Here is a 456,048-nt window from a genome sequence, read left to right on the forward strand (position 1 = left end):
AACGCATAGGGACAAGCCAAAAATCAAAACGATACTAAAGCTGGGACTCGATAAAATCTTTGAGGGCCTGTTTGGTGATTGCCCCTTCATGGCTGGCAATGACAGTGTGATCCCGGAAAAAGCGCAGGGCAGGTACCCCCTCTACTTGGCACTGGGCGACGGCTTCTGGATTGGGGTCTACTTCTAGTTTCACAACCTTCAGGCGATCGCCATATTCCTGGGCGGCCCAATTGATCGAAGGTGAAACTAACCGACAAGGTCCGCACCAGCTGGCCCAAAAATAAACCAAAATATCTTGGTTAACGCTGAGGACTTCCTGCTCAAACTGGGAATCGGTAATTTCCAAAACACTGCCACTCACAGGGGATGAACTCCTTGGTTACTTACAAAGGGAAAGACAGTTCCTTACGTTAACAGTTTTCGGCGATCGCTGGATCAACGGATTTACGAACAGCCACAAAACCGTCCCGGCTGGGGCAGAGCCACTCCTCCCACAAGGATTTTTCTCCCCCAGCTTAATTCACGATTTTTGTCGCGTCATTGTTCAGGTCATCCCACATCAGACGAAGGCCCTAGAGATTTTTCATCTGGGTGCGCAGGGCTTCTAACTCGGCATCTACCGCCGCAAAATCGGCCTCCGTCGGTTCAGGGGTTTCAACGGGGGTGTCAGACACCTCTTCCATTTCTTCCACCATCTTGGCGGCTTCTAGGGCAGGGGTTTGCTGGGAGGCAGCCTTGAGCATGGCCAATTCATCGTCGATGCTGCTGGCAGCTTCAAGTTGGGCAAACTCCTGGTTTAGGCTAGAACTCCCGATGACGTTTGTGGCCTCAGATTGGGCCTCGAGTTCCATGATTTTGTCTTCCATGCGCTCGAAGGCACTCATCGCACTACTAGTGTCGATGTTATTCATGGTGCTCTGGAGCTGGACATTTGCCTTGGCAGCGTTGGCCCGGGCCTTGAGCATATCTTTTTTGGTTTTGGCCTCTTGGATTTTGCTCTCTAGGGCCAAAAGATTTTCTTTGAGGGTTTTGACCTGGGCATTTTGTTGGGTGACCTGCTGCTGGAGGACAGCGGCGGTATCGGCAAAACTTTTCTTGCGCACAAGGGCTTCCCGGGCCAGGTCTTCCCGGCCGTTATTGATGGCCAGTTCTGCTTTTTTTTGCCAAGTGGTTGCTTCGGTCTGGTTTTTGATCAGTTGTTGCTCTGTTTTTTTCTGGGCGGCGATCGCCCGGGCCACCGACTGACGCAGTTGTATTAAACTTTCCCCCATATCGGCAACGGCCTGCTCTAATATTTTTTCGGGGTCTTCGGCCTTACTGACCATGTCATTAAGGTTGGCTTTGACAACGCGACCAAGACGATCTAGGAATCCCATGATGCTTTATCTCTAATACGTGGTTGAGGGCAATTTTAACTGTGACTTACTCTGGCAATGGGGTAAGCATACTGTTTTACATTTTAATCATTTGTTTGGCGTTCCACGGCGATCGCCCCAGACAATGGAGCAAATTTATCCAGTGATCTGCCCTGAAAAAATAGGTTTTTTGAAAAACTTGTTGAAATCGCCGGGATATCTTGAACTTTTTCGGATGAATGTAAAAAAAATATAACGATCGCCTAAACCAATAGAAATCAAGAAAAATTATGGTCATTTAGACATTTTTTTGGGCTGCCTTGCCAGAGAGGGGCAAAGATCGGTTTAAGATTGAATCACAAGATGACCTCCCCCCATTGGTTCAATTTATCAAAAAGCCCTTCTTTCTTCCGGTATAGATTGTGAAGAGGGAAAATCTATCGTTTTGGTGGCAGGCTCTGCATTATGCTCTCCCAGTAACGGCTAGATTATGGACCTAGATGACCTACGGATTTTGCTAATCGAAGATAATCTGGCAGAAGCTGAACTCTTAAGTGAGCTGTTGACAGATATTGAGATGGTGCAATGCCATATTTTGCATTTTTTTCGTCTCGAAAAGGCGATCGCCTGTCTAGAAGAGCAATCTTTTGATGTTATTTTGCTTGATTTGAGCCTGCCGGACAGTCAGGGATTGAGTTCTTTACCCCTCCTAATGGGGGTCGCCCCGGATATTCCGATTGTGGTGTTGACTAATACCAATGACGCAGAACTAGCCCTCGAAGCAGTACACCAGGGCGCCCAGGATTATTTAATTAAAAAAAATATCGCTTTCGACCAAGAAACACTTTTGCGCTCAATCCTCTACGCCATTGAACGCAAACGCAACCAACAGGCCCTCAAGCTTGTCAATGATCGCCTGCGCCAGGAAATGAAGATTCGCGAGGGGATCCAACTCAAGCTCGAACAATCCAACCAGGAGTTGGCGCAGTTTGCCTATGTGGCCTCCCATGACTTGAAGCAACCCTTAGCTAGTATTTACTCTTGGTCTCAATTGCTCCAGGTGCGCTATGGCGATCGCCTCGATGAAAAAGGAGGCAGCTATCTCCAAGCGATCCAAGACTCTGTGCGCCAGATGACCCAGTTGATTGACGATCTTTTGACCTACTCGCGGGTTGACCGGATGGAAAATACAGCCGTGGAAGTGGACTGTAATCTCATCGTCCACCAGGTCTGCAATCGCCTCAGCGCCGCCATCAATCAACAACAGGCAAAAGTGGCGATCGATCCCCTACCCACCATCAAAGGAAACCCCCTTCAAATCAGCCAAATTTTTCAAAATCTCATCGAAAATGCCCTGAAATATTCCCGCACTGAGGTGACCCCGGAAATTAAAATTAGTGTCACCCAGCAGAACCACCACTGGGTTTTTAGTTGTCGCGATAACGGCATCGGTATTGAACCCGACTATTTTGAACAAATTTTCTACGCCTTCAAACGCCTCCATTCCCAGAGTCAATATGCTGGAACGGGAATTGGTTTAGCCGTCTGTAAAAAAATTGTCCAGCGCTATGGTGGCGAAATTTGGGTCACTTCCACCTTTGGGGAAGGCTCCGCCTTTTATTTTTCTTTCCCGGTGCAGGTCGCTGATTCTCCCGCCATCTCTGGTGGCCCAGCAGATTGAGAGGTTGATCAAGTTACAATAAACCTTGCCCAGATTTACCCATTTCATCTGATACAGATACCGTGACTATTTCTCCCATTTCCCCCCAAAACATCACCTTTAGCCCCAATCAACCGGATGCCTTTGGGCGTTTTGGGCAGTATGGCGGCAAATATGTACCAGAAACCTTGATGCCTGCCCTCGCGGAATTGGAGGCAGCCTATGCCCAATACCGCAATGACCCGGCATTCCAGGTAGAACTCGCTGGCTTACTCAAAGACTATGTCGGTCGTCCGAGTCCTCTCTACTTTGCAGAACGGCTCACGGCTCGTTATGCTCGCCCGGATGGGTCTGGCCCCCAGATTTATCTCAAGCGCGAAGACCTTAACCACACCGGGGCTCACAAAATCAATAATGCGATCGCCCAAGCCCTCCTCGCCAAACGCATGGGCAAAAAACGGATCATCGCGGAGACTGGCGCCGGTCAGCATGGCGTTGCGACGGCCACAGTCTGTGCTCGCTTTGGGCTAGAATGCATCATCTACATGGGGGTGCAGGATATGGAACGCCAAGCCCTGAACGTCTTTCGGATGAAATTGTTGGGGGCGACAGTACGGCCCGTTGCTGCGGGGACAGGAACCCTAAAAGACGCCACTTCTGAAGCAATTCGCGATTGGGTAACTAATGTAGAAACCACCCACTATATTCTCGGTTCCGTGGCTGGCCCCCACCCCTACCCGATGATGGTGCGAGACTTCCATGCCGTGATTGGTGCCGAAACCCGGGAACAGTGCCAGGAGAAATGGGGCGGTCTGCCAGACATTCTCATTGCCTGTGTGGGGGGTGGCTCTAACGCCATGGGTCTATTCCATGAATTTGTTCAAGATACTTCTGTCCGCTTAATCGGGGTTGAAGCGGAGGGCTCTGGTATCGCTAGTGGCCACCACGCCGCGACCCTCACCCAGGGAAAACCAGGCGTTTTACATGGGGCAATGAGTTATTTACTCCAGGATACCGAAGGCCAAGTCGTAGAGGCCCATTCCATCAGTGCGGGGCTAGATTATCCTGGGGTCGGCCCGGAGCATAGCTATCTTAAAGATACATCCCGGGCAGAATATTTTAGTGTTACGGACCAAGATGCAGTGGCTGCGTTCCGCAGAGTATCTGAATTAGAAGGGATTATTCCGGCCCTTGAAACATCCCATGCTTTTGCTTATTTAGAAACCCTTTGTCCTCAGTTATCGGGTAGCCCCCGGATTGTGATCAATAGTTCTGGGCGGGGCGATAAGGATGTGCAAACGGTAGCGAAATATCTTGATACCCACGGTTGGGATTAGCGTTCCCCCCTGTCCCCTCCCAGGAGGGGATTTTTTTGTGGGTTGAAGAAAAGTCTGTAGCTACCAGTGGATTTGGCTCAGGATATAACGGAGGCGATCGTAGTCGTCCTTGAGGAGGGTACTGATCATCCGGCCGACGTCAATGAGCCATTGGCGATCGCCTTTACGCAGCCGATATACTTCTCGCACCGAAGCGGCCATCAGTGATTCTGGGGGAACCCAATTGACCTGGAGGAGCACCCGCAAAAATTCTAATTTATCCGTGAAATGGATAATTTCATCCGGCCCGCAATGGTAGACCGATTGATGAATTTGTGGTGGCCGGGGCGGTAAATACTGAAACACTTCCCCCCGTTGTCCATTATTGCGGCGAGCATTTGGTATTTCAAAACCGACGATCGCGGCCCGAAACTCTGTTTTTAACATCGCAAAAATCTGGGGCTGCTGTTCTCGCAATTCTTCCAGACTCATCCCCAGGGCTCTAGCCCGATGCACAGAATCAATAGGAGCAGTGGTGACATAGGTAACGACGCCATAGACAATGTTGCCCGATTCTTCGTCATAGGATTTGACCCAACTGCCAAAGGGGGGCATCACCGGAAAACTCAGGTCTTCTGGCTCTAAACACTGGGCGGTAAACTCTGTTGTCGCCGTTTCGATCACCTCTGCAATGTAATCGGGGTGACGATCACCAGCGGCAAATTGGGGTAAGGGGAGGCGCATAATGGGGGCAAAAATCCCTTACTTCGTTTCTTCCAGTTCGTTGAGATTGAAGGTAATAATCTTGTCCCAGTTTCCCCCCTCAAAAAGAACGGCAACGCGGCCGTCAGTGACCCGCTGAACAAGGCCCTGAAACCGATAAAAAGTGTCGTCAGGGTTGATTACGCGCACAGTGCTACCGGGGAGAATCATCTTTCTTAAAACCTTTTAGTGAAATCACAGGAAAATTTTACCCATCATAACGTGATCCATCGGCCTTAAGTCGCCAGAATTGAGGCGGCGATCGCCAATTACGTCCCTACGGCACCAGACTCCGGAAAATAAATGGTGCGAATATCTTCAGGCAACTCAGTTAAAATCAATTGCCTGCCCTGGTGTATCCAATAGTCCACATCCTCGGTGGTTAAATCTTCCCCCAAACCCTGGAGGTGGGCCGAAATACGCATCGAGCTCCAGTGAAAATTATCCGCCAGCACCACCACCAAACGGGGCAAAGGAGGGATGAGATCGAGGGCTTGCTCTAGGTAGTACCAGAGGGGTGGCGGTGTTCGTTTGATATCGTAATTGATGCTTTCGACCGGGGGGACAGCCAGGCTGTCTTGGTAGGCAGCCGTAACGCGTAAAAGCCACTGCTGCAAAGATTGACAGCCCTGCGCTTCTAAATTCAGGGTGCGCATCTCATGGAAAATTTGCCGCCAAATCAATGCAAAAAGATAATCTACCTGCACAGGCGATCGCCCCTCGTTCCCAATCAACATGTAGAGAACTGGAGCATACCGACAAAAAATCCCGACAAAATACCGGCCCTGATCCCCATAGCGTTGACAAAAAGCCAAGAGGTTGGAATCGCTATAATGGTGGAGAGCTTGGATTAACGGATGATCCGTTTCAGAAAAACTCGGAATCTGAAGCATATCCTGCAATAATGCCTTAAAAATACCTGCATGGCGTCACTCGATTTTAATCATAAGCGATTCACCGCCCAACCTTTTGTTCCATGACCGTTGCTTTTTCTGCATTACTTCATTTTCCCCTCGCTGCTTTTTTCCCTGCCTTTGATAGCCTCCTCTCAACCCAGGGCATTATGGTGATGTTGCTCTGCGCCTATGGGGTCGCCATGTGGATGTTTTTGACAACAGCCCCCAAGGTTTACACGATCATGGTTTCTGACCTGGATGTGGCCCGTAGTTTTTATGAAGGCATTTTGCAACTGCCGGCCGCCGATGTCCCGCTCCACTATTACTACAACTACGAGCAGACCCTAGGCACCGCAGGGCTTGACCCAATGTATATGGGCGCGAGCCCGATGGCTATGGGCCGCTCCAATACATTCCAAGGTACGGCAGGGTTATGGTATCAGTTGAAAAAAAATACCCAACTCCACATTGTCACCGGGGCGAGCTTAGGGAAGAAAAATCGCCAACGCCATGTATGCTTTGACAAAGAATGCTTAGAGACGCTGTTGCTCCGGATCCAAGCGCGTCGCCTCAAATACAAGATTCGCCAAGAAAAGCCCCTCAATTTTCTGGTAAAAGATTGGGACGAGCGGGTTATTGAAATCGTCGAAGTCGCCAACTAAGATTCACCATGGATATAAAGTCGCTGACTGGGGCCATTTACCCAGGAAATAACTTGGGCGATCGCCGTAAATTTTCACCTTCTACAAGGGTATGTACCTGCCAATCTGACTGAGTTTCAGGATAATCGGTACGGTAATGTCCCCCTCGGCTTTCGGTGCGCCATAGGGCACTTTTGAGAATTAACAACGCCACATCCGTTAAGTTACAAACCTCGGCATAGAGACGGATTTCCATCTCGGCATCAGGGTGATTCAGTTGCATTACCTGCCCGGGCTCTAGGTGAAGAAATTGCGCCATGGCCATCCGTTTCAGTTGGGTTTGCCAGTCGGCGACTTGGGCGATCGCCTCCGTGAGGATTTGCCGTTCGCGACAAATTCCAGCACTTTGCCAGAGGAGGAGGGGCAGATCAGCGCGGATGGTTTGCACCTTAACGGATTCCTTTGCCCAGTGCTGGTCGAGGGTTAGTAGCGGGGGGTGCGGGAGGGGCTCCGTTGTGTTTGTTGGGGCTAAATGACGCAGTTGCGCCGCGAAAACAAGACATTCTAGCAGGGAATTACTCGCTAAACGATTCGCTCCATGTACCCCTGTACTGGCGGTTTCACCAATGGCATAGAGCCCTGGGATCGAGGTTTCACAGGCCGTATTTGTGGCAACTCCCCCCATCCAATAATGGGCAGCGGGGGCAACGGGGATCGGTTCTGAGAAAACATCGACCCCCCACTCGGCACACATGCGAATGATATTGGGGAAGCGACGGCGAATTTTTTCCTCGGGAATAACACTCAAATCAAGATAAACGTGGGCATTGGCGGGATCGCCGGCGTTTTCGGCCAGATAGCTAAAAATGGCACGACTGACCACATCACGGGGGGCTAATTCCCCGGCAGGGTGGTAATCAAAGGCAAAGCGATCGCCATTAAATCCCAATAAATGCGCTCCCTCTCCCCGCACTGCTTCACTGATCAAAAAATGGGGCGCATTGGGTTTTGTCAGGGCCGTCGGGTGGAACTGAAAAAATTCGAGATCTCGCAGCTGGGCCCCAGCACGCCAGGCAAGGGCAACCCCATCACCGGTGCTCACCGTCGGATTTGTGGTTTGGGCGAAGATCTGCCCACCGCCTCCCGTCGCGACAATCACGGCCCCCGCCGTTAGCCATTGAATTTTATGTTCAAACAGAATGCTGACGCCCCGACAGTGGCCTGTTCCATCACGCCATAGTTGCAAGGCAAACGCTTGGGCGACAACATGGATGTTGGGTCTTTCTAAAACTTGCTCAATGAGGGTTGTAATAATTGCTTTCCCGGTAGTATCAGCGGAATGGAGTACCCGGGGCCGGGAATGGGCTGCCTCCAGGGTCATGGCCAAGTCACCGTCTTTGCGATCAAAGGCGACGCCCATTTCTACCAAGTGAGCGATCGCCTCTGGGGCATGGTTGACTAAAAATTGCACCGCTACCGGTTCGCAGAGGCCAGCCCCGGCCTCCATTGTGTCTCGAAAATGTAAATCTGGGGAATCAGTGGGGGCGATCGCCGCCGCAATGCCGCCCTGGGCCCACTTGCTCGATCCGGTGCGCAACTTCGCTTTGGTAATCAGCCCCACCTGGAGGTGATTGGGCAAAGACAATGCCGCATACAACCCCGCTGCACCACTCCCGATGACAACCACATCAAATTGAGCAGGCAAATTGGTCACGCTGATTATTCCTTAAACTGGGCAGAAGATGGGCAATAAATTCTAATCACTATAACTTTAAACGTCCTGGGGGGGACACAAAAAAATTCCCCCAAAGAGGAGGAATCGTTGGTTACGTTTGGTTACGCTGGAAGACTGATAGTGTGACCTATTTACCGGAGAATGCTGCTAAGCATCCAGGCTTGTTTCTCGTGGCTGCGGACACGACCGCTGAGGAGTTCTGCCGTAGAAACGTCATCGCTTTGTTCTGCCTGGCGTAAAATCCCCTTGAGTTTTTCACTCAGAATCTGGTGATCCTCCGCCAACTGATTAATCATTTCTTCGGCACTAGAAAGGCCAGTCGCCTCCTGTAGAGAACTCAACTCAAGAAATTGTTGAAACGAACCTGGTGCCGATAGGCCCAAGACCCGAATCCGTTCGGCAATGTCATCAACGGCGATCGCCAAAGCTTTGTATTGATCCTCCAACAGATTGTGGAGGCCATAAAAAAGGTGCCCTTCTACATTCCAGTGAAAATTTTGCGTTTTCAGATACAGCAGATAGGTATCTGCGAGTAAATGGGAGAGAGATTGGGCGATCGTCAAAGATGCCCCTTGGGATTGTGAGCTTGTTGTTTCAAGACGAGTTTTGAGGGTGGTGACCATAGATTTTCTCCTGTCGTTGTCCATTGATGTTATGCAAGGGGACAGGACATTAGAAATTCTGTAATGCTTTCTGAAAGGACTGATCTAATTCTTGCCAAGCACTTTCAAAACCTTTCTGGAGATCGTCCCAAGCTGATTCACTTGCATTTTGGAGTGACTCAAATTTTCTCTGAGCAGCATCTCGCTTTGTCATCATTTCTTCCAGTAGGTTGTTATACTGGAGCTTGCCTTCTGCTTCGACCTGGTCGACTTTTGCCCGAAATTCGTCAATGCGAGCATCAATCTTATCAATTTGCGCCTTGACCTGTTCTTTGTAGCGCTTCTGTTGGTCTTTATTTTGCGCGATAGAAGTGTTGAGTTGGTTAGCCATAATTGGACTTTAACCTCCTTTGTTTCGATATGAATCAAGCGTTAATTTTGTTGCTTCTTTATTTTCTTTCCCAAGCTTCTATTCTATGAGAGTCTATGAGAGAGGCAAAAGATGGCAACTTTATATTTTTTGCTTAATTACATTCTTATCCTAAAAAAACTCCGTGAGTATCGACATCTATCGATAGTTATAGATTGCCTTTTAGATTGTGAATTGATCTTTTTTTTGCGGTTTACCGAACTTTAACCGAACATAAAATTCTTGTTGCCTAAAGTATTTTGGTTGTTTTAGGACCTAAATAAACATTCACGCGATTTACCCCAAACCCAAGATTAAATCAGAAACAAAATAAAATCTTTGAGGCTATTTTGTTTTGATTTTTGACGAATACTCAAACTGAAAGAGATGATTTTTTGCCAGGAGATAAAGGGTCATCAATGGTATCAATTGATAAACGATGCGGTACGCCTAACTTATCCAATGTTAAGATTTCCTCAGAAAGTTTCAGGGAAAACCACCTATGGCCAGCCAACATCAGCGGCGATCGCACAATGTACCCGGTGACTTTTATGTAGATTGCAGTTGTATTGACTGTGATACTTGCCGTTGGCTCAGTCCAGATATTTTCAACCGCCAAGATCAGCAATCCGCCGTCTATCATCAGCCCGAAACTCCTGCCCAGCGACGCACTGCTCTCCAAGCTCTGCTGGCTTGTCCAACGGCTTCGATTGGTGTTGAGACTGCTCCTAGAGACTTGAAGGCTATTCAAGAAGAATTTCCCCTCCCCATTGTCGAGAATATTTACTACTGCGGTTATCATTCGCGCAAATCCTTTGGGGCGACCAGTTATTTCATCCGGCATCCAGAGGGGAATATTCTCGTAGATTCTCCCCGTTTTCAACCGGCCCTGGTCAAGCAATTAGAAGCTTTAGGGGGGGTGAAATATTTGTTTTTGACCCACCGGGACGATGTGGCTGATCACCAGAAATTCCATGACCATTTTGGTTGCGATCGCCTTTTGCACCGGGCCGATCTCCGGCCGGGAACCCAAAGTGTAGAAATCATTCTGGAGGGTACAGAGCCGCAGTCTTTCCTCTCAAATTGTTTGTTGATCCCAGTGCCAGGCCATACCGAAGGTCACGTTGTGCTGCTGTATGACAATCAATACCTATTCACGGGGGATCATTTAGCTTTTTCTGCCAGACTCGGCCATTTGACAGGTTTCCGCAATCATTGCTGGTATTCTTGGACAGCGCAAATCGCCTCCATGAAAAACCTCCTTGCCTACCCAATCACCTGGATTTTGCCGGGCCATGGCCGTCGCTACCAAGCGGAGCCTAACAAGCTACACCAGGATTTGCAAGCTTGTATCCGGTGGATGGAGTCTGTTGCATGAGTGTGACTTTTTTTTGGTTGGTGGCGATCGCCAGTAATCTTGGCCTCGTTTTGGTGAACTGCATTCTCTGGCACAAAATTCGTCGCTGGCATCAGGCACTCCGCCTGAGTCGGCAGCGGTTTATCGTGAACGAGCGTAAGATCCAAACCGTTGTGGAGAGCCTCCGCCAGCAAACTGAGCTGATTCCGGCCACTACCCAGCATATTCGGACGAAAAAGCAACAGGGCCAGCAGGTCATTGCTCAGATTAAGCTTCTCCAACAGTTACTGCGGGCCTTGGTATTCATGCGTCGCCAATTCTAGGGATGCTCAGGTAAAGACCGCAGATAATCTGCCAGTCGATCTAACAAGCGCTGATTCTCAGCGGGCGTCCCGACACTGATGCGTAGTCCTCCCCCAGTGTGGCGGATCAAAGTGCCTTGCTCTTTGAGAGATTCTACGATTGCCCCGAGGTGATGATCTTGAGGTGCTCCCCAGGGTTCCAGGCGACCATAGAGGAAATTTGCCTCACTGGGCCACACCCGGAAATTAGGGAGCTGTCCCAGGGCTTGGTATAGGGAATCTCGTTCTTGCCGGGTTTCGGATAGGGTTGCGAGGAGGTGATCGCCATGGTCGAGGGCCAGTTGTGCGGCTGCCTGGGAGAAACCCGGCAAATTGTATGGTAGGCGTACTTTTTCGAGGGCTTCGATTACTGCTGAACTGCCGATCGCGTAACCCACCCGCAGGGCGGCTAGGCGGAACGCCTTCGAAAACGTCCGCAGAATTACCCAGTTGGGTCGCTGCAGTACCTCTGCCACTAAGGTTTTTTGGCTAAATTCGAAATAGGCCTCATCCACCACCACGAGAATATCGGCGGGTAAAGATTGGAGCCAAGCAATTTCTTGTGGGGTTAGACACTGGCCCGTGGGGGAGTTGGGGTGCACAACAAACACGACCCGCACTGGTGGCCCCTCGGGTTTGTCAATCATCGCTTGGGCCGCTGCCAGATCCCAGCTAAAATCGTCTGGTTTTCGGGTGATCGCCACGGCAGCAACCCCCAAGGTTTGCGCCAAGATGCGATACATCGAAAATGTGGGATCCGCCACTAAAATCGATCCTTCGCCCCCCAAGCAGGTGGCAATCAAAAGAGAACGAATCAATTCATCAGAGCCGTTGCCCACGGAGATTTGGGCCGCCTGGATTTCTCCTTGCAAACCGCCAGAACGATTCACATAGGCAGCAATGCGCTCCTTCAATGGCCCATGGCCCCCGTCAGGATAACGGTTAGTGGCGATCTGGTTTTGGTAATGCTCGGCTAAGGTTTTCTTGAGATCGACGGGTAAATCATAGGGACTTTCGTTAGTGTCGAGAATATCGACCGGAGTTTTTGTCGGGCCGCCGGGGTGGGAGACATAGGCTTGGAGTTGGGCCAAATCAGAACGCAAAAAGGACATAACTGCTGTGACAAAAGAGGGTGGAAATCAATTCCCCAAGGGTATTGAAAGGGAAACAAACAAAATCTGATCAATCTGTAAAATCGATCATAGGTTTAAGGTTGCGTTATGTAAAAATAACGTTGGTACAGTGGGAAGTCGCTTTAGCCTAAAAATTGGAAATTTTCCTGTACTATTATTCCGCGCTTATTACCCCCTATCTAAACGCAAATCACCATGAAATTGGCAGCCAGAGTCAGTCAAGTCAAGCCTTCGATTACCCTGACGATCTCCGCAAAAGCAAAAGCAATGAAGGCGGACGGGATTGATGTCTGCAGTTTTAGCGCTGGGGAACCAGATTTTGACACCCCTGACCACATCAAGGCAGCGGTTAAACAGGCCCTCGATGCGGGCAAAACGAAATATGGCCCTGCTGCGGGAGAACCACTCCTCCGCCAGGCGATCGCCAAAAAATTACAAACAGAAAATAATCTCCCCTACAGTGCCGAGAATGTGATTGTCACCAATGGTGGTAAACATGCCCTCTATGGCCTGATGATGACCCTGATTGAGCCTGGAGATGAGGTGATTATCCCTGCTCCCTACTGGTTGAGCTACCCAGAAATGGTAACCCTTGCTGGCGGAACGCCTGTCTTTATTGACGCAACAGCGGCAAATCATTACAAGATTACCCCCGAACAGCTACGTAATGCCATCACCGAAAAAACCAAACTTTTTGTCTTTAATTCCCCCTCTAATCCGACAGGGATGGTCTATAGTCCGGCGGAAGTGGCGGCGATCGCCCAGGTTTTAGTCGAGAAGCAAGTCCTGGTAGTAGCCGATGAAATTTACGAAAAAATTCTCTATGGCACCGCGGAGCACTGCAGTATTGGATCGGTCAGTGCTGATATTTTTCCCCTCACAATTACCTGCAATGGCTTTGCTAAGGCTTTTTCGATGACAGGCTGGCGCTTGGGCTATATTGCTGCTCCCCTTGAACTGATCAAAGGCATGACTACCCTCCAGAGCCACAGTACTTCCAATGTTTGTACCTTTGCCCAATATGGGGCGATCGCCGCCCTAGAAGGGGGACTCGATTGTGTCCAAGCAATGCTCACGGCCTTTAGAAAACGACGCGAAGTCATGCTCGGAGCTGTTCACGCTCTGCCCCAGGTGAGCTGCCCGACCCCCGATGGCGCTTTTTATCTGTTCGTGGATATCCAAGCCTATGGTCTTGATTCCCTAAAGTTCTGCCAACGCCTTCTCCATGAGCAACAGGTCGCTGCCATTCCTGGGGTCGCCTTTGGCAATGACTACTGCATTCGCCTTTCCTATGCCACAGATCTAGAAACCATCGAAAAGGGCATGACCCGTTTAGATAAATTTCTCCAAACCCTCTCCATCTAATTTCCCCCACCCAGGGATCATCCCCTAAACAGATAAAACCCAGGCATTTTGAGCCTGGGTCTGAATTTTGGATTAATGGGCCTTGTGAACTCAGAGAAAAGGATTGATGTGGCTAATCTCCTGGGCCAGTTGCGCTGAAATTACGCTGATTTGGGTCGTTGGAAATGATAAATGACCTGAGTTTTGAGGGCCATTGCAGAGATAAAAGTCGGTAGTTCAGGCCAAGGGAGAAATTCCCGGTCTAGCTGGATTTGTAGACCTGTCATCGGATCTTCCCCCGTGGCGACCATAAATTCTAGCTCCGTCAGATCAGGCCACTGGTAGATTTCGTTGAGAATGGTGGCGATCGCCTGGAGATAAGGGTGTTGGGCATCGGTATACCAATCAGCGACAGCAAGTTTTGCCTGGTCAAACCCCAAGTGGACAATTAAAGGCGCATTAGAGAACACCGCACTGGCCACAGGGCGAGCTTCTTCACGCACCAGCAAATGTTGGGCTTGGGCTGAATGGCGTAACCGTTCTAGGTGTTCATAGCGTTGGGTGACATTATCTTTTCCCTGCCAACGGAGGGCGATCGTTGCCAGGTGGGTTTGCAAGAGCATATGGCCCAACTTCTGAGCTTTAGTATTGAGATAACGAGTATTAAAATCATTACTCTCGATCAACAACGGTACCCGGTCTACCATCTCTAAGCCATAGCCTTTAAGGCCCGCAATTTTCCGGGGATTATTCGTGATTAAACGAATCGCATGGATCCCTAGGTCATTGAGCATCTGCGCCCCCACACCATAGTCCCGTAGATCTGCCGGGAAACCCAGTCGTTCATTCGCTTCTACAGTATCTAAGCCCATATCTTGGAGAGAGTAGGCCTTGAGTTTATTGACTAAACCAATGCCGCGCCCCTCTTGGCGTAAATAAACCACAACCCCTTGCCCCGCATTTTCAATCATTTTGAGGGCGGCGATCAATTGCATGCGGCAATCACAGCGCAGGGAGCCCAGGGCATCCCCCGTCAAACACTCTGAGTGAACTCGCACCATCACTGGTTGGTCTGCAAAATCCTGGGGATTCCCTTTGACGATCGCCACATGTTCCGTGCCATCCATGGTGTTGCGGTAGGCATAGATTTCAAATTGCCCAAACTCCGTTGGCAACTTCGTCACTGTTTCTCGGTAGACAAAGCGGTCATTCTTGAGGCGATAGGAAATCAGGTCAGCGATACTGATGATCTTGAGATCAAATTTTTGCGCGTATTCTACCAGCTCGGGTAACCGGGCCATGGAACCATCATTATTCTGAATTTCGCAAATAACCCCCGCCGGATATAGGCCTGCTAGTCGGGCTAAATCAACGGCTGCTTCGGTATGGCCAGCTCGCTTCAGAACACCGCCATTGCGAGCCCGGAGGGGAAAGATATGACCAGGGCGATTGAGATCTTCCGGGCGAGCGGTGGGATCGATCGCCACTTGGATCGTCCGGGAGCGGTCTTCGGCAGAAATTCCAGTACTTACCCCAAGGCGGGGATGGGCATCGATGCTGATCGTAAAAGCAGTCTGATTACTGTCAGTGTTTTTGTGGACCATCAGTGGCAGATCCAAGACATCTAAGCGATCGCCCGTCATTGCTAAACAGATGAGCCCCCGGGCTTCCACAGCCATAAAATTAATCATATCTGGGGTCGCATGTTGGGCCGCACAGATAATGTCTCCTTCATTTTCGCGGTTCTCATCGTCCACGACCACAACGGCGCGTCCGGCTTTAATGTCCTTGAGGGCATCCTCGATCGAATCAAATTGCCAAGCTGTATCCACGTATTTTTCAGTTAACTAAATGTAATGTTTCTTTAATATTTACAGTCCATTGTAACGGTTTGCTGGGCTCTCTGCGGTCGAGATGATGCTTTGAGAATCCAGATGATGGCTCTGTTTGAGAATGGGTTTTTGGTGGAGAAGAGCCGAAAAAGTAACCGTTGAACCCAGACCTTCACCCATGCTGTAAAAAGAAATTTTGCCGCCACAGGCCTCTACGAGTTTTTTAGAAATCGCCAGCCCCAAGCCAGTACCTCCATACTGACGAGTATGGCCACCCCGCACTTGGGAGAAATTTTCAAAGAGCTTGGTCTGCATATCCAAGGCAACGCCAATACCTGTATCAATTACGCTAATTTTAGCAACCCCAGGGAATTGGCGATCGCCATAGGTGATGGGCTTAAAAACAAGCTCCACATCGATCGTAATGCCGCCATTGGGGGTGAATTTGATTGCGTTGCTGACGAGGTTGAGGAGGACTTGGAAAATACGACGATAGTCAGTGTAGAGGATGATGTCATCGTGACTTTCGGGGATATGAATATCCCAGGTGAGCTGTTTGGTTTGGAGTTGAGGACGGGCAAAGTTATTGAGGTTATCTAGTAGTTCTGTGAGCTTGATGGGCTGAAATTCAAGGTCAATTTTGCCAGCTTCAATTTTGGCAATGTCGAGGATGTCGTTAATTAAGTTCAGCAGATGGAGGGCACTTTCGTAGGCGGCACCCACAAATTCAAGTTCTTCGGTGCGGTCATCGGCCATTTCATCGAGGATCAGCTTTAAAAAACCGATGATCCCGTTGAGGGGGGTGCGCAGTTCGTGGGTAGTACTGGCGAGAAAGTCATTTTTGAGGCGGGTGGCTTCGGTGGCAGTCTGGTGGAGATGTTCTAGTTCTTTATAAAGAGTGGCATGGGCGATCGCCGTTCCCAATTGTTCAGCGATTTCCTGGGCAAATTCCTGTTCCACCTCTTGCCATTCCCGGGGGTAATTGCACTGTTGGAGGCAAATTAAACCATTAACACTGCCTTGGTAGAGGGTCGGGACGATGAGTATCGATTGGCTATCGGGGAGGACAGCGTGAAACACATCAGTCTGCTGGGGCTCTTTAGTTTGGGCGAGTTGTTCGAATATCAAATTATTAGGCGATCGCCACTGGATCCCTAGACAAGAGCTCATTTCAGGTTGGCGATATTCAGCTTCAACCCGCAGGCTCTGCTGCATTTCATCGGTTGCTAAGAGTAAACAGCGGCTGACTTGTAAGGTTTCCCCGATACCATTAACGGCCTCTTGACGAATAACCACCCAATCGAGGGTACTCCGGATTTTTCGAGCAATCTGCGTTAGGGCTTTTTGGTGAGCCAAAGGCGACAAAGGCAGTACTGGATTATGTGTCGCTCGGGGAAGACCCACAACTAACAGTTGACTACCAGGGAGCGGCATCAGCAACAGCTTGAGTGTAATCGCCTTGTCTTCCCATCGAAAAGTCCCCTCTAGGGTTGCGGGACTGCCTTGGGTTGTCTGCTGTAGAGCATTGGCGTAGGGATAGGGGGCCACATCGAACCATTGGGTAAACACCTGTTCTCCAATTATTGTCTGTCGATCGCTATCCCGAATAATTTTCTGTTGCCCATAAAAATCGATGCAAGCACCTGTTTGGTCCTGAATCCAAAGGATTTCTGCATTCAGGGGCTGCCAGTAGGCCAGATGGCATTGTAAGTCGGACGATAGCTTAGGGGAGGAACAGCCCATAGTGGCGCTAATGATTTAGTTGAGGTTAGTTCTGGAGGTCTGAGGCAGTGGTTTAACTGTTGAAGGGTCTTGGGGAATATATTGCTAGAGTCGGCTCAGGTTCAGTGATTCAAGAATTTTACTGGACTGGGGCAATACAGCGAGGCGATCGCTTGACGAGCAGGAAAGCGCACCCAGGGTTAGGTATCAATATACTTTACGCCATCCCCTTTGACTTCTTATCCTTAACATCCTAAGGAATACCGAACCATCAAGAAAAAAAGATTCAGTAAATTTATTTGCTATCTTCATTGAACTTGCGTTCAGAATCAGTCGCCATTGCCACCAACACTGCCCCTAAAGTTTTTTGGTTTGATTCGGTAGGGTCAGGCTAATACTGGCTTTCTGCAATGCAGCGCGGTTTGGTCATAGAATCTCAAGAAGGCGATCACAATCAATGAAATGGTGAGCCCTTTTTCCCTTTAGCTGCCGCTGGCAACGGTCATCTGTTGTAACCAGTCAATGCCCTGTTTAAAGGCTGTTTCCCCGGTGATCGCCCCATTGGTATGGTCTGCTCCGGGAATCAGGACAAAGTGCTTTGGGGCTGTGGCGATCGCCCAGAGACTTTGACCCATCGCTGGGGGAACAAGATCATCCTGGGCGCCATGGGTGATAAAAATAGGTTCTTGAAGTTGGGCAATTTTTGCGGCCGAGTCAAACCGCTGCTTGAGCAGGAATGGCACGGGAAAAAGACGATACTGGGGTTTAGTGGTGGCCATCGCCATCATGGAAGTAAAAGTGCTTTCCAGAAAAAGACCGGCAACAGGACGCTGACGGGATAGTTCAACGGCCACGGCCCCGCCAAGGGAATGGCCATGTACCATTAGCTGGGCTGCTGGGATATTTTTTTCTCTGGTGAGGAATTCATAGGCGGCGATCGCATCTTCATAGACTTGGGCTTCTTGGGGAAAACCCGCACTACTACTACCATAGCCGCGATAATTAAACACCAAGGCACCATAGCCAACCCGCTGCCAGAGGGCGATCGCCTGGAAATTAGGATCGCTCAGGCCACCGTTGCCATGGAGAAAAAGCACTGCTTTTTGGCCGTTGGTCGGAGGAGGGAACCACCAGCCGGTCAAATGCTGCTGTTGGCCCACCGGAATTGTGACCGCCTCATGGGTCAGGGTCAATGTTGCAGGAATAGGATTTAGCGGCTGTGCTTCAGGAAAAAAAATAAGCTGCCGTTGTTGAAAAAAAAGGAGACCACAACCTCCCACATAGGCCAGTAAGAATCCCGTTAGCAGCCAGCCGATCATGATTTTCTTGGAAACATTTATCTTTTCCATCATAGGCAGCTTTGTCAGCGCTCAACCAAGATCAAGGACAGTTTCGCAACCGTTAGGGGATTCTAGCAACCCTACCGACCGCCCATGTCACAATGGAAGCGAAGAACGCAAAAATTTTCAGCAAAAGGCGATCGCCTTTTGCTCCCGAACCATGTCCCAAGATGTCCTCCTCGGTAAAAGTCTCCCCGAACTAACCCACTGGGTTGAAGCCACCGGTCAACCCAGTTACCGGGGGAAACAGCTCTATGATTGGCTCTACAACAAGGGTATCCATCGTCTCGATGAAATAACCGTTTTCCCCAAGGCTTGGCGAGCAGAAATGGCCGCTTATCCCGTCGGGCGATCGCAGATTCATCACCACCGCACCGCCCCCGATGGCACCCGTAAATATCTCCTCAAACTCCATGACGGCTTGATTGTTGAAACTGTCGGCATCCCTACCGAAAAACGTCTGACAGTTTGTGTTTCCTCCCAGGTGGGCTGTGCCATGGCCTGTGACTTCTGTGCCACGGGGAAAAGTGGCTTTACTCGCCACCTCCAGGCCCATGAAATTATTGACCAAGTGCTCACTGTCCAAGAAGACTTTCAACAGCGGGTCAGCCATGTGGTATTCATGGGCATGGGAGAACCCCTCGCAAACCTCGACCAAGTACTCAAGTCAGTTTATGGGTTAAACCAAGATATCGGCATTGGCCAGCGATCGCTCACCATTTCCACCGTCGGTGTGCCCGGAAAAATTCGTGAACTGGCTGACCATTATTTACAAATCACCTTTGCCGTTAGTCTCCACGCACCGAACCAACACCTCAGAGAATCCATCATTCCGACGGCTAGCCATTATCCTTTTCAGGAGTTGCTTGATGAATGTCGAGAATACGTGGCGATTACCCATCGTCGGATCAGCTTTGAATACATTCTGTTGGCAGGAGTCAATGATCTACCGGACCACGCCACAGAACTGGCGAAGCAGCTTAAGGGTTTCCAGAGCCATGTCAATTTGATTCCCTATAATCCCATCACAGAAGTTCCTTTCCAGCGGCCTGGGAAGAAGCGAATCAACGTGTTTAAGCAGATCCTCCAAGACCACAAAATTGCGGTCACCGTACGTTATTCCAAGGGCTTAGAAGCTGACGCTGCCTGCGGTCAACTGCGCTCGAATTTCCGGCGATCTGCGCCAGCAACGGTAAAATAAAACAGCAAAAATCTTCGCCAGCGTCACCACTGCCATGAATATTTTCGGTATCGGTCTGCCAGAAATGGCCCTTATTTTTATCATTGCCCTCTTAATCTTCGGCCCGAAAAAGCTACCAGAAATAGGCCGGAGCCTTGGTAAGACGATCCGTAGTTTCCAGGATGCGTCCAATGAATTCCAGGAAGAATTTAAAAAAGAAGCGGAAAAAATCGAGAATACGGTATCAATGCAGGCCCGCCTTGAAGAAGGAAACGGCGATGAAGCAGCGGTGCAAACTGAGAATGCAGCCAGTGAGCCCAAGGCTAACAGTTAGCGCCAGCTAATCCGTTGTCTACTAAGCCCACTGACTGGGGGGAGTTTGTTGGGGGCGATCGCCTAAATCGCCCAATAGCTTCTCTTGGATCGCCTGCTGCAACTCCTGACGACGGATTTCAATGCTGCCCTGGGTTTCACTAAAAATCACACTCTCAACAGCTGCCAGAGAAAACAACTTGAACAACAGGTGGGTAACGGGGACGGCGAGGGCAACCAAGCTTGGATTCGTATCAACTCCCTGGGACTGCTGAGCTAGGGCTAGGGTTTCAAAGCCATAGACAACTGTTTTTGTTCGTTGGGGGTCTGTTCGATGGGCAAGGGTCGTCACTAGCCAATCTCCCCCTAAGGACTGACAAACATAATATTCCTGCGCTTTCAAGTGTCCAGCAAAGGTTTTGAGCACAGGGGCGATCGCCTGTTCCATGACCCGGGGCATCGTCCCATCTTGAGGCGCTTGCTCAATGAGGCAGCGTAATTGTTGGTCTAGATCCATAGGAAAACAACGGTTAGGCGATCGGAGCTTACTTTTCTATGATAGATCTTCCCCCTAGGGGCTTTGCACAGGTAGTGGATAATGGCGAGGCTCCACCACAGCAGGACAGAGACTTTGATAGGTTTGCTCTAGTTGACTGATGTTGTTGTGCAGGGTGTAGCGCTCTAGAAGTCGTTGGCGAGCCTTATGGCCAAGAATTGTCACCAGCTCTGCCTGATCACGCAGGAGGGGCAGTAACGTTTTTAATTGGCCCGTCACGCCCTTCGTATCGAGAACTATCCCCGCCCCTTGGTTTAAAACCTCTCCATCGGCCCCAGCATCGGTGGCCACACAGGCTAGACCACAGGCCATGGCTTCTAGGAGCGATAAAGATAGCCCCTCTACTAAGGAAGGGAGGATAAAGACATCCGCCGCCCGGAGTAAGTCTAAACGCTGGGTTTCATCCCCGACAAATCCCAGCCAGATAATGCCCTGGTCGTCATTATAGGTCGATTCTAAAGACGCTTTCAGGGGACCGTCGCCCATGATCAAGAGCAGGCAATCCTCTCCCATATTGGCCACACACCAAGCCTTGAGAAGAGCTTCTACGTTTTTTTCGGGGGCAATGCGACCTTGGTAAATAAACACTCGCTTTGCCTTGAGGCTCCGTCGATAGGTGCTGGGGGCCGGGCAGTATTTTTGTTCATCAACCCCATTGGGAATAATCTGCACTGTACCTTGGGGAACCCCTAATTTCACCAACATATCCTTTTGGATTTCAGAAAAAACAATTACCCGGTCGTAGTTAGCCAGACAGGGGGCATAGAGTTGATAGGTCAGATACTGGGTGCTGGATTGGAGATTACGTAATTTGCTGTCAAAGGGGGGATGAAAGGTGGCGACTAGGGGCAAATTTAATTCGCGACAAATATCTGGTAAACGAAAATCAAGGGGGGACAGGGTCAGGGAAGCATGGACTAAATCGGGCTGGAATTTCTCGAGGGCTTCCATCAACACTTGGCTAGATTTGGGACTGGGAATGGTGTAAATCTGGGACTTGTAGAGGAAGGGGAGAAACACCTCTGGGCAATCTCGCCAAACCTGTTCACTTTCTTCCTGTTGGGCAAAGTGAAGAAAACTGACGTTATAGCCTCGATCCAGGAGGTGGTTAGTCACTTCACGGCCATAGGTGACATTGCCACAAAAGGGAGATTTTTTACCGAGCCAAGCGACATGCATTGATTGGAGATCCTGGGTTGAGGGTTAGGATTTTCGCGAGATACACCAGTTTAGTACGCCGCCGGCGATCGCCAATCCTGAGAGGCCGAGGAGCACAGGTTGCAGGCCAAAGAGGGCTTCTGCTACTCCCGCTAAGGCCAAGGGTAAAGATAGAGCAATATTAACAGCATTATTCTGTAAACCAAAAACCTTTCCTCGTAGTGCTGCTGGGGTTTCTCGCTGAATGGTTGTCTGCATTGGTACGCCCACGAGGGCGGCAAAAAAACCGAGGGCAGTGGTGCTCAGCAGGGAAAAAATCAGGCTATGGGTCGAGAAGGAAAGGGCAAGGAGGGCGATCGCCGTTCCAATGGATCCCCAAAAGCTCAAAGTTCGGTAAGGGAGGTGATTTCCCCAATGGCCGAGGAAAAAAGCGCCAATCCCTAAACCGACCCCCCCAGCAGCTAAGAGGAAGCCAAATTGCTCTGCTTTGAGGCCCGGAATCTGGGCTGCCAAACTGACTGCAACCACCGCCAGGGCTGCAAAGACAGCGAAAAGGATCACCAACTGGATCAAGGCATTGCGTACCCGTTGGTTGTCATTGAGGTAACGCAGGCCGTCGCGAATATCGGCCCATACATGGGGCTGTTCCTGTTGACGGTCTTTGGGGGTTTCATTGGTTTTGAGAGCCAGCAGTACTAGGCCGGCGATCGCATAGCCCCCACCCACAACCAGCTCTTTTCCCCAATCCCCCGGAATACCGAAATGGGCCAAAAGTTGATCTGTCAAGCCGAGGAGGGGCTCCCCCACCGCAAAACCAACAATGAGCAGGGCCATCATGGTGGTGGTGTAAAGAGAATTGGCGGCCAGAAGATATTTGTGGTCAACAATTAAAGGCAGAGCTGCCTGTTCCGCCGGGGCAAAAAACTGTGTCAGAGTGGAGACAAGAAAGGTCATGCCCAGGAGCAAAATAAAGCCAGGGGGCAATTCCCACCAATCTGGTTGATCCTGCACAAACCACAGCAAGGCTGGCAAGCTCAGTACAAACAGTCCCCGCAGAAGATTGGAGACCACCAGAACTCCTTTCTTGGACCAGCGATCCACATAAACCCCTGCCACGGAGCCAAATAAAATGGCTGGGATTGTCAAAGCAATCATGACCGCAGAGACCCAGCTACTAATCCCTTGGGCCGCCACTTGGAAATGACTCGCGATGAGGGCAATCATCAGCACTAGGTAAATCTTGTCGGCTAACTGAGAAAAGATTTGACCGATCCAGAGCACAAGAAATTGGGGGTTGCGCAATACGGGGCCAAAACCAGCGGTCGTTTGGGGGGAAGCGATCGCCCCCTCTATCGGTGGAATATCAGTGGCAGGGAGGGTCGGTAAATCCGTTTCCGTGGACATGCGTGGTGGGCAAAAATAGTGATGAGAGGATCATTTCTCAGTATAGTTGAGGCGATCGCCCAATGTTGGCGGTTTATACCCCAGGAAACATCCAGGATTTTGCTTTACTACAAGCCTTAATGATGGTGACCATAGGCCCCCTCCTCCGGGAAGAAAGGCACGATTTCCCCTTGGAGTTGTAACCCCAGTTGGGAGAGCATTCCTTCGAGCACATGGTCTGGGGAAAACCGGAGATAGGTCTGTTGTACCTCTAGGGGCACATGACGATTACCTAGATGGTAAGCGGCTTTTAGGAGCAATAAAGACGTCGGCGCGGTCACCGTGATCACTGCTTCGGGCTTTGCGGTTACCTGCACCAGGGTCTGATCATCGGCGGTTTGAAAATAGTCATTGGGGTGGATATGGCTGCCCCGGGGGAGATTAAAATGCACCGCTTGGCCTGTCTCCAGTTCGAGGCGTTGGCGGCTTTTTTGTCGTTCTGCGGCGGTTAACGGAAGTTTGAGATCTGCCTGGACAGGCTCTTGGGGGTGGGGATGATATTTATGGGTAAGGATGAGATCAACGGCAATGGTCATGGGTTCCGGTTCCGTAATCAGGGGAGTAAAGACAGGTTTAAAACATTGATTCAAGTTTGGGCAGTTGGTCGGTGAGGGATATGGCGATCGCCTGGTAGTCCTGATTTAAACGCCGGAGCAGCGCCGTCACCAGGGCCCAATCCGCCGCCGTTGCTGCCGTCTCTAACGCTTGGCACTGGTGGGCAAATTGTTCTAAACGAAACAGGCGGCTACTAGATTTTAGAGTGTGGGCATTGCGGACAACTTCCGGTTGGCTATGTTGGGCAAGGCCCACCGCCATCGCAGTCAGCAATGTCGGGGTATCTGACAAAAAAGTTTCGACCAAATCTCGCATCACCTCCAGGTCATAGCTAACCAATTCGGCAAGGCCCTTCAGGTCAATTTCATCGGCGGCAGACGGTTGGGATGCCATGGCGTTAACAAGGGGGGGAGTGGGGCATGCTGGGACTAACCTGGTTGCGGCAGTGGGCAGCCTTGAGGGCGTGGAGTAGTTTTTTAATCTGGATTGGCTTACTGAGGTAGTCATTCATGCCAGCATCAAGGCAAAGTTGGCGATCGCCCTGCATCGCATTGGCAGTCATGGCAATAATCCAGGGATAGCCCGGGGACTGGGGATTAGACCCATACCGGACGCGAATTTGGCGTGTTGCTTCAAGACCATCCATTGACGGCATTTGAATATCCATCAGAACTACATCATAACTTTGATGCTCCAGGCGATCTAGCACCTCTTGGCCATTGGTCGCCACCGTCGCTTCGTAGCCAATGCGTTTGAGAATATTGAGGGCCACCTTCTGATTGACGATATTATCTTCTGCTAAAAGAATGCGCAGAGGATAGGTCTGCCCAAAGGTTCCGTCAAGGGAGGAAGGAGAGGCCACCGCCGCCATGGGCGTTGTTTCGGTGAGGGCTAGGGTGAGGTAATGGTAGAGGGATTCTTGTTTAAGCGGTTGGCTCAGTTGTAAAAAAGCTTGTAACGCGGGGTCTTCATTGGCTGGGGCCAAACTAAGGGGTGGCGCAATCGTGACGATCGCCAGATCAAAATTTTCGCTCACCTTCTGTGCCTGTTGGAAAAAGTTGCTGGATACCAGAGCAGCTTGGGTTTCTACCAACAAAATATCTGGAGGAGATTGATTGCTCAGAATGTCTAAGGCGGTGGCGGTGCTGGTGGTGTGAAAAATTGTGATCCCCAACGGGGCCAGCCATTGGGTGATTCCCTGGGCGACTAGGGAACTGGGATGGAGAAGCAGTAATGTTTTGGCTCGAAGACCAGCTGGGGGTGGAGCGATCGCCCCAGGGGAAGCCGCCAACGGAAAAGGAATTTGGCATGAAAACATCGTCTTGATCGGCACCGATTGCAAAGCCGGGGGCGTTGGCGGCCCCGGTATGGGGGGAATTTGCCCGGTGCTCATTTCGCCGCTTTTTACCCAAATTTGCCCTCCCATCAAGGCAACCAAGCGTTTGCAGATCACCAAACCCAAGCCCGTGCCTCCATAGCGCCGGGAGGTGGAGGCATCTCCTTGACTAAAGGGCTGGAAGAGGCGCGGCATCTGCTCTGGAGAAATCCCGACCCCTGTGTCCAACACCATAAAGCGGAGCGAAACGTGATCTGCGGCCAAATGAGGCCAGGGTACAGTTTGTACCCAGAGGGAGACATCGCCTTGATTGGTGAATTTCACCGCATTCCCCAGGAGATTCAGCAGAATTTGCTGGAGCCGTTTGACATCTCCTGTAAGCCAATGGGGTACATCTGGCTCGATGTAATAGCTCAAGTAAATTGGTTTGGCGATCGCCCGGGTCGCAATCAAATCTAAACAGCCCTCAATGCAGGCTTGTAGATCGAAAGGTTGGAGTTCCAGCTCAAATTTGCCAGACTCAATTTTGGAAAAATCCAGAATATCGTTAATGATCGCCAAGAGATTGTGGCCACTGCTGCGAATAATTTCAACAAATTCTTGCTGCTGCTCCGTCAAATGGGTATCTGTTAAAAGCTCTGCCATGCCGATTACCGCATTCATCGGTGTGCGAATCTCATGGCTCATGGTGGCCAAAAATTCACTTTTTGCACGGTTGGCGGCTTCGGCTTCTTCCTTTGCGAGTTGCAGTTGGCCCTCAGCTTCGACTTTTTCGGTAATGTCCGTAATTGTACCTACCATCCGGTAGGGTTTGCCCCGGTCATCCCTGACGCACTTGCCCTTACTCAGAATCCAGCGGTAGTTTCCGTCACAGTGATGGATACGGTGGGTATTTTGATAAATTTTTGTCAGGCCCTGCAAATGAGCTTCAATCGCCTCTTGCACTTGAACCAGGCTTTCGGGGTGAATGTGACTGACCCAAAAATCAAGGTCACCGAGTTTGGGGGCGTTGTCGATGGCTGGGTAACCGAGAATTTCCAGCCAAGTAGGAGAATAATAAACCTGGTTTGTCTCTAAATCCCAGTCCCAAATACCATCATTAGTAGCGGCGATCGCCAATTCATAGCGTTCTTCGCTTTGCCGGAGCTGTTGGGCAATGATCTGCCGTTGTTGGATCTCTTCAGAAAGGGCTTTGGTGCGCGCTTCTACCTGGGCTTCAAGGTTTTGGGCCGTCGCTTGGATTGACTGGAATTGTTGCCTTAGGGTGAGCAGCATCATCCCAAAGTTGTGGCTAAGCCGATTAAACTCGCGAATTTGACTTTTTGGAGGGGCGACCTCGGTGGCATCCTGGAGCTGCGTCTGGATATCTGTGGTCATCAGACTGAGTTGATTGAGGGGAGCAGTCAACCAACGGCTAATTTTTTCAGCGGTCGCCACAGCCACCAAGAGCAGTACCAAAACAATGGTTAAGCTGCGAATGTAGTAGGCTTCCAGATTATTAATTTCTGGGGCCAGTTCAACGGTTAACCAAAGCTGAGCGGGGAGTAACGTCTCTTCTAAGGGCCGGACGATCGCCCCTACCGCCTGACGCCAGCGACTCATGGCCGACCTACCCGGGCTGATGGGAGGCAGAAAAATAGTGCTTTGGTCAGAAAGGGCCTGGTCATTCCATTGGTCATAGGCGCTCCAGGTTTCCCCTGGGGGATCCAATCCAGCGGAGTCGGCAATCACGCGGTTATTGTCTGGATTAATGGCGATCGCCCGGAGGGGATACTGGCGCACGGCGTGGAGTTTTTGCTGGAGAAACTCCGCCAGGTATGCCGCATTCACATCGAAATATAACGCCCCCGCATCATTAGGCAGCCCTATCACATATTCAATGTGCAAATGTCCCGGATGTTGGTGAACCATAGCCATTTTTCCCCGTTGACCTGGCAGGGAATTTTGGAAATAAGTTTGCACCTGCTGACGAATTTCTTCATCCGTTGGGATGGAAGCATCATTAACTTGATTTTGGGTTGAAACAACGATCTCCCCTTCTGGATTAAACACAATGATATGGTGCAATTCAGGGGAAATTGCCTGGAGCCCACGAATTGCATTACTGGTACGCGCTGAGGTAAGACCATTCTCCCCAATAACTTCTGCCACATAACCACTTGTCTCTAGAAAACTTGTTTCCCAAAGGGTGATTTCCTCTGTGAGAGATTGGCTGAATTCCACCAAAATTTCATCAATACTCTGTTCAATGGCCTGAAATCGTTCCTGTCCGTTGAGAACCATTAAGGTCAAAATCGGAAAAACAATAAAAGCCAATAAAATATTAAAAACAATCTGTCGTAAAGAATGGTGCTGTCGATAACGACGGGGGGCAATATTTCGCCAAAAGGGAATATAACCCACAATCAAACTGGCAACTTCAGCGTTAAAAATACCATTCACCGATTGTTTTAGTGCAACGGTTATCACTGCCTGTATTGGCATTTTTAACAGAAAGAAATAAGTCAAGAAAATAAGTGGTGATCCGATGAGCAACCAATAAATGGCATTATAAAAAGTGATATTGATATTCTGTCGTTTCTGTTGCCAAAAGAAGCTGACGAATAAAACTTCTAGGCAAAAAGTGACGATCGCATAGCTATGGTGCCAGAGAAAAAAAGTATGGATACTGGCGATCATCCCAGCGATGATCGCCCAAAAAGGCCCATACAAAAAAAGTGTCAGCCAAACTGCAATGGAGCCGAATAAAAAATCAATGCCAAAAAATAAACTAAGCTTAAAATAATTGCCTAAATATCCGAAAAGAATTAGCGCTAGAAGCAAATATGGTCTTTCTAGCTGCAAATAAGGATGCTTACTCCAAAAATAACCGCATGTCCCTTTCAACCAAGAAAGCATTATGCTCGGAAAAATTTATTCAACACTCTATAATTATTAATCCTAGTAAGAGTTGTGGTGCTGCATCAATCAAACGATATGATTCTTGACTAAAGTGAGAGAAATTTCAATGTCGTTTTTTTGACCAGATCCCATAGGTTATCATTGAGCTCTTGCCATTAATTCGCTTGCCGCAAATTTCCGGCTCTAACCCAAGCTTCAGTACCATCTTCTAGGCGAATTTGTTGCCAAGAACCATCGTCATTTGTGCCGAGCACTGTCACCTGGGTATTAAAATTAATGCCGCCGATGCGGGCCGATTCTAGGGAAGGCTCCGCCCGCAGGCTTAAACCATCAGACCAAGTGACCGTTGCGGCGTAAGCACCGGGGGGCAATTCTGTGTCTTCGGCGGCCGCCTCTTCCTCTTCTTCTGGCGTTTCTTCGGCGATCGCCTCTGGCTCAGCAATAATCGGTGCTAGATCTGGTTCTGTTGCTTGGGGTTCAGGTTCAGGAGTAGGGGCCGGTTCAGGGGGGGCGATCGCCTCAGAAGAAAAAACCGGTTTCGGAGGAGTGGCAGCCATGCGGTTGAAAAAATAATAAGCGGCCCCAACACTCCCCACCATCAGGAGAAATACCCCCAGCAAGAAACCGAGGATAAACTGAAACACGTTGGAAATATTCATAAAAACCAATTCTCCGACCGGGACACCGACAACATCAAAAAACCGCCCCTAAAGAGCATTATAGTAGACGATTTCTCGGGTCCTAGGGATTCAGAAAATTTTGTCGCGAGGCTAGACGAGCCTTGCCAGAAGTGGCCCATTGTTGAAGAAATTCAATCTGTTCTTTGGCAGTGCGCGCCAGGGGAATAATTTGGCTGGCTGCTTCTAGGACATCATCGGTGGTAAAGTCACGGTTTTGACTAAAGCCTAGGTGCATGGCTTCGATGAGGGTTTGTTCAATTTCGGCCCCAGAAAAATCAGGGGTTTCATAGGCCAGGCGTTTAATATCGTAATTTTTCAGGTTGTGGGGGCGCAGGCGGGACAGATGTACGTTAAAAATTGCTTCCCGTTCTGCTTGGCTAGGGAGGCCGACAAAAAAGATTTCATCAAAACGGCCTTTACGTAGCATTTCAGGGGGGAGAGTGTGAATTTTGTTAGCCGTGGCGACGACGAACACAGGGCTTTGTTTCTCCGCCAACCAGGTAATAAAAGTGCCAAAGACACGACTGGTGGTGCCGCCATCGCTATTGCCATCTGCCCCAGCAAAGGCTTTATCAATTTCATCGATCCAAAGAATACAAGGGGCCAGGGCTTCGGCCAGTTGGATCATCTGTCGGGTGCGGGATTCTGATTCTCCCACAAGACCCGCAAACAGTCGGCCCACATCTAAGCGCAGGAGGGGTAGATGCCAATGGTGGGCGATCGCCTTCGCCGTGAGGGATTTTCCTGTACCTTGGATCCCGACGAGCAATAACCCCCGGGGATGGGGTAAGCCGTATTCTCGGGCCTTTTCACTAAACGCTCCCCCCCGACGGAGGAGCCATTCTTTCAGCTGATCGAGGCCGCCAATGTCCGAAATTTGTTCGGTGGCAGGGTAAAAATCAAGAATTTGGGTCTGACGGATCGACTGGCGCTTTTCGGCAAGGATCAATTCCACATCGTCTGTTTGAATTTGGCCATGGTTAGCAAGACTGAGGGTAAGAACACGGCGGATTCGTTCGAGGGAAAGCCCCTGGGCAGCGCGCACCAGTTCACTCAGGAGGGCCTCGTCTAGGGGTTGACCAACCCCCTGGAGCAACCGTCCGATTTCCGTGCGAATTTCGCTGGCTGTGGGCAGAGGGAATTTAATAATGGTCAACACCTCCGCCAAATCGGCGGGGATTTTAACCTCTGGGGCAATGATCACGATATTTTTGGGTTCAGCCTTGAGGCGACGGGCCAAGTTGCGCAATTTGCGGGCGATCGCCACATCTTCGAGAAACCGCTGAAAGTCACGCAGAATAAAGATTCCTCCCACATTGGCTGGCAGCTTTTCAATGAATTCTAGGGCCTGGAGGGGGTTGCGTTTACCGAAGCCAGTGTTGTTGGGGTTGTCTTGGTAGCCATCGACAAAATCCCAGGTATATACCGTCCGCTGACCCAGGCTAGTGGCACATTGGGCGATCGCCCCTTCGACCCGTTCTTCCTCGAGGGTCGGGATATAAAGCAGGGGATAACAGGCCCGGAGCAGCAGGGTGAATTCTTCACGGAAGGTCATAGGGCAATGGACTCAGGCAGAGGATCAAGCTTGCATGTTTAAGCTTAAAGGGAAAATTCCTGAATACCAAGGGTTCTTGATGATCATTCCCGCTTAGCTCCCGCCACGGGGAGCGCCACACCCTATCTAGAAGCTGAGTACCAGAGGCCTCACGAAGATAATTGTTCTTTGAGGTCAGCGAGCTTGGCCCAACGAGCGTCTATTTGAGGCATCACCTCAGCTCCAGTGGGGTCTGCCCCCGGACAGCGTTCGGGATCACAGACTTTGCGGAGGGGCATCTCTAAACAAAATTGCTCATAAAGCCAGGTTTCGGGGTCAAAATAGCCGTGGGGATCAAGGGATTCGTCCAAGTCTTCAAGGCTTACTTCCCGTTCTGCTGGTAAGTCTTCGGGATTGTGTGTTTGGAGCCAGATCAACTCCGTGCGGTCTACATTGAGACGCATGTTGTAATGCTGGAGGCAGCGATCGCAGCTGAGGGTAACGATGGTTTCGGCCCGGGCGGTCACCTCTAGATAGGTTTGGCGATGGGTGATCGCCATTTCCCCCCGCACGGGGGTCAGGGTGGCTAATTCGGCCAGAGATTCCTCAAAAACAAACCGTTCCTGCTGTTGAGGCACTTTCAATAGCCGGGGAATAAAAATACGCTCCATTTGCCTCAAAACTCCAGTTACACAGGGTTGAACAGCCCCATCCTACCCCAAAATTCCCAAAAATAAAGACGGGTCTAGGCCCGCCTTCTTCCGGATGATTCAGATTCACTGGCCTGGCAACTGCTAGGCCAATTGCACAATGAGATGTCGGTGGGGTTCTTGGCCTTGGCTCTCTGTCTTGAGCAGCGGAAAGTCTTTAAAAAAGCTATGCATCTGTCGCCGCTCCGCCGAGGACAGATTTTCAATGGCTTCTGGCTCTCCGGTGGCCTCCACCCGCTGGGCAACTGCTGTGGCGATCGCCTCCAGTTCACCGCGACGAGCTGCTCGATAACCATCAATATCCACCGTAAGAGGATACTGTTCTTCCTTAGGGAGATGATGGTTAAAGGTGATATTGGCTAAATATTGCACTGCATCAAGCATTTGGCCACGATCACCAATCAACTTTTGGCGTTGAATTTCCGAGAGGGAATGGGGATCCACCGTCAGCCAAAGGGAAGCTTCCCCCCCTAGGTCCTGCTTTATTTCGGCCGTTACCGTTGCTGGCAGGGCCATCAGCCCCAGAAGCGTCTCAAGCCAGGTTTGACCCTGTTGGATTTTGGTCTCGTTCATGTATCTTCTGCTTAACCTGAGGTTTTTTCTTTTTTCTTGCCGCCCTTACGTTCAAAGGGTAGATTATCACGCCCTTTTTCCGCCTTTTCCTGTTCATCCACCAACTTTTGTAAGTTTTCCGGTAGAGGTTCTTTGGTCAAAATAAACGTTTGAGCCGTCTGGAAGGCGTTGGCTACTGTCATATACATCAAGACCCCGGCTGGCAGCGGAAAAAAGAGGAACATGCCCGAAAAAATTAACGGCGTAATTTTGTTGACCGTTTGTTGGGCCTGCTGCTGCTGATCACTCCCACCACTGTTATTGGTAGGAGCACCACCAGAAATGGTTTGGTTGATATATAAACTCACCCCAAAGAACAGCACCATCCCGAGGATGTCCCAGTGGATGCCATCATCGCCATTGACCCCAATGCGACCGAGGGCTTCAATGAACAAAAAACCTTTATCTGCAGCAATTCCAGGGACACTCACCTGTACAGTTACATCGCCAGGTGCGAGGGCCACAAGGGTTCCATCTGGTTGGAGTTCAACCCGCTCTTGGCCTTTCGTTACCTCAAAAATAGGCATGAGGTTATTGTCTGGATATTCTGCGGCTAAGGTCGCAAAATCCTTGCCTGATTCACTCTGGAGTACAAATTGGGTACTTTCCCCGACACCAATTTTGTTTCCTGCCGGTAGTGATAGGGTCACTGGATAGTGGACACCACTATCGAAATAAACATTTTGGGTCTTAACGTTTACCGCCTGGGGCTGAATCTGCTCTATTTTTTCGCTGGGAAGAATCTGCAGGTTAGCGGTGTAGTTAATGTTGGAAAAAGGCGACCCCCGCAAGGTGGCAAACAGGGCGAAGAGAATCGGCATCTGTAACAAGATTGGCAAACAGCCGGCGAGGGGGTTACCAAACTCTTTATAGACCTCCGCCATTGCGGCCTGTTGCTGTGCTGGGTCATTTTTATAGCGCTCTTGGATTTCCTTGACCCGCTTTTGCATCAGCGGTTGGGTAATCTTGGTGCGTCTCATACTACGGATCGATTTGGCGCTTAAGGGGTAAACGGCAAATCGAATCACAAGGGTCAAGGCGATGATTGCAAAGCCATAGCTGGGCACAATGCCATAGAAAAAATCTAGGATTGGCAACATCACATTGTTTGATAAAAATCCGATCCCAAAATCCATGCGTCTGAAGTTCGTCTAACTATGAGTTGTTAAGGGTTAGTTTAATGGGTTTAGTTGTTATTTTTAATGATTTCTTTAAAAAAGCCTTGGGAGAAAGGGGCTAACTTGCTGGCTTTTCTCCCTATAAATCCCGGGTTAACTAAGCGGCGATCGCCTCAATAGGAATGCCGGTGCGGTCTGCTGCTTTTTCGGCAATGTGAGTGTAAATCTCACGGAAGTTAGGCATAGAACGCAGCTCCAAACGGCTGCCATCCTGGAGGGTGACAATTAAATCGCCCCAAAGACCAAAACCCCGGGGAATTTTGGTGATTTTTTTCACTTCACTGTAAATAATATCCGTGCGATCGCGCCCCTGCCAGCCGCCAGTGATCGAGATCCGCCGACTGGTGATCCGGTAGCGTAGCCACAGAGCCCGCACAATTGCCCCTACCGTCAAAGGTAAACAAATGACGGTGAACCCCAACAAAATATTAAAAATGAGATCACCAATATGGGGGCCTCCCTCATAAACCACATCTTCTTTAATGCCCATGGAATACCTCGGCTTGTATGAGTAACCTTTTTAATTCTTGCAAAAAATGTTCATATTCGCATTCCGTGGCCCCATAGCGTACAGCAATGATAATTTGCCAACCGGGTTCCAGACTGGGCAGTAGGGTGCGACAGGCATGGCGAATGCGACGTTTAATCAAGTTCCGGACCACTGCTTTTTTACTGACTTTACGGCTGATGCTGATGCCGACTTGGGTCGGGGCAGTGGCTTGGGGCAAAAGAATAATCGCCAGGGTGTTACCCCGAAAGCGTTTACCTTGGCTGTAGATTGTTTTAAAATCGCGCCAGTGTTTTAGACGATGTACTTTTGGCAGTCCCACAAAAAAATGAGAGTGAGGTAGACCCAGGTCTCCTCACCAAAATAACGGTTTGCGCTTCGACTAGACAGTAAGGCGATGACGGCCTTTTTTTCTGCGAGCACGGATAACGTTTTGGCCGGTGTGGCTGCGCATGCGTGCCCGAAAACCAGAAGTGCGCTTTTGCTTGCGGACGGTGCCGCCTAGGGTGCGTTTGGTCATGGAAGTCCTCCTTTATTTCCTTAGGAAATGATTTATCTTTCCGGGGGCGATCGCCGCCTTGCCGAAAAAATCAAAAATGACAGTCTCTAATTATACCTTGCCCGTCAACGGAACTCGCAGCAACCCCAAAAAATCTCGCAGGCAATCGTTGCTCAAGCAGGCTTAGAAACCAACATCAATAATCCATGACCCCAAGCGACTGGGGAGAGGGGCGCCTTGGCTACGGGCAAAGGCGGTTACGACATACATCCCACCCCGGGAAGGGTTTCTGACATCATCGAGGATAATTTCGATTTCACTTTCGAGATTGACTGGTTCTGCGAGGGTCACCACCAGAGAACGGCTCCGGGGGCCGGAGTCTCTCTCCTCGCTTTCGTCTGCGGCAGGAGGATTATTTTCCGCCATTGAGGTGGCGTTGGGGTTCGTTTGAGTAGCCTGCTGTTCGGCGAGGGTTGCCGCGTCAACGAAAACCAATTGGCCATCGACGAAGGTAAGTTCACCATCCCGCGCTGAGGTCTGGGAGGTACTGGTTGCAAAGCTTTCTAGGAGGGCCTGACCCTGAGCAGAGGCATTTTCTCCCGGTAGACTTTGGGGATCCCAAGCGGTTGCGTCCTGGTTTAGGGCGACCTCACGGCCATTGATTCGTACCCGTACCTGGGTATCGTTGATCTGGCCATCGAAGTCGTCGGGAAAGCTTAATTCAAAGGTTTGGAAACGGTCTGTGACTTTGCTTTTGCGGATTTCGAGGTAATAGCGATCGCGGCGACGGGCCCCAGAATCATATTCCACGGCGCATTTGAGGATATCCCCTTGGGGAATAGTACCACCCCAGTTAAAGGTAAAAGAGCCACAGGTCTTACGGGCATCGGCGGCTTGGGGCATCAGGGTTAGACCACTGCCGAACAATAGAGTGGCGATCGCCAAGCGAGAGAGAGGAGAACGGAGGAATTGCATATTCACAGGGGCCTTCAGAGTCTGTAACCGATTGTGACTAAAGTTTGCGTTTTCAGCAACTCCCTCGACGAAATCTCAATCTAAAAGTGCCAATGCAACAGAGGTTTACAAAAACTGCTAAGACACATTACAGAGGCGGCCGACAAGGAAAAGATGGCACTACACTGCGGAAAGATGCCGTAACAGAACCAGGGAGCAATGAACGATCCGTTACGGCTGAAGGTTTAAAGGTTTTGCTACTGAAAGTTCTCTACACCTACCGTTCAGTCTGTCGCTATTGTCTCGTTAAGGAGTGTTTATGAAAATTGCTGTTGCTCGGGAAACCGCTGCCGGAGAACGCCGGGTCGCGCTCACGCCGGATCAGGTGGCCCGTCTCGTAAAGAAAGGTTGGGAAATTTACATAGAAGCTGGTGCTGGGGAAGCGTCATTAATTTCGGATCAAGCCTATGAAGAAGTCGGGGGGACAATTGCCGGCGATCGCCCAGCCCTCTGGCAAAATGCAGATATCGTGGTGAAAGTGGCTGTGCCGACCCCTGAGGAAATTGAAACCCTACCAGAAGGGGCGATGGTCGCCAGTCTATTAAATCCCCTGGGACAGCCGGAAGTGATTCAGCAACTGACGGCGAAAAAAATCACCGCCCTGGGCATGGAGTTGATCCCCCGCACCAGTCGTGCCCAGAGTATGGATGTTTTGTCCTCCCAGGCCGGGGTCGCTGGTTACAAAGCTGTATTACTGGCTGCGGCAACCCTGCCCAAATTTTTCCCGATGTTGACCACTGCGGCAGGCACCATCCGCCCCGCAAAGGTGTTTGTCATCGGTGCTGGGGTAGCGGGTCTCCAGGCGATCGCCACCGCTAGAAGACTGGGAGCTGTCGTCGAAGCCTTTGATATCCGACCCGCCGTGAAAGAAGAAGTGCAGAGCTTGGGGGCAAAATTTGTCGAAGTCCAACTCGAAGAAGAAACCGCCACCGCCGGAGGCTATGCCAAGGAAGTTTCCGAAGATTCTAAAAAGAAAAGCCAGGCTCTGATTTCTGACCATGTGGCCACCGCCGATGTGGTGATTACCACCGCCCAAGTGCCCGGCCGGAAAGCGCCCATCCTGGTGACCGATGACATGATCGCCCGGATGCAACCAGGTTCTGTGATTATCGATCTGGCCGGAGAACAGGGGGGGAACTGTGAAGGCTGTGAAGCTGGGCGGGACGTATTGGTCCACGGGGTGACGATCATCGCACCGATTAACCTCCCTTCTACGGTGGCCATCCATGCCAGTCAAATGTTTGCCAAAAATATGGCCACCCTACTGCAACTGCTGATTCCCGAAAATGAAATCAACCTCGATTTTGAGGATGACATTCTCGATTCGGTCTGTGTCACTCACCAAGGGACCATTCGAAATCAACGGGTGAAGGATGCTCTCCAGCAAATGACCGTCACTGTCTAGGGATCAAGTTTGCCAACCCCATGACCAACCAATGGTGGCCATCTCAATTGTTTCAATTAATGCCGTGTATTCACTTTATTTCCAGGAGTTTTGACTGTCCATGACCACAGCAACACTACTCAGTAGCCTCTTCGTTTTCGTTTTGGCTTCCTTTGTGGGTTTTGAAGTAATCAATAAGGTTCCACCCACCCTCCACACACCTCTTATGTCCGGGGCCAACGCGATTTCGGGGATCGCTGTCATTGGTGCTCTCTTGGTTTCTGGGGAAGATCAGCTCAATTTAACGGTCATCCTCGGTTTAATCGCCGTGGTCTGCGCCACGATTAATGTTGTCGGTGGCTTCCTGGTCACTGACCGGATGCTGCAAATGTTTAAGAAAAAGGAGGCCTAGACGATGGATAGTTTATTAACCAATGGCATTGAACTGAGCTATCTCGTCGCTGCCTGTCTATTCATTATTGGCTTAAAAAAACTAGGCTCTCCAGCCACTGCCCGTCAAGGGAATACGATCGCCGCTGTGGGGATGTTACTGGCAGTGGTAGCGACCCTGCTCGACAAACAGGTACTCAACTATGGCCTGATTGCTGCTGGAATCGCTGTCGGTACGATTATTGGCATCATCACCGCCAAAAAAGTAGAAATGACCGACATGCCCCAATTAGTAGGGCTGTTCAATGGTCTGGGGGGAGCCGCTTCAGCCTTGGTGGCGATCGCCGAATTTTGGCGCCTGCTTTCCCTTGGTGAAACCCTGGCAGTGACCACCAACCTAACGATTATTTTGGGGGTACTGATCGGGGGGGTCACCCTCACTGGTAGCCTGATTGCCTTTGGCAAATTACAGGGCATTCTGCCTGGCCGCCCGGTGATTTTCCCAGCCCAGCAGGTGGTCAATTTTGGCATCCTGGCCGGATTTCTGGGAGGCAGTGTCTACCTCTTTATCCATCCAGACCCAAATATTTTTCTGGGTTTAGTGGGTATTTCCCTAGGGCTTGGGGTACTGTTTGTGATTCCCATCGGCGGTGGTGATATGCCTGTGGTGATTTCCCTCCTAAACTCCTACTCTGGCCTAGCAGCTAGTGCTGCCGGTTTTGTCGTCGGCAACAATATGCTCATCATTGCCGGGGCGCTGGTGGGAGCATCGGGGATTATCCTGACCCAAATCATGTGTAAGGCCATGAATCGCTCGATCACCAATGTGCTCTTCGCTGGCTTCGGTAGTGACAGTGGTGCCGTAGTGAGCAGTGACGATGGTGAAATTGAAGGTTCTATCAAGAGTGTAGATGCTGAAGAAAGTGCAATGATGCTCGGCTATGCCCGTAGTGTCGTGATTATTCCTGGCTATGGCATGGCCGTGGCCCAGGCCCAGCATTCGGTTAAAGAACTGGCCGATATGCTAGAAAAAAAAGGCGTTGAAGTGAAATATGCCATCCACCCGGTGGCGGGTCGGATGCCTGGTCACATGAATGTGCTCCTTGCAGAAGCCAATGTGCCCTACAATCAGCTCTATGACATGGATGATATCAATCCACAGTTTGACAATACCGATGTGGCTTTAGTGATCGGTGCCAATGATGTGGTAAATCCTGCAGCTCGCCATGACAAAGGTAGTCCCATTTACGGGATGCCAATTCTAGAAGTAGATAAAGCGAAAACGACCATCGTCATTAAACGTGGCATGAGCGCAGGTTTTTCTGGAGTTCAGAATGAGTTGTTTTTTAAGGATAAAACCATGATGCTTTTCGGTAGTGCTAAAGACATGGTAGAAAAAATCACCTCAGAAGTTAAAGAGCTATGATGAATTAGCCTTTTACACCACTTATTTTTTAACTGAAAAGAATTTGCAGTTTGATCCCTGATTCATAAAATAATTGGGGATTTTTTTTGTGAGAGAGCTTGCTCATTCTTTACAAAAAATAGAGTGCTTACTTGGGATTCTTTTTGAAGCCTAAAGCAATTTCAAGAATCACAACTAGATTAACGTCAAGGAAAGAATTGATTTAATAATGGATTTTAGAGCTGAAGCCTGGTAAAGATCACCAGTTAATAACTTCAGCATACGGAGAAAAATGTAGGCGATCCGCTCGCCATAGATATCATCTTAATTTTGTATTGGATATGATGAGGCACAGCAATGATGAAGACTTTAGAGCAGCTTTTCCAGTATGTTTTGCAAGCGATTAATCGCATTTTTTCTCCTAATGAAGAGCCTGTACCAGAAGTAGGTGTACAGCCTTTTGAAGGGGATCCCTACTCTGATTCGTCATCTTGGGATTAGGGACAATACTGTCATTTGAGTTTTTGCAGTATAAAAAGCATGATCTATTTTCTGATTGTGTGGTGAGTACCAGATTCCTTGGGCTGGTACTCTTTTTTTTGCAGATTACTCTTGGTTTTCAAAGCCCACTATTGACGACTTTAGTGACATAGCGCTCCATTTCTGGACTTTCGTCTCCATAGATGCTTTCGATATGTTCGAGGCAGCAGTCGATCGCAAACTGTTGGAGTTCTTCGCCGGCGATATCAAACATTTCGGTAAAGGTCTCGGGGAGAACGCGGCAGAAACGGGGTCGGTCCGCATAGATTGTGCATTTGCGGCTAGTTTTGCTGTAGTGGATACACCAGCCATCAGCTCCCACCATTGCCAAATACTGCTCTAGTTGCTCGGGGGTGAGGTAGTCTTCTAGGTCCGGGCGATCGCCTGGTTCGAGGTGGCAGCAAGCACCACAATTTTCGATACATTGCCAAGTGGGCACGGGGATCGGCCTCCGGTGTGTTACAAAACTTCATTGTTTTTTCCCTATTCTCAGCAAAGCAAGACAGGCCTGACAGGGTATGATAGACATTGATTTTTAGGAAAAAAAAATTTACCCTGTTTTTTGCATTAACTCAGGAATAGGAGAAATATGGATTTTATCACAGGTTTTTTTGGTAGCCTCAACTACGAAGTAATTTTCCAGTTGACCTTCGTCTCTTTGATCCTCATTTCGGGGCCTGTTGTCATCTTTTTGTTGGCAATCCGTGGTGGCGACATGTAATTTTTTTCAGCTACAAACTACCAACTTAAGACAACAAACCTCCGGGACTGTTGTCTTTTTTTGTGACCAATGAGTTTCTATTTTTCTAGGGTGGCGATCGCTGTTTTTATCATTTGAAAAAAGGGGGGTTGGGTGATATCAACGATTTGGTCTCCGAGTTTACCCCGCCGTTGGCCTTTTTTAATGGTGAGTAATTTGCCTTGATCATTACGAATTTTTAGGGTTTGTCCTTGATTTTCAAGGGTGCAAAAATAGGTGCGGTCATTAAACGAAAAGGTTTTCTCTTCCCCTAAGGCTGGATTGCTTTGGGGAACTGCCTGCGTAGGAGGATATTGTCTGGGGGTTATTGTGCTGGGTTGGGCTCCCACTAGCTCTAACTCTAGGGTGGTTTGGCCATTCCAGCGGTTTTCTTTGAGCTTGTAGGCTATGTCCAGGGGGGATGGGATGGGGAGATAGTCGCCCCATTGCCAGGCGATCGCTTTAATCGAAAAAATTTGGCCATTGAGGGTTTGGCCCAGGGTAAATTTTAGATGATTTTTACCGATTGTTTGCTGCTCTAAAATGCGCACATTTTTGGTGCAGAAAATAGGTTCTGGATTCCCAATACCCCAGGGATGCAATTGATCAATTTGTCGATAAAACTCCCCAGTGAGATCCGTAAAATCTATCACTGCGTCAATTTTAACCAGAGGTTTGAGGTGTTCTGGTTCCAGTAATTGATGGGCAAATTCGCTGAGTTTTTCTGTAAAGGTGGCCAAATTATCTTTCGCGAGGGAAAAACCACCCGCCGCCTTGTGCCCCCCAAATTTACCCAATAAATCTTGGCAGTAGTTCAAGGCTTCAAAAACGTTAAATTCTTCAATGCCCCGGGCCGAACCTCGAATTTTGCCGTCTGCTTCATCGGTGCAGATAAACACCGGGACACCGTAGCGTTCTACCAATCGGGAGGCCACAATGCCGATTACGCCGTGGTGCCACTCGCTGTTACACACCACTAACACCCGTTGCCCCTGGTAATCGATAGGTGTATTTTCCACGAGGGCGATCGCCGCCGCCTCGATTTGGGTACAGAGTTCTTGACGCTGCTTGTTAATCTGTTCACATTGCATTGCCCGTTCCAACGCGAGCCCCTGATCCTCCGTGGTGAGCAGTTCGATCACCTTTTGGGGATCATCGATGCGACCAATGGCATTGATACGTGGCCCCAGGCGAAAACCAATGTCATCGGGCTTGAGTTGCTTCTTTTGGTCATCCACCCCCGCCAACTGGATTAAGGCTTGGATCCCAGGGAGAGCTGATTGAGGCAGCAATTTGAGGCCCCGCTTTAGCCAACGACGATTGACTCCCGTTAGGGGAGCTAAGTCGGCGATCGTCCCCAGGGTAAACAACTCTAAAATTTGGCTCGTCAGTCCCTCTAATTTGCCCAGAGCTTGGGCCAGGGAAACCGCGAGGACATAGGCCACTCCCACCCCTGCCAAACCAGCATAGGGAGACATGGTAGGCAGTAATTTCGGATTGAGAATCCCATTGGCCGGGGGGAGCTGCTCCGGTAAATCGTGGTGGTCAGTGATGATCACATCTAGCCCGAGATCTCGGGCCAAGGCGATTGGTGCATAGGCAGAAATACCATTATCTACGGTGAGGATCAGGCCCACCCCTTCCTCGGCAAATTCTGTGACAATGCGTTCATTGATGCCATAGCCATCTTTCATCCGACTGGGGATTGCGTAGGTCACATTGGCCCCCAGGTGGTGCAGTGCCCGCAACAATAGCGCCGTACTGGTCATCCCATCGGCATCATAATCCCCACAAATGGCAATTAGGGTTTCGTCGGCGATCGCCTCCTGGAGCAGCTCTACACTGAGAGCGAGATCTTCAAACTCCACCAGTGGTGAGGGCAGCCGCTGGGATTCCGGTTGAATATATACTTGAGCCTGCTCTGCTGTGTGAATCTGACGATTGACCAACACCTGAGCCACCAAGGGATGTAAGCCCACCGCCGCCACGAGGGTTTGGGTTAACTCCGGTTGGCGATCGGCAATCTGCCAGCGTTGTTGGGGAAGGCGATTCGTCATAGAAAATTGGGAATAAATAATTCAGTAAATGTGGGGTAGATAAAGCAGCCGTAGAGATCGACCAAGTAACCATGCCATCTACAAAACCTGAGAATGCCGCCCACAGCCCATAAAGTATCAGGTGGTAATATCCAGCAACCGCCAATCATGCGAAGAAAAAGAAGATCATGGTGAGAATTTTTCCCGCGCCATGATCTAGATCTGGGAATTGTCCAGTGACAGGAGCCTATTCATCACCCGGTTCAAGGATCCGTTGAAACAAATACCCTGTACCTCTCGCTGTCAAAATCAATTCTGGATTGCTGGGGTCATCTTCTAGCTTTGCCCTCAGGCGGGAAATATGCACATCCACAACGCGGGTGTCCACATGGCGCTCAGGGGTATAGCCCCAAACTTCCTGGAGGATTTCTGAGCGGGAAAAGGGCTCCCCAGAACGACTCACCAGTAATTCAAGCAAGCTAAATTCCATACCTGTGAGCCGAATGCGCTCATCACCTTTGTATACTTGGCGCTTATTGGTATCAATGCGGATTGAACCCACATGGATCACTCCAGAGCTGGGAATGCCCGTCACTCCATTTTTTTCAACCCGGCGGAGCACCGAGCGAATTCTTGCTTCGAGCTCCTTCGGAGAAAAGGGTTTGACCACATAGTCATCGGCTCCGAGTTCCAAACCGGTAATTCGATCCGCTACGTCCCCCAGGGCCGTTAACATGATAATGGGCACATCAGACTCTTTGCGGAGTTCTTGGCAGACGCCGTAGCCATCAAGCTTCGGCATCATTACGTCGAGCACCACAAGGTCAGGGTCAGTTTCATCAAAGGTAGCCAGGGCTTCTTCGCCATCAGCGGCCGTCACAACCTCATAACCGATCATGGAGAGGCGGGTTTCGAGAATGCGTCGGATGCTGGCCTCGTCGTCAACGACTAGAATTCTTTCTTTATGATTTTCCAAGTTCCTTTACGCTCCTGTTGACTTTCGGTAAGTGTTATTGAAGTTTATTAAGTAGAGTGCTCTAGATATAAGAATATCGCTTTCCTGAAATCTGACGAGGGTTGTGGCCGTGGTTTTCAGGAAAATAAGCCATTTTTTAAGATTTATTTCGGAAAGTTTGGGTTGCGCTGGAGTACGAGTGCCACAAATTGAAATCTGTTGTGAGGAGAGACCCAAAAATCATGGCCAAGGCCAAAACTGTTTATATCTGTCGTGAGTGTGGGGCGGAGGCCCGCCAGTGGCTTGGAAAATGTCCAGACTGCGGTGTTTATGGTTCTCTCCAAGAGGAAATCCGTGAGAAGGAAAGTAGTGCTGGGGTTAGCCGCACTTGGCATCAAAAACCGTCTACCCATTCTAAAAGTGCTGCCCCCATACCCCGTACAGCGATTAAGTTTTCAGAAATTGATACAGGCCGACAGATGCGGTTTGGGTCTGGATTTGGGGAACTAGACCGTGTTCTTGGGGGGGGCTTAGTGCCGGGATCTCTGGTACTGATTGGTGGTGATCCGGGCATTGGTAAATCTACTTTATTACTCCAGGTCGCTTATCAACTCAGTGCGGATTTACCACGGATTTTGTATGTGTCGGCGGAGGAGTCGGGCCAACAAATTAAACTGCGGGGCGATCGCCTCCGGTCTGCGGACCAGAACCCTGAGGAAAATTTATATATCCTCACAGAAACCGGCCTAGAAACAATTTTGGGGGAACTGGAAACCCTGCGGCCCCAGGTGGCGGTGATCGACAGTATTCAAACCCTATATTATTCGGCGTTGGGTTCTGCGCCAGGGTCGGTGTCCCAGGTGCGGGAATGCACGTCGGCATTGATGCAGGTGGCAAAGCGGGAAAATATCACTCTTTTTATCGTCGGCCATGTGACCAAAGAGGGGGCGATCGCCGGGCCACGGGTCTTAGAGCATTTGGTTGATACAGTCTTGTATTTTGAGGGCGATCGCTATGCCTCCCATCGTCTGTTGCGGTCGGTAAAAAATCGCTTCGGAGCGACCCATGAGGTCGGTATTTTTGAGATGGGGGAAGGGGGTTTAGAAGAAGTCCTTAATCCCTCGGAACTCTTTCTCGGTAACCGCGATGAAGTCACCCCAGGGACAGCCACCGTCGTCGCCTGTGAAGGAACCCGTCCTCTGTTGGTAGAACTGCAAGCCCTCGTTAGTCCCACCAGCTACGCTTCCCCTAGGCGATCGACGACGGGGGTAGATTATTCGCGCCTCCAACAAATTTTGGCGGTCTTGGAAAAACGGGTTGGTATTCCCCTCTCGAAGCTCGATGCCTATGTTGCCTCAGCGGGCGGACTCACGGTTTCAGAGCCTGCCGTTGACCTGGGGATGGCTGTTTCTCTAGTGGCGAGTTTTCGCGATCGCCTGGTTTCTCCCCAAACGGTGATTATTGGCGAAGTGGGCCTGGGGGGGCAGATTCGGCCTGTGTCTCACCTGGAAACCCGACTGCGGGAAGCGATGAAACTAGGCTTTACCCGGGCGATTGTACCCAAAGGGCAAAAATTACCGGACGGTCTTGACCTGGATATCATTCCCGTGGGCAGGATCTTAGATGCGATTGTCGCGGCCCTACCCGCTGCCCAGGAGTAAGCCTGTTAAGATTCCGCTTGCAGTTGCTGGGCAATTTCTACGAGGGGAAAGCCAGTAGGGTAGATCCGTTCTGTGCGGATTCGCTGAAGCTCCTGGGGGGGGAGAATAATGGCGTATTCTTTGGCGATCGCCTGGACAATATTGGCCCGGTCAATGATCCCCGCCACTGCTCCGGCTGGGGAAAGCACCGTGATAAAAGGATCTTCTAAGGCTTCTAGGGCACAGATCACCGTGGCTAAATTGTCCTGTTCTGTGACCGCTGGGATTTCTGTCAAGGGGGAGGCGATCGCCGTTAATTCCAACTGTTCCCACTGGCTCCGTTCGATGTGACGGAGATCTTGGGGCCGAATGAGACCGCGATAACGGCCTTCGGAGCTGGCATAGGTGGGCCGGGTGGGTTTTGTTGCTAAGACTAGATATTGATCTGCGAATTCCCGCAGGGAAAGGTGAGCATTCACCACCCGAAAATCTCGGGCCATGACCACCTCTGCCTTGAGGTGCAATAAAAAATTCTGTAAATCACTGATCCGTTCGTAGGCGTTGGCATTACGCAGCACAAACCAACCAATCAGTGCTAGCCACAAGCCGCCAAATTCGCCAACGAGCAACACGACCAACAGACCAAAGGCGATCGCCATTGTCCCCAGAAATTTGCCACTGGCCGCCGCATAACGAACTCCCTTAAGGCGATCGCCCGTCCATTGCCAAACAACGGCTTTCAACATTTGTCCCCCATCTAGAGGCAAACCAGGAATCAAGTTAAACAGTGCTAAAACTAAATTCAAACGGGCCATATCCCGCGTGAAAAAGATGCCCACTTCCCCCAGAGGCACATATTGCCACAGCAACCAAAATAGGCAAAATAAACTCAAACTCACCAAGGGCCCGGCAATCGCCACCGCAAAAGCACCTAGGGGATTTTGGGATTCGCGGTCAATGGCCGCTACCCCCCCAAATAAAAAAAGAGTGATTGATTTAACGCCGATCCCCTGGGATTTTGCCACCAAACTATGGCCCAATTCGTGGAGCAGCACCGAACTAAACAGCAACAACGCCATGGTTAGCCCCACAACCATCGCCCAAAAAGGCGATCGCACTAAACCCTGGGCGAGGACATCATTGGCATCCACCGCCGTAATCAAAATTAAAATTACAAACCAGGAACGATCCAGGTATAACGGGATGCCAAAGAGCGATCCCACTTGCCAATTCTTTTGCATAGCACCCACAGAAACCGTCGGCGAAAATATTCAGAGAAGGGTCACCTGCGATCATAACAACTTTGGGCGATCGCCTTTTTTAAAGAAAAATCTTGCCATTTCAAAAAACATCGCCTACAATGTAACACTGTTGACAAAACGGGGCGTAGCGCAGCTTGGTAGCGCACCACTTTGGGGTAGTGGGGGTCGTGGGTTCAAATCCCGCCGCTCCGATCCAAATTCAAAAAAATCCCCCCGCGAGCTTCTGGACTATCCAGGAGCTTTTTTTGGTTTTCTGTCCCTAGCGACCTGTCAAAACGACTCGACCGGCCAAAACGATCGCCGCCGGATCTTCTTTACTCGGACGCAAAGCCCCAATACCGAGGCAATGATTTGCCAGATCATAAATGGCAAGGGGGGCTCCCAGAGGCTCTGGCAGATCAGGGTCCCAAGCAATTTTTTGGCCATAGCTCCACTGTTCCACCTGGGTCGCCGTTAAAACCAATCGGGGTAAATGGGCCAGAATTTGATCGGGTGGGAGAAATTTGAATGATCCCGCTTCTCGCTGGGCCGCAATCTCTTCAAGGGTTACACTTTCTGCCAAGGCAAAACCACCGCTCAATGTCCGGGTTAACCCAGATAGGGTGGCCCCTACCCCTAATTTTTCGCCTAGGTCCCTGGCGATCGCCCGGATGTAGGTGCCTTCGCCGCAATGAATATCAAGGGTTAATTCTGGAAAATCCCCCGGTTGCCAAGCATGGATCTTCAGAGAACTAACCTCCACTTGGCGACTGGGTACATCCACCGCAATGCCCTGGCGAGCTAACTCATACAGCCGTTTTCCATCCCGTTGAATCGCGCTAAAAGCAGGTGGAATTTGGGTAATCGTCCCTAAAAAATCCGGTAAAACAGCTTCAATCTGCGTCAGAGTTAAAGCACCGCAGGCTTGCTGGAAAATCACGTCTCCTTCCAAATCATCTGTGGTTGTCTTGACCCCAAAGCGGACGATGCCCCGATAAGTCTTTTGTTTGGGTAAATATTGCAACAGACGGGTGGCTTTACTGACGGCGATCGGTAGTACCCCCGTCGCCATTGGATCTAGGGTTCCTCCATGGCCAATTTTTTTTGTCCCCAGGAGCCGCCGCAATTTTCCTACACAGTCATGGGATGTCCAACCAGCATCTTTATATAAATTGATAAATCCCCAGTCATGATTCCCCTGGAGTTCTGGGGTGGGTTGCTGTTCCAAATGACCTCCTCTTTCGCCCTGTTAACGGCAACAAACCCTTGTATTTTGCCCTATCCTGGCTTGGCACGACAAAAAAGATCTTGCTATACTTCTTGTAACGAAATGTAAAGAATCGTTTCTAAGAAACCCCACCGTTGCAACAAGGAGTTCCGTCCATCGTGGTAGACAATAAGGCAACCATCCTCGTGGTCGATGACGAAATCGCCGTACGTCGTATTTTACAGACCCGTCTATCCATGATTGGCTATGAAATCATGACAGCTGCTGATGGCGATGAGGCCCTTGAGTTGTTTTGGCGCGAGGATCCAGACTTAGTTATCTTAGATGTGATGATGCCGAAGCGGGATGGCTATTATGTGTGCCAAGAAATCCGCCGGGAATCAAATACGCCGATTATTATGCTGACAGCCCTCGGTGATGTGGCAGACCGGATTACGGGCCTCCGCTTTGGGGCGGATGATTACCTCATCAAGCCTTTTTCGCCTAAAGAGCTTGAAGTGCGGATCCAATGTATTCTCCGACGTACCCAAAAAACCATTGCCCCCACTGAGGAATCAGGCATTCTCCGGACGGCGAACCTGGTGATCGACACAAACCGCCGCAAGGTCACCCAGAATAACAAGCCCCTGCGCTTAACCCATATTGAGTTTAATTTGCTGGAATTATTGGTGAATCAGGCGGGAGAACCTCTCAGCCGCACAGATATTCTCACGGCTATTTGGGGCTATGTGCCTCGTCGCCACAGCGATCTACGGGTGGTGGATGTTCATGTGTCGCGTCTCCGGTCAAAAATCGAAAATGACCCGCGCCAGCCGGAATTTATCATCACGGAACGGGGTACAGGCTATCTTTTCCGAAAGTTACCGCTGGCGATCGCCTCTAATACTCCATCAATCGCCGTCTAGTTTTCGGTTGTTTTAAAGATCAGGAGAGTCAGACATAAGCCGGGTTCTGTTCCCTTGCAACGCAAGAGGGCAGTTATCTATCTAGGATGGCTGTTACCAACCACCTCCAGCGGCACTCCAATAGCGGGATCGGAAAAAGACCAACCATTATCCCTCCGTCCTTGCTCCCCACCGGGGTTTACCGAGCCAGCACCTCACGATACTGCTGGTGCGCTCTTACCGCACCTTTGCACCCTTACCAGATCGTCTAGGTGAACCTGTCGGATCTTCGGCGGTATGTTTCTGTGGCACTATCCTCACGCTCACGCGCACTGGGCGTTACCCAGCAAGTTTGGTCTTTCGGGAGCCCGGACTTTCCTCAGAACTGATCTCAAGGCCAGTCCTGCAACTGCCTCGCCAACTCTCCTATGGATCAGTGTAACGGTATTTTATTTGCGGCGTCTATCCTGGAGCTTTTTGTACACGTCCCGCAACTCGACCCCATGGTGGGCGATCGCCACGAGGGAATGGTAAAAAAGATCGGCCACTTCCCCGGCGATATCGTCTTTATCATCGTCTTTGCAGGCCATCACCACCTCAGCGGCTTCCTCGCCGATTTTCTTGAGGATCTTGTTATCCCCGGCGTCAAAAAGGCTGTTGGTATAGGATCCGGCCTGGGGGTTATCGCGGCGATCGCGAATCACGTTAAAGACTTCCGAGAGAGTATCAGCGACGGGGGCAGACTTGCTGTGGTCAACTTGGTGAAAACAGCTCCGTTCCCCCGTGTGGCAAGCGATATCGCCAATCTGTTCAATGGCCATTAAAATCGCGTCACTGTCGCAGTCATAGCGGAGAGATTGCACCTTTTGAATATGACCAGAGGTGGCGCCTTTGTGCCAAAGCTCCTGGCGAGAGCGGCTCCAGTACCAGGCTTCCCCTGTTTCCATGGTTTTCTGGAGAGATTCGCGGTTCATCCAGGCCAACATCAGCACCGTACCATCGAGATAATCTTGGGCGATCGCCGGCACCAATCCCTGTTCATTGAAACGCACCTGATCCAGTGGAATAGCACCTAGCAAACTCATGTTGACGATCTCCAATGTCGAAAAATAGCAGATGGATAAATAGGGCTAGTGGCACAGTTGCCAATAAAAAAAGAAAGCCCAGTTTTTGAGCTTTCCCAGTATAAATGTAAACCCCGGCGAATGATGTAGCCGAGGATTTAATCAAAGTGCAGAGAAGATTTATGCAGTCGCGTCAGCGGGATAAACGCTCACTTTACGACGGCCTTTTTTGTAAAACTCAAACTTAACAACACCATCGATCAAGGCGAAGAGAGTGTCATCACCACCGCGACCAACATTGTTACCGGGGTGAACTTTGGTGCCCCGTTGACGAATGAGGATGCTGCCTGAGGTTACGGCTTCACCACCATAACGCTTTACACCGAGGCGTTGGGCGCGGGAGTCGCGACCGTTACGAGTACTACCTGTACCTTTCTTATGTGCCATTGCTATTGTTCTCCAGTTGCGAGGAATCTAGGAATGTATTGTAACAGTGAAATTTTGGGTGCAGCTACCAGAACTAGGCTTCTGCTTTGGCGGCGATAACTTTACCACCGACACTGATGCTGTCGATCATGAAGCGGGTGAAATACTGGCGGTGACCACGCTTTTTCCGGGTTTTCTTCTTGGGCAGCATTTTGTAAACCAACACTTTTTTGGCACGACGCTGGGCCACAACGGTGCCTTCGACGGTGGCGCCTTCGATGAAGGGTTGGCCGATGGTGATGCCATTGTCATCGCTGATCAGTAGCACTTTATCGATGGTGTAGTTGCCATCGATATCAACGTCGAGTCTTTCGATGTCATAGAAACGGCCGGGTTCGACGCGGACTTGCTTACCGCCGGTTTCAACAATTGCGTAACTCATAAAAATAGTGATTTTTCTATAGGGTTGCCGTACAGGTAGCAATCGTCTTTTTGTCTGTGGTTCTGAGCCAAGCAAGGCGATCGCATTTTACTGTGTCACCTGATCCGAGCAGGATATAAAGACACAATCATCTACTATAGGTTTAATTTAGGCGAAGCGTCAACAATAATGGTAGGCAACGACCCCGTAACTACTACATTTGTTGTTGGGAACGAATCCTGACAACGTACTCTGATGTCTTTCTGTGTCCACCAAAACATTGCGGTGGAAGCATCATCAAAAAATTTAGTCGCCAACAAAACTTGTTGGCAATGACCCCATAACTACTACATTTGTTGTTGGGAGTAAATTCTCAAGCTACCCTAAATTTTTTTCATGGGGGCCACCCGGGGATCGATAATTTTTTTACCCAGATTCGGAAAGGCGATCGCCAAGTTCATTTTTTGATCATCGCCAAAGATTTTGATCACTTCCCCTTCGCCAAAAACGTTATGATGAACGCGATCGCCTACGGCCCATTGTTGTTGTATCACTTGGCGCTGGGCAGCTTGTCGCACCTGCTTTGTCTGGGAGCGTTGCTTTTGGCTAATGGACATCATTTTAGGTTCCTGCTGCGGGGCCGCCTTCGCCAAGGATTTCACATTAGAAGTAACCAAATCGCTGGGTAATTCAGCCAGGAATTGAGACGCAACGGCGGGTTCACGGTAACCCCACATGTATCGTTCTCTGGTGTAACTAAGGAAAAGCTGTTCCTGGGCACGGGTTAAGCCCACATAGCACAGCCGCCGTTCTTCTTCTAGGGCGACGGGATCATCAAGTGATCGCGAATGGGGAAATAAACCCTGTTCGAGGCCGACAAGAAACACGACGGGAAATTCTAAACCTTTGGCCGAATGGAGGGTCATGAGCGAAACTTGCTGGGCTTCATCATCGAGATTGTCTAAATCCGAGGCGAGGGAAGCATTTTCTAAAAAGCCGTTTAAACTGCCGTCTTCGTTTTCTTCTTGGAACTGCAGCATGGCATTATACAGTTCAGAAATATTTTCGACGCGGCTGTCAGCTTCTTCCGTACCCTGCATTCTTAGATCATCGACATAGCCAGAATTTTCCATCACATAATCGAGGATATCCGCCGCGCGCATAGTGGACATTTTTTCTTGCATTTCGCGAATCAGGCCGGAAAATTCATTGATTTTTCGGGCAGCCCGGCCAGCAATGGTGGCGACGGAGGTTTCATCGCTGAGAATTTCCCAGAGGGGGCAGCCTAATTCTTGGGCGGCATGGTTGAGCTTATCGACGGTGGTTTTCCCGATGCCCCGCTTGGGAGTATTAATCACCCGCATCAGACTGAGGGTATCGGCGGGGTTGGCGATCGCCTTCAGGTAGGCCAAGGCATCTTTAATTTCTTTGCGATCGTAGAACTTGAAGCCGCCGACCACTTGGTAGGGAATATTGCCCCGGAGCAGGAGATCTTCAAAAGGCCGGGACTGGGCATTGGTGCGGTAAAGGATCGCAAAATCACCCCAATCTAGTTCTGGGTTACTGCGCCGCAGGCCAAGAATTTGGTTAATCACAAAGCGGGCTTCTTCGTTTTCGTTGTCCGCTTTGTGGCAATAAATTTCTTCTCCAGCGCCCCGGGTGGCCTTGAGAACTTTATCAATGCGTTGGCTATTTTGTTCGATGAGGGCGTTGGCCGCCCGGAGAATATTTTCCCGGGAGCGGTAATTTTCCTCCAGTTTGACCATGGTTTGGGTCGCATCATCGGGGAGGCGATCGCCAAAATTTTCCTGAAATTCCAGCAGAATCGTAAAGTCCGCCATCCGAAACGAATAGATCGACTGGTCCGCATCGCCGACGACAAACAAAGAACGATTATTCCAACTGAGCGCCCCTTGATCCGTTTCCCCATTGGTACTAAGCAAGCGGATCAGCTCGTACTGAATCCGGTTCGTATCTTGGTATTCATCAACGAGAATGTGGTGAAACTGACTATGCCAATAGCCGAGGATCGATTCATTCTGTTGAAATAGGCGCACCGGAATCAAGATTAAATCATCAAAATCAAGGGAATTATTTGCCGCCAATTCATTTTGATAGACCTCATAGACCTCTGCTGTTACCTTTGCCTTGTAACCGCCCCCTTCCGAGCGGAGATAATCATTGGGGGAAAGGCCGAGGTTTTTTGCATTGCTGATCTGGTAGCGGATCGTGCGGGGATTAAACTTTTTGTCGTCGAGGTTCAGCTGCTGGGTGACAATTCTTTTGATCAGGGTTTGAACGTCGCTATCGTCCATGATCGTAAAATTACGCTCCCAGGTACGGCCCCGTTCATCTTGGTATTTGTTGATGTCATAGCGGAGGATCCGCGCACAAAGGCTGTGAAACGTGCCAATCCAAAGCTGTTTGGTGACCTGTTTATAAACTTGCGATCGCAATTTCTTTTGTTCCAGCTCTGACAAGGCACTGAGGGGCTTGGCATGGTGCAAGTCTGCCAACTGTTGCGCATAGAGCAGTTCTACCCGTTCTTTCATTTCCCGGGCGGCCTTGTTGGTAAAGGTCACCGCCAAAATATTTTCGGGGTCAACGCGGTGATTCCGAATTAAATGGGCGATGCGAAAAGTTAACGCCCTGGTTTTCCCTGATCCGGCCCCGGCCACCACCAGGAGCGGCCCGCAAAAATGTTCGACGGCACGGCGTTGGGAGGCATTGAGTTGGGCTAACAGATCAGACATGGACAGGGGAGGTTACAGAACAAAAGGATTCCCCATTGTAAGATATTGCCTTCAGTCTGACGGGTCCGGCGATTCGATCTCGGCGATCGCCCCTTTGTAGAGTTTTTGAATTGATTTCATGACCCGGTTCAATAGAGGATGAGCTTGGGGCTGACCCGGATCGAGGGACTGGATTCGATGTAGCAGTTTGGCTTCCGCCGTTTCAATTTGACTATCGCTATAGACCATATGACTGACTGCATCAAGTAACTCTTGGTACTCGGCGGCATCGGTATGGTCTTCGATGTATTCTTCCAGAAGTTGATAGCAAGCCTCTGGTTTCATGGGAACGACTTCACACAACAACGCGCGAATATCTGGATCCTGAGTCAAATTTTTTTGGGCGGCGATTTGATGCAGATATTGCCGCTCTTCCGGTTGGATTTCCCCATCGATCCAAGCCGCGCTACAGAGAATTTTAAATAGCTGTTTATCTTTGTCTGTTATCTGCACAGCGTTTCCTCCCCAAATGCTAAACGTCATAAAAATTGCCTGAATGCCTCTACCCTAAACCGCCTCCCTCTAGTGGGGGGATTTTTGTTGGATATCTTATAGCTTGGCCCCAAGGTTAATGGAAATAAGAGAAAGAAAAGCGATCGCCCCCCAGGGGAATCCCGGCGATCGTTTACAATATTTAATACTTTTTTGAGAATCAAACCCTAGGACAAAAGTAATGCGTGTAGCAATCGTTGGAGCAGGCCTTGCCGGACTCAGCACCGCCATCGAACTGGTCGATGCAGGCCATGAAGTCGAAATCTTTGAAGCTCGTCCCTTTGTCGGTGGAAAAGTTGGCAGTTGGGTCGACAAAGACGGCAATCACATCGAAATGGGCCTCCATGTCTTCTTCGGCTGCTACTACAACCTCTTTGCCTTGATGGAAAAAGTCGGTGCAGGCAATAACCTCCGCCTCAAGGAACATACCCACCAATTCATCAATGAAGGAGGCAAAATAGGTGAACTTGATTTCCGTTTCCCCTTCGGAGCCCCATTCCATGGCCTAAAAGCCTTCTTTACTTCTTCTCAACTTTCGGCGATCGACAAAGCCGCCAACTCCCTAGCACTGGGTACAAGTCCCATTGTGCGTGGCCTCGTCGATTTCGAAGGCGCCATGAAAACAATCCGGGAGCTTGATCGCATTAGCTTTGCCGACTGGTTCCGCAGCCATGGTGGCAACGACGGCAGCCTCAAAAAAATGTGGAATCCGATCGCCTATGCCCTAGGTTTTATCGATACCGAAAATATTTCTGCCCGTTGCATGCTGACGATCTTCATGTTCTTCGCCGCAAAAACAGAAGCCTCTGTCTTACGGATGCTGGAAGGTTCGCCCCATGAATATCTGCACAAACCGATCACCGATTATCTCGAAGCTCGCGGCACAAAAATTCATACTCGCCGCCGCGTCACCGACGTGAACTACTCCCTCGAAGGGGAAGCAAAAATTAATAGTATTGTCGTCAACAATGGTGAAACGAACGAAACTATTACCGCTGATACCTATGTTTTTGCGCTGGATATCCCCGGCATTCAACGGATTATTCCCAATGCCTGGCGAAAATGGTCAGAATTTGACAACATCTACAAATTAGATGCAGTTCCCGTAGCCACAGTGCAACTGCGCTTTGACGGTTGGGTAACCGAATTAAACGACCCCGAAAAACGCAAGCAACTAGAAAACGCCGCAGGCATTGATAACTTGCTCTATACCCATCAAGCTGATTTTTCTTGTTTTTCAGATCTTGCCCTTTCTAGCCCTAGTAGCTATTACAAAGAAGGTGAAGGTTCTTTAATGCAGTTGGTGCTCACCCCTGGCGATCCCTTCATCAAGAAAAGCAATGAAGAAATTACCCAACATGTTCTGAATCAAGTGCATAAACTTTTCCCTTCCTCCCGTGAGTTAAACATGACCTGGTCAAGCGTGGTGAAACTGGCCCAATCTCTCTACCGAGAAGCGCCAGGAATGGATCCCTACCGTCCTGCGCAGACAACTCCTATCAGTAATCTATTCCTCGCGGGCAGCTATACCCAACAGGACTACATTGATAGCATGGAAGGCGCGACTATTTCTGGACGCCAGGCTGCCGCCGCGATTCTAAGTAAAGTAGGACAACTCAATAAAACCCCTGCGACGGTTTAAAGACACTCTTTGGGGGAACCCGGCTTAAACTCGATCATAATCTGTATAAATCTCTCCGTGCTTGGGGAGATTTTTTTATTTTGAGCACCATTGAACTTCGGCTCAATTTCAATAAAAAAAGAGAGAAGATTTTTCCTCTCTCACAGCTTTATTTACGGCGTTAACCGTTGATTTAGGTTAATGAGTCTTGAAAAGTAAGTTTCAGTTTCTAAAATCTACATTAGGCCGAGCTGAGCCAGAATTCCTTTCCCCGTCAACAGTTCAGTCAACAGACCAATAATGAATCCAAGCATCGCTAAACGGCCATTCCAATTTTCGGCAAATGCACTGAAGCCAAATTTGCTTTCTTGATTTTCCATGATTATGTTCCTCAGAAGACTTAGTAAGGGGATAATTGTTTTTGAGTCAATTGTCTTGACATTTAATTTAACAAATATTTCTTCTATGGCGCAATATTTTGTTACCTTTTCCTGATAACTAGGCTTCAAGCAGTCCTTAGAGCTGAGATGTCAAGAATTCTTGCCTGCATCTTGTTCGTAGGCTTGCCAAGCAAGGTGAATCAAGCCATTCATAATGGCAACAGCAACTACGACTCCACCTTTACGACCTTGAATACAGATGTAGGGGATGTCTGCTTCTTCGAGGAGACGTTGGGGAATCGTTCCTGTGAGAAAGTTAGCAGGGGTCAACACGACTAAGGCTGGACGAATGATTTCTTTTTTGACCAAGGTAACGACACTGGAAAGGGCGGTCTGGGATTGACCAACAAGAAAAATGGCTTCGGGATAACGACGCGCGAGGGTTTCAATGCCCCAAGATGTTTGGGTTTTACCTTTTTGGGGGCGGGTAAGGGTTTCGGCACTGCAATAGACGGGGTTGGCAAAAGTGCTTTGTAAGTTTTCTGTGATGCCAACTCGCACCATTGGTACATCAACCACAATGGTGCTGCGAGCGGCTAAGGCAGCGGCTCCTGCCTGAAGAGCCTGTTCAGAGAAACGAATGAGCTGGGCATATTCAAAGTCAGCGGTATGGTAAATGACTTGGCGAACGATTTCGTATTCGGCCGGGGAAAAAGCGTGCTTGCCAATTTCACGGTCGATGATCGCTAGACTTTGGGCGTCAGTGATATGCCATTCCATAGTGGTGGGATTTTCCTCTTCGTTTTTCGAGGCGCTTTGGGGCAGTTCTTATTCTGGCATACCCAAAAAGCGGTCAGGCTTTTCTCTGGGAAAATTTAACCTGATGGGGTGACTGGCAGTTAAGACGACTTTAGAGAGGAGCGACTTGGATGCGATCGAGATTACCAAAATAGTCTTGGGACTCTTGGTCTTGGGGCAAAATCAATTGCCACTGTTGGTTCAGGTTTTGCAACAGTTGATCTTGTTGCTGACGATAGCCGCTCACATCCCAGGTGCCATTGTTGATAATCGCAAACCAGATATTGCCTTGCTCTTGGGTGGGAATGACGCCAGCAAGGGCACTGACTTGGTTGAGGGTTCCTGTTTTGATGGCGATGCCTGGGGGAATAGTACGCTGACGGAGAGTACCACCTTGGTCTTGACCCGCGATGGGAAATAATTCAAAGATGTTTAGGGGTTGACCTTGGAGCTTGGTTTCGATCGCCTGAAGCATTGCCACGGTCGCCCGGGGAGAGATTTGATTTTCGACGCCGAGGCCAGAGCCATTGATCAGTTGAATTTCGGCCTCTGGAATTTCGAGAGTCTGGGCAATTTGTCGACCGATCGCTGGCCCCCCCCCTAATTGGTCGGCGATCGCCTCGGCCATGGCATTGTTGCTATAGAGATTGAGCTGTTTGAGGATTGTTGTGAGGGGCAGCGATTGATGGGTCAGTAAAAGTTCCGCCTCCTCGGGCACAACGGCCTGTGCTAACACCTGGCCAGAAATAGCGACCTGGGGTTGGGGCGGCTCCCCGGGGATTTGGTTATATTGTCCCCGGATTTCTAAGTCCCAGAACCGTTGGTCGAAGGCGCGGCGCAGATTATCACCAGACTGTTTTGCCTCGGCGACAAAATTGAGCATTAACTCGCCGACAATCACTAGGTCACCTTCTACCTGACGAATTCCGGCCTGATTGAGGGCATTCCCAATGGCGATCGCCTCTTCCCAGACAAACAGCGGGTTTCCGCCCGATTCAACGATTAAATTGCCCCGTAAAATGCCATTTTCAACACTCCCCACCTGATAAACCTTGGTTGTAAATTGATGGTTAACGGGCCAAGTTTCTAAGGCCGCCAAGGTCGTCGCAATTTTCGTGAGAGAGGCCGCCGCCAAGGGCTTCTCTCCCTGGTAAGTGCCGAGGGTAGACCAGGCTGACTCGAACCAAATCCCTTGCAAGGCAAGATCTTTGTCCCCTTCAGCGAGGCCCTCAAGGTATTGATTAATGATCTCCTGGGTGCGGCGATCGGGTTTATGGCGAATCTCAAAAAGACTCGCTTCTTGCCATTGCAAGCTTGGGTAGGGGGCGATCGCCATTGCGGTGCCATCCGGCTGTAAAGACAGCCCCAAAAATCCCAAAACCCCCAATCCTAGCCCATAGAGCATGCTCTGTCCCTCAAAAATCTGTGTTGATCCAAAATCACAATCAAAATTTGGGTCAATGATACCAACATTGAAATCTTCTTGGCCGCCCCTTCAGTGACCCAACAGGGTTCTGGTAATATGTTGAAGGCTTCTATTCCTGATAACAATGCCATCGACACGCGCGAAAATAGCCATAGACGCTATGGGAGGAGATCATGCTCCAGACGAGATCGTCGCCGGGGCGATCCGAGCTGTAGAAGAACTCGATGTGGAAGTTTTTCTCGTCGGGGATCCGATCCAAATCCAAAAATACCTAGATGGCCATGGCGCCACCTCCCCGTTTCTCCATGTGGTAGAAGCCGAAGGAGTGGTTGAGATGTGTGAAGAACCCCTCGTGGCTATCCGCCGTAAGCCGAAGGCGTCGATCAATGTTTCTATGCAATTGGTACGTAAAAAACAAGCCGATGCCGTAGTTTCAGCCGGACATTCTGGGGCGGCAATGGCCTCTGCACTTCTCAAACTTGGACGTATTAAAGGAATTGATCGCCCGGCCATTGGCGCCGTCTTTCCGACCCTTGATCCCGAGCGGTCTGTGATTGTCCTGGACGTGGGGGCAAATGTCGATAGTCGTCCTAAATATCTCGAACAGTTCGCCTTGATGGGAACGATTTATAGTAAATATGTCCTGGGCAACAAAGAGCCCCAGGTGGGTTTACTCAACATTGGGGAAGAGCCTTCTAAGGGCAATGAACTGGCCCTCAAAACCCATGAACTTCTGGTCGGTAATCCGGCAATTCCCTTTAAAGGCAACGCCGAAGGCCGCGATGTTCTGTCGGGAGAGTTTGACGTGGTGGTCTGTGACGGATTTGTCGGCAATATTCTCCTGAAGTTTGCGGAATCTGTGGGCTCTGTATTGCTGCAAATCCTTAAGGAAGAAATCCCCCGTGGCATCCGAGGCAAAGTGGGGGCGGCGGTTCTGATGCCAAACCTGAAGCAGATTAAGCAACGGGTTGACCATGCAGAACACGGAGGAGCATTGCTTTTTGGGGTGGCTGGCGTTTGTATTATCAGCCATGGCAGCTCGAAAGCTCCCTCAATTTTTAACGCGATTCGCCTTGCAAAAGAGGCGATCGACAATCAGGTAATCCAGCGGATTCAAAATTATACCGAAGAACATCAAGCTCTGCTTGGGCAGGAAAACCAGGGGGCAGAGCTCTCTGAGGTGGCTTCTGGTACAACGATAGAAAAAAGCGAGTGAATAGATTACTATCAGATGAATCATCTCCGAGGAGAAAGGGAGTCGAGCATTGAAATTTGATGGGGCAGGGATTGCCATTACAGGAAGTGGCTCTGCCACACCGAAAGCAGTTGTCCATAACGATGATTTAAGTCAACTGATGGACACATCGGATGAGTGGATTCGGACGCGGACAGGAATTCGTAACCGCCACTTAATGGCAGAAAATGGCAGCCTCAGTGAGCTGGCTGCAACTGCGGCAAAAAAGGCGATCGCCGCGGCCCATCTCCAACCAGAAGACATAGATTTAATTTTGCTCGCCACTTCTACCCCCGATGATCTATTTGGTAGTGCAGGGAAGGTGCAGAGCCTAATTGGGGCCAAAAACGCCGTCGCCTTTGACCTGACGGCAGCTTGTTCTGGGTTTGTGTTTGGCCTTGTTACCGCCGCCCAATATCTCCGCACAGGTACGTTTCAAAAAATTGTTGTGATCGGTGCTGATGTTTTATCTCGGTGGGTAGACTGGGGCGATCGCAGCACCTGTGTACTTTTTGGCGATGGAGCTGGGGCCGTCGTTTGCCAAAGTAGCCCCCAGGATCAGCTCCTCGGCTTTGAAATGTATAGTGATGGCAGCCAAAATGACTGCTTGAATCTTCCCTATAAGGGTCATCCAAAATATTTGATCCATGATGTTTCGGTCCAGCAGGGAAACTATCAGGCGATCGCCATGAATGGTCGTGAAGTTTATCGCTTTGCCGTGGCAAAAGTACCAGAAGTCATTGAAAAAACCCTGTTCCGTGCCAATTTGACGACCGAAGATATTGACTGGCTCATTCTCCACCAGGCAAATCAACGGATTATCGATGCGGTGGCCAAGCGGCTAAAGTTACCCTCCGAGAAAGTGATCGCCAATCTCCAGGAATATGGCAATACTTCAGCAGCATCTATTCCCATTGCCCTCGATGAAGCGGTACGGGGTGGCAAAATTAAACCAGGTCAAACCATTGTTACCTCTGGATTTGGGGCAGGTTTATCCTGGGGATCAGCTATTTTCAAATGGGGCATGTCCCACTAGGGGATTGCCGTCGCCGCTTGAAACAAGCTAAAACACATTTTTGATCTCAGTATTCTTTATCTCAGTATTCTTTCGGCTGTAAGCTGCGGGCCCAGGCCATTTGAGAAGCGAATAGGAGGAATATGTCACCATAGGGGATGTTGTTTGTCAATTTTCCCCATGCTGCGTTCTATTCTCATGATTTGTTTAACCTTGTGCCTATGGACGATTGCTCCCCTGGCAAGTTGGGCCGCTTCTCCTTTCGCAGGGACAGCACCGACTAATCTAGGGGTTCAGGCAGAACACCTGGCACCCTGTCCGAGCACTCCCAATTGTGTTGTTAGCCAAGGTGGTGATCGTGAACATCAAATTGCGCCCATCGTTTATCAAGGCGATCGCCCACAGGCTTACCAAGCCCTAGTGCAAGTTCTGGGTGTGGTCCCCCGCACAGAGATTATCAAGCAGACAGATGACTATATCCGTGCTGAATCTCGCAGCCGTATTTTTGGTTTTGTAGATGATGTGGAATTTTATTTTCCAGCAACAGAACCAGTCATCCAAATGCGTTCCGCCTCCCGCCTTGGGGAATCCGATTTAGGCGTCAACCGTCGCCGTCTTGAACAAATTCGCTTGGCCCTGAAAGATCTCGGCATTGCCCAAAATTAATTGGCCAGATTTAAATAAACCACAAAAAAGGTGGGCCAGCTCTGACCCACCCACTATGCTAGGCATTTATTGAAGTGAAACCAATTAGGCGATCACCTATCGCCTAGAGGGTCACAGGTACTGACTTAGCGCACCAAATTTCCTTCACATATTCATCAATGGTGCGATCAGAGGAAAATTTACCCACCCGCGCTGCGTTGAGAATCGACATCCGCGTCCAACGCTCCGTTTCTGTATAGGCATTGGCGACATCCTGCTGACATTCCACATAGGATTCATAATCGGCTAATAGCACGTACTGATCGTCATAAAGGAGAGAATTAACAATCGGCTTAAACATCTCCGTATCCCCGTGGGAAAAATCACCTCGGGCAATGCGATCAATCACACCCTTAAGCTCAGCATTATTGTTGTAATAGTGCATCGGGTCGTAGCCATTGGCCTTGAGGTGATAAACTTCCTCCGCCGTAAGCCCAAAGAGGAAGAAATTATCTGCCCCCACCTCTTCACGGATTTCGATATTAGCCCCATCTAAAGTACCGATGGTCAAAGCACCATTCATCGCAAATTTCATATTGCCCGTGCCAGAGGCTTCCTTCCCAGCAGTGGAAATCTGTTCCGAGAGATCGGCGGCGGGGTAGATTTTTTGACCGAGGGAAACATTGAAATTTTCGAGGAAAACAACCTTGAGGCGATTGTGAGTGTCGGGGTCATTATTAACCACCTCTGCCACAGCATTGACCAATTTGATGATCAGTTTGGCCATAAAATAACCAGGCGCCGCTTTCCCACCAAAGATCATCGTCCGAGGCACCATCTTAATGGCTGGGTTGTGTTTAATGCGGTTGTAGAGGGTGATGATAAACAGCACATCCAACAATTGGCGCTTGTATTCGTGGATGCGCTTAACCTGGATGTCAAAAATCGAATTAGGGTTCACCTCAATGCCGTTGTGGTACTCGATGTAGCTGGCCAGCTTGATTTTGTTTTGGTGCTTAATTTCGCGCCACTGACGACGGAATTCTGGATCATCGACAAATTCTTCGATGCGTCGTACCTGTTCTAGGTTCTTAATCCAGCCAGTGCCGATCTTACTCGAGATCAAGTTTGCCAACTGAGGATTACATTGACGGATCCAGCGGCGGGGGGTCACACCATTGGTTTTATTTTTGAATTTTTCAGGCCAAATGCGGGCAAACCCTTTGAGGGTATCAGCTTTCAACAAGTCTGTATGGAGGGCCGCAACCCCGTTAATGGCATGGCTGCCCACACAGGCTAAGTTTGCCATCCGGATTGACTTTTGGGGATATTCTTCGATAATCGACAGTTCGCTAATCAGGGCATCGAGGTCATTGCTATCGGCGTACCAGGTTTTTAGATTTTCGATGAACCGGAAGTTGATTTCATAGATGATTTCCAGGTGGCGGGGCAAGAGCTGCTCGAACATCTCAACGGGCCAACGCTCTAATGCTTCGGGCATTAGGGTGTGGTTAGTATAGGCGAGGGTTTTTTGGGTAATATGCCAAGCGCGATCCCAGGGGAGATTGTGTTCATCAATTAACAAACGCATCAACTCAGCAACGGCGATCGCCGGGTGGGTGTCGTTGAGCTGGATAGTATAGAAATCGAAGAAATTATCAAGATTGGGCTGCTTCTTCAGGTGAGAACGAATCATGTCCTGGAGGGAAGCAGACACAAAGAAGAATTGTTGCTCAAGGCGCAGCTGACGCCCCTGGGGGGTGTTGTCATTGGGGTAGAGCACCTTAGAAATATTTTCTGAAGAAATTTGGTTCGCGACCGCGCCATCATAATCTCCGGCATTAAAAGCATCGAAATTAAAGCCTTCATCTTCGGCGGCCATAGCACTCCAGAGACGGAGAACGTTGACGGTGTTGTTGCCATAGCCAGGGACGGGAGTATCGTAGGGTACAGCTTTCACCCGGCGGGCAGGAACCCAAACAGCGCAGGGATAACCTTTATCGCAGTGGTAAACTTCCGTATGGCCACCAAAAGGGATTTCCAGGGCTTCGGCTTGGCGACAAATTTCCCAGGGGTTACCGTTCCGGAGCCATTTGTCGGGTACTTCTACTTGCCAGCCGTTGCGGATGTATTGATGAAAAATCCCAAATTCATAGCGAATACCATAGCCGATCGCCGGAATTTCGAGGCAAGCGAGGGAGTCCAAAAAGCAAGCTGCAAGGCGGCCCAGGCCACCATTGCCCAAGCCAGGATCGACTTCTTCTTCGAGAATGCTTTCAAGTTTAATGCCGCTTTCAGCCAGCATTTCGGCAATGGTTTCGTAAATGCCTAGGCTAATTAGATTATTACCCAGATAGCGCCCCATCAAAAATTCGGCGGAGAGGTAGCAGACGGTTTTGGCACCAGTCTCTAGGTAAGTCTGTTCAGTTTTTTTCCACCGCTCTAGGAGGCGATCGCGCACCACATTGGCTAGGGCAATGTAATAATCCCGTTGTTGAGCGGCATCTTTATCAATACCAGCAGAATAGAAAAGGTGTTCGAAAAATGCACGGCGGAGACTTTCTTTATCCATCCCAGTGCGATCGCCACTCACACCGAGGGAAGATAAGCCGTGGGTATTTACTGAGGGTGTGGAAGATTGTGTTTGCACGGTAAATTATTACTCCTAACAAGATAAACGGTGGTTTAGGGTTCTTTGCATGGCGGTAGTGGGGATGATCCCGTAGCCTGACAACGCGCCTGATCAGTCAACGACATCCAAACGAATCAAGGATGAAAATTTTTGTCCCTCCGAGGCCCACCGTTGTACTGCCATTTTGCAGTCTGCCCCGTCATCATGCAAAGCAATGGTTAATAGAACATGACATAGTCGGGACTTATTTGTGTTTTGGGGGAACCTCAAAGGCTTGGTGATGGGCTAATTTGCAGTGATGATTCTGCTCAATTGAAAGCGGAGTCTAATCAACAATCCACCAGCCCAGTCCGGGGCCAATGATCCGGACTGTCACCCAGACAGCAACCATGAGGCCAATCCCAATCCAAGCCCCTTTGGTGGTCAGGGTATAGGCCTGCTCCGCTTGGGTTTTGGTTAGGGGCAACCAAGGGTAAAGGCGCTGTTCTTTACCATAGTCTCCCCCCATGGATTTTTTGCGGCGCTTTGCTTCTCCCATTGTTCTTTGTCCTAATTATTTTGAATGATTGATGTGGTGGGTGCTTCGCTAGCCATCATACCAAAGTCACCCCAGGCGATCGCCCACCTGTTGTGATCATCGAAAACCAACGGCCTAATCCAATAGAGCTTTCAACAGCACTTCTGGCAGAGACATAGTGGCCATTTCATCGATAGTGACAGTGTCCACGATGTCAAATTTTGCGCCGGCCTGTTCGAGCTGATTATCAAGGGCCTTAAGGTAAGCCGTGGCTTTGCGGTCTTTACCGACCTGAATCAGAGAAATTCCAATCTCTTCATCACGGTCAATTTTATTAGCCGCTTCAATGATCACCCGCATGACTGCCTTGCCATCGTCCGGCTCACCATCGGTAATCACCAAAAAAGTTTCGCCGTTGGGTTTTGCTTCCCCCTGGGCTTTTCGCTCGAAATAATTATCAAGGGCATCCTGGAGCACAGCGGCGAGATCTGTTCGTCCCATGGGCTCATTTTCGGCATAGACCTGGGTCACTTTGTCTGCCGTTACATTGTCATAGCGCCGAAACCGCCCGGAAAATAAGTAGACGGTGATGCCATCGGGATCGATTTTTTCGCAGGTCTGGGCTAAAGCGAGGGTAGATTCTTGGGCAATGTCCCAACGGGTTTTTGTGGAACTGGGCAGATCACAAGTGTACATGCTGCCGCTTTTATCAATAATGAGGGTGTAGTCTCGATTTTCAACAAGGGAAATTTCTGAAATATCTACCATGGGCCGACTCCGTCACAGGTTAGGGATGCAAAAATGAATCCCTTCCGTCTTAGCCTAGCGAATTTCTTTGGGAAAAATTGCTCGGGTAACAATAGTTTTTAGATATTCCACCACAAAATGATTCTTGATTAAATCGCTTTAAAAAGTTCTTTTCTTTCTGTTAATTTATGCCAAAACTGGTGACGATCGTGGAGGCACTGAAAACGGAGGCGCTCACGGCAGAGCATTTGAGCGCCCTAGCCTAGGATTTCAATGGTCGAAAAATCGGATTCTTGGCGATAATTAGGGGCCGGGGCTGTCCCTGGGCGCACCAAGTGAATTGTCTGATAACCTGCTTGGGTAGCGGCATCGAGTTCAGCAGGGACATCCGACAAAAATAAAATATTTGTGGGGGGAATATTCGCCGTCTGGGCGATCGCTTGGTAGGATTTGACGTCCCGTTTTTGGCCCACCTTGAGATCAAAAAAGTAGTCGAAATAACCCGTCAGATCACCGTAATCAGAGTAACCAAAAAGCAATTTTTGCGCCTTCACCGATCCAGAAGAATAAATGCCAAGCTGAATACCCTGGGTACGCCATTGTTTGAGCTTGGGCAACACGTCGGGGTAAATATGACCCCGGAAATCGCCTTTTTTGTAACCCTCTTCCCAGAGAAACCCCTGTATCGCCTTGAGGGGGGCGACTTTCCGATCCTCGACGGACCATTGATGCAGTTGGGCGATCGCCCCAGCCTGATCGAGGGATTCACCCGTTTCCGCGAGGGCTAAATCTTGCACCTGTTTGAGGATGGCGGCAATTTCTGGCTCTTCAGCCCGGGCGGCGATGCTCTGGATATTTTCTCGGAAGTAGGGAAACAGCACATCAAACACAAAACTCACGGAGGTGGTTGTGCCCTCGATGTCCATCAAAACAAGCTGAATCATAGGGAAATGTCGCGGTACTGTTGCTCAACCTGGGACTCAGTGTAATGGGGCGTCCAGCCCGTCGTATCAGAAAAGATCCGGATTGCTTTCACATCAGGCACAGCACCCGCATCAAACCAATGCTTTGTCCCCTGGGGCACAGAAATCAAATCACCGGCTTCACAACACACATTGAAGACTTCCATTCCATCTAGGTTGAACCAAAATAGTCCTTTCCCCGCAACAAAAAAGCGCACTTCATCTTCGGAATGGGTATGCTCAGCTAGAAACTTGGCTCGAATCGCCGGGTAATTCTCAATGCCACTGTGAATATTCACCACATCGGCGCTCTGGTAGCCATTAGCCGCCATGTAGGGATCGAGCACTGCCCCATAGGCCGCTAAAACTTCTTCCTGGGAAGCATCTTGGGCTAATTCTGCTGGGGTTTCCCACTGCTCGAACCAAATGCCCTGTTGATTTAATAAGTCTTTGATCGCAGCGGCATCGGTCAGGGTTTGTTTTGATTCAGTCAGATATAACGTCGTCATCGGGAAGCCAGTGGGGGATTGATTTTCAGTTGTTCAAGCTCGCATTCTAACATGAACTCCCAGACCTCTAAATGGCGCTTGGCGATCGCCAGGGTTTCCCCCCAGGCATAGAGGCCATGTTTCGCAATGAGAAAGCCGTAGTTGCTTAATTCTCCCTGTCGCTGGGCCAGTTTTTCACAAAAGGCCACCATATCTTGATCATTGGCAAAAATCGGCAGGGCGATCGCCGTGGCATGGGTAGTCTGGCCCGCAATTCCCTTAATGACCTCGTAGTCCCTAAAGGCGATCGCCTCTTTTTGTTCAAAGAAACTAGATAACAAGGTCGCGGCCACAGAATGGGTGTGCAAAACGCAGGTCATCCCAGGAAAATGTTCATAAATAAAACAGTGAATCAGCGTCTCCGCCGATGGTTTGATCTGGGCATAATCCGGTAACGGTTGCCCTTGGCGATTCACCACCAAAAAATCCTCTGGCTGAAATTGAGATTTGTCCACACCACTACGGGAAACAAAAATTGAACCATCATCCCCTAAAAATGAATAATTTGTTGAAGTGGCTGGTGATTTTTTTTGGTGATAAAGCTCTCGAATGAGCTCAGATAAACTTGCTTTTTGGAATTGTTGCACTGTAGCCATCGGCAAAATCGAAGTAATCAAGGATAGCTCAATATTCTACTAATAAATATACCCTTACCGCAGGGCGTTAAGATTCCTTTGATTCCGCCATTTTAGCCCTGAACTCAGCGATCAAAGAATACCGTTGCAAGCTAAGTGTTTTTGCTTAGGATATGAACCTAGTTTACATATTTGTTAATTGATGTTGCAGCTTTGGGCAGGGCCTCTCATAAATCGTTTACAACCAGAACATAGTGCTGGTAATTAGCAGCAACTTTTGGCTTAAGAAAATAAAAAACTAAAAAACGATTACGAACTATGGATAACGAAATTAAGAAATATCGGATGGTCTGTACTCTGACCTTTGGGGATATTTACGGTCAAATTATTGTTTGGTTAATTGTTATTTTTCTGAGTTTGGCAACAACCCTAGCTTTATGGAGCGCAACCCGGCAAGTTTATGCCTTAGCAACTGTTGCTTTAGTGGTTGTATTATCCTTGCCATTTCTCCTTTTCGCCTTTGTAACGACACTCCTCAATCACATTGAATTTGTCCCTATGGGCGAATTTGAATCATCTAAAACCTTTGCGAACCGACGCACGACACCTGTCAAGCCTGCCACGGCGAGTTAGTCTTCAACGTAAATACGAACTGCAACTACTGCGGATCTAATGCTCATATTAAGTCATAACAAACCTAAGAGTATTATTCGCGGTAGTTATTTTTTTGACTAAACTTAGAATTAATATGAAACCGAGACATCTAGGGGAATCACTGGGGTACAACTGAAGCGCTTGGTGAGACGCAGTTGGTTTCCGGTCGGATTCCAGTGAACTTGGTCAAAAATTTGGTGGAGTAAACAAAAGCCGCGACCACATTCGTTGTCTTCTGGGGGGAGGAGATGGTCATCGAGTTGACAGCATTGGGCCTGACGGTCAAACCCTTCTCCTTCATCGGTGATAATCCAAGAGCATTGCTCGCTACTCATGGAGAAGTGCACAATCACTTTTTTGCGGGGATCGAGATCATTGCCATGTCTCGCTGCGTTGACCAGGGCTTCTTGGAGGCCGAGCTGCACTTCATAGCGCCATTCCCGGGGAATGCGGTCAAGTAGAAGGTCGAGAATCGGTACAAGATAAAGGGTGGAAGCAAAACTGAGGGTTGTCCAGTGGGACTTTAACGGTGGCAATGAGATCGCAATCACAGTTGGTGCTCCTTTCCGGATAGATGCGCAGGGATTGGCAAAAAAGCTGATTTCGGCGACCTGGTGTGGGGCAAAGCCCAGATGGTTCAACCGCAGGGCCTAGACTACTTACTTGTAGGGGATCCCGAACAAATTTGTTGTGGTTTCTGCCTTGTATTATACAAAAAAATCAGGGAGCAGCGAAATTTAGGAGGACGGCGCATTCGACGTGGGGGGTTTGGGGGAAGAAGTCAGCGGGCTGTACCCACTGGATTTGATATTGTTGGGTTTCGCAGAGAATCTTGAGATCACGGGCGAGGGTAGAGGGATTACAACTGACATAAAGGATTTGTTTGGGTTGGGTCGTCAAGAGATGCTCGAGCACTTGGCGATCGCATCCTTTGCGGGGCGGATCGAGGAGGACAATGTCGGCGGCTACATCTAGGCTGGGTAAGACAGATTCGACAGTACCAGTGTAGAACTCGACATTATGAATCTCGTTATGGTGGGCATTTTCCCAGGCCTGCTGGATCGAGCTGGCTTGCACTTCAATGCCGATCGCCTGTTTAATTTTTTGGGCGAGGGGCAGGGTAAAGGTTCCCACACCACAGTAGGCATCCACAAGAATTTCGTTACCCGTGAGGGTGAGCTGTTGAGTTATGGCCTCCAAGAGGGCTTCGGCCGCGCTGGTATTAACTTGAAAAAAGGTGTCGGGGCGCAGCTTGAGGGTGAGTCCGGCGAAGCATTCTTCAAGGTAAGGGCGGCCGGCGATCGCCTTTGTTTGTTCCCCCCAGATGAGATTCCCTTTGTTCGGGTTTTCGTTGAGACAGACCCCCACAAGACCAGGGTATTCTGCTAGCCAAGTTTCGGCTTGGGTTTCTAAGTTGACCAAATCTCCACTGGTGGAAATCAAGGTCAATAGCATTTCTCCGGTGCGCTGACCGATGCGGAGGGAGAGGTGGCGTAATTTGCCTTGATGCTTGGTTTCGTTGTAGATCGACCAGCCTTGATTTTGGATATCGATTTTGATGTTGCCCAGAATAGGGTTGAGGCGGGGATCTTGCACAGGGCATTGGTTGAGGTTCACCAATTGGTGACTACCTTTGCGGTAATAGCCGGCCTGCACATTGCCCATGCTGGCGGAGCGGCCAAAGGGGTAGGTGGCTTTGTTGCGATAACCCAGAGGCGCATCCCCACAGATGATCGGCTGAATTTCAGTCCCTTGAAAGCCGCCAATGCGTTGGAGAGCTTGTTTGACTTCATTGGTTTTAATCTGCTGCTGGAGTGTGTCTTCCACTTGGAGCCACTGACAGCCGCCACATTTATCGGCAACAATGCAAGGGGGGCGGCGCCGCTCTGGGCCGGGCTCTAAAATCTTTTGTAGCTGGCCAATCGCATATTGGCGCTTCAGTCGCACAAGCCGCACCTGGAGGCGATCGCCTGGCACCGTATCTGGCACAAAGACCACCTGATCGCCATAGCGACCTACCCCAGCCCCTTGGCTATTGAGGTCATGGATGGAAAGTTCAATTAGATCGCCTTGGTGCATGGTGCTCATTTCGGTTTCAACGTGCCTTCACACTTTAGCCTTTCTTGTTACGAATCCCGTCGTTTTGGGAGGCAAAATAATCATGTGCCGTCTTTGGGTCTGGAACCATCGTGCGATCGCCCATATGCCAATCCACAGGACAGACTTCATTTTGATGTTTTTGCACATGCTGAATTGCCTGGAGCACCCGCAATGTTTCGTCAATGCTGCGGCCAAAGGCGAAGTTATTCACCGTGATGTGTTGAATGACTCCGGCTGGATCGATAATAAACAATCCCCGCAGGGCGATCCCCGCCTGCGGATCTAGGACACCATAGTTTGTGCTAATTGTCTTATTGAGATCAGACACCAGCGGAAACGCCAAATCTCCAACACCGCCTAGTTTCCGTTCCGTTTGAATCCAGGCCAAATGGGCAAATTCACTATCAACGGAAACCCCTAAGACCTCGGTATTGAGTTGTTTAAACTCCCCATGGCGATCGCTAAAGGCTCCCACCTCCGTCGGACAGACAAAGGTGAAATCGAGGGGATAGAAAAACAACACCACATACTGTCCCCGATAGTCGGACAGTTTGAGGCGCCTGAACTCTTGATCAATGACGGCAGTGGCCCCAAAGTCCGGTGCCAGTTGTCCCACTTGTGCAGCCATGGCGATCGCCTGCTAACAAAATTTTCCCTAAGGTATCACAGGTATCTTATTCTCGCGAAAACCCTCTAAACCTCAAGGGAGAACAAAATATCTGGGTTTGAAACGATCATCACTTGGATCTGACCAGGGAAGCACTGCGGTAAAATAATCTCCAGGTAAATCATGATCACAAATCCATGCCCTTTGATATTCCTTTCGACACCCTACTCCTGGCAACCCTCTACCTCAGCCTGAGCATCACCTACCTTCTTGTACTTCCGGCAGGTCTGTACTACTACCTTAACAATCGTTGGTATGTGGCTAGTTCCGTTGAACGACTCATCATGTATTTCTTCGTTTTCTTCCTGTTCCCTGGAATGCTGCTCCTGAGCCCTTTCCTCAACTTTCGCCCCCGCCGCCGCGAAGTCTAAAATCTTCGCCACGCAACTGCCGTTACTAACCCTTGCCCATCCCCTCATACAAAACCATGCGTCGCATTGATATTCTGGCCATCAGTCTTGGTATTTTTCTCGTTGGCGGTCTCCTGTACGGTGGCTTTAAAGTGGCTGGTCTCGAAAGCTTAGATGCCGGCATTTGGTCCCAAGCACTATTGGTGCTGGTGGTTTTTGTGTGGGTCGGCACCTACCTATTCCGGGTCGGCACGCGCACAATGACTTTTCACAAACAACGGGCAGACTATGAGGAAGCGGCCCTACAACGGCGTTTAGATGCCATGAGCCCAGAGGAGTTGGCCCAACTTCAAGCAGAAATCGAAGCGGCGGAAGAAAAATCTGCCCCAAAAAAGTAAGGGAGATCTTTTCCGAAGGGGGAGCCAGGGCCGTACAATAACCCCTTGTGTATTTTTATCGAACAAAATCATGACCTCCGTTTCTGAACGTTTCCAATCTCTCAAGCAAGCGGGCCAATGTGCGCTGATTCCCTTCATTACAGCGGGCGATCCAGATTTGGAAACAACGGAAAAAGCCCTGAAAATCTTGGATGCAGCGGGGGCAGATTTTATTGAGCTGGGTGTGCCTTATTCTGATCCCCTTGCGGACGGCCCCACCATTCAGGCGGCAGCAACCCGGGCCCTGAGTCGAGGCGTCACCCTAGAGCAAGTTTTGGCAATTGTGCGGCGCGTACACCAGGAATTAACGGCGCCGATTATTTTGTTTACTTACTACAACCCGATTTTCTATCGGGGTATTGACGCTTTTATGGCTGAGGTGGCAGCGGCGGGGGTCAAAGGTTTGGTCGTCCCTGACCTGCCCCTGGAGGAATCACAACTGGTGTTGGATGCGGCGGCTAACCATGGTTTGGATTTGATTTTGTTAGTGGCTCCCACCAGTCCAACGGAGCGGATTGAAGCGATCGCCAATGCTTCCCAAGGATTTATTTACCTGGTGAGTGTAACCGGGGTGACCGGGGTGAGAACCTCCGTTGCCAACCGGGTTGGGGAGCTGCTGCCAAAATTGCGTCAAGTAACAGATAAGCCCATTGGCGTCGGTTTTGGGGTTTCTGACCCAGACCAAGCCCGACAAATTAAAGATTGGGGCGCTGATGGGGTGATTGTCGGTAGTGCTGTGGTAAAACGCTTGGCTACCGGAACTCCGGCTGAAGGCTTGGCGGCGGTCAAGGCATTTTGTGAGGCATTGAAGGCGGCGATCGCCTAGATTTTTTAATGTCTAGGACTCCGTTCTTTTGGGTTTCGTCAGATTTTCCAAGGAACGCAACACCAGTAAGCAAGGCACAATGCTCACCGCTGCTGCCAGCCAAAAGCTGTGGGCGATCGCCGGCCCCTGATCCAAGGCCCACCCCCCGAGGGGCGGCCCAATCAGATAGCCGATCGCCCAACACTGAGAATTCAACGCCAGATAAATTCCCCGCTGGGAAACAGGTGCTAGGTCCACCACCAGGGCCGAAGCAGCCGGGGTGTAAGCATCCGTTGCTAAAGCTAAAATCCCAAGGCTGACGATGGCTCCCAGGAGCACGGGCAAAGCTGTTAATGCAGTGCCCCCCATCACCGTAAAGCCAATCCCCCACAGCAAAAGAGACACCATTAAAGCGCGGGGCCGACTCAAGAAATTGAGACTACGGGCAATGGGTAACTGACAAATAGAGGCAAAAACAATGTGCCAAGCAAAAAGACCGCTAATCACTTGGGGAGAAAAACCCACAAAATTCGTCAGGTAGAGGGGAGCTGTACTTTGAATTTGGGCAATGTACAGCGTAAAGATAATGTTTACGGCCATGTAAATGAGCAGTCGCCGGTCCCGTAGGGCCAACAGCCAACTGTTTCCCTGGGATTTCGCCTCGTCATGGGCTTGGTACGTTTCGGCGATCGCCACCCAGATCACCCCAAAAAAGACCACAAAACTAATCCCGTCAAGCACAAAGAGCAAGCGGTAATTTTCGATAGTGGCGATAATCAGGCCACCAAGCATAACTCCAGTTCCCAGGCCAATATTATCGGCCAGACGCACCACCGCAAAGGCTTCATTGCGCTGATTGCCCGTCGTTAAATCGGCAACCACCGTTTCCGTGGCAGGCCAATAGAGGCCGATCCCCAAACCCATCAACAGGTTACCCAGCACAAGTAATTCAAAATTGTCCGCCGCCGCTAAAGCCACATCGGCGATCGCCGACACCGCCGCTGCTGTTAGGAGTGTTTTCTTACGCCCCCAGGCAGGATTATCTGCCCCTGTGCCCCCCAAAAAACGCCCCAGTACCCCAGAAATCGAGGCACTCCCTAGGGCAAGGCCCACTTGGGTCGCGGAAAGACCCACCTGATTGACAAAGTAAATCGGGGCGTAGAAAGCCGTAAAGCCCGTGCCAATCTGAGAAAGTAGTCGCCCTGCCGCGAGGATCCAGACCTGATAATCAAGACCCAGCAGCCAAGTTTTTTTGGGATTACCCATGGAATTTGCGTAGTGTGGTGTTTATTAACGTGAATTTAGCGCTCGGTTAGTTGAAACCCGTTGGCCGTCGGATGGGGTAAATCTAAGGTGTTGGTGCGGACTTCGTTAATCAGTTGGTCTAAGGTGGGGAAGGTGCGGGGATAGCCTCGTTCCAGCCCCAGGAGAGTCAGTAACTGGAAAGTTTCGAGGCCTTCAGGGCGGAGCACCGTATCGACGGCATCAAAATCTTCGCTGCGGTACAGCAACCGGGAAGCTAGGCGATCGCTACCGATGGGCCGGGCGATTTGGGGAATTTGCTTCAGCCATGTTTGGAGGGTCATGCCCTCGGCGCGGCGGGACGAAAGCAGATAGCTTTGGGGCTCTGTTTCATTCGCCAGTTGTACATTTAAGTTCAGTTCAAAATCCGCCTGAAACCAGGCTTTAAGAATCAGCCAACGGGTATTGTTATCCGGGTTTGCGGCAATTTGCTGGTCGATAATCTCTAGGGCCTGCTCCGGTTGGCGATCGCCTAAAATCAAAGCCTGAACCATGGGGGAAAATTGAGACAGGTTGTTTTGGTGGGGAATCGGCAGTCCATGCCACCATGCCAACCATGCCATCCGCTCCTGGAGGGTCAAGATATAGGGATCTTGGGGATCGAGGCGGTCAATGAGGGTCTGATAGAGAACGAGGGACGCTTCCACAGCCTCGATGCGGATTGCCGCCAACGGTTCCCGCTCCCACTGGCCAAAGGTCATCACCGTTGGGTCTACCAATCCCTGGAGCGCAAACGAGGCGATCGCCTTTTCCGGCTCATTGGTCTGGAGGTAGGTCTGGCCCAGCAGGAAGTAGGTGGGTTCTGATTCTCGGGATAGCATTTGGATCGCCCGCTCGAAGTAACCCTGGGCCAAGCTGGGATCTAGGTCTAACAGGACAATTCCGGCATTGACATTGGCGTAGTAATCGTAGGGAATACGCGCCTGGGCTTCAAGAAAATATGCCGCTGCTAGTTCCGTGGTGCGTTGTTTGTCTGCCGGGCGATCGCCGGCCAAAGAGCGCGTTTCCCAGAGCCAGAGACCCAGTCGTAGGGGATAGTTCACATTCCAACCGTTGAGACCATAGGCTTGGGTGACTTTGGTAAATGCCTCCTCTGGTCTTCCCTGGGCCCAGAGCGCTTGCCCCCGTGCAAAAAGATACATCCCCACGCTGTAAGGCGCCCCCACCAAGAGTGCCCCCAAAATTCCCGCCAAACTCCCAATGCTCCACAGGCGTCGCTGGCCCATGGCGAGAGGTTCAGGCTGGGCTTCACACAACGCTTGATCCGCGACAGTGATTAACAGAATGACGGATAGGGCTAGGGTTAAACTAATCGGAATATTTTCCAGCTGGTAATCGGTGAGAGTCGCCATGGCATAGGCAAACCAACCGCCCCCCAGACCATAGAGCAGTCGCCGCACTGCGGGATCGCTCGTTTGTTGATGCACCCGCCAACCCAAACGAACCAGTTGCACTACCAAAAAAGCGATCGCCAGCCCACCGATTAAGCCCAGTTCCCCCAGCAGCTGCATCGGATTGCTGTGGAGCTGCTGGATATGGGCCGCCCCGGAGCCCACTTCTAAGGGGCGATAGCGGTTATATTCCCGGGACATATTGCCCAGGCCAATTCCAGTGAGGGGGCGATCTTTGAGAATATTCAGGCCTGCTTGCCACATAAACAAGCGGTCTTCCGTTTCGCCATCGACGGTCACCTGGATACTCGGCAAGCCATTGTTAAAATTCACCTGCAAAAGCTGTTGCACCCGGGGATGTTGTAAACCTGCTGTGACCATGATCCCCAAGAAAAATAGGGCGATCGCCCCGGAAATGATACGCCTTTTCCCTTTGGTGCGGCTAATTACAAAAGCAATGGTGGCGATCGCCCAGAGGAGAATCCCCACAAAGCCCCCCCGGGAAGAGCAGGTGTAGAGGAGGTAAGGGAAAATAGCGACCAATAGGGTTAAGAGAAGCAAGCGAATTTTGTGCTGTTGGGCGAGGGCGAAACTGAGGATTATCGGCACCATCAGGCAAAAATAAGCCGCCATGAAATTGTGGTGACCAAAGGGTATCGAGTTGCGATCGAGGCTGTGATCACCCAGGAGCCAACCCCCCAAACTAACCAGACCAATCCCAAAACCGATTCCCACCAAGCCTCGCCATTGATTGTCCCAAGTCCAGAAACCCTGGCCGCTGAAATTCCGTAAGCCGTAGAGCGCGACCCCATAGCCCGAGACGGTGACCAGATTAAATAGGGCTACCCCTTTATGCGGGGCAAAAATTGCGGATAATATGCAGGCGATCGCCACCGCTAAAACACCCCAATCCAAGCCATAGCCCAGGGGCAGAAAAGGTCGCGCAAATTGCCGGAGCAGCACCATCAGACCGATGCCCAGGAGTAAAAAGCCACCCTGCCAGAGGAGAATCCAGGGGAAGGCCGCCATCAGGTAATAACTCGGGGGCAGAAACATGAAAATTACGAGAATCCCCAGCCCCCCAAAGGTGAGCCATTTTCCCACTGTTGTCTCAGAAGAAGTATTCATCCGTTGTGCTGCAGTTCCCTAAGATTTCAATAAAAGCTGGATTGAGGTTGCCAGATTGCCATCAACATTATTGCCTTCGCATTTTCTCATTGGTGCCCCCGCTTCTGGTAAATCTACCTTGGCCCGGTGGCTACACACTCAACAGCCCGCCTCCCACCTCATTTCCACCGATGAAATTCGAGCCGAGCTATACGGCGATCAAAGTATTCAAGGGGACTGGCTCACCATTGAACAGGTGGTGTTGCATCGGATCCACCAGGCGATCGCCCAGGGGAAACCGGTGATTTATGATGCAACAAACTGTTACCAGCCCTGGCGTTTAGAATTTCTCCAGAAATGTCCCCCCATGCCGTGGGTGGCTTGGTATTTAGCCTGTCCGTTGACGCTTTGCCTCGGACGAAACCAGAGGCGATCGCGCCAAGTGTCCCCGGCGGTGATCCAGAAAATGTGCCTCCATTTAGAAGAAGCGCCTCCCCGGGTCACAGAAGGCTTTGTGGCTTTAATCACCCTCCCCGATGTCACACCAGCAATATTCAGGGCCCTGAAAAAACGGCATCCTGAATATCTCGGCGGCTGAGGGAATATTTAAACGAACGTTGAATATCACTACCATCGGCCCCAGCTTTGAGATAAGACACCGATAGCTCTTCGACTTCGAGGCGAATTTCTGCTTGCCAGGTGGGGCGAGTGGCCGTCCAGCAGTGGAGCTGTTGGGGATCTTGCTCACAGCCCATCTCCCTTAGCCACTGCTCAATTTTTGGGAGGGGATGGTTGTAGAGAGGGCTATCGAGGGAAGGCATGGTAGACATCATGGTTGAGTTCAGGACGCGACGGTGTTCAAGGCCAAAATAAGAGAACACGGTCTAGTCTATCAATTCTTTTTCGCGGGGGGTTAGCCTAAAAAAGACCGTTTAGGTCTAATGCTTGGCGACTAATCCCAAGGGCGATCGCCAGTATTAAACAGCCTACAAAGGTGGTGGCCATGATAAAAAGGGCAAAAATTTCCCCCGCCGAAAGGGGCCGGTCGGTGGGGTCCAGGTAAGCAGAGTTAGAATAAGCATTCTCTCCTTGCTGATCCGGGAGCGGTTGGATCACGCTGTACCGCGAAAAGCCAATTTTTAGATCATAAAGTGATCGCCGCTCTGGGTTACTCAAGATGCCATAGGCTTCATTGAGCCGCTGGAACTTAGCCGTGGCCTCCGCTTCCGGTAGCACCGTTGTATCCGGGTGATATTGTTTACTCAGTTCCCGGTACCGTTGCCGAATTTCGATCACAGAAGCTGTCGGGCTTAGGCCAAATAGACCATAGTGGCTCTGGGCAATGCGGGTTTTGACATCAACTAAAGTTTGGGTTGTGCGAGACTGGTGGGGAGAACTAGCCATCGTTAACAAATCGCAGGGGTTGCCCCATATTCTACCGCTCCCCCCTCGGGCCGTAAGCCAGGGGCGATCGCCCAAGTTTTTTATCCTCATAAATTATCCCTAAGCCAAATTTTCCATGGGACTCATCTCTTCTGGCCAACTCCTTAAACAACTCCTCAGTCAGCCCGCCTGGTCGCACCAAAAACGTTTTGCTGCCGTTGCCCAGTGCTGGCAAGAGATCTTGCCCCAAAAAAGCCTCGCTAACAGTTTGCCAGTGCAGATTATCGACGATGTTCTCTGGATTGCCACCCCTAACCACACCTGGTCTCAGCACCTCAATCTCCAGCGCCGTCGTATTCTCCATCAACTGAACGCCCAGATTGACCCCCCCCTCAAAGAAATTCGTTTTTCTACGGTTCATTGGCATCGTAAGCCGGCCTATTCGCCCCTAGCTGCTGACCCAAATTTGCCCCATCCCAGTCAAATTCCCTTATCTGAGACAATCCAGGCGATCGCCCCGTGCGACTCCCAAGACCCCGTCGCCGTTGTCCGACATTGGGCAGAAACCCAACAAAAAATGTTGGCAGGGCTACCCCCCTGTCCCCGCTGCCATCGACCCACGCCCCCCGGAGAATTGACCCGCTGGCAGATGTGTACCTGTTGCATTGTGCAGGTTTGGCAAACAGAGCAGTCTGATTTCTGTCTTGGTTTACCCCCCACATCCCCAGGGTCTGAAGCATCAACAGACTAGTCACCATCGACTAATGCTCTTATTTTTTTAGCTTTTAACCCTTCGTTAATTTGATTTTTTAAAAAAAGATAAAAAACAATCTTTTGCTTAAAAAATGATCCCCGACCATAATGGTGTGTTTTTTAGGCAAATCTTGGAGGTTTTTCTGTATATATGCCTAGTGATTTTTATTGTTAAGAAATCGACATAACAAATGTAAAAAAAAACCAAACTTTATTTGTGTCCCGATCTTGGTTAACAGGGGATGCTTATTGCGTTCTAAGGTTTTTTGTCTCCCCGGGAGTCAGCACATAATGGAGACATTAATAAAAATCCGATGAAATTGTATTCTTTCAGGAGTATTTATGAAGCCGCCCAGTTGCTCAACTTCTACATGTAAGCATTGCCGCTACTTTCAGGCAGAAGGGCGTCGTGGCGGCATTTGTAAGCGTTTTGAGACCTTTGCTGCGGGAGATTGGACGAGCTGTGACTTTGCCCTACCGATTTTTGGCGAGGAATGGGAAGCTGCAACAGATCTAATACACCTCGAAAAGTCTTTTTCGTTGGAGTTCGCAACCCAAAAATCACCGACTACCATCACTGGCCACCAGTCAACCTATTCAGAAATTTAAGCGTGTTAATTGTGCAATTGTCCCTTTGCTCGCCTATCGTCACCTGAGACCAAAGAAAAACGATATTCAAATAGATCAAAGTTTGCATGGGAAACCGTGCTTTTTTTGTGGCCATTAGTTTGAAAAAAATTTCTAGGCGATCGCCCTTAGAATAACTAGATCACATAAAAAAATATGCCGGGCGACTGTAGAAACTTAATATTTTTTTAATAAAAAATCATAGTGAATGATGTAGTTAGTTATTTTTTCTGGAAAAGAAAAATAACTAGCTTAATTCCAAGCCAGAAAAAATCGACGTTAATCCCCAAAAATCGCTAAAATAAAGGCTATGGGGATCAGCACTGCAGCTCAGCAACTCGATTCGTTTTTCCCCACATCCCTAGTCGTTTTTCTAAGCTTCCCGTAACTATGCTCCAAGACAGTGCCTCCATCCGCTATTACCAACGCTTAACGGACGCCATGGTAGAACTGTGGCGCAGAGGTAGCCGCTATGAGGATATTCGCCAGTATATGGATGGCTACATTGCTTGTCTCCACCATACGGGAGCCCTAGAGATTTATAAAATTCACCGTCTCGAAGAAGAAGTTTTTCGTTTCCTGCGAGACCCGTCTAACTTTGAAATCGCTTATCCCCAGACCCAAACTCAAACAGAAACAGACTTTTACTATTAAATAGAAATGCTAAAAAGGCCCCTAGATCTCCAACATTGGAGATCTAGGGGTCTTTTTGAGGTTGCTAACTCACCCTAGGCAAGACATTGTGATGGGCAGGAAGCCCCATCTAAAACACACGCTATTTTTCTGGGTTCACTAGCACATGGAGATTCCCAGTGACTCAAGGAAGCTTCCTTTAGGAGGCAAGGGCGACTTCCAGCATTTCGTGGAGTTCTCTGGAGTTGTACAGTTCGACCATAATGTCAGAACCGCCGATAAACTCACCATTGACATAGACCTGGGGAATTGTCGGCCAGTTAGAGTAGTCCTTGATACCCTGGCGCACGTCATAGTCTTCGAGGACATCAAACGTAGCATAATCAACGCCAAGGCTATTGAGAATCTGAACAACGTTGTTGGAAAAGCCGCACTGGGGCATCAGCTTACTGCCCTTCATGAAAACAAAAATTTTGCTGCTGTTAACCAACTGGTCAATTTTTTCGCGGGTTTCAGGGGTTAAAGACATGAATTTTCCTCGTGATCTAAGGTTGATATTTTGAGAGACAATGGTGCTGGACTATCTAAATAGATTGGTCTACTTCAGCCCACTTGTCTGGAGTAAATGTCCGTAGGGCCAAGGCATGGATTGCTTCTGTCGCTAAGTCTTCCTTGAGGGCAGCGTAAACCATTTGGTGCTGACGCACCCGAGATTGCCCTGCAAAATCAGGAGAAACAACGGTGGCTTCGAGGTGATCGCCGCCACCAGTAAGATCCTTCACAAAAACTTGGGCTTCGGAAAGATGGGCTTCAATGGAGCTTTTGACTGCCGATAGGCTAACCATAGGTATCTGTTTTGAATAAATCTTAGATGTAAGCAGGAATATTCAGACTATTGTATCTTTAGTTTTTCTTTCTTCTGGGGATTACCCGGCAAATTGGGTCTAGTTCAATCCCTCAGACCCTCGGCCAGCGATCGCCAACTCTGCTTGAATTTTTTGCCAAGCAACTTGGGGATCCGCCGCCTGGGTGATCGGTCGCCCAATAACCAGGTGATTGGCACCCTGTTGAAGGGCTTGGTGGGGGGTCATGACCCGCTGTTGATCTCCGGCCTGGGCCCAGGTGGGGCGGACTCCCGGACAAACCAAAGTGAACTCTTTACCGCAACATTGCCGCAACATTGCCACCTCTTGGGGAGAACACACCGCCCCATCTAAACCAACCCCTTGAGCTAGTTTTGCCATATGTTGGGCAAAGGCCTCAAGGGAAAGATTAACCTGGAGTTCCTCTTTGAGTTGGGTAGAGCTAATGCTGGTCAGTACTGTAATCGCGATGAGTTTAGTGGGCGAATCACCTAAAGCTTCTTTGGCAGCAGTGAGAGCAACTTGGCCCGCTGCCCCATGGATCGTCAATAAATCGACTCCATAGCCGCGGGCAGAACGGCATGCCCCAGCGACAGTGTTGGGGATATCATGAAATTTGAGGTCAAGGAAGATACGTTTGCCTTGATCTTTGAGATAGCGCAAAATATCTGGCCCAGTGGCGACAAAGAGCTCTAAACCGACTTTCCAAAAAGTGACTTCCGGTAAGGTTTCTACGAGGGCGATCGCCGTCGGGAGATCCGGGACATCCAGAGGCACAATCACAGTATCTTGCATGGGCTTTGGGGTGATTTCAATTCCGTTAATTTAGGTCGTTTCCCAGCATAACGGTGTTTTGTTCTTTTTTAATCAGTTAACCCCTGGGCACAAATCCTGTCGGGGAGCTGGGTTAAAATGAACCCTCTGAGGCGCGAGATGCCAAATTGACCCCAGTTTTTGGGTCAGTTACTTTCTTTACTTGAAAAAAAATTTACCCGAATCACCATGACAGAAACGCCGAATCCAGACGCAACACCACCCGCTTCTACAGATGAGCAAGGTTCTAAGGCCCGCCAACTTCTAGGGATGAAGGGGGCCGCTGGCGGGGAAACTTCCATCTGGAAAATTCGCCTCCAGTTGATGAAACCGATTACCTGGATCCCGCTCATTTGGGGGGTCATCTGCGGGGCTGCTTCCTCCGGCGGCTATGTGTGGGGCCTCGAAGATTTTCTCAAAGCCATGACTTGTATGCTCCTGTCTGGCCCCCTGCTGACGGGCTATACCCAGACCCTCAATGACTTCTATGACCGGGAAATCGATGCGATCAATGAACCCTACAGACCGATTCCCTCGGGGGCGATTTCTGTGCCCCAGGTGGTGACCCAAATTTTAGTGCTCTTAGGGACGGGGATCGGCTTGAGTTACCTGTTAGATCTTTGGGCAGGTCATGACTTTCCCATTATGTTGGTGCTGACGGTAGGCGGTTGTTTTATTGCCTACATCTATTCGGCGCCTCCCTTGAAACTGAAACAAAATGGCTGGCTCGGGAACTACGCTTTGGGAGCAAGCTACATTGCACTTCCTTGGTGGGCCGGTCATGCGCTGTTTGGTACTTTAACGCCGACGGTAATGGTTGTAACCCTGATTTATAGCTTCGCAGGTCTTGGGATCGCCGTTGTGAATGATTTTAAAAGTGTGGAAGGCGATCGCCAATTAGGTTTAAAGTCTCTGCCCGTAATGTTTGGGGTCAGCACAGCTGCTTGGATTTGTGTTTTGATGATCGATATTTTCCAAGTGGGAATTGCTGGCTATCTCATCAGCATTCACCAACAGTTATACGCAACAATTTTGCTCCTTTTTGTGATTCCCCAGATTACTTTCCAAGATATGTATTTTCTGCGAGATCCGCTCAAAAATGATGTGAAATACCAAGCCAGCGCCCAGCCTTTTTTAGTGTTGGGGATGCTAGTGGCAGGTCTAGCTATGGGCCATGCAGGGATTTCCTAGGCCGTGATGACGGCTACTGGTGCGCGCTTGTGAGCCTATTTCGAATATTGAACAAGGACTTCTGAAACTACCTTTCCCTCCCTGGGTCATGATGATGTTGGGGAGGATTTTTTTTGATCCTGGGCTCAAGGGAGAAATTTTTTGTTATCTTGTGTGTAACAATTTGCAATACATAAACTTTTTTTAGCTTTCCTTTAAGATTTTATTACGATCTATTTTCTGCTCGCTCTTTAGCTTTGCGATCACCAAGGATCGCCTTCGCCATGACTTCTACTCTGTCAGTTTCAAGTGCGGCTCAAGATCTGCAAGCGCTCAAAAAGGCCTGGCGTAGTCTCACGGCAACCAGTTGCCCCACCCAGTACAACTTCCACATGCATTCGGTTTGTTCTGACGGTCAGCTTACCCCCACAGAAATTGTTGACCAGGCGATCGCCATCGGTCTCCAAGGTCTCGCCCTCACCGACCACCACACCGTCAGCGGCTATTACCAGGCCCAAGCCTATCTCGACAGCCAACGCCGCCACGGACTTCAATCGCTTCCCCACCTCTGGACAGGCATCGAAATTAACGGCATCCTTCTAGAAACCACCATCCATATCTTGGCCTATGGCTTCGAACCGGATCATCCTGCCCTCGTGGATTATCGACAACAACTGATCCCCGGAGGCGATCGCGCAGCGGCGGCAGCGATTATTGAAGCGATCCATGCAGCGGGGGGACTCGCTGTCTTGGCTCACCCAGCCCGTTACCGCCGCCCTGCTACCGAACTCATTCCGGCAGCAGCGGCCCTAGGCATCGATGGGGTAGAAGCCTACTATGCCTATGAAAATCCGAAACCTTGGGTGCCGAGCCCAAAACACACCGAAATCGTGACTCATCTGGGCCGGGATCATAACCTCTGGCTAACCTGCGGCACTGATACCCATGGCCGTAACCTCCAACATCGCCTCTAGGGCCAGTCCCTAAAAATTAATCGCCGCTTAACAAATTTCTGGCTTAAAATAAACTAACCTAGGAAACATTTTTACAAATTGACCCCGCTGATCTATTGTTACTCGATTTAACACGAGATTAAGTGGGGTTAAGGTGTTTATAAATTTTCGCGCCCATGGCGATCGCCGCCGTGGTATTGTAGCCAGCGTAAATTGTTCATATCTAAAATTCCCCTTCTTTCTTCCCCCGCAATTAGGAGTGCAACCTGTAGGATGACTGTCCCTCAACCTGTCTATGCCAATGATCACCCCGATAAACCCAAGGAATACTGTGGTGTTTTCGGGATCTACGCCCCGACGGAAGAGGTGGCAAAGCTCGCATATTTCGGCCTCTTTGCGCTGCAGCATCGGGGTCAAGAATCCGCAGGGATCGCCACGTTTGATCACACCCAAACTCATATTCACAAAGGCATGGGCCTTGTTTCTCAAGTTTTTAGTGAAGACAAGCTGAAGGAACTCCCTGGGGTGTGGGCCGTGGGTCACAATCGCTACTCCACTACGGGCTCTAGCCACCAATGCAATGCCCAGCCTGCCCTCGAAGAAACTCGCCTTGGCACCTTAGCCCTCGCCCATAACGGTAATTTAGTGAATACCGTTGAACTCAAAGAAAAATTGCTTTCCCTAGCCTCTGACTTAGATTTTCAGACGACTACTGACTCGGAAATGATCGCCAAGGCGATCGCCATTTATGTAAACCAGGGCAAAGATTGGACAACCGCGGCCATTGATGCTTTCAATCTTTGTTCCGGTGCTTATAGTCTCGTCATTGGTACCCCCGAAGGTTTGATCGGTGCGCGGGATCCCCAAGGCGTTCGTCCCCTCGTCATTGGCACCTTTCAGGAAGAAGACGGTACAACCCGTTATGCCCTTGCTTCCGAAACCTGTGCCCTCGATATCATTGGGGCAGATTATGTGCGAGATGTGGAACCCGGAGAAATGGTCTGGATCACCGAATCAGGTTTAACAGCCCAACAATGGGCGGCAAAACCCGACCGGAAACTCTGCGTCTTTGAGATGATCTACTTTGCTCGTCCCGATAGCATTGTCCATGACGAAACTCTTTTCAGCTATCGCCTCCGGTTAGGGGCTCAACTGGCGAAAGAATCTAATATCGAAGCAGACCTTGTGATGGGCGTTCCCGATTCTGGTATTCCGGCGGCGATCGGCTTTTCTCGCGCTTCTGGTATTCCCTATGGCGAAGGATTGATCAAAAACCGTTATGTGGGCCGCACTTTCATTCAACCCACCCAGCATATGCGGGAAGTGGGGATCCGGATGAAGCTCAATCCCCTTAAAGACGTTCTCCAGGGCAAACGCATCGTGATTGTCGATGATTCCATTGTGCGAGGAACCACCAGTCGTAAAATTGTCCGTGCTCTCCGACAAGCAGGGGCAGCGGAAGTACACATGTGTATCTCTTCGCCCCCAGTGACTCATCCCTGTTTCTATGGCATCGACACCGATAGTCAAGATCAACTGATTGCTGCCACAAAATCCCAAGCGGAGATCGCTGCCCAAATTGAGGTAGATTCCCTCACTTATCTAAGTAAAGAAGGCATGCTCGATGTGACCAATGAGCGCACTTCTAGCTTCTGTACCGCTTGCTTTGATGGTAACTATCCCATTGAAATTCCCGACGCGATCAAGTCATCTAAGCTAATGTTAGAGAAAGTCACTGTCTAACAACGCCGTTCTCCTGGGTTGAGGGCGGTATAGGAAAAAGCAATGCCTACCTATCCCGGAATTTCTAGCGAAGCCTTTCGTCATCCCCTCGATCGCCAGGCCGAAGAAGCCCTCCGTAATCTCCCCGGATTCAAACTGCTGGCCAGTCGTTTTGTGGAATATATCTACGAGCGGCCCCAGCAGGTTTTTTTGATGGGGAACAATATCAAGGCGGGGCCGCGTCAATATTCGACCCTCTATGGCATTTTTCGGGAATGTGTCCGCGACCTCGATATTTCCCTAGAACCGGCTCTTTACGTAAACCAAAACCCGATGGTGAATAGCTATGCCCTCGGCCACGAAAATCCTTATATTGTGGTAAATACAGGCCTGATGGATCTCCTCGATGAAGCGGAGCTACGGACAGTGATGGCCCATGAATTAGGGCATATCAAATGTGACCACACGACCTTGATTCAGATGGCGATGTGGGCTATGGGAGCAGCTTCTTTTGTTGGGGAAATTACCTTGGGCCTTGGTAATGTGATCACAACGGGTTTACTCTATGCCTTTTATGAGTGGCGACGAAAAGCAGAGCTATCAGCAGACCGGGCTGCCCTTCTGGTCATGGATGACCTCAACCCGATTCTTCAGACGATGATGAAGCTGGCGGGGGGTAGTAACAAATACAGCCATGAATTGAGCTTATCTGAATTTACCCAACAGTCCGAAAATTACGATGCTTTAGACCAAGATCAACTGAATCAGATTTATAAATTTCTGATTTATAACGGCAGCAATGGGACATTTTTGAGCCATCCTTTTCCAGTGGAGCGGCTAAGTTTTATTAAAAACTGGGAAGCTTCTGCAGAATACCAACAGATTAAGCAGGGTCATTATGATCAAGCTGGGACTGGGTCTGTAGATGTGGCTGTCGAAAATGAAGATACAGTCGAAAGTTTGCGTCGCCAAATTGAAGCATTAAAGGCAGAAATTAGACAAGCTCAGAATAAAGCTCCATAGGAAAAGCTTGAATGTCATTGCAAGATTATGCTCACAAGTGTTGCTTAAATTGGCATGGGGTTGACATATGGCCTACTGTGTAGAAATTTTAGGGCGTAGAAGTGCCTGCATTACGTAGGAAATTCTTGCTAAACTTCATATTACTTCCCTAAATTTTCTTTTGTGAATGAGACGTGGGATTTCAACTTGTTTGAGATTGTTGTACATTCTCATGGGTCTTCCGTTGTGGGGAAAAGTGGAAAGAGATGAATTTTGAAATGTTAGATGATGTCACTGTTGACCGTGTGATTGAAATGGCATGGGAAGATCGCACAACTTTTGAGGCGATTGAGATGCAATTTGGTCTTCAGGAAAAGGAAGTGATTCAGATCATGCGCCGTTATATGAAGCGTTCTAGTTTTAAGATGTGGCGCAAGCGGGTGGCAGGTCGCAAGACGAAGCATGTTCAAAGGCGTGATTTTCTGGAAGGACGATTTCGATCGCCTAACCAAAAAGGTTCATAATTGTAGCCAAAATTTTAACCCGCTATTCCATTAGGTGGTTAAGGTTTAAGGCAAACGATATGGCCGCAAGAAATTAATGATTATTTTCGTTTCTGGGATTTGCTTTGGCGATCGCCTGAATATCCGCCATTGTTGCTGTCGTTTTAATCGCCTGGGGGTTGATATGGGTGCGACTAGAAGAAAACCCCTGTTGACGTAACATTTCAAGAAGCCAATCTAGCTTGGGCAAATCAATTTTGGCCCGGGCGCCAATTTCTTTTAAAGGGAAAAAATAGGGCGGTAACTCGTTTTCCGTTTGCATCGTTTCTAGGATCTTAAACACATCTTGCCAGTCCCACCGTTGGGCGATCGTCGCCATTTCTTCAAGGTAATCGCCATTGTGCAACGCCCCAAGCCACATCGGGCCGCTGAGGGTCAAAGGGAACTGGTCATAGTCACAGGCGGCCTGGGATAACTTGCGCCAAGAAGGGAGGCCGTAGTTTCCACAATGGTGACAATAGCCAAGGAACCCATAGTTTTCTGCTGTGAGATTTGGCTTCGGTTGTAAACGCACCATCACCCGGCAAGTGTCTCCCCAAAAGAGTGAAAAAATGGGCTCAATACCCAAATCTCGCTGGGCTGCCTGTTGCGCCAAACTCCCCAACAACAGCCGTAGACCCTGCTCCTGCACAGAGGGATGCGATCGCCCGTAGGCGCCATATTTTCGCAGCGCCCGTTGGGGTTCCCGGCCGCTGTAGGTGCGGCCATCGGTACTCGTGAGATAGATCAAACCTCCCAGGGTGGTAATGCCCAGAGCCTCCTGCACAAACGCTGCCCCTGAGCCAAAGCCATCGATATCCACCAGGTCATAGCGATCGCCCATTAGTTGCCGCTCCAGACAGAGGCGCCGGAGAGAGAGGGCACTAACAAACTGCTGGTCTGGGGGAATACAACGTAAATTTGTCGTCAGGGTTTCCAGGAGCTCCGGATTTCCCTCATTAGCCCAGACCCAATCCGCCTTTGCCTCTTGGAAATACCGAAGTGAGCGCACCCCCGTTGCCGACATCCCATCAAGTACCTGTAAACGGCCCTGTTCCCGTTGATAAACAGCGGCCGCGAGGACACCGAGATCACGCACCAGCCGGCTTTTGGGTCGATAGAAACCTGTGCCGACCTGAAACTGTACCGACCGCTCTTGTACCAGTTGGGTCACGGTAGTTCCTACTCCGGAATAGTGATATCTACGGGCGTCACCTCACTGAAGATGCTGGTGAGAGATGGATCCATCCCCGCGCCATTACCCACCACTAAAACTGTCAATTCATCAGGTTTGAGATAGGTCTGGGCAACCCGCTGCACATCGGCAATCGTTGTTGCTTCCACTTCTTGCTGGTATTGGAAAATAAAATCTGCGGGGTAATCATAGTATTCGTAGCGCATCAGGCGAGAAAGGGTCTGGCTTGGGTCAGCGAAGTTAAACACAAAAGAATTGAGGATCGAATCCTTCGCATAGGCCAGCTCCGCCTGGGTGATGGGCTCCGTCTGGATGCGTTGCATTTCCCCCTTGAGCGCAGTGATAAAGGGGATGGTGGCCTCGGTACGAGTCGAACCGCCAGCGATAAATTGACCATCGTAGTCATAGCCTGGACTCCAAACCCCATAGACAGAATAGGCCAGTCCCTGGCGGGAGCGAATTTCGTTAAATAGTCGCCCACCAAAGCCATTGAGAACCCCGTTCATCACCGACAACTCGGCGTAATCGGGGTTACTGAGTTGCCCTCCCTGGTGGCCGATAAAAATACTACTTTGAGTCAGTTGGGGTTGATCTACCAAAAAAGCACCGGTGCGGGCGGGCTGATCCACAGCTGGGGGTGTGAGGTCGGCACCGGGATTTTCATTGGTCCAACTGCCGAAAACCGCCTCGATTTTTGCTTTGGTGGCAGCTTTATCAATGTCGCCGACGATGCCCAGGATCATCTGGTCTGGGCGAATATAGGTGCGGTAAAAAGCGATGAGGTCATCCCGCTCAATGTTAGCAAGGGTGGCGTATTCGGTGGTGCGAGCGTAGGGACTATCGGCCCCATAAATCAATTTGCTAAATTCGCGGCCGGCGATCGCATCGGGTTCATCATTACGGCGGGAAATGCTGCCAGCGGTCTGACGCTTGGCCAGATCCAGTTTGTCCTGGGGGAAAGCGGGTTGTTGAAGGACTTCGGCAAACAGGTCAAAAACGAGGTCAAAGTCCTCTTTGAGGGCGCTAAAGGAGGCACTACCAGAGGCTTCCCCAATGCTGGTTTCGATGCTGGCGGCCCGTTGCTCGAGGATATTGTTTAATGTGTCGGCGGGATGATTGAGTGTGCCACCACTGCGCATCACAGTGCCTGTGATCCCAGCTAGACCCACTTGTTCGGCAGGTTCAAGCCGGGAGCCAGTGCGCATGATCGCTGAACCACTGACCAGCGGCAAACGGTGATCTTCCATGAGGTAAATCACCATGCCATTATTGAGTTCATAGCGCTCATAGTCAGGAATGCTGAGCTCCGGCAGGGGCGGAAATTCTAATTCATCGTAACTTTTGGGGGTAAGGGCGATCGCCGGACTGGGGAGCAGTTGCACCACCACTAAACCGACAAAAAACAGTGTCCAACCCCGTCGATACCATTTGGTAAAAAAGTAGCGCAGTTGTTTTAGTTGGGGCGTTTGCATCGGTTTTGTGAGGGTGAAGGGCATCTATTGGATTTTAGCAGGGGAGCTTGGGGATGGGCAGTCAACTCAGCTCAGCCACTTTTTGATTTTCCAACAAGGTGATATTACGCAGGAGATCTTCGACGGTGACCCGCAGCGTGCGATCGCCATCGACGAGAAATTGTAACTTGATGCGATCGCTCCCCGGATAGCCCACCGGATCGAGCTTGGCCACGGTGCGCGCCCCCTCCCGGTCGTTGAGGGGTTTGACGTTGGTCTGGTCAGCTCCCAGTTGCCGGGTCACCAGGCGATCGCCATCGAAATAAACCTCTGTGCCAGTGCTCTGTTCCCCCAGTTCACCGATGATCAGTTCAATGCTGGGCTGCTGATCCATTGATGCTCCTAGGGTAATTTCAATGGGTTCGGCCATAGGGTAGGGTTGACCTTGGTTAATGATCGGCTGCCAATCGTGGCGATTGTAGCGGCGGTTCCAGTAGCGGATCCCATAGCTGTGATAAAGGAAATCTTTGAGCTCAAACCCCTGGGCCAACTGCAACGCCCCACAGGCGATCGCCCCAAAGGGATTATCCCGTTTAATTTTTTCCGCGGGGAAATAACCCTCTAGCCAGCTTTGCACCAGGGGAATTTGACTCGTGCCCCCCACCAGCAGCACCGCCTCGATGTCTTCTTTGCCAATGCCATTGCGCCGGGCCTGTTGCAACACCTGGGTCATCAGGTCATCCAGCTGGGTAAGAAAACCTTGATTTTCTAAAATGTCTTCAAATTCCGCCCGGTTGAGGCTTAATTCGTAACTTTCAAAGGTTTCACTGTTGTAATAAACCTCCGTCGCCTTCGTTTTTTGGGAAAGGGCAATTTTTAAGCGTTCTACGAGGCGAAAACTTAAGGCATCCTGGGGGAGCTTTTGCCGGCTTTGAAAATATTCAAACAGCCAGTTATCGAGATCTGCACCGCCTAAGTTTTTGCCAGCCTTGGCGATCGCCTTCGCCGTTTTCACCTTCTGGGTTTTACTCTCAGCAAAAGATTTGCGGCCCCACTTCAAAATAAAACCCGTTGGTTTACTTTGGCCCTGGGCGAGGTTGAGATCCACCAGGGAAAAATCCACTGTTCCCCCGCCAAAGTCCACCACCAGAATGCGCTTTAACGCTTCGGCCAAAGCACCATAGCCCAGGGCCGCCGCTGTGGGTTCGTCCAAAAGCTGAATTTTTTCTAACTCTGGCAGGGTTTCACAAACGCCACTGAGCCAACTGCGATACGCCTCAAAACTATCGACAGGGACGGTTAAAACAAGGCTATCGAGGCTTTCCCCCTGGGCCTTAAGTTGCTGAAAAATGCGGCTGAGGAAATATTCTCCCATCTTCTCAAAGGTGATTTTTTCACCGTCTAACTCCGGTAAAAAACCTTGAATCGCCGTGCCGATCCCCCGTTTAAAGTTGCGAAAGTAGCGGGGATCCTGGGGGCGGTCTAAACCGCGATCGCCAATGGCCTGACCGATGACAACTTTCTGGGCAGCGGCATCTTCCACATAGAGCAAACTGGGGATCAGGGGTGGGTTGGGCGCAAGCTGTTGGGAGAGACCGTCGAGTTTGAGAATTTCTGGAGCGCCTTTGGCGGCATTCCACCGGGTCACTAGGGTATTGCTCGTCCCAAAATCCACTGCGATCGCCATAATTTTCTGCGGTTATTTGCTGAAGTGCTGAAATGTATAGACAGCTGAACAATTTTTGTATTGTATCGACTCCAATGGTTCCCGGTATGCCAAAACAATATCCGAAAGCCCCAGCCACCCAGTAGACTGAAAATAATGGCGGTGTTTTAGGAAAAAATATTTTGGCGAAACAACGATTAGATCTCCTCCTGGTAGAGCGAAAGCTGTGTGATTCCCGGCAACAGGCCCAGCGGGTAATCCGGGCCGGAGAGGTTAGGGTCAAACAGCAAATTGTTGATAAACCGGGCACGCTAATCCCCACCGATGCCGCGATCGAAGTCCAAGCGAAACCTCCTTTTGTGTCCCGGGGGGGTGAAAAACTCGCAAAGGCGATCGCCCACTTTCAGATTTCCATCCAAGACCGCGTTTGTCTCGATGGGGGCATTTCCACTGGGGGCTTTACGGACTGTCTTTTCCAAGCCGGCGCCCAAAAAGTCTATGGTATCGATGTGGGCTATGGCCAAGTGGCCTGGAGCATCCGCCAAGATCCGCGCCTGGTTTTGCGGGAACGGACTAATTTTCGTCACCTCAACCCTGAAGACCTCTATCAAGCAGGGGATCCCCGTCCGACCCTCGGTGTGATGGATTTATCGTTTATTTCCCTCACGAAAGTTTTACCGACGCTCTGGAGCCTTTTGGCGGAGCCTAAGGAAGTGATTTTGCTGGTGAAGCCCCAGTTTGAGGTGGGCCGCGCCCAGGTGGGCAAAAATGGCGTTGTTCGTGATCCTGATGCCCAGGCCGGAGCAATTTTATCAGTCCTAGAAAGTGCCCAAGCCCTCGGTTGGCTCGCCCAAGGCCTGACCTATTCGCCGATCACTGGCCCAGCCGGAAATATTGAATACCTCCTGTGGTTATCAATGGCCGAACCCCAGGTGAGTGTTGATCAAGGCACCATTCAACAGCTCGCACAGTCAGCCCTGACAGCGCTCAAAAAACCAGATTCATCAGATTTGGTAACGCCACAATCAGGTAATTCAGTTTAAACAAAGACATCGCGACTCCCATTACACCCAAAGCAACGAATGAAGCTCTCTGGGGCGCATTTAGAATCATTGGTTTATGTCCTCAATCTCTCAAGTTGGAGGTCATGTGAGACAGCCTCTAAAAGCTCTGAATTTGCCTTTTCTGTCGAGGGGATTGAGAGATAAATTTTTCAAACTGGCTAGGAATCACTGTAACTAAAAGAATTAGCGTAGTAGCCGCATTGGTCGCCCTTAAAACTGGGCGAAGGTATCCCGGGAAGGGTCGGGACTAGGGGATTTTTTGGCTCTCTGGGTACGGTGTTCGGCTTCATCGCCCGTGAGCTGTCGGCCCCGGATACGGACAAGAATTTTCGGCCCGGATGTGGCTAAACGAAAAACGAGGCCATCTTCTGCAACACATTGCTCGATCCGTTGGTCATCAATGTAAGTGCCATTGGTGCCGAGGTTTACGACCTGCCATTTTTCCCCCTCTAGACGCAATTCAACATGGTGCCGAGAGACAACGGCGCTGTAGAGAACTACATCGTTATCCGTCGAGCGACCAATGCTGATATTGGTCTCGGTCTCAAAGGACCAATTTTGCATAGGGGTCGCCTGAATAGGATGCAATAGAGTAAGAGTAATCACAGATGGTTTAAAGGCTCGATATTAAGCGTTTGGCCAGGATTTGCTTTGAATGTGAAGGGATACACACCTTTCCCTTCATTCTACCGCCAAGGGTCAACGAACCGGATAGTATTTCCGCAACTTCTGGGGTCTGGGGTTCTAAACAAAGACCCAAGGTTAATTTTGCTTGCGTTCTGCGAGTTTGAGGCGAATTTCTTCGTGATATTGCTGGGTAATTGGATAAAAATAAGCCAATCCTAGGCCAACGAATAGGGCGAGGGTCGGTACAGGGGCGATCGCCATGCGGATCGCAAAGAGAGCCGATTCTGGTTGTACTGGGGGAGCTTGGCCCGGTACTGATTCTACAAATCCTGCCCAAGCCAGGGCTTGACCCACAAGAAATAAACTAATGGCGAGGCCCATCTTTTGCAAGAGCACCATAAATCCATAGAAAATGCCTTCCCGCCGCTGGCCTGTGGTTAGTTCATCCAATTCGATGACATCGGGAACCATCGACCAGGGAATTAGATAGCTCACCGAAACGCCACACCCAGCGAGAATTGCGCAGGTAAACATCAGCCCGATCTGACCAGGTTGTAAGAAAAATAGTCCCACTTGAGCAATGATCCACAGGAGTACACCACCAAAATAAACGGCTTTTTTACCGAATTTTTTGCTGAGGGCACTGGCCACAAAAAGGAGAATTAAGGCTGTGCCCTGGACTGCGAGGGCCACATTGGGAAACATCGCTTCCGGCAACCCCATGAGGTTAATCACGAAGTAGGGCAAAATCGAGGCAGTCAGCTGAATCGCTAACCAAGACGCAAGATAAATGCCAATTACAAACAAAAAGGGTTTGTTACTAAAGGCGATTTTGAGCTGTTGCCGAAAGGGAATGGGCACCACTGTTTCAGTGGGGGTTGCCGGATTGACACTGAGGTGAGATTCGGGCACAGAATACACAAATGTCCAACCTGCCACAGCAAAGAGTAAACCCACTGATGTCAAGAGAAAGAGCCAGAGAAATTGACCTTGGTTGAGGCCTAAAATAAGCACCGCTAAAAAACTGAGGACCGCCAAACCCCATAAAATTTGTCCTAACCGTTGTCGCTGCTTGAGTTGCAACATAGGCGATCGCCCCTTTTCTTGGAGTCGTAAGGTGCACCAAAGAAGGGTTAACCCCGCAAAGCCAGAGCACACCAGGCCCAAGAGAGCATACTGAAAGAACAGATCATCGGGATAAGCCGCAAAAATAAACCGCGCCACAATTAGCGAAAAAATACTGGCTCCAATGGAGAAGCTAAACCGAAAACTATTGAGGCTCGTGCGCTCATTGTAATCTTGGGTCAATTCTGGGGTCAGGGCCGTGTAGGGCAGATTCACCATCGTATAGGCGAGGTTAAAAATTACCCCCACCAAAACATAGTAAACAAATAACAACCAATGATTTATCTGTACTACAGGGCTGAATTGGGGAACCAACCACTGACAAAAAAAGACAAGAACAAAGGGAAGTATTCCCCCCAGCATCCAGGGCAACCTCCTGCCCAAAGGATGCCGGGTGCGATCGCTCAAAATCCCAATAATCGGATCATTAATGGCATCAGAAATTTTGCCGATCATCAAAATGCTCCCCGCGAGGCCCGGCGGCAACCCTGCCACCTGGGTAAAAAAGTACAACAGAAAAAACACCAACACATTTGCGGTCAGGGCAGTCCCTACATCGCCTGCCCCAAAAGCAATTTTTGTGGAAAGGTTGAGTTTTTCGGCGGCGGGGGGAAGGGGATGATTCATAGCAATCAGGCTCTGGATTGATGCGGGTGTTTAGCTGCCTGCAATTGTAATCGCTGGGGTGCGAACGGGCGATCGCCAACTCAGAAACGAGCCATGTAAAATAAAATCTGCGCCTCTTCCTACATCAATCCCTATGCAATCTTCCTTGATCAATGGCCGTTACCAAATCGTGAAGACCCTCGGACAGGGGGGCTTTGGGGATACTTTCTTGGTGAAGGATTTACAGTTGCCTTCCCAACGACAATGTGTATTGAAATCCCTTAAGGTCAATGCCACAAACCCACAAATGGTTCAGGAAATGCAGCGGCGGTTTCAACGGGAAGCCGCGATTCTTGAAGGGTTAGGGGAAAAGCATAATCAAATTCCAAAACTCTACGCTTACTTCGAAGAACAAGGGCGCTTTTACCTGGTGCAGGAATGGATTGATGGCCTGACCCTACAGGACATTGTGAAAGAACAGGGAGCCTTGACCCCACCCCAGGTACAGCAAATTTTGACTGATCTCCTGCCAGTTTTACAGCTTGTCCATGACCAATACATTATTCACCGGGATATCAAACCAGAAAATATTATTCTGCGCACCCGTGATCGCAAGCCCGTTTTGATCGATTTTGGGGCGGTCAAAGAAGCCCTCACTACAGCGATCCATCTAGATCTAAGCCAACCAGTTTCGGTGGCGATCGGGACCCCTGGCTATATGGCCCCAGAACAGGGCACCGGGCGGCCTGTCTATTCCAGTGACCTCTATGGCCTTGGTTTTACGGCGATTTTTCTGCTTACGGGCCAAGCGCCCCAACAGTTTCCTAATGATCCGCAAACGGGGGAATTAATTTGGCAACAGGATTTTCCTTATCTCCAGACACCCCTTGGTCAGGTGATCACTAAGGCGGTGAAATTTCATCCCCGTGATCGCTTTCCCACAGCCCAAGCGATGTTAAAAGCCCTTGGCGGAACAGGGATGGCCGCTGTGACCCCCGTTGCCATCGACCAGAACAGCAGCCAAACCACAGCAACTCGGGTTGTGGGAACTCCCAGAAGGCAAACGGTTCTGATGAACACCACCACTGCAGCGCAACCCCAAGAGGCGGAAAGTAGTGGTTGTTGGCGTTTGGCGATTTTAACGATCTTTTTCAGCGCGGTCGGTATCAGTGCAGGGATTTGGTTGACCTTTGCCCTAGTCGGGCGATCGCCTGAACCGCAAACATTTCCTGAAGATCCGGCCCTAAATACCGAACCAATCTTACCCCCTGTGGATTTCAACCCCATTCCGGAGTCGGAACCGGAACCTATTCCCGAACCAGAACCGGAACCCATTCCTGAACCAGAGCCGGAGCCGGAACCCATTCCCGAACCAGAGCCGGAACCGGAACCCGTCCCTGAACCCGATCCAGAGCAGCCCCCGGAGTCTTCACCCGGCGCTGTGCCCGAAGCGGAAGATATTCCTAACATTCCCGTAGGTACACCAGCTGATGCGATCCCGGAAATTATTCCTGTGCCGCCAACTCAGCAGAGTCGCGGGGTATGGGGAAACAGCACGGCCCTGCTTTACAGTAACTATGGCGGCAAGAATGTTAGTCTCGGCTACATCATTGACAACAACACGGGGCGATTAGGCCAAACGGAGGTGTCTTTCCCCGCAGGGACTCCCCTCCGTGTGATTCAACAAACCCTCAGTGGCCTATTGCCGGAAGGAAGCTCGACAGAAGCGCGCCAAGCTTTAGAAAATGTCTACCGACGCAATAGCAATAGCCAATCCTTTCGCACCAGTAGCCATCGGGGTCAAATTCAACGCAAAGAAGGCGATCGCCTCTACTTGGGGGTCTGGCATCCTTCTTTTCATGATTGAAAGGCCGCGCTGCTAACTTGAAGGTAAGCCCCCCTGGGCCAGGATTGCACTGCCATAGGCCGCTTCCGGTTGGGGAGAGACGTCGACGGGGCAACCCAAATAACGGGCCCGGATCTTTGTCCAGGTAGGATTTTTGCCACCGCCGCCAGCGGTGAATACTGTTTTGACCGAGGGAGCGCCTAATGCCTCCAGTTGGCGATATCCCTGGGCTTCGATGCGGGCGATCGCCTCCAGCAGTCCCTGGAGAAACTGGCGAGAATCCGCAGGTCGGGGTGTTAATCGCGGTTGCAGATTGGGATCATTTACCGGAAAGCGATCGCCTGGTTTGAGCAAAGGATAATAGTTTAAGCCGCTATCCTGGCTGGGATCGATGGTGGCACTAAGTTCTTGCAATTGGGTTTCGTCAAAGTAATGTTTCAGGACAGCGCCCCCTGTATTAGAAGCCCCACCGACCAGCCAAAGCTTCCCAAAGCGGTGACTATAAACCCCGGTCTCAAGATCCTGCACCGGGCGATCGCCTAATAATTTCAGGACCAAAGTCGATCCAAGGGATGTAACAGCTTCCCCAACTTGCTGAACGCCACTGGCCATAAAAGCAGCAATGCTATCGGTCGTCCCGGCACAAACTTGACAGGCAGGATTGATCCCAAAGCGTTGGGCGATCGCCGGGAGAATTGGTCGCCGTCCCCCCCCTGGGGTTTCTATCTGGGGCAGAAGGGAAAACAAAGCATGGCTTTGTAACCAAGGGGGATAGGCGAAATTTTCCACGTCATAGCCTAATTTCAAGGCGTTGTGGTAATCGCTGAGGCCCCATTGACCATGGAGGAGGGCACTGAGCCAATCCGTCTGGTGGAGAAAATAACTGGCTTGATTCGCCAGTCCCTGGGCCTCAAACCAAATTAATTTCGCGAGGCTAGAGGTGGCTGAATACACCAAATGCTCAGGCGGGGCAAAATTGGTGAGACTCGATAAAACCGACCGACCACGGTCATCGTTGTAGAGCAAGGCTTCCGTGGTGGGGTTTCCTGCGGCATCACAGAGTAGAACCGTGCCTGAGGTGCCATTGAGGGCGATCACCTGGAGATTTTGGCGAATGTCGCTGTTTAATTCTGCAAGTAAATACCAAAGGGCATCGTGCCAAGCCTGGGGGGTTTGGTCAATGGCATCGAGGCTCATGGTTTGGGCAATTTTCTGCTCCTCTGTAATCGCGATCGCCCGCACCCCGGAAGTGCCGAAATCAAGACCGAGATAAAACGAGGCCGCCATTAGTCTTCGGTGTAGATGCAGCCGGCGGTACAGGTTTCTTTGATTTCTACCGCCGCCAATCCAGGTAAATTTACTTTTTTAAGTTCCCCATAAATCCACTGGGCGATCGCCTCGCTGGTGGGACTTTCCATCCCCAGGGAATCATTGAGGTGGTAGTGATCGAGGTATTGGTCCAAGAGCGGCTGGACATATTTCTTGATGTCACCGAAATCAAAGAGCATCCCCTGTTTCGGCCCTGTTGTATGTAGGCGATCGCCCCGCAGATACACCCGCATTACCCAGCTATGGCCATGGAGCCGGGCACATTTGCCGTCATGGTGAGGCAGTTGGTGGGCCGCCTCAAACCGAAATTCCTTATACAGCTCCCATTGGGCCATGGTCTAAGCCCAGGCGAGGTAGGGCAGGTTTTGGGCCGTGGCTGCGATATCCGCTTCACTCGCGACCAGTTGGCCACAGCTATCCCAAGTCCCCCTGATCAAGGCCTGTCTTGCCCCTTCCCCAAGGCTGACCGAGCCAGACCAATTGCCGCAGTGGACGGTTAGATTTTCCACATCAACCTTGGTCGCTGCCTGGGGATCCGCTTCCAACTGCGCCTGCAATGCTTCAACCGTGGCGCGATCTGCGGTCACACAGGGGACCCCATTGGCAAGACAGTTACCAAAGAAAATTTCCGCAAAACTTTCGCCCACGACCGCTTGGATGCCCCATTTCAAGAGCGCTTGGGGGGCGTGTTCCCGGGAAGATCCACAACCAAAATTACCATTGACTACCAAAATATTCGCCCCTTGATATTGGGGTAAATCAAAGGGATGTTCGCCGTTTAGCTGCTGGCGATCGTCTGCAAAAGCCTGTTCCCCAAGGCCGTCGAAGGTCACACATTTGAGGAAACGCGCCGGAATAATCCGGTCTGTGTCGATGTCGTTACCCCGGAGTGGGATCCCTGTGCCAGAAACTTGCTTAATTTCGCTGCTCATATGTCCTTCAAATCGATGACCAGTGGGAAGATTGCTAATTTAACATACTTTTCTGGCGCAATTATTTACAAGAGAATCCGGATCGCCCAGGTCATTGGTGAGGCGATCGCCACCAGACGAAAAAGGAAGGAAGTAGATATAATTTCTAACGAAACCCATTAAGAAATGTTGCGTCCCATGAACAACCCCCTCTTCCAAGCTCTGTCCTACGGTCGTGCCTTTGCCGAAGTCCTCAAAGAACGCGTTGAAGAAAGTCTCACCGATCTCCTCAGTGACCTCGGTAAGCTCGATGCAGAGCGCAATCAATGGGTTCAAGAATTTATCAAAGAAGTTGAAACCCGGGCCGAACGAGATGCAAACAAACAAGGAAATGCGAGTCGCCCGATTACCATTGATATTGATGGCGATGATAATCCTACCGACTTGCAAGAAATGATCGATAACCTCCGGGCCGAAATTGCCAGCTTAAAAGCGGAATTAAAACAGTATCGCGATTCCCAAAACTAGACTTTTCCTGTTTTTGACTTCCCTGTATAACCATTTCGATAGGCAAAATTTTTGTGTCTGCTCTGTCTCCCCAAGCCAATTCCAGGGTATCTAGCCCCAATCAAGCGACCCCTACACCGCACCTAGAACGGGCAAAATCCACCTACCGCTGGAATCGGGGGAACTACTCCAAAACCCGGCGTCGCTTTGACATTTGGGTCTTTGTCCTCACTTTGATCTTCAAGCTGATCCGTAATGGCAAAAAATGGACCTATGCCGGGGGCTTTACCGAAGAAAAGCTCACTGTCCGCCGTCGTATCCAGGCCAAATGGATTAAGGACAGCCTCCTAGAGTTGGGGCCAACCTTCATTAAAGTGGGTCAGCTTTTTTCCACCCGCGCTGATCTGTTTCCTGAAGAATATGTGAGTGAACTCTCCCAGCTCCAGGACCGAGTACCAGCCTTTTCCTACGAGCAGACCAGGCAAATTATCGAAGCTGATCTGGGTAAACCTCTCAATACCCTGTTTCGGAGCTTCGACCCAGTGCCCCTCGCGGCAGCTAGTCTCGGCCAAGTCCACAAAGCTCAACTCCACAGCGGCGAAGAGGTGGTGGTGAAAGTGCAGCGGCCTGGCCTGAAGCAGTTGTTCACCATTGACCTGGCAATCCTGAAAAAGATTGCTTGGTATTTCCAAAACCATCCCCGCTGGGGTAAAAATCGTGATTGGCTGGGTATTTATGACGAATGTTGTCGTATCCTCTGGCAGGAAGTGGACTATCTCAAGGAAGGTCGCAGTGCTGATACATTCCGCCGTAACTTTCGGGGCATGGATTGGGTGAAAGTGCCCAAGGTCTACTGGCGTTATGCTTCCCCCAGGGTTCTAACTTTAGAATATTTGCCCGGCATTAAAATCAGTCACTATGAGGCGATCGAGGCGGCGGGCCTAGAGCGGAAAGAATTGGCAAGACTGAGCGCACGGGCCTATCTGCAACAACTGCTCAACGATGGCTTTTTCCATGCTGACCCTCACCCCGGAAATTTAGCTGTTAGTCCCGACGGAGCCTTGATTTTTTATGATTTTGGCATGATGGGAGAAATCAAAGCTAATGTGAAGGCGGGTTTAATGGAAACCATGATGGGGGTGACTGAAAAAAATGCGGATCGTGTCTTAGATTCTCTTGTGACCCTCGGGGCTGTGGAGGCAACGGGGGATTTGGCCCCAGTGCGCCGTTCGATTCAATTTATGCTGGATAACTTCATGGATAAACCCTTTGAAGCCCAGTCGATCACGGCGATCAGTGATGATCTGTATGAAATTGCCTATGATCAACCTTTCCGCTTCCCAGCAACGTTCACTTTTGTGATGCGCGCTTTTTCAACCCTAGAAGGGGTCGGCAAAGGCCTTGATCCAGAGTTCAATTTTATGGCGGTGGCTCAGCCATTTGCCCTGCAAGTTATGAGTGAAAATTTCCCCAGTGGCAGCAACATCATTGATCAACTAGGTCGTCAGGCGGCCCAGTTGAGTACCTCAACCCTCGGTTTACCCAGACGCATTGAGGATACGATCGACAAGTTAGACCGGGGTGATATTCGAATTCGGGTGCGGGCCCAAGAATCAGATCGGTTGCTCCGCAAGCTGGGGGGCATGCAATTAGCGACGAATTACACTTTGATTTTCTGTGCCCTGCTACTCTCGGCAACCCTGCTCTATGTGAATGGGGCTTGGATTCCGATGGCGGTGGTAGGGGCGATCGCCTTAGTCCCTGGCTGGGCTTTGTGGCGCCTCTTGCGAAAACTAGATCGCTATGACCGCAAATTTTAGTTAAATTTTAGGTAAGCTTAAGGCTACCTTTCTCCACCTAATTTCCCCGAAACCATGCTTATGAAATGTCGTTTTACGGGACACACTGACCCCGGATTAGTGCGTTCTGCTAACCAAGATTCTCACTACTGCGATCCCGAGGGGCGATTTTTCATTGTTGCCGATGGCATGGGTGGCCATGCGGGGGGGGAAGAGGCGAGTCGCATCGCTGTAGAGAGCATTAAGCAATATTTAGAAGCAACCTGGGGGAATGCTGAAAGCGCGGAAAAAACCCTAGAGACAGCAATTTCCAAAGCCAACGAGGCGATTCTTGCAGATCAATTAGAAAATCCTGCGCGCCAGGATATGGGAACTACGGTTGTGCTCGTGCTTTTTCACGGAGACCAAGCGTGGCGGGCCCATGTAGGAGACTCGCGGCTCTATAGCTTCCATGGGGATGCGTTAATTCAGGTAACTGGGGATCATACTTGGGTTTCCCAGGCCGTCCAATCGGGGGATATCACAGCGGAACAGGCAAAGGCCCACCCCTGGCGCCATGTACTTTCCCAATGCCTGGGCCGCAAGGATTTGAGTTTGATTGATATTTCTCCCTTAGATATTAAGCCAGGCGATCGCCTCTTGTTGTGTAGTGATGGGCTCACCGAAGAAGTCGATGATTCGGAAATTCAATTTATCCTGAGCGCTAATGATGACCTAGACCAAGCCGCTACGAATTTAGTCGAAACGGCCAAAGATAATGGTGGGTCTGATAATGTGACAGTGGTGTTAGTGAGCATTGAATCTTAACTCAGCCTGTGATTTTTCGGTACCAGCTACAAGAGACGGTAGGTGACACCAAGGCTATGGCGATCGCCTGGGGTGAGAATAATCACCTCAGCAGCGGCATTCGCTGTTTCAACACAAAGAAATGATTTGTAGGCGTCGGGATGTAAATCCCCCATGGTGGCCGTTTTCTCTGGGCCAGGGTTCCAGACGATCACCGTTGTACTGTTTCGACTTTGAATTTCGATCTTGCGGTCAAGGGCAGGATCTTCGATCAGTAATTTGTTGGGTGCCTGTTGGTAAATACGATCCACTTCCCCTTGGATCGAGACTTCTCCTAGTTGGTTTTTGAGGCGGTTGCCATCGACTTTATCGAGGTAATCTAAGCCAGCGAGACCGAACACTTTCACGCGTTGAATATCTCCCACGGTGAAATAGCTATGGAGAGCTTGGGTAAGACGAAAGGGCTGTTGATCGCGATTGTAGGTGGTGAGCTCAATCTCGAGGGTTTCACCAACAGTAATGGTAATTAGCAAATCAAAAGCATAATCCCAAATGTTGTGGGTATCAGCATCGTCCCCTAAACCTAAAATCACCTGGGTTGAACCATTGGCAAGGGTTATGGTTTGTCGGACTGCCCAAAGGCGATCGCGCCCAAAGCCGTGATTCGCCCGTCCAGAGCCCTCTGGATCAGCTCCGAACCAAGGCCAACAGAGGGGAATGCCACCGCGAATGGCTTTGCCCTTTTGATACTGACTGCGATCGCTAAGAAATAGAAGATTTGCAGCGGCTCCCTTAGGGCGATAGGAGAGAACTTGGCCCCCATAGAGGGAAATTTCTGCCACAGCATGGGAATTATCAATGGTGATACTGGGGAAACCAGGCTGGCGATCGCCAAAAGATAACATGCCCGGGATGCCATAATCCTGATTTAACTGCCTAAGAAGATCCATAAAGTTAAGGTAATGTAAATTTTACGATCAAAGCAAAAAGGTGAATTGCCCATGCTTTCACAAATAATCATCCCAGGGGAATGAAAAAATCAGTCAATTAAAAAAATTAATTGGCAAAGATCACAAGAATATAGTTATTTGAAATATCTCTCAAAAATAAAAAAGGGCCGATCTCCTTGGGGAAACCAACCCTTATTTTCGTGGGAACGCATTGGGAGTTACTTTTGCAACACCAGCTTCACGTTGGCATTGTTGAGACCACGTTGCTTCATGTCAGCAAGGGTCTTATTGATGGCATATTTTTGATTGATAGAATTGATCAATTCAGTCTGATTGTGCTTCTTAGCAACGCCCCAAAGATCAGCAATGAGGTCAAAGCTACCATCGGCGTTGCGTGTCCAACCCAGGTCGTAGTCCCCTTCTAGGGTTGCCACAATATCTGCTTGGATCTGTTGGCCATTGTAACCACGAACTGCAGTGTCAGTATTCACTGAAATACCGAGATCCTGCAGGGAGGTCTTGAGGACTACAGCATCGGTGATTTTAGTCCGGAGAGTGCTAAAGTGAGACATTGGAATCGTTCTCCAAAAACAACAACATTTGAGTTTTTTTGTGTAAAGACCACCTGTAAAAGTGGCTTTTAGGCTGTCAGCAAGCTGGGAATCTTACTGACCTTAATCTGGGACGAGATTAAGCTTGTTAGAACTCCAATCGCTGGTATTCAGCAACGGAGGCTGAAGCAGGCCGGGCTCTTTGTCTGGCCCAATCGCGGAGGCTATTGACCTGTTCAGTCATGGTGCGGGAAAGGGGAAGAGTCGCCTTGATTGCCGCAATGATATCCAGTTGGGTGAACTCCCGCCCTTGGGCAAAAGCTTCATACATGGCGGCAATGATTGCCTGTTCAATTTCCGCACCGGAAAAACCTTCTGAAATATTCGCCAGTTGTGCTGTGTCGAAGCGATCGCCAACGGGCCGACGTTTGTGGAGATGGATGTTAAAAATGGCTTCCCGTTCACTGGGATTGGGCAGGTCAACGAAAAAGATCTCATCAAAACGTCCCTTGCGGAGAAATTCTCCCGGTAGGCGATCGACGCGGTTTGCCGTCGCCATCACGAACACGGGCGACTCTTTTTCCTGCATCCAAGTGAGAAAGGAGCCAAAGATCCGACTGGATGTGCCCCCATCAGAATCGGCAGAACCAGAGGAGCCGGCAAAAGCTTTATCTAATTCATCAATAAATAGGATGGCTGGGGAAATAGATTCAGCAGTTTTGAGGGCACTGCGGAGATTTGCTTCAGATTTCCCTACGGTAGAGCCGTCATAAACGCGGCCCATATCTAAACGCAGCAGGGGCAGTCCCCAGAGCCGGGAGGTGGTTTTTGCGAGGAGAGATTTCCCACAACCGGGAACACCAAGGATTAACATACCTTTCGGTTGAGGCAAGCCATATTCCCGGGCCGCTTCAGTGAAGGCGTTAGAGCGCTGCTTCAACCAGCGTTTTAGCTCTTCTAGGCCACCGATGGCGTCAATGGTTTCATCTTCTTCGATAAATTCGAGAATACCGTTGCGACGGATGAGCTGCTTTTTCTCAGAAAGGACAATCTCCACTTCCGATTCTGTCAATTTTTTTGCCTTGACTTGGGCTTTGCGATAGACTTTTTCGGCTTCGTCTTTGGTGAGCCCTAGGGCAGCCTTGAGGAGTTTTTCTCGCACCACGGGGGAAATGGGTTGCCGGGGGTTGAGGTATTGGCCCAAAACTTGGTCAAGTTCGTCGAGGGTCGGGAACGGAAAATCAAGGACAACGATGTCTTTTTCTAACTCCAGGGGCACTTTTTGGTAGGGAGACATCAGAATAATGTGCTTCTGGGCGCCTCTAAAGCTGGCGATCGCATCCCGCAACCACCGGACGGTGCTGGGATCATCGAGAAAGGGATGTAAATCTTTGAAGATAAAAATGCCAGGATCACTGTGGTGGATGACTTCGCGAATCGCCGCCTCTGCAGAGAGGGTGCGAGTCTGGGGTTTTCGGTCAGAGGCATAGGCCACCAGACCGTGGGTCATTGTCCAAACAAAGACATTTTCGTATTCACACAGTTGGGCAATGTGGGCGATCGCCGCTTCCGCCCGCTCCTCTTCAGGGGTGATGAGGTAAATCAGGGGGTATTGAGCTTGGATAAGGGTATTGAGCTCTTCTTTCATGGGTTTAGTCCTGATGATTAACGGGGGAAGAAGGGAACCAGCACCCCATCGACCTGGGTGGGGATTTAAGGGAAGGAAAAAAGGCGATCGCCAGTTAGATAGCTAGCAGGGAACGAGCTCTGCGCCATCCGTTGCACCCTTTGCACTTTGCAAATCTTGGGCAATCTCTTCATCAAGGAGGATCGTCGGCTGCCGCTTGAGGGATACCAGTTGTCCATCCCGCAGGACCACGGCGCCTTCGCAATCGGGGCAGATATGGACGCGGTGGGTCTGACCATAGCTGGCTTGCACTTCTTCGACGACCTCCGGGTGCTGGAGATAGAAAGCTACAGCTTTTTCGACAAGGGCAGACATGGAGTCGGCATCGAGGGCAGCCTTGATTTTGAGTTGGCGGTGGACTGCCTGGGGCAGGTAGAGGGTGACTTTTTGCTTATCTTGCATACAACTAAGGGAAGCTTTACCCGATGGGGTATACCGCCCTACTGTACCCAGCCAGCCTGGGGGCGTCAAGATGCTATAGCGTCATGCCAGCTTTTTTGTAATAATCTGTTACAGTTTTGCGCTGGAATAAAGGTGATCGTCCGTCCCTAAAAGCCCTTGCTGGGGAGCAATATCCCCTGGAAGATGCCCTGTTTTATCGGGCCTTTTCCCTGTAAGCTAAAGACTTTCGGAGATCCTCAAAATCGCACTAAATTTAGAAATGTCTAATATGCTCAAGGCGTTGTGGAAAAAGTTAGGAATCACCGGGGGGCAATCAACGGCGATCACTCACCCGTTTCAGTGGCGTAATGCCCTTTCGACCCAAGCATCCCTCGAAGGGGCGATCGATGAGGCGATCGCCCAGATCCAGAGTCACTTTTCAGGGACCGCAGACCTTGTGATTGTCTTTATTTCCGCTGCCTTTGCCAGTGAATATGCCCGGGTTTTGCCCCTCCTCACAGAAAAATTGCCCTGTAAGGTATTGATCGGCTGTGGTGGCCTGAGCATTATTGGCACCGATGCCCAGGGGAAAACCCAGGAATGTGAAGAACAGCCCGCCCTCAGTTTGACGGTGGCCCATTTACCCGATGTGGCCGTGATTCCTTTCCATGTCACCGACAAAGATTTACCCGATTTAGATAGTGCCCCTGACCAGTGGCAAGGGGTGTTTGGGGCTCCGGCGGGTGCAGAACCAAGTTTTGTGCTTTTATCAGATCCATTTTCTTCAAATATTACGGATTTGCTGGCTGGGCTAGATTTTGCCTATCCTAAAGCTCCGAAGGTGGGAGGACTCACCAGCTCGGGGGGGAGAGTACCCAGTGGCCTATTTTATTACGTTGCAGAACAAGATACCGGGCCGATGTTGTTGCGTTCTGGGACGGTGGGGGTGGCACTCACGGGCAATATTCAAATGGAAACGATCGTCGCCCAGGGTTGCCGGCCCATTGGGGAGGTTTACCAAATTACCCAATGCGATCGCAACATCATCACGGAATTGTCGGTGGCAGATGGCGATCGCCTCCACCAGGGTTCTCCTTTACGCCTGCTGCAAGATTTACTAGCCGAATTGGATGCAGAAGACCAGGCCCTTGCCCAGGATTCTTTGTTCATTGGCATTGCCATGGATGAATTTAAGCAGAAACTCATCCACGGTGATTTTTTAGTGCGGAATTTATTGGGCGTCGACCCCAGGGCTGGGGCAATGGCGGTGGGCGATCGCATTCGCGCCGGACAAAGAATTCAATTCCACCTGCGGGATGCCGAAACCTCCGCCGAAGATCTTTCGGTCCTGTTACAGCAATTTCGCGAACAATCGGCATTACAGCCCCCCTTTGGCGCACTCATGTTTAGTTGTTTGGGCCGGGGCAAAGGGCTTTATGGTGAGCCAAACTTTGATTCGACACTGTTTGGCTCAGTCTTTCCAGAATCAAATGTCGGCGGATTTTTCTGTAACGGAGAAATTGGTCCCGTAGGCGATCGCACTTTTCTCCATGGCTACACTTCCGTGTTTGGCATTGTGCATCCCAAGCATTCATAAAAATCAGCAGCATCATCGGCAATACGCCAAATGCCTAGAATGATAATCATCACACTGGCTGATGCACCTTACCCACCACAAACTTTAGGTAGCGGCCCTCGGGGAAAGCAGCGGGCAGCGGGTGATCGATTGGTTGACCTGCTTCGTGGATAATTTGGAGATATTTGTTTGCAGAAGCCGCCGCATTTGACAGCATTTCCTTAAAAGCTTCGGGACTGACTTGGCTGGTACAACTGGCGGACACCAGCAAGCCACCAGGGGCCACACATTGGAGGGCCAGGGCGTTTAATTTGGTGTAGGCGCGGATGGCCGCAAAACGATTTTTCTTATTTTTCGCGAAACTGGGGGGATCGAGAATGACAATATCAAAGGTTTGTTTTTCCTGGGCATAGCGGTTTAAGACGTCAAAACAATCAGCGGTGACAAAGGTATGTTGCTGAGGATTGAAGTGATTTAACTGCACATTGGTTTTGGCCACGTCCGCAAGCTGTTTGCCCACATCCACATTGGTCACATGGCTTGCACCGCCCCGCAGGGCATAGAAAGAAAAAGCGCCAGTGTAAGAAAAGCAGTTGAGGACTGTTTTATCACGACTGATTTCGCCAAGATATTTGCGGTTTTCGCGGTGGTCAAGGAAAAGCCCTGTTTTTTGTCCGGTTTGGAGATTGACCTGAAACACAAGGCCATGTTCGGTGACGGTGATGTCTCCCTTGGGTTCTTTGCCCCAGAGCAATTGGGTTTTGCTATCGGTGCTGCGATCTTCGAGGTTTTCTAAATGCTTGGTGCGCCAGAGGATCCCTTGGAGAGGGGCGACTTCCCGCAATGCCCGCACGAGCCAATCCAGTAACCCATTGGCTGCTTCCATGTAGGTTTGGATGACGGCATATTCACCATAGAGATCGACCGTAATCCCTGGCAGGCGATCGCCTTCCCCGAATAGCCAACGGTAAGCGGTACAATGCTGGTCTCGCAGGGGTTGGCGCAAATCCCAGGCGGCCTGCACCTGGGCCTTAAACCAGGGGGGATCGGGGAGATAGCGTTGGGAAAAAATACGGATGGCGATCGGGCTTTTGTTATCCCAGAGGCCAAAGCCTATCCAACCGCCACATTTGACCCGGAGCCATTCCCCTGTCTCGAAGCGAAGATTGTGGGGTAATTTGTCCCGATAAATCCAGGGGTGGCCTTGGCTGAGGTGTTTTTTGAGTTGGGGAGAAACGGTGATTTCGCGGAGCTTGGCCATCAGGGGAGCGTCAAAATTGAATCTAGCTCATCCTATAGTATTGGCTCCCTTTGGTGAATTTTCGTCCATGGTGTTTCAGGGCTGCCCCTGTCCCCCTAGAAGTGTTGGAAAGTTTCGCTGCGACTTAAAGGGATTTTTCGACCAGTGCCATCGGCGATCGCCACCGTTTGATCAACGGTAATCTGGCCAATAATTGCCCCCTGCCCCGGCAACATTTGTAAGAGGCTTTGGGCGGCAAGCGTTGGTAGACAGAGCACCAACTGAAAATCTTCACCGCCGTATAGAGCCCACTGGCGGGAAATTTCTGGGGGCTGGTAACGACGGAGGGCAGGGGAAATGGGGAGTTGATCAGCTTGGAGCACGGCGCCAACCCCGCTGCACTGACAAATTTGGAGCACCGCATCGGCTAGCCCGTCGCTACTGTCCATGCCGGCGAGGGGCCAAGTTAAAGCAAGGGCCGTTAAATAGTTCAACGCATCGAGCCTGGGTAAGGGCATTTGGTGGGCATCGATGAGCGCTTGGCGATCGCCGGCGGCTAATCCCTGGGCGGCGGGCGTATCGGGTTCGAGGAGTAACTCTAAGCCCGCCCGGGAATCCCCATGGTGGCCCGTCACCACGATGGCATCCCCTGGTCTGGCAGCAGTCCGTTGAATGATGCGGTTCGGTGAAACAGTGCCCAGGGCCGTAATCGCAACAGTTTTCACGGGCGATCGCGTTAAATCTCCACCGACTAAGGGCGTGTTGTAACGGCTTAAACAGGCGGCCATCCCTTGGTAGAGCTGGTCTAGCCAAAGCATCGGGGTTTCTGGGGGCAAAGACAGCCCGACGGTGATGCCGATTGGGGTTGCGCCCATGGCGGCGAGGTCTGATAAATTTGCGGCCACCGCCCGCCAGCCTACTTTTTCCGCAGGCATGGTGCGATCGCTAAAATGCACCCCATCCACGAGAATATCCGTGGTGACGACCAAAGATTCCTGGGGTGGGAACGCCAAAACTGCACCATCATCGCCAATGATTTCTGCTGGGCAGAATTGCTGGAGCCGCCGGAGAATTTCCGCTTCGCCAAAATCCTTGAGATATTTCACATCAGCCATGGTCGCCTATTGAGAGGGTTACGGAGGATCAAGATAGGGGGCTTCAAAAACATAGTAATTTACTAAATCCATTACTTTTTTGTAAAATCAAAGGAAAAGTAATGGACTATGACAACATGGGTACACAAAATAAGGCGGTCACCGCCTATCTCCCCGAGGAAATTGAAGCATGTCTGGCCGCTTTCTGTTTAGAAAATGGTCTTTCGCGCCAAGGGAAAAAAAGTGGCAAAGAAAAACCCGCCCTCGGCACGGGCATTGTGGAGGTGCTGCGACTCTTTTTTAGCACTGACTTGAATAGCAGCTTTCCAGCACCTGTTTTAGACAAAGATGAACTCCAGGCGATCGTCTCTGAAACGCTCCCCCATCATGTGCCCACCCAGGCTTGGGTACAGGCCGAAATTCAACAGGCGATCGCCCAACTCAAGTCTGAAATGGCGACACCTGCGACCCTAAACAGTAGCCCGGAGGCGTCCTCAGTTGCGGTCGAATTATCTGAATCCGGTAACGAAAAAAAAAAGAAGCTGATCCTCAAGCAAGCTGATCTCGCCCGTCGCCTCCGGTCTAATGCCTCCACCCTCAGCCGCCACCACCAGAAAGGCGGCGAACATTTTGCCCAGTGGTCCAAGGCCAAAGACCCGGAGGCGATCGCCTGGCAATATCGCGGCATTGAAGACAGCAGCAAAATGTTTGAAATGATTGACGAGTAACGGGTGTTCTTTTATGCCGACGGCTGATCAAGTCGGTAACTGTAAATTTTCCAGGGTGAAATTTGAAAATTCAGCGCTGGGCCGAAAGAATCTTCGAGGCCATTGACTGCTTCGGTGATTTCCCAGTCCAATGTGGTGTGAAAATTCAACGCCGCTTGTTCTCCATGGGCTTCATAGAAACGGAGAATGTAACCGGATTGGGTTTCCGCTTTTTTGAGAGCAAGCAGAATCAAATTATTTGCCCCCAAATTCAAAAAAGAATGCTCTGGTGCTAATTTTTGATTTTGGTGAGCAATTGTTGGGAAATAGGCCCGTAACGGGGCATTAAAGGCCCGGGCCATTTGCACTGTCTTTGCCTGTTGCCAAGACTTTTGATGGGGATAAATCGCATAGGCAAGTTGATGGCGGCCACGGTCTGCCGCTGGGTCTGGCCAGCGAGGACTTTTGAGTAATGTTAGGCGCAGTTGCTGGGCTTTTGCATCATAACCATGGTGATTTTTCGTCAGAATGCTCACCCCATAATCTGCGTTATGAAAATTTGCCCACCGCAGAGCTGGCACTTCCCATTTTGCTGGATCGGCTTCCGGTTGACGGGCGATCGCCCCACAGGGGGTTTCGTAGGTGCAACTGGCATCGGGTAAGTCGAAGGGAAAAGCCACCTTCAACACAACCTGGTCTTCCTGCCAGTCGGCAGTGGTATAAATTTTGAGGAGCTGACTATCCTGTTCTAAGTGGTAATCCTGGGTAAACGTAGATTGGCTTAACTGTTTTTTAACGCGGATAATCGCGCGGACTGGATTTTTTTCTTGCCAGTGAATCGAAACGAGTTGGGCCGGTGCTAAGGGGTTTGTTTCATAATCTGGTGCAATGTCCCAGGCATCCCAATATTGGCCTTGATCTGCAAATGCTTGGAACTGATTACTAGGGCCAGCAAAAATATTTTTCTGTTGCACTTTATCAAAGCACTGGGCAATATCCCCCGTTGCTGGATCAATTGCTACTTTTAAAAACGCATTTTCTAAAATAAATTCTGTTTCGTTTTCTAAATCTGCGGCTTTTTGAATAGGCGCCTGGGGATTTGGCACTAACCAATAAAGGGCATAACCAACACTGGGAACAACCGCCTGAAAAGACAAAAAATAGGGCCGCTCATCATTATCAGTATTATCAGTTGATATTTCAGTGATCATTTGCGTTTTTACCATTGCGCCAGTGCAGTCATAAACACTAATCGGTTGGGCAATGGGGCAGCTAAAAGTTTCCGAGCGCTCCCAGTTGAAATCATTAAATAGCAGCAAGGGCTGAGCGTTGTCAGCTGGCGGGTTTTCGTAGTTAATCTGCTGGGCGATCGCCTCTAAACTTTCGGTTAACATTGCTTCCCCGGCGCTGAGCACAGCTTGCCACTGTTGATTTGCTTCCGTGAAGACCTCTGGAATAGAAGTCCCAGGTAAAATGTCATGGAATTGATTAAATAAAACCTTTTTCCAGAGATGGGTGATTTGGGCTTGAAAATCTAATTTTGTTTGATTTTCTCGGGATAAATTTTGGGCGATCGCCGACCAGATTTCCACTTGCCGCAGCAGAATTTCACATTGGCTATTAAAAACTTTTTGATCCCGGTGTACGGTATAGCAACCCCGGTGCAATTCGAGATACAGTTCATCTTCCCAAATGGGTAAATTGGGCGTATTTTTGACCTGTTGGAGATAGGTTTCAACGGTTGAAAATTGCAGTTGCGGGAAAAACGATGACTGCTGCCATTTACGGGCCACCTGCAACATATCTTTAGTCGGGCCGCCCCCATGATCTCCCACCCCGGGTAGCCAAAAGATATCCCGTAAACCTGTTTGCTGCTCCCATTTCAGGGCGTAATTGGTCATGGTGACCGGGTTTGTATCCATAATCCCCGTGACATTGGGGGGCGTCATCAGGGTCAATAGTTCACTGCCATCGGGCGATCGCCACCAAAACAACCCATGGGGAAAGGGATTTGTATCGTTCCAATGGAGTTTGCCGGTACCAAAGGCTTCGATGGCGCAGTGTTTTGCTAGTTGAGGCAGTTGATTGGGAAAACCGAAGGTATCTGGTAGCCAGGCGGTCGTCGAACGCTTCCCAAATTTCTCCAAAAAGTATTGCTGACCATAGAGAAATTGACGAATAATCGACTCTCCAGACACCAAATTTACATCGGGTTCGACCCACATCCCCCCCAGCATTTCCCAGGTATTGCGCTCAATGGCTTGTTTGATGTTTTGCCACAGTTCCGGGCGATTTTCTTCGATCCATTCATACAAAGCTGGGGTGCTATGGCCGAAAACAAGTTCTGGAAATTCCTGCTGGAGATTGATCACCGATTGAAAGGTGCGTTGCCCAACGACCCAAGTTTCATCCGTTGTCCACAGCCAAGCCATATCGAGGTGCGCGTGACCTAGCACATAAAATTTTCGGTCTTTAATCAAGTTCGCCAGGGGAATTAGTGCAGCGCGAATTTCTGTGAGGCTGTGCTGAAATTGCTCAGTTTCAGTGACTAAATTCCAGGGAATATTGTTTAGTTCTTGTTCTAGGAGTGCAATTTTCTCAGGTGCATCCTGCAAATAATGACTGAGAATTTGCAGCTCTGTGGCGAAACTGCCCGGTTCAATCTGCGCTAAATCCGGTGCTTCAAAAAGTAACTCTGACTTCATCAACGCACCAATGTCATGGCCGGGACTCACTAAGGCGATCGCCACGGCAAAAGTTTCACCAGGCTGGGCCTTGTCTGTTAGTAACAAGCGCGTTGACGAATCAAACAAATCCCCTTCGCAAACCAATTTGCCATTGACAAAAATCGCCGCAATTTCTGCCCACCAGGTCAGATTTAGCCGTGCGTTTAAACCTGAAATATCATAGCTACACAGATATTTGGGAATGACAATTTCTTGGTGAAACCAGACAAGCTTTAAACCCTTTTCAAAAACCAGATAATCCTTTTCATTCGGTTGAATCGCTTGGCATTTTTGGGCCTGAAAAGAAGTGAATTCTGGCTTAAATTGTTTACTGGCAACCCCGTCTTCTTGGTACATCCGCCAAGCATGTTGCGTCGGCAGCGTCACAAAAGACCGGAGCCGATCAATGGTTGTTTGAATCAAGGGGGAAGCCATGGAAAACCTTCAGCCAAAAGACTGCCTGATTTTACCCTAAACCCCGAAAGAGACGGTTGTTTTACCGGTCAGGGCACAGCTGTTCCCCCCATCGAGTTGGGCGATCGCCTGCCAGTTAATCACATCCTGAAAAAGCATCGCATAGCCTTCGCTATTGGGGTGGAGACCATCGTCGCTGAGGTGATCATTGACCCAGTGAGTGCCACGATTGAGCCAGAGATCGAAAATATCGAGGTAGGGAATCTGGCGATCGCCACATCGCTTTTTCGTCATTTCCTTATACCGGTGCTGCTCGCCGTGGCTGTAATAAAGACAATCTAAAAAAGGCATCTTTGCTTCATTTACCGGTACTTGACCGATAAAAATCACAGGGCAAAGCCGTTGCGCTGTGTCGAGCAGGGCATCTAGTTGCGTTTGAAATAAGGCGAAATCTGTAAAACTTTTGCCATCGGGCCGGCCTAGGCGCGGCGAATCATTCACCCCGACAGACAACAAAATCAAATCCGGTTGCTTGTAGCGCAGTTCACCCCGTTGTCGATATTCCGTTTGGAGGCGATCGCCCACGAGTTTGACCGTATCACCGCGCACGCCGAGGTTGTAGAGCACGTGACCCTGGGGGTTCCCCATCCAGTGGAGCCGCAACTGTTCCACCCAGCCGCCCCGCACCGGATCGCCAAAGCCATAGACCAGGCTGTCACCAAAGGCCACCACCCGCAGCGGATGGCGTTGGGCATAACTGGGGTTGATGTGGGTGGGACTCAGGGCGGTCATGGCAGAGGGGCAACATTAACGTTTGCTTCACAAATCTACAACAGAAATGCGGTCCTAACTTCTATTGATAGCGATTTTCAATCATTTGGCGCAGTTGGGAACGATTGAGCTTGCCCTGGTCATTGCGTGGTAATTTTTCCAAGAGGAGCCAATGTTTTGGCTGTTTGTAGGGACTCAGTTGGGAGGCGATCGCTGTTTTCAAAGTTTGTAGTGCCACCTGTTTTTTCAAACTGACGGCGGCGGCGACGGTTTCGCCCCAGTAGGGATCAAGAAGGCCCACAATAGCGACATCTTGGACGAGGTCTGTGGCAAAGATCACTGATTCAATTTCTGCCGGATAGATATTTTCGCCGCCGCTGATTATTTTCTGACTTTGACGGCCAAATAAATGTAGATAACCGGCGGTGTCTAAGTAGCCGACATCATCGGTTTCTAAGATTTTGCGATCGCTGAACTGGGGATAATACCCCTGAAATAATGAAGTTGCCTCAATGGAGATGAGCTGTTGTGCAGAAAATGAGAGTTTCCCATGGGGCAATACTTGTCCGGCGCAATTTTTCCCGGCTAAAAAATCCTCTGGTTTTAGGGCGACCACCTGGGAGGCGGTTTCGGTCATGCCATAGGTGAGAGCCAGTTGGATCTGGAATTTCCGCGCTTTGTCGAGGAGCGATCGCCAGGGGGGAGCACCGCCGAGCAGCACCAGACGAAATTGGGCCAACCATTCGGGACAAATTTCAAGCAACACCTGCAGCTGGGTCGGCACCAGGGACAGACAGAATTCCCTAACGTTCAAATCCGGCAACATACCCCGCTTGAGATCTGCATAATTGCCCAATCTAAAAACGCCTTGGCTGACGTGCGATCGCCACAGTTGCATGAGGCCGCTCACGTGGTACAGGGGCAAAATACAAAAACAATTGACCTGCTCCAGTTGGAAAAATTGCTGGAAGCCCCTCACCGAAGCCGATAGGGTTGCAGGGGTATGGATTGCAAACTTTAACTGGCCAGAGGTGCCGCCCGTGGGGATCAGAATATGGGATTTTTGGCTGAAAATTTCGGGCGGTTGGGTTCGTTGGCACAACTGCTTTAACTGCTCCCGCTCTGATTGCTGCCAAGTGGGATTGACCAGGAGGACAGATTTTCCCTGGGCGATCGCCTGGTGAAATTCCGTCGCGAAAATCACCGGATCTGTTTGGTCAATAATTTCTAGAGATGACATCGGCCCAGAGAACAGAATCCTTTAGAATACGGAGGCCCGCGCCCCGCAGATCATGATTATTCCATAATGTTTTCCAAAGAAACTCTCTTCGCCCTATCGCTGTTTCCTTATCTCGGTTTTTTGTGGTTTCTCACCAAATCCGGCAAAACCCCGAAATTAGTCCTGGTCGGCTTCTATGTGCTCCTCGTTTTTGTGGCGATCTCGATCCCCGCTGGTCTCTATGCCCAGGTGCATTATGGTGAAGAACTGGCCAATGTGGACTGGCTCCATGGCAGCGCCGAATCTTTCTTGACCCTTTCTAACGTCCTGGTGGTGCTCGGTTTCGTGGGGGCGATCGCCAAGCTCAAGGAAACCAAATCCGAGTAATGTGGCGGGCAACTAGATTTTGATTACCCCTTCTGGGTTGACCGATAAAATGGGCCGCCGTTGAATGCCTTCTTTGTAAAGAATGCTATTGGCCGCCAGCAAACCGCTGCTAATGGCCCGCTCCATTAAGCCACAGGGGAAGGGCATTTTCACCCAGTCCCCCGCATACATCAAGTTGGTGATTTCACTTTCTGTTGTCGGGCGATCGCCATAGCTATTGGGCGGATAGCCAGAGAAATTCTTCTGGTTCACCAACTGACGGTGGATCACCGTCGCCCCCTTCAGTTCCGGCACGATCTCATAGAGTTCATTCTCAAAGGTTTCCAGCAGAGCCGCCTGGGTGGGAAATTCTTTTTCCTTGTAGCAGTAGGCATGGAGTTCTACCACACTGCCCCCAGTGTGATCGGCCCATTCCTTAAACTGAGTCTGGATCTTGTGATAAAGGGTAATGCTATCGGTTAAGGCGTAGCCCGACAGGGAGGCAAATTTACTATGCTCCCAGGGGAAATCCCGGTCTAGCCAGAAACGTGCCACCGCAAAGGGATCGGATACGACTAATTTATCCACCTTCCGCACCGCTTCCCCATCAATATCCCCCGTCAGCCGGGTAAAGAGATGGCGCGTTCCAGGTACGTCAGCGGCGATCACCACATAATCTGCGTCTAAGGTGGCCCGCTGGAGGTCATTACTGGGGTTTTGGGCGACCAACTGCACCTGCTCGTGGTCACGGTCTTGCACTTTAAATTGAGGAAGGTCCCGTTGGGCCGGACCACTGAGGCGCTTGCCATTAGCATCGTAGCGAGCACCATGGCAAGGACAGAGGAAAGATCCATCCGCTTGACGACCAACGGTGCAACCCTGGTGGGTACAGGTGAGGGATAGGCCATCCTCTGTTGCCGGATTTACCGCATAGACTGTGTCCCCAGCACCATAGTAGGCCAGCACTTCATCGGGAATCAGCTCATTTTTGTTGACCCAGAAGGGAATATCAGTCTGTTCATCCCCCTGTTGGTAGGTGACGGCTTGAATTTGATTGCCTTCACAGCGAATTTCACTAACAGACACATCGGTGAGGATTTGGCCCCCTTTGGCGCGGATCGCGTTGGCGATCGGCTGGACTAGGCTGGTGCCCATGTCATCGACAGTGCCATTAAAAGCGAGACCTTCGGGATTCCCAAAGAAATAGAAATGGAAAAATTGCAGTAGTTCCCCAGTGCTGAGGGTGTCAGGGGCATTGAGGCTGGATTTGGCAAAGGGCAAGAAGTAAAGATCATAGAGCCCCTGGGGAAATTCGCCCCGGACCCAGTCGGCGACGGTGATCGCGTCGTAAGCATCATAGGTGCGGGGAATCTTAAAACCTGTGATCGCGTGGAACACTTCTAGGTGTTTAATTTTGGTGAGATTGATCCCCCAGCGAAGACGATTGGGGGAAGAAATGGCCAAATCAACGATGTTCCAGGGAAAGGCCGTATTACTGGGCCGAAAGACCTCCGGTTGGTAGCGGTCTGGGTCTTTGAAGACGAGGGAGTAGTAGTCCAAGGACTGGAAATTATCCCGAATGCTGAGTTCACTGACCAGGCTCTTGAGGTTGTAATACTGGGGAAAGAAACCATGGAAGCCATGCTCCATCATGAATTCCTCTTCACCTACATCGATCGGCCAGCTGGCAACTTTACCCCCAAGTTGGGGCGCTTTTTCCAGGAGGGTCACCTGGAACCCCCGTTGACTGAGTTCATAAGCAGAGGCTAAACCGGCCAGACCGCCCCCAATGACAACAACTTTTTTCCCTTGGGTGTGGTGACGGGGCAGATCCAATGATTCTTGCTGGTGGATCGTCGGGTGGGGTTTGGCGAAGCGGGTGTAGCCCACCATCGATCCTGCGGCCCCCACGCCGAGAAGTTTTAGGGCACTCCGTCGAGAAATAGGGGGGAGGGAATTGTTGTCAGTCATACCATTCGGTCTAATTGCACATCTAGTGTTAATTATTATGAACCGATTTTCTGATGACACGCTGTTTTTGTGGGTATTTCGTCATATTTAGGCCGAAAGGCTTAGTTGCGACGGATATTGAAGCAGCACCACTCGTCTTTTTTCCAGAGGGCAGCGATCGCCCAGCCATTTTGTTCGAGGGTATCGGCGACGGGCTGAATTTGTTCAATCAAAATGCCACTGAGAATTCCCCAGGTGCTGGGTTTGACGATCGCCGACATTTGGGGGATCAAGTCGATAATGATTTCAGCGAGAATATTACAGACGATGCCATCGAAGGGCTCTGGGTGCAGCTCAATGAGGGTATCGAGGCTCCCCTGGGCGATCGCCATGCGGTCTGGGCCGATGTGATTGAGGGCGCAGTTACTCTCAGACGCTTCCACGGCGAGGATATCGGTGTCTACCCCAAAGCTTTGCTTCGCCCCCAAAAGCAGAGCACCGATGGAAAGAATCCCTGAACCACAGCCAATATCAGCAATCACCTGGGTTTCCGGTTGGTAGCTGAGGCGCATTTCCAGCGCTTCGAGACACAATTGAGTGGTCTGGTGGGCCCCTGTCCCAAAGGCTGAACCGGGATCCAGACGGAGAATCTTGCGGTCTGATTGTTTGGGCACCTCTAACCAAGCGGGATAAATGAGCAGGCGATCGCCTATCTCCTGAGGTTGCCAGTGGCTTTTCCAACTGCTTGACCAATCTTCTTCATCGATCAAGTGCCATTTCACCATCGGTTTTGGTAAACGGGCCAACAGAGCATCCTGCTTGAGTAACAGTGCTAAGGCCGCTAAATCCAGATAATCAAATTCTGCTTCGGGACTATAGGCACGAATCAAGTAGGATTTTCCTTGCTTTTCCCCTGCCATTCCCCGACAGCCAAAATCATCCAAGCGCCAGAAGATTGTTTCTTCAGCACTCGGGTCACAGCGGATCTGTAGTTCCCACCAATTCGTTGCCATACTTTTCTGAATTCCGACAGAGCGAGGGGAAGCCGCAAGAATACTCTCCCCCTCAAGATTAACCTTACAGCTTCACCGTATAGGCGTCCCGAATTCCCGTGATTTTCATAATTTCAGGGAGTACGCCTTCCGGCAGGGGATCATCTAGGCTGAGGACCATGACCGCATCCCCCCGAACAATCTTGCGGCCCACCTGCATACTGGCGATATTGACATTGAAGCTACCCAAAAGGGACCCAATTTTACCAATAATCCCCGGTACATCACGGTGTAGCGTAAAGAGCATATAGCCCGTCGGCGGCACGTTGATGGGGAAATCATTAATGCTGGTGATGCGAATATCTCCATCACTCAGGAGCGCTCCATTCACAGAGTAAGTGCCGTCAGATCCGGTCGCCTCTAAGTGCATCGAAGCCGTATAATCCCGTTCCGATTCATCGCGGGTTTCGATAATGCGGATGCCCCGTTCCTTCGCTTCAATTTCCGCATTCACATAGTTGACGCGTTCCCGGAGTGCCGGAGAAAGTAAACCTTTAATTGCTGCCACCACAAGGGGCTTCGTTTCCTTCTCTGCGAGATCCCCCTGTAGAGTGACACTCAGTTTCTCGATGCGACCACCGGCCAACTGACCCACCATATTCCCCAGGGTTTCAGCCAACTGGAGATAGGGACGGAGTTTTTCCATCACATTGGCATTGAGGCCGGGGATATTCACCGCAGAGCGGGCGGGTAAACCGAGGATCACATCACGGATTTGTTCGGCCACATCGATCGCCACGTTCACTTGCGCTTCGGCGGTGGAGGCGCCTAGGTGTGGCGTGAGGACAACATTATCGAGGTCCCGGAGTTCCGATTCCCCTAGGGGTTCTTCTTCAAACACATCTAGGGCTGCCCCACCGAGACGACCTTCCCGGATCGCTCTGGCTACAGCCACTTCATCCACAACACCGCCCCGAGCACAGTTGATGATCCGGGTAGTGGGTTTCATTTTGGCGATCGAAGCTTCCCCGATTAAGTGAGTCGTTTCAGGCGTTTTGGGGACATGGAGCGTAATGTAGTCCGCTTCCCGGAACAGGTAATCGAGGTCAACGAGGCGACAACCGAGCTGTCCGGCCCGTTCTTCGGAAATGAAGGGATCGTAGGCGAGGAGTTTCATGCCGAGGGCTTTACCAACGCTGGCTACATGGGCGCCAATTTTACCAAGACCAACAACGCCTAGGGTTTTTTTGTAGACTTCTGAACCGACGAATTTTTTTCGGTTCCACTCCTTGCCCTGGACGGATTGATTCGCATCGGGGATATGACGGGAAAGGGACAGCATCATTGCCAGGGCATGTTCAGCGGCAGCAATGGTGTTGCCTTCGGGGGAATTCACGACGATGATTCCTTGGCGGGTGGCGGCGGGAATATCGACATTATCAACGCCAACTCCGGCGCGGCCAATGATTTTTAAGTTTTTACCAGCTTCGATCACTTCCCGGGTGACCTTTGTACCGGAGCGAATCATCAGGGCATCGTATTCGGGAATAATGCTGATGAGTTCTTCGAGGGGGAGTCCGACCTTGATGTCTACTTGGGCGACCTGGGAAAGGATATCGATTCCGGCCTGGTCAATGGAGTCGGAAACAAGAACTTTAGCCATAGCAGTTGAATTAAATATAAATGTTTCGTTTGGGCAGGATACTGCGAGAATCGTCGCTGGGGAATTGGTTAGGGGAAATTGACCGCAGGGACGATGAAGACAGATCCTTAAGTTTTTGTATAGGACAAAGGAATATTCTAGCCCGACTGCTTACCCTGAACAGATTTTTCCCAGGAGGCGATCGCCTTTTCTATTTATTTACAAATTATTTACAAAGTAAATTCGAGGAGTTAAATATCAAAAAGTCCGGGCGGGGCATCTACTTCCAGGCGATTTTCCAGCAGATCTACCACCGGGACGATCGCCTTGACGAAAGGAACCAAGTGTTTTTTCTGGTTAGCGTCGGCCACTTCGAGGACATCCTGGGCGGCTGTGTAAAGATCCGTAACAACCCCGAGTTTTTCTTTACTGGTGAAATCAAAAACCTCAAGACCAATGAGATCACTCACATGGTATTCGTCGGTGTCTAACTCTGGGCGATCGCCTGCCCGGACGAGTACATTCGCCCCCCGGATACTTTCGGCCTGGGTGCGGTCTTGGATATGTTCAAACTTGACCACGAACAAATATTTACCAGGAATTTGGCGGCCCCGTTCGAGTTCCACCGATTGGGGCGCTTGGTTAGGGAGCTGTAACCAGCGCTGGCCTGGTACTTCAAAGCGCTCGGGAAAATCGGTACTGGGGTTGATACGCACTTCCCCTTTGAGGCCCTGGGCGGCGACTACTTGCCCGATGATGATCCAATCTTGTTCTGCCACGCTACTTTTTCCCTCGCTTGGGACAATCAAAAAAACTTGAGTTTTTCACTTTAGCTGATTATCAGATTTTTTCTGGCCTAGGGCTCGTCTTAAAATAACTTTATGGATTCACTCTGGAGATCAAACAACTGGCCATGACTGACGCAACTTCTGGACAAAACAAACTCAAGGGTCTGGTAATTGGCCTGGTGGCGATCGCCCTCGCCGTATCCTTAGCCCTCGGCATTAAATTTCAGCCCGCTGCTGCTACCCTCGAAACCCAGGCCGCCGAAGCGATGCCCCTCACCGTTGCCTTAGAAAATGGCCGACCCACCCTGATGGAGTTCTACGCCGATTGGTGTACCAGTTGTCAGGCGATGGCCGAAGATCTACATCAACTGAAACAAAGCTATGGTGATCGCCTCAATTTCGTGATGTTAAACGTAGACAACGGCAAATGGCTGCCAGAGGTGCTGAAATACCGCGTTGACGGGATTCCCCACTTTGTTTTCTTAGATGAAACAGGTCAGGCGATCGCCGAAACCATCGGCGAACAACCCCGCAGTATCCTCGAAGCAGATCTTGGCGCCTTACTAGCCCACGATGATCTGCCCTATACCTACAACCAAGGGCAAGTGTCTAAACTCAATAACCCAGGCCAACCCCGCCAAAGTGATCCCCGCAGCCACGGCGCTCAGATCAAGAGTTAGCCCTCAGGGCACAAGTCGCTTCAAAATTTTCCGCCTATAATTGGAACCAATTTTGAAGCGACTGAGTCCCGAAATCCAAGCTTCAGGCTCCATCTACCCCCACAAAAACTGCCAATGAATATCAAATCCTTACTTACCGCCACTGCTTGCTTATCCGTTGTGGGCTTTGCTCCTCAAGTAGTTTTAGCCCATACCTTTGAAACTAATTTTCAAGTGCGCTTCGATACCATTGAGCTCGAGGCGTCCTTCGGGGAAGAAGGTGTGTTGTCTGATGCTCCGGTAACGGTCTTTTCCCCCGACAATCCAGAAGAACCGATCATGGTGGGCCGCACCGATGAGAATGGAAAATTCACCTTCCAGGCAGATATTACGAAAGCAGGGGACTGGGCCGTGGAGATCGGGAATGCCAACGATAGCCACTGGGATCGCCTAACCATTCCTGTACAAGCCGAAGGAATCGATGCCAGCACTATTAGTGCTATCCCCCAACCGGAACATAGCCACGATTATTTTGCTTACTCTTTCTTGGCGACCATGGTCGGCCTAGGCGTATTTTTTGGGACTCGCCCCAACAAGGACCGAGCTTAAAGTCGTTTAAATATGTCGCTCTTACTGTCGCTGCCGTAAGAATCGCAGTAATTTTTCAAACTCTGCGGGTGGGGGAGCGATCGCCTCAATGGTTTCCCCGGTGATAGGGTGGGCGACCACTAACTTGCAGGCGTGGAGAGCCTGGCCAGTAAGTTTGACCTTATCAAAGCGGTTGCTCGTGTAGAGGGGATCCCCGAGAATCGGATTCCCCATATGGGCGCTGTGGACGCGAATCTGGTGGGTGCGTCCTGTTTCCAGTTTGTAATAGAGCAGAGAATAATTTCCGAGACGCTCGATGATCTCCCAGTGGGTCACCGCCGGGCGGCCCGTTTCATCAACAGCCATTTTTTTGCGATCGCCTTTGTGTCTAGCAATGGGAGCCTCAATCGTCCCAGCATTTTCCCGGGGGCAACCATAGACAATGCCCATATATTCACGCCTGGCGGTTTTGGCTTTAATTTGCGCCTGCAAACTCTGGTGGGCCTGGTCCGTTTTCGCGATGGCGATCGCCCCGGTCGTATCCTTATCCAAACGGTGGACAATGCCCGGCCGCTGCACACCGCCAATGCCGGCCAAATTAGTCCCGCAGTGGGCCAATAAGCCATGGACAAGGGTTCCTGTATAATTCCCCGGCGCTGGATGCACCACCATTCCAGCGGGTTTGTTAACGATCAGAAAATGCTCATCTTCAAACAAAATTTCTAAATCCATCGCCTCCGGTTCCAGGGCCATCGTTGTCGGGGCCGGGAGAGTCACCACTAGGCGATCGCCAAGCTTTAATTTTGCCTTTTTAGACTGGCAAAGATCATCATTAAGCTGCACTTGGCCCTGTTCGATTAAGCGCTGTAACCGCGACCGCGACAACTCCGGCAACTGTTGTGCTAGCCATTGATCAAGTCGCTCTCCTTGCCCCTCGACTCGTAATTCTAAAATTTGATCCGCCATTTCTACTTACCTCAAAAAATTGCCTAAACCATGCTCTGGGCCAATGAATCAGCCCCTATTGCGCTCCCCAACGTAAAAAAACTTTAAAGTCTCAACTATCAATAAAGCCCCAATTTAGGATCCGAACAAAAAAATGTTAAAGTGAAGCAAAAGTTCAAAACCCAAGGATTTTTTAAAACATGGATAGTGTTGCTTACATTGTTGTCCTAGCGATGGCGTTATCGGTTCTCTTTTTTGCGATCGCCTTCCGTGAACCTCCCCGTATCGAAAAATAAACATTGTTTCTTTATAAGATCAACCCTTGATATCATCCCTGGACCGAGCGCCCAAATTTGTCCCCCGGGGCAGACTAAACCTTGGTTCAGGCTTTCTCCATTAACTTTCCCCTTTGCACCCCTACGGTAAACAGCGGCCTGACTCCGCTTACACTGGCTAACCTCTTTGCTTCGGTTCCTATGGAATGCCCCTATTGCCAACATACTGATAGTCGCGTTTTAGAGTCAAGATCCACTGGCGCTGGCCGCAGTATTCGCCGTCGCCGGGAATGCCTCAGTTGTAAGCACCGCTTCACCACCTACGAACGCATCGAGTTCGTCCCTATTTCCGTGATTAAACGTAACGGCCAGAGCGAAGCCTTTGACCGCTCCAAAATTCTCCGGGGTATGGTGCGCGCCTGTGAAAAAACCAGCGTTTTGCCTTCTACCCTTGAGGCGATCGCCGAAGAAATCGAAGCCCAACTCCAACAAAAACCGAAGCGTAGCATCACCACAGCCCAGATCGGCGATCTCGTTCTCCATCGTCTCCGTCAAGAAAGTGAAGTCGCCTATGTGCGATTTGCCTCCGTTTATCGCCAGTTCCAAGGAGTTGACGACTTTATCGAAACCCTCAGTCACCTCCAAGAAAGCGCCGAGCAAGCCAACCTCTGGATCCAAACCCTAGGGGATGAAGAAAATCCTGAAACCAGTACCACCAGCCCCTCCATGCTCACCCCTTCCGGGAAATAAGCTACCAAAAAGTTACTTAGTTTTACTGTGTGCGCGCCACATCCTAAAAAATAACCTCAGGGACTTATAGATCTACGCTGTTTTTTGAGATACTATTGATATCCTGTATCTTAATATATTTAAACTTTACGTTTATAAGATATGCACCCTGCCATACTACAAACCTATCGTAGTACGGTCTTTCTTGCTGCTGTAAGTTATTTCCCCGAAATCTTCCTAAGCTTCCTTACTGGGAGCCGTTGCGGAGTTCTCCGATAACTTACCCAAAGCTAGTCCAGGTGATGCTTTCCCATCCCTCGACTATTTCTCCCACCAATATATATAGAATCCAAGATCCATTTTAGGCAAATACCTAAGATTTCCATAGTTTGGCGATGTATAGAGGTTGGAGGTCAGCAACAAAAATTCAGGAGATTAAACACTAGGAATAGAAACACACATGGTCAGTCAGAACACAGCTACAGTAGATATTGGTTTTACCCATGACGATTTTGCCGCTCTCTTAGATAAATACGATTACCACTTCAGCCCTGGAGATATCGTTCCTGGTACCGTATTCAGCATGGAACCGAGAGGCGCATTGATCGACATCGGTGCAAAAACCGCAGCATATATTCCCATCCAAGAGATGTCCATCAACCGCGTGGATGCTCCCGATGAGGTTCTTCAATCTGACGAAACCCGTGAGTTTTTCATTCTCACCGATGAGAACGAAGATGGTCAGCTAACTCTCTCCATCCGCCGCATTGAATATATGAGAGCGTGGGAGCGTGTCCGTCAGCTACAGGCAGAAGATGCCACTGTTCGTTCCCTTGTTTTCGCCACCAACCGTGGGGGGGCTCTGGTCCGGATCGAAGGTTTACGGGGCTTTATCCCAGGCTCTCACATCAGCACTCGCCAAGCGAAGGAAGATTTGGTGGGTCAAGAATTGCCCTTGAAATTCCTTGAAGTAGATGAAGACCGCAACCGTCTGGTTCTCAGCCACCGTCGTGCGTTGGTTGAACGTAAGATGAACGGCTTAGAAGTCGGCGAAGTGGTTGTGGGTTCCGTCCGCGGTATTAAGCCCTACGGTGCGTTTATTGATATTGGTGGCGTGAGCGGTCTACTTCACATTTCTGAAATTTCCCATGACCATATTGATACACCCCACAGCGTCTTTCAGGTGAATGATGAGCTGAAGGTGATGATCATTGATCTCGATGCTGAGCGTGGCCGAATTTCTCTGTCTACCAAGCAACTCGAACCCGAACCCGGCGATATGCTCAAGAACCGTGACCTCGTGTTTGAAAAAGCAGAGGAAATGGCAGAGAAGTATCGTGAAAAACTTCAGGCTGAAGCGGCTGGTTTAACAGTTGAAGATCAAGTTGATGGGACTGAAGATCTAGAAATTGATGAAGAGTACATCAGCGCGACTGAAGAAGACTAAACTTGTCGGAAATCAACCATTATTAGATTAATAAGTTGAGATAGGGGGGAACAAATATTGTTTCCCTTTTTTTGTCAGTTCATTAGCTGATTTGTAGAATTTCAGCGGCTGTTACTGTGGAATTTTTCTTAGTCATGTCTAAAAAAAGGGAGCTAATTACTCTCTTTTTTTGAGAAACTATTGCATCGTAAAGTCATTGATTGATGGTAAAGATCGTGATTTTCTAAGCAATCGGAGCGACAATTCAATATTCGTTGATGTCACGTGCTTGGCATTGAGCGCGTTTGTAACGGTAATCGCAATTCGTGTTTTCTTGCGCGTCCGAGGTAAACCACTTTAATTACAAGTTCTGGAGGGGGCATATCGGGCATAATCGTCGAATAGGTTGCGTTTTCAAAGGCGATCGCCGCTTCTTTCGATCTAGCCACAGCAATTCTCTGTTTTCTGATTTACTCTGTTGGCAAAAATGCCTAAACGAGCGCAATAAATGATTGAAATTATCGCAATATGATAATCTTAGTCACTTTCTAGCGATATTTTCCATGGCTTTCTTTCTTTTAAGTCATGCTAAAGATCGGTTTGATTCTCCAGTGGGAGATATTCTTGTAAACCCATTGTTGTCTTGGGTGATACCGTCGTAAGCATCGGCACTGCTCTCCCTTTTGTACAAGTTTTATCTTGATCATCAATGTCCTAAAAACGATTGGAGACGATGCCGGACCATTGCACTTTTTTCTCGTTACTGCGACGGTAGGAAAAGAAATGTTCGGGTTGTTGATAGGTGCAGTGGGGGGCGATCGCCACTTGTGCGATATCTAAACCCAATTGTTCGAGTTGTAATTGATTCACCCGGCGCACATCAAGACGCACTTTGCCATCATCAGGATCAGGCAAAATAGGTGATTCGATCAGATTTTCAAGGGCGAGGAGCATTGCATCGACATCATTGGCTAAATCTTGCAAACCGAGACTAATGCCCATTTCCACAGCGACATCTGTCGAAACTTGATACACTTCGCCACTAATTGCTGGGCCGAGGGCAACCAGTAAATTTTTCAATTCTGACCCTGCATCGAGAAATTTTTGGATTGCTTCGGGAATAATTCGTTTTGCTGTGCCACGCCAACCTGCGTGAACTGCTGCCACTTGACCCGTCAGGCGATCGCCAATTAGGGCAGGGGTGCAATCTGCTGTGGCCACAAACACCGCCTGTTGTTGTGCAGTCGAAACAATGCCATCGGCAGGGGAAAAATGTTGCCCTTCCCAACTAATTTCATCAGAAGTAAGCACTGTATTGCCATGGACTTGCTTGACACGGTAGGCCGGAATTTCAGGGTGAAAAACCTTCACTAGGCTTTCTGGTAGTTCCGGGGCAAACGCTTGGGTAAAAAATCCATGGTTCCAGGAGGCTAATAATTTACAGGTTAAATAGGGCCTATCTTCCCATGTCTGCCATTGCCATTGCTCACTGGCAATCTCGAAGAGATCCGCTCTGCGGTGCACTTCACCCATTCTTGTTACTCCTGTAGATTTATTTCGCTGTATTTTTAAATTTATAAATTTAATAGTAGTGAAAAAACAAAGTATTTTCCTGGGCCAGAAAGTTTGGCCATAGAGATTCGCAGTTTCCGAAAAGCTGCTATTTTAATGGAGGCAAAACGCGAGTTAGATAGGAACGAGACAAACCGATGGCGTACCAACGTGTTCTTTTAAAGCTGAGTGGTGAGGCTCTGATGGGGGATCTCGGTTATGGGATCGACCCGCAAATTGTTTCAGATATTGCTAAGGATATCGCTGCAGTGGTTGCAAGCGGTGTCCAGGTGGCGATCGTTGTGGGCGGTGGTAATATTTTTCGCGGCGTTCAAGCTTCGGCAAAAGGGATGGACCGGGCAACGGCAGATTATATCGGGATGATTGCCACGGTCATGAACGCAATGACCCTCCAGGATGCCCTCGAACAAATTGATATTCCCACCAGGGTGCAAACGGCGATCGCCATGCAAGAAGTGGCAGAACCCTATATTCGGCGGCGGGCAATCCGCCATTTAGAAAAAGGTCGGGTCGTTATTTTTGGGGCAGGCTCTGGGAATCCCTTTTTCACCACCGACACCACCGCCGCCCTCCGGGCTGCTGAAATTGATGCGGAAGTGATCTTTAAGGCCACCAAAGTTGATGGTATCTATGACAGTGATCCGGCAAAGAATCCTCAGGCAAAACGCTATGAAAGCTTGACCTATAGCCACGTTCTCGCCAATGATTTAAGGGTAATGGATGGAACGGCGATCGCCCTGTGCAAAGAAAACGACATTCCAATCATGGTGTTTAACCTCTTTGAAAAAAGCAATATCGTCCGTGCCGTTCAAGGTGAACCAGTTGGAACAATTGTGGGAGGTTCCTGTGCAGTTAAGTGAACTTAAAGACAACATGACTAAGACCATTGAGGCGACCCAGCGGTCTTTTAACACCCTCCGGACGGGTAGAGCCAGTGCCGCCCTCCTCGACCGGATTACCGTGGAATATTACGGTGTCGATACTCCCCTCAAATCCCTGGCGAATATCTCCACCCCAGATTCCAGCACCATTATGATTCAGCCCTTTGACCGGGGCAGCATGAATACCATCGAGCGGGCAATTTCCATGTCTGACCTGGGTTTAACGCCCAGCAATGATGGCCAAAACATCCGCTTAAATATCCCGCCCCTCACAAAAGAGCGCCGCCAAGAACTGGTAAAAACGGCTAGTAAGTTAGCAGAGGAAGGTAAGGTTGCCCTGCGTAATATTCGCCGGGATGCGATCGACGATGTGCGTAAACAGGAAAAAAATAGTGATATTTCTGAAGATGAAGCCCGGAGCCTCCAGGATGATATCCAGAAGGTGACTGATGAATTTACCAAGAAAATCGATGAGCTTCTGAAGGTCAAAGAAAAAGACATTATGACGGTCTAGGGGCAAACTCGATAGACTGGGGGAAGGCTAGAGGGTCTTCCTTTTTTGTTGATTTTTTTCGGAGATGGGGTCTGGTGATGAATGAATTGAAGTCTGATTTAACGCAAATTGATAGTCTCGAATTAGCTCAGGCTCTAGCGGCAAAGTTGGCGATCGCCCCCAATGATTGGCACCGCCTCAAGGGCAACCGCAAGGCCCAAGCCAGTCAACAATTGTCCGCTGCTTTAGTTTTTTTGTTGAACGATAATCCAGAAGCAGCCCTGCGCCACCTCGAACAGGCAAAGGGTTGGTTAGACCGTTCCCTTTCTGCGCCTCCCTGCCCTAGCCATGGTCGCTAGCTAGGGGCTAATTGCAAACCTTGGCTAACTAGGCCTTGGGACAGACTTAAGTTCTTTAGCCTGGGCGACCCCTGGGAATTTTCCGGAGACTAGCGACCCAGATCAATCGGCATTCCTAAAAGTCAGTGAGGTCACCGCTCTGCTCCCGTTCAATGAACGCTTGCACTTTGTGGCGGTAGTCCCGCAGCGATTCTTCTACCCACTCGCGGCTATCGCTATTGGCATAAATGTGAACCAGGGGCTCCCCGGCATCGGGTAGCACCAAAACCCAGTTATCGGATACTGGATCGATAATCTTCACACCGTCAATGAGCTCCAGGCGATCGCTAGCGTGGATTTCTACCAGATGGCGCATTAAGGAACCCTTGATCCGCCATGGACAACGAATGGTGTAAGACTTATGGAAAACCATGGGCAATTCGGCCCGGATCTGTCCCAGCGATCGCTCTTGAATCGTGAGCATTTCGATCAATTTGGCGATCGTAAACATCGCATCAAAGCCCGGGTGCAATTCTGGAAAAATAAAGCCCATATCACCGCTCCCCCCCAGCACCACATTGGGATTATTACGGCAGGCCTCCATCAGGGCAGTGGGATTTGCCTTCGTGCGGATCACGTGACCATCGTGGCGGCGGGCAATTTGCTCGATGGCACTAGAGGCGTAAACTGGCACGACCACCGAGCCCCGGGGCCTGGCCATCAGTAAGATACTGACCAGCAGGGCCGTTAGACGCTCCCCCTGGATTGACAAACCAGACTCATCTACCAAGGTGAGCTGTTCACCATTCGCCGCCACCTGTACCCCCATGCTCGCTCCCAGTGCTTCCACCACGTGGCCCAGTTGCAAGAGGAGCGATTCTTTCTCCGGGCCGACCGGGGAGCTTTGTTTTAAGCTGGCATTTAACACCACGGCATCGCAGCCAAATTTATTCAATAAAGTTGGGAGAACAGCCCCCGATACGGCATAGGCATAGTCAATTACCACCTTTGAGCCGCTGTGGGTGAGGGCGCCAACATTGAGATGATCTTCAAAGCGTTGGCTATATTGTTCAATGATCTGGGCCGGATAGGACATTTCGCCGATTTCGGCGATCGCCACCCGGCGGAGGTCATCTTTAAAATAAGCTCCTTCAATTTTTTTTTCTTTGGCCTTAGAAATATTGATCCCCTGGCTATCAAGGAATTCAATCAGGAGGTGATCCGAGCGCTCTGGGTGGAGGCGCACATGGATACTTCCTTCTACGTCAAAAATGCTGGTCATGGTGCGGGCAATGGGAATAGCCGTTGCCTGGAGATTTTGCACACAGACCCCCGCTGACATTAAACCCGCAATCAAAGAGCGGCTCACCATCCGCGACACACTGCGCTGGTCGCGGGAGACAATCACCATGGAACCTGTTTTAAGAGTCGAGCCATAGGCGGCCCCAAGCTTCACAGCGAATTCTGGGGTAATGTCAATATTCGCCAGGCCCGAAACCCCCCGCTGACCGAAGAGATTCCTTTGGGCGGTGCTGCCCCAAATAAGGTTGATATTAACGATCGCCCCGGCTTCAATACGTTTATTGGGCCAAATCCTTACTCCTGTGCCAATGTGGGCTTCTTCTTCGACGGTAGAAAGCGCACCCACCACCGCCCCTTCAAGGATATGGGCGCGGCGATCAATGCGGCTGCCTCGGACGACGGTACAGGCCCGGAGTTGGACTTCTTCCCCCAGGGTGACCCCATTCCAGAGGATCGGCCGCTTCAGGTCCGAGTCCGCCCCCACGGTGACGTTATCACCAATCACTGTGCCTGGTTCGATCTGAACCCTGGCCCCAATGCGACAGTTGTCACCAATCATCGCGGGGGGATGAATTTGGGCACTGTCATCAATAAAGGTATTGTGACCAATCCAAATGCCTGGCGATCGCTCTTCATAGGAATATTGCACTTGGACTTTACGGGCAAGGGCATCATACTGAGCTTTGCGATAGGCATCCAGGTGACCGACATCACACCAATAGCCCTCGGCCACATAACCATACATCAATTCACCCCGGTCAAGCAGGAGCGGAAAAAGATCCTTAGAAAAATCCGACTCCTCCTGGGCAGGTAGATACTGTAAAACTTCCGGCTCCAGGATGTATGTCCCTGTGTTGACCGTATCAGAAAAAATTTCGCTGGTGGAGGGTTTTTCTAAAAAACGGCAAATGCGCCCCCCTTCGTCGGTGATCACAACGCCAAATTCCACGGGGTTGGGAACACGGGTTAAAACCAGGGTTGCCTTTGATCCTTTTTCTTTGTGGAAGGCGATCGCCGCCGAGAGGTCAAAATCTGTGACACTATCACCACTGATCACCACAAAGGTTTCAGTCAGTAGTTCTTCGATATTTTTCACACAGCCAGCCGTACCGAGGGGATGGTCTTCTTCGACGGCATAGTGCATCTTGACCCCAAAATCACGACCATCTTGAAAATAATCCCGCATCACATCGGGCACATAATGGAGGGTTGCGATCACTTCTGTGATGTTATGGCGCTTGAGCAGATTGAGGATATGTTCGGCAATGGGGCGGTTTAACACGGGCACCATCGGCTTCGGTAAATCGCAGGTGAGGGGCCGCAACCTCGTCCCCGATCCCCCTGCCATCAAGACTGCACGCATAAAAAATCTCCGCTCTCTACCACAACATCAAAAGTATTGATCAGGCCCATTTCGTAAGTAATGGCTCAGGCCATGTCCTTGGCTATCTACCTGGCATTGTATTGTGCGGGGCTTGGTTTGATGATGATACTTGTGGAAGCGGTGACAATCCTTAAAATTCAAGGGGAGCAGAAAGCATCTAAGAAACAACAAAACCCCACCCGGAGGTGAGGTTTTGTTTTTGAATTTCGATTTGGTGGCGGGAGGCGGATTTGAACCACCGACCTTCGGGTTATGAGCCCGACGAGCTACCAGACTGCTCTATCCCGCGGCGCTTTTACTAGCATAGAACCTTATTCGGGAAATGACAACCCCCTAGGTCAGATTTTTTGAGCAGTGGAAGTATTTCGAGGGGTCTGGGGTGGAAAAAAGAAAATCCGGGGAAGGCGATCGCCTAAAATAAAAACGCAGATTTTTTTGCTGATTTCCTCACAATTCCTGGCATCCCCCATGAGCCAAGCCGATCCCCAAGCCTCCCTTGTCCGCCTCAAACAAGCCCTTGCCCAGTTGCAGCAGGTGGTGAGCAATCTCGAAGCTGATCCCACCGAGATTCCAGCGGCAGCTCTGGACATCCTCAGCAACGACACAGAAAGTTTAATTCAGCAACTACAGCGGGAACGGCCAGAAACGACTCCAGAAGTTATTACGCCTGTGGTAGAAGTTCCTGTCAACACGCCGGGGATTGAGGTACCTGTAACCCCCGTCCCCAAGGTGAAACCCCGCCGCGTTGAGCCCGTGCCCCGGCGCCCCCGCCGTCAGCCCTGGTGGCAGCAACAGAAGATTTGGATCGGCGTTGCGACGGTGGCGATCGCCTTTATTTTTATCTGGAAATTCACCATCCAAACGCCCCAAGTCAGCGAAGAAGTGGCCCAATCCCCCGGGACAGAGTCGACGGAGGAGGTCATCCCAGTCACACCCCAACCGGAAACCCCGACCCCTAAAGTCGCTCCAAACATCTCTGAACCCACCCCGACGCCGCTTCCCAGTGCGGCACCACCTAAGCCCCTTACCCCGGAACAGCGCTTGATTGCGGCGATCCAAAACCAGCTGGATGAGGTGACCCAACCCTATGGGGACAATATTGTGCGCAGTATCCAGGCAGATTTTGAGACAAACACCCTGCGGATCACCGTGGGAGATGCCTGGTACTTGCTGCGGGAAGGATTACAGGATCGTTTGGGCATGGACGTTTTGGAGTTGGCCCAACTGCTCGATTTCAAGAAAATGGTGGTGGAAGATTTGGCCGGAAATTTTGTTGCTCGCAACCCAGTGGTGGGCGATCGCCTAGTGATTGTGCGCCGTTACCAAGACTTTCAGGGCGATAGTTAACCTCCAGTTAAGCTCGGTTTTCAGCAGTGCGATCGCCTCCCAAACCCGTTAAGATGGGGGCAACAGTGGACTGATTTGGGGTACAACCAGACCATGACAGCGGGAATGAGCAAACAAGGTAAAGTATCGATTCGACCAGTACAATATCGAGATTTAGCGGCGATCGCCAACTTTGCGACCGAAGCAGAACTCGATGGGACTTCCCCCCTAGACATTACCTTGGCGGATCACCTAGAAAACACGAAAAATTTCTATGGCCTCGTTAAGCTCCTGAGTATTTTCCCGAATCCACGCCAATACAGCTTCCATGGCTATGTGATTGAGGTGGATAGCCGCTTAGTCGGCTTTGTGAAAATTTCCCCCTTCAACTCCTCCCAGAGCACCTGGCGCGTTGAGCAGGTGATTGTTGACCCTGGTTTTCCAAAATTGCAATACCATGGCGCAGCCCGGGATCCTGGCTCGGCCCTACTCCGATACTGCTTTGACCACGTGGTAGAAGCCCGTAACTGGGTGCTGGAAGTCAATGTAAACGCCCAGCAGACCCTCAGTCTCTACCGCCAAAACGGGTTTCAGCCCCTCGCTAATCTCACCTATTGGGCGATCGCCCCAGAAATCCTCGGTGAATTGGCCCTCCAGGAGCCGGCCCTCCCGAACCTGATGCCCGTGGGCAATGCCGATGCCCGCTTGCTTTACCAACTCGATACCGCCTCCATGCCACCGATGCTCCGGCAGGTGTTTGACCGCCATGTGCAAGATTTTAAAAGCGACCCCCTTAGTAATCTGGTCTGCCGCGTACAGCATTGGACCCAGCATGTAGATGTAGTGGAAGGGTATGTGTTTGAGCCCCAACGGAAGGCGGCGATCGGCTATTTTGCGGTGCAACTGGCTAAACAAGACCACAAACCCCACCATGGCCGCCTCACGGTACACCCGGCCTACACTTGGCTCTACCCGGAATTGATGATCAAAATGGCCCAGATTGCCCAAATTCGCCCCGAGCAGCCTCTTTTGACCACCTCCACAGATTACCAGCCGGAACGGGAGGAATTTTTTGAGACGGTGGGTGCTTCCCCCATGGAACATACTCTCTTGATGTCCCGCTCGGTGTGGCACAAGGTGCGCGAGTCCCAGCCCTTTGAAGCACTACAATTGTCAGGGGTGCTCCAGGGATTGCAACCGATGCGATCGCCGATTCCCAGTCGGATCAATTGGTTTAAAAATCACCCAAGCCTCAAGCTCCCCAAGGAGCACCACCAGCAGGATTTTTCCCCGGAAAATTAGTAAGTGTTTTGAGTTGAGTATTTTTAGGATCAAGCAATGACGACGGTGGCAGCCCTAGGCCTGGATATTGGCCGCAAACGAATTGGGGTGGCAGGATGCGATCGCCTGGGTCTTTTGGCGACGGCCCTAACCACCATTGAACGCACTACCCTCGAAGAAGATCTGGCAGCCATTGGCCATTGGGTAGAACAGCGCCAGATTGAAATTCTCGTGGTCGGCTTGCCTTACGCGATGGATGGCACCATAGGGAAACAGGCCAAACATACCCAAAAGTTTGCCCGCAAGCTAGAAGCGGCTTTTAATCTGCCTTTGGCCTATGTGGATGAACGGTTGACCTCTGTGGAGGCAGAAACTCAACTCAAGGCCGCCAAGCAATACGATCGCCAGCAAAAAGGGCTAGTCGATCAGCGGGCCGCCCAAATTATCCTCCAGCAGTGGCTCGAAGCCCGTCGGGTTGCCGTAATGCCCTAGGCGACAGAATCCGCATCATCAGCAACACTGGGGGCAAATAACTCAAAGGCTCTCTGGGAAAAACGCTGCAGGCGATCGCACACATCCTGGGCCGGTTGATAATTTCCCACCAGTTGCCACTGGGCGATCGTTGAGAGGCGCCATGCTTCCCCTTCGTGGTTAAAACCCGCCGTTTCGATACCAATAAATTTTTGTACTTGGTCCGCAGGATCAGTAAAAAAGCGAATTTGCACCAACATACTCCGGCCCTGGAACCGGGGACTCCAGCCCGGTAGGTGAAACCCGATATCAATGGAATCTGGGTCGACCCATTCGCGCGTTTCTGGGTCATTGCGCCAGGGCTTGAGGTCGGCCCGCGCATCGGGAAACTCCGCCCGGAATAAATTCACCACCGAGGCGATTTTTGTGGCGAGATCAACCCCCAAAGCCCGTTCTGATGCGTTCATCTTCCACCTCCTCCGCAAGATACGCTGCACATCCCTATAGCTTAACGATTTGCCGCCTAAACAAAGAGTATCAATCGCTGTTTCTTGAAAATCATTGGATGATCATACTGAGATGCTCTGACTTATAACTGTTTTAGCATTTGGGCCAGCCGTTGACGGAGGGTTTCAAAGCCGAGGCGATCGCTGGCGGAAATGTAGACAGCGTTGGGATGGAGTAATTTCGCATCCTGGAGCGCCTCGCTAGAAACTTGATCAAGTTTGTTGAAAACCAGGAGCGCCTGGGCGGGCATAATCGGCATATCGGCGAGGATTTTTTCCACCGATGTCAATTGGTGTCGCCAGGCCGGGTGGGACAAATCCACCACATGGATCAAGGCATCCGCTTCGGTCACTTCCTCTAGGGTTGCCCGGAACGCATCCACTAACGCCGGGGGGAGCTCATGGATAAACCCCACCGTATCTGTGAGTAAAATCGTTTGGGTTTCGTGGTTTTCATCGATTAAAGTGAGGCGTCGCGTCGTCGGATCAAGGGTGGCAAACAGTTGGTCGGCGGCATAAACTTCCGCATTGGTGAGGGCATTGATCAGGGTCGATTTTCCTGCATTGGTATAGCCCACAATGGCAAAGGTCGGTACATCCTGCCGTTGCCGTTGACTGCGCATCCGGGAGCGGTGGGCCTGGAGTTGATCCACTTCCTTCTGGAGGCGACTAAGGCGGCTTTGGATCGTGCGCCGCTCTGTTTCTAACTTCGTTTCCCCAGGCCCCCTCGTACCAATGCCCCCCCCCAGGCGGGACATGGCCTGACCCCGACCCACGAGACGCGGCAACATGTATTCCAGTTGGGCCAGTTCTACCTGTAATTTTCCAGCCTGGGATTGGGCCCGTTGAGCAAAGATATCCAGAATGACTTCCGTGCGATCGCAAACTTTTACGCCCAATTGCCGTTCAATGTTCCGTCCCTGGGCGGGGGATAAATCCTGATCAAAGACCACCAAATTTGCCCCGAGGGTTTGCACCTGGAGGGCGATTTCCTCCACCTTACCGGAACCGACCAAGGTTTGGGGGTGGGGTTTGGCGCGTTTCTGCTCCATTTTGAAGAGCACCTCGCCGCCAGCGGTGTCTACGAGCCGCTCTAATTCTGTCAAGCCATCCTGAAAGCGGCGATCGCCGATCCCTTCCGTTTGTAGCCCGACGAGGATCACCCGGTCATGGCCCGCTTCTACCCGTTGCGCCGTGAAGTCCCGCCGAAATTCCGCTTCGAGGTTTTCGACTAAATCCAGAAAATCCTGTTGGGCGATCGCCTCCAGGGATTGCGCCTCAGACACCTGCCAATAGGCGTGGGAAGGGTGATTTTGCGGCAGGAGATGGGACAGATAGACATTTTTTATATAGCCCACCGAGCCCCGCCCCCGTTGGGTAGAACCGCTCCCCGACAGGGTAAAGGTCACCAACGCATCCAATCTTTGCAACACCATCGATGTTAAACAAGCTTCATTGGGGGGATGATCCTTCGGACTAGCCGTCAGACAGCGAATCCCCGATAACCGCTCCGCCCCATAGCGGGGGAGTTCCAAGGGCGGAATTTGGGTTTCCCGGGGTGCGCCGACCCCCACGCGAATCACCTTACCCCGGCGATTAAGATAAATCGACACAGGCTGATTGAGCTCGCTACTGATGGCGGCGATGCGCTGGGCCAGTTCCGGCGTTGTCAGGCGATCGCCCGGCACTGACTGCTGATAGAGTCGTTGCAGTTGCTTAAGTTGACTACTTTTGAGACCTTTGAGGTTACCGTGAATAGTATCGATGGGTGTAAGTCCTAGACTGGCGTGAGTAAAAGTTTTGAGCAAGATCTTGAAACACCAAGGGATGATTAAGACCCGCCATAAAAGTCTGGCATCTGGATCAGCATAAAAATAACAACTGATTTACCGCCAAGAAATCAATAGCCAAGTGGTTACTGATAGCGATCTAAGAGCGTTTGCAGACCCCCTTGGTAACCATCACCAACGGCATTAAGACGCCATTCCCCAGCTTCATTGACGACTTCAGCCATTACCAGGGCTGTTTCCGTCGAAAAATGTTCCTGGAGAGAATACCGCAATACTTCACCTTTCGTTTCTACATTGACCAAACGAACATAGGCATTTTGTACTTGGCCAAAATTCTGACGGCGGGTTTCCGCATCATAAATAGAAATAATGATGACGAGTTTTGCGACATTACTCGGGATTTTGCGGAAGTCAATAATAATAACTTCATCGTCACCGTCTCCAGCGCCAGTTCGATTGTCCCCCATTAATTTCACCGATTGTTCGGGGTCGGGACTGGTCAAGTTATTGTAAAAAATGAAATGCTGGTCGGAGATGAGTTTGCCATTTGCCCCTAGCATAAAAATAGAAGCATCAAGGTCAAAATCTCCCCCAGAACCCTGTTTTACATCCCAACCTAAACCAATAAAAGCAGCAGTGAGACTGGGTGCGGCCTTCTTGAGGGAGATGCCTTGGCCTTTGTTTAGATTAATCGTCATTTTCTATCGATAAATTCAATGAACGTTTCTGAATTAATTCAAGTTTTAACGCCTGATCTCATTATGGATCATTCCCTTGGGAGTGACCCGGAGATTGTTGGAGCGGCGGCGATCGACATAGCTAAGTCCCAAGAAATTAGCTATGTCGAAGGGGGAAAATTTGCCGCTAGGGTAGATACTACCGAGGCTTCGGTGTTGATTTTACCGATAGATGAAGATTTGCAACAACGGGCCACTGCCCGGGGGATTGCTTGGATCAGTACGAAAGCGCCCCGTTTGCTGTTTGCGGCGGTGATCAAGGTCTTTTATCAACCCTTCCGTCCGGCACCAGGGATTCACCCAACGGCCATTCTTGACCCCTCTGTGCAATTGGGTGAGGATGTGTCCATTGGTGCCCATGTGGTGGTTTATCCAGGGGTGACAATTGGCGATCGCACTTGCATCATGGCCAATGCGGTGGTTTATCCGGGGGTGACAATTGGCGAAAATAGCTTATTGCATGCTAATTGCACAATCCATGAGCGAACCGAAATAGGCAGCAACTGTGTGATCCACAGTGGTGCGGTGATTGGTGCCGAAGGCTTTGGGTTTGTGCCGACGCCCCAGGGCTGGTTCAAGATGGAACAGTCGGGCATAGTTGTCTTAGAAAATGGTGTAGAAATTGGCTGCAACAGCGCCGTTGACCGCCCAGCGGTGGGGGAAACTCGCATCAAGGCCAACACAAAGCTCGATAACTTAGTCCATGTGGCCCATGGCTGCACCATCGGCTCTAACTCAGCCCTAGCGGGCCAAGTGGGTTTGGCGGGGGGCGTCACGATCGGGAACAATGTTTTGCTTGCGGGGCAAGTGGGCGTCTCGAACCAAGCGGTGATTGGCGATGGGGCGATTGTGAGTGCCCAGTCCGGGGTGGCCAATCGTGTACCTGCGGGGGAAGTTTATTCCGGTACTCCAGCGATTCCCCATGCGGTCTATCGTAAGGTTTCTGTGGTTATTAAGCGTCTACCGGAGATGTACGATACTTTCCGCAAGTTGACCAAAAATAAAGGTTAGATGGCGACGTTCTGAGGGCTTTGGGTTAGGCAAGGTTTCCCGGTGGTTTGAATTGCCTCAATGGCGGCATCGAGGAGAGCCTGACCTTCGGAGACCGTATTGATCTTATTCAGGCGATCGCGAAATTCTGCCGCCCCGGCAAAATCCCGGCAATACCAGGTCAAATGTTTGCGGGCTTGGTAAATGCCCTTTTGTCCTTTGTAGGCCCAGAGTCCATCTAGATGTTCCTTGGCGCATTCCAGCAGTTCCACCACCGTCGGTTGGGGGCGTCGTTGGCCCGTCTTGAGGAAATGGTCAATTTCTCCTACCAAGAAAGGATATCCCAGGGTCCCCCGGGAGCACATCACCCCATCGGCGCCGGTTTCTTCTAGGCAGGCGATCGCCGCTTCCACCGAAAAAATATCCCCATTGGCAATCACTGGAATCGAGAGGACCGCTTTGACTTTTTTAATCCATTGCCATTGGGCCTTGCCCGTATAACCCTGGGCCCGGGTACGACCGTGGACTGTCAACATCTGGGCCCCGGCTGCTTCTAGACGTTTGGCAAAATCGAGAATAACAATTTCCTCCTCACTCCAGCCCAAGCGGGTTTTCACAGTCACAGGCACATCCACCGCTTCCACCACTGCCCGCACGATCGCCTCGGCTACATCTGGTTGCCGGAGCAGGGAGCTCCCCCCCCCTTTGCGGGTAATTTTATTGACGGGGCAACCCATATTAATATCGATGGTTTGGGCACCCTCGGCCACCGCTTTTTTTGCCGCTTCCCCCATAAAGTCAGGCCGACAATCGAACAGTTGAATACTGATGGGCTGTTCTCCTGGGTCAATTTCCATCAACCTGGGTAGGGTCGCGAGGTGGTGAACTTCCTGGGCCCGCACCATTTCGGTGTACATCATCGAATTGGGGGCATAGCGGCGCACCAGGCGCCGAAAGACTAAATCTGTCACCCCAGACAAAGGGGCTTGTAGCACACGGCTCTGGAGAGTGACTGGGCCAATTTTGAGGGGGGCATCAAAGGTCATAGGCGATCGCCCTTGGTTGCCAAGATGGGTTAAAAAAGGTTTAGGAGTTAGGGGCATCAAAGGTCACCAAATTACACCGGAATATATTGGGTCAAAGGCCAAGCGTTCGAACTCTGCCCCATCAATGGGGTGGCCCAGCAGGAACCCTTGGCCATAGTCACAGTGCAATTGCCGTAAGCAGTCCAGTTCAGCTTGGTGCTCGATCCCTTCGGCGATCGCCTGGCGCTGTTGCCCATGGGCCGCAGTGATCAGGGTCGAGACAAGGGTTTTTTGGGCTTGGTTTTGGTGTAGATTTCGAATCAAGGCCGGGTCAAGTTTGAGATAGTCGAAGGGGAATTTTTTTAAATAATCAAGGGAGCTGTACCCTTGGCCAAAACCTGTAAGGGCAATTTTTACCCCCAAAGTCTTGATCGCTTTGAGCCGCCGGATCGAAGTGGCCGGATTTTTGAGCAGGGTAGCCTCGGCAAACTCTAGGGTTAGACAGGCTGGTGTCAAGGCATTTTCAATGAAAAGGCGGCTTAGCTCTTGGTGAAAATTTGCCTGGTTAAATTGCGCCGCCGAGAGGTTAATCATGATCTGGTAGGCAGGACTAGCTGGGATCTGCCAGTGGCGAAGCTGACGACAAATTTGATTGAGCTTGTACTGGTCTAGGGTATCGAGGAGATTATTGTCTTTGGCGATCGCCAGAAGCTCAGGGGTCGGAATGGCTCCCCGTAGGGGATGTTCCCAATGGAGTAGGGTTTCTGCCCCCACCATTGCACCGCTACCGAGATCAAACTGGGGCTGATAGAGAATAGTAAGCTGCTCGTGTCGGAGGGCATTTTGTAAATCTTTCGCTAGGTCAATGTCACTGGGATAGACCAACGGAGCGGGGAGGTGACGACTGGCCCACTGGTAACCATTAGGGCCTTGGGCCGCTTGGGCCTGGGCGACTAAATCTGCCAAGTTGTCTGCATCGGCCGGATATTGAGCAATCCCCACGGTGGCGGGGAGGGACAATTGTTCTCCCCCAAGGGTCAAGGGATCCTGGAATATCTCGACGATCGCCTGGGCGATCGCCTCGATCTGGTCATGAGCTTGGGGGGCACTTAATAGAGCACAAAATTGGTCTTCGGCTAACCGCACCAACCATCCTTGCTGGCGGCAGATTTCAGTTAAGCGGCCCACAATCCCTTGATCTAAGCTAGCCCGCTTCGGGGCATCATGATGGGCACAGACGGCGCTATATCCAGCCAAACGAATCGTCAATAGCGACAACTGCCCTTGGGTCGCATCAGGAAAATTGCAGGCGATCGCCTCAAAAATTTCCTGGAGGCGAAAGCGATCATCACAGTAACCATCCCCTTCCTGCTGAACTGGTTCAGGGGGACATTCAAAATTTATGTCCTGAGGCTCAAAATGCTGCTGGAAGGAAGAAACTTTACTTAAACGGGCGGCGATCGCTGATAACAAGTCTTCCTTCGTGAAGGGCTTTGTCAAATAATCATCTGCCCCGAGACGCATGCCCTGGCGAATATCCTGTCTTTCCGCACAGGCTGTCAGAAAAATGAACGGGATCATGGCCGTTTCTGGCTGGCTTTGGAGCTGTTGCAAAACCCCATAACCATCAATCCCTGGCATCATGACATCACAAATAATCAGATCCGGTCGAGCCATCATCGCCAGCCTAACTCCCCCTTGACCCTCCGCTGCCTCTAGGACTTCATACTGCTTCTGGCTAAGAATTTTACGGATGAGTTTGCGCACAATCTCATCATCTTCAATGATTAAAATGGTCGTCATAATCCCATTCTTTTTGGGCAGCTTACTGTCACCTTATTCCCCTCTAGTCTGATTTCCAGAAAAGCGCTTTGGACTCGCAGGACCGTAATTTTCAAAGCGCTCATAGGCTCCGACAATTTTCTGGACGAGGGGATGACGCACCACATCCGCATCCGTGAGGTAACAAAAACCAATTCCCTCGACGGATTTGAGAACCTTGCTTGCCGTAATCAATCCCGAAGACTGATGACTAGGGAGGTCTGTTTGGGTGATGTCTCCGGTGATTACCATCTTAGAGCCGAAACCCAACCGTGTCAGCACCATTTTTAGTTGGGCTGGGGTTGTGTTTTGGGCTTCATCAACGATTACAAAAGAATTACTCAGGGTTCGTCCCCGCATGTAGGCGAGGGGGGCGATTTCAATACGACCTTTCTCCATCAACTCGGGCAACTTCAGGGGATCAATGAATTGATAGAGGGCATCATAGAGGGGTCGCAGGAAAGGATCTACTTTTTGTTGAAGGTCACCGGGGAGAAATCCCAGTTTTTCACCGGCCTCCACGGCGGGCCTTGTTAAGATCAAGCGTTCTACTTGATCCTGGAGGAGAGCTTGCACCGCTAGCACGGCGGCAAGGAAGGTTTTCCCTGTACCGGCTGGACCAATACCAAAGGTAATGTCATGTTTTTGAATGAGCTGCACATATTGCCGCTGTCGAAAGGTTTTGGCCCGGATGTATTCGCCGCGACGGGTTTTGCCGAGGGTTTGTTTTTGGAGGTCTTGGTACTCTTCGACCTGGTGGGTGTCGATTGCATGGAAGGCGGTGAGGAAGTCTGGTTGGGAAATGTGTTGGGCGGTTTCCCAAAAGGGCTGAAGAAAGTAGAGGGCTTTGATGCAGCGGTCGACGGCTTTTTCACGACCCCGCACCAAGATATCTTGTCCCCGTAAAACAACGCTTGTCCCTGTGTGTTGGGCCAAAAATTTGAGATTTTCTTCTTTGATACCGGAGAGGGCGATCGCGCTTTCTAGGCTGGGTAGCGGGATGGTTTGGGAAGCTTCACTCATGAATTAGGCGTTGGGGGAAAGATTAGGCTTCTATTATAGGCAGCTATTGCAGGCGCCTTGGGGATGGCCGGGCGATCGCCTTTCACCTCTGCTGCAGTGACCGCAGCCCTGGGCTTTTCGCTTGAGAAGGTGGGGATGAATGCACATTACCCAGTCGGATTTGTTTCAAAGATATAGCCGACACCACGGATAGTCTTAATCGGTGTTTGGTGTTCCATCAGGGCTTCTAATTTGCGACGAATTTGGCCGATGTGGACATCTACAACCCGTTGATCGCCCACATAGTCATAGCCCCACACCGCCTGGATCAATTCGGCACGTCGCCAAACCTTATCCGCATGGGTTGCCAAAAAGTAAAGTAGGTTGAATTCGAGGGCGGTGAGGCTAATGGGCTCGCCATGGATAGATACTGCATGGCGCATGGAGTCGATGGTCAGCGCCCCACAGGTGAAGTTTTGCACTGGGGTCTGTGGGGTGGCGGCTGGCGATCGCCGCCGCCGTAAAATTGCCTGAACCCGATGTTCTAATTCAATAATGTCAAAGGGTTTGGTGAGATAATCATCGGCCCCTTGGCTGAAACCACGCACTTTATCGGTAGCATCAGCGCGGCTGGTCAGCATGAGAATGTAGGTATCCTTTGAGGCCTGCATCTGTTCGCAGAGGGCATAGCCGAGGGTATCTGGTAGATTGATATCGAGAATCACCAGGTCAGGGTCAAGGGATTGGAAGGTCTCCCAAGCAGATTGTCCATCACCTGCTTCAGATACCGCATAGCCTCTCTGGCTGAGGAAGCGGGAGATGAGGGTACGAATTGCAGGGTCATCGTCAACGACTAAAATTTTGGCACTAGCCATAGACTTTTCGGGGTGTTTTCAGGAAACGGCCAATGAAGGTCAGTTTCAATAGTTTACGATGAGATTCCCCATCGGGTTGTGTTTAGTTTAAATCTTGAAATTTTGTGCTAGGTAGGGCGGCGATCGCCTTCCAGAAAAGACGAGAATAAGAAACTGGTTGCCGATTGGGTTAAATTAAGAGACATAAGGACATTTCCATTGCGCCATTGCATGCTCACAGGAGGAGGAGAATGAGCGAACAAAATCCCTATAAAACCCTTGGGCTTGTAGAAACAGCTTCGTTTGAGGAGATCCAGGCCGCCAAGCAAAAACTTAGCACCCAATACCAAGGCGATCGTGCGGTGGTGGATGAACTCGAAGCCGCCTATGATGCGATTATCATGGATCGCCTGAGACAAAGACAACAGGGAACCCTAGAAGTACCAGATCAAATCCGCTTTGCCGAAACGCCGCCCAAGGAAGCTAAAGTAGCGCCAGTCACTCTGGATATGGAGAGACTACCCCAATGGCTGACAGACCTACGGGATACCCCAGAGCCGCAGACCTTGAACCTTGCCTTGGGGATCAACGGGGCGATCGCCATTGTCGGTTTATTTCTGAGTCCAGAACTGGCTTCGACAATCTTGACTGCAGCCCTCATGGTCAACATCTACCTGATCTATCGCAAAGAGCAACGATTTGGCCGGGCCGCCCTTATCAGTGTTGTTGCACTGATTCTGGGCATTGGTCTTGGCAGTGGTCTCAATGCTCTTCTCTCTAGCCTAAACGTTACCTTGGCGATCGCCACCGAGCAAATTTTACTCATTGCCAGTAGCCTGACCTTTGGCCTCAGCACCAGCTTATTACGCTAGGGGCCGGTAATTGGCCTGCTCCCCAGTAGGACACAAAACCCAAGCCAAAAAATAAATCCTACTTCACTCCTTATTCCGGAGACCCTTCCGTCCGCATACGGTCTGTCACCCGGCGCAACACCCCATTGATGAAACGGTGGCCATCCTCATCAGAGTAACGTTTAGCCAACTCCACCGCCTCATTGATGGCAACTTTGTAGGGTGTCTCTAAAAATAAAATTTCAGCCACCGCAATGCGTAAAATATCTCGATCAAGGCGCGGCAAACGATGATATTGCCAATCCACCAAAGATTGCTCAATGGTTTCTTTAATCTGCTCATTGCGACGTCGGAGCGTTGTGAGAATGTCCAAGGCAAACCCACGGACTTCGTGCTGTCGCGTTAGCTGTAAAAATTCCGGCAACTCCACCACATGACCCAAACGATTAATCGCAGCTCTCGTTAAGGTCAACGCATCTTGCACCATGGTGCGCGCACTTTTGACGTTGACAGCTAAGGTTTCGCTTCTTAGGAGTTGGTCTTCAGCCCGGGAAACTTCGCTGGCCGCATCTTCTAAAGCATCATGAATTTCGCCATTTAACGCTCGCACCGCCGCCAACATTAATTCATCTAGTTCCACCGCTTCTAGCTTTTCCGGATTTCCTTTGATTTGACTCAAACTCAAGAGAGCAATTTCACGGGCAACACTACGGGGCTGTTTACGGGCGGGCATAGTCAAAGGGGGGATAAACAATAAAAGCTAAAGATCGCTCAGACGCACCATTAAACTACACTTCTTCTTCCAGAGAAAGCATATCTACCTGGGGGGTATTCAAGTCATCGAGGGAGCGCTCTAACTCGCGGGGCTTTTTGCGGCGGTTTAAGTTTAAGGGCATAGTTGCCCGCATCGGCTTCCGGTCAGCTTCCAGATCAGGGCTAACAATACCGCCAGAAATCAAGATTTTGAACGCGTCTTCGATGGACATCGAAATGTTAATCACTTCATTTTCGGGAACCATCGCGTACCATCCAGAGGTGGGGTTCGGGGTGGTTGGGATAAACACACTCAGGAGTGGATCGCTCACTTGAGCCTGGAGCTGGGGGCTAACGGCCCCGGTCACAAAGCCAAGAGTCCATACTCCCGGTCGGGGATATTCCACCATAACGACACGCCGGAATCGACTCTGGGAATCTCGTAAAAGAGTTTCGAGGAGCTGTTTGAGGGTTTTGTAGATTGCGCCGGCCAGGGGGATTCCCTGTAGAATTTGTTCCCCGAGATCTAAGAGCCAGCGGCCGACAAAATTCCGTGCCATCAAGCCGATGACCAGAATGAAGGTGAGAGGAACAGTAATACCAACACCGATGTTTAGAGCATTGGTTAAAATCGGATCTAGGCCATCAAAGGGGTTGATTTGCTTCGGAATCTGAGTCAGGAAATTAATCACCCAAGTAGCGATGGTAATCGTCAACCAAATCGTGGTTGCTAGGGGAATCACGACAAGCAACCCGGCAATCAGATCATTTTTTAAATCTTGCTTTAGACGCTCTAACACGGTAGGACTGGGTTTCCTTAGGGAAGATGGTGGTGGACGAAGGGGATGATAAAAAGCGGTGCTATCAAATGGCCTGTCGACGGAGATTTGTTGATCTCAGGGGCGCTGAGAAGGGAAAAATCGGTGAAATGTTAAGAAAAAAGACGACGTATTCTATTTTACTGAATTCTCCAGGGTTGCCAATGTGTTTTATTGAAACTTTGCCAGGGGAGATCACAGAAATTGATTCTCCCCTTAAACCTATTTATTCAGGATCAACTGGTGTTTCGGATGCTGTGGGTGTAGGTGTGCCTCCGGTGTTTGTACGCGCATTTTGAATCCCGAACCAGCCAACCAGTAAATAACCGAGACCGAGTAGAAGACTCCGCACGCCAGTTTGTAATATCTCTTGAATCATATTGCGGGTGGCCCGACCGCGCTCTTCGGCTTGGGCTTCAACAACGCCGCGTTGTAATTCTTCCAGGCGGGCATTGAGGGCGTCTGGATCGGCGGCGAGGTCTTTAAATCGGTTGAGCTGCTCTCTCTGTGCTTCGGCCTGGGCAATTTGTTGGGGAGGGATTTGGCCAGAATTGAGGGCTGCGTCGATTTGTTGGAGTTGCTGGTCGAGTTCCTGCTGTGCTTCGGGATCTTGGGCAAGGGCTTGGAGTTGGGAAAACTGGGCTTGGACTTCTTGCTCTTGTTGCTGACTTTCTTGCTCGATGCGGGCGATCGCCTCTTGGCGGAGTCCTTGGAGATTATTGAGATGTACGGGAATGAGCACGAGAAAAATCACCCCGAGGATTAGGGCAAAGATAAAACTCAGGAAGCGGCCATCGGTGATCGAAACCCGGAGTTTGGCCTCTTTTTTACCAGCATTGGCCTCTAACCAACTGCCCAATAGGAGTGCAACGATCCCGATCAGGGGGTTAATCCCTTTGCCCACCACCTGATTGGTGAAGTTAATTTGCCAAGCATCGTTGAGGGGCATCCAAGGGAAGGCAACAACGACGTAGTCTACGAGGGAAGAAATTAGGAGTATGGCACCTAAAACCCTGAGGGTTAAGGATGTGAAGGAAGCAAAACGGACGTTATTCATACTTTATGTATCAGTCGATGGGCGTTTTTAGGGGTCGCCACTAGAATGACGAGTAACGCCATTTTAGGGGGCATCGTTCGTCCTCTGTAAAGTTTATGACAAAATACTTGGAAATTCTGGACGATCAGCTGGAGCTGATAAAACGCTCCCGTCGCATTGTTGTCAGCCGCATTCAAGAGGCGATCGCCCGTCGCGGGATCTGTACCATTGCCCTCGCTGGTGGCAGTACGCCCAAGCCCCTCTATGAAAAGTTGGCCCAGGAAAACCTCCCCTGGGAGCAGATTCATATTTTTTGGGGTGATGAGCGTTACGTCCCCGCCGATCACCCAGACAGTAACCAGCGCATGGCTCGGCAAGCCTGGTTAGACCAAGTACCCATGCCCCCGAATAATATCCACCCGATGCCCACCGACGCTGCGGACCCATACCTGGATGCGGCCACCTATGACGCTACCCTCAGGGCCTTTTTTGGCGATCAGACCTGGCCTGCCTTCGATATTATTTTGTTGGGCATGGGTGATGATGGCCACACGGCTTCACTGTTCCCCCAGACGGCGGCTTTGGCAGTAAGCGATCGCCTGATCACCGTCGGAGAGAAACAAGGGGAACCCAGACTGACCTTCACTGTGCCCCTGATTAACGCAGCCCACCACATTATCTTTCTGGTTGCAGGCCACAATAAGCAGGAAGCGCTCCAACAAATCTTTCACAGCGAGGCCGATGGTTTTGCCTATCCCAGTAAGCTCATTGAGCCTGACCATGGCATCCTCTGGTGGCTTCTAGATGCGGCGGCGGGCGATCGCCTCACCCCCCACGACACCATCTATCAAACGAATCCCCACCCAGCGCTTCAAAATAAAACCATTCTTTCCCCTGTGCCTATCCCACGGTCATGATTAGTTGTCCCAACTGTAACCATCAAAATCCTGACGGCGCCGTCCAGTGCGAAGCCTGTTATACTCCCCTCCCCCAAGCAGCGGTCTGCCCCCAATGTGGTGCTACCGTCCAGAGCAATGCTGCTTTTTGCGGTCAATGTGGCTTTAACCTCAAGCAAGCAGTGGCCAATATCACCTCGGAACTGCCCCCTACCGTTATCCCAAACCCTCCCACTGCACCGACTAGCCCCCCTGAGCTCGACCTGAATTTTCCAGAAGTCCCGGATATCGAATTGCCCGATTTTCCAGATTTTTTCGAGGCAGAAGAAGCCGCAAACCCTACGGTGGCCTTAGATATGCCTGAGCCGTCAAATTTCGACATCCTAGAAACACCCGACTCTCCTAGTTTCCCACCAGAGGTGCCGCTGGAAGCAGAAATGGGCTTTGGCAGTGCTGTAGAGATGCCCAATGCTTCCTCTCCATCTATGGCGACGTCCCCCCCTGTGGCCGCAACCCAAATCCAGGTACAAACAGCGAGCCTGCTCCATGTCCAAACCGATGTATCCCTTGAAATTCCGGCCCATCTAACGGTCATTCACATTGGTAAACCCAACGATACAGTGCCCCCAGATATTGATGTATCTGGTTTTCCGAATTCCGAAGTCGTTTCCCGCATCCATGCCGACCTACGCCAAGAAGCAGGGATTTATTATGTCGAAGATACAGGGAGTTCTAACGGTACCTATATCAACCATGCGCCCCTCCCCGTGGGCAATCGCCATCGACTCCGGCCAGGCGATCGCCTGGGCCTTGGTAAAGGCGATAAAGTAACCTTCATTTTTCAAATGAGCTAAAACAGAGAGCCCTGATTCCCCCCTCAAATCCCTGGGGGGTTTCGATGACGGAGTTTTCCGGAACAACGATATACTAATTCAGTGATGTCACTTTTGTTGGAAATCCCTGCCTCGATACATTTCCTAATAATCCATCGTGCAGGCTAAAGAACCCCTATGAATTCAGGAATCGATCTCCAAGGTAGTTTTATCGAAACCCTCCAATCCCTTGGGTTACCCCACGAAATCGCAAAGACCATTTGGTTACCCCTCCCCCTGTTGCTCATGATTATTGGCGCAACGGTGGGAGTTTTGGTTGTGGTGTGGCTAGAGCGTAAAATTTCTGCCGCCGCCCAACAACGGGTTGGGCCAGAATATGCAGGGCCCCTGGGGGTTCTTCAACCAGTTGCCGATGGTCTTAAACTTGTTTTTAAAGAAGATGTAGTGCCAGCAAAAACAGATCCTTGGCTGTTCACCCTCGGGCCTGCCCTCGTTGTGATTCCTGTGTTTTTGTCCTATCTCATCGTCCCCTTTGGCCAAAACCTTGTGATCACAGACCTAAACGTGGGAATTTTTCTCTGGATTTCCCTCTCGAGCATCGCCCCCATTGGTCTGTTGATGTCTGGGTACTCTTCGAACAACAAATATGCTCTGCTGGGGGGCCTCCGCGCCGCCGCCCAATCAATCAGCTATGAAATTCCTTTAGCTTTGGCTGTTCTGGCGATCGCCATGATGTCCAATAGTCTTAGTACCATTGACATCGTCGAACAACAATCTGGCTATGGCATTTTGGGCTGGAACATTTGGCGACAACCCATTGGTTTCCTGATTTTTTGGATCTCAGCCCTCGCCGAATGTGAGCGTCTTCCCTTCGACCTCCCTGAAGCCGAAGAAGAACTGGTGGCAGGCTACCAAACGGAATATTCCGGCATGAAATTTGGCTTATTCTATGTGGGTTCCTACGTAAACCTCGTTCTCTCGGCCCTGATCGTTTCTATTCTGTACTTGGGTGGTTGGGAATTTCCCATTCCCCTCGATAAGCTCGCAAACTGGCTGAGTATTGACCCCAATACCCCTTGGCTCCAGCTCATTACCGCTTCTTTGGGGATCATTATGACCCTGGTCAAAACCTACGCCCTTGTTTTCATTGCCGTATTGCTGCGCTGGACTCTGCCTCGGGTGCGCATTGATCAACTCTTAAACTTCGGCTGGAAGTTTCTTTTGCCCGTTGCCCTGGTGAACCTACTCCTCACAGCGGCTTTAAAATTGGCCTTTCCCTTTGCCTTTGGTGGCTAGAGCTTAAATTTTCTTTTTTGTCTACCTTCTCAACCCATGTCCTATGTTTAAGATCCTCAAACAAGTCGGTGACTATGCCAAGGATGCAGCCCAGGCAGCCAAATATATTGGTCAGGGTCTTTCGGTGACGTTTGACCACATGCGGCGGCGCCCAGTAACGGTGCAGTACCCCTACGAAAAACTTATTCCTTCCGAGCGTTTTCGGGGGCGGATCCACTACGAATTTGATAAATGCATTGCCTGTGAAGTGTGTGTACGGGTATGCCCGATCAACCTACCCGTCGTAGATTGGGAATTTGATAAAGCCACGAAAAAGAAAACTCTCAAGCACTACAGCATTGACTTTGGGGTTTGTATTTTCTGTGGCAACTGCGTTGAATATTGCCCGACCAATTGCCTCTCCATGACCGAAGAGTATGAATTGGCCACCTACGATCGCCACGAATTAAACTATGACAGCGTGGCCCTCGGTCGCCTCCCCTACAAAGTCACCCAAGACCCGATGGTGACCCCCCTACGGGAACTGGCTTACTTGCCCCAGGGGGTCATTGAGCCCCATGGTCTCCCCAAAGGAGCTCAACGGGCTGGGGAGCATCCCGAAGATATTCTGGCCCGGTTGAAAGCCGATCAAGCCAAAGAAACCGCCGAATAGGTTGATTTAAAGATTAAGTGCAGGTGTGAATTTAGCAGGAGTTTTAACAAAGCTGTGAATTTAGCAGAAGGTGTTCAAATTGTTTCGTTCGCCATCCTAACGGTGATGATGGTGGGTTCAGCGCTTGGGGTTGTCCTCTTTGAAAATATTGTTTATTCAGCCTTTTTATTGGGGGGCGTTTTCATCAGCATTTCTGGGTTTTATATTTTGCTCAATGCTGATTTCGTCGCGGCGGCTCAGGTATTAATTTACGTTGGGGCGATCAATGTCTTGATTTTGTTTGCAATCATGTTGGTAAACAAACAAGAAGATTTCACCAAACTACCGGGGCGTCTATTGCGTCAAGGGGCAACGGCCCTAGTGTGCTTAGGCTTATTTGCACTCCTCGGTACCATGGTTCTGGTCACCCCCTGGGCTTTATCGAGTCTCTCTCCGGCAGCGGTGGGCAACTCCGTGGTAGCGATCGCCAAACATTTCTTTAGCGATTTTCTGCTCCCCTTTGAGCTCGCCTCCCTCCTGCTCCTTATTGCGATGGTGGGAGCAATTATCTTGGCCCGCCGCGATATTATCCCTGAGATATCTGACACCGCAGTTGGTGGTACTGGCCTACAGCTGCCTGAGCGTCCCCGGGAGCTCGCTGCAACCAATAGCCCTAAATCTGAACAAAATTAAGCTTTTTTGACACCCATGCAAATTCAACTTGAATATATTCTGATTCTTGCTGCTGCCCTTTTTTGCATCGGCATCTATGGTTTAGTCACGAGCCGTAACGCCGTCCGGGTTTTGATGTCCATTGAACTGTTGCTCAATTCGGTCAACCTCAACTTCATGGGCTTTTCTAACTTCCTTGACCCCGGAGAAATCAAAGGCCAAGTCTTCACTGTTTTTGTCCTTACCGTAGCTGCCGCCGAAGCCGCCGTGGGTTTAGCGATCATTCTGGCCATTTACCGGAACCGCAACACCATCGATATGGAGCAGTTCAACCTCCTGAAGTGGTAGAAAAGAAGCTTTCTAAACGTTAATAAACTTTATTTTTGCGAGAGGAACCAATGCATTGGTTCCTCTTTTTTTCTTTACAATTCATCAGGTTAGCAAATAATAACAAGCCGAATAAAAACTTTAACTTAACTGTCAAGGTCTTGAGATACCATGAAGACCACAGCAACACGGGCCATATTTTTTGTTGTCCGCTGCTGCATCGCGACCCTTGCTAGGCGATCGCGCTATAGAAATAAAGGAAAAATATATGGTTTCGACACTTTCTCCTCACACAACCCAATTACCCAACATTTGTGGTCAAGAGCAGGAAATTTCTCAGATTGTCAATCACACCGAAAAAATCTTCCTCGACCGGAGTGACCTTAATCTAGATCAAATCAATGCGGGGTTTGCCTGTGCCCTCCATATGCACCAGCCCACCATTCCCGCTGGGCCCGATGGCGCTTTGATCTGCAATCTGCAGCACATGATGGAGAACCCCCATGACGGTGATAACCACAATGCCTCGGTATTTGCCTGGTGCTATAGCCGCATGGGGGATTTTATCCCGGAGCTCGTCGAAGCTGGCTGCAGCCCCCGGATCATGCTGGACTATTCTGGAAATTTGCTCTGGGGTCTGAAGCAGATGGGGCGCGAGGATGTGTTGAATAATCTCAAGAAAATTACCACTGATGCTCGCTATCAACCCTATGTGGAATGGCTTGGGACCATGTGGAGCCATGCGGTGGCCCCCTCAACACCGATCCCGGATCTCAAACTCCAGATCCAAGCCTGGCAACATTACTTCGCTGAGATCTTTGGGGTGGAAGCCCTGAAGCGAGTTAAGGGGTTTTCGCCCCCAGAAATGCACCTCCCGAATCACCCAGACACCCTGTTTGAATACATCAAAGCCCTCAAGGAATGTGGCTATCGCTGGCTGTTGGTCCAGGAGCACTCCGTCGAACATCTTGATGGTTCTGGGTTGCACCATGACGAGAAGTATTTGCCCAATCGCTTGGTGGTGAAAAATTCCCGGAGCGAAGAGATTAGCATTACGGCCCTAATTAAAACCCAGGGCTCTGACACTAAGCTTGTGGCTCAAATGCAGCCCTACTATGAAGCAAAGAGCCGGGGTCGCCAGGAATTAGCCGGTCAATCTGTGCCCTGTCTAGTTTCTCAGATCGCTGATGGTGAAAATGGCGGCGTGATGATGAATGAGTTCCCTGGTGGTTACCTGCCCGCTTGGCACGACATCAAAAACGATGGCAGTGTGGCTGGATTTAACGGCACAGAATACCTGGAACTGCTGGATGCGAAGGGCATCAGCGAAGCAGATTACCCCGTTTGTCAGGCGGTGGGCCAGGCAAAAATTTGGGCTCGTCTTGCTGCTGAAAATCAAGAGGTTACCCCGGAAACGGTCAATCAGGCGATCGCCTACTTGAATGAACATGACCACCAGTTCCATGTGGATGGCGCTTCCTGGACCAACGACCTCAGTTGGGTCAAGGGCTATGAAAATGTCCTGGAGCCGATGAACGAACTGAGCGCCAAATTCCACGAAAAATATGACCGTCTAGTGGCTGAGGATCCCAGTGTGACGAAAACCGAGGCTTACCAACGGTCTTTGCTTTATCTGCTGTTAGTAGAAACCAGTTGTTTCCGCTATTGGGGTCAAGGTACCTGGACCGACTATGCCCGGAAGCTCTACGCCGACGGTCTGGCCAGCTTGGGTTAGAACCCAGCCGATAGAAATGAAATGGTTGCACTCCCCCGACCTGGGCCGGGGGAGTTTCCCTTAGGGGAAAGCGGTATCCTAAAAGAAGACTAAAGCGATCGCCCACCATGCAAATTTACCTTGATTACAGCGCCACAACCCCTCCTCACCCTTTGGTCCTCCAGCGGGTGCAGGCAGTTTGTACCGAGGGCTGGGGCAATCCTTCGAGTTTGCACAGTTGGGGAAACCGGGCCGCAACGCTCCTAGAAACAGCGCGGTGTCAGGTGGCCAGCTTGATTGGGGCCGCCAATCCCGATGAAATCGTGTTTACAGCGGGGGGCACAGAGGCAGACAACCTCGCTATTTTCGGTATTACCAGTCAATACCCAGAACCCCAACATCTGATCATTTCCCAGGTGGAACATCCGGCGATCGCCCGGGCCGCCGATACCCTTGAAGCCCAGGGCTGGCAAGTGACCCGCCTCGGCGTTGATGGTCAAGGACGCATTGCCCCAACGGATCTAGAACAGGCGATCCAAAGCAATACGGTTTTAATTTCGATCATCTATGGCCAGAGTGAAATTGGCACCATTCAACCCATCGCCGCACTGGGGGCGATCGCCAAAAAACATGGCATTTTATTCCACACCGATGCCGTCCAAGCCGTAGGCCGCATTCCCATCGATCTGCAAACCCTGCCGGTAGATCTCCTGTCCCTTTCGGGTCACAAAATCTATGGCCTCCAGGGGGCGGGGGCGCTATATGTGCGCGATGGCGTAGAACTCAAGCCTCAAATCTACGGCGGTGGTCAAGAAAGAAGCTTGCGCTCTGGAACCCAGAATTTACCTGGGATCGTCGCTTTGGGAACTGCGGCAGAACTAGCAGAACAGACCCTTCCAGAAGAATCTTTGCGTTTACTGATGATGCGGAATCAATTATTGCGCTTGGGGGCTAATCATGGTCATCTGCAAATTACCGGCGATTGTGACCAGCGTTTGCCTCACCATGTGAGCTTTGCCCTCCGTCAGGATTCTCCCTTGCTGGGCCTCACGGGGAAAGCTATTGTCCGCCAACTGAACCTGGCAGGCATTGCCATTAGTGCGGGATCCGCTTGCCACAGCGGGAAGTTAAACCCCAGTGCAATCCTCAAGGCAATTGGTTATGGCGATCGCCAAGCCCTTTCGGGGATTCGTCTCACCCTGGGTGCGCAAACCCAAACGGAAGATATAGAATGGACGACGATCGCCCTTCAACAAATTTTAGAACGGCAATACACCGCAGTCCTGGTCTAATCCCACCGAAATACATGGCTTCTGATTTTGCTAACGATCCATCCCCCAGACCGGATGCGGCTGCTCCGACCCATCATAAACAACATGAGTTTTATGTGCTTTACCTCTATGTTGCGGGTAGTAGCAGTAACTCCCGTTGGGCGATTAATGAATTAGAAAATATTTGCCAAGAATATCTCAGCGATCGCCACGAAATTCGGATTATTGATGTCTATGAGCATCCAGATTTAGCCGAATCAGAGCGGATCGTTGCGACCCCGACCTTGATCAAAAAATTACCGCCTCCCCTACGCAAATTTATTGGTGATCTTTCAGATCGAGAAAGTATCTTGATTGGCCTCGACATTTGGTAAAACCATAGGGTTAATACGCCCTAGCCGCTATACTGACAGACGTTCCGTTTCAAGATTCTGTGGGCTCTTATGGCAGGGGAAAATCCTGAGGTAAAACTTTCGCGGCGCTTGGCATTGGTGGGGATGATCATCACCCTGATTTTTGTGGCGATCGCCCTCGGCGCACCTTTATTTGAAAACCTAGGCTGGCTCAAGGATCCCCTCGATTCCCTCAGCTTTCCCATCCACACCGCTCCCAGTGGAGAACATTGGTTTGGGACTAGTCGCCAGGGTTATGATGTTTTTTCCCGCACCCTTTTCGGAACCCAGGCGGCCCTGAAGGTAGTGTTGTTAGCCACCAGCCTAAGCCTGATCATCGGTGTGCCCCTGGGGATGGTCAGCGGCTATTTTGGGGGCAAGGTCGATCGCCTGCTGTTGTTTTTGATGGATACGATTTATACCCTGCCGGGTCTGTTGCTGTCGGTGACCCTCGCCTTTGTGGTGGGGAAAGGGGTCATCAATGCGGCGATCGCCTTGAGCATTTCCTATGTGCCTCAGTATTTTCGGTTAGTCCGCAACCGCACCACCAGCGCCAAAACCGAACTGTTTATCGAAGCGGCCCAAGCGATGGGGGCAACACCGAGTCGCATTTTGTCGAAATATCTTTTTCGTAATGTGATTCAGAGCGTGCCGGTGCTGTTTACCCTCAATGCTGCCGATGCGATTTTGATTCTGGGGGGCTTGGGCTTTTTGGGTCTGGGGCTGCCCGATGGGACGCCGGAATGGGGCCATGATCTGCGCCTCGCCCTCGATGCTCTGCCGACGGGCATCTGGTGGACAGCACTGTTTCCGGGGTTGACCATGACCTTGATGGTGATGGGTTTGTCGCTACTAGGAGAAGGACTCAACGCTTGGCTCAATCCAGGCGATCGCCGTTAACTACATTCTTTTGGTTGAGATTCCACTTCGGTGATCAGTTGGTCTAGGGCCTGTTGCATTTCTGCTAAAACCTGTTGGTAACAGGCTTCCACATAGAGGCGATCGCCCGCTGCTTTCCGGCCAGACCTGTCAAAGCGAATTGGCGGACAAACCCTGGTGTACATTTTTGTGGGCAAAGGAAAATTAGGGAGGGGGCCAAAGGCAATGCCCCAGGGTAATCCGAGATAAACAGGAAATACCTCCGGGTCGATATTAAACAGCCAGGGTAAATTAAACGTTTTGAGAAATTTCTTCAGGGGTTCGTAAATATCGTCAATGACAAAAATGCTGTCGTGGGCGCCCCAGGAAATCAGCGGCACAATGGGCACACCCTGGCGGAGGGCCAGTTTAATAAAGCCCCGCCGCTCGGCAAAATAAATTTTGTTCCGGAGGACATGGGGTCGAAACACATCCTGGCCACCACCGGGATAAACCAGCACATTTGCCCCAGCTTTCAGGGCGGCGATCGCCATTTTTGGGTGCGCTTGCACAGCCCCGGTTTTCACGGCAATTTTTGCGAGTTCTGGGAAAGCTAACCAAATATTCGGGTGCATCAGGCCATAGGTGGGCCGCTCGACCCCAAAGCGCTGAAACCAGTCGTACATCATCATCCACATATCTGGCGCTGCGAGGCCGCCATTGTGGGAGCCCACCGCCAACACGGGCTCATCGGTGGGTAAATTTTCCCAACCGCTCGTTTCTACCCGAAAATAATACTTGTACAGCCACTCCCACAGGGGCAGCAAGCGCCGGATGGTTTCAGGGTCACGCCCAGCGAGGGACCACCCGTCCAATGGTGGATCTAGGGGCGGAAATGGCGGAAAAAGCTGCATAATTGGTGAAAAAAGGCGTTACAGTGCTTAAATTTATCGCGCTTAAAGATTATGACATGGTTTTTTGAGGAGGGTCTTTTCTGGTGAGAATTGCGATTATCGGTTGCGGCTACGTGGGCCGGGCGATCGCCCGACAATGGACAAAAGCAGGTCATCAGGTGAGCGTCACCACCACCACCCCAGAAAAAGTAGCTCAGTTGGCGGATCTTGCCCACCAGGTGAAGGTGCTCAAGGGCGATCAGCCGGAAGCGCTCCAGGAACTCTGTGAAGGCCAAGATGTCATTCTTGTAGCCGTTGGCTCAAAGGGGCGCACCGCAGAAAATTACCGTTTGGCTTATCTGAAAACTGCCCAAAATCTCGTCCAAGTCCTCGCCCATAATGACACCGTTAAGCAGGTGATCTACACCAGTAGCTATGCGATCGTCGGTAACCATGATGGCGCTTGGGTTGATGAAACGACCCTCGACAAGCCGCCCCATATTTTTGCGGAAATTCTTCTGGAAACAGAACAGGTCTTGCAGGCGATCGCCACTGATTTACGCCGGGTATGTATCCTCCGTTTGGGGGGGATTTATGGGCCAGGGCGAGAAATCAAGAAAATTTTTCAACGGGCCATGGGTCAAGTGCGCCCCGGCAATGGCAGCGAATATGGCAACTGGATTCACTTAGAAGATATTGTGGCGGCCCTTGAATTCGCCCAAGCGAAACAGTTGGACGGCCTCTTTAACCTCGTTGGCGATGAACCCCTGCCCCGGCGAGAATTATTGGCTCGCCTCGCGGCAAAATATGATTTACCTCCAGTGATCTGGGATCCTAGCCAACCTTCAGAGCGCCCCATGAATGTGCGGGTCTCGAACCGAAAGCTAAAAGATCTCGGTTTTGTCTGTCGTTATCCCACCATTGAAGTTTAGGGACTGTTAAAACCTGTAGGCGATCGCCTCAAGGAAATGCACTATGGCCATTGATTTTGTGCGGGGCGCCAGTTACCCCTTCCGGGCGGTGAGATTCCTCTCCCAGCATCCCCGGCTCTGGCAATATCTAGCGATCCCTCTGGGGTTGAATATCGTGATCGGCGGCCTCCTCTATTTTTTCTCCCTCCGCTGGGCTTGGGGTCAGGCGATCGCCAGTTATCGTTGGATCAATAGCGGCCTCACAAACCTCATTGATCGTCTCCCGGACTGGCTGCAATGGCTGGACTATGGTGCGAATGTGGCAGCGATTGGCGTTGGCTTTATTTTGATTACCGCCATTTTTATTGCCGTGGGGCTCATTCTTGTGCAGTTTGGCGTTGTTTTGGGGGCGCCTTGGTATGGCCAACTGTCAGAGCACATCGAAAAGCTGCGCACCAATCGCCTCGAAATCGTTGAAGTCGGCTTTTTCCGGGATATTGGCCGGGCAATTTTATTTGAACTCAAAAAGCTCATCTTGGTTTTGACCCTATCGCCATTCTTGTTTGGGGTAAATTTTCTGCCTGGCATCGGCAGTATTTTGTCTTCCTTTGGCGGGCTGACCCTGAGCATCACAATTATCTGTCTTGATTTTTTTGATGCACCCCTAGAGCGACGACGGCTGAGTTTTCGGCAAAAATTGCACCAGGTCTATCGGGCCTTGCCGGGCAGTGCGGGGTTTGGCCTCATGTGTTTGGGTTTAGTTAGCTTTCCTTTATTAAATTTGCTGACTATCCCTATCTGTGTGGCATCGGGAACGCTTTTTGTGTGCGATCGCCTGCTTTCTCAAGCAAATCTTGCTATTAATCCTGATGAAAGTCAGTAGTTTATTTTTTCAAAAGTAGTCTTGATAATTTTGCAATAGTTAAAATGCAGAACGTTAGCCTGATATTTTGCCTAAATATAAAAATCAACTGGCTGAGGCGATCGCCTTCATTTTTTTCATCACAAATAGGATGTATTAACGTAGTGTAATGCCTCAATCGCAACTGTATCTAAAGGTTATACGTCTTCCATATATTCTTTTGCGACAGAGCGAATACAAAAGCTTGTAAATTCTCGTAAATTACCTAGAGGAACCATCGGAACGGGAGAAATGACCCCGTTTTTATCTGAGGAGCTAATTTGTGGAATTATAGATCCTCCATATGATTTTGACGATAATTGTTTACCTACATGTAGATATTTAGAACGGAATTCATATAATTCTGAAACCATATTTCTTGCTGGTTCACCACAATATTTATGTATCAGATCTTTAACACATGAAGATATCTTATATTGGGTCTGTCCACATACTTTACACGTCTCTGAATTCGGCGCACCTATAAGAGATAAAACCTCTAAGCTTGACAAATATCTCACAACAGCAGTTTCGTGATAATTTTTGGAGGCTTGTAACCAAATTTCTCCTTGTTCTTCAGCGTAGCAAGCTGAATGAAAATGCTGACATGCAGATAGTAAATATCTAAAATTCTGATTACAGTTATTAGACAAAAAATATTTAATAATTGTTTGACACAAAGATGTTATGACTAACTTTTCGTTGACAATAGGGTGATCATCTATCCAATCAGAAGAGATTAGATTTTCATGATTATTGAGAATCTTTAGTTCAGGTAAATCTTTAATGATTTCAGGCTCTTTAGACTCAAAATATAAATTGGTAAAAGAAGATAATATATCAATGATAACATAACTCCTTTTTTTGAATTCTGATTTGGCATCAAGAGAATCAAATGCTTCTACAGACAATACCAAATCATTTGAAGGATAATTTTTTTTACTGTCAGTTATGTAGCAAATTGGTTCAATTTTATTTGCATAAAAAGACCGACCGTAAGCATGAGGATATCTAAAATTTGACTTCACCCAAAAAGAGCTTATTTTGGATTTTTCTGCTTTGCATAGACACTCTTTAAGTTTTAATAGATATTTATTTTCAAGGTTATGAATATTTTCAATTAATACACCTGTTATGATCTTACGTGTTTTATATGTCACACCAACTTTCAATGTATTTCCCAATCCGATATCTGGATATCCAAACCAAATTATTTTGTTTTTTCCATCTCTCCTGGGAGAAAACTGCCACTGAAGCTTGCCAAATTCTTTTCTGATTTCCGCCCAAAAAGCTCGAAGTAAAATATTGCTTTCTAATTCACTCTTAGGATTTTTGCTGAGTTGTATATGCATAAATTCCATGCCCAAAAAATAAAATCACACCTTTAAAATCATCAAAAATCTTGAATTATTCCTTATATTTCTTCAGAAGAAATAATCTTATTTTTGGAGTTGATTGTATTTATGTAATGAGCTTAGAGTTTTGACGCTAGACATTTTTTATTACATGACATGATTCGAGAAACCATGGTAGTTGATTTCTACAAAATTCATGAATTTTCTGGTGTATTTAACATTTGATCATGTAATTTCAAGGAATTTTGCTGAACCAGGCGCATTAATAAACGTAATCCTTCATTAACAGCACTTGAGTCAGGAAAAAGTTTAGCGACATCAGGTTCTAAATTGACCGTAACGGTCGGTTGTTTTCTTCCCTGTCCACGAGCCACAACGGTCATGTTGGTAAAATCATATTCAGGACGTAAGTCGTCATCCATTTCAGAGGTCTGATTCATAAGCCTTTCGTTCTTTACTGGTTGCCAGGCGGGCGCTGATGAGACGTGTAATATTTTCTCGTTCTGTATAAGCAACAACAAGCAACCTAGCCCTGGCTGATTCTCCCATTATAATAAATCGTTTTTCGTTGATTGAGTGGTCTATATCTTCAAAGATTAAAAATAAAGGATCGTCAAAGACAGAGGTTGCTTCATCAAAAGAGACTTGATGCTTCTCTAGGTTGATTTTGGATTTATTTTCATCCCAATCGAACAACATGGACGAGATCTAAAATAATTGATTCTAATTATTGTAGGTGATCGCCCTCCCACCTCATAGTAGAAGGACGATATACTTTTATGAATTAATCAACTCCTTCAATGGGTGCAAAACCTTGTCTTTGAACATTTTCTGTTACATGACGCGGTTCGAGGAATTGCAATAAATAATCAGGTCCCCCAGCCTTGGAGCCAACACCCGACATCTTGAAGCCACCAAACGGTTGACGCGAAACGATCGCCCCTGTAATTCCACGATTGATGTAGAGATTACCAACTTCAAAATCCTCCGTTGCCATGTCGATATGTTTGGGAGTGCGTGAATAAATACCACCTGTTAAAGCGTAGTCGGTACTGTTAGCAACTACTAAAGCTTCTTCAAAAGTTTTCACTTTAATCACTGCTAAAACGGGACCAAAAATCTCCTCTTGGGCAATAATATGATCCGCTTTTACATCAGTGAAAATCGTAGGCGAAACATAGAATCCGTTATCAGGAACTTCTGTTTCAAAGGCAACTTTTGATTGTTCCTTTGCCTTGAGAATATAGTCCTTGATTTTTGCTTGGGCAGAGCCATCAATCACAGGACCCATTTTGACGCTCGGATTATCAGTTTCACCGACTTGAATCGATTTCACCGCCTCCACCAAACGATCCACAAAAGTATCGTGAACGCTGTCCATCACAATGACCCGCGAACAGGCAGAACATTTTTGACCGCTATAGCCAAAGGCTGAATGCAGCACACCCGCAACGGCTTGATCGAGGTCGGCACTGGCATCGACGATGATGGCATTTTTGCCGCCCATCTCCGCAATGACGCGCTTCAAGTGTTTTTGACTGGGTTGCACGATCGCCGCATTAGCGTAGATATCACAGCCCACCTCGCGGGAACCCGTAAAGGCAATCAGATGGACATCGGGATGTTTGACCATCGCTGCGCCCACGGTGGAGCCACGCCCCGGCACGAATTGGAACACGCCCTTGGGAATACCCGCTTCCACAAGGATTTCAGCGATTTTTGCACCGATTACGCTAGAAGTTTCAGCAGGTTTTAACAGGGTGCAATTACCTGTCACCAGTGCCGCAACGGTCATTCCGGTCGCAATGGCAAAGGGGAAATTCCACGGAGAAATCACCAACGCAATGCCTCGCGGTTGATAGAAATAGCGGTTCGTTTCGCCTGCAACATCGTACTTTTTAAAGCCGCGCACCTGCGACAAATCATCGGCTTTCACGGTGTAGCCATTGTGCAAACGCTCCATTTCGTCGGCATAATAACGACAAAAATCGATCGCCTCGGACACTTCAGGATCCGCCTCCCGCAAAACTTTGCCCGTTTCCAGACAAATCCACGCATTCAACTCATGGCGACGCTGTTCCATAATGTCGGCGGCTTTGCGGAGCATATTGGCGCGTTCCGATACAGGCGTTTTCTTCCATGCGGGAAAGGCAGCCTTCGCAGCGGCGATCGCCTCCATGCCTTGCGTTTCGGAAATCAGCCCGACCTTACCGATTAATTCAGTCGAGCGGGACGGATTCACCGACTCAATAAAATTCTCCGGTTGCACATATTCGCCATTAATCAGCGGCAGATAGGTTTTGCCCAATTTTTCCTTAACGCGCATCAACGCATATTTGCCCTTGTCGCGCAGGTCGGAGTCGGCATAATCGGTGTTTGGCGCAGCTTTAAAAGTGATCGGACTGGCAGCAATATCATGAATGGTTGCATCTAAATTGCCTTGGGGTGGTGCAATTAATTCTTCAATTGGTCTTTCCTCCAGATTTTGCCGTAAAAAAGAACTATTTGCCGTATTTTCGAGCAATCGCCGAATCAGATACGCCATCCCCGGCAGAATTTTACCGTAGGGACAATAGACCCGCACGCGATGCCCCTGTTGCACCAACGCCTTCGCTAATTGGTCGCCCATGCCGTACAACACCTGACATTCAAAGCGACGACGGGGAATTTTTAGCTCGGTGGCGATCGCACAGGCTAGAGCCTGAGTCCGCACATTATGACTGGCGATCGCAGCATACAAATACTCGTGATTTTCCAAGAGCAACTGCACCATCCGCTCATAATTGATATCTGTTGCCTCTTTTTCGTTAAATACGGGCTGTTCCCAGTGATTTTGCAGTGCAGTAATGGTTTCTTGATCCCAGTACGCCCCCTTCACCAGACGCACCGTGACAGGCGTACCCCGTTTTTTCGCCCATTCAATCAAATTTTCCAGATCAGCGTAGGAATCCCGCAGATAGCCCTGCAACGTCATGCCGATATCACTGCGCGTCTTAAATTCTTCCTCCAGCAGCACCTCTTTCAAAATCGCCAGCGTCAGGGTTTTGTAGCTGTAATGCTCCATATCAAAATGCACCGCGACGCCCAATTCCTTCGCCTGCCGCAACAACAAGCGCACCCGATCTGCTACTGCTTCTTTACTACCCACCGGATCGAGGGGGTCAAACTGGGAATAAAACGCCGTCAACTTCACCGAAACTTGCACCTTGGGCAGATCCTCGCCATCCGCCTGATCAATCTGGGGCACCATTGACCAATGTTTTGCCTCTACCGCTAAATCTGTCATTAGATCAAGGTAGATCTGCTGATATTGCGCCGCTTCGGATTCTGTGATCACCGCTTCACCGAGCAGATCAATCGTAAAACCCATCTTCTCTTTACGGAGTTTTTCGATGGTTTTGAGTACTTGTTTGGTATTTTCGCCAGAGATATATTTAAATGCTAGAGTTTCCACTGCTTTACTAATGGTTGCTGCAGCAAGCTGAGCTGGTGGCGAATTCGACTCCGTAAAATTGAGAATATTTTTGAGTGTAGTGGGCAGTTCGACGGAGGATTCGCCTAGATACTGTTGGAGATGTTGGGCGATCGCCGTATTATCGGGCAGCGCAGGCAACGCATCAATGAACCGGAACAGCTGCACCCGTAAATGGGGATTACCCATCGTCCAACCGAGCAATTTATCATCTAGGCGCATTTGATCCTGTAATTTCGCCAAAAATGATCGTTTTTCCCGCGTTGCTGAGATTAACTCCCTGGCGATCGCCTGAGTTTTTGATTCGTAACTGCGTTGAGCATCCATAATCACGGCTTCGCTGTCCTAAAGGTGAGTCTGACATTTCATTTTAAGAAATTGCCCTAGCCGTAATTCTTTTGTTTGTCAGCATTTCAGTACTTAGTGAAGCAAAAAGAATAATTTGCGATCATCTAAATTAAAAGTTTTTCAAAAAATATCCCTCACAGGAGCATCGTCGAGGCAATGATATATGCGCGCTTAGAAACTGGGTATTAGAGTAAACATCAATAATTTTTAGTAATCTAAAGAACGTTAAAAGTAGATCTCATTGAGTCATGTTTACAGCGTAAATCGGCAATTCTAAATATAAAAAAGCAATATGTCAATGTAAATGATGAGTGTTTGCGATATTTCAAATAAAGTCTGGACCAAAGAAGTTATCTAATGATCCAGAGATTTATTTGCATAAAAAACCAACTTATCAACTAAAGCCTAAACGTCTGTCATTCATATTTTTAAAAACGATCACTGCTAGATCCTTTTTGGCTGGTCAACTCTGGATAGCCCGCTTTGATTAGGGCTTCATCCCGGATGCGGCAGGAGTCACACAGACCACAGGGATGGTCGCCGCCTTGGTAACAAGACCAGGTTTCAGCAATGGGGACACCGAGTTTAACTGCTTTTTGGATAATTTCTACCTTGGTATCGAGCACCAGGGGCGCAACCAGTTGGGGCGCATGGCCTTCGACACCCACCTTAGAAGATAGATCTGCCAATTTCTGGTAGGCAGCGAGGTACTCGGGGCGACAGTCAGGATAACCGGAATAGTCCACCGCATTGATCCCCAGGTAAATGGCTTCTGCCTGTTTTGCTTCGGCAAGGGATAAGGCGATCGCCAAAAAAACGGTATTCCGGCCAGGGACATAGGTGGAAGGAATTTCGCCAGTTTGGACACCTGTTTGGGGAATTGCTTGGTTGACATCGGTCAGGGAAGAACCACCCCACTGGGATAAATTCACATCCATGACGAAATGCTCCGTGATTCCCAGGTGTTCGGCGATGCGCTGGGCGGCGATCAATTCGCGACTGTGTTTTTGCCCATAGCGAAAGGAGAGGGCAATCACTTCATAGCCATCGGCGATCGCCTGGGCAGCGCTAGTGGCCGAATCTAAACCACCGGAGAGCAGAACAACGGCCCGTTTCATCTATTGCACCCCCAAAAATTTGTGGGTCTGGAGGCCAAGCCGCCATTCGGGGTGGGCCAGAATGTAGTTAAAAATCAGGCGCTGACTGGCGGGATTTTCCCATTGGGGCTGGAGATATTTGGGGACATCAGCCGCAATTTGTGCAGCTTGGGTTTCGGCCCATTGGAAATCTGTGGCTTGATCGATCACAACTTTTAATTCACTGACATGGTCATAAACCTCTGGCAGTGGTGCTTTAAAGGGCTTAGGGGAAAGGGTAATCCAGTCAAAATCACCACTGAGGGGATGGGCGCCGGAGGTTTCTAAATGCAGGGGGAAACCCATCGCTTTTAAACCCGTGGTGAGGGGGCCAAGATCATGCATTAAAGGTTCACCACCAGTGATCACAATAATTTTGGGTTGCGCTGCTGCCACCTGTTCTTTTAACTGAGCGACGGTAATCTGGGGATGGCGTTTGGGGTTCCAGGAAATTTTTGTGTCGCACCAGGGACAACCCACATCACACCCGGCAAGGCGAATGAAAAAAGCCGCTGTGCCAAACCAAAAGCCTTCCCCCTGGATCGAATGGAAGGTTTCCACGACGGGATAGGTGATGGATGCCATATCTAAGGGATCAACAGAATCAGACAAGGGTCGCGGTGCGGTATGAATGGCCATGGCCTTGGGCAACGGAAAATAACACAGGGTTAATACTTTATTCTAAAAGGCGATCGCCTGTCGCTGGGGCAATGACAAAAAAAGCCCAGAGATTGCCATAGGAATCAGCTAAAGTAAAGATTTGCCCCCACCCGTCACGTTTACTGCCTCCATGGTTACACCCCACCGATCTGATACCACCGCAGTTTTTCGCATCCTCGATGCCAACCTCGACCGAGCCCGGGAAGGACTCCGGATCATCGAGGAATGGTTCCGTTTTGGTCTCAATCACACCGAACTGGCCGCCCGGTGCAAAGAAATGCGCCAAACCCTAGCCCAATGGCACCATGACGAACTCCGCGCTGCCCGGGATACCCCCAACGATGTGGGCACAGCTTTAAGCCATCCCCAGGAAGAAGTCCGCGCTGATGTCCAAGCGCTGCTCCGGGCCAATCTCTGCCGCATCGAAGAAGCGCTGCGGGTACTAGAGGAATACGCCAAACTCTATAAAACGGAGATGGCGATCGCCTGCAAACAAATGCGCTATCAGGTCTATACCCTCGAAAGTCAACTATTTAGCCCCCATCTGCGACAGCGTTTAGAAACGGCACGGCTCTATCTGGTGACCTCTCCCCATGACCGGCTCCTTGAAATCGTCGAAGCGGCCCTCCAGGGGGGCGTTGAAATCGTGCAATACCGAGACAAAGAAACCCCCGATGAACAGCGCTTCGCCCAGGCGATCGCCTTGAAAAAATTATGCGATCGCTACCAAGCCCTTTTTCTCGTCAATGACCGCGTGGACCTTGCCCTAGCCGTGGACGCCGATGGAGTACATCTGGGTCAAACAGATTTACCCATCGCCACCGCCCGGCAAATTTTAGGCCCCAGTAAAATTATTGGCTGCTCCACCACTAATCCTACGGAACTCGAAAAAGCCCTCAATGAAGGGGCCGATTATGTGGGCGTTGGCCCCGTCTATGAAACCCCCACCAAACCAGGGAAAGCCGCAGCGGGTCACAGTTATGTCAGCTATGCCAAAGACCATTGCCCCGTGCCCTGGTTTGCCATCGGAAGCATTGATACCGAAAACCTAGGAGATGTTCTGGCGGCCGGAGCTGAACGGGTGGCGGTGGTGCGTTCATTGATGCACAGCGAAAACCCGACCTTGACAGCACAATATTTTGCCGCACAACTAAAGCGTCAACAAACCCTACAGGATTGCGAGGAGGCCACCGCATAAATGATTGATGTTTGGGTCAATGGTGAACTAAAAACCGCGCCGAGCGAATTGTCATTGCCTCGTTTTCTGGAGCAGTTGGGCTTGAATCCGCGCCTCGTGGCTGTGGAATATAACGGCGAAATTCTCCACCGTCAGCATTGGGAACATACTCTAATTCAGCCAGGCGATCGCCTGGAGATTGTCACCATTGTCGGTGGCGGCTGAGGGTTACACTACAGAACAACACATCTCCATTCCTTGAGCGAAAAATGAGTCAAACCGTAAACTGCGCCGTTGAATGTATCAACGGTTGCATCCTAGGGGAAGACTGCCCCAACAAAGAATACGCAGCCCAGGCCAGTGAGTTTTTGCAGACCGTCTCCATCGACAAAATGCACGAAATCGCCGAAGCTGCTCGCCTGAAAAAAATGATGGAACCGCCTAAATGGGTGATTCCCGACGATATTTAGACAGTGCTTACTGTGGTTTTTTGGCTCAATCATGACCCAAAGTATCGACCATGATTTGTTGTTTAAGGAGTTGCTGACGACTTTTTTCTGGGATTTCTTGGCACTTTTTGCCCCTGAAGTCCTAGAAGCAGCCGAACGCGACTCTTTAACCTTTCTCACCCAAGAAGTTTTCAATGACCTGCCTGGTCAAGCACGGCGCAATGTGGACATTGTGGCGAAACTTCGTTTCCGGGGCCAAGAAACTTGCTTTTTAGTACACATCGAAAATCAAGCCACGCCCCAGGCAGATTTTGCGGCGAGAATGTTTCTCTATTTTGCACGGCTGTACGAAAAATATCGCCTACCCATTTATCCCATTGCGCTATTCTCCTACCGTTCTCCCCAGAGGCCAGAACCAGAGATTTTTTTGGTGGCATTTCCCACCAAGCAAATCCTCAGTAACCGAATCCGGTTGCTGCTGCGCTCATGGCGAAAATGAAGTTTAGTCCAGAGGAACGCCCAAAAGTCAAGTTAGAATGTCTACGGATGATTGTGACGCTGCGTTTGGATTCAGCCAGAATTCATCTGTTGTCAGGTTTTGTAGATACCTATCTGAGGTTAAATATGGCAGAACAGCAGATCTTTGAGCAGGAGTTACACCAAATTCAGCCCCAAGAAGAAGCTCAAGTGCTACGAATTGTGACTTCCTGGATGGAGGAAGGTTGGCAGCGAGGCCGCCAGGAAGGTCGTCAAGAAGGGCGCCAAGATGAAGCTCGTAAGTTAATTTTACGATTTATCCAACAGCGCTTCCCAGAACAGGGTTCAAAATTTCAAGCACAGATTCAAGCCCTTGATCTAGACCAATTAGATGCTTTAAGCGATCGCCTATTTGGGTTCGAGTCGGTCATGGAATTAGAAACCTGGCTACGGGAAAACCCAGCGGCGGGCGATTTGACCTAACTGCCAAGGATAAATAGACTCAGTAACGTACCACTGTTCCACAGGCTATGGAGAAGCATTGGTGCCAACAGATTGCGGGATTTAACGTAGACAAACCCGAGAATGATACCTAGGGTCATTAGCGGCAACACTTCCGACAGGCTCATATGGGCGATCGCAAATAAAAAGGCACTCAGGATAATACTCCCCCAAACGGGCATATAACGGGTGAGGGAGGGCAGGAGAAAACCCCGGAACATAATTTCTTCAAAGAGAGGGGCCATCACCGAAGCAGTGAGAAAGAAAATGGTTAGGGCCACTTGATCCTGGGCTTTGAGGGCAAGAAACAGGAGTGGATTACTTCCCCCCTGGCCTTGCCAGATGAGTTGATTGAGCAGGGAAACCAAAAGCACGAGGGGAAGAGCAACCATGTAGCCCCCAAAGCCCCAGACTGTCCAGTTATCTAACCATTTCACCTGAAACCAATCCCGAGGCAAGGGCCGAAACTCCCAGAGCGAAATGGCTAAAACCCCCAAGCCAGCGATCGCCATCAATGAATAGGTAACAAGAGTATAGACCGCTTTTTCCCGCACGGCCCAGGCCGCAGCATTTAGATTTAAACCCTGGAGCGCTAGGGGGAGAACGAGGGGCAGGACAATTTGACCGACCAGAAAAAAACCAATGATAAACACCTGCCAAATAATTTCACCATCCCAAGGGGTTTCCCAAGCTGCCTGGGCATCGATGTAGAGCAGCGATTCATGCCGTTTACGAAGCGCTTGAACCCCCAAAAAAATCAAAAAGCCGAAGCCAAATAACCCTACACTAAACGGCAAAATGGTAATGACCGTGAGTTTTAAAAAGGCCTGTTGCGCATTCTGTTGAATTTGCCGCTGAATCTGCCCCAAGGCGATCGCATTACCTTGGAGTTGATAGAGCTGCTGGTAATTTTGTTGCTCAAACCAAGCCTCGAACGATGCTGTGGCTAGGGGAGTGAGATCAGCGGGGATTTGCGCTTCGAGCCAGAGGGGTTTGAGGGTCTGAACCGTGTCCGTGAGGCGGGAATTATCTGTGGTTGTGATGCTCTCCCATTGTTGGCGGGCGGCGTCAAACTGTTGTTGGGTGGCGTAGAGGATGCCGAGCTTGAGGTGGAGCTCATCAATTAAGCTACGGGTTTCGGCGATCGCCTTTTGGTTGGCTGAGGACCTACGGTTTGCCGAGCTCCCCTGGATGAGCCGCAAATTTGCTTCGCTACTGCTGAGGACGTTCTGGTACTGAGTAATGGCGTTCCCGTAGGGGTCTTGCCCCGTCAGTTGAGTGACGAGGGTGGCGATCGCCTCGGGGGAAGTGCTCGAAGCGGAATTGGGGTCGTATTCTGCCGCCTGGAGCACCAAGTTTGTTTGATACAGCTCTAGACGCCCCTGGATTTGGGGTTCTTGGAAACTGGCCCACAGGGAAGACAAGAGCGGCACCAGAGTGATCACCGTCAACAGAATTAGAATTACACGCTTCACGTTCGACATCCGCACAAAAACAGTGGATCTAGCCTAGCCTGTTGTTTCTCATCGGATCAACATGAACCTGGGTCTATCTAAAAATTTCGGCTAAATTTGTCGCCAAAGCTTGATGCTACCATCGGATCCCCCGGCGGCGAGGGTGCGACCATCGGCACTCAGGGCAAGGGAAAGAAGGCGCTGGTGATTACTGTGGTCGGCTTCACTGAAATAGAGTGTAGTGAGGGGCTCCGGAATTCCCAATTGCCAAACTTTGATTGTGCTGTCGGCGCTGCCACTAAATAAAAAATTACCTTGGCCACTGAATAGGAGTTTGGTGATTGGTTTGTCGTGGGCTTTCAGGGTAAAACAAGGTACTGTTTCAGGGAGAGTTGCCAGGGTATTGAGATCTAACTGCCACAGGTGAATTAACCCCTGATCGCCGCCTGAGGCAAACAGTTTTCCATCAGCGCGAATGGCGATCGCCTGAATGGTTTCAGCGGGATCATTTTTAAGGCTACCAAGCAGGTGGTGGTCTGGGGTGCGCCAAAATTTCAGTACACCTTCTGTCCCCCCACTGATAAACAGATTTTCTTGGGGCGCTAGGGCGATCGCCTGAATTTGATCATTAAGATCAAGGGTTTCTTGGCTAAGGCGACCATCCTGGAGTTGCCATTGCCGGAGGGTCTGATCGTGGCTGCCACTGATGAGCCTTTTATTTACCGTCACCGCCAGAGCATAGACCGCCCCGAGGTGCCCCTCTAGGGTTTGCTGAAGTTCTAATTGGGGAATGCTTCTTTGGAGATCTAGCTGCCAGAGCTTGATTTCTGAGGAAAAACCACTGCTGGCGATCGCCAAACCCTGGGCGCTGTCCTCCAATGGGATAAACTTCAGATTCAGAATCCCCTGGTCATGGGCTGTCACCTGGGAAATTTGTTTACCATCTTCCACCTGCCACAACTTGAGTTGATGGTCCCAACCACCGCTGGCAAGAAACCGTTGATCATGGCTAAACGCTAAAGCACTCACACAATCTTTGTGGGCGGCCAAGGTTCTTAGGAGTTGCCACTGTTGTTTTGGGGGCGGTTCCGGGGAGGCCGCCGTGGGGAAAATCGTTTCCCAAGGGTCAGCGATCGCCTCTAGATCGGCCCCCACCGCAAGCCCTGGAGCCGATCGCTGAGTAGCCGGCTCCTGATGCTGTGCTAAAAAAGCCTGTTCCAGATTGGTCAAGCGCTCATCTAAGGCCGCTTGGTTTAAATATTGCACCACCTGGGTTAAAGCAGTTTCAAAACTGTGGAGATAGGTTTGAAGCTCCTCCTCCGTCTCCACTTGCTTCGGATGACTCCTATGCTCAGTTGCTTGGCGAATTTTTGCCTCCAAGGGTTCGAGGGCGTCTTTGAACTGCGCCTGAATCCGTTGCTCTAGCCCCCTGAGCATCCCAAGGGTCTGCCGCCGTTGCTGTTTTTGTTGGGCGAGACGATTAAAAAAACTTAGCCCGACTGCCCCCCAGAGTAATAGGGTTGTGATGAGATACCCACCGCCTAGACGCCACTCCCAGAGCCACACCAACAATGCAAGGAGCAGTAAACCAAATTCTGCTATCTCAAATCGTTGTTGCTTTTTCCCCGTTGGCATGGGCATCTCCGTGTAACTTTATCCGCCCCATCATAACCCCAACATCAGCCGAGCGATATTGAAGTAAATCAAAACGCCAATCACATCTACTGCGGTCGTGATAAAAGGAGCGGACATTAAGGCCGGGTCCAGGCCCAAGTAGCGGAATAGGAAAGGTAACGAAGAGCCTGCCACAGAAGCCAATACCGCGATCGCCACCAAGCTGACACCCACCGAAATTGCCACCGCCAGATCTCCCTGGAGAAAATAGGCCCAAATAATCACCACAGTGCCTAAGATGAGCCCCAACAATGCCCCGGCGATCGCCTCACGGATAACCACTTTTCCTGGCCCTAGATCATTGAGATCTTCGGTGTTCAGACCCCGGATCACCACCGTTGAAGACTGGGCCCCCACATTTCCCCCCGTCCCTGTGAGGAGCGGAATAAACGCAGCAAGAATCACCACCTCTTGCAGTAATGTTTCCTGAGATTTAATGATCCAGCCCGTAAACGTATTTGTAATCAACAGCACAAACAGCCACACTACCCGTTGTCGTGCCACTGTCCATAGGTTCATCTGGAAATAATTATCCCCATCCGTCTGCAGACCCCCCAGAGCATAAATATCTTCGGTCGTTTCTTGCTCAATAATGTCAATCACATCATCAACCGTCACCACGCCGACCAGACGGTTTTCTCGGTCTACCACTGGCAAGGCCAATAGGTCATAGCGTTGGATGGTCCGGGCCACTTCCTCTTGGTCTGTATCCGTATGCACCGAAACCACATCCCGGGTCATAATTGCCGATAGCGGCAGATCCAAGTCTGCAATGACCAAATCTCGTAGGGAAACGATCCCAACGAGCTGGCGAGAAGCATTGGTGACATAGAGGTAGTAGATGATTTCTGATTTGTTGGCCTGTTGACGAATTCGCTCAATGGTCTCAGCAACCGTAAAGGTTTCTTTGAGGGAGATGTATTCTGGGGTCATCACCCGACCCGCAGTATCCTCTTCGTAGCCCAAAAGTAAGTTCGTGGCTTGTCTTTCTTCTGGGCTCAGTTGCTCTAGCAGTTGCCGGACAATCTTAGCGGGCAGTTCATCAAAAAGACGCACCCGGTCATCGGGAGACATCTGGTCAACGACATCTTGTACCTCCTGACGTTTGAACTTTTGCACAAGGGCTTGCTGCACAGAGGAATCGAGATATTCATAGACTTCGATGGCCTCAGCTTTGGAGAGTAAACGAAAGGCGATCACCTGCATCGACTCTGGCAAATCTTCGATCGCCTCAGCAATATCAACGGGCTGAACAGGCACCAATAATGATTTAGCCCCCTGTAAATTATTCGATTCCAATAAAATCAGCAATTGGCTTCGGACCAACTGGCGTAGCTCAGTATGTTTAGCAGATGTAGTCATCTTGGTGGATCGTTTCGCCTCGAAATTTGCTGCCAAAAAGCGCCTGGGAAATCAGAGTGATGGCTGAAAAAAGGATAACCCTGGCCTTATTTAAGTACAAGTGCTCAGACTATCAGTAAAGTGAAAAGGGTGCTTCATAAAACTTTATTCATTGTACAAAACAACTGCTTCCGGAACTTGTGTTTACTTTTTTGACTGTGTTAGCCTAGTAACGTTGGGAATCAAAAGAATTCGAAAGTACTCGGTTACGGTTTTGTCTCGTTTGGTATTGTGTTCGGTTACGACAGTATTGACAGAAAATCTCCCCGCCCGATACGACTACGAACTCTCCTTCCCCGATGCACAGATTAAGTCATCTTTAAGGAGACAATTTTTATGTCAATTTACGTTGGAAACCTCGACTACGCGGTAGAAGAAGACGATCTTCGTGAAGTGTTCAATGACTATGGCAAAGTAAAGCGTGTCTATTTACCTGTAGACCGTGAAACCCAGAGAAAGCGCGGTTTCGGCTTTGTAGAAATGTCTAGTGATGAAGAAGAAGATAAGGCGATCGAAGCCCTTGATGGAGCGAGCTGGATGGGCCGCGACATGAAAGTAAATAAGGCACGTCCCCGCGACGAATAGACATAACAATTGGGGAGATGAGACTGTTTTCTTCGTCACAAGAGACCGCTACTCTTCCCTAAAATACCCTTTGTTTTCACTAGGTAAGAAAGTGATTTAAATTTCTTACCTAGTGTTTTTTATGGGCGATCGCCAATGTTTTTGTTGCCATTACACAGGAGGGCGAACCGCCAGGCTCGCCGGGGTTATTTCCTGGGGAGTCTGGCGGTCTTGAATCTCTCTGGAGCAAAGGATTTAGGGAATATCTTCTTTGGTGTTGTGGGCTCAACTAAGCAACGGTGATCGCTTCTTGGTTCAGACGATCAAGTTGCCTGGTTAAGAGGCTCAGGAACAGACCCACGTCGGTCACCACCCCGACGGATTCTACGGAACCGCGATCGCTTAATTTAGTGACAACAGCAGGGTTAATATCAACGCAAACCATTTTCACTCCGGCGGGGGTCATATTCCCAACACCAATGGAATGGAGCATGGTCGATAACATCAAGATCATGTTAGTACCTTCCAGAAGACGGGCATATTCTTCCTGGGCGCGGATTAGATCCATTTCTGTATCAGGGAGGGGGCCATCATCGCGAATGGAACCCGCAAGGCAAAAGGGCACATTATTTTTAACGCACTCGTACATTACCCCTTTGGTGATGAGTCCCTGGGAGACAGCATTGGCGATGCTGCCACAGCGACGGATGGTGTTAATGACTTTTAAATGATGGCGGTGGCCACCGCGCACGGGCATACCTTTGTTCATATCGACGCCGAGAGAAGTGCCCATCATAGATTGTTCAATATCATGGACGGCGATCGCATTGCCTCCTAATAGCGTATGGACATAACCCCGACGAATTAAGCTAGCGAGATGTTGTGCCCCTCCCGTATGGATCACCACGGGGCCAGCGGTGACGACGACTTTCCCCCCTTGGGCCCGAATTTTTTGCAGTTCCCAGGCGATTTGTTCGACCACCAGTTCTACCCGACGCTCACTAGAAACCCCAGCACCCATGAAGCTGAATTCTTGTTTTTCAGTGGTGTTGCGATTTTTCACTTTGTGGTGGGTACGAATACCATCGACACCGACCACGACCTTTTCACCCACCTGGAGATCCCGCAGTAGGCGGCAACGGGCAGTAATTGTGCCATTGTTTTCGGTGATGGCGATCGCCCCATCCATCCGTTGCTGCTGCACCTTGATCCATTGGCCTTTGACTCGCACTTCCGTCGGATAGATATTCGTCACATAAAAATCATCGGGTGCCACTCCCATTTGACTGACCATTTCAAGGTTGGCATCTTGGATTTCGTCCTCAGTGGTACTAATTGCCCCCATTTCAATCAGGGCTGACATAATATCTTCCATGGTGGTTGCGGAAGGAGCCGACACCCGCACATTGGCTGAGGAAGTGTTTTTGCGTTCAATGCCGAGGTTGAAGTTGAGTACCTTAGCGCTGCCTCCTTGTTCATTGATCAAATCCAAGGCTTGGTTCAAAATACCAGCATCGAGGAGATGTCCTTCCAGGTGAACAATCCGGCTGTCGACGGGAGCATTGGCTTGGGCTTTAGCTTGGATGGGTTCTGTGGTCTTGAGGGTTAGGCATTTTGCGGCCCCCCCAGCTTTTAGGAATTCTGTGAGGGCAGTTTGTTTGACCTGGAATCCTTTTTCGGCGATCGCCTGTTCCAGTTCTGCGCTGATTTTATTCATGATGATCACATTGCCTACATTCACCGCATTACAGGCGAAGTTCACCGCATCAGGTTCCGGCACAATAAGCCGCTTATTTTCGGGAATGCGCCGTTCAATCAAGGCATTGGAATAAGTATCAAAGGCAGGTGGATAGTAGAGGAGATAACCACCACTGAGGGGACAAAAACAGGTATCGAGATGATAAAAACGGGGATCAATGAGGCGTAAGGACAACACTTCCACATCAAGCCACTGGGCAATATAGGCATGGGAATCTAATTCGGACCGGAAACCATAGCCAGCCCACAGGGCGCCACTTTCTCGGTCAAAGAGAGCATCCCCCGCCCCCTCGAAGGGCAGATCCTGGGGCAATTCATAGACTTGAAAGCCATGGTCAGCGAACCATTGTTTAAAGAAAGGCTCTTCTCCCTGACGTTCGGGATGGTAGAAGCGACTGAGAATGGCTTTTTGTCCGAGCACAAGGCCAGCATTGGCGGTGAAAACCATATCGGGCCAGCCTTTGGCGGGGGGGATGAGATCAACGATCGCATATTCTTTGATGATTTTGTATAACCCCTGCCATTGGGCGATCGCCTGGGCTTGGGATGATTTGTGGACGTTCCCTTCCATCCAAGGGTTGATGACGTAGTCCACCTCATAATATTCAGGAGAACACATCAAAATGCGGGTTTGGTTGGTCATGGTCAATCTCACAGTACCTGAATGGTTTAGGACTAATAATGCAACGGGAAAAGCAAGTGAATTGTATTGATCGGTACGGTACAAAAAACCATTTTTTGTGGCGTGGTCTTCATTGTATGGGGTCGCTGAAACCGTTGCAAATTCGCTTTTTCGAGTTTGTTCGCTTTGGGAACGATCGCCTGGTATTCGTGTGTATAAACGCTGACAAAATAATGGCAATTAGCCTATATTTTTTTGTTTTTGTAACCGTAAAATCTGCCAGTTTTGTCATGAAAATTTGACATAAAACAGTAGTGGCGATCGCCTTTGTCTGACCGCCAAAATGTTACGTTATATATCAAAACCTTGAAAAGGACTTTTATTCAGGGAAATTTAAGGTTAAGCACCCCCCTAATATTTTCAGGAGAGTCGCCATTATGACCATTGCCAAGCAGTCTAAGAGCCAAGGTTCCTTTGACTCCCTTACCGACCCCATTAGCAGTGATGAGTTGGCCCTATTTGATCCCGACGAAACCAGTCTTCGGAATGGCCAAACCACAGACTTGGTGAGGCTTTATTTACAGGACATTGGGCGCGTACCGTTGCTCGAACGTGATGAGGAATTAACGGAAGCACGCAAGGTCCAAAATTATATCCAGCTTTTGGAAAAACGACAAGGGGGGGCAGACGCTGGCGATGCAGTACTGGCAGAATTTCTTAAGTGCATCAATATCCATGACCGACTGGCCATCGAATTGGGCTGTCGCCCCCCGATCAGTCGCTGGGCCCAGGAGATGGGTCTAGACCGGGACGTTCTCCGGGAAAACATTCGTCAGGGCAAGCAGCGGTGGGCTGACTTAGTGGGACTGACGGTCAAGGAGCTTGATTCAGTTCTCAAAGCTGGAGCCAAGGCAAAGGAACATATGATTCAGGCAAACCTCCGCTTGGTGGTGTCTGTCGCTAAAAAATACCAAAACCGTGGTTTAGAACTGTTAGATCTGATTCAAGAGGGCACTCTCGGCTTAGAACGGGCGGTGGATAAGTTTGACCCGACAAAGGGTTATCGCTTTTCAACCTATGCTTATTGGTGGATTCGTCAGGGCATTACCCGGGCGATCGCCACCCAAAGTCGTACCATTCGACTCCCTGTCCATGTCACCGAAAAACTCAATAAAATCAAAAAAGCCCAACGACAAATTTCCCAGACCCAAGGCTGTACCCCCAGCATCGAAGACGTGGCCCAATCCCTCGATATGACTGCCGAACAGGTACGGGAGGTGCTCCAAAAAGTGCCCCGCTCGGTTTCCCTGGAAATCCGTGTGGGGAAAGATCGTGACACAGAGTTAGGTGATCTTTTAGAAACCCAAGATGCTTCCCCTGAAGAAAACCTTGTGCGGGAGTCTCTCCAGCGAGACTTAGAAAATCTCCTCACAGAACTCACCGATCGTGAGCGAGAGGTCATTCAATTGCGCTATGGCTTGGGTGACGGGAAAACCTATTCCCTAGCAGAAATTGGCCGGATGTTGGAGTTGTCCCGGGAGCGGGTGCGTCAAATTGAGGCGAAAGCGCTCCAAAAGCTCCGTCAACCAAAGCGCCGCAACATGATGCGCGATTATTTAGATACGCTGTCCTAGACCAGTTCTTGGTGGTGTTGTATTTTAGCTCTGGGGTCTAAAGGCTCCAGATTTTTAATGGGCATGGACAGTGCCATAAAAAGATTGGTTTCTGTGGGGCGATCGCCACCGAAACCAATCCCACAATTGCTTATGGCCCACAAAAAAAGGGGCTATGCCGCCCCTCGATTGAACAGTATTTGAGAAGTTTTAAATTAAGCCGCTTTTAAGCGAGCGTAGAAAATACCGCGAATCCGGACTTCTTCGGGATCTTCTGCACCCATGTCAGTGGAGGAAGTTTGCTCACTTTCAAAAGTGCCAGCGATTTCCCCTGTTTTTTCGTCAATTTTAGCGATCTGGAGAGAAATTTCACCAGTGCGCGCATCGTACTGCTTGACGTTGGCACGGGTCAACTCACTATTGTCTGCTTGGGAAGGCAGGGCAACGGCGTTGTCATAACCACTGGAAACACCCCGGGCTTTTGGATCGAGGAAGACGGCACCGCGGTAAGCGGGGACGCGGAATTTGCCCACAAAGTCGGTGGATGTATTGATCGAATCAGACGGGGTAGAAGTGCTGGCCACCAGGTTTTTGATGGTGAAAAGGAAAGGCACTTGATCGCCACCGGGCAACTGGACAGTTACTGGCTGGAAGTCAATCCCATCTTCTTCTACGAAGGTCAAAATCCCATCGTTATCAGCGCTAATCTTCCCGGTCATTTGTTCGAGAGAAGAGGTGTAACGGGTTAGGGGCTTCCCTTCAATAAATTCGGCTTCCCGACGTTTGTTGAGGGGCTCTTCTTTAACGAAGTAGGTTTGGGGCTCTAAACAAAGGTCAGAAAATTCGATGGTTTGGCCGGGGGCGATCGCAATGGAACCCCGGGTAAAGTTGGCGATTTGGGGGCAGGAGTTCGCGAGACCTGTATTGAGAATTTCGTCGTATGTTAATTGCTTGACATCGACGGTTGCGGCATCGGGTGCTTCGCTACAGGCAGTGAGCACGCCGATGCACAGAGCCAAAACGGCTGCTAATAACGAACGTAACTTCATGATTAACCTCTTTTTGTCAATCTCAGGGCGGAACTAATCTTGTCCGTTCCACTTGGTTTTTTTAAAGTCTGGGATCTAATAGGGACAAGCTATCCGGTTTTATATCGGATCTACTCTACCAAATTGGGATCCTTTAGTGGTAATGAATCGTGACCTTCCTTGGGCGATCGCCTGCCGTTTCCCAATGATGGGATCAACAGCGCGTTCCTAGGGCAACCAAGGATATTGCCGAAAATCAGGCGATCGCTTCTCCAGAAATGCTTGTTTTCCTTCTTGGCCTTCGGCGGTCATGTAGTAGAGCATCGTCGCATTACCAGCCAGCTCTTGCAGACCGACTTGACCGTCACAATCAGCATTGAGAGCCGCCTTGAGACAACGAATGGCGATCGGGCTTTTGTCCAACACTTCCCGTGCCCATTGCACGCCCTCTGCCTCCAATTGTTCAACAGGAACAACTCGGTTGACCAAGCCCATATCTAGAGCTTCATTGGCATCATACTGACGACAAAGAAACCATATTTCCCGCGCTTTCTTTTGACCGACGATTCGTGCCATATAACTGGCCCCAAATCCACCATCAAAGCTCCCTACCTTTGGCCCTGTTTGCCCAAAAATTGCATTGTCCGCTGCAATGGTTAAATCACATAGGAGATGCAGCACATGGCCCCCACCAATGGCATAACCAGCGACAAGGGCGATGACCACCTTAGGCATCGAGCGGATTAATTTTTGGAGATCCAGAACATTTAGGCGAGGCACACCATCCTGGTCTACGTAACCTCCCACACCCCGCACTGATTGATCCCCGCCTGAGCAAAATGCATATTTGCCATCCGTATGGGGGCCAGCACCAGTCAGCAGAACGACACCAATAGCAGGGTCTTCGCGGGCATCACAAAAAGCCTCATACATTTCAAAAACCGTTTGGGGCCTAAAGGCATTGCGTTTGTGGGGACGGTTAATCGTAATCTTTGCAATGCCATCCAACTTTTGGTAGACAATATCTTTGTAGGGTTTGACAACTTGCCAAGCAAGAGATTCCATAGTTTTTTTTCGACGATGACTGCCCGTCATCTTAGCCCATTCCCTCTCCTCCAACATTCCTGGCCCTGGGCTGATGAGGCGTAGAGATATGAATATGTTCTCAACATAAAGGGACAGGAGAACATTGCTTATTTGTTAACTTTTCTTTAAAGGGAAGGAAAATTTCAAATTATTTTCTGGTTATTTTTCGGCAAAAAATTAAATTAGTCTTAAGTATGCTTAGGATCAAGAAAAAAGCGAAGAGAATATGAGTGGGATCAACTCAATTGCATTTAAAAGCTTTTAAATGAAACTTCAAACAAGTATCAAGATTACAGACCTTAATTTTTTTAGAATTCAGGACAAAGCCATGGACTGTTCGTATTCGCTTCCTTGTCCCAATTGTGGTGCTCCGGCTCTTCGTCGTTATTTTCATAATTCTAGCTTGCGGGAAACCACCTGCGACGCCTGCGATTACTTGTTGGTTAGCTGCGAAGAAACAGGTAATGTCGTCGAATCTTATGCACCCGGCCTCTATGATTTTTAAGCTGACTTAGCTACGGTTTTCTTGCGGCGATCGCCACAATTTTTTAAAACGTTTTTTGTCACCATCTAGACAAAATCTTTTACCCCAACCCTAATATCATGCAAGACTGGCACCCCAGATATTTTCACTGGGCCGCATCCTAGGCGGGATCTAAACCAGTAAGTCTCGGCTGCTATGCTCAGATCCCATGGTCTTGTTTTAGTGGTCTGGGAGTCTTCTTCCTGTGATAATTGCCAGGGTAAAAATGATGATTACTTTTTTACTCTGGCCCATTCCACGCCACATTATTTAGCCAAATCGATAACCAAAACCCCGCACTGTGATCAAATATTCTGGTTGACTGGGGTCTAGTTCTAGTTTTTCCCGTAGCCAACGGATATGTACATCGACAGTTTTTGTATCCCCAAGAAAATCAGCCCCCCAAACTTGTTCAATGAGCTGATCTCGGGACCAAACCCGTCGAGGATAGCTCATAAATAGTTCTAGAAGTCGATATTCTTTCGGTGATAGATTGACCTCTTCTCCCCGCACCATCACACGACATTCTTCGGGGAACAAAGAAATATCTTTAAACTGACGTACAGAATTTTTGGGGGTACTCCGAATAAATTGCTGTCGTCGCAACAGCGCACGACACCGCGCCACTAATTCTCGCAAGCTAAATGGTTTGGTGAGATAGTCATCGGCTCCCACCTCAAGACCCAGAACACGGTCTGTTTCACTGGCTTTGGCACTGAGCACAAGAATGGGAATAGTATTCCCTTGATATCTCAAGAAGCGGCACAAATCTAGACCATTCACCTCTGGCAGCATAATGTCTAGGATGACGAGGTCTAGAGGCATATCCGGAGCATTAAATTCTGGGTTCTGCAGCATATTCAGACCTGTCCGACCATTGTCTGCGAAAAAGACTTCATAGCCTTCTTCTTCTAGGCCCATCACAATCATGTCACGAATGACCGCTTCATCTTCCACGACGAGGATCCGTGCTTTCGTCGATAGTTCAGCGTCTAGGGTATGCGACATCAAATCAAGGGAAAGCATAAAAATAAATTATTTACAGACTTACGCCAACATATACATCAAAAAGGAGAACCTTGGCTAGTGAATTGTGTTTTTTTATACATGGCCATGTTTGCCCCAGTCTATGGATAGTCTTTCTAGCCCATTTGTTGTAAATCCGTACTGAGGCTTTGGGCTTGATTTTTGATGAATTCTACGTCTGCGATTGACCAGGGACGCATTTCATGGTGATGAGCTGCCAATAGCCCCCATAATCGCTGTTGGACAATAATCGGTGCAACCAAATCTGCCTGGACATTGATAGAGGCTAAAAACGTTAAATGACAGGGATCTAAGCCACTCGCTCCCACATCTGAAATTTGTAAAATTTTTCCTTGAAGATACTGTTGGGCATAATCCTCCGTAAAGCAATCATCGGCCCCTGTAGATCCTAAAATCGAAAATCTATTTTGATTCAGGGATTCGATGATGACTTGTCCTTTCCATTCCCGATAGAAGTAGTAAATAACAGCGCGACTAACCTGGAGTTTAGAACGTGTTTGATCCGTGACTTGTTGTAACACCTGGTTACGGGTTAGGGTGCGATTGAGTCGCTCATTCACCTGATGGAGACTTCGATCAAACATATCTTAGGGTGCTTGGCTGCAATCTATTACCTGTGATTGTATTGGGATTTTTTGGTTTTAGGAATGTAATGGATCATCCCTGAGCAAGGGTCGCTTACTGTCTCAACTGTAGCGCACTCTTTCTCAGAAAAAAGCCCCGCATGGCCAGGAATGGATGCAAGGGCTCAGGTGATATTGGCTAAAAATGCACGGATGGTGTGACTAGCAGTGGGCGATCGCCTTTTAGTAGACTTCTACGTGCCAGCGGTGCTCTTTCTTCATTGCCCGACGCATATCATCCCAATTGAGGCCGCGCTTTTCCGCCTCAGCGGTGAAGGTGTCATCGATAGGAGGCTGCATGCCCTTCAGACCACACATGTAAACGTGGGTATTGGGTTTTTGGATCATCTCAAAGAGTTCGTCTGCATATTCACTCACGCGGCTTTGGACATAGACCTTGCCACCATCAGCGGTTTGCTGTTCACGGCTGATGGCATAGGTGAGACGGAAGTTATCGGGATATTCCTCAGCCATTTTTTCGAAATCTTCTTTGTAGAGAATATTCGCAGTGTAGGGAACACCGAAGATGAGCCATGCTTTCCCTTTGAATTTGTAATCTTCATGCTGCTCTTTAAACATGCGCCAGAGAAAAGCGCGGAAAGGCGCAATCCCAGTACCTGTAGCTAGCATAATGACGGTGGCATCTTCTTCATCGGGAAGGAGCATTTCTTTCCCAACAGGGCCAGTGATTTTGACGTCATCTGTGCCGACAGGGAGGTTACAAAGATAGGTAGAACAAACCCCTTGGATAGTTTCGCCAGACTCGGGATCTTGGTATTCCAGTTGGCGTACACAGAGGGAAACGGTTTTATTATCTTCCATGTCGCCGTGACGGGTGGAGGCGATCGAATAGAGTCTGAGCTTGTGGGGTTTACCGTTTTTATCTTCGCCGGGGGGAATGATGCCGATACTTTGACCTTCGATATAGCGGAGGTCGCCTTCGGAAATATCAAAGGTAAGGTGACGAACAGTACCGCTACCACCTTCGGCGACTAATTCATAGTTTTCGATACATTTGCCGAGGAAAGGCGTTTTCGGGCGGTAGATATTGACAGGGATATCGGTGTCAGTGGTTTTGGGGTGAACGATTTTCGTGGAAGAAGCCATAGGAGGTTGTACGGATGCTTGAGTAGAGGATTGAGCTCCACTCACAACCTCAGCGACGTCTTCTGCGGGACGAATGCTGACGATTTTGCCCCCTAATTTGGTAATGCGCTGCATTTCCTGGTTCATTCTGGCATAGGGCACAGTGATAAATGTGGTGCCACTTTTCCGAAGGAGAGCATTTTCGTTGCGACCATCGCCACCTAGGCCAACAACTTCGTAAACGAATAGACGATTGGCGTAGGAGTTATTTCCAGTAGAGTTTGCTGTGCTAGTGATACCGTACATTATGTGCAGTTTCCCAATTATTTTTGATTTATCAGTTTTTTTGATCTTAAAGGGGGTGGATCGTCGGCACAAACCACTTTTTCCCACTTTAGAGTCAAGATTATAAGGGCTTTACTCTATTTAGACTATCATTGTGCTGCCCATGCTTTGCTGAACGGGTCAGGAAGCATCACTGATTTTTATCATCTCGGAATTAATGGCACGGCATGGCTTAGACAGAAGGCTCCCTAGCTGAGTTTTTTTAGGGATTAGTCGCTATGGGGTTGTGAGTAAAAGGAGACTGAAGCCGTATGTTAATCAGGTTTTTCGGGGGGTTTTGTGATATGTGTTTCATTCTCTCTTGGGCTTTGTGAGGGGATCACCATAGATTCAGATTCTCTGCCCCATTTTGGAATGTCCATCGGGCTTGAAAAGGGAGGCAGGCGATCGCCTGAAATAATGAAATTTCAGATCAGCCAATGCAATCGAATCTGAGAATCCGTTGAAGAATTAGGGGGATATGTCACAATGAGGGGCAAACTCTCTGACCATTGGTGTCTATTTAAAACAGCCCGAACAGAGCAATCATCCTCAAGCCATAGCGGAAAATGCCCTTGGTTAACCCCGTGCTGTTACCCAAACTTTGGGGAATCCGACACCAATGGATGTGTAACTTAGAAAGCAAGAACCTAGGCATTCGTAATGGAACCGCTCTATCAATATGCATGGTTGATTCCGGTGTTTCCCCTACTTGGGGCAATGATCATCGGTATTGGCTTAATTTCTTTAAATAAATTCACCAACAAATTACGGCAACTGAATGCTGTATTTGTCTTGACGCTCATCGGCGCATCGATGGCGCTGTCCTTTGGGTTGCTCTGGAGTCAGCTCCAGGGACATGAAACTTTTACCTACACCCTGGAATGGGCAGCGGCGGGAGATTTTCATCTCCGGATGGGCTACACCGTTGACCATTTGAGTGCATTGATGTCGGTCATTGTGACGGTCGTGGCTTTTTTGGTGATGATCTACACCCATGGCTACATGGCCCACGATCCGGGTTATGTGCGCTTCTATGCCTATCTCAGTATTTTTAGTTCGTCGATGTTGGGGCTAGTGTTTAGTCCGAACCTTGTGCAGGTCTACATTTTCTGGGAATTGGTGGGGATGTGTTCCTATCTACTCATTGGGTTTTGGTATGACCGTAAGGCAGCAGCAGAGGCTTGTCAAAAGGCGTTTGTCACGAACCGCGTGGGTGATTTTGGTTTACTGCTAGGGATGCTCGGCTTGTACTGGGCAACGGGGAGTTTTGAGTTTGATGTGATTGGCGATCGCCTTGGTGATTTAGTCTCCACAGGTCAAATTAGTTCCCTACTTGCCGTCGTCTTTGCGGTCCTGGTCTTCCTTGGTCCCGTGGCGAAATCGGCGCAATTCCCGCTCCATGTGTGGCTTCCCGATGCGATGGAAGGGCCGACTCCTATTTCTGCCCTGATTCACGCGGCAACGATGGTGGCGGCTGGGGTTTTCCTCGTGGCACGGATGTATCCTGTATTTGAACCGATCCCGGCGGCGATGAATGTGATTGCTTGGACAGGGGCAACGACCGCTTTCCTCGGGGCAACGATCGCCCTCACCCAGAACGACATCAAAAAAGGTTTGGCTTATTCCACCATGTCCCAGCTTGGCTATATGGTCATGGCGATGGGGATCGGTGCCTATTCGGCGGGTTTATTCCACCTGATGACCCATGCGTTCTTTAAGGCGATGCTCTTCCTCGGCTCCGGCTCTGTGATTCACGGCATGGAAGAGGTGGTCGGTCATGAACCTGTCCTCGCGCAGGATATGCGGTTGATGGGCGGTTTACGGAAATACATGCCCATTACCTCCGCCACCTTTTTAATCGGCACCTTGGCAATTTGTGGGATTCCGCCTTTTGCAGGGTTTTGGTCGAAGGATGAAATTCTCGGTCTAGCGTTCCAAGCGAATCCGCTGCTGTGGCTCATTGGCTGGGCAACGGCGGGTTTAACGGCGTTTTATATGTTCCGCATGTACTTCATGACCTTTGAAGGGGAATTTCGCGGTAAGGATCACCAGATTCAAGCGCAACTGCTCGCAGCGGCAGGGATTGAAGCCAAGGATGATCACCACGGTTCTAAACCCCATGAATCTCCTTTATCGATGACTTTTCCGTTGATGGCTTTGGCGGTTCCCTCGGCTTTAATTGGTCTGTTGGGCATGCCTTGGGCGAATCGGTTTGAGGGTTTTATCTTCTCGCCGAATGAGATGGCGGAAGTGGCGGAACATGCAGAACATTTCGACCTCACGGAATTTTTGATCATGGGTGGTAACTCGGTGGGGATCGCCTTGATCGGGATTACCGTTGCTTCCTTCATGTATCTTCAGAAGAAAATCGATGCGGGGGCGATCGCCGAAAAATTCCCTGCGTTATACCGTCTGTCCTTGAACAAATGGTATTTCGATGAAATTTATAACAGTGTTTTCGTCATGGGAACTCGCCGCATTGCGCGGCAAATTCTCGAAGTGGATTATCGCGTCGTGGACGGTGCGGTGAACCTGACGGGGATCGCCACTCTACTCAGTGGCGAAGGGCTGAAATACATCGAAAATGGTCGAGTGCAATTCTACGCGCTGATTGTTTTTGGGGCTGTCCTTGGCTTCGTAATTTTCTTTAGCGTTGCCTAATCCCGACTCGATTGATAAAAATAGTGGATTTCGGATTTCGCCTAGTTCCTTCTGTGCAGAAATCAAGGACGTGATGCATAACAGCAATGGTCATGGCTTGAAATCGATAAAATGAAGGAGATTCTAACCCCCGTCCTAGTGGTGGGGGTTTTGTTTTTTTGCTGATAAGATTTGCACTGTGGAATATTTACAGGGGTTCACAGGAAAAACCTATGGCAGAGTTCAAAACGGGCACGACGGTCAAGGTTACGCAATTGCCCCCTTATCTAAAAACAGCCGATCCGATGCCGATGCTGCGTCCAGCGGATTTACTGGCGGTGGGAGATGTGGGCATTTTGGGCGATCGCCGTCCCGGGGGCTATTGGGCGGTGAAGTTTCCCCGGGGATCATTTCTCCTAGAAGATACCTACCTGACGGTGGCTCCAGAGATGAAAAATGATTAATGCCCGACTTGGGTAAGAACAGTGGGAGTTTCCCCTAAGGGCACAAAATCTCCATGGATCGTCAAGCCCAAAAGCATTTCATCGCCAGCTTGGATTCGCTTGCCACTGAGGACACAGGTTTCATCTTTTTGGGCGATCGCTTGGAGCGTGGCCCGAATATCAGCAGGGCTAAACTGGGGTCGATACTCACCAGAATTGTGGTTGACATAATTCCAGAGAATATCGCGGATCAACACCTGGTAGCCTTGGCAGCCAGCTAATTCCTTGAGTTTATCCTTGAGTTTTCGTTCGAGGCGAATACTCGTCACTTCCATGTCCGTTGTCCTGGTTCCCCGTGTCATGCTTTGCGCTACTGCACCTCAAAAAATTGCTACGGAACGATGCGACGATTTAATGTCGTCGCGCCATTATAAACAAGAGATAAACCGAAAAAAAGCGCGATTTTACTGAATTATTCGCCTTGGAGAATATTTAGGGCGATCGCCTCCGCCACCTTGACCCCATCAATGGCCGCCGAGAGAATGCCCCCGGCATAGCCTGCCCCTTCCCCTGCCGGATAGAGGCCTTGGGTATTGATGCTTTGGTAATCTTGGCCCCGTTTAATGCGAATCGGCGAGGAAGTGCGTGTTTCGACCCCCGTCAACATCGCATCGGCCATGGCAAACCCTTTGATTTGTTTGTCAAAGGCCGGCAACGCCTCCCGAATCGCTTCAATGGCATAGTCCGGTAGGGCCGTGCTGAGGTCGGTTAACTTCACCCCTGGCGCATAGGAAGGCTTGACTTGGCCCAGCGACTCAGAAGAACGACCCGCGAGGAAATCCCCCACCAACTGCCCTGGCGCACTATAGTCCCGGCCACCCAATTCAAAGGCTCTGGCTTCTAGGCGACGTTGCAACTCGATCCCGGCGAGGGGATGACCCGGAAAATCTTCTTCCGGCGTAATCCCGACGACGATCCCCGCATTGGCGTTGCGCTCGTTACGAGAATATTGGCTCATACCGTTAGTAACAACTTTTCCTTCCTCTGAAGTTGCACCAATCACTAAGCCCCCCGGACACATACAGAAGCTATAGACCGATCGCCCATTTTGGCAGTGGTGAACGAGCTTATAATCGGCAGCCCCGAGAATTTTATTACCAGCAAATTCCCCGTAGCGACATTCATCGATCAGGGGTTGGGGATGTTCGATGCGAAACCCGACAGAAAACGCCTTGGGTTCGATGTAAACGCCCTGGTCATGGAGCATCTGGAAAGTGTCCCGGGCACTATGGCCCATGGCCAGCACCACATGGGAGCTGGGGATAAATTCACCATTTTCCAGGGTGACCCCTTTGACCTGCTGATTTTCCAGTTCGAGGGTTTTGACCTTGCTCTGAAAGCGAATTTCACCGCCGAGGGACTCAATGGTTTTACGGATATTTTGGACAATGCCGACGAGCTTGAACGTACCGATGTGGGGCTTGGCGATGTAGAGAATTTCCGGATTGGCCCCGGCTTCAACAAATTCTTCGAGGACTTTGCGCTTGTAATGTTGGCGATCGCGCACCTGACTATAGAGCTTACCATCGGAAAAAGTTCCTGCGCCCCCTTCCCCAAATTGGGCATTGGATTCGGGGTTAAACTCTCCCTTCTTTTTCCAGAAATTAAACGTGTCCTTGGTGCGCTCATTGACGGTTTTGCCCTGCTCCAGCACAATCGGCCGGAAACCCATTTTTGCCAGCATGAGCCCCGCAAACATCCCACAGGGTCCCATGCCAATCACCAGGGGCCGAGTTGCACAATTTTCTGGCGCTTGGGCCACCATCTGGTAAGCCATGGCCGGGGTGGGGAGCACATGGGGATCTTTTTTGAAGCGTTTCAGGAGGGCTTGATCTTTGGTGGTACGCACATCAAAAATGTAGACCAGGTAAATGTTGCTCTTCTTACGGGCATCGTAGCTGCGCTTGAAAATTTGATATTCCAGCAATTCATCCGGCTGAATTTTGAGCCTCTGGCAGATGGCCTGGGCGATCGCCTCCGGGTCGTGGTCGAGGGGCAATTTGATTTCCGTAAGACGAAGCATGGCGGTTCTGGGCGCGAGTAGAGTTTATCGGCGGGGAAAGGTAAGACGATTGATTTAACTGGGGACAAAATATTGAAAACGAAAAAAATCTCCCCCACAATCATCGGGGAAGATCCAGAATAAATCATCTTGAAAAAATTTATGAAATGACTAGATCAAACCTAACCAGCTGAGGACCCCTTCCTTGGTGAGAAGTTCAATGGCGATCGCAATGATGATTCCGATCATCGCCGCCCGGCCATTAAGTTTTTCAGAATAGAGATTAAAGCCAAACTTAGGATCTTCGAGATTGGGTTTAACGGTGGGTTCGGGTGCTGCCATGGTGAAAACCTCTTTTTAAAACAGTAAATATCAAAAATCTGTAACAAAACTTAACTCCAGTTTAGCCTACCGCCGCCGTCGCTGTCCGACAAAAGGCCAAGATTTTTTCACTCACCAGGGCGGTCTGTTCCACATGGGGCAAGTGACCACAGTTCGGAATCCAGTGGAGGCTGCTGTTGGGTAAGCCCCGCTGGAAACGGTGGGCGGCTTTCGTGCCGAGGATCCGGTCTTGCTCGCCCCAGAGGATGAGAGTCCGTTGCTGGATCTGTTTCAACTTGGGATAAAAAGAGCCATAGCCGCCCCCCTTAGTGAAATTGATCAATGCCTCTTGCCAGCGATCGCATTGTAGATGCATCGCCCCACAGAGCACCGCATCTTCAGTAACCCGCGCTTTATCAAAATAGGCACTCTGGCAAATTTTTCGCCGGACATTCATGCTACCTAGAAATTGGGTGGCCCAACGGTCTAGGGGCGGCACCATCGCAAAGCGACTGAAGGGTTTTGGCGCCAAACCTGCACTATCTAAGAGCACAATTTGCTTGACCACATCGGGGTAACTCAGGGCAAAATCGAGGGCCACAGCCCCTCCCATGGATGCTCCCACCACCACCACCGGGCGATTGATTTGCTGTTGCCAAAAGTGGTAGAGGTGAGTTTTTAAAGTTTCTGGAGTAAACGCGAGATTTTCGGGCCGTTCCGTAAAGCCAAAACTAAGGAGATCTACAGCCCAAACAGTATGGTCCTTAGCCAGTTCAGGAATCAAATAGCGGTATTCGAGAACAGAACTGTCGAAACCATGGATTAAGAGAATATCCGGCTTGCCGCCACCTTGATGAACAAAATTAGTCAAGATCGGATCAGCTTGGAGCGGTGTGGCGATCGCCACCCGTTGCATACTTTGGGCGAGGTGTATTGCCTCAGATTCGGTAAGTTGCTGGACTAGCGGCGGCAAAAAGGATGGATACATGGACGATTGAGGCAGGTATGAATGCTAAAACACTAGGTTCTATTGTCGCTGGTTTGTTTCGCGCTCACAACAGCAGCGGCGGCGTGAAGGCGAACAGGATAAAAAATTTTCCAGGATAATTCTTTTTTTCGACAATAATAGAAAACAAGATTGAGGCAATAAAGCCACTTGTCTGCTGTTCTCTTTTGCTTTTACAGGCTTTTAAATGTGCCCTTAACCATGTCTTTTTTCTAGTGTTCGCCCTAGTCTCACCAGGAGCATCATGTTTTATCTATCCAAATTCCCCCCCAAGCTCGCCCAAAGGTGGATCAGGATTCTGCTTCTGGCTTTGGTCTACTACGGCACCGCAGAAATTTCACGCTTGGTTGCTGCCACGCCTCAATCTGTCACCCCGGTGTGGCCCCCCGATGGATTTGCCCTTGCTGCGACCTTAATTTATGGTTATCCAATTTTGCCTGGGGTTTTTCTGGGTTCATTCTTAGCCAATATTTGGGCTTTTTTTCAATCTGGGAGCTTCCCCCAAGCGGTTATCTCTGTACTCCAAGTTTTGGCGATCGCCTTAGGCACAACCGCTGGAATTGGCTGCGGCAGATATTTATTAGTACGAAATATTCAACACAAAAATCCCTTAAAAAAGTTTGATGATCTCTGTAGATTACTATTGCTTGCGGGGACCGTTGCCCCAGCGATCAACGCCAGTAGCGGCATTCTTGCCCTGGCGATCGGTGGTAGCATCCCCTGGTCAGCAGTGGGTCAAGAATGGCTAACTTGGTGGATTTCCAATATTTCTGGTATTTATATCTTCACCCCGGTGCTCATTAGCTGGTATGAGCTTTTTCAGGATAAACCCTACGCAACCTTTAAGCATTGGTTTGGCCTAGACCATCAAAAACATTCCCGTCGATCGCCCCAGAAAATCTGGGTTTATTTTCTCCACACAAAATTCATTGAAGCCCTTTGTTTATTAACAATAATTGGCCTAATTAGCTATCTTTCCTTTTATCAAGAATTTCATTTGGAATATATGCTAATGCCCTACCTTATCTGGATTGTAATTCGCTTTGGGCAGCTTGGAGTGACAAACGCCATTGTCGTGATTACAACCTTAGCCGTATTTGGGACGGTACGAGAATTGGGGACATTTGCCAGTGAAAATATTAATCAATCCCTCCTGCATCTACAGTTATTTATCGTGGTGGTGGTGGGTACTAGCTTAAGCCTAACTGCAACTATTACTGAAAAGAAAGAAGCCTTTGACAACTTACAAAAATCAAAAATTTATCTACAGGAAAAAACAGATCAGCTTGAGGCAAGTAAAGTAAATCTCAAAAAGACTGCTGTTCTATTAGAACAACAAAATCTTGAACTCTTTGAAGCAAAGCAAACCGCTGACAATGCAAACCGGTCTAAAACGAAATTTCTGTCTAGTATGAGTCATGAATTACGCACTCCCCTCAATGCCATTTTGGGTTTAGTGGAGCTACTTAAAGACTCTGAAAATTTAGATGAGTTTGAAAAGGAAGACCTCCAAATAGTTGGAGATTCTGGTCGACATTTACTCAGTCTTATTGAAGATATCTTAGATATTTCCCGTATTGAAGCTGGCAAAATTGAATTACAGCCCCAAAGGGTTGATCTTCCTCAATTTCTTCAGAAAATTAGAGGCATTATTCAATCACAGATCAAGCAGGAAAAGGTTCAATTAATTTGTGACTTTTCTGAATCTCTGCCCACAGTAATTTATGCAGATGAAAAAAGACTGAAGCAAGTGCTCTTAAATTTGCTGCAAAACGCTGTGAAATTTACAGAAAAAGGTCAAATCATTTTTCAAGTAAAACAATCTTTGTCCCCTGGAATTGCTGATTCTCATATCCTCCTATCTTTCGTAGTAGAAGATTCAGGCATTGGTATTGATGCGGATAAAAAGCACTTGATTTTTTTACCCTTCGAACAAACGGGTAAATCTAAATTTAAAGCTCAGGGCACAGGCTTGGGCCTCGCCATTAGCCAAGAGATTGTCCGCATGATGGGCGGCAATATTGTTGTAGATAGTCAGCTAGGTGTTGGTAGTAAATTTCAATTCATGATTTATGTTGATCCAGTGACTGATGGAGATCACGTACCACCAGATTCTCCTCAGCCACTGTTTGTTTTAGATAAAAATTTGGCGCAAAAACTTCCTCTGAAAATTCTTTTGGCAGAAGACAACTTAACCAATCAAAAGGTTATTTTAAAAATCTTGAATAGTCTAGGTTATGAGGTAACAGTCGTCGCCAATGGCCTGGCTGTTTTGGCAGCGGTAGAAAGGGAAACCTATGATGTGATCTTGATGGATATGCAAATGCCAGAAATGGATGGCTTAGAGGCGACGCGACAACTGGTGAATTTGAATTTAGATCCACGTCCTTACATTATTGCTTTGACCGCAAATGCGATGCACCATGACCGTTTGGCTTGTTTGAATGCGGGAATGGATGACTATATTACTAAACCGATTTACATTGGGCATCTGGTGCAGGCTTTGTGGCGATCGCAATCCCATCGTGTTTTAGCTTGAGTTCAGATGCGATAAAGGTGTGATTTGGGCCATTTATCTGATCTGCATCGGAGCATTTATTTCTAAAATAGTCAGGCGTGATTACAAAAACTGATCTAAGGATAGACCCCCATGGATGTCAAAGCGGCGATCGCCTATTCTCCCAAATCTCCCCTGAAAATTGAAACTGTCCAACTAGAACCCCCCAGAGCAGGCGAAGTGCTGGTAGAAATCAAGGCCACGGGTGTTTGCCATACCGATGCATACACCTTATCAGGGGCTGATCCAGAGGGACTTTTTCCTGCCATTTTGGGCCATGAGGGGGCAGGGGTCGTTGTAGAAGTGGGGTCTGGGGTCAAGAGTCTCAAGCCTGGGGACCATGTGATCCCCCTCTATACTCCCGAATGCCGCGAATGTGAATATTGCCTCAGTTTTAAAACGAATCTCTGTCAGGCGATCCGTACAACCCAAGGACGCGGTGTCATGCCCGATGGCACGAGCCGTTTTTCGATCAATGGTGAACCAATTTTGCACTATATGGGAACCTCCACCTTTGCAAACTACACCGTTGTGCCAGAAATTGCCCTCGCAAAAATTCGCCAGGATGCTCCCTTCGATAAGGTCTGTTACATCGGTTGCGGTGTGACAACGGGGGTCGGGGCGGTGATTAATACGGCCAAAGTAGAGGTGGGCTCCAAGGTGATTGTCTTCGGGCTGGGGGGTATCGGCTTAAACGTGATCCAGGGAGCAAAAATGGTCGGCGCGGATATGATTGTTGGCGTCGATATCAATCCTGCGAGAAAGGCGATCGCCGAAAAATTTGGCATGACCCATTTCGTCAATCCAAAAGAAGTAGAAGGAGATCTGGTTCCCTACCTGGTGGATCTAACCAAAGGCGGCGCAGACTACACCTTTGAATGCATCGGCAATGTCGAGGTGATGCGCCAGGCATTAGAAAGCTGCCATAAGGGCTGGGGCGTTTCCACCATTGTTGGTGTGGCTGGGGCTGGCCAAGAGATTCGTACCCGTCCCTTTCAGTTGGTGACCGGGCGCGTCTGGAAAGGAACCGCCTTTGGGGGGGCAAGAGGGCGCACCGATGTACCCAAAATTGTCGATTGGTACATGGAAGGCAAGATCAACATTGATGATCTAATTACCCACACGATGCCCATCGAGCGCATTAATGAAGCTTTTGACCTGATGCACAAAGGGGAATCCATTCGCAGCGTTGTCACCTTTTAAACTGAAATCTAGCTCCGCAAAATTACCAGGGGTTTACACTGTAAGCCCCACAGCATACTCAAATTCACCATGGCAAACCTTGTTTTAACAAAAGAAATTCGCTGCTTCGGTGGCAAAGTCCAGTACTACCAGCATGATTCTGAGGTGTGTGGTCTGCCGATGAATTTCGCGGTTTTTATTCCTCCCCAGGCGACAGAAAAACCAGTGCCCGTTCTTTACTATTTATCAGGTTTGACTTGTACTGAAGAAAATTTCACTGCCAAGGCCGGGGCACAACAATACGCAGCGGAACTGGGTTTGATGCTTGTCGCCCCCGATACCAGCCCCCGGAACACTGGCATTCCCGATGAAGACAAGGATTGGGACCTCGGTAGTGGCGCTGGTTTTTATGTGGATGCGACCCAACAACCCTGGGCCAAACACTACCAAATGTACAGCTACATCACTGAGGAACTGCCCCAACTCATTGAAGCAAACTTTTCTGTCACGGATAAACGGGGAATTTTTGGCCACTCTATGGGGGGGCATGGGGCCCTCGTCTGTGCCCTCCGTAAGCCTGATTTTTACCAGTCTGTATCAGCGTTCGCGCCAATTGTTGCCCCGAGCCAATGTCCCTGGGGAGAAAAAGCATTCACTGCCTATCTGGGAGCAGATCAAACCCTCTGGGAGGCCTATGATACAACGGCCTTAATCCAGCGCCATGGCCCTTTGTCATACCCGATTTTAGTTGATCAAGGCAGTGCCGATGGGTTTCTCGCGGAGCAATTGTTGACAGACAAAATGGCGATCGCCTGCGAAAAAGTCGGTCAACCCCTCACCCTCCGTTACCAAGAAGGCTATGACCATAGCTATTTCTTCATCGCCACCTTTATGGAAGATCATATCCGGCACCATTCCCAATTTCTGTTAGCGTAACCCCAAGCTGTTCCATAATGGGAACATCAATCCAGGTGTGAGCCAACCGTTACAGACATTATGATTGGGCAGTTACTTGATGGCCGCTACCGCATCGTCAATTCTTTGGCAGCGGGGGGCTTTGGGCAAACTTTCATCGCAGAAGACATTAAACAATTCAACAAACCCTGTGTCGTCAAGCAATTTAAACCCAGTTTTAGTGATCCAGAAGCCCTGAAAGTGGCCCGGCGGCTCTTTGAAGCCGAAGCGCAACTGCTTAATCGCCTGGGAGACCACGACCAGATTCCCCACCTGCTCGCCTATTTTGAAATCAATCAGGAATTCTTTCTGGTCCAAGATTTCATCGAAGGTCATAGCCTCGAGCGGGAAATTACCGTCGGTAAAAAACTGAGTGAAGCCTATGCGATTGCCCTTTTGCAGAGCATCCTTGAACCCCTCAGCTTCATTCACAGCCAAAATGTGATCCATCGGGATATTAAACCCGCTAACCTGATCCGCCGCAAACAAGATGGCAAAGTAGTTTTGATCGATTTTGGTGCCGTCAAAGAATTAGCTGTGACCCAGGTCAACGCCCAAGGCCAGACCCGTGTGGGCACAATTATCGGTACTCCCGGCTATATGGCCAATGAACAAGGGCGGGGTAAACCGAAACTCAGCAGTGATATCTATGCCACGGGGATCCTCGTGATTCAAGCTCTCACCGGAAAATTGCCGCCTATGGGCTATAACGGCAGCGATGAGCTCTATGAAGATCCTCAAACCGCCGAGATTATTTGGCGCCAAGACGCCAATGTCAGCCCTGAGTTAGCCGCCATTCTCGATCGCATGATTTGCTTTGATTTCCGGAGCCGTTACCCATCAGCCCTCGAGGTCAAAGCTGCGCTCCAGGCTCTGACTTCCCCCATTGCCACCACCGCTTCTCCTGTGCTTAATTTACAAAAAACAGACCTCCAGGGGTCGGCCATTGCCGCGACAGTGGTCAATGGTAGCTTAAACCAAGGAAGTCGGCCAATGATCTCTCCGGCAGTGCCTCCCAAGACTCACTGGGCTAAATGGCTATTTCGTGCTTGTCAACGTTTTATCGGAGTTTCTTTGTTGATTGTCGGGCTTCCTTTTGCTGTCTATGGTTTAGCAGAAGGGTTAAATGAGGATGCAGATCCAGGCGATCGCAGTGATGCCCTGATTGCCTTTGCCGTCGTGGGGATTCCTTTTACTGGGGGAGGTTCATATATGCTCTGGCGCTTAAATCGCAAAGTACGTAAAGAAAAATTTGACTCCGATTGGCTGCGACAAACTTTCTACCAGACCCTCAACGAAACTAACGGCGAAATCACGGTACTCCGCTTTGCTCAAACGACTCGACTCTCGGGCCAAGAAGCCCAAAAATATCTGGAGGCGCGGGTGAAGGAATTTAACGGGATTACCAGGCGATCGCCCAACGGGGAGACCCTCTATTCCTTTAAGCTTTAGGACACCGCGAAAATTTGGGGGGTCGCCGACTGAATTTTGATCTGCACCCGAGAACCCACCGGGACCAACTGATTGACCCCCGTCCGGGCATGGAGATATTTCCCAGAATCTGTTTGGAGACAATAGCGATATTCCCGGCCCAAAAACTGCCGCTCCCGGACGATCGCCGGAGCTTCTGCCTGGGGAATGAGCTCTAATTCTTCTTCCCTGACCATCAGTTCCCCATCGGTGGACTGTTCCTGGGGGGCGATCGCCCCCTGAAATTCTCCGATCTCCGTCTGCCAAACCCCACCGATCCACTGGGCAGGCAAGAAGTTCGCGTGGGTGACAAATTCCGCCACAAACCGAGAAGCTGGGGCCGTGTAGATTTCTTCTGGCGTACCCAACTGTTCCAAGTTACCTTGGCGCATCACTGCAATTCGGTCAGAAATCGCGAGGGCTTCTTCCTGATCATGGGTCACAAAAATAGCAGAGATCCCCGCTGCTTTAATAATTTGGCGAATTTCGTGGCGCAGATGATGCCGCACTTGAACATCCAAATTACTCAGAGGTTCATCTAGCAAAATAAGGGAAGGTCGTGGCGCCAAAGCCCGGGCGAGGGCAATCCGCTGCTGCTGTCCCCCAGACAGTTCATGGGGATAACGCTTTTCGAGACCCGATAGGCCGACTAAATGCAAAATTTCTTCGATTCGTTGGCGAATGTCCTGGCGGGAAAACTTTTGTTCTCGATGGCGCAACCCAAAGGCGATGTTATCCGCAATGGTGAGATGAGGAAAAAGAGCATAATCCTGAAAAACCATGCCCGTATTGCGTTGTTCCGGCGGAAAACAATGGTCTGGCGTACTAACAGAAACACCGTTGAGAATAATTTGTCCTGTGGTGGGTTGTTCAAAGCCGGCAATCAGCCGCAATAAAGTCGTTTTTCCACATCCCGAAGGCCCCAATAGCCCCAAAATCTCTCCTTGTTCGAGTTGGAAATGAATATCTTTGACGGCGGGTAAATCCTTAGCACTGAAGCATTTGTAGAGATTTTCAACACGTAAGATGGGGGCGTTACTCATGGGGCTTTGTCGTCAAGCAGGGTGGCATAATACTGAGGTTAAACCTACAGTATTATCGTCGATTATCAATTAGGAACTATTCTCAACTAATGCATCATAACATAGGCATATTGAGTTTGATCGACTCGGGCAGAAATCTTTGGTGCAGGCTAATGCTTACGGTTCATCGGTGGGCCATCGGGATGCTGGAGCGTCGATTCCGGGGTAAGCTAGATGGATAAGATTTTTTATCCATATTATTCGTTGACGCACAAGCTAGAACTGTTGATGACTCTACCGCAACCCCTTGAAATTCATGAAAGTGGCCGTTTAGTTTGGGATATTGCTGAGGCAGCCGATGATCGAAAGGCTGAAGATATTGCGATTTTAAAAGTAGATCAAATTTCCTACTTAGCGGACTTTTTTGTGGTGGTGACGGGCTTTTCGCGGACTCAAGTGCGGGCGATCGCCGACTCTATTGAAGCGAGATTAGAAACAAAATACAACAAACTACCCCTACGGATGGAAGGCAAGAGCGAGGGCATGTGGATCCTCCAAGATTACGGGGAAGTGATTGTGCATATTTTTCTCCCCCAAGAACGGGAGTTTTACAATCTAGAAGCTTTTTGGGGACATGCCGAGCGCATCGAATTTGAGCCAGCGCTCCCCTAACCAAACCTGGCGATAAAGCGTTAAAGCCCCGTGTCCTATCGAACCTAGAGCACGGCCGCTTCAGGCTAAAGTTTTGAACCGTTTTCCCCGGTGTTTGGGCCTAAAAAGGTTGCGAAATATTACGGCGATCGCTTTTTTTCTCAGATGGAAAATGTTCCTCAAGAACCCTTGGGGGGTCTCAAGGAGGCTTTTGTTCGGGTAATCATGGCGCAACTGCCTCGGAAAATGAACCCCAATAATTTTGGGGAATCTCTAGGCTCGAGGCAGATTAAAAGCCGAAACAGCGATGAATTTAACCGGTAATTTTTAGAGTTTTTTTAATTGCCTATTGATATTTCTTTAAGAAGAAATGTAACCAGCTGACGTTCATTTTTGGCTCAACAAAAGCTGATTAAGTTTCCCAAAATATTCATGAACTTTTTTGGCGATCGCCCTCTAATTTTCCTTTAATATTTTTTTAAGATATAGAATAAGCGTGACTTTATAAAAACAAACTGCTCCCACGACTAACCGTAGTTGTGGCCCAAACTGAACTTTGTTTTTTTGTTGGGTTGGTTAAATCCATGCACGTTCAACAATTGCTGCGAGCCTACGAACAGGGAGAGCGAAACTTTGCGGGCATCAATCTGCAGGGAGCCGATCTCAAGGATGAAGCCTTGATTGGAGTAAATCTCCAGGGGGCAAATCTCATTGGCGCAAATTTAAATCGAACATTCTTATTGAAAGCCGATCTATCTGGGGCCGCCTTAAATTGGGCCAACCTCACCCACGCAAAGCTCAATGACACGGATTTCACCCGCGCAGATTTGACGAAAGCAAATTTAGACGGTGCTTTTATGGTCAACGCCCAGCTCTCCCAAGCTCGGTTGTGTGGCGCTAGTCTGAGCTATACCAATCTGCGGGGGGCAAACCTGACGGGAGCAAATTTGTGCGGAGCGAATTTGATTCAGGTGAACCTGCGCCAGGCCAATTTAAGTGGGGCCAATTTAGGGTGGGTCAATGCCCAAGAAGCGCGTTTTGGACATGCCAATTTACAGGGCGCAACCCTACAGCATGGCAATTTCAGCCGGGCTTTTTTGCGGGATGTCAATTTAATGGGGATGGATTTAGCTGGGCTCAATTTTTCCGGCGCCAAGCTCTATGGGGCTAACCTCCAGCACACAAATTTACAGGGTTGTAATTTTGTTGAAGCCAATCTAAAACTGGCTTGTCTTGTGGCAGCGGATTTGCGAGGGGCAAATCTGACGGGGGCCAAGTTAGAGCGGGCAGAATTAAAAGATGTGCTGCTAGAAGCAGAAAATCTGGCCTATTTGCCTGGTATTGACCAGCCTGTTTTAGCAAACTTGGCCTATAAAACACCGGATGCCCACGGCGGTTGGCAGGGATTACCCCAAGCGGTGAGTTAGGCAGTGGCCACAAGTTCTGCTATCTTTAGGGACTTAGACAGTCTGGGAGACAGCCGAAGGAAATGGCGATTTTTGATGGTTTGCGGTTGGCGATCGCCTGTAGTTTAGGCAAAACAATTACAGGGGTGGTGCGGGGCCTCAAGCTGAGCGCGGGGAGTGTTCTGCCGGGGGCGATCGCCCGGCGAATTTTCCCAGACATTTTGCCAGACCTATTTAAACAAGCCCGTAAAGGGGTCATTCTCGTGGCGGGGACCAACGGTAAAACCACCACTTCACTATTGATTAAGGCGATCCTCACGGCCCAGGGGTACAAACTCGCCCACAACGCCAGCGGCGCGAACTTAATCAATGGTTTGACGACGGCCCTGTTAGAACATGCCAATCTGTTCGGGCAGCTCGATATTGACTACGGCATTCTCGAAGTCGATGAAAATATTATTCCCATCCTCCTGAAAAACTGCGCTCCCACCCATATCCTTGCCCTAAATCTTTTCCGTGATCAGCTCGACCGTTACGGGGAGGTCGATACCATCAGCCTACGTTGGCAAGAGGCGATCGCCCCCTTACCGCCAGAAACCACCATTATCGTCAATGGCGATGACCCGACCCTCAATTATCTCGGTCAAAATCTCAGTCAAACCGTGAAATATTTTGGCCTCAATGAGCCCGAGCTTTACCTTGAGGCGATTCCCCATGCCGTCGATTCAATTTACTGTCCCCGCTGCGGTGCGCCATTAAACTACCAAGGCGTTTATCTCTCGCACCTGGGCGATTACCACTGCGATAGTTGTGGCTTTAAGAAAAATGCCCTCGATATCAACAGCCAGGATTGGGGCCAAATTCTCATTGGTGTCTATAACAAATACAACACCTTAGCGGCGGCTCTCCTCGCGGAAACCCTAGGCATCCACCGAGACGTCATTGACGAACAAATTCAATCTTTTAAAGCGGCCTTTGGTCGGGCCGAAGAACTGACGATTCAGGGAAAACATGTGCGGATTCTTCTGTCGAAAAACCCTGTGGGTATGAATGAAACGATCCGGGCTGTCACTGATTTACAAGGGCAGGGGAAAACGAGCACCGTCCTTGTGGTTCTCAATGACCGCACCCCCGATGGCACCGATGTGTCTTGGATTTGGGATGTGGATCTAGAAAAGCTGACCCAAGCCCCCGGCAAAATTATTATCAGCGGCGATCGCACCCATGATATGGCCCTGCGGCTACGGTATTGCGAAGGAAATGCCGAGTTGATTGTTGAGCCGGATCTCACAAAAGCTCTCGATCAGGCGATCGCCCTCAGCCCAGAAGATCAAACCCTCCATATTTTGCCCACCTATTCGGCGATGTTGGAAGTGCGCCAAATGCTGACGGGCCGCAAAATTTTGTAGGCTATCAAAATACTTTTTTTGCACTGCCGCTGTTTTTTTGATGGATACCAGCACCCAGATTTTGTTTGAACAAGGTAAAGACGCCTTCCTCCAGGGGGAATATCGCCAAAGCATTCGCTCCTTTCAGCAGGCTGTCGAAAATTTGCCTGCCTATTCTCGGGAGTCTGGGGAGGTGCAGCTCTGGCTGGTGACTGCCTACCAAGCGAACAATCAAGGGGACCAGGCGATCGCCCTCTGCCGGGAACTACTCGGGCACCCTTTCGCCAGTACCAGACAGAAGGCCCAGCGGCAACTGTACATCCTCGAAGCACCAAAACTAGAGCGGCCCAAGGAATGGCTCACAGAAATTCCCAGCTTAGATTATCTCGACCCAGCGAAATCTCTCTATGTGGAGGGCAAGAAAAAAGTCGAAGAAAAAACATTGGCGATCGAAGATTTTGAAGACCTCTCCCAAATGGAAACTCAGGACAATCAATTTCTCTGGTGGGCTCTGGGTTTAGGTCTGTTGGGCCTCACCAGTTGGAGCATTTGGGGCAGCTAAAATTCAGCAAAAATCGAACATTTGCTTAGGATTCTCCCCGAGACTCCAGCTCATTTGAGCTTGCAGGTTGGGGCAGCAGGTAAATCAGGCCGGAAATCAGCGTCAAAGCAACGGCCAGCCAGAATAAAACCAACGCGAGGAACTCTCCTGAGGGATTAACTGGATAAATCAGCAGGGCGATCGCCCCAATTTGTGTCACCGTTTTCGCTTTACCCCAGAGATTAGCCCCTTGGATTTTCTTTTCTCCCGTTACTCGCCAACCAGCGATCGTGAGTTCTCGCGCCAAAATCAGAAAAACCCCCCAGGCTGGGATTTGTTGCAAATGGATCAGAGACAGCAGGGGCGCCGTGACGAGCAGTTTATCCACCAAAGGATCGAGAAATTTGCCTAAATCCGTCACCTGATCGAGTTTCCGAGCCAGGTAACCATCGAGCCAATCCGTTAATGCCACCACCAGAAAAATGACCAGGGCAATCAGGCGCGATCGCGGTGTCGGATTTTCGAGGAGAATCAGCAAAAACGGAACTCCTGCTAAGCGCGAAACCGTGATCCAAGTGGGTAAATTCATATACACTGCTCACAACAACCTTGCCTCTCATCATGTCACAGGATGTCTGCTTCTAAGCCACACATTGCCCTCTTTGGCACCAGCGCCGATCCCCCCACCATCGGACATCAAGGGATCCTCCGTTGGCTTGGGGAACATTATGACCAGGTGGCAGTGTGGGCCTCGGATAATCCTTTCAAAGAGCATGGTGCGACTCTCTCCCAGCGGTCGGCAATGTTACGGCTATTGACCGAGGATTTAGGCTGTGAAAATGTTGCTGTAGATGAACGGTTAAGCGATCGCCGTAGTTTAAATACCCTCAAAAAAGCCCAAGAAATCTGGGGCGAAAACATCACTTTTTCCCTTGTTATTGGCTCTGATCTAATTACACAAATTCCCCGTTGGTATCGGGTTAAGGATCTGTTGCCGCAAGTCACCCTACTTATCTTTCCCCGCAAAGGTTATCCTCTCCAGCCAGAAGCACTCCAGCAGATTGAGGCTCTTCAAGGAACTTGGCAAGCAGCGACCTATGTTCCCCCGGCGGTTTCTTCGAGTGAATACCGTAGTGAAGGTACGGCAACAATGCTGATTCCAAGCATTATTCACTATATTCAAAGTCAAGGGCTCTACCAGGAGAATTGCGGAGAATAACAATTTAGTATTCTCGTGTGAGACGCGGCGATCGCCTTTTCGGATAGGGACGGGGGGGTGGATTGTTAGGATTTTTGCCGTAGCGCACCCGGAGCTGTTCCCGCACATCCCAGAAGACATCCCGTCGGACATAAGGATACAAACCGACCCAGAGATTTAACCGGGGAACATAAGCATCGGTGACTTTGAGATTGCGCCCTAAGGTGCGCTGGTTTGATAGAACCAAAAGTTCAATTGCTTGACCTGGTTTGAGATTCCGGTGGATCGGTTCGACCGGAGCTTGGATGCGGGCCAGGTAGCCATCTTTATCACCCACTTCTAAATTGATTCGTCGCTCGCGATTTTCGACCTTCAGGAGTCGCCCAAGTTTATCGACTTCTTCCTGGGTGCGGACAATTTCTTCAGTGAGATAAACATCTAGGATTTTCCCCCGCCAAAAGAAACAATAGGGCTGGCGGCGATAGTCGGCATTTTTAATACTGGCTGAGTAGATCGGGGACCAAAACCAGTACAGTCCGCCAATAATTTGTGTGAGGAGCCGCAAAGCCTCCGCTTCTCGTAGCAACAGAGCCAAAAGATAGAACAGCACCACCAGCACAAAGGAGATTAGAGCCCGTCTTAAAAAATCTTCGGTTTTGCCCCAGTAGTACTGATACTGCTCACTGCTCGCAATCAGGGGGATCAACTGTTCAAATTTCTCTTGGGTGATGGGGATCAGCATTGTTAATCCTGGTTGATATTCTCAGGCGATCGCCCTTGGTTTTCTTGAATCATTTGAATAATTTGCGTAACCCCTTCAACGGAATCTCCAACAATCTCCGCAATCTCTTCAACAGTAAATTCCTTTGCTAACAAACGAGGAATAATACGCCGTTTTTCCAGTTCAATACCCTGTTGTAATCCTGTTTCAATGCCCTGCTCAATACCTTCTTTTAAACCAAGGATTTGACCCCGTTTTAAGATTTCTTCATACCAAGGGGATTCTTGTAAAACAGCCATATCCCACCTCATGATTTGTTGGACTAAGGGAATTTCTAGTACAAAACTAGCAAAAAATGCTGACAGTGGCTCTAACTGGTCGAGTTCATTCCTCTGGCGTAAGCGTCGAACGGCTTCGCGAATAGGCTGTTCCCCGTTGCCATTTTTCAGGATAGGAACAAAAGGCAACAGGGATGGAAAATTTTGCTCAAACACAATGTCTGTATCCACTTCCCAAAGATTAATAACCTGGTAATCTTGCCTTGCCTTTAACCCTTTAAATTGCGCTTGATAGCAGTTGGCAATGGTCGGGTTTTGCGAGGGTTGGAGAATATTAATCAACACTGGATAGACGGGCAAATTAAATTTCTCACGGGCAAGGGCAGCATAGGCAGTCATGCGACGGGGCATCGAGCTGTCATACCGCAACTGTAATTCATTGAGTAATAAAAAATCGCCATCTTGGGGACAGGTAACGCGCAGCAGCACATCGCTATCGCGGCTAACCCATTGAAATTGGGGATCGAGAAATTCCCCTGCATGGAGCTCTTGGTCCCCCATCACCCATCTCACCCAGGCATCAGGATCTAAGCTAATGAGGCGTTTACTACCAATTGTCGGCGGATTTAGCCATGGTTTACGCCAACTAGAGGATATTTTCTAAACCATAAACAAGGGTTTGCAGCTCGGTGACTTTCCGAATCGAGAGCAGCACACCGGGCATATAGCAGGAGCGATCGCTTGTATCGTGGCGGAGGGTATAAATTTGACCAGGGGCACCGAAAATCATTTCCTGGTGGGCGATCAAACCGGGCAGACGAACGCTGTGGATCCGAATATTATCGTCAGTAACAGCACCTTTGGCCCCGGGCATTTCTTCCTTTTCTTCCACCTGGGCCGGGTTAAATTGTTTGCCTAATTCAGACAACATTTGCGCGGTTTTAATGGCGGTGCCGCTGGGGGCATCGGCTTTTTGGTTGTGGTGGAGCTCAATAATTTCTACATGGTCAAAATATTTGGCGGCTTGGAGGGAAGCTTGTTGGAGTAAAACCACGCCGATGGAAAAATTGGGAATGACCAAGGCACCGGTGCTGGCTTTTTCGGCAAATTCTTTGAGATCGTTAATTTGTTCTTCGCTTAAGCCTGTCGTGCCGATGACCGGACGGACACCATAGGCGATCGCCGCCCGAGTATTTGCATAGACACCACTGGGATGGGTGAAATCTACCATCACCCCTTGGATTTTGTCTTGGGTTGCTAGCACAAGGGACGCTTCAAGGTCATTTAAAATAGGTACTTCTAATGCCCCGCAGCCTGCCACTTCCCCCACATCTTGGCCAAGGAGCGCCGGATTTTTGTCCACCGCCGCCACGATGTACATGTCTTCAGCTGCGGCGATCGCCTTGACCACTTCCCGGCCCATTTTGCCGCCTGCACCGTTAATTACGACTGGGATTTTACCTGCGTTTTCCATAACTTTCCCGATAAAACTTTTTTAAAAAGCTTGACACAAGATCGCCAAAGTCACAATAATTGTAGTTTGTGTGAATTAGAGTAGACAAACCCTTGGCTAACGTAGTTGTCATTGGTGCCCAATGGGGTGACGAAGGAAAAGGAAAGATCACGGATTTACTGAGCAAATCCGCCGATGTTGTCGTGCGCTCCCAAGGGGGCGTCAATGCAGGACACACCGTCGTTGTGCAGGGACAGACCTTTAAGCTTCATTTGATCCCTTCAGGCATTTTATATCCAGATACAGAATGTATCATCGGCTCAGGGACGGTCATTGATCCGAAAGTCCTTCTCGAAGAAATTGATCAGCTCCACCGTCTAAATGTTTCGACGGATAATCTGTTCATTTCCCAGACAGCCCACGTGACGATGCCCTATCACCGTCTCATTGATGGGGCTTCTGAAGAAATGCGGGGCGATCGCAAAATTGGCACCACCGGGCGAGGCATCGGCCCCACCTACGCCGATAAATCCGAACGAACCGGGGTACGGGTCCTCGATTTAATGGATCTGGAGAACTCCAGGGAGAAATTTGTTTGGGCGATCGAGTATAAAAACATTATTCTCGAAAAGCTCTACGATCTGCCGCCCCTCGACCCCCAGGAAGTCATCGAAGAATATCGCGCCTATGCCGATGCTCTCCGCCCCCACATCGTTGACAGTTCCCTAAAAGTTTTTGAAGGGGTCAATGCCAAGAAAAATATTCTCTTTGAAGGGGCTCAAGGCACACTCCTGGATATTGACCACGGCACCTATCCCTATGTCACTTCTTCTAACCCCATTGCAGGCGGTGCTTGCGTAGGGGCGGGAATCGGCCCGACGATCATTGACCGGGTGATTGGTGTGGCGAAAGCTTACACCACCCGCGTGGGTGAAGGACCATTTCCCACAGAGTTAGAAGATGAAATTGGCGAACTGCTGGGCCATGTGGGTGCAGAGTTTGGTACGACCACAGGTCGCCGCCGCCGTTGTGGCTGGTTTGATGCGGTCATCGGCCGCTATGCTGCTCGGATCAATGGTCTAGATTGTTTAGCGATTACTAAGCTGGATGTACTGGACTCCCTCGATGAGATCAAGGTCTGTGTGGCCTATGAGATCGACGGGGAAACTTGTGAACACTTCCCGAGTAATGCTAATCTGTTTGCTCGTTGCAAGCCGATCTACAAGACGATGCCCGGCTGGAAGCAGCCCACGAGTGAATGTCGTTCTCTCGATGAGTTGCCGAAAGAAGCCCTTGCTTACCTGAAATTCCTAGCGGAACTGATGGATGTCCCGATCGCCATCGTTTCTCTGGGGGCTGGTCGTGAGCAGACAATCATTGTGGAGGATCCGATCCACGGTCCGAAGCGCGCTCTGTTAGATCGCAATGGTGAGCCCATCGGCTAACGTTGTTATTTTTAACTTCCTATTTTTTCGCACTATTTATTTAGGTTATTTCCCATGTCTTTAACGATTGAATGCCAAGCACGTCCTGAAGGGATTAATCCCCGCGCTCTTCGTCGCGATGGTCTCCTGCCCGTTAACCTCTATGGTCACAAAGGCGCTGATTCTGATGTATTCGTTGTGAACTATAAAGAAGCGTTGAACTTGCTCAAAAAAGCAACTCCCAACGAAACAGTTATTGAAGTCAAAACCCCCGGTTGGTCTGGCTCTGCGGTAATTCGTGAAATCCAGTCCCACCCTTGGAAACGTAACCTCTTACACCTCAGCTTTTTTCACACTGAGGCCGCGTAATTCAAGGTTAATTCATCAGATTCGATAAGATGAGGAGGGCGCGATCGCAACGGCCCTCTTTTTTGTGGCTGGCAATTGAGTAAAAGAAGGTTATGGCAACGGTAACGGCGACTTGGACAAGGCGACATATTCTTTCGCTCATGGATTTTTCGGTGGCGGAACTAGATGCGGTGCTGCAAACCACAACGAGTCTGCGGGATGTGCTGTTCCGGCGAATGAAAAAAGTGCCGGCACTCCAGGGTCAGGTAGTGACAAATATGTTTTTTGAGCCTTCGACCCGTACCCGGAGCAGTTTTGAGCTGGCAGCTAAGCGGCTATCGGCAGATGTGATGAATTTTGCACCTGGGTCTTCTTCCCTCAGCAAGGGGGAAACAATCCTGGATACGGCGAAAACATATCTGGCCATGGGTACAGACATTATGGTGATCCGCCACCAACAGTCAGGGGTTCCCCAGGCGATCGCCCAGGAAATGGATCGCCTTAATTCGGGAGTGAGCATCCTCAATGCCGGGGATGGCCTCCACGCCCACCCTTCTCAGGCTTTACTAGATTTATTTACCATCTGTCGGGTTTTGGATGCGGAAAATCCCCGTTGTGAGCTATTGCAGGGGAAAAAGATTGCCATTGTGGGGGATATTCTCCATTCCCGGGTGGCTCGCTCGAATATTTGGAGTTTAACCACCGCCGGGGCCGAGGTACACCTCGCTGCACCACCAACGCTACTGCCTAGTGGTTTTCAAGAATTCGGAACTGATTCTGGGGGGAAATTAGTGCTCCATTGGGATTTGGAACCGGCCCTCAAGGACGCAGATTTTGTGATGACTCTGCGCCTACAACACGAACGGATGACAGCCCATCTTCTGCCCAGTTTACGAGAATATCACCAGCACTTTGGGATTACGGGCGGTCGCCTGAAATTATGTCACCCAGATGTGAAAATTCTTCACCCTGGGCCGGTGAATCGGGGCGTGGAGCTGGCCTCCGATGTGATGGATCATCCTGCCTTGAGTTTAGTCTCAGAGCAGGTGACCAATGGTGTCGCCGTCAGGATGGCCCTGCTGTACCTCATCGGCAGCAACAAAGGAAACAGCCTAGTCAAAGCCTAGTCAATTAACGATTAGCTTTATTTTGGTAGCTATTAAACGTATTTTGGAGGAGCATCGCCACGGTCATTGGGCCAATGCCACCAGGGACTGGGGTAATTTGAGCTGCAACTTGGGCCGCTTCAGTGTAGGCGACATCTCCCACCAAGCGAGACTTGCCAGTTTCAGGATCGGTGACCCGGTTAATGCCCACGTCGATGACCACCGCACCAGGTTTAATCATTTCTGCGGTGATAAATTCCGGCTTCCCAATCGCCGCCACAAGAATATCTGCTTCCCGGGTCACTGCCGCCAGATCTTGGGTGCGGGAATGGGCGACTGTCACGGTCGCATTGGCCTCTAGGAGCATCAGAGCAAGGGGCTTGCCCACAAGGATACTCCGACCAACCACCACTGCTTTTTTCCCTTCTAGAGGAACGTCATATTCCTTCAGTAATTCCATCACACCGTAGGGAGTACAGCTGCGCAAACCTGGCTCCGAGCGCACTAAATGGCCCAAATTTAGAGGGTGCAGACCATCTGCATCTTTTTCGGGGGCGATGGTGAGGAGTAAGCCGACTGAATCTAAGTGGGGGGGAAGGGGTAACTGCACCAAAATCCCATCTACCCGTTCATCTTGGTTCAGTTCTTGGATGACAGCTTCTAGTTCAGCCTGGGTAATATCGGCCGGAAAATGTTTGCCAAAGGAAGCCATGCCAATTCGTTCACAGGCTCGTTCTTTGTTGCGAACATAGGCGGCACTGGCCGGATTGTCACCGACCATCAGCACGGCCAATCCTGGCGGGCGGCCCATTTTAGGTGAAAGAGTGGCGATCGCCGTCTTGAGATTATCTTGAATTTTTTGGGCAAAGCTTTTGCCATCAAGGATTTGTGCCATGGTTGCGGGGCTCTTGAAATTGCGGTTCCAAGTTTAATCTTAATATCTGAGGCCCACGGATATGACATCAATCTCCTATGGGGGTTGCTTCAGGGGGACGTGTGCGACGTGTGCGAGTTTTAGGGGGCTGGAGGGCTTTTTTTAGCAGCAGCGGTAGTTCTTTCGGGGTACGGGCAAAGGCGAGCTTTTCTTGCTTAAAGGCGCTATGCATTTCAGTGGGGGTGTAGATATCGCTGATGCAATAGGAAAGCTGGCTGGCGATGATGGTGCTGGCATCATGGCAACTCCGGTGAATGGGAGCATGGCTACCACATAGATAGGTGACAACGGGGGTTTTGATTTTGTCCCGGAGGAGGGGGATGAGGTCAATTTCTTCTTGGGAGCCATGGCGACCGAGGAGGGCGATCGCCTTCGTTGCAGGATCTTGGTCAAGGTACTGGAGCCATTGGGCAAAATTGGAGCCCGGTAAATCAGAGTTTCCTACATCTACGACAAAGGACTGTCCTAAACCTACCTGATTGAGAAAAATTGCCACTTCCTGGGAGAGACTACTGAAACGACTGAGAATTGCCACATCACCAGGCTGAAAGTGGTTCACAAATCCTGTGCCAAGCCACAGTTGCCCTGGCACTACCAGCCCACTACTACCGGGCCCAAGAATTTGTACTTGCTCTCGCTGGGCTTCGTAGAGTAGGCGCACCATGTCTAGGGGAGGAACCCCCGCAGAAACAATAATCAATTGTTTGATTCCGGCGGCGATCGCCTCTAGGGAAGCATCCAAGACTTCAAAGGGGTCAACAAAAATTAAACTCGTCGTAATTGGGCCGGCCTTCTCTGTGGCTTCCATGACGAGATCAAAAATTGGCAGCTCTCCGATGGTCTGGCCACCGCCCCCCGCACTCACACCGCCAATAATTTTAGTGCCATAGGCGGCCATCCGAGGACAATAGTATTGGGCAAGGGAGGTGTGGATGCCCTGAATAAGAATATTTTGATTCGTTTGCCAAGCCATGACGATTGTCTTCCCAGTTGCGATACGAAAAAATCTGATTCAGTCTTTAATTTAGGCTTTACTGAGGGCGATCGCCTGATGGATAGCCGCCTCTAGATCGCTCTCCCAGTGGCAACCAGGGGCAATGGTCTGGTCAATATCTGGTAAGCAGCGCACTACGATTTGCATCGGCGAATGCCCTAGATCTTTTTCAGTTGCCAACCCAGGGAAAGAGGCGATGACTTTCGCTAAAATTTGCTGGTTGATTTCTTTGTCTGCCACTAAGTTTAAAAACAGCACTTCGATCTCTGGTAGAGAAGCCAACTGTTCAAGGATCAGGCCAATGTGACCCTCTAGATCGTAGGGAGAAAATACCAGCCCTTGGGATTGGGGGCCAAGAATCCAACAATAAGCGGGCTGTCCCCCCAACTCCTGAAGCAAATCCCAACTCAAGGCCGCTGCCCCTACGCCATAGCAGACAATCCCCACTTTGCCCCCAGGTACTTCTGACTGCCAAGCCAAAGGATCTCCCATTGGGTAATTGCCTTGGTTTTGATGGGCATAGAAAAGGTCGATTTCTGGGTGTTTACGCAAAGCCGTATCGTGGACAGTCACCTTTCCATCGAGGGCCATAAGTTCTCCGGCTTGGTTAATGCCCAGGGGATTGATTTCCACAAGTTCTAAGTCTTTTCCTAGCAGGAGGTCATACATTTTTTTGATAATGTCGCTGAGGGCGGGAACTAGGGGACCTCGAATACCCATTTTATTGAGCAGGTGGCGGGCTTGGAAGGGAGAAAAAAAGTCTTGAATCACCACCTGGTGAAGATTGGCGAGGAGTTGTTCGATTTCCATGCCACCGTGGGCTGAACCCAGGAGAACGGGCCGCTGTAATTCGTAATCCAGCACCACTGCCAAAAAGATTTCTTGTTTTCGCTCGTAGTGGGCTTCTGCGAGCAATACGTCCGGATACTGCCCGGCGATCGCCAAATTGAAAATATTCCGGGCGGCGGCGATCGCATCAATGGTATTTTGGACCCGTTTAATGCCTCCAGCTTTGCCCCGCCCCCCAGCCCGCACCTGAGACTTCAGGACGATCGGGTAAGGAATTTGTAGCTGTTTAAGTTCCCGGGGGTCAGCGATGATCTGAGACGGTAATGTAGGTATTCCGACCTGTTCAAAGAGTTGTTTTGCTTGGTATTCGAGCAATTCCATTAGCGCAGAGGCAATCTTGATATTAAAACTAAAGCGTAATGTAATATGTTAGCGCTTATGTGGGAGGGGTGTCAGTTAGCCTGAGCTTTAATCATAATCCCTAATGGTCTTGATCCTTTAGACTTTTGCCAGAAATTCAATTATTCAAATTTAAGAAAAGCCCAAGAAAATATCATCTTTAGTTTAAGTTCTAGGTGATTCATCTGCTAGAAGAAAAGCATTAAATACCAATATTTCTTTGAGACTGTTGATTTTTTAAGATAAAAAGTGATTGTTGACGAACAAGATTACACTCAACATTGTGATTATATCCATCATAGTTTCGTCAAACACGGACTCTACAAGATTTGTAAGCATGGCTTGACAATATTCATGATTGTAAAAATTTTGCCGTCTTGATTTAAATCAAAAAAAATTTTTCATTAATATCTTTTGTCCCTACAACCGGGATTTTAATTAAGCTCTATGTAGAGAGTATTTGTATCTTGAAAATATTGATTTTTTATTACTTGAGTTAATTTTTTAGAGGGCGATCGCCTGCATGGAGAACAGTTAATCCAACAACCTCATCATTGTCTCCGTAACGGATAACAATATCGTCATCTGTTAACTCTGTGTCATCGCTTGATATCGGAGGATTATAAAAATCAATGTAGAGAACGTCAGCCTCTGCATCATAGAGAAGAGAAAAAGGACGCTTTGGTAAATCTCGCAATAATGGTACAAACTTTAAATAATTAAGGCTCTCTTCAACTATGGCCATATTTGATGTCTCCGGTTTAGCGAGTTAAGACGACGAGTAGGAAACGCAGTAATCACAAAACCATCATCTGCTGTTTCTTCTTTATACACCACAACTAAAACCTTCCCGACTTCCATTTCTCGAATCGCCATTAATGCTCCATCATTACCCAGAATAATTCGATCAGGATTGGCGATCGCCTCAAGCAGTAAAGTTTGTTTATCCTCTAATCCCCCATGCCTCTCTATGATATGCTGCCAACGCTCATCCGGCAGACGAACCCTGACCCCATTTTTAGAAAATGCTATTTTATCCAATCAATTTAACGACTTTTGCTTTAACGTCTATTCAAAAATAGGGTGAATCAATACCTAAATTCACCCTATAAATTAGGATTACGCTCTGGCGAGTTCTTCCTTGGCGGAAGTACTAGCTAAATACTTTTCCAGTTCTGTTAACGCATCAGCATCAACTTTCGTTTGCATCGGACAGAATTTAGGTCCACACATCGAGCAGAATTCTGCTGTTTTGTAGATGTCTGCGGGTAAGGTTTCATCATGGTATTCCTTCGCCCGTTCAGGATCGAGGGAAAGTTCAAATTGTTTCTCCCAATCGAAGTTATAACGGGCATGGGACAGTTCATCATCGCGATCGCGCGCCCCAGGACGATGACGAGCAATATCCGCAGCGTGGGCCGCAATCTTATAGGCAATCAAACCATTACGGACATCTTCAGCATTCGGTAAACCGAGGTGTTCCTTGGGTGTGACATAGCAAAGCATCGCCGTACCATACCAACCTGCCATCGCTGCCCCGATCGCCGAAGTGATGTGGTCATAACCGGGGGCAATATCGGTGACGAGGGGACCCAACACGTAGAAGGGAGCTTCAGAACATTCCTCCATCTGCTTCTTCACGTTGAACTCGATCTGATCCATCGGCACGTGACCGGGGCCTTCCACCATCACCTGGACATCATGTTCCCAAGCGCGGCGGGTCAGTTGACCAAGGGTTTTGAGTTCGGCAAGTTGTGCTTCATCGGAAGCATCATGGGTACAACCAGGGCGCAGAGAATCCCCAAGGCTGAAGGACACATCGTAACGCTTAAAGATTTCGATAATGTCGTCAAAGTGGGTATAGAGCGGGTTTTGCTTGTGGTGGTGCAACATCCAACGCGCTAAAATACCGCCACCACGAGACACAATGCCAGTAATCCGGTTACGGACGAGGGGCAAATGTTCGATGAGGATCCCCGCATGGATCGTCATGTAGTCAACCCCTTGCTGGGCGTGCTTTTCGATAATGTGTAAAAAGTCCGCCGCCGTGAGATTTTCCATGTTGCCGTGGACGCTCTCAAGGGCTTGGTAAATGGGAACCGTACCGATGGGAACCGGAGAGGCGTTAATAATCGCCGTCCGAATTTCATCGAGATTACCGCCGCCCGTGGACAGATCCATCACGGTATCTGCGCCGTATTTCACTGCGAGCTTGAGCTTTGCCAATTCCTCGTTGATATCGGAGGAGTTGGGGGAAGCCCCGATGTTTGCATTGACCTTGCACTTGGACGCAATCCCGATCGCCATCGGTTCGAGATTGAGGTGGTTAATATTGGCGGGAATGATCATTCGTCCCCGGGCCACTTCGTCACGAATGAGCTCTACGGGAAGATTTTCGCGCTTTGCCACATAATCCATTTCTTCGGTAATTACGCCCTGACGTGCATAATGCATCTGGGAAACATTACCTTGACCTTGCCGTTTGGCAACCCAATCAGCTCTCATATTGTTTTAATCCTCGATTAACAGCTTCCCTACGCTGGTATTACCCAGTCTCAGGTTCTAAGGGACTATCTCAGTCTGATTCCTATGACAGACACCCCTAGCTTATGGCAATAAATTCTAACACCACTCCCCAGCAAAGTCTTGGGGGAAATGTGCGCCTGGGATCAAGCTCTGACAGGAATTGGGCGGATTTGGGCATCCCCAGCAGGCCATTTGCAAATGATCAGCTTTTGGGGAAAGGAAAAAATTTAAGGATTCTTGATTCAACGGAATGGTTGAACTGGTTACAATAATGGACAAATTTTTCGGGTTAAGATTGCGGATAAGTTCAGGCAATTGGGCGATATTCTGTCATTCTTTCCCACCTCTAACGTCTCCAGGCCTCCAGATTTCTGGGGGAGAGGGGATAACCCAAGGCCTTTTTTATTCCCTCTGCGTTTAAGAAGCGATGAATAAAATTTCCGACTGCAGCCATATTTTATTTTCTGTGGACAAGTCCAGGGTAGATCTTGTGAAGTTGCAGGAATTGTTTAATGTCACGGCTTTTTGGGCCCGGGAGCGATCGCTGGCGGATCTGGAAACGGCGATCGCCTACAGTGATCCGGTAGTGACAGTTTGGGACGGCGATCGCCTGATTGGGTTTACCCGGGGAACGTCCGATGGCGTGTTTCGGGCGACGGTGTGGGATGTGGTGATTCACCCTGATTACCAAGGCTTGGGCTTAGGGCGAAAATTAGTCGAAACCTTGATTAGTCATCCCCGCATGTGCCGGGTGGAGCGGGTCTACCTGATGACCACCCATCAGCAGCAGTTCTATGAGCGCATTGGCTTTAAAGAAAACGCCACGACGACCATGGTGCTCCACAATCATGAACATCCCATCAGTGTGATTACTTGCGTGGTTGAGGAAACTGCCCCATTACCTGCATAGTTTGTTTGTCGTAGTGACGGGTCAAGCTCCCCCCAAAGCTGGCGAGTAATTTTTGGCACAGCTGCCATTTGATCGCCGGGGAAAATTCGAAGGCATGGGCAACTTGCTGCACCCTTTCCAGACTGGGGCGATCGCCTAGGGTCAGATCAGGCAGAGTCGCCTCATTCCAAAAATCTTCACCCTGGGGCGAAGTGAGCTGAAAGATAATCTGATCGCCTTGGCTCCCATAGCTGAGGTGAACGATACCCTTTTCGGCCCGCTGGAGCGTGGTATCTAAAAGGGTTAGGAAAAGCTGAGAAAAGTGACGGCGATCGCCAAAAATTTCTAGGGTTTCAATGGCAGGATGATCCACTGTTAACGTGAGATTCCGGTTGAGCGCTTTGACCCCCAAAAGATCCGTCAATTCAATCAACAAGCCTTTCAAATCGAGAGCTTGAGCATCGCCTTTATCCTGAGAATAATTCAGCTTAGAAATCGTAATCGCCGAATCGAGCAACGTCAATAATCGTTTGCTGGCGGTGTAGCTTTCTGCAATAAAAGCACGCTCTTCTGCTGGGTTTTCACAGAGGTCTTCCAAAATCAACTGCTGCAAGCCCATGATCGTACTGAGGGGGGCACGCAACTCATGGGCAATTTGACCGAAAAAGCGCGCCTGAAACTGACCCCACTGGAGGGCGATCGCCAAATCTGTATTCAAAGCAGAAAAATCATTAGACATAACAAAACATAACCATTTCTACGGAGAGCTTAATCCGCGACGATAAGATGAAGCTACACCTTATTTTCTATCTTAGGTTCAGCTAAAATGTTGCGCTACGCATATTTTCCTGGGTGTGTTGCCCAAGGCGCCTGTCGAGAACTGTACCTCTCCACAGCAGCCCTCACCAAAGCCCTCGACATTGAGCTGATCGAACTCAAACAAGCCGCCTGTTGCGGTTCTGGCACTTACAAAGAAGAATCCCAACTCCTGGAAGATAGCGTCAATGCCCGCAATATCGCCCTCGCTGAATCTTTAAAACTGCCTCTCCTCACCCATTGCAGTACCTGCCAGGGGGTGATCGGTCATGTGGACGATCGCCTCAAGGAAGCGAAGGTCAATAATCCCGAATATTTTTCCCAGGTCAATCAGTACCTCAGTAATACCCACTGCTCCCCCTATCAAGGCACAACGGATGTTAAGCATTTACTCTGGGCGCTAGTGGGAGACTATGGCCTCGACAAGTTGCAGGAAAAGGTCATTAAACCCTTGAAAAATCTGAAGTGCGCCGCTTTTTATGGTTGCTATCTGCTGCGGGTGCAAAAAAGTATTCCCTTTGATGATCCGGTAAATCCTGGTTCCCTAGAGGCTGTCTTTTCTGCCGTTGGTGCAACCCCCATCATCTATGAGGGCCGCACCCAATGTTGTGGTTGGCCTATTTCTAGCTACGCCACAGAACAGGCTTTCCAGTTAGCCGGGAACCATCTGCGCCAGGCGATCGCCGCTGGTGCTGATTGCATTGTCACCCCTTGCCCCCTCTGCCATCTCAATCTAGACTCCCGGCAGCCAGAAGTGGAGAAAGTAATTGGGGAAAAACTAGGCATTCCTGTTTTACATCTGCCCCAGTTAGTGGCCCTGGCCTTGGGGATTTCGCCTCAGGAATTGGGCCTCGGAAAACATATCGTTTCCACGAAGCCTCTCCTCAGGAAACTTGGTTTATAGAAATCTAGCTTTAACTACTTCCATTAAATCTGTCTTGATCGAGATATGTAATCTTTTGGTTTTTTCAGTCTTCTTTTTTTACTTTACATTTAAAAAGATTATTTTTATAGGCTTACGGAATAAAAATGGCTATGAATTTGATAGTAAAGAAATCTTTATTGTTCACTTTGATAGGATTCGTTATTGTTTTAATGGGATGCAATTCAACTAATAGAAATAATGAAGTTAACACAGAAGAAATGTATGAAGACATGTTGAATGCGATATCTGAAAGAAATTATGAAAAAATCAACTTACTCCTTGATCAAGGATTTGACCCCAATTACCAAAGTCAAGAAAGAAGTTTCTTAGATCAGCCTTATTATGTGCTTTTCCATGCAGCACGCTTTGGGAATGATTTTTTTGTACAAAGACTTCTTGAGTCGGGTGCAAAGTGGGAGTATATTCCTAACGAAGCATTGAGTGAATCTTTGATTTCAGCCTCTTGCGAAGGACAGCCATTCATTGTCCAAGAGCTTCTTAATGCAGGAGCTAACCCAAATTATGCTAATAATTTTGGTGAAAAACCATTAGCAATGGCTAATAGTCAAACTTGTAGAGCCGTAAACAGCAAAGGAGAGCCACATCAAGTAGGATTAAGTAACCATAATAGAGTGGCTCAAATTCTCCAAAGTGCTGGAGCACGATGATAACAATTCTTAAGTGTTCTCTTTCATAGTAGAAAGAATATTGAATCATCGATACAGTTTTAAGCTGGAGTCAGCAGGGCGATCGCCTGATTGAAAGTCGGGCTAGGACGCATCGCTTGGGTGGTTTTCTCCGGTTCAGAAAGATAATATCCATCAATCTCAATGGCTTGCCCTTGGGTTGCCTGCAGTTCTGCCACAATCGTCCCTTCGTTGGCGGTAAGGACTTGGGCGAGGGGGGCAAATTTCGCCTTCAGTTCTGGGCTTTGATTCTGTTCTGCCAACGCTTGGGCCCAATAGAGCGCCAGATAAAAATGGCTACCGCGATTATCAATTTCGCCCACCTTGCGGGAGGGAGATTTGTCGTTATTGAGGTATTGGCTATTGGCCTTATTCAGAGCTTCTGCCAGCACCAGGGCATTCTGATTATTCGTTTTCCGGCCCAGGTCTTCGAGGGCGACGGCGATCGCCAAAAATTCCCCTAGGGAATCCCAGCGGAGATGACCTTCTTCGAGGAACTGTTGCACATGCTTTGGTGCGGAACCGCCCGCCCCAGTTTCAAATAGGCCACCGCCAGCGAGCAAGGGCACAATGGAAAGCATTTTCGCGCTGGTGCCCAGTTCGAGAATCGGGAATAAATCCGTTAAATAATCCCGTAGCACATTCCCTGTCACGGAAATCACATCTTTACCTGCTTTGATCTGGGCACAGGTCAATTTCATCGCCTCGACCGGGGGCAAAATCTGCAGATCTAAACCGCTCGTATCATGCTGAGGGAGGTATTGTTTCACCTTAGCGATAATGTTGGCATCGTGGGCGCGGTTTTCATCGAGCCAAAAGATCGTTGTGTTGCCAGTAATGCGAGCGCGATTAACCGCTAATTTCACCCAATCCTGGACGGCAATATCCTTGGTTTGGCACATGCGCCAGATATCACCTTTTTCGACCGGATGTTCCATCAATACCGCGCCATTCTCTGCCACGACTCGCACGATGCCAGGGGCCGCAATTTCAAAGGTTTTATCGTGGGAGCCGTATTCTTCGGCTTTTTTCGCCATTAATCCCACATTGGCGACGCTGCCCATGGTGGTGACATCGAAAGCGCCATGTTCCTGACAGAACTCGATACAAGCTTGGTACATGGTGGCGTAGCAACGGTCAGGAATCATCGCCTTGGTGTCGTGGGCTTTGCCATCAGCGCCCCACATTTTGCCGGAGGTGCGAATAGCCGCAGCCATAGACGCATCAATGATCACATCGCTGGGCACATGGAGATTCGTAATGCCTTTGTCAGAGTTGACCATCGCCAGGCGGGGCTGCTTCTCGTAAACTGCCTGGATATCCGTTGCGATCGCCTTTTGTTGTGCCTCAGGAAGGCTCGTAATTTTGGCATACACATCACCAATACCATTGTTGGGATTGACCCCGAGCTGGGCGAAGGTTGCTGCGTACTTTTCAAAAACGTCTTTGTAGTAAACAGTGACCGCATGGCCAAAGAGAATCGGGTCAGATACCTTCATCATCGTTGCCTTCACATGAAGTGAGAGGAGGATGTCTTCGGCCTTAGCGGCGGCCATTTCTTGTTCATAGAAGGCCCGCAATGCTTGAACGCTCATCACCGCTGCATCGACCACTTCCCCAGCGAGAACAGGGATATTTTCCTTCAGGACAGTGACCGTACCATCGGCGGCCTGATGTTCAATTTTGAGGCTGCCTGCCGTTTCAAGGACGACAGACTTTTCGCTGCCATAGAAATCCCCAGCGGTCATATGGGCCACATGGGATTTAGACGCTTGACTCCAGGCCCCGACGCTGTGGGGATTTTTGCGGGCATATTCTTTGACGGCGGCAGCGACCCGGCGATCGCTATTACCTTCCCGCAAAACGGGGTTTACCGCACTGCCGAGCACCTTGGCATACTTCGTTTTAATTGCTTTTTCGCGATCCGTTTTAGGGTCGGCGGGATAGTCAGGAATGTTGTAACCTTTGCTCTGTAATTCTTTAATCGCCGCCGTCAATTGAGGAATGGAGGCACTGATATTTGGTAATTTGATGATGTAAGCGTCAGGAGTTTTTGCCAGATCGCCTAGTTCTGCCAGGTCATCGGGCTGCTGCTGATCGGCGGTTAAATATTCCGGAAAATTGGCGAGGATCCGCCCAGCAAGAGATATATCCTTCGTTTCTACCTCGATATTCGCCGCCGTCGTAAAGGCTTTCACAATGGGGAGCAGGGAATAGGTCGCCAGGGCCGGAGCTTCGTCGGTAAAAGTGTAGGTGATTTTCGAGGTCTGATTACTCATATCGCTTGGGCGTCGTTTCACAGGAATATTGCACAGCCTAAATCATACATGCCACTGACTCTTTTACTGACGGCCCTTTCGTCTGGAAATACTGATAGACATGCAAAAAGCGATCGCCTAACTCTAGCCGGAGCCAAAGGGGGGCGATCGCCATGATTTTTAGGGATGAAAAATAAGAATGAGTCCGAGAAATTAGGGATGTAGTTTAGAACAGGCCCAAAGTCAGAGACTTATCGATGGGGAAACAAGAACCCGCACCGAGCCAGAGGGTAATGGCCGTTCCCAAGAGGAAAACAGTCATTGCCACAGGACGACGGAAGGGGTTTTGGAATTTGTTGACACTTTCAATAAAAGGCACCATCATCAAGCCAAGGGGGATAGCCCCTTGACAAGCAATCCCAAGGAGTTTGTTAGGGAGAATCCGTAAAATCTGGAAGACAGGATACAGATACCACTCAGGCAAAATTTCCAAGGGAGTCGCAAAGGGGTTACCCGGTTCGCCGATCATTGCCGGGTCGAGAATCGCCAGACCAGTGATCAAACCGATGGTTCCCGCAATACAGATGGGGAAGGTAAAAAGAATGTCATTGGGCCAAGCCGGCTCACCATAGTAGTTGTGTCCCATGTTTTGAGCCAGTTTTGCCCGGAGTTTTGGATCGCTGAGATCCGGCTTTTTCATGATAGACATGAGTAAAAGTTCTCCTCAACAGGAATGTTGTTTTGAGCAAACGAAAAAATGATCCTTACAAAGGACCAGAAATACCCTGCTTACGGATCATGAGGAAGTGGGCCAACATGAAGACCGCAATGAGCCAAGGTAATACGAAAGTGTGGAGGCTATAGAAGCGAGTTAAGGTCGCTTGACCAACACTTGTGCCGCCCCGGAGCAACTCAACCATCGAATCCCCAACAACGGGAATTGCAGCAGGTACACCAGAAACGATTTTCACCGCCCAGTAACCAATCTGGTCCCAAGGGAGAGAATAGCCAGTCACACCAAAGGAAACGGTAATAACAGCCATGACCACACCAGTAATCCAAGTCAATTCACGGGGACGCTTGAAGCCACCGGTGAGATAGACGCGGAAAATATGGAGGATCATCATCAAGACCATCATGCTCGCCGACCACTTGTGGATCGAACGAATCAGCCAACCGAAGTTGACTTCATTCATGATGTACTGCACAGACGTGAATGCTTCTGCTACGGTAGGTTTGTAGTAGAAGGTCATTGCAAAGCCAGTGGCGAACTGGATAATAAAACAGGTAAGGGTAATGCCGCCCAGACAATAGAAGATATTGACGTGGGGGGGAACGTATTTACTAGAAATATCATCGGAGATTGCCTGGATTTCTAGTCGTTCGTTAAACCACTTATATAACTTGGAGTCGGTAACTTCTTTTGTAAACATGAAGCCTGATTAGAAACGAAAAATCTCTTTACAAGAATGTAACATAGCTTGTTCTGTCAGGTGGCGACGTTACGGGATTATCAAGCCTTTTAGCGGAAATTGTCACAATCAATCTGGGGTGATTAAACAAGGGGGCGATCGCCTAACGAACGATCCACAAAGCCAGTAAAGCGGTGAAAACATCCCAAATATTACAGAAATTGTCTATTATTTTAAGAATAGTCAAGTATTTTTCATAAAACCTTACGAATGCTGAGAAAACAGTTCTGGGCGGGTGTTTGCGGTGTATTGCTGGTTTTTGGGATGGTCTTTGGGCCGATGGATGGGGCGATCGCCTTCACCGACGAACAAAATTTACTGTTGCAAGCCTGGCGCTATGTCAGCCAATCCTATGTGGATGAAACCTTTAACGGCCAGAACTGGTGGGTAATTCGTCAGAAATTTCTCAAACGGCCCCTCAATACCCAAGAACAAGCCTACGAAGCAGTGACGGAAATGTTAGCGCTGCTGGACGACCCCTACACGCGCCTACTCCGCCCCGAACAGTATCGGAGTCTCAAAGTAAGTACCTCAGGGGAACTGTCTGGGGTGGGTTTACAGATCAATATCAATCCAGAGACTGATCTACTAGAAGTCATCGTGCCCCTGCCCGGTTCCCCCGCAGAGGCGGCAGGCATTGAAACGAAGGATCAAATTTTGGCGATCGATGGAGTGGACATTAGAAATATCGGTCTAGACGAGGCCGCCGCCAGAATGCGTGGCAAAAAAGGGACGACCGTTGCCCTAACGGTGAAATCGGCGAAAACTGAGGCTATCCGTACTGTCAAAGTCACCCGTGACACCATCGCCCTCAATCCTGTTTATGCCAAATTAGAAGAAAAAAATCGCGAGAAGATTGGCTATATTCGGCTGAACCAGTTCAGCGCCAACGCCACAGAAGAAATCAGTAAATCTCTCGATCAGCTCCAACGTCAGGGGGCCGACCGTTACATCCTTGATCTGCGGAATAATCCGGGGGGTTTACTCCAGGCCGGGATTGAAATTGCGCGGCTTTGGCTCGATCAGGAAACCATCGTTTATACCGTTAATCGCCAGGGAATCTTTGAAAGTTACGGCGCGACGGGCCATCCTCTCACTGACGCTCCCCTAGTGGTATTGGTCAACCAGGCCACTGCCAGCGCCAGTGAAATTTTAGCCGGGGCGCTCCAGGACAATGGGCGGGCTTTACTCATCGGCGAAAAGACTTTTGGTAAGGGTTTAATCCAATCGCTGTTTGAATTGCCGAATGGGGCCGGGATGGCGGTTACTGTTGCTAAGTATGAAACACCACTGCACCATGACATCAATAAATTAGGGATTTTGCCCGATGAGGTCATTCCCCAAGACCCGATTCCTTACCGGATGATGGCGACGGAAGCGGACTTGCAATATCAAGCGGCCCTGGAACTCCTCACCCAAGGCCAGGCGATCGCCAAGGCAGCTTAGAAGATAAAACCGAAGAACCTGGGGAGACTGGGCAGCATTTCCAACAGGGGTGCCGGTAGCATTTCTCCCCGGAAATCCAGAATCTGGACGAGTAACAGATAGGCGATCGCCAAAAAAAGAGAAATTGCCCCGGTGATAATGGCGGTGAGTTTTCCGCGTTCCATAGATTTGGCCTCGCTTCGTTAATGCACTATGATTGTAGATTGGATTACTTATTATAAAAATTGCTAGGAGCTCTTTTGTATGTCTCGTAAGTGCCAGATTACCGGCAAAAAGGCGAATAACGCCATGGCGGTTTCCCACTCCCACCGCCGCACCAAAAAATTACAAGAAGTTAACCTCCAGTGGAAAAAAGTTTGGTGGCCCGAAGGCAACCGTTTTGTGCGTCTGCGCCTTTCCACCAAAGCAATCAAATCCCTCGAAAAGAAGGGCATTGATGCAATGGCTAAAGAAGCTGGCCTTAACCTCAACAAGCTGTAAATTTTTGCTTAATCACAGTTTTGCAGCTGGTTACCATCACCAACATGCAAATCCCAACAGACTTCTATGGTTCGCCCTGGAAGTCTTCTTTTTTATTTTGGATTTTTTGGCTTTTGGTCACAAAAAAGGGCTTACTGACGAGCGTAAACCCTTTCCTCAATTATGACCGTGATGATTTTGACTTACACTTGGGCGGGAACTTTGACATGGTCTTGGGTCGTAGCACCCTGATTCCACTTAGAAGTACAAAGAATTCTGCTGCGATCGCAACGGTCCACATATTTCTTCGCAATTTCGGTCACTTCCAACATCAAACCCTTATTAAGCATTGTCGGTTGGAGGCCCATATCTAAGAAGCAACGATTTTCCACATACAATTCATTTTCTGCAGCCTCGTTACGAGGATTCTCCAGATATTGAATTTCTGCCCCAGTAATATCTGCCACCATCTGGGCCAAGTCCCGAACCCGGTGGGTCTCTGTCATCTGGTTTAAGATTTTCACCCGTTCCCCCTTCGCCGGCGGGTTGGCGATCGCCAATTCCACACAACGCACCGTATCTTGGATGTGGATGAATGCGCGGGTTTGGCCACCCGTACCATGGACAGTGAGCGGATAACCCACCGCTGCCTGCATCAAAAAACGATTTAGAACTGTGCCATAGTCCCCGTCATAATCAAAGCGGTTGACTAGCCGTTCATCTAGCGCCGTTTCCGCTGTATTTGTTCCCCACACAATTCCCTGGTGCAGATCCGTGACCCGGACTTGGTCATTTTTGTTGTAGTAAGCAAAAAAGAGTTGATCCTGGGTTTTTGTCATGTGGTAGATGCTACCAGGATTAGCCGGGTGGAGAATTTGCTTCTCAATCACCTTTCCTTCCTCAGTAACCACCTGAATATCTAAGTAGCCTTCAGGAATTTTCATGCCCGCCGTACCATAGCCATAGACGCCCATCGTACCCAAATGCACCACATGGATATCAAGACCAGATTCAACGATCGCACAGAGGACATTGTTCGTACCATTGAGATTATTATCAACGGTGTAACGCTTGTGTCTCCCAGATTTCATTGAGTAGGGGGCCGCCCGTTGTTCAGCAAAATGGACGACCACATCTGGCTCATAGTCCACAAATAGCTTCAGGAGCTGATCATACTCATGGGCGATATTGAAGTTAAAAAACTGAATTGTTTTGCCAGTAAGTTCTTTCCATGCTTTGAGCCTGACCGACATCGGGCTAATCGGCGTCAGTGATGCCACTTCCAGTTCCGTATCAATATTTCTTCTGGAAAGGTTATCAACAATCACAACATCATGACCTGCTTTCGATAGGTGCAACGCTGTGGGCCAACCGCAAAACCCATCTCCACCCAGAACAATAATTTTCATGGATTCAACTCCTTAGGTCTCTTGAATTTAATGCTTTAAAAAAATGTGTGCATGGTATGTACTCCCGAGAATATGCCCTTGGGGGTCATGGTACGCCGTACATCTTCCCGAGTTTGTAGAAAAGGATCACGTTAGAGGGGGTATCGGGTATCAAATCAAACAAAATGCTTAAAATTCAAGCAAATTGTTAAAATCATCCCACATTATAGACGGTTGGGTCATTGTCAGAGATCGCCTGGCCACAGCTTAACAGACTTTTAATCAACAGCAAGATGCTGATAAATGACAATTAATCTAGGCTTAAATTTTCAAAACTGACTTTAGGTCAGCAAAAACAATCAAAAGCCTCAGATCCGCGCTGCGGCAGCGGAGGTCAATATTTTACATATTATTAAATGGGCGTCGGTAGCACTTCATTTCACACAGAAGGCAGTCCTCCAGTAACGACAATGCGATTGCGTCCCTGTTGTTTGGCTAGGTAAAGGGCTTGGTCTGCCTGTTCTAAAAATGAAGCTGCCTGGGTTTGCTCTTGGGGGATACCGCTAAATGCGCCAATGCTAACAGTAATGATTCGATGGTCATTATCTGTATTTTCGTGGGCAATTTCAAGGTTGAGGACTGTGCGCCGGATTCGTTTGGCAATGACCGTTGCCCCCTGCTGATCTGTGTCAGGTAAAATCACCACAAATTCCTCGCCACCATAGCGGGCCACCAGGTCTGTTTGTCGTTGGAGGGTGTATTTAATTGCCTGGGAAATTTTCCAGAGACATTCATCACCCTTCTGATGGCCATAGAAGTCGTTGTAGCGCTTAAAGTAATCCACATCAATCAGCAGCAACGCAAGGGATTTTTGTTCGCGTCGTAATCGCAGCCATTCTTCGGTCAGTCTTTGGTTAAAACAGCGCCGATTGGCGATTTGGGTAAGGCCGTCTAGGTGAACTAATTTTTGTAGTTCTCGGTTTGTGTGGCGCAGAAGGGCTTCACTATGTCTCAGCTCCTTTGTCCGTTCTAAAACAAGTTTTGTGGAATTATCTAGGGCTTTTTTGAGGGAAGCTTGGGCTTGGCTCCGCTCGTCAACAGCTGCGGACAGCAGCAGGGAATTTAAGGCAAAAACGGCCATGAAAGACTGTAAATAGAGCAATGATTGGTTTTGGGTATCTAAAACAAAAGCCCCTAAACCATGGGCTGTGGCGTAAATTGCCAAAAGGGAAACCATACTAACCAATACACTAGAGATAAAGGCGCCATAGCGGAAGACAGTCCAGTTCAAAATCAGTAGCAGTAAATAGGCGATCGGCTCACTCTGAATAAAAACGCCCCAACTGACTCCTCCAATAAGGGAAGGGATAACTATTAATTCCACCAGACCATATTTGATTTTTTGGGTAAAAAATTCTTTTCCTAAGAGAATGACTGGGGTGAAAATCAAGTGGGCAAGGGTACTTGCCAACCACCAGGTAAACCAGCTCAAGGGATAATCTGACCACTCCAGTCGTCCAGCTAAAATGATGCTGGTAATGCCAATAAAGGCAGAAGCCATAGGGGATAGAGCCGCCGCCGCAATATAAATGGAGACATTGCGCACGCGGCTAAAAAATTGTTGCTTGTGGATATATTTATCCAGAATGAACTGAGCTAGATAAGGTTGAACAAGATTTGCGGCAATGCAACCAAAGTTGACCCAAAAAAAAGCAGCGGGGCTAATATTTGGGTCCCGTGCAAGTAAATCAACGGAGATAATCCCGAAGGAGCCGAGGGCGATGCTCGGCAAAATTTGATTGCCAAAGAGTAAAATTAGGCCCAGGGTCAACCCTGATGGTAGCCAGACTGAGGCAACAGTTCCCGGCAAGGTGGTAAAAACAAGGCTGATCTTAGCAGCCCAAATATAGGCGATCGCCAAACCAATATTTAAAGCCAATAATTGCAGCCACCGACGGCGAGATAACCGGAAAAAATAGATCATGCTGCCCAGTCAAAAAACAATGAATGGTCAGACCTTTAAATCGCAATCAAAATGGTACTTTGATCTACCTAAGGTCCATGATAAAAGTCATTCTTAAGTATTTAAGCGTACTTCAGTTCAATGGTTGATAAATCCCTGAATAAGTATGATTTTTATGATTTTTTGAGAGGGCATTTGAGTATTTTTTCTTACCCATTGAGAGTTTGGCAGAGGCGACGGAAATGCTCGCCCCGTTCCTCAAAACTCCGATATTGATCAAAGCTGGCACAGGCCGGAGAAAGGAGCACAACTTTGGGTTTGACCTGGGGAATCAGCGTCACACTGCGGGCGATCGCCTGGTCGAGGGTTTCCACAATTTCATACTGGGAATAGTGATGATCTTGGAGTAATTGGGCAAACTGGGGGGCAGCATCACCGATGAGTAAAACAGCGGCGGCTTTTTCCTTGATTTTTGCGATCCATTGGCTGGGGTCCCCTTCCTTGGGGTCGCCTCCAGCAATGAGGATCGCTGGGGCCGCAACGGCATTTAAGCCCACTTCGGCGGCATCATAATTGGTCGCTTTGCTGTCATTGATGAAAGCAACGCCCTGGTGTTGACATATTAATTCCAAGCGGTGGGGTACGCCGGGGAATGTGGCGATCGCCTCGGTGATTGCCCCCTTGTCAACATTGGCTAAACGGGCAGCGGCGATCGCCAACAATAAATTTTGGAGATTGTGTTCTCCCACCATCTTCAGGAGAGAGATCGGCATGATCAATTCCCCAAAAGCCTTGACCCAAGCATCCTGGATAAATACTCCCCGAGCCGGATCACAGGGGAGATGTTCCGCCCCCCGCACACTCGTCCAATAGGCATCGGGCCATTTTTCTGCCTGTGATCGCAGAAATGGATCATCCCCGTTCAACACCTGACGGCGGCTACGCTTTAATAATGAAGCCTTAATCGTCTCATAATTTTCGAGGGTATAGTGGCGAGCCAGATGATCGGGGGTAAAGGTCGTCCAAATGCCGATCTGGGGCCGCAGGGTCGGCGCAGACTCAATTTGATAGCTGCTAATTTCTGCCACAATCCAATCTGGGGTCGTTTCCGCCAAGGCTAATTCGCAGGCAGCCCGACCGATGTTGCCACAGGCGGGGCCACCACAGCCAGCTTTTTTGAAAATGGCTTCCACCAGGGCAGTCGTGGTGGTTTTCCCATTTGTGCCCGTCACGCTGACCCAGGGTTTGTGGGCTAAATTTCGCCAGGCCAGTTCCATTTCGCCGATGGTATCGATCCCTTGGGCACGGGCCTGTTGTAAAAAAGGAAGATCCCAAGGAACTCCCGGACTGACAACAATGAGATCTGGCTGATCACCGCTTAAATTCGGGGTGTAACCAAGCTGAACGGAGATTCCCTGGGCAGCGAGCTCTGTTTGGACAGCAACAAGATCTGCGTTGGTTTGGCGATCGCCTAACACTACATCCCAACCTTGCTGTTTTAATAGCCGTGCCGCCGCAATTCCCGAACGACCAATCCCAATGACAAGCGCTTGAGCCATACCAAATAATTTCGAAATAATTTCGCCAGACGAAAATGATCGCTGATTGTATCCAATTTTGGGGAGAGATTTTCTTTGCCTAAGCCCTAAAAGACGGTGACTGCGCAAAATTTTCCAGGGCGGCGATCGCCCAGCAACCACAAAAAAAGGCCATCCTATCGCTGTCAAAAATGAAAAGAATCTTACAATTTCGGGGGGCAAGCTACCCTCCCATTGTCGAGATTTGTTAAACTGCTGTAAACATAAATGTGCTCGAAAGTTAAGGGCAAAAATCCGCAATTTTGTACCGCGCCTACCCGCAAACTTTCAGACCATGCCAATGAGGAAGCGCACCCATGACCATGGAGACATTAGAATTTATCATCTACCCCGATGGCCGTGTCCAAGAGAAGGTCACGGGGATTGTTGGGTCTTCATGCCAAGAAGTGACCGCTGCAATTGAAAAGGAACTGGGGGTTGTTCTCTCCCAAGAGCCCACCTCTGACTATTTCACCCAAACCGTCAACCAATCTGCCGAGACGAGCAACCCCGTCCAGAGCAGTTGGTGATTTTTTTGAAAACCTCTACCAAATGCCCCACCCAAGCTTATGTCCCATTTCAGCAACATCAAAACAAAAATTCGTAATCTAACTTCCCTCAAGGCCGCCCTCAAGGATATGAATATCGACTGGAAGGAAGGGCCCAGCGCTGTTCGTGGTTATCAAGGCGATCGCCGCACTGCCGAAGTTGTGATCGAACAAGAGAATAACTACGACATTGGCTTTAGCTGGAACGGCCAGGAATACGAACTTGTTGCCGATCTGCAATATTGGCAGCAGCCCCTAACCGTAGACGGCTTTTTGCAACGCATTACCCAGGGGTATGCCTACCACACCATTCTCAGTGAGACCAGCCAGCAGGGTTTCCAAGTCAGCGAACAGCAGCAAAACGAAGATGGATCTATCCGTCTGGTTGTCCAACGCTGGAGCTAATCGATGACCCCAGAAAACACCCCCCAACGGTCTGGTTTTGAACCGGAGTTGGGGGGCTTTTTAAGAAATGATGCGGGACGGTCTGGTTTTGAACCAGAGTTGGGCGGATTGTTACGCCAAAAGGGAGTGTATGTCGATGAAACTACCTGTATTGGTTGTCGCCACTGCGCCCACACTGCCCCAAATACTTTCTATGTGGAAGAAGAACATGGCCGGGCCCGGGCCTATCGTCAGGACGGAGATTCAGAAGAGGTGATCCAAGAGGCGATCGACACCTGCCCTGTGGACTGCATTCACTGGCTAGACTACACAATCTTGAAAGAAAAAGAGCAGGCCCGGAAATATCAGGTAATCCGTCCCCTCGGTTTGCCTCAGGATAGCGGGAGTCAGGCGATCGCCCGCAAACAGTCCCTAGGGTGAGCCTGATCCGTGATGGGCTTGGTATTTACTTTGGCAATATTGATCAAGGGCCTGACCGGTGCTCTCCTCCTGGGAACCCGCCGCTTGACTGAGCGTCTGGGCAGCTTGGGCCGCCTCTAAGTCTTTGTCCTGGCGCGCTTTAACCATGGCATAGGTCGCTTCGGCCTGCTGTTGATAAATTTCGCTGATTTGGGTCTGGTAAGTTCTCAGCTCAGCATCTCGAAGACGTAGTTGGGCGATCGCCTCCGCCCCGATGGTGAGCGCATCTGCCGCTTGGAGCCAGCGTTCAGCGTAAAAAATTTGGGAAACACCGTCTACGGGTTCGTCTTGTACAAGGGTTTTAGCTTCGTTAACGGTACGCTGAATGGTCGTGAGGAGCGTCTGACAACCAGAAATCGCCGGGTCGACGTTTTGGCAAGCACTGAGGCCCAATAGGACAGCGCTGCTAGAGATGCTGAGGAGACGAGAAAACAGGGTCAAGGTTAAAAGAATGGTGAAAGAAGAATTGCCATGGGCAGTGTAACGAATTTTGTTTGAGATTAGAAATTTGGCTTCGTTATTCTAAAAATATTTTTGGGAGTTTTGAGGAGAAAAATGGCGCTTATCAGAATTTTAGAACCAGAGGTCATGGATGATCCCGCCGAGGCGATCGCCTACGATGCGATGGATTTTCGGGCAGTCAATCAAGCTTTTGCCGATCTCGTGGCTGAGACCTATCCTCAGGAAGAAGCTCTAGTGCTTGACTTAGGTACAGGGACAGCGCAGATTCCGATCTTGTTGGGGCAACAGCGTCCCCAGTGGCGCATTAAAGGCACAGATTTAGCGCCATCGATGTTGGCCTTGGGTCAGCAAAATGTGGCAGCGGCAGGCTTAGGTGCACAAATTGAGCTGATCGTGGCCGATGCAAAACATCTGCCCTGGCCCAATCACAGTTTTGATGTGATTATGTCCAACAGCCTGATCCACCATTTACCCGACCCCCTGCCCTGTTTTCGGGAAATGGCCCGCTTGTTAAAACCCCAGGGGGCGATCATTCTCCGGGATTTATTTCGTCCTGGGAGTGTTGCTGAAATTGACCAGATTGTCGCTGCCGCCGAGGGGCCAGGTTTTGACGATCGCCAACGGCAACTCTTTTGGGATTCTCTCCATGCCGCCTTTACCCTCGGAGAAATTCAGGCGATCGCCCAGGCCACCGGTTTAGCTAACGCCCACATTTACCAGTCTTCGGAACGCCACTGGACCCTAATTTTTCCGCACCCTTAAGGCAACTTAACTAGCTTCTCGGTCGCCCAGGTAATCCCCTAAGATAAAAAAATCCCAGTAATGTCAAGAGTGTCAAAATGGCGGAAAGTGTAGTTGTCAATCGGGAAAATTTTGCCACGGCAGTGCTGGCGGCGTCCCAGGAAAAACCAGTCTTAGTGGATTTTTTTGCTACCTGGTGCGGCCCCTGCCAAATCTTAAAACCTCTCCTGCAGAAATTACTCCAGGAATATGATTTCACCTTGGCCCTGGTAGACATTGATCAAAATCCAGAGCTAGCGCATGAATATGGTGTCGAAGGGGTGCCTGATGTACGCGTTGTCACCCAAGGGAAGGTGATTCCGGGGTTTGTGGGGGTGATCGCCGAAGCGCAGATCCGGGAAATTCTCGAAAATCTCGGGGTGCCATCTAGTCTCGACGGGGCGATCGCCCAGCTTAAAGACCTACAAACCGCCGGAGAGTTAGCCCAGGCCAAGACCTACCTGGATGAACTATTTTCCGCTTATCCAAAGCACCCAAAGGTAATCCTTGCCGCTGCCGAATTTCTTCTCCATTGCCAGAAACCAGAGGAAGCCAGCCGGTTACTGAATACAATTCCCCCAGACCAAGCTGACTACCAGGCGATCGCCGAGCAGCTGCGGGGCAAACTTTTCTTCCAGGGCATCGGTCAAATCGAACCCAGCAGCGATCTGGACCGAAAATACATCAGAGCCGCCCAACTGGCCCTCGCCGAAAACTACGAAGAAGCCCTGTTGATTTTCCTAGAAATCGTCGCGGGCGATCGTCGCTACCAGGACGATGGGGGGCGCAAAGCGATGGTGGCAATTTTCAACCTCCTGGGCTCTACCCATCCCCTCACCCAGAAATTCCAAAAACAATTAATGCAAACCCTCTATTAACCGCAGATTTACCAGAAATCAAGGCATTTTCAACAAGGCTAATAGCAATTCCCCAAAGCTTTTTTACACCACACCAGCCCCCAATCAACAATCCCCAAAAGATGGAAAAATTCGTTACTAGCAACCCAGATCAGCCGGAAATAACTGTTACAGTTCTTGACACTTGATCTATGGCGTAGGGGTCTGGTGATAGCATTTGCGAAACACCCTTTATTTAATAAAGATTTTTGAGCATGTCTAACGAGCTTACTGGAAAAACACCGAAATTCGGTGGCAGCACGGGTGGTCTTCTCGCCGCTGCAGAACGGGAGGAGAAATACGCCATTACCTGGTCCAGTGCGAAGGAACAAGCCTTTGAACTGCCCACCGGTGGTGCTGCAATCATGAACGAAGGCGACAACTTGATGTACTTTGCCCGCAAGGAGCAGTGCCTCGCCCTCGGTACTCAGCTAAAAACTAAATTTAAGCCCAAGATCACCGACTATAAGATCTATCGTATTTTCCCCTCTGGTGAAACTCAGTTCCTCTATCCCCTCGATGGTGTTCCCTCCGAGAAGGTAAATGAAGGTCGTGAGTATCACGGTAAAGTTGACCGCAATATCGGTAAAAACCCCGAGCCAGCAACCCTGAAATTTTCTGGCGTAGCTCCCTACGAAGCTTAGGTCTTCTCTTCAACAGAGATTAGGCGGAAGTTCAAACAGTTTAGGTTTCGTGATTTCTAGACTTTCTCGGCCAGTGGCGATCGCCCAGCCCCATGAAGAAAGTCTGTTATGATGAAAAGCTGAACAAATGGCTTCCGCTTCTTTGTGTCTAGTCACGTCTCAGTTTTAGTTATTTCGTTTCTATTCACCGTCTCGGCGGCCCCATAACCCCAAGCGACCGACGCATTTCCTATGATTTTTCCTGATTTCGAGCAGTTTCGGCATCTCAGTCAACAGGGTAATTTTATTCCGGTCTATCAGGAGTGGGTGGCGGATCTCGAAACGCCAGTGTCGGCTTGGTATAAGGTTTGTGCAGACCAGCCCTACAATTTTCTATTGGAATCTGTCGAGGGGGGCGAAAATGTTGGCCGCTACAGCTTCCTGGGCTGTGACCCCGTTTGGATCTTAGAAAATCAAGGCGATCGCACGGTGCAGAAATTTCGCACGGGTGATCTCAAAGAATTTACGGGCAACCCCTTCGATGTGTTGACCCAATGTTTAGCCACCATTAAACCTGTCCAACTGCCGGAACTACCACCGGGTATTGGGGGACTCTTTGGCATGTGGGGCTATGAGTTGATGCGCTGGATTGAACCCCGTGTGCCCGTCTATGACCGCGCCAGCGAGGATTTACCCGATGGCCTCTGGATGCAGATCGATAGCCTGATTATTTTCGACCAGGTGAAGCGGAAAATTTGGGCGATCACCTACGCCGATCTGCGTGACCCAGCCCTTTCCTTAGAAGATGTCTATCAAAATGCTTGCGATCGCGTCACCAAGTTAGTCCTCAAGCTCAAATTGCCTTTACCAGTGGCGGCGAAACCCTTGGAATGGCTGGCAAATCCCGAAGGCGAATCCCTCAAGTATGAAAGCAATACCCCCAAGGATTTATTCTGCCAGAACGTTAACAAGGCGAAGGAATACATCAAGGCTGGGGACATTTTTCAGGTCGTTTTATCCCAGCGCCTCCAAACCAGCTACGAAGGGCACCCCTTCGATCTATACCGTTCCCTACGGTTGATCAACCCTTCTCCTTACATGTCTTTTTATAATTTTGGCGATTGGCAACTGATCGGCTCTAGCCCCGAAATTATGGTCAAGGCCGAACAAACCCCAGAAGGGAAACTCCAGGCAGTATTACGGCCGATCGCCGGCACCAGACGCCGGGGAAAAACCCCCGCTGAAGACTTAGCCCTCGAAAAAGACCTCCTCGCCGATCCCAAAGAAATTGCGGAACACGTGATGCTAGTGGATCTAGGCCGTAATGACCTGGGCCGGGTCTGTGAAAAAGGCTCCGTAACCGTCGGCGATTTGATGGTGATTGAGCGCTACTCCCACGTGATGCATATCGTCAGTAACGTGGTGGGAGAATTGGCCCCTGACCAATCGGCCTGGAATCTACTCCAAGCTTGTTTCCCCGCCGGAACTGTCAGCGGTGCCCCGAAGATTCGCGCTTTGGAAATCATTAACGAACTAGAACCCGAACGGCGCGGCCCCTACTCCGGGGTCTATGGTTACTATGACTTCGAGGGGCAACTGAATACGGCGATCACCATCCGCAGTATGATTGTGCGATCGCAAGGGAATCACCACCAAGTTTCGGTGCAAGCCGGGGCGGGGATTGTCGCCGATTCTGACCCCGAACGGGAATACCAAGAAACCCTCGATAAAGCGCGGGGGATGTTAGAAGCGATTCGTTGCCTGAAAGTCTAAGGGTTAATTTCGACGCGATCGCCTATAGAAATCCGGCCTTGCTGGGTGGGCATCAGGTTGATCCCAAACAGAATCCCTTTTTCGGTGCGGCGAAAAGTGCCTAGGGTGCGGAGGGGCTCCTGGGCTGGGTGGCGATCGCCTGTATTTTGGTCGGTGGTGATCACAATGCAGCGCTCACAGGGCTTGGCCATCACCAAGGGAACATCACGAATTTGCAATCTTTGCCAATGGTCTTCCGCAAAGGGAATATCCGTTTTTACCACCAGGTTGGGCCGAAAGCGATTCATCGGCACTGGTGTTCCCAATTTTTCTGAAAGTAAGTCCAAAGAAGCGGTATTGGTCAATAGCACTGGGTAGCCATCGGCAAAGCTCACGGCTTGATTTTTCCAGAGGGCATACTTGGGGTTGAGGGGACGCGGCTGATCAGGGGATTGGCGCACGAGGCGACAGGGGGTTTGCAAAATCTCCGAGAACCACGCCGCTGCTACTGGCCCCTGGTCGATCGCCTGGACTTGATTTCTCCAGATCGTCACGGGGATCAATGGCCCTGGGGCATTACGGCTGAGTTTGAGCGGCGGCCCACCATCAAAGGTAAGACTTAAATACTGATCATCCAGTTGGGGTTTGACCCGGGCCAGTTGGGGATATTGCCGTTGAGTGAGAAATTTCCCCGTAGGATCAACGATCAGCCAATGGCGATCGCCTTGAAATCCTTCATGCTCTACCACAACGCTGTTAAGGGAAATCCCTCCGCAGGATTTTACCGGATAGATAATCAGTTCAGTGACTGTGGCGATCGCAGTCATATAGCTCCGTTGGGTGCAGGGACATTCTGGTTTTTTGAGCCCATTTTTTTAAGCATAGCGCTCAGATCTACAGAAAAAAAATTGTGAAATAACCTGGTTGTCAAAATTATTGATCGCGTTTGAATGCGCACAAATTTTTATTGCAAAACTAACAAGAAGCCCCCAAAAGCAGGACGATAGAATCATAGGCTACCCAGTGGGGCGATCGCCATGAAAAAAATCTTTGTCCTGGATACGAATGTCCTTCTCCATGATCCCCAGGCCATTCTCTCCTTTGCAGATAATGAAGTGGTTTTGCCAATCACAGTAATTGAAGAGTTAGATCGCTTCAAAAAACAAGTCGATTCCATTGGCCGTAATGCCCGTCAAGTCTCCCGGAGCCTCGATGCCCTTAGTCAAGGAAAATCTCTCACCCAAGGTATTGACCTTGATCAAGGGGGGCTGCTCAGGGTGGCCCTATGTAAACCAGAAATCCTCAAAACTCTCCCTCCAGAATTGGCAGGGGCCTCCAGTGATAATGCGATTTTGGCGGTGGCTCTCACGGAACAGGAAAAATGCCAATGTCCAGTGATCTTGGTGAGTAAAGACACAAACCTCCGCATTAAGGCGGGGGTGCTAGGGCTGACCACTGAAGACTATGAAACGGGCAAGGTCAACCTCGATGAATTTTATCCTGGTACGGCGGATATTCTCGTGGACCCAGAACACATCAGCCAATTCTACAAAGACGGTGTCCTCACCCTGACAGAAGACCTTTACCCAAATCAACTGATTACCCTAGGCGATCGCACGAAGCCAGCCCACACCGCCCTAGGGATTTATCGCTATGACCTCAAGCAAGTAGTGGCGATCCAAAAAGCCACCGCCGCCCCAGTGTCCAATATTCAGGCCCGCAACCGAGAACAAAAATTTGCCTTGGAATTACTCCTGCGGGATGACATCCAACTGGTGACCCTGGTGGGGAAAGCTGGTACAGGAAAAACGCTCCTGGCCCTTGCTGCTGGGGTTGCCAAAGTCACCGGAGAAAGGCTTTATACCCAACTGCTCATTTCTCGCCCCATCATCCCCATGGGCAAGGATATTGGTTATCTTCCGGGGGAAATTAAAGAAAAACTCACCCCCTGGATGCAGCCCCTCTACGACAATTTAGATTTGATGTTCCACACCCAAGACAGCCGCAATAAACCGCGCCACTGGCGACGGGGTTATGAGGAATTGATGGAGTTGGGAGTGCTCCAGATTGAACCCCTCACCTACATCCGAGGCCGAACCATTCCCCAGCAGATCTTGATCGTCGATGAAGCTCAAAACCTCACGCCCCACGAAGTTAAAACGATCCTCACTAGGGCCGGCGAAGGGACCAAAATTATCCTGACGGGGGATGTGGAGCAAATTGATAATCCCTACGTGGATGCCTCTAGTAATGGCCTGACCTACGTGGTGGAAAAATTTAAGCAGGAGGCGATCGCCGGTCACATTACCCTAATCAAAGGAGAGCGATCGCCCCTGGCAGAACGGGCTTCCCAGATCCTCTAAGGTGACTTTTTTAGGGCAACCAGTGGGGGTAAACCCCCGCAAAAGGTAAGATTTCCAGTTGGGTTTCCTCTGGGGTCGCCCCAGGAATCAGGAGCCACAGTTGGCCGCCGGCAATCGCTTCCCCGGAGGTTGTTCGGAAGAAGGGTTCCTCTAAGTTGCTTGCATCGGTCACCACTTGACTAAACAGTAAGCCGAGACCATCGGGAGCCATGCTCAGCTCCACATCTTGGAACTGGGTCAATTCAGCCAAGCGGTTTACCTCATTGTTTTCTAGGTTGATTTGGGCAAAATAGGGCTGTTCTTGGTAGTCCTCCCCAGGCATGAGCTCTGTCACAAGGCAATAGAGCTGGGTTTCCCTCGGATTAAAGGTGCAGTCCACTATGGAGCCATCAGTATCTAACACCTTTTGCTCCCGGTCGCGGTTGTCTACCAGATAAAGTGAGCGCTGGTAGCGCAAATCCAGATTGTCACTGTTGAAGTCCACTAATACCGCGGTGCTGCCGTCTGGAGAAAAAGTCACAATTTGCCCAAAGCGCGGTAAAAAGTCGAGGGGTTCTTCTTGGATATCTTCTAGGGAAAAAATCGCAATGCCTCTTCCCTGGGGGAGGGCAATGGTTTTACCGTCGGGGGCGATCGCAAAATCACCACCCGTTAAACCCAGTGGTTGGGCCGGCTCCCCTGGGGTAACCACCCAGAGCCCAAAATCTCCCGGATCAGCACGATTGACCCGCTGCACGGCGATCGCCTCCCCATCGGCTGCCAGTTGAAACTGTAAATTTTGGTGAGTGCGATTATCCAGCACCAGCTCTAAATCAGGTGCTTCAGTTTCTTCCCCAAGGCCCGTTTTAACCCGATAGATCTGACTGTCTTGCATCCCTTCCGCTGGGCGCATCCGGTCTACTGCACTAAACAAAATCGCTTCCCCCCGGGGATAGACCTGAAAATCTAAGACCACCAGATTCGCTGGCGTCAAAATGCGTTTTTCATCCCGGGTCCAGTTATACAAAATCAGCCGTCCTTTCTCCTCCTGGGTTTCATCCGTGCCGATATAAGCCAGGGCGCGATCGCGACTTTGAAAGCTTCCTGAAAACGGTTGCATCGTCTTCCCCAGATACCCTGATGCCGCAAACCGTTCTTGAGCTCCTCGCAGCGTTACCTGGTACTCCTGGCCATAGGGAACTGGTTCTAGTAAGGTATAGGCCAATCTTTTCCCGGCCCAACTAAATTTTCCTGGGAGAGGTGGGTCGATCACCAAATTCTCCTCAACCCCTGCCGCATCCATGGGTCGGTCAAAAGTCATGATGAAGGCAACATCTTCTCCGCCGATCCGTTGCCCTTGCCAAGAAAATTCCCGTACCCGAGGCCCAGTATTAATAGGGCAGTCAACCCCACAGACTTGCTCTCCGCCGATGCCCAACCCAATCAGGAGGCTAAAAATTAAAATTAAAACCCAAGCAAGACGATCAATGCTGGTCATGGTACTCAATAAAAATAATCCTAAAATTTCGTAGCAGCAGGGATTGCCTGCCAGGATAAGCCAGAGAAAGCGTTAGAAGCTAAGGAATCCATTGGGGTTGATAGCCTGGCATTAGAGATTCCGGGGGGACTGGTTGTAGCGCCGCATCATTGCTTAGTTCTGGCAGAGCCAAGATCCAAAGACGTCCTCCTTCCACAGCCAAACCGTCATTTGTCAAAAGATCGCTGGTAGGCGTTGGCTGCGTCGTCACCACTTGATCAAACAACAGGGCAACTCCATCGGCGGCAACGCTAAGCTTCACATCGCGATAGTTAGGGAGCGCTAAAAGAGCTGTTTCTTCACCGGTATTGAGATTGATCGCACTGAGGAAAGGTTCCTCCGTCACTTGCCCCATGGTTTGATTTTGGTCGATTTTGAGGCAATAAAGGAGTTCTGCGGCTCGGGGTTCAAAGCGGCAATCGACAATTGGCGTCAAAGTCCGAAGAATTTCAGTGGCTTCCCCTTGGGGATTTAAACGATGTAGGGAATAAACGCCGTTCTCTTCTCGCAAGGCGACCTGTTGGCTCTGGTCGGGAGAAAAAGCAAGGAGTTTAGTAAATTCTTCCTTTGTTTGGACTGCGCCACTGTTCCGTCGGAGAGGCACAAGGGATAGCTGCTGGCGTTGGGACACAGCCACAACGTCGCCATTGGGGGCCAGGAGGAATTCATCTGCTAAAACTCCTAGAGCTCTGGGGGTCGCATTTCTTTCGATCGCCCAGAGGCCACGATCGCGGGGGTCTTCACGACTGGTACGTTGAATGATGATGTGATCGCCGTTGTCTGCGAGCTGAAAGGGGCCATTCTGGTAATCTTCGGCGTTCAGGATGGGTTGAATTTGCCCAGCGGGTATTGTTTCAGCTTCTGACCCTTGAAAATTCAAGCCAGTGGTGACGGTATAAAGCTGCTGGTCTCCTAGCTGCGCTTGGGCGTTACCCCGTCGGGGGAGGGCAGAAAAAAGAAGGCGATCGCCATCGGGATACACATCAAAGTTAAGAACAATCAGATCTGCCGGAGTAAGGATGCTTTTTTGCTGTTGCGTGAAGTTATATAAAATCAATCGACCCCGGTCTGTATCTTCTGTACCAATGTAAGCAAAGGCCCGGTCGCGACTTCTAATTCGACTCAAAAATGGCTCAAATGTTGGTCCTTCTATGCTGGATTCAGTCAGTCTTAGCTGGTAGTCCTGGCCATAGATTGGCTGTTCATCAAGGGTATAGAAAAAATTTTTCCCAACCCAACTCCATCGTCCCGACAGGGGAGGTTCAATGGTGAAATTTTCTGTGACGACTGCTGGGTCAATGGCTTGGTTAAAAGATAATTGGAGCTGCCGATCTGAGACGCCGATTTGTCGCCCTTCCCAGTTGAAGGCTTTGATATGGGTCAAGGTGCGATCGCCCAAGCCCCATAATGAAACCACGAGGCATGTCAGGCAGAACAGGCAGACTAGGACAATTTGATCAAACCGTTTGAGACGAAAAGTATCCAAAACTAAAGGAGCTGCTAAATTTTGCCACCTTGCATTCTAACTTACGGCCTTTCCCTAAGCAGATTCGCCAACCCAGGTGTCCTGCCGGAGAGAAGCCTCAATAAATGCCTCTAAATCTCCATCCATCACCCCGGCAATATCGGTGGTTTCATGGTTCGTGCGCAAATCCTTCACCATCTGGTAGGGGTGAAATACATAGTTCCGAATTTGGTTGCCCCAAGCAGCCTCGACCATGTCACCACGAATCTCTGCGATTTCCTTGGTCCGCTGTTCCTGGGCAATAATTAGCAGTTTGGCTTTTAGAATTGCGAGGGCTTTTTCTTTGTTCTGTAACTGTGATCGCTCCTGGGTGCAGCGCACGGCTACCCCCGTGGGCAGATGGACAATGCGGACTGCTGTTTCAACTTTATTGACGTTTTGGCCACCCTTGCCCCCTGCCCGGGAAGTGGTGATTTCTAGATCTTTGTCGGGAATATCAACCTTAACCGCCTCATCTCCTAATAGGGGCATCACCTCTACCCCCGCAAAACTGGTTTGCCGTTTGCCATTGGCATTAAATGGGGAAATACGTACCAGGCGATGGGTGCCTTTTTCGTGCTTGAGATAACCAAAGGCATAACGGCCTTCTACTTCTAGGGTGGCCGATTTCAAACCGGCTTCATCTCCCTCAGAAATCTCAGCAAGACGGATTTTATAGCCCTGTTTTTCGCTCCAACGGGTATACATCCGCAGCAACATCTCTGCCCAATCTTGAGCATCTGTCCCTCCGGCCCCGGCATTGATTGTTAGTACCGCCCCGAAGTTGTCGTATTCCCCCGAGAGCATTTGTTGCAGCTCCCAACGGTTCAGTTCTTTTTGGAGCTTAGCCAAGCTGTCTACAGCTTCTGTGAGGAGGGCTGGGTCTTCTGCTTCGGCGAGTAGTTCGGCGATCGCCTGGGCATCTTCAAACTGAGCTTGCCATTGATGATATTGGGCCACAGTCCCTTTGATGTCTGTCAATTCCTGGAGAATCACCTGGGCCGCTTGCTGATCATCCCAGAATTCCGGTTGGGCCGCCTGTTGCTCTAGGTCAAAAATCTTGGCGTCTAAGGTTTTTAGGTCAAAGATAGTCCTGGGTTTTCCCCAGGTGCGCTTGGGTCAATTCGAGGGAGCGTTTCAAATCAGTTAATTCCACCATAGGGCGCGCTGTGTCTTTTACAGATTTACGAAGAATAAAAAGAAGCTTGGGGCATCGATTATAACCAAATTCCTTTGCCAGAAAAAACGCTTGTCTCAAAGTTTGGGATCAATTCGCTAGAATAAAACCATTGGCCCCTCCGGAAAAGTTGTCAAGAATACCCCGAAATGATAGAGTCTGCTGGATAATTGCTATCAGGCAACATTGCATAGTCGAAAGTGCATTTCCCAAACATCATCTCCTGCCTCAAACCTACTGGCGTTATTCTCCAGAGCGCACCCTAGATACTGTTCATTTTTCCTTTTCCACTAACGCATCGCCATTACTGTAGACAACATGAGCATTGATTCTATCCGCCTACGCAATGAATTCATCAATACCCAGGTGATCACCCAAAATCGGGGCACTCGCCTGGGCGTCGTCAAGGATGTATTAGTGGACATCGATCGCCGCGAAGTTGTCTCCCTCGGACTGCGAGATAGCGTTTTTTCCGTCTCGGGCATGCCCAAATACATGTATCTGGAGGCGATTACCAAAACTGGCGATGTCATTCTTGTCAATAATGAAGATGTCCTGGCTGACGTGGATGTTGAGGCTTACAGCCCCTTGATCAATAGTGAGGTCATCACCGAAGCAGGAGAACCCCTAGGGCGCGTACGGGACTTTCAATTTGATCTAGAAACGGGCGTTGTCTCCTCGATTATTATTGCTTCCATTGGTTTGCCCCAAATTCCAGAGCAGGTAATCAGCACCTATGAGCTGCCCATTGAAGAAGTAATTAGCAGCGGCCCCAATCGCCTGATTGTTTTTGAGGGGGCTGAAGAACGCCTCAGTCAAATCACCGTTGGCCTCCTGGAGCGTCTAGGCATCGGCCGTCCTCCCTGGGAGCGGGAACAGGAAGATCTTTACTACGCACCAACTGCTCGCCCAGAAAATCAACTGGGCACTGGTGTGCCGCTCCAGCAACCTATTTCCCGCCCCGTAGAAGCCCGTCAACCCCTTAACAACTGGGAGGACGAATGGGAAGAAGAGGCGATCGCCCCGCCCCCACCCCAGCGACAACAGGCCAGAGCCATGCGCTACGACGAATATGACGAAGGGAGTAACTGGGGAGACGACGGCAGCTACGGTTATGAAGAGCCTGCCCAAGGTTATGGCGAAGATGTCGCCGGGGATGTTTGGGATGATGACAGTCGTGATGAGCCGCCCTACCAGCCCCCAGCAGTAAACATTCCTGAAAAGAAAAAAGAATATGAATACGAAGAAGACGCTGGGTATTAACCTCCCATAACCAACCCCGTAAATCCTTGAAAGGCCGTAGCTAGAGCTGCTACGGCCTTTTTATTGGACTAGAGATTTCCCTCTAGGACTCTCTTTTAATAACTTTTTCTTATCAAGAATAGAACTTAAACTCAACAATTAACCCCCAAGAGCTATGGCGGATTTACGTAACAGTTTGTTAAGCTAACAACAGCAAGCATTTTTACTTTCTTCACATAGGTACTCACCATGGACGACAAAAAATTCGGTTTCACTGCATCTGCCGAAAACCTCAATGGCCGCATGGCAATGATTGGTTTTGTCGCAGCGATCATTCTTGAAGTTGCCACCGGTCAAGGTGTACTCCACTTCTTCGGCCTTCTCTAAAATTTTCAACTAACCTCTTCAATTTTCATTGTCAATCTCCAAGGGCTGGGTACTATCAAATAGTATTCGGCTTTTTTATTAGCGGTTGAATCACAACTTGTTATGTGGCGCGCTTTTTGTTTGAGTGTCTTAATTTGTTTCAATCTTTTGGTTTTACCAGTCTATGGGGAAACTTGTCGCACCTATGAAAACCAAGAAATTTGCTTAATCTCCCTCAAGCGCAGTGCTAAATACTATTGGGAATATCGGGCTGTATTACGGATAGATGGCAAAAAATTACCAATGAAAAAGTTTGACTGTCTCCATGATTTAGCCTTGGCGAACAATCAACGAAAATTTGTTTGTAGCCTCGTATCTAAGCTCTAACTTTGGCATGAACCAAGGAACTTTGAGATCTTGAATGGGATTCATTTTATGAAATTTTTGAGGCTACTCCTACGAAACATTTCATACTATTGATAGATATTGAGATCTTACATTTGATGGATGATAATTTGGCTATGTAATTGCTATTGTGTATGCATAGATTAATTCTTGGCATTTCGCTTGGTTAAAAAAATCAAGGCACGTTTAGAGTTTAATCTTTGTTGCAAAAAAGGAGGTATTTTCTAAATGAATACCGAGAGCATTACAGTTCCCCAAACCCTTAACCAACAAGGGATGAGTAGTGGTGAAGAACTCATTCCGGCAGAGGTTGCTGCTAGGCAGTCACGGGAAGGAGAATTTACGCCAGAACCCCAAGAAACTGAGGACTTGAGTATCGACACAACGGCGGGCTATACGGTCAGTGAACAAGGCCTTGTGAATAATTATGCGGTGACGCCAACCGTCTATGAAGAAGGAAAATCCTTAGCGGAAAGGCGGCGAGATTACACCATGTTAGGTATTGTCGCTTTGGTCATTATTGGGTTATTTATCGGCATGGCGATCGCCATTAATTTAACCGTATAAAAATCAAAGTGAGGGTAACCGCGTCAGATTTTTTGAAAAAAATTATTTCGCTAAGGGGGGCAACTCCCTTATTTTTTTGTGCTTTTTGGGGACGGTGACCGGGGGCACTTTCCGGTACAATTTGCCTGAATGTTCTGTTAATTTGAGCCCATACCCTCGACCACCATGAAAGATCGCCTCAGTTTGTGCATGATTGTCAAAAATGAAGCGGATGCTTTGGGGACTTGCCTCAACAGTGTCCGGGATCTGGTGGGGGAAATTGTGATCCTCGATACGGGCTCGACTGATGAAACGGTGGCGATCGCCAAAGAATTGGGGGCAACGGTGGGCCATTTTGAATGGAACCAAGATTTTGCTGCTGCCCGGAACGAAGCGTTGAAACTGGTCACTAAAGATTGGGTACTGGTTTTAGATGCCGATGAAACCCTCAATCCCAAAGTTATCCTTGCCATTGAACAGGCGATCGCCGATCCAGAAACTTTGGTGGTGAACCTATTGCGTTACGAAATTGGGGCGAGCCAATCACCTTATTCCCTGGTATCGCGACTCTTTCGGCGCCATCCAGCTTTGGAATTTACCCGGCCCTACCACGCGATGATCGACGATAGCGTGCAGGCTCTGCTGGAAAAAGAACCCCAATGGCAGATTAAGGAACTCCCCCAGGTGGCTATTTTTCACACCGGCTATCAACGGGAGGCGATCGCCAAACTCGAAAAAAGCACCAGGGCCAAGCTGGCGATGGAAAGCTACTACCAGACCCATCCCAATGACCCCTATGTCTGCAGTAAATTGGGGGGGATTTACCTCGGCGAAGGTCTGCCCAAACAAGCCCTCAAAATCCTTAAACAGGGCTTGAAATATGCCGCCAATACCAGCCCAAATCTCCGCTATGAACTGCACTTTCACCTAGGCAACGCCTTCCGCCAAAATCACGAACCGGATAAGGCGATCAAGCATTACCAACTGGCCAGCGAGCAGCCCCTCCAGGACAAACTCAAAATTGGTGCCTACCATAACCATGGCGCTCTTCTGCAAACCCTAGGTAAGCACAATGAGGCGATCGCCCTCCATCAAACCACCGTCACCATTGACCCGACCTTTGCCGCCGGACATTACAACCTGGGTCTTGCCCACAAAGCCCTCGGTCAGGTGGGCGAAGCGATTACCGCCTATGAAAATTCCCTCAAGTTTAATCCTCTCAACCCCTGGACGCACCAAAATTTGGCAGCTCTCCTGTTCCGCATTGGTCAAACCGCCGAGAGCATGAAATTTTTTAAACAGGCGATCGCCCTCCATGAAACCCAAAATCCCGCCGAAGCCCAACGCCTCAGAATAAAACTTGCCCAACTCACCCACGAAGTCCCCTAAATATTTTTTGAGGCAACCTTTCTTGCGTGAATCCTCCAGGCAAAATGTAGTAAAATACAATCTTGCAAAAGCGCCAACATAGCTCAGCTGGTAGAGCAACGCATTCGTAATGCGTAGGTCGTGGGTTCAAGTCCCATTGTTGGCTTAGTGAACAAAAAATATCCAGGCGATCGCCAGGGCTCTTCAGTTGTCCTGTCGCCTAAAAAATACCCATTAAAAAAGCACCGAGATTAAATCCCAGTGCCCTTCTTTTCTTAACAATTAACGCAAAAATTCCAGTGATATCTTAAACCTAAGGGTGGAATAAAAGATCAGGGAAAAAGCGGTTGAACTCAATCAAAAGCCCTGCTGTAAAAACCATCATCGCGGTTAAAAGAACCGGTGCAGAAGATAAGAACTTATCCATTGATTTACTCCAAAAAGAATGATAAATACTGAAAACGACGAAAACCTAGCGGGGAGAAACGGGCACATCCGCATCCTTTACCACTAGCTCACCGGAAGTAAATTCTTTTAGAGCAGCTAAAGGCCAAGCAAAAGCAGCCAACATCAAGCCAAAGGCGAGGGGCACATTGATGATGATTTCTGCCATTGCCGCGTCTTTTTCTTTACGGACAGCGATCAGATAAGAGCGGCCAGCCCAACCAATCCAACCTGCAATGTAGAGGAAGAGAATGCTCGGGATCAAAAACTCACCAGCGTGATCTAAGCGACCATCGACGATGAGGTGGGGCAAACCTTCAGGGCCACAGAGGGCTTCAGAATAGGCTGCGGCCCGGTTTTGGCCAGAGTTTGGGTCTGCGGTGGTGTTGCGGAAGTTCTTTGCTCTTTGTTTATAAGCGGCGGACTGACTACAGGGCGTCAGGTGAGAAAGAGAATCTGCTTTCACGGGGGAAGCGAAACCCAGCCACAAAGTTAAAGAGAGAGCAAAGGCGCAAACAACAGCTACGAAACGTTGCATAAGTTTGTTTCCTTTTGTTACAAAATAGTAAAGTTTTTTGTACAAAAGATACGCCAATCCATTTGTACTTTGGAAGCAATATTACTGTGACCAGCGTATCGAGTAAAGGCAAAAAAGGTTAAAGTTGTTAACTTAAATCTAAGTTATACCGATATATGAGCATTGTTTTGGCAATCGAAACAAGTTGTGATGAAACTGCCGTTGCAATTGTTAAAAATCGTAAAGTTCTTGGTAATGTGGTTGCCTCCCAAATTGATATTCACCGGGAATTTGGTGGGGTTGTACCGGAGGTGGCATCACGATATCACCTCGAAAGTATCAATGCTTGTATCGACACAGCCCTTGCACAGGCGGGTTTAGGTTGGCATGAAATTGAGGCGATCGCCACCACCTGTGCGCCGGGATTGGTGGGCGCTCTCCTAGTGGGGGCCGCCGCCGGAAAAACCCTGGCCATGGTACACAACAAGCCCTTTATCGCTGTCCATCACTTAGAAGGTCATATTTACGCTAGTTATTTGAGTCAACCGGAGTTGGAGCCGCCTTTTCTTTGTCTCTTGGTTTCGGGGGGACATACAAGCTTCATTGAGGTACGCGGTTGCGGTGAGTATGAGCTGTTGGGGGAAACCCGCGATGATGCCGCCGGGGAGGCCTTTGATAAGGTGGCCCGGTTACTGAAGGTCGGTTATCCCGGTGGCCCGGTGATCGATCGCCTTGCCAAAACAGGAAATCCCCAAGCCTTTAAATTACCCGAAGGAAAAATCTCTCTCCCTGGGGGCGGCTATCATCCCTATGACTGCAGTTTTAGCGGCCTGAAAACAGCGGTTTTGCGCTTGGTGCAGCAGCTCGAAGCGACGGGCCAAGACATTCCGGTGGCCGACATTGCCGCCAGTTTCCAATACACCGTCGCCCAGGCTTTAACAAAACGGGCAGTCCGCTGTGCGGGCGATCGCCAACTGAAAACCATTGTGGTCGGTGGTGGTGTCGCGGCAAACAGTGGCCTCCGGGAGTCATTGACGACAGCCGCCGAAAAAGCCGGGATTCAAGTTTATTTTCCCCCCTTGAAATTTTGTACCGACAACGCCGCGATGATCGCCTGTGCCGCAGCGGAACATTTCGAGAGAGGCGATCGCTCGTCCCTAGATTTACCTGTTGCCTCCCGCTTGCCCATTACCCAGGTGCAGACTTTATATCAGTGAACCTTGGGGAAAAGTTGATTAAGCGAAAACGGCGGTACGGTTACCGTAAACCAAAACGCGGTTTTGCAAATGTAGGCGGACGGCCCGAGACAGGACAATCCGCTCTAAATCTTTCCCTTTGCGAATCAAATCTTTGACATCATCCCGGTGGCTGACCCGCACCACATCCTGTTCGATAATCGGCCCTTCATCGAGATCCTGGGTGACATAGTGGGCCGTTGCGCCAATGATTTTTACGCCCCGCTCGTAGGCCCGGTGGTAGGGTTTCGCCCCCGCAAAGGCAGGCAGAAAAGAATGGTGAATATTGATCACCTGGTTAAATTTCCCCAAAAAATCAGGACTAAGCACCTGCATATATTTAGCGAGGATCACCAGATCGATGTTGTATTCCTTCAGTAGGGCCAGCTGTTTTGCTTCCTGTTCTGCTTTGGTGGCTTTGGTGATCGGGATGTGGTGAAAATCGATGTTGAACTGTTGGGCGATCGCCTCCAGTTCTTGGTGATTACTCATAATCAGAGGGATTTCCGCCTTGAGTTCCTTGGCCTGTTGTCGCCAGAGCAGATCCAAGAGGCAATGGTCCTGTTTCGTCACCCAGATCGCGAGTCGGGGTACTTGGTCAGAAAAATGCAGGCTGTAGGTGGCCCCCAAGGGTTTGGCGATCGCCCCAAAGGCCGGCTCGATCACATCCCGGGGTAGATTGAACCCAGTCAGCTCCCACTCAATGCGCGTTAAAAACAGGCCCACACTAAAATCGGTGTGTTGATCGGCATGGATAATGTTGCCGCCATTGGCATAGATAAAATTGGCGATTTTCGCAACCAGACCTTGTTGATCCGGACAAGACACCAGAAGAGTAGCAGTGGGCATTGCTGTTTATAAAAGTTAAATTATTCGCAAAACTTTAATATTGTAAGGGTTTCAGCTCCAAAATAAAGACCAGTAGCACAATCTCATCCCTTAGAAATCATGATCCAGCCATGGAATCAAGTGCAACAAACTTTCCAGGCCATTTGGGGCTATACAGACTTTCGGCCACCCCAGGATCAAGTTATTCGCAGCTTATTGTCTGGGCAGGATGCCCTGATTGTGATGCCCACTGGCGGGGGGAAATCCATTTGCTTCCAATTACCTGCGCTATTGCAAGCGGGTTTAACCCTCGTCATTTCGCCCCTAGTGGCCCTGATGGAAAATCAAGTGCAGGATCTGCGCGCTAAAGGTCTTCCCGCCCAGGTGCTCCACAGTCAATTGTCAAAGCTGGAGCGGCGGCAAACCCTGACAGCCCTCGAAAAAAAGCAACTGCGGCTCCTGTATCTTTCGCCAGAAACGTTACTCAGCTTGCCAGTGTGGGAACGCCTCATTTGGCCAGATTTACAGATTAACGGCCTGATCCTCGATGAAGCCCATTGTTTGGTGCAGTGGGGCGATACCTTTCGGCCCGCTTATCGTCGTTTGGGGGCTGTGCGCCCTGCCCTGTTAAAGCATAAACCCAAGGGCAGTACCATGGCGATCGCCGCTTTTACGGCCACGGCTGATCCCCAAGCTCAACGGGCGATTTGTCAAACCCTCCAGCTAAAAAGTCCGAAAAAATTTCTCCAGAGCCCCTACCGCCCTAATTTAAACTTGGCCTGTCGCACCATCTGGACACCGAAAGGGAAACGGGATCAGGTACAAAAATTTCTTCGATCCCAGAGCAATCAATCAGGATTGATCTACGTGCGCTCCCGCCAGGATGCGGAAACCCTTGTGACGGAATTACGACAAAATCAACATAAAACAGTCGCTTATCATGCAGGCCTCAGTCCAGGCGATCGCCGCCAACGGGAAAAAGATTGGCTCACGGGGAAACTGCAATTTGTGGTGTGTACCAACGCCTTTGGGATGGGCATCGATAAAGCCGATGTGCGTTGGATCCTCCACTACCATCCCCCCAGTCTGTTGGCGGAATATATCCAAGAAATTGGGCGAGCGGGACGAGACGGGAAAAAGAGTGTAGCCTTGAGTTTGGTCAGTGAAGCCAGTGGTTTGTTTAATCCAGAGGACAAAAATCGGGCCCGTTTCTTTTGGCGAAATCTCCAAAAAACAATTCGTCAAGCGGAAAAGCTCGCCCATAACCTGCCCCCTCAGGGGAATATTGCTGATTTTGATTCTCCCCAAGCCGCCTTAGGTTTGGCGATTCTGCACAGCACAGGCCAACTACACTGGCGAGACCCCTTTACCTATGAACAGCGCTCATCCCCCCATACTCAAACATTTATCCAGCTGAGGACACAACAAGCACAGACGTTCCAGCAAATGCAAAATTTTTGGCCCCATAAAGGCTGTCGCTGGCATTATTTGCTCCAAAGTTTTGGGTTTCCCCAGAAAGCGGGAAATTTTCGTTGTGGCCATTGCGATCGCTGTGAAAAATCTCGATGATCGAAATTAGTGGCATAAGTTCAGGAGAAACCCATGTACGTTCTAATCGGTGGCGCTGGCTTGATGGGGCGCGATCTCGCGAAAACCCTCCAGCGGATGCAGTATACCGTTGCGGTGATTGATACAAACCCTGCCATTTGCCAGGAAGCCCGGGAAAAAATTGGTGTGATGGCCTTTGAAGGAAGTGCCGTTAAAACGAGTGTTTTGATCGAAGCGGGGATCCTTAAAGCCAACGCAGTGATCGCCACCCTCCGAGACGATGCTCTCAACCTGGCCCTGGTGACCCTCTGTAAGCATTATGGCGTCCCCCAAATTATTGTCCGGATGCGCGATCGCGACTTTACTGAACCTTACAAACTGGCCGGGGCGACTCACATTATCAGCACCACAGAATTAGCGATGAATCGGGTGATCAATGCGATCGAATATCCCGAAGTGGATGCGATGATGCACTTTGAACAGGGACAAATTGAAGTCCTGAAGCTTTCCATTCCTGAAAATTGCACCATTGTTAGGCGCAGTATTGCGGAATTGGCCCAGGATCCGCGCTTTCCGGCGGGCACTCTCATTATTGGTTACCAAGCCCATCCCCATGAGGAACTCCACATCCCCAACGGCAATACCCTCCTTGAGGGGGGCTCAACGATCCTGGCAGTGACAAAACCGGAACTCGTCCACCAACTCGTCGATTTCATGGGGTTATGTGGGACTTAATGATCCCGGAGGTTGATAATCTCTTGGTTTAAGGCTTGGATGTAAGGCCGGGCCGTTTCTTCGGTGATCAGTCCCTTGAGGATTGCCCCATTGATCGCACTTTTTTCGGCGAGAAAAAGACGCAGGCGTACCCCATTGAGGTAGGCTTGATTCTCAAATTGGCTTAACCTTTGGCTTAGGCGCTGGTTGTAGAGCCCCCGCAGTTCCTCCTCGGCGTTGGCAATGCGGGCCTGGTAAGTGGCAAACAGTTCCTCATAGAGAAATTTTGGGAGGCTGCCGCTCTGTAATAACTCCTTGAGTTCTTCCTGGGCCGATTTTGCGGCAATCAAGTTCAATTGCAGGGTTTCTAAGCGTTGGCGCACAGGAGAAGGCTTTGCCAGCTGGAGTTTTTTCACGCACCAAGGCAGACTTAACCCCTGGCCAATTAGAGACACCAAAACGGTACTAAACACCAGAGTGACCACCTGCGATCGCCCGGCGAGGGTCAAGGGTAAACCAAGGGCGAGGGCCATAGACAGAGAGCCTTTCACATTCCCGAGAATCAACACATGTTGCCAGCGGAGCGGCAGGGGACGGTCAAAAAACTTCAGCCCCCAGAGCAGCGGATAAATCGAAAAAATTCGCCCCGTTTGGTAGGCCAAAATCGCTAACAGCGCTGCTGGAATACTCTGTAGGAGGGCCTGGGGTTCCACTTCGATGCCCACGAACAGGAAAATAAACGTATTGACCCCAAAACCCGCATATTCCCAAAAATTTAACAGGGTAATCGTCATGGAGCCAGAGCTTTCCCGCAGGGCAACATTACCGATTAGCAGCCCCGCAATCAGCACGGCGATCGCACTGGAAACCCCGAGCAATTGCCCAATTTGGAATGTGCCAAGGGACACTGCCACGGTCAACAAAATATTACTGAGGGGATCATCCAACTGCCGGAACAGGCCAATACAGAGATAGCCTAAACCCAAGCCCAACAGACCGCCCCCCACAAAGGCAATCAGGATTTGTTCAATGCCTTGGCCAACGCTAAAAGAACCCTGTAGATGAATCGTCGTAACAACATTCAGCAAAACCAGGGCAATCCCGTCATTAAATAAACTTTCTCCTTCCACAATGGTGGCCAAGCGTCCCGGCACTGGCACCGTCCGAAAAGCCGCAATGACAGAAACTGTATCGGTGATCGTAAGAATGACTCCCACGGCACAGGCCGTTAGCCAAGCCAAGTCTAAACTGACCTTGAGCAAATAGGCGGTGATCGTGGCAGCCAAGAGAACCCCTGGCCCCGCTAAAAGAGTAATCGGTTTAATGGTGCTGCGTAACCGACTGATATCTGTATTGATCGCGGCCTCAAAGATCAAAATCGGCAGAAATAAATTCAAAATCACATCAGGATTTAAACCAATGGCCTCTGCTAGTAGCTGTCTGGGAATTAACAAACCCGCGAGCACAAGCCCAATCACATAGGGAATCCTCAGCCAGCGAGTCACCAGAGCTACCACCGTCGCGACTAGCAGTAACAAAATCAAGGTATCGACCAGTCCCGTAAAAGCATTATTCGGCAGAGAAACCGCTTGTCCGAACAGGAAGCTATGGCGCACAATAATCAGGCAAGAATCAAGCACAGTAATAAATATCCTTAGGGATAAAAAAGACCGCAATATAGTCATCCTAAGGGAATCGAACGGAAAAATCGGCAGGATTAGGTAGATTGAAAGCAGGGGCGAAGAAAAAAAATCGAGTGCAGGTTGTCATCACGGGGCTCGGCTTACGCTGTGGTTTAGGCGATCGCCTCCAGGCTTGGGAAAGATTACAGCGGGGTGAAACGGCGATCCAACTACGGCAACCGTTCGCTGATTTACCCGTGCTACCGATGGCAATGTTGGGGAAAGCCCCCGTAGATCTAGAACTGCTCCGTCAGAAATTGGTAGCGGCGACCTTGGCAGACGCTAATTTGACAACCCCCTTAGAAAATTGCGGTGTTGTCATTGGCTCTAGTCGAGGCTTCCAGGGGCAATGGGAAAGGTTACGGTGCAAGTATCGTCAGGGCGATTTAGCAGATCTTGAGCATTGGCTGGCCTATTTACCGCACCAGTTGGCGATCGCCTCAGCCCAACAAATTGGTTCAACCGGGCCAATGCTTGCCCCCATGGGCGCTTGTACCACGGGTCTATGGGCGATCGCCCAGGGTTTCGAACTGCTGCAACGGGGCGACTGTACCCAAGTATTAGCCGGGGCAGTAGAATCTCCCATTACGCCTTTGAGCATTACGGGATTTCAGAAAATGGGAGCCTTGGCAACGACTGGCTGTTTTCCCTTTGATCACCGGCGGGAGGGGTTGGTTTTAGGGGAAGGGGGGGCGATGTTTCTACTAGAAACCCTCGAGTCGGCCCAGCAACGGGATGCCAAAATTTACGGAGCGATCCTCGGCTGGAGTTTTACCTGCGATGCCCACCATATGAACGCACCCCAAGGTGATCATCAAGCAGCGATGAAGGCGATCGCCCAATGTTTAGAACGCTCTAGTTTGGCACCAAAAGACATTGACCACATTCACCCCCACGGCACCAGCACTCAGCTCAATGACCAGGCTGAAGCGGCAATGATCCAACAACTATTTCCCCACCGTCCCTTAGTCGCTGGCAGCAAAGGGGCCACAGGCCATACCCTCGGCGCATCGGGGGCCTTGGGAGTTGCCTTCTCTCTGTTAATGCTGCGGGAGCAACGACTGTCTCCCTCTGTGGGCTTAGCCCAGCCAGAATTTGATCTGAATTTTGTCAGACAAACCCAGGATCATCCCCTCCATAATGTCCTTTGTTTGAGTTTTGGATTTGGGGGTCAAAATGGGGCGATCGCCTTACAAAAATTAGGATGAAGATATTCGCTTTTGTCGGTAGCTTGAGAAAAATTGCAAACCTCAACCTAACCGCAAGTACAGCGTGGTGCGTCGCCCTGAGGCCACATTTTAGATGCAAGAAAAGGCTAGGTTAAAGCTTCTAGAAGAGAGGTCAATTTTAACTGCACTTCAGCATACTCCCGTTCTGGTTGGGAACCCGCGACAATTCCGGCCCCTCCAAAGAGCCGGGCATGGTTCCCACGAATCAATGCCGACCGGATTGCGACGATAAATTCACTATTGCCCTGACTGTCCAGCCAACCAAGGGGGGCAGCATAGAGGGTACGATCAAAGGCTTCTGCCTGACGAATTTCTGCACAGGCGATCGCCCGGGGAACGCCGGCTACCGCTGGGGTGGGGTGGAGTTGGGCGACCACTTCTAGGGGATGAATCTGAGCCGGGAGAGCGGCGCTAATGGGTGTCCAGAGATGCTGAATGTTAGAGAGCTTCAGTAACGTTCGGGGGGCAGCCTGGGGGGTGAGGTTGAGTTGTTTTAGCTGTCCCACCAAAAAGTCCGTTACCGCCTGATGTTCTCGCTGTTCCTTTTCGCTCTGGAGTAGGCTCTGGGCGAGCTGGAGATCTGTTGCTGGAGAATTTCCCCGGGGTGCAGAACCCGCCAGGGCATCGGTGATCAGCTCGCCCTTTTGGACCGCAAGTAATCGTTCGGGGCTGGCCCCAATGAAGGTTTCTCCCCGCTGATTTCGCAAAGAAAAAATGCAGCAGTCTGGGTGGCGATCGCGTAGATTGTCTAGGGCATGAACCACGTCAAACGCCTGGTTTGCTGTGACATCGAGGGCATGGGCAAGGACGATTTTACTGAGCTTACCTTGGTCAATAAGCTGCAGCGCCCGCTGTACTGCTGCCGTAAACCCCATTGAGGCAGTGCAGACTGTCCCTCGAATGCCTGTCGATGGCGTTAATACCGGGGGGAGGGTTTTTAAGAAATGATGAAATTGTTGGGCCAATTGATGCAATAAAGGCCGCTGTTGGCGATCGCCATTTAAGACCAAAAAATAATCCTGATGATGTCGCACCAATTGCAGCCGTGGAATGGTCACCAAGCCAGCCGGAAAGGGAGCCTCGGCGGTTTGGGTCGAAAAAAAAGTAAAACCACAGGCAAAATAAGGAACTGGCGCGGCCATACTTCCTTGAATTTTTTCTTGCCAATGGTCAATAAACTGTTGGGCTTGGTGAAAACGATTTTCTCCCTGGAGTACCAGTTCCTGGAGGGAGCCAAAGTTCAGGATTGCTCGCTGCTGCTGTCGGTTTTCCCAGTAAAAATGATTGAGGGGCATGGGGATGATTTGCTCGATCGCCCGCAGTACTACCAGACTATCGATGGCGCCAATCTGAAGAATTTCACTGGCGATCTCTCCAGATTGGGGCACATTTTTTTGGGTTAACCACCGCTGCCATGGTGAGGTGGACACTTGACGCTGCGAGAAGGAAGCTCCCGTTCCCTCCCCCAATGCCGAACCGTGACTTTGATCCGGCTCTAGGCGATCACGCCAAAGCGTTTTTCCCACAATTCAGATCCCTCTATGGCGATGGACAACTAAAACAGAGGTGTGTAAGCCATGGTCGATGGTGTAGCAACTGGGGTCAATCATCATGCTTTTCCCAGTGACCAGATAGCTGTAGCAGGCTATGCTCCAGGATTTTCCCATCGAGACTTCAAGCTTGTTTTATGTATGGTAACGAAACGCTGCCTAACTTCATAGGTTCCGGACTTGATTTGGGGGCAGTTTCCCGAAAAAATCTTCTAATTTGGATATTTTTTACTTTTTCTTAAGTTTTTTTCAAAGTTATTTTGCATCCTGTCATTTTGTGCATCCATAGCAAAAATCTAAATCTGCTTTAGAGAATGCCCCTAGCTCCCAAATTTTGGCAAAATACCCAAAAAATTTGCCTAAATTGCAGGATTTAGGGGAACTCGACCACCATGGACTCGGGTTTTAGGGGCGATCGCCCCACCGGGAATACACCAATAGGGAGGTTCCCTAAAGGGAAATAATCAGATATTGATCCTGGAATTTTGCCCCTTTAACGGGTGCTCCCTTCAGGGGAGGCGGCAGCAGAATATTTCGCCGTTGGTCACCCGCTTCAATGGTGATCTCTGGGCCATATTGGGTTAATTTCACCTGTTTTTTGTCAAAGGTGGGGAGAAAGACCTTTACCTGACGAGCTGCGGCATCAATCACCAGGGGGCGGGGGGCTTTAGATGCTGCTTTGAAATCAGGTAAATATGCCATAAATTTTTCCCAGGCGTCAGTGGATTGTGCTGGAATAAACTGCACTGGCAGCGGTGCAAAAATATCGGTAAAGGGTTCGCTGCTTTCGCTCTGATTGGCAATGACCCCGCCGACGGTTACATTGACCTGTTGCGCACTACCCCAGAGATATTGGGCTTTGGCGATCGCCCCAGGGCTACCATCGGTAACGAGATAGGCGACAAAGTGATTAGGATCGGCGATTATTTTTTTTCCGGTTTCAAGGATTTGGTTGGCTTCTTGGGTGGGTTCCGCCGCAAAATTATCGAACGTCCAAGACACGTTCAAAATCGCGCTTGTAACAGGTTGCACAAAGGGGGCAATGGTGCGCCCGAAGTCGGACTCCTGAAATACTTCCCGAAAACGACGAATATACCAACTGGCAATTTCCGGGGTTCCCAATAGTCGTAGGGTAGCCATATCCCCTGGGCCATCGTAGATAATTACGTCGTAACGTCCGCTTTGGTCGTAGTCCCAAATCTCCTTGAGAGCTACTGCGCTGTCCATACCCGGGAGAATGCCCAGCTCCTGACCGTAGACATTTTTTAAAGTGGGCGATCGCAAGTATTTCGCTTCCAATTCCTTCACCTGTTCCCACCCTGATTCGAGGGCTGTCACCGTCATGATTTGTACGACATCCAAATGGGCCTCCACCTGTTGGGGCGTAAAAGTGGGGGGCAGTTGGAAGGGGATCCCCCAAGCCGGACTGGGATCCTGGCCAATGAGCAACACCCGCTGACCTGAACTGGCGTATTTTTTTGCAGCGGCGATCGCCACCGTAGAACGACCCACCCCGCCTTTACCAAGGAACGTCAAAATAAAAGCCATAGTTCTCCGTGACAAAAAAATTACCTCACAGAAATTGTAGCGATTCTCCTTGGTAATCTTGGCAGGCATCGTTAAATCTAATTCCCACAGGAGGCGATCGCCCACTGGCTTCAGAACTTCATTTTTCGCGCCGTTTCTGCGCTCTTTACAAAACAGGACGCAGCTAAAACATGAGTAATGGCTAGTCTAAAAAATCCAGAAAACCGGTAAATGCCATTATTCTTGGCTGCAAAAAGTGCCATTAATCATCCCTGTCATCGTTAGCCATGGCAGATATAAAATCTCAGCGATCCTCGCTTCATCACACTACTCTTGCTTCATTTTTTTAAGATATAAAAATAAAAAACTGCTGAGGTTACATCTTTAAACTTGATGCATCTACAGCAGTTTTTTAAGTTGAACGTTTAAAGAGTTTTGTGACTTCAAAACATTCAAAAAAATTAGATAATATTGGCTGCCCGCAAACCGAGGAAACCACCCAAGGCAACACCAGTGAAAACAATAATATAACCAGCAAAAGGAAGAACTGCAGCCATTTTATTAAAATTCCAGTCGAAAACGTTGCTTTCCATTATAAAGGAAAGGGTGATCGCCACAAAAATCACCCAAGAAAGAAGGGAAGCAGTCTACAGGCTACTTCCCTTCTTTGAGAATGTCTCGAAACCTCTAAGGAATCAGTTTAAATCTGGGGGACAAACTGTTCCTTTTCGGGGACGGTGGTGTACTCAGCAACAATTTGCCGGAATTCCTCTCCATCAATAGTTTCTTTCTCAATCAAAAGATCAACGAGGCGATCGATGACTTCCCGGTTATCCCGAACGATCTGACGGGCAATGCGATGAGCTTCCTCTGCAATTACTCGTACCTGCTCATCAATGCGAGAAGCTACCTCTTCAGAATATTCGGAGCGGTTCATGAAACCACCACCGAGGAACACTTCACCCTGTTGACTTTCTAAGGACAAAAGCCCCAAGGAACTCATCCCAAAACGGGTTACCATCTGCCGTGCCATGCCACTCACCTGCTGTAGGTCTCCCCCAGCCCCAGTTGTGACTTCATCATGGCCAAAGATTTCTTCTTCTGCCGCCCGACCGCCGAGGGCACCAGAAATCCGTGCCATCAGTTGAGATTTCGTTGTTAAACCCTGTTCTTCATTGGGAGTAAACCAAGTTAAGCCTTGGGCTTGGCCCCGGGGAATGAGGGTGACCTTTTGTACGGGGTCATGATCTTTAAGCAATGTGCCGACAATGGCATGGCCCACTTCATGGTAAGCAATCAAGCGCTTACTCTTACTGTCGACGAGGGGTGTGCCTTCCATCCCTGCAATGACGCGATCAACGGCATCGTCAATTTCAGCCATGGTGATTGCTTCTTTGCGGCGGCGGGCGGTGAGAATCGCTGCTTCATTCAACAGGTTCGCCAAATCTGCCCCACTAAAACCGGGCGTCCGGCGCGCAATAACATCGAGGGAAATTTCCTCGGCAAGCTTTTTGTTACGGGCGTGAACTTCAAGAATGTTCAGACGGCCCTTGATATCGGGAGTGTCTACGGTCACTTGGCGGTCAAAACGGCCTGGACGCATGAGTGCGGAGTCAAGGACATCGGGACGGTTCGTGGCCGCAATGATGATAATGCCGGTATTTCCTTCAAAACCATCCATCTCGGTAAGGAGCTGGTTGAGGGTTTGTTCCCGTTCGTCATTACCACCACCAATGCCGGCTCCCCGTTGACGACCAACGGCATCAATTTCATCGATAAAGATGAGACAGGGCGCATTTTCTTTTGCTTTCTTGAAGAGGTCACGAACCCGGGATGCGCCAACCCCGACAAACATTTCGACGAATTCGGAACCAGAAATGCTGAAGAAGGGGACACCCGCTTCGCCGGCGATCGCTTTTGCAAGTAAAGTTTTACCAGTTCCAGGAGGGCCCACGAGAAGAACCCCTTTGGGAATGCGAGCCCCCACAGCGGTGAATTTTTCTGGTTGTTTCAGGAAAGTAACAACCTCTTGCAGTTCTTCTTTTGCTTCCTCAATGCCGGCAACATCGTCAAACATAACCCCTGTCTGGGCTTCCATCATAAATTTCGCCTTCGATTTACCGAAGTTCATCGCTTGGCCAGGGCCACCAGGCATATTGTTGGAGCGACGGAACAGGAAAAACAGACCAGAAATTAACAAAATTGGGAAAATCAGATTACCGAGAATCCCCCACACAGCCCCGTTGTTACTCGCGGGGTGGGAGTCAAAATCAACGTTGGCTGCCCGTAGCTTGCTGATTAGTTCAGGGGAGTTACCGGGGAGATCAACGCGAATTTGCTGCACACGGTTGTCCAGTTCTGGATCGACTGCTTCAATAATTGCCGTGCGTCCCCCTTCATAGAGATCTACGCTCGCTACCCGACCAGCATCTAGATATTCAAGGAAGCGGCCATAGCTCATGCGAATGTTGGCGCTATTTCCTACCAGGTTGGCGGGGTTCGCGGCAAAGGCGCCCTGCCAAACAAAAAAGCCGATTACAAGTAGGGGGAGTGCCCAGAGGACAACGGTTTTCCAAGATGGTTTCATGGGTTAGTCTTTGGTATGTTTGATTCAATAAAACTGGCGCTAAAAAAGTGGCAGTAAGCTGCGAATTTTTATAACCGGGCGCACCACTAAGCAAAGGTTTCTGGGCTCATCAACGATCCAGAAAGAGGGATTCGCTAGGGGATTAGCCTGTAAATTGGCGTTTTTATGACGATGTCTTAACTAAATTTAACTTAATTCTCATTTTGATAGCAACTTTCTGGGATTTTTCTGGATGGATCCATGGCAATTTACGGCTAAGTGGTTGTCTATCCCGAAAATAATCTTCCCCATTGCCCCAGGATCTTTGGCCTTGGGGTTAAATATTGGATGAGGTTTTATTTTCCCTCTCCCCGTAGCACCACTGTGATTTCTCCTTCTCCTCTCCCGCCTAAATCTTCAGCTTCTTCTAACCTTAACACTGTCTCCTTGGTATCTCGGCCCAAGCAACAATGGACGTTGTTGCTCCTGGGTTTGGCTTTGGGGGCTGTTTCTTTTGCGGCAATTTTTATCCGCTGGTGTAGTACGGAGTTGGGAGCTGGGGCAATTGTTTTTAATCGGTTATGGTTAGCGACGGTGGTTCTGGGTCTTTGGGAAATTTTGAAGCCCCGAGAAAAATCACTCAATGTTGCTTCGCCTGGGATCACTTGGACGGACTATGGTTTATTGCTGTTGGTAGGGGCAGTTTCTTCGAGCTCGGTAGTGCTTTGGGCTCTCTCCCTCACGGAGACGAGTGTGGCAAATTCAACGGTATTGCGCAATTTAACGCCGTTGTTTACAACTTTGGGGGCGTGGTTATGGCTGCGTCAACGTTTTGATCGGCGTTTTCTTTGGGGGCTAGCTTTGGCGGTAGGGGGGGCGATCGCCATCGGTGTGACGGATTTCCAATTGGCTTGGGAACAGCTTACGGGGGATTTGTTCGCCCTATTGTCGGCCCTTTGTTATGGCGTCAATTTACTGCTGGTCGAAAACCTGCGCGATCGCCTCGGGGCGAGCCAAATTTTACTCTGGCGCTGTGGCTTTGGTTGCATTCTCCTTTTGCCCTTCGTGCTGTTGACTGAGGATCATCTTTTTCCCCAATCTCTGCCGGTGTGGGGGGCGGCGATTGGTTTGGCCGTTCTATGCCAATGTTTTGGTCAAGGGCTAGTCGTCCATAGCCTCAAGACATTTTCCTCGGGCTTCGTGGCGATTTTCTTGCTCCTAGAGCCGATCATTACGGCCGTTTTTGCCTGGGGCTTCCTGGGGGAAACTTTGACAATCACTAACGCGATCGCCTTTTGCGGTGTTTTAGGGGGAATTTATCTGGCGAAATCGAGCAGTCGCGCCGATCCTCCCCCAGCCCAGCCCCCAGAAGCGTCCTATTCTTCGCCGGCCACCTGAAGTCGATATTCCTCAGCAGTCATGGTTTCGGCGAGCATTTCGTCATCGAGGTTATCGACCCGGACTTTGATAAACCAGCCTTCTTCGTAGGGGTCTTCTGAAACCATTTCTGGGGATTGGATTAAAGCTTCATTACGGTCAATAACTGTGCCGGAAATTGGTGCATAGAGATCTTCGACTGCTTTGACAGACTCAATGCTACCAAAGGTTTCTCCCACGAGAATTGCATCCCCTTCTTCCGGTAGATCCAAGAACACGATATCCCCCAGTTCATCGATGGCATGGGCACTTAGGCCGATGGTGGCAATTTCTCCATCGAGGCGAATGTATTCGTGGCTATCTAAATACCGAAGGTCATCTGGATATTCGAGTTCCATAGTCAATGTCTCTAGGCTGGAAAAGGTTAGGGGCGCAGACGCGGGGTCTCCGTGGATTAACTGGGTCTTTGTCACCCTTGGGCTACTTTATGCCGGAACTTTGGCAAGATCAAGGTTTCCAGAGAAATTTGTTACGATTTCTGCTCGCCTCATCTGTCAGAGGACATGAAGCGAGTTTAGGGATGGTGATCGCCTTTATTCTTTTTGTCGAATTTTGTCCCCATTTCCGTTTTTGCTGACCAGACTAGGTACGCAGCCAGACCGCAGAAAAATAGCCCAAATCCCAAGAGATTCTTGTCCATTTGTCTCCACAGTCTTAGGCTTCTAAATCTTTAACTTCTTTAGGGACTGCCGCCGTTAAAACATCATTACCTGTCGCTGTGACCAGCACATCGTCTTCGATGCGAATCCCAATCCCCTGCCAGTGGTCGGCGATCTCAGGTTGGCCCTCTGCGGGTTGGATATACGGCGAAATGTAGATTCCCGGTTCAACGGTGACGACATTACCGGCGCTAAAGGTGGTCCAGTCGTCTTTTTCGGGACCAATTTTGTAAATGCCCGCATCATGAACATCCAGGCCCAACCAATGGCCCGTGCCATGCATAAAAAAGGGCTTGTATTTTTCCCCTTCGATAAGTTCTTCCAAATTACCGCGCAAAAGTCCCAGATCCCTTAGTCCATGGGTGATCACCCGTACCGCCGCCTGGTGGGGAGCTTGGTAAGAATTTCCCGGTTTAACGGCGGCGATCGCCTGTTTTTGGGCTTCTAAAACGAGTTCATACAACACCCGCTGCTCTGGGGTAAAGCGATCGCCTACGGGAAAGGTGCGGGTAATATCGCCGTTGTAGTACTCATAACAAGCCCCCGCATCGATCAAGAGCAGTTCATTGTCCTGGAGCTGGGCATTATTTTCCACATAGTGCAGCACACAGGCGTTGGCTCCGCCCGCGACAATAGAAGGATAGGCAAACCCGGCGGCCCCTTCGAGGCGAAATAGATGTTCAATCTCCGCCTGGACTTGGTATTCGTATAGCCCCGGCTTGGCATATTCCATCGCCCAGAGGTGGGCCTTGGCTGAAATAGCTGTGGCCCGCCGGGTCAACGCGAGTTCTGCTTCACTTTTGACCATCCGCATCGGGTGCAAAATCGTCCCCGGATCGGCGATCGCCGTGGGGCCAGTGCCCCGTTTGGAGCGGGTAGCCAAGAGCCGTTGGTAGTGCTGCAGAATCGTCTGGTTAAATTTTTCGTCCCGGCCAAAATGATAAAAAAGGCGATCGCTCCCCTTGAGATAATCTGGCAATTTTTCGGCCAGCTCATGGATCGAATAGGCGATATCGGCACCAAATTTTTCCTGGGCCCCTTCAACCCCGGCCCGGTAGCCGACCCAAGTTTCCTCAGCCAGATCTTTGGGTTGAACAAAGAGAATGAATTGATGCTCTAGATGGTGGGGCGCAAACACCGCCACTGCATTGGGCTCATTAAATCCCGTCAAATAATAAAAATCACTGTCTTGGCGGAAGTTGTATTCCACGTCATTGTGCATCACCGCATGGGGCGCACTGCGGAAAATGGCCGTGCCCTGGCCCAATTTCGCCATAAAGGTTTGTCGACGCTGTTGGTATTCCTGTGCGGTGATGGCCATGGTGCGCTGCCTTGGGATTTGCCCGGAAAAAATTATGAAAAAGAATGAATCAAATGGTAACAAACTTTTCCCATCGGCAAAAAAGGGTAAGGGCGATCGCCCTTACCCTTGCACTTAAAAATTCAACGCATTTATTGCATTAGCTCTCTGCAAAAATATATTTACGCAGGTCAGCCGGATTCGGTTCAGGGCTATTTTCCGCAAAAGTCACCGAATCATTCACCACTTCCTGGACGCGCTTTTCGATCGCCTTGAGTTCTTCAGCGGTGGCGAGACCGCGGTTGGTGACGAACTTCTCAAAGCGTGTAATCGGATCCCGTTGGGCCCAAAACGCTTTTTCTTCTGCTGAACGCAATTCGTCTGGATCAGCGAGGGAGTGACCCCGGAAACGGTAAGTCAAGGCTTCAATTAAAGTCGGTCCTTCCCCAGCTCTGGCTCTGGCTACGGCTTTTTGGGCCACATCCCGCATCGCCAGCACATCCATCCCATCAACTTCATAACCGGGCATCCCGAAAACACTGGCTTTTTTGTAGATTTCTGGCTGGGAGGTTGCCCGCTCGTGGGCCATACCGATCGCCCATTTGTTATTCTCGACGACGAACAAAATGGGGAGTTTCCAGAGGGCCGCCATGTTTAGGGTTTCAAAGAATTGGCCATTGTTCGAAGTGCCATCTCCAAAGAAACAAGCAGTTACGTTATCAGCGCTGCGATCGCCCATCACTTCCTGACGATATTTACTCTGGAGGGCTGCCCCTGCCGCCACGGGAATCCCTTCTCCGATAAACGCATAGCCTCCAAGTAAACCATGCTCTTTCGAGAACATGTGCATCGAGCCGCCCCGACCCTTGCTACAACCCGTTTCTTTCCCAAACAATTCTGCCATCACTTCCCGCGCCGGAACCCCGGCACTGAGAGCATGGACGTGGTCGCGATAGGTACTACAAACAAAATCTTCTCCCTGGCGCATGGAGCGGATCACCCCGGTGGAGACTGCTTCCTGGCCGTTGTAGAGGTGAACGAAGCCAAACATCTTGCCACGGTAGTACATCTCCGCACACTTGTCTTCAAACAAGCGTCCTAAGGTCATATCTTCATAGAGCATCAGCGCTTCTTCTTTACTGATCTCGACCGAAGAATTATCAAATTCGGGGGCTGTCCGTTCTTTATGCATCATTAACATTCAGGATTTTTGCTTAGTCGTATGGGGTGATCACCCGGCCCAGGGGCAGTGTGAAATCCGCAAGTAACAGTTTAGAATCAAATTGGTTTCTATAGAAGTAGAGCCCGGCAGGTTAAGGAACTCCGCAGGCAGCAAATCTATGGCCTAGGGTGAGCGATTTGGTAATCGTCAGAACCAAGGACGCAGCGGCAGACCAGCCATGGTGTCGAAATTCTTCGGCTAATATAACCTTAATTGAAGTGATTTTTGCTGATAGGAAAGTAAACTGTGCGCATTCCGCTCGACTATTACCGCATCCTGTGCGTCCCCGCAAAGGCAACTACTGCCCAAATTACCCAAGCCTATCGCGATCGCCTGTCTCAAATGCCCCGTCGCGAGCACGGAGCCTTGGCCATTGAAGCCCGCAACCGGATTATCGAGCAAGCCTTTGACGTCCTCTCCCAAACAGAAAGCCGTGCGGTTTACGACCATGAGCTATCGGGCAATCTATTTCGCTCCCTCGTCCCTAGCCGTCCGAAGTTGCCCTTTCCCGACCATGCTGTCAGTGGCCCCCCCGAGATTGACCCCCATCAGCCGACCATTGCCATTGAGGAGCGTGATTTCCTCGGTGGACTTCTACTGTTACTCGACCTAGGTGAATACGAACTGATTCTCAAGCTGGCATCTCCTTACCTCAGGGGCAAAGGTAAACAAGTCAAAGGGGGTTCCCTAGGAGACCCAGATCTGGTGAATCCAGAATTGCGTCTTTGTTTAGCCTTAGCCCACTGGGAGCTCAGCCGTGAACAATGGCTGCAACAACACTACGAACTGGCTGCTACCTCTGGACAGGCGGGGCAAACCTTGTTGGCAGACGCAGATCTTTTCCCTGAGCTCCGGGAGGAAATCCAGGCAGAGCTCAATCGCCTCCGTCCTTACCAGATACTGGAGTTATTGTCCTTGACAGATGGGGAAACGGCGGAAAGAAAGCGGGGCTTAGCAATGCTCCAGGATATGCTCGATGCCCGGGGGGGTATTGATGGTCAGGGGGATGACAAATCGGGCCTGGGCATTGATGATTTTTTACGTTTCATTCAACAGCTGCGGAGTTATCTGACAGTTCAGGAACAGTTAGATCTGTTTGTGGCAGAATCAAAGCGTCCCTCAGCTGCGGCGACTTATTTAGCGGTTTATGGGCTCCTAGGAGCCGGATTTTCTTGGCGACAACCCCAGTTAGTACTCCAGGCCCAGGAACTGTTGGAGCGTTTGGGGCAGCGGCAGGATGTCTATTTAGAACAGTCGATCTGCGCTCTACTCCTGGGACAACCCGATGAGGCGAATCAACTGCTGGAGCAGAGTCAAGAACAGGAAGCGATCGCCTACATTCGAGAACAGTCCCAAGGGGCAGCCAATTTACTACCGGGCCTTTGTCTTTATAGCGAAACTTGGCTGAAAACTGAGGTATTTTCCCACTTCCGGGATTTGCGTCAACGGCGCGATGATACTGCTGTTTCTTTGAAAGCTTATTTTGCAGATTTAGAGGTGCAGCAGTACCTAGAAGGTCTTCCCATTGCGCCGCCTCCTGAACCAGAAACAGCCCCAACTCAACCTCAAGCGGCGATCGCCGCGACGGTAGCACCGGACGTCAACTCGGCCCCCTTGCCCAGTCGCCCCGAAAAAGTGACTTCCTTCGAGGCTTTGGTTTCAGAATCAGCACCAACCATGGTGCCGGATGTCTCTCCTGGGGTGATGACGCCCCCGAGCCCCCCAGAACCAGAGCCAGTGATCGAAACGGCAGAAACTGGGCCATCCCACCGATCTTTTTCGGTCCCCTTTTTGGCGATCGCCGTTGCTTTAGGGGCTGTGGTTGCGCTCGTTGGCCTAGTGCAGCTCATCACCAGATCGCCTTCCCAGGAAACTGCCTCCAATGGCCCCACGGTAACGACTCCAGCCCCAGAGCCAGAGACGCCCGTCGAGCCCCCAGAGGCGCCCATAATTGAGAATGAGAATCCGACGCCCATTTTAGATGAGGCGATCGCCACTGAGGTGATCGAAAATTGGTTTACCAGTAAGTCCCAAGCCTTTGGCCCAGACCATGACCTAACCGCCCTCGAAAACATTTTGACCAATCCTTCTCTCGCAGAATGGCGGAGCCGGGCCCAGCAGGTGAGGGATGCAGGCCACTACCGCACCTACGAACACAGTCTTACTGTCGAGAGCTTTAATTTCGATCCGAGTCAACCGGACGTGGCGACTGTTGAAGCCCAAGTGCAGGAAAAAGCAAACCATTATCGGGGGAATGGGGCCTTAGATGCGAGTCAGTCCTACGACTCTTCCCTACAGATTCGCTATAGTCTCGTGCGCCTAGACGATCGCTGGCTCATTCGTTCTTCCCAAACCCTGTAGCCGATGCCCTCTGGACGAACCCATGATCAGATTACCTTCTGGGGGCTGCCCTTAGTGGCTGGTCTGGGCCTCTGGCTCGGGCAGCGCTGGGAATTAGCCTTACTCCTGAGTTGCGCTTACCTGTTCAGCGGCCTGATGTTTGGCCCCGATCTAGACATTCGCTCAGTGCAATTTAAGCGCTGGGGCATGTTGCGTTGGCTTTGGCTCCCCTACCAAAAAAATCTCCGCCACCGTTCCGTGCTTTCCCATGGCTTTCTTATTGGGACAGTGATTCGACTGCTGTACCTGGGGGGGATTTTGTTTCTCGTGGCAATTGTTAGCGTGGCGATCGTCCAATTATTTTTCGACTTTAGTTGGAATTGGCGTTCGTTCTGGGTCATGGCCCAAGCCCGTTGGCGGCAGGATTATTTGGCCGAAAGTATCGCCCTGTTTGCTGGCTTAGAACTTGGGGCAATGAGCCATTCCATAAGTGATTGGTTGGGGTCGGCCCTAAAACGTTCCCAGAAACGAGGTATTTTTTCGCGGCTACCCCAGATTTCCGGTAAAAAAAGGCAAAGTAAACGCAAATCTCCCCACCCAAGCCGGAGGTAAATATGACCGATTCAAAAGTCGATTTAAAAATCAGTTGGGCTGAATATCACCAGCTCATTGAACAATTGGCCCGCCAAATTCATCGCTCCCAATGGGAGTTTAATCAAATCCTCTGTTTGGCGAAGGGCGGTTTACGGATCGGCGATATTTTGGCCCGCCTTTTCGACCAGCCCCTAGGGATCTTAAATGTAACCAGCTATGGTGGCACGGGAAATCGGGAGCAGGGTCAACTGCAGTTTGCAGAACACTTGACGAATTTTGGGCCCCTAGGCGATCGCTTGCTGTTGGTAGATGATCTGGTAGATTCTGGCGCGAGCCTCCGGGAAGCCCAAATCTGGTTAAAACAATGTGCCCCCCAAGTGACGGAAATGCGCACTGCCGTTCTCTGGTATAAGGGCCAGGCGCAATTTCAGCCCGATTATTACGCACAGCATTTGCCCGATAATCCCTGGATTGAGCAACCCTTTGAACATTACGAAAGGGGAGTGGCCGCCTTAGGCGAGGATGACCATGCAAAATCAGACGAGATCTATTAACGTATAAAAAAATCTCCAACCCCGCCAAAATCAATGGTTTTCCCGTCGCAAATCACCGCCACTTGGCACAGTGAGATCGCCGAAATCCCCAAAGCTGCCTGGGATGCGATCGCCTCACCGTTGAAAACCCCTTTCCTAGAATGGGATTGGCTCCACAACATTGAAACCTCCGGCAGTGTTGGCCCGAGAACCGGTTGGCAGCCCTGCCACCTCTCGCTCCAGCACAACGGAGAATTGATCGCCATGGCCCCCCTCTACATCAAAGGCCACAGCTACGGCGAATTTGTTTTTGACCACCAATGGGCTGACTTGTCCCACCGCCTGGGCCACGAATACTATCCCAAGCTAGTCGGTATGACCCCCTTTACACCCGCAGTGGGTTACCGCTTTCTTATCGCCCCTGGTGAAGATGAACGGGAACTGTGTCAAATGATGGTGCAGGCGATCGATCAGTTTTGCGATCGCCACGGCATTTCTGGTTGTAACTTCTTGTTTGTGGATCCGGATTGGCAGAAAACCATGGAGCAGTTAGGTTTCCGGGCTTGGCTCCACCATGGCTACATCTGGAGTAACCATGACTTTAGCGATTTTGACGATTACCTCGGGGCGTTCACCTCGAACCAACGGAAAAATATTAAGCGGGAGCGCAAAGCCGTTGAAAAAGCAGGTCTAACCATGAAGATGATGGCGGGCGATGAAATTCCGGCCCATTATTTTCCCTTGATTTATCGCTTCTATAGCAGCACCTGCGACAAATTTTTTTGGGGTAGTAAATATCTGCGAAAAGCTTTTTTTGAGCAGCTAGAGTCCACCTATCGTCACCGAGTTGTCCTCGCTGCCGCCTACATCCCTGAAGACGAAAAACACCCCGTGGGCCTCTCTTTTTGCATCCGTAAAGATGAGCATCTCTATGGGCGGTATTGGGGCGCTTTTGATGAATATGATTGTCTCCATTTTGAAGCTTGTTATTACAAGCCGATCCAGTGGGCGATCGCCCAGGGAATCACCATGTATGACCCAGGGGCGGGCGGGAAACACAAACGGCGGAGGGGTTTCCCAGCAACGCCCAACTATAGCCTGCATCGCTTCTATCAACCCCGCATGGGCCAAATTTTGGATGCTTATATTCAAGAAATCAATGCAATGGAGCAACAAGAAATTGACGCGATCAATGCAGATATTCCCTTTAAGCGGCGGGAGTTACATTTAGATATTTCCTAAATAAATTATTATTGCATTGCCTGTCAGCGAAAAAATACATCTCTCTGGATTTAATAATTTAGCTACATAAAAAAACAAGTATTTTTACTGTTTTAACAGCTTGTATTTTTGAATAAATAATCCGCCCTATTCAACATCTAGTTGGCGACCTGTGCGGTCATAGACCAAGAGATCCCACTGGCCATTTTCAGCCACCTCAAAGGCAATTTTTGAGCCGTCAGCACTGATGTTGGGATGGCGCACTTCTTGGTTGAGATTATCTGTTAAATTGCGCTTTTGTTGAAATTCGCGGTCATATAAGTAAATATCTGATTCCCCCTGACGATTCACCGCAAAGACGATGTAACGGCCATCTTCTGAAATGCTGGGGTGGGAAGCGCGCTCATTGAGGGCATTGAGACCGGGCAAAAGAATTGTTTGGCGACTGTTGGTATCAAACAAGTAGATGTCCTGGGAACCGTTGCGGTCTGAGGCAAAAACAAGATATGGTCCAGCGATCGCCGGGTCAAAATCTAGGGAGCGACTGTTGAGGCTGCGCCCCCCCGGATCGACGGGAAAATTCACAATTCGCGGGTAACCAACACAGCCTTGGAGCCATAGGCTCAAGCTCAGCAATAGTAAACTGTGTGGGGAAAAAAGATGCCGCATGGTCAAGGGAAATTAGGGAGCAGGCGATCGCCTTTTTTTCGATAGTATTGTCTCAGTAGCACAGTAAATAAAGCCATGCTATCAAGAATTTGGAGCGCCACGATTGTCGGGGTTGATGCCCTCAGAGTCGCCGTAGAAGTAGATATTTCTGGGGGACTACCGAAAATGATTGTGGTGGGTCTACCGGATACGGCGGTGCAGGAGTCAAAGGAACGGGTCAAGGCTGCCCTCAAAAATTCGGGCTTTGGCTTCCCGGTGCGTAAAATTTTGGTGAATCTTGCGCCGGCGGATCTTCGTAAGGAAGGCCCAAGCTTTGATCTTCCCATTAGTGTGGGAATTTTGGCCGCTACCGAACAAATTGAAACAACCCTCCTCAAGGATTTTGTATTTTTGGGGGAAGTTTCCCTTGATGGCACCCTACGACCTGTGGCCGGGGTACTGCCGATCGCCGCCGCTGCCCAAAAGTTGGGTTTCAAAGGGATGCTTGTGCCTAGGGCCAACGCCCAGGAAGCCGCAGTTGTCGAAGGTCTAACGGTTTATGGTTGCGCCAATCTCCAGGAGGTGGCAGCTGTATTGGGGGCTCCCCAGGAGCATCGCCCCGTCCGTATCGATATCCGCGAGGCGATCGCCAAAGCTGCGCACCTCGTCCCGGATCTCAAGGATGTCAAAGGCCAAAGTTTGGCCCGCCGCGCCCTCGAAATTGCCGCCGCTGGGGGTCATAATCTGATTTTTGTGGGGCCACCCGGTAGCGGCAAAACCATGCTGGCCCGAAGATTACCCGGCATTTTACCGAAACTGTCCTTTGATGAAGCCTTAGAGGTCTCCCAGATCCATTCCGTCGCAGGGTTACTCAAAGACCGGGGCACATTGGTCACCGCCCGTCCTTTCCGCAGTCCCCACCATTCCGCCTCTGGCCCTTCCCTAGTGGGTGGTGGCAGTTTTCCGCGCCCCGGCGAAATTTCCCTGGCCCATCGGGGGATCTTGTTCCTCGACGAACTGACGGAATTTAAACGCAATGTCCTCGAATTTTTGCGGCAACCCCTCGAGGATGGCTTTGTCACCATTTCTCGCACCCGTCAATCGGTAGAATTTCCGGCTCAATTCACCCTCGTTGCCAGCACGAATCCCTGTCCCTGTGGCTATTTTGGTGACCCGATTCAAGCCTGTACCTGTAGCCCGCGATCGCGTGAACAATACTGGGCGAAACTTTCGGGGCCGTTAATGGACCGCATTGATCTCCAGGTGGCGGTCAATCGCCTGAAACCGGAAGAAATGCTCCAGCAGGGGGTTGGGGAAGAGTCCCGTACGGTGGCAGAACGGGTGAACCAAGCGCGGCACATTGCTCAGGAACGCTTTCGCGATCACCCCCAGGTGCACTGCAATGCAGAGATGACTGCGAAGGATCTACGGGAATATTGCAGTCTGGAGCAGAGTAGTCGCAGCTTGTTAGAAGGGGCAATTCGTAAGTTGGGGTTATCGGCCCGGGCCATGGACCGGATTTTAAAGGTGGCCCGTACGATCGCCGATTTAGCTGCCACGCCAACGATCCAGACGGCTCACATCGCTGAGGCGGTTCAATATCGCACTATCGATCGCCTGCAGTAGCTCTCCTTAGGCGAGGCCCTCAAGGACAAACCAGGGGGCTGCAGAATTGACCCGTCCGATCGCCTGGATTTTTTTCGGTGTATGAAGATTTTCTAGCCATTGGTGCAGCGAAAAATCGAGGGTCACCACCTGGAGGGGGTCAGGATAATCGGGGAAAGTAATGACAAACGTGCGATCGCCGGTCGGGAAAATTTCACCATTGTGGGCTTTAGCCTGGGGCGTAGGTCTTGAAACAAGCGGCTCGCAGTTGCATAAACCATTATCAGGATATTGGTCGGGATGATCGAGATAAAATCGTTGCCACTGCAACCATTCGGGATGATCCCAGGCCAAATTATAGAGGGGGATCACGGCGGCGGGGGCAAAGGGATCTGTAAGGAGCTTTTCTTGGATGGCTCGCACATCAAGATCCTTGGGGCCACATTGATTTTGAATTGCCAGTGCTGCTGCCTGTCCTGCCGCCTGACCAATATTCAGCACCAGGGGTTGGAGACGTGTTGCCCCATTCGCCATGTGAGAAACGGCAATATTTTTCTCGCAAGCGAGGCAATTTTCCACCGTCGCTGAATACAAAGCCGTGTAGGGAATCGTAAAGGGAGTGCCTGTCCAGCGGCCCCCCCAGGGAATCGATTTGGGGGCCAGGGGAAATTCAAAGCCTGGATAGTGGTGGTCATTGGCATAGTTCCCGACGATGATCGCCTGGACTTCCCCAGCCGCATTTAACGGTAACAGGGCGACAGTGCCATTAGGCAGAATCTGCTGTTCCGTCAGGGTTTCTGTCCCGATCAACCGCCGACTTTCTCGAAAATAGGGCATCAAAGCAAAGCTCCCACCCTGCAAGCCATGGGGAAACACATCTGGCGCGAGGCCATATTCTCTGCCAGATTCTTGGTAAATGTAATCGGCAAACGCCAAACTATGGGCCTGGGCTTCCCGATAAAAATCAAGGCGTTGCTGGGGATCTAAAAGGCGATCGCCTCCCAGGCCATAGTCATTTCCTGCCAGGGGCCAATTGATCATGTATTGGCCCTTGGGCAAGCCCCCATAGTTCATGAATGCATCGAGGCCATATTTCTCCCAAGCCCCCTGAAATATCGAAAAATCGCCATGACCCGGCGATGGTTGCAAGCCATGTTTTTGTAGATAAAAAACCCAGGTGGGGGACTGCACCGGATACATTGCCGTCATCTCGTTCGACATCGCAGGGGCGCTGGGCTCTTGGAAATTTTCTGACCAATCCCAACCCCAACGGTGGGGCACATCCCCCAAGGCTAATACATCTCCCAACTCCGTCCCATCGAGGATGATGTCCGCCGCAATTTGGTAATTTTTAAACCGGACACCCGTTAGGCGATCGCCTTGTCTTTTTACTTCGAGGGGAACCTGTCCCGCAATCCAGGTGAGGTTTTTTTCCGCCTTGACCCAATCCGCAAAAATTTGCGCCCCAATCCGGGGATCAAAAGTGAACATACTCACCCAACTGTGATCTAAACCGTCCTGTTGGTGTCGCCACTGGAGTTCCCGCAAAAAAGCCCCCCATAATCCCGTCTGCCAAGCCTGCAGTTCATTCCCATCCGGAGCTGCTACCCCCGCCGCCGTCAACATTCCCCCCAGCCAAGGGAATTCACTCACCAAAATTGTCGCCACACCATTCCGTGCACATTGGAGAGCCGCCGCTGTTCCCCCTGTGCCACCACCAACGACCAAGACCTTTGTTTGTAAGCTCTCCATAAAAATTGCAATAACTTGTTTTGCGCAAAATTATTTAGCGAATGGTTTCTAATCAGCCGTGACAGGTTGTTGATCACGTATGAGCCAATCCTGACCGACAAGAATGGTAAAGTCCGATTCAATTTCCCCGGTAGAGGAGGCTTCGATCCGACCAACTCCCAGGAGAGCCCGCAGTTGATTCGCACCAGAGATATTTCCCTGTTGAGCGATCACCTGGCTTTGCTCTAAGCGTTCTGGATGATCATTGGCCAGATAAAGATTGGTGAACCCCTGGGTTTGCAAATATTCTGAAACCTGCCGCGCCATCCCCGGAGAACCAGTGGCATTTTGAATTGCGATGCGGACATTTCTCGTTAAACCGGGCTCACCGGAGCCAGAGAAGTTAGGCGACTCTACCCCAAAAAACTCAGTCATCACTTGATTTTTGCCTTCATCGGAGATGATCCAATAGCTACGGTTATATTCCCCCGCATCACTAAATCGTCCTGGTAGCATCACCATCTGGAATTGCTCTGGGCCCAATTGTCGCGAAAAGTTCATCAGGGCCAACATTTCTTCCCAGGTCAAATTTGTATCAATATGCTCCCTGATGACACCAATCAGAGCTGGTAGCCGCGGGATAATGCTCGGAGATTGAATTTTCTCTCGGAGGGCCTTTAGGAGAATCTGTTGCCGTTGCACGCGACCGATGTCTCCAAATTGATCTTGCCGGAAACGAACGAACTGTTCTGCTTGGTCGCCATCTAAAACTTGCCAACCTTTTTCGAGGTTGATCTCTAAGCCCTGGGTTTGGTCGGTATAACGCATATCTGCAGGGACAAAGACATTAACGCCCCCCACCGCATCCACTAATTCTTTAAAGGTGTCGGTAGTCACGCGTACATAGCGATCCACAGCTACTCCATTGAGGGCATCACTGACGACTTGGACGGCCAACTGGCCTCCACCATAGGCGTTGGCTTCATTCACTTTTGTAATCCCCACATTGGGAATTCTCACCTGGCTATCCCGAGGAATAGAAAGCATATTCACTTGGCCCTGCTCAGGGCTAAATCCTAGGAGGAGCATGGTATCGCTGCGTCCATCAAATGCTGCCTCAGGGGTAGCGGCCGCCTCGACTCGATCAACTCCCATAATCAGAACATTGACTGGCCGCCCAAGGCTATAGGTACCAAGTTGTCTTAGGCCATCGGTCGCGAGTCCTCCTAGGGGGGCGGGTAAAAAGGGTAAAACGAGTTGAGAAATCGGGCTATAGACGGCGATCGCTGTACCCACCGCCGCAGAGAGGAGGATGGTTCCCATAAAACCAGCCCCCCAGGAAAACCCATGGACAAAGGCCGGGATCCCTTTTGCTTTAGGTTGACCACGGCGGAGGACAGGCTGACCAGGCGATCGCAACACCTTTGTCGAACCTTTACGGGTGTGCTCCCCACTTGTGACGTCCTGACCATGAACCATGAGACTCTTTCTCCTAAGGGATGAACTAAATTATCCCGCCTAATAACTGTTACAGGGGACCATACCTTGTCAATATTATTCGACGCAGTACTCCTTAATGCTTTTTTCAAAAAATACCAATAAATTTACCGATATTTACTGAGCGCCCCCAATTGCTTGGTAAATATTTTCTCACCCAAGGCAGGATCCCATAAGCTAACCTAGAATCTAACCCCACAACACAGTAGACTAAAAGACTGAAATCGTGTTCTTGGTCGTGACCCCAGACCTCAGACTCTCACAAATTTCCTCAGAACACCCAAAAATGTTAAATCCTAATTTAGATACTATAGAACTAACAAAGGATGACTACGAACGCTACTCACGGCACTTAATCCTGCCAGAAGTAGGCGTAGACGGGCAAAAAAAGCTCAAAGCAGCTAGTGTCCTTTGTATCGGTAGCGGTGGCCTTGGGTCGCCATTACTGCTTTACCTTGCCGCCGCAGGCATCGGTCGGATTGGTCTGGTTGATTTTGACATTGTGGATTTCTCAAACCTACAACGCCAAATTATCCATGGCACGTCCTGGGTGGGTAAACCCAAAATCCAATCAGCAAAAAATCGGATTCTGGAAATCAATCCCTTCTGTCAGGTAGATCTCTACGAAACCCAGATTAACTCCGAAAATGCCCTCGACATCATTGCGCCCTACGATATCATCGTTGACGGAACTGACAATTTCCCGACCCGATACCTCACCAATGATGCTTGTGTTCTTTTGAACAAGCCTAACGTTTACGGCTCAATTTTCCGCTTTGAAGGTCAGGCAACTGTCTTTAACTATGAAGGGGGGCCCAACTACCGTGATCTCTATCCGGAACCGCCGCCACCAGGAATGGTTCCCTCCTGTGCTGAAGGGGGGGTTCTCGGCGTTCTCCCGGGGATTATTGGCACAATTCAGGCGACGGAAACGATCAAAATAATTTTGGGTGCTAAGAACACTCTCAGTGGCCGCTTGTTACTCTACAACGCCCTAGATATGAAATTCCGGGAATTAAAGCTACGCCCAAATCCGGAACGGCCTGTCATTGAAAAGTTGATTGACTACGAACAGTTTTGTGGGATTCCCCAAGCAAAAGCAGCGGAGGCAGCACAGCAAGCAGCGATGGAAGAAATTACAGTAACGGAACTCAAAGCGATCATCGATGGTGATGCTGATGATTATGTGCTCATTGATGTTCGCAATCCCCATGAATATGACATTGCTCAAATTCCTGGGTCAACCCTAATTCCCTTACCGGATATCGAGCAGGGAGATGGTGTTGAACAGGTCAGAGCACTGTTGGCAGACGGCAAAAAATTGATTGCCCACTGTAAAATGGGTGGTCGCTCAGCAAAAGCCCTCGGGATTCTCCAGGAAGCGGGAATTTCGGGAATCAACGTCAAGGGCGGGATCAAGGCTTGGAGTGAGGAAGTTGATCCCAGCGTACCTCTGTACTAGCAGATAACAGCTTGATAGGCTTTATAAAGAAAAAGTCCATGATGAAAAACCCGCCTCTATGCGGGTTTTTTTGTAGAAACCATCTAGGCGATCGCCCCCGTACCATAGAAAAACCCCTCTGGTGAGGGGCTTCTTGATACTTGAATGCGATCGCCAGCCAATTAGTAGAGCCAGCTTTTAAGGCGGCGGGCCACCTGGGGACGGCGTAATTTGCGCATCGCTTTGCTCTGGATTTGACGCACCCGTTCCCGGGAAAGATTAAACATGCCACCCACTTCCTCAAGAGTGTGGGGTTGTTCAGACGAGAGGCCGTAGCGGAGGGCGATCACTTCCTTTTCACGGTCAGTGAGCACATCGCCGAGAACATCCCAAAGCTCTTGACGCATCATCGCTTCACTCATTCGCTCTTCTGGCAATTGCAGACCATCATCTTCGAGGAGGTCTACGAGTTCTGTATCTTCACCCTTGCCGACACGGTGATTGAGAGAAAGAGACTGCCGCCGGAGTTGAAGGAGCTGGTGAAGTTGATCTGGGGTGATGTCCAGTTCTTGGGCTAATTCTGTTTCCGTCGGGTTCCGTTGGAGGGTTTGCTTGAGAGTCCGCTGGGCTTTTTTGAGTTTGTTGAGCTTTTCGACAATGTGAATCGGCAGCCGGATCGTACGGGCATCGTTGGCGATCGTGCGGGTGATCGCCTGACGAATCCACCAATAGGCATAGGTGGAGAATTTATAACCTTTGTTGGGGTCAAATTTTTCGGCGGCCCGATTCAAACCGATCGCCCCTTCCTGAATCAAATCTAGAAACGGGACACCGCGATTAAGGTAACGTTTGGCAATGGAAACGACGAGACGCAGATTGGAGCGAATCATTTTTCGCTTCGCAACACGCCCCTTATAAAGAACCGAATTGAGCTGCTTTACCGTCTCTAGGCCTAATGTAGTTGCCCATTCTTCGTTGGTGGGCGATCGCCCTAATTGCGCCTGTAGCTCAAGGCGACGTTCTTCCGCATCATTGAGGAACTTGACACTGTGGGCCAGTTGAATTTCTTCATCGGGCTTGAGGAGAGGATAGCGGGCCATTTCCTTAAAGAATGCCCCCACCGTATCTTCATTACGGCTCCGGCCACCCCGAGCATGGAGCTCTGTATCTGAAAATGCCACCTCAACCATTGAACCGCTAGGGTCTAGTTCAGAGACAGAGTGGACATCCTGGGCATAAACTGGGTCGAGATTGTTAGTTGTATCGAACATAATCCTACGAAATATAAGGTCAGGGGCGTGTGTGGTGGGAAGCGAGGATTAACAAATGAAAAGTAAAAGGAACTAACTAGACACCGGGGGGTCTTGGTAAAGGATTTCAGTTTAAGCATGGGCGCAATGTTTGTCGGACCCACAAAACTGTTATACCTATGCAAATTCCGAAAATGTAAATAACGCTTTAATAAAAATCAACAATTACTGGATTTTTCCGGGAGTTCAACCCAGAGGAGAGAATGTTTTCCTAAAAGAGCAATGTAGCAGTCTGGGGAACGAAATATGGTTTTGTTAAATACAAAATTAAGATTTCAGCCAAGAAGATGATTCTTGGAGCAACTGATGTGAATTTTCTTAAAATCTTTCGCAAGCTTTTGATAAGACAGCAATGCAAGGAACATCAGAGCATCTCGATTACAATGGATTTCTGATGCTTTTTGAAGCGCCAGAGACTTTTTTAAAGATTATTTAATATTTGAGTTGCTTGGGATGTGTTGTTTTCCTCTCACCTAATCAAAGTCTCACAATAACTGACTCACTTCACTCTATCTAGGGTTACATATAGAAAAAAACGATGATGCTTATTTGAATTGATAAAAAATCATGGGGTATAGTGCTGAAGTGATGATTTTTTGGGAATCTTAAATAGTTGGTTTGGCTTGAAGTATTAGTTGATTGTGGATATACCCAGGGGCTATTTACCTATGCAATTCCGCCGGAATTAACAGTGGTCTCTGGGGATATTGTGTCGGTGGGATTTGGGGCACAGCAGGTGGGAGCGATCGCCATTCGTTTGACCCCAGACCCGCCCCAGGGACTTGATCCCCAGCAAATTCGTCCGATTACTGGCATTATTGCCCGGGGTTTTTTTTCAGCCCATTACTGGCAGCTACTTTTGCAAGTTGCTGACTACTACCAAAGCGATGTAATGACTGTGGTGCGCTTGGCGTTGCCTCCTGGTCTTTTGCGGCGATCGCAGCCCCGGGTACGATTGCTCAAAACAGCGCTTAATGCCCATGACCTAGAGCCATTGTCTGGGCCCGCCCAGCAGCTCCTTGACTTACTCCAACGGGGATCTGGAAAAGACTACAGCGTGCGCCACCTCCAGCGACAGGTCAAATCTGTCTATCGAGGCATCCAAGAATTAGAAAAATGGGGCCTGGTGGAGCGGTATTTGGCCGCGCCCCAGGTGGTACGGGGGCAACGGCGTAAATCTGTCACCTACGTGGGAGAACAGGAGGGGATCACGAAGCGGCAACGGGAAATTTTAATGGTGTTGCGCTACGGGGGGGGTGAGATGTGGCTGGCCGAACTGGTAGGAACCGCCAAAACTACCGCTGCCACGGTGGAAAAACTAGAAAAATTGGGTTGTGTCACGATCGCCGCACGAGAAAAACTACGACTCCACCAGGCGCCAGAGCATCATCCAGATTGCCCTAAAATCCTCACGACAGCCCAGCAGAGAGCCTTACAGACCATTCAAAAGATTCAGGGTTATGGTGAAGTGCTCCTCCATGGGGTAACAGGTTCGGGAAAAACAGAAGTCTACCTCCAGGCGATCGCCCCGGTGCTAACCCAGCAAAAATCTGCCCTCGTTTTAGTTCCAGAAATTGGTTTAACCCCCCAGTTAGTGGATCGCTTTCGGGCGAGGTTTGGCGATCGCGTTTTGACCTACCACAGTGGTCTGTCTGACGGAGAACGCTACGACACTTGGCGACAGATGTTGCGACCCGACAGTCAAATCATTATCGGCACTCGCTCTGCGATTTTTGCGCCCCTACCCAATGTGGGGATCATCATCCTCGATGAAGAACATGACAGCAGCTACAAACAGGATCAGCCCGCCCCCTGTTACCATGCCCGTACCGTTGCCCGATGGCGATCGCAACAAGAAAATTGTCCGCTCATCCTCGGTTCGGCCACCCCAGACCTTGATACCTGGGTGCAGTTTCAGGGTCACCCTGATCCTCAGCATCACTACCTTGCCCTACCAGAACGCGTCCAGGCGCGGCCCCTCCCCCCGGTCACAATTGTGGATATGCGCCACGAGCTGCGCCTGGGCAATCGATCTTTGTTTAGTCAATCCCTCCGCCAAGCCCTCGAACGCATTGCCCAAACGCAAGAACAGGGTATTTTATTTGTGGCCAGACGTGGTCATAGCACCTTCGTTTCCTGCCGCAGTTGTGGCTATGTGATGGAATGTCCCCATTGCGACGTTTCCCTTTCCTATCACTATGTCCAACCAGGCAGCACCCCCGTCCTGCGTTGTCACTACTGCGACCACACTCAGATTCAACCGAAGCATTGTCCCAGTTGCGAGTCTCCTTATTTCAAATTTTTTGGCAATGGGACCCAAAAAGTGTTTCAGGCGATCGCCCAAGAATTTCCCCAACTCCGTTGTCTGCGCTTCGACAGTGACACCACGAAGCGTAAGGGCGCCCACCGGGATTTACTCGGACAATTTGCCCGGGGGGAAGCAGATATTTTATTGGGCACACAGATGCTGACCAAGGGTTTAGATGTCGCCCAGGTGACCCTAGTGGGGATCATTGCCGCCGATGGGCTGCTGCACCAAAGTGATTTTCGAGCCGCCGAAAGAACCTTTCAAACCCTCACCCAGGTGGCGGGCCGGGCGGGCCGGGGAGCGGAACCAGGCCAAGTCATTTTACAGACCTATTCCCCAGAGCACCCGGTGATCCAAGCGGTCAAAAGCCACGATTATCTGACCTTTGCCCAACGGGAAGTATTACAACGGCAAGAACTAGACTACCCTCCCTTCGGAAAATTAGTACTCTTGCGGTTCAGTGGTGAAAACCAAGATCAGGTGCGCCACACCGCTGAGGCGATCGCCGAACAATGTTTTCCTTTACTAATGCCCGAAGATGAACTGTTGGGACCAGTACCCGCCAATATTTTGCGGGTGGCACGGCGTTATCGATGGCAAGTGGTGCTGAAATTCCCCCAGGGAAAACAAGTGCTTCCCGATTTAACCTTTTTGCGGGAACTGTGCCCCCGTAATGTAAGCTTCTCGATTAACATCGACCCGCTTTATCTCGATTAGCCGCTATGCCGTAATCTTCATGCTGATATCCAACCAAGGAGCCCGGGTAATCGTGGCACTGGTGGAAATATAATCAACCCCAGTGAGGGCAACATCTCGCAAGGTTTCTAGGGTGATATTGCCAGAGGCCTCTAGCTTGAGCCGTGGATTTTTGGCCCGTAATTGCGGGATCAACGCCGCCATCTGCGCCACAGCCATATTATCTAACATCAAAATATCAGCCCCTGCCAGCACCGCTTCAAAAGCTTGGTCAGGGGTCTCAGCCTCTACTTCAATGGTTAGGGGATAGGGCATGTTTTGGCGCACTAGGGCGATCGCCTGGGTGATTCCCCCCGCTGCTTGGATATGGTTGTCTTTGATCATCACAGCATCATCTAGGCCGAAGCGGTGATTTTTGCCACCACCTACTTGCACAGCATACTTTTCTAAAAGGCGTAAACCAGGGGTGGTTTTGCGAGTGTCAACCAGTTGAGCCGGGAGATCAGCAATTTTTTCGACATATTTTGCCGTTTCCGTGGCAATCCCCCCCAAGGGCATCAAAATATTCAGGGCCACCCGTTCCCCCATCAGTAAAATATCCAGGGGAGCGGTAATGGTGGCAATCAAATCCTTTGGCGTTCCCCTAGAGCCTTCGGGGAGAGCGATGTCCAGTTGAAAATGTTGGGGTTCTAGCAGACGAAAAACCCGCTCCACCAAGGGCAGGCCCGCCACCAACCCTGGTGCCTTAAGAATCAATTGGGCTTGGCCGATGGGGGCTTGGGTTTGGGCAAAGAGGGCTTGGGTGGTCCGATCGCCGCGACCGAGGTCTTCTTGTAACCACCGTTGAAGGAGGGGATCAATGACTAACCAAGGGGGTAACAGTGCCATCGCGATTAGGCATCCCCATCGGCATTGTTGTCACTGCTGGGAGAAGCATTATACAAATTGTCGAGGCGCTGCCTGGCATCTTCAACATCTAGCGATCGCACTACCAACAAAGGCTCATTAATGGGTTGACCAAGCTCATCGAGCATCTCTGGATGGGGAGTCGGTCTGGGTCGTTGGGGTTGAGCATTGCGGCTGTTACTCTGAAAATTTGGGTAGACCCTTGTTTCATTACTCAGCATCATAAAGCTACGCACCAGGTTCACCGCGGCGATGGTGGCGATAATTCCAAATGCCAAAATAAACAAGAGATGAAACATGGTTAACCTGTGCCTCGCTTAACAAGCAGCAATTCCGGTGCCGAGAAAGGCTACTTTATTTTTTATTATCTCGAAAAAACAGCCGTCTGGCAAAGGGCGATCGCCCTTGATCCCCAGTCACTGCTCCTGGGAGAATCAAAATTCAATCTTGGGGAGAACGAAGGGAGCTCGCTGGCAAATTGTCCTGAGGCGCAGAGGGTAGATCTAGGAGCTCACTCATCAGGGCCGTTAACTTTTGGGCCGCCCCTGCTTCCCCTCGACAAGCCTGGAGCGCCTGGGCGATCGCCGCCAATTTTTCTGGGTGGTCTAAATAATCTAAAACCAACTCTGCGAGGTCTTCAGGATGAAGCTCTCCTAATAACTCCGGCACAATTTCTTTTTTCGCCCAAATATTTGGCCAAGCATAGCGCACCCGGTGTTTACGCACATAGGCTAAGATGCGGCGGTTGAGCCAGCGCACAAACCATGTGCCCACCAGGGGAATTTTTGCGATTAGCCCCGGAATGCCATCCCAAGCCCGCATCGCATCAATTTGCTGGGTCGGCAAGAGCACCAGCATCGGTAAACCCAAGGCCCCCAATTCAGCAGTATTCGCCCCAATGGTGGTCAGGCAGAGCTGGCATCGCCTCAGGAAATCAGAGGCAGGAAAGTCTGTAATCAGTTGAATTTTCGCCCCATTGACCATTTGTAGGTAGGCTTGGTTATCTTGATAAGTTAGGTGAATTGGGCATAAACCAAAGGTCTCCACTAGGGGATTTTGTTGGCGATCGCCATAGCGCAACAAAGTCTGAATGGTGATAGTCGGGGCCACAGGGAGCATAAATTGCACCTCTGGACGCTGGTCATGGATAATTGTCGCCGTAGCCAACATCAAAGGAACTCCTTGGGCAAGCTTCATGCCCTTAGAGCCAGGTAGGAAGCCAATCATTGGGTTTGTGCCGCCTTGTTGCTGGTCACCCTGGGATACATCCACCATGAGATCCCCTACGATGCGACCTTTGGAGCGATATTTAGGTGGGATTTGTTGGAGTACTTGCCGATTCATGACCCCAAAACCATCGATCCAGCGCCACCAGCGAGCCTCCTGCTCGGCATAGATGAGGGTCTTAAAGCCCAGGCGTTTACCAATGACTAGGGGAAAAAATTGATCTCCTCCCAAAAAAAGCACTAACCCCTGGGTAAACCAAGACCAGTTTTCTGCGGTTTTGCCCCAGAGAAGAAATGGCAAAAAATGTTGTGCGGCCTGGACCCGGTCAACCTCGGGATAGCTACGAGCGATCGCCGCCTCCCGACCTGTGCTGTGGGAACAAGGGGCGAGAATGATCGAAATACGGGGGAGTGTCCCGAGTTGTTCGCGCACGGCCTTAACCACGGGGCGCACCCAGGTGGTCACTTCCCCGGGGCCGTTGGTCAGGATAACAAGATCGAACGGTTGAGCCATCGTTTTTAGAACCGCCTAAACCTTTTCCTTGGCCAAGGATTTTAGGGGTGTTTTGGGCTGGCTCAAATTCAGGGGTACGCCGGTTTTTTCCAGGCGCAGGGGCGCTGAAACCGTTGATTTTGGATGTTGGTAGAGACGCAGGGTTCCCAATAGTGCTTCCCGCAGGGGGCTCTCGGTTTCCTGCTGCCAACTGAGGTGAAGGAAGGTTTTGAGGGTCTGTTGTTGTTCGGGGGTGAGGCGACGTTCTTGGAGTAGCTGACGGAGCTGCCGAATCGCATATAGACGTCGCACCATACTGCGATCGCCTAAGTCAGCCAAAGACTTTTCAAACTGCTGCAGCGGTGAAGCAGAATTTAAACTGCGGCGTACATTCAACAAAAAAATAATACTAATTAAACTCCCTTGGAGTAATAGGGCGCTAGTGAGCCAAGGATTACCACTCGATTGCCACAGGGCGATCGCCCCGTAGCTGACCAAGACCGCCACACTCCCCCCGACCCCAGCAAGCAATAGACGCCGATAGCGCCCCTGCCAAAGCCGATAGGCTGCTTCGAGATAGGTTTCCCAGGATAGGTCATCGGCCAAGTAGATTGCCCCCATGACAGCGCCCCCTAGGGCGATCGCCAGCATTAGCTGCCACTGCCAGATCCAGAGGCCCAAAACTCCGGCCCCGATCCCAGTAACTTGGCCAGCTCGGGGCCAGTCTATGGCGCGGTTCAAGGCAGACCATTGACGCTGAATATCATTCAGCCGCCGTCGGTTGAATTTCAGTGGAGGAGAGGGGGATCGACGTAAATACTTAGACACAAAACCAGTCTAGGGCACGAACAAAATCAACAGTTATTTTTTCGGGGAGAAAAAATTTCCCTTAAGCATATCGCACTTTCTGGAGGGAGAGAAATGCTTTAACCGCGCCGGAGACCGCTAAACCAGTAGCCCAAGACAAAACCCAAAATCATGGCCCACAGTTGACCGCTGTCAACAAAATTTTGGAAGCCATCCCGAATTTGTCCGAGGACATCGGGATCTTCAACATAGCCCACCTGGGCAATGATGATCTGCTGGGACGACAGTGAGGGGGAATCGGTGGAATTAGCAATCATGGTGCTGACAGGGCTGAGGATGGACTGCTTCTGATTGTACCTGGACAACGACCAGGGTCATATCGTCACCCCCTTTAACTTTGGGATAGGTGAATTTTTCGACCTGAGTGAACAGTTCCTGGACGATCGCCTCGGGGGTTTGACAATTTTGGCAGGCATTTTGAAAAACCCGCACCAGGTTTTCTTCGTCGAAGCGATCGCCATGGGCATTGACCGCATCGGTAAAGCCATCGGTGTAGTAGAGAACGATATCCCCTATTTCTAGCACCACTTTTGCATCTTCATAGGTGGAATCTAAGTCAAGGCCAATGAGCATGCCTTGGGTATCAAGGGTCTCGATTGTTTGGGTTTGGGCACGCCACAACAGGGGCGGATGGTGGGCCGCGTTGCTGTAGGCGAGGGTACGGGTTTTCGGGTCATACTCTGAATAAAACAGGGTGACAAACCGATGGGAATTATCCAAATCAGCATACATAACCCGATTGAGATGTTCGAGAATTTTCGCGGGGCTATGGCGGTTCAACACTTCTGCCCGGAGCATGCCCCTGGTCATGGTCATAATCAAACCAGCGGGAACGCCCTTGCCCATCACATCGCCGATCACAATGCTCCAGGGGACACATTGCACCAGTTTTGGATCATCTTGACGGCGAATCCGGTCGTAATTACTGGGAATAAAGTCGTAGTAATCGCCCCCGACCCGGTAGGCATTGCGGTAGTCGGCGGCGATCGCCAACCCTTTGATTTGGGGACATTCCCTCGGGAGGAGGTGATTTTGAATTTCTGAGGCGATCTCTAATTCTCGGTCTTGTTTTTCTTTGCTGCGGAGTTTGCTAGTCAGGTCATTGTTAGCGATCGCCACCGCCGTTTGGTCAGCCACCAGTTGCACCAATTTTCGGCGGGTGATGTCCCAACTGTACTGGGGGTCACGGCTAAAGACATAGAGCTTGCCCCGGGTAACATTTTTGACGAGAATCGGTGTACTACAAATTCGAAACTCATTCCCCAGCTGGGTTTGGAGCTTTTCATCCCATTCCAAAGCTTCTTGGGCTGTGCAAATGGACGCCGAGCTATCCCCATTGGCGATCGCCCCTTTGGTTTGCTCAAAAGCCCGACGAATGAGCTGGCAGTCGCCCCCTTCACCACAATAAAATTTTTCTAAGTGAATCTGGCCTTGGGGCTCAAAAAGCACAAGGGCTCCCCCATCCGCATCGACAACCCGGGCCGACATCAGGGGGGTAAGTTCTAAAAATTGATTGAGATTATTAAAGCTCCTTAGGGCAAAACCGAGGGAACTCAAGAGATCTTGAACCTTGGTTTGTTCGCGACTTAGTTTGGCGATTTGCGTCCGTAAAAATTCGACATCTTCGCCAATAGCCGTCTCTAAATGCATCTCTGATGGGTCAGACGCTACCTGTAATTCTGACTCCCGGGCGGCAGGGTCAAAATACTTGGGAGTGGCAAAATTAGAGGCAGAAGGAGTCACAATGATTGATGTCGTGGGGGTAAAAAATCTTGGTGAATAAGGGCACTGGATCGCGATCAGGGAGTCAGTTTTTCGACAACATTACTTATGTCTCGCAACGGCCTATTTTTTGGGCGGCCCCGGAGCTTCCATCGTCTGGAATTGGTCGGGTCGGTTTTTTACGGTTGCTAATTCATAGCTTAGTGGCTGCTATTTTGTCAAGGCATGGTTTGTGGCATTTAGGCATCAAGGTTCAACTGGGCTTGGCGATGGGCCGCATAAACAGCCTGGACGTTGTACCAATTGAGAAAGATGCGGGCTACTTCCAGGGCCAGTTGGGATTTGCCCTGCTGAATGAGCCACCGCAGTAAAGGCTGAAGACGTTTTTCGTTGAGCCACCCTCCCAGGGAAAGAATGCCCCAGAGTAGACGATGAAACCACGTCATTTGGATCATCATCCGCACTTCCCAAGTGGGATGTTTTTGGTAGAAGATAACACCCATTTTGCCCCGTTGAATCTCCTGGTCGATGAGTTGGGGAATTTGCTCAAGGCTAAAGGCGGGATGCCAATGGTAACCAACGGCGGCGGGGCATTTAATCAGTGTCAGTCCCAGTTTTTTTAGACGGACACCGAGTTCGAGGTCTTCCCAGCCATAGAGTTGAAAACCCACATCAAAGAGACCCGCTTCTAAAAGCCATTTACGGGCGATCGCCACATTGCCTGTGGCAAAATAGGCGGCTGAAAAATCAGTTACCTTGAAGGGCTCACGGGTGGGATTGTCAAAATTCGCTGTGTTGATGACGCGACCATAGGTAAAGAGGCGATCGCTTTTTAGTTTTCGTTTTCCCTGGCGTAGTCCTTCCAGGTGAGCCGCCAAAAAAGTCTCTGTGACCACCAGATCACTGTCAATAAAAATAATGATATCGCCCCGGGCCTGTTCAACCCCCAGGTTACGGGCAGCGGCTGCCCCTTTATGGGCCTGTTCAAACAGCCGGACATGGGGATATTGCTCTGCCTCTGTCTGTAGCCAAGCCACTGTACCATCGGTGGAGCCATCATCCACCACCACAACTTCATAACCCCCATTGGCCAGCTCTTCCGGTACCTGTTGCTGTTCAAGGGCCCAGAGACATTTTGTCAAAATCGGCTTGCGGTTATAGGTAGGGATGACAACGCTGATGTAAACCAAATTGCGTACCTGAAACTAGGGAGAAAATAACTGTCCCATTATGCCGGATATACCTAGGGTTTGGGTTGCTCATACTTTGAAGCTGGCGCAAAATATTGGGGCGCTTCGCCCTTGAGTGCTTCCTGCATAAAAGCTCGCCAAATGGGCGCTGCTGCCCCGCCCCCAGTTGTGCCTGTTCCCATGGGACGATAATCATCGTTGCCGATCCACACGGCGGCCGACAGTTGGGGGACATAACCGACAAACCACACATCTCGTTCTGCTGAGGTCGTGCCTGTTTTGCCGGCGGCAGGGCGATCGCCTAAACTCGCCGACCGACCAGTCCCACTGGTAATCACCCCTTGGAGGACACTATTAAGAGACGCCGTCGCCCAGGGATCTAAAACTAAACGAGGCTGGGGGGTGTTATCCAACAGTACATTTCCTTGACTATCGGTCACCCGTAGAATCATTGTTGTTTCACTCTGCCAGCCATTGTTCGCGAAGGTGGCGTAGGCACTGGCCATTTCAAGGGGACTGATCCCTACGGCACCGAGGGGGAGAGAGACGACAGGCTGGAGCGGACTCTTGATTCCCAACAGACGACAAATCTCAATTACCTTGTCGAGGCCCACTGCCCTCCCCAGTTTCACCGCAGGGACATTCTTGGAAACGACGAGGGTATCGTACAAACTCATTGTTCCCGAAAAATCCCCTCCGTAGTTCTGGGGCGCATAGGTGCCACTCCCATCGGGATAACTCACTGGACTATCTTCGATAGTAGTAAAAGGTGTGTATTTACCACTGGCGAAAGCAGCATAGTAGACGAATGGTTTAAACGCAGAACCTGGCTGCCGCTGGGATTGAATGGCACGGTTAAACTGACTTTCTTGATAGTCGCGACCCCCGATCAAGACTTTGACAAAATGGGTACGCGGATCAACGGCGGCCACGGCAATCTGGTCCGCCCGGAGCCCCCGATTGCGAGCCTGCTGAAAGCTATTTTGGACGATGGTTTCGGTGCGCCGCTGCAGGTCAAGATCAAGGGTCGTCTGGACTTGCATGCCCCCTTTTCGGACCAGTTCTTCCCCGAAGCGTGCGGTCAACTCTTCCACAACAGCTTGGGTAATGTAGGGAGAAGCGCTGGCAAGCCAAGCGGTTGGTCTGCCTACCAGGAGGGGTTCTTTGGCGGCGGCCTCTGCTTGTGCGGGGGTAATCCACCCCAGATCTCGCATCCGGTTTAACACGATGAGTTGCCGTTGTTTGGTCTGTTGGTAGTTACGGAAAGGACTATATTCTTCAGGGGCTTGAATCATCCCTGCCATCACTGCCGCCTCAGCGAGGGTGAGGTCAGCGGCAGATTTATTGAAATAGGATTCGGCGGCAGTTTCAACACCGTAGTTGTTGTGTCCCCAGTAGATGTTGTTGAGATACATCTCCAGGATTTCATCTTTAGTAAAGCTCTGCTCAATGCGTAGGGCCAATATGGTTTCGGCCAGTTTACGGTTATAGGTACGGTCTTGGGCAAGGAAGAGATTTTTCACCAACTGCATGGTGATGGTCGAAGCGCCTTCGGTAATCCCCCCGGCTTGGAGGTTAGAGATGATCGCCCGGCCAATACTGGTGGGGTTGATCCCATTGTGTTGGTAAAAGTGGCTGTCTTCGATCGCCAAAATCGCTAATTTCAGGTCCGAAGAAACCTCGGGAAGAGTCGTATTTCTGCGGTTGGCTTCTCCGTGGAGACTAAGAAGGACTTTGCCGTTAATGTCGTAAATATAGCTGGTTTCGGTGGGCACGTAAGTCTTGAGGGTGCGCACATCGGGGAGATTGCGGAAACTGATGGCCAGCCCCACCAGCCCCCCAGCGGCGATCGCACTCCCCAATAACGTGCAGGTGATCATTGTGCCCACAGCCTTCTGGCAGACACCTTGGAAAAAGCCCTGGGGCGATCGCTCAGCCTGAGCCTGGGGACGGGACATTTTCTTTGTTTTGTGCCGGACGGTGCTAGATGACAAGGGCGTTAACCTCTAATGGTTCGGGAGACTGGAGCAGACAGGCTGGGGGCGCCGCAAAAAAGGAGATCGATTCGAGGCTTGACGGTGGTTTCTGCCCAAAATTTTAACAAGGGAAAACCGCTTTTTGACGGACTAAGACCATCGGCCAAAAAAATAATCCCTGCTTCGAATCAAGCAAGGATCACCGTAGCCAGTCCCGATGGCAGTCGAGACGGCTTTTTATTCCATGCCGAGGTCATTGCCGCGCTTGTACTGGAGGTAAGCAGCCACGAACAAACCCGCGAGGGTAACGGGGATCAGGCCTAACACGATGCCGAGTAAAAGGGGTTCAATCACAGAAATTCTCCTTTGGCGGTAATTTTAAAACGCACTCTTTAAAATATTTGTAACTATTCTATGGGATTGGGGAAGTCCGTGCCAAGGGATTTGATTCGACATTCCGGGGCGATCGCAGTAGGATGACTATTAAGAAAAATTGCGTAATATCAACAAAGTTGTATCCCTTCGACAGCAAATTCTGTGGCTAATTCTTCCGAGCTTTCCGTCCCAAACTTTTCGAAGCTCCTCTTCGTGACGATGCTGACATTGGCGATCGCTGCCCTGGGGATGTTTGGTGCTTACAATTCCCAAGCCAGTGATCCCTATGTCCAACAGGTCTTGAGTCTACGGGGTGATGATTTACGCGGTAGTGCAATTTTTCAGATTAATTGTGCTGGCTGCCACGGCGTGAGTGCCAGTGGCAATGTTGGCCCAGATCTGCGCTCAGTGGCCCAACGCAAATCCGATGTACGTTTAATCCAACAGGTAATCAGTGGTAAAACTCCACCCATGCCCAAGTTCCAGCCAGCACCCCAAGATATGGCTGACCTATTGAGTTATCTTCGTACCCTCTAGCCTTGATTTTGGGAATTATCTCCCTTTCCCTACTATTTTTATCTGTTGTGTTGCCATGGCTCGCTCAATTCTCCTTGGTTTATTGTGGTTTGGGTTTGTTCTCTATGCTTTTTGGGGAGCGCCGCCGAATCAACCGGATACCCTGGCGCTGATCCTCGCCTTGTCCCAGGGGAATTGGGATGGGCTTAATCCACTCGTCATTGCGCTGTTTAATGCCATGGGAATCTTACCCGTGATGTATGGGGCCTTGCTGTTTTTAGATGGTCGGGGCCAAAAATTACCCGCCTGGGCCTTCGCCGCAGGGAGCTTTTTCCTCGGTGCTTTTGCGTTATTGCCCTACCTGGCTTTACGGCGGGACAATCCTACTTTTGTGGGTCAAAAAAATATTTGGCTCCGCTGGCAAGATTCGCGGCTGTTGGGTTTATTTTGCCTAATTGCTCTGGTGGTGTTGTTTATCTATGGTTTAGGCCAGGGTGATTGGTCTGACTATGGGGCTAAATTTGCCAATGATCGCTTCATTCAGGTCATGAGCTTAGATTTTTGTTTACTGTCGCTGCTGTTTCCGATCTTGCTGGGGGATGATTTTGACCGCCGGGGTTTGACAGAGAAAAAAGGGTGGCTCTGGGCGATCGCCTTCACTCCCCCTTTTGGGGCCGCCTTGTATTTAGCCCTACGCCCTCCCACTCTGACAGCCTCCGGCAATGTTACTGTGGCATCCATGCCCACGGCAGATCGGGGGAACTGATGGAAGCACTTGTGATCGGGGCTAGTCGCGGCATTGGCCTTGCTTTTATCCGGCAATATTTAGGGATGATCCATTGTCAGCGGGTCTACGGCACCTACCGCCACCTGTCAGCTGAATTAAAGCTGCTCCAGACCCAATATCCAGAACGCTTGGTTTTACTGCCCGTAGATGTGACCAAAGAAGATCAAATTATCCAGGCGATCGCCACCCTTAAGGGCCAAGCGCAGCGGCTCGATGAAGTCATTTATTGTGTCGGTCTACTCCACCAGCAGACTCTTCAACCAGAAAAAAGCCTCCGTCACATTCACCCTGAGAATTTACTGACCTACTTTCAAATCAATGCCATTGGTGCGGTGCTCTGGGCCAAGCATTTAGCGCCCCTCCTGCGCCACGGCGATCGCGCTGTGTTTGCCGCCATCTCTGCTAAGGTCGGGAGCATTGAAGATAACCGTTTGGGGGGCTGGTATGGTTATCGCGCCTCAAAAGCTGCCCTAAATATGTTCCTAAAAAATATTGCGATCGAATGGAAACGCACCATGTCCCAGGCGATCGTGGTGGCTCTCCACCCGGGCACGACTGACACCGAGTTATCCCAACCCTTTCAAAAAAATGTCCCCCCCGAAAAGCTTTTTACGCCAGAACGTACTGCGAATCAGCTGCGCCTCGTGCTCGATCGCCTGACGGATCAAGACAGTGGCCAGTTTTTGAGTTGGGATGGAACTCCCTTGCCCTGGTAGCAAGCCTGATGTCAAGGTGTTTACCTCCAAAAAGTCAGCTCTAGGCAGACCCATTTACCCGCTTCGGGCAAGGTCAAAGATTTCAGAACGGCGGCCTGTAATTTTGGCCGTGAGTCATCCAGGCGATCGCCTAGGGGAAAGCCCCTCCTAGGAACCATAATGTGCTTCATCGGCAATGGGGTTCGAGTATATTGGAGATGGCCCCTGGGAGCCAATTCTGTCACCGCAGCCTTAAAACCCATGGGCGCTATCTACAAAAACGATAAACTTACTGCTCTTGAGATTGATCCTGGCCTGATTACTGGGAGTAGAGTTGTCATCACAGGAACAATTAAATCCATGACATTTGACACCCTCGGTCTTTCGGCCGCACTATTGCGCGCTGTTGCCGACGAAAACTACAGTGCTGCAACCCCGATTCAACAGCAGGCGATCCCACCCATCTTGCAAGGAAAAGACATTCTCGCCAGCGCCCAGACCGGTACAGGAAAAACAGCCAGTTTTACACTCCCTCTACTCCAACTTCTGAGTGAAAATACTGCGCGAAAAGGACAACGATCGCCTAGGGCATTAATCCTCACCCCGACCCGTGAACTGGCCATCCAGGTGAGTGAAAGCGTTAACACCTACGGTAAATATTTGTCGCTGAAGACGGTGGTCGTCTTTGGGGGCGTCAATATCAATCGGCAAATCAAAGGTTTAGAACAGGGTGCAGATATTGTGGTGGCCACACCGGGGCGATTACTGGACCATGTGGCCCAAAAAACAGTCGATCTCTCCCGCATTGAGATTTTGGTCTTGGACGAATGCGATCGCATGTTAGATATGGGCTTTATCCGCGATATTCGCAAAATTTTGGCGAGAATCCCAGAAAATCGCCAGACATTGCTCTTTTCAGCCACATTTTCCACTGAAATTCAAAAACTAGCAAAAACATTACTCAAAAATCCAGTACAGGTTGAAGTGGCTCCCCGCAATACCGCCGCTGAACAGGTGGAGCAGGTGGTGCATCCCGTCGATCGCGATCGCAAACGGGAATTATTGTCCTATCTCATTGGCTTTAACAATTGGCGACAGGTTTTAGTATTTACCCGCACCAAACATGGGGCGAACCGCCTGGCGGAACAATTGGCCCAGGATGGCCTAAAAACAGCAGCAATTCACGGCAATAAAAGTCAGGCCGCCCGCAGCCGCGCCTTAAACGAATTTAAACAGGGTAAGGTTCGCGTGTTGGTGGCGACAGACGTGGCCTCCCGGGGTTTGGATATTGACCAGTTGCCCCATGTGGTGAACTTTGAGCTACCCAATGTACCAGAAGATTATGTCCATCGCATCGGCCGCACAGGGCGGGCGGGCAATGAAGGCCGGGCGATTTCGCTGGTATCCCACGATGAACATCCCCTGTTAAAAGATATTGAAAAGCTGCTGAAGCGCAAACTCGACAAAGACATCATTGCTGGTTACGAGCCAAACCCTGTAACCCCCGGAGAATCAAGCAAAATATCCCAGGGGAACCCCAGACAAAGCCGGGGTACTCGAAATCAACCAGGCCCCAAAAACCGTTCTAGCGCGAGTAGAAAACCACGCTCTTCTACCACTAGCAAACACAAACGCCGGGGACCAGGTTAGAGACATCGGCCTTGAAGTTGATCGCGAATCACGTAAAATTGATGCTCCGGCTCGCCCATCTCCCTAGTAAATCCAAGTCAAAACCATCGATCTCCTTCCCATCAGATTCATAGCGCAAGAAAAGCTCAGGAATGATAGGATGTCAGTTGCTGCGATAGGTTTTAGAACGATTTCATATGGCGGAAACTTTACTTTTTAATGCCCTGCGTCAGGCGATCGATGAAGAAATGGCCCGGGACGAAACGGTCTTTGTAATGGGCGAAGACGTCGGTCATTACGGCGGTTCCTATAAGGTTACGAAGGATTTAGCCAAGAAATATGGCGATCTGCGCGTTCTGGATACTCCCATCGCAGAAAACAGCTTTACCGGGATGGCTGTCGGTGCGGCAATGACCGGTTTACGACCCATCATCGAAGGGATGAACATGGGCTTTTTGCTGTTGGCCTTTAACCAAATTTCGAACAATGCCGGGATGTTGCGCTACACGTCCGGTGGTAATTTTACGATTCCGATGGTGATCCGGGGCCCCGGCGGGGTTGGGCGTCAGTTGGGCGCCGAACACTCCCAACGCCTCGAAGCCTATTTCCAAGCGGTGCCTGGCCTAAAAATTGTCGCCTGTTCCACCCCCTACAATGCCAAGGGTTTATTGAAAGCCGCAATCCGCGACGAAAACCCTGTCCTGTTTTTTGAACATGTATTGCTCTACAACCTCAAGGAAAACCTACCTGATGGGGAATATGTCCTGCCCCTCGATAAGGCAGAACTGGTCCGGGAAGGGAAAGACGTCACGATCTTGACCTACTCCCGGATGCGTCACCACTGTACCCAGGCGATCAAAACCCTTGAAAAACAGGGTATTGATCCAGAGCTAATCGATTTGATCTCCCTCAAGCCCATTGATATGGAGACGATCGCCAAATCTGTGAAAAAGACCCACCGGGTGATTATCGTCGAAGAATGTATGAAAACGGCAGGGATTGCCGCTGAGGTGATGTCTTTGATCAACGAGCAACTGTTCGATGAGCTAGATGCCCCTGTACTGCGCCTGTCTTCCCAGGATATCCCCACCCCCTATAACGGTACCCTGGAGCGCCTGACTATCATCCAACCCGATAATATCGTCGAAGCCGTGCAGAATATGCTCGCCCTTAACGTCTAAGCAATTCGCTCTGGTTTATCCCCCTCAGATCCATTATGCAAAAACAACGGTTCATCATAGTTGCGATTCTTTTTCTGGTGGCGATCGCCATCACGATTTTGACGACCCTCCCCCTCCAGCTGGGCCTCGATCTCCGGGGGGGTGCCCAGTTGACGATCCAAGTGCAACCAAACGCCGAGGGAGTCGTGGTTGGGGCCGATGATACCGCCGCAGTAAAGCGAGTAATCGAAAATCGAATCAATGGTCTGGGGGTTGCTGAGGCGATTACCCAGCTCGTTGGGGAAGACCGGATCTTAGTGCAACTGCCTGGGGTGACTGACCCAGAACAGGCAGAACGGGTCTTGGGGGGAACCGCCCAATTGGAATTTCGCCCCCAAAAGCCCGATACCGAGCAAGAATTTCAGGAACGTTTTGGTCTCCGGCGTCAACTGGAAGCAGAACTACAGGTGATCCGGTCCGGTAATAATCCTGAAGTGACCGAGGCACAAATTGCGGAACTAGAAGGGGCGATCGCCGAACTAGATGAACAAATTTTGACCCTCTTTGAACCCGTTAATCTAGTGGGTGAATATGTCACCAATGCTCAACCAGCCCCGACCCAAACCGGGAGTAGTTGGCAAGTCTTTTTGAATTTCAACGCCGAAGGGGGCGACCTCTTTGCTGAAATTACAAAGAGCCTGGCAGGGACAGGGCGCAGTGTCGGGATTTTTCTGGATGATGCCCTCCTCAGTGCCCCCACCGTTGGCCCAGAATATGCCGCCCAGGGGATCGCCGGGGGCAACGTGACGATCACTGGGAATTTTGACTTAGAAACAGCCAGTGATTTGGCCATTCAAATTCGCGGCGGTTCTTTGCCGTTCCCTGTGGCTGTTGTTGAAAACCGCACCGTGGGAGCGACCCTAGGACAAGATTCCATTCGTCGGAGCATCTACGCCGGGATTGCGGGGCTCATTCTTGTCCTCATTTTTGTCGCTGTATACTATCGCCTGCCGGGGGTGATTGCCGACGTTGCTCTAATTATTTACACGCTCCTGACCCTGGCCTGTTATTCTCTCGTGGGGGTGACCCTAACTTTGCCGGGGATTGCCGGTTTTATTTTAAGTATCGGGATGGCCGTCGATGCCAATGTGCTGATCTTTGAGCGCACCCGAGAAGAAATTTACAAAGGCAATACCCTCTATCGATCGGTGGAATCGGGGTTTTTCAATGCCTTCTCCAGTATTTTGGATGGGAATGTCACCACGGTGATTGCTTGTGCCGCTCTCTTTTTCCTTGGCTCCGGTCTGGTAAAAGGTTTTGCCCTCACTTTGGCGATCGGGGTGGGCGTGAGTATGTTCACGGCGATCACCTGTAGCCGGACGCTCATGTTGCTAGCAGTGTTGAGCTTCCCAGGTGTGCGCCAAAACCCCAGTTTATTTGCGCCCAATGCTCCTAAAGCCTCAAATTAAGCTTTTTTGCCCTTTTAGCGTTTGTCTTTGACCCGATGACTTTTAAATTTAGCGTTACCAAACAACGTCTTCTGTGGTGGTCTATCTCGGCGATCGCCATGGTTGCCAGTGTGCTATTTATGGGGATTTCCCTGAACCAAATTCAAGCACCACTGCGGCCTAGTTTAGACTTTGTGGGGGGGACAAAAATCCAAGTGTCCCTTGATTGCACGGTGGCAGGCAATTGCGATGCGCCCCTGGAAACAGCAGCGATTCAAACGGTAGTTGAAGAGCAGGGAGTGAGTGGAAGTAGCGTACAAATTTTAGGGGAAGAACGCACGGCTTTTTCGGTGCGCACGCCCCCACTAGATGTGGATCAACGCACTCGCCTAGTCGCTGCCCTCGAAACTGAAGTGGGCACTTTTGATGCAGGGACAATTCAGATTGATTCGGTGGGGCCAACAATTGGACGAGAATTGTTTATCCAGGGAATGTTAGCCCTGTTGGTCTCATTTTTTGGGATTGTAATTTATTTAAGTATTCGTTTTCAGCTGGACTATGCACTGTTTGCGATCGCCGCGGTGTTTCACGATGCGTTGGTCACAGCAGGGGTCTTTTCATTCCTGGGTTTGGTGGCCGGGGTAGAAGTGGATAGCCTCTTTTTAGTATCCCTATTAACGATTATTGGCTTTTCGGTGAATGATACGGTAGTTATCTATGATCGTGTGCGAGAAAATATCGCGGCCGACACAGATAAAACCATCGCTGAAATCGTTGATATTTCTGTGGTACAAACCTTGGGGCGATCGATTAATACAACCCTAACCACTCTCTTACCCCTGGTGGCGATTTTTCTATTTGGCGGCTCGACCCTCAAATTCTTTGCCCTTGCTCTGATCATCGGGTTTGTTAGTGGTTCTTATTCCAGTATTTTTGTGGCCAGTACCCTCTTGGCTTGGTGGCGCGATCGCAATGGCCAACCGCCAAAAATGTTTAAAGAAACAATGGATGCGGCGGAACTCTCTTAGGGGGATGATTCTTTACCTGAATATGCGGGTAATGTGCTGCTGGCCAAGATTTTTTTAGGTAATGGACATGGGCGATCGCCGACCGCAAGAGCTTACCACAGACAATTCTCTCAGTCCCTTGGCTCGCAAATTAGCCCGCTTGAATGTGTTGGGACGTTGGCTGTTTGTCGTGATGCTTTGGTTAACCTTGGGAAATTACGGTTTTTGGGCATTACGGGAAGAATTTCCCCTCTGGCAAGAATATTTGACCTGGGCAGTGATCCGGCTCAGTCTTGGTTATCACTATTGGGCCAGTGCCGCGTTGACCCTTTGCGTGGCCTATACCTGTGCAATTTTGGTGTGGCATAGCCAAAAGCTGCTGCGGGGCTGGTCTGATCGGGAATGCTATCGTCTCAATCGCTGGGCTGAACGCTTAGATCAAAATAAACGACACTGGCTATGGCGGGTCTTAAAATATTTTTAGATTCCCTAAAAAATAAGACAGCTGCTAATAACCTGCTACCCCATAGGGTTCTTGATGGTCTATTTCCCGCTCAATTTTTACCCTCGATTAGCCTGTTGCTTGGGGTGGCTAATGGGTAGAGTTGGGGAATTGTGTACAATCTAGCCAAAGTTCAAACCTCTCCTACAATGGAAAAATAACAGTACATCAACAAAAGAAAAGTCTATGGCTACGGAAAAGACAGCAAGCGAAGCGGCTCTATCGGAACGGGAAATTGAAATTGTTGATTTGGTGGCAGAGGGCCTGACGAACCATGAGATTGCAGCTCGCCTTGAAATCAGTAAACGTACTGTTGATAATCACATTAGTAATATTCTGACAAAGACGGCGACGGATAATCGGGTTTCTCTGGTGCGCTGGGCCCTCCAATGGGGTAAGGTTTGTCTTGACAATGTTAATTGCTGTACTCTTCCATCAAATTCTGTCACCCCGAATCAATGATTTGTCGCAGTGGGGCGATCGCCTTGATCGGGATCTTGCTTCTGGGTTGTCAGAGTACAAGTTTCGTGACACCCCCGGCTGATCCTCTGGGGAATAATCTCAACAGCCTCCACAGCGAAAAAAATCCTCGACTTTCTGATGATGGTCGTTTTTTGATTTTTAGTAGCGATCGCCAACGGCAACGACGTATTTTTTTGTATGATCTCGCCCAGCGACGACTGTTATCCTTACCAGGTTTGCACCAACCCAACGTGTTTTATGATCAGCCGGATATTAGCCGCAATGGTCGCTTCATCGTCTACACCTCGGAACAGGAAGGAAAAACGAATATTTATCTCTACGATCGCCAAACTTTCCAGAGCCAAAACCTCACCCGTACTTATCTTGGCCAAGTGCGTAACCCAACAATTAGTGGCGATGGTCGTTGGATTGCCTTTGAAGGCGATCGCACGGGGCAATGGGATATTGAAGTAATTGATCGCGGTGTCCAACCGGATCTCGTCGAAGCAGAATAGCCTCACACCGAATTTGTATTTTATTTAGTGAGTAGCTGACCATCTAAAGAGAGTGCCAATCGCCGCTACTCCCATTCTCCACATCGTTCCTAGACAAGATGCCTCTATACTACTGAAATAGCCTACCTGCCGTTATTTCGTCGCTTTGTCTATGTCTACCCCAGCCGCCATGTCCGTAAAACCGATCGCCACCGTAGTAAAAACCCCTGAACTGTTGGCTCCGGCAGGAAATTGGGACTGTGCGATCGCCGCTGTGGAGAATGGGGCAGATGCGATTTATTTTGGGCTGGATCAGTTCAATGCAAGGATGCGATCGCAGAATTTTACTGAGGCAGATTTGCCGGAGTTGATGGCATATTTGCATCGGCGCGGCATGAAGGGCTATGTGACGTTGAATACGTTGATTTTTACGGCGGAATTGGCGGCGGTGGAACGGTATTTGCGCTCGATTATTGCGGCGGGGGTCGATGCGGCGATCGTGCAAGATGTAGGTTTGTGTCGCCTGATTCGCCAGTTATCGCCCGATTTTCCGATTCATGGTTCCACGCAGATGACGGTGACCAGTGCGGCGGGGGTCGAGTTTGCGCAAAATTTGGGCTGTAATTTGGTGGTGTTGGCGCGGGAATGTTCGATCAAGGAAATTGAAAAAATTCAGCAGGAATTGGGTCAACAAAATATTGCGATGCCGCTGGAAGTGTTTGTGCATGGGGCGTTGTGCGTCGCCTATTCGGGGCAATGTTTGACGAGTGAATCCCTGGGTGGACGGTCTGCAAATCGGGGGGAATGCGCCCAAGCTTGTCGGATGCCCTACGAAATGATTGTTGATGGTAAACCCTTTGATTTAGGCGATCGCCGTTATCTGCTCAGTCCTCAGGATCTCGCTGGATTGGAAGTTTTGCCGGATTTGATTAAGTCTGGCGTGGTGTCGCTGAAAATTGAAGGACGGCTGAAACAACCGGAATATGTGGCGAGTGTGACGCAGGTTTATCGGCAGGCAATTGATCGGGCGATCGCCGGTGTGGAGCATCAGGTTTCGGAGCGGGAAAAATATCAATTAGAAATGGCATTTTCACGGGGTTTGCATACGGGTTGGCTCGACGGCATTGATAACCAAAGCCTTGTCCATGCGCGGTTTGGCAAGAAACGCGGCGTATATTTGGGCGAGATTAAACAGGTGCGTGACGGGCGCGATAAACAGGTGCTGTTACGGCTCGAAGCGCCTCTGAAAGCGGGTGACGGTGTGGTATTCGACTATGGCAAACCTGCGGAGCGGGAGGAAGGAGGCAGGGTCTACGCGGTGGAAACTCACGGAAAAGATACCCTTGTGACCTTTGGGCGGCGTGATGTGGATCTGCGGCGGGTGCGGGTAGGCGATCGCCTCTGGAAAACCAATGATCCGGAACTCGACAAGAAATTACGGCAAACCTTTACGAGCGAAAAAATTCAATTTCAACGCCCGATTACGATCGAAATCCACGGCGAAATTGGTAGTAATTTAGTGGCGATCGCCCGTGATGAGCAGGGTCATATTGTGCAGGTTCAATCGGAATTATTGCTAGAGAAAGCGATTCATAAACCCCTCACCACTGAGCGATTAACGGAACAATTAGGACGTTTGGGTAATACCCCGTTTAAATTAGGACAGTTAGAGAATTATCTACAGGGTGATGGAATTCTGCCTGTTAGTGAACTGAATCGCATTCGGCGGGAAATTGTTAATCAATTGGAAACGTTACGCAGTCAACCAAAACGCTGGCAACTAAATCAAAATGTGTCCCATCGTGATTTACTGCCGACTGTCGAAAAAGTTTCACAACAATCAGCCCAAATTATTGTCTTAGTGCGTCATATTAAACAATTAAAAGCTGTTTTAAAAACGGATATTTCAACCATTTATTGTGAATTTGAAAACCCGATCACCTATCGAGAAGCTGTTAAACTAGCTAAACAAACCGACCATCAACCGGAAATCTGGGTTGCGCCGCCCCGCATCGCCAAGCCGAAGGAAAGTTACATTTTAGATCAGGTGATTTCCAGCCATGCCGATGGTTATTTAATCCGCAATTATGATCACCTGAAATTCTTTAAGGTTGAACGGATTACTGCTGATTTTTCTTTGAATATTTCCAATCCGATTACGGCTGATTATTTTAAGCACAATTTCCCTCTTGAACGGTTAACTGCTTCCTATGATCTCAATATTCAGCAGTTAGAATCATTGCTGAAAAATTGTCCGCCCCACTGGTTTGAAATCACGATTCATCAACATATGCCGATGTTTCACATGGAGCATTGCGTGTTCTGCGCATTTCTCTCCGATGGAACCGATTTCACCAATTGTGGTCGTCCCTGCGAAAAGCACGAAGTCAAATTAGGCGATCGCACAGGCGTTCAACATGTTCTAGTCGCCGATGCGGGTTGTCGTAATACGGTCTTTAATGGCACAGCCCAAACTGGGGCTGAATATATGCAACATTTTCTTGATTTAGGGGTGCGCCATTTCCGCGTTGAATTTGTCAATGAATCCCCTGTTGAGATTACTAAAACCATTGATCTTTACCAAAAATTGCTCACCGGAAAAATTTCTGGCGCACAACTCTGGAAAACCCTAAAACTGCAAAATCAGTTGGGTGTAACCCGTGGCTCTCTAGAATAAATAATGGTTTAAAAAGTACAGGTTTGAATGATTAGATATGAACTGTCTTAAAATTAAAGAATAATTTGAGTTGGTTATTCCTGGTCACTAGCTGTCGGATTCTGTGATTTTTCTGCTTAAATTAGACCAACATCTCAGGCGAAATTCTATGACTTTATCCTTTGATCCTGCCCCTACCGAAGCACGGGTTAAACAATTTTGGCAACTGACTGCCAGTTTTGGGATGGAACGGAATGCTTACCATAATTATCTCAATGAAATTGTCAGCGATCGCTACACGTTGATCAATGGGCTCCAGATTTTGCGCGATGAGCTCCAACTGGCCGCCTCAAGCCCAACGGATATTAAGGCCTGTGGGGCAGATATGAGTTTGCCCAGTGTGGTCACTACCCTCGCCTACACCAACTGCGGCGATCGCATCCACCAGGGAGAAGCGACGAAGCGCTATCGAGATGTGGTGGCCTCCCGCTTTGCGACCCTCTCAGAAATCGGCGAATTAAAATTAGAGGCTTTTTTCCCAGCAGGGGGCGGCATTGATGACGGGGAGACCCTTGCCCATGTGACCGTTGCCCATGAGTTGGATGAATCCCTAAAGCGCCGGGTGTATGAGGGTAACCCCCAATCGATTTCTTTGGTGGCGATCGATCTCAAAACCCATGTGGGCCGTCTGCGCCAGGATGGAAAACAGGTTTATGGTAAAACCCGCGAATCCCCCTGGCGCGAGCCCCGGGATGCTTGCGGGGCGATCGTTGGCACGCTCCGCAATTACAATGCTCACAACCCGATCCATCGACGGATTCGCAACGATTTGGGGGAAGAAAATTTTCACTTTCTCGCCCATAATGCCGTGCTGACCGACACGAAAAAAATTGACATTACGATGGCGGTGGCCGCCCATATTGTCGCAATTCGGGGCATTCGGAATACCGCCATGGCGATCGCCCAAGAATTAGATGAACGGGGTTTAGCCCACTTAACCGCCAGTACCACGGTGAACCGCCCCTCCCGCGATGATTTGGTGATTTATCTCGCCCGGGCCACAGTATTTAATGGCAATATCAAGATCCAAAGTTTAGGCACAGACGCCCGTTTATATGGTGGCAAAATCGTTGAATATGCGGGAGAAAGACGTCTCCAATTGCACTATTCAGATTGGGACTTAGAAAATCTCCCCATCGAAGAAATTCCCTACCAAGTGCGTTCATCGGGGTTATAGTAAATCGCCAAAAACAGTAGGCGATCGCCTCTCTATTTAACTCATTCAATGATTAAAAATACCTCAGAGACAATATAACGATAGAAAAAAGTAATCTCCTATACATTGCAAAGAATCCCTAATCTTCTCAAATGACAACTACAACACCATAAATTAACTTTTTCAACGCAAAACCCTCTGAATAAATAGATATGCTATCCTGGTTGAGACAAAATCGTTTCTGCCTAAGCTACTCAGACGTCAAAAAGAGTAAAACGGAGGAACCACCGTCCTATTTTTTAGGACTTTGGGGCTAATTCCAAAATTTCTTGGAAAGGATATCTCTCAGTCCTCGCCCGTCAGCTAACTTCGTCGGCAATGAGGGAAACGGAAATATTAAATATCCGTCATCCCATCAAAACAATCACCACTCTACACCCTTGATTTATGGATGGGAATATTTATGGAAGTTTTTAGTCAATAACATACTGCTTAAGTCTTATTAAGTTTGTTTTGTCTAAGTTATCTGTTCTAAAGACAGGTTTTAGATAGTAAGAACAACAAATAGCAAACCGAACTCATTTGTAGACAAATCACTAGATTTTTTGTTTGGTAATAGTTTATTTTGCCAAAATTTTAAAATCACCATTTAGTTTCGACAGAAAATATGAATTTAGAAGCCTGGATTGCCTTGGCAACTTTTGTTGTCGTATTTGTTAGTATTGTTTTTGAAAAAATTCACCTCACCGCAGCGGCTCTACTGGGAGCCCTAGTGCTTGTTTTTGCCCATGTGATGACTCTCACAGAAGCAGTTGGCTATATTAGCCAAAGCTACGCAACATTGGCCTTGTTTTTTGGGGTAATGGTCTTGGTTCGGGCCTTTGAACCGACAAAAATCTTTGAATATATCGCCACAAAAATGGTAATTGCAGCCAAGGGGAGTGGCAAATTACTTTTACTAGGCATTGTTTTAATGACTGCGCCTATTTGTGCCGTCTTGCCCAATGCCACCACAGTTATGCTGCTCGCCCCACTGATTCCTCCAATTGCCCAAGAAATTGGTGTTGATTTTGTGCCTCTGCTTACTTTAATGGTTTTTGTGGCAAATAGTGCTGGATTACTGACTATTGTTGGCGATCCAGCTACTTATCTCATTGGTGATGCGGTTAATCTTAGTTTTTTGGACTATCTTCAGCGCCTCAGTTTCGGCGGTGTACTCGCAATTGTTGTTGTTGTTTTATTATTACCTCTTGTTTTTAAAGACATCTGGCAGACAACCTTTACGGATCTCAGTCATCTACCCAATCCCAAAGTTAATCATCCCCGGGTTTTAGCATTGGGCGGTGTCTTGATCTTTTTTGTGCTGCTTTTATTTGTTATTGGCGAGTCTCTGCCTGTGCCCATTGTGCCGGCAGCGGTGGCTTTGTTAGGGGCGGCTCTAGCGTTAACTTTGGCTCATCAAAGTAAAATTGACACGGTTAATAATATCCTCAAAGATGTGGACTGGAGTACGCTGCTCTTCTTTATGTCTATTTTCGTCCTAATCGGAGGGCTAGAAAAAACAGGTGTTGTTAGTCAAATATCTGGTGTTTTAGCTATTATTTTAGGTAAAAATATTCTTTTAGGCTCGATTCTCATTGTCTTTGTTGTCGGTATTTTATCAAGTTTAGTGCCGAATATTCCCTTGGTAGTCGCGATGATTCCTCTACTAAAAGAGTATTTAGTGAATGTTGATCTGCTCGGCTCTGAGTTTCTAGATCCCAATGTTGCTGGCCAATTCCCACCGGTTGTATTACCGTTGTTTTACGCCATGATGTACGGGGCAACTCTCGGTGGAAATGGTACATTGTTGGGCGCTTCTTCAAATATTGTGGCTGCCGGTATTGCTGAATTACATGGAGGGAAAATGTCATTTCGCAAATTCCTCAAATACAGTATCCCGATCACGGCGACCCAACTCGCTGTCTCAGCTGTATATATGCTGACTTTTTTCCTTTAAAATCAGGTCAAATTCACGCACTTATTTCTACTTTTGGTGATTAATGATCACATCCCTTAAGCCCTCGAGTGTATATTCTTTAGCTTCAAGATCTACCCGCTGCAATAATTCCAAACAGACTTGGGACGTTTGAGGGCCAACGGAGACAATTTTAGCTTTTTCTAAAACCCTAAAATCCCCTCCTTGTTGTTGTAATAAGTGCCAAAAATTACGGACTGTTTTTGAGCTGGCAAAGGTTATAAAATCAATCTTCTGAGCCTGGATTGCTTGCCAAACGTGGGGCGGGATCCTAAAAGGACAACCGGATTCATAGGCAGGTACTTCGACAATTTCTGCCCCTTGTTGTGAGAGTTCTTGCACAAGAATGTCGCGTCCCCCGGTTTCAACCCGAGGAAAAAGAATTTTTTGATGTCGCAGAGATTCCGGGAAGTTTTCAACCAAAGAGTCGGCAATAAAATCAGGGGGAATATAATCTGCCTTTAGACCATGGTTCCGTAAAAATTTTTCTGTTTTTTTCCCCACCACCGCGATTTTTAGATTCCCCAGGGCGCGGGCATCTTTCCCTAAAGTTTCGAGCCGCTGAAAAAAGTATTCAACGCCATTGGCCGAAGTGAGAATCAGCCAATTAAATGTTTCCAGGGAGGCGATCGCCTGATCGAGGGGTTCCCAGGTGGAGGGCTCACGAATTTCTAACGCGGGCATTTCAAGGATGTTTGCACCGGTTTCTGCTAAAAGCGCAGTAAATTCACTCGATTGCGACGCAGCGCGGGTAATTAGAATTGTTTTTCCCTGTAAAGGTGCCTGATACATATAATCCTCCCGGAGACTGACAACTTGACCCACAATAATCACACAGGGAGACAATTTTTGAATCGTTGCGGTCTGCTCCGTAATCGTCTGTAATGTTCCTGTCCAGGCTCGCTGCTCTGATAGGCCCGCCGCCCGGATGATCGCCACTGGGGTTTGGGGCGATCGCCCCGCCGCCATCAACCGGTCGCAAATTTCGGCTAAATTGCGGCCCCCCATCAAAAACACCAGGGTTTCTAGTTGGGCGAGGGCTGACCAGTCAAAGGCCCCTAGGCTATGGGCTGTCCCCACAAAAAAGCCCCGGCTCAAATCCTTGTGGGTCAAGGGAATCCCCGCCAATAGCGGTGCGGCTAAGGCCGATGAAATCCCAGGAATCACCTCAAAGTCACAAGCCGCTTCTTTCAGGGCCAAAATCTCCGGATGCGATCGCCCAAAAATATACGGATCTCCCCCCTTCAGGCGCACCACCCGTTTGCCCGACTGCCCATATTCCACCAGCAGGCGATCGATGTCCCCTTGGGGCGTGCTTTTTTCGCCCCCCCGTTTCCCGACGAAGAGCCGCAAACAATCCTGGGGCAAAATGTCTAGCAATTCCTGGGAACCCAGGGCATCATAAATGACCACCTCCGCCCGCTTTAGGATCTCCCAACCCCGCACCGTCAAATAATCCCTTGTCCCTAAACCAGCCCCCAACAAAAATACTTTCCCCATATGCGATCGCCCTAAACCACCGTCAAACCTTGCGTTAAAATTAGATGCTAAGACAAAATCAGACAAAAACACTCCCCAAGCCGTAACTCCAACGGGTTACCCAACGCATTACAAAGATCCTATGAACTCACCGATTCAGGCTGTACAAGCACCCTATCGAGGTGGCGGCTCCACCTACAGGACACCACCGCCAGATCTCCCCTCCCTTCTGTTAAAAGAGCGGATCGTTTACCTCGGCCTTCCCCTCGTCTCCCCCGATGAGTACAAAGATCAAATCGGTGTCGATGTGACCGAACTGATCATCGCCCAACTGTTGTTTTTACAGTTCGATGACCCCGACAAGCCCATCTACATGTACATCAACTCCACCGGCACTTCCTGGTATGGGGGCGATTCCATCGGCTTTGAAACCGAAGCCTTTGCCATCTGCGATACCCTCAACTACATTACGCCGCCAGTGCATACCATTTGCCTCGGTCAGGCCATGGGCACTGCCGCGATGATCCTCGCGGCGGGGACAAAAGGTTGTCGGGCTAGTCTGCCCCACTCCTCGATCATCCTTCACCAAGCGCGCCAAGGGGCCCAGGGCCAAGCCTCCGATATTCAAATTCGCGCCAAGGAAGTGATCGAAAACAAGCGGACAATCCTACAGATGATGTCTAAATACACCGGTCAAGCGATCGAAAAACTTGAAAAAGACACGGACCGGATGTTCTATATGACCCCCCACCAAGCTCTCGAATACGGCATTATCGATAAAGTGCTCGAAAGCTCGAAGGATCTACCTTCCCCCGTCCCTGCCCTGTAATTTTAGGAAATCCCCAAAATTACGCTATTTTTCCCATTGTCCAGATCAAGGTAAACAAATCCCATGCCCATCGGTGTTCCCAAGGTTCCCTATCAAATGCCCGGTCAGCCCTATTCTGACTGGATCAATATCTACGATCGCCTCTACCGTGAGCGGATCATTTTTCTCGGTCGGGGTGTGAATGATGCTTTGGCAAACCAGATTATTGCCATCATGCTTTACCTCGATTCTGAAGATCCCAGCAAACCGATCTATCTCTACATCAACTCCCCCGGTGGCTCTGTTACGGCGGGCCTTGCCATTTATGACACGATGAAGCACATCAAGTCAGAGGTGGTGACCATTTGCGTTGGGTTAGCCGCTTCTATGGGGGCGTTTTTGCTATCTGCAGGGACAAAAGGTAAACGTCTTGCCCTCCCCCACTCGCGGATCATGATTCACCAGCCCCTCGGCGGCATCCAAGGTCGGCGTCAGGCGACGGATATCGACATTGAGGCGAAGGAAATTATCCGCATTAAGCACCAACTCAACGAATTGATGGCTAACCACACAGGCCAGTCCATTGAGAAAATTGAGAAGGACACAGACCGGGATTACTTTATGTCGGCCCAAGAAGCGATGGAATACGGCTTGATCGATAAAGTGATCGAAGAGCGTCCCTAATTTTTGCCTGATTTTTCCCCTGAAACTCCCCAAGCATTCTTTTTCAAGAAAGGGTGCTTTTTTTCTGATTGATCATTTCTAGCCCTGGTTTACCTGCAAACTTTTATAAAACGGGACTAATGAGCTTCAGAGCCTGGTCTAGGAGATCCGGAGCGGTGTTATCGAGCCAATGGATATCTGAATTGGCGCGGAACCAGGTACGCTGGCGTTTGGCGAATTGGCGGGTGTGGAGGGCAGTGTTGGCGATCGCCCCGGCTAGGGTATCTCGACCCTGGATATAATCTCGAAATTCGGCATAACCGAGGGTATTTAACAGCGGTAAATCCCAGCCATATTTTTGGCCCAAGCGTTCCACCTCGGCCACTAGACCCTGATCGACCATCTGGTGGGTGCGTTGGCGGATCCGTTCGTCTAAATGATCGGGGTTGCAATCGAGGCCGATTTCTAAAATGGGATAACTGGGTGGATTTTCTCCCTGTTGCTGACTAATGGGCGCTCCTGTGACATAAAACACCTCCAAGGCGCGGAGGGTACGCACTTGGTCATTGGGATGAATTTTTTCGCAGGCGGTGGGATCGACTTGTTGGAGCAGCTTGTAGCTGTGGATTTGACCCAGTTCGGTCAATTGTTGGCGTAGATTTGCTTGGGGTGAAACCCGGGGGATTTTTAGCCCCTTGGTAATTGCTTTGATGTAAAGCCCCGTGCCACCGACGAGGAAAACGGGTTTATCTCCAGCGTGAAACTGGGCGATGAGTGCTTGGGCTTGGGCTTGGTACTCCGCCAGGGTGAGGGTTTCTGTGGGTTCACAAATATCGATGAGGTAATGGGGAACCTGTTCCAATTCAGCGGCGCTCGGTTTGGCCGTACCAATGTCAAATTCTTTGTAAATTTGCCGAGAATCAGCGCTGAGAATCACTGTATCGAGCTTTTCGGCAAGTTTCAGGGCTAGACCAGACTTTCCTGTGGCCGTGGCCCCGCAGATCACGATTAGAGGCGCTGCCATACTAGGGGATCACAACCCCGCGCAACAGTTGTTCTAGTTGAGCATTGAGGCGATCGCGGTCTTGGAATTTATCAATGCGTTCAATAATATCGCCCCCGTTAAAGAGGATTAAAGTCGGTAGAGTTTTGAGACGATAGGTGTTAGCGAGTTTAAGGTTGTCATCAGCATTGACATCCACCAAGAGAAATTGTCCTTCCCACTCTTTTTGGAGCTTCACAAGGAAAGGATGGAGCAAATGACAGAGGCCACACCAAGGGGCCCAAAAATTCACCAGGACCGGTTGCGGGGCTTCTAGGACCGTTTGATTAAAATTTTCTTCGGTGATTGATAGAACCATAGTCTCTCTGTTCTTTTCGCTCACATACTCACATTATCTTGGTCTCCTATCTTACCTGCATCGGTCCTGGGGATCATCTTTTTTTTGCTACCAGGGCACTTTTGCGGTCATCACCATCAGCCAGGGATGTCCCCACCAGAGCAAGGCAATAAAGGCGGTGACCCCCACGTAGGCTGGTTTAAAAAATTCCCCCAGCTTGAGGGTCTGTTTTCCCTGCAAAATGGCTAAGAACGGGATGATTGAGGTGCGTTCTTTTACAGCCAGAAAAGTTTTGCCATAGCGGGACTCAAGGCGGCGATCGCCATGCCATACAGCAAAGAGATGGTGGGCCATCAAGCCAACGGAGGTAAGCAGCGTAAAGGAACTACCGATCCAGAGAGTATGGGCAACACACCAAATCAACTGGCCAATCATCTGGGGATGGCGCGTAATTCGGGTGATCCCCTTTTCGTAGAGGTGCACCTGGGGCTGCTTGACCGCGGCGATTTCCAATAAATTAAATGTGGAAGGATAGAGAAAGAAAAAGGAAATTGCTGAGAGCCACCACACCGTTGGTTGCACCCAGGCTTCCCCCTGCACCTGCCAGAGCACCAGGCCATCGTAACGATGATTAAAGAAATAGATGATTAACCCCGTGGCAAATGGAATACTGACTAAAGCAAAAAAAACTCGATACAATCGAGACCCTACTTTTTTTTCGCCCAGGGGACGCAACGCCGCCAAACCACTGTGGGCGATCGCAAAACCTACCAAAAGACCAGCCATAATCCAATGACTCGTCGAAAACCAGCTCAAATCCGCCATAATTCCGTCGATCGAAGTATTTTACTTAAAATTAGTACAGGCTATATTATCTCTGAAAAGAGATACGATCCCCTTATTGTGGTACTGTCAATCATAAAACCAGCAGCGTTCCCTCTTTTTCACTCCCTTTTGCCGAGGCTGTATGTCTGACATCCCATTTACTCTGGATCAACTCCGTATTCTCAAAGCCATTTCCACTGAAGGAAGCTTTAAACGGGCAGCAGATAGTCTCTACGTCTCCCAACCTGCCGTTAGCCTCCAGGTGCAAAACCTCGAAAAACAACTCAATGTCCCGCTCTTTGACCGGGGCGGTCGCCGGGCCCAGCTCACCGAAGCAGGCTATCTTCTCCTCGATTACGGCGAAAAAATCATTACCCTCTGCCAAGAAACCTGTCGGGCGATCGAAGATCTACAAAACCTCCAAGGCGGCACCTTAATTGTCGGCGCTTCCCAAACCACAGGTACTTATCTTATTCCCCGGATGATCGGCTCCTTTCGCCAAAAATATCCCGATGTGGCGGTGCAATTACAGGTTCATTCCACCAGGCGCACCTCTTGGGGAGTGGCCAATGGCCAGGTAGATCTGGCAATTATCGGTGGTGAAGTCCCCTCAGAATTACAGGACACCCTAAAAATTGTCCCCTATGCTGAGGATGAACTGTCGCTCATTTTGCCTGTAAATCATCCCCTAGCGAAGGCAGATACTATCTATCGTGATGATTTGTATAAACTCAAGTTCATTGCCCTAGATTCCCAATCGACCATCCGTAAAGTGATCGACCAGGTCCTTACCCGCTGCGACATCGATACAAAACGCCTGAAAATTGAAATGGAACTCAATTCCATCGAAGCGATCAAAAATGCGGTACAGGCAGGGTTAGGGGCTTCTTTTGTTTCCGTAACTGCCATTGAAAAGGAACTGCGGATGGGGGTTCTCCACCGGGCTCACATTGAAGATGTGGAGGTACGCCGGATTCTGAGTGTCATCGTCAATCCGAATCGCTACCGGTCTAAGGCGGCGGAGGCTTTTTGTGTGGAAATTTTGCCTCAATTCGCCAACCAGTTAAAAAAGTTTGATTTGAGTGAACTGATGCCCCAAGGTGCAGATACTCTCCAGAAATAGTCTCTGTTTACCGATGCTATTCATAGCCTAGGTAGTAGTAAGGGTAACGCTGGGGAGCACCAGGCTCAGTTGCCAGTTCAAAGTTCACCACTTGCCAGCGGCTTTGGCGATCGCCTTCTTCTTGGAAATGTACAGGTAGCCCATAGAGATGGGGGGTTGTCGGGGCAGATCCACTCTCAGAGTGAGGGACAAGCTTAAACTCGAGGGTGCGGCCCATCAGGGTTTGGTAGCGCTGGGCAATGGTAATTTTTGTTGCTCGGAGTCCTTTGATATAGAGGCGATCGAGGGCCTCGTGGATTTCAAAACGAATGCCGTCGGGATGGGTATGCTGCCGATACCACTGATTTTCCCAGCGTTTCCACTGGCGACTGGACTGGAGATGGACGAGGATTTCCGTCTCTGGATCGGCTTCAAATGCGCCATGGCGATCGCAGAGATAACTATCGGTTAACGTCAAGGCCGGAATCATTTGGCGACAATGGGGACAGGGAATTTCAGCACCAAAAATAGGGTAATGTAAGCTAGGTTCAACCATTGCACTGATGTCGGTATAGTTCGGATAAAAAACTTTTGCTGTGCTGTCCTCAAAGCTGTGTTCATTATAATCGGAGATTTCCATTCGCTTCAGTGAGCTATGACCCCAGACCAAAGCCTCTCCAGTTATGACTACCATCTGCCGCCGGAGCGCATTGCCCAAACCCCCGTTACCCCCCGCGATCGCTCCCGCCTTTTAGTCCTTGATTCTCCTACAAGTTTTCAACACCAACGTTTCTACCAACTGGTTGATTGGCTTCAGCCCAATGATCTGTTGGTCATGAACAATACCAAGGTGATCCCAGCGCGACTCCATGGTCGCAAAACGACGGGAGCTCCGGTGGAAGTATTGCTTTTAGAAGAAAAATCAGCCCACATTTGGCTGGCCCTTGTGAAACCCGGCAAACGCTTTACTTTGGGGTCGGAGGTGGTTTTTACGGCCCCGAATGATTTAAGTCAAACCCTCAAGGCCACAGTAACTGACCGGGATCCAGAAACCGGTGGACGTTTTTTGGAGTTTCAGTTGCCGGCAAACCAAAGCCTCTGGTCTGTGCTGGATGAATTTGGTGAAATTCCCTTCCCCCCCTATGTGACAGATTCCGAAGCTGCACCGGATCAATACCAAACCATTTATGCTGATACCCCAGGAGCCGTGGCTGCACCGACAGCGGGTTTGCATTTTACACCCGATCTATTTGAGCAATTAGACCAAAAGGGCATCAACACAACCTTTGTGACGCTCCATGTGGGGGTCGGCACTTTCCGCCCAGTGGAAGTGGAGGACATCACCGCCCATGATATGCACTATGAATGGATCGATGTCCCGGCAGAAACGATTGAAAAAATCCGGGAAACAAAAGCAAAGGGGGGCCGTGTGATTGCTGTAGGGACGACGGTGGTACGATCGCTTGAGGGAATGGCTGCTGCTTCTAGGGGAGAGTTACAACCCTTTCGGGGTCGGACCAATCTATTTATTTACCCCGGCTATCAATGGCAGGTGGTGGACGGCCTGATCACGAATTTTCATCTGCCGAAATCAAGTCTACTGATGCTGGTGAGTGCGCTCATTAGCCGGGAAAGATTGCTTGCGGTTTATCAAGAGGCGATCGCCCAGGAATATCGCTTTTATTCCTTTGGGGATGCGATGCTGATTTTACCCGAAGCCAAATATTTCAGTTCCCAAGGATTATAAAAATTGGCCGCCACGAATTTTGACCGATATGCTCGCACTTGTAATCGATAAACCCTAGGAAAAATCTATGCGTGATTTTGCACAACAGCTCCTTGATTTGGCGCGTCAGGGAGGGGCTGAGTTTGCTGAGGTTTACCAAGGCAGCTCCGTTTCCCATCCCGTTACCTTTGAAGCGAATCGCCTGAAGCAACTGGAAACATCTGAGTCCATTGGTACAGCTCTGCGACTTTGGTATCAAGGACGCCCTGGGTTAGCAGTCGCCTATGGCCAAGTGGAACCGCGACAACTGGTGGAAAAGGCGATCGCCCTGAGTAAACTCAATGAGACATCCCCCCTAGATATTTGTGAACCGCGCCGGGACATTAATCCGCCCATCGGCACAGCGATGACCGTTGAGGCCCTTGTAGAAACTGGCAAGCAGGCGATCGCCCAACTGCGTGACCATTACCCAGATATCCTTTGCGGCGGTGTTTTTGACTGTGAATCCAGTCAAACCCTCCTGCTCAATTCCGAAGGTCTCTATTGCACAGCAGCAGATATTTCATTGAGCTTTGGCCTAGAAGTGGAATGGGTCCGGGGCGATGATTTTTTGGGAATCTATGATGGTGAAGTCTCCCAGGATACCCTCAACTCAGAAATTGTCGTTCAGAATATCCGCCAGCGACTCCACTGGGCCAGGGAAAATGTTCCTGTCACCACCCAAAAAGCGCCTGTCATCTTTACCAGTAACGCAGCGCCCCTCTTGTGGTCTACCGTAGCAGCCGCCCTCAATGGCAAAAATATCCTTGAAGAATCTTCCCCTTGGAGTAAAACCCTCGGTAAACTGGTCGCCTCGCCCCAGGTAAGCCTTTACCAAGACCCCACGGCAAAACCATACATCTGCCATTTCGATGATGAAGGAACTCCCACCCGCTCTCTTTCTCTCATCCGCGAAGGATATGCCCAGGAACTTTATGGCGATCGCCGCACTGCTCACAAATTGGGCCTTCGTCCTACAGGCAATGGGTTTCGGGCCAGCCTTGGTCGCTACCCCAGTCCAGAATTGATCAATCTGATTGTTGCCCCTGGCAGCGGCAATCTTAATAATATTATTTCTCAGCTAGATAACGCAGTAGTAGTCGATCAAGTCCTTGGGGGAGATGCCGATTTATCGGGGGACTTTTCCGTCAACATTGACCTTGGCTACCAAGTGCAAGGAGGCCAAATCATTGGTCGTATCAAGGATACGATGGTGGCTGGCAATGTTTATGATGCCCTAAAACAGGTTATTCAGGTGGGGGGCGATCGCCGCTGGCAAGGTTCCTGCTATACGCCATCCCTAGTCTTAGATTCCCTTTCAGTTATCGCCTAAAAAAAACGTCTAGATTCTTTCTAAAACGGCCCCTGGTGAGATTTAGGCAATAAAAAAGGTGGGACAACCCACCCTGTACATCCTTGAGAGAAAAACACCATCTTTAGAATATGACAATCTAAAAAATAAATCAACAATATTGAGAATCTTTTCTGTTAAAAGCGGGCAAAAAAAAAGATGGAGAAATTTCTCCATCTTGCATAGCCTAAGTCATAGGTGAAAATTTTTAGAAATCTAGCTTGCAGCGAGGTATTCTCGGATCTGCGATCGCCGACGACGGAGATGGTTGAGGGCTTGACGTTCTAATTGGCGCACCCGCTCACGACTGAGGTTCATCCGTTTGCCAATCTTCGCCAAAGAAAGCTCTTTGCCATCATTGAGACCAAAGCGGAGGATAATCACTTCCTGCTGTTGGGCAGTGAGGTCAGCAATGAGATCCCGGAGGTCCTGCTTGAGTAGCTCGTAGGTTACGTTGCGATCAGGGGATTCATCTCGATCTTCCAGGAGATCCATTAACTCGGTATCTTGGTTATCTCCGACCCGAACATCGAGGGAAATGGGATGGCGGGCGATGCGGTAATATTCGCGGATTTGTGCTGGCTCTAGCTCTAGGGCTTCAGCAATTTCAGCAATGGTAGCGGCCCGTCCCAATTCTTGGGCAAGGTAACGCTGGGTTTTCTTGATTTTATTGAGCTTTTCGGTGATGTGGATCGGTAAGCGGATGGTGCGGCCCTGTTGGGCGATCGCCCTGGTGATCGCTTGGCGGATCCACCAATAAGCATAGGTGGAAAATTTGTAGCCCTTGGTGGGGTCAAATTTCTCTACACCCCGCTCAAGACCAAGACTACCCTCTTGGATCAGGTCTAAAAATTCGAGGTTGCGCTTCTGATATTTTTTGGCGATCGCCACCACTAGGCGGAGATTCGCCTCGATCATTTTACGCTTAGCCCGCTCCCCGATATTAATTTCCCGTTGGAGTTCCTTCGGGGTCAGTTGTACCGCCGCCGCCCACTCTTCGAGGGTAATCTCCCGCTCGAGCACATCCACTAAAGCTTGACGACGTTCCTGGAAAACCATAAAACGCTGTACCTGTTTGCCGTAAACAATTTCTTCTTCATGGGTCAAAAGAGGAACACGACCAATTTCCCGAAGATAGGTACGCACCATATCCGCAGAACCTTTGCCATTGTTGGAAGCTTGTTGAAGATTTACTTGAGGCATTGACGCTTTAAACTCCTTAGATCAAAGAACAATATGGTGCAGCCCAAGGGGGCAAAATTTCTTACAAAACGACTTAGGAAGTCACAATCAAAAACATCAGAAATCCTTGAAAGAGTCAAACAACATTGATAGGGAATTTAAAGTTTTTTGATCTTTAAATTGAGTGCTCACTACTTTAGACGTGTAACAACCAGAAAAAGTTCAAATTTGCAGTGATTTTTTTACTGGTCAGCTATTATCGGTTTTCTGTTTTCCATTTTCCCCGATGAAGTAAAGGGGCAAAAGGGGGGCTCCATTCGGGATTACCGAACTCGACAAGCTTTACGCTGAATTTTACTAACCGCACCTAAAGGAATACTTTATGAGGGGTGACCACCTAAACTTGGCGAAATCACGAAATCTTTTCTTGGACAAATTTTCAAAAAAGAATGAAGGTAGTTTGATCACCCTATAATGGCTTGATTTATCTATTTGCAGTGTACTGGCTCGCCTTCATCTAATCAAGTTTTCAAAGAATAAATAATGGAAATTTTTAGCGAATTTTATCGAGGATTAATGTGAAGAAGTTGTGATTTTTTGTTTTTTTGACCAATAAGTCTATTTTATTGTAGTGGTGACTCTATTTTCAAGCAAAAAATTTTAGCAGGACAGATTTTAAAGGATTAGCTCTAGGGTTGTCCCCAGGGTTAGACCAGAGACAAAGCCTTAGCTTTCTCCAGTCGTTTGTCCATGGGGTTCTCTCTGGTGTGTGAGGAAACGAAACTTTTTAGTCAATATGCCAGAATCAATCCGGTTCTAGGGCAGAGTTTCACTTTTTGAAACGGGTTTGGTGTTTGTCAGCGGGGCTTGGCAGCGGCGGTGAAGATCCCCTGCCCCCTTGGTCTAGGGCGTGGGATGATAGATTAATCTGTTTTATGGCTTCTCGCCCCTGATTTTTTTATGGTTAAAATCAACGAAAATTATCTCAAACTAAAGGCAGGCTACCTGTTTCCTGAAATTGCCCGCCGGGTTAATGCCTTCGTTGCGGAAAATCCTAATGCGCCGATCATCAAGTTAGGCATTGGTGATGTCACAGAGCCCCTCCCCGCTGCTTGCCGGGAAGCGATGGCTAAGGCGATCGATGATATGGGCGATCGCGCGAATTTTAAAGGTTATGGCCCCGAACAGGGTTACGGTTGGCTCCGGGAAAAAATTGCAGCCCATGACTTCCAGGCCCGGGGTTGTGAGATCGATGCTTCTGAGATTTTCATCTCCGATGGCTCCAAATGTGACACCGGAAATATTCTCGATATTTTCGGCAAGGATAATATCATCGCCGTCACCGATCCTGTGTATCCGGTTTATGTGGATACCAACGTGATGGCGGGTCACACTGGCGAAGCTGATGAAACTGGGAAATACGCCGGTTTAACTTATATCCCGATCACCGCTGACAATAACTTCGAGGCGCAAATCCCCACAGAGAAAGTTGACCTTATCTACCTCTGCTTCCCCAATAACCCCACCGGGGCGACGGCCACCAAGGCGCAACTCCAAGCTTGGGTAGACTATGCCAAGGCCAACGGCTCCTTGATTTTCTTTGATGCAGCCTACGAAGCTTTCATCACCGAAGAAGGCATTCCCCACTCCATCTATGAGATTGATGGGGCAAAAGATTGTGCGATCGAATTCCGCTCCTTCTCGAAAAATGCTGGTTTTACAGGAACCCGTTGTGCATTTACCGTAGTGCCGAAAAATCTCACTGTAACAGCCTCCAATGGCGAAGAGGTACAGCTCTGGAGCCTCTGGAACCGCCGTCAGTCCACAAAATTCAATGGGGTTTCCTACATTGTCCAGCGGGGTGCAGAAGCCGTCTATTCCGAAGCTGGCCAAGCCCAAATCAAGGAACTGATTAGTTTCTATCTGGAAAATGCGGCGATTATCCGCCGGGAGCTTGCTGCGGTGGGCTTTGATGTTTACGGTGGCGTTAATGCTCCCTATGTGTGGGTAAAAACACCAGCAGGTTTATCCAGTTGGGATTTCTTTGATAAGTTGCTGATCAACTGCAATGTAGTCGGCACACCGGGTTCTGGGTTTGGGGCTGCCGGGGAAGGTTATTTCCGAATTTCTGCCTTTAACAGCCGGGAAAATGTGCTCGAAGCGATGAAACGAATTACCGCTGCTTTCCAATAGAATGATTGGATAATTTTTGATTTTCCTACAGACTCACTGCGGTGGGTCTTTTTTTTACCCGAATGATTACTGCACCCCTTGGAGGCGATCGCCTTGGTGAAAAATGTCCCGAACGATCCGTTGCAGTTGGGGGTGATTCATCATAAAGGTGTGGAGTACCGGCAGTTGAATCACCCGATCCGTGGGGGTCAGGTGGGTTTCTGTCAGGGCCACAATGCCATCATTGGGTTCATTGCCAAAGGGACTGAATTTTCCCCGGGGGCCACCAGTACCCGCAATAACGGTGTAGGGTATCTGCAATGTTGGTAGAGTGCTGTAGAATTTTTCGTCGGTCAAATTAAAGCCACAGTTCCCCGTCCACCACCGGAAAGGGGGCAACTGCCAGGCCAAGGCCGCAAGGCGAGGTGGCTGGTTTGGGGTCCCCAACATCACCACTTGAGTCGGTGCGGGGGTGTGGGGACAGGCGAGGGCGGCGCGGGTTAAAACGCCCCCCAGGGAATGGGCCACAATCCCATAGAGACTGTTTTGGGCGATCGCCTGAATTTTTTGGCGGAGCCGGGTGACAATTTGCTCAAAACTTTCAGCGGCGGCAAAATAACCAAACTGCTCTGTTTCCCAACCGTAATGTCGTAGGTATAGCTCGAGGCCCAGTAGGGAAAAAGGCGTCCGACTGAGGCCGTGGATACACAAAATTTTCATAAAATGCCTGCCCATGCGCCGCGTGCAACACAAACCACTAAGCGGCGGGAATTGCTTTCCTCTGTCGATGGTAGCGTTTTTGCAGCCATTTAAACGACACCAGATTGAGCAACAGGCCGATCGCCAACAGCAGGACCATCAAAATCAACTGATACCAAGGCGCGCTGACGGCAATATCGGCGATGAGATGGCCCAGATTCAGCACCGAATAAACCACCGTGATCCCAAAATGCGATCGCTGAAACCCGATACTTTGGGTAAAGGTCGTCAGGATGATCAGCACCATTGGGATCGCAAAAAAGAAGAGCATAAACCCGAATACGGCATCCAGATTTTCTCCCGCATGGGAATGCTCCACCGCCATGTCATGAAATAGCGGCATCAAACCCAAGTCAGTGTGAAATAACGTCCCCAACAGAAAGGCTGTCCAGAGGGCATTGATCTGGGCGATGTAACGATTGGCCATGGCCTTAACGCAGCTCCACAATCGCTATTTGCTTCAGTCATAGCACCATAACTTTTTCCCAGCCAAGGGAAAGTTCACCAATCATTACGCAGGGGCTTATTTAACGCTGTAGGGCTCGGTAGGCGGCCTGCACATCTTTGATCGTAAAGAGACTAGAAAATTTGAGGTTTTGGCTCGCGTAGAATTCCGCGCCCCCCTGTTGGCGATCGACAAGGGCAATAATTTCACTGACTTCATAACCCGCTGCCTGGAGACGTTCGACGGCTTGGGCGGCAGATTTTCCGGTGGTCACCACATCTTCAAGGACAACCACCTTTGCCCCCGCTGGCAGGACAGGGCCTTCGATATACGCTTGGGTGCCATGACCTTTGGCTTGCTTGCGGATAATGAGGGCCGGAATGGGACGATTTTCATAGGCAGAAACGACACTGACTGCACTGACAATCGGGTCAGCACCGAGGGTTAAACCTGCCACCGCTGCTACATCTTGGTCTAGTTGGGACAAAATCAAGCGACCAATCAGGAGAGCCCCTTCAGCGGTGAGAGTCACCAGCTTGCCATTGATGTAATAGGTGCTTTTTTGCCCAGAGGAAAGGGTGAAGTCACCTTCTTTATAGGCATCGGTAGCAATGTGCTCAAGGAGAGCCTGTTTGAGGCTAGCTTGGTCGGCGGTTAGGAGATCAGTCAGGGAAGGCATATTGTTATGAATTTCGGTATCGAGAAAACTTGACCAAATAGGTTTTGTGAGCAAAGATGCTGGTAAAGACTCGGATTTTTTTAAGGGTGCAGTGCCATGAAGAAATGGTTTCATCATTTAACCACAGTTCTTGCGGTTGGGGCGGCGGTCCAGGGAATCGGCCAACAGGCGATCGCCCAGACCTATCTCGAAGGCAGATACCCCACCTACCCAGAACATACAAATGATGTGTTTACGCGGGCGCTTTACTACGAATCCCGAGATACCTTCGAAAGCTTTAGAACGGGACAAGTGCTCAATGACTATTTTGGCGTTTCCCCCTTTGGCATCGATGGTTCTGGCTATCCTGAACACCGTGCCAAGCGCGATATCAAGAAAATAGACATCCTCTACCGCGACATTATGTTGCAACAGGTGGGCAGCGACCCGGTGATCCGCACCCAAGATTTACCTAATCCGTTTAGTTCTTCTCTTTTGACGGAAGGATCTATGGGGAATACCCCCGGCTATTAGGCTTTGTCCGAGCGTCCCTAGGCAATATCCGAATGGCGTCTGTGATCCAGGGTGCAGGAGTTGAACCTGCCTGGGACGAATTATGAGTTCGTTGCCTAAACCGCTCGGCCAACCCTGGTTAGTTTGTCAGGAAAATTTTTAAAGTAAATTTTGCCCACAGGCTATCATAATACAATTTCTCCTCTCCTCAAAAACAACCCTTCCGTTGGCGATCGCCTATGAAGTTCCAGACCACTTTGGCCTACACCCTGCTGCTACTCCTTGCTATGTTTGGCGCTGGAACTGTTAGTGCCCTTTATGGATTTACAGTGGGATACAGCGCCCTCCAAGGGGTCAAACAGCCGGAAGGAAATCCAAGCCAAAAATTACTGCAGAGTAGCCGTCAAAACAACGCAGCTGACAATCTAGAACCCGAACCAGAATTCGTCTCGGAACGCTCGATTATTGTGGCTGTCTATGACCACATCCAGGCCCAGGAAAAAAATCTCCAGAAGCAAGAAACAACACCTGCAGATGAGGAAGATGATTTTATTGCAGTGGCAGAGCCTGAGACCGAAACTAGCCCTACGGAAACGGCGACTTTTCCTCTCAAAGCCCAAGTAGCAGATCTAAACCTAGAGATTACTAAGGGGGAAATGTCTGGTAATGACTGGCTGATGGAGGTCAATATTCAAAACAATGGCCAAGAATCAGTAAACTTTTTGTACAACTTTCTGGAAGTGACCAGTGATGATGGTCGTCTCCTCAGTACCCAGACCGAAGGGCTGCCGAATGAAATTCCGGCAAACCGTCAACAATATTCGGGAATAATCCGTATCCCAGCGGTGATTTTAGAGGAAACAAAAACTTTGACATTACAGCTTGAAGACTATCCCGAACGGGAGATTTCCTTAGAAATCGCCAATATTCCAGTGGTACGTTAAAGGAAATAGATTGCGCCTGTAGGGGTCGTCGGAAAATCTCATGTTATCGAGTGGTGAAATTTTAGTTCGCTTGCTGTCTGTACTGTTGCTGATTGCCATTAATGCTTTTTTTGTAACGGCAGAATTTTCAATTGTTTCGGTGCGGCGATCGCGCATTAGTCAATTGATTGCGACGGGAGATGCCCAGGCCAGAATGGTCCAGACACTCCAATCACACCTAGAGCGGCTTTTATCTACAACCCAATTGGGGATCACCCTTTCGAGTTTGGCCCTGGGTTGGATCGGCGAAGATACCATGGGGACAGTGATTGCCCAGGCATTAGTGGCTCTACCTTTACCGAGCAACTGGATTCAACCTCTGGCAATGTCTGTATCCATCCCGTTGGCTTTTCTCTTGATTGCCTACTTGCAGATTGTCCTTGGGGAATTGTGTCCTAAGTCTGTGGCCCTTTCCCATGCGGAAGAAATGGCCCGGTGGTTGGCCCCCCCTAGTTTGGCGATCGCCCGCATTTTTAAGCCCTTTATCTGGATTTTGAACCAATCCAATCGTTTACTACTGCGGTTGGGGGGGATTGCGCCGATTCAACAGGGGCTCTGGTATGACCGCCTCACCCCAGAGGAATTGCAGCTGATCATCACCACAGAACAAGAATCAATGGGTTTAGAAGCAGAAGAACGGGAACTTTTAAGCAATGTGATCGAGTTTGGTGATGTGGTAGCCGAAGAAATTATGACCCCCCGCACCAAAGTCCATGCGATCGCCAGGGAAGCAAGTCTCCAGAAATTTCTCCAAAAGGTCAGTCAAACAAATCATTCTGGTTATCCAGTCTACGGAGATTCCATCGATGACATCATTGGCTTTATCCGTTTTCGTGACCTTGCTAAGCCCCTCGCTGCCGAAACCATTGATCTCAATACTCCAATCACCCCCTGGATTCGTCCCATTCCTTTTGTCGCTGAGGGTACACCCATTGCAGATTTGCTGCCAAAAATGCAACGGACAAAACAGCCGATGGTGATGGTGGTGGATGAATTTGGGGGGACAGCAGGCCTCGTGACTCTCAAGGACATTATCAACGAAATCATTGGGGATGAACTGGACAATCATCCCAATACCCCCCCTGTTTTTAAGGCCCTAGACCGCCAGACATTCTTAGTGGATGCCCAAATTGATCTAGAAGAACTCAATGAACTCTTGAGTATCGAGCTTCCTTATACCGACGATTATCAAACCCTCAGTGGTTTTTTGCTTTATCAATGGCAGAAGATTCCTCATCTGGGTGAGTCATTTCAATATGAAGGCCTTAAGTTTCAGGTAATGGCCATTGATGGGCCCCGTCTGCAACAGGTAAAGATCACCCGTAATCCTTCTGATATTGAGGCGATCGCCGAATTAGACTTTTCGGTAGAGCCCGAAAGTCACCCAGATGTAGAAGAAATCCTCGGCGCTGAATCCGAGCTTAAATCTTCTGGAGAAATCGATGAATTTTAGTCTTGGGGCTCTCTTTTCTGGAGATCAGGAATCACATCTGGGCGCTGCGCATCTTCCCAACCCGTAGGGCGCTTGGAGTTGAAAAACGCGATCAAACCAATGGATACTGCCGCCACAAATCCCACCACATAAACAAGGGTGAAGTAGAGCGGAAAGGATTGTCCCGTTGCGGCTAAAAGAAAAGGTGAGAAATTGTGCATAGGGTCTTGTTTGTTACAATTCGTTACAAGCTTACCAAGAAATTGGGCGATCGCCTTCGACAGTCGCCCTGTTGCCTAGATTCGTCCCCGGAGCATCATTGCCATTTCGTTGGGGGTCGGTGATTTCTCCAGGGCAATTTCTTCTGTAATTCGGCCTTCTTGGTAGAGGTTAAACAGGGACTGGTTCATGGTGACCATGCCGTCAAATTCCCCATGTTGCATCAGTTCTAGCATTTTGTCGTACTGGCCCCCGACAATGTAATCCTTCATGGTTTCTGTATTCACCAAGATGTCATGGTAGGCAGCCCGCTTGCCATCTGTGGTGCGACAAAGACCCTGGGCAATGACTGAAACAAGAGATTCGGCGATCGCCACCTTCATGGCATTCTGCTCCTCCGCACTGTAGAGGTTCAGAATCCGCTCAATAGTCTTAATTGCGCTATTAGTGTGGAGTGTACCCATCACAAGGTGACCTGTTTGGGCCGCTTTCAAAGCCGTATTTACCGTTTCCTTATCCCGCATTTCCCCCACGAGAATAATGTCCGGATCTTCCCGGAGTGCCGCCTTGAGGGCATTGTCAAATTTGAGGGTATGTTGACCGACTTCCCGGTGCTTAATCAAAGACTTTCGACTCTGGTGCACAAATTCAATCGGGTCTTCAATGGTGATGATATTTTTGGCGTGGGTTTTATTGATGTAGTCCACCATCGCCGCCATGGTCGTCGATTTTCCAGAACCCGTCGGCCCGGTCACTAACACTAGCCCTTTTTCTGCATCAGAAATATTTTTGAATACTGGCGGCAGACGCAGCTGTTCCATCGTCAGGATTTTTAAAGGAATCAGACGCAGCACGAGGGATGGCCCATGGAGAGAATCAAAAACATTAATCCGCACCCGGGCAAACTCATATTGTGTCGCACCATCAAAATCGAGGGTATCCCTAAAACGCTGGATCTCTTGAGGTTTGAGCACCTCATGGAGCCAAGCATAAAAAGTTTCCTCATCCGTCACCGGGTATTCGGTCAACACCATTTCACCGCGATCGCGATACCGAGGAATCTCTCCAACTCCGAGGTGCACATCTGAAAAACTTTCCTTATGGGCACGTACCACCAACTCCTGCAAACTGGGTTGCCCCGGGCCTCGCTGGGGGAGGCGTTCTACATTCGACCCTAAGTATTGGCGGGGGGGTGCCGGGGGGGGGGGCGGCGGCATCCGCTGGAGAGGTGGCGGTGGAGCTGGACGAGATTGAGCTGGGGCAGGGGGCCGTTGCTTCTGGGGCATGATGATCTGGGTCTCGTCCCGTTGAACTTTGGCTTGAGGACGCGCTGTAATAATCTGGGTTGCTTCATTGAGAGGAGGGGCAGGGGGCCGAGAATCCGTGGGACGGTTGGGAAGCAGAGGATCGCTCATGGGCATTTTTCCGCAGTGAAGAAAACAGAAAGTAAGGTAAGAATCGGATCGCAAAATCAGTAAGCCCTACGAACAAAGTCTGCATTACTGACTATCTCTTCTATCGTAGCTCGAAACCTTCTTTCTACTTCAGACAAAAACATTAAGGAAAGTCGCTGTTCCTAAGACTGTCACAATGTTTCAATAGACTGCAGCAAAACACTTAAGTGAACATCTCATTAATGATTGGTGAGCTGATAATTTTCCTTGGCCTGTCGCCCAAGCTTTTGAAAATGATTTTGATTGGTAACTATCTGAGCATTATCACAGAGTAAATATAAAGAAACATGAAGGAAATTCATAGATAAAAAACATCATTTCAGTCGATCGCCGATCAGTTTTGAAGATTCTATGGTTCAGGATGAAATAGGATGAGTATTAATCGCTATTTCTAAAGGAATATGAAAGTCAAAAAGCCTGACATATGGGCATTTTCTGGAAATAAGTCTATTTTTTTAGCACAAAAAAAGAGCCCGGAAATTAATTTATGTAAAGAGCTTCTCATTTTTCTTGAATTGCTGTTTATACTATTTATTATCGAAAGGGCATCAGTAACATGAAAAACGATGCGCCTAACTTAAGTTTTCAACAACTAAACATATCCCTCGGAGGGAACAGATTATGGACTTCTCATCGACCCATAGCTGGGATTCAGGCTATTTATCTATTCTGCTCAAAAGCTTTTTGATCTGGAGCTTCACCCTGCTTGTTTGCTTATTAGTTGTGGGTTTTCCAATTGTAGTTCTCATGATGACCATTGGCTCATTGATGGCAATTGTACTTCAGTCTATTCTGCCAATTAGTGCTGTTTTAGTGGTTGCTGGTACTATCATTGGGGGAACCTTAATGGGGATTTTAGCTGCTGCTGCTATGCTGACGATTAAAGGTGTTCACCCCCAAGATGTCACTTGGTTAACATGGCTCCGTGGGGACGAAGAAGTTGCTTCTGATTCTGTGTTTGCAGCTTGTCCTTTGACTTGCAAGATTAGCTAAAGATCATTTACTTACTCAGTTGATATGTATTTCAGAAAGTTCATAATTTTAGGATGAGAATACAAAATTTTTGGGTTGCCCGGTAATTTACCGGGTTTTTTTGTGACTGCCAACGAAGTCGGTAAAATGGGGAGGACTTTTTGAGAAGTGTTTTATGCCCTCAGTTTGTATCACCCTTGGGACTCGTCCGGAAGCGATTAAACTAGCCCCTGTGATTCGGCAGTTCCGGAGCCAGCCTGATTTCCAAACCCATGTAATTTTGACGGGTCAGCACCGGGAGATGGTGGATCAGGTGATGCAGTGGTTTGATCTGCGGGCTGATGATGATTTGGCAATCATGCAGCCGGGACAAACTTTATCGGAGATTACCTGCCGTAGTTTGATTGGCTTAGAGGCGATCTATCGGCAGTTATCGCCGGATATTGTGTTGGTACAGGGGGACACGACAACGGCTTTTGCGGCGGCCCTGACAGCTTTTTACCAACAGATCCCCGTGGGCCACGTGGAGGCGGGTTTGCGGACGGATAATTTGCTGAATCCTTTTCCGGAGGAGGCCAATCGACGGCTGATTTCTCAGATTGCGCAGCTTCATTTTGCGCCCACAACCCAGGCGATCGCCAACCTCAAGAAAGCCGACATTCTGGGAGGACTATACTGCACGGGGAATACAGTAATTGATGCGTTGTTAACCGTTGCGGCCTCGAATCCCCCCTGCGATATTCCTGGATTAGATTGGGACAGTAAGCGTGTAATTTTAGCGACGGTGCATCGCCGGGAGAACTGGGGAGAACCCCTCCAGGATATTTTGCAAGGGTTTCTCCGGATTGTTGATGCTTTCCCAGATGTGGCGATCCTGTTACCCATGCACCGTAATCCCACTGTCCGGGAACCGATTCAAAGGGCTTTAGGCAATCACCCCCAAATTTTCTTGACGGAGCCTTTAGATTATCCTCAGCTTGTGGGAGCGATGCAGCGTTGTTTTCTGCTCTTAACTGATTCGGGAGGATTGCAGGAAGAAGCACCAAGCCTTGGTAAGCCAGTGTTAGTACTCCGGGAAACTACAGAGCGGCCCGAAGCGGTGACAGCGGGAACTGCCCAGTTGGTAGGGACTGCCCAGGACGAAATTTTTCGGATGACCCAGATCCTTCTGACAGACAAGGTCATCTATGAGCAGATGGCCAGTGCCGTTAATCCTTTTGGGGATGGTACGAGCTCAGCACAAATTCTCCAGATTGTCCGAGATTTTCTTCAGTCTAGGGCCATTTAAAATCGCGGGCAGGGGCCGAATTGACAAATTCTTCGAGATTGAGACCACTGCTGGTCTGAATTCGATTTTGATTCTGGAGGGTACTGTCCATTTCTTCTGGGCCAGTGCGGAAAGATTCTAAATTTTGGGAATTTTGCGGGCCTGAGTTGGGGGGGGCGGTGGTTACGGCTTCTGGGGGTTGGCTTGCGGGAGAAGGATCTGTCCCAGGGCTGGGAAGAGCGAGGGGCTGACTGCTAAAGGTCGGAATGCGAATTCCGGCCCAATAGTTAGGATAGGTGGGCACGCCTGGTTGATTTGCCGCAAATTCGGGAATCGCGGCGGGAATTTGGCTAAGGGCGGCGGCGGAATTATCTTCGTAGTCTTTTAGAATTTGTTCGCGGTCATCTTCTGGGGCAAAGGTGGCTGTCGAGGGTTCAGCTGCCATGGCGTTAAGGTCTGAATCCTCGGTTTCAAAAGTTTCCATTGTCCCTTCAGCTGTGGTTTCTTCGGCGGGGCGATCGCCTCCTTTGGTCAGGCCAGCCACCGTTGGCATAAGGATTGCCCCAGCCAAAAATAAACCACCATACAGAAAATACTCTTGCTTTGCCATGTTACTCAGAGATGTGCGATTCTCCATCCCTTCTAACATATTGCGGCGGCCCTTGGATGGGGAAAGCTCAATCTTCAAATGCCCAGGCGATCGCCTAAATCCGAAGAAGTTTCGAGAGAACCAAGCCCCATGGCGCAATCTGGAACAAAAATCGCTTTACAATAGAGCATCTCTAGCAATTTTTATCCTCGATAGACGGCTCCATGACTACCGAAATCCCAAATCTTCCCAGTCAGTATGATCCCCACAACACAGAAAATAAGTGGCAACAGACTTGGCTCGATCAAGCGGTGTTTCGGGCAGACCCCAGCCAAAAAGGCGAACCATTTTGTATCGTGATTCCGCCCCCCAACGTCACGGGGAAACTCCACATGGGCCACGCTTTTAATACATCTCTCATCGATACAGTTGTGCGTTATCAACGGATGAAGGGAAAAAATGTTCTTTGTTTGCCAGGGACAGATCACGCCAGTATTGCGGTACAAACCCTAGTAGAAAAGCAACTGAAAGCAGAGGGCATTACACGCCAGGATATTGGCCGAGAAAAATTTTTAGAAAAGGCTTGGGCCTGGCGGGAGGAATCTGGCGGGGCGATCGTCAATCAGCTTAAACGCCTTGGCCTCTCTGCTGACTGGACAAGGGAACGGTTTACCCTAGATGCAGATCTCTGTGAAGCGGTGAAAAAAGCCTTCATCACCCTCTACGAAGAAGGTTTAATCTATCGCGGTAATTATCTGGTGAACTGGTGTCCCGAATCTCAGTCCGCCGTCTCCGATCTGGAAGTTGAAAATAAAGAGATTGATGGCCATCTCTGGCATTTCCGCTATCCCTTGAGCGATAGCAGCGGCTTTGTGGAAGTGGCAACCACCCGACCAGAAACGATGCTCGGTGATACTGGTGTTGCGGTGAATCCCAATGATGCTCGCTACAAAGATTTAATTGGGAAAACCTTAACGCTACCCATTGTCGGGCGAGAAATTCCGATTTTTGCCGATGAACATGTTGATCCAGAATTTGGGACGGGTTGTGTAAAGGTTACGCCAGCCCATGATCCCAATGATTTCGAGATGGGTAAACGCCATAACCTCGCGTTCATCAACATCATGAATAAAGATGGCACGTTGAATGAAAATGCGGGTATCTTTGCGGGTCAGGATCGCTTCGAGGCGCGAAAAAATCTCGTTGCCAAATTGAAAGAAGAGGGTGTTCTCGTCAAAACCGAGGATTATCGTCACAGTGTTCCCCACAGCGATCGCGGTAAAGTTCCCGTAGAGCCGTTACTTTCGACGCAATGGTTTGTCAAAATTGACCCGATGGCAAAGCAAACCCTCGCCTTTTTGGATGAAGATAATCAACCCAATTATGTGCCGGAACGGTGGCGCAAGGTTTATCGGGATTGGCTCGTCAAGCTGAATGATTGGTGCATTTCTCGTCAGTTGTGGTGGGGCCATCAGATTCCGGCTTGGTATGTGGTCAGTGAAACCAACGGCGAAATTCAGGATCACACGCCCTTTATCGTTGCCCATGATGAAGCAGAGGCACAAGAAAAGGCGATCGCCACCTACGGCACAGACTGCAAACTGGAACAGGATCCTGACGTGTTGGATACGTGGTTTTCCTCTGGGTTATGGCCGTTCTCAACTCTCGGCTGGCCCGACGAAAATTCGGCAGATTTCCAAAAATATTTCCCGAATAGCGTTCTCGTTACTGGATTTGACATTATCTTTTTCTGGGTGGCGCGGATGACGATGATGTCCAGCCATTTCACTGGCAAAATTCCCTTTAAGGATGTCTACATTCACGGTTTGGTGCGGGACGAAAACGGCAAAAAAATGTCGAAATCGGCAAATAATGGCATCGATCCCCTGTTAATGTGCGATCGCTACGGCACAGATGCGTTGCGTTATACCCTAATCCGCGAAGTCGCTGGGGCAGGGCAGGATATCAGCTTGCAATACGACCGCGACACCGATGAATCCCAGTCTGTGGAAGCTTCCCGCAATTTCGCCAATAAACTCTGGAATGCGGCGCGGTTTGTGATGATGAACCTTGAGGGCAAATCCCCTGAAACCCTCGGCCGTCCTGCTGAAGCGGATTTGGAACTCAGCGATCGCTGGATTCTGTCCCGTCTCCATCAGGCGATCGCCCAAACCCACCAAAGCCTTGAAAATTACGGTTTGGGGGAAGCCGCAAAATCCCTCTATGAATTTATTCGCGGTGATTTCTGCGATTGGTATATCGAATTAGCTAAACCCCGTCTCTACGCCAAAGAAGAAGCCGAGCAAGCTTCCCGTAAGGTTGCTCAACAAATTTTGGCATGGGTTTTAGAGGATATTCTCAAATTGTTGCATCCTTTCATGCCGCACATTACCGAGGAAATTTGGCAGACCCTCACCCAAGCCGACAGTCAGAAATTTTTGGCGGCGGCCCAATTCCCCGCAGAAAATGCTGCATTCATTGATGAAGCTCTGGAAACTGAATTTACGCTGCTGATCGAAACGATTCGTGTGATCCGCAATCTACGGGCGGAGGCGGGCATCAAACCCGGGGCAATGGTTGGGGTGATTCTTCAAAGTGAAGCGAAAACCGAACTCGATACCCTCGCTAAAGGGGAAGCTTACATTCTCAAATCTGCCAAAGTCGAAACCCTTAACCTTACTGGTACTGTGGATCCTGAACTCAAACAGGCGATCGCTGGTGTTGTGGGGACAATTCAAGTACTAATTCCCCTCGAAGGATTGGTTGATGTTCCCGCGCTTTGTGCAAAACTAGAGAAAAATCTTGCGAAGGTTGAGAAAGAAATTCAATCCCTCAACAAGCGCTTAGACAATCCCGGATTTGTGAACAAAGCCCCCGCAGAGGTCATCCAAGGAGCCCAGGCTACCCTGGTTGAAGCGGAAGCCCAACGCTCTATTCTGACAGAACGATTACATCGGCTCCAGTAATACTTGTTTGCCCTATGATTCGTCACCTTGCCCAGATCCAATGCGATGCCCAGGCTGCGCCGTCCCAACTGCTGTTGTTAGCCCAAGAACGGCCCGACGGCAGTTGGCATGTTTATGATCTAGGCGATCGCCCAACCATCGACTATCCCCAGGACGAACTACCTGCTGCAACTCTTGTGCTTGTGCACTTAGATCAGCAGCAACAGCCCATTGCGCTCCAAGAAGCAACAGACTGGCTTCTGAACGTAGTCAAACACCATTTGACCCCAGGGATTATCACACCGGAGTTTGTGCAGCAAGAACGGGAAAAAATTGAGGCCTGGCGCCAAGAAATTACCGCCCAGAGTCAAGATTTTACCCGTCGCCAACTCGAGCTAGAAGTGCGCCGAGAGCAACTCGAAGCCCTCGAGCAAAAATTACCCCAATCCTAGGGAGAAATACTCTTGAGAGTTTGTTGGGCCTGACGGCGATCAGCAAGGGAAATCACCGCTGCTTCCCCATTTTCCCGGGCGACCCGTACCAAAAGAGCCGCCAGCATCAGACTAGAAATTACAGAACTACCCCCATAGCTAAATAGAGGTAGGGGTAAGCCCGTCGTTGGTAAAACCCCCGTTGTCACACCGATATTCAGGAAAGACTGACCGATCAAAATAAAAGTCGCTCCGATAGCGATCAGTCGGTGACGTAAAATAGGCGATCGCCAAGCCACATAACCGCCCAAAATACCATAAGCCAAGAGCATCCCCAGGAAGCTCAAACAACCAATCAGACCAAATTCTTCTGCAAAAATCGCAAAAATGAAATCTGTATGCTGAATGGGAAGGAAAAAAAGCTTTTGTTGAGACTCTCCAAAACCCAGGCCCCAACCACCGCCAGAAGAAACAGCTAACAAACTCTGCACCAACTGATAACCCTCATCGCGACTAGCCCGAAATGGATCCAGGAAAAACATGAGCCGTTCCCGCTGATAAGCATGGATGCTGATGCTCACAATTCCGCCACCGACACCGACAAAGGCCGTACAAATTAATTGTGCCCAAGAAACCCCCGCAGCCAAGGCAATAAACCAGAGGGTCATGCCACAGAGGGAAGCCGTACTGAGATTAGGCTGCCGGAGAATCGCGACTAAGATCGTCCCAAAAAGACCTGTCCAAAGGGCACGTTCCTTAAGACTCAGTTGATGCCAGCGACTAAAAACATTCGCTGCCTCCAACACTAGGAAAGGTTTTGCAAACTCTGAAGGCTGAATCGCAAAGCCCCCCACCCCAATCCAACGGGAAGCCCCCCAGGTTTCAGCTCCTTGGCCAAAACCTGCAATCGTCAGAAGAATCAAGATCAAAGAGGTGATCAAACCCGCAAAAGAGATAAGGCGAATTCGTTTGAGCGGTTGACGCGCAATGATCCCGGCCCCTCCTAAGCCCAAAATTACCCAAGCGATTTGTCGCTTAACAAAGTACCAACCATCACCTTGATCGATGGCCGCCACAGGATAGGAAGCCGAAAATAATGTAACCAGACCAAGCCCGAGCCAGAGGAGGGTTAGCCAGCGCAACACCCTAGCCTCAAAGGACCAATGTTTGACCTCTGTAAAACAAGCAAAAAAACGACGGGAGAGCTCTTGAATGCGCACTACTTTCTAAAATGCATAAATCATCTCCCCATTATGGCAAAAGATGCCTGGCTGCCATGGCATCAACGGTCAATATTTTTTGAGGGGGACCGGGGAAATTTTAAATAGCGATCGCCCTGAGGCAATGGCATAAGGATTGCGCTTTTAGGCGATCGCTGGGGTTTCTATCTCTAGACGGGCCGCAGTAACCGCACTAAAAGCAAAGGCGACGACTAAAGGCAAAGGACAATGCCAAAAATAAGTAAAAGCACCTGAAATAAGGCTAATGAGAATTGCTAAAGTTAGCCAAGTTTTCTCTTCCTTAGTCAGCCCTTTTTCTGATTTGATCAGGCGTAAAATTTCTCCAGGAATAGGTTCAGGCATGACGCTGTTGGGTGGAAATGCCCAGTAAAAATCAGTGCTAACGAGCACTGGTTCTGTCCAGCCACTACCTTCGCACCACTCCTGGATCCACTCATCGCAATAATGCTTCATGTTATCTATCCCTCAATACAGTTACACAATCAGTGCCAACCACTTAACAAACCAGAAAAACTGATTGAAGATTTTGTTGATCTTAATTTCAGCTTTAATTTGATCGCTATTTTTAGATATTAGCGATGGCAGAATGAGACCTTATCCTATCAACTTAAAAAACCCAGGCGATCGCCAAAGAAAGAAAAGTTTAGACAATTATCGTGAGTAGAATTACTTATTTAACTATCTATTTTTTGTTTTTAAACATTTCGATATTCAAACAAATTTCCCCTGGAGAGGACAGGATCGCAAGCGTCATTCGGAAAACCCAAAAAACCAAACTATCAATTTGCTCCTGAGGGTATTTTTTTGTTCCACGGCCCAAAGGGAATCTTTTGTAAAGAAATATTGCAAACAAATGAAATGCTTGTTACAATTTTTAACAAAGCTCATCCCAAGATTTTACAGGTTCTCACTCCAGTGAACCTGCCGGCAAAGTACCATGCGCCATCTTGATATTGAGTTTCTCCTCTCATACAGCAAGCTCAAACTGACCAGCCCCTAAAGCTTAGGCTGGTTTTTTCATGGGAGTGATTTTTGGGGAGGTTTAAACGTCCCTAACGATGTTCAGAACCATCGGGCATCGTCGCTCCCGTCAAGATCGCACCAGCGAGATTCGTACTACTAATTTCTGCCCGCGCCAGGTTTGCCCCGGTCAAATCCGCGCCCATCAAATTAGCCCTCGCCAGATAGGTATCAATCATTTCTGCATTTACCAACTTGGCTCTTGTGAGGTTAGTGCGGCTCAAGTCAGCACGGTTTAAACGGGCATTGCTCAAATCCACTTCGTGGAGCTTAGCCCGGTTTAGGCGTGCTCCCGGTAGATTGGCCCAGGTCATATCCGCCAGACGCAAATCTGCGTCTTCCATTAGTGCCCGCTCCAATTTGGCATTTTTTAAATTAGCCTTGACGAGGTTAGCGCCAATCAAATTAGCTTCAGTCAGAATGGCATTTTCTAGATTGGCTCCACTGAGGTCTGCTTCGTGGAGGTCTGCTTGCCGAAAATTGACGCCCTTGAGATTTGCCCCACTGAGTTCTCCCCGGGCTAGGTCAGCCCCTTGGAGGTTTGCCCCCTGGAGGTCTGCCTTTCGGAGGATTGTCCCCCGGAGGCTGGAATTATAAACACGCTTTTCTTCCCGTAAATTCGCTTCCCGCAAACAAACCCCAGATAGATTGGCGCCACTGAGATCGGCTCCCCGGAGATCGGCTCCCATTAAATTGGCATCGAGCAAATTCGCGAGGGTGAGATCGGCATTGCTGAGGTTCGCCCCAATCAAAACGGCCCCATGGAGGTCAGCATTATGAAGTTCAGCGAAGTTTAAATTGGCTTGATTTAGATTTGCGCCGCTGAGGTTGGCATTGACAAAATTTGCTTGTTTAAGGTTTGCGCGGCTCAAATAGGCAAAAATCAAAATTGCGTTATGGAGGTCGGCGTCGGAGAGATTAATGCCAATCAGGTCAGCTCCCCAGAGGTTTGCCCCATCGAGTTGGGCTTCGGCAAAACAGGTTTCGCCAGTGGCATATCTGGCAATGAGTTCTTTGGGGTTCATAGGTTAGGGGTCGGGGGACTGCTCAGAATATTAATCGCCTGCATGATTGCTTCTGCGGCCTGGAGATGTTCGTTGGCATCAAACAGAGAGCGGGCGATCGCCGACAGTTTGATTTCCAGAGCCTTCAGGCTAGAAGCCGCCTGGAGCACTTCAAAGAGGAGTTCGTCAAAGTCGCAGGTACGTAGCATCGACCAATCTTTGCCGCTGAGATCAAAAGGGTGATGAACAATCGAAAAAAGTAAAATTTTTGTCCGGAGGGGATTAGCGTATTTCATCACCTCTAGTTTCAACTCATAGATGTTTAAATCCGCGGCAAAGTGCTTTTTTTCTGCGGTCGGGTTCGCTGTTTTTTGGGGTAACGGAGGAGCCGTATCGATGACCATCATCTGGGCCGCTTCTCCTCCCAAGGCCATGGTCTGCTTATAATTGGGCTCAGGATTGTTCCCTTGTCGGGGCCGGGGAATCGGCAGCTCATTGAGATTAAAAGCCATGGTTTGCCGATGATCAATCACCGCTGGCATGGGCAATGGTAGTTCATCGAGGTTAAAGGCCATGGTTTGCTTATGGTCGATCGCCGCCGCCGGGGGGATAGAGCGAGGCATTGGTTTCTGCTCTGGGGGGTGTTCATGATGTTGTTCATCCATTGGCCGAGTGAGCCCTGTAGCCGCGTCCTTGGCGGGATAGAGGGGAGCGATCGCCCCAAGAATCACCGCCGCCAATTGACTGTAAGTTTGGGGACGATTGAGCAGAGATACTAGCTTATGCAAAACCGTTTCAAAGCGCGCTTGGGTAGGGTAATTGGTCACTATTTGCTGGAGGAGGGCCGTGAGCGTTTGCGTTTCTAAAACCTGAAAACTATTTTCCCAACGCTGAAAACAAAGGGCATATAGCAGTTTTTTAATGCGGATATTTTCGCGGTGCTCTTCGAGGGTCTGGACAGCTCTACTGAGGCGGAGATCTGTTGAATTTTGGGGCAACTTCGGGTCACTGGCCGGCGTCAAAACCTCTGTGGAGGGATCCTCGTCTCCATACAGACAGTTAAGCTGGGCCAAAATATCCTGGGCAAGACGGCCATAGGTGGCAGGGCGACTGAGGGTGCTTACGGAGTTGTTAAAGGCTTGTTTTAAAGCATTAAAACTCGGAAATTGGTCTAAATTTTTTTTAATAATCCGCTCTAAGGAAAGGCGTTGCAACAACTGGGGATCACTCTCCCACCGATTGACAGCGGTATAAATCAGCAACTTTTTAATGCGCTGGGCATCTGGGTGCTGTTCTAGCTCTCGAATGATCGCTGTAAGCGGAGAAGATGGGGTCATAGGTTGAGAGGCAATACCCACGGAAGACAAGGTTTTTGGCTAGGCGTTAAAGCATGGAAAAAATGATTATTTGATCTTACTTGCTTATCCTGAATATCTCATGGAAAAAGGTGTAATTCTTTGTCATTGTTTAAATCTGGTCGGGGTTGATTATGGGCTATGGGTGATTATTTGATTAACTGCTTGGCGATCGCCAATGATATTGATCACAGCTTTACTGTTTTGTGGGGTCACCCCCTGGGGATAATGGAGCAAGCAGTAGGGAATTCCCGTTTCGTGAAGCGTTTCCTGGAGAGCGGTGGTGGTATTTAGGGCAATAATCTGGGCAAAAGGTTCACCACCATAGACGGCGATCGCCTCAATTTCGAGCTGAAACGGGCCGGGTGTAAAGGTGGGATTGAGCTGGCCGTCATACTCAAATTTGCTGAGCATCAATTGTATGGCATAGACCCGCTGGGGGTTGAAGGGCCCCATTTGGGGGACAGATTTGGCACGAAAAACCGGGATAAGCGCTGTAAATGGGATATCGACGGTAATCCATTGATTAGGGGTGGTTGCAAAGGAGTAGCTATAGCCGACCCCATCCCAACGGTCTTCACTCCGGGCGATCAATTTATAACGTTGGCCATCACCTTTAACCCGCAGCCGCAAGCCAGTATAGGGTGATAAATCCCAAGGATTGGCGAGGGTTTGGGTGCGCACAGAGGCAAAACCGCCATTATTTTCTGTAGAGACAGTGCCTGTAAATATCGCACCGGTCGGAACAAGGCGGAGTTGGCTTTGGCTGACACCGCCCATCACCACATCGTCTACGGCTCCCCACAATTGGGCCAGGGCCGGAGTATTCTGGCGAAAATCAAATAGGTTCCACTGGGGCGATCGCCATTGGGGTTCTTGGCGGGCAATATTTAAGAGGGATTGCACCATTGTGGGGGCTAGATCAGCACAGAGAATTAAAATGCTAATGTCGGCGAGGGATGCTACCGTCACCTGGGCCCAGCGCACTTGGTAGCCGCGCCCAAGGAGTTCGTGCACCAAAGCTTGGTTTTCTGGGCGATCGCCCCCCACTACCAAAATTTTTCCCATCGACGGTTGTCCCCCAAATTTTTTCGCTACCACAGCTTCAGCCCCTTGTCCGAGCAGAGCCTGGAGTAAATTACTCCCTGGCACCACGTTAAATTTCACCAGGGTTTGCACAAAGCGACTAAGCTCCCAGTTTGCCATTGCTTATTCTCCAAGGGTTCCTGTTACGCTTTTGCCCAAAAGTTTAACGGGTTTATGGCGGCGATCGCCAAGGATTTTTGCTCTCAACCTCTTCACTCCGGGTGAATATAAGCAATGAGTTGTGGCCAAAGCTCTGGATAAAGCTGCTGGATCATCTCCCCCTGGGCCACTTCTAGATCTTGATAATCAAAACCCGGGGCTACAGCTTCCCCCAAAAGACCAAATTCTCCGGCCTCAAGCACGGCTGTCTTCCAATAACCTGCGGGAACCAGCAGTTGGGGAACTTCTCCCGCCGCGAGATCAAAACCTAATTTCGTTGTTTGCCATTCGCCATCTGGGGCAAGCGTATGGTAGGTGATCGCGGCCCCACCATGGAAATAATGCATGATCGGCGATTGGTTGCGATGGAGATAGTCAATGGGGCGATCGCGACTTAGTAGGTAATAGATGGAAGTTAACAACGGGCGATCGCCACCGGCCCTTTCGGTATTTAAAGATTGGGTCGTCCGGTAAGTTTCCCGAAAATAGCCCCCCTCCAGGTGCGGCTCTAGGCCCAAGTATTTAATCACAGCAGCTGCAGTTAACGTCATTATCTCTTCTGTAAAATCCATGGATATCCAAGTTTCCCATAACAAATCCCAGCGAATCTACCGCTCTATCCTTAAACTGTTTTCCTGTGGTTTACAGCCCAAGCAAAAAATCTAACCATCTGAGCCACAAAAATCCTAAGAATAAATACTTACTGGGCAATATTATCCCCAATAAAAATGTGGTAAATCGCAACATATCACGGCAAAATAGTTACAAATCCATAAACAAATTTAGAAAAGATAGTGAAAGCTAACATCAAAATAAAAAACCTTAAAAGTTCCTTAGGGTTTGCTTCTTAAGGCAAGCGTCAGCCCTATGATCGAGGGGAATAAAACCAAAATTATTTTGTTTAACAACGTATTTTTCGCACCAATTGTTGTTAAGTCTATTTTTTGAAAGCCATAAAAGTAAATTGGCAATAATTTTTCGATTCTCAAAATCCCCAAGGTCTTTATTTTTAAGCTTAAAAAAATTCACCCCAAACCCCTCTGCCGAAGCAGGTCTCTAAACCTTTTGCCCCCCGGAAAAGTGCCCTAGAAATCAAAAAAATCTCCCAATCTAGGGCATGGAATAGCAAATATGGGCCTTTGCCACTTCCCAGATATCTTTCAATTAATTTCCTCACATTTACTGGTGAATATGCGATGATCCCTAAAATTTTAGTTATAGAAAATAAATCCGACCTCCGGGATAGCCTGATTATCTCTTTGATTGTGGAAGGCTACGAGGTGATGGGGGCTGCCGATGGAGTAATCGGCATAAATTTAGCGCGGCGAATGATTCCCGATGTCATTATTTGCGATTTTCCCCTTGATGGGGAAGCAGCCTATGGACAGTTGCGGGATGATCAATGCACCCAAAAAATACCGTGCATTCTGATGAGTGCAGATGCTTTGCCAGAACGCCTGACGCCTAAACCCAACACTTTTTTACGCAAACCTTTTGGTCGCCACGATTTGATGGAAGCTGTTCTTCAGGCGATCGCCCCCTTAATTACCCCGCCCCAAGTCCTAGCGGCCGGATAATTTCACAACGCCAATCCCACCGAAATACAGACCTAACACAGCTCCGGCTAAAAGCGATTGGGTAAGGGGATCCGTTGAAGGAGTAATCACAGCACCGAGAATTACTGAGCCTAAAATCACCAAGCGCCACCCCCTGAGCATGAGGCCAGAAGAAACAATCCCCAACCAAGCCAAAATCATTTGCACCACAGGCACCTGGAAGGCCAATCCCGTAAAAAACATTAACCCAAGAATCAGCTCAAAATATCGCTCAATAGACCAGGCTGCCTCTACCACATCGGCCCCATAGGTAATAAAAAAGTTTAGTGCTGCCGGAATCAGAGCCACATAAGCAAAAGCTAAACCCGCAAAAAATAGCACACCAGACCCAAGGACAACCGGTGCCAATAGGCGACGCTCACTCCGAGTTAGGCCTGGCAGAACAAATTGAATCACTTGGTACAGGATAAAAGGGCTCGCGAAGAGAATTCCTGTATAACCAGCCACTTTAAAGGAGAGGAAGAAAAATTCCCCTGGGGCGACCTGGATAAACTTCACCCCAACGGCAGGTGCTTCTAGGAGTTGGACGATCGGCTTTACAAAAAAGAAACATCCAACCCAACCAATAACAATGGCGATCAGGGAATAAAAAATTCGCCAGCGCAGCTCCTCGAGATGATCGAAAAAAGACATTTCCACTTCATCGGGCAACTCTTGCAGCGGATCAGGGGACTCGTTGAGGGTGGTCTTATTGGGGGTCGAGGTCATGGCGCAGCACGGTACGGGGCAAAACTTTATTTTAACGGAGGTTTTTAGGGAATTTCGGCGGACTAGCCCTTGAGCTGGTGTACCCGTAGCCACTGGGCTAGGTCGACTTTAAAATTAGTTCGACTGGGGGTATGAATCACTTCCAAGTCCCGCAGCACACCGTCAAAGCGTAATTCTAGTTTACGTAGGGGTTGGCCAAGAAGTTTGCGGATAAACCGAATTTGGCAGCGGGGCTTGTCTGCTCTGAGGCGTTTGGGGTCACGCCAGTAGGGCAAGTCTGAGATTTGATCTGGGACGAGCACCGTGGGTAGGTGGATGATTTCGGCGATCGCATAGATACCAGCGGCTTCTCCGGCTACCCAGATTAAAACGCCATCCCCCACTTGGAGCTGATCTCGATAGCGGGTTACGAGCCAAGGCATTTCCGTTTGTTCACGGACTGCATCGAGGACTCGATGATAGCGGGGGTTACCTTGGAACAGCCAATATGCCATAACACGCTTTGGGGGGGCCGGAAAATGTAAAGGATGCTGAGGAATACCATACCGCCATTTCTTCAGTGCGGTAAATTTTTAAACAAGGCGGGTGCGGCTTGCCCAGTTTTATTCTTTCTTTTGCCCTCCGGTTCCCTCAAATACCTATGGTTCCTCCCCACACAATTTCGACACGGCTCCTCTATCCGCAAATTGCCTCTTTGTTGATTTTTCAGGGGGTCTTGACAGATCCTGTCGGTCAGGCTTTTTTGGCACTTTTAGATAGCTTGTATTCAGACCAGGCGGCGCAGTCTTCGGGCTCAACGGCCAGTATTCAATGTTTGCAGCGTTATGCCCAATGGTTCCATGCCTTAGCGATCGCCGATGTGAGCTGGCAAGATTGGCTCGTGGGGCGCATTCTCCAAGACGAAAACCCCTTCAGCCGTCAGGCCCAAGTGAAATCAGTCGAAAACATGAGCCCAGCTCTCAAGGAAGCCGTGCGGCAAGACCTGGGGATTTTGCACCAGGTTTATCTCTGTGATCCAGAAACAATCTGTTATTGGGTCTCTGTGGCAACCCAAGTGGCAACCCCCTTGACCCCCTGGCAGCGATCGCCTGAAACAGATGCGTTTCTCCATTCCCATGCAGCCTGGCCCGATTCCCTAGAACAGTTGGCTGGCCACTACCATCGCCATGGAGCAGGTTTACTGAGTCAATATGGTGCATTTCGCTGGACAGAAAATACCCTCCGACCCGTGGCCGATCCAGAATATTTGCCCCTAGAAGATATTGTGGGGTACACCGAGCAAAAAACCGCTCTCACGCGTAATACAGAGGCATTATTAGCTGGATTGCCAGCGTTAAACGTACTGCTCTATGGTAGTCGTGGCTCGGGTAAGTCGTCCTTGGTCAAAGCACTCTTGGGGGCTTACCAAGATCAAGGGTTGCGGCTTATCGAGGTGGATAAGACGGGTTTGCGAGATTTGCCCCAGATTGTTGAAACCCTGCGACACCAACCGCAAAAATTCATCATTTTTGTGGATGATCTCTCCTTTGAAGAAGATGACGAAGTTTTTAAGTCGCTCAAAGTGGTGCTAGAGGGAAGTATCCGCGCCAAAGCAGCCAATGTGGTCGTTTATGCAACCTCGAATCGCCGCCATCTGGTGCGGGAATTTTTTGAGGAGCGGCCCCGCCCCAGCGAAGCGGCAGAAATCCACCAGTGGGATACGGTCCAGGAAAAATTGTCCTTTAGCGATCGCTTTGGCCTGACCCTAACTTTTGCCCCGGCCAACCAGAGCACCTATTTAGAGATCGTCCATCACCTCGCCCAACGGGCTCGTTTAAACCTAGATTCGGCGGATCTAGAGTTTCAGGCGAAACAATGGGCCACCCGTCACAATGGACGTTCTGGACGAACAGCGCGGCAGTTTATTGATTTTCTCATTGCTGAGCAAGCCTTGGGCTAGCTCGAGGGGCGATCGCCAGGGATGAGACAAAGCCAAAGCGCCGAGGAAATTGTCAAACCGAACACGGTTCTGGGGTAATTCTTGGTTAGAATAACAGCACAACCTCTTGTACACATTTTTCGTTTTTTTAAACGCTTGGCTCCCTAACCCCAGGGTTAGCAAGCCCCAACATTTATGGATTCTAGTGACTCCCCCGGTAAACCCGCCGACCCTCTCCCCCGATGGTCTGACTTTCTTGGGACGGCGATCGCCCTTTTGACCTTAACTATCCCCCTATTAATTATTGGCTACTATGCCGACCGACCCGCCCAAAACTTCCCTCCAGACTTTATTCCTGGGCGTTTAGAATAATCCTGCGAACAACAGACCAGCTTCTGTGTAGAATGCTTGAGGGCGATCGCCTGATGTGCCATCAAGTGGCATGCCAGATGTAGCGCCAAATCTTTGTTCTGGATGTAATTGGAGAATAACCCGTGGATTTATCCCGTATCCCTGCCCAACCGAAACCCGGTTTGATCAACGTTTTGGTCGAAATTCCCGGCGGCAGCAAAAACAAGTATGAATTCGACAAGGACATGAATGCCTTTGCCCTTGACCGCGTTCTATTTTCTTCGGTGAAATATCCCTACGACTACGGCTTTGTGCCCAATACCCTCGCCGATGATGGTGATCCCCTCGATGGTATGGTGATCATGGATGAGCCCACCTTCCCCGGTTGTGTCATCGCAGCGCGGCCCATTGGCATGTTAGAGATGATCGACGGTGGCGACCGCGACGAAAAAATCCTCTGCGTCCCCGCCGAAGATCCCCGTTATCAAGACATCAAATCGATCAAGCAAATTTCCCAGCACCGCCTCGACGAAATTGCCGAATTCTTTGCCTCCTACAAAAATCTTGAGAAAAAAGAAGTACAAATTCTCGGCTGGAAGGACATCGATGCTGTCGCTCCCCTTGTGGATGAGTGCATCAAAGCTTATAAATAAGCTGCTAATTTGAGGCCCAAAGGCTCTGGAGAATTGTTGTGCTCCAGAGCCTTTAAAAAATTAGGCTAAAACGCCGTTCAGAAAAATATCAGCAATCCCTTCGGCCATCTCCCGCAAAGATTCTGGAGAAGCATTGGGCTCAGCGATGGTTGTGTCAGAAAATCCGGCGATCGCAAACATTCCCAAAAACACCTGGGCGACAATGTGGGGATTCATTTTGCGGTAGATCCCTTTTTCCATGGCCGACTCGAAAAAGGCTTCGGCAATGCCGGTCATTTTATCGATCACTTCTGCCTGGATAGTATCTTTGAGTTCTGGGTAGGCTTGGGCTTCAATGAAACAAACTTTGAGCAAGTTCTTATTTTTGTGCATGTTTAGCATCCGGTGGCGCATCACCTGGGCGATCGCCTTGCAGCTCCCCATTTCGCTCATTTCCGTTAAAAAATCCGTGAGCAAATCCATCCAACCAAGGGTTGCCACTTCTACCAAGATGCTCTTTTTGTTACTGAAATGCCGAAACAAAGTTCCCTCAGCCACCTTCGCTTTTTCTGCCAATTCTTTTGTGGTGGTCTTTTCGTAACCTTTTTGGGCGAACAACTGGAGGGCGGCTTTCAAAATCCGATCCCGGGGCTGGTCTTCTGCACAGTTTTCCGCTAACCCCGTCTTTGGCGATCGCTGCTGAAACATGACCATTTTCCCACTTCTCACAATATGCTATGAAATTACTTTCATTGTGTCTCAGGACACGAAAATTTCTCGGTAAGCCTTCATAAAACTTGAGGAGTCTCCCCAAAAAATGTTGAGAAAGATTGAGTGACAATTTTACAAAATATAAACCTAAAATTATGGAAAATACTGCAGAATATTTTTGTGCTTATTGTGGGGAAAGCAGCATTACCTTTGTGGATCTCAGTGGCGGTTTTTCCCAAAGTTATATCGAAGATTGTCAGGTTTGCTGTCGCCCCAATCGTTTGTTTATCACCGTTGATGAAGAGACCTTAGAGGTAAGTATAGATACTGATGTGACCTATTAAGCTTTTAAAAATTCATCGATCAGTAAAGCGATGACTCTTGTTTAAACCCTACATTTTAAAATTCAGTTGAGATTTTTTTGATAAATTAAAATGTAACTAAAATTCTGAATCAATTTTATCTGTTTGATAAAGTTTAATTGTGGCACTGGGGGCAATGGATATTTTTGAAATATCAAATATTCTCCAGGGAGTTTTTCTTGGTCAATTGTCTGGCGATCGCCCGCCCCTAGCACCCAAATTATTCTGCTAAATTTCCTGTTGGCCGGACTCTGTTTGCTGCTGAAATTTCATCCTCCACGGTCGACCGGGATTTTTAAGACCTGCGATGTAACCCTGGATATACATTCTTCAGGCGAGCGGGGTCGCTGATCACTGCGCTTTGAAGCGGCTGAACGATTTGCCCCAATGCCCGAATGTGCAGGCTAGGGAATCACAATTTTTGAAAGGCGAGGCGATCGCCTTCTAGGTCATTGGGAATTAGGATGTGGCGATCGCCGTCGAGCTGGAGCCAGCCCTGGTCTTGAAATTCTCTAAATAAGCGGGTAACAGTGACACGGGTTGTCCCAATGGTATCGGCGAGGTGCTGGTGGGTAAATCGATAGCGGAGCCTCGTCATCGTCGCTCCTGGGAGACCCATCTCCTCCTTGAGCAGCAACAATAAGGCAATGAGGCGGTCTTCAATGCGCTTGAGACCAGCGATCGCCAACAAATATTCTGTCTGGCGCAGACGCTGGAGAGTCTGCTGGAGGATTTCCTGCTGGCAGGCAAAAGAATGTTTCACAACTTCGGGGGAATATCGAACCAAACTACTATCAATTAGGGCGATCGCCTCAATACTGTCTAACCTGGTTGCAAATGACCCCCAAAAGTTCCCCCGTTGGAGCCAGCCCAATACAGTGAGCGTACCTTCAGGAGTATAGCTACGGAGTTGCACAACGCCCCGCTCCACTTGCCAGATATCTGGAGAATCACAGGGAATGACTTGATTGCGCAGAAAAGAATAATTTACTTTTCCCCTGAAATCCATAGATGTGGTCGCAAAAGTTGGATCAAAGGATGTAATCAATAGAACAAGTTCCCGAGAAAAATGACTAAAATCATTCCCAGCATAAATTTAACAGTTAAAAATAAGATAATCACTTGTTTAAGTTTATTCCTCAGCGAAACACCACAAAACAAAAAGTAACGCCAACCAAAAAAAGCCCTGTTGCAATAGCCGACCCAAGGCACTCAAACCTATATCCGGCCAAGAAATAAGGAGTTCTGTCGCCAGATAATTGGTGATGAGACAAAGGGCACTTAACCCCAATAAAAGCGCAATCATTCTATGTCTGTGAGAGATGAAATATCAGCTGTTTTAATTGCGTTTATCTTATGCTAAATATTGGAAAAATGAAATGTGCCGCATGATTAAGCGACGAAAAAAGCGGCATTATTTTGTGTAACTTATTTTTGAATTAATAACTCTGTGAGTTAATCGTTGATCAACAAATGAGTATTTTTGCTTAGTTTTTAAGGATGGATTGACGAAGCGTTGTTGAATCAGCCAACTTGCGGAGAACAAGACTTGATTTTGACCATAGCCTAGATGCATGAAAAACGCATAGTCCAATAGGCGGAAAAAAACACAAATGCAAGTGTATTTTGATTAGCCTTTCTGATGATCAGTCTAATTTTTGTTCAAACCTGAGGTGCTTTACCCTTTACCGCGGGGCAGTTCTAGTCTGCATCGTTATAATTAGTAGCTGTTTTAACTTGGTCTTAATTTAGATTAAGGAGTCTTTAATCCCATGTACATCAAACGTTTTCTTTTAGTAGCGATCGCCTCCGTAATGAGTCTTGGCTTCCTTGGTGCTTGTGGCTCTGAGACCACTGCCCCTGTTGAAGACACCACCACAGAGGAAGTTCCCGTTGACGGTGAAGCCACCGAAGAAGCTCCCATCGAAAGCGAACCCACAGAGGAAGTTCCCGTTGACGGTGAAGCGACTGAAGAAGCTCCCATTGAAGGCGAGGCGACTGAAGAAGTTCCCGCTGAAGGTGAAGCAGTTGAAGGCGAAACGACCGAAGAAGCTCCTGCTGAAGGTGAAGAAGAAACCGCTAACTAATATGAGCTTGGCGATCGCCTAAATATTGCAACTCCTCAATCTGCTTTAGGTTGGGGAGTTTTGTACTGAAAAGAGACCTTGATGGGAAAGGTCACTCAGAAATTTTGAAAAACCCTGTTTCGGTACAAACATAATCTAGGGGCACATCCCAGGGGTCACGGGGAAGCGTCGGCACGAAACAGGAGGCTAGGACAATGCCCACGGTTATGACTGGACGCTCAAGACTAGCGAAAAAACGGTCATAGAAACCGGCGCCGTAGCCCAGGCGATCGCCTTTTTCACTACAGGCTAGGGCTGGCACCAGTACCAAGTCAATGTGCGCCAGATCAATTAGTGGGGAAGCGGGGTCTGGTTCCCGGATACCAAATTTGCCCGAGATTAGGCGATCGCCCGTTTGGTAACGGTGCCAAGCCAGATCCTGACCGACACAGCGTGGTAATCCCCAAACCTTTGTCTTCTGGAATAGGGCGTTTAAACAGGGCTCCCGATGGTGGGATAGATAACTTAAAACAGTAGTCGCCTTTGGCCAGAGGTCTGAGGTGCAGAGATTATGGCAGATGGCCTGACTTGCCCCTTGCCAAGCCGATTCACTGAGCGATCGCCGCCGCTGTTTAAAGGTTTGTCGCAATTGTTTTTTCGGATCCATGCCCATGGATATACCAAAGAATGGCGTGGGACAGCAATGGCTCCGGGAGCGAAAAAAATTCTGATAGGCTTAGGAAAGAAAGAGCAACAGGCGAATAAAACCAATGTTGGCGGCGATGACCGTCTTTTTTTGCGTTGTTTACTGCCGGCTCACCCCTCAAGCGTCACCCACAATTTTCCCCGCAACGTAACACCATGATGGAAGCTCAGGTTCACCAAATCCTTGTGGCGATCGCCCGTGATCAGCAGAATACCCCCTGGCCCCATCACCTCACCCTGGCGCGGCTGGTGGCCCGGGGCCTCCGGTTGGGTCGTTCGGCCCTGATTCAAACGCGGACTGGCATCGAAGACTATGCCCTCAGCTATCTCACCCCTGCTCTCCTCGCCACCAAACCCGTGGTGATCGTTGTGCCGCCGCTGTTATTGGACTGGTTAGCCCGGCAGGAAATTCCCCGCCTACAACGCTTACTCACCACAGATCGATCCATTCAGATCCTCGACGGCAATGAGCTCGCAGACCTCGGCCCAGGGATTACCCTCATGACCCCGCCCCAATGGTTTGCGGCCATGACAGGCGATCGCCCTTTGCCAGCGGTGACAACGATTCTTAATCCTGCCGATGAGCTGTGGCGGTGGGCCCAGGATTTTTATTGCCGACAACTGCACCTCGCGGACTGGGAAGCTTTAGCAAAAGCCAATCCAAGTCAGCGGGAGTTTATTCAGCGGCAATATGACCAGTTAAAGACAGCCCTCTTGAGGCGATCGCCTAATCCCTACCACTGCTATCCCCTTGATCTAAATAATCAAGACAACCTAACCGCTTGCCTGGGCTTACCCCAACTGCCTTCCCCGTGGCACACCTTTCGAGAGACTTGGCGGCAAGTAGAAAATGCTCCTTTCTGTTGGGCACAGTTGAATCGACAGAATGGACAATTTTTGCTCCAGGTGGCACCGCAGAATTTGGTCCCACTCCTCGCCCCCCTCTGGCAACGGCAGCCGACTATTTTTATCGGTGGTTTCCTCGAGGCCGAACGCCAAGCCCCCAGCTTTTCGGCCCAGATGGGTTTTGAGCCCGAACAGCTCACCTATGTGGACTTCGCCCCGCCCCGTCAACAGCATCAGGTGCGGGTTTATCTTCCCGAAAAACGCCTGCCTCTACCGAATACGCCGGAGTTTCAAGGGGCCTTATTAGCCCAATTGCGTCACCTCATCCGGAGCCATCTGCACCAAAATCGGCCCATTGTCCTGTTAATCAATGATGTGCCCCTCCAAGCTCAGATGGGTGCAGCCCTCGCGGCGGAGTTTGGGTCTCGGGTCAAGGTGGAAGTGCCTGATCCCCAGGCAGACAGCATCTTGATCTGCGGCTGGGCCTTTTGGCGATCGCTGACCGACCCCCTCTTTTATGGGCAAACCATTCACTTTCCGTTACCACAACTGCTGGCGATCGCTACCCTGCCGCTTCCCTCTCCCGAAAATCCCCTGGTGGCTGCCCGAGTCGCCCAATATAAACAAAAACGTCAGGATTGGTTCCGCCTCTACCTACTGCCCACAGCCCTCCAGGCACTGCAACGGGCCACCTACCCCCTCCACCAGGAACAGAGCATGATCGCCATTTTGGATAACCGGATCAATCACCGTGCCTATGGCAAACAAATCCTGAATGCCCTCCAGCCTTGCTCGGTCTGCAACTACTTGGAACCAGATTGGTTACAGCCTTAAAGAAGTAAAACCCATTTTTTATTACAAAAGTCAATTTACTTGTAACAATTTGCAATATTTTGTAATGTTGTGTTATGATTGTGGCTGTAGACAAGCAAGCAGGTAAGTTCTATGACGACCGATTTTGAATACACCCCCAAAAATCTCTTCACGCCGGTAATCTTCCGTCAAGACTTCCAGGATGCGACCCTTTCGGCCACCCAAGCCTGGTCTTTGTTCTTCTCGGCTGGTCAAGAGGAGAATCTCTTTGGCCAAGAAAAAGAAATTGGCTGGTTTTATAACAATGTGATCCTCGCTGGCGGTGTTGCCTTTGCCCTCGCGGCCATCTTCTTCAGCGCCCCCTTCTCGATTCTGTTCTAAGGCGCAGCGCTTCCCGCATATCTAGCTAAACCAAGAGGCAGCCCCAGGGCTGTCTTTTTGCTATGGTGGAAGCTTGGTTTACCGTCAGTAGGCAAGTTAGGTGGCGATGGCTCCCCCAATTCACAGCACAGATAATCCTTGGGACAGCGATTTTCGAGGCTATACCCAGATTATCGATGTGCGATCGCCGGCCGAATTTGCCGAGGATCATATTCCTGGAGCCGTGAACTTTCCGGTACTCAGCAACGAAGAACGGGCGATCGTCGGCACAATCTACAAACAGCGATCGCCCTTCGAGGCGCGAAAAATCGGCGCGGCCCTCGTCTCGAAAAATATTGGCCATCATTTAGAACATCACTTTTTAGACCAACCGAAAACATTTCATCCCCTGATCTACTGCTGGCGCGGCGGCCAACGCTCCAATAGTTTCGCCACGGTACTCAGTCAAATTGGCTGGCAAACGACGTTGCTCACCGGCGGCTACAAAACCTATCGCGACTACGTACGGCAAAGCCTTGATGAATTGGGCCAAAATCTGTCTTTGCGCATTCTCTGTGGCTACACGGGCAGCGCCAAAACAAAATTGCTCCAAGCGCTGCACCAGGAACATTTTCAAGTTTTAGACCTGGAGGCGATCGCCTGCCATCGGGGTTCACTGCTGGGGCAAATGTGGACAGAAACTCCCCAGGCCCAACCGTCCCAAAAGTGGTTTGAATCCCAGCTTCTGGCAAAATTAAAAACCTTTGATCCAGCCCGGCCCATTTGGGTGGAATCAGAGAGCAAAACCGTTGGCAATGTCCATCTACCAAAAACCCTCTGGGAAAATATGGGGCGATCGCCCGTGGTGGAAGTGGCCCTACCCCTCGCCGAACGAGTCGAGCTACTCATGGCGGAATATCCCCATTTAATCGAGCAGCCCGCCATTTTAAAACAGCTCCTCGGTCATCTCAGCGCCAAGTACGGCAAGCGCAAAATACAAGCATGGTATGACCTCATCGATGGGCAACAGTGGCCCGAGTTTGTCAGCGCCATTCTCCAGGAACATTACGACCCCACCTACCGGCAGTCGCTGCCCCGCCATTTCCAAATGCCACAAAAAACGATCCTTCTCGAAAATTTAGCGCCCCAAAGTATCAAACGGTTTATCGAGGCGATCGCCTGTTTTGAGCCATAATCCCTACAAAAAAATCCCCCTGACTCTCCTACTCTCAAGGGGAACTTAGGGGGGCTCAATGCTGCCAACAATTTTCACTGAATCCAAGCAAACCTAGGGCGTACGTTGCAATGTCGCATTTTCTTCAGGAATAATGGCCCCTTCCACTGGGCACACCTGCACACAAATGCCGCAGTCAATACACACATCAAAATCAATCCAGTACCAATCGGTCCCCTTTGCATTTTTACCAGGGCCATCATGGATACAAGCCACCGGGCAAGCTTCCACACAATCAGCAATACCTTCACAAACGTCAGTCACAATGGAGTGGGGCAAGGGTTTTTCCTCAAAGATGTACTTCTATTGTTAACGTTTGTAACCGATTCATTGTCCCAAGATCAATCATTCCCCAGGGATTCTGGGGTAAAGGCGATCGCCCCACTCCCTAAGTCCATCGATTATCCTAAGGGAAAAGATGCTGGATATTGAGTAAGGAAATTTAACCTATGGCTGGCTTCGGTGATTTAGTACAAAAAGCGTTTTACCTAGGGGTCGGTGCGGCTTCCCTCGCGGCCGAAAAAGCCGGATCCACCATCCAGGAGCTGCGGGAACAGGCCCAGACCCTGGCCGATGAAATGGTGCAAAAAGGAGAGATGAACGCCGAGGAAGCAAAAAAATTTGTCAATGATATGGTCAAGCAGGCCCAGCAGCGGGTTCCCCAGCAGACCACAGCAGAATCGACGAGCAAAGAACCCAAAGAACCGCGCCGTATCGAAATTCTCGATGATGACGCAGCCTCTGATAATCAGGCGGCGATGGACGAAGCGGAACGGCTGCGGCGGGAAGTAGAGGCACTCCAGGCAGAATTGAAAAATTTGAAAAAGTAAATGGTACAAATCCATGACTGATGCATCTTTTTCGTCCCCAGAGTTAGACATTTATCGTGGCTACTACGGAGAATTCACAATTACCGAGGGCGATCGCCGGGATGTTTTTCTCTATCGGCTCGGGTTGGCGATCGCGGCAGGCACATTTGCCCTTGGTACAATCTTGGCGCTCACCGCAGTCGATCAGAGTTGGGCACAAACCTTGGTTTCTGGGCTGTTTGTCCTATTCTGTGGCGGTCTAGGCCTCAGTCTGGCGAAAATCCACATTTACCTGATCCCGCTCCACCGATTACTCCAGGGGTTTTGGCTCATCGGTTGCGGCGCGGCGATCGCCTGTCGTCTGATTTTCCCCGAACCGTTACTGCTGACTGTTTTTAACCAACCCCAAATCCTCTGGGGCATCGGCTTCCTCTTTGCGGCGTTAACGGGCATTTTTTTCAAAGAGGGCTTTTGTTTTCGTCGCCTGGAAACAATGATTCTGACGCCCCTTGTGCCCTTTCTTTTGCTGGGTCACCTGACGGGATTGTTGCCCTTGGCGATCGCCCAAGTGGGTTTCGGGTTATGGAGCTTTTTATTTGTAATTTTTGCCGCCCGTAAGTTTAGTCAACCACCCGCTGACGACATTGGTGATAAAAGTGTATTTGATTACTTAAAAAAGCAAAAAGCGACCTAAGCAATGCCCCTTGTTACTGCTGCCCAGCTCATCGCCCACGTTAACCAAGGCCAGGTGGTGAGCTTCCCGACAGATACCGTGCCCGCCCTTGCTGCAAAACCAGATGCCGCTCCCCTGATTTATCAGCTCAAACGGCGATCGCCCGATAAACCGCTCATCCTCATGACGGCTGCTTTGCCAGAAGTTTGGGACTATGTGGTGGGCAGTGAGGCAGAAAAAGAACACTGGCAGGCGATCGCCCAGCAATATTGGCCGGGGGCTTTAACCCTCGTTCTCCCCGCTTCCGAAAAAGTCTCAGCCGCAATGAACCCGACCAATTCTGGCACCATTGGGGTACGCGTCCCAGATTTAGACTTAGCCCAAGCTATTTTGCGCGAAACCGGCCCCCTCGCCACCACCAGCGCCAACCGCTCCGGCAGTGATCCCCTCGAATGGATGGGGGCGATCGCCTCAGAATTTACCGAAATCGGGGTGCTCGATTGCACAGCCCAAGAACAAATGGGCAAAATCGGCAGCGGCCAGCCCTCAACCGTGGCCCAGTGGACAGGAAAAGGCTGGCAGATTCTCCGTCAAGGGTCATTGGTGCTCTCCCCCCAACCCTGATGGGTATGGTCGAAGAAGTACAGCTCAAGAAAAATGTATGTTCAACTATTTCACACAAGGTTTTACCCGAGACGCATTACCCCCTAACTTCATCCAGAACAAATGGCAAACTACGGTAAACTGCCGCGCCATTGAATGACTTGCTCGGCTTGATGTTCCCCAAAGCGTCGTTCTGCCGTAATTTCTAAATCCACCACCATCCCGGACTGGAGATAATCGCGACTGATGGGTAAATCTCCTAGGCGCAGTTGGTATTCTGCACCAAGTTGCCGCACTGCTGTCGGTGGCAGTTGGCCACTGTAGCGGGTGTCATAGATGTAACCCTCCCGAAATTGGGGCTGGGGATTGCGGGTGCGGTAGGTGAGGTGAAACTGCGTGTCGAGCCAGTCACTATGGGGGCCAAGATCCACAATGTTAAAGATAAGATCATCGTTTCTCCCTTGGGGACCTTGGCGGATTAATTGGGTCGCATCACTGGCCTGCATTGCCCGGTTCACCTGAATCTGGAAACCGTTGCCCTGGGGTTGCACCCTATAGTCTAGCCAAGCTTCTCCTGATTGCTGCACGGCTAATTGTTGGCGATCGCCCAGGGTAAGGCTAAATTGTGCTTGGGTGAAAGCGGTTTGGGGTTGATTTGCGGCCCAGATTAATTGAATTGGGGCAGTCAACAGTTCAACATATTCTCGATAGGTGTCTGGCACCTGGGAACCGCTGGCTAATTGACTCCGTAATCCCGTTTGCGATCGCCAAATATTTTTGCTGAGGGTCGTTCCGGAGCGTTGTAAGGCTTCTAGGGAAATCGTCGTGCTGGGCTGATCCGTAGGAATTGCCGTCAAATTTTGTACCAGAGTCACCGTCCCAGGGTTGCCGTCTCTACCCCGTGCCCCATCCATTGCATTCTGTCCATTCCGTCCAGGGGTACAGTAATAGCGCTGTTGGGTACATTGCCGCTCTTGTTTGGGTTTTTCTTCGGGATTACCGCTGGAGACTTCCTCCAAATGACAGGTTTCTACGACCCAAGAAGAGTAAGGGCAGCCACAACCTTGGCCACCATAACCGCCCCGTCCTTCGATACCTCCGGTTCCACCACGATTATCCAAAAAAATCAGGCGGAGGTCCTGGGGCTGTTGGTAAAAAATGGTCACATCGCCACCATTGCCGCCGTTGCCACCGTTACCGCCCCGACCACCATCGCCCCCATCAGCTCCTCGAAGGTTATGTTCTGGGCGCTGCCAAAAGCTTGAACACCGGGCCGCTTCGCCATATTCCCCATCTGTACCAGCTTCGCCATCGCCGCCTTTGAGGTTGAGGGTTTGGGCAGTACCATCGGCAAAAATGATTTGATTTTGGGCCTGGTTGCCGGGGCGACCATCACGACCCGTCCGGCCATCGCGCCCCGTTTGTCCCCATGAGAAGGCGTTGTTGTAATAGGGATAATGCTGGGAAACCCCAGGGGCGATCGCCCCGACCATGATTACCCCGACCACAACGCTGCTAATTCCCGCCCAATGGTGCCACTTCATTGCGTTTGACCCCTGATTTGATCCGCCCGGATATCGCTCCGTGACGGGCTAGAAACTTCTCTAGTTTCCAGTGTACTCAGCAGTCCACTAGGCGATCGCCTAATTTTGGAAGGATTTTTTCTGCATAACACTCTACATTTAGCTATTTATACAGAAATTTTCTATATAAAAGTAATAGAGAGGACGCCATACGGAAATCATCCGCATAATACATAGTTAAAAGTCATCATGTACACCTTCACATACGAGAGTGCCCAATTTGGGCAGGAGCTTTCTCATCAATTTGCGATTGAGTCAGCTGGTGCTCGCTATTCGGAGGTTCAGCAGTTTCGGGCCCTGATGTCAGCGTTTGGAAAAATTTCTCCCCGGTTTTTGGTAGAGGAATATCATGGGCAGAAACATCAGGTCTATTTCAATGGCAGTGGGTCTTGGGGACGGAGCCCTGCTCGGTGTGAATTATGCGATGTGGTTATTCTTGCATACTCGTACACATCAGGATTTCGCGCTCGGGTCACATTTCTTCAGGCTAAGCGCTCTACAGAATTTCATGCGGGGGTATGCAGCAGCTTCCCCAGTGAGGCTGACGAACTGTCGTTTAAAGCCAATCTAGAACAATGGGATTTGCTCTCTAGGAGACCGGAAGTGCTTCCTGTTCCTCCTCTCATCGCCCAACCTCACATTCTCCAGGCAGCGATTCTTTCATCCGTTGGTTCATTCGGAGTGTTTCATCGAGGCAGCCGCAAGGATGTTGGTTTCTTTTATGCGTCAGCGGATCAGCTTCAGCCCGTGGCGCAAGGAAAAACCAAGTTTGGCCGTCTAAAGCTACCGGCCGCTTCACCATTAACACGGACAATTGGTGGCTACAAAGAAAGGATCTACTGCTGTTGCCTTCCATTGTTCGGTGCCGCTCTATACGAGTTGGAAATTGGCACTCCCATTGAACCTGCTTCTGATCACATCGCTAGAGGTCCAGGAAAATCCTCGTTGCGGGCTTGGGTTCGGGGGTTGCTACGATTTTATGTAGAACACAGCATACAGAGGTCCGATACATTACAGGAAATATTGAATGGGCTGGTCGACGATGAGCAAGAAGAAATCGAATTCTTTGAATCAGCGCCCTCGCTATTGGTGGTGAAATCGAATATGGACGCTGGTGAAAATGACTTCTGATAAATTGTCGCCTCAAACACCGCTGAACTCTGACGTTAAAATTTCGTGTGGAGGTCTACTTTTCTGAAAAGATCACATTATTTGACAAGAAAAATTAGGACATTGTTGCTGTCCACCAGGCGATCATTGGATTTTTGTTGCGAAATGCAATTTTATGATCCATAATGCAATCACCTAGTGGAGAGAATTGTATGTCTATTGCCGTTCGTATATCTAGCTCTTTGGCTATGAAAGCTAAAATTCGCTCAAAAGCCATGCATCGTTCAGTTGCTGGTCAAATCGAGTATTGGGCGAAAATGGGTGAAATTCTCGAAGATAACCCCGATTTGTCTTTTGCTTTTGTACAAGAAATCCTAATCGGTAAAGAAGAAGCTGAGAACTCTGAATTAATCCCCTATGAGTTCGAATAACAAGAAAATCGAAGTATATCAAACTCCCTCCTTTACTAAGAAAAAGAAGAAGCTTCGCAAAAATGAAATTGCAGACTTAGACAATGCGGTTAAAGCTATTATTGAAAACCCAGAAATTGGTATTCAAAAAAAAGGTGATTTAGCCGATGTGTGGGTCTACAAATTTAAAATGGCAAAGCAAGAAAATCTACTTGCTTATAAGTGGGACGTAGAAAAAAGAATTCTCATTGCACTTGGCGTCCACGAAAATTTCTATCGTGATCTGAAAAAGTCAAACTTTTGACAATGAGTTCGAGTACAAAACCCCAAAGCTTGCTCTGCTCAACATTAATGTTAAGAATTTAGTATGGCGATCGCCATACTGAAAAAGTTAGGGCGTTGTTGCTGTCCACCAGGCGATCGCATAATCTTGGCTAGCTTGATTAGCTTGCTCAGCATAGACAACCCGCACTTTGTACTTTCCTGTTTGCGGCACCGGACAAAAAATATGCTCCACACTATCGACGGGGCTAGTAGAGCGACAAACCGCCTCGCCTAAATCATTAGTATCAGCTGGCAAGAGATAGAGATTTAGATCATTCAGGCCGCGGTCCGTAAAGGTTTCCCCCACATCGTATTGGCCATTATTGTTGTTGTCATCTAAATCAACCCAACGATCCCAAGTGAGGGTCAAGGAGACGAAGGAATCCTGCTGGAGAGGGGTTGCAAGGCGATAGTCCTGAAAGCTACGGACGCTGACTTTGCCATAGTCCCAGCCCAGATTTGGCACTGGGGCCGCCGTTGACCATTGTCCGGCAGCAAACTGAGTATAGGCGCGGTAAGCGTTGAGTTGTCCTGTGCCCATTTCGATATCGAGGGGAATATCCGGATTGCTGTAGGCATCGCCTTCTAACCAAGTCTTATTACTTTTACTGAGGATAGTGCGGCTCATTTCCAGGTGTTTTCCGTCCCCTGTATCGGCAATTTTCTCGGCGCTATTGAGCAATATAGCTTTCATCACCTCATGGCGACGGGCATCGAGACTCCATTGATCGGCTTGGGCTTTCAGTTGGCGATCGCCAAATTCCTGCAATAGAGCAACAGTGCCGACAATATGGGGGGCAGCAAAACTAGTGCCGCTCACTTGATCCATTGTGTTAAAGGATGTGAGTAAATTTAGGCGGCTACCGGGGGCACTGAGGCTAATCGCACGGCGATCGCCCGCATTAATCTCATTGCGAATCAGGCGGCTACCACTGCCCACAGGTAAAGCACTGAGGTTCGCAAAATCAATTTTATTAAAGACATCTCCCTGCAATCGGGTAGTGTAGGCCGTCGTAATGCCGTTGTAATGATCCGTGGGAATAGGAATGCCACCACTGCCTTGGTTTCCGGCTACGACATGGAGCACATCATGAACCCGTGCGGTCCAATCCAAACACTGGGTTAAGAGGGCATTGCCATCTAAGGTTGGGTTCGGACGGGGATCACGACTGAGGGATTCCCCAAAGCTAAAGTTGATCGCCCGCACGTCTCCGCCATTTTGTTGGGTAATGTGCTGGGTTGCTAAGCATTCTTCTGGCTGAGCCGAATTCATAGTTGAACCGATCGCCGTCGAAAAAAGTCTTGCTTCTGGAGCGACGCCCAAATGGCGCTTATCGCGACCCACCATCACCCCAGCGACCATGGCGGCATGGTCATCGACATAGTCATCGGGGGTTGCCTGGGCATCGAGGACAAATACCTGGGACAGGTTCAAGTTAGGCCGCCAAGTGGCGCGTTTATCGAGGCCAAATTGTCCAGGACGGCCGATTTCTACCTGGCCGATCGCAATTTTGCGCCCCAAAAGGTCATAGGGTTCGCTGTGGAGGGTGGTGGCTTGGATGCCATTGTCACCGATAGAGGCATTAAAATCCTGGGCGATCGCCCGTTGCATTGGAGGGGCAAATCCTCCAAAAATCGTTAAACTGAGGGTAAATATGCCAAAAAGCGACTGTTTCTGCCTAAATCTCCCCATGATCTCCCGCTCTTAACCCAAAACTGAATACTAAACAATGTGAATTGCTACATAAATCGGCGCCAGCCTCTAGTTAAACTTAACGTAAATCATCCAAAAACAGTTTGAGAAGTTTAGATATGGATACCGCCGCACTCTGGCAACGTTACCAAGATTGGCTCTACTACCATCCGGAACTGGAGTTTTACGTCGATGTCAGTCGGATGGGCTTTGATGGAACGTTTGTCGATGGTTTAAAACCCAAATTTGAGAAAGCATTTCAAGATTTAAAGGCGATCGAAGCCGGGGCGATCGCCAACCCCGACGAAGGGCGGATGGTGGGTCATTACTGGCTGCGCAACCCAGATCTCGCTCCCAATGCCGAACTGAAAGCGGATATTGTTGACACCCTCGAAAAAATCGAAAAATTTGCCAAGGCGGTTCATGCTGGAGAAATGACCGCTCCCGGCGGCGCGAAATTCACAGACATTCTCTCCATTGGCATTGGCGGCTCGGCCCTCGGCCCCCAGTTCGTCGCCGAAGCTCTCGCCGCTGTTGATGCCCCCCTCAAGATTCACTTCATTGATAACACCGACCCCAACGGCATTGACCGCACCCTCGCCCAGGTGAAAGACCGGCTAAATACCACCCTGGCGATCGTTATTTCCAAATCAGGCGGCACCCCCGAAACCCGCAACGGCATGGTCGAGGTTCAGAATTTCTATAAAGCCCATAAAATTGATTTTTCCTCCCATGCTGTGGCGATCACCGGACTCGGTTCCAAATTAGAAAATGTGGCGAAATCTGAGCATTGGCTCACCACTTTCCCGATGCATGACTGGGTGGGCGGCAGAACCTCTGAGTTATCAGCCGTCGGTCTAGTGGCCGCCGCGTTACAGGGCATTGATATCCGAGCGATGCTCGACGGTGCAAAAATCATGGACGATGCCACCCGCATTCCTGAACTGAAACAAAATCCGGCGGCATTACTCGCCTTATCTTGGTACTACGCGGGCAACGGCAAAGGCGAGAAGGATATGGTGATTTTGCCCTACAAAGACCGCCTATTGCTCTTTAGCCGCTATTTACAGCAGCTGATTATGGAATCCCTCGGCAAAGAGGAAGACCTCGACGGCAATAAGGTCTATCAAGGGATCGCCGTCTATGGCAACAAAGGCTCCACTGACCAGCATGCCTATGTGCAACAACTCCGGGAAGGGGTGCCCAATTTCTTTGCGACATTTATCGAAGTGTTAGGCGATCGCCAAGGGAATTCTATCGATATCGAAAATGGCGCAACTAGTGGTGATTTCCTTAGTGGTTTTCTCTTGGGAACCCGAGAAGCCCTCTATGACAATGGCCGCGATTCGATCACCATTACCGTTCCCGATGTCGATGCCCGCACCGTCGGTGCCCTGATTGCCCTCTATGAACGGGCCGTCACCATCTATGCGTCTTTGGTCAATATCAACGCTTATCACCAGCCTGGCGTCGAAGCTGGGAAAAAAGCAGCGGCATCGGTCCTTGATCTCCAGAAAAAAGTGGTGAATGCGGTAACAACGAGTGAGTCTCCCCTGACCCTCGATAGCCTAGCGATTAAAGTCGGGGCAGTGGAGCAAATTGAGGTTATCTACAAAATTGTTCGTCATTTGTCTGCCAACGGTCGCGCGTTGAAATTAGAGGGCAATCCGGCTCAACCTAGTGCGCTAAAAATTAGTCGTCTCTAGGTTTAGAACGCCTCAAACCCAATCTATGGCTGACCTGTCACTCGCTCAAGGATAAAGAAAAATGGCTGGGTGGATTGCTTGAAATCCATCACGCCGAATACCTGACTTTCGTTGATTTTCCTGAAAGAATCATTAATGGGCAGGCAGTCATAGATCATGGTGGCGCTGACCTTGCCGCGATATTCCATCATTCGGAGTCTGGCTTGGCTTTTTTCGGTTTTAAATAGGCCATTGAGCAACTCCAGAAGCGGCTTAAAGGCAGGTTTTTTTGGCATGGGCAATTTCAAGACCATCTCCATGGTTTTTAGGTTGGGAGCTACTTTGAAAATTTCTCCCCGACGACCAGAAAAAAGCAGTGGATGTACGGTTTCTGGATCAATGAATTCTTTGCCATACCAGTTACTGAGTTCCAGGAGGCCATCCATCGGATGCCCTGTATAGATACCCCGTCCTCGCCAACGTCCCCACATAAAATCAAGATCAATGGTTTCGAGGCTGTCAAAGAGTTCAAGGGCTTGGTGGGTCGTGCCTTGACCTGTTTGTAAAATGCTTGATAACTCAGCTGCGGTCGTCATCGGATATCGCTCTCAATCGATTTTTGGAAGCCTTTCCATAGGCTAGCAAGAAATTAGGGTGCTGGCGGATCTTGAAACAAGCTGCCTTTCTAGGTGGGATGCTGGCGACATAGCAAGTCTTAATTTAGATTATTGGCCTTAATTTTTTATCGCGTTTTGAGGAGCTGGCAATAGGCGAACAAAACATCAATGCAGTGGGCGATCGCCCCAGAAGACATCGACTAAACTGAGGATATCAACACTCCCAGAAAAACCATGGTTGCCAATGCAGTTCGCTGGACAGTACAGGATCTCGAAGCCATGCCCGACGATGGCGGCTGGAAACGCTATGAAGTGATTGATGGAGAATTAATTGTGACCCGCGCGCCCCATATTTTTCATCAAGATGCGGCTGGTAATCTTTATTTTGAGTTAACTCAATGGTCGCGAAAATCTCAGCTAGGCAAAGCTTTTAATACACCGGGTGTAATATTTTCTCCGAATGATGGCGTGATTCCAGATGTGGTGTGGGTGAGCAATGCGCGTCTCGAAACAGGTGTGGATGAGTCAGGGCATTTTACCGTGGCGCCGGAACTGATGATCGAAATCCTTTCGGCGGGCAAACTGAACGAGCAGCGGGATAAAGAGGCAAAGCGTAAATTGTATTCGCTCTATGGGGTGCAGGAATATTGGGTGGTGGATTGGCGACTGAAAACGATTGAAGTCTATCGACGCAATCAGGCGCAGTTACAGTTGGTCTGCACGCTACTGGGGGATGATTCTCTCACTTCACCTTTATTGCCCGATTTTGCGATCGCCATTGATCAAGTCTTTCGCTAAGTTTGACTCTATCCATACCGATTAAGCCATCACATTTTGGGATGCTGGCAATAAGCGAACAAAATATCAATGCAGTGGGCGATCGCCCCGAGGTGAGCAATCTCGTAACCGTGGGTATTTTCGGTGGGGAAACTGAGACAAGCACCCCGGCATACATGGCCAAATTTCATCGCGATCGAGGCATCACTACCAAACCCCTGGATAATCGCCTGTTGGAGGGGACGGTTAATTTCGGCAGCAGCGGTGAGAATTTCTTGATTTAAGCCTTCGTCATAGATGCCATAACCGTCTTGGGAGAGTAATACGGGTCGATCGCCTGGGGCGATCGCATACTCCCGCGCCAGAGGACAAATTTCCAAGGCGACCAAAGCATCCAATTGGGTGTTTTGACTAAAGTAGAGGGCTCCCAAAGCACCTACTTCTTCCTTGGCAGAGGCCACTAGATAAACATCTTGAGGCGGATTTTTGAGCCGTTGGGCCAGTTCAATCAGAATTACAAGAGAAGCTTTATTGTCCAGGGTATAGCTGGCGATGTAATTTTTCAGGCGGAACGGTTTTTTGCGATGTTTGCCGACCACCACCCGGCTGCCAGGACGCACCCCAGCGGCGAGTAATTCGGTGCTATGGCATTTTGTTTCCAGCCAGGCCTGATGCCATTGGACCGGTTTTTCGGTTTGCAAGAGCTTCTGGGGCGATTCGTGGGACACATGGCGCGAACCGAAGCTGAGAATCCCGGAAATCGTTGCCTTATCGCCGAGGATATCCATTACCCCTTCGCCGTAGATCCAGGGGTAAGCGCCGCCCAGAGCCCGAATTTCGACCCGGCCCGTGCGTTCATCGATTTGTTGGACGATCGCCCCAATTTCATCTTTGTGGGCGGTGATGGCGATCGCCCCGGCATCCGGGTTTTGACCCGAAATTTTCACGATGATGTTACCGGCCCGGTCTTGCCAATGATGAACCCCAAGTTTGGCAAAAAGACCGAGGAGATAGTGATCAATTTCCATTTCCTGGCCACTGGGGGAATGGTGCATCACTAAGGTCGAAATTTGCTCAAACAGGCGATCAAAATCGTGACTCATGGTCAAAAAATATAGTTAATGTGAGGAGATAAGCAGGAAAAATCGCCCCCATATTGTCGCAACTCAGTCTGAAGAAAAACGGAAGTTTCGAGGAGGGCGATCGCCAAATTAAAATCCCATTCCGAAGAGGGACATCGGGGGATGTTTTAACCTAACGCCTTTTCAATAGCAGCTTTCAGAGCAGAATCGTTCGGTGCAGTTTGGGGCTCGAAGCGTTCGACAACATTGCCATCACGACCAACGAGAAATTTACCAAAGTTCCAAGCAATATCCGGGCCTTCCCCCACGAGGAACTGATACAGAGGGCTGCGGTTTGCACCGTTCACATCCTGCTTTTCGAGGAGCGTAAATTCTACGTCGTACTTGGTTTTGGTGAAATCTTTAATTTCTTCGGGGCTGCCGGGTTCCTGGGCACCAAACTGATTACAGGGCACACCGACAATCACTAGACCGCGATCGCCATATTCTTGATCGAGGGCCACCAGGCCACTGTACTGGGGCGTGAGGCCACATTTACTGGCTACGTTAACGAATAAAACAACTTTATTTTCAAGGGCTTCAGGGCTGAGGGTCTCACCGTCTAAGGTTTTTAACGCTGTGGGTAGAGCCATGGTAATGATTTACAGATTATGACAACGGTTTCTATTATCGGTGATCCGCTTGGAGAGAGGATCCCCCAAGGGGAAATTTTCCGGCCGATGCCCCGCCGTACTAAACTAGGGGGCAACTTTCTTTCCATTGCAAATCCCGCCCACCCATGACAAAAAAGGTTTTTATTACCGGCGCCAGTGGCTGCATTGGCCATTATTTGGCCGAAACATTCATCTACCACACCGATTACGAACTCTATTTGCTGGTGCGATCGCCGGAAAAATTACAATTCAACACCGAAGCTCGGGGCGGCATTCACATTATCCAAGGGGATTTGCTCGATATCGAACAGCAGGCCGAGATTCTCAAAACGATCAATGTGGCGATCTTGGCGGCGACGGCCTGGGGGGGCGCCCAAGAATCCTTTGAAACCAATGTGGTAAAAACAGCCCAGCTCATTGATCTACTCGATCCAGAAATCTGTGAGCAGGTGATTTATTTCTCCACCGCCAGCATCCTCGGGCGAAATAACGAAGTTTTAACAGAAGCCCGGGACTTTGGCACCGACTACATCCGCACAAAATATGAGTGCTACCAGAAGCTGGGCACCCTAAAATTAGCGCCAAAAATTTCTGTAATTTTCCCTACTCTGGTGGCCGGCGGCGGCGAGAATAAACCTTTTTCCCATCTATCCGGCGGTCTACGGGATCACATTAAATGGATCTCCATCGCCAAGTTTCTCAGGGCCGATGGGAGTTTTCACTTTATCCATGGCGAAGACATCGCCCGGGTGGTGCGTTACCTGGCCGAAAACCCGCCGACGATTCGCTTTGATCTGCCCCCAGGGGAGCTAGATCCAGAGCGCCTCTTTGTATTGGGCAATGAGCCGGTCAGTGCCAACGAGGCGATCGCCCAACTCTGTGCACACATGGGCCACAAAATTTATTTTCAGATCCCCCTATCCCTCTGGCTGGCGAACGTCATTATCAAAGTTTTCCGGATCCAGCTGGCCGCCTGGGACCGCTTTTGTATCGACTATCGCCACTTCACCTATGGCAAAACCTACAATCCCCGTAGCTTTGGCCTAGAGTCTGCCTGCCCGAGATTAACCGATGTGCTGACCAGTGCGGGCATTCCCCCGCGACAGCGCCCCTAATCGAGGAAGAAGTTCTCAGGGATAATCTGCATCCCCGGTAAGTTGGCGATCGCCCCATAGAGTTGATTCGCCATCACATCATTGGCGGCCCCATTGAGGTGAATCGGATCCGTAAAAGTCGGGGTCGGGAACTGCTCATTTAAGCGATAAAAATCAATAAACGTCACATTATTCGGAAAACTTTGGGCCAACTGCTGCACTGTGGTCGCAAATTGCGGATAGTAAGTGGTCATTTTTTCTGCATAACTTTCTCCCAACTGTTGTCGAATCGCTATTTCAGTTGGATCTAGCTGCGCCTCGGGGCGTCCGGTGATTTCTGGTTGGAGCGCCACAACCACCGGGATCTGGGCGGCACTAGATAGGCGAATCATCTGGGCAAGGTTGGCTTGGTAGCGGTCCAGACGGGCCTGCAATTCCGCGTCAGAATCAGGGAGCTGCTGGCTCAAACTAGCCGTATTGCGTTCTCGGATACTGAGGGTTGCCCCTATTTGATTTGTGTTCTGGGGCGAAGTAAAAGACAACACCGTGCGAATCAGGGCACTTTTTTCAGCTTTGTTGCGGAGAGATTGTCTGAGGTACTGGTGGAAATAGGCGTCAGGATTTTTTGCAAATTCGGCCAATTGGGGAATTTCAGCGGCATCTTGGTTACTGGGTAACAGCAGATCTTCATAGCCATTCAGGACAACAACGAGATCCGGCTGGTAGGGCAAGATTCTCAGGGCAAGTTGGGCTAGTTCATTGCCGGAGCTATAGCCGGGGACGGCCACATTCACGACACGATAATTGCCCTCACGGATTTTGGCGGGTAGTTGGGCGAGGCGGTTACGGGTAGGCGGAAAGAAAGGGAAAACGTCTGGGCGGTAAGTACCAGGGGATTGGCGCTGGTCTTGGACACGATTCTGGAGCCGCTGTTCAAGGAAGGTGGCGATGGTTTCTTGGTTGCCCTGGGCACCGCGACCAAAGGCGGTGGAGTTGCCGAGGATAAAGATCCGGATTTCATCTTGGGGTTTGGCGACGGGGAGTGATTCTTCGTCCCGAAAGCCTTGCTCATTGAGGGTGAAAAATTCGCTCTCTTGGTCGCCCAGCAATTCGTAGCCAGTGGCGATGGATTTTTGGGCCAGGAGTTCACCCCGGTTGTCTAATCCTTGGTAAATGTTTTGGTCGCTATCGACAAATTTGAGACTGTAGGCGATCGCCTCTTGGGAGAGTTGGTCTTCTGGCTTTTCGAGGTAACCAGAACCCAGGCGGGCAATCACCTCTAGGCTCAGTAGAACGACAGGCACAGCCACGGCGACCGTCCAGGGCGAAATGGATTTTTTCTTTTTTTTGCGACCAAGGGACGAAGAACGACGGCGACCGCGACTAAACATGTAGACTTTCCTTTACAAAAGAATTTTCACTTATTTTCAAGGGAGATGGCCGATTTGTCATGGGGGATCTAGGCTTTCTCCGGGGAAATTTGGGGTAAACTGCAAATTTGCGATCGCCCCTTAGCTCAAAAAAACTGACGATGGCTTATAAATTATTGTTCGTTTGTCTAGGCAATATTTGCCGTTCCCCCTCAGCCGAAAACATCATGCGCCACCTCATAGAACAGGCAGGCTTGGCTGACAAAATCAGTTGTGATTCGGCAGGCACTTCTAGCTATCACATCGGCGCGGCCCCAGACCGCCGGATGCAGGCAGCGGCCCAAAAGCGAAATATTCGCCTCGTGGGTAGTGCACGCCAGTTTTCTGCCGCTGACTTTGAAACTTTTGATCTCGTTTTGGCGATGGACCGGGCTAATTACCGCGATATTTTGTCCCTCGACCGCGCGGGAATCTACCAGGACAAGGTGAAAATGATGTGTGACTACGCCGCCAATTTCACCGATAGTGAAGTGCCAGACCCTTACTATGGTGGCCAATCGGGGTTTGATTATGTGATTGATTTGTTGCTCGACGCCTGTCAGGGGCTGCTAACTGAGATCAAGCAGGATCTGTAACCGCTGGAAACTTAGCTTAGGGTCGCAATTGGGTGACGAGATGGCGCAGTTCCGGCAAAATTAGTTTTTCCATCGCTAACTGCACTGCCCCCGTTGAGCCTGGCAGAGAAAATAAAATCATCCCCCGATAGGTGCCGGCCACAGCTCGGGAGGCGATCGCCCGGGAACCAATTTCCTGATAACTGAGGCTGCGAAAAATTTCCCCAAACCCCGGCAAGGTTTTTTCTAAATGTTTTTCGAGCATGTCATAGGTGTTGTCCCGGTGGGCGATGCCCGTGCCACCACTGAAGATCAATGCCTCTAAATCAGTATGGGCAAGGATTTCTAAACGCTTGGCGATCGCCTCTGGATTATCTTTAATCACTTCATAATCGCCGACTTCATGGCCTGCCGCTGTGAGCAGATCTTGGATGCATTGACCACTTTTATCCGTTTCAGGCGATCGCGTATCACTGACGGTGACCACCCCACAACGAACGACACGGGCAGAAGAATCAGAATGAGGTTGCAGCATGATCAGCAAAGATGATTAACAATGGGGGAGAATATCAATCCCTACAGGAGAAGTCTGCAATGTTAGACGAACAAGCAAAAAAAGCCATGCTCCTCCATATCCCTCACGCATTATATATTTGCGGTGTGCGCGATGGTGACGAAATGAACGGCTTTACAGCCAGTTGGGTGATGCAAGGCTCCTTTAAACCGCCCCTGGTCGTCAACTGTGTCCGGTCAGATTCCGGTTCCCATGCCATGCTCCAGAAAACCGGCGTCTTTTCCCTCAGCTTCCTGGACGAAACTCAAAAGGACATGGCCGCTAATTTCTTTAAGCCCAAACGCCGCGTCGGAGATAAATTTGAAGATGTGGAATTTTACGAAGGGACAGAAACGGGTTGCCCAATTATTAAAGACTCCCTTGGTTATGTCGAATGTAAAGTGGTCGGTGCTGTGGCACAGGGTGATCACACTGTTTTTGTCGGTGAAGTGATTGGTGCGGGTGTGCACCGGGAAGGCAAAATCCTTAACCTCGAGAGTACCGGTTGGAGTTATGGCGGCTAATTGAGCCCCTGTTTCTTCTCGACTTTTTGTTCAACAACCTCTGTGAATTTTTTATGCCTCTGATTAAAGTACAAACCTCTCTCCACCCCCAAACCCAAGGGGATGTGGAAACCCTCTTACTCACGCTTTCCCGGCAATTGGCGGCGCACCTAGGCAAGCCGGAATCCTATGTGATGACCGCCTTTGAAGCAGGGATTCCCATGACCTTTGGAGGCACCATTGATCCAGCCTGCTATGTAGAAATTAAAAGTGTTGGCACCATGGGCGATCGCACCCGCGTGATGAGTGAAGCGTTTTGCAATGAAATTCACCAGAGCCTTGGGGTCGCAAAAAACCGTATCTACATTGAATTTAACGATGCTCAAGGCCATATGTGGGGCTGGAACGGCTCTACCTTTGGTTAATCTCAAGCCAATTCATTGCCAAACTGAATCTTACGATCTCCCGCAGCAATGGGCGACAGAGTAGCTCAGACCCTGTGGCACTGAATCGGGGCGATGACCACAAAAGTCTAGGTTGAGCAACAGCTAAAAACCCTGACCATACTGTTGCTGGGGAGGGCATCTGCTTGCAGTGGGGCCAAAAATCCCTGTAATAACTCCAATTTGGGCCGTTTCAGGGATGTTAAATACAGCTCAGATCAGCCCTAAAAACAAAAATTTTGCCGAAGTCCAGCCCTTACTGTTATAAATCAGGGGTAAATTTTTGAGGGATCCCATGGCTGAGCTCGATGATCATTCTGTGCCAAATCTTGATCCGGCAACGCCAGAAACAGTGGCGCTGAGCGAGAAGCCAAGCATTGAGCTTCAATTTGGCCTAGAAGATGACCACCTCACCCTGGCGCTACCCACCGTCGAAACCCACGAAATTGATGATTGGGAAGCAGTTTGGGAAGCCCTCCGGGAACAATTAAGCGCTGCGCAGGGCTTCCCTGTCGTCCAGGTACATTTGTTGGCCCAAGATCAACTGGTGGGAGGGCGGCAACTCCAGGCGCTCGCGGCCTTGCTAAAGCCCTATGAACTCAAGCTCAAGCGCGTTTATACGAAGCGACGTCAGACGGCGATCGCCGCCGCGACAGCAGGCTATAGCGTTGACCAAGACCCACCCAATCAACTGCTGGCAGATGTGCCCCTCAAGCTCAAACCTCTCCAAGTGATCGCCCAGGAGCCGGAGGTTTTATATATTGACCAAACCGTTCGTTCCGGGGTGGAGATTATTCACCCTGGCTCTGTAATCGTCACAGGGGATGTCAACCCGGGAGGCAGCATTGTTGCCGAGAAAGATATTGTGGTGTGGGGCTGCCTGCGGGGGACAGCCCATGCGGGGTCGAAGGGCGATCGCACCGGGCGAATTATGGCGCTCCAGATGAATCCAACCCAGTTACGTATTGCCGATATTGTGGCCCGGTCTACACCCCAGGCGATCGAACAGCTCAAACCAGAGGTGGCCTATCTTACCGCTGAGGGGATTCGCTTGGCCCCAGCCCTCAAATTTTCAAAAAATTACAGCTACCAAGCCGAGCAACAGCACTGGCAGGAGGCCGCAGATCCACTCTTGCCTGTAATATCGTAGCTAGCGGGCTGCCACGACCGTTGGCTATATCGTAAGCTTATTGAGTTGTTTACCTACTACTACCCACCCAGAAGTCTATGAGTCGCGTTATCGTTATGACCTCCGGAAAAGGAGGCGTCGGCAAAAGCACCTGTACCGCTAATCTTGGCTCGGCCCTAGTCAAGCTCGGCAAAAAGGTCGCCTTGGTCGATGCGGATTTTGGTCTACGAAACCTGGATTTGCTTTTGGGTTTAGAGAATCGTGTGGTCTACACCGCTGTGGAAGCGATCGCCGGTGAATGTCGCCTAGAACAGGCCCTGGTGAAAGACAAACGCCAAAACGGCTTAGTGCTGCTGCCAGCGGCCCAAAACCGCAACAAAGAGGCCGTCACCCCCACCCAGATGAAGCAGCTGATTATGCGTCTGGACAAAGCATTTGACTATATTTTGGTGGATAGCCCTGCTGGAATTGAGATGGGTTTTCGCAACGCGATCGCCGCCGCCCGGGAAGCACTCATTGTCACCACCCCAGAAGTGGCCGCCGTGCGCGATGCCGACCGGGTCATCGGTTTACTCGAAGCCTATGGCATTAAGCGCACCCGTTTGATTCTCAACCGTCTCAAACCCGAGATGGTGAAACAAAACGAAATGATGAGCGTCGAGGATGTCCTGGAAATTTTGGCAATTCCCCTCATTGGTATTGTGCCTGATGATAAACAGGTGATTATTTCTAGTAACCGGGGGGAACCCTTAGTGCTGGGAGACAAAGCGAATGATGTCCCTGCTACGGCCTTTATGAACATTGCCCGGCGCCTAGAAGGAGAAAAAGTCCCCCTGTTAGATCTGATGACCAATCAGGAAGGTTTTTTGGCGAAGATCCGACGCATTTTTGCGAATTAACGGTTGACTCCAAGGCGATCGCCCCTGGCATCCCCGTCTAAGCTGAAGTTTATCCATCCATAATTTTTGTAATGAGCCATGATCCAGGAATTACTTGAAAAGCTGCTCAACTGGCAGACCCCCAAAAGTGGCGACGAAGCCAAAAGACGCCTCAAGCTGGTGATCGCCCATGACCGGGTGGGCCTCAGTCCCGAAAAGATCGAAGAAATGCGCCAGGAAATCCTCGCTGTTGTGGCGAAATATGTGGAAGTAGACCCCGAAGAAATGGAATTCGATCTATCGAGCAATGACCGGATGACGGCACTGGTGGCCAATTTACCCATCCGCCGGGTCCGGGATATCCGTTCCCTAGAATAGTTTTTTGCTCGAAGATCCAGCGATTCTGGCACAATAGGGCAAGCAGTTAGCATCACTTAGGAGTTGTTGGTCATGTTGGCACAAATTTTGGCGATCGCCGTTGCCCTCGGGAGCGGATTGCTATTTCTGACTGCCTTTATTTTTCCAAAACTCCACCGTCAAGATGATTTCTTCTGGAGCGCTGTCGGTCTTTTTTATGCCCTAATCCTTTGGGTTTGTGCAGGGCAAATGGCTGGGGCGATCCTCCTGGGTCAGTTGGCCAGCGTGATTCTCCTCGGTTGGTTTGCCTGGGAAACCCTACGCTTAAGACAGGCGATCGCCGACCCGACTAAAATTCCAGATCTCAACAAGGTTTCCCTGGTGGCCTACGTCAAAGACCGGTTTAAGAAAGCTCCTGCGGTCTCTACTAAAACAAAAGCGGCCAAAACGGAAACTGCTGCAGAAACTGAGAAACCAGATGATTCTGCTACTGCAACTCCCGAAACTGAGACTCCTACAGAAACTGAACCTTCTGTCACCATCACCGAGACGCAAGCAGATCAACCGCCCAGCCCTGTAGCAAGCGATGAGATGCCTGAAGCTAACGCCTCTACTGAAGTCACTCCCGATGAAGTGGCGATCGTCACCGAAGACGAAGTAACAGCCTCAGCAACCCCAGAGGCAGAAGTTTCCCCAGAACCCCAAACCCCTGACGATAAAACTGCTCCTGATAAAACGGACAGCGAAAATATTTCTTCCCCCCCAATCACAGCCCAACCGTCCAAAAAAGGATTCGGCTTCGGTCGCCTGTTTGGCAAAAAAGCAGCATCACCAAAAACGCCTCAACCAGCTCCCGCCACACCAGAGCCAACAACAGCTGGTGGCGATTCGGATATTGACGCCATTTTTGGGGACGAAGAAGTATCAGAAACTGCACCCACGTCTGAAGTTAGTGATCCCGCAGAAGTCGTTACAGAGTCATCTGAAACAACGTCCTCTCAAGATTTGGTAGACCCTGAAACTTCTACTGAAACCTCTTTAGATTCTGACCCAGAAGCGACTCCTGAGCCAGAGGATTCTCCGAAAGAGACTCCCTAGAGATGCGGGATCACCCCAAGAATTCGCTATGATCTTTGACTAAAGCTGTACCCTTGATCACCCCCACCCTATGGATACCAAAGCCTTTAAACGTTCCCTGAACCACTCCGAGAATTACCATCGCCAAGGATTTGGCCACAAAGAAGAAGTGGCTGGCATGCTCACCAGCGAGTACCAAAGCAGTCTGATCCAAGAAATTCGTGAAAATAACTATGAGCTGACCCGGGGTGATGTGACTATCTATCTTGCGGAAGCCTTTGGTTTTTGTTGGGGGGTCGAGCGAGCGGTGGCCATGGCCTATGAAACCCGCAAACACTTCCCCACGGAAAAAATTTGGGTCACAAATGAGATTATTCACAATCCGTCTGTAAATAACCGTCTCAAAGAAATGAATATCCACTTCATTGAATTGGTGGATGGTAAAAAAGATTTTAGTCAGGTTGCAGGGGGGGATGTGGTGATTTTGCCGGCCTTTGGTGCAACGGTGCAAGAAATGCAGCTGTTAAGCGATCGCGGCTGCAAGATTGTGGATACAACCTGCCCTTGGGTGTCGAAGGTCTGGAATTCCGTCGAGAAGCATAAGAAAAAAGATTACACTTCGATCATTCACGGCAAATATAAGCACGAAGAAACCGTTGCCACTAGCTCCTTTGCGGGAACTTACTTGGTTCTGCTCAACCTCACCGAAGCGGAATATGTGCGGAACTATATTTTGCACGGGGGCGATCGCCAAGCATTTCTCGACAAATTCAAAAATGCCTATTCCGAGGGGTTTGATCCCGACAAAGACTTAGACCGGGTGGGCGTGGCGAACCAAACGACCATGCTTAAGAGCGAAACAGAGCAGATGGGCAAACTCTTTGAACAGACGATGCTCGAAAAATTTGGTCCCACGGAAATCAACGATCACTTTATGAGCTTCAATACGATCTGCGATGCCACCCAAGAGCGTCAGGATGCGATGTTTGATTTGGTGGAAAAAGATTTGGATCTGATGATCGTCATCGGCGGGTTCAACTCCTCCAACACCACCCACCTCCAGGAAATTGCGGTCGAACGAAATATTCCTTCTTACCACATCGATTGTGGCGATCGCCTGTTGGCAGGCAATGTTATCGAACATAAGCCCCTTGATGGTGAAATCACGACCCAGGCCGCTTGGCTCCCTAAGGGCAAGCTAAAAATCGGTGTTACCTCCGGCGCTTCCACCCCCGATAAAGTCGTAGAAGAAGTCATTGCAAAAATCTTTGCGGAGAAAGCCCAACCCGTCGCCCTCGTCTAGTTCGGGCCAGGCTCCCAAAACCCCCGATTTCTCCAAGAAGTCGGGGGTTTTATTTTAAAGTGAAAGCTTTTTTATTAATCGGCAGTACGTTGGGTCTCCCCCAAATATTTCCGCAAATAGGGCGAAAAAACTTCATAAATCAGCGTTAATGGCTTGCCATCATGCCAAAACAAATAATGTCTACCCCAGAAAGGCCCGTCCTCCTGAAATGCCTTCTCTAAAATAGGCGATCGCCCGTAATAAATCCCCTGAATATCCCGATAAAGCTCCGTATGTAGCCGTGATAAACTTTCCCAAATTGGTAAACTGCGATTTTGTAGATACTCATCCACATGGTTCGCATCCCACCAAGAAGTCGCATAGGCTAACCGTTGCCCAGAAGCCGTTCTCAGCCAAACCTGCCGCCGTAAATGGGGCGTAGGAATCGCAGAAATCAGGCTCGGTGCCCCGTCATTACCACTGCCAATGGGAGACATATCAATCACATCGACTTCAATCTTTTCTCGCGTCAACAAACCCAGGTGCCGCGTTGGTGACCCATCCCCCAAAAGCAAAATTTGCCAGGCCGGAGCCAACTGTCCATGGGGTAAGCCGGCCTGTACCTCAGCCGCTCCCCCCTGCCAAATCGGTTCAAGACAGTGCCATTGGCGTTCCTTAGAGGTTGCGAGAAACGGAGAATTCAGTGCTAGAGTCAAGATTCTTCACAAAACTTCAACTCAATTGATCATAAACAATTCTTGGCAACCCTGCCTGAAATTCATTGATCGCTCAACCTGAGCGTTGACCCGAAAATTGACATCCCCTGAGGCTTATGTTTTGATTGTATATTGGCTCTGTTATTTTTATTTCTATAGAAGTTTTTCAACTAAAACAAATGGTAAAGCTCCGTCTAAAGCGTTTCGGTAAAAAAAGAGAAGTAAGCTACCGTCTTGTTGCGGCCCAAAGCACTAGCCGCCGCGATGGTCGCCCCTTAGAAGAACTCGGTTTTTACAACCCCCGTACCGATGAAACCCGCCTCAATGTTCCTGCCATTGTGAAGCGCCTCAAGGAAGGGGCTCAACCGACAGAAACCGTCCGTAACCTCTTGGAAAAAGCAAAAGTATTCGACCAAGTTAATGCCTAATTTAGACAATCTGTCTAGCGCGCCTCATTCAGGGAGCACAAGCTACGTTCAGTTAATCAAGTTTCTTTTGGAGCCGCTCCTCGATCAACCGGAGTCCCTTTCGGTCGACTGTGAGCAGCTCCCCAACAGCAATCGAGTTTGGCTGCGAGTTGCTTTTGACCAGGAAGATAAAGGCAAAGTTTTTGGTCGGGGTGGCCGCAATTTACGGGCCATCGAGACGATCCTAAGGGGATCTACTCCTAGCACTGACCAAAAGATTTACTTGGATGTTTATGGTAGCCATGACCACAGTGCCGGTGGTGGTGACCGTCCTGGGGGATCTGCCAACCAGCGTCGGGGAGATAGTCGCCGCAGTCAGCCGCCCCGCCGTTCTCGCACCCCAAAGCCGAGTCCCCAGCTCCGGGGGCCTAACGGCAACCCATAGACTAGGTAGTTCGTAGTACGTCATCGACAAAAATATTCGGAACGACCCCTGGCGATCGCCTGATGTGGGGTCTTTTTTATGGGGCATTGCTCTTTCGATGTCTAGCCTTCTTCGACGCGGTAGCCCAACTCCGCGAGATGGCTGCGAGATTGACGCCATTTGGGTTGAACTTTGACAAACAACTCCAGATAAACTTTACCTGCAATTAGTTTTTGGATTTGCTGACGGGCGGCGGTGCCAACGGTTTTGAGCATGGCCCCTTTTTTCCCAATGATGATTCCTTTTTGGGAGCTGCGTTCGACATTGATCGCGGCTTTGACTTCAGTGATTTCTTCCCCTTCGTTGACTTGTTCGATGGCGATCGCTACGGAATGGGGAATCTCTTGGCGAGTATGAATCAAGATCTGTTCACGGATGAGTTCCGCCATGATGAAGCGTTCTGGCTGATCGGTGACCAGATCAGGAGGGTAATAGTAAGGGCCAGGGTCTAAGGCATTGATGAGCTTAGTCTGGAGATCCCCAAGGCGATCGCCTGCGAGGGCCGAAAATTCCTGGAGCTGCCAGTGGTTTTGTTGGGCCAGCTCCTGATAAGAGGCTAAAATCTCTGGCTTGTGTTCAGGGCGTTGGTCGATTTTATTGACCCCAAGGATCACCTTTGCTTCGGTTTTTACCAAAAAATCGGCAATGAATTGATCGCCTCTCCCCAAAGGAACAGATCCATCCACAATAAAAACCACAAGATCAACGGCTGCCACTGCACTACGGGCGTTTTTGACTAAAATTTTGCCCAGTTCATGGTGAGGCTTATGGATACCGGGGGTATCTACAAAAATAATTTGTGCAGCTTCTGTGGTGAAGATTCCCCGCAATCGATTGCGGGTTGTTTGGGCCACAGGGGAAGTGATCGCAATTTTTTGACCGATCAATTGATTCATCAGCGTAGATTTACCGACATTCGGGCGACCAATCAGGGCGACAAAGCCAGATTTAAAGTCAGCTGGCGCAATGGGAATCGTCGGTTGGAGATCAAATTCTAAGGTCATGGAACTGCGAAAAGGGGCTTATGTTTATCTTACTGGCTGCAGGCCTTGCCAGAAACGTCGCCAGTATATCTTCATGTCTTCAATCAAAATCAGCTCCGCCCATGAACGAGGGCACAAATTCGGCGGAGTAATCTGCAGTGCGATCAGGATCTAAAACCGCGCCTTTTGACAGCTGATACAAAGCAAAAGTCCACCAACTTCCTCCCCTTAGCCTATTACCAAGACCCGGGGGTCAACATTGCGTTAAAGTAAAAGCACAAAATTGAACTTGTCACGATTCGCTACATGACCTCCATTCTGGTATCTGCACCACGCCTTAACCAACCGACGATCAGAACTCTCCCAAATGGGCTGACGATTATTGCCGAACAGGTACCGGTGGATGCCGTGAGCCTGAATGTGTGGCTAAGTGTTGGCTCCGCAATCGAAGCAGATAGCATCAATGGCATGGCTCACTTTTTAGAGCACATGATTTTTAAAGGCACACCGCGCATTGGTAATGGGGAATTTGAACAGCGCATTGAAGCGAAAGGGGCAGTGACGAATGCTGCCACGAGTCAGGAATACACCCACTATTACATCACCTGTGCCCCCCAAGATTTCGCGGAGCTGGCGCCCTTACAGTTGGATGTGATGCTCAACCCTAGTATTCCCGATGGGGCCTTTGAGCGGGAACGCCATGTGGTCTTAGAGGAAATTCGTCGTTCGGAGGATAATCCCCGTCGCCGCACCTATTTTCGTGCGATTGAGACGGGCTTTGAGCGACTACCTTACCGTCGTCCGGTGTTGGGGCCCAGTGGGGTTATCGAAAATCTCCAGGCCCAACAGATGCGAGATTTCCATGGTTTCTGGTATCAACCGGGGCGGATGACAGCGGCAGTGGCGGGCAATCTGCCTGGCGATCGCCTGATTGAGCTCGTAGCCGAGGCCTTTGAACAGCTATACCAACCAAAAAATATTTCATCTGTTCCTACCTTTACTGACCACAGTCCCGAGGCACCTTTCCAAAATATTGTACGCCGTCATTACGAAGATGAAGGGTTGCAGCAGGCCCGCCTGGTCATGATGTGGCGTGTGCCGGGGTTAGGAGATCTTGAAGAAACCTATGCCCTCGATATTCTCGCGACGGTCCTTGGCCAGGGTAAAGTCTCTCGCCTTGTGCAAGATCTGCGAGAAACCAGAGGCTTGGTCACCCAAATCAGCGTCAGTAATTTCACCCAAAAGCACCAAGGCATCTTTTACATTTCAGCTCAGCTACCCGTAGAAAACATTCCGGTGGTGGAAGCAGCTATTATTGAGCATCTCCGGGCCATCCATCGTGCATCTGTTTTGCCTACGGAACTAGAGCGTGTTAAAACCCAAGTAGCCAACCGCTTTATTTTTGGCAATGAACGACCCAGCGATCGCACCAACCTGTATGGCTACTATTACTCGTTGTTGCAGGATCTCGAACCGGCTCTCCGCTATCCCGAACTGCTCCAAGGGATCACCCTCGACACCATCCAGCGTTCTGCGTGGCAATATTTAAATCCAGAAGCCTACGGCATTGTGACCCTGACTCCGGCTGCATAGCCCCGCTGTCATTGCGAGAATAAAGTGAATTTAGCCAGATTTTAGACCGTCAGGACAGCAGTAATCGGTTTGGTGAAAATGTTACTGTTTGTCGTTCATGGCGCTTGTGCCTTTGATCAGCATAAATAAGCCACTCGCCACAATGAAGAAGGCTAAGATGCCCATGGCAATATCTAAAGTTTGGGTTTCCATCTGCAAAATGGGCGATGTTGGCGATCGCCCCCTCTATATTTTTGTATTAAACATCAACCACGAGACCCTTGCTGGCGAGCCATTCAGGATTAAATAGACGCGACTGATAGCGGGCGCCACCATCACATAGCACCGTCACAATGGTATGGCCAGGTCCCATTTTCTTCGCGAGGGCGTAGGCAGCTCCCACATTAATGCCCACGGACCCTCCCATAAATAATCCATCTTTTTTCAAAAGCTGATACACCACCCGTACCGCTTCCTGGTCATCGATGCGGATCGCATCATCCATCGGCACTCCTTCCATGTTGGCGGTAATCCGGCCTTGGCCAATGCCCTCTGTAATGGAACTGCCTTCCCGGTCGAGTTGGCCCGTTTTCACATAGCTATACAGGACACTGCCCATGGGATCAGCCACAACACATTTGAGGTCAGGATTTTTTTCCTTGAGGTACATCGCTGTGCCCGCGTAGGTTCCTCCCGTACCCGTGGCGGCTGTCCAAGCGTCAACTTTGCCGTCGGTTTGGGCCCAAATTTCGGGGCCAGTGGTTTCGTAGTGGGCACGGCGGTTAGCGAGGTTATCAAATTGGTTGGCCCAGATCGCATTTTCAGTTTCTGCTGCCAGTCGCTGGGAATATTTCACATAATTATTTGGGTCAGCATAGGGCACGGCAGGGACGGTGATTACTTCAGCGCCAAGGGTGCGGAGGAGATCAATTTTTTCCTGGGATTGGGTTTCGGGGATCACAATCAAACATTTATAGCCCTTAGCATTGCAAATATGCACCAGGCCAATGCCTGTATTGCCCGCAGTACCTTCCACAACGGTACCACCAGGCTTGAGGAGGCCTCGTTCTTCGGCGTCTTTAATGATGTAGAGGGCAGCCCGGTCTTTGACGGAGCCACCGGGGTTGAGAAATTCTGCTTTCCCTAAAATTTCACAGCCCGTTGCGTCACTAAAGCTATTGAGGCGAATGAGGGGGGTGTTGCCGACTGCTCCAACAAAACCGTCTTTGATATCCATAGGGTTGAGTCTGTTTGTTCTTTCGTTTACGCTGTGGATTGCAATTTTTCTATTGTGACATGGGCGGGTTCGATTCCCATGGGGGATTCGGCTAGGTGGGAGGCGATCGCCCCTGGTTGATGACCCTTTCTGGGGAGAAACAAAAACCTGGGGAGGCCTGCCCCTGATATACTAATTTACGCCCTATCCCAAGCCTGCAAAGGTGACGAGGCATCACTCTCTGTCAGAGTGACCCTAGTACAAACAGACGTAAAGCAAATCAGTGGATCTTAAAACTATTTTCCAGACCGAAAATCCCATCCTTGGCGTTGTTCACCTGTTGCCTTTGCCTACTTCTGCCCGTTGGGGGGGGGATCTCCGTCAGGTGATGGACCGGGCCGAACAGGAAGCAACGGCCTTGGCTGCTGGGGGGATTGACGGGATTATTGTTGAGAATTTTTTTGATGCGCCCTTCACAAAAGACCGGGTTGATCCTGCCACCATCAGTGCGATGACCTTGATTATGGATCGTCTAGCAGGGTTGGTGACAGTACCCCTGGGGATTAATGTATTGCGCAATGATGCGAAAAGTGCCATGGCGATCGCCGCCTGTACGGGCGCCCAATTTATTCGCGTCAATGTGCTCACTGGGGTCATGGCCACCGACCAGGGTTTGATTGAAGGCAATGCCTACGAACTGCTGAAATATCGCCGGGAACTGGATGCAGATATCGCAATCCTCGCCGACGTTTTGGTGAAACATGCCCATCCTCTCAGTACCCCCGATTTAACCGCGGCAATCCATGACACCGTAGAGCGGGGTTTAGCTGATGCGGTGATTCTTTCTGGGTGGGCCACAGGCCACCCACCGAAAATGGACGATATTAAAGATGCCCGGGAAAATGCCGGCGATACCCCGATTTTAATTGGCAGTGGAGCTACCTGGGAAAATATTGGTAATCTGTTGCAGGTGGCAGATGGGGCGATCGTTGCCAGTTCTCTCAAGCGCCATGGCAAACTCAGTGAGCCAATCGATCCCCTGCGAGTTTCTCAGTTTATGGAGTCGGCCCACCAGGGCATCAAAATTCGCCAGATGCGCCAGAAACAATTTGCTTAACGGCGACTTCGTAGAAAGAAGCTGCCCAATGCTTGGGTTCCCCCTTTAAGATGTAAACAATTTCCCTTAGATTTTTTTGACGCGCTATGGTACGCCGACGTTCTCAACCTTGGATTCATCAATGGTCTCGCCCAATTATCGGGGCGATCGCCACCATTGGTTTTCTGCTCACCAGCTACTTGACCATCTCTAAATTGCTGGGCTCAGAGGTGGCCTGTGGCGTTGAAACAGCGGCCACCACCGGCTGTAGTGATGTGCTCTCCAGCCCCTATGCCTTTGTTTTTGGCCTCCCCTTGTCTCTCTTTGGGGCGATCGCCTATCTGGCCATGGCTGGATTTGCCCTTGCCCCCCTGGCGATCGACCCAGAAGAAAACAAAAAACTCCGCAATAAATACGAAGATTGGACTTGGCTCTTTTTATTGATTGGCGCCACGGCCATGAGCCTCTTTAGTGGCTATCTGATGTATATCCTGTTTGCCAAAATTGGTGGGGTCTGTCTCTATTGCATCACTTCAGCGACTTTTTCTGTCGCATTTCTCATCCTCACCCTCCTGGGCCGCTTTTGGGATGATTGGGGCGAAGTGCTCCTGACTGTCTTTGTGGTCGGTATTATCACTGCCCTCGGCACCTTGGGACTCTACAACAGCATTGAACGCAACATCCAAAGCAATATTCCGGTATTCAATGACCAGGGCCAAGAGCTCATTACTCCGGCACCAAACCGCGCCCCCCAGCCCCCCACTGGTTGGGAAATAACCACCACTTCCGGCCCCGCTGAAATCGCGCTTGCTGAACACCTTACGGCCATCGGCGCCAAAGAATACGGCGCTTACTGGTGTCCCCACTGCTATGACCAAAAGCAACTGTTTGGGAAAGAAGCCTTTGCCGCGGTGAACTACATCGAATGTGCCCCCGATGGGGCCAACGCCCAGCCAGAAGTTTGTTCGGCAGCTGGATTAGAAGGATTTCCTACCTGGGAGATCAATGGCGAACGTTATTCTGGAACTCAATCTCTCTCCCGCTTAGCGGAGCTTTCCGGTTATGAGGGGCCCACTGAGTTTAAATATGCCCTACCCCGCTAAAGATACCCAAAGGTCGTCGCTGCAATAAATCAAAAAATAGCATCGATCGCCTGGTTTTCTGACGATTAGTAAACCAGGCTTTTTTTATGGGTCAAGGGAGCTGTTAATGGGCCAGAAAATTACCTGTTAAGGGGAGGGGAAGTTCATGCTACCCTGCTACAAGAGAGCTGACTTCAAGATTTTTCGACATTGCGGAGGGTCTCACGGGCGATCGCCATGGCATCTGTGCGAAATTGGTGGATTTTTCGGTCCTTAGGGCAATATAGCCTCAACAATAATTATTTATTAATTGAAGCTTGTCTCATCGGTGTCATCTCTGGGGTATCGGCCCTAGTGCTCAAAGGCGGCATCGGCTTTTTGGGAAGTTATCGGGTCGCCTTAAGTAATCAGTATGGGGCCTGGTTGATTCTGCCCCTATTTGGGGTGGTCTGTGGTGGACTGGCCGGGTATCTGTTAGACAAATTTTCTCCAGAAGCTCAGGGGGGCGGGGTTCCCCAGGTAAAGGTTGCCCTGGCCCAGTTCCCGATCGCCATGGACTGGAAGGTGGCGCTCACCAAATCGATCGGTACGATTTTGGTGTTGGGGGGTGGCCTGACCCTCGGTCGCCGTGGTCCTAGCGTCCACATCGGCGCGGCCCTGGCAGGGCAATTGAGTCGGTGGCTCCCCACCACCCCCAACCACCGGCGGCAAATGATTGCGGCGGGGGCAGCGGCGGGTCTGGCGGCAGGTTTTAATACTCCTATTGCCGGGGTACTGTTCGTCGTCGAAGAACTGATGCGAGATATGTCTGGCCTGACCCTCGAAACGGCAATTGTCGCCTCCTTTACGGGGGCGGTCGTATCTCGTTGGTTTGGCACGTCTGACTTGAATTTACCCAAGGAACTGCTGACAGCCGCCTACCAGAGTAATTTTTACCTGGTCGAAATTCCTTGGTATTTGCTCTTGGGGGCACTGGCCGGGGGCTTAGGCGCTCTGTTTAACCGGGGTGTTTTGATGGTGTTGGCCTTTAACCGTCGACTCCATTGGGGTCTAGGGGGGCAGATGGCGATCGCTGGTGGTCTTTCAGGCATGGTGATTTCCTGCTTACCCACCTTTTTTCGAGACAATGCCGGCTTGCGAGACTTTCTCCTCACGGCGGACATGGGCTGGCAGATGATGGCGATCGCCTTTATCGCGCATTTTTTCTTGAGCCTAATTGCCTATGGATCTGGAGCACCGGGAGGACTTTTTGCACCGACATTAGTGTTGGGTACAGCCCTTGGCTATTTAGTGGGCAGCGGGGCAGAAGCATTGATCCCAGAGGCGACCCAATATACCTATGCCCTAGCGGGTATGGGGGCTTTTTTTACGGGAGTGGCCCGGGTTCCCGTGACGGCGATCGTGATTGTTTTTGAACTCACGACAGACTTTAACTTAGTTTTGCCCCTGATGCTTGCTTCGGTGACAGCCTTTATTGTGGCAGAAAGCATTTTTAAAGGATCTATCTATGAATATCTCCTTGAGGCGAGCGGTATCCATTTAGAAGAGCAAAAAAACCCCCGGGTTTTGACAAATTTAACGGCGGCTCAGGTCATGCAACCGGAGGTGGAAACCCTTGAAAGCCATTTATATTTGACGGATCTGATTCCTATTCTGTCCGCTTCACCCCACCGGGGATTTCCGGTTTTGGATCGAGGGAAACTTGTCGGGGTTGTTACCCAGGGAGATTTAGCGCAAATGGCCCCCCAGGGGAACAAGCTCACAGTGGCCCAAGTGATGCAGCGGCGGGTGATTACTGTTTCCCCAACTGCATCCCTCGGTGATGTGCTGTACCTGCTCAATCGCTACCAAATCTCTCGTTTACCCGTGGTTGACAATGGCGAATTGCGGGGGATTATCACGCGGTCAGATATTATCCGTGCCGAGGCCCAGGAGCTCCTAGGGAGAAATTATCGTGGGGGCCAGCGGACGCCTTCCTATTGCGTGTATCAAACCCACACCACCGATAATCATCAACGAAAGCTCTGGGTGGCGATCGCCAATCCGACGACAGCAGAAGCACTGATTACCTTTGCAGCAGCCATTGCCCAGGAAAAAAATGCCATGGTGTATTGCCTCAATGTTGTCCAGGTTTCCAGCGCTTATCCCCTAACTGATGCCCATGTGAATACTTACCCAGAACGGCATTTGATGGAAAAACTAGAGCGGCTGGGGGAAACCCTCGGAATTTCGATCCATACCCAGGTGATCTTGGCCTATGATGTGGCCGGCGCCATTCTCCAGGAAATTTCCAGTAAAGATGAAGGTTTAATTCTCGGTTGGCAAGGCGATCGCCTCCAAGGGGGGCAACTATTTGGCAGTGTGATGGAATATCTCGTTAAGAAAGTCCCCTGTGATGTGATTTTGGTTAAAACCAGCCATGCCCACCCCCTCAAGCTCCAGGACTCTCCGGCGAAAATTCGCGCTCTTTTTCCCATTGGTGGCGGCCCGAATGTGGCGCGGGCCCAGGAGTTTGTCCCCGCCCTATTGCGTCTCTCTCCAGAGGTAAACCGTTATGCTCTACCTTCTCAAATTTGCCTTTGTCAGGTATATCAGCCCCAACAGTGCCCCCAGCAGTTTCCTTTGATCTTAAAAATGAAACAATCCCTACGTACCCGGGTAGGGATGCCGATTATCCCCCTGCCAATTCGCTCCCAAAACGTTGCCGATAGCTTAATCCGTCTGATTAAAGAAGAAACTTATGATCTAGTCATTTTAGGTGCTAGTCGGGAAAGCCTGCTACAACAAGCACTCCATGGCAACATTCCTGAGGCGATCGCCAAAGGGACGAATCGCACGGTGGTGATCATCCGGGGTGCCCTAGAGGTGACGGATCCAGCGTGACATCCGGTGCGTGGGATATCAACTAAGACTGGGATACCAGATTTTCTTCTTCCCCTTGGTGCGTTGTTTTAACCCATTTGAGCTGTTTGGGGCGCACTGACATCCGTGCTGTGGTAATCGGCATCACAACCATCCAATGGAGCATATAAACCGTGGTGATACCGCAGGCAGAAACAATCTTGAAGACTTTTTGCCAACTCCAGGGCTGGTTTTTATAGACACGTAAGTTCCCCTGTAACATCGCCCAAAAAGATAGGGAGAGGGCTAAACCTGTTAGGGGCGCGAGAATCGGGAAGTGGCCCCGGAGGATTGCAAACACAAAATCAGGAATGGCAGCGGTGGGAAGCAAATATTGCATCAAGATAAAAGAAAATAAATCGACTTTTTTGCCAAACCCTAAACGTTGGTTCGAGAAATAGCGCCAGTAGTCGAGGTAGCGCTGATAGCCCCCTTCGGCCCAACGGCTGCGCTGGTGCCAGAGGGCGATCGCCCCGGTTACCCCTTCTTCATTGACGGCGGGGTTAAGTAAAAAGCCAATTTTCCAATGATCCAGGTGGAGCCGGATGGTTAAATCGAGATCATCGGTAATGGTTTCTTCATTCCAGCCACCACATTGATCGAGGGCGGCCCGGCGGACAAACTGGCCATTGCCCCGCAGTTCACCGATACCGCCCAGGGCAATTCGCTGCTGCTGAAAGTAGCTATCGAGGATCATTTCGGTCGCTTGGCCTTTTGTCCAGAAATTTAATGCTTCATTGGCGATCGCCTTGCGCACCTGAATGGCACCCACCGTTTCATCAGCAAACATTGGTACTACATGATGTAAAAAGTCCGGCGGCACTGTGGCATCAGCGTCAAAAACGGCAATGATTTCTCCCTGGGTTTGAGACAAGACTTCGTTGAGGGCTCCAGATTTACCACCACCGGCATTGGGTAGCCGATGGATGACCTTGAGTTGGGGATATTCCATCGCTAACTGGTCAAGAATTTGGGCCGTTCTATCGGTACTGGCATCATCGATTAACCAGACTTCACATTTCTCAGTCGGGTAATCTAATTGGCAGAGATTATGTACTAGACGGGCGATCACTGCCTCTTCATTCTTCGCCGAGGCAATCAGCGAAACAATCGGTGCCGTTGCCAATTGTGCTTCTGATAGGGGCATGGGCTCTAGATCGGGCTTTGCACTGATAAGGCGGATTGCTTGAATAAACAGTAGTCCCGTCGCTCCGAACACGGCGGTAGCCCCCCAACTAACGCTGTGGAGTAAGAAGGCGATCGCCCAAACAAGGCTCAACATAAATGCCGACTTTTTCCGACGTCCCCCTAAACCCTGGAAGAAATCACTCCGAAATTCCGCTTCGGCCACCTCTGGATCGGTCAGTTCATCCCAGAGAGCCCCAAGGGGATCATGGTTTTCATCGGTCTGCCAAGGTTGCTTTGCCATAGGGGGGGTGTTCTCCTCTTCCAAAAAAAATTTGTGCTGGGGATGAGTCGAGCATAATGCACTGATCATGCCGCAGTTCCCGGGTTAAAAATAGAGCATTTATGGGAACTAATGGCCTAAGACTCCCCTCCGGATGGCGACTGCATAGGCAATGTCCCTGATGCTTTGGGCGATGGCAACAGGTAGAGCCCCGAGATCCCTCAATAACTCCATCCTAAAAGACTATACTGGATTGCTTGGGGTTTGTACTCCATTAAGGGCCATTGCCTAACGCCTAAAAGGGAACCACATCTCCATTTTCATGTCCTTGATGCTGGCTATGCTTTGAAACGATTGTACTTGTCAGTTTTTCCGGCGTCGACCTTGCCCACCATGCTCTGTTTTCGCTTAGAACAGACTTTTAGCAAATATATTAGGTGAAGACTTTGTGGTTAGGTTGTATCCTGAAAATCGCTCATGCCATAGCCGGGTCTTTAAACTCCCCATTTCTGGTAATCTCCGCTGCGGGTGAATTTTTTTATGTCTGCGATCGCCGTTCTTTGTACCTTGAATTGTGCCATGACCCCTGTGGTAGCGGAGGCATCAATCGCTCAGACCCAAGATGCGGCGATCGCCCAATTGCCTGGTGGAGTCGCTGCCCAAGAAATTGAATTAACAGAAGAAACCGAGTATGACGCGATCCAAATCCAAGATCGCAGTGGTGAGCAACAGCAGTTTTCCCTCGACTCCGCCCCCCTGCCGGAAGAAGCGTCTGACAACCCTGCATCGGTGATGACAGAAGCATCCGAGGAGCCTGAATCAGCGACCACAGCTGCTGATCTTGAAAATGTGGCGCCAGAAGCAGCACCGCCATCTATCCTTGAAGTGTTGAGCGATCGCCAGGAATATAATGAGCAAACCCAGGTGGTGACAGCGACCGGCAATGTCATTGTGCGATTTCGAGAAGCGGTACTCAGCGCCGATCAACTGCGGGTAAACCTCGATAGTAAATTGGCGATCGCCACGGGGAATGTATCTCTCCGGCGTGGTCAACAGTTGCTGCGCGGCGAGCAGTTTACTTATTTCTTCGTGCAAAATCGAGGCACCATTCAACAGGCAGAGGGAGAAGTGTCTCGGACGACCCTAGACCAAGATCTCAGCCCCCAACCTACAAATTTTGGTGTGACTCGTAATCCGGCAATACTCCTGAACGAACGCCTCCTCCTCAGTCAACCAGCGACAGATATTGTGGGGGAAGAAATTCTACGGGTCACCCTGGGCAGAAACCAGGACATTGATCGGCTTATCTTTGGCAATAGCGAAATCTCAAACAACCGCAGTGAGCTTGAGCAACTCCGTTTTCGGGCCGATGAACTGGAATTTTTTGATGATCGCTGGGAAGCCAAGAATGTCCGGATTACTAATGATCCTTTTTCGCCGCCAGAATTACAGTTGGTGGCGGAAACCGCTTCTTATCAAATGGATGAACTGGTCACCACCCAAACGAGGCTCGTCATTGACGAGACAATTTCGCTCCCAGTATTCCCACGCACTGTCCAGTTTGGTGAAGCATCAACGGGGGCATTTGGGTTTCTCCCCCTTGGGTATGATGACGAAAATCGAGGCGGTTTATTTTTGCAACGACCTTTTACGCCATATCGCAGCGCCCAGGGCCGTTGGAGAGTGACCCCCCAATATCTCCTGCAAAAAGCCCTTTTCCCTGACATGATTGAGGCCAACCGTGACGACGAAGATGCCGGAAAACCCTTGTCACCGGGAGTCTTTGCCCTTTCTAGTGATTTTAGATACCGGTTCAACCCCCGACTGGCTTTCACAGCACGGGGTTTTCTCGATAGTTTGAGGCTGAGTGATTTAGAAAATAACCTCAGAATGAATCTGCGCCTTGAACAAAAACTAGGTGATCTCGACAATCCTTTTCGTCTGAGTCAGGAATTCAACTACCGGAATCGCCTCTTTAATGGCTCCCTAGGTTTTCAGCGAGTCCAACGAAGTCTGGGGATTGTCTTGCGATCGCCCCGTTACCGCCTAGGAGATTCCGGCTTTGGGTTAGATTTCCAAGCCAGTATCCAAAACATTGAAGCGGATACCGACCGACCAGAACTTCTCGAACCAGGAGTGAGCCAAGACGAGATTAGTCTCACTCGCTACCAAGGTGCCCTAAACCTTGACCACCGTTTACCGCTTTGGCGTGGCGAGCCATTGCCATCAACGCGCCTAGAAGGGCTACGCTACAGTCCGCGTCCAGTGGTGCCCTATATTTCCCTAGTGACCGGTTTCCAAGGGGTTGGCACGAGTTACAGTAGTGGCGATCGCCAAAATGTGCTCCGGGGCAGAATTGGCCTGGAGGGTCAATTTGGTCACTTTGCAGACAATAGCCTAGATTACACGGGCTTTAATATCAGCTACAGCAACAGTTTTCTCAGTGACGAACTATCACCTTTTTTGTTTGACCGGGCCGTTGACCAACGCACCCTCGAATTTGGCCTCACGCAACAAATCTATGGGCCTCTCCGGGCCGGGTTTCAGACAGCAATTAACCTCGACAGCAAAGAAGCGATTAGTACTGACTATTTTCTTGAATATAGCCGCCGCACTCATAGTGTTTCATTGCGTTATAACCCAGTACTAGAGATCGGCTCAATCAATTTCACGATTAACGGCTTTAACTGGAGCGGTTCTACAGATCCATTTGTCAATCAAGAAGTCCGCTCCGTTAATGATGGCGTCATTCCCTAGACTTGCCAATCTTCCCGGGATAGGCTCTGGATACGGTAGAGGTCATTCATCACATATTGCAGGGGCGTAACGGTGATATAGCCAGCGGCGATCGCCTCCACATCTGTCGGAAAATCGAGGGGAATATTTGGCTCATCTGGTTGGGGGAGTTCCTCGACCACTTCCCCTGCGAGCCAGTAGTAGGTTTTGCCGCGCGGATCTTGGCGCTTTTGAAATTGCTCCGTGTAACGACGCAGACCCTGGCGTGTGATTTTTACGCCAGCAATATCTTCCTGGGATAAATTTGGCACATTGACGTTCAGAAACACGGGGGCCCCTTTGCCAACGCCAGCGATCGCCAATTGGTGCTGTTTCGCCAGGAGTTGCTGGAGAAACTTCACAGCAAAATTAGCAGCGGGCTGAAAATTGTGGCTGGTATAGTCTGCCAGGCTAAAGGCAAGACTAGGGATGCCCTCTAACAAACCTTCCATGGCCGCAGAAACAGTCCCCGAATAGAGCACATCAGTTCCCAGGTTAGCCCCATGGTTGATGCCAGAGAGGACGAAGTCTGGACGGTTTTTTAAGACGGCACTGAGAGCGAACTTGACGCAGTCAGAAGGCGTACCAGAACAAGCCCAGGCTGTGACCTTGGGGTCAAAGATACCTTCGACGATTTCGCTGCGGATTGGTCGGTGGAGGGTCAGTCCATGACCTGTGGCAGAGCGCTCCCGGTCAGGACAAACAACGGTCACTTGATGGCCGGCGGCGGCAAGGGTATTGGCGAGGGTACGAATCCCTAGGGCAGAGATGCCATCGTCATTACTGACTAATAAATTCAGGGGAGCAGCAGGTGTCATGGGTTCCTGGTAAAAATTGACGTTCTTTTATCATCAAGGAGGGTTTAAACTGTTAGGGTCGTTAACCATCGCAACAAGTTTAGTCGCACTCTTTCTGGCATGACCACTTCTACTTTGACCCAAATCGAATCTGATTTGCAAACCCTCCAACAGGAAGCGACTGACGCGATCGCCTCCGTGGCAGATCTTGAGAGTCTGGAGAAACTGCGGGTCAACTACCTCGGCAAAAAGGGCCAATTGTCGCAGATTTTGCGGGGTATGGGGAAGCTTTCAGCAGAGGAGCGGCCAAAAATTGGGGCGATCGCCAACCAAGTCAAAGAAGTCCTCCAGGGAGACCTCGATGGTAAGCTTGACGCGTTGCAAAGGGCAAAAATCAAAGCGCAACTAAAGGCAGAAACCCTCGATGTCACGATGCCTGGCGTTGGTCGGCCCCTCGGCAAAATACACCCGCTCCAGAGCACCGTTGACCGGGTGTTAGATATTTTTGTGGGCATGGGCTACACCGTCGCCGAAGGGCCGCAGATTGAGACGGATTATTACAATTTTGAAGCGCTCAATACCCCCGCTGATCACCCCGCCCGGGATATGCAAGACACCTTTTATCTACCGGGCGATCGCCTCCTGCGTACCCATACATCTTCGGTACAAATTCGCCACATGGAGCAAAATGAGCCACCCCTGAGAATTGTTGCCCCTGGCCGGGTGTACCGCCGTGATACCGTAGATGCCACCCACTCCGCCGTTTTTCACCAGATCGAACTCTTGGCGATCGATAAAAATCTCAAATTCACTGATCTCAAAGGCACCCTCAAGGAATTTTTGCGGCAGATGTTTGGCGAAGACCTAGAGATTACTTTCCGCGCTAGCTACTTCCCCTTTACTGAACCCTCGGCAGAAGTAGACGTGAAATGGCAAGGCAAATGGCTTGAGGTAATGGGCTGCGGCATGGTAGATCCCAATGTCCTCAGGGCAGTGGGCTACGATCCTGAGGTGTATACCGGGTTTGCAGCCGGTCTTGGGGTAGAGCGCTTCGCGATGGTGCTGCACAAATTAGATGATATCCGTCGCCTATACAACAGCGACCTGCGCTTTTTGCAGCAGTTTTAAGGCCATTTTGGGTTTGGGTTTTTACAATAGGGGAAATGGCGATCGCCCGTAGGAGCGCCAGAGTTCTGCCTAATCTAACCAAGCATCCCGCATGAGACAAAAAACTTCAGCCGCAGTGTTGGCCTTTTTCCTTGGGGGCGTTGGTGTCCATAAATTTTACCTAGGAGAGATCGGCTGGGGCATTGTCTATGCCATCTTTTTCTGGACATATATTCCCACTATCGCGGGTTTTGTGGAGGCTATTTTCCTAGTCGGTATGTCCCAGGAGCATTTTGACCAAAAATACAACAGCAAAACTTTAATGGGTTACGAATCACGGCAACTCACCAACCGCCCAGGGACACCTCAGGTGATCGTTAACATTGGGGACCAGGCGATCGCCGCTAACCTTTCCCAAGACCTGGCCATGTCCCCAGGAAACCAAAACATTGCCAAAGAAGCCCTAGAACGACGCATCCTCAAACTTTGCCAAGCCAAAGGAGAAGTTACTCTCCTCGATTGCTTCCTCGAAATTGAAGATGTACCGAGAAGCATCTTAGAATCTCACCTAGAAAACCTGGTGCGAGCAGAATTCCTCCAGCTTACAAACCGAGCCAGTGATGGCAAAATTGTGTATCGTTTAGATAACTAACCCTTGGCCCTCACCCATTAATCGAGGCCATCTTTAATTACTGATCCTTAACTTAGAAAATCTATTTTTCTTGATCCCCAAGAACTTTACGGCTATGACTTTTGATCCTGACAAAAGAAAACTTCTTTCCGGTCTCTGCCATGGGGCAATTTTCATTAACTATACCTTTGTCTCTATCGGAATTCCCATTGCATTATTGGTGATTAGCGAAGACCCTGTTGTCAAAGCTAACGCAAAAGAATCCCTCAATCTACATCTCAATCTTTGGGTCGGCTGGGGCATTGTTGCGTTTCTATTCTCGATTGTTATTGGGATTCCTGTTGCAATTTTGCTAGCAATCCCTCTACTTTTACTAAGCTTTGTCCTCCCCATTCTGGCAATCTTAAAAATCCTCGGTAATCCCAGTACCGAGTATCGCTACCCTTTTATCTTCCATATTTTGTAATTAAAATTACGTTTCTCTTAACTGATTCTTTTACTTTTTTCTTCAAATTTAGTTTAAGCAATCATTAAAATCTAGCCGTTTTTTTGATAGATCTTAAAATAAAGATTGACGACTATTAAGCGAGTCCAAAGAAACAGTTAAGACGTAACCGTGGTTACAATCTGTTGACATTATTTTTGTTAACGTGGGAAGAACCATCGCAAGGAAGTCAAATCATCGTGACTTTAATCTCTGTTGCCATCATCGAAGGAAACCCCCATCTCAGATCGCTGCTCGGGTGGCATCTACAGCAAGCTAACTATGCTATTTATCAAGCAGCCAACCTCAACCAATCACGGCGCATTTTTGAACAACATATGCCAGCTTTGGTGTTGTTAGATTCTGATTTGCCCGATGGTGATGGCCTTGAGCTTTGCCGTTGGTTACGCCAAAACACCCAAGCCATTGTGTTGATTCTTTCTGCAAAAAATACAGAAAAAGATATTGTCACAGGGCTTAAGGCAGGGGCAGATGACTACCTCACTAAGCCTTTTGGTATGCAGGAACTTTTGGCCCGGGTTGAAGCATTGACGAGACGTATCCGCACGACCACTGCTCCCCTCCAACTTGACTATGGAGAACTGCGGATCGATTTGGTACAGCGGCGAGTTCAGTTCCGGGGAATGTACATTGATTTGACTCCCCAAGAGTTTAGTTTGCTCTATGTGTTAGCCCAGGCCAATGGGGAACCCCTCAGCCGTTCGGAGCTGCTGCGACGTGCTTGGCCCGATGCGATCGATAACCCCCGCACCATTGATACCCATGTACTTTCTCTCCGGAAAAAAATTGAACAAGATCCCCGACAACCGAATCTAATTCAGACGGTGCGGAATGTGGGATATCGGTTTAATTTAGACGGCATTAGTGCAGGTTTGGGGAATGGCAGCAGCCTGATGGAAATTTCTCCTGCCCCTGGGCGACCGAGTCCGGCCAATAAGTTAAAGTCTCGGGTACCGATTCGAGAACTGGTCAATCAAGGTTGATAGTGACTGAGGTCACCAAGCGTCACCGGTGGGAGAAGTGGCAGCTCGGAGGGTTTGTTGAACGTCAGCCCAGGCAATGGCGGGTTGATGGGCTTGGTAATGGATCTGGCCACGGTCGAGGTAAATGAGCTTTGTGGCAAGTTGTTGGGCAAAGTCAAAGTTATGGGTCACGATCGCCAAGGGGATTTGTCGTTGGGCTTGGTAGTTGACCAAGAGATGAAGCAGGTTTTGGCTACGACCCAAATCGAGGGCTGAGGTGGGTTCATCGAGTAATAAAATATCAGGCTCTGTGAGGAGGGCGCGGGCGATCGCCACCCATTGTTTTTGGCCCCCCGAAAGGAGTGCTTCGGTGCGATCGAGCCATTCTTGGGGAATCGCCAGGGCTTCCTGCCAATGATGCCAGCGTTTTTGGATGTCTTGGGCAGTCAAGTTCCGGAGCCGGAGAGGATAAAACAAGGTCTCTTGCACAGTCATCCCCAACAAACGTGCTTCCTGGGGAACGAGGGCAATCTGTTGGCGCAGTTGAACGGGATCATAGTGAAGATAAGGCTTTCCCTGAAAAAATAACTTGCCATGACTCGGGTTTTGGAGGCGATTGAGGCAGTGGAGCAGGGTACTTTTGCCAGAGCCGGAGGGCCCGACGATAAGGAGGCGATCGCCTGGCTCCAGGGTTAAATTAATGTCCTGCAAAATGGTTTGTAACCCGTGCCGGAGAGTCAATTGTTCAACCGTTAAAATCGCCATGGCAGTTATCGTCTAACCCGGTAATGGAGAAATAGCTCTGAGGCGATCGCCTGGTGGTCGAGGAGCTCTAACTGGAGGCCCACCGTTTGCAACAATCCCTTCCCCCCCATGGGAGTTGGGGCCGCAGCCCCCCCCAAGAGGATTGGACAGATCGTCAAATACAACTCATCCAAAAAGCCCTGTTCCCCAAAGCTGGCGATCAATTCGCCGCCCCCTAGTAAACCCAGGGTTTTAAACCCCTGATGCCAAAGCCTTTCTAAGGGCGATCGCCAGCTCCCCATCGGATCGAGGGGTAACACTTGCCCGAAGCCGGCAAAGCCCTCCCACTGGAGTATGTTTTCCTGGGCCGTGACTAAGCCCCGGGGGATTGGCTGCTGGAAAAATGGCAAATCCCGGGGGATATTTCCTGATCGTGAGCAGACAAAATGGGTCGGCTGGGGCGGCCTTTGTTGGTCTTGACGTTGCTCGAGGAGGTGGCGATCGCGAATCGGTAAACTCGTTCCGTAGGCCCGGAGTGTATTCGCCCCCAAGAGCACCCCATCCATTTGAGCGATCAAGCGCTCCAGATGAGCCTTATCTTGGGCAGAGGGAAATCGAGCCGCAGACCCGGTATAGTCAGCAATTTTTCCATCGACCGTCATGGCGGCGATCGCCACAATCCGGGGCCTATTCATACCAACTATCTTCGTCCCCCTGTTCAACGGGCCAATCCTCATTTTCTCCACCGATCACAATGCGGCGTAGATCGATGAAATCTTTACTTAATTGCTTAATTGCATTGACCAATACATCTAGGGCAATAAGGTCGCTGGTTCCCAGGTCAAACCAACAGCGGCCCCAAGTCCCTTCATATTCAAAATCTCCCTTATTGTGCATCAGTGCCATTAGAGCATTGTCTGCTTGGTCTTCGTCATAGGTGAGATAACTAACTTCGACCCCTGTTTCCTGGATCTGGAGATTTTCGGCATTAAAGCCCCCCAACTTACCGATATAAAACCAAGAATCAAATAATTCTTCTACATACTGCTTTTCCGTTGCTGAGGGCACATGGTCAAACTCTAACCATATCCAGAGGTCAAAGGGAGAAAATTCGCGAAAGTGTACTTCCATATTTTTTGTCAGCAATAATGAGCATTAGCAGAAACGCAATTGTAATCGCTTTCGATGAAATCTAGGTTATCTCCCCCAATTCTTGTCTTCCTCCCAGAGAGGGCCTTGGGATTTTACTTTCATCAAAAGTCTGCGAAGTTCCATACCCCTCAAGGAGAGAGGTTCTCTTGTTCCCCTCCAGAGAAGGGGCTAGGGGAGGATTATTCACCAATTACGGAGCCAACCCGTGACCTCCTCCAGGGATACCCGCTAACTCCCCTCAAGAAGAGATCTTTTCCTGTTCCCTTCGTGGGTCGGGGCCAAGGCACAGAAGAATTGTTACAGAGCATTCCAGGCTGCCGCCGCATCAGCTACCGCTTGGGGGACGGTTTTTTGGCCAAGCATCGCTGCCTGGAGGTTTTCGTAAATCAGCTTTTGTAACGTAGTGAGGTTCTCCTGGGCCGGGATTAAAATTTCTGCATCGGCCAGTTGTTCCGCGCTAATTTTACGAGCCAAACTAAGACTATCGGTGGCAGCATTGGTGGCAAGCTTCGCAATGTACTGTTCTACAGCTTCTGCGGTGGAGGGCAGTACGTTCGCCGCTTCTGCAAAGGCCAATTGATTTTCAGTATTGGTAACGAATAGGGCGAAGTTAAAAGCCGCCTCGGGGTCATCACTGTCTTTAGGAATGACTAAGTTCATTACTGCCACGTTTTTCTTGCCGGTATCTCCAGTGATCTGGGAAGCCGGCACAGACACCTGGGCAATTTGAGGCGCATTCTGCTGAATGGTGTTAATAAACTCGGGCGAAGTATTGACGATCGCCGTTTCCCCGGCCTGATAGAGTTCAATGCCATGGCTATGACCCTGGGTGAGCACCTCTGGGGGCAACAGTTCAGCCTGGTAAAGGTCTACCCAATACTGAAAAGCCGCTAAGCCCTCGGGGGTATCAAAGCCCGCAGAACCGTCTTCATTGACGAGAGTCACCCCCATCTGCACCATCGATTCCAGCACTTCATTAGAATCTCCTGGCACAAAGGTCACAAAGAAAGCATATTTACCGGTGCGTTCCTTCACCTGTTGGGCAACTTGGGCCAATTCTGCATAGGTGCTGGGGGGATTGGTAATGCCCGCTTGGGTAAACAAATCTTGATTATAAAAACTGATGCGGGTGGTGAGATACCAGGGAATACCAAAAGTCTGGCCGCCTATCTGATTTGCTTGCCAAATTTTGGGGAGATAGCGATCGCGCAGCTCTGGGGTCAGGCGATCGTCGAGGACGAGCCAAGCATTGCGGCTGGCTAACTGGGAGGCAAAATTTGGGTTGAGATTTACCACATCGGGGGCAGTCCGCGCTGAAACCGCCGTGAGGATCTTACTTTCCATGGCCGACCAGGGCACATCCACCCAGCGCACTGTTTCTTCGGCATTCTCTGCTTCAAAAGCTGTGATTAAGTCATTGAAATAATCTGTAAACTTTGGTTGCAATTGCATTGTCCAAAATTCAACTGATTCCCCAGTACCGCTGCGATTACCGCTGGAACTACTGCAGGCGGCGATCGCCATCAAGCTCACCCCCAAAAGTAGCCCACACCCCAAACGCCGAAAACCTTTGACCATTAGAAACTTATCTCCCAAAATTATTCATACATTGTGATCGCTCACATCGCATCACCGTTCAGATCATGCCACCATCTTGACTACTTCTGGGCCAAAATTGCTCCCTTGGGCATCATTTCCTATTCACTTTTAGCAAACTGAGCTAGATTTAATAGCAACCAGGGTAGCGGCGGTCAACACCGATGGCTCCGTAGGTCACCACTTCGGAACATTTTCCTATGCTGAATTTCCTCCAAAATATTTTCAAACCCAAACAAAAAGGGATTGGCATCGAGATCTCCACGGAAAAATTGAACATTGTCCAGCTTAAAAAACAGGGGCAAATCTACAAACTTTCCACCTACATTAGCGAGCCCATCCCCGAGGGCGTTTTCGAGGAAGGCAAAATTGTTGATGTGCCAGCCCTGGCTGAATTGATCCAAAGCACCCTTGCCAGTAACAACATCAGTGCAAAACAGGTAACGGCGGCAGTACCCATGCGGGAAGCGATTATTCGTCTCATTCCGATCCCCGCAGAACTCGATGAAGCAGAACTGCGAGACATGGTGCTCAATCACGAGGCCAGTCTTTATCTCCCCTACCCCCGTGAAGAAGTAGATCTGGATTACCAAAAATTAGGCTTTTTTCAGGATGAGGATGGCATCGATAAGGTGCAAGTGCTCCTTGTGGCAACCCGACGAGAAGTGACAGATACCTATGTGGAAACCATTGTTCAGGCTGGCCTCGAAATCAACATTCTCGAAATAAATAGTTTTGCTCTCCTGCGGACAATCCGCGAGCAGCTCCGGCAATTCAGCTCCCAGGAAGCGGTGGTCTTGGTAGATATTGAATTCGACTGTACTGAAATTGCGATCGTCGTTGACGGGGTGCCTCAGTTTTCTCGGACGGTGCAGATCGGTGCTTCCCAACTACAAAATGCCCTCTCTCGGGCGATGAATTTACCCGCTCCCCGCGATATCGAGTTGCTCCAGGGGATGACGATCCCGAATACCCCCATGGAAGGGGCGCGTACAGGGGCAACGGGAATTAATCCAGGCATGGCAGCGCTATTACGGGTATTGGGGGAACTGGCCGATGAGTTACGCCGCTCCATTGATTTTTATCTCAACCAGAGTAATGAATTGGAGGTGGCCCAGTTAATGCTGGCGGGGCCTGGCGGTGGAATTAGCCAGTTAGACGAATTTTTCACCCAGCGCTTGAGTATTCCGACGATTCAGATTGATCCGTTTGAGGCGTTGTCAATCGAGGTGGATCAAGAAATTTCTCAGGTGCAGCGTCCGGCCCTGGGTACAGTACTGGGTTTGGGATTACGGGAGGTATAGGCGATGTACGGCTTAGATATTAATTTTCTAAAAGACCGGGGTTTAACAAAAGAAGCACCAGGGGCGATCGCCGGACGAATTAGCGGCAAACCAGGGACTGTTCCGGGGCAAGAGCCAGGGCCTTTGATTATCGGGGGCGCAGTTGCAGCCGTTGCCCTGGGAGTCGTGGGCTTTTTGTCTTTGTTAGGCAACCAAGATAAGGCCCGGGTACAAGAAGAAATTGCCGTCATTGACCAACAGCTCCAGGGAGCCAATGCCCAGCAAGCACGGCTACAGCAAATCCAACAGGAAATTGACACATTTAGAGGCCAGAGTCAAGTTTTTGTTGAGGTTCTCCAGACACGCATTAAACCTTGGGCGGCAGTTTTACGGGAAATCGGCGATCTGACCCCTGCGGGTTTGCGCATTGCTTCCTTTGAGCAGACAGAAAATCAAGTTTTAGTGCGAGGCACGGCTCGGACCTTTACCGAGGTCAATGATTTCGTCCTCAATCTGCCGGAATCTCCCTTACTCCAGGGGGAAGAAATTTATATCGTCAACGCCAACCTGGTGGACAATCCGGTCACCGCAGAACAGGTAGAATTTCCTCGGCCTGTGGCTTCCTTTAGTCTGCCCCAGGTGGTGGAATATACCGTGTCTGTTTCCCTGCGTGATCTAACGGATGCAGAGGTAATCCAGACCCTAGAAGCCCAAGGAGCAAGGGGGATGGCCGAGCGATTACGGAGTAGTTTTTAGGGTTTTGTTGGGGTGAGATCTAAACAATGTACATACATACGGTGAGGAGGAGTAACAATCGATGACATACGCAGAAGAGTTCCGGCAGACGATGACGGAAATGACCATGGTTGGTCAAGAACAGGGCTTTTTTGAGGCTTTTGGTGTTCAGTTCACCTCAAAGATTGTGGGGGTGATGATTGCGATCGCCGGCATTGGTCTTAGTGGTGGCCTCTGGTGGTTTCTCGTCAAACCCATCCAAGGAGAAGTAGACACGCTCACGGTAACCTTGCGGGAAAAAGAAGCAGAGCTCGCCCAAAAAGGCAGTGGCAATCTCGAATCACAAATCGCCCAATTAGAAGTGGAGCGACAAAATGAAGCACGAATTGCGTCGGACATTTTCAATGCCTACGGTCAGGATAAGCAAATGGAAACATTTTTGCTGGACTTTAACCGGGTGTTGACCGCAAGCAATGTGCAGCTTACTACCTACGAGCCGACGCCGCCCAAGCCAGAATTCATCACCGATGCCGCCGCCTATGGGGAAGCGGCGGTCAATAAGTTGAAATACCAGACGTTTAATGTCAGCTTTGCGAATATGACCTACCCAGAGGCGGAGTCGATGTTGAGTAACCTCGACCTGTTGCAGCCCCTGTTAGTGATGCGAAATTTTTCAACCACCACTTCAGAACCAGCAAGATTTCGTTTTGAAAATGGCCGTTTGGTAACATTAGCTCCCCCACGCTTAAATGTTAGTTTCGTGGTTGATGCATTGATTGCCCCGACGCCGGAGGAATTAGCCCAGCGCCAAGAAGAGTTGGCGGCAGAGGCGGCCGCAGCAAGCCAAGAAGGTCAACCAGCAGAGGGTGAAGCACCGCCAGCAGAAGAGGCTCCGGCTGAGGGGAATTAAACATTTGAGCCAGTGAAATTTTGCTTTTTTTGAGTTAACAAAACTTAGTGGCTATCTTTTTAAGCTTTTAGGATCTATTTCTAAAATCATTGTTACTTATCATCGAGTCAGATCTTCGTTTTTCGATTACATTTAATTAGTGTGTGTGGAGATTTTTTGTCGTGAATATTAAGTCTTATTCTGGTGTCATCGCTAGTGTTGTTGCTTCTACGGTGTTGGCCGCTCCGGCCCAAGCAGCGAATGTTCAAGTGCAAGGCCTTGAGGTACGACCGGGAAATGGCGGCCTAGAGCTGGAGTTGAACTTTACGGACAATGATGGTGACATTCTGAGCCCGCCCTCGGTTTCGACGACCCAGCGCGATCGCACACTGATCACGGAAATTGCCAATGCAAACTTAGATCTTGCAAATGGTCAAAAGATATTCACGCAGGATAATCCACTACCTGGGATTGAACGCCTAGAGATCACGGAGCCGACCCCTGGTAATGTGCGGATTGTGGCCCTGGGCTCAGAGGGAGCACCGACAGGGGAACTGCTCAGCCAGGATGGGGACAGTATTTTATTGAATGTTGCGGCGATCGCCCCCACCGAAACAGCCCAGACGTCTCAGCCCCAAGTCACAACAAGAATTATTGAGCCACCGATGTTGGCCCAGAATAATCCAAACAATCAAAATAATAATCTCTTGCAGCCCACATCCCCTGTGCCACCATTTTTGCCCAGGGCGAGTGCGCCGCCAGTGGGTGATATTTCAGTTTCGACCATTGACTCGACAGCAGGCAACTATGTCAATCTACAAACCAATGCTGTAGTGCCTCGCTTGGTCTTGAAAGATGCGCCCATTGAAGATGTGATGTCTCTCTTGGCGCGTTCTTCTGGTTTAAATATCGTTGTAGGCGGTGACGTTAGAACCGTTGCAGAGGGAGAGCTACCGCCAGTTGTTACCTTGGATATGGAAAATGCTCCAGTCCAGGATGTATTTAATTATGTCTTGATGTTGGGGAATCTAAATGCAGTCAGAAATGGCAACACGATTTTTGTAGGCAGACAATTACCCTATGCTGTTGCGCCGAGGATTACCCGTAGTTTCCGGTTAAATCAGGCTACTCCTGAAGAAGCGAGATGTTTCTTGTTGACTGGTGATTCTAGTGTTTCTGAAGTCATTAACGAATCACGTGAAATAGAAACATCCGAAGCAGCATTTTCTTTGGATGCGGAAGGTAGCAGTGTACCTACTTCTCGAACTCAAAGTACTGCTACTTCCCGACAAGTAGAGAGAACTTGTGCGAGAACACCAACAGAATCTGAAGTTGCTAGAGGGCTTTTTTCTCAATTCAATACCCTCGATATTCTTACAGATGCTCGACTCAATGCACTCACATTGAGTGGTGATCCGAGAACAATCGAAGTTGCTAGTAATTTTCTACAACAACTAGATGCTCGGCGTCGTCAGGTTGCAGTCAACGTCAAAATTATTGATGTTACTTTGGAAGGTAATCGTTCGATAGCCTCAGATATTAAACTTTTGCTTGATGACCGAGTTGGCTTCGATGCAGAAACCGGTATTATTTTGTCGCCTAACGGTGAAGCAAGACAAATTTTAGGAACTGGCACTTTAGAGCGGGCCCTTGGCCTTGGAACAATTATAGATAGCTCAGGACCTGGAAATTCTCTGCTTCAAGTACCAGGAGGAACTCAAGGAAATCCAGATATCAGAGATAGAAGAACAAATCTAGCAGGATCACTGATTGCAGGGCTTATAGAACAAGGAACTGCAAAAATCATTGCAGACCCAACATTGATTATTCAAGAAAGTCAAACAGGAGAGTTGAGAATTACCGAGCAAATCATTAATAGCGTGAATGTCGAAGTCGTTTCAGGCACAGACAATACAGCTCCTACTTTTTTAGCTGAACCAGAGCTTGCTGAAGTAGGGTTGATTGTCCCTGTAACTGTAGAAAGTATTGATGACAATGGATTTGTTACTCTCAATATTACTTCTGAAATATCAACAGCTGGTGATGTGCAGCAGTTTGAATCAGGCATCGGTATTGACAATACAGTGACATTAAAAAGACAGAGTATTCTCAATTCTGGAACCGTAAGACTTCGCGACAATCAGACACTTGTTCTGGCCGGAGCGATTGATGAGCGAGATATCGTCACTACTAGCAAAGTGCCTATTCTTGGTGATATTCCTATTATTGGTTCCTTGTTTAGAAGTACTTCTAGAGAAAATAGCCGTCGCGAACTTCTCTTTATCATTACGCCACAGATCCTTGATGATTCTCAGGACGCAACGTGGGGTTATGGCTATCAACCCAGCGAGACTGCTCAACAGATGCTAGAAAACAATCGTTTTCCGACCCGTTAATTCTGTCTAAAAAATTGTTTTTTCCCAGTCCTTTAAGAGATGCGAAGTTACTCCCTTCCATCTCTTTTTTTATCAGAAAGATTTAGAGACTAAATTCCTTTAGAGAACAAATCTCGACAGGCGATCGCCTTGAGCAGCAATATAATTCAAAAGAATGTAAGCCGCCAGCACTGAACAACATGAAGCACCTCAAAATCACTGCCACATATCTCTTGTTGGGGGCGATCGCCCTAGCCATGCTTTTTCCGCTACTGTGGCTCCTGAGCACCGCCCTCAAATCTCCCACCGAAAACGTCTTTAGTTTTCCGCCCCAACTCATCCCCCAAAGCCCGACCCTCAATAACTTCATCACCATCTGGCGCGAACATCCCTTTGGTCGCTATCTCTTCAATAGCACCTTAATCGCTGTTCTCACAGTCGGCTTTAATCTTTTATTCTGCGCTCTCGCCGCCTATCCTTTAGCTCGTCTAGACTTTCGGGGCCGTGACGTCATCTTTGCTACCATCGTCTCGACGATCATGATTCCCTTTCAGATTGTGATGATCCCCCTGTATGTACTGACCGTACAACTGGGTTTACGCAATACCTACCTAGGCATTATTTTTCCGAGCCTGGCCTCTGCTTTTGGGATTTTTCTTTTGCGCCAAGCATTCCAGGGAGTCCCCAAAGAACTCGAAGAAGCGGGTCGCATCGATGGTTGTACTGAACTGGGGATTTGGTGGCATTTAATGATCCCTGCGGTGCGTCCAGCCCTAATTACCTTGGCAATTTTTGTATTTATTGGCTCCTGGAGTGATTTTTTGTGGCCTCTGATTGTAGTCGATCGCCCCGAATTTTATACACTGCCCTTGGGAGTAGCAACCTTAGCAGGTCAATTTTCTCTCGATTGGCGTCTGATTGCAGCGGGTTCCATTATTTCAATCCTGCCCGTGATGATTTTGTTTGTCTTTTTGCAACGCTATATTATCCCCAGCGATACCAGCAGCGGCGTTAAAGGTTAACCCTCCCCTCTCTACAGGGGGGTAATGCCCGAGGAGGCAACTTCCAGAAAAAATGTTTCCCACACAAGGCGCGGCTGTACGTAGCTCCGTAGATGTTTCCGGATCACTTCAAGGCGCTGTACTAGGCCCTCATGCCGGAAGGTTTGCCAATATTGATATTGCAAATAGTCGATTAACTGTAATTGGATCTCCGGGTCGAGGGTATCGTGGAGGGTTTTAGCTAATTGCAATGCGCCGACGGGTTCCTGGGGCAACTGCTGCAAGCTGCGCAGTAAATCCTGGGGAACATTACTGAGCAGCTCATAAATTTGGATCGCGGCCCCTGGACTCCCCTGGGCGATCGCCAACACCGTCTCATCCGCCAAAATATGTTGATATCCTTGGTTTATCAAAATGCGCGCCATGTCCGCCTCCGGTAAACGATAAAAAGGAACTTTTTGGCAGCGGGAAACCAGGGTCGGCAACAAACTATCTGCACTGGGGGCCAACAAAATCAAAGTCGCTCGGCCCGGTTCCTCTAGGGTCTTGAGCAGGGCATTAGCCGGAGATTCTCCCATGGTCTGGGCTGCCTCGATCACCACCACACAGCGGGGCGATTCTAGGGCTGGACGACTGAGAAACTCCCCCAATTGCCGGATCTGTTCAATGCGGATTTGGGGCGGTGCTTTGCGCTTGAGACCCGCTTCTTGGGCCTGGGCCGGGGTATAAAGTTTTCCCTGGTGCTGGTAGGTCGGCTCCACCCACAGCAGATCAGGGTGATTATTTTTTAGCAATTTGTAACGTACTAAGCGTTGTTCGCTTTCAGATCGCCCCTGGGTCATTAGCGCCGTGGTAAACCCTTGGGCCGTTAAGCGCCGCCCAATGCCCTCTGGCCCTGCAAAAAGGTAAGCTGGCGCAATGCGCTCTTTGGCGATCGCCTGACGCAATAGAGCAACAGCTTGGGGCTGACCGATCACTTGGTCGAGAGAAATCATAGGGTTAGGGTCCACCTGTTCGGTAATATAGGGGGGGAATGCCTCAGCACGGTTAAAAGATAAAAGTTTTATGGCGCGTTATACCTGTTCATACCTCGTTGGCCTCTCCGCAACGGAGATGATCGCCTCCCTGAAAGATATCATTCAGGAATGTGACCTCGACCTGACCTATGAAACGGGGGGTTACATTATGGCCAAAGAAAAACCCGGTAATATCACCTTTACCAAGCTTGTACAGCTTGAGGTGCTGTTTGATCGCAATAAACTCCTCGACGGTAGGCTGCAAGTTGACTTCGTCGCTAAAAACGAAGAGCTTCCCCTCCAGACAGATAATCACTGCCGCACCGTGTTTGAAGCCATCCAACGCACGGTGAGTGCCCAGCAGCCCTGGCAACTCGAAGCCGATAGTATCGATTAATCTCAATCCTCCCAAGGGGCCAGGGAAATTTTGAAGCAACCCCGAAGGAAGCATCAACAAACCGATGGGAGTATGAGAAGATAAGGGCACAAAGATATGAAGAAACATTAAATTACCATGGCAGTTATTCAATTTTCCCAAGGTGTTGATGAACCCAAAGTGCCCGGTATTCGCTTGACCCGCTCCCCCGATGGCAGTACTGGCACTGCCATCTTCTCCTTCGAAGATCCGGCTGCCCTCGCCCAAGAAAGCACCGACGAAATCACCGGGATGTACCTTATTGATGAAGAAGGGGAAATTTCTACCCGGGAAGTCAAAGCCAAATTTTATGACGGCAAAGCCCGTGTGATTGAGGCCCGTTTGGTCATGCGCTCCATTGATGAATGGGACCGCTTTATGCGTTTCATGGAGCGCTACGCTGCTGAAAACGGCATGGAATTTACCAAAGCCTAATTTTTTAATTGGAAAGTCATTGGATTTTTACGGTGGCTTTCCTCGCCGCTTCCCTCCCCCCCCGAAAATGGGAGTGATACCATAGTTAAAAAAAGTTATTGAAGTTGGCGATCGCCCTCAGCCTGGGGGAACGCTGCGCCAGTGGTCTTGCGATCGCCCCGCTATTTTTTGTCCTAACCTCCGTTTGTCGAACAAAATCCTATGTTTAAGCAGTTATTTGGTGACCCCAACGCCCGTAAACTCAAGCGGTTCCAGCCCCTTGTAGCGGACATTAACCTTCTCGCAGAGGATTTTGAAAAACTCACCGACGACGAACTCGCCCAAAAAACGGTAGAATTTCGCGCCAAACTTGACAAAGCAAACAGCGACGAAGAAACCGAAGAAATTTTAGACGAAATTCTCCCCGAAGCCTTTGCCGTTGTCCGAGAAGCTGCCAAACGCGTCTTGGGGATGCGGCACTACGATGTGCAGCTCCTTGGGGGCATCGTGCTCCACAAAGGGCAAATTGCAGAAATGCGTACCGGGGAAGGAAAAACCCTGGTGGCCACCCTCCCAGCCTATCTCAACGGCTTGACCGGAAAAGGCGTCCATGTGGTCACCGTCAACGACTATTTGGCGCGCCGAGACGCCGAATGGATGGGTCAGGTACACCGCTTTTTGGGGCTGACCGTAGGGCTGATCCAATCCACCATGGGCCCCCAAGAAAAAATTGAGAACTATCGCTGCGACATCACCTACACCACCAACTCAGAATTGGGGTTTGACTACCTGCGGGACAACATGGCAACCACCATCCAAGAGGTGGTACAACGGCCCTTCAACTATTGCATCATTGACGAAGTAGACTCAATCCTCGTTGATGAAGCGAGAACTCCCTTGATTATTTCTGGCCAGATCGAGCGGCCCATGGAAAAGTATCTCCAGGCGGCAGCCATCGCCCAACAGTTAGTACCCCAGGTGGAAGAAGACGGCCCCGGAGATTATGAAGTAGACGAAAAAGCCCGTAACGTTTTGATGACGGACGAAGGGTTTGTAAAGGTAGAAAAATTGTTGGGGGTACAGGATCTCTACGATGAAGAAAACCCCTGGGCGCACTATATTTCCAATGCGATTAAGGCAAAAGAGTTGTTTAAAAAAGATGTGAACTACATTGTCCGGGGGGATGAAGTGGTGATCGTCGATGAGTTCACAGGGCGAATTATGCCAGGCCGTCGCTGGAGTGATGGTCTCCACCAGGCGATCGAGGCTCAAGAAGGGGTAACAATCCAGAAGGAAACCCAGACTTTAGCAAATATCACTTACCAGAATTTCTTTTTGCTCTATCCGAAGCTGTCGGGCATGACGGGGACAGCAAAAACCGAAGAGACGGAATTTGAGAAAGTCTATAACCTCGAAGTGACGATTATCCCCACTAATCGCCCCCCCAAACGGCAGGATTTGCCCGATGTGGTCTACAAAAATGAAAAGGCAAAATGGCGGGCGATCGCCGAAGAATGTGCCCACATCCATCAGATGGGTCGCCCGGTGCTGGTTGGCACCACCAGTGTCGAAAAATCTGAGGTGATTTCAGCCTACCTCCACGAAATGGGCATTCCCCATAACCTCCTCAATGCCCGTCCTGAAAATGTCGAAAAGGAATCGGAAATCGTTGCCCAGGCTGGTCGAAAAGGGGCCGTAACCATTGCCACCAACATGGCTGGTCGTGGTACAGATATCATCCTTGGCGGCAACTCAGAATATATGGCCCGTCTAAAAATGCGGGAATATTTTATGCCCCAGATCGTCAAACCCGAAGATGAGGTTAATTTTGCGATCGCCGGCAGTGGCAAAAGTAGTGGCGGCCAGGGCTTTGGCCCCGGTGCCAAGCTCAAGAAGAAAACCTGGAAGACCAGCCTCGATGTTTACCCCACAGAGTTGCCCCCAGACATTGAGCAGGAATTAAAAGCGGCCGTAAAGTTTGCGGTAGATCAGTATGGTGCCCAGAGTTTGACAGAGCTGGAAGCAGAGGACAAATTGGCGATCGCCTCGGAAAATGCCCCCACCGCCGACCCCGTGATCCAAAAGCTGCGCAATGTGTACCACGCCATCGAAAAGACCTATCACGCCCTCACCAGCGTTGAACATGAAGAAGTCATCCAGAGTGGTGGCCTCCATGTCATCGGTACAGAACGCCACGAATCTCGTCGGATTGATAACCAGTTGCGGGGCCGGGCAGGCCGCCAGGGTGACCCCGGTTCGACGCGGTTTTTCCTCAGTCTCGAAGATAATTTACTCCGGATTTTCGGGGGCGATCGCGTCGCTGGCCTGATGAATGCCTTCCGAGTCGAAGAAGATATGCCCATCGAATCGGGGATGCTCACCAAGTCCCTCGAAGGCGCCCAGAAAAAAGTCGAAACCTTTTACTACGATGCCCGGAAACAGGTATTCGAGTATGACGAAGTGATGAATAACCAACGGCGCGCCATCTATGCCGAGCGGCGGCGGGTCCTGGAAGGTCAAGACCTCAAGGAGCAGGTGATCCAATATGCCGAAAAAACCATGAGTGAAATCGTCGATGCCTATATTAATCCGGAACTCCCCCCCGAAGAATGGAAGCTCGACAAATTGCTCGATAAGGCGAAAGAATTTATCTACCTCCTTGAAGACCTCACCCCCAAAGACATCGGTGATATGACCGTGCCGGAAATTAAAACATTCCTCCACGAAGAAGTGCGCAAAGCCTATGACCTCAAGGAAGCCCAGGTCGAAAAAAGCCAAGCCGGTCTCATGCGTCAGGCGGAGCGATTCTTTATCCTCCAACAAATTGATACCCTCTGGCGGGAACACCTCCAGGCGATCGACTCCCTGCGGGAATCTGTTGGGCTGCGGGGCTATGGCCAAAAGGATCCCCTGATTGAATATAAGCAAGAAGGTTATGAAATGTTCTTGGAAATGATGATCGACATTCGCCGGAATGTGGTTTATTCACTGTTCCAATTCCAACCCCAACGGCAACCCCAGCAACCCCAAGCGGTATAGGTAGCTTCAATCGAGAATCCCCCCATCGTGGGGGATTTTGGGTTTTCAATCTATGGTCAAAATTTGCACAAGCTTGAGAACTTCTCCCCTTTGAGTTTTCCTGGGTAAGGGGGCTTAAACCTCGCCATTTTCCTTGAGAGTACGGGAGTAACTATCGAGCTAATCTGTACTGAAGCAGTGCCCGAGACGATGTTAGAATTTTCGCAATTTGAGGCGGGTTATATCCTTTCCCAAAAGGAATTAGAACAGGCTGTGGGCTATCGGCAACGGGATTATCCAGAAGCTTTTGAGCAATTTTTAGCGGATGTCTATGGCCTTGTTGTTGCAGCCCTAGAAGAAATTTTGCCCCATCTCAGAGTTTATCCGGCCCTAGATTTTTATGGATTAATTATTCTCGATCCCAGTCAGATGACCCCAGAAGAAATGAAACTGTATCACGATCGCCGTGATCGTCTTCTACGGGTACAGGTACGCCAAGAGATGCGCCGCTCAGAACTGTGAGTCAATTTTGATTTAGGATTCGAAGTAATGGTTGATAAACTGGGTGACTTCTTCAAAGTAGTCATGGATGTTCCCCATGAGGCGTTCAAGGGTGACATAGTTTTGCTCAGGTATGGCGAATTCAATGGCGGTGCACCATTCCGGAATTTTGCGGATACTGACGCTACTGGTAGCCCCCTTGAGGCGGTGGGCTTCGTAGGAAATTTGTTGGGGATCTTTGCTGGCGATCGCCCCCCGGAGGGCCTCAATATAGCCAGGGGCAAAGGTCATAAATTGCTTGAACATCTCCCGATAAAAACGGGGGTTATCCCCATATAGCTGGGTAAGTCGTGGCAAATTAATCGGGAGATCGGCCTCCCCTGGTGCTGGGACGATCGCCCCGGCCAAAACTTTAGGGGCCACCTGTTTGAGGGGAGAAATTGGGCGGCGGTGGGGTAATTTTTGGAGGCATTGGTCAATCACTTGGTGGAGGGTATCAAGGCTAATCGGTTTTGCGATGTAACCATCCATCCCCGCAGCTAAACATTTCTCGCGATCGCCTTTCATGGCATTGGCAGTCATGGCAATAATCAACTGATGTGCGTCCCCTTGCTCCTGGTCACGGATCACTTTCGTGGTGCTGTAGCCGTCTAGTTCTGGCATTAAGCAATCCATCAAAACCAAGTCATAGGTCTTGTGTCGGAGTTGATCGAGGGCTTCGCGACCGTTGTTGACACAATCAACATCCCGGAAACCCATCAGATCGAGCTGATTGAGCACAACCGTTTGATTAATCGGTGTATCTTCTACCACCAAAATGCTGATTTCTGGCGATTGCTGAGCTTCTGCATCCAAAATCTCAGTCAAGGTCAACTCAACCTCAGAGGTGGGATTGGTAGTGACCGGAGCTTGCAAGCAAGCCAACAACGCTTTTTGTTGGATCGGCTTCAGGAGATAGCGAATACCTTGGTTTTGAATCCAGTTTTTGAGCCGCGTATAGTCCACCGCCGATACCAGGAGAACCAGATTGTCCCGGGGTAACAAACCTTTTACTTTCTCTAAAACCGCTTCAATACCCGTCTGGTTCCCCAAAATTGGCAATGCCAGTAAAATCAAATCGATGCTGACCGCCTGTTCGAGGGCCAAAATCCCCCCCATAAAATCCCCATGGGCAATTACGCTAACACCACAATGGCTGAGATACCCTTGGGTCGCTTGGAGTGATAGGGGGTGAGAATCGATGAGTAAAACGCGGTAGGGAGCTAATTGGGGCAGGGGTGGCGGTGCTTCTAGTCGGGAAAAACAGGCTGTAAACCAAAAGGTTGAGCCTTGGCCAGGGGCACTGTCTAGGCCGATTGATCCCCCCATGAGGCTGACTAGATGTTGGGCGATCGCCAACCCCAACCCCGTGCCACCATACTGCCGGGTGGTCGAAGGATCGACTTGGGAAAAGGAGCGAAATAATTTTTCTTGATCCGCCTGATCGATGCCAATGCCCGTATCTTTAACTTCAAATCTCACCAAGACCGACGTTTCGTGGTCAACCACAGGGAAAACCCGAATCGTTACGGAGCCTTGGTGGGTGAATTTGATTCCGTTACCGACTAAATTTGTCAAAATTTGTCGGAGCCGCACAGGATCCCCTTGGAGAGTCCCTCGGAGCCCTGGATCAATGTTGGTGATCACCTCGACTTGTTTGGTTTGGGCTTGGAACGCCAACAGCTCTGCCACCGATTCCACACAATCAACGACATCTAAGGCGATCGATTCGAGGCGCATTTCCCCCGCTTCTAGTTTCGAGAAATCCAAAATGTCGTTAATCAGATAAAGCAGATGATTGGCGCTCTGGGTCAGGGTTTTGATGAAGTCTTGTTGCTGGGAATTGAGCTGAGTTGTCTGTAACAACTCAGCGATGCCCAAGATGCCATTCATGGGGGTACGGATTTCATGGCTCATATTGGCTAAAAACCGTGATTTGAGGCGAGAAGCGGCAAGGGCAGCTTCGCGACCTTCTACCAAATCATTAATATTTTGGGTGACGATCACGACGCCCCCCACTTGATTCTCTTGGTAATACCACGGCTGGATTGTCCATTTGAGATATTGCTTCGTTCCATCACCCTGGATATAAACATCCTCGTCGCAGCTTATCACCTGACCCCCTAAGGCTTGCTGGAGATTGGCTTGGTGTTTTTGGGTGAACTGCGGAAAAACTTGTAGATGCGATCGCCCGAGTAAGGATTCTACCTGTAGGTGATAATCCACAAGCCATTGATGACTATGGGCGACATAACACAAATGTTCATCCAGCATCGCCACCGCCACGGGCATATTACGAATGAGTTGTCGGAGTTGACGTCGCTCCTGCTCCAGAGCTTGGCTGGCAAGCTTTCGGTCTGTCACTTCGATCATTACCCCTTCGAGACGCACGAGGGTATCATCGTGATCAAAAATACCCCGGCCCTGTTCAAAAACCCAACAAATACTTTGATCTCGGCGAATCAGGCGATATTCATCGGTGAAAGTGGGCTGTGCTGGGGTAATACTTTTGAGGCTAGCGAGGGTGCGATCATGGTCTTCTGGATGGATGATCGCCCCAAAGGGACGGATTTGATTATTGAGGAAATCCGTCGCCAGGTAACCTGTAATCGCTTCAATGCCGTTGGAGAGAAATTCCATTGTCCATTGTTCGTCTGGCAAACAACGGTACACTGCCCCAGGAATATTCAGTACCAAACTGCGGTAACGGGCTTCACTACTGCGGAGGGCATCTTCGGTGAGGCGGAGACGCTCAATGCGAGTTTTGAGGGTCTGGTTGACGGTTTTGAGGGCAATGGTTCGTTCGGCAACCTTTTCTTCAAGCTGATTGTTAATTGCTTCGAGTTGATTGTTAGCATGGGCCAATTCGTCTAAAGCGCGTTTGCGTTCGATTTCGGCGGCGGCCCGGGCTGCAAAAATCGTGATTAACTTGGTGGTTTGTTCCTGGTTGATGGCAGTTTGGTCATAGTGGATCTGGAGGCAACCGATACTGCGGGCTTCACGGTCACGAATCGGGAATTTGAGGGCTTGGCTCGCGATCGCCTCCTGGGGAAGAGAACCTTGGGGGGCCGCAAACTGAGGATTTTCCCAGGTCGCTAAGATTTGCCGAGTATCGGGGGGAGAGCTCAGGATTTCACTAATCTCTACTTGGCGGACATTGAGGGCGATCGCCAAATTCTCCACAAAGGCTGCAAAAAAATCTCGTCCAGTGACGGCGGCCGTGCCTTCGAGGATGCGACTGAGAATGCTTTCTGCCTTTTTGCGCTCTTGAATTTCCACCTGGAGCTGCTGGTTGATTAAGGCCAGCTCCTCCGGACTCTTGAGGGCCAAAAATTTTGGCAAAAGAGTGTAAAGTTCAACGGCGGTATAACAAGAAACAAGGGCGGTAAAACTACGTTCAAAACCATCGATCCAATAAATCGGAAACCAGAGGGTCACCATATCCAAGAGGTGACCGACGCCACAGGCGGTAATGAAAGCACTAAACAGTAAAAATACCCGGGAAAAAGGCATATTTTGCCGTTTTCTGACAAAATATACCAGCATAATTGGAATCGAAAAATAGGCGATCGCCGTCAGAGCATTAGCCACCAAGTGGAGACCGACCAGGGGAGTTTGCCAGAGATAGCAGTTGCCATGGGGCATATACATGCGTCCGCTTAGAAACGCCTGTAGGCTATCCCAGGTTAAAGAAAAAGATGAATTCACCATACATCGCCCTCTGTTTTTTTTCGGTCGAACTGCCCTGGAATTACACCCTAATAAAGAGGTGAAATTATTTTTTCAGCACTGATTTATCCGTAGCAAAAATTGTAGCAGCCTGCCCCAATTTTCACAGAAGCAATGCCTTAAAGAATAATTAAAAACCACCAATTAAAACTATTTTTAAGTGGTAAAGAAAAGGCCAACTGGCTTTTAAAAAAGCGAGCCCTATCCCCCTCTAGTCTCGAAAAAATACAACTTGAGACCTCTATGGCCCACAGTGGTAAGCCTGGAGCGTTTTTCCTTAGGTACTAGATTAATTTTCTTCGTAAAAATTCAGCGATGATCTCAATCACTATTAACTTCATTAATTTCTTTTTTAGGAGGGGAACTTTAGTTGGCATTTGTCGTCAAATATACGGTTTTTTTTTGAAATCTCCAAATGCCTAGTAGCTTTCAATCTCCTTGAAACTAAAATCTCTAAAATTGTGGCGCGATCGCCAAATACTTCAGGCATAATGGGGAAAATTCATTTTTCCAGATCGAAGCAGGAGTCATCCGTGGTTGGTAAGTCCCGTCGTCCCAAACGCAGAAAAACCCAAACCTCACCATCCCTGAGCGCTGCGACTCATCCTAAAGTGATCGCCCTAGATAGTCGCTATCGGCAAGGTGAACGCTCTGGTGCCACTGCCACCCTCACCTCACCAGCCCCTCCCCGGCGGGCCGCCACTGCAAAACGGCGTACCCCACGAACTGCGCGTCAATTTCGCCTCAAGCTCCCTCGACCAATTTTGTACCCCCTGCGGTTACTCATCGTTGGGGCAGGAATTAGTGTCTGCATTGGGACAGTGTTGACAGCCGCAAATTTTCGCACAGCGCCCTTAGCAGATCTGCCTGAAGCAGCTTCGGGCACAGAGCAACGCCTCAATCCAGAGCTTCCCCCAGCTACACCTGAAGCGCTCCCCCTGGCTACCCCCTTGACCCAGTTAGCCGCAACTACCCAGGCGGCGATCGCCAGCGAACCAACCCTAGACGCTTCGCTGTTGTTTGTAGACCTCGACACGGGGGAATACCTCGATGTGGCTGGCGATCGCGCCCTGTCCGCTGCCAGCACAATCAAAATTCCGATCCTTGTGGCTTTCCTTGAAGCCGTAGACAAAGGGGAAGTTAACCTTGATGACACCCTCACCATGACCCAAGAAGTAATTGGCGGCGGATCCGGCGGCATGCAGTATAAAACCCCGGGCTCGACCTATTCAGCCCTATACACCGCGACGGAAATGAGTGTTAACAGTGATAACACCGCCACTAATATGATCATCGAGGTGCTGGGGGGCAATACGGCTCTCAACGCCAAATTTCAACAGTGGGGCATGGCCCAAACCCAGGTAAATAACCCTCTGCCAGACCTTGAGGGGACCAATCTCACCAGTGCCAAGGATTTAGCGCACCTCTTAGCCCGCATTAACCAAGGGGAAATCTTATCTATGCGATCGCGCGATCGCCTATTCCGCATCATGGGAGCCACGAGCAACGACCGACTCTTGCCCCAGAGCCTCGGTCAAGGGGCCGACATTGTCCACAAGACGGGCGATATCGGCACGATTATCGGCGACGCAGGCATTATTGACCTGCCCAACGGAAAACGTTATGTAGCCGCTATTTTTGTTGAACGCCCCTACAATGACCCCAAAGGCCGGGAACTGCTCCACAAAATTAGCCGCCAGTTCTACGACCACATGGAAAAAGTCACACCTGAGCCGATCATTGCCGAGCCGCCCCCAGAAACAGAAGCCTCCACCCAGTAGATAGGGGTAGAGCTTGGCCCCTGGGCTTAGTTACGAATTTGGACTGGCATAATTAAATAGGTCATCTGGATTGGGCCGAGGGGCGTAAAGATCACCGGTTGATTATTCTCGTTCAACTGCATTTTAATTTCGTTACTGGGTAAGGCCTTAAGGCCATCAATCAGATAACGCACGTTAAAGGCAATCTCAAGGTCAGCCCCTGAAATCTGTGCCGGAAGCGCCTCTTCACCACTCCCCACATCCTGGGCTTCTACGGCGAGGTGGAGCTTTTGATCGGCGCTGTTGAGGCGGAATTTCACAATATTGTTTTTCTGATCGGCCAGCACCGCTACCCGTTCAATACTACTAATGAGCGATCGCCGCTCCAGGGTCACATCCCGGCTAAATTGTCGGGGGATGAGCTGATGGTAGGCCGGATAAGCCCCCTCTAATTTGCGACTGGTCAAACGCTGGTGATTTACCTCAAAGATCACTTGGCTGTCATCTAAGTGCAGGGCAATCAAATCACTTTCATTGGCGGTAGTCAACATCCGCTCCAGTTCCCGCAGCGCCCGAGCCGGGATTGTCAAAGCAAAATCTTCTAGGGTCGGCGCGGGCAACTTACTCGGTTCGGCTTCCGTATTCGTTTCTGGATTTGCCTGATCACTGGTTTCCACAAGGGCTAAACGGTGACCATCAGTGGCGGCGAATTCGAGGCAATCTTGGCGATGGGTAACATGCACTCCGGTTAAGACCTGTTTTGTTTCATCGGGGCTGGCCGCAAAAAGTACTCCCCCAAGACCCTCACTTAAGGCGATCGCCGGGAGCATCAGCTTTTTGCCATCCTGAATTGTTGGTAATTCCGGAAATTCCTCTGCCCCCATACCTCGGATCTGAAAACGCCCCGTTGCCGCCGTGAGAGTTGCTTGGGCATCCCCCTGGGCGAGAGAGTCAAGCGGGCAGCTCAAGGTCACTTCCCCTTCCGGTAGGCGAGAAACAATATCATTGAGCAGTTTAGCTGGCAGGGTTAAAGTCCCCCCTTCAATGACCTGGGCCGGGAAACTGGTACGAATTCCGAGGCTGAGATCAAAGGCAGTCAGTTGAATTTGATGACGGCTTGCATCCGCAGTCAACAGCACATTTCCCAAAATGGGATGGGTGGGCCGCGAAGGAACCGCCCGACCCACGAGGGAGAGTTGGCTATTTAAATCACTTTGACTGCAAATAAACTTCATGGCTTTTTCTGGAGATCTCCAAGCAGAGCAGATAGATTCTACTACAACATTCCGAGCCCGATAGGATTTTTTTATGGCCTGGAAGGGAGTGATACCCGATCCAAGACAAACTGATTCGCCAGGTTTCCTACGGTACAATGGGCAATAGTAGGGAACCTCCATTCTTTAGACATAAGCCTACACTCATCTCCAGCGGTGAAAACCCATTCACTCCTAGGAAAAGTAAGGCCTTTTTTCCATCCCTGCACCAGTCATTGATGTTGTGTTTTTGTGTGCTAATCCCCAAGGCAAGCGCTGCAACATTCGTCGCTGGTAATCTCCAACTCAGTTCAAAGATAGCAAGATAAAACGAGGATTCATGACCAATATTCATCAAAAAATTGAACAGGAACGGGAAGCTGCCCGGGAAGCTTGTAACACAAATGCGACTTCCGCTGAATGTGCGGCAGCCTGGGATGCTGTTGAAGAACTGCAAGCCGAAGCATCTCACCAACGGGAACAAGAACCGGAAAAAAGCCCCCTCGAAAAGTTCTGTGACGATAACCCCGATGCAGATGAGTGCCGTCTTTACGAAGACTAAAGCGCTTGGATGGTGGCGATCGCCCCAGGATTTAAAAAATACATTAGCTGCCTTAGGTTATCTGTCCCCCTGCCACAATAGTGAGACAGCATAGCAAGAGTCGGCCCCAAAGCAGTGGTTTCCCTCCGTAGTGCCACTGCTTTGACTTGTGTATACTGTGAAAAATCAAAAATTCATCTTTTTTTACCCAAGTCAACTTTTCGTTAAATCAAAACAATGGATGAAACCTTGCTGCAGCAACTAGCCTGGATGGATTATCGTCTGGCTGTTATCTTTACGGTGATTGCACCGATTTTACTCTTGATCTGGAGCTTTTTGGCCAAGGTGGAATCGATGCAGCGACTCCTCGGGATCTACTGGAAGGTGGCAAGCCTGTTGATGGTGACAGTCTATCTCTTGATTCCAAGCTGGTCAGTGGGTTATTTGACTGGGCTATTGTCGCGTATTCTCATTCCCTTGGGACTATGGTTTTGGATCGACCTCAATGAAGAAATTCGAGATCAACCGACCAGTCGCCTAAAGTTGGCTTTTACAGCTTGGCGTTGGGCCGTCACAATCTATTGTGGTTTGGGGGCGATCGCCAACCTCCCCTTCATCGGCTGTGCTTTTTCTGGGGTGATGCGCCAAGGGGCCTATTGCCAAGTTTGGCTCGAAGCACCCAGTCGGTATCAACAAATCTTACATGCTAATTCTTCGCCAGGTTTCTTGGGCTTTTTGGGCATCGTTGGCTTGGTTGTCTATGTGGTTTATCTCTTCACTTTTCTAGTATTCCGCTTAGGGCGTCAGGGTCGGATTGCGATCGAAGAATAGAAGAAATTATCCATTTTCTAGAAAAAATCCCCGCAAAGGGGTTGCCAATTCAAAAATGCTTTGCTAAATTAGAACTTGTGCGCAAAACGCCAGGATAGCTCAGTCGGTAGAGCAGAGGACTGAAAATCCTCGTGTCGGCGGTTCAAATCCGCCTCCCGGCACTGCATACAGAGAAAGTTCGCTCCGGCGGACTTTTTTGCGTTTGGGTTACTTTAAGGCCCGATGTCCCAAGAAGCCAGTGATTCCTGGTTGAGTCCTTGGGGCATTTTTGTTGCGAAAAAACACGGAAACTCGACATTGCCCGTGGGTGCATCACGGGACATGCCAATATTTCCAGGACCAAGGGTGACCTTGAGAGGCCTGAGGCTGTCCTTATGGGATAGCCTCAGGAGAAGTTGTTTAGGCTGGAACTTCTACCTTCACAGCCCCACCGAGGCCAAAGGCTTCATGGACAAGCTTCAGAGCGGCTTGGCCTTGGTCTTCGGGCACAACGCAACTGATTTTAATTTCTGAGGTGGTGATCATCTGGATGTTAATCCGGGACTCAGCCAGAGCTTGAAAGAAACGAGCGGCCACCCCAGGTGCGCCAATCATCCCCGAGCCGACGATACTGACCTTGGCGATCGCCGGATTCACTTCGATTTCCCCAAACTGTAACTGTTCAGCAATCCCAGAAAGGGCAAGGCGGGCAGCCTCCGCATCCCCCTGGGCTACGGTGAAGGCGATATCACGGGTTTTAACGCCATTGAGTACCCGACAGCGCTGGGATTGGATAATCATGTCCACGCTGATATTTTGGTGGGCGAGCAGGGAAAAAATCTGGGCGGCCATGCCAGGACTGTCTGGCACATGGCGAATGGCAAGTTGGGCCTGTTTCAGGTCGAGGGCGACCCCCCGCACGGGAGGATAGCCTGCGGGATTGGGGGCTGGCAGGGGACTATTGACGGGGGAAGACGCAATTTCAAATACTTCGCAGAGGGTGGCGATCGCCCGGTCGCAGTCAGTTTGCTGGATCACACAACTGACTTTGACTTCGGAAGTAGAAATCATCTCGATATTAATGCCCGCATCTGCCAGGCTCTGGAACATGGTGGCAGCAATACCTGGGCGGCCAATCATCCCCGCTCCAGAGATGGTGATTTTGGCGATGTCATTGGCAGTCATCACCGCAACATCGGCTAAGCTTTGATCGGTTCCTGCGCAGAGGGTAGGGGCAATAGCTTCGGCGATCGCCTGGGCCTGGGTAGCGGCATTTTCAGTGACAGTAAAGGCAATATCGTTGCTATTACCGTCATGGATTGACTGAATGATTAGATCCACGTCCACATTGTGGGTGGCAATTTCCCCAAAGAGCTTTGCCGCGACCCCAGGGCGGTCGGGGATGTGGAGCATCGCAATGCGGGCCTGGTCCGTATCAAATTCCACCGCGTCGACCGCCTTGGCAATTTCTAAATTTACCAAGGGGCGATCGCTGACGGGCGCAGAGGTGACCCAAGTCCCTGGATCTTCGGTCCAACTGGAGCGCACGACCAGGGGGACACCGTAATTTTTAGCAATTTCCACCGCCCGGGGATGGAGCACCTTCGCCCCCAGGCTCGCTAATTCAAGCATTTCATCAGAAGTGACCGTTGCCATCAACTGCGCTTCTGGCACAATGCGAGGATCCGTCGTCAAAATACCCGGCACATCGGTATAAATCTCACAACAGGAGGCTTTGAGGGCGGCGGCGATCGCCACGGCGGAGGTATCCGAACCGCCCCGACCGAGGGTGGTGATTTCTAGATCTTCACTCTTAGAAATCCCCTGGAAACCGGCCACAACAATTACTTCCCCTTTTTGGAGGTGACGTTGGAGGCGGTCTGTTTTAATTTCGAGGATACGGGCACGACTATGTTCTGCTTCGGTAACAATGCCCACTTGGGCCCCCGTGAGAGAAACGGCTGGCTGTCCCAATTCCTGGAGAGCCATGCTGAGGAGCGAAATCGACACCTGCTCGCCTGTTGACAGGAGCATGTCCATTTCCCGGCGGTTGGGATTAGTACTAATTTCATGGGCCAATTTGACTAAGCCATCAGTGGTTTTTCCCATGGCAGACACCACCACAACGATTTGATTCCCTGCTTGGGCCCGCTGCTGAATCCGTTTTGCGACCGCTTGGATACGCTCCACCGAACCGACGGAAGTGCCGCCATATTTTTGTACGATCATCGCCATGGAACCTACCTCGTTCTCCCGAAATTAAAACATCATGCGTTTTCCATACCATGTTGGAAAATCGGTGATCCACTCTAGCAAATCCTACCGACTTTTCTGATCGATCTTTCACATTCCGTCGTGGACGACCGTAATCTTTGCTACCCCAAGGGAAGATTTTTTCGCTTAAATTCTGCTTGGGTCTGGTAAAAAAAATATTCTGAAATGTAAATAACGCCCAGGTGATCGCCCCCCTAGAAACCTTAAGGGCCAGCAAAAAACAGAAAATCCCTTGTCTTTGTACACCATTTATCCCATAATGGGTCACTCGATGGTGCTACACATTTTGTAACGTCTGCGGTAAAGTAAAGGCGCAACGACAACCGCACCGTTGGAAGTGTGACATCACCTTCCCCGAACAAGCCGATCAGTTTCCACCAAAAGCCCCCGGGGGGCAATAACCCTGAATGATCAGTTTTTTTACAGCACAATCCCCACACCTGCGTCAAAGGCGATCGCCACATCATCCGCCTCTGACCACCGGAGCGTTTTACCTCTCCCCTAAGTTTTCATTTTATACAACCAACACCTAGGAGGTTACCCATGTCCGTACGTTTATATGTCGGCAATTTGCCCAAAGACGTTGTTGAAAAACAAGCTCTCATTGATTTTTTTGCCGATGCTGGCGAAAACGCCACCACTAAGGTGATCAAAGACCGCAAAACTGGCAAATGCCGTGGCTTTGCCTTTGTCACCGTTCCCACCGATGAAGAAGCCGATGCTTTCATCGAAAAATACAACGGCCAGTCCTTCATGGACACCACCTTAAAGATCGAAAAGGCAATGCCCCGGGCCAAAGGTGAAGAAAAAGCAGCCGAAGCCCCTGTGAGCAAAGGTGCTGCCGGTAAGCGCAAGCGCACTGGTGGCGGTGCTACTGGAGCAAAGAAACAAACCAATTATGGTGATGCAGCTTCAGCGCAACCAGATCCTCGCTGGGCCAGCGAACTCGAAAAGCTTAAGGAAATGCTTCAACAGCAAACCGCTAACGTTTAAATCCTAAGCAACTGATTTTCCTGCTGCAGATCATGTGGCAGGATTTGTTTTGTTTATGTCTACATTTTGAAATTTAGTCGTCTATTTGATCGCCAGTTCGAGATGACGCAAGACCCAGAATTCTTTTTCATAGGGGGAGCCTGGGGAAAGGCAAGGGCTCAAGCGGTCTTGAAGTGACGATTAATTGATTTTTTTAACCAACACCTTTTTCTTCGGAGGAATACAACATGGATGCAGTTACAGTGATGAAACAGGAAGTGGGGAAGGCCGCGGCTGCCCTTGTTCAATCGAATTCTGTTGTCGGCTTGGGGACAGGTTCCACCACCGCCTACGCTATCCAATACATTGGGGAGCGTCTGGCAGCGGGAGAGCTCGAAAATATTGTCGGCATTCCCACCTCTTTTCAGGCAGAAGTTTTAGCAAAACAATACCAGATCCCCCTCACCAGTTTAGATGCGGTAGAGCGCATTGATATTGCCATTGACGGGGCCGATGAAGTGGACCCCCACAAGAACCTCATTAAAGGGGGGGGCGCTGCCCACACCCGGGAAAAAGTGGTAGATGCTCTCGCAGATCAGTTTGTGGTAGTGGTCGATAGTGGCAAATTGGTCGATCGCCTAGGTTCTACGTTTCTGTTACCGGTGGAAGTGATTCCGATGGCAATCACCCCGGTCATGCGCCAACTCGAACAGTTGGGGGCCAAGGCAGAACTGCGCATGGGGATTAAAAAAGCGGGCCCGGTGGTCACCGATGAAGGTAATTTGGTCGTGGATCTTAAGTTTGAACATATAGACGATCCGGCAAGCCTCGAACAAAAGATCAACAATATCCCTGGGGTTCTAGAAAATGGCTTGTTTGTCGGGGTCGCCGATGTGATTTTAGTCGGAGAAATTATTGATGGCCAGCCCCGAGTCCGCGAAATTTCTTAAAATTTTCGGCGGTCAAAGCATGGTGATGCCTCCCCTAAGGGGAGGTTTTTTCTTGGTTTAAATCGTCTCGCTTTAGGGCTGACTGAGGAGGGAAATCGCCTGGCGGATCCACTCATCGGCATTAGGATTTTGTACCAAGAGTCCATCTTGGCTCAGGGTGGCGATCGCCTGCAAAATCTCTGTTTCCTGGTAGCCGAGGGCTAAGAGGGTTAGCTCTAGATCTTCGCGCACTGCCCCGCTGGGCTGCGGAGCCCCATCAACTGGGGTAAACTGACTACGCCACTGGCTAAGCTTATTGCGCAACTCCAAGGCTAGCCGTTCGGCGGTTTTCTTGCCAACCCCAGGCGCCTTCACGAGCTGCCGATGGTCTGCGGTGACAATCGCCTGCACCAATTCCGGGAGGGTTAAAGTATCAAGGAGGGCGATCGCCCCTTGGCTCCCAATACCACTGACACTGATCAACTGACGAAATAAATCCCGTTCCGCCCCGCTCCTAAAGCCATAGAGAAATAAGCCATCCTCCCGCTGTTGGCCGTGGACAAAAATCTGTTGCACCGTGCCAATCGAGGGGGTTAATTCTTGGGCAAAACGGCCCGGAACTTGAATTTCATAGCCGAGATCTCGGACTTCTAAAATCAAAAAAGAACGCCCCTGAAGATTTTGCTGGATGGCGATCGCCTCACCTTTCAAATAACTAAACATTACCCTCCTCCCATTGCGGCCCTGACGATTTTCCCATTCCCCCCCAGCCCCAGCAAGCCCTAAGCATTTCCATTTTTAACCAGTACGTTTAGACTATTAAGCAAGGCTTGTGACCCCTTCTTTTCCCCACAACTCCCTAACCATGGCAGATTCCCCTTCCCCGTTCCCCCAAAATACCCTCCCACCCCAAAACATTGAGGCGGAAGAACTTGTCCTCGGAGGAATTTTGATGGATCCAGAGGCGATCGGCCGGGTGGTGGATCTCCTGATCATCAACGCCTTCTATGTCCAGGCTCACCGCGAGATCTATAAAGGACTACTGATCCTCCATAACCAAGGGAAGCCGACAGATCTGTTGAGTATCACCACTTGGCTCCAGGACAATGACCTCCTCGCCAAGATTGGCGGTACTCCTAAGTTATCCCAACTCGTTGACCGCACCGTTGCCGCCGTCAATATCGACCACTATGCCGAATTGATTATGGATAAATATTTTCGGCGACAGTTAATTGCAGGGGGTCACGAAATAGTTGATTTGGCCTATGACACGGTTAAACCTTTGCCTGAAGTACTGGATGAATCGGAACAAAAAATTTTTCGTCTTACCCAAACTCGTACCCAAAGCGGCTTGACGGCGATCGCCGAAACCATCACCGAAGCTTTTAGTAACATCGAAGATCTCCAGGCAAAACATCAGCAGGACAAAAATCTCGTCTCAGGACTGGCTAGTGGTTTTTATGACCTCGATGCCATGACCAACGGTTTCCAGCGGTCTGATCTCGTGATTATCGCTGGCCGCCCAGCCATGGGTAAAACCAGCTTTTCGCTGAATGTGGCGATGAATATTGCCAAGCGCCACCGCTTACCCGTCGCAATCTTCAGCCTAGAGATGTCTAAAGAACAATTGGTGCAACGTTTGCTGGCCGGAGAAGCCCAAATTGAAAGCAATCGTCTGCGCTCGGGTCGTTTAGAAGAAGTGGATATGCGCCCCCTACTCAAGGCGGTGGAATTTTTATCTGATCTGCCCCTGTTTATTGATGACACCGCCAATCTAACCGTCAGTCAAATGCGATCGCAGGCCCGCAAACTCCAGGCAGAACAAGGGGGAAAACTGGGCCTCATTTTGCTCGATTACCTGCAATTGATGGAAGGAGGAGGGGACAACCGGGTACAAGAACTGTCAAAAATGACGCGATCGCTAAAAGGTTTGGCCCGGGAACTAGACGTGCCAATCTTTGCTCTATCCCAACTTAGCCGGGGGGTAGAAGCTCGCAATAGTAAGCGGCCAATGATGTCTGACCTGCGTGAATCTGGTTCCATTGAACAGGACGCCGATTTGGTGCTGATGCTCTACCGCGACAGTTACTATAACCCCGATACCCCCGAACGAGACATTGCTGAAGTGATCATCGCCAAACACCGCAATGGCCCCACAGGGACAGTAAAACTGATTTTCCAACCAGAATTAACGAAGTTTTTGAATCTAGCAACTAGCCCCAGTCCTTATGTCGAAAGCTACTAGGACAGCATGCCAAGAAATGAGAATTTCTGATAGATATAATCCAAACATCCCAGAGTCTTAATCAATGATGTGATAAAACTACCCTAAGTTTTCTAGGGTAAGTGCTAAGATGCTGCTAACATCAGCGTCAACAACGATGCTTCAGAGTCCTAACCCTAGGACACCAAGGTCTTAATTTTGAAGATGTGGAAGCAGACTTGAGACGTTTTTCCGTGTTGTTCCGGCTTAAAATGCTTGCTATAAGCAATCTCAATCAAAGAAAAATGTTTCGATAACCTTTGTGGACAGCGCCCTTAGCTTTTTTCATTTCTGGATTAAATTTCCATGTATGGTTCCCCTCAACTCCAACCGCCCCCAAGACAACCCCAGCAACGTCGTCGCCGCGTAACACAGATTCACGCGACCCATCAAACCCGCCGCCACAAGCTCACCTACTGGGAATTGGGCACCCAGATTTCGGTCAATTGTCTCTTGGCTGGGGTGGCGATCGCCTCCATTGTTCAACTATTACCGGCTCAGATTAATCAACAACAAAAGCTAGCGACCCTCCAGGGGGAAGTAGACAAAGCAGAAGAACGGGTTGATCAACTTCAAGCTGAGTTTAGTCGCTCTTTTGATGCCTATGGGGGCCAAAAATTAATGCAAGAATATACCCTCAAGGTCAACCCAAGGCAGCGCCGCATTATCTGGGTAGAGCCATCTGCGCTTGAAGGGAATTCAGCGCCAGCTCAACAAAATAGCAACTAAACAAGTATCTTAGCCCTTTGTTTCCCCAGGTCGCTTGCCAAAAAAAAGCCTTCGTAATCGATGTTTGGGGCGAAATGAACCACAACAAACAATAGTGGGGAAAAATTCCCACTATTGTTAAACAGTTGTAGCGCGGCCTAGGAAGCGATGGAAGCGGTAGGACGGCGACGACGACGCTGGGTTCGGGCAGCGGCCTGCTCACTCACTTGCATCAAAAAGACGACTAGGGGTTCCCCTTGAAGCTCACGACGGGCAAGCCGTTGGAGCGAAGCTTCGATTTCTAGGCGAATATCTGTCCAATCGATGTCTTCACCGCTGCGTTTGCCATGTTCTTTGTATTCTGCAAGGCGATCGCCTAAAACACTTTCCACATTTCGCTGAATGAGTTGGTGGAGCAGCTTATTATTCGCCGCAGTCACAACCCCCCGCAGATGAATTTCAGGCGGTGCAATCAAGTTACCATCCTGGGCGATCGCCGCTGCCACCGTAATGACCCCTTCCTGGGCCAGTTGTTGCCGCTCTTGAAGAACAGAATCATGAACAATACCAGAGCGGTCAACCAATTCGATGCCCGAAGGAACCTTACCCGCCACACCAATAGAATTTTCAGTTAGTTCAACAATATGACCATTGTCAATGATCACAATATTTTCGGCGGGAACTCCCATCATTTGTGCTGTCTGGGCGTGCTTGATGAGCATCCGGTGTTCTCCGTGGAAAGGTACGAAAAACTTGGGTTTAGTTAAAGCCAGCATTAACTTTTGATCTTCCTGGGCTCCGTGACCAGACACGTGAATGCCTTCCCCTTTGCCATAGATAACCTTTGCACCACGCATCATCAGGCGATCGATGGTGTTGACGACAGAAATTGTGTTCCCAGGAATCGGGTTCGCCGAAAAGACCACCGTATCTCCTTCTTTAATCTTGATATGGCGGTGTTCATCCCGAGAAATCCGGGTCAGAGCCGATAAATCTTCCCCCTGGGAACCTGTCGTCAAAATGAGTACATCTTCGTCCCGCATACTTCTGAGCTGCCGTAGGGGAATAAAAAGCTCATCGAGACACTTCATATAACCCAGATTACGGGCATGGGAAATCACATTGAGCATTGAGCGGCCCACAACGGCCACTTTACGGTTGTGTTTTTGGGCCAGTTCTAAAATGATGCTGACTCGATGGATAGAAGAAGCAAAAGTGGTGACAAATAGACGGCCTTGAGCTTGGCCAAAAACCCGGTCAAGGTTAGGTTTCACAGAAACCTCTGAGGGGGTATGGCCAGGCACTTCAGCATTGGTAGAATCACTCAAAAGACAAAGGACACCTTTTTCGCCATGTTCTGCCAAGCGCTGAAAGTCGAATTTTTCGCCATCGACGGGGGTGTAATCAACCTTAAAGTCACCGGTATGAATAATTACGCCCAGGGGTGTGTGGAGAGCGATCGTAAAACTATCGGCAATGGAGTGGGTATTCCGAATATATTCCACTAAAAAGTTTTTCCCGATCCGCACCATGTCCCGGGGCATCACGCTGTGGAGTTTCGTGCGATCGCTAACCCCCGCTTCGTCTAATTTGTCCTGGAGGAGTGACATGGCCAAACGGGGCCCATAAATAACAGGGATATCAAACTGTTTGAGGTGGTGAGAAATGCCGCCGATGTGGTCCTCGTGGCCATGGGTCACGATCATCCCTTTGATTTTGTGGCGATTTTCCCGGAGGTAAGTGGTGTCGGGCAAAACAATGTTTACCCCGTGCATACCATCGGTAGGGAAAGCCAAACCCGCATCAAGGAGGACGATTTCATCATCATATTCAAAGACACAGGTATTTTTCCCAATTTCGTGGAGACCACCGAGGGGAATAATTTTGATACTGTCTTGTTTAATGCCGTTCTGTTGAGCGGCCTGTTTTGGGGCCGTGCGGGTCCGCTTGCGGGGGGTTGATTGAGATGTATTTGTACTATTACTCATAAAACTCCTAAAAGTGTTGAGGGTGATTAAAACAAAAAAAGAAATCGAACGAAAAACCGAGGGCGTGACCAGATAGTCTGTCGCTCAATGAAGTTAGCGATCGCAAACCTGCTGGCGACTTATCAAAACCATCCAAAAATCGGCTGGACTTTCCCTGTGCTTAAAGGAGGGCCAGATCTTTCAAAACCTGGGTTAATTGCTTCGTTAAAGCAGGATTTAGGGGGGAAAGGGGAGGGCGAAAACTGCCAAGACGCCACCCCTGGAGAATGAGGGCCGTTTTTACGGGGAGGGGATTTGTGTCACAAAATAGAACACGAAATAAGGGAAAAAGCTTGAGGTGCAGATCAATTGCTTCTTGGGTACGACCAGCGAGAAATGCTTGGATCATTGCTTGCATTTGGGGGCCAACCAAATGGCTTGCCACACTAACGACACCTTGGGCCCCCACACTCATTAGAGGCAAAGTCAGACTATCATCTCCGGAGTAAATTTCAAAATGATCGTCTACACCACAACGGATCTGGGCTGCCTGATCCAGGTTGCCGCTGGCTTCTTTGATCGCCACGATATTACTGATGGCAGCTAGGCGGATTACCGTTTCTGGCAACAGATTACAACTAGTCCGCCCAGGGACGTTATAGAGCATCAGGGGTAAATCTGGACAGGCTTCGGCGATCGCCTTAAAGTGCTGATACAGCCCTTCCTGGGGGGGCTTATTGTAGTAGGGGACTACCTGTAAAGAACCGTCTAAACCGAGCTTGGCTGCTTTTTGGGTAGCGGCGATCGCCTCACTGGTAGAATTCGAGCCCGTACCCGCAATTACTTTCGCCCGACCGGCCGCCGCGCTTTGTACCGCCCGGAAGAGTTCATATTCCTCATCCCAGGACAACGTCGGTGATTCACCCGTTGTGCCACAGACCACGAGAGCGTCACTCCCTTGGTTGATTAGATGGGCCGCTAATTTTTCTGCCATGGCGTAATCGACTTGGCCCTCTTCCGTAAAGGGGGTCACCATCGCCGTGATCACTCGACCAAACCTTGTACTTGTCATAAACTAATCGACGCAATACACATAAAATCTTACCGGACTAAACTGCCCTAGCTACTGCCGTAGACCGGAGCCAATTCTTTTCCCACAGGAGTTCTGCAATTTGAATTGCATTGAGGGCTGCCCCTTTCCGAATCTGGTCACCACAGAGCCAGAGCTCAAGGCCATTGGCCTGGGAAATATCTTGGCGAATTCGACCGACCAACACCGGATCTTTCCCCGTTGCATCCATCGGCATCGGGAAGTAATTATTTTCCCAATCCTCGACGACAGTCACCCCGGGGGCAACGGTCAAAATTGCCTTGGCTTGGGCCGGATCAAAGGGTTGCTGAAACTCCAGATTAACCGCTTCAGAATGGGCCCGTAGAACAGGAACCCGGACACAGGTGGCACTGATGCGGAGGTCTGGGACACCGAAAATTTTCCGGGTTTCGTTCACCATTTTCATTTCCTCTTGACAATAGCCATTCTCATCAATGGGAGTATTGTGCGGAAATAAGTTAAAGGCGAGGGGGTAAGGAAAAGACTCAGTAGGCGGCTCTTCCCCAGCTAAAATTGCCTGGGTCTGTCGTTTCACCTCCTCCATGGCCCGGGCGCCAGCACCGCTGGCAGATTGATAGGTGGAAACCACAATCCGCTGGATGGGTTGTACCTTATGGAGGGGGTAGATGGCCACGCCCATTAAAATCGTGGTGCAATTGGGATTAGCAATGATTCCTTGGTGCTGCTGGGCAGCTTCAGGATTGATTTCTGGTACCACAAGGGGCACATTCGGATCCATGCGAAAGGCGCTGGAGTTGTCGATCATTACCGCACCTGCTTCGACAATGGTTTTTGCCCATTCTTTTGAGGTGCTGCCCCCGGCAGAGGCAAGAACGATGTCAACGCCCTGGAACGCTTCGGGGCTGACGGCTTCGATGGTGATTGGTTGTCCTTTAAAGGTCAGGGTTTTCCCGGCAGAGCGAGGGGATGCCAGTAATTTTAGGGTTTTGACGGGGAAGTTGCGTTCTTCTAATAACTGCAAAAGTTCTGCACCGACGGCACCGGTCGCACCGAGAATGGCGACGTTAACTGATGTTGACAAAGAATAGACCTCCTGGTGAGTTTGGTTAGTGGAAGGGATGGGTTGGCTGGGCAAGGGGATGGGGGACGATCGCCGGGAAAACTTTTTTAGCTGAAGGGAAAAGTGGGCGACTCCGGGGGACTGAAAAATCTTTGGCTCATGCTCTGCTGGTGGGCGTCCCTTTCGCGGGACTTTGTCGATTGAAGCTCTAATTATACTATTATCAGATAGGTTAACCCCTCGTAAGAACGCCCTAGATCGACCCAAACATTATTCTGGGCAATCTGCGTTTGGGTTGCTGCACTTAGGATATCACGGAGCGCTCAATTCAAACCCCCTAGGGGGCGATCGCCCATGGTAAAAAGCCAAAGTGCTTTAGTTGTAACTTAATATATTAGTACCTTTAAACATCGATGAAAGTTATTCAGGAAAAGCTTCCTGCCAGCCAAATTGGGCTAGAGATCGAAGTCCCCGCAGACGTCACCCAAAAAGCCTATGATGATACCGTGCGTAAGCTTGCGCGCACTGTAAACCTCCCTGGTTTCCGGAAGGGGAAAGTGCCCAAGCAAATTTTGATTCAACGGTTAGGCTCCAATCGGATCAAGGCTTCTGTCCTCGAAGACCTCATTGACGACAGCCTCAAAGCGGCGATCGCCCAAGAAAATATTGAGGCCCTAGGAAATTTCCAGCTCAAATCTTCCTTCGATGATCTAATTAGCGCCTATCAGCCCGGCGAAGCCTTCACCTTCAAAGCCGCCGTGGATGTCCCCGCAAGCGTCACCCTCAATACCTATAAAGGTCTGAGCTTTAAGGCCGAAAAAACTGAATATAATCCCGCTGACCTCGAGGAGTTCCTCTCCCAAAAACAACGGGAAGCCGCAACCCTCGTCCCCGTCGAAGACCGCGCTGCCCAACTGGGAGATGTGGCAATCGCTGACTACGAAGGCCGCTATGTCAACGCAGCGGGTGAAGAAGAAGGGGAAGTTATCCCCGGTACCCAGGCTGAAGACTTCTCCATTGACCTCGAAGAAGGTAAGTTTATCCCCGGCTTCATCGATGGCTTTATCGGCTTAAAGCCCGAAGAGACCAAAAAATTCACTGTCACTTTCCCCGAAGACTACGGCAACGAAGAAATGGCAGGAAAGCAGGTGTCTTTCACCGTCACCCTCAAGGAACTCAAGAGCCGTGAACTCCCTGAGCTAGATGATGAATTTGCCAGTGAAGCAACCAGCGAAGAATTTGAAACCCTGGCAGCTTGGAAAGAAAGCCTCGAAGCCCAGTTCAAGGAAAATGCCGAGATCAGCACAAAAAACAGTGTGCGCCGCTATCTCTTGGAGCAACTGGCCGAAAACAATAGCGTTGAGCTACCAGAAGTAAGCGTCAATGAAGAAGTGACCGCCGTGCTGACCCAACAAATGATGGAATTTAGCCGGATGGGGATTGATGTGAATCGCATCTTTACCAAAGACATGATTCCTAAGCTCCGGGAAACGGCCCGCCCAGAGGCTGAGCAACGGTTGGGGAATTCCTTGATTTTGACGGAAATCGCCAAGGTTGAAAATATCGACTTCGATGCCGACAAGTTCAACGATCGCCTTACAGAAGCCAAAGCTGAGCTCAAGGAAGGTTTTGACGAAGCGCGCCTCCAAGAAGCGATCAAAGAAGAACTAACCCTAGAAGCAACCCTTGATTGGTTAGCAGAGCAGTCCAAAATTGAGTTCGTCCCGGTAGGCACCCTCGAAGCGGACGAAGATGATTTTGATACCGCAGAGGAAGAAGAATAAAGTCTGACTTTGACGGCATTCTATGCAGCAATGAATTTTCCTTTAGGCCCCATCCGGGGTCTTTTTTTATGACCTCTATTACCTAATGGTGCTGTTATTTAGAAATGACGCAGTCCGCCATGGTATCCCATAGAGAGACGCGTAAAAATGCCCCTTTCGGATAAACTGTTGGGGAACCTTACTTTGGGGGATGAGTTCTTTTAAAGAGGGCGAATGAGGGGACTCGAACCCCCGAATGGCGGTACCACAAACCGCTGCCTTAACCACTTGGCTACACTCGCCATGACACAGTTAATAATGGTAGCGAATTGATTTTGTTTTGTCTAGGTTTTCTATGAAATTTTCTCAAATGGGTGGTATGGTCAGCGGTCTTGGAGTAGGGTTTTTAGGGGCGATCGCCTACCTTACCAATCCCCCCCTCAGCCAATATCAAGCATATGCAGGGCAACAAATTGCCACCTATCTGAAAGGTAATGTTTGCGAAAATTCTGGGGACGAGCTTCCCTTTGGCCTGGGCAATGTCCAGGAGGATATACTCCAGAACTACTGCAACACCTTCGTCGATGTGAGCCAAGCCCAGTTAGGAGAGATTGTCGGCCAGCAGACCAATGTCAACAACTACTTATTTTTTAGCATTTACTACACAGACATTGCTCTACCAGCACCACTGCCCCGCTACTCCTTTGAGACCATTGGCATTTTTCAGCAGTTTTATACCTACCGCGCCGAAAAAAGCTAAATTTCGCACTGTCGCCAATCCCCATGGGCAATTTTTAGGTGGGCGATCGCCTCATCGACCGTGGGGACACAGACAGGAATTTCACAATCTTCCGCATCGGCCATGTGGGGAACCATATGTGCCTTGGCCCAGTCCACTAATTCCGCCCACATATCCCCGACGAGAATAAATGGGGTTTTATGGATTGAGCGCACTTGGAGTAGCTGCCAAATCATTAAAGCCTCCAAAGCTGTACCAATCCCACCGGGCACGACCACAAAAGCATCAGAAACCAAAACGAAGTGATGTAGACGCGAAAAGAAAGTCTGGTGCTGAAATACCTCTTCTACAAACGGATTAACTTCTTGCTCAAAGCCTAAATCTACCCGGATACCAATGGATCTCGTCTGGTCTTCAGGGTCAGCGAGGACACTACCTTCATTGGCTGCTTCCATCAAGCCGGGGCCACCCCCTGTGACAATGTCACACCCCAAGAGCGTCAACTCACTGGCAAGGCGACGCACATCTTCATAAAGCGGAGAATCACGGGTAATACGCGCTGAACCAAAAATAGTCACCCGATAGCGGTCGCGCTTTGGGGGTTGAATACTGCTAAGGCCATTGACCACCTGCCAGAGGGACAGCACTGCTTCCTGAACAATGTCATAGCTCATCCCCTGCTCTGTGAGACTGACAGGGAAACAGGAAGAGATTTTGCCGTTAGATTGGTTTTTCATGGTGGTTTTGCCCGGTAATAGGCGTGATTTTACAATATTTCCGCTGGTCTCCCTATGGTACTCTGACGGGCTTGGGGTTAACAGGGCGCTACTTTGACCCCTGGTTCGCTTAAAAAATTTGTTGTGTTTTGCCGCAACCATAACCAACGATCGCCCAGATAGATCACTTGATTGAGGGCACAGACATCGAGTTTGATAGCCCCCCTATGGCCCAATAGGTAACCGAGGCAAATCCCTAGGGGAACCTGATGACCGACCAGCAAGAGATTCCCAGAATAGCGCTGGAGTAATCTGTTGAGGGTTTGGATACTGCGTTGCGTTACCTGGGCTTCACTTTCGGGATATTGGGGCAAAATCTGTCCACGATAATGCCGATCAACGGTAAAAAGATGGGGAGGGCAAGGTTGAATTTTCGGAGGGCGACTCATCCAGGTGGCATTGTGCCATTCCCCAAGGCCTGGTTCGAGTTTTAGGGGAAGTCGGAGTGGTGTGGCACAATATTGGGCCGTTTCCAGGGTGCGGCGAAAAGGGGATACAAAAATGTGGTGAATGGATTCCCCGGCGAGGCGATCGCCTAATTCTTGGCCCTGGCGATGTCCCCGGGGACAAAGGGGGGGATCGTAAGGATAAAGAGCCGTTGTAAACCAAGCTGGCTGCACAAAATCGAGACGGTTACCGTGGCGCACCAACCAGATTTTGCGCCCTAATTTTTGGCGCTGAAGCATCTCTAGTCATGCCCCTAGGCATGTAGATTTTCGGGCAGGATGACTTCTAATGCTTCTGCCCATACGGGTAAATCATTATGGACAAGATCCCACACAAAAGCGATATTGACCGCCTCGTATTCTTCACTCATAATTCTGGCGATCGCCTCTAGTTCAAACCAAGGTACCTGGGGTAACTCTGGATGCATCGCCTTCGGAATATTCCGCGCCGCCAGCCCCATGATTTCTAAGCGGCGGATCACCGCATCCTGCACCACAATATTACCGAGGAACTCCGTCCAATTCATCTCCGCAAGGTAATTAATCGCCAAGCGCGCCGAGATGAGAATATCCAACAGAACCAATGTGTACCGATCCGCCATGAAAAACCTCAAGATAAGCTCCGGGTGGAGTAGTAAATCGTTATAGTGGATAGAATGATCACTTACAAAGTATCGCCTTGGTGGAGCTGTTGTTTCCCATAGATATGCACCAATGAAACGTACAAACCGTTCCCGTTATGATCGCCCCTCCTATGACCGGCCTCGGTATCCAGAACGGGAGCCCAAAAAACCTTTTTTTGACTTTAACTACGCTACCCTGGCGCTCATTGGAGGGATCTTTGTCCTGGGGATCGTCGTCGGCATTGGCTTTAGCTCCAGTACTAATCTTAACCCGACAAGTATTGATTCTCGCTTGGAAATTGATCGTCAGGCCCCCGACGCCGAACTCTGTCAACAATTTGGCGCCAGCGCCATTGTGACGAATATGAAAGTCTTTGTCACCCTCAGCCCGTTTAACGTCTTTATCACTCAACCTCAAATGCAGCCAGGCTGCGTTCTGCGGCAAAATAACTGGACAATTTTAGAACGACAAAATCTCGTTACCTCAGAACAGGTCAATGACTGTAAGCGCCGGATGAATACCTTTGGCTACACCGGTAGCCTTCAGGGTTCCCCGAGTATTAACTGCATTTACCAAAATGATGCGGCGGGTAACCTCTTTTTAAACCAACCTGGCACCACGGCCGCCCCAGAATCTGAACGTTTTTAGGGTGTAAAAACAGAAATTTCTAGAAAAGGATCATAGGATAGTAACGGCTTATTTTTCTTGTAAGGAGGCCTGCTTTTATGTGTGGCATTGTGGGTTATTTAGGAACACAAGCGGCAACGGATATCCTTATTTCAGGCCTAGAGCGTCTGGAGTATCGGGGCTATGATTCGGCAGGAATCGCCACCATTTGGGATGAAAAACTCCATTCTGTACGCGCGAAGGGGAAACTCTACCATCTCCGGGAAAAGCTCGAAGGAAATAGCACACCCTCAACCATTGGCATTGGCCACACCCGCTGGGCCACCCATGGCAAACCCGAAGAACATAATGCTCACCCCCACCTCGACATGTCCCAACGGGTGGCCGTTGTGCAAAATGGCATTGTCGAAAATTACCGGGAACTGCGGGAAGAACTCCAGGGAAAAGGTTACGTTTTTCTGTCAGAAACGGATACGGAGGTGATCCCCCACCTGATCGCCGATCTACTCCAAGGCACCAAACACGAACCGGATCCGCTCTTGGTCGCTGTGCGCCAAGCGGTAAAACGTCTAGAGGGGGCCTTTGCGATCGCCGTCATCTGTGCCGACTACCCCGACGAACTGATTGTCGCCCGCCAACAGGCCCCCCTCACCCTCGGTTTCGGCCAGGGAGAATTTTTCTGTGCCTCGGATATTACCGCCTTGATTCCCCACACCCGGGCAGTGCTGACCTTGGAAAATGGGGAAATAGCCCGGATGACACCCCTAGGGATGGAGATTTATAATTTTGCGGGCGATCGCCTCAAGAAAACCCCCCGCACCCTCGACTGGAACCCAGGCCAAGTCGAAAAACAGGGCTTTCGTCACTACATGCTCAAGGAAATCCACGAGCAGCCGGCGGTGGTGCGCACAAACCTCGAAGTGTATCTCAACCCAGAGGCCGCCCACCCGATTAATCTAGGCATTAATCCCCCAGAATTCCTCGACAACATTGACCATATCCAGATCGTCGCCTGTGGTACCAGTTGGCATGCGAGCCTTGTGGGGAAATATCTTCTGGAACAACTAGCTGGCATTCCCACGTTTGTCTACTATGCCTCAGAATTTCGTTATTCCCCTTCCCCACTGATCCCCAATACCCTCACCATTGGGGTAACCCAGTCAGGGGAAACCGCCGATACGATCGCCGCCCTGGAGATGGAAAAGGAGCGGCGTCTCCACCAGGCTGAACAATATCAGCCCCGGCTCCTCGGGATCACCAACCGCTCCGAAAGTACGATCACCCACATCGTCGATCAAGTGCTCTATACCCATGCAGGGATTGAAATTGGTGTGGCCGCCACCAAAACCTTCACAGCCCAATTGATGAGCTTTTATTGCCTCGCTCTAGAATTGGCGGCCCGGCGTCAAACCCTTGCCCCCGAAAAATTCCAGGGCATTATCACCGGGTTACAGCAGATTCCGACTCAAATTGAATCTATCTTGGCGGAACAGGAAAAAAGCATCGAAGAACTGGCCCACAATTTCAGCGATACCCAGGACTTTATCTTTATCGGCCGGGGCATTAATTTCCCCATCGCCCTTGAAGGGGCCCTCAAACTCAAGGAAATTAGCTATATCCATGCCGAGGGTTATCCCGCTGGAGAAATGAAACATGGCCCCATTGCTCTCCTCGATGCCAAGGTGCCAGTGGTGGCGATCGCCATGCCAGGAGAGATCTACGAAAAAGTCATTTCCAATGCCCAGGAAGCCAAGGCCAGGGATGCTCTACTGATCGGTGTGACAGCCCTCGGTGACCCAGAGGCGGCCCACACCTTTGACGAAATTTTGCCGGTGGCAGCGGTGGATGAAATTTTATCGCCCCTGTTGGCCGTAATCCCGTTACAGTTGCTCTCTTATCACATCGCCGCGCGGCGTGGTTTAGATGTGGATCAACCCCGGAACCTCGCTAAATCCGTCACGGTGGAATAACTGAAATTCAATAATTTTCTTTAGGGGGCGATCGCCTCTTTTTTTTGCCCAGATGTTGGCCCCGGATTCTTTGCCTTTTCCAGGAGCGATTGATTATGATCAGTGGGTTCGTTCAACTGTTTAGGAAGCAACCCCCTGTGAAACTGGCCTTTATCCTTGACCCGATCGCCAACCTCGATCCCTGCCACGATACCACGGTGGCTTTTATGGAGGCGGCGCAGCTCCTTGGCCATGAGGTCTGGATAACCAGCATCGAACAGTTGAGCGTTAAAAATCATCAGGCTTGGGCGACGCTCCAGGCGGTGGAACTGACCCCTGTGCGCCTAGAAAATAGCCTCTGGGTGGCCGAAAAAGAATGGTTTCGCCTCGGGGAGCGGCAATTTTTGCCCTTAACAGAGATGAATGCGGTCTTTATGCGCACTGACCCCCCTGTTACCTCGGCCTATCTTTATGCCACCTACATTTTGGATTTACTCACCGCCACTAAAACTCTGGTGTTAAACAATCCCCAAGGGATCCGGGCCGCCAATGAAAAACTCTATGCCCTGCGTTTCCCGACGGTGATCCCCGAGAGCATTATCACCACAGAAAAGGCCGTAGCGCGGCAGTTCATCGAAGCGAAAGGAAAGGCCGTGATCAAACCCCTCGGTGGTAAAGCTGGGGAAGGGATTTTGTTGATCGAAAAAGGCGATCGCAATTTTAATTCTCTCTTGGAAATTAGCACCAAACAGGGCACAGAACCGGTGATGGTGCAGGAATTTCTGCCAGCGGCAAAAGATGGCGACAAACGTTTGATCGTCCTCGATGGGGAGCCCATTGGTGCGGTCAATCGCATTCCCACAGGGGATGATTTCCGGGGCAATATGGCCGTTGGGGGTCGCATCGCCCAGGTGGAGATTACGACGCGCGATCGCGAAATTGCAGCCACCTTGGCCCCACAACTCAGGGCCGATGGGCTATATTTTGTCGGCCTTGATATTATTGGCGGCTATGTGACGGAGGTGAATGTTACCAGCCCCACCGGGGTGCGGGAAGCAGATCGCCTCGATGGGGTTTCCCTCGGGAAACAGGTGATCGAGTGGGTGGCGTCGAGAACCTCCTCCTAAATCCCTGTTCACAAGCAAGAGAGACTAGATTTGTCTAAATTCCCTCTGTCTCACAAATCTAGCGAGCACCGTCAGCATTGAGAACTTCAGTGATCAGGTCGGCACTCACCTGGTCACTAATGATCACTTCACCGATTTTGGTTGGCAGAATAAAGCGCACTTTGCCAGATTTTACCTTTTTGTCACTCTGGAGAGTGTCGAGAATGGCGGCGATCGCCAAATCATTAGGACATTCTGTCGGGAGCCCAGCTTTTTTGATCAACACATCTTGGCGTTGGGTTTCTGCCGCTGTCCAGAGATTCATCCGGGTGGCGATCGCCCCCGCTAGGGCCATACCAATGGCCACCCCTTCCCCATGGACGAAGGTTTCGTAGTGGGTCAAACTTTCGACGGCATGGCCGAGGGTGTGGCCGTAGTTCAAAATTGCCCGCAAGCCCGATTCCCGTTCATCTTGGCTCACCACTTCTGCCTTCGCTCGACAGGAGCGCTCAAGAATCAGATCCAACAGGTCTGGATCAATGGTTTCGTAACGATCAATCTCCTCGGCGGCTTCGAGCTTGGTGAACAAATCTGCATCCCAAATAACGCCATATTTAATCACTTCTGCCATCCCAGCCCGAAATTCTCGCACCGGTAGGGTCTTTAAGACTGTCGGATCGATGAGGACAAATTTCGGTTGGTAGAAAGCCCCAATTAAGTTTTTCCCCTGGGGATGGTTCACTCCCGTTTTACCACCGACAGAAGCGTCCACCATCGCCAGTAAAGTGGTAGGAACCTGAACAAAGTTAATTCCCCGGAGCCAAGTGGCCGCCGCAAATCCGGTCATGTCACCAATCACACCACCCCCAAGGGCGAGCATCGTTGAAGCGCGTTCGAGGCGATTTTCGAGGGCCGTGTCGTAGATTTTTTCGATGGAGGCGAGATGTTTGTGCTGTTCCCCTGCTGGAATGAGATGGGTGAACACATCAAAACCAGCGACTTGGAGAGATTTTGCTACTGTTTCGCCATAGTAGCTATAGATCTCCGGGTTAGAGACAATCAGAATTTTTTGGCCGAGTTTGAGGGGGCTGAGAAATGCGCCAATCTGACCTAGCCCCCCTTTAGCGATCGCAATATCGTAGCTATTTTCTCCCAGTTCTACCCGCGTTGTTGCGTCCATAATGTTTTGACGTATTTCCTCAAAAAACTCGTTACCTAGGGGGGTATTTTACCCCACTGGTATCGCAATGCTAGGCAGAAATAGGGGGCGATCGCCTTTTTTGGTTTAACCTTGCAAAGCAGTCACTAGTTTAAACTCCAGGCAACATTGCCTTCATCATCTTCCGCCGTCACTTGTACCGTGGCAGACTCTCCATTGCCATCGTTGGCCGTGGCTGTACATTCAAAACTTTCACCAGTCAACAAGACGCGGTAAGGCCCTCCACAGTCAATGGTTGTTTCGATTCCCAATTGCTCCACAATCCCTTGGGCAATCTGAGTTTCGAGGGCTTCGGCAGAAATTAGACCCCGGAGATTATTTAGACCTTCGTCAGCATTCCAGTTGACGTTCCCCTCATCGTCATTTTGAGTCACCTGAATCGGTAAAGTTTGACCGCCTTCGAGGGTGGCCTCACAGGCAAAAACGTTACCCGCTTCGATCGCCTGATCTTCAGGGCAGGTGATATCCGTAGCAACAAGGCCGGTTTGATCCGTGAGCCCCTGGGAAATTTCTGTTTCTAGCTTTTCGGCATCCAGGGTAAGGGTACAGCCTGTAAGGGCGATCGCCGTGAATGCAGAGGCTGTAATCGAAACAATTGTGGCGTTTTTCATGGTGGTAGTGACAGAAAGTAGAGAAAAATAGCGAATCAAAATTTTGACAATCTGAGATGAAGTATTCGCCATTGTAATGATTCGGGAAACACAGATTTCATTGCTTATTATTTTTTAAGCATTGTGGGGGCTGTCAGGGTTGGAGTAGCTTCGTTTCGTACATACAATTGAGAGCCTTGGCAAAAAGGGGGACTGCTGGCGTGAAATGGGGTTTCAGAAAAGGAGACCATGGGGCGATCGCCCAAAATTTAACAACCCTTTGGTATTTGCGGGGGTTTGAATCAGCCTGGTTTCCGATTCCAGTGATTGTGCTGTTCTATGAGGCTCAGGGTTTGTCTCTGTCCCAGGCGGTACTGCTCAAGGCGATTTTGTCGGCGGCGATCTTTGTGGGAGAAGTGCCTTCTGGGTATTTTGCGGATCGCTTTGGCCGCAAACAGGCGTTAGTGCTCGGTGCTTTCCTCTGGTTGGTCGGCTGGCTGATTTATTGCACCCAGGGCAGTTTCTCTTGGTTTGCGATTGCGGAAATTTTGGCGGGTCTCGGTGGGAGTTTCGTCTCTGGGGCCGACAGTGCGATCGCCTACGATAGCTTGCTATGCCTCGACCAAGCGAAAAGATATGGTGCTTGGGAAGGAAAAGGGGTCGCAATCATGGGCATCACTGAGGCCATTTGTGGTTTGGTGGGCGCTTGGGTGGCCCAATGGGATCTGCGTTATCCGTTTTATCTCCAAACCCTCTGTATCGCGGCCTACCTATTGTTCGCCCTCACCCTGCGAGAACCGCCGCGACAACAGGTAAAAACTTCGGGTTGGCGGCCCCTGCTCCAGGATATTCGCCATCTTTTTCAAACGAGGCGATCGCTCCGGTGGCTCTTGCTTTTCTCGGCGGCCCTCAGCTGTGGTTCTTTTTTGGTGGTGTGGGTCTCCCAGGAATACCTCGTTATTAGGGGGTTGAGCGTGGCCCAGTTGGGTTGGGCATGGCTGCTGTTCCATGGGGCGATGGCAGTGGTGTCGTGGCAGGTGGAAACCCTGGTGCGTTGGTTCACTTACAAAAAATTATTTGCTCTACTGCCTGGCTTGATGGCGATCGCCTACGTTGCGATGGGTCTGGTTGGGAATCTCTGGGGTATTTTGCTGATTGTGACAGTGTACTTAGTGCGGGGCTGTAATACGCCCTTAGTACTGAGCTATCTCAATGATCGCGTCCCCTCAAGCCTCAGGGCGACCCTGATTTCCCTGAACAGTTTTGCGTTTCGCCTTTTGTTTATCCTGCTTGCGGCGATCGCCAATGGTGCCACTGCCCTCTGGGGCCTCAATGGCGGCCTAATCATCGTCGGCCTTGTTGTGGGGGCCACGGCTTTCTACGGTTACTGGAAATTGCGCCCCTCCCTCTAGGCCAACCAGTCCACTCAAGGCTTAAAGAAAAATGGGCGATCGCCCTGGCCGACAACACCAGCGCTTGTGCTAGGTAACGAGATAAAAAATATTTCGTCCCTAGTTCAAACGGCGTCCAGGGCGAGTGGCCGTTGGTGCTTGATCATGATCGGCGCCAGGTTCCCAGTGACTGACGCTGAAGGCCGAGCCTTGGGGCAACGCAAAACTGGTACGCCAGCCGGAAATCCAATCAATGACGACGAGATTTTCCTCTAAACGCCAAACGCCGCCGGCACGACTATCAATGGTATTAAAAGCTTGTCCATTGGAAAGCAGGCTCGTAGTGTAAGACTCTTGGTCGGTTTGGGTCGGCTCTAGGAGATAAACCCCAATGGCTGGTGCAATCTCTGCCGGAACTCTGACCGCCTTGCTGTAATTGGTGGGTGCACCGAGGCGATCGCTTTCCGGTGACCAAGACCATTGTTCTACCCCGGCCGGGCCGACCAAAATTGCATCGGTCCATCCATCACTGTAGTCAATACGTACGCCATTGGCCCACGGTTGCCAGCGTCCCGTTTCACTCAATTGTTCCCCGGTGAGCTGGCCGGTCCCTGCCAAGGGCACCCCCAAAACACCGGCAGTGCTAATCGCACTGCCATCTGCTTCGAGCCGCACATTAAAAAGATGATTTTCATTATCTACAAGCGCCCAAACCCCCACATATCGTTCTGCTTGGGTTTGTTCTGCGGGCTCACTCTCGGCAGCAACTCCTTGGCTTACCATCACCGAACCAGGCAGCGGCTTCGCATTTGCCAAACCCGCCGAGAGCCCCCCTAAAGAAACTAAGGCGATTGAAAGTAAAGGGAAAAGGCGACCCTTACCAGATCCTTGGGACAGGGCAGAGGCTGAGAATTGTTGAAAGTTGAACATTGGGGATCTCACGTTGATGGAAAATGCTGTCCGGTGCCCTAGCCCAACAAATCCGCTAAAGGCTTAAAGGAAAATTGGCGATCGCCGCCCATTTCAACGATTACTTTCACCTGGGGATTTTCCTGGGTCAAGCTGATTAAATATTCCTGTTCTTGGCGGGAAAGGACGAAGCCCTCAATAATCCAGAGAATAATCCCCTTACTCTTCTGGGGAAGATTTTCTAACTGATAGGTGGCAATCCCTGGCACATAGGAACGCAAACCCACCATCGCGCCGCTGCCCGCAATATCTTTCTTGCCGAGGTGGGCGGGACGCACCCCATGGTATTGGGTCAAATAGGCCGTCACATCCCCCAAACCCCGGGCCGTCAAGTTCACCACCGTATAACCAGAACAGCGTAAACGACGGACATAGCGGCCTTCATAACCACCCTCTAGGGGGGCATAGACGGCAACTGCGCCAGACTTCTCTACGGTGCGGATAAAGCTTTTGCCGGTGGTCAGAAGTGCCATGGTATTTATGAATTGAAATCGTTGAACTTGCCCAAGAATTATATCGGATCCCCCTTGCCCCTGTCGCACCTCTCCCAAAAACCAGAGGGCCAGTTCCCCGATGAAACCAGCCCTTCCTCAGCCATTGATCAAACCAATTGTTTAGTAATCACCACGATCTGGGACTTCTTCTTCTAAACCGGGGCGGCCCAAAGCTTGGGCTTGCTTGCTTGAATGCCAGAGGGTTAAACCCTGCAAAGCGCGTTGGGGCGGAATTTGACCGAAGAGAGAAATGCCGTAACCAAGCAGCATCCCCAGGGGCGCAGTGATCGCCGATCGCCAAATGCCCGGAAAGGTCAGCCAACCCATATTCGAGCCGACAATCACAAGCATCACAGCGGCGATCGTCCCATAAAAAGCCCCACTGCTATTCACCCGAGGGAACAGAACACCCATCAAGAAAATGCCCAGGAGAGGCCCCAGGAACATGGTTGTATAGGTGACCAGAAATTCTAGTAAATCTTTTCCAGTCGAAGCCGCATAAAATGCCGAGCCAATCCCGACAATGCCCCAAACAACAATCAAGATCTGAGCAATGCGTAAGGATTGTTTTTCGTTTGTACGGGCCTGGACATAGCGGTCATAGAAATCTACCGTGATGCAGGTAGAGAGGGAATGGAGTGCCGAATCAATCGAGGACATGGCCGCCGCAAAAATGGCCGCCACGAGAAAACCAGAAGCACCGGGGGGCACGGCATTGACGATAAAGTGGGACAAGATACCATCTGCGGCAATATCCGCCGGAAGACCACCATTGATGCTGTAGAAACCGAAGAGCAGAACCCCTAAAAGCAAGGTCGCCCCAACACCCACTAATCCCGAAAACCAACCGAGGAGGATCGCTTTGCGGGCGGATTTTTCGTCAGCGCAGGACACATAGCGCTGTACCGATTGTTGATTGGTGCCTGCCACGGCAAAGGCCAGAATTCCGTAGGCAAAGAGAGCTGTGGGCAGAGAACGTACTGAACTGGGTTCCCAAGAAAAATTAAACAGGGCCAGCTTGTCATTGGCTGCGGCCACCTGCCACAGTTCCCCGAAACCGCCGGGAACGCCATTCACCGCCGTCCAGATGCCTGCGCCAATACCGACAAAGATCATCGCAAACTGCAATACATCTGTCCAAACAACGGCAGTAATCCCGCCGACGACGGTGTAGGCGATCGACACAACCCCCACCAGCAGAATCGCGGCTCCCATCGGGAGATCCGTCACCGTCGCAACGACCAAAGAAGCCGCATAAAGCAGACCTCCCAACCGCGCAATGACAAAAAGCAAAAAGCAGAGGGAGCCAAGGGAGCGGGTTTTGGCATCGAAGCGTTTTTCTAAATATTCATAGGCGGTGGTGAGATTTAGGCGCACGAAAAAGGGGAGGAGTAGGGCGATGACGAGGCCGTACCCCAAGAGATCGCCCAACTGTAACTGGAGGTAGAGAAAGCCGTTGGTATAGCCTTCCCCTGGGCCGCCGAGGAGAGAGGCGGCCGAGAAAGATGTGGCAATAATCGAGAAGCCCAAGGCCCACCAGGGAATTTGGCGACTGCCCCGGAAATATTCATCGGTGTCGGTTTGTCTGCGGCTGGCGATTATCCCAATGGCGATCACGACCACGCCATAGATGGCCACGATCGCCCAATCAATCACACCCATAATGTTCTAAAACTCCTGCAATATTTTGGGATATGCACCCAAATTGACGAAACTGGCCCTATTTTAGGAAGTGTTTCGGTGCGCCTAAACTTTTCGTAACAAAATCAAAATATTGTTTTAGGGGTTGGAAATGCTATCTGTGGCGCGGTTCATTTGGCCCCGACGCTGTACAAACCAGGCAAAGGCGGCACTGGTGGCAAACATAATCAGGGAGTAAATCGCGGCGGGAATAGCCATGGTCGGTGCATTGAGTAAGGTCGGGGTGCTGGCAATGGCGATCGCCAAGGTGCCATTTTGGATCCCCACCTCGATGCTGATTGCTTTGGCGCTGGGGAGATCAAGGCGCAAACCGGAGGCGATCGCATAACCGAGGGCCATCATCAGCACATTGAGGGCCAACATCACCCAACCCACCTGGAGGAAAAACCCAATAACATTGGCCCGTTCTGCCAACAACAGCCCCGCAATCACCAGACCGAGGAAAAAGAGTGACAGCCATTTCACATAGCTCTCAACGGTGGCAGCGAACTTAGGGGCAAACCGGTGGAGAGCCATGCCAATGGTGATGGGAATCAAAGTAATCACCGCAATTTGGAGTACCGTCCCGAAAAAGGGCAGTTGGAGCAGGGTCGTTGCACCGAGAAAATATTGCATCGCGCCATTGACCACCAGCGGGATCGTAAACACCGTGACTAAGCTACAGACCGCCGTTAAGGTAATCGACAGGGCCACATTACCGCCCACAAGATAGGTAATGAGATTTGATGTTGAACCCCCCGGACAAGCCGCCAGCACCATCACCCCCACCGCCAATTCCGGCGTTAATGAGAAAAGATTGGCCAGCCCAAACCCCACCAGGGGCAGCAGTAACAATTGGGCGATCGCCCCAGTAATCACCCCCTTTGGTTCTGTTAGAACCCGTTGAAAGTCAGCTGGGGTTAACCCTAACCCCATGCCCAACATGATCACAAACAGGGCCAGGGGCAGCAGTACCGCCGTTAAAAAATTTGCATCCATAAATTTGTTTTTTCCTCCACCATCATGCCGCGTAACCAAAATTTCACGCCCATCTTACTCGCATTGGTCACCTGGGCGATCGCCCGACCCTTGGCCGTAGAAATATTGCAATCCATTGACTAGCCAGCGGGAAAGCCCAGGGGATTCTGTACAATTTGGTGAGCTTCAACCTCAGCCAACCCATGACCGACAGCACCCAAGCCCGTAAAGCCGACCATATCCGCATCTGCCTTGAAGAGGATGTCCAATTTCACCAGAACCGCGCCGGCTTTGAACGCTACCGCTTTGAGCATTGCTGCCTGCCGGAACTGGACCGCAATGAGATTGACCTGAGCACCACTTTCCTCAGCAAAACCCTGGGAGCCCCCATTCTCATTTCTTCCATGACCGGCGGCACGGCCCAGGCCCAGGAGATCAACTATCGCCTCGCCGAAATTGCCCAAACCTACCGTCTGGCCATGGGAGTCGGTTCCCAGCGGGTGGCGATCGAAAAGCCTGAGGTGGCAGCCACCTTTGCCGTGCGCCAAAAAGCCCCTGATGCATTGCTATTTGCCAACATCGGCGCCGTTCAGCTCAACTATGGCTACGGTGTGGCAGAATGCCGCCAATTGGTAGATCTCCTTGAAGCTGACGCCCTGATTCTCCACCTCAACCCCCTCCAGGAATGTATCCAACCCCAGGGGGACACAAATTTTAAAGGGCTGCTCCAGAAAATTGAGCAGGTTTGTCAACAGCTCGACGTGCCGGTAATCGCCAAGGAAGTGGGTAATGGCATCTCAGTAAAAATGGTGCAGCGACTCCGGGAGGCGGGGGTGCAAGTGATTGATGTGGCCGGGGCGGGGGGAACCTCCTGGGCAAAAGTGGAGGCAGCGCGATCGCCGAATGCTCTCCTACGGCATCTGGGGCATACCTTTGGGGATTGGGGCATTCCCACGGCGGACTGTTTGGCGGCGATCGCCCACTATGATCCCCAAATTCCTCTGATTGCCTCCGGGGGGTTGCGCAATGGTTTAGACGGGGCCAAGGCGATCGCCCTTGGCGCTGACTTAGTCGGCTATGCCCAACCGTTCCTCAAAGCCGCCTGTGAATCTCCCGCTGCCCTGGCCGAATGGACAGAACTGTTATTAATGGAACTGCGCACGGCCTTGTTCTGTACGGGAAATGCCAATTTTCAGCAGCTCCAACGGGCAAATTCTTTGTACAAGCTTTAACCTAGCGGTAAGTCGTTCCCAATTCTCTGCCCCCCATGAAAGATTTTTTTAAACAGGTATTCAGTAGCTGTCTCGGTACGATCCTCGCCTTCAGTCTACTGACCACCCTGTCCCTCTCCGCCTTGATTACGGTGCTAGCTTTTTTTTCGTCCCAGGAAGGCAGTCGCCCGAAGAAGGATAGCATCCTCGTCTTCAATACAGGCATCATTATCCAAGACCGTCAGCCTTCTAGTTCCCTAGGCAATGTCATTGCGGGGGATTTTCCCCAGGTGCTCAGTCTGCGGGAGGTTACCGAGAGTATCCGGGCGGCGATCGAGGATGAAAAAATCACGGGAATTCTCCTCGATGGTCGCCAAAATAGCCTCAATGGTTACGCCAGTCTCCGGGAAGTGCGTCAAGCCCTTGAGGAATTTCAGGCCGCGGGGAAAAAAATCTATGCCTACGATGTGGAGATGACGGAGCGGGAATATTATCTTAATTCCCTAGCTGACGAAATCTGGTTGAATCCCCTCGGTGGTATCGAAATGAATGGCCTAGGGTCAGAGCAGCTTTTCTTCCAGGGCGCCCTCGAACAATATGGGATTGGTGTACAAGTCGTCCGAGTGGGGGAGTTTAAAAGTGCCGTCGAGCCCTTTACGGAAACCGAATTTAGCCCAGAAAATCGCCAACAAACAGAGGTTTTGCTCACGGATCTCTGGACGAATTTTAAGACAACCATTGCCGGCGATCGCCCCTTTAGTGACACTTTGGTGCAGACCCTCGCCGATACCCAGGGGCTTCTTTCCCCGGAGCGGGCCCAGGCCGACCAATTGGTCACTCGTTTAGCCTATTTTGATGAACTGCTGACAGAGCTGAAAACCTTTACAGGCACAGACCTAGACGACGACTTGCCCCAGGTGAGCCTGACTGACTATAGTCTCGAAGTGAGCTTAGAACGGCTCAGACAATCCAGCCAAAACCAGGTGGCCGTGGTCTATGCGGAGGGGACCATCGTTGGCGGTGAAGGCACCCCCGATAGTATCGGTGGGGATGCCCTCTCCCGGCAACTGCGGGAATTACGCCAAGATCCGGAGGTGAAAGCGGTGGTGCTGCGCATCAATAGTCCGGGGGGGAGTGCGATCGCCTCAGAGATTATTTTGCGAGAATTACAACTCATCCGCGAGGCCGACAAGCCGGTGATTGTCTCCATGGGAGATGTGGCCGCCTCTGGGGGATACTGGATCGCCACGGAGAGCGATCGCATTTTTGCCCAACCTAACACCATCACCGGCTCCATTGGGGTGTTTGGGATTTTACCCAATGTCCAGGAGATTGCCAATAACAATGGCCTCACCTGGGATAGCGTCGAAACGGGAGACCTGGCGAATCTCGGCACGATTTCTCGGTCAAAAACAGCGGCGGAATTGGCGATCTTCCAAAATTTTGTCGATGAAATCTACGCAGAATTTATCGACCGGGTCAGTACCGCCCGGGGGCTAACGGAGACAGAAGTGAATAACATTGCCCAGGGAAGGGTTTGGTCTGGGGCTGCCGCCCGGGAGATCAATTTGGTGGACGAATTGGGAGGCCTATCGGAGGCGATCGCCTATGCCGTTGACCAAGCAGAACTGGGAGAAGATTTCACCGTCCAGGAATACCCCCGTCCCAGAAGCTGGGAAGCAGAGCTCTTTGGTGATTTTTTTGGGATTCAAGGCAGCCAAGGCAGCGATCCTTTTAGCCAGGAATTACGCCATTTACAGGAAAGTATCACCCTGTGGCGATCGCTCAACGATCCGAAGCAAGTCTATGCCCTGATGCCCTGGCAACCACGCATTGACTAGGTGGTGTATTCGGCATTGATGCGCACATAGTCATAGCTGAGGTCGCAGCCCCAAGCTGTGCCAGCCCCGGTCGCTTCGCCCACTGAGACTTTAACCAGCACCGTATCGTCCGTGAGGTAAACCCCGGCAGCGCGATCTTTCAGGTACTGGCTGGCGGCATCACGGTCAAAATCGAGGGGTTGCCCCTGATCCATGAGCTGGAAATCCCCCAGGGCAATCTGTAGTTCCCCTTGATCAAAGGTCACCCCGGCCCGACCTGCGGCAGCGGCGATGCGGCCCCAGTTGGGATCCCGGCCAAAAATCGCCGATTTGACCAAGGAAGACCCGGCGATCGTCCGGGCAATTTTCCGGGCGGAGCTGTCATCGACTGCCCCTGACACTTGGATTTCCACGAGGCAGGTGGCCCCTTCCCCATCCCGGGCAATACATTTAGCGAGGTATTGGCATACTTCCGTCAGCATTGCCTCCAGTTGCTGGGCATTTTTTGACTGGGAATCGGTAATCGCCGTGGTGCGCGATTGGCCATTGGCCAGGGCAATGACACAATCATTGGTGCTGGTGTCGCCATCGACGGTAATTTGGTTAAAACTTTTGTCCACTGCCCGCGTCAACATCTCCTGCCAGAGCTGGGTGGAAACCGCCGCATCGCAAGTGATAAACCCGAGCATTGTCGCCATATTTGGGTGAATCATCCCGGAGCCTTTACAGATGCCACCGATGCGTACGGGCCGCCCTTCGATTTCGGTCTCGAGGGCGATCGCCTTGGGCACGAGATCTGTGGTCATAATCGCCTGGGCCGCATCGTCTCCCCCTTCTGGGGACAGGGCCGCAACCACCTGGGGGATGCCCGTTTCAAGGGCGTTCATTTTAATCCGTTGGCCGATCACTCCGGTGGAGGCGAGTAAAACACTTTCTGGGGGGATATTGAGGGCAGATCCCAGCCACTGGGCTGATTGGAGCGCATCTTGCCAGCCCGCTTCCCCAGTGGCGGCATTGGCCTGGCCAGAGTTACACAAAATCGCCCGGCTACTGGCCTTTTTTTGAAGCTGTTGACGGCAATAATCGACACAGGCTGCCCGCACCTCTGACTGGGTAAAGACCCCCGCTGTAATCGCTTCAGTATCAGAAACAATGAGGGCGAGATCTGGGGCGCCGGAGGGTTTGAGTCCGGCGGTGATCCCTGCGGCCCGGAAGCCTTTGGGGGCAGTGACGCTGCCGGGGATTTTGTGCCAATTTGCCATAGTTTTTGTCAATCAAAAGAGTTGCCAGCAATTATACAGGGGGCATCTGGGATTTTTTTCAGGTGATTGTCGGGAATTGTTTATGCTGGCTTTTCGCAACCCAAAAACTTTATGTGGCCAGGCGATCGCCCCGGGGAAATTGCTGTAATTGGAGTGGCAGTGGGTCCATCGAATTTATCGTCAAACCTGTGCCCTGGGTGGGGACATCTTCTTGAAAATAGACCCATCGACTGCCCGCCCCTAATTCCCCAAGGGTTTCGGCATTTTGGCTTAACCACAGCAACGTACCCTCTGGCCGGGGCTGGGCGGCGATTCCCTGGGGTTCTGGGTTGATCCGGGCCAAGGCTTCGAGGATCGTCACTCGGCTGTTAAGCAGGCCCGTTTGGGCCGTCCAAAATTTCACATTCAACTGCGATCGCCGGGCGTAGAAGTATAGGGAAGCCGCGGCACTAGCCGCCTGTTCAAAGCGCTCTGGGTCCCAGGCAAACAGGTGGTCTAGACAAATAATCAGCTCCTCCCCCCCGGTGGTAATCTCTAATTCCCGGACCTTAAATTCGCCGAAGCGGGCACTACTGCGCCAGTGGATCAAGCGCATTGGGTCACCCACACGGTAATTGCGGATCGCCTTGGTCATCCCCTCTGTGGCATTTTGGTAGAGGTTTTCGCTCTGAAATTTGGTGCTGTCTTCCGCGCCGATGTTGTCAATAATCGGGCAGCTACCCAGGGGGAAAATTTGCGGATAAATAATCACCCGTGCCGGGACAGCCCGCTGGCGACGACACCAAAACAGACCCAGGGGGTTACCGGTGTGCAGTTCCACCGCTCCCCACTGGAACACGCCCCGTTTTTGGGCATCCAGTTCATAAACCCAGTCCAGGCTTTCCTGGGGCAAAATTGTCTCTACCACTGTCCGCCGGGGCGCCCCCAATTCAGAGGGAAGTCGGTCAGTGATAGCAATTAATGTCTTCGCCGTTTTGCTCGTATTGGTCACCACTAGGGCCATGGTTAAAACGTCCCCCACGCTCACTGGGGTGACGGGCGATCTCCTAATTTCGAGACTGCGTAGGGCGCGCACGGGAAGGATTGCCCCCAGAAATAAAATGGCGAGGATCGTGCCGCTGAGGACATAGAGCCAGCCTGCCATGGTGTTGGTCGCTGCCCCAAAGAAACAGAGGGCAATGGTCAAGAGGACGCCACCCCCATAGGCCGGGGCCACCCAGCGCTGTTCGAGGCGTTGATAAAAGGTGCTGTGCTTGATGGGAGAGGATGCCATAGATTTTTTCAAAAAAACCATTAAGGATATTTGCGATCGCCCCAGGGAAACCCGTGGCCATGCGTAGGATGGATCGTAATCTCCTTTCCCATAGTCTATGTCTTTGCCGAAACTTGCCGACCTCGATTTTCTCCCCTACATCGATGCTGCGGGGCAAATTTGCCCTGAATTTAGCGGCAAACTCGGTCTTTATGGAATTTTTGATGCCAGTCAAACCCTCTGCTATGTGGGTTATTCCCGTGATGTGGCCAAAAGTCTCCAGCAACATTTGGTGCGCTGCCCGGAACAATGTCACTGGGTCAAGATTTTTTTAGGCGATCGCCCCAGTCGTACCCTTCTAGAAACCATGCGCACTGCTTGGCTGGCCGAAAACAGGACAACACCGCCCGGCAATGGCGATGAGGCAGCGCGTTGGACCCAGCCCATCGATGTTAAAGCTGATTTAACCGAAGCAGAATGGACAACCCTCCACCAGGGCAATGAAGTAGAAATGGGACAGTTCCTAAAAAATCAAGCTCGACAACGGGAAACGGCGCTCAAAGCGTACTTAACGGAGCGCGGTCTGAGGGTCGATCTGCGTTTCCAGCCGAAACTGAAGGAGCAGGGACTTTTAGACCTGAAGTCCTAGGGAAATTAGGTCACCACATCTCCCACTGGACTTCTCTGAATAGAACCAAGGACACCATGGTTGTGGGGCATAATATGGGGACATCTTTCACCCTGGCCAGCCCCTGTAGATTTGGTTGCAAGATTCGTAACCCGAAGCTATTTTTTTCTTTTTTTTCTTAAGCTGTCATTATGCGCCCTAGTCTCCAAGCCGTTCCCCCTCCAGCGTCCCTCGCGGATTTGACCCTGGCCCAGCTCCCCGATGGCCAGCAGCTGGAGAACATCAAGAGCCATTTAGATCTTATTTTGTTGGCCCTGGAGTCTTTGGCAGGTCTCAGTTCTGAGGGGATGCTCCAGGCAGCCAGAGAGTTGAATTTAGAGGCGGTCATTGGCGATCGTGTCACCCTCTGGCGGCTGCGGCAGTCAAATCCTCTGCGCAAAAGTAGCGGGGGCCGTAAAAAGTTAGATGTGGAGGAAGCCCGTTCCCTAGTGCTCATCATCTGTCACCTAGCCCAACAGCAGCAGGACGATATTCGTCGGGCCTGCGCCCTCCTGGAACAAATGACGGAACAGGGCCAAGAACCGCACCGAGCTGCTCTCCTGGGGGACTATCTCGATAACTTTAGTAATACTTATCAGGAACGGATGGAAGCAGGGGAGGCGATCGCCCCAACAGCGTTAGTGCGTCTAGCTCTAAAACTACTGGTTGATCTGCTTTTCTATGGTGCTAAAAATGGCCATCGCCGCCTCTGGTTAGCCCTCATCGATCAAGAAAAAACCTAACAACCGCCCAAATAACGTCCTTGTTTTCTTAACCCATTCCATTCTCCCGCCGCTGCTAATCTTTAAATCGTGCTTATGTTTTCTCCCACCCTCGTCCGTCGCTATACTCCCCCCACCTGTAGCTTGGAAGTGGCTGCCAAAACATCGCCCCTTTCCCAATGGACCGGTAAACCCCTGGTGGAATCATTGAGCTTTGAGCTGAGTTTTGATGACCCCCGTCTCGGCTCTGACCAACGCATTGTCCTCAAGGGCGATCGCCAGAAACTCGAAGCCCTTGCCAGTGCCGTTACGGATTATGTCCAGGATTTTTTGCAAGATTTCCGGGGAGATTTTGCCCTCGCCCCCCACACGGCTGCCATATATGGCTATGGTAGTCGCGCTGAAATCGCCAGCACCGTAGCAACCCTACCCCATCCCCAGTTGGTGACCCAGGGACTCCTTGCCCATGTGCTTTATTTGGGCTACCTTGCCACCCAAGAATCTGGCCCAGTGCTGCAACTCAATGCCACCCAACTCCATGATCTAGCCGAGGCCTTAGAAACCTACAGCAGCGATATGGTCGCTCTCCCCAGCCTGGCCGCTAGTCAACAGCGTCGTACTGTGACCCGCTGGGGGGCGATCGCCGCCTCTCTATTACTGGCAGTCGGTGTTGGGCGTACGGTTTTGCGCCAGCAACAGACCCCCGAAACCAGTAGCACCCTCTCCTTAGAGACCGTCGATGAACGAGGCAACCAAGTTGATTTGATTCCTCCCAATCCCCACGCCTCTTACACCTTTACGCCTTTGCCCTCCAGTGAAGTAGAAGCCCTCGACGCCCAACCGATCGCCCCCCAGACCGTTGACTTTACCCAACCGCCCCCAGGGTCCCCCAGCCCATCGACATCTGCCCCAGCGCCCCAATCTCCTGTGCCGCCTTTAGCCAGCAGTCCAGGCGCAGATTCTCAGAATTCAGATTCGGTGAATTTAAGTGGCCGCAGCATGATGGCAGATCAGTTAGCAAAAACCAGTCGGCCCGAAAGTGCGGCGATCGCCGTTGCCCCCCAGTTTGCGCCGTCCCTAACCCCCCAACAGCAGGTAGAGGAACACTTCCAAGTCCAGTGGCAGAGTCTCCCTGAACTGCGCGAAGTCTTGGAATATCATCTCCAACTCAACAGCCAAGGATCAATTCAAAGGGTGCTGCCCATCGGCAAAGCGGCAGAACTATACCAACCCCAACTGTCTTTTTTGGCGATCGGTCAAAACGTTAGTCCAGCATCGCCACCAGAAAGCCGCGCTTTCCGCTTGGTCTTAAATCCCAATGGTCGGGTGCAAGTATTTCCAGAAACACCCCGCTGAAGCATTCGTAAAGAAGGCATTAAGTTCAGAATAAGCCCATAGAAACGGCCAAAAAAGCGCCTCAGGCTCCACTATTATCTTGAGTGGACGGGCATTTGCACGTTTTTAGAATTTATCGTCAGGCTCACAAGGAACCGATCATGATGGCGCATTTTGAACTATTTAGACAGGACCACGACACCCAAGATTTTGCGGCGGGCGCAACAATTTTTAATGCCGGGGACGCAGGGGAACATCTCTACATTATCCAAACTGGGGCAGTGGAGATTCAGTTTGCCGGGCAACCTCTGACGGTTTTGGGGGAAGGGGAAGCCCTCGGAGAAATGGGCGTTATTCATCCGGGTTCCCCCCGCAGCGCCACGGCGATCGCCAAAACTGATTGTCGCCTAGTGGTCATCGACCAAAAGCGGTTTACTTTTTTGGTGCAACAACATCCCTACTTTGCGATCGAAATCATGAAAACTTTGGCAGAGCGTTTGACTCGTACCACCCAAAAGCTCGAAGGCTAAACCTTGAAGTAAACCCCCCACGACCGCGTCATCGGGTCTGAGGGGGGTGATCAGGATTGCCCCTAACTTTCTTGGTCTGGGGAAAATTCATGACTGGCTATCGGCGAATGCGGGCCTTGTCTCAGGGATTTTTACATTGGTAGAGATAGCTGTAATAACCCGCAACCCATTCCCGCTCCGGTTGTTGGCAACCCTGGAGGGGAAGGGGCTCAAAAATATTGATTGACCAGACTTCAAAGGCCGGTTCTGGAAACTGCTCTACCATTGCTTCGAGGTCTTCGGTATAAGCCTCCGGGGTCTCTTGTGCAGGAATAAAGGCAAAGGATACGGGGCGCGTCACAGCCCGCCGCTGTTGTTCCCAGGCGATGCCCATAATTTCTCCAATCTGGACGGTGCTCTCGCGGGGTGAAATCATCAAGACTGGCTGCTGACCTGTGGTGGCGAGGCGATCGACAATTTTGTCAGCGTGGTAGTACTTTTGGTAGCCCCAGTTGTTAATTACCGTCAGGGCACTAAAAAAACCGATCAGTAAACTTAAGGCGATCGCCTTCGTACCGGATGTGACCTGGGGGAAACGAGCACCAAGCTTTTCTAAGCCCAAAAATTGCCCCGGCGATCGCTGCCAAAAATAGCTGAGTCCCACGGCCCAAAGGAGAATCACCCCCGGGAAATAAACAAAGCTATAACGGGCGCCCCGAGTGATATCAATGCCCAGACCCCAACTCAGTAACCCAAACAGGATCCAGGCGGCCCCCACAAACCGCGTCAGAAAGAAGATGTTGTCCTGATAATCAGAGACGAGCGCCTGCTGGCGAAGGCCCTGTCGCCACAGCCGGAACATCTGCAACCCAACGACGAGCATTACCAGCCCGAAGGCAATGACAGTCGGCACAAAATCCACCTCAATGGGAAGCAGAATCACCATGGTCACCACGGTGGCAAAGAGCTGGAAAATTGGATTCAGCCAAGCGAGCCAATTGCTGCGGTCTAGGCGAATCCAATCCGTCATGGTGGTTCCGTAACTCTCTGGCAGCACTTGAAACTTCCAGATCAGTCCCCAAAGTCCCACCACAAGCACAATGATGCCCAGACGCCACCATTGTTTCGGGGTCGGAAAGAGTTGCCGCTTAACCATCCACCAGCCCAAGGCGATCGCCGCCGCCATGAGGGTCAAGACAAAAAAGTAATGGATCAACAGCCCCACAATGCTGATCGTGATCCCCAAGATAACCTGACCAAAAGAAAGCGCCTGTCGATTTTTGACCTGTGCCAAAACCAGCCCACTGAAACCGAGGGATGCAATCACAAACAGGCCAATCAAAGTATAGTGGCGGGCTTCCTGGGCCAAGAAAATCTCAAAGGGAGAAACAGCCATTAACACGGCTGCTAGCTGGGCGATTTTTTCAGACTGAAACAGCCATTTTGCAAGACAATATAGACTCCAAATGCCCAGAATGCTGCAGATAACCGACAGCAAACGCACCCCATCAATGGAAATGTAACCCGCACCTTCTAAGGGGAACAATCGCTGCCAGAGATTGACCACCACAGAATATAGGGGCGGGTGGTTATCATAGCGGATCAGAAAATGGGCCGCTGCCATAGGGCCTTGGTCTGGATAGCCTTGGAGCGGTGCTAATAATTCTGGTCCTGAAAGAATTTCACCGTAGGGGATCTGGTTATAGTCTTCAGCTCGACTGTAGAGCACTGTGGCAAATTCGTCAGTCCAGGGGGGTTTGAGCCCTAGGGTGACTAAACGAAGCAGACCGCCCAACAGCAGCCAAAATAGGAGCAATAGACCCGGTGGGACTTTGCGAGGAAAAAGTGCATCTGACGTGGACAGCAAGGGTATCTCTCACCTTTTGATGAATAAAAAATTTTCATTAGTCCCTTAGTCTAGCCTTGGAATTGACGGGATGATTTTGACTGGAGACCAAAATTCTAAAACAGCCCAGACCAGCCTTGTAGCCATGGCAGTGGCGTTACAAAACTTGTTAGGATGAATTCCAAATCAAATGTAAACAAATTTTTACTTTTTCCTGCCATGGAGGTCGCGAGTGAGTCATGAAATCCCAATCCCCCGAAGCCCTGTTGTTAGTGGACGGTTATAACGTGATCGGTGCTTGGCAAGCGCTCAAGGAAACCCGCGATCGCCACGGCCTAGAGATGGCTCGGGATGAATTGATTGAGATTTTGGTGAACTATGCTTCCCACAACTGTTATAAGGCGAAAGTCGTCTTTGATGCCCACTACCAGCAGACCCCCAGTCAAGAAGAAGAGCACACCCAATTTGTTTCGGCCTACTACACAGCCTTTTCGGAAACCGCCGATACCTATATTGAGAAAGCCTGCGCCATGTTTAGACGCAGCTACGAAACGCCTCGGCGAGTGATTGTGGTGACATCCGACCAGGCCCAACGTCATACGGTGGTGGGCTATGGGGCAGAGTGGATGTCTTCCCTTAAGTTACAGGCGGATGTGGCGGCCGCCAATCGGCGGTCCCGGGATCATCGCAAGAGCCATCGTACCCAACGGCGGGGACAGCTCTTTAATAGCCTCGACCCCAAAACGCAGCAGGTGTTGCGACAACTGCGCCATGGCCTCTAGGAACGAAAAGAGAGGCGATCGCCAAACTTGCGCAGCAGCCGATACACTGTCCGCACTTGGTCTAAGAGCGCATAGGGAATTTTAAGCCGGAGGCCCGCGATCAACGGCCGATAAATCCAGTAATAGGCTCGTTTGAGATCTTTCCAGGCCCGGCAGGGTTCTGGTTTCAAAAAATCAGAAATATCGACCACGAGGCCCCGACCATCAGCCCCTAACATCACATTTTTGCCATGGACATCGTGGGGATTGAGCCCCCGAGCCCGGACATAGACCAGCGCTGCGTCAATCTCTTGAATGACATGCTTGGGAATAGGAATGCCTTGGTGGGCACAATCGTATAGGGTTGTGCCATACAGACGTTTTAGGACTAAAAGGCCAGCTTGGGCGTAATAGCACTCTGAAAAGGCTGGGTGAGAGCCAAGGCGACGATACACTTCTACTTCTTCGTTAAAACCATCGCGGCCCGGGGCGTAAACTTTCACCACCCAGGCCGAAAAATCAGGATGGGCAAACACCGCGGCATAGTTGCCTGTGCCGAGACAAGTCCAAGGGGGAGGGCAGTGGCGCACCATCACAGGGTGATGGGGGTGCTCACTGACAAGATCGAGGTGGGGCCGGAGCTCCCGTTCAAGGCGATCGCAAAATGTTTGAAATAGAGCTTGATCCATAGAACGAGACACATCCCTTAGGGCAACATTTTTCGCATAAGGACCGCGTGGGGGCGATAGGCTAAATTTTGGTAGAAAGCTTGGGCCATTTGGTTGGTGTGAAAGACTTGGAGAGAAATTTGGCGATCGCCTCGGGTTTTCGCATAATCCTCCGCTGTGGCCATTAACGCTGACCCAATACCCTGACGACGGTAGTCGGGTAAGACGTAGAGTAAAAAAATATGACTGTGGCGATCGCCGCTAATTTGGTCAATGCTGGAGCCCAACCAGAGGCAACCGAGCGATAGTCCCGTTGTTGACTGCGCCCACCAGAGGGGCGTCTCTGCCGTGAAGTAATGGCCTAGGGTGTCCTGGAGGTGAGCAAAACCCGTTTCTGGATAAAATTCCTGATAGCTACGGTGGAGAAATTTCAGCAACAGGGGGCGATCAGCGGTTTTACCCTGTCGAATCGAAAAGCCCGTCGGCAACATCGACCTTAGCCCAAAAAGCCGATGGGGGCTGGGGCCATCATGTCCATCGGCAAGAAAATCCGCGCACTAACAATGCCCAAGGCAAGGAGAAAAACCAGCAAAATCATGATCGGCAGAATCTGTTGACGAAATAAATCCATGGGAGGCGATCGCAAGACAGCTAAAAAAAGATCTCTGCCAGTGTAACCTCTCTCCTTGGCATAATGGAATCTGTGCCTATTTTGAGTAGCCCAGAAACATCGTCATGACTCCCCTTTTTCAATACCAGCAACAACAGGGTGCAACTCCCACAGCCAACGGCGAGGCGATCGCCCTGTTCGGGAACGAAGCTGAGATTAAAGCAGCCTTGACCCATGGGTGTGTTGTCCACGACCAGAGCCACTGGGGTCTGCTCAAATTTACCGGGGGCGATCGCCAACGCTATCTCCACAACCAGAGCACCAACCAAATCCAGCAACTACAACCAGGCCAAAGCTGCGACACAGTACTCGTCAACTCCACCGCCCGCACCCTCGACCTCGCCACCGTTCATGTCCTTGAAGAGGCCCTCTGGATTCAAGTTTCCCCCCAGAAAAAAGCCTTTTTGTTGGAGTGGTTTGATCGCTTCCTGTTTCCCCTGGACAAAGTCGAGATCAGCGATTTATCTGGCCAATTCAATGTCCTATCTCTGATCGGCCCGGCAGCGGAAACGATCCTGGAAAAACTCACGGGCAAAACCCTGGCAAGCTTCCCTGCGGGCGGCCACCAAAGGATTGAGATTAACGGTCAAACTATTCTTTGTGCCACCGGAAATAGCCTGAAATTACCGGGCTATACCCTCTATGTACCGACTGAGGCCGGTGTTGAAATCTGGCAAGCCCTAACCAGTTTGGGCGTGCTCCCATGCGGAGAGGAGGCCTGGGAGCAATTACGCATTCACCAGGGCCGTCCCGTTCCCGATCATGAGTTAACCGAAGATTACAACCCCCTCGAAGCCGGTCTCTGGGACTGTATTTCCTTTGATAAGGGCTGCTACATCGGCCAGGAAACCATTGCCCGCCTGAATACCTATAGGGGCGTCAAACAGCGGCTGTTTGGCATCCAACTTTCTGCCCCCGTCGCAGTGCCCTGCAAAATTTTTGTCGGCGAAGAACGAGCGGGCGTTCTGACCAGCATTGATCCGGAGACGGCTTTTGCCCTTGGCTATATCCGTACCAAAAGCGGCGGTGAAGGCTTAAAAATCACCGCCGGAGATGATGTCCAAGGAACGGTTGTGGCACTGCCCTATGTGACCCATGGCTACCCCGAGCCCTAGGGAGATGTTACTCATCGACAAAAATGAAGCTGCTCCCCCAGGGGCCATAGTCCGCACTGACTACGCCGTTGCGATCGCCGCCGCTGTAGCTATCTTCCCCTGGGGTAATTTCGATAGTGACGGGGCCCCCTGCGAGGGCGGTAATTTTTCCGGCATGAACCGCAGCGACACAGATGGCAGAATCGTTGGTATAGGTATCTGTGCCCCAGATTAGGGCTTGGGTTTGGAGTTCGGCCACTGCTGGACAGGTGAAACGGTAGCGATCGCCTATATTTTCGCCAATGCTAAAAGAGCCTGGTGTAGAATCCCAGCGGATGGTTGGCGGCTGGTTCTGGTCGGAGACGATCGCCTCCGGGAAACGAAAACTATGCTCCCAAGGGCCATAGTCATCGGTGGTCACTTCATTTTGGCTGCTGCCTGTGTAAAAATTCTCACCGGCCAACACTTCGAGGCTGAGGTCTCCCCCGGTTTCTGCCGTAAAAAGCCCCGCATGGACGGCCGCTGTACAAATGGAGGAATCGCTGGTGTAAATCCCTGTGCCCCATACTGGCTGATTGGCACTGCCTGGGGGACAGGAAAACTCAAAGGTCTGGCCTAATTGCCCTTGGATTTCAAGGCTGATCGGCGTGGCACTCCATTCTAGGGCCGTAAAGGTGAGTTCAGGAGCAGGCGCGGGTGTATCTGGGGTAGGTGTTTCGCCTGGAGAAACAACTGCACCGCCAGAGCTTGGGGAAACAGCACTCTGGTTATTACAGGCAGCGAGGGAAGTAATGAGGGCGATCGCCCCAAAGCTGATCAAGGGGAGGGGGTGTTTCATGGTCGTTATGGGTACAAAACAGCAACATTACAACGGGGATGCCAGGGAACTTGAACGAACAACACAAAGGATTTAGATCAATGGACCGTTAGCGAAAAAGGCGATCGCAATCCCCAAAGACAGCCCCACAAAAACCTGGATCGGCGTGTGACCCAATAATTCCTTCAGGCGCTCTTCGCTAAATTCTTTTTCCTGGAACATATCGTCGATGATCTGGTTGAGGATCCGGGCCTGCTTCCCCGCTGCTTGGCGGACTCCCGCTGCGTCATACATCACGATTACCGCAAATAGGCAGGCGATCGCAAATTCAGAGCTGTCCCATCCCTTCGCTTGGCCGACCCCCGTTGCGAGCGCACCAACAAGGGCAGAGTGGGCGCTGGGCATCCCCCCAGCACTAAAGAGGGAACGGATGCTGGTTTTTTGGTAGCGGATCAGATCAATGGGAATTTTCAGCAGTTGCGCCGTGACGCAGGCCACTAATGCCACGATCAAGATGTGATTTTGGAAAACTGCACTGAAATTGTCCATGGTGCTTGGCCGTGACGCTCTTTAATTTTTACGGTTAACGATATATTCCGCCAGGGCTTTGAGGGGATTGGCCTTTTCCCCATAGGGCGCGAGGGAGGCGATCGCCTCATCCACCAACTTACGCGCCTCCGCTTGAGATTTTTCGATCCCCCAGAGGCTCGGATAGGTTACTTTTTGGGCTTCTAGATCCTTCCCTGCCGTTTTACCCAGTTCCTCAGCGGTGGCGGTGATATCGAGAATATCGTCCACAATCTGGAAGGCCAGGCCGATATTTTGGGCATAGCGGGAGAGCAATTGCACCTCTTCTGGGCTCGCCCCCGCCAAAATTGCCCCAGCAGTGACGCACACTTCCAACAGCGCCCCCGTTTTGTGGGTATGGATAAAATTCAGAGTTTCTACAGACACATCGGTTTTACCCTCAGACTGGAGATCGACCACTTGACCCCCGACCAGCCCCTCTGCCCCCACCGCTTGACCGAGGCGAATCACCACCTGCAACAGCCGTTCTGCGGGCACCTCGGGGGTACGGGCCACATATTCAAAAGCATAGGAGAGCAGCGCGTCCCCCGCCAAAATCGCAATATCTTCCCCATAGACCTTATGGTTAGTGGGTTTGCCCCGGCGCAGATCGTCATTGTCCATCGCTGGCAGATCATCATGGATCAAAGACATGGTGTGGATCATCTCCAGGGCACAGGCCGTATTCATCGCCATGGCCGCAGTTCCCCCAAGCATCTCACAGGCGGCAATGCAGAGGATTGGCCGCAACCGCTTCCCCCCAGCCAAGAGAGAATAGCGCATTGCTTCGTAGATGGTGACAGGCTCAGCCACGACCAGGGATTGATCGAGGGCGGTTTCAACAATGGTTTTCTGTACTTCGAGGTACTGGGCGAGGGAAAAGCCTTGGGTGTGAGCGTCTGCAACGACCATAGCTACGTTTTGGGAAACTGGTGATTTTTCAAGAATATTCTACAAGGCTTTGGGAGAAAGTCCGGGAGAATTGGCCCAGGTTGAGCAAAAGGGTTTTTCTGGGTGGGTAAATGTGAAGTTGTTTTGCTCTGTGCGGTGTATTACACCTTAGGGACTCATTTGGGTTTACAACAAAAGGGTAATCCAGCCGTTGGAGCCAACGCTCAGCCATCTAGTTCCCATGCAACCGAAAATTCTCGTCTGTGGTTTAGGACGAACGGGCTACAAAATTTTTCGTCTCTTGCAAAATCAGGGGGCAGAGGTGGTCGGCATTAGCGATCGCCCTGGTCACCAGCGCGCACCGGGGGTGATTGTGGGGGATCCACGCCAGGGACAGACCCTCATCCGGGCCGGCATCCACAGCGCCCAAACCCTTGTGTTGGCCAATGATGATGATGCCCTCAATTTGGCAGTGTTGACCCATGCGCGGGTGCTGAATCCCAACATTCGCATTGTTAATCGCATTTACAACCAAGCCCTGGGCGATCGCCTGGATCAAACCTTGCCAGACCATGTGACCATGAGTGTTTCAGCTTTGGCAGCGCCCATTTTTGCCTTTGCCGCCCTCGGGAGTAAGGCGATCGGTCAACTGCATTTGTATGAAAAAACTTGGCCCATTTACGATGAGGTGATCGCGGCGGATCACCCTTGGCTCAATAAACCCCTGAGTGAACTGTGGGAAAACCCAGAGCGGATGTTGATCCACTACCTACCCGCCCGGGGCGAGATGGATCTGGTTTCGGCGGTGGTAGCTGATGAAACGCTACAGACAGGCGATCATCTAATTATTGGAACCCCTCCCCAGGTCAAAAGCCAGCGCTATTCCCTCTGGCAAAAGCTCCGGAAGGCGATCGCCAACCTGCGTCAGTACCAACACCATGTAAGACCCATGACCCTGGTGACCTTGGCACTGTTAATCACCATCTGCATTGCCACATTTACCTATGTTTGTGTGAATTTTAATTTGTCCGTTGTCGATGCCCTTTATTTCTCAGTGGGAATGATCACCGGGGCCGGGGGGAAAGAAGAAGTGGCAGAAATGGCCCCCGATTGGGTCAAGGTCTTTACAGCGGGAATGATGGTGATCGGCGCGGGGGTTGTGGGGGTCTGCTATGCCTTGATCAACGATTTCATCCTCGGCAGTCGCATCCGCCAATTTTGGGACGCGACGAAAATCCCCCACCAAAATCATTATGTGATCTGCGGTCTGGGGGGCATGGGCATGGCGATCGCCAGACAGCTCCACCACCAGGGCTATGACGTGGCGATCCTCGAGGCTGACCACAACAATCGCTTTTTACGGTCGGCCCGGGCCTTGGGGATCCCGGTGATTCTGGCGGATGCTAGTGTCGCCAATAGCCTGCGCGATGCCCACATCACCGAAGCCGCGGCCCTCATCGCCGCCACCAGCCAGGATATGACCAATGTGGAAATTGCCCTCAGCGCCAAGGCGATCGCCCCTGATTTAAATGTGATTGTCCGCATTCAGGATGCGGATTTTGCCCAATCAGCCCAGGCGGTGTTTGATTTTGATTGGGTCCTTTCCCCAACGGAACTATCAACCCATTCCTTTGCGGCGGCGGCCCTGGGGGGGAGAATTTTTGGCAATGGCATGACCGACGATCTACTCTGGCTGGCCCTGGCCACTCTGATTACCCCCAATCATCCCTTTTGTGGACAACGGGTGCAAGAGGCGGCGATCGCCCAGGATTTTGTGCCCCTCTACCTCGAATCTGAGGGGGAAACGATCCACGGCTGGCCCCTACTAGAGCGGCGACTACAACCCCAGGATGTGCTCTACATTACCATCGCCGCCAATGGTCTACGAAAGCTATGGCGCAAAGAACCCAGCAGCCCTGAAGTCCCCTTCAACCCACCCCAAACTGCTCCCCATCCCGAGGTGCTCAGATCTTGAACCCCCTCAATAAAGTTACATCTCAAATCTGGGCGATCGCCTGGCCAAAAGCTTTAAAATCAAGGGTGTTGAGTCATAGGTAACGAGCGACTTTGAACTTTTGGACGTTACTTCTGCCCCCCATTGCGGGTACGGTGATTGGCTATTTCACCAATGACATCGCGATCAATATGTTGTTTCGCCCCTACAGGGCTATCTATGTAGGCGATCGCCGCTTACCCTTTACCCCAGGGCTGATCCCTGCGAACCAAGACCGCCTTGCCCGCAACATCGCGGCGATCATCATGGGTTCCCTGCTCACCCCCGAAGAAATTCAAAAACTCGCCAAAAAACTCCTCCAAACCGAGCGCATTGAGGCGGCGATCGCCTGGCTACTCCAGTTAGCTTTTGAACAAATCCAAGGAGAGCAAGAACAGAAAACCGCTGGAATTTTAGCCGCTATTTTACGAGATTTGGCCAGGGAGTCCCTCCCCCGGTTAATTAAAGTTTGGTCTCGGGAAGATACTTTTTTAGAAGCCCAGGTCTATCAGCTTTTTGATCAACTCCTATTAGAATTCAAACTTACCGAAGGCCAAGCCCGTCAACTTACCGATTGGCTGCTGCGTACGGTCTTGACCCCAGACATTCTTCGTCAGGCAGTGATTGATTTTCTAACGGATAAAAATATTGAAATTATCGACACTAGCCTCCGGGAAAAGACGAGTGGAACCTATTGGGTAGTCGCCAATTTATTTGGGGTCAAAAATAGTCTTACTCGTCTGCGAGCCTTTTGTTTAGAGGAACGAGAAATTGCCAATGCCCGCCTACAAGAATTAATCCTTACCTTAGAAGTTCGCCTCAAACTACGTCTCTGGCTCCAGAGTTTATCGCTGCAAAATTTACCCGTTTCAACGGTGCGTCAGCTCCGCAAAAGTTTCCACCAAACCATCCGTCAATATCTCCAGGACAAAGGGTCCGGGTTGATGGCCTATATCGGTGATTCGGTAGATTGGGATAATTTATCAATCATCATTCTGCGCCGACTCCAAGCGTCTCAAGTGCTGAACAGTTCCCTCGGTGTTGTCAGTCAAGAATTATCTTTATTGCTGGATCGCTATTTAGAAAAAGACCTCGAAAAAATCATTAGCCAAGTAATCCCAATCCTGGCCATTGACCAGGTCATCATTGAGCGGGTCAATAATACTAGCCCCCGGGAATTAGAGCGAGCAATCCAGGGCATTGTTAAAAATGAGCTCCAGGCGATCGTCAATCTCGGTGGGGTGCTTGGGTTCTTGGTGGGAATAGTCCAGTCATTTATTTTGCTGTTGAATTAGAGCCGTAATCTCACCGACCAAGTTCATCGTTTGTCGATCCAGAGAAGTGTATAAGCTCAAAAAAATTGACAGTGATTACTTTACCGAGTGAATTACCTGGCCTTTACAAGGGCGATAAAATAGAATATTCAATCCCCCAACCCATCCAAAATTCCGAAAGACCACCATGCTGCGAACCCCCGTCGATTTCCAAGATCAATTTGATGTGATTGTGATTGGTGCAGGTCACTCTGGTTGTGAAGCAGCCCTCGCCGCTGCCCGCCTCGGTTGTCGCACTTTGATGCTGACCTTGAACCTCGACAAAATCGCCTGGCAACCCTGTAATCCCGCTGTCGGTGGCCCGGCAAAATCCCAGCTCACCCACGAAGTTGATGCCCTAGGGGGTGAAATTGGCAAAATGGCCGACCGCACCTATCTACAAAAGCGGGTTCTCAATGCTTCCCGGGGGCCAGCCGTGTGGGCCTTGCGAGCTCAGACCGACAAACGCGAATATGCAGCGGTGATGAAAAATATCGTTGAAAACCAAGAAAATTTGGTGATCCGTGAAGGGATGGCGACGGATTTAGTGCTGGGGGATAACGACGAAATCTGTGGAGTGCAAACCTATTTCGGCACCTGTTTCGGTGCGAAGGCGGTAGTGCTAACGACAGGAACGTTTTTAGGCGGCACCATTTGGATCGGCAATAAATCTATGGCGGCGGGCCGTGCTGGGGAATTTGCAGCGGTGGGACTGACCGAGACGCTAAACGAGCTGGGTTTTGAAACAGGTCGCCTGAAAACGGGAACGCCGGCCCGGGTCGATCGCCGTTCCGTAGATTACTCCAAAATGGAGGTGCAGCCCGCCGATGAGGAAATTCGCTGGTTTAGCTTTGACCCAGAAGCCTGGGTAGAGCGGGAGCAAATGGCCTGTTACCTAACCCGCACCACCGCTAAAACCCACCAGATCATTAAAGACAATCTCCATCTGTCACCCATCTATGGCGGCTTCATTGACTCCAAGGGGCCGCGCTATTGCCCCAGCATCGAAGATAAAATCGTCCGCTTCGCTGACAAAGATTCCCACCAAATTTTCATCGAACCAGAGGGACGTGATATCCCTGAACTTTATATCCAGGGTTTTTCCACGGGGCTCCCAGAAAATCTTCAGTTGCAAATGCTCCAGAGCTTACCAGGCATGGAAAATTGCGTGATGCTGCGGCCCGCCTATGCGGTGGAATATGACTATCTGCCGGCCACCCAGTGCTATTCGACCTTGATGACAAAGCGGGTGGAAGGACTGTTTTCAGCGGGACAAATCAACGGCACCACAGGCTATGAAGAGGCGGCAGCCCAGGGACTTGTGGCTGGGATTAATGCGGCTAAATTTGCCCAGGACAAAGAAATGGTGGTTTTCCCCCGGGAGCAGAGTTACTTGGGAACCCTGATCGATGATCTCTGCACAAAGGACCTGCGGGAACCCTACCGGATGCTCACATCCCGCTCGGAATATCGCCTGATTTTGCGTTCCGATAATGCTGATCAACGGTTAACACCCCTGGGTCGGGAAATTGGCCTCATTGACGATCGCCGCTGGGAACTTTACCAAATAAAACAAGCCAACATCGTTGCGGAAAAGGAAAGGTTGCACACAGAACGGGTCAAGGAATTCGATGACCTGGGGCGAAAAATCGTCGCGGATACGGGCCAAAAAATCAAAAGTTCTGTGACCTTAGCAGATCTATTGCGGCGGCCCCAATTTCATTACACTAATCTGGAACAGTATGGCCTTGGCAATGACCGCTTGACCCAGACGGAAAAGGAAGGAGCAGAAATTGACATCAAATATTCTGGTTATATTAAGCGCCAACAAAGCCAAATTGATCAAATCAGTCGCCATACCAACCGCAAACTGCCGGAAGGTCTGAATTATCTGACGGTGGAAACCCTCTCGATGGAAGCGCGGGAAAAATTAAATAAGGTGCGCCCCCTCACCATTGGCCAAGCGACCCGCATCGGTGGTGTAAATCCGGCAGATATCAATGCTCTCTTGGTCTATTTAGAAGTGCAGCACCGCCAAACTCCCCAAGAGCCCGTTAAGTCCTAAATGGATTTGCCTTGGGGGTGAATCCGAGGATTTAATTTAGCGGCGATGGACAGCTCGCCTTTGTGGAGGGCGGCACAGATTGCGGGCACATCCGCGGCAGTTACTTGACAGTACCAAATTGCTTCAGGGAGCAGGCGCACCGTCACCCCCAGATGACATTGGCCTTGGCAGGGGCTAGGCTGCACCGTCACCCCTGGCGGTAAAGAACTTTGTTGGAAGGTTCGCAGCACGAGGGCGCTACCCCGAGCCTGACAACTGGGAGCTTGGCAGACGAGAAGCTGGCGATCGCCCTTTGGTTCTAGAAGGGACCCTGCAAAAATTTCCTGGGGCATAACATGTTAAGGAAAAGCAATATGACAGCGGCTTATTTTAATTTTAGGGGTGACAATGAAGTCGTGTATTTCTATCATTCCCTGAGATTGACGCAATGACGTCTTCCCCCCTAGCTCACAAAAGCACCACTGCTCCAGCGCCCTTACAAGTCTTGATTGTCGGGGAAGACCCCAGGCGATCGCCCCTCGAAAAGCACCTCAGTCAAATTTCTCGGTGGGCCTTGAGTTGGCACTGGCAGCCCAGGGGAATTCCGATCGAGAGCGCCGATCTACTCATTCTTTTTTCTCCCCAAGCAGCCATTCAACCCTGGCTTGACCCTATCGCTGCCTATGGCCTCCCCACCATCGCCATTACAGCTGCCCCTTTACCTGAGCCGCTAGGTTTAGTACGCATTCCCCCCGAAGAACTCTCTCCCTTTAGCCTCGAATTGGCGTTTCGAGCCATTCTCCAAGAAAAATCCCTGGGGGCTCCCTTTAGCAATGGCGACACCGCTCGCCCCTGGATTAGCACCCACTTACTCCAAACCCATCTCCAGCTCACCACAATTCTCGTCAAATTTTCCCAAGCCCTCCTCCGGCCCCAATCTACCCTAGACATGGCCTTAGGCATTTTAGGGCGACACCTACAAATGGAGCGGATTACAATCCTCCAATGGCATTGGGATCAGACCGGAAAAATCGGTGCCCCCCCCAGCATCTTAGAACAGTGGTCCCATGATGGATCGCCCCCTTGCCGCAAAAAAGTAGCTGATTTTCCGTTGCCTTGGTGGCAAGCACTCCTTGACCTGGGGGAAGTGACGGCGATCGCCGACCGTGCCGACCACCCTGAGCTCAAAGAACCCCTTGAATTTCTAGATGTGAAAGCTTTTTTAGGGCTCCCCATGTGTGACAACCAAGGTAACCATTGGGGCCAGCTTATTTTCACAGGTCAACACCCCCGGCCCCAGGCTTGGTCTGCCCTGGAGCTACAAACCCTCAAAATGGCCGCAGAATTATTGCACCATTACCTCATGCGCACCGCCACCCAACGGGAGCTAGAAAGTTCAGAAGCACTCTATGCCGGAATTATCACCCATTCCGCCGAAGCAATTTTTCTGGTGCGGGTACAGCCCCCCTCAGATTCGGCCCATGGTAGTGAAAGTCTTTCAGAATTTATCTTCGAGATGGTTAACCCCACCTACTGCGACAAAATGGGTGTTTATCCGCGGCAAATTATTGGGAAATCTCCCCAGGCTGCCTTCCCAGAGCACCTCGCCCAACAACTGTGTGATTCTTTTCAAGGCTGCTTAGAAATTGGCGAAACACTACTTTTTGAGGAAGTTCTTAATCTGCCAGACAGCACTCAGATCTGGCGCACCTGCTTAATCCCGATCCGCGATCGCCAGGGCCATATCCAACAAATCCAAGGTAGCGCCCGGGATGTCACCGAGGAGCGGCAATTAGAACTCACAAAAATGCGCTACAACCGCCATCAACACATGTTGGCCTCCCTGACCCTGAAAATTCTGCGTTCCTGGGACATGAACAAAATGCTCAGCACCACTGTCCAGGAACTGCGCAAAACGCTCCAAGCCGACCGGGTGATTTTTTGGGAAATGCTCAATGGTGAAGTTGGAGAAGTCACTGCGGAAGCGGCTTGTCCGGATGTATCTTCCATGCTCCACCAACGCTTTCCGGCTGAGGCTTTTAATCGGGGTGATTTTGACCTATTTCGCCAGGGGGAACTCCAGACCTGCATTGATGTGGAAGCGGCAAAATTTCCTCCCGCCCATGATGCCATGTTGCGGGAACATGGGGTGATTGCCTATGCCGTGTTACCTGTGCTCGTTAGTGCCCTGGATGATCTTGAAGGGGAACCCCATCTCAAAGGGTTAATTTGTGTACAACAGTGCCATTTTCCCCAGGTATGGAGTGCGGACGAACTACACTTGCTGCGCCAATTGATCAACCAGATTTGCATCGCCCTCAACCAGGCGGAACTCATCCAGCGCCAGCGTCACTATACCGAGGAATTGGCCCGCTCCAATCAGGAATTGGAGCAGTTTGCCTATGTCGCCTCCCATGATCTCCAGGAGCCCCTCCAATTGGTGGCAAATTATGCGCAACTATTGGTGCGCCGCAATGGCGATCGCCTCGATGATCGCTCCCAGCGCTACCTGCATCACATCACCACGGGCACCCACAAAATGCAGGAACAAATCCAAGATTTATTGCGCTATTCTCGCTTAAATACCCGGCAAAATCCCCTGGAAAAAGTCTCCATGGCCGCTTGTCTGCACCAGGCGATCGCCAACATCAAGCTCAAGCTGAAACGGGCTCAAGTGCAACTCCACTATCCGGCGATCCTCCCCGAAGTGTTGGGGGATGCCAGCCAGCTGCAGAGCCTCTGGCAAAATCTCCTGAGTAATGCCATCAAATACCGAGGCGATCGCCAGCCCGAAATCACCATTAGTGCCACCCAAACTGCCCACCACTGGCAATTTAAAGTACAAGATAACGGCATTGGCATTGACCCCCAACACCAACAACGAATTTTCCAGATCTTCCAGCGGCTCCACACCCAAGAAGAATATCCCGGTACAGGCATCGGCCTAGCGATCTGCCAGCGAATTGTCAAAATCCATGGT

General features: G+C 50.1%; 443 protein-coding genes, 6 tRNA genes, 1 other RNA gene and 2 riboswitches (2 of these 452 running past the window's edge). Of the genes, 216 read left to right on the top strand and 234 right to left on the bottom strand.

Going from position 1 to position 456,048, the window contains the following annotated elements; all coding sequences use genetic code 11:
- From ACZ45B_RS03930 to ACZ45B_RS03940, 3 genes are all read right to left on the bottom strand, one after another.
- A protein-coding gene (locus ACZ45B_RS03930; RefSeq protein ID WP_024546037.1) for an LL-diaminopimelate aminotransferase crosses the window boundary here: on the bottom strand, positions 1-7 show its 5' end (the start). Its footprint begins 1,169 nt before the window's first position; the window shows 7 of its 1,176 coding nt (coding positions 1-7); the start codon lies at positions 5-7; its stop codon lies beyond the left edge, outside the window.
- Between the two features lie 27 nt (positions 8-34).
- Positions 35-361 (bottom strand): thioredoxin family protein, encoded by a 327-nt coding sequence (locus ACZ45B_RS03935; RefSeq protein WP_024546036.1) that lies wholly within the window; start codon positions 359-361, stop codon positions 35-37.
- 211 nt (positions 362-572) lie between these two features.
- Positions 573-1,376 carry a PspA/IM30 family protein gene (locus tag ACZ45B_RS03940; protein WP_096416872.1) on the bottom strand — a complete coding sequence of 268 codons (804 nt, stop codon included), beginning with the start codon at positions 1,374-1,376 and terminating at the stop codon, positions 573-575.
- A 469-nt stretch (positions 1,377-1,845) separates the two neighbouring features.
- On the opposite strand from ACZ45B_RS03940, the gene ACZ45B_RS03945 reads away from it, so the two are divergent.
- Positions 1,846-3,036 (top strand): sensor histidine kinase, encoded by a 1,191-nt coding sequence (locus tag ACZ45B_RS03945; RefSeq protein WP_464674999.1) that lies wholly within the window; start codon positions 1,846-1,848, stop codon positions 3,034-3,036.
- Positions 3,037-3,098: 62 nt separating this feature from the next.
- Complete coding sequence (trpB, locus tag ACZ45B_RS03950) at positions 3,099-4,352, top strand: tryptophan synthase subunit beta (RefSeq protein ID WP_024546034.1); 1,254 nt, start codon at positions 3,099-3,101, stop codon at positions 4,350-4,352.
- A gap of 60 nt (positions 4,353-4,412) precedes the next feature.
- Here trpB and ACZ45B_RS03955 read toward each other — a convergent pair whose 3' ends face one another.
- From ACZ45B_RS03955 to ACZ45B_RS03965, 3 genes are all read right to left on the bottom strand, one after another.
- Positions 4,413-5,075: an HAS-barrel domain-containing protein gene (locus ACZ45B_RS03955; protein ID WP_024546033.1), complete on the bottom strand. Its 663-nt coding sequence runs from the start codon at positions 5,073-5,075 to the stop codon at positions 4,413-4,415.
- 18 nt (positions 5,076-5,093) lie between these two features.
- A complete protein-coding gene (locus ACZ45B_RS03960) occupies positions 5,094-5,264 on the bottom strand; it encodes an NAD(P)H dehydrogenase subunit NdhS (protein ID WP_071990946.1) in 171 nt (56 codons plus the stop codon).
- Positions 5,265-5,362: 98 nt separating this feature from the next.
- A complete protein-coding gene (locus tag ACZ45B_RS03965) occupies positions 5,363-5,986 on the bottom strand; it encodes a hypothetical protein (RefSeq protein WP_024546032.1) in 624 nt (207 codons plus the stop codon).
- 83 nt (positions 5,987-6,069) lie between these two features.
- Here ACZ45B_RS03965 and ACZ45B_RS03970 point away from each other — a divergent pair, with 83 nt between their 5' ends.
- Positions 6,070-6,651: a hypothetical protein gene (locus tag ACZ45B_RS03970; RefSeq protein WP_024546031.1), complete on the top strand. Its 582-nt coding sequence runs from the start codon at positions 6,070-6,072 to the stop codon at positions 6,649-6,651.
- Between the two features lie 37 nt (positions 6,652-6,688).
- Here ACZ45B_RS03970 and nadB read toward each other — a convergent pair whose 3' ends face one another.
- The 3 genes from nadB to ACZ45B_RS03985 form a co-directional block, all read right to left on the bottom strand.
- Entirely contained in the window at positions 6,689-8,350 is a 1,662-nt protein-coding gene (gene nadB, locus ACZ45B_RS03975) for an L-aspartate oxidase (RefSeq protein WP_464675024.1), read from the bottom strand.
- Positions 8,351-8,496: 146 nt separating this feature from the next.
- A complete protein-coding gene (locus tag ACZ45B_RS03980) occupies positions 8,497-8,988 on the bottom strand; it encodes a Dps family protein (RefSeq protein WP_024546029.1) in 492 nt (163 codons plus the stop codon).
- A 49-nt stretch (positions 8,989-9,037) separates the two neighbouring features.
- On the bottom strand, positions 9,038-9,358 hold the full coding sequence (locus tag ACZ45B_RS03985) for a sll1863 family stress response protein (protein ID WP_024546028.1): 321 nt from the start codon (positions 9,356-9,358) through the stop codon (positions 9,038-9,040).
- A gap of 520 nt (positions 9,359-9,878) precedes the next feature.
- On the opposite strand from ACZ45B_RS03985, the gene ACZ45B_RS03990 reads away from it, so the two are divergent.
- Together ACZ45B_RS03990 and ACZ45B_RS03995 are read left to right on the top strand one after the other, a co-directional pair.
- Positions 9,879-10,754, top strand: a complete 876-nt coding sequence (locus tag ACZ45B_RS03990) for an MBL fold metallo-hydrolase (protein WP_024546027.1) — start codon at positions 9,879-9,881, stop codon at positions 10,752-10,754.
- Positions 10,751-11,056, top strand: a complete 306-nt coding sequence (locus tag ACZ45B_RS03995) for a hypothetical protein (RefSeq protein WP_024546026.1) — start codon at positions 10,751-10,753, stop codon at positions 11,054-11,056. Before ACZ45B_RS03990 ends, ACZ45B_RS03995 begins: the two co-directional genes overlap by 4 nt.
- On the opposite strand, the gene ACZ45B_RS04000 is transcribed toward ACZ45B_RS03995, so the two are convergent.
- Positions 11,053-12,186, bottom strand: coding sequence for a histidinol-phosphate transaminase (locus ACZ45B_RS04000; protein WP_024546025.1), 1,134 nt, complete (start codon positions 12,184-12,186; stop codon positions 11,053-11,055). The two genes, ACZ45B_RS03995 and ACZ45B_RS04000, sit on opposite strands and share 4 nt — an antisense overlap.
- A gap of 216 nt (positions 12,187-12,402) precedes the next feature.
- On the opposite strand from ACZ45B_RS04000, the gene ACZ45B_RS04005 reads away from it, so the two are divergent.
- On the top strand, positions 12,403-13,572 hold the full coding sequence (locus ACZ45B_RS04005) for a pyridoxal phosphate-dependent aminotransferase (protein WP_024546024.1): 1,170 nt from the start codon (positions 12,403-12,405) through the stop codon (positions 13,570-13,572).
- Between the two features lie 140 nt (positions 13,573-13,712).
- Here the strand turns inward: ACZ45B_RS04005 and ribBA are convergent, their stop codons facing one another.
- From ribBA to ACZ45B_RS04020, 3 genes are all read right to left on the bottom strand, one after another.
- A complete protein-coding gene (gene ribBA / locus ACZ45B_RS04010; RefSeq protein ID WP_024546023.1) occupies positions 13,713-15,383 on the bottom strand; it encodes a bifunctional 3,4-dihydroxy-2-butanone-4-phosphate synthase/GTP cyclohydrolase II in 1,671 nt (556 codons plus the stop codon).
- Positions 15,384-15,422: 39 nt separating this feature from the next.
- Positions 15,423-17,126: a GAF domain-containing sensor histidine kinase gene (locus ACZ45B_RS04015; protein ID WP_024546022.1), complete on the bottom strand. Its 1,704-nt coding sequence runs from the start codon at positions 17,124-17,126 to the stop codon at positions 15,423-15,425.
- A gap of 461 nt (positions 17,127-17,587) precedes the next feature.
- Positions 17,588-18,424 carry an alpha/beta hydrolase gene (locus ACZ45B_RS04020; RefSeq protein WP_024546021.1) on the bottom strand — a complete coding sequence of 279 codons (837 nt, stop codon included), beginning with the start codon at positions 18,422-18,424 and terminating at the stop codon, positions 17,588-17,590.
- A 181-nt stretch (positions 18,425-18,605) separates the two neighbouring features.
- Between ACZ45B_RS04020 and rlmN the strand changes: the two genes are divergently transcribed.
- Complete coding sequence (gene rlmN, locus ACZ45B_RS04025; protein ID WP_024546020.1) at positions 18,606-19,646, top strand: dual-specificity RNA methyltransferase RlmN; 1,041 nt, start codon at positions 18,606-18,608, stop codon at positions 19,644-19,646.
- A gap of 34 nt (positions 19,647-19,680) precedes the next feature.
- The gene (locus ACZ45B_RS04030) at positions 19,681-19,959 is read left to right on the top strand and encodes a TatA/E family twin arginine-targeting protein translocase (RefSeq protein WP_024546019.1); all 279 of its coding nucleotides are present in this window, start codon (positions 19,681-19,683) and stop codon (positions 19,957-19,959) included.
- Positions 19,960-19,980: 21 nt separating this feature from the next.
- Here the strand turns inward: ACZ45B_RS04030 and ACZ45B_RS04035 are convergent, their stop codons facing one another.
- From ACZ45B_RS04035 to ACZ45B_RS04105, 15 genes are all read right to left on the bottom strand, one after another.
- Positions 19,981-20,454 carry a hypothetical protein gene (locus ACZ45B_RS04035; protein ID WP_024546018.1) on the bottom strand — a complete coding sequence of 158 codons (474 nt, stop codon included), beginning with the start codon at positions 20,452-20,454 and terminating at the stop codon, positions 19,981-19,983.
- 54 nt (positions 20,455-20,508) lie between these two features.
- Positions 20,509-21,672 (bottom strand): glycosyltransferase family 4 protein, encoded by a 1,164-nt coding sequence (locus tag ACZ45B_RS04040; RefSeq protein WP_024546017.1) that lies wholly within the window; start codon positions 21,670-21,672, stop codon positions 20,509-20,511.
- Between the two features lie 24 nt (positions 21,673-21,696).
- Positions 21,697-23,055, bottom strand: a complete 1,359-nt coding sequence (locus ACZ45B_RS04045; RefSeq protein ID WP_024546016.1) for an MFS transporter — start codon at positions 23,053-23,055, stop codon at positions 21,697-21,699.
- A 116-nt stretch (positions 23,056-23,171) separates the two neighbouring features.
- Entirely contained in the window at positions 23,172-23,630 is a 459-nt protein-coding gene (gene ureE, locus ACZ45B_RS04050) for an urease accessory protein UreE (RefSeq protein WP_024546015.1), read from the bottom strand.
- Positions 23,631-23,667: 37 nt separating this feature from the next.
- The gene (locus ACZ45B_RS04055; protein WP_024546014.1) at positions 23,668-24,042 is read right to left on the bottom strand and encodes an Hpt domain-containing protein; all 375 of its coding nucleotides are present in this window, start codon (positions 24,040-24,042) and stop codon (positions 23,668-23,670) included.
- Positions 24,043-24,046: 4 nt separating this feature from the next.
- Positions 24,047-27,697, bottom strand: a complete 3,651-nt coding sequence (locus tag ACZ45B_RS04060) for a hybrid sensor histidine kinase/response regulator (protein ID WP_158505987.1) — start codon at positions 27,695-27,697, stop codon at positions 24,047-24,049.
- 344 nt (positions 27,698-28,041) lie between these two features.
- Positions 28,042-28,545, bottom strand: coding sequence for an SH3 domain-containing protein (locus ACZ45B_RS04065; protein ID WP_024546012.1), 504 nt, complete (start codon positions 28,543-28,545; stop codon positions 28,042-28,044).
- A gap of 82 nt (positions 28,546-28,627) precedes the next feature.
- On the bottom strand, positions 28,628-30,121 hold the full coding sequence (locus ACZ45B_RS04070; RefSeq protein WP_024546011.1) for an AAA family ATPase: 1,494 nt from the start codon (positions 30,119-30,121) through the stop codon (positions 28,628-28,630).
- A gap of 149 nt (positions 30,122-30,270) precedes the next feature.
- Positions 30,271-30,771, bottom strand: a complete 501-nt coding sequence (locus tag ACZ45B_RS04075; protein WP_024546010.1) for a YceD family protein — start codon at positions 30,769-30,771, stop codon at positions 30,271-30,273.
- Positions 30,772-30,894: 123 nt separating this feature from the next.
- Complete coding sequence (locus ACZ45B_RS04080; protein WP_024546009.1) at positions 30,895-31,383, bottom strand: Jag family protein; 489 nt, start codon at positions 31,381-31,383, stop codon at positions 30,895-30,897.
- An 11-nt stretch (positions 31,384-31,394) separates the two neighbouring features.
- Positions 31,395-32,558, bottom strand: a complete 1,164-nt coding sequence (yidC, locus tag ACZ45B_RS04085; protein WP_096416913.1) for a membrane protein insertase YidC — start codon at positions 32,556-32,558, stop codon at positions 31,395-31,397.
- Positions 32,559-32,697: 139 nt separating this feature from the next.
- On the bottom strand, positions 32,698-33,090 hold the full coding sequence (locus ACZ45B_RS04090; protein WP_024546008.1) for a PH domain-containing protein: 393 nt from the start codon (positions 33,088-33,090) through the stop codon (positions 32,698-32,700).
- Positions 33,080-33,430 (bottom strand): ribonuclease P protein component, encoded by a 351-nt coding sequence (rnpA, locus tag ACZ45B_RS04095; protein WP_024546007.1) that lies wholly within the window; start codon positions 33,428-33,430, stop codon positions 33,080-33,082. Before rnpA ends, ACZ45B_RS04090 begins: the two co-directional genes overlap by 11 nt.
- A gap of 60 nt (positions 33,431-33,490) precedes the next feature.
- The gene (rpmH, locus tag ACZ45B_RS04100; protein WP_012306615.1) at positions 33,491-33,628 is read right to left on the bottom strand and encodes a 50S ribosomal protein L34; all 138 of its coding nucleotides are present in this window, start codon (positions 33,626-33,628) and stop codon (positions 33,491-33,493) included.
- A gap of 162 nt (positions 33,629-33,790) precedes the next feature.
- Complete coding sequence (locus ACZ45B_RS04105; RefSeq protein WP_024546006.1) at positions 33,791-34,582, bottom strand: DUF2808 domain-containing protein; 792 nt, start codon at positions 34,580-34,582, stop codon at positions 33,791-33,793.
- A gap of 298 nt (positions 34,583-34,880) precedes the next feature.
- Here ACZ45B_RS04105 and ACZ45B_RS04110 point away from each other — a divergent pair, with 298 nt between their 5' ends.
- The 3 genes from ACZ45B_RS04110 (at position 34,881) to ACZ45B_RS04120 (ending at position 37,821) form a co-directional block, all read left to right on the top strand.
- Positions 34,881-36,026 (top strand): Re/Si-specific NAD(P)(+) transhydrogenase subunit alpha, encoded by a 1,146-nt coding sequence (locus ACZ45B_RS04110; protein ID WP_024546005.1) that lies wholly within the window; start codon positions 34,881-34,883, stop codon positions 36,024-36,026.
- A 100-nt stretch (positions 36,027-36,126) separates the two neighbouring features.
- Positions 36,127-36,417, top strand: coding sequence for an NAD(P) transhydrogenase subunit alpha part 2 (locus ACZ45B_RS04115; RefSeq protein ID WP_024546004.1), 291 nt, complete (start codon positions 36,127-36,129; stop codon positions 36,415-36,417).
- Positions 36,418-36,420: 3 nt separating this feature from the next.
- The gene (locus ACZ45B_RS04120; RefSeq protein ID WP_024546003.1) at positions 36,421-37,821 is read left to right on the top strand and encodes an NAD(P)(+) transhydrogenase (Re/Si-specific) subunit beta; all 1,401 of its coding nucleotides are present in this window, start codon (positions 36,421-36,423) and stop codon (positions 37,819-37,821) included.
- 598 nt (positions 37,822-38,419) lie between these two features.
- Here the strand turns inward: ACZ45B_RS04120 and ACZ45B_RS04125 are convergent.
- Positions 38,420-38,779, bottom strand: coding sequence for a YkgJ family cysteine cluster protein (locus ACZ45B_RS04125; RefSeq protein ID WP_024546002.1), 360 nt, complete (start codon positions 38,777-38,779; stop codon positions 38,420-38,422).
- A 150-nt stretch (positions 38,780-38,929) separates the two neighbouring features.
- Here ACZ45B_RS04125 and psb30 point away from each other — a divergent pair, with 150 nt between their 5' ends.
- On the top strand, positions 38,930-39,061 hold the full coding sequence (gene psb30 / locus ACZ45B_RS04130; RefSeq protein WP_024546001.1) for a photosystem II reaction center protein Ycf12/Psb30: 132 nt from the start codon (positions 38,930-38,932) through the stop codon (positions 39,059-39,061).
- A 77-nt stretch (positions 39,062-39,138) separates the two neighbouring features.
- Here psb30 and recJ read toward each other — a convergent pair whose 3' ends face one another.
- Both recJ and rpaB (ACZ45B_RS04140) read right to left on the bottom strand, forming a co-directional pair.
- The gene (gene recJ, locus ACZ45B_RS04135) at positions 39,139-41,136 is read right to left on the bottom strand and encodes a single-stranded-DNA-specific exonuclease RecJ (RefSeq protein ID WP_024546000.1); all 1,998 of its coding nucleotides are present in this window, start codon (positions 41,134-41,136) and stop codon (positions 39,139-39,141) included.
- A 226-nt stretch (positions 41,137-41,362) separates the two neighbouring features.
- Positions 41,363-42,091 carry a response regulator transcription factor RpaB gene (gene rpaB, locus ACZ45B_RS04140; RefSeq protein WP_024545999.1) on the bottom strand — a complete coding sequence of 243 codons (729 nt, stop codon included), beginning with the start codon at positions 42,089-42,091 and terminating at the stop codon, positions 41,363-41,365.
- 221 nt (positions 42,092-42,312) lie between these two features.
- Here rpaB (ACZ45B_RS04140) and radA point away from each other — a divergent pair, with 221 nt between their 5' ends.
- The gene (radA, locus tag ACZ45B_RS04145; protein ID WP_096416925.1) at positions 42,313-43,731 is read left to right on the top strand and encodes a DNA repair protein RadA; all 1,419 of its coding nucleotides are present in this window, start codon (positions 42,313-42,315) and stop codon (positions 43,729-43,731) included.
- A gap of 5 nt (positions 43,732-43,736) precedes the next feature.
- Here the strand turns inward: radA and ACZ45B_RS04150 are convergent, their stop codons facing one another.
- Positions 43,737-44,951 carry a site-2 protease family protein gene (locus ACZ45B_RS04150; protein WP_024545998.1) on the bottom strand — a complete coding sequence of 405 codons (1,215 nt, stop codon included), beginning with the start codon at positions 44,949-44,951 and terminating at the stop codon, positions 43,737-43,739.
- A 139-nt stretch (positions 44,952-45,090) separates the two neighbouring features.
- Here ACZ45B_RS04150 and ACZ45B_RS04155 point away from each other — a divergent pair.
- Positions 45,091-45,164 (top strand) — tRNA-Pro (locus tag ACZ45B_RS04155).
- A gap of 67 nt (positions 45,165-45,231) precedes the next feature.
- Here ACZ45B_RS04155 and truB read toward each other — a convergent pair.
- Positions 45,232-46,179, bottom strand: coding sequence for a tRNA pseudouridine(55) synthase TruB (gene truB, locus ACZ45B_RS04160; RefSeq protein WP_024545997.1), 948 nt, complete (start codon positions 46,177-46,179; stop codon positions 45,232-45,234).
- 158 nt (positions 46,180-46,337) lie between these two features.
- Between truB and rpaB (ACZ45B_RS04165) the strand changes: the two genes are divergently transcribed.
- The gene (gene rpaB, locus ACZ45B_RS04165) at positions 46,338-47,084 is read left to right on the top strand and encodes a response regulator transcription factor RpaB (RefSeq protein ID WP_029681828.1); all 747 of its coding nucleotides are present in this window, start codon (positions 46,338-46,340) and stop codon (positions 47,082-47,084) included.
- Between the two features lie 20 nt (positions 47,085-47,104).
- Here rpaB (ACZ45B_RS04165) and rnpB read toward each other — a convergent pair.
- The 6 genes from rnpB to ACZ45B_RS04195 all read right to left on the bottom strand — a co-directional run bounded on the left by rnpB (position 47,105) and on the right by ACZ45B_RS04195 (position 52,249).
- Positions 47,105-47,488: RNase P RNA component class A (gene rnpB / locus ACZ45B_RS04170), an RNA gene on the bottom strand.
- A gap of 24 nt (positions 47,489-47,512) precedes the next feature.
- A complete protein-coding gene (gene hisIE, locus ACZ45B_RS04175; protein WP_029681827.1) occupies positions 47,513-48,148 on the bottom strand; it encodes a bifunctional phosphoribosyl-AMP cyclohydrolase/phosphoribosyl-ATP diphosphatase HisIE in 636 nt (211 codons plus the stop codon).
- Positions 48,149-48,307: 159 nt separating this feature from the next.
- The gene (rpmA, locus tag ACZ45B_RS04180; RefSeq protein ID WP_024545994.1) at positions 48,308-48,574 is read right to left on the bottom strand and encodes a 50S ribosomal protein L27; all 267 of its coding nucleotides are present in this window, start codon (positions 48,572-48,574) and stop codon (positions 48,308-48,310) included.
- Positions 48,575-48,647: 73 nt separating this feature from the next.
- Positions 48,648-48,995 (bottom strand): 50S ribosomal protein L21, encoded by a 348-nt coding sequence (gene rplU, locus ACZ45B_RS04185; protein ID WP_024545993.1) that lies wholly within the window; start codon positions 48,993-48,995, stop codon positions 48,648-48,650.
- A gap of 362 nt (positions 48,996-49,357) precedes the next feature.
- Positions 49,358-51,727 (bottom strand): DNA helicase PcrA, encoded by a 2,370-nt coding sequence (gene pcrA / locus ACZ45B_RS04190; protein WP_024545992.1) that lies wholly within the window; start codon positions 51,725-51,727, stop codon positions 49,358-49,360.
- Positions 51,728-51,778: 51 nt separating this feature from the next.
- The gene (locus tag ACZ45B_RS04195; RefSeq protein ID WP_236612463.1) at positions 51,779-52,249 is read right to left on the bottom strand and encodes a tellurite resistance TerB family protein; all 471 of its coding nucleotides are present in this window, start codon (positions 52,247-52,249) and stop codon (positions 51,779-51,781) included.
- Positions 52,250-52,439: 190 nt separating this feature from the next.
- On the opposite strand from ACZ45B_RS04195, the gene zds reads away from it, so the two are divergent.
- Positions 52,440-53,900, top strand: a complete 1,461-nt coding sequence (gene zds, locus ACZ45B_RS04200) for a 9,9'-di-cis-zeta-carotene desaturase (RefSeq protein WP_464675000.1) — start codon at positions 52,440-52,442, stop codon at positions 53,898-53,900.
- A 215-nt stretch (positions 53,901-54,115) separates the two neighbouring features.
- On the opposite strand, the gene ACZ45B_RS04205 is transcribed toward zds, so the two are convergent.
- The 3 genes from ACZ45B_RS04205 to ACZ45B_RS04215 form a co-directional block, all read right to left on the bottom strand.
- Positions 54,116-54,259, bottom strand: coding sequence for a high light inducible protein (locus tag ACZ45B_RS04205; RefSeq protein ID WP_024545990.1), 144 nt, complete (start codon positions 54,257-54,259; stop codon positions 54,116-54,118).
- 150 nt (positions 54,260-54,409) lie between these two features.
- Entirely contained in the window at positions 54,410-55,039 is a 630-nt protein-coding gene (locus tag ACZ45B_RS04210; protein ID WP_024545989.1) for a precorrin-8X methylmutase, read from the bottom strand.
- Positions 55,040-55,169: 130 nt separating this feature from the next.
- Entirely contained in the window at positions 55,170-56,462 is a 1,293-nt protein-coding gene (locus tag ACZ45B_RS04215; RefSeq protein ID WP_024545988.1) for a D-alanyl-D-alanine carboxypeptidase, read from the bottom strand.
- A 145-nt stretch (positions 56,463-56,607) separates the two neighbouring features.
- On the opposite strand from ACZ45B_RS04215, the gene plsX reads away from it, so the two are divergent.
- The 3 genes from plsX to ACZ45B_RS04230 all read left to right on the top strand — a co-directional run bounded on the left by plsX (position 56,608) and on the right by ACZ45B_RS04230 (position 59,398).
- Complete coding sequence (gene plsX / locus ACZ45B_RS04220; RefSeq protein ID WP_024545987.1) at positions 56,608-57,699, top strand: phosphate acyltransferase PlsX; 1,092 nt, start codon at positions 56,608-56,610, stop codon at positions 57,697-57,699.
- 49 nt (positions 57,700-57,748) lie between these two features.
- Positions 57,749-58,753, top strand: a complete 1,005-nt coding sequence (locus ACZ45B_RS04225; protein WP_024545986.1) for a beta-ketoacyl-ACP synthase III — start codon at positions 57,749-57,751, stop codon at positions 58,751-58,753.
- A gap of 159 nt (positions 58,754-58,912) precedes the next feature.
- Positions 58,913-59,398 (top strand): DUF1499 domain-containing protein, encoded by a 486-nt coding sequence (locus ACZ45B_RS04230; RefSeq protein WP_024545985.1) that lies wholly within the window; start codon positions 58,913-58,915, stop codon positions 59,396-59,398.
- Between the two features lie 103 nt (positions 59,399-59,501).
- Here the strand turns inward: ACZ45B_RS04230 and ACZ45B_RS04235 are convergent, their stop codons facing one another.
- The 6 genes from ACZ45B_RS04235 to mtnB all read right to left on the bottom strand — a co-directional run bounded on the left by ACZ45B_RS04235 (position 59,502) and on the right by mtnB (position 65,379).
- Positions 59,502-62,027, bottom strand: coding sequence for a glycogen/starch/alpha-glucan phosphorylase (locus ACZ45B_RS04235; protein ID WP_024545984.1), 2,526 nt, complete (start codon positions 62,025-62,027; stop codon positions 59,502-59,504).
- A gap of 307 nt (positions 62,028-62,334) precedes the next feature.
- Entirely contained in the window at positions 62,335-62,547 is a 213-nt protein-coding gene (locus tag ACZ45B_RS04240; RefSeq protein WP_024545983.1) for a DUF2839 domain-containing protein, read from the bottom strand.
- A 114-nt stretch (positions 62,548-62,661) separates the two neighbouring features.
- A complete protein-coding gene (locus ACZ45B_RS04245) occupies positions 62,662-63,294 on the bottom strand; it encodes a vWA domain-containing protein (protein ID WP_029681826.1) in 633 nt (210 codons plus the stop codon).
- Between the two features lie 236 nt (positions 63,295-63,530).
- Positions 63,531-64,217 carry an acireductone synthase gene (gene mtnC / locus ACZ45B_RS04250; protein ID WP_024545981.1) on the bottom strand — a complete coding sequence of 229 codons (687 nt, stop codon included), beginning with the start codon at positions 64,215-64,217 and terminating at the stop codon, positions 63,531-63,533.
- Positions 64,214-64,744 (bottom strand): 1,2-dihydroxy-3-keto-5-methylthiopentene dioxygenase, encoded by a 531-nt coding sequence (locus tag ACZ45B_RS04255; RefSeq protein WP_024545980.1) that lies wholly within the window; start codon positions 64,742-64,744, stop codon positions 64,214-64,216. Before ACZ45B_RS04255 ends, mtnC begins: the two co-directional genes overlap by 4 nt.
- Entirely contained in the window at positions 64,741-65,379 is a 639-nt protein-coding gene (gene mtnB, locus ACZ45B_RS04260; protein ID WP_024545979.1) for a methylthioribulose 1-phosphate dehydratase, read from the bottom strand. The genes ACZ45B_RS04255 and mtnB overlap by 4 nt, the downstream gene beginning before the upstream one ends.
- Positions 65,380-65,676: 297 nt before the next feature.
- Here mtnB and ACZ45B_RS04265 point away from each other — a divergent pair, with 297 nt between their 5' ends.
- Positions 65,677-65,991, top strand: a complete 315-nt coding sequence (locus ACZ45B_RS04265) for a hypothetical protein (protein ID WP_024545978.1) — start codon at positions 65,677-65,679, stop codon at positions 65,989-65,991.
- A gap of 110 nt (positions 65,992-66,101) precedes the next feature.
- Here the strand turns inward: ACZ45B_RS04265 and ACZ45B_RS04270 are convergent, their stop codons facing one another.
- The 3 genes from ACZ45B_RS04270 to ACZ45B_RS04280 all read right to left on the bottom strand — a co-directional run bounded on the left by ACZ45B_RS04270 (position 66,102) and on the right by ACZ45B_RS04280 (position 68,740).
- On the bottom strand, positions 66,102-66,563 hold the full coding sequence (locus tag ACZ45B_RS04270) for an ATP-binding protein (RefSeq protein ID WP_024545977.1): 462 nt from the start codon (positions 66,561-66,563) through the stop codon (positions 66,102-66,104).
- Positions 66,564-66,732: 169 nt separating this feature from the next.
- A complete protein-coding gene (rlmD, locus tag ACZ45B_RS04275; RefSeq protein WP_024545976.1) occupies positions 66,733-68,091 on the bottom strand; it encodes a 23S rRNA (uracil(1939)-C(5))-methyltransferase RlmD in 1,359 nt (452 codons plus the stop codon).
- Positions 68,092-68,125: 34 nt separating this feature from the next.
- Positions 68,126-68,740, bottom strand: a complete 615-nt coding sequence (locus ACZ45B_RS04280; protein WP_024545975.1) for a peroxiredoxin — start codon at positions 68,738-68,740, stop codon at positions 68,126-68,128.
- A 176-nt stretch (positions 68,741-68,916) separates the two neighbouring features.
- Here ACZ45B_RS04280 and ndhL point away from each other — a divergent pair, with 176 nt between their 5' ends.
- The 3 genes from ndhL to trpA all read left to right on the top strand — a co-directional run bounded on the left by ndhL (position 68,917) and on the right by trpA (position 70,392).
- On the top strand, positions 68,917-69,150 hold the full coding sequence (ndhL, locus tag ACZ45B_RS04285; protein ID WP_071990944.1) for an NAD(P)H-quinone oxidoreductase subunit L: 234 nt from the start codon (positions 68,917-68,919) through the stop codon (positions 69,148-69,150).
- A 56-nt stretch (positions 69,151-69,206) separates the two neighbouring features.
- Positions 69,207-69,527 (top strand): DUF3007 family protein, encoded by a 321-nt coding sequence (locus tag ACZ45B_RS04290; protein ID WP_024545973.1) that lies wholly within the window; start codon positions 69,207-69,209, stop codon positions 69,525-69,527.
- 70 nt (positions 69,528-69,597) lie between these two features.
- The gene (gene trpA, locus ACZ45B_RS04295; RefSeq protein WP_024545972.1) at positions 69,598-70,392 is read left to right on the top strand and encodes a tryptophan synthase subunit alpha; all 795 of its coding nucleotides are present in this window, start codon (positions 69,598-69,600) and stop codon (positions 70,390-70,392) included.
- Between the two features lie 12 nt (positions 70,393-70,404).
- Here trpA and ACZ45B_RS04300 read toward each other — a convergent pair whose 3' ends face one another.
- Positions 70,405-71,637: an MFS transporter gene (locus ACZ45B_RS04300; protein WP_024545971.1), complete on the bottom strand. Its 1,233-nt coding sequence runs from the start codon at positions 71,635-71,637 to the stop codon at positions 70,405-70,407.
- A 35-nt stretch (positions 71,638-71,672) separates the two neighbouring features.
- Positions 71,673-74,192 (bottom strand): O-antigen ligase family protein, encoded by a 2,520-nt coding sequence (locus ACZ45B_RS04305; protein WP_024545970.1) that lies wholly within the window; start codon positions 74,190-74,192, stop codon positions 71,673-71,675.
- Positions 74,193-74,262: 70 nt separating this feature from the next.
- On the opposite strand from ACZ45B_RS04305, the gene ACZ45B_RS04310 reads away from it, so the two are divergent.
- Positions 74,263-74,769 (top strand): ATP-binding protein, encoded by a 507-nt coding sequence (locus tag ACZ45B_RS04310; RefSeq protein ID WP_024545969.1) that lies wholly within the window; start codon positions 74,263-74,265, stop codon positions 74,767-74,769.
- Here the strand turns inward: ACZ45B_RS04310 and ACZ45B_RS04315 are convergent.
- A complete protein-coding gene (locus tag ACZ45B_RS04315; RefSeq protein WP_024545968.1) occupies positions 74,726-75,001 on the bottom strand; it encodes a DUF3143 domain-containing protein in 276 nt (91 codons plus the stop codon). The genes ACZ45B_RS04310 and ACZ45B_RS04315 overlap by 44 nt on opposite strands.
- Before the next feature lie 88 nt (positions 75,002-75,089).
- Entirely contained in the window at positions 75,090-75,575 is a 486-nt protein-coding gene (locus ACZ45B_RS04320; protein ID WP_096416980.1) for a J domain-containing protein, read from the bottom strand.
- Positions 75,576-75,690: 115 nt separating this feature from the next.
- On the opposite strand from ACZ45B_RS04320, the gene ACZ45B_RS04325 reads away from it, so the two are divergent.
- From ACZ45B_RS04325 to ACZ45B_RS04335, 3 genes are all read left to right on the top strand, one after another.
- Complete coding sequence (locus ACZ45B_RS04325) at positions 75,691-76,305, top strand: DciA family protein (protein WP_024545966.1); 615 nt, start codon at positions 75,691-75,693, stop codon at positions 76,303-76,305.
- 344 nt (positions 76,306-76,649) lie between these two features.
- Positions 76,650-76,916 (top strand): hypothetical protein, encoded by a 267-nt coding sequence (locus ACZ45B_RS04330; RefSeq protein ID WP_051352930.1) that lies wholly within the window; start codon positions 76,650-76,652, stop codon positions 76,914-76,916.
- 408 nt (positions 76,917-77,324) lie between these two features.
- Positions 77,325-77,588, top strand: coding sequence for a DUF6761 family protein (locus tag ACZ45B_RS04335; RefSeq protein WP_024545965.1), 264 nt, complete (start codon positions 77,325-77,327; stop codon positions 77,586-77,588).
- 178 nt (positions 77,589-77,766) lie between these two features.
- Here the strand turns inward: ACZ45B_RS04335 and grxD are convergent, their stop codons facing one another.
- The 3 genes from grxD to pyrF all read right to left on the bottom strand — a co-directional run bounded on the left by grxD (position 77,767) and on the right by pyrF (position 79,225).
- Positions 77,767-78,096 carry a Grx4 family monothiol glutaredoxin gene (gene grxD / locus ACZ45B_RS04340; RefSeq protein ID WP_038027900.1) on the bottom strand — a complete coding sequence of 110 codons (330 nt, stop codon included), beginning with the start codon at positions 78,094-78,096 and terminating at the stop codon, positions 77,767-77,769.
- 55 nt (positions 78,097-78,151) lie between these two features.
- Positions 78,152-78,412, bottom strand: a complete 261-nt coding sequence (locus ACZ45B_RS04345; RefSeq protein ID WP_024545963.1) for a BolA family protein — start codon at positions 78,410-78,412, stop codon at positions 78,152-78,154.
- A gap of 99 nt (positions 78,413-78,511) precedes the next feature.
- Positions 78,512-79,225, bottom strand: a complete 714-nt coding sequence (pyrF, locus tag ACZ45B_RS04350) for an orotidine-5'-phosphate decarboxylase (protein ID WP_024545962.1) — start codon at positions 79,223-79,225, stop codon at positions 78,512-78,514.
- A 207-nt stretch (positions 79,226-79,432) separates the two neighbouring features.
- On the opposite strand from pyrF, the gene chlG reads away from it, so the two are divergent.
- The 5 genes from chlG (at position 79,433) to ACZ45B_RS04375 (ending at position 84,614) form a co-directional block, all read left to right on the top strand.
- Entirely contained in the window at positions 79,433-80,434 is a 1,002-nt protein-coding gene (gene chlG, locus ACZ45B_RS04355; RefSeq protein WP_024545961.1) for a chlorophyll synthase ChlG, read from the top strand.
- 263 nt (positions 80,435-80,697) lie between these two features.
- Positions 80,698-81,387, top strand: a complete 690-nt coding sequence (locus ACZ45B_RS04360) for a PHP domain-containing protein (RefSeq protein ID WP_024545960.1) — start codon at positions 80,698-80,700, stop codon at positions 81,385-81,387.
- Positions 81,388-81,639: 252 nt separating this feature from the next.
- Positions 81,640-83,109, top strand: a complete 1,470-nt coding sequence (gene purF, locus ACZ45B_RS04365; RefSeq protein ID WP_024545959.1) for an amidophosphoribosyltransferase — start codon at positions 81,640-81,642, stop codon at positions 83,107-83,109.
- A gap of 42 nt (positions 83,110-83,151) precedes the next feature.
- The gene (locus ACZ45B_RS04370) at positions 83,152-84,111 is read left to right on the top strand and encodes a M48 family metallopeptidase (protein ID WP_024545958.1); all 960 of its coding nucleotides are present in this window, start codon (positions 83,152-83,154) and stop codon (positions 84,109-84,111) included.
- 245 nt (positions 84,112-84,356) lie between these two features.
- Positions 84,357-84,614, top strand: coding sequence for a TIGR03643 family protein (locus ACZ45B_RS04375; RefSeq protein WP_024545957.1), 258 nt, complete (start codon positions 84,357-84,359; stop codon positions 84,612-84,614).
- A gap of 73 nt (positions 84,615-84,687) precedes the next feature.
- Here ACZ45B_RS04375 and ACZ45B_RS04380 read toward each other — a convergent pair whose 3' ends face one another.
- From ACZ45B_RS04380 to ACZ45B_RS04390, 3 genes are all read right to left on the bottom strand, one after another.
- A complete protein-coding gene (locus ACZ45B_RS04380; protein ID WP_029681824.1) occupies positions 84,688-85,806 on the bottom strand; it encodes a class I SAM-dependent methyltransferase in 1,119 nt (372 codons plus the stop codon).
- Between the two features lie 8 nt (positions 85,807-85,814).
- Positions 85,815-87,299, bottom strand: a complete 1,485-nt coding sequence (locus tag ACZ45B_RS04385) for a M16 family metallopeptidase (RefSeq protein WP_024545955.1) — start codon at positions 87,297-87,299, stop codon at positions 85,815-85,817.
- Between the two features lie 61 nt (positions 87,300-87,360).
- Positions 87,361-88,965 carry an Hsp70 family protein gene (locus ACZ45B_RS04390; RefSeq protein WP_024545954.1) on the bottom strand — a complete coding sequence of 535 codons (1,605 nt, stop codon included), beginning with the start codon at positions 88,963-88,965 and terminating at the stop codon, positions 87,361-87,363.
- A 161-nt stretch (positions 88,966-89,126) separates the two neighbouring features.
- Here ACZ45B_RS04390 and ACZ45B_RS04395 point away from each other — a divergent pair, with 161 nt between their 5' ends.
- Positions 89,127-89,987, top strand: coding sequence for a TlyA family RNA methyltransferase (locus tag ACZ45B_RS04395; RefSeq protein WP_024545953.1), 861 nt, complete (start codon positions 89,127-89,129; stop codon positions 89,985-89,987).
- 231 nt (positions 89,988-90,218) lie between these two features.
- On the opposite strand, the gene ACZ45B_RS04400 is transcribed toward ACZ45B_RS04395, so the two are convergent.
- Positions 90,219-90,572 carry an FHA domain-containing protein gene (locus tag ACZ45B_RS04400; RefSeq protein ID WP_081699651.1) on the bottom strand — a complete coding sequence of 118 codons (354 nt, stop codon included), beginning with the start codon at positions 90,570-90,572 and terminating at the stop codon, positions 90,219-90,221.
- Between the two features lie 198 nt (positions 90,573-90,770).
- A complete protein-coding gene (locus ACZ45B_RS04405) occupies positions 90,771-92,387 on the bottom strand; it encodes an MFS transporter (RefSeq protein WP_024545951.1) in 1,617 nt (538 codons plus the stop codon).
- Between the two features lie 133 nt (positions 92,388-92,520).
- Between ACZ45B_RS04405 and ACZ45B_RS04410 the strand changes: the two genes are divergently transcribed.
- Positions 92,521-94,233, top strand: a complete 1,713-nt coding sequence (locus tag ACZ45B_RS04410; RefSeq protein WP_024545950.1) for a serine/threonine-protein kinase — start codon at positions 92,521-92,523, stop codon at positions 94,231-94,233.
- Between the two features lie 12 nt (positions 94,234-94,245).
- Here ACZ45B_RS04410 and ACZ45B_RS04415 read toward each other — a convergent pair whose 3' ends face one another.
- From ACZ45B_RS04415 to leuD, 3 genes are read right to left on the bottom strand one after another with little or no spacing between them, the layout of a single operon-like run.
- Positions 94,246-95,499 (bottom strand): FGGY-family carbohydrate kinase, encoded by a 1,254-nt coding sequence (locus ACZ45B_RS04415; RefSeq protein WP_024545949.1) that lies wholly within the window; start codon positions 95,497-95,499, stop codon positions 94,246-94,248.
- Complete coding sequence (gene queD / locus ACZ45B_RS04420) at positions 95,499-95,876, bottom strand: 6-carboxytetrahydropterin synthase QueD (RefSeq protein ID WP_096417017.1); 378 nt, start codon at positions 95,874-95,876, stop codon at positions 95,499-95,501. Before queD ends, ACZ45B_RS04415 begins: the two co-directional genes overlap by 1 nt.
- A gap of 3 nt (positions 95,877-95,879) precedes the next feature.
- Positions 95,880-96,473, bottom strand: coding sequence for a 3-isopropylmalate dehydratase small subunit (gene leuD / locus ACZ45B_RS04425; RefSeq protein ID WP_024545948.1), 594 nt, complete (start codon positions 96,471-96,473; stop codon positions 95,880-95,882).
- Between the two features lie 15 nt (positions 96,474-96,488).
- On the opposite strand from leuD, the gene ACZ45B_RS04430 reads away from it, so the two are divergent.
- Genes ACZ45B_RS04430 through ACZ45B_RS04445 form a run of 4 tightly spaced genes read left to right on the top strand, consistent with a single transcriptional unit; the run spans position 96,489 to position 99,565 of the window.
- Positions 96,489-96,635, top strand: a complete 147-nt coding sequence (locus tag ACZ45B_RS04430; protein ID WP_464675001.1) for a hypothetical protein — start codon at positions 96,489-96,491, stop codon at positions 96,633-96,635.
- Between the two features lie 15 nt (positions 96,636-96,650).
- Complete coding sequence (locus tag ACZ45B_RS04435; RefSeq protein WP_024545947.1) at positions 96,651-96,980, top strand: DUF6825 family protein; 330 nt, start codon at positions 96,651-96,653, stop codon at positions 96,978-96,980.
- A gap of 53 nt (positions 96,981-97,033) precedes the next feature.
- Entirely contained in the window at positions 97,034-98,779 is a 1,746-nt protein-coding gene (locus ACZ45B_RS04440) for an ABC1 kinase family protein (RefSeq protein ID WP_024545946.1), read from the top strand.
- Positions 98,780-98,839: 60 nt separating this feature from the next.
- Positions 98,840-99,565, top strand: coding sequence for a Stp1/IreP family PP2C-type Ser/Thr phosphatase (locus tag ACZ45B_RS04445; RefSeq protein WP_024545945.1), 726 nt, complete (start codon positions 98,840-98,842; stop codon positions 99,563-99,565).
- 26 nt (positions 99,566-99,591) lie between these two features.
- Here the strand turns inward: ACZ45B_RS04445 and ACZ45B_RS04450 are convergent, their stop codons facing one another.
- The 4 genes from ACZ45B_RS04450 to ACZ45B_RS04465 form a co-directional block, all read right to left on the bottom strand.
- Positions 99,592-100,494 (bottom strand): D-hexose-6-phosphate mutarotase, encoded by a 903-nt coding sequence (locus tag ACZ45B_RS04450; protein ID WP_024545944.1) that lies wholly within the window; start codon positions 100,492-100,494, stop codon positions 99,592-99,594.
- 218 nt (positions 100,495-100,712) lie between these two features.
- Complete coding sequence (locus tag ACZ45B_RS04455; protein ID WP_024545943.1) at positions 100,713-101,066, bottom strand: DUF1257 domain-containing protein; 354 nt, start codon at positions 101,064-101,066, stop codon at positions 100,713-100,715.
- A 127-nt stretch (positions 101,067-101,193) separates the two neighbouring features.
- The gene (ycf46, locus tag ACZ45B_RS04460; protein WP_024545942.1) at positions 101,194-102,693 is read right to left on the bottom strand and encodes a stress-responsive protein Ycf46; all 1,500 of its coding nucleotides are present in this window, start codon (positions 102,691-102,693) and stop codon (positions 101,194-101,196) included.
- Between the two features lie 102 nt (positions 102,694-102,795).
- Positions 102,796-103,134 (bottom strand): slr0373 family blue light stress response protein, encoded by a 339-nt coding sequence (locus ACZ45B_RS04465; RefSeq protein ID WP_024545941.1) that lies wholly within the window; start codon positions 103,132-103,134, stop codon positions 102,796-102,798.
- Between the two features lie 322 nt (positions 103,135-103,456).
- On the opposite strand from ACZ45B_RS04465, the gene ACZ45B_RS04470 reads away from it, so the two are divergent.
- Positions 103,457-104,710 carry an FIST signal transduction protein gene (locus ACZ45B_RS04470; RefSeq protein WP_024545940.1) on the top strand — a complete coding sequence of 418 codons (1,254 nt, stop codon included), beginning with the start codon at positions 103,457-103,459 and terminating at the stop codon, positions 104,708-104,710.
- Between the two features lie 49 nt (positions 104,711-104,759).
- Here ACZ45B_RS04470 and ACZ45B_RS04475 read toward each other — a convergent pair whose 3' ends face one another.
- Both ACZ45B_RS04475 and thiL read right to left on the bottom strand, forming a co-directional pair.
- Entirely contained in the window at positions 104,760-105,950 is a 1,191-nt protein-coding gene (locus tag ACZ45B_RS04475; RefSeq protein WP_024545939.1) for a class I SAM-dependent rRNA methyltransferase, read from the bottom strand.
- Positions 105,951-106,045: 95 nt separating this feature from the next.
- Positions 106,046-107,044, bottom strand: a complete 999-nt coding sequence (gene thiL / locus ACZ45B_RS04480; RefSeq protein ID WP_464675002.1) for a thiamine-phosphate kinase — start codon at positions 107,042-107,044, stop codon at positions 106,046-106,048.
- Between the two features lie 101 nt (positions 107,045-107,145).
- Here thiL and ACZ45B_RS04485 point away from each other — a divergent pair, with 101 nt between their 5' ends.
- Entirely contained in the window at positions 107,146-107,751 is a 606-nt protein-coding gene (locus ACZ45B_RS04485; RefSeq protein ID WP_464675003.1) for a hypothetical protein, read from the top strand.
- Between the two features lie 11 nt (positions 107,752-107,762).
- Here ACZ45B_RS04485 and ACZ45B_RS04490 read toward each other — a convergent pair whose 3' ends face one another.
- The 3 genes from ACZ45B_RS04490 to ACZ45B_RS04500 form a co-directional block, all read right to left on the bottom strand.
- Positions 107,763-110,891 (bottom strand): alpha-mannosidase, encoded by a 3,129-nt coding sequence (locus ACZ45B_RS04490; RefSeq protein ID WP_024544717.1) that lies wholly within the window; start codon positions 110,889-110,891, stop codon positions 107,763-107,765.
- 36 nt (positions 110,892-110,927) lie between these two features.
- Positions 110,928-111,662 (bottom strand): GDSL-type esterase/lipase family protein, encoded by a 735-nt coding sequence (locus ACZ45B_RS04495; protein ID WP_024544716.1) that lies wholly within the window; start codon positions 111,660-111,662, stop codon positions 110,928-110,930.
- Positions 111,663-111,723: 61 nt separating this feature from the next.
- A complete protein-coding gene (locus tag ACZ45B_RS04500; protein ID WP_024544715.1) occupies positions 111,724-112,881 on the bottom strand; it encodes a 2-succinylbenzoate--CoA ligase in 1,158 nt (385 codons plus the stop codon).
- A 66-nt stretch (positions 112,882-112,947) separates the two neighbouring features.
- Between ACZ45B_RS04500 and ACZ45B_RS04505 the strand changes: the two genes are divergently transcribed.
- Complete coding sequence (locus ACZ45B_RS04505; protein WP_024544714.1) at positions 112,948-113,247, top strand: DUF3593 domain-containing protein; 300 nt, start codon at positions 112,948-112,950, stop codon at positions 113,245-113,247.
- A 12-nt stretch (positions 113,248-113,259) separates the two neighbouring features.
- Here the strand turns inward: ACZ45B_RS04505 and ACZ45B_RS04510 are convergent, their stop codons facing one another.
- The 4 genes from ACZ45B_RS04510 to rimM form a co-directional block, all read right to left on the bottom strand.
- Entirely contained in the window at positions 113,260-115,197 is a 1,938-nt protein-coding gene (locus tag ACZ45B_RS04510; RefSeq protein WP_024544713.1) for an FAD-dependent oxidoreductase, read from the bottom strand.
- Positions 115,198-115,298: 101 nt separating this feature from the next.
- Positions 115,299-116,189: a 50S ribosomal protein L11 methyltransferase gene (gene prmA / locus ACZ45B_RS04515; RefSeq protein WP_024544712.1), complete on the bottom strand. Its 891-nt coding sequence runs from the start codon at positions 116,187-116,189 to the stop codon at positions 115,299-115,301.
- A gap of 64 nt (positions 116,190-116,253) precedes the next feature.
- Positions 116,254-117,831 (bottom strand): phosphoglycerate dehydrogenase, encoded by a 1,578-nt coding sequence (gene serA, locus ACZ45B_RS04520; protein WP_024544711.1) that lies wholly within the window; start codon positions 117,829-117,831, stop codon positions 116,254-116,256.
- A gap of 230 nt (positions 117,832-118,061) precedes the next feature.
- Complete coding sequence (gene rimM / locus ACZ45B_RS04525; RefSeq protein ID WP_024544710.1) at positions 118,062-118,589, bottom strand: ribosome maturation factor RimM; 528 nt, start codon at positions 118,587-118,589, stop codon at positions 118,062-118,064.
- A 134-nt stretch (positions 118,590-118,723) separates the two neighbouring features.
- Here rimM and ACZ45B_RS04530 point away from each other — a divergent pair, with 134 nt between their 5' ends.
- Together ACZ45B_RS04530 and ACZ45B_RS04535 are read left to right on the top strand one after the other, a co-directional pair.
- On the top strand, positions 118,724-119,278 hold the full coding sequence (locus ACZ45B_RS04530; RefSeq protein WP_024544709.1) for a thioredoxin family protein: 555 nt from the start codon (positions 118,724-118,726) through the stop codon (positions 119,276-119,278).
- A gap of 114 nt (positions 119,279-119,392) precedes the next feature.
- Positions 119,393-119,866 carry a hypothetical protein gene (locus ACZ45B_RS04535; protein WP_024544708.1) on the top strand — a complete coding sequence of 158 codons (474 nt, stop codon included), beginning with the start codon at positions 119,393-119,395 and terminating at the stop codon, positions 119,864-119,866.
- Positions 119,867-119,887: 21 nt separating this feature from the next.
- On the opposite strand, the gene ACZ45B_RS04540 is transcribed toward ACZ45B_RS04535, so the two are convergent.
- A complete protein-coding gene (locus tag ACZ45B_RS04540; protein ID WP_024544707.1) occupies positions 119,888-120,811 on the bottom strand; it encodes an RluA family pseudouridine synthase in 924 nt (307 codons plus the stop codon).
- Positions 120,812-120,990: 179 nt separating this feature from the next.
- Between ACZ45B_RS04540 and ACZ45B_RS04545 the strand changes: the two genes are divergently transcribed.
- The 3 genes from ACZ45B_RS04545 to ACZ45B_RS04555 all read left to right on the top strand — a co-directional run bounded on the left by ACZ45B_RS04545 (position 120,991) and on the right by ACZ45B_RS04555 (position 123,241).
- Positions 120,991-121,086 carry a photosystem II reaction center protein T gene (locus ACZ45B_RS04545; RefSeq protein WP_024544706.1) on the top strand — a complete coding sequence of 32 codons (96 nt, stop codon included), beginning with the start codon at positions 120,991-120,993 and terminating at the stop codon, positions 121,084-121,086.
- A 180-nt stretch (positions 121,087-121,266) separates the two neighbouring features.
- The gene (nrdR, locus tag ACZ45B_RS04550; protein WP_024544705.1) at positions 121,267-121,815 is read left to right on the top strand and encodes a transcriptional regulator NrdR; all 549 of its coding nucleotides are present in this window, start codon (positions 121,267-121,269) and stop codon (positions 121,813-121,815) included.
- Between the two features lie 439 nt (positions 121,816-122,254).
- Positions 122,255-123,241, top strand: a complete 987-nt coding sequence (locus ACZ45B_RS04555) for a 30S ribosomal protein S1 (RefSeq protein WP_024544704.1) — start codon at positions 122,255-122,257, stop codon at positions 123,239-123,241.
- Positions 123,242-123,501: 260 nt separating this feature from the next.
- Here ACZ45B_RS04555 and ACZ45B_RS04560 read toward each other — a convergent pair whose 3' ends face one another.
- Complete coding sequence (locus ACZ45B_RS04560; RefSeq protein WP_158505968.1) at positions 123,502-123,669, bottom strand: hypothetical protein; 168 nt, start codon at positions 123,667-123,669, stop codon at positions 123,502-123,504.
- 265 nt (positions 123,670-123,934) lie between these two features.
- On the bottom strand, positions 123,935-124,753 hold the full coding sequence (pgeF, locus tag ACZ45B_RS04565; RefSeq protein WP_024544703.1) for a peptidoglycan editing factor PgeF: 819 nt from the start codon (positions 124,751-124,753) through the stop codon (positions 123,935-123,937).
- Positions 124,754-124,929: 176 nt separating this feature from the next.
- Here pgeF and pyrH point away from each other — a divergent pair, with 176 nt between their 5' ends.
- From pyrH to ACZ45B_RS04580, 3 genes are all read left to right on the top strand, one after another.
- A complete protein-coding gene (pyrH, locus tag ACZ45B_RS04570) occupies positions 124,930-125,652 on the top strand; it encodes a UMP kinase (RefSeq protein ID WP_024544702.1) in 723 nt (240 codons plus the stop codon).
- Positions 125,639-126,187 (top strand): ribosome recycling factor, encoded by a 549-nt coding sequence (gene frr / locus ACZ45B_RS04575; RefSeq protein ID WP_024544701.1) that lies wholly within the window; start codon positions 125,639-125,641, stop codon positions 126,185-126,187. The genes pyrH and frr overlap by 14 nt, the downstream gene beginning before the upstream one ends.
- A 77-nt stretch (positions 126,188-126,264) precedes the next feature.
- Positions 126,265-126,525: a DUF6439 family protein gene (locus ACZ45B_RS04580; RefSeq protein ID WP_024544700.1), complete on the top strand. Its 261-nt coding sequence runs from the start codon at positions 126,265-126,267 to the stop codon at positions 126,523-126,525.
- A 115-nt stretch (positions 126,526-126,640) separates the two neighbouring features.
- Here ACZ45B_RS04580 and ACZ45B_RS04585 read toward each other — a convergent pair whose 3' ends face one another.
- Positions 126,641-129,169 carry a mannose-1-phosphate guanyltransferase gene (locus ACZ45B_RS04585; RefSeq protein WP_096417069.1) on the bottom strand — a complete coding sequence of 843 codons (2,529 nt, stop codon included), beginning with the start codon at positions 129,167-129,169 and terminating at the stop codon, positions 126,641-126,643.
- Between the two features lie 233 nt (positions 129,170-129,402).
- Positions 129,403-129,479 (bottom strand) — tRNA-Met (locus ACZ45B_RS04590).
- A 179-nt stretch (positions 129,480-129,658) separates the two neighbouring features.
- On the opposite strand from ACZ45B_RS04590, the gene ACZ45B_RS04595 reads away from it, so the two are divergent.
- The 3 genes from ACZ45B_RS04595 to ruvX all read left to right on the top strand — a co-directional run bounded on the left by ACZ45B_RS04595 (position 129,659) and on the right by ruvX (position 132,289).
- Positions 129,659-130,537 carry a hypothetical protein gene (locus ACZ45B_RS04595; protein ID WP_024544699.1) on the top strand — a complete coding sequence of 293 codons (879 nt, stop codon included), beginning with the start codon at positions 129,659-129,661 and terminating at the stop codon, positions 130,535-130,537.
- A 105-nt stretch (positions 130,538-130,642) separates the two neighbouring features.
- A complete protein-coding gene (locus ACZ45B_RS04600) occupies positions 130,643-131,818 on the top strand; it encodes a GNAT family N-acetyltransferase (RefSeq protein WP_236612364.1) in 1,176 nt (391 codons plus the stop codon).
- 36 nt (positions 131,819-131,854) lie between these two features.
- On the top strand, positions 131,855-132,289 hold the full coding sequence (ruvX, locus tag ACZ45B_RS04605; protein WP_024544697.1) for a Holliday junction resolvase RuvX: 435 nt from the start codon (positions 131,855-131,857) through the stop codon (positions 132,287-132,289).
- On the opposite strand, the gene ACZ45B_RS04610 is transcribed toward ruvX, so the two are convergent.
- The 3 genes from ACZ45B_RS04610 to ACZ45B_RS04620 form a co-directional block, all read right to left on the bottom strand.
- Positions 132,286-132,735, bottom strand: a complete 450-nt coding sequence (locus tag ACZ45B_RS04610) for a hypothetical protein (protein WP_024544696.1) — start codon at positions 132,733-132,735, stop codon at positions 132,286-132,288. The two genes, ruvX and ACZ45B_RS04610, sit on opposite strands and share 4 nt — an antisense overlap.
- A 122-nt stretch (positions 132,736-132,857) precedes the next feature.
- Complete coding sequence (gene hflX / locus ACZ45B_RS04615) at positions 132,858-134,582, bottom strand: GTPase HflX (RefSeq protein ID WP_397427641.1); 1,725 nt, start codon at positions 134,580-134,582, stop codon at positions 132,858-132,860.
- Positions 134,583-134,689: 107 nt separating this feature from the next.
- On the bottom strand, positions 134,690-135,262 hold the full coding sequence (locus ACZ45B_RS04620; protein WP_024544694.1) for a TerD family protein: 573 nt from the start codon (positions 135,260-135,262) through the stop codon (positions 134,690-134,692).
- 18 nt (positions 135,263-135,280) lie between these two features.
- Here ACZ45B_RS04620 and lpxD point away from each other — a divergent pair, with 18 nt between their 5' ends.
- Positions 135,281-136,312: a UDP-3-O-(3-hydroxymyristoyl)glucosamine N-acyltransferase gene (lpxD, locus tag ACZ45B_RS04625; protein ID WP_024544693.1), complete on the top strand. Its 1,032-nt coding sequence runs from the start codon at positions 135,281-135,283 to the stop codon at positions 136,310-136,312.
- Here the strand turns inward: lpxD and dusB are convergent.
- The 4 genes from dusB to ACZ45B_RS04645 all read right to left on the bottom strand — a co-directional run bounded on the left by dusB (position 136,309) and on the right by ACZ45B_RS04645 (position 141,014).
- Positions 136,309-137,337 carry a tRNA dihydrouridine synthase DusB gene (dusB, locus tag ACZ45B_RS04630; protein ID WP_024544692.1) on the bottom strand — a complete coding sequence of 343 codons (1,029 nt, stop codon included), beginning with the start codon at positions 137,335-137,337 and terminating at the stop codon, positions 136,309-136,311. The genes lpxD and dusB overlap by 4 nt on opposite strands.
- Before the next feature lie 63 nt (positions 137,338-137,400).
- Positions 137,401-139,119 carry a two-component system response regulator gene (locus tag ACZ45B_RS04635; protein WP_024544691.1) on the bottom strand — a complete coding sequence of 573 codons (1,719 nt, stop codon included), beginning with the start codon at positions 139,117-139,119 and terminating at the stop codon, positions 137,401-137,403.
- 33 nt (positions 139,120-139,152) lie between these two features.
- Positions 139,153-140,160: a PhoH family protein gene (locus ACZ45B_RS04640; RefSeq protein ID WP_024544690.1), complete on the bottom strand. Its 1,008-nt coding sequence runs from the start codon at positions 140,158-140,160 to the stop codon at positions 139,153-139,155.
- A gap of 146 nt (positions 140,161-140,306) precedes the next feature.
- Positions 140,307-141,014, bottom strand: a complete 708-nt coding sequence (locus ACZ45B_RS04645; protein ID WP_024544689.1) for a response regulator transcription factor — start codon at positions 141,012-141,014, stop codon at positions 140,307-140,309.
- Between the two features lie 230 nt (positions 141,015-141,244).
- Here ACZ45B_RS04645 and ACZ45B_RS04650 point away from each other — a divergent pair, with 230 nt between their 5' ends.
- The gene (locus tag ACZ45B_RS04650) at positions 141,245-141,865 is read left to right on the top strand and encodes a CPP1-like family protein (protein WP_024544688.1); all 621 of its coding nucleotides are present in this window, start codon (positions 141,245-141,247) and stop codon (positions 141,863-141,865) included.
- 70 nt (positions 141,866-141,935) lie between these two features.
- Here the strand turns inward: ACZ45B_RS04650 and nusB are convergent, their stop codons facing one another.
- From nusB to ACZ45B_RS04665, 3 genes are all read right to left on the bottom strand, one after another.
- Entirely contained in the window at positions 141,936-142,577 is a 642-nt protein-coding gene (nusB, locus tag ACZ45B_RS04655) for a transcription antitermination factor NusB (protein ID WP_024544687.1), read from the bottom strand.
- A 55-nt stretch (positions 142,578-142,632) separates the two neighbouring features.
- A complete protein-coding gene (locus ACZ45B_RS04660) occupies positions 142,633-143,397 on the bottom strand; it encodes a DUF502 domain-containing protein (protein ID WP_024544686.1) in 765 nt (254 codons plus the stop codon).
- Between the two features lie 244 nt (positions 143,398-143,641).
- Positions 143,642-144,472 (bottom strand): HpsJ family protein, encoded by an 831-nt coding sequence (locus tag ACZ45B_RS04665; RefSeq protein WP_024544685.1) that lies wholly within the window; start codon positions 144,470-144,472, stop codon positions 143,642-143,644.
- 95 nt (positions 144,473-144,567) lie between these two features.
- Here ACZ45B_RS04665 and pgl point away from each other — a divergent pair, with 95 nt between their 5' ends.
- The 10 genes from pgl (at position 144,568) to ACZ45B_RS04715 (ending at position 153,383) form a co-directional block, all read left to right on the top strand.
- Positions 144,568-145,368: a 6-phosphogluconolactonase gene (gene pgl / locus ACZ45B_RS04670; RefSeq protein ID WP_464675004.1), complete on the top strand. Its 801-nt coding sequence runs from the start codon at positions 144,568-144,570 to the stop codon at positions 145,366-145,368.
- On the top strand, positions 145,365-146,201 hold the full coding sequence (locus tag ACZ45B_RS04675) for an FHA domain-containing protein (RefSeq protein ID WP_024544683.1): 837 nt from the start codon (positions 145,365-145,367) through the stop codon (positions 146,199-146,201). The genes pgl and ACZ45B_RS04675 overlap by 4 nt, the downstream gene beginning before the upstream one ends.
- A gap of 156 nt (positions 146,202-146,357) precedes the next feature.
- On the top strand, positions 146,358-147,476 hold the full coding sequence (gene nuoH, locus ACZ45B_RS04680) for an NADH-quinone oxidoreductase subunit NuoH (RefSeq protein WP_024544682.1): 1,119 nt from the start codon (positions 146,358-146,360) through the stop codon (positions 147,474-147,476).
- 43 nt (positions 147,477-147,519) lie between these two features.
- Positions 147,520-148,128 carry an NAD(P)H-quinone oxidoreductase subunit I gene (gene ndhI, locus ACZ45B_RS04685; RefSeq protein WP_024544681.1) on the top strand — a complete coding sequence of 203 codons (609 nt, stop codon included), beginning with the start codon at positions 147,520-147,522 and terminating at the stop codon, positions 148,126-148,128.
- Positions 148,129-148,182: 54 nt separating this feature from the next.
- Positions 148,183-148,800 carry an NADH-quinone oxidoreductase subunit J gene (locus ACZ45B_RS04690; RefSeq protein WP_024544680.1) on the top strand — a complete coding sequence of 206 codons (618 nt, stop codon included), beginning with the start codon at positions 148,183-148,185 and terminating at the stop codon, positions 148,798-148,800.
- A 21-nt stretch (positions 148,801-148,821) separates the two neighbouring features.
- Positions 148,822-149,127, top strand: coding sequence for an NADH-quinone oxidoreductase subunit NuoK (gene nuoK, locus ACZ45B_RS04695; protein WP_201766560.1), 306 nt, complete (start codon positions 148,822-148,824; stop codon positions 149,125-149,127).
- 247 nt (positions 149,128-149,374) lie between these two features.
- Complete coding sequence (locus ACZ45B_RS04700; protein ID WP_024544678.1) at positions 149,375-150,841, top strand: hypothetical protein; 1,467 nt, start codon at positions 149,375-149,377, stop codon at positions 150,839-150,841.
- A gap of 107 nt (positions 150,842-150,948) precedes the next feature.
- Positions 150,949-152,112: a cysteine desulfurase family protein gene (locus tag ACZ45B_RS04705; protein WP_024544677.1), complete on the top strand. Its 1,164-nt coding sequence runs from the start codon at positions 150,949-150,951 to the stop codon at positions 152,110-152,112.
- Between the two features lie 14 nt (positions 152,113-152,126).
- A complete protein-coding gene (locus ACZ45B_RS04710) occupies positions 152,127-152,465 on the top strand; it encodes a circadian clock KaiB family protein (RefSeq protein ID WP_024544676.1) in 339 nt (112 codons plus the stop codon).
- Between the two features lie 69 nt (positions 152,466-152,534).
- Positions 152,535-153,383, top strand: coding sequence for an ABC transporter permease (locus ACZ45B_RS04715; RefSeq protein ID WP_029681618.1), 849 nt, complete (start codon positions 152,535-152,537; stop codon positions 153,381-153,383).
- Here ACZ45B_RS04715 and ACZ45B_RS04720 read toward each other — a convergent pair.
- A complete protein-coding gene (locus ACZ45B_RS04720) occupies positions 153,380-154,255 on the bottom strand; it encodes a lysophospholipid acyltransferase family protein (protein WP_024544674.1) in 876 nt (291 codons plus the stop codon). The two genes, ACZ45B_RS04715 and ACZ45B_RS04720, sit on opposite strands and share 4 nt — an antisense overlap.
- An 83-nt stretch (positions 154,256-154,338) precedes the next feature.
- On the opposite strand from ACZ45B_RS04720, the gene ACZ45B_RS04725 reads away from it, so the two are divergent.
- Positions 154,339-155,166 (top strand): SDR family oxidoreductase, encoded by an 828-nt coding sequence (locus ACZ45B_RS04725; RefSeq protein ID WP_024544673.1) that lies wholly within the window; start codon positions 154,339-154,341, stop codon positions 155,164-155,166.
- A 43-nt stretch (positions 155,167-155,209) separates the two neighbouring features.
- Positions 155,210-156,028, top strand: coding sequence for an EI24 domain-containing protein (locus ACZ45B_RS04730; RefSeq protein WP_024544672.1), 819 nt, complete (start codon positions 155,210-155,212; stop codon positions 156,026-156,028).
- A 176-nt stretch (positions 156,029-156,204) separates the two neighbouring features.
- On the opposite strand, the gene ACZ45B_RS04735 is transcribed toward ACZ45B_RS04730, so the two are convergent.
- The 6 genes from ACZ45B_RS04735 to ACZ45B_RS04760 form a co-directional block, all read right to left on the bottom strand.
- Complete coding sequence (locus ACZ45B_RS04735; protein WP_038027711.1) at positions 156,205-157,398, bottom strand: hypothetical protein; 1,194 nt, start codon at positions 157,396-157,398, stop codon at positions 156,205-156,207.
- A 197-nt stretch (positions 157,399-157,595) separates the two neighbouring features.
- Positions 157,596-157,841 (bottom strand): hypothetical protein, encoded by a 246-nt coding sequence (locus tag ACZ45B_RS04740; protein WP_024544670.1) that lies wholly within the window; start codon positions 157,839-157,841, stop codon positions 157,596-157,598.
- Positions 157,825-158,100: a BrnT family toxin gene (locus tag ACZ45B_RS04745; protein ID WP_024544669.1), complete on the bottom strand. Its 276-nt coding sequence runs from the start codon at positions 158,098-158,100 to the stop codon at positions 157,825-157,827. Before ACZ45B_RS04745 ends, ACZ45B_RS04740 begins: the two co-directional genes overlap by 17 nt.
- 85 nt (positions 158,101-158,185) lie before the next feature.
- Positions 158,186-161,200, bottom strand: coding sequence for an L-glutamate gamma-semialdehyde dehydrogenase (gene pruA / locus ACZ45B_RS04750; RefSeq protein WP_464675005.1), 3,015 nt, complete (start codon positions 161,198-161,200; stop codon positions 158,186-158,188).
- Between the two features lie 449 nt (positions 161,201-161,649).
- Complete coding sequence (gene queC / locus ACZ45B_RS04755; RefSeq protein ID WP_024544668.1) at positions 161,650-162,339, bottom strand: 7-cyano-7-deazaguanine synthase QueC; 690 nt, start codon at positions 162,337-162,339, stop codon at positions 161,650-161,652.
- Entirely contained in the window at positions 162,340-162,942 is a 603-nt protein-coding gene (locus ACZ45B_RS04760) for a 7-carboxy-7-deazaguanine synthase QueE (RefSeq protein ID WP_029681616.1), read from the bottom strand.
- Positions 162,943-163,147: 205 nt separating this feature from the next.
- Here ACZ45B_RS04760 and ACZ45B_RS04765 point away from each other — a divergent pair, with 205 nt between their 5' ends.
- Genes ACZ45B_RS04765 through ACZ45B_RS04785 form a run of 5 tightly spaced genes read left to right on the top strand, consistent with a single transcriptional unit; the run spans position 163,148 to position 165,603 of the window.
- Positions 163,148-164,215 (top strand): thiamine phosphate synthase, encoded by a 1,068-nt coding sequence (locus ACZ45B_RS04765; protein WP_024544666.1) that lies wholly within the window; start codon positions 163,148-163,150, stop codon positions 164,213-164,215.
- Positions 164,216-164,419, top strand: a complete 204-nt coding sequence (gene thiS / locus ACZ45B_RS04770; protein WP_024544665.1) for a sulfur carrier protein ThiS — start codon at positions 164,216-164,218, stop codon at positions 164,417-164,419.
- Between the two features lie 44 nt (positions 164,420-164,463).
- Positions 164,464-164,664, top strand: a complete 201-nt coding sequence (locus tag ACZ45B_RS04775) for a hypothetical protein (RefSeq protein WP_024544664.1) — start codon at positions 164,464-164,466, stop codon at positions 164,662-164,664.
- A gap of 31 nt (positions 164,665-164,695) precedes the next feature.
- The gene (locus ACZ45B_RS04780; protein ID WP_236612363.1) at positions 164,696-165,142 is read left to right on the top strand and encodes an RpnC/YadD family protein; all 447 of its coding nucleotides are present in this window, start codon (positions 164,696-164,698) and stop codon (positions 165,140-165,142) included.
- Entirely contained in the window at positions 165,130-165,603 is a 474-nt protein-coding gene (locus ACZ45B_RS04785) for a DUF4351 domain-containing protein (protein ID WP_464675006.1), read from the top strand. Before ACZ45B_RS04780 ends, ACZ45B_RS04785 begins: the two co-directional genes overlap by 13 nt.
- On the opposite strand, the gene ACZ45B_RS04790 is transcribed toward ACZ45B_RS04785, so the two are convergent.
- The 3 genes from ACZ45B_RS04790 to mgtE form a co-directional block, all read right to left on the bottom strand.
- On the bottom strand, positions 165,600-166,133 hold the full coding sequence (locus tag ACZ45B_RS04790; protein WP_464675025.1) for a lysostaphin resistance A-like protein: 534 nt from the start codon (positions 166,131-166,133) through the stop codon (positions 165,600-165,602). The genes ACZ45B_RS04785 and ACZ45B_RS04790 overlap by 4 nt on opposite strands.
- A gap of 1,053 nt (positions 166,134-167,186) precedes the next feature.
- On the bottom strand, positions 167,187-168,716 hold the full coding sequence (locus ACZ45B_RS04795) for a WD40 repeat domain-containing protein (RefSeq protein ID WP_024544662.1): 1,530 nt from the start codon (positions 168,714-168,716) through the stop codon (positions 167,187-167,189).
- A 24-nt stretch (positions 168,717-168,740) separates the two neighbouring features.
- The gene (gene mgtE, locus ACZ45B_RS04800; RefSeq protein ID WP_024544661.1) at positions 168,741-170,111 is read right to left on the bottom strand and encodes a magnesium transporter; all 1,371 of its coding nucleotides are present in this window, start codon (positions 170,109-170,111) and stop codon (positions 168,741-168,743) included.
- A gap of 375 nt (positions 170,112-170,486) precedes the next feature.
- On the opposite strand from mgtE, the gene ACZ45B_RS04805 reads away from it, so the two are divergent.
- Positions 170,487-170,735 carry an RNA recognition motif domain-containing protein gene (locus ACZ45B_RS04805; protein ID WP_029681614.1) on the top strand — a complete coding sequence of 83 codons (249 nt, stop codon included), beginning with the start codon at positions 170,487-170,489 and terminating at the stop codon, positions 170,733-170,735.
- A gap of 268 nt (positions 170,736-171,003) precedes the next feature.
- On the opposite strand, the gene argZ is transcribed toward ACZ45B_RS04805, so the two are convergent.
- The gene (argZ, locus tag ACZ45B_RS04810) at positions 171,004-173,115 is read right to left on the bottom strand and encodes a bifunctional arginine dihydrolase/ornithine cyclodeaminase (RefSeq protein ID WP_464675007.1); all 2,112 of its coding nucleotides are present in this window, start codon (positions 173,113-173,115) and stop codon (positions 171,004-171,006) included.
- A 416-nt stretch (positions 173,116-173,531) separates the two neighbouring features.
- On the opposite strand from argZ, the gene sigC reads away from it, so the two are divergent.
- Positions 173,532-174,728, top strand: a complete 1,197-nt coding sequence (gene sigC / locus ACZ45B_RS04815; RefSeq protein WP_024544660.1) for an RNA polymerase sigma factor SigC — start codon at positions 173,532-173,534, stop codon at positions 174,726-174,728.
- Positions 174,729-174,922: 194 nt separating this feature from the next.
- On the opposite strand, the gene psbO is transcribed toward sigC, so the two are convergent.
- The 5 genes from psbO to petH all read right to left on the bottom strand — a co-directional run bounded on the left by psbO (position 174,923) and on the right by petH (position 180,406).
- Entirely contained in the window at positions 174,923-175,756 is an 834-nt protein-coding gene (gene psbO, locus ACZ45B_RS04820; protein ID WP_024544659.1) for a photosystem II manganese-stabilizing polypeptide, read from the bottom strand.
- Between the two features lie 207 nt (positions 175,757-175,963).
- Positions 175,964-176,800, bottom strand: a complete 837-nt coding sequence (gene menB / locus ACZ45B_RS04825) for a 1,4-dihydroxy-2-naphthoyl-CoA synthase (RefSeq protein ID WP_024544658.1) — start codon at positions 176,798-176,800, stop codon at positions 175,964-175,966.
- A gap of 814 nt (positions 176,801-177,614) precedes the next feature.
- Complete coding sequence (locus ACZ45B_RS04830; protein WP_024544657.1) at positions 177,615-178,370, bottom strand: response regulator transcription factor; 756 nt, start codon at positions 178,368-178,370, stop codon at positions 177,615-177,617.
- A 116-nt stretch (positions 178,371-178,486) separates the two neighbouring features.
- The gene (locus tag ACZ45B_RS04835; protein WP_024544656.1) at positions 178,487-178,975 is read right to left on the bottom strand and encodes a GAF domain-containing protein; all 489 of its coding nucleotides are present in this window, start codon (positions 178,973-178,975) and stop codon (positions 178,487-178,489) included.
- Positions 178,976-179,197: 222 nt separating this feature from the next.
- A complete protein-coding gene (gene petH, locus ACZ45B_RS04840; RefSeq protein WP_024544655.1) occupies positions 179,198-180,406 on the bottom strand; it encodes a ferredoxin--NADP reductase in 1,209 nt (402 codons plus the stop codon).
- Positions 180,407-181,087: 681 nt separating this feature from the next.
- On the opposite strand from petH, the gene ACZ45B_RS04845 reads away from it, so the two are divergent.
- Together ACZ45B_RS04845 and sipA are read left to right on the top strand one after the other, a co-directional pair.
- Positions 181,088-183,088, top strand: a complete 2,001-nt coding sequence (locus ACZ45B_RS04845; protein ID WP_024544654.1) for an NAD(P)H-quinone oxidoreductase subunit 5 — start codon at positions 181,088-181,090, stop codon at positions 183,086-183,088.
- 212 nt (positions 183,089-183,300) lie between these two features.
- Positions 183,301-183,531, top strand: coding sequence for a regulatory protein SipA (gene sipA, locus ACZ45B_RS04850; RefSeq protein ID WP_024544653.1), 231 nt, complete (start codon positions 183,301-183,303; stop codon positions 183,529-183,531).
- Here the strand turns inward: sipA and ACZ45B_RS04855 are convergent.
- The 4 genes from ACZ45B_RS04855 to ACZ45B_RS04870 all read right to left on the bottom strand — a co-directional run bounded on the left by ACZ45B_RS04855 (position 183,528) and on the right by ACZ45B_RS04870 (position 186,881).
- A complete protein-coding gene (locus ACZ45B_RS04855) occupies positions 183,528-183,872 on the bottom strand; it encodes a hypothetical protein (protein WP_024544652.1) in 345 nt (114 codons plus the stop codon). The genes sipA and ACZ45B_RS04855 overlap by 4 nt on opposite strands.
- Before the next feature lie 110 nt (positions 183,873-183,982).
- On the bottom strand, positions 183,983-185,593 hold the full coding sequence (locus ACZ45B_RS04860) for an NAD(P)/FAD-dependent oxidoreductase (protein ID WP_024544651.1): 1,611 nt from the start codon (positions 185,591-185,593) through the stop codon (positions 183,983-183,985).
- 150 nt (positions 185,594-185,743) lie between these two features.
- The gene (locus ACZ45B_RS04865) at positions 185,744-185,914 is read right to left on the bottom strand and encodes a hypothetical protein (RefSeq protein ID WP_024544650.1); all 171 of its coding nucleotides are present in this window, start codon (positions 185,912-185,914) and stop codon (positions 185,744-185,746) included.
- Positions 185,915-185,975: 61 nt separating this feature from the next.
- Positions 185,976-186,881 (bottom strand): alpha/beta fold hydrolase, encoded by a 906-nt coding sequence (locus tag ACZ45B_RS04870; RefSeq protein ID WP_024544649.1) that lies wholly within the window; start codon positions 186,879-186,881, stop codon positions 185,976-185,978.
- A 262-nt stretch (positions 186,882-187,143) separates the two neighbouring features.
- Here ACZ45B_RS04870 and ACZ45B_RS04875 point away from each other — a divergent pair, with 262 nt between their 5' ends.
- The 4 genes from ACZ45B_RS04875 to ACZ45B_RS04890 all read left to right on the top strand — a co-directional run bounded on the left by ACZ45B_RS04875 (position 187,144) and on the right by ACZ45B_RS04890 (position 193,044).
- Positions 187,144-189,438 carry an MASE1 domain-containing protein gene (locus ACZ45B_RS04875; RefSeq protein ID WP_024544648.1) on the top strand — a complete coding sequence of 765 codons (2,295 nt, stop codon included), beginning with the start codon at positions 187,144-187,146 and terminating at the stop codon, positions 189,436-189,438.
- 111 nt (positions 189,439-189,549) lie between these two features.
- Entirely contained in the window at positions 189,550-190,659 is a 1,110-nt protein-coding gene (locus tag ACZ45B_RS04880; RefSeq protein ID WP_024544647.1) for an S-(hydroxymethyl)glutathione dehydrogenase/class III alcohol dehydrogenase, read from the top strand.
- Positions 190,660-190,728: 69 nt separating this feature from the next.
- Positions 190,729-191,574 (top strand): S-formylglutathione hydrolase, encoded by an 846-nt coding sequence (fghA, locus tag ACZ45B_RS04885; RefSeq protein WP_024544646.1) that lies wholly within the window; start codon positions 190,729-190,731, stop codon positions 191,572-191,574.
- A 60-nt stretch (positions 191,575-191,634) separates the two neighbouring features.
- Entirely contained in the window at positions 191,635-193,044 is a 1,410-nt protein-coding gene (locus ACZ45B_RS04890) for a serine/threonine-protein kinase (protein ID WP_024544645.1), read from the top strand.
- Here ACZ45B_RS04890 and ACZ45B_RS04895 read toward each other — a convergent pair.
- A complete protein-coding gene (locus ACZ45B_RS04895; RefSeq protein WP_024544644.1) occupies positions 193,041-194,105 on the bottom strand; it encodes an ABC transporter ATP-binding protein in 1,065 nt (354 codons plus the stop codon). The two genes, ACZ45B_RS04890 and ACZ45B_RS04895, sit on opposite strands and share 4 nt — an antisense overlap.
- 267 nt (positions 194,106-194,372) lie before the next feature.
- Here ACZ45B_RS04895 and rsfS point away from each other — a divergent pair, with 267 nt between their 5' ends.
- From rsfS to ACZ45B_RS04915, 4 genes are all read left to right on the top strand, one after another.
- A complete protein-coding gene (gene rsfS, locus ACZ45B_RS04900) occupies positions 194,373-194,756 on the top strand; it encodes a ribosome silencing factor (protein ID WP_024544643.1) in 384 nt (127 codons plus the stop codon).
- A 563-nt stretch (positions 194,757-195,319) separates the two neighbouring features.
- Positions 195,320-196,162 (top strand): pentapeptide repeat-containing protein, encoded by an 843-nt coding sequence (locus ACZ45B_RS04905; protein WP_024544641.1) that lies wholly within the window; start codon positions 195,320-195,322, stop codon positions 196,160-196,162.
- Positions 196,163-196,224: 62 nt separating this feature from the next.
- Positions 196,225-197,550, top strand: coding sequence for a Mur ligase family protein (locus ACZ45B_RS04910; RefSeq protein WP_024544640.1), 1,326 nt, complete (start codon positions 196,225-196,227; stop codon positions 197,548-197,550).
- A gap of 40 nt (positions 197,551-197,590) precedes the next feature.
- Entirely contained in the window at positions 197,591-198,091 is a 501-nt protein-coding gene (locus tag ACZ45B_RS04915; protein ID WP_464675008.1) for a tetratricopeptide repeat protein, read from the top strand.
- 25 nt (positions 198,092-198,116) lie between these two features.
- Here the strand turns inward: ACZ45B_RS04915 and pgsA are convergent, their stop codons facing one another.
- Positions 198,117-198,659 (bottom strand): CDP-diacylglycerol--glycerol-3-phosphate 3-phosphatidyltransferase, encoded by a 543-nt coding sequence (gene pgsA / locus ACZ45B_RS04920; protein WP_024544639.1) that lies wholly within the window; start codon positions 198,657-198,659, stop codon positions 198,117-198,119.
- Positions 198,660-198,701: 42 nt separating this feature from the next.
- Here pgsA and ACZ45B_RS04925 point away from each other — a divergent pair, with 42 nt between their 5' ends.
- On the top strand, positions 198,702-199,289 hold the full coding sequence (locus ACZ45B_RS04925) for a nicotinate-nucleotide adenylyltransferase (RefSeq protein WP_071990907.1): 588 nt from the start codon (positions 198,702-198,704) through the stop codon (positions 199,287-199,289).
- Between the two features lie 4 nt (positions 199,290-199,293).
- Here the strand turns inward: ACZ45B_RS04925 and ACZ45B_RS04930 are convergent, their stop codons facing one another.
- The 3 genes from ACZ45B_RS04930 to dapB all read right to left on the bottom strand — a co-directional run bounded on the left by ACZ45B_RS04930 (position 199,294) and on the right by dapB (position 201,741).
- Complete coding sequence (locus tag ACZ45B_RS04930) at positions 199,294-200,010, bottom strand: phosphate ABC transporter permease (RefSeq protein ID WP_464675009.1); 717 nt, start codon at positions 200,008-200,010, stop codon at positions 199,294-199,296.
- Positions 200,011-200,012: 2 nt separating this feature from the next.
- Positions 200,013-200,828, bottom strand: coding sequence for an RpnC/YadD family protein (locus ACZ45B_RS04935; protein ID WP_236612361.1), 816 nt, complete (start codon positions 200,826-200,828; stop codon positions 200,013-200,015).
- A gap of 85 nt (positions 200,829-200,913) precedes the next feature.
- Entirely contained in the window at positions 200,914-201,741 is an 828-nt protein-coding gene (gene dapB / locus ACZ45B_RS04940) for a 4-hydroxy-tetrahydrodipicolinate reductase (protein ID WP_024544637.1), read from the bottom strand.
- 92 nt (positions 201,742-201,833) lie between these two features.
- On the opposite strand from dapB, the gene ACZ45B_RS04945 reads away from it, so the two are divergent.
- From ACZ45B_RS04945 to ACZ45B_RS04955, 3 genes are all read left to right on the top strand, one after another.
- Positions 201,834-203,165 carry an adenylosuccinate synthase gene (locus tag ACZ45B_RS04945; protein WP_024544636.1) on the top strand — a complete coding sequence of 444 codons (1,332 nt, stop codon included), beginning with the start codon at positions 201,834-201,836 and terminating at the stop codon, positions 203,163-203,165.
- Positions 203,166-203,219: 54 nt separating this feature from the next.
- Positions 203,220-203,513: a 50S ribosomal protein L25 gene (gene rplY / locus ACZ45B_RS04950; RefSeq protein WP_024544635.1), complete on the top strand. Its 294-nt coding sequence runs from the start codon at positions 203,220-203,222 to the stop codon at positions 203,511-203,513.
- A gap of 92 nt (positions 203,514-203,605) precedes the next feature.
- Positions 203,606-204,619: an aspartate carbamoyltransferase catalytic subunit gene (locus ACZ45B_RS04955; RefSeq protein WP_024544634.1), complete on the top strand. Its 1,014-nt coding sequence runs from the start codon at positions 203,606-203,608 to the stop codon at positions 204,617-204,619.
- Between the two features lie 4 nt (positions 204,620-204,623).
- Here the strand turns inward: ACZ45B_RS04955 and folD are convergent, their stop codons facing one another.
- The 6 genes from folD to thiC all read right to left on the bottom strand — a co-directional run bounded on the left by folD (position 204,624) and on the right by thiC (position 210,219).
- Complete coding sequence (gene folD / locus ACZ45B_RS04960; protein ID WP_024544633.1) at positions 204,624-205,493, bottom strand: bifunctional methylenetetrahydrofolate dehydrogenase/methenyltetrahydrofolate cyclohydrolase FolD; 870 nt, start codon at positions 205,491-205,493, stop codon at positions 204,624-204,626.
- 67 nt (positions 205,494-205,560) lie between these two features.
- Positions 205,561-206,505, bottom strand: coding sequence for a succinate--CoA ligase subunit alpha (locus tag ACZ45B_RS04965; protein WP_024544632.1), 945 nt, complete (start codon positions 206,503-206,505; stop codon positions 205,561-205,563).
- Positions 206,506-206,556: 51 nt separating this feature from the next.
- A complete protein-coding gene (locus ACZ45B_RS04970) occupies positions 206,557-207,696 on the bottom strand; it encodes an ATP-grasp domain-containing protein (protein WP_024544631.1) in 1,140 nt (379 codons plus the stop codon).
- Positions 207,697-208,210: 514 nt separating this feature from the next.
- On the bottom strand, positions 208,211-208,459 hold the full coding sequence (locus ACZ45B_RS04975) for a DUF2283 domain-containing protein (RefSeq protein WP_024544630.1): 249 nt from the start codon (positions 208,457-208,459) through the stop codon (positions 208,211-208,213).
- Positions 208,450-208,755, bottom strand: a complete 306-nt coding sequence (locus ACZ45B_RS04980; RefSeq protein WP_024544629.1) for a PBECR2 nuclease fold domain-containing protein — start codon at positions 208,753-208,755, stop codon at positions 208,450-208,452. The genes ACZ45B_RS04975 and ACZ45B_RS04980 overlap by 10 nt, the downstream gene beginning before the upstream one ends.
- Before the next feature lie 78 nt (positions 208,756-208,833).
- On the bottom strand, positions 208,834-210,219 hold the full coding sequence (gene thiC, locus ACZ45B_RS04985) for a phosphomethylpyrimidine synthase (protein ID WP_024544628.1): 1,386 nt from the start codon (positions 210,217-210,219) through the stop codon (positions 208,834-208,836).
- A gap of 9 nt (positions 210,220-210,228) precedes the next feature.
- A riboswitch (TPP riboswitch) is annotated at positions 210,229-210,328 on the bottom strand.
- 348 nt (positions 210,329-210,676) lie between these two features.
- On the opposite strand from thiC, the gene ACZ45B_RS04990 reads away from it, so the two are divergent.
- Positions 210,677-211,150, top strand: coding sequence for a GNAT family N-acetyltransferase (locus ACZ45B_RS04990; RefSeq protein ID WP_024544627.1), 474 nt, complete (start codon positions 210,677-210,679; stop codon positions 211,148-211,150).
- On the opposite strand, the gene ACZ45B_RS04995 is transcribed toward ACZ45B_RS04990, so the two are convergent.
- A complete protein-coding gene (locus ACZ45B_RS04995; protein WP_024544626.1) occupies positions 211,110-211,868 on the bottom strand; it encodes a sensor histidine kinase in 759 nt (252 codons plus the stop codon). The two genes, ACZ45B_RS04990 and ACZ45B_RS04995, sit on opposite strands and share 41 nt — an antisense overlap.
- A gap of 87 nt (positions 211,869-211,955) precedes the next feature.
- On the opposite strand from ACZ45B_RS04995, the gene ACZ45B_RS05000 reads away from it, so the two are divergent.
- Positions 211,956-212,849, top strand: a complete 894-nt coding sequence (locus ACZ45B_RS05000; protein ID WP_024544625.1) for a CoB--CoM heterodisulfide reductase iron-sulfur subunit B family protein — start codon at positions 211,956-211,958, stop codon at positions 212,847-212,849.
- A 125-nt stretch (positions 212,850-212,974) separates the two neighbouring features.
- Entirely contained in the window at positions 212,975-213,538 is a 564-nt protein-coding gene (locus ACZ45B_RS05005; RefSeq protein WP_024544624.1) for an ankyrin repeat domain-containing protein, read from the top strand.
- 59 nt (positions 213,539-213,597) lie between these two features.
- Here ACZ45B_RS05005 and ACZ45B_RS05010 read toward each other — a convergent pair whose 3' ends face one another.
- From ACZ45B_RS05010 to petB, 3 genes are all read right to left on the bottom strand, one after another.
- Complete coding sequence (locus tag ACZ45B_RS05010; RefSeq protein WP_024544623.1) at positions 213,598-215,835, bottom strand: NADP-dependent isocitrate dehydrogenase; 2,238 nt, start codon at positions 215,833-215,835, stop codon at positions 213,598-213,600.
- A 205-nt stretch (positions 215,836-216,040) separates the two neighbouring features.
- Positions 216,041-216,523, bottom strand: a complete 483-nt coding sequence (gene petD, locus ACZ45B_RS05015; protein WP_024544622.1) for a cytochrome b6-f complex subunit IV — start codon at positions 216,521-216,523, stop codon at positions 216,041-216,043.
- A gap of 55 nt (positions 216,524-216,578) precedes the next feature.
- The gene (gene petB / locus ACZ45B_RS05020) at positions 216,579-217,247 is read right to left on the bottom strand and encodes a cytochrome b6 (RefSeq protein WP_024544621.1); all 669 of its coding nucleotides are present in this window, start codon (positions 217,245-217,247) and stop codon (positions 216,579-216,581) included.
- 249 nt (positions 217,248-217,496) lie between these two features.
- On the opposite strand from petB, the gene ctpA reads away from it, so the two are divergent.
- Entirely contained in the window at positions 217,497-218,732 is a 1,236-nt protein-coding gene (gene ctpA / locus ACZ45B_RS05025; protein WP_024544620.1) for a carboxyl-terminal processing protease CtpA, read from the top strand.
- Here the strand turns inward: ctpA and ACZ45B_RS05030 are convergent.
- Positions 218,729-218,896 (bottom strand): hypothetical protein, encoded by a 168-nt coding sequence (locus tag ACZ45B_RS05030; protein WP_024544619.1) that lies wholly within the window; start codon positions 218,894-218,896, stop codon positions 218,729-218,731. The two genes, ctpA and ACZ45B_RS05030, sit on opposite strands and share 4 nt — an antisense overlap.
- Positions 218,897-218,975: 79 nt before the next feature.
- On the opposite strand from ACZ45B_RS05030, the gene rpmB reads away from it, so the two are divergent.
- On the top strand, positions 218,976-219,212 hold the full coding sequence (rpmB, locus tag ACZ45B_RS05035; protein ID WP_024544618.1) for a 50S ribosomal protein L28: 237 nt from the start codon (positions 218,976-218,978) through the stop codon (positions 219,210-219,212).
- 182 nt (positions 219,213-219,394) lie between these two features.
- On the opposite strand, the gene ACZ45B_RS05040 is transcribed toward rpmB, so the two are convergent.
- From ACZ45B_RS05040 to murD, 3 genes are all read right to left on the bottom strand, one after another.
- A complete protein-coding gene (locus ACZ45B_RS05040) occupies positions 219,395-220,600 on the bottom strand; it encodes an NAD-dependent epimerase/dehydratase family protein (protein ID WP_024544617.1) in 1,206 nt (401 codons plus the stop codon).
- Between the two features lie 418 nt (positions 220,601-221,018).
- Entirely contained in the window at positions 221,019-222,563 is a 1,545-nt protein-coding gene (locus tag ACZ45B_RS05045) for a sensor domain-containing diguanylate cyclase (RefSeq protein WP_029681608.1), read from the bottom strand.
- A 188-nt stretch (positions 222,564-222,751) separates the two neighbouring features.
- Complete coding sequence (gene murD / locus ACZ45B_RS05050; RefSeq protein ID WP_024544615.1) at positions 222,752-224,101, bottom strand: UDP-N-acetylmuramoyl-L-alanine--D-glutamate ligase; 1,350 nt, start codon at positions 224,099-224,101, stop codon at positions 222,752-222,754.
- Positions 224,102-224,436: 335 nt separating this feature from the next.
- Between murD and ACZ45B_RS05055 the strand changes: the two genes are divergently transcribed.
- The 3 genes from ACZ45B_RS05055 to ACZ45B_RS05065 are packed head-to-tail and all read left to right on the top strand — an operon-like array spanning position 224,437 to position 225,492.
- Complete coding sequence (locus ACZ45B_RS05055; RefSeq protein ID WP_024544614.1) at positions 224,437-224,649, top strand: DUF2997 domain-containing protein; 213 nt, start codon at positions 224,437-224,439, stop codon at positions 224,647-224,649.
- A gap of 39 nt (positions 224,650-224,688) precedes the next feature.
- Positions 224,689-225,072, top strand: coding sequence for a DUF1257 domain-containing protein (locus ACZ45B_RS05060; protein ID WP_024544613.1), 384 nt, complete (start codon positions 224,689-224,691; stop codon positions 225,070-225,072).
- A 3-nt stretch (positions 225,073-225,075) separates the two neighbouring features.
- A complete protein-coding gene (locus tag ACZ45B_RS05065) occupies positions 225,076-225,492 on the top strand; it encodes a ferredoxin (protein ID WP_024544612.1) in 417 nt (138 codons plus the stop codon).
- Here ACZ45B_RS05065 and ACZ45B_RS05070 read toward each other — a convergent pair.
- Positions 225,484-225,972: a hypothetical protein gene (locus tag ACZ45B_RS05070; protein WP_024544611.1), complete on the bottom strand. Its 489-nt coding sequence runs from the start codon at positions 225,970-225,972 to the stop codon at positions 225,484-225,486. The genes ACZ45B_RS05065 and ACZ45B_RS05070 overlap by 9 nt on opposite strands.
- Before the next feature lie 114 nt (positions 225,973-226,086).
- Here ACZ45B_RS05070 and ACZ45B_RS05075 point away from each other — a divergent pair, with 114 nt between their 5' ends.
- From ACZ45B_RS05075 to ACZ45B_RS05090, 4 genes are all read left to right on the top strand, one after another.
- A complete protein-coding gene (locus ACZ45B_RS05075; RefSeq protein ID WP_024544610.1) occupies positions 226,087-226,755 on the top strand; it encodes a class I SAM-dependent methyltransferase in 669 nt (222 codons plus the stop codon).
- 77 nt (positions 226,756-226,832) lie between these two features.
- On the top strand, positions 226,833-227,651 hold the full coding sequence (locus tag ACZ45B_RS05080; RefSeq protein WP_024544609.1) for a tetratricopeptide repeat protein: 819 nt from the start codon (positions 226,833-226,835) through the stop codon (positions 227,649-227,651).
- A gap of 233 nt (positions 227,652-227,884) precedes the next feature.
- The gene (gene psaD / locus ACZ45B_RS05085; protein WP_024544608.1) at positions 227,885-228,313 is read left to right on the top strand and encodes a photosystem I reaction center subunit II PsaD; all 429 of its coding nucleotides are present in this window, start codon (positions 227,885-227,887) and stop codon (positions 228,311-228,313) included.
- A gap of 231 nt (positions 228,314-228,544) precedes the next feature.
- Positions 228,545-230,065 carry an anthranilate synthase component I family protein gene (locus ACZ45B_RS05090; RefSeq protein ID WP_024544607.1) on the top strand — a complete coding sequence of 507 codons (1,521 nt, stop codon included), beginning with the start codon at positions 228,545-228,547 and terminating at the stop codon, positions 230,063-230,065.
- Here the strand turns inward: ACZ45B_RS05090 and ACZ45B_RS05095 are convergent.
- Positions 230,062-230,871, bottom strand: coding sequence for an MOSC domain-containing protein (locus ACZ45B_RS05095; RefSeq protein WP_029681606.1), 810 nt, complete (start codon positions 230,869-230,871; stop codon positions 230,062-230,064). The genes ACZ45B_RS05090 and ACZ45B_RS05095 overlap by 4 nt on opposite strands.
- A gap of 210 nt (positions 230,872-231,081) precedes the next feature.
- Here ACZ45B_RS05095 and ACZ45B_RS05100 point away from each other — a divergent pair, with 210 nt between their 5' ends.
- Positions 231,082-232,407 carry a PhoH family protein gene (locus tag ACZ45B_RS05100; protein ID WP_024544605.1) on the top strand — a complete coding sequence of 442 codons (1,326 nt, stop codon included), beginning with the start codon at positions 231,082-231,084 and terminating at the stop codon, positions 232,405-232,407.
- 10 nt (positions 232,408-232,417) lie between these two features.
- On the opposite strand, the gene ACZ45B_RS05105 is transcribed toward ACZ45B_RS05100, so the two are convergent.
- The 3 genes from ACZ45B_RS05105 to prfB all read right to left on the bottom strand — a co-directional run bounded on the left by ACZ45B_RS05105 (position 232,418) and on the right by prfB (position 236,583).
- Complete coding sequence (locus ACZ45B_RS05105) at positions 232,418-233,884, bottom strand: TolB-like translocation protein (protein WP_024544604.1); 1,467 nt, start codon at positions 233,882-233,884, stop codon at positions 232,418-232,420.
- A gap of 79 nt (positions 233,885-233,963) precedes the next feature.
- Complete coding sequence (locus tag ACZ45B_RS05110; protein ID WP_236612360.1) at positions 233,964-235,340, bottom strand: hypothetical protein; 1,377 nt, start codon at positions 235,338-235,340, stop codon at positions 233,964-233,966.
- Positions 235,341-235,463: 123 nt separating this feature from the next.
- A protein-coding gene (prfB, locus tag ACZ45B_RS05115; protein WP_096418966.1) for a peptide chain release factor 2 occupies positions 235,464-236,583 on the bottom strand; the annotation gives its coding sequence in 2 pieces (ribosomal slippage) (positions 235,464-236,510 and positions 236,512-236,583; 1,119 coding nt in all).
- Between the two features lie 339 nt (positions 236,584-236,922).
- On the opposite strand from prfB, the gene ACZ45B_RS05120 reads away from it, so the two are divergent.
- From ACZ45B_RS05120 to ACZ45B_RS05145, 6 genes are all read left to right on the top strand, one after another.
- A complete protein-coding gene (locus ACZ45B_RS05120) occupies positions 236,923-237,867 on the top strand; it encodes a PRC-barrel domain-containing protein (protein WP_024544601.1) in 945 nt (314 codons plus the stop codon).
- Positions 237,868-238,095: 228 nt separating this feature from the next.
- A complete protein-coding gene (locus tag ACZ45B_RS05125) occupies positions 238,096-238,233 on the top strand; it encodes a chlorophyll a/b-binding protein (protein WP_038027707.1) in 138 nt (45 codons plus the stop codon).
- Between the two features lie 147 nt (positions 238,234-238,380).
- Complete coding sequence (locus ACZ45B_RS05130; RefSeq protein ID WP_158505967.1) at positions 238,381-238,599, top strand: hypothetical protein; 219 nt, start codon at positions 238,381-238,383, stop codon at positions 238,597-238,599.
- A gap of 246 nt (positions 238,600-238,845) precedes the next feature.
- On the top strand, positions 238,846-239,184 hold the full coding sequence (locus ACZ45B_RS05135; protein ID WP_024544599.1) for a hypothetical protein: 339 nt from the start codon (positions 238,846-238,848) through the stop codon (positions 239,182-239,184).
- A gap of 165 nt (positions 239,185-239,349) precedes the next feature.
- Positions 239,350-240,552, top strand: coding sequence for a glycosyltransferase (locus ACZ45B_RS05140; protein WP_024544598.1), 1,203 nt, complete (start codon positions 239,350-239,352; stop codon positions 240,550-240,552).
- Positions 240,553-240,624: 72 nt separating this feature from the next.
- Positions 240,625-240,697 (top strand) — tRNA-Thr (locus ACZ45B_RS05145).
- Positions 240,698-240,844: 147 nt separating this feature from the next.
- On the opposite strand, the gene psaJ is transcribed toward ACZ45B_RS05145, so the two are convergent.
- Positions 240,845-240,958: a photosystem I reaction center subunit IX gene (psaJ, locus tag ACZ45B_RS05150; RefSeq protein ID WP_012306636.1), complete on the bottom strand. Its 114-nt coding sequence runs from the start codon at positions 240,956-240,958 to the stop codon at positions 240,845-240,847.
- A gap of 45 nt (positions 240,959-241,003) precedes the next feature.
- Positions 241,004-241,513, bottom strand: coding sequence for a photosystem I reaction center subunit III (locus tag ACZ45B_RS05155; protein WP_024544597.1), 510 nt, complete (start codon positions 241,511-241,513; stop codon positions 241,004-241,006).
- 155 nt (positions 241,514-241,668) lie between these two features.
- Here ACZ45B_RS05155 and tsaD point away from each other — a divergent pair, with 155 nt between their 5' ends.
- Positions 241,669-242,709: a tRNA (adenosine(37)-N6)-threonylcarbamoyltransferase complex transferase subunit TsaD gene (gene tsaD, locus ACZ45B_RS05160; protein WP_029681602.1), complete on the top strand. Its 1,041-nt coding sequence runs from the start codon at positions 241,669-241,671 to the stop codon at positions 242,707-242,709.
- Positions 242,710-242,727: 18 nt separating this feature from the next.
- Here the strand turns inward: tsaD and purU are convergent, their stop codons facing one another.
- Positions 242,728-243,576 (bottom strand): formyltetrahydrofolate deformylase, encoded by an 849-nt coding sequence (gene purU / locus ACZ45B_RS05165; RefSeq protein WP_024544596.1) that lies wholly within the window; start codon positions 243,574-243,576, stop codon positions 242,728-242,730.
- A gap of 99 nt (positions 243,577-243,675) precedes the next feature.
- On the opposite strand from purU, the gene ACZ45B_RS05170 reads away from it, so the two are divergent.
- Complete coding sequence (locus tag ACZ45B_RS05170; protein ID WP_024544595.1) at positions 243,676-245,124, top strand: RecQ family ATP-dependent DNA helicase; 1,449 nt, start codon at positions 243,676-243,678, stop codon at positions 245,122-245,124.
- Positions 245,125-245,157: 33 nt separating this feature from the next.
- Positions 245,158-245,838 carry a potassium channel family protein gene (locus ACZ45B_RS05175; protein ID WP_024544594.1) on the top strand — a complete coding sequence of 227 codons (681 nt, stop codon included), beginning with the start codon at positions 245,158-245,160 and terminating at the stop codon, positions 245,836-245,838.
- Here ACZ45B_RS05175 and ACZ45B_RS05180 read toward each other — a convergent pair.
- Positions 245,835-247,457 carry a cation:proton antiporter gene (locus ACZ45B_RS05180; protein WP_024544593.1) on the bottom strand — a complete coding sequence of 541 codons (1,623 nt, stop codon included), beginning with the start codon at positions 247,455-247,457 and terminating at the stop codon, positions 245,835-245,837. The two genes, ACZ45B_RS05175 and ACZ45B_RS05180, sit on opposite strands and share 4 nt — an antisense overlap.
- Before the next feature lie 116 nt (positions 247,458-247,573).
- On the opposite strand from ACZ45B_RS05180, the gene ACZ45B_RS05185 reads away from it, so the two are divergent.
- Positions 247,574-248,707, top strand: a complete 1,134-nt coding sequence (locus tag ACZ45B_RS05185; protein WP_024544592.1) for a beta-ketoacyl-ACP synthase — start codon at positions 247,574-247,576, stop codon at positions 248,705-248,707.
- A 107-nt stretch (positions 248,708-248,814) separates the two neighbouring features.
- Here ACZ45B_RS05185 and ACZ45B_RS05190 read toward each other — a convergent pair whose 3' ends face one another.
- From ACZ45B_RS05190 to ftsH2, 4 genes are all read right to left on the bottom strand, one after another.
- Positions 248,815-250,254 (bottom strand): isochorismate synthase, encoded by a 1,440-nt coding sequence (locus ACZ45B_RS05190; RefSeq protein ID WP_029681600.1) that lies wholly within the window; start codon positions 250,252-250,254, stop codon positions 248,815-248,817.
- 474 nt (positions 250,255-250,728) lie between these two features.
- Positions 250,729-251,826, bottom strand: a complete 1,098-nt coding sequence (locus ACZ45B_RS05195) for a Get3/ArsA fold putative tail anchor-mediating ATPase NosAFP (protein WP_024544590.1) — start codon at positions 251,824-251,826, stop codon at positions 250,729-250,731.
- Positions 251,827-252,266: 440 nt separating this feature from the next.
- Complete coding sequence (locus ACZ45B_RS05200; RefSeq protein WP_201766553.1) at positions 252,267-252,422, bottom strand: hypothetical protein; 156 nt, start codon at positions 252,420-252,422, stop codon at positions 252,267-252,269.
- Between the two features lie 83 nt (positions 252,423-252,505).
- Positions 252,506-254,392: an ATP-dependent zinc metalloprotease FtsH2 gene (gene ftsH2 / locus ACZ45B_RS05205; protein WP_024544588.1), complete on the bottom strand. Its 1,887-nt coding sequence runs from the start codon at positions 254,390-254,392 to the stop codon at positions 252,506-252,508.
- 363 nt (positions 254,393-254,755) lie between these two features.
- On the opposite strand from ftsH2, the gene ACZ45B_RS05210 reads away from it, so the two are divergent.
- Complete coding sequence (locus ACZ45B_RS05210) at positions 254,756-255,769, top strand: DMT family transporter (RefSeq protein WP_029681599.1); 1,014 nt, start codon at positions 254,756-254,758, stop codon at positions 255,767-255,769.
- Here ACZ45B_RS05210 and gcvH read toward each other — a convergent pair.
- From gcvH to pdhA, 3 genes are all read right to left on the bottom strand, one after another.
- Complete coding sequence (gcvH, locus tag ACZ45B_RS05215) at positions 255,748-256,146, bottom strand: glycine cleavage system protein GcvH (RefSeq protein WP_024544586.1); 399 nt, start codon at positions 256,144-256,146, stop codon at positions 255,748-255,750. The genes ACZ45B_RS05210 and gcvH overlap by 22 nt on opposite strands.
- A gap of 316 nt (positions 256,147-256,462) precedes the next feature.
- Positions 256,463-257,788 carry an aminopeptidase P N-terminal domain-containing protein gene (locus ACZ45B_RS05220; protein ID WP_024544585.1) on the bottom strand — a complete coding sequence of 442 codons (1,326 nt, stop codon included), beginning with the start codon at positions 257,786-257,788 and terminating at the stop codon, positions 256,463-256,465.
- Between the two features lie 139 nt (positions 257,789-257,927).
- Positions 257,928-258,959 carry a pyruvate dehydrogenase (acetyl-transferring) E1 component subunit alpha gene (gene pdhA / locus ACZ45B_RS05225; protein ID WP_024544584.1) on the bottom strand — a complete coding sequence of 344 codons (1,032 nt, stop codon included), beginning with the start codon at positions 258,957-258,959 and terminating at the stop codon, positions 257,928-257,930.
- Positions 258,960-259,235: 276 nt separating this feature from the next.
- Between pdhA and ACZ45B_RS05230 the strand changes: the two genes are divergently transcribed.
- From ACZ45B_RS05230 to ACZ45B_RS05245, 4 genes are read left to right on the top strand one after another with little or no spacing between them, the layout of a single operon-like run.
- Positions 259,236-261,350, top strand: coding sequence for an IMS domain-containing protein (locus ACZ45B_RS05230; protein ID WP_024544583.1), 2,115 nt, complete (start codon positions 259,236-259,238; stop codon positions 261,348-261,350).
- Between the two features lie 3 nt (positions 261,351-261,353).
- A complete protein-coding gene (locus ACZ45B_RS05235) occupies positions 261,354-261,941 on the top strand; it encodes a metal-binding protein (RefSeq protein WP_024544582.1) in 588 nt (195 codons plus the stop codon).
- Positions 261,942-261,943: 2 nt separating this feature from the next.
- The gene (locus ACZ45B_RS05240; protein ID WP_024544581.1) at positions 261,944-262,477 is read left to right on the top strand and encodes a phosphoribosyltransferase; all 534 of its coding nucleotides are present in this window, start codon (positions 261,944-261,946) and stop codon (positions 262,475-262,477) included.
- A 33-nt stretch (positions 262,478-262,510) separates the two neighbouring features.
- Positions 262,511-263,698, top strand: coding sequence for a GNAT family N-acetyltransferase (locus ACZ45B_RS05245; protein ID WP_024544580.1), 1,188 nt, complete (start codon positions 262,511-262,513; stop codon positions 263,696-263,698).
- A gap of 126 nt (positions 263,699-263,824) precedes the next feature.
- Here ACZ45B_RS05245 and ACZ45B_RS05250 read toward each other — a convergent pair whose 3' ends face one another.
- Complete coding sequence (locus ACZ45B_RS05250; RefSeq protein ID WP_024544579.1) at positions 263,825-264,346, bottom strand: TolB family protein; 522 nt, start codon at positions 264,344-264,346, stop codon at positions 263,825-263,827.
- Positions 264,347-264,421: 75 nt separating this feature from the next.
- On the opposite strand from ACZ45B_RS05250, the gene ACZ45B_RS05255 reads away from it, so the two are divergent.
- A complete protein-coding gene (locus ACZ45B_RS05255; RefSeq protein WP_024544578.1) occupies positions 264,422-265,951 on the top strand; it encodes a YifB family Mg chelatase-like AAA ATPase in 1,530 nt (509 codons plus the stop codon).
- 6 nt (positions 265,952-265,957) lie between these two features.
- Here ACZ45B_RS05255 and ACZ45B_RS05260 read toward each other — a convergent pair whose 3' ends face one another.
- Together ACZ45B_RS05260 and ACZ45B_RS05265 are read right to left on the bottom strand one after the other, a co-directional pair.
- On the bottom strand, positions 265,958-267,682 hold the full coding sequence (locus ACZ45B_RS05260) for an FAD-dependent oxidoreductase (RefSeq protein ID WP_024544577.1): 1,725 nt from the start codon (positions 267,680-267,682) through the stop codon (positions 265,958-265,960).
- Between the two features lie 48 nt (positions 267,683-267,730).
- The gene (locus tag ACZ45B_RS05265) at positions 267,731-269,140 is read right to left on the bottom strand and encodes an LCP family protein (protein ID WP_464675010.1); all 1,410 of its coding nucleotides are present in this window, start codon (positions 269,138-269,140) and stop codon (positions 267,731-267,733) included.
- 304 nt (positions 269,141-269,444) lie between these two features.
- Between ACZ45B_RS05265 and moeB the strand changes: the two genes are divergently transcribed.
- Positions 269,445-270,620: a molybdopterin-synthase adenylyltransferase MoeB gene (gene moeB / locus ACZ45B_RS05270; RefSeq protein ID WP_024544576.1), complete on the top strand. Its 1,176-nt coding sequence runs from the start codon at positions 269,445-269,447 to the stop codon at positions 270,618-270,620.
- 161 nt (positions 270,621-270,781) lie between these two features.
- Here moeB and ACZ45B_RS05275 read toward each other — a convergent pair whose 3' ends face one another.
- On the bottom strand, positions 270,782-271,789 hold the full coding sequence (locus tag ACZ45B_RS05275; RefSeq protein WP_236612367.1) for an RNA polymerase sigma factor, RpoD/SigA family: 1,008 nt from the start codon (positions 271,787-271,789) through the stop codon (positions 270,782-270,784).
- A 733-nt stretch (positions 271,790-272,522) separates the two neighbouring features.
- Between ACZ45B_RS05275 and priA the strand changes: the two genes are divergently transcribed.
- Positions 272,523-274,934 (top strand): primosomal protein N', encoded by a 2,412-nt coding sequence (gene priA / locus ACZ45B_RS05280; RefSeq protein ID WP_024544574.1) that lies wholly within the window; start codon positions 272,523-272,525, stop codon positions 274,932-274,934.
- A gap of 3 nt (positions 274,935-274,937) precedes the next feature.
- Here the strand turns inward: priA and nadC are convergent, their stop codons facing one another.
- From nadC to petG, 9 genes are all read right to left on the bottom strand, one after another.
- Complete coding sequence (gene nadC / locus ACZ45B_RS05285; RefSeq protein WP_315862107.1) at positions 274,938-275,795, bottom strand: carboxylating nicotinate-nucleotide diphosphorylase; 858 nt, start codon at positions 275,793-275,795, stop codon at positions 274,938-274,940.
- 11 nt (positions 275,796-275,806) lie between these two features.
- Positions 275,807-276,118 (bottom strand): DUF2973 domain-containing protein, encoded by a 312-nt coding sequence (locus ACZ45B_RS05290; protein ID WP_024544572.1) that lies wholly within the window; start codon positions 276,116-276,118, stop codon positions 275,807-275,809.
- Positions 276,119-276,260: 142 nt separating this feature from the next.
- Positions 276,261-277,559 (bottom strand): glycosyltransferase family protein, encoded by a 1,299-nt coding sequence (locus ACZ45B_RS05295; protein WP_024544571.1) that lies wholly within the window; start codon positions 277,557-277,559, stop codon positions 276,261-276,263.
- A gap of 15 nt (positions 277,560-277,574) precedes the next feature.
- Positions 277,575-278,366, bottom strand: a complete 792-nt coding sequence (locus tag ACZ45B_RS05300) for a hypothetical protein (RefSeq protein WP_148293391.1) — start codon at positions 278,364-278,366, stop codon at positions 277,575-277,577.
- 98 nt (positions 278,367-278,464) lie between these two features.
- A complete protein-coding gene (locus ACZ45B_RS05305; RefSeq protein WP_024544569.1) occupies positions 278,465-278,662 on the bottom strand; it encodes a hypothetical protein in 198 nt (65 codons plus the stop codon).
- A complete protein-coding gene (locus ACZ45B_RS05310; RefSeq protein ID WP_038027704.1) occupies positions 278,652-280,055 on the bottom strand; it encodes a PP2C family protein-serine/threonine phosphatase in 1,404 nt (467 codons plus the stop codon). The genes ACZ45B_RS05305 and ACZ45B_RS05310 overlap by 11 nt, the downstream gene beginning before the upstream one ends.
- 311 nt (positions 280,056-280,366) lie before the next feature.
- Positions 280,367-281,317 (bottom strand): glycosyltransferase family 2 protein, encoded by a 951-nt coding sequence (locus tag ACZ45B_RS05315; protein ID WP_024544567.1) that lies wholly within the window; start codon positions 281,315-281,317, stop codon positions 280,367-280,369.
- 53 nt (positions 281,318-281,370) lie between these two features.
- Positions 281,371-283,311, bottom strand: a complete 1,941-nt coding sequence (locus ACZ45B_RS05320) for a transglycosylase domain-containing protein (protein WP_024544566.1) — start codon at positions 283,309-283,311, stop codon at positions 281,371-281,373.
- Positions 283,312-283,530: 219 nt separating this feature from the next.
- Positions 283,531-283,647 (bottom strand): cytochrome b6-f complex subunit V, encoded by a 117-nt coding sequence (gene petG / locus ACZ45B_RS05325; protein WP_012306008.1) that lies wholly within the window; start codon positions 283,645-283,647, stop codon positions 283,531-283,533.
- A 240-nt stretch (positions 283,648-283,887) separates the two neighbouring features.
- Here petG and ACZ45B_RS05330 point away from each other — a divergent pair, with 240 nt between their 5' ends.
- The 3 genes from ACZ45B_RS05330 to ACZ45B_RS05340 are packed head-to-tail and all read left to right on the top strand — an operon-like array spanning position 283,888 to position 285,687.
- Entirely contained in the window at positions 283,888-284,205 is a 318-nt protein-coding gene (locus ACZ45B_RS05330; protein WP_051352875.1) for a c-type cytochrome, read from the top strand.
- Between the two features lie 55 nt (positions 284,206-284,260).
- On the top strand, positions 284,261-284,950 hold the full coding sequence (locus ACZ45B_RS05335; protein WP_024544564.1) for a hypothetical protein: 690 nt from the start codon (positions 284,261-284,263) through the stop codon (positions 284,948-284,950).
- Positions 284,950-285,687, top strand: a complete 738-nt coding sequence (locus ACZ45B_RS05340) for an SDR family NAD(P)-dependent oxidoreductase (protein WP_024544563.1) — start codon at positions 284,950-284,952, stop codon at positions 285,685-285,687. Before ACZ45B_RS05335 ends, ACZ45B_RS05340 begins: the two co-directional genes overlap by 1 nt.
- A gap of 20 nt (positions 285,688-285,707) precedes the next feature.
- On the opposite strand, the gene ACZ45B_RS05345 is transcribed toward ACZ45B_RS05340, so the two are convergent.
- Positions 285,708-285,929 carry a hypothetical protein gene (locus ACZ45B_RS05345; RefSeq protein ID WP_024544562.1) on the bottom strand — a complete coding sequence of 74 codons (222 nt, stop codon included), beginning with the start codon at positions 285,927-285,929 and terminating at the stop codon, positions 285,708-285,710.
- 97 nt (positions 285,930-286,026) lie between these two features.
- Between ACZ45B_RS05345 and ACZ45B_RS05350 the strand changes: the two genes are divergently transcribed.
- The 10 genes from ACZ45B_RS05350 to ACZ45B_RS05395 all read left to right on the top strand — a co-directional run bounded on the left by ACZ45B_RS05350 (position 286,027) and on the right by ACZ45B_RS05395 (position 298,239).
- Positions 286,027-287,316, top strand: a complete 1,290-nt coding sequence (locus tag ACZ45B_RS05350; RefSeq protein ID WP_024544561.1) for a DEAD/DEAH box helicase — start codon at positions 286,027-286,029, stop codon at positions 287,314-287,316.
- Between the two features lie 176 nt (positions 287,317-287,492).
- A complete protein-coding gene (locus ACZ45B_RS05355) occupies positions 287,493-288,476 on the top strand; it encodes an alpha-ketoacid dehydrogenase subunit beta (RefSeq protein ID WP_024544560.1) in 984 nt (327 codons plus the stop codon).
- 35 nt (positions 288,477-288,511) lie between these two features.
- Complete coding sequence (secD, locus tag ACZ45B_RS05360; protein ID WP_024544559.1) at positions 288,512-289,924, top strand: protein translocase subunit SecD; 1,413 nt, start codon at positions 288,512-288,514, stop codon at positions 289,922-289,924.
- A gap of 35 nt (positions 289,925-289,959) precedes the next feature.
- Positions 289,960-290,931, top strand: coding sequence for a protein translocase subunit SecF (gene secF, locus ACZ45B_RS05365; protein ID WP_024544558.1), 972 nt, complete (start codon positions 289,960-289,962; stop codon positions 290,929-290,931).
- Positions 290,932-290,998: 67 nt separating this feature from the next.
- Positions 290,999-291,394: a hypothetical protein gene (locus ACZ45B_RS05370; protein ID WP_024544557.1), complete on the top strand. Its 396-nt coding sequence runs from the start codon at positions 290,999-291,001 to the stop codon at positions 291,392-291,394.
- 204 nt (positions 291,395-291,598) lie between these two features.
- Complete coding sequence (gene pedR, locus ACZ45B_RS05375; RefSeq protein ID WP_024544556.1) at positions 291,599-291,874, top strand: photosynthetic electron transport-dependent transcriptional regulator PedR; 276 nt, start codon at positions 291,599-291,601, stop codon at positions 291,872-291,874.
- Entirely contained in the window at positions 291,871-292,389 is a 519-nt protein-coding gene (locus ACZ45B_RS05380) for a TolB family protein (RefSeq protein ID WP_029681593.1), read from the top strand. The genes pedR and ACZ45B_RS05380 overlap by 4 nt, the downstream gene beginning before the upstream one ends.
- 151 nt (positions 292,390-292,540) lie before the next feature.
- Positions 292,541-295,045 carry a U32 family peptidase gene (locus ACZ45B_RS05385; protein ID WP_024544554.1) on the top strand — a complete coding sequence of 835 codons (2,505 nt, stop codon included), beginning with the start codon at positions 292,541-292,543 and terminating at the stop codon, positions 295,043-295,045.
- A 148-nt stretch (positions 295,046-295,193) separates the two neighbouring features.
- Positions 295,194-296,261 carry a hypothetical protein gene (locus ACZ45B_RS05390; RefSeq protein WP_024544553.1) on the top strand — a complete coding sequence of 356 codons (1,068 nt, stop codon included), beginning with the start codon at positions 295,194-295,196 and terminating at the stop codon, positions 296,259-296,261.
- 211 nt (positions 296,262-296,472) lie between these two features.
- Positions 296,473-296,633: riboswitch (cyclic di-AMP (ydaO/yuaA leader) on the top strand.
- A 274-nt stretch (positions 296,634-296,907) separates the two neighbouring features.
- On the top strand, positions 296,908-298,239 hold the full coding sequence (locus tag ACZ45B_RS05395) for an SLC13 family permease (protein ID WP_024544552.1): 1,332 nt from the start codon (positions 296,908-296,910) through the stop codon (positions 298,237-298,239).
- A gap of 27 nt (positions 298,240-298,266) precedes the next feature.
- Here the strand turns inward: ACZ45B_RS05395 and cobA are convergent, their stop codons facing one another.
- The gene (gene cobA, locus ACZ45B_RS05400; RefSeq protein ID WP_024544551.1) at positions 298,267-299,757 is read right to left on the bottom strand and encodes a uroporphyrinogen-III C-methyltransferase; all 1,491 of its coding nucleotides are present in this window, start codon (positions 299,755-299,757) and stop codon (positions 298,267-298,269) included.
- A 121-nt stretch (positions 299,758-299,878) separates the two neighbouring features.
- Here cobA and ACZ45B_RS05405 point away from each other — a divergent pair, with 121 nt between their 5' ends.
- Both ACZ45B_RS05405 and ACZ45B_RS05410 read left to right on the top strand, forming a co-directional pair.
- Positions 299,879-300,565, top strand: coding sequence for an ATP-dependent Clp protease proteolytic subunit (locus ACZ45B_RS05405; protein WP_024544550.1), 687 nt, complete (start codon positions 299,879-299,881; stop codon positions 300,563-300,565).
- A 63-nt stretch (positions 300,566-300,628) separates the two neighbouring features.
- Complete coding sequence (locus ACZ45B_RS05410; RefSeq protein WP_024544549.1) at positions 300,629-301,228, top strand: ATP-dependent Clp protease proteolytic subunit; 600 nt, start codon at positions 300,629-300,631, stop codon at positions 301,226-301,228.
- A gap of 103 nt (positions 301,229-301,331) precedes the next feature.
- Here ACZ45B_RS05410 and miaA read toward each other — a convergent pair whose 3' ends face one another.
- From miaA to ACZ45B_RS05425, 3 genes are all read right to left on the bottom strand, one after another.
- A complete protein-coding gene (miaA, locus tag ACZ45B_RS05415; RefSeq protein WP_024544548.1) occupies positions 301,332-302,231 on the bottom strand; it encodes a tRNA (adenosine(37)-N6)-dimethylallyltransferase MiaA in 900 nt (299 codons plus the stop codon).
- Position 302,232: 1 nt separating this feature from the next.
- Entirely contained in the window at positions 302,233-302,568 is a 336-nt protein-coding gene (locus ACZ45B_RS05420) for a thioredoxin family protein (protein ID WP_024544547.1), read from the bottom strand.
- An 87-nt stretch (positions 302,569-302,655) separates the two neighbouring features.
- The gene (locus tag ACZ45B_RS05425) at positions 302,656-303,372 is read right to left on the bottom strand and encodes an NnrU family protein (RefSeq protein ID WP_024544546.1); all 717 of its coding nucleotides are present in this window, start codon (positions 303,370-303,372) and stop codon (positions 302,656-302,658) included.
- Positions 303,373-303,514: 142 nt separating this feature from the next.
- Between ACZ45B_RS05425 and ACZ45B_RS05430 the strand changes: the two genes are divergently transcribed.
- On the top strand, positions 303,515-304,495 hold the full coding sequence (locus tag ACZ45B_RS05430; protein ID WP_024544545.1) for a LysR family transcriptional regulator: 981 nt from the start codon (positions 303,515-303,517) through the stop codon (positions 304,493-304,495).
- A gap of 16 nt (positions 304,496-304,511) precedes the next feature.
- Here the strand turns inward: ACZ45B_RS05430 and ACZ45B_RS05435 are convergent, their stop codons facing one another.
- Positions 304,512-305,030 (bottom strand): TIGR02652 family protein, encoded by a 519-nt coding sequence (locus tag ACZ45B_RS05435; protein WP_024544544.1) that lies wholly within the window; start codon positions 305,028-305,030, stop codon positions 304,512-304,514.
- Positions 305,031-305,129: 99 nt separating this feature from the next.
- Between ACZ45B_RS05435 and queA the strand changes: the two genes are divergently transcribed.
- The gene (queA, locus tag ACZ45B_RS05440) at positions 305,130-306,221 is read left to right on the top strand and encodes a tRNA preQ1(34) S-adenosylmethionine ribosyltransferase-isomerase QueA (protein WP_024544543.1); all 1,092 of its coding nucleotides are present in this window, start codon (positions 305,130-305,132) and stop codon (positions 306,219-306,221) included.
- Positions 306,222-306,288: 67 nt separating this feature from the next.
- Positions 306,289-307,572, top strand: a complete 1,284-nt coding sequence (locus ACZ45B_RS05445) for a TldD/PmbA family protein (RefSeq protein WP_024544542.1) — start codon at positions 306,289-306,291, stop codon at positions 307,570-307,572.
- A 234-nt stretch (positions 307,573-307,806) separates the two neighbouring features.
- Here the strand turns inward: ACZ45B_RS05445 and ACZ45B_RS05450 are convergent, their stop codons facing one another.
- On the bottom strand, positions 307,807-308,793 hold the full coding sequence (locus ACZ45B_RS05450; RefSeq protein WP_024544541.1) for an RNA polymerase sigma factor, RpoD/SigA family: 987 nt from the start codon (positions 308,791-308,793) through the stop codon (positions 307,807-307,809).
- Positions 308,794-309,732: 939 nt separating this feature from the next.
- Here ACZ45B_RS05450 and ACZ45B_RS05455 point away from each other — a divergent pair.
- Entirely contained in the window at positions 309,733-310,965 is a 1,233-nt protein-coding gene (locus tag ACZ45B_RS05455; RefSeq protein ID WP_024544540.1) for an LL-diaminopimelate aminotransferase, read from the top strand.
- A gap of 66 nt (positions 310,966-311,031) precedes the next feature.
- Here ACZ45B_RS05455 and ACZ45B_RS05460 read toward each other — a convergent pair whose 3' ends face one another.
- From ACZ45B_RS05460 to pyrE, 3 genes are all read right to left on the bottom strand, one after another.
- Entirely contained in the window at positions 311,032-311,664 is a 633-nt protein-coding gene (locus tag ACZ45B_RS05460) for an esterase/lipase family protein (protein WP_024544539.1), read from the bottom strand.
- Positions 311,665-311,701: 37 nt separating this feature from the next.
- Entirely contained in the window at positions 311,702-312,130 is a 429-nt protein-coding gene (locus tag ACZ45B_RS05465) for a hypothetical protein (RefSeq protein ID WP_024544538.1), read from the bottom strand.
- Between the two features lie 100 nt (positions 312,131-312,230).
- Positions 312,231-312,827 carry an orotate phosphoribosyltransferase gene (gene pyrE / locus ACZ45B_RS05470; RefSeq protein WP_024544537.1) on the bottom strand — a complete coding sequence of 199 codons (597 nt, stop codon included), beginning with the start codon at positions 312,825-312,827 and terminating at the stop codon, positions 312,231-312,233.
- A gap of 96 nt (positions 312,828-312,923) precedes the next feature.
- On the opposite strand from pyrE, the gene ACZ45B_RS05475 reads away from it, so the two are divergent.
- Entirely contained in the window at positions 312,924-313,340 is a 417-nt protein-coding gene (locus tag ACZ45B_RS05475; RefSeq protein WP_024544536.1) for a hypothetical protein, read from the top strand.
- A gap of 45 nt (positions 313,341-313,385) precedes the next feature.
- Here ACZ45B_RS05475 and ACZ45B_RS05480 read toward each other — a convergent pair.
- Positions 313,386-313,458, bottom strand: a tRNA-Ile gene (locus ACZ45B_RS05480).
- 100 nt (positions 313,459-313,558) lie between these two features.
- On the opposite strand from ACZ45B_RS05480, the gene ACZ45B_RS05485 reads away from it, so the two are divergent.
- Positions 313,559-314,263: a hypothetical protein gene (locus tag ACZ45B_RS05485; RefSeq protein ID WP_024544535.1), complete on the top strand. Its 705-nt coding sequence runs from the start codon at positions 313,559-313,561 to the stop codon at positions 314,261-314,263.
- 40 nt (positions 314,264-314,303) lie between these two features.
- Complete coding sequence (locus tag ACZ45B_RS05490) at positions 314,304-315,755, top strand: hemolysin family protein (protein ID WP_024544534.1); 1,452 nt, start codon at positions 314,304-314,306, stop codon at positions 315,753-315,755.
- Here the strand turns inward: ACZ45B_RS05490 and psb35 are convergent.
- Positions 315,752-315,955, bottom strand: coding sequence for a photosystem II assembly protein Psb35 (gene psb35 / locus ACZ45B_RS05495; RefSeq protein WP_024544533.1), 204 nt, complete (start codon positions 315,953-315,955; stop codon positions 315,752-315,754). The two genes, ACZ45B_RS05490 and psb35, sit on opposite strands and share 4 nt — an antisense overlap.
- Before the next feature lie 75 nt (positions 315,956-316,030).
- Positions 316,031-317,368 carry a type IV pilus twitching motility protein PilT gene (locus ACZ45B_RS05500; protein WP_464675011.1) on the bottom strand — a complete coding sequence of 446 codons (1,338 nt, stop codon included), beginning with the start codon at positions 317,366-317,368 and terminating at the stop codon, positions 316,031-316,033.
- Between the two features lie 660 nt (positions 317,369-318,028).
- Between ACZ45B_RS05500 and ACZ45B_RS05505 the strand changes: the two genes are divergently transcribed.
- Positions 318,029-318,400: a hypothetical protein gene (locus ACZ45B_RS05505; protein WP_024544531.1), complete on the top strand. Its 372-nt coding sequence runs from the start codon at positions 318,029-318,031 to the stop codon at positions 318,398-318,400.
- Between the two features lie 154 nt (positions 318,401-318,554).
- Positions 318,555-319,667: a non-hydrolyzing UDP-N-acetylglucosamine 2-epimerase gene (wecB, locus tag ACZ45B_RS05510; RefSeq protein ID WP_024544530.1), complete on the top strand. Its 1,113-nt coding sequence runs from the start codon at positions 318,555-318,557 to the stop codon at positions 319,665-319,667.
- Here wecB and ACZ45B_RS05515 read toward each other — a convergent pair.
- The gene (locus ACZ45B_RS05515; RefSeq protein ID WP_148293390.1) at positions 319,654-320,256 is read right to left on the bottom strand and encodes a hypothetical protein; all 603 of its coding nucleotides are present in this window, start codon (positions 320,254-320,256) and stop codon (positions 319,654-319,656) included. The two genes, wecB and ACZ45B_RS05515, sit on opposite strands and share 14 nt — an antisense overlap.
- A gap of 203 nt (positions 320,257-320,459) precedes the next feature.
- On the opposite strand from ACZ45B_RS05515, the gene ACZ45B_RS05520 reads away from it, so the two are divergent.
- Positions 320,460-323,201 (top strand): valine--tRNA ligase, encoded by a 2,742-nt coding sequence (locus tag ACZ45B_RS05520; RefSeq protein ID WP_024544528.1) that lies wholly within the window; start codon positions 320,460-320,462, stop codon positions 323,199-323,201.
- A gap of 14 nt (positions 323,202-323,215) precedes the next feature.
- The gene (locus ACZ45B_RS05525) at positions 323,216-323,632 is read left to right on the top strand and encodes a hypothetical protein (protein ID WP_051352867.1); all 417 of its coding nucleotides are present in this window, start codon (positions 323,216-323,218) and stop codon (positions 323,630-323,632) included.
- On the opposite strand, the gene ACZ45B_RS05530 is transcribed toward ACZ45B_RS05525, so the two are convergent.
- The 6 genes from ACZ45B_RS05530 to ACZ45B_RS05555 form a co-directional block, all read right to left on the bottom strand.
- Positions 323,629-324,831 (bottom strand): FtsW/RodA/SpoVE family cell cycle protein, encoded by a 1,203-nt coding sequence (locus ACZ45B_RS05530; protein ID WP_024544526.1) that lies wholly within the window; start codon positions 324,829-324,831, stop codon positions 323,629-323,631. The genes ACZ45B_RS05525 and ACZ45B_RS05530 overlap by 4 nt on opposite strands.
- 144 nt (positions 324,832-324,975) lie before the next feature.
- Positions 324,976-325,305 (bottom strand): slr1957 family protein, encoded by a 330-nt coding sequence (locus ACZ45B_RS05535; protein WP_024544525.1) that lies wholly within the window; start codon positions 325,303-325,305, stop codon positions 324,976-324,978.
- 599 nt (positions 325,306-325,904) lie between these two features.
- Complete coding sequence (locus ACZ45B_RS05540) at positions 325,905-326,897, bottom strand: pentapeptide repeat-containing protein (RefSeq protein WP_024544524.1); 993 nt, start codon at positions 326,895-326,897, stop codon at positions 325,905-325,907.
- A complete protein-coding gene (locus ACZ45B_RS05545) occupies positions 326,894-328,213 on the bottom strand; it encodes a hypothetical protein (RefSeq protein ID WP_038027701.1) in 1,320 nt (439 codons plus the stop codon). Before ACZ45B_RS05545 ends, ACZ45B_RS05540 begins: the two co-directional genes overlap by 4 nt.
- Before the next feature lie 150 nt (positions 328,214-328,363).
- On the bottom strand, positions 328,364-329,437 hold the full coding sequence (locus ACZ45B_RS05550; RefSeq protein WP_024544522.1) for a CIA30 family protein: 1,074 nt from the start codon (positions 329,435-329,437) through the stop codon (positions 328,364-328,366).
- Between the two features lie 92 nt (positions 329,438-329,529).
- Positions 329,530-330,027: a cupin domain-containing protein gene (locus ACZ45B_RS05555; RefSeq protein ID WP_024544521.1), complete on the bottom strand. Its 498-nt coding sequence runs from the start codon at positions 330,025-330,027 to the stop codon at positions 329,530-329,532.
- 645 nt (positions 330,028-330,672) lie between these two features.
- Here ACZ45B_RS05555 and ACZ45B_RS05560 point away from each other — a divergent pair.
- Positions 330,673-331,053, top strand: coding sequence for a response regulator (locus ACZ45B_RS05560; protein WP_024544519.1), 381 nt, complete (start codon positions 330,673-330,675; stop codon positions 331,051-331,053).
- Here ACZ45B_RS05560 and tatC read toward each other — a convergent pair.
- Complete coding sequence (gene tatC / locus ACZ45B_RS05565; RefSeq protein WP_024544518.1) at positions 331,039-331,800, bottom strand: twin-arginine translocase subunit TatC; 762 nt, start codon at positions 331,798-331,800, stop codon at positions 331,039-331,041. The two genes, ACZ45B_RS05560 and tatC, sit on opposite strands and share 15 nt — an antisense overlap.
- Before the next feature lie 62 nt (positions 331,801-331,862).
- Entirely contained in the window at positions 331,863-332,294 is a 432-nt protein-coding gene (locus tag ACZ45B_RS05570) for an EVE domain-containing protein (RefSeq protein ID WP_024544517.1), read from the bottom strand.
- Between the two features lie 146 nt (positions 332,295-332,440).
- On the opposite strand from ACZ45B_RS05570, the gene ACZ45B_RS05575 reads away from it, so the two are divergent.
- The 3 genes from ACZ45B_RS05575 to ACZ45B_RS05585 all read left to right on the top strand — a co-directional run bounded on the left by ACZ45B_RS05575 (position 332,441) and on the right by ACZ45B_RS05585 (position 334,722).
- Positions 332,441-333,739 carry an ATP-binding protein gene (locus ACZ45B_RS05575; protein WP_024544516.1) on the top strand — a complete coding sequence of 433 codons (1,299 nt, stop codon included), beginning with the start codon at positions 332,441-332,443 and terminating at the stop codon, positions 333,737-333,739.
- Between the two features lie 174 nt (positions 333,740-333,913).
- Complete coding sequence (locus ACZ45B_RS05580; RefSeq protein WP_164494885.1) at positions 333,914-334,090, top strand: TLTLP motif-containing protein; 177 nt, start codon at positions 333,914-333,916, stop codon at positions 334,088-334,090.
- Between the two features lie 122 nt (positions 334,091-334,212).
- Positions 334,213-334,722 carry an inorganic diphosphatase gene (locus ACZ45B_RS05585; protein WP_024544515.1) on the top strand — a complete coding sequence of 170 codons (510 nt, stop codon included), beginning with the start codon at positions 334,213-334,215 and terminating at the stop codon, positions 334,720-334,722.
- A 60-nt stretch (positions 334,723-334,782) separates the two neighbouring features.
- On the opposite strand, the gene ACZ45B_RS05590 is transcribed toward ACZ45B_RS05585, so the two are convergent.
- Entirely contained in the window at positions 334,783-335,409 is a 627-nt protein-coding gene (locus tag ACZ45B_RS05590; protein ID WP_024544514.1) for a TetR/AcrR family transcriptional regulator, read from the bottom strand.
- A gap of 158 nt (positions 335,410-335,567) precedes the next feature.
- Here ACZ45B_RS05590 and ACZ45B_RS05595 point away from each other — a divergent pair, with 158 nt between their 5' ends.
- Positions 335,568-335,756: a CPXCG motif-containing cysteine-rich protein gene (locus ACZ45B_RS05595; RefSeq protein ID WP_024544513.1), complete on the top strand. Its 189-nt coding sequence runs from the start codon at positions 335,568-335,570 to the stop codon at positions 335,754-335,756.
- Positions 335,757-336,186: 430 nt separating this feature from the next.
- Here the strand turns inward: ACZ45B_RS05595 and ACZ45B_RS05600 are convergent, their stop codons facing one another.
- Positions 336,187-336,783 (bottom strand): Crp/Fnr family transcriptional regulator, encoded by a 597-nt coding sequence (locus ACZ45B_RS05600; RefSeq protein ID WP_038027700.1) that lies wholly within the window; start codon positions 336,781-336,783, stop codon positions 336,187-336,189.
- A gap of 763 nt (positions 336,784-337,546) precedes the next feature.
- Between ACZ45B_RS05600 and ACZ45B_RS05605 the strand changes: the two genes are divergently transcribed.
- Positions 337,547-337,861 (top strand): hypothetical protein, encoded by a 315-nt coding sequence (locus ACZ45B_RS05605; RefSeq protein ID WP_024544511.1) that lies wholly within the window; start codon positions 337,547-337,549, stop codon positions 337,859-337,861.
- Between the two features lie 91 nt (positions 337,862-337,952).
- Here the strand turns inward: ACZ45B_RS05605 and ACZ45B_RS05610 are convergent, their stop codons facing one another.
- Complete coding sequence (locus ACZ45B_RS05610; RefSeq protein ID WP_236612358.1) at positions 337,953-338,513, bottom strand: 5-formyltetrahydrofolate cyclo-ligase; 561 nt, start codon at positions 338,511-338,513, stop codon at positions 337,953-337,955.
- 188 nt (positions 338,514-338,701) lie between these two features.
- Here ACZ45B_RS05610 and ACZ45B_RS05615 point away from each other — a divergent pair, with 188 nt between their 5' ends.
- From ACZ45B_RS05615 to mnmH, 3 genes are all read left to right on the top strand, one after another.
- Complete coding sequence (locus ACZ45B_RS05615) at positions 338,702-340,225, top strand: helicase C-terminal domain-containing protein (RefSeq protein ID WP_024544509.1); 1,524 nt, start codon at positions 338,702-338,704, stop codon at positions 340,223-340,225.
- Between the two features lie 111 nt (positions 340,226-340,336).
- Entirely contained in the window at positions 340,337-340,585 is a 249-nt protein-coding gene (locus ACZ45B_RS05620; RefSeq protein WP_024544508.1) for a hypothetical protein, read from the top strand.
- A 106-nt stretch (positions 340,586-340,691) separates the two neighbouring features.
- Entirely contained in the window at positions 340,692-341,759 is a 1,068-nt protein-coding gene (gene mnmH / locus ACZ45B_RS05625; protein ID WP_024544507.1) for a tRNA 2-selenouridine(34) synthase MnmH, read from the top strand.
- Between the two features lie 93 nt (positions 341,760-341,852).
- Here mnmH and ACZ45B_RS05630 read toward each other — a convergent pair whose 3' ends face one another.
- Complete coding sequence (locus ACZ45B_RS05630) at positions 341,853-342,077, bottom strand: indolepyruvate ferredoxin oxidoreductase subunit alpha (protein ID WP_024544506.1); 225 nt, start codon at positions 342,075-342,077, stop codon at positions 341,853-341,855.
- Between the two features lie 170 nt (positions 342,078-342,247).
- Here ACZ45B_RS05630 and ACZ45B_RS05635 point away from each other — a divergent pair, with 170 nt between their 5' ends.
- Genes ACZ45B_RS05635 through ACZ45B_RS05645 form a run of 3 tightly spaced genes read left to right on the top strand, consistent with a single transcriptional unit; the run spans position 342,248 to position 343,904 of the window.
- Complete coding sequence (locus ACZ45B_RS05635) at positions 342,248-342,628, top strand: phasin family protein (RefSeq protein ID WP_024544505.1); 381 nt, start codon at positions 342,248-342,250, stop codon at positions 342,626-342,628.
- 13 nt (positions 342,629-342,641) lie between these two features.
- On the top strand, positions 342,642-343,301 hold the full coding sequence (locus ACZ45B_RS05640; RefSeq protein ID WP_024544504.1) for a DUF2301 domain-containing membrane protein: 660 nt from the start codon (positions 342,642-342,644) through the stop codon (positions 343,299-343,301).
- Positions 343,302-343,304: 3 nt separating this feature from the next.
- The gene (locus tag ACZ45B_RS05645) at positions 343,305-343,904 is read left to right on the top strand and encodes an L-threonylcarbamoyladenylate synthase (protein ID WP_024544503.1); all 600 of its coding nucleotides are present in this window, start codon (positions 343,305-343,307) and stop codon (positions 343,902-343,904) included.
- 110 nt (positions 343,905-344,014) lie between these two features.
- Here ACZ45B_RS05645 and ACZ45B_RS05650 read toward each other — a convergent pair whose 3' ends face one another.
- Entirely contained in the window at positions 344,015-345,427 is a 1,413-nt protein-coding gene (locus tag ACZ45B_RS05650) for a hypothetical protein (RefSeq protein ID WP_024544502.1), read from the bottom strand.
- Positions 345,428-345,655: 228 nt separating this feature from the next.
- Between ACZ45B_RS05650 and ACZ45B_RS05655 the strand changes: the two genes are divergently transcribed.
- The 3 genes from ACZ45B_RS05655 to ACZ45B_RS05665 all read left to right on the top strand — a co-directional run bounded on the left by ACZ45B_RS05655 (position 345,656) and on the right by ACZ45B_RS05665 (position 347,290).
- A complete protein-coding gene (locus ACZ45B_RS05655) occupies positions 345,656-346,597 on the top strand; it encodes a hypothetical protein (protein ID WP_024544501.1) in 942 nt (313 codons plus the stop codon).
- A gap of 191 nt (positions 346,598-346,788) precedes the next feature.
- A complete protein-coding gene (locus tag ACZ45B_RS05660; protein WP_024544500.1) occupies positions 346,789-347,007 on the top strand; it encodes a TA system antitoxin ParD family protein in 219 nt (72 codons plus the stop codon).
- Positions 346,994-347,290, top strand: a complete 297-nt coding sequence (locus ACZ45B_RS05665; protein ID WP_024544499.1) for a type II toxin-antitoxin system RelE/ParE family toxin — start codon at positions 346,994-346,996, stop codon at positions 347,288-347,290. Before ACZ45B_RS05660 ends, ACZ45B_RS05665 begins: the two co-directional genes overlap by 14 nt.
- Before the next feature lie 87 nt (positions 347,291-347,377).
- Here ACZ45B_RS05665 and ACZ45B_RS05670 read toward each other — a convergent pair whose 3' ends face one another.
- Positions 347,378-348,922, bottom strand: coding sequence for a S8 family serine peptidase (locus ACZ45B_RS05670; RefSeq protein ID WP_315862106.1), 1,545 nt, complete (start codon positions 348,920-348,922; stop codon positions 347,378-347,380).
- A 200-nt stretch (positions 348,923-349,122) separates the two neighbouring features.
- Here ACZ45B_RS05670 and ACZ45B_RS05675 point away from each other — a divergent pair, with 200 nt between their 5' ends.
- Positions 349,123-350,709, top strand: coding sequence for a glucose-6-phosphate isomerase (locus ACZ45B_RS05675; protein ID WP_024544497.1), 1,587 nt, complete (start codon positions 349,123-349,125; stop codon positions 350,707-350,709).
- Between the two features lie 23 nt (positions 350,710-350,732).
- Here ACZ45B_RS05675 and ACZ45B_RS05680 read toward each other — a convergent pair whose 3' ends face one another.
- Positions 350,733-351,284 carry a DUF4334 domain-containing protein gene (locus ACZ45B_RS05680; RefSeq protein ID WP_024544496.1) on the bottom strand — a complete coding sequence of 184 codons (552 nt, stop codon included), beginning with the start codon at positions 351,282-351,284 and terminating at the stop codon, positions 350,733-350,735.
- 255 nt (positions 351,285-351,539) lie between these two features.
- Here ACZ45B_RS05680 and ACZ45B_RS05685 point away from each other — a divergent pair, with 255 nt between their 5' ends.
- Positions 351,540-352,103, top strand: coding sequence for a Uma2 family endonuclease (locus tag ACZ45B_RS05685; protein ID WP_024544495.1), 564 nt, complete (start codon positions 351,540-351,542; stop codon positions 352,101-352,103).
- A gap of 29 nt (positions 352,104-352,132) precedes the next feature.
- On the opposite strand, the gene ACZ45B_RS05690 is transcribed toward ACZ45B_RS05685, so the two are convergent.
- Together ACZ45B_RS05690 and ACZ45B_RS05695 are read right to left on the bottom strand one after the other, a co-directional pair.
- On the bottom strand, positions 352,133-353,185 hold the full coding sequence (locus ACZ45B_RS05690) for a M42 family metallopeptidase (RefSeq protein ID WP_024544494.1): 1,053 nt from the start codon (positions 353,183-353,185) through the stop codon (positions 352,133-352,135).
- A gap of 146 nt (positions 353,186-353,331) precedes the next feature.
- Positions 353,332-353,796, bottom strand: coding sequence for a glutathione peroxidase (locus ACZ45B_RS05695; RefSeq protein ID WP_024544493.1), 465 nt, complete (start codon positions 353,794-353,796; stop codon positions 353,332-353,334).
- Positions 353,797-353,942: 146 nt separating this feature from the next.
- On the opposite strand from ACZ45B_RS05695, the gene ACZ45B_RS05700 reads away from it, so the two are divergent.
- The gene (locus tag ACZ45B_RS05700) at positions 353,943-354,932 is read left to right on the top strand and encodes an NAD-dependent epimerase/dehydratase family protein (protein WP_024544492.1); all 990 of its coding nucleotides are present in this window, start codon (positions 353,943-353,945) and stop codon (positions 354,930-354,932) included.
- Here the strand turns inward: ACZ45B_RS05700 and ACZ45B_RS05705 are convergent.
- Positions 354,929-356,302 carry a GDSL-type esterase/lipase family protein gene (locus ACZ45B_RS05705; RefSeq protein WP_096417435.1) on the bottom strand — a complete coding sequence of 458 codons (1,374 nt, stop codon included), beginning with the start codon at positions 356,300-356,302 and terminating at the stop codon, positions 354,929-354,931. The two genes, ACZ45B_RS05700 and ACZ45B_RS05705, sit on opposite strands and share 4 nt — an antisense overlap.
- A gap of 140 nt (positions 356,303-356,442) precedes the next feature.
- Here ACZ45B_RS05705 and ACZ45B_RS05710 point away from each other — a divergent pair, with 140 nt between their 5' ends.
- Positions 356,443-356,916, top strand: coding sequence for a low molecular weight protein-tyrosine-phosphatase (locus ACZ45B_RS05710; RefSeq protein ID WP_024544490.1), 474 nt, complete (start codon positions 356,443-356,445; stop codon positions 356,914-356,916).
- Between the two features lie 16 nt (positions 356,917-356,932).
- Here ACZ45B_RS05710 and ACZ45B_RS05715 read toward each other — a convergent pair whose 3' ends face one another.
- Positions 356,933-357,430, bottom strand: coding sequence for a MogA/MoaB family molybdenum cofactor biosynthesis protein (locus ACZ45B_RS05715; protein ID WP_029681585.1), 498 nt, complete (start codon positions 357,428-357,430; stop codon positions 356,933-356,935).
- Positions 357,431-357,489: 59 nt separating this feature from the next.
- Here ACZ45B_RS05715 and ACZ45B_RS05720 point away from each other — a divergent pair, with 59 nt between their 5' ends.
- The 7 genes from ACZ45B_RS05720 to ACZ45B_RS05750 all read left to right on the top strand — a co-directional run bounded on the left by ACZ45B_RS05720 (position 357,490) and on the right by ACZ45B_RS05750 (position 363,138).
- Positions 357,490-357,972, top strand: a complete 483-nt coding sequence (locus ACZ45B_RS05720) for a flavin reductase family protein (RefSeq protein ID WP_024544488.1) — start codon at positions 357,490-357,492, stop codon at positions 357,970-357,972.
- Between the two features lie 53 nt (positions 357,973-358,025).
- Positions 358,026-358,376: a phenylpyruvate tautomerase MIF-related protein gene (locus ACZ45B_RS05725; protein ID WP_024544487.1), complete on the top strand. Its 351-nt coding sequence runs from the start codon at positions 358,026-358,028 to the stop codon at positions 358,374-358,376.
- 313 nt (positions 358,377-358,689) lie between these two features.
- Positions 358,690-359,544: a septum site-determining protein MinC gene (locus tag ACZ45B_RS05730; RefSeq protein ID WP_024544486.1), complete on the top strand. Its 855-nt coding sequence runs from the start codon at positions 358,690-358,692 to the stop codon at positions 359,542-359,544.
- 77 nt (positions 359,545-359,621) lie between these two features.
- The gene (gene minD / locus ACZ45B_RS05735) at positions 359,622-360,422 is read left to right on the top strand and encodes a septum site-determining protein MinD (RefSeq protein ID WP_024544485.1); all 801 of its coding nucleotides are present in this window, start codon (positions 359,622-359,624) and stop codon (positions 360,420-360,422) included.
- A gap of 78 nt (positions 360,423-360,500) precedes the next feature.
- A complete protein-coding gene (gene minE, locus ACZ45B_RS05740; RefSeq protein ID WP_024544484.1) occupies positions 360,501-360,779 on the top strand; it encodes a cell division topological specificity factor MinE in 279 nt (92 codons plus the stop codon).
- 72 nt (positions 360,780-360,851) lie between these two features.
- Entirely contained in the window at positions 360,852-361,856 is a 1,005-nt protein-coding gene (locus tag ACZ45B_RS05745) for a Ycf66 family protein (protein WP_024544483.1), read from the top strand.
- A gap of 70 nt (positions 361,857-361,926) precedes the next feature.
- Entirely contained in the window at positions 361,927-363,138 is a 1,212-nt protein-coding gene (locus ACZ45B_RS05750; protein WP_024544482.1) for a 4-hydroxy-3-methylbut-2-enyl diphosphate reductase, read from the top strand.
- A 74-nt stretch (positions 363,139-363,212) separates the two neighbouring features.
- On the opposite strand, the gene ACZ45B_RS05755 is transcribed toward ACZ45B_RS05750, so the two are convergent.
- The gene (locus ACZ45B_RS05755; RefSeq protein ID WP_024544481.1) at positions 363,213-363,833 is read right to left on the bottom strand and encodes a chorismate lyase; all 621 of its coding nucleotides are present in this window, start codon (positions 363,831-363,833) and stop codon (positions 363,213-363,215) included.
- A gap of 179 nt (positions 363,834-364,012) precedes the next feature.
- On the opposite strand from ACZ45B_RS05755, the gene rpsP reads away from it, so the two are divergent.
- Together rpsP and ACZ45B_RS05765 are read left to right on the top strand one after the other, a co-directional pair.
- On the top strand, positions 364,013-364,261 hold the full coding sequence (gene rpsP, locus ACZ45B_RS05760) for a 30S ribosomal protein S16 (RefSeq protein ID WP_024544480.1): 249 nt from the start codon (positions 364,013-364,015) through the stop codon (positions 364,259-364,261).
- Positions 364,254-364,685, top strand: a complete 432-nt coding sequence (locus ACZ45B_RS05765) for a KH domain-containing protein (protein WP_024544479.1) — start codon at positions 364,254-364,256, stop codon at positions 364,683-364,685. The genes rpsP and ACZ45B_RS05765 overlap by 8 nt, the downstream gene beginning before the upstream one ends.
- Positions 364,686-364,786: 101 nt before the next feature.
- On the opposite strand, the gene era is transcribed toward ACZ45B_RS05765, so the two are convergent.
- Positions 364,787-365,728 carry a GTPase Era gene (era, locus tag ACZ45B_RS05770; RefSeq protein ID WP_024544478.1) on the bottom strand — a complete coding sequence of 314 codons (942 nt, stop codon included), beginning with the start codon at positions 365,726-365,728 and terminating at the stop codon, positions 364,787-364,789.
- Between the two features lie 285 nt (positions 365,729-366,013).
- Between era and ACZ45B_RS05775 the strand changes: the two genes are divergently transcribed.
- Entirely contained in the window at positions 366,014-367,300 is a 1,287-nt protein-coding gene (locus ACZ45B_RS05775; protein ID WP_024544477.1) for a M16 family metallopeptidase, read from the top strand.
- 238 nt (positions 367,301-367,538) lie between these two features.
- Here ACZ45B_RS05775 and ACZ45B_RS05780 read toward each other — a convergent pair whose 3' ends face one another.
- The gene (locus ACZ45B_RS05780; RefSeq protein WP_024544476.1) at positions 367,539-368,516 is read right to left on the bottom strand and encodes a cysteine synthase A; all 978 of its coding nucleotides are present in this window, start codon (positions 368,514-368,516) and stop codon (positions 367,539-367,541) included.
- Between the two features lie 262 nt (positions 368,517-368,778).
- Here ACZ45B_RS05780 and btpA point away from each other — a divergent pair, with 262 nt between their 5' ends.
- The 3 genes from btpA (at position 368,779) to ACZ45B_RS05795 (ending at position 373,556) form a co-directional block, all read left to right on the top strand.
- Positions 368,779-369,612 carry a photosystem I biogenesis protein BtpA gene (btpA, locus tag ACZ45B_RS05785; RefSeq protein WP_024544475.1) on the top strand — a complete coding sequence of 278 codons (834 nt, stop codon included), beginning with the start codon at positions 368,779-368,781 and terminating at the stop codon, positions 369,610-369,612.
- A gap of 86 nt (positions 369,613-369,698) precedes the next feature.
- A complete protein-coding gene (locus tag ACZ45B_RS05790) occupies positions 369,699-370,694 on the top strand; it encodes a vitamin K epoxide reductase family protein (RefSeq protein WP_024544474.1) in 996 nt (331 codons plus the stop codon).
- Between the two features lie 216 nt (positions 370,695-370,910).
- Positions 370,911-373,556 (top strand): chloride channel protein, encoded by a 2,646-nt coding sequence (locus ACZ45B_RS05795; protein WP_029681583.1) that lies wholly within the window; start codon positions 370,911-370,913, stop codon positions 373,554-373,556.
- A 22-nt stretch (positions 373,557-373,578) separates the two neighbouring features.
- On the opposite strand, the gene ACZ45B_RS05800 is transcribed toward ACZ45B_RS05795, so the two are convergent.
- The gene (locus tag ACZ45B_RS05800; RefSeq protein ID WP_024544472.1) at positions 373,579-375,003 is read right to left on the bottom strand and encodes a glycosyltransferase family 2 protein; all 1,425 of its coding nucleotides are present in this window, start codon (positions 375,001-375,003) and stop codon (positions 373,579-373,581) included.
- Between the two features lie 519 nt (positions 375,004-375,522).
- Here ACZ45B_RS05800 and ACZ45B_RS05805 point away from each other — a divergent pair.
- A complete protein-coding gene (locus ACZ45B_RS05805) occupies positions 375,523-377,739 on the top strand; it encodes a DUF3769 domain-containing protein (RefSeq protein WP_024544471.1) in 2,217 nt (738 codons plus the stop codon).
- Here ACZ45B_RS05805 and surE read toward each other — a convergent pair.
- Positions 377,736-378,575, bottom strand: coding sequence for a 5'/3'-nucleotidase SurE (gene surE, locus ACZ45B_RS05810; protein ID WP_024544470.1), 840 nt, complete (start codon positions 378,573-378,575; stop codon positions 377,736-377,738). The two genes, ACZ45B_RS05805 and surE, sit on opposite strands and share 4 nt — an antisense overlap.
- A gap of 99 nt (positions 378,576-378,674) precedes the next feature.
- On the opposite strand from surE, the gene pheS reads away from it, so the two are divergent.
- From pheS to ACZ45B_RS05830, 4 genes are all read left to right on the top strand, one after another.
- Positions 378,675-379,682 carry a phenylalanine--tRNA ligase subunit alpha gene (gene pheS / locus ACZ45B_RS05815; RefSeq protein ID WP_024544469.1) on the top strand — a complete coding sequence of 336 codons (1,008 nt, stop codon included), beginning with the start codon at positions 378,675-378,677 and terminating at the stop codon, positions 379,680-379,682.
- Positions 379,683-379,773: 91 nt separating this feature from the next.
- Positions 379,774-380,313, top strand: a complete 540-nt coding sequence (locus ACZ45B_RS05820) for a TM2 domain-containing protein (RefSeq protein WP_024544468.1) — start codon at positions 379,774-379,776, stop codon at positions 380,311-380,313.
- Between the two features lie 94 nt (positions 380,314-380,407).
- Positions 380,408-380,758, top strand: coding sequence for a DUF4870 domain-containing protein (locus ACZ45B_RS05825; protein ID WP_024544467.1), 351 nt, complete (start codon positions 380,408-380,410; stop codon positions 380,756-380,758).
- A 218-nt stretch (positions 380,759-380,976) separates the two neighbouring features.
- Entirely contained in the window at positions 380,977-381,780 is an 804-nt protein-coding gene (locus ACZ45B_RS05830) for a response regulator transcription factor (protein ID WP_024544466.1), read from the top strand.
- Between the two features lie 12 nt (positions 381,781-381,792).
- Here ACZ45B_RS05830 and ACZ45B_RS05835 read toward each other — a convergent pair whose 3' ends face one another.
- The 4 genes from ACZ45B_RS05835 to ACZ45B_RS05850 all read right to left on the bottom strand — a co-directional run bounded on the left by ACZ45B_RS05835 (position 381,793) and on the right by ACZ45B_RS05850 (position 385,233).
- Positions 381,793-382,524 (bottom strand): ABC transporter ATP-binding protein, encoded by a 732-nt coding sequence (locus tag ACZ45B_RS05835; RefSeq protein ID WP_024544465.1) that lies wholly within the window; start codon positions 382,522-382,524, stop codon positions 381,793-381,795.
- A gap of 5 nt (positions 382,525-382,529) precedes the next feature.
- On the bottom strand, positions 382,530-383,198 hold the full coding sequence (locus ACZ45B_RS05840; RefSeq protein ID WP_024544464.1) for a RibD family protein: 669 nt from the start codon (positions 383,196-383,198) through the stop codon (positions 382,530-382,532).
- Positions 383,191-383,634: a DUF3531 family protein gene (locus ACZ45B_RS05845; RefSeq protein ID WP_024544463.1), complete on the bottom strand. Its 444-nt coding sequence runs from the start codon at positions 383,632-383,634 to the stop codon at positions 383,191-383,193. The genes ACZ45B_RS05840 and ACZ45B_RS05845 overlap by 8 nt, the downstream gene beginning before the upstream one ends.
- 318 nt (positions 383,635-383,952) lie before the next feature.
- Positions 383,953-385,233 carry an ABC transporter substrate-binding protein gene (locus ACZ45B_RS05850; RefSeq protein WP_024544462.1) on the bottom strand — a complete coding sequence of 427 codons (1,281 nt, stop codon included), beginning with the start codon at positions 385,231-385,233 and terminating at the stop codon, positions 383,953-383,955.
- 218 nt (positions 385,234-385,451) lie between these two features.
- Here ACZ45B_RS05850 and pilM point away from each other — a divergent pair, with 218 nt between their 5' ends.
- The 5 genes from pilM (at position 385,452) to ACZ45B_RS05875 (ending at position 391,555) form a co-directional block, all read left to right on the top strand.
- Positions 385,452-386,555 (top strand): type IV pilus assembly protein PilM, encoded by a 1,104-nt coding sequence (gene pilM / locus ACZ45B_RS05855; RefSeq protein WP_024544461.1) that lies wholly within the window; start codon positions 385,452-385,454, stop codon positions 386,553-386,555.
- A gap of 3 nt (positions 386,556-386,558) precedes the next feature.
- Positions 386,559-387,290, top strand: a complete 732-nt coding sequence (locus tag ACZ45B_RS05860) for a PilN domain-containing protein (protein ID WP_024544460.1) — start codon at positions 386,559-386,561, stop codon at positions 387,288-387,290.
- Between the two features lie 61 nt (positions 387,291-387,351).
- A complete protein-coding gene (locus ACZ45B_RS05865; RefSeq protein ID WP_024544459.1) occupies positions 387,352-388,179 on the top strand; it encodes a hypothetical protein in 828 nt (275 codons plus the stop codon).
- A 161-nt stretch (positions 388,180-388,340) separates the two neighbouring features.
- Positions 388,341-390,554: a hypothetical protein gene (locus tag ACZ45B_RS05870; RefSeq protein WP_024544458.1), complete on the top strand. Its 2,214-nt coding sequence runs from the start codon at positions 388,341-388,343 to the stop codon at positions 390,552-390,554.
- A gap of 179 nt (positions 390,555-390,733) precedes the next feature.
- Entirely contained in the window at positions 390,734-391,555 is an 822-nt protein-coding gene (locus ACZ45B_RS05875; RefSeq protein WP_024544457.1) for a carbohydrate ABC transporter permease, read from the top strand.
- 11 nt (positions 391,556-391,566) lie between these two features.
- Here ACZ45B_RS05875 and ACZ45B_RS05880 read toward each other — a convergent pair whose 3' ends face one another.
- Positions 391,567-392,529, bottom strand: a complete 963-nt coding sequence (locus tag ACZ45B_RS05880; RefSeq protein WP_024544456.1) for a DNA polymerase III subunit delta' — start codon at positions 392,527-392,529, stop codon at positions 391,567-391,569.
- A 70-nt stretch (positions 392,530-392,599) separates the two neighbouring features.
- Here ACZ45B_RS05880 and ACZ45B_RS05885 point away from each other — a divergent pair, with 70 nt between their 5' ends.
- The 4 genes from ACZ45B_RS05885 to ACZ45B_RS05900 all read left to right on the top strand — a co-directional run bounded on the left by ACZ45B_RS05885 (position 392,600) and on the right by ACZ45B_RS05900 (position 396,919).
- Positions 392,600-392,947, top strand: a complete 348-nt coding sequence (locus tag ACZ45B_RS05885) for a hypothetical protein (RefSeq protein ID WP_024544455.1) — start codon at positions 392,600-392,602, stop codon at positions 392,945-392,947.
- 117 nt (positions 392,948-393,064) lie between these two features.
- Positions 393,065-393,400 (top strand): photosystem II reaction center protein Psb28, encoded by a 336-nt coding sequence (gene psb28, locus ACZ45B_RS05890; protein ID WP_024544454.1) that lies wholly within the window; start codon positions 393,065-393,067, stop codon positions 393,398-393,400.
- A 201-nt stretch (positions 393,401-393,601) separates the two neighbouring features.
- On the top strand, positions 393,602-396,418 hold the full coding sequence (gene secA / locus ACZ45B_RS05895) for a preprotein translocase subunit SecA (RefSeq protein WP_024544453.1): 2,817 nt from the start codon (positions 393,602-393,604) through the stop codon (positions 396,416-396,418).
- A 189-nt stretch (positions 396,419-396,607) separates the two neighbouring features.
- Positions 396,608-396,919 (top strand): hypothetical protein, encoded by a 312-nt coding sequence (locus tag ACZ45B_RS05900; RefSeq protein WP_024544452.1) that lies wholly within the window; start codon positions 396,608-396,610, stop codon positions 396,917-396,919.
- Between the two features lie 12 nt (positions 396,920-396,931).
- On the opposite strand, the gene ACZ45B_RS05905 is transcribed toward ACZ45B_RS05900, so the two are convergent.
- The gene (locus tag ACZ45B_RS05905) at positions 396,932-400,648 is read right to left on the bottom strand and encodes a response regulator (protein WP_081699613.1); all 3,717 of its coding nucleotides are present in this window, start codon (positions 400,646-400,648) and stop codon (positions 396,932-396,934) included.
- A 551-nt stretch (positions 400,649-401,199) separates the two neighbouring features.
- On the opposite strand from ACZ45B_RS05905, the gene ACZ45B_RS05910 reads away from it, so the two are divergent.
- The gene (locus tag ACZ45B_RS05910; RefSeq protein WP_024544450.1) at positions 401,200-402,447 is read left to right on the top strand and encodes a serine hydrolase; all 1,248 of its coding nucleotides are present in this window, start codon (positions 401,200-401,202) and stop codon (positions 402,445-402,447) included.
- Between the two features lie 26 nt (positions 402,448-402,473).
- On the opposite strand, the gene dnaN is transcribed toward ACZ45B_RS05910, so the two are convergent.
- Positions 402,474-403,661: a DNA polymerase III subunit beta gene (gene dnaN, locus ACZ45B_RS05915; protein ID WP_024544449.1), complete on the bottom strand. Its 1,188-nt coding sequence runs from the start codon at positions 403,659-403,661 to the stop codon at positions 402,474-402,476.
- Positions 403,662-404,019: 358 nt separating this feature from the next.
- Between dnaN and ACZ45B_RS05920 the strand changes: the two genes are divergently transcribed.
- Positions 404,020-404,241, top strand: a complete 222-nt coding sequence (locus ACZ45B_RS05920; protein WP_024544448.1) for a Calvin cycle protein CP12 — start codon at positions 404,020-404,022, stop codon at positions 404,239-404,241.
- On the opposite strand, the gene ACZ45B_RS05925 is transcribed toward ACZ45B_RS05920, so the two are convergent.
- A complete protein-coding gene (locus ACZ45B_RS05925; RefSeq protein ID WP_464675012.1) occupies positions 404,238-404,378 on the bottom strand; it encodes a hypothetical protein in 141 nt (46 codons plus the stop codon). The two genes, ACZ45B_RS05920 and ACZ45B_RS05925, sit on opposite strands and share 4 nt — an antisense overlap.
- Positions 404,379-404,457: 79 nt before the next feature.
- Between ACZ45B_RS05925 and ACZ45B_RS05930 the strand changes: the two genes are divergently transcribed.
- A complete protein-coding gene (locus tag ACZ45B_RS05930; protein WP_024544447.1) occupies positions 404,458-405,051 on the top strand; it encodes a DUF3177 family protein in 594 nt (197 codons plus the stop codon).
- Positions 405,052-405,139: 88 nt separating this feature from the next.
- Positions 405,140-405,212, top strand: a tRNA-Phe gene (locus tag ACZ45B_RS05935).
- A gap of 238 nt (positions 405,213-405,450) precedes the next feature.
- On the opposite strand, the gene ACZ45B_RS05940 is transcribed toward ACZ45B_RS05935, so the two are convergent.
- Positions 405,451-407,265: an aspartate kinase gene (locus ACZ45B_RS05940; RefSeq protein ID WP_024544446.1), complete on the bottom strand. Its 1,815-nt coding sequence runs from the start codon at positions 407,263-407,265 to the stop codon at positions 405,451-405,453.
- Between the two features lie 582 nt (positions 407,266-407,847).
- On the opposite strand from ACZ45B_RS05940, the gene ACZ45B_RS05945 reads away from it, so the two are divergent.
- Entirely contained in the window at positions 407,848-408,297 is a 450-nt protein-coding gene (locus ACZ45B_RS05945; protein WP_024544445.1) for an RNA recognition motif domain-containing protein, read from the top strand.
- Positions 408,298-408,524: 227 nt separating this feature from the next.
- Positions 408,525-409,226, top strand: coding sequence for a ribose-5-phosphate isomerase RpiA (gene rpiA, locus ACZ45B_RS05950; RefSeq protein WP_024544444.1), 702 nt, complete (start codon positions 408,525-408,527; stop codon positions 409,224-409,226).
- A 72-nt stretch (positions 409,227-409,298) separates the two neighbouring features.
- Here the strand turns inward: rpiA and ruvA are convergent, their stop codons facing one another.
- Positions 409,299-409,928, bottom strand: coding sequence for a Holliday junction branch migration protein RuvA (gene ruvA / locus ACZ45B_RS05955; protein ID WP_024544443.1), 630 nt, complete (start codon positions 409,926-409,928; stop codon positions 409,299-409,301).
- Between the two features lie 142 nt (positions 409,929-410,070).
- Between ruvA and dnaB the strand changes: the two genes are divergently transcribed.
- The gene (gene dnaB / locus ACZ45B_RS05960; RefSeq protein ID WP_024544442.1) at positions 410,071-411,450 is read left to right on the top strand and encodes a replicative DNA helicase; all 1,380 of its coding nucleotides are present in this window, start codon (positions 410,071-410,073) and stop codon (positions 411,448-411,450) included.
- A 324-nt stretch (positions 411,451-411,774) separates the two neighbouring features.
- Positions 411,775-412,197 carry a slr1601 family putative cell division protein gene (locus tag ACZ45B_RS05965; RefSeq protein WP_024544441.1) on the top strand — a complete coding sequence of 141 codons (423 nt, stop codon included), beginning with the start codon at positions 411,775-411,777 and terminating at the stop codon, positions 412,195-412,197.
- 137 nt (positions 412,198-412,334) lie between these two features.
- Here the strand turns inward: ACZ45B_RS05965 and ACZ45B_RS05970 are convergent, their stop codons facing one another.
- The 3 genes from ACZ45B_RS05970 to ACZ45B_RS05980 form a co-directional block, all read right to left on the bottom strand.
- The gene (locus tag ACZ45B_RS05970) at positions 412,335-414,164 is read right to left on the bottom strand and encodes a ribonuclease J (RefSeq protein ID WP_024544440.1); all 1,830 of its coding nucleotides are present in this window, start codon (positions 414,162-414,164) and stop codon (positions 412,335-412,337) included.
- A gap of 160 nt (positions 414,165-414,324) precedes the next feature.
- On the bottom strand, positions 414,325-415,215 hold the full coding sequence (dapA, locus tag ACZ45B_RS05975; RefSeq protein ID WP_024544439.1) for a 4-hydroxy-tetrahydrodipicolinate synthase: 891 nt from the start codon (positions 415,213-415,215) through the stop codon (positions 414,325-414,327).
- A gap of 37 nt (positions 415,216-415,252) precedes the next feature.
- On the bottom strand, positions 415,253-416,296 hold the full coding sequence (locus ACZ45B_RS05980) for an aspartate-semialdehyde dehydrogenase (RefSeq protein WP_024544438.1): 1,044 nt from the start codon (positions 416,294-416,296) through the stop codon (positions 415,253-415,255).
- Between the two features lie 392 nt (positions 416,297-416,688).
- On the opposite strand from ACZ45B_RS05980, the gene tig reads away from it, so the two are divergent.
- Positions 416,689-418,059: a trigger factor gene (gene tig / locus ACZ45B_RS05985; protein WP_024544437.1), complete on the top strand. Its 1,371-nt coding sequence runs from the start codon at positions 416,689-416,691 to the stop codon at positions 418,057-418,059.
- Between the two features lie 208 nt (positions 418,060-418,267).
- Here tig and ACZ45B_RS05990 read toward each other — a convergent pair.
- Positions 418,268-418,340: transfer RNA gene (locus tag ACZ45B_RS05990), tRNA-His, on the bottom strand.
- A gap of 53 nt (positions 418,341-418,393) precedes the next feature.
- Between ACZ45B_RS05990 and ACZ45B_RS05995 the strand changes: the two genes are divergently transcribed.
- The gene (locus ACZ45B_RS05995) at positions 418,394-418,798 is read left to right on the top strand and encodes a DUF4359 domain-containing protein (protein WP_024544436.1); all 405 of its coding nucleotides are present in this window, start codon (positions 418,394-418,396) and stop codon (positions 418,796-418,798) included.
- Here ACZ45B_RS05995 and ACZ45B_RS06000 read toward each other — a convergent pair.
- The 3 genes from ACZ45B_RS06000 to ACZ45B_RS06010 form a co-directional block, all read right to left on the bottom strand.
- The gene (locus ACZ45B_RS06000) at positions 418,795-419,514 is read right to left on the bottom strand and encodes an LOG family protein (protein WP_024544435.1); all 720 of its coding nucleotides are present in this window, start codon (positions 419,512-419,514) and stop codon (positions 418,795-418,797) included. The genes ACZ45B_RS05995 and ACZ45B_RS06000 overlap by 4 nt on opposite strands.
- 77 nt (positions 419,515-419,591) lie before the next feature.
- A complete protein-coding gene (locus tag ACZ45B_RS06005) occupies positions 419,592-420,239 on the bottom strand; it encodes a histidine phosphatase family protein (RefSeq protein ID WP_024544434.1) in 648 nt (215 codons plus the stop codon).
- A 14-nt stretch (positions 420,240-420,253) separates the two neighbouring features.
- Positions 420,254-420,601: a HepT-like ribonuclease domain-containing protein gene (locus ACZ45B_RS06010; protein ID WP_024544433.1), complete on the bottom strand. Its 348-nt coding sequence runs from the start codon at positions 420,599-420,601 to the stop codon at positions 420,254-420,256.
- Between the two features lie 112 nt (positions 420,602-420,713).
- Here ACZ45B_RS06010 and ACZ45B_RS06015 point away from each other — a divergent pair, with 112 nt between their 5' ends.
- From ACZ45B_RS06015 to gshB, 3 genes are all read left to right on the top strand, one after another.
- A complete protein-coding gene (locus tag ACZ45B_RS06015) occupies positions 420,714-421,271 on the top strand; it encodes a DUF3172 domain-containing protein (protein WP_024544432.1) in 558 nt (185 codons plus the stop codon).
- Between the two features lie 77 nt (positions 421,272-421,348).
- Positions 421,349-423,220, top strand: coding sequence for a glutamine--fructose-6-phosphate transaminase (isomerizing) (gene glmS / locus ACZ45B_RS06020; protein ID WP_024544431.1), 1,872 nt, complete (start codon positions 421,349-421,351; stop codon positions 423,218-423,220).
- A 137-nt stretch (positions 423,221-423,357) separates the two neighbouring features.
- On the top strand, positions 423,358-424,326 hold the full coding sequence (gene gshB / locus ACZ45B_RS06025) for a glutathione synthase (RefSeq protein ID WP_024544430.1): 969 nt from the start codon (positions 423,358-423,360) through the stop codon (positions 424,324-424,326).
- A gap of 58 nt (positions 424,327-424,384) precedes the next feature.
- Here gshB and aroB read toward each other — a convergent pair whose 3' ends face one another.
- Both aroB and ACZ45B_RS06035 read right to left on the bottom strand, forming a co-directional pair.
- Positions 424,385-425,485 carry a 3-dehydroquinate synthase gene (gene aroB / locus ACZ45B_RS06030; RefSeq protein WP_024544429.1) on the bottom strand — a complete coding sequence of 367 codons (1,101 nt, stop codon included), beginning with the start codon at positions 425,483-425,485 and terminating at the stop codon, positions 424,385-424,387.
- Between the two features lie 125 nt (positions 425,486-425,610).
- Positions 425,611-426,207 (bottom strand): DUF4333 domain-containing protein, encoded by a 597-nt coding sequence (locus ACZ45B_RS06035; RefSeq protein ID WP_024544428.1) that lies wholly within the window; start codon positions 426,205-426,207, stop codon positions 425,611-425,613.
- A 128-nt stretch (positions 426,208-426,335) separates the two neighbouring features.
- Between ACZ45B_RS06035 and ACZ45B_RS06040 the strand changes: the two genes are divergently transcribed.
- The gene (locus ACZ45B_RS06040) at positions 426,336-427,526 is read left to right on the top strand and encodes an MFS transporter (protein WP_024544427.1); all 1,191 of its coding nucleotides are present in this window, start codon (positions 426,336-426,338) and stop codon (positions 427,524-427,526) included.
- Positions 427,527-427,625: 99 nt separating this feature from the next.
- Here the strand turns inward: ACZ45B_RS06040 and ACZ45B_RS06045 are convergent, their stop codons facing one another.
- The 5 genes from ACZ45B_RS06045 to ACZ45B_RS06065 form a co-directional block, all read right to left on the bottom strand.
- Positions 427,626-428,435 (bottom strand): hypothetical protein, encoded by an 810-nt coding sequence (locus tag ACZ45B_RS06045; protein ID WP_024544426.1) that lies wholly within the window; start codon positions 428,433-428,435, stop codon positions 427,626-427,628.
- 38 nt (positions 428,436-428,473) lie between these two features.
- A complete protein-coding gene (gene ndhN, locus ACZ45B_RS06050) occupies positions 428,474-428,947 on the bottom strand; it encodes an NAD(P)H-quinone oxidoreductase subunit N (protein ID WP_024544425.1) in 474 nt (157 codons plus the stop codon).
- Positions 428,948-429,088: 141 nt separating this feature from the next.
- Positions 429,089-430,630, bottom strand: coding sequence for a sodium:solute symporter (locus ACZ45B_RS06055; protein WP_024544424.1), 1,542 nt, complete (start codon positions 430,628-430,630; stop codon positions 429,089-429,091).
- Positions 430,631-430,747: 117 nt separating this feature from the next.
- The gene (locus tag ACZ45B_RS06060) at positions 430,748-431,647 is read right to left on the bottom strand and encodes a bile acid:sodium symporter family protein (RefSeq protein ID WP_024544423.1); all 900 of its coding nucleotides are present in this window, start codon (positions 431,645-431,647) and stop codon (positions 430,748-430,750) included.
- A complete protein-coding gene (locus tag ACZ45B_RS06065; protein ID WP_255325918.1) occupies positions 431,629-431,763 on the bottom strand; it encodes a hypothetical protein in 135 nt (44 codons plus the stop codon). The genes ACZ45B_RS06060 and ACZ45B_RS06065 overlap by 19 nt, the downstream gene beginning before the upstream one ends.
- A 66-nt stretch (positions 431,764-431,829) precedes the next feature.
- Between ACZ45B_RS06065 and fni the strand changes: the two genes are divergently transcribed.
- Positions 431,830-432,858: a type 2 isopentenyl-diphosphate Delta-isomerase gene (gene fni, locus ACZ45B_RS06070; protein ID WP_024544422.1), complete on the top strand. Its 1,029-nt coding sequence runs from the start codon at positions 431,830-431,832 to the stop codon at positions 432,856-432,858.
- A 35-nt stretch (positions 432,859-432,893) separates the two neighbouring features.
- Positions 432,894-434,678: a signal peptide peptidase SppA gene (sppA, locus tag ACZ45B_RS06075; RefSeq protein WP_024544421.1), complete on the top strand. Its 1,785-nt coding sequence runs from the start codon at positions 432,894-432,896 to the stop codon at positions 434,676-434,678.
- Here sppA and argJ read toward each other — a convergent pair.
- Positions 434,675-435,919 (bottom strand): bifunctional ornithine acetyltransferase/N-acetylglutamate synthase, encoded by a 1,245-nt coding sequence (gene argJ, locus ACZ45B_RS06080; protein ID WP_024544420.1) that lies wholly within the window; start codon positions 435,917-435,919, stop codon positions 434,675-434,677. The two genes, sppA and argJ, sit on opposite strands and share 4 nt — an antisense overlap.
- 109 nt (positions 435,920-436,028) lie before the next feature.
- Positions 436,029-437,192 (bottom strand): DUF58 domain-containing protein, encoded by a 1,164-nt coding sequence (locus ACZ45B_RS06085; RefSeq protein WP_024544419.1) that lies wholly within the window; start codon positions 437,190-437,192, stop codon positions 436,029-436,031.
- Positions 437,193-437,289: 97 nt separating this feature from the next.
- On the opposite strand from ACZ45B_RS06085, the gene ACZ45B_RS06090 reads away from it, so the two are divergent.
- The 4 genes from ACZ45B_RS06090 (at position 437,290) to ACZ45B_RS06105 (ending at position 440,425) form a co-directional block, all read left to right on the top strand.
- Positions 437,290-437,820, top strand: a complete 531-nt coding sequence (locus ACZ45B_RS06090) for a GIY-YIG nuclease family protein (RefSeq protein ID WP_024544418.1) — start codon at positions 437,290-437,292, stop codon at positions 437,818-437,820.
- Between the two features lie 170 nt (positions 437,821-437,990).
- Positions 437,991-438,581 carry a DUF3038 domain-containing protein gene (locus ACZ45B_RS06095; protein WP_024544417.1) on the top strand — a complete coding sequence of 197 codons (591 nt, stop codon included), beginning with the start codon at positions 437,991-437,993 and terminating at the stop codon, positions 438,579-438,581.
- Positions 438,582-438,656: 75 nt separating this feature from the next.
- Positions 438,657-439,916: a DUF4335 domain-containing protein gene (locus tag ACZ45B_RS06100; protein ID WP_024544416.1), complete on the top strand. Its 1,260-nt coding sequence runs from the start codon at positions 438,657-438,659 to the stop codon at positions 439,914-439,916.
- 140 nt (positions 439,917-440,056) lie between these two features.
- On the top strand, positions 440,057-440,425 hold the full coding sequence (locus ACZ45B_RS06105) for a Crp/Fnr family transcriptional regulator (RefSeq protein ID WP_029681573.1): 369 nt from the start codon (positions 440,057-440,059) through the stop codon (positions 440,423-440,425).
- 121 nt (positions 440,426-440,546) lie between these two features.
- Here ACZ45B_RS06105 and ACZ45B_RS06110 read toward each other — a convergent pair whose 3' ends face one another.
- A complete protein-coding gene (locus ACZ45B_RS06110; protein ID WP_024544414.1) occupies positions 440,547-442,271 on the bottom strand; it encodes a glycosyltransferase family 39 protein in 1,725 nt (574 codons plus the stop codon).
- A gap of 218 nt (positions 442,272-442,489) precedes the next feature.
- Here ACZ45B_RS06110 and ACZ45B_RS06115 point away from each other — a divergent pair, with 218 nt between their 5' ends.
- Positions 442,490-443,032: an NYN domain-containing protein gene (locus ACZ45B_RS06115; RefSeq protein WP_024544413.1), complete on the top strand. Its 543-nt coding sequence runs from the start codon at positions 442,490-442,492 to the stop codon at positions 443,030-443,032.
- Here ACZ45B_RS06115 and ACZ45B_RS06120 read toward each other — a convergent pair.
- Genes ACZ45B_RS06120 through ACZ45B_RS06130 form a run of 3 tightly spaced genes read right to left on the bottom strand, consistent with a single transcriptional unit; the run spans position 443,029 to position 444,310 of the window.
- Entirely contained in the window at positions 443,029-443,712 is a 684-nt protein-coding gene (locus ACZ45B_RS06120; RefSeq protein ID WP_464675013.1) for a serine/threonine protein kinase, read from the bottom strand. The two genes, ACZ45B_RS06115 and ACZ45B_RS06120, sit on opposite strands and share 4 nt — an antisense overlap.
- A gap of 5 nt (positions 443,713-443,717) precedes the next feature.
- A complete protein-coding gene (locus ACZ45B_RS06125; protein WP_024544411.1) occupies positions 443,718-444,170 on the bottom strand; it encodes a GNAT family N-acetyltransferase in 453 nt (150 codons plus the stop codon).
- A 5-nt stretch (positions 444,171-444,175) separates the two neighbouring features.
- Positions 444,176-444,310 carry a hypothetical protein gene (locus tag ACZ45B_RS06130; protein ID WP_255325916.1) on the bottom strand — a complete coding sequence of 45 codons (135 nt, stop codon included), beginning with the start codon at positions 444,308-444,310 and terminating at the stop codon, positions 444,176-444,178.
- A gap of 104 nt (positions 444,311-444,414) precedes the next feature.
- Between ACZ45B_RS06130 and ygfZ the strand changes: the two genes are divergently transcribed.
- Entirely contained in the window at positions 444,415-445,464 is a 1,050-nt protein-coding gene (gene ygfZ, locus ACZ45B_RS06135) for a CAF17-like 4Fe-4S cluster assembly/insertion protein YgfZ (protein ID WP_024544410.1), read from the top strand.
- Between the two features lie 7 nt (positions 445,465-445,471).
- Here the strand turns inward: ygfZ and ACZ45B_RS06140 are convergent, their stop codons facing one another.
- The 3 genes from ACZ45B_RS06140 to crtE form a co-directional block, all read right to left on the bottom strand.
- Positions 445,472-446,281 (bottom strand): LCCL domain-containing protein, encoded by an 810-nt coding sequence (locus tag ACZ45B_RS06140; protein ID WP_024544409.1) that lies wholly within the window; start codon positions 446,279-446,281, stop codon positions 445,472-445,474.
- 72 nt (positions 446,282-446,353) lie between these two features.
- A complete protein-coding gene (locus ACZ45B_RS06145; protein ID WP_024544408.1) occupies positions 446,354-446,809 on the bottom strand; it encodes a divergent PAP2 family protein in 456 nt (151 codons plus the stop codon).
- A 21-nt stretch (positions 446,810-446,830) separates the two neighbouring features.
- On the bottom strand, positions 446,831-447,739 hold the full coding sequence (gene crtE, locus ACZ45B_RS06150) for a geranylgeranyl pyrophosphate/diphosphate synthase/geranyltranstransferaseCrtE (RefSeq protein WP_096417551.1): 909 nt from the start codon (positions 447,737-447,739) through the stop codon (positions 446,831-446,833).
- Between the two features lie 220 nt (positions 447,740-447,959).
- Between crtE and ACZ45B_RS06155 the strand changes: the two genes are divergently transcribed.
- From ACZ45B_RS06155 to mnmG, 3 genes are all read left to right on the top strand, one after another.
- Complete coding sequence (locus tag ACZ45B_RS06155) at positions 447,960-449,693, top strand: potassium channel family protein (RefSeq protein ID WP_024544407.1); 1,734 nt, start codon at positions 447,960-447,962, stop codon at positions 449,691-449,693.
- Positions 449,694-449,785: 92 nt separating this feature from the next.
- Positions 449,786-451,006 carry a DUF445 domain-containing protein gene (locus tag ACZ45B_RS06160; RefSeq protein WP_024544406.1) on the top strand — a complete coding sequence of 407 codons (1,221 nt, stop codon included), beginning with the start codon at positions 449,786-449,788 and terminating at the stop codon, positions 451,004-451,006.
- 166 nt (positions 451,007-451,172) lie between these two features.
- A complete protein-coding gene (gene mnmG, locus ACZ45B_RS06165) occupies positions 451,173-453,089 on the top strand; it encodes a tRNA uridine-5-carboxymethylaminomethyl(34) synthesis enzyme MnmG (RefSeq protein WP_024544405.1) in 1,917 nt (638 codons plus the stop codon).
- Here mnmG and ACZ45B_RS06170 read toward each other — a convergent pair.
- On the bottom strand, positions 453,086-453,421 hold the full coding sequence (locus tag ACZ45B_RS06170) for a (2Fe-2S) ferredoxin domain-containing protein (protein ID WP_024544404.1): 336 nt from the start codon (positions 453,419-453,421) through the stop codon (positions 453,086-453,088). The two genes, mnmG and ACZ45B_RS06170, sit on opposite strands and share 4 nt — an antisense overlap.
- Positions 453,422-453,516: 95 nt before the next feature.
- On the opposite strand from ACZ45B_RS06170, the gene ACZ45B_RS06175 reads away from it, so the two are divergent.
- Positions 453,517-456,048, top strand: the 5' portion of a protein-coding gene (locus ACZ45B_RS06175; RefSeq protein ID WP_051352865.1) for an ATP-binding protein. It continues 87 nt past the right edge of the window; the window shows 2,532 of its 2,619 coding nt (coding positions 1-2,532); it begins with the start codon at positions 453,517-453,519; its stop codon lies off the right edge, out of view.

It is taken from the genome of Picosynechococcus sp. NKBG15041c (assembly GCF_055380235.1).

Excerpts from the sequence above, each read along its gene's own strand:
- ACZ45B_RS03940 (WP_096416872.1), bottom strand. The coding sequence starts at position 1,376 with ATGGGATTCCTAGATCGTCTTGGTCGCGTTGTCAAAGCCAACCTTAAT.
- ACZ45B_RS03945 (WP_464674999.1), top strand. The coding sequence starts at position 1,846 with ATGGACCTAGATGACCTACGGATTTTGCTAATCGAAGATAATCTGGCA.
- ACZ45B_RS03955 (WP_024546033.1), bottom strand. The coding sequence starts at position 5,075 with ATGCGCCTCCCCTTACCCCAATTTGCCGCTGGTGATCGTCACCCCGAT.
- ACZ45B_RS03960 (WP_071990946.1), bottom strand. The coding sequence starts at position 5,264 with ATGATTCTCCCCGGTAGCACTGTGCGCGTAATCAACCCTGACGACACT.
- ACZ45B_RS03965 (WP_024546032.1), bottom strand. The coding sequence starts at position 5,986 with ATGCTTCAGATTCCGAGTTTTTCTGAAACGGATCATCCGTTAATCCAA.
- ACZ45B_RS03970 (WP_024546031.1), top strand. The coding sequence starts at position 6,070 with ATGACCGTTGCTTTTTCTGCATTACTTCATTTTCCCCTCGCTGCTTTT.
- ACZ45B_RS03980 (WP_024546029.1), bottom strand. The coding sequence starts at position 8,988 with ATGGTCACCACCCTCAAAACTCGTCTTGAAACAACAAGCTCACAATCC.
- ACZ45B_RS03985 (WP_024546028.1), bottom strand. The coding sequence starts at position 9,358 with ATGGCTAACCAACTCAACACTTCTATCGCGCAAAATAAAGACCAACAG.
- ACZ45B_RS03990 (WP_024546027.1), top strand. The coding sequence starts at position 9,879 with ATGGCCAGCCAACATCAGCGGCGATCGCACAATGTACCCGGTGACTTT.
- ACZ45B_RS03995 (WP_024546026.1), top strand. The coding sequence starts at position 10,751 with ATGAGTGTGACTTTTTTTTGGTTGGTGGCGATCGCCAGTAATCTTGGC.
- ACZ45B_RS04000 (WP_024546025.1), bottom strand. The coding sequence starts at position 12,186 with ATGTCCTTTTTGCGTTCTGATTTGGCCCAACTCCAAGCCTATGTCTCC.
- ACZ45B_RS04005 (WP_024546024.1), top strand. The coding sequence starts at position 12,403 with ATGAAATTGGCAGCCAGAGTCAGTCAAGTCAAGCCTTCGATTACCCTG.
- ACZ45B_RS04015 (WP_024546022.1), bottom strand. The coding sequence starts at position 17,126 with ATGGGCTGTTCCTCCCCTAAGCTATCGTCCGACTTACAATGCCATCTG.
- ACZ45B_RS04020 (WP_024546021.1), bottom strand. The coding sequence starts at position 18,424 with ATGATCGGCTGGCTGCTAACGGGATTCTTACTGGCCTATGTGGGAGGT.
- rlmN (WP_024546020.1), top strand. The coding sequence starts at position 18,606 with ATGTCCCAAGATGTCCTCCTCGGTAAAAGTCTCCCCGAACTAACCCAC.
- ACZ45B_RS04030 (WP_024546019.1), top strand. The coding sequence starts at position 19,681 with ATGAATATTTTCGGTATCGGTCTGCCAGAAATGGCCCTTATTTTTATC.
- ACZ45B_RS04035 (WP_024546018.1), bottom strand. The coding sequence starts at position 20,454 with ATGGATCTAGACCAACAATTACGCTGCCTCATTGAGCAAGCGCCTCAA.
- ACZ45B_RS04040 (WP_024546017.1), bottom strand. The coding sequence starts at position 21,672 with ATGCATGTCGCTTGGCTCGGTAAAAAATCTCCCTTTTGTGGCAATGTC.
- ACZ45B_RS04045 (WP_024546016.1), bottom strand. The coding sequence starts at position 23,055 with ATGTCCACGGAAACGGATTTACCGACCCTCCCTGCCACTGATATTCCA.
- ureE (WP_024546015.1), bottom strand. The coding sequence starts at position 23,630 with ATGACCATTGCCGTTGATCTCATCCTTACCCATAAATATCATCCCCAC.
- ACZ45B_RS04055 (WP_024546014.1), bottom strand. The coding sequence starts at position 24,042 with ATGGCATCCCAACCGTCTGCCGCCGATGAAATTGACCTGAAGGGCCTT.
- ACZ45B_RS04065 (WP_024546012.1), bottom strand. The coding sequence starts at position 28,545 with ATGAATATTTCCAACGTGTTTCAGTTTATCCTCGGTTTCTTGCTGGGG.
- ACZ45B_RS04070 (WP_024546011.1), bottom strand. The coding sequence starts at position 30,121 with ATGACCTTCCGTGAAGAATTCACCCTGCTGCTCCGGGCCTGTTATCCC.
- ACZ45B_RS04075 (WP_024546010.1), bottom strand. The coding sequence starts at position 30,771 with ATGGAGCGTATTTTTATTCCCCGGCTATTGAAAGTGCCTCAACAGCAG.
- ACZ45B_RS04080 (WP_024546009.1), bottom strand. The coding sequence starts at position 31,383 with ATGAACGAGACCAAAATCCAACAGGGTCAAACCTGGCTTGAGACGCTT.
- yidC (WP_096416913.1), bottom strand. The coding sequence starts at position 32,558 with ATGGATTTTGGGATCGGATTTTTATCAAACAATGTGATGTTGCCAATC.
- ACZ45B_RS04090 (WP_024546008.1), bottom strand. The coding sequence starts at position 33,090 with ATGGGCATTAAAGAAGATGTGGTTTATGAGGGAGGCCCCCATATTGGT.
- rpmH (WP_012306615.1), bottom strand. The coding sequence starts at position 33,628 with ATGACCAAACGCACCCTAGGCGGCACCGTCCGCAAGCAAAAGCGCACT.
- ACZ45B_RS04105 (WP_024546006.1), bottom strand. The coding sequence starts at position 34,582 with ATGCAATTCCTCCGTTCTCCTCTCTCTCGCTTGGCGATCGCCACTCTA.
- ACZ45B_RS04110 (WP_024546005.1), top strand. The coding sequence starts at position 34,881 with ATGAAAATTGCTGTTGCTCGGGAAACCGCTGCCGGAGAACGCCGGGTC.
- ACZ45B_RS04115 (WP_024546004.1), top strand. The coding sequence starts at position 36,127 with ATGACCACAGCAACACTACTCAGTAGCCTCTTCGTTTTCGTTTTGGCT.
- ACZ45B_RS04120 (WP_024546003.1), top strand. The coding sequence starts at position 36,421 with ATGGATAGTTTATTAACCAATGGCATTGAACTGAGCTATCTCGTCGCT.
- psb30 (WP_024546001.1), top strand. The coding sequence starts at position 38,930 with ATGGATTTTATCACAGGTTTTTTTGGTAGCCTCAACTACGAAGTAATT.
- recJ (WP_024546000.1), bottom strand. The coding sequence starts at position 41,136 with ATGACGAATCGCCTTCCCCAACAACGCTGGCAGATTGCCGATCGCCAA.
- radA (WP_096416925.1), top strand. The coding sequence starts at position 42,313 with ATGGCCAAGGCCAAAACTGTTTATATCTGTCGTGAGTGTGGGGCGGAG.
- ACZ45B_RS04150 (WP_024545998.1), bottom strand. The coding sequence starts at position 44,951 with ATGCAAAAGAATTGGCAAGTGGGATCGCTCTTTGGCATCCCGTTATAC.
- hisIE (WP_029681827.1), bottom strand. The coding sequence starts at position 48,148 with ATGAGTTTGCTAGGTGCTATTCCACTGGATCAGGTGCGTTTCAATGAA.
- rpmA (WP_024545994.1), bottom strand. The coding sequence starts at position 48,574 with ATGGCACATAAGAAAGGTACAGGTAGTACTCGTAACGGTCGCGACTCC.
- rplU (WP_024545993.1), bottom strand. The coding sequence starts at position 48,995 with ATGAGTTACGCAATTGTTGAAACCGGCGGTAAGCAAGTCCGCGTCGAA.
- pcrA (WP_024545992.1), bottom strand. The coding sequence starts at position 51,727 with ATGTCTGATCTGTTAGCCCAACTCAATGCCTCCCAACGCCGTGCCGTC.
- ACZ45B_RS04195 (WP_236612463.1), bottom strand. The coding sequence starts at position 52,249 with ATGACGTTTAGCATTTGGGGAGGAAACGCTGTGCAGATAACAGACAAA.
- zds (WP_464675000.1), top strand. The coding sequence starts at position 52,440 with ATGCGTGTAGCAATCGTTGGAGCAGGCCTTGCCGGACTCAGCACCGCC.
- ACZ45B_RS04205 (WP_024545990.1), bottom strand. The coding sequence starts at position 54,259 with ATGGAAAATCAAGAAAGCAAATTTGGCTTCAGTGCATTTGCCGAAAAT.
- ACZ45B_RS04210 (WP_024545989.1), bottom strand. The coding sequence starts at position 55,039 with ATGGAATGGCATATCACTGACGCCCAAAGTCTAGCGATCATCGACCGT.
- ACZ45B_RS04215 (WP_024545988.1), bottom strand. The coding sequence starts at position 56,462 with ATGCTCTATGGGCTAGGATTGGGGGTTTTGGGATTTTTGGGGCTGTCT.
- plsX (WP_024545987.1), top strand. The coding sequence starts at position 56,608 with ATGCCATCGACACGCGCGAAAATAGCCATAGACGCTATGGGAGGAGAT.
- ACZ45B_RS04230 (WP_024545985.1), top strand. The coding sequence starts at position 58,913 with ATGCTGCGTTCTATTCTCATGATTTGTTTAACCTTGTGCCTATGGACG.
- ACZ45B_RS04240 (WP_024545983.1), bottom strand. The coding sequence starts at position 62,547 with ATGGGAGAAGCAAAGCGCCGCAAAAAATCCATGGGGGGAGACTATGGT.
- ACZ45B_RS04245 (WP_029681826.1), bottom strand. The coding sequence starts at position 63,294 with ATGGTAGATATTTCAGAAATTTCCCTTGTTGAAAATCGAGACTACACC.
- mtnC (WP_024545981.1), bottom strand. The coding sequence starts at position 64,217 with ATGATTCAGCTTGTTTTGATGGACATCGAGGGCACAACCACCTCCGTG.
- ACZ45B_RS04255 (WP_024545980.1), bottom strand. The coding sequence starts at position 64,744 with ATGACGACGTTATATCTGACTGAATCAAAACAAACCCTGACCGATGCC.
- mtnB (WP_024545979.1), bottom strand. The coding sequence starts at position 65,379 with ATGGCTACAGTGCAACAATTCCAAAAAGCAAGTTTATCTGAGCTCATT.
- ACZ45B_RS04265 (WP_024545978.1), top strand. The coding sequence starts at position 65,677 with ATGGATAACGAAATTAAGAAATATCGGATGGTCTGTACTCTGACCTTT.
- rlmD (WP_024545976.1), bottom strand. The coding sequence starts at position 68,091 with ATGCACCAAGGCGATCTAATTGAACTTTCCATCCATGACCTCAATAGC.
- ACZ45B_RS04280 (WP_024545975.1), bottom strand. The coding sequence starts at position 68,740 with ATGGCTGCACAAGTGGGACAACTGGCACCGGACTTTGGGGCCACTGCC.
- ndhL (WP_071990944.1), top strand. The coding sequence starts at position 68,917 with ATGCCCTTTGATATTCCTTTCGACACCCTACTCCTGGCAACCCTCTAC.
- ACZ45B_RS04290 (WP_024545973.1), top strand. The coding sequence starts at position 69,207 with ATGCGTCGCATTGATATTCTGGCCATCAGTCTTGGTATTTTTCTCGTT.
- trpA (WP_024545972.1), top strand. The coding sequence starts at position 69,598 with ATGACCTCCGTTTCTGAACGTTTCCAATCTCTCAAGCAAGCGGGCCAA.
- ACZ45B_RS04300 (WP_024545971.1), bottom strand. The coding sequence starts at position 71,637 with ATGGGTAATCCCAAAAAAACTTGGCTGCTGGGTCTTGATTATCAGGTC.
- ACZ45B_RS04305 (WP_024545970.1), bottom strand. The coding sequence starts at position 74,192 with ATGAATACTTCTTCTGAGACAACAGTGGGAAAATGGCTCACCTTTGGG.
- ACZ45B_RS04315 (WP_024545968.1), bottom strand. The coding sequence starts at position 75,001 with ATGTCTACCATGCCTTCCCTCGATAGCCCTCTCTACAACCATCCCCTC.
- ACZ45B_RS04320 (WP_096416980.1), bottom strand. The coding sequence starts at position 75,575 with ATGGCTAGTTCTCCCCACCAGTCTCGCACAACCCAAACTTTAGTTGAT.
- ACZ45B_RS04325 (WP_024545966.1), top strand. The coding sequence starts at position 75,691 with ATGGGACTCATCTCTTCTGGCCAACTCCTTAAACAACTCCTCAGTCAG.
- ACZ45B_RS04330 (WP_051352930.1), top strand. The coding sequence starts at position 76,650 with ATGAAGCCGCCCAGTTGCTCAACTTCTACATGTAAGCATTGCCGCTAC.
- ACZ45B_RS04335 (WP_024545965.1), top strand. The coding sequence starts at position 77,325 with ATGCTCCAAGACAGTGCCTCCATCCGCTATTACCAACGCTTAACGGAC.
- grxD (WP_038027900.1), bottom strand. The coding sequence starts at position 78,096 with ATGTCTTTAACCCCTGAAACCCGCGAAAAAATTGACCAGTTGGTTAAC.
- ACZ45B_RS04345 (WP_024545963.1), bottom strand. The coding sequence starts at position 78,412 with ATGGTTAGCCTATCGGCAGTCAAAAGCTCCATTGAAGCCCATCTTTCC.
- pyrF (WP_024545962.1), bottom strand. The coding sequence starts at position 79,225 with ATGCAAGATACTGTGATTGTGCCTCTGGATGTCCCGGATCTCCCGACG.
- chlG (WP_024545961.1), top strand. The coding sequence starts at position 79,433 with ATGACAGAAACGCCGAATCCAGACGCAACACCACCCGCTTCTACAGAT.
- ACZ45B_RS04360 (WP_024545960.1), top strand. The coding sequence starts at position 80,698 with ATGACTTCTACTCTGTCAGTTTCAAGTGCGGCTCAAGATCTGCAAGCG.
- purF (WP_024545959.1), top strand. The coding sequence starts at position 81,640 with ATGACTGTCCCTCAACCTGTCTATGCCAATGATCACCCCGATAAACCC.
- ACZ45B_RS04370 (WP_024545958.1), top strand. The coding sequence starts at position 83,152 with ATGCCTACCTATCCCGGAATTTCTAGCGAAGCCTTTCGTCATCCCCTC.
- ACZ45B_RS04375 (WP_024545957.1), top strand. The coding sequence starts at position 84,357 with ATGAATTTTGAAATGTTAGATGATGTCACTGTTGACCGTGTGATTGAA.
- ACZ45B_RS04385 (WP_024545955.1), bottom strand. The coding sequence starts at position 87,299 with ATGCAAACGCCCCAACTAAAACAACTGCGCTACTTTTTTACCAAATGG.
- ACZ45B_RS04390 (WP_024545954.1), bottom strand. The coding sequence starts at position 88,965 with ATGGCGATCGCAGTGGATTTTGGGACGAGCAATACCCTAGTGACCCGG.
- ACZ45B_RS04400 (WP_081699651.1), bottom strand. The coding sequence starts at position 90,572 with ATGCAAAATTGGTCCTTTGAGACCGAGACCAATATCAGCATTGGTCGC.
- ACZ45B_RS04405 (WP_024545951.1), bottom strand. The coding sequence starts at position 92,387 with ATGAATCATCCCCTTCCCCCCGCCGCCGAAAAACTCAACCTTTCCACA.
- ACZ45B_RS04410 (WP_024545950.1), top strand. The coding sequence starts at position 92,521 with ATGCAATCTTCCTTGATCAATGGCCGTTACCAAATCGTGAAGACCCTC.
- ACZ45B_RS04415 (WP_024545949.1), bottom strand. The coding sequence starts at position 95,499 with ATGGCGGCCTCGTTTTATCTCGGTCTTGATTTCGGCACTTCCGGGGTG.
- queD (WP_096417017.1), bottom strand. The coding sequence starts at position 95,876 with ATGGCCCAATGGGAGCTGTATAAGGAATTTCGGTTTGAGGCGGCCCAC.
- leuD (WP_024545948.1), bottom strand. The coding sequence starts at position 96,473 with ATGAGCAGCGAAATTAAGCAAGTTTCTGGCACAGGGATCCCACTCCGG.
- ACZ45B_RS04430 (WP_464675001.1), top strand. The coding sequence starts at position 96,489 with ATGACCAGTGGGAAGATTGCTAATTTAACATACTTTTCTGGCGCAATT.
- ACZ45B_RS04435 (WP_024545947.1), top strand. The coding sequence starts at position 96,651 with ATGAACAACCCCCTCTTCCAAGCTCTGTCCTACGGTCGTGCCTTTGCC.
- ACZ45B_RS04445 (WP_024545945.1), top strand. The coding sequence starts at position 98,840 with ATGAAATGTCGTTTTACGGGACACACTGACCCCGGATTAGTGCGTTCT.
- ACZ45B_RS04450 (WP_024545944.1), bottom strand. The coding sequence starts at position 100,494 with ATGGATCTTCTTAGGCAGTTAAATCAGGATTATGGCATCCCGGGCATG.
- ACZ45B_RS04455 (WP_024545943.1), bottom strand. The coding sequence starts at position 101,066 with ATGTCTCACTTTAGCACTCTCCGGACTAAAATCACCGATGCTGTAGTC.
- ycf46 (WP_024545942.1), bottom strand. The coding sequence starts at position 102,693 with ATGAAAGAAGAGCTCAATACCCTTATCCAAGCTCAATACCCCCTGATT.
- ACZ45B_RS04465 (WP_024545941.1), bottom strand. The coding sequence starts at position 103,134 with ATGCAAGATAAGCAAAAAGTCACCCTCTACCTGCCCCAGGCAGTCCAC.
- ACZ45B_RS04475 (WP_024545939.1), bottom strand. The coding sequence starts at position 105,950 with ATGGCCAAGCTCCGCGAAATCACCGTTTCTCCCCAACTCAAAAAACAC.
- thiL (WP_464675002.1), bottom strand. The coding sequence starts at position 107,044 with ATGGCTGATGTGAAATATCTCAAGGATTTTGGCGAAGCGGAAATTCTC.
- ACZ45B_RS04485 (WP_464675003.1), top strand. The coding sequence starts at position 107,146 with ATGGACTATGACAACATGGGTACACAAAATAAGGCGGTCACCGCCTAT.
- ACZ45B_RS04490 (WP_024544717.1), bottom strand. The coding sequence starts at position 110,891 with ATGGCTTCCCCCTTGATTCAAACAACCATTGATCGGCTCCGGTCTTTT.
- ACZ45B_RS04495 (WP_024544716.1), bottom strand. The coding sequence starts at position 111,662 with ATGACCGCCCTGAGTCCCACCCACATCAACCCCAGTTATGCCCAACGC.
- ACZ45B_RS04500 (WP_024544715.1), bottom strand. The coding sequence starts at position 112,881 with ATGTCATCTCTAGAAATTATTGACCAAACAGATCCGGTGATTTTCGCG.
- ACZ45B_RS04505 (WP_024544714.1), top strand. The coding sequence starts at position 112,948 with ATGTTTTCCAAAGAAACTCTCTTCGCCCTATCGCTGTTTCCTTATCTC.
- ACZ45B_RS04510 (WP_024544713.1), bottom strand. The coding sequence starts at position 115,197 with ATGACTGACAACAATTCCCTCCCCCCTATTTCTCGACGGAGTGCCCTA.
- prmA (WP_024544712.1), bottom strand. The coding sequence starts at position 116,189 with ATGGCAACGAATTGGTGGGAACTACAGATCCGCTGTGACCCGAGTGCT.
- serA (WP_024544711.1), bottom strand. The coding sequence starts at position 117,831 with ATGGCTAAAGTTCTTGTTTCCGACTCCATTGACCAGGCCGGAATCGAT.
- ACZ45B_RS04530 (WP_024544709.1), top strand. The coding sequence starts at position 118,724 with ATGACTGACGCAACTTCTGGACAAAACAAACTCAAGGGTCTGGTAATT.
- ACZ45B_RS04535 (WP_024544708.1), top strand. The coding sequence starts at position 119,393 with ATGAATATCAAATCCTTACTTACCGCCACTGCTTGCTTATCCGTTGTG.
- ACZ45B_RS04540 (WP_024544707.1), bottom strand. The coding sequence starts at position 120,811 with ATGGCGGATCAAATTTTAGAATTACGAGTCGAGGGGCAAGGAGAGCGA.
- ACZ45B_RS04545 (WP_024544706.1), top strand. The coding sequence starts at position 120,991 with ATGGATAGTGTTGCTTACATTGTTGTCCTAGCGATGGCGTTATCGGTT.
- nrdR (WP_024544705.1), top strand. The coding sequence starts at position 121,267 with ATGGAATGCCCCTATTGCCAACATACTGATAGTCGCGTTTTAGAGTCA.
- ACZ45B_RS04555 (WP_024544704.1), top strand. The coding sequence starts at position 122,255 with ATGGTCAGTCAGAACACAGCTACAGTAGATATTGGTTTTACCCATGAC.
- pgeF (WP_024544703.1), bottom strand. The coding sequence starts at position 124,753 with ATGGGTGAAGTGCACCGCAGAGCGGATCTCTTCGAGATTGCCAGTGAG.
- pyrH (WP_024544702.1), top strand. The coding sequence starts at position 124,930 with ATGGCGTACCAACGTGTTCTTTTAAAGCTGAGTGGTGAGGCTCTGATG.
- ACZ45B_RS04580 (WP_024544700.1), top strand. The coding sequence starts at position 126,265 with ATGAATGAATTGAAGTCTGATTTAACGCAAATTGATAGTCTCGAATTA.
- ACZ45B_RS04585 (WP_096417069.1), bottom strand. The coding sequence starts at position 129,169 with ATGCGTGCAGTCTTGATGGCAGGGGGATCGGGGACGAGGTTGCGGCCC.
- ACZ45B_RS04595 (WP_024544699.1), top strand. The coding sequence starts at position 129,659 with ATGAGCCAAGCCGATCCCCAAGCCTCCCTTGTCCGCCTCAAACAAGCC.
- ACZ45B_RS04600 (WP_236612364.1), top strand. The coding sequence starts at position 130,643 with ATGAGCAAACAAGGTAAAGTATCGATTCGACCAGTACAATATCGAGAT.
- ruvX (WP_024544697.1), top strand. The coding sequence starts at position 131,855 with ATGACGACGGTGGCAGCCCTAGGCCTGGATATTGGCCGCAAACGAATT.
- ACZ45B_RS04610 (WP_024544696.1), bottom strand. The coding sequence starts at position 132,735 with ATGAACGCATCAGAACGGGCTTTGGGGGTTGATCTCGCCACAAAAATC.
- ACZ45B_RS04620 (WP_024544694.1), bottom strand. The coding sequence starts at position 135,262 with ATGACGATTAATCTAAACAAAGGCCAAGGCATCTCCCTCAAGAAGGCC.
- lpxD (WP_024544693.1), top strand. The coding sequence starts at position 135,281 with ATGAACGTTTCTGAATTAATTCAAGTTTTAACGCCTGATCTCATTATG.
- dusB (WP_024544692.1), bottom strand. The coding sequence starts at position 137,337 with ATGACCTTTGATGCCCCCCTCAAAATTGGCCCAGTCACTCTCCAGAGC.
- ACZ45B_RS04635 (WP_024544691.1), bottom strand. The coding sequence starts at position 139,119 with ATGACGACCATTTTAATCATTGAAGATGATGAGATTGTGCGCAAACTC.
- ACZ45B_RS04640 (WP_024544690.1), bottom strand. The coding sequence starts at position 140,160 with ATGAGTGAAGCTTCCCAAACCATCCCGCTACCCAGCCTAGAAAGCGCG.
- ACZ45B_RS04645 (WP_024544689.1), bottom strand. The coding sequence starts at position 141,014 with ATGGCTAGTGCCAAAATTTTAGTCGTTGACGATGACCCTGCAATTCGT.
- ACZ45B_RS04650 (WP_024544688.1), top strand. The coding sequence starts at position 141,245 with ATGAGCGAACAAAATCCCTATAAAACCCTTGGGCTTGTAGAAACAGCT.
- nusB (WP_024544687.1), bottom strand. The coding sequence starts at position 142,577 with ATGCCCGCCCGTAAACAGCCCCGTAGTGTTGCCCGTGAAATTGCTCTC.
- ACZ45B_RS04665 (WP_024544685.1), bottom strand. The coding sequence starts at position 144,472 with ATGAATAACGTCCGTTTTGCTTCCTTCACATCCTTAACCCTCAGGGTT.
- pgl (WP_464675004.1), top strand. The coding sequence starts at position 144,568 with ATGACAAAATACTTGGAAATTCTGGACGATCAGCTGGAGCTGATAAAA.
- ACZ45B_RS04675 (WP_024544683.1), top strand. The coding sequence starts at position 145,365 with ATGATTAGTTGTCCCAACTGTAACCATCAAAATCCTGACGGCGCCGTC.
- nuoH (WP_024544682.1), top strand. The coding sequence starts at position 146,358 with ATGAATTCAGGAATCGATCTCCAAGGTAGTTTTATCGAAACCCTCCAA.
- ndhI (WP_024544681.1), top strand. The coding sequence starts at position 147,520 with ATGTTTAAGATCCTCAAACAAGTCGGTGACTATGCCAAGGATGCAGCC.
- ACZ45B_RS04700 (WP_024544678.1), top strand. The coding sequence starts at position 149,375 with ATGGTTTCGACACTTTCTCCTCACACAACCCAATTACCCAACATTTGT.
- ACZ45B_RS04705 (WP_024544677.1), top strand. The coding sequence starts at position 150,949 with ATGCAAATTTACCTTGATTACAGCGCCACAACCCCTCCTCACCCTTTG.
- ACZ45B_RS04710 (WP_024544676.1), top strand. The coding sequence starts at position 152,127 with ATGGCTTCTGATTTTGCTAACGATCCATCCCCCAGACCGGATGCGGCT.
- ACZ45B_RS04715 (WP_029681618.1), top strand. The coding sequence starts at position 152,535 with ATGGCAGGGGAAAATCCTGAGGTAAAACTTTCGCGGCGCTTGGCATTG.
- ACZ45B_RS04720 (WP_024544674.1), bottom strand. The coding sequence starts at position 154,255 with ATGCAGCTTTTTCCGCCATTTCCGCCCCTAGATCCACCATTGGACGGG.
- ACZ45B_RS04730 (WP_024544672.1), top strand. The coding sequence starts at position 155,210 with ATGGCCATTGATTTTGTGCGGGGCGCCAGTTACCCCTTCCGGGCGGTG.
- ACZ45B_RS04735 (WP_038027711.1), bottom strand. The coding sequence starts at position 157,398 with ATGCATATACAACTCAGCAAAAATCCTAAGAGTGAATTAGAAAGCAAT.
- ACZ45B_RS04740 (WP_024544670.1), bottom strand. The coding sequence starts at position 157,841 with ATGAATCAGACCTCTGAAATGGATGACGACTTACGTCCTGAATATGAT.
- ACZ45B_RS04745 (WP_024544669.1), bottom strand. The coding sequence starts at position 158,100 with ATGTTGTTCGATTGGGATGAAAATAAATCCAAAATCAACCTAGAGAAG.
- pruA (WP_464675005.1), bottom strand. The coding sequence starts at position 161,200 with ATGGATGCTCAACGCAGTTACGAATCAAAAACTCAGGCGATCGCCAGG.
- queC (WP_024544668.1), bottom strand. The coding sequence starts at position 162,339 with ATGAAACGGGCCGTTGTTCTGCTCTCCGGTGGTTTAGATTCGGCCACT.
- ACZ45B_RS04760 (WP_029681616.1), bottom strand. The coding sequence starts at position 162,942 with ATGGCATCCATCACCTATCCCGTCGTGGAAACCTTCCATTCGATCCAG.
- ACZ45B_RS04765 (WP_024544666.1), top strand. The coding sequence starts at position 163,148 with ATGGTTACACCCCACCGATCTGATACCACCGCAGTTTTTCGCATCCTC.
- thiS (WP_024544665.1), top strand. The coding sequence starts at position 164,216 with ATGATTGATGTTTGGGTCAATGGTGAACTAAAAACCGCGCCGAGCGAA.
- ACZ45B_RS04775 (WP_024544664.1), top strand. The coding sequence starts at position 164,464 with ATGAGTCAAACCGTAAACTGCGCCGTTGAATGTATCAACGGTTGCATC.
- ACZ45B_RS04780 (WP_236612363.1), top strand. The coding sequence starts at position 164,696 with ATGACCCAAAGTATCGACCATGATTTGTTGTTTAAGGAGTTGCTGACG.
- ACZ45B_RS04785 (WP_464675006.1), top strand. The coding sequence starts at position 165,130 with ATGGCGAAAATGAAGTTTAGTCCAGAGGAACGCCCAAAAGTCAAGTTA.
- ACZ45B_RS04790 (WP_464675025.1), bottom strand. The coding sequence starts at position 166,133 with ATGGCGATCGCTGGCTTGGGGGTTTTAGCCATTTCGCTCTGGGAGTTT.
- ACZ45B_RS04795 (WP_024544662.1), bottom strand. The coding sequence starts at position 168,716 with ATGCCCATGCCAACGGGGAAAAAGCAACAACGATTTGAGATAGCAGAA.
- mgtE (WP_024544661.1), bottom strand. The coding sequence starts at position 170,111 with ATGACTACATCTGCTAAACATACTGAGCTACGCCAGTTGGTCCGAAGC.
- ACZ45B_RS04805 (WP_029681614.1), top strand. The coding sequence starts at position 170,487 with ATGTCAATTTACGTTGGAAACCTCGACTACGCGGTAGAAGAAGACGAT.
- argZ (WP_464675007.1), bottom strand. The coding sequence starts at position 173,115 with ATGACCAACCAAACCCGCATTTTGATGTGTTCTCCTGAATATTATGAG.
- sigC (WP_024544660.1), top strand. The coding sequence starts at position 173,532 with ATGACCATTGCCAAGCAGTCTAAGAGCCAAGGTTCCTTTGACTCCCTT.
- psbO (WP_024544659.1), bottom strand. The coding sequence starts at position 175,756 with ATGAAGTTACGTTCGTTATTAGCAGCCGTTTTGGCTCTGTGCATCGGC.
- menB (WP_024544658.1), bottom strand. The coding sequence starts at position 176,800 with ATGGAATCTCTTGCTTGGCAAGTTGTCAAACCCTACAAAGATATTGTC.
- ACZ45B_RS04830 (WP_024544657.1), bottom strand. The coding sequence starts at position 178,370 with ATGCTTTCCCTTGATTTGATGTCGCATACCCTAGACGCTGAACTATCG.
- ACZ45B_RS04835 (WP_024544656.1), bottom strand. The coding sequence starts at position 178,975 with ATGTTTGATCGAAGTCTCCATCAGGTGAATGAGCGACTCAATCGCACC.
- petH (WP_024544655.1), bottom strand. The coding sequence starts at position 180,406 with ATGTACGGTATCACTAGCACAGCAAACTCTACTGGAAATAACTCCTAC.
- ACZ45B_RS04845 (WP_024544654.1), top strand. The coding sequence starts at position 181,088 with ATGGAACCGCTCTATCAATATGCATGGTTGATTCCGGTGTTTCCCCTA.
- sipA (WP_024544653.1), top strand. The coding sequence starts at position 183,301 with ATGGCAGAGTTCAAAACGGGCACGACGGTCAAGGTTACGCAATTGCCC.
- ACZ45B_RS04855 (WP_024544652.1), bottom strand. The coding sequence starts at position 183,872 with ATGACACGGGGAACCAGGACAACGGACATGGAAGTGACGAGTATTCGC.
- ACZ45B_RS04860 (WP_024544651.1), bottom strand. The coding sequence starts at position 185,593 with ATGCTTCGTCTTACGGAAATCAAATTGCCCCTCGACCACGACCCGGAG.
- ACZ45B_RS04865 (WP_024544650.1), bottom strand. The coding sequence starts at position 185,914 with ATGGCAGCACCCGAACCCACCGTTAAACCCAATCTCGAAGATCCTAAG.
- ACZ45B_RS04870 (WP_024544649.1), bottom strand. The coding sequence starts at position 186,881 with ATGTATCCATCCTTTTTGCCGCCGCTAGTCCAGCAACTTACCGAATCT.
- ACZ45B_RS04875 (WP_024544648.1), top strand. The coding sequence starts at position 187,144 with ATGTTTTATCTATCCAAATTCCCCCCCAAGCTCGCCCAAAGGTGGATC.
- ACZ45B_RS04880 (WP_024544647.1), top strand. The coding sequence starts at position 189,550 with ATGGATGTCAAAGCGGCGATCGCCTATTCTCCCAAATCTCCCCTGAAA.
- fghA (WP_024544646.1), top strand. The coding sequence starts at position 190,729 with ATGGCAAACCTTGTTTTAACAAAAGAAATTCGCTGCTTCGGTGGCAAA.
- ACZ45B_RS04890 (WP_024544645.1), top strand. The coding sequence starts at position 191,635 with ATGATTGGGCAGTTACTTGATGGCCGCTACCGCATCGTCAATTCTTTG.
- ACZ45B_RS04895 (WP_024544644.1), bottom strand. The coding sequence starts at position 194,105 with ATGAGTAACGCCCCCATCTTACGTGTTGAAAATCTCTACAAATGCTTC.
- rsfS (WP_024544643.1), top strand. The coding sequence starts at position 194,373 with ATGACTCTACCGCAACCCCTTGAAATTCATGAAAGTGGCCGTTTAGTT.
- ACZ45B_RS04905 (WP_024544641.1), top strand. The coding sequence starts at position 195,320 with ATGCACGTTCAACAATTGCTGCGAGCCTACGAACAGGGAGAGCGAAAC.
- ACZ45B_RS04910 (WP_024544640.1), top strand. The coding sequence starts at position 196,225 with ATGGCGATTTTTGATGGTTTGCGGTTGGCGATCGCCTGTAGTTTAGGC.
- ACZ45B_RS04915 (WP_464675008.1), top strand. The coding sequence starts at position 197,591 with ATGGATACCAGCACCCAGATTTTGTTTGAACAAGGTAAAGACGCCTTC.
- pgsA (WP_024544639.1), bottom strand. The coding sequence starts at position 198,659 with ATGAATTTACCCACTTGGATCACGGTTTCGCGCTTAGCAGGAGTTCCG.
- ACZ45B_RS04925 (WP_071990907.1), top strand. The coding sequence starts at position 198,702 with ATGTCTGCTTCTAAGCCACACATTGCCCTCTTTGGCACCAGCGCCGAT.
- ACZ45B_RS04930 (WP_464675009.1), bottom strand. The coding sequence starts at position 200,010 with ATGCTGATCCCCATCACCCAAGAGAAATTTGAACAGTTGATCCCCCTG.
- ACZ45B_RS04935 (WP_236612361.1), bottom strand. The coding sequence starts at position 200,828 with ATGGGGGACCAAGAGCTCCATGCAGGGGAATTTCTCGATCCCCAATTT.
- dapB (WP_024544637.1), bottom strand. The coding sequence starts at position 201,741 with ATGGAAAACGCAGGTAAAATCCCAGTCGTAATTAACGGTGCAGGCGGC.
- rplY (WP_024544635.1), top strand. The coding sequence starts at position 203,220 with ATGTCTTTAACGATTGAATGCCAAGCACGTCCTGAAGGGATTAATCCC.
- ACZ45B_RS04955 (WP_024544634.1), top strand. The coding sequence starts at position 203,606 with ATGGCAACGGTAACGGCGACTTGGACAAGGCGACATATTCTTTCGCTC.
- folD (WP_024544633.1), bottom strand. The coding sequence starts at position 205,493 with ATGGCACAAATCCTTGATGGCAAAAGCTTTGCCCAAAAAATTCAAGAT.
- ACZ45B_RS04965 (WP_024544632.1), bottom strand. The coding sequence starts at position 206,505 with ATGGCTTGGCAAACGAATCAAAATATTCTTATTCAGGGCATCCACACC.
- ACZ45B_RS04970 (WP_024544631.1), bottom strand. The coding sequence starts at position 207,696 with ATGGAATTGCTCGAATACCAAGCAAAACAACTCTTTGAACAGGTCGGA.
- ACZ45B_RS04975 (WP_024544630.1), bottom strand. The coding sequence starts at position 208,459 with ATGGCCATAGTTGAAGAGAGCCTTAATTATTTAAAGTTTGTACCATTA.
- thiC (WP_024544628.1), bottom strand. The coding sequence starts at position 210,219 with ATGAGAGCTGATTGGGTTGCCAAACGGCAAGGTCAAGGTAATGTTTCC.
- ACZ45B_RS04995 (WP_024544626.1), bottom strand. The coding sequence starts at position 211,868 with ATGTCTAATGATTTTTCTGCTTTGAATACAGATTTGGCGATCGCCCTC.
- ACZ45B_RS05000 (WP_024544625.1), top strand. The coding sequence starts at position 211,956 with ATGTTGCGCTACGCATATTTTCCTGGGTGTGTTGCCCAAGGCGCCTGT.
- ACZ45B_RS05005 (WP_024544624.1), top strand. The coding sequence starts at position 212,975 with ATGGCTATGAATTTGATAGTAAAGAAATCTTTATTGTTCACTTTGATA.
- ACZ45B_RS05010 (WP_024544623.1), bottom strand. The coding sequence starts at position 215,835 with ATGAGTAATCAGACCTCGAAAATCACCTACACTTTTACCGACGAAGCT.
- petD (WP_024544622.1), bottom strand. The coding sequence starts at position 216,523 with ATGTCTATCATGAAAAAGCCGGATCTCAGCGATCCAAAACTCCGGGCA.
- petB (WP_024544621.1), bottom strand. The coding sequence starts at position 217,247 with ATGTTTACAAAAGAAGTTACCGACTCCAAGTTATATAAGTGGTTTAAC.
- ctpA (WP_024544620.1), top strand. The coding sequence starts at position 217,497 with ATGCTGAGAAAACAGTTCTGGGCGGGTGTTTGCGGTGTATTGCTGGTT.
- ACZ45B_RS05030 (WP_024544619.1), bottom strand. The coding sequence starts at position 218,896 with ATGGAACGCGGAAAACTCACCGCCATTATCACCGGGGCAATTTCTCTT.
- rpmB (WP_024544618.1), top strand. The coding sequence starts at position 218,976 with ATGTCTCGTAAGTGCCAGATTACCGGCAAAAAGGCGAATAACGCCATG.
- ACZ45B_RS05040 (WP_024544617.1), bottom strand. The coding sequence starts at position 220,600 with ATGAAAATTATTGTTCTGGGTGGAGATGGGTTTTGCGGTTGGCCCACA.
- ACZ45B_RS05045 (WP_029681608.1), bottom strand. The coding sequence starts at position 222,563 with ATGATCTATTTTTTCCGGTTATCTCGCCGTCGGTGGCTGCAATTATTG.
- murD (WP_024544615.1), bottom strand. The coding sequence starts at position 224,101 with ATGGCTCAAGCGCTTGTCATTGGGATTGGTCGTTCGGGAATTGCGGCG.
- ACZ45B_RS05055 (WP_024544614.1), top strand. The coding sequence starts at position 224,437 with ATGACCATGGAGACATTAGAATTTATCATCTACCCCGATGGCCGTGTC.
- ACZ45B_RS05060 (WP_024544613.1), top strand. The coding sequence starts at position 224,689 with ATGTCCCATTTCAGCAACATCAAAACAAAAATTCGTAATCTAACTTCC.
- ACZ45B_RS05065 (WP_024544612.1), top strand. The coding sequence starts at position 225,076 with ATGACCCCAGAAAACACCCCCCAACGGTCTGGTTTTGAACCGGAGTTG.
- ACZ45B_RS05075 (WP_024544610.1), top strand. The coding sequence starts at position 226,087 with ATGGCGCTTATCAGAATTTTAGAACCAGAGGTCATGGATGATCCCGCC.
- ACZ45B_RS05080 (WP_024544609.1), top strand. The coding sequence starts at position 226,833 with ATGGCGGAAAGTGTAGTTGTCAATCGGGAAAATTTTGCCACGGCAGTG.
- psaD (WP_024544608.1), top strand. The coding sequence starts at position 227,885 with ATGTCTAACGAGCTTACTGGAAAAACACCGAAATTCGGTGGCAGCACG.
- ACZ45B_RS05090 (WP_024544607.1), top strand. The coding sequence starts at position 228,545 with ATGATTTTTCCTGATTTCGAGCAGTTTCGGCATCTCAGTCAACAGGGT.
- ACZ45B_RS05095 (WP_029681606.1), bottom strand. The coding sequence starts at position 230,871 with ATGACTGCGATCGCCACAGTCACTGAACTGATTATCTATCCGGTAAAA.
- ACZ45B_RS05100 (WP_024544605.1), top strand. The coding sequence starts at position 231,082 with ATGAAAAAAATCTTTGTCCTGGATACGAATGTCCTTCTCCATGATCCC.
- ACZ45B_RS05105 (WP_024544604.1), bottom strand. The coding sequence starts at position 233,884 with ATGACCAGCATTGATCGTCTTGCTTGGGTTTTAATTTTAATTTTTAGC.
- ACZ45B_RS05120 (WP_024544601.1), top strand. The coding sequence starts at position 236,923 with ATGAGCATTGATTCTATCCGCCTACGCAATGAATTCATCAATACCCAG.
- ACZ45B_RS05125 (WP_038027707.1), top strand. The coding sequence starts at position 238,096 with ATGGACGACAAAAAATTCGGTTTCACTGCATCTGCCGAAAACCTCAAT.
- ACZ45B_RS05135 (WP_024544599.1), top strand. The coding sequence starts at position 238,846 with ATGAATACCGAGAGCATTACAGTTCCCCAAACCCTTAACCAACAAGGG.
- ACZ45B_RS05140 (WP_024544598.1), top strand. The coding sequence starts at position 239,350 with ATGAAAGATCGCCTCAGTTTGTGCATGATTGTCAAAAATGAAGCGGAT.
- psaJ (WP_012306636.1), bottom strand. The coding sequence starts at position 240,958 with ATGGATAAGTTCTTATCTTCTGCACCGGTTCTTTTAACCGCGATGATG.
- ACZ45B_RS05155 (WP_024544597.1), bottom strand. The coding sequence starts at position 241,513 with ATGCAACGTTTCGTAGCTGTTGTTTGCGCCTTTGCTCTCTCTTTAACT.
- tsaD (WP_029681602.1), top strand. The coding sequence starts at position 241,669 with ATGAGCATTGTTTTGGCAATCGAAACAAGTTGTGATGAAACTGCCGTT.
- purU (WP_024544596.1), bottom strand. The coding sequence starts at position 243,576 with ATGCCCACTGCTACTCTTCTGGTGTCTTGTCCGGATCAACAAGGTCTG.
- ACZ45B_RS05170 (WP_024544595.1), top strand. The coding sequence starts at position 243,676 with ATGATCCAGCCATGGAATCAAGTGCAACAAACTTTCCAGGCCATTTGG.
- ACZ45B_RS05175 (WP_024544594.1), top strand. The coding sequence starts at position 245,158 with ATGTACGTTCTAATCGGTGGCGCTGGCTTGATGGGGCGCGATCTCGCG.
- ACZ45B_RS05195 (WP_024544590.1), bottom strand. The coding sequence starts at position 251,826 with ATGGCTTTTATTTTGACGTTCCTTGGTAAAGGCGGGGTGGGTCGTTCT.
- ftsH2 (WP_024544588.1), bottom strand. The coding sequence starts at position 254,392 with ATGAAACCATCTTGGAAAACCGTTGTCCTCTGGGCACTCCCCCTACTT.
- gcvH (WP_024544586.1), bottom strand. The coding sequence starts at position 256,146 with ATGGAACTCGAATATCCAGATGACCTTCGGTATTTAGATAGCCACGAA.
- ACZ45B_RS05220 (WP_024544585.1), bottom strand. The coding sequence starts at position 257,788 with ATGGCCATCACCGCACAGGAATACCAACAGCGTCGACAAACCTTTATG.
- pdhA (WP_024544584.1), bottom strand. The coding sequence starts at position 258,959 with ATGCATAAAGAACGGACAGCCCCCGAATTTGATAATTCTTCGGTCGAG.
- ACZ45B_RS05235 (WP_024544582.1), top strand. The coding sequence starts at position 261,354 with ATGCCCTCTGGACGAACCCATGATCAGATTACCTTCTGGGGGCTGCCC.
- ACZ45B_RS05240 (WP_024544581.1), top strand. The coding sequence starts at position 261,944 with ATGACCGATTCAAAAGTCGATTTAAAAATCAGTTGGGCTGAATATCAC.
- ACZ45B_RS05245 (WP_024544580.1), top strand. The coding sequence starts at position 262,511 with ATGGTTTTCCCGTCGCAAATCACCGCCACTTGGCACAGTGAGATCGCC.
- ACZ45B_RS05250 (WP_024544579.1), bottom strand. The coding sequence starts at position 264,346 with ATGCGGCATCTTTTTTCCCCACACAGTTTACTATTGCTGAGCTTGAGC.
- ACZ45B_RS05255 (WP_024544578.1), top strand. The coding sequence starts at position 264,422 with ATGCTATCAAGAATTTGGAGCGCCACGATTGTCGGGGTTGATGCCCTC.
- ACZ45B_RS05260 (WP_024544577.1), bottom strand. The coding sequence starts at position 267,682 with ATGGAGAGCTTACAAACAAAGGTCTTGGTCGTTGGTGGTGGCACAGGG.
- ACZ45B_RS05265 (WP_464675010.1), bottom strand. The coding sequence starts at position 269,140 with ATGGTTCATGGTCAGGACGTCACAAGTGGGGAGCACACCCGTAAAGGT.
- moeB (WP_024544576.1), top strand. The coding sequence starts at position 269,445 with ATGTTAAATCCTAATTTAGATACTATAGAACTAACAAAGGATGACTAC.
- ACZ45B_RS05275 (WP_236612367.1), bottom strand. The coding sequence starts at position 271,789 with ATGGTTGAGGTGGCATTTTCAGATACAGAGCTCCATGCTCGGGGTGGC.
- ACZ45B_RS05290 (WP_024544572.1), bottom strand. The coding sequence starts at position 276,118 with ATGTTTCATCTCTTGTTTATTTTGGCATTTGGAATTATCGCCACCATC.
- ACZ45B_RS05295 (WP_024544571.1), bottom strand. The coding sequence starts at position 277,559 with ATGGCTCAACCGTTCGATCTTGTTATCCTGACCAACGGCCCCGGGGAA.
- ACZ45B_RS05305 (WP_024544569.1), bottom strand. The coding sequence starts at position 278,662 with ATGATTGCTAATTCCACCGATTCCCCCTCACTGTCGTCCCAGCAGATC.
- ACZ45B_RS05310 (WP_038027704.1), bottom strand. The coding sequence starts at position 280,055 with ATGCATTTAGAGACGGCTATTGGCGAAGATGTCGAATTTTTACGGACG.
- ACZ45B_RS05330 (WP_051352875.1), top strand. The coding sequence starts at position 283,888 with ATGCTGACATTGGCGATCGCTGCCCTGGGGATGTTTGGTGCTTACAAT.
- ACZ45B_RS05335 (WP_024544564.1), top strand. The coding sequence starts at position 284,261 with ATGGCTCGCTCAATTCTCCTTGGTTTATTGTGGTTTGGGTTTGTTCTC.
- ACZ45B_RS05340 (WP_024544563.1), top strand. The coding sequence starts at position 284,950 with ATGGAAGCACTTGTGATCGGGGCTAGTCGCGGCATTGGCCTTGCTTTT.
- ACZ45B_RS05345 (WP_024544562.1), bottom strand. The coding sequence starts at position 285,929 with ATGGGTTTTAAGGCTGCGGTGACAGAATTGGCTCCCAGGGGCCATCTC.
- ACZ45B_RS05350 (WP_024544561.1), top strand. The coding sequence starts at position 286,027 with ATGACATTTGACACCCTCGGTCTTTCGGCCGCACTATTGCGCGCTGTT.
- ACZ45B_RS05355 (WP_024544560.1), top strand. The coding sequence starts at position 287,493 with ATGGCGGAAACTTTACTTTTTAATGCCCTGCGTCAGGCGATCGATGAA.
- secD (WP_024544559.1), top strand. The coding sequence starts at position 288,512 with ATGCAAAAACAACGGTTCATCATAGTTGCGATTCTTTTTCTGGTGGCG.
- secF (WP_024544558.1), top strand. The coding sequence starts at position 289,960 with ATGACTTTTAAATTTAGCGTTACCAAACAACGTCTTCTGTGGTGGTCT.
- ACZ45B_RS05370 (WP_024544557.1), top strand. The coding sequence starts at position 290,999 with ATGGGCGATCGCCGACCGCAAGAGCTTACCACAGACAATTCTCTCAGT.
- pedR (WP_024544556.1), top strand. The coding sequence starts at position 291,599 with ATGGCTACGGAAAAGACAGCAAGCGAAGCGGCTCTATCGGAACGGGAA.
- ACZ45B_RS05380 (WP_029681593.1), top strand. The coding sequence starts at position 291,871 with ATGATTTGTCGCAGTGGGGCGATCGCCTTGATCGGGATCTTGCTTCTG.
- ACZ45B_RS05385 (WP_024544554.1), top strand. The coding sequence starts at position 292,541 with ATGTCTACCCCAGCCGCCATGTCCGTAAAACCGATCGCCACCGTAGTA.
- ACZ45B_RS05390 (WP_024544553.1), top strand. The coding sequence starts at position 295,194 with ATGACTTTATCCTTTGATCCTGCCCCTACCGAAGCACGGGTTAAACAA.
- ACZ45B_RS05395 (WP_024544552.1), top strand. The coding sequence starts at position 296,908 with ATGAATTTAGAAGCCTGGATTGCCTTGGCAACTTTTGTTGTCGTATTT.
- cobA (WP_024544551.1), bottom strand. The coding sequence starts at position 299,757 with ATGGGGAAAGTATTTTTGTTGGGGGCTGGTTTAGGGACAAGGGATTAT.
- ACZ45B_RS05405 (WP_024544550.1), top strand. The coding sequence starts at position 299,879 with ATGAACTCACCGATTCAGGCTGTACAAGCACCCTATCGAGGTGGCGGC.
- ACZ45B_RS05410 (WP_024544549.1), top strand. The coding sequence starts at position 300,629 with ATGCCCATCGGTGTTCCCAAGGTTCCCTATCAAATGCCCGGTCAGCCC.
- miaA (WP_024544548.1), bottom strand. The coding sequence starts at position 302,231 with ATGGCAGCGCCTCTAATCGTGATCTGCGGGGCCACGGCCACAGGAAAG.
- ACZ45B_RS05420 (WP_024544547.1), bottom strand. The coding sequence starts at position 302,568 with ATGGTTCTATCAATCACCGAAGAAAATTTTAATCAAACGGTCCTAGAA.
- ACZ45B_RS05425 (WP_024544546.1), bottom strand. The coding sequence starts at position 303,372 with ATGGCGGATTTGAGCTGGTTTTCGACGAGTCATTGGATTATGGCTGGT.
- ACZ45B_RS05430 (WP_024544545.1), top strand. The coding sequence starts at position 303,515 with ATGTCTGACATCCCATTTACTCTGGATCAACTCCGTATTCTCAAAGCC.
- ACZ45B_RS05435 (WP_024544544.1), bottom strand. The coding sequence starts at position 305,030 with ATGGTTGAACCTAGCTTACATTACCCTATTTTTGGTGCTGAAATTCCC.
- queA (WP_024544543.1), top strand. The coding sequence starts at position 305,130 with ATGACCCCAGACCAAAGCCTCTCCAGTTATGACTACCATCTGCCGCCG.
- ACZ45B_RS05445 (WP_024544542.1), top strand. The coding sequence starts at position 306,289 with ATGCGTGATTTTGCACAACAGCTCCTTGATTTGGCGCGTCAGGGAGGG.
- ACZ45B_RS05450 (WP_024544541.1), bottom strand. The coding sequence starts at position 308,793 with ATGCCTCAAGTAAATCTTCAACAAGCTTCCAACAATGGCAAAGGTTCT.
- ACZ45B_RS05455 (WP_024544540.1), top strand. The coding sequence starts at position 309,733 with ATGGTTAAAATCAACGAAAATTATCTCAAACTAAAGGCAGGCTACCTG.
- ACZ45B_RS05460 (WP_024544539.1), bottom strand. The coding sequence starts at position 311,664 with ATGAAAATTTTGTGTATCCACGGCCTCAGTCGGACGCCTTTTTCCCTA.
- ACZ45B_RS05465 (WP_024544538.1), bottom strand. The coding sequence starts at position 312,130 with ATGGCCAATCGTTACATCGCCCAGATCAATGCCCTCTGGACAGCCTTT.
- pyrE (WP_024544537.1), bottom strand. The coding sequence starts at position 312,827 with ATGCCTTCCCTGACTGATCTCCTAACCGCCGACCAAGCTAGCCTCAAA.
- ACZ45B_RS05475 (WP_024544536.1), top strand. The coding sequence starts at position 312,924 with ATGAAGAAATGGTTTCATCATTTAACCACAGTTCTTGCGGTTGGGGCG.
- ACZ45B_RS05485 (WP_024544535.1), top strand. The coding sequence starts at position 313,559 with ATGAAGTTCCAGACCACTTTGGCCTACACCCTGCTGCTACTCCTTGCT.
- ACZ45B_RS05490 (WP_024544534.1), top strand. The coding sequence starts at position 314,304 with ATGTTATCGAGTGGTGAAATTTTAGTTCGCTTGCTGTCTGTACTGTTG.
- psb35 (WP_024544533.1), bottom strand. The coding sequence starts at position 315,955 with ATGCACAATTTCTCACCTTTTCTTTTAGCCGCAACGGGACAATCCTTT.
- ACZ45B_RS05500 (WP_464675011.1), bottom strand. The coding sequence starts at position 317,368 with ATGAGCGATCCTCTGCTTCCCAACCGTCCCACGGATTCTCGGCCCCCT.
- ACZ45B_RS05505 (WP_024544531.1), top strand. The coding sequence starts at position 318,029 with ATGGACTTCTCATCGACCCATAGCTGGGATTCAGGCTATTTATCTATT.
- wecB (WP_024544530.1), top strand. The coding sequence starts at position 318,555 with ATGCCCTCAGTTTGTATCACCCTTGGGACTCGTCCGGAAGCGATTAAA.
- ACZ45B_RS05515 (WP_148293390.1), bottom strand. The coding sequence starts at position 320,256 with ATGGCAAAGCAAGAGTATTTTCTGTATGGTGGTTTATTTTTGGCTGGG.
- ACZ45B_RS05520 (WP_024544528.1), top strand. The coding sequence starts at position 320,460 with ATGACTACCGAAATCCCAAATCTTCCCAGTCAGTATGATCCCCACAAC.
- ACZ45B_RS05525 (WP_051352867.1), top strand. The coding sequence starts at position 323,216 with ATGATTCGTCACCTTGCCCAGATCCAATGCGATGCCCAGGCTGCGCCG.
- ACZ45B_RS05535 (WP_024544525.1), bottom strand. The coding sequence starts at position 325,305 with ATGAAGCATTATTGCGATGAGTGGATCCAGGAGTGGTGCGAAGGTAGT.
- ACZ45B_RS05540 (WP_024544524.1), bottom strand. The coding sequence starts at position 326,897 with ATGAACCCCAAAGAACTCATTGCCAGATATGCCACTGGCGAAACCTGT.
- ACZ45B_RS05545 (WP_038027701.1), bottom strand. The coding sequence starts at position 328,213 with ATGACCCCATCTTCTCCGCTTACAGCGATCATTCGAGAGCTAGAACAG.
- ACZ45B_RS05550 (WP_024544522.1), bottom strand. The coding sequence starts at position 329,437 with ATGGCAAACTGGGAGCTTAGTCGCTTTGTGCAAACCCTGGTGAAATTT.
- ACZ45B_RS05555 (WP_024544521.1), bottom strand. The coding sequence starts at position 330,027 with ATGACGTTAACTGCAGCTGCTGTGATTAAATACTTGGGCCTAGAGCCG.
- ACZ45B_RS05560 (WP_024544519.1), top strand. The coding sequence starts at position 330,673 with ATGATCCCTAAAATTTTAGTTATAGAAAATAAATCCGACCTCCGGGAT.
- tatC (WP_024544518.1), bottom strand. The coding sequence starts at position 331,800 with ATGACCTCGACCCCCAATAAGACCACCCTCAACGAGTCCCCTGATCCG.
- ACZ45B_RS05570 (WP_024544517.1), bottom strand. The coding sequence starts at position 332,294 with ATGGCATATTGGCTGTTCCAAGGTAACCCCCGCTATCATCGAGTCCTC.
- ACZ45B_RS05575 (WP_024544516.1), top strand. The coding sequence starts at position 332,441 with ATGGTTCCTCCCCACACAATTTCGACACGGCTCCTCTATCCGCAAATT.
- ACZ45B_RS05580 (WP_164494885.1), top strand. The coding sequence starts at position 333,914 with ATGGATTCTAGTGACTCCCCCGGTAAACCCGCCGACCCTCTCCCCCGA.
- ACZ45B_RS05590 (WP_024544514.1), bottom strand. The coding sequence starts at position 335,409 with ATGTTTCAGCAGCGATCGCCAAAGACGGGGTTAGCGGAAAACTGTGCA.
- ACZ45B_RS05595 (WP_024544513.1), top strand. The coding sequence starts at position 335,568 with ATGGAAAATACTGCAGAATATTTTTGTGCTTATTGTGGGGAAAGCAGC.
- ACZ45B_RS05600 (WP_038027700.1), bottom strand. The coding sequence starts at position 336,783 with ATGGATTTCAGGGGAAAAGTAAATTATTCTTTTCTGCGCAATCAAGTC.
- ACZ45B_RS05605 (WP_024544511.1), top strand. The coding sequence starts at position 337,547 with ATGTACATCAAACGTTTTCTTTTAGTAGCGATCGCCTCCGTAATGAGT.
- ACZ45B_RS05610 (WP_236612358.1), bottom strand. The coding sequence starts at position 338,513 with ATGGGCATGGATCCGAAAAAACAATTGCGACAAACCTTTAAACAGCGG.
- ACZ45B_RS05615 (WP_024544509.1), top strand. The coding sequence starts at position 338,702 with ATGATGGAAGCTCAGGTTCACCAAATCCTTGTGGCGATCGCCCGTGAT.
- ACZ45B_RS05620 (WP_024544508.1), top strand. The coding sequence starts at position 340,337 with ATGACGACCGATTTTGAATACACCCCCAAAAATCTCTTCACGCCGGTA.
- mnmH (WP_024544507.1), top strand. The coding sequence starts at position 340,692 with ATGGCTCCCCCAATTCACAGCACAGATAATCCTTGGGACAGCGATTTT.
- ACZ45B_RS05635 (WP_024544505.1), top strand. The coding sequence starts at position 342,248 with ATGGCTGGCTTCGGTGATTTAGTACAAAAAGCGTTTTACCTAGGGGTC.
- ACZ45B_RS05640 (WP_024544504.1), top strand. The coding sequence starts at position 342,642 with ATGACTGATGCATCTTTTTCGTCCCCAGAGTTAGACATTTATCGTGGC.
- ACZ45B_RS05645 (WP_024544503.1), top strand. The coding sequence starts at position 343,305 with ATGCCCCTTGTTACTGCTGCCCAGCTCATCGCCCACGTTAACCAAGGC.
- ACZ45B_RS05650 (WP_024544502.1), bottom strand. The coding sequence starts at position 345,427 with ATGAAGTGGCACCATTGGGCGGGAATTAGCAGCGTTGTGGTCGGGGTA.
- ACZ45B_RS05655 (WP_024544501.1), top strand. The coding sequence starts at position 345,656 with ATGTACACCTTCACATACGAGAGTGCCCAATTTGGGCAGGAGCTTTCT.
- ACZ45B_RS05660 (WP_024544500.1), top strand. The coding sequence starts at position 346,789 with ATGTCTATTGCCGTTCGTATATCTAGCTCTTTGGCTATGAAAGCTAAA.
- ACZ45B_RS05665 (WP_024544499.1), top strand. The coding sequence starts at position 346,994 with ATGAGTTCGAATAACAAGAAAATCGAAGTATATCAAACTCCCTCCTTT.
- ACZ45B_RS05670 (WP_315862106.1), bottom strand. The coding sequence starts at position 348,922 with ATGCAACGGGCGATCGCCCAGGATTTTAATGCCTCTATCGGTGACAAT.
- ACZ45B_RS05675 (WP_024544497.1), top strand. The coding sequence starts at position 349,123 with ATGGATACCGCCGCACTCTGGCAACGTTACCAAGATTGGCTCTACTAC.
- ACZ45B_RS05680 (WP_024544496.1), bottom strand. The coding sequence starts at position 351,284 with ATGACGACCGCAGCTGAGTTATCAAGCATTTTACAAACAGGTCAAGGC.
- ACZ45B_RS05685 (WP_024544495.1), top strand. The coding sequence starts at position 351,540 with ATGGTTGCCAATGCAGTTCGCTGGACAGTACAGGATCTCGAAGCCATG.
- ACZ45B_RS05690 (WP_024544494.1), bottom strand. The coding sequence starts at position 353,185 with ATGAGTCACGATTTTGATCGCCTGTTTGAGCAAATTTCGACCTTAGTG.
- ACZ45B_RS05695 (WP_024544493.1), bottom strand. The coding sequence starts at position 353,796 with ATGGCTCTACCCACAGCGTTAAAAACCTTAGACGGTGAGACCCTCAGC.
- ACZ45B_RS05700 (WP_024544492.1), top strand. The coding sequence starts at position 353,943 with ATGACAAAAAAGGTTTTTATTACCGGCGCCAGTGGCTGCATTGGCCAT.
- ACZ45B_RS05705 (WP_096417435.1), bottom strand. The coding sequence starts at position 356,302 with ATGTTTAGTCGCGGTCGCCGTCGTTCTTCGTCCCTTGGTCGCAAAAAA.
- ACZ45B_RS05710 (WP_024544490.1), top strand. The coding sequence starts at position 356,443 with ATGGCTTATAAATTATTGTTCGTTTGTCTAGGCAATATTTGCCGTTCC.
- ACZ45B_RS05715 (WP_029681585.1), bottom strand. The coding sequence starts at position 357,430 with ATGCTGCAACCTCATTCTGATTCTTCTGCCCGTGTCGTTCGTTGTGGG.
- ACZ45B_RS05720 (WP_024544488.1), top strand. The coding sequence starts at position 357,490 with ATGTTAGACGAACAAGCAAAAAAAGCCATGCTCCTCCATATCCCTCAC.
- ACZ45B_RS05725 (WP_024544487.1), top strand. The coding sequence starts at position 358,026 with ATGCCTCTGATTAAAGTACAAACCTCTCTCCACCCCCAAACCCAAGGG.
- ACZ45B_RS05730 (WP_024544486.1), top strand. The coding sequence starts at position 358,690 with ATGGCTGAGCTCGATGATCATTCTGTGCCAAATCTTGATCCGGCAACG.
- minD (WP_024544485.1), top strand. The coding sequence starts at position 359,622 with ATGAGTCGCGTTATCGTTATGACCTCCGGAAAAGGAGGCGTCGGCAAA.
- minE (WP_024544484.1), top strand. The coding sequence starts at position 360,501 with ATGATCCAGGAATTACTTGAAAAGCTGCTCAACTGGCAGACCCCCAAA.
- ACZ45B_RS05745 (WP_024544483.1), top strand. The coding sequence starts at position 360,852 with ATGTTGGCACAAATTTTGGCGATCGCCGTTGCCCTCGGGAGCGGATTG.
- ACZ45B_RS05750 (WP_024544482.1), top strand. The coding sequence starts at position 361,927 with ATGGATACCAAAGCCTTTAAACGTTCCCTGAACCACTCCGAGAATTAC.
- rpsP (WP_024544480.1), top strand. The coding sequence starts at position 364,013 with ATGGTAAAGCTCCGTCTAAAGCGTTTCGGTAAAAAAAGAGAAGTAAGC.
- ACZ45B_RS05765 (WP_024544479.1), top strand. The coding sequence starts at position 364,254 with ATGCCTAATTTAGACAATCTGTCTAGCGCGCCTCATTCAGGGAGCACA.
- era (WP_024544478.1), bottom strand. The coding sequence starts at position 365,728 with ATGACCTTAGAATTTGATCTCCAACCGACGATTCCCATTGCGCCAGCT.
- ACZ45B_RS05775 (WP_024544477.1), top strand. The coding sequence starts at position 366,014 with ATGACCTCCATTCTGGTATCTGCACCACGCCTTAACCAACCGACGATC.
- ACZ45B_RS05780 (WP_024544476.1), bottom strand. The coding sequence starts at position 368,516 with ATGGATATCAAAGACGGTTTTGTTGGAGCAGTCGGCAACACCCCCCTC.
- ACZ45B_RS05790 (WP_024544474.1), top strand. The coding sequence starts at position 369,699 with ATGGTACGCCGACGTTCTCAACCTTGGATTCATCAATGGTCTCGCCCA.
- ACZ45B_RS05795 (WP_029681583.1), top strand. The coding sequence starts at position 370,911 with ATGGCATCTGTGCGAAATTGGTGGATTTTTCGGTCCTTAGGGCAATAT.
- ACZ45B_RS05800 (WP_024544472.1), bottom strand. The coding sequence starts at position 375,003 with ATGGCAAAGCAACCTTGGCAGACCGATGAAAACCATGATCCCCTTGGG.
- ACZ45B_RS05805 (WP_024544471.1), top strand. The coding sequence starts at position 375,523 with ATGTCTGCGATCGCCGTTCTTTGTACCTTGAATTGTGCCATGACCCCT.
- surE (WP_024544470.1), bottom strand. The coding sequence starts at position 378,575 with ATGACACCTGCTGCTCCCCTGAATTTATTAGTCAGTAATGACGATGGC.
- pheS (WP_024544469.1), top strand. The coding sequence starts at position 378,675 with ATGACCACTTCTACTTTGACCCAAATCGAATCTGATTTGCAAACCCTC.
- ACZ45B_RS05820 (WP_024544468.1), top strand. The coding sequence starts at position 379,774 with ATGAGACAAAAAACTTCAGCCGCAGTGTTGGCCTTTTTCCTTGGGGGC.
- ACZ45B_RS05825 (WP_024544467.1), top strand. The coding sequence starts at position 380,408 with ATGACTTTTGATCCTGACAAAAGAAAACTTCTTTCCGGTCTCTGCCAT.
- ACZ45B_RS05835 (WP_024544465.1), bottom strand. The coding sequence starts at position 382,524 with ATGGCGATTTTAACGGTTGAACAATTGACTCTCCGGCACGGGTTACAA.
- ACZ45B_RS05840 (WP_024544464.1), bottom strand. The coding sequence starts at position 383,198 with ATGAATAGGCCCCGGATTGTGGCGATCGCCGCCATGACGGTCGATGGA.
- ACZ45B_RS05845 (WP_024544463.1), bottom strand. The coding sequence starts at position 383,634 with ATGGAAGTACACTTTCGCGAATTTTCTCCCTTTGACCTCTGGATATGG.
- ACZ45B_RS05850 (WP_024544462.1), bottom strand. The coding sequence starts at position 385,233 with ATGGTCAAAGGTTTTCGGCGTTTGGGGTGTGGGCTACTTTTGGGGGTG.
- pilM (WP_024544461.1), top strand. The coding sequence starts at position 385,452 with ATGCTGAATTTCCTCCAAAATATTTTCAAACCCAAACAAAAAGGGATT.
- ACZ45B_RS05860 (WP_024544460.1), top strand. The coding sequence starts at position 386,559 with ATGTACGGCTTAGATATTAATTTTCTAAAAGACCGGGGTTTAACAAAA.
- ACZ45B_RS05865 (WP_024544459.1), top strand. The coding sequence starts at position 387,352 with ATGACATACGCAGAAGAGTTCCGGCAGACGATGACGGAAATGACCATG.
- ACZ45B_RS05875 (WP_024544457.1), top strand. The coding sequence starts at position 390,734 with ATGAAGCACCTCAAAATCACTGCCACATATCTCTTGTTGGGGGCGATC.
- ACZ45B_RS05880 (WP_024544456.1), bottom strand. The coding sequence starts at position 392,529 with ATGATTTCTCTCGACCAAGTGATCGGTCAGCCCCAAGCTGTTGCTCTA.
- ACZ45B_RS05885 (WP_024544455.1), top strand. The coding sequence starts at position 392,600 with ATGGCGCGTTATACCTGTTCATACCTCGTTGGCCTCTCCGCAACGGAG.
- psb28 (WP_024544454.1), top strand. The coding sequence starts at position 393,065 with ATGGCAGTTATTCAATTTTCCCAAGGTGTTGATGAACCCAAAGTGCCC.
- secA (WP_024544453.1), top strand. The coding sequence starts at position 393,602 with ATGTTTAAGCAGTTATTTGGTGACCCCAACGCCCGTAAACTCAAGCGG.
- ACZ45B_RS05900 (WP_024544452.1), top strand. The coding sequence starts at position 396,608 with ATGTTAGAATTTTCGCAATTTGAGGCGGGTTATATCCTTTCCCAAAAG.
- ACZ45B_RS05905 (WP_081699613.1), bottom strand. The coding sequence starts at position 400,648 with ATGGTGAATTCATCTTTTTCTTTAACCTGGGATAGCCTACAGGCGTTT.
- dnaN (WP_024544449.1), bottom strand. The coding sequence starts at position 403,661 with ATGAAGTTTATTTGCAGTCAAAGTGATTTAAATAGCCAACTCTCCCTC.
- ACZ45B_RS05920 (WP_024544448.1), top strand. The coding sequence starts at position 404,020 with ATGACCAATATTCATCAAAAAATTGAACAGGAACGGGAAGCTGCCCGG.
- ACZ45B_RS05930 (WP_024544447.1), top strand. The coding sequence starts at position 404,458 with ATGGATGAAACCTTGCTGCAGCAACTAGCCTGGATGGATTATCGTCTG.
- ACZ45B_RS05940 (WP_024544446.1), bottom strand. The coding sequence starts at position 407,265 with ATGGCGATGATCGTACAAAAATATGGCGGCACTTCCGTCGGTTCGGTG.
- ACZ45B_RS05945 (WP_024544445.1), top strand. The coding sequence starts at position 407,848 with ATGTCCGTACGTTTATATGTCGGCAATTTGCCCAAAGACGTTGTTGAA.
- rpiA (WP_024544444.1), top strand. The coding sequence starts at position 408,525 with ATGGATGCAGTTACAGTGATGAAACAGGAAGTGGGGAAGGCCGCGGCT.
- ruvA (WP_024544443.1), bottom strand. The coding sequence starts at position 409,928 with ATGTTTAGTTATTTGAAAGGTGAGGCGATCGCCATCCAGCAAAATCTT.
- dnaB (WP_024544442.1), top strand. The coding sequence starts at position 410,071 with ATGGCAGATTCCCCTTCCCCGTTCCCCCAAAATACCCTCCCACCCCAA.
- ACZ45B_RS05965 (WP_024544441.1), top strand. The coding sequence starts at position 411,775 with ATGTATGGTTCCCCTCAACTCCAACCGCCCCCAAGACAACCCCAGCAA.
- ACZ45B_RS05970 (WP_024544440.1), bottom strand. The coding sequence starts at position 414,164 with ATGAGTAATAGTACAAATACATCTCAATCAACCCCCCGCAAGCGGACC.
- dapA (WP_024544439.1), bottom strand. The coding sequence starts at position 415,215 with ATGACAAGTACAAGGTTTGGTCGAGTGATCACGGCGATGGTGACCCCC.
- tig (WP_024544437.1), top strand. The coding sequence starts at position 416,689 with ATGAAAGTTATTCAGGAAAAGCTTCCTGCCAGCCAAATTGGGCTAGAG.
- ACZ45B_RS05995 (WP_024544436.1), top strand. The coding sequence starts at position 418,394 with ATGAAATTTTCTCAAATGGGTGGTATGGTCAGCGGTCTTGGAGTAGGG.
- ACZ45B_RS06000 (WP_024544435.1), bottom strand. The coding sequence starts at position 419,514 with ATGAAAAACCAATCTAACGGCAAAATCTCTTCCTGTTTCCCTGTCAGT.
- ACZ45B_RS06005 (WP_024544434.1), bottom strand. The coding sequence starts at position 420,239 with ATGCTTCAGCGCCAAAAATTAGGGCGCAAAATCTGGTTGGTGCGCCAC.
- ACZ45B_RS06010 (WP_024544433.1), bottom strand. The coding sequence starts at position 420,601 with ATGGCGGATCGGTACACATTGGTTCTGTTGGATATTCTCATCTCGGCG.
- ACZ45B_RS06015 (WP_024544432.1), top strand. The coding sequence starts at position 420,714 with ATGAAACGTACAAACCGTTCCCGTTATGATCGCCCCTCCTATGACCGG.
- glmS (WP_024544431.1), top strand. The coding sequence starts at position 421,349 with ATGTGTGGCATTGTGGGTTATTTAGGAACACAAGCGGCAACGGATATC.
- aroB (WP_024544429.1), bottom strand. The coding sequence starts at position 425,485 with ATGGACGCAACAACGCGGGTAGAACTGGGAGAAAATAGCTACGATATT.
- ACZ45B_RS06035 (WP_024544428.1), bottom strand. The coding sequence starts at position 426,207 with ATGGCGAATACTTCATCTCAGATTGTCAAAATTTTGATTCGCTATTTT.
- ACZ45B_RS06045 (WP_024544426.1), bottom strand. The coding sequence starts at position 428,435 with ATGTTCAACTTTCAACAATTCTCAGCCTCTGCCCTGTCCCAAGGATCT.
- ndhN (WP_024544425.1), bottom strand. The coding sequence starts at position 428,947 with ATGGCACTTCTGACCACCGGCAAAAGCTTTATCCGCACCGTAGAGAAG.
- ACZ45B_RS06055 (WP_024544424.1), bottom strand. The coding sequence starts at position 430,630 with ATGGGTGTGATTGATTGGGCGATCGTGGCCATCTATGGCGTGGTCGTG.
- ACZ45B_RS06060 (WP_024544423.1), bottom strand. The coding sequence starts at position 431,647 with ATGGATGCAAATTTTTTAACGGCGGTACTGCTGCCCCTGGCCCTGTTT.
- ACZ45B_RS06065 (WP_255325918.1), bottom strand. The coding sequence starts at position 431,763 with ATGGATTGCAATATTTCTACGGCCAAGGGTCGGGCGATCGCCCAGGTG.
- fni (WP_024544422.1), top strand. The coding sequence starts at position 431,830 with ATGACCGACAGCACCCAAGCCCGTAAAGCCGACCATATCCGCATCTGC.
- sppA (WP_024544421.1), top strand. The coding sequence starts at position 432,894 with ATGAAAGATTTTTTTAAACAGGTATTCAGTAGCTGTCTCGGTACGATC.
- argJ (WP_024544420.1), bottom strand. The coding sequence starts at position 435,919 with ATGGCAAATTGGCACAAAATCCCCGGCAGCGTCACTGCCCCCAAAGGC.
- ACZ45B_RS06085 (WP_024544419.1), bottom strand. The coding sequence starts at position 437,192 with ATGGCATCCTCTCCCATCAAGCACAGCACCTTTTATCAACGCCTCGAA.
- ACZ45B_RS06090 (WP_024544418.1), top strand. The coding sequence starts at position 437,290 with ATGTCTTTGCCGAAACTTGCCGACCTCGATTTTCTCCCCTACATCGAT.
- ACZ45B_RS06095 (WP_024544417.1), top strand. The coding sequence starts at position 437,991 with ATGCGCCCTAGTCTCCAAGCCGTTCCCCCTCCAGCGTCCCTCGCGGAT.
- ACZ45B_RS06100 (WP_024544416.1), top strand. The coding sequence starts at position 438,657 with ATGTTTTCTCCCACCCTCGTCCGTCGCTATACTCCCCCCACCTGTAGC.
- ACZ45B_RS06105 (WP_029681573.1), top strand. The coding sequence starts at position 440,057 with ATGATGGCGCATTTTGAACTATTTAGACAGGACCACGACACCCAAGAT.
- ACZ45B_RS06115 (WP_024544413.1), top strand. The coding sequence starts at position 442,490 with ATGAAATCCCAATCCCCCGAAGCCCTGTTGTTAGTGGACGGTTATAAC.
- ACZ45B_RS06125 (WP_024544411.1), bottom strand. The coding sequence starts at position 444,170 with ATGTTGCCGACGGGCTTTTCGATTCGACAGGGTAAAACCGCTGATCGC.
- ACZ45B_RS06130 (WP_255325916.1), bottom strand. The coding sequence starts at position 444,310 with ATGGATTTATTTCGTCAACAGATTCTGCCGATCATGATTTTGCTGGTT.
- ygfZ (WP_024544410.1), top strand. The coding sequence starts at position 444,415 with ATGACTCCCCTTTTTCAATACCAGCAACAACAGGGTGCAACTCCCACA.
- ACZ45B_RS06140 (WP_024544409.1), bottom strand. The coding sequence starts at position 446,281 with ATGAAACACCCCCTCCCCTTGATCAGCTTTGGGGCGATCGCCCTCATT.
- ACZ45B_RS06145 (WP_024544408.1), bottom strand. The coding sequence starts at position 446,809 with ATGGACAATTTCAGTGCAGTTTTCCAAAATCACATCTTGATCGTGGCA.
- crtE (WP_096417551.1), bottom strand. The coding sequence starts at position 447,739 with ATGGTCGTTGCAGACGCTCACACCCAAGGCTTTTCCCTCGCCCAGTAC.
- ACZ45B_RS06155 (WP_024544407.1), top strand. The coding sequence starts at position 447,960 with ATGCAACCGAAAATTCTCGTCTGTGGTTTAGGACGAACGGGCTACAAA.
- mnmG (WP_024544405.1), top strand. The coding sequence starts at position 451,173 with ATGCTGCGAACCCCCGTCGATTTCCAAGATCAATTTGATGTGATTGTG.
- ACZ45B_RS06170 (WP_024544404.1), bottom strand. The coding sequence starts at position 453,421 with ATGCCCCAGGAAATTTTTGCAGGGTCCCTTCTAGAACCAAAGGGCGAT.